This is a genomic window from Marinovum sp. J2-8 (genome assembly GCF_055808435.1).
In genome coordinates this window covers 114692-573521 of sequence record NZ_JBVVRZ010000001.1, presented here as the reverse complement: position 1 = coordinate 573521, position 458830 = coordinate 114692, and the positions used below count along the sequence as shown (strand labels likewise).

422 protein-coding genes, 9 tRNA genes, 6 rRNA genes, 32 pseudogenes and 1 riboswitch (2 of these 470 cut by a window edge) are annotated in these 458830 nt (G+C 59.2%); of the genes and pseudogenes, 204 read left to right on the top strand and 265 right to left on the bottom strand.

The genetic code is table 11. The features are described from left to right. Nucleotides 1–410 carry the end of a D-erythronate dehydrogenase gene (denD, locus tag AC0L4F_RS02920; RefSeq protein ID WP_244685117.1) on the top strand. 556 nt of this gene lie to the left of the window's left edge, so the window shows 410 of its 966 coding nt (coding positions 557–966); its start codon lies beyond the left edge, outside the window; its stop codon occupies nt 408–410. Nucleotides 411–472: 62 nt separating this feature from the next. Here the strand turns inward: denD and AC0L4F_RS02915 are convergent, their stop codons facing one another. From AC0L4F_RS02915 to AC0L4F_RS02895, 5 genes are all read right to left on the bottom strand, one after another. After that, nucleotides 473–1411 (bottom strand): 2-hydroxyacid dehydrogenase, encoded by a 939-nt coding sequence (locus AC0L4F_RS02915; RefSeq protein WP_244685114.1) that lies wholly within the window; start codon nt 1409–1411, stop codon nt 473–475. Between the two features lie 117 nt (nt 1412–1528). Next, complete coding sequence (locus AC0L4F_RS02910) at nt 1529–2635, bottom strand: THUMP domain-containing class I SAM-dependent RNA methyltransferase (protein WP_244685112.1); 1107 nt, start codon at nt 2633–2635, stop codon at nt 1529–1531. Between the two features lie 71 nt (nt 2636–2706). Then, the gene (locus AC0L4F_RS02905; protein ID WP_244685109.1) at nt 2707–3192 is read right to left on the bottom strand and encodes a DUF2948 family protein; all 486 of its coding nucleotides are present in this window, start codon (nt 3190–3192) and stop codon (nt 2707–2709) included. Beyond that, on the bottom strand, nt 3189–4457 hold the full coding sequence (gene murA / locus AC0L4F_RS02900) for a UDP-N-acetylglucosamine 1-carboxyvinyltransferase (RefSeq protein WP_244685107.1): 1269 nt from the start codon (nt 4455–4457) through the stop codon (nt 3189–3191). Before murA ends, AC0L4F_RS02905 begins: the two co-directional genes overlap by 4 nt. A gap of 6 nt (nt 4458–4463) precedes the next feature. Next, a complete protein-coding gene (locus AC0L4F_RS02895; RefSeq protein WP_244685105.1) occupies nt 4464–4643 on the bottom strand; it encodes a hypothetical protein in 180 nt (59 codons plus the stop codon). Nucleotides 4644–4750: 107 nt separating this feature from the next. Here AC0L4F_RS02895 and AC0L4F_RS02890 point away from each other — a divergent pair. Then, nucleotides 4751–4825 (top strand) — tRNA-Thr (locus tag AC0L4F_RS02890). A gap of 194 nt (nt 4826–5019) precedes the next feature. Here AC0L4F_RS02890 and AC0L4F_RS02885 read toward each other — a convergent pair. From AC0L4F_RS02885 to AC0L4F_RS02835, 11 genes and pseudogenes are all read right to left on the bottom strand, one after another. Then, complete coding sequence (locus AC0L4F_RS02885; protein WP_244685103.1) at nt 5020–5550, bottom strand: LysR substrate-binding domain-containing protein; 531 nt, start codon at nt 5548–5550, stop codon at nt 5020–5022. Then, nucleotides 5550–5981, bottom strand: a complete 432-nt coding sequence (locus AC0L4F_RS02880; protein WP_244685101.1) for a LysR family transcriptional regulator — start codon at nt 5979–5981, stop codon at nt 5550–5552. Before AC0L4F_RS02880 ends, AC0L4F_RS02885 begins: the two co-directional genes overlap by 1 nt. 1 nt (nt 5982) lies before the next feature. Further along, nucleotides 5983–7038 carry an ABC transporter ATP-binding protein gene (locus AC0L4F_RS02875; protein WP_244685092.1) on the bottom strand — a complete coding sequence of 352 codons (1056 nt, stop codon included), beginning with the start codon at nt 7036–7038 and terminating at the stop codon, nt 5983–5985. Next, complete coding sequence (locus AC0L4F_RS02870) at nt 7035–8030, bottom strand: ABC transporter ATP-binding protein (RefSeq protein WP_244685090.1); 996 nt, start codon at nt 8028–8030, stop codon at nt 7035–7037. The genes AC0L4F_RS02875 and AC0L4F_RS02870 overlap by 4 nt, the downstream gene beginning before the upstream one ends. 3 nt (nt 8031–8033) lie before the next feature. Beyond that, nucleotides 8034–8996, bottom strand: a complete 963-nt coding sequence (locus AC0L4F_RS02865; RefSeq protein WP_244685088.1) for an ABC transporter permease — start codon at nt 8994–8996, stop codon at nt 8034–8036. Continuing rightward, nucleotides 8993–9973, bottom strand: coding sequence for an ABC transporter permease (locus tag AC0L4F_RS02860; protein WP_244685086.1), 981 nt, complete (start codon nt 9971–9973; stop codon nt 8993–8995). The genes AC0L4F_RS02865 and AC0L4F_RS02860 overlap by 4 nt, the downstream gene beginning before the upstream one ends. A gap of 98 nt (nt 9974–10071) precedes the next feature. Continuing rightward, a pseudogene (locus AC0L4F_RS02855) lies at nt 10072–11632 on the bottom strand (ABC transporter substrate-binding protein). A gap of 188 nt (nt 11633–11820) precedes the next feature. Beyond that, nucleotides 11821–12447 (bottom strand): class I SAM-dependent methyltransferase, encoded by a 627-nt coding sequence (locus AC0L4F_RS02850; protein WP_244685084.1) that lies wholly within the window; start codon nt 12445–12447, stop codon nt 11821–11823. A 12-nt stretch (nt 12448–12459) separates the two neighbouring features. Continuing rightward, a complete protein-coding gene (gene pssA / locus AC0L4F_RS02845) occupies nt 12460–13215 on the bottom strand; it encodes a CDP-diacylglycerol--serine O-phosphatidyltransferase (protein ID WP_244686321.1) in 756 nt (251 codons plus the stop codon). Between the two features lie 12 nt (nt 13216–13227). Beyond that, entirely contained in the window at nt 13228–13941 is a 714-nt protein-coding gene (locus AC0L4F_RS02840) for a phosphatidylserine decarboxylase (RefSeq protein ID WP_303470808.1), read from the bottom strand. Between the two features lie 91 nt (nt 13942–14032). Continuing rightward, nucleotides 14033–14443, bottom strand: coding sequence for an NUDIX hydrolase (locus AC0L4F_RS02835; protein WP_244685079.1), 411 nt, complete (start codon nt 14441–14443; stop codon nt 14033–14035). Between the two features lie 64 nt (nt 14444–14507). On the opposite strand from AC0L4F_RS02835, the gene AC0L4F_RS02830 reads away from it, so the two are divergent. Further along, complete coding sequence (locus AC0L4F_RS02830; RefSeq protein ID WP_244685077.1) at nt 14508–15785, top strand: DNA polymerase IV; 1278 nt, start codon at nt 14508–14510, stop codon at nt 15783–15785. 76 nt (nt 15786–15861) lie between these two features. On the opposite strand, the pseudogene AC0L4F_RS02825 reads toward AC0L4F_RS02830, so the two are convergent. Further along, a pseudogene (locus AC0L4F_RS02825) lies at nt 15862–16721 on the bottom strand (N-formylglutamate amidohydrolase). Nucleotides 16722–16878: 157 nt separating this feature from the next. Here AC0L4F_RS02825 and AC0L4F_RS02820 point away from each other — a divergent pair. The 4 genes from AC0L4F_RS02820 to AC0L4F_RS02805 all read left to right on the top strand — a co-directional run bounded on the left by AC0L4F_RS02820 (nt 16879) and on the right by AC0L4F_RS02805 (nt 19278). Beyond that, a tRNA-Val gene (locus AC0L4F_RS02820) sits at nt 16879–16953 on the top strand. An 80-nt stretch (nt 16954–17033) separates the two neighbouring features. Then, nucleotides 17034–17159, top strand: a complete 126-nt coding sequence (ykgO, locus tag AC0L4F_RS02815; protein WP_244685075.1) for a type B 50S ribosomal protein L36 — start codon at nt 17034–17036, stop codon at nt 17157–17159. A 174-nt stretch (nt 17160–17333) separates the two neighbouring features. Then, entirely contained in the window at nt 17334–17867 is a 534-nt protein-coding gene (locus tag AC0L4F_RS02810; protein ID WP_244685072.1) for a hypothetical protein, read from the top strand. A 163-nt stretch (nt 17868–18030) separates the two neighbouring features. Further along, entirely contained in the window at nt 18031–19278 is a 1248-nt protein-coding gene (locus AC0L4F_RS02805) for a glycosyltransferase family 4 protein (RefSeq protein WP_244685070.1), read from the top strand. Between the two features lie 241 nt (nt 19279–19519). Here the strand turns inward: AC0L4F_RS02805 and AC0L4F_RS02800 are convergent, their stop codons facing one another. From AC0L4F_RS02800 to AC0L4F_RS02790, 3 genes are all read right to left on the bottom strand, one after another. Continuing rightward, nucleotides 19520–19762, bottom strand: a complete 243-nt coding sequence (locus AC0L4F_RS02800; protein WP_244686319.1) for a DUF2794 domain-containing protein — start codon at nt 19760–19762, stop codon at nt 19520–19522. 306 nt (nt 19763–20068) lie between these two features. Continuing rightward, on the bottom strand, nt 20069–20860 hold the full coding sequence (locus AC0L4F_RS02795) for a DinB/UmuC family translesion DNA polymerase (protein WP_348524057.1): 792 nt from the start codon (nt 20858–20860) through the stop codon (nt 20069–20071). Next, on the bottom strand, nt 20857–21675 hold the full coding sequence (locus tag AC0L4F_RS02790; RefSeq protein ID WP_348524064.1) for a Y-family DNA polymerase: 819 nt from the start codon (nt 21673–21675) through the stop codon (nt 20857–20859). The genes AC0L4F_RS02795 and AC0L4F_RS02790 overlap by 4 nt, the downstream gene beginning before the upstream one ends. Before the next feature lie 358 nt (nt 21676–22033). Here AC0L4F_RS02790 and AC0L4F_RS02785 point away from each other — a divergent pair, with 358 nt between their 5' ends. The 4 genes from AC0L4F_RS02785 (at nt 22034) to AC0L4F_RS02770 (ending at nt 25053) form a co-directional block, all read left to right on the top strand. Beyond that, on the top strand, nt 22034–22483 hold the full coding sequence (locus AC0L4F_RS02785; RefSeq protein WP_244685061.1) for a c-type cytochrome: 450 nt from the start codon (nt 22034–22036) through the stop codon (nt 22481–22483). Nucleotides 22484–22584: 101 nt separating this feature from the next. Continuing rightward, nucleotides 22585–23697 (top strand): S-(hydroxymethyl)glutathione dehydrogenase/class III alcohol dehydrogenase, encoded by a 1113-nt coding sequence (locus AC0L4F_RS02780; protein WP_244685058.1) that lies wholly within the window; start codon nt 22585–22587, stop codon nt 23695–23697. Nucleotides 23698–23831: 134 nt separating this feature from the next. Continuing rightward, nucleotides 23832–24326 carry a GNAT family N-acetyltransferase gene (locus AC0L4F_RS02775; protein WP_244685056.1) on the top strand — a complete coding sequence of 165 codons (495 nt, stop codon included), beginning with the start codon at nt 23832–23834 and terminating at the stop codon, nt 24324–24326. A gap of 31 nt (nt 24327–24357) precedes the next feature. Next, nucleotides 24358–25053 carry an NYN domain-containing protein gene (locus tag AC0L4F_RS02770; protein WP_244685054.1) on the top strand — a complete coding sequence of 232 codons (696 nt, stop codon included), beginning with the start codon at nt 24358–24360 and terminating at the stop codon, nt 25051–25053. A 17-nt stretch (nt 25054–25070) separates the two neighbouring features. Here AC0L4F_RS02770 and AC0L4F_RS02765 read toward each other — a convergent pair whose 3' ends face one another. After that, nucleotides 25071–25712 (bottom strand): TetR/AcrR family transcriptional regulator, encoded by a 642-nt coding sequence (locus tag AC0L4F_RS02765; protein ID WP_244685052.1) that lies wholly within the window; start codon nt 25710–25712, stop codon nt 25071–25073. 124 nt (nt 25713–25836) lie between these two features. Between AC0L4F_RS02765 and AC0L4F_RS02760 the strand changes: the two genes are divergently transcribed. The 6 genes from AC0L4F_RS02760 (at nt 25837) to AC0L4F_RS02735 (ending at nt 31335) form a co-directional block, all read left to right on the top strand. Further along, the gene (locus tag AC0L4F_RS02760) at nt 25837–26727 is read left to right on the top strand and encodes an isocitrate lyase/PEP mutase family protein (RefSeq protein ID WP_244685050.1); all 891 of its coding nucleotides are present in this window, start codon (nt 25837–25839) and stop codon (nt 26725–26727) included. A 163-nt stretch (nt 26728–26890) separates the two neighbouring features. Then, nucleotides 26891–27865 carry an iron exporter MbfA gene (gene mbfA / locus AC0L4F_RS02755; protein WP_244685048.1) on the top strand — a complete coding sequence of 325 codons (975 nt, stop codon included), beginning with the start codon at nt 26891–26893 and terminating at the stop codon, nt 27863–27865. Between the two features lie 144 nt (nt 27866–28009). Next, complete coding sequence (locus AC0L4F_RS02750; protein ID WP_244685045.1) at nt 28010–28927, top strand: DMT family transporter; 918 nt, start codon at nt 28010–28012, stop codon at nt 28925–28927. 88 nt (nt 28928–29015) lie between these two features. Next, nucleotides 29016–29945 carry an AEC family transporter gene (locus AC0L4F_RS02745; RefSeq protein ID WP_244685043.1) on the top strand — a complete coding sequence of 310 codons (930 nt, stop codon included), beginning with the start codon at nt 29016–29018 and terminating at the stop codon, nt 29943–29945. Between the two features lie 99 nt (nt 29946–30044). Beyond that, a complete protein-coding gene (gene fghA / locus AC0L4F_RS02740; protein WP_244685040.1) occupies nt 30045–30872 on the top strand; it encodes an S-formylglutathione hydrolase in 828 nt (275 codons plus the stop codon). 4 nt (nt 30873–30876) lie between these two features. Then, nucleotides 30877–31335 carry a YaiI/YqxD family protein gene (locus AC0L4F_RS02735; protein WP_244686317.1) on the top strand — a complete coding sequence of 153 codons (459 nt, stop codon included), beginning with the start codon at nt 30877–30879 and terminating at the stop codon, nt 31333–31335. A gap of 157 nt (nt 31336–31492) precedes the next feature. Here AC0L4F_RS02735 and pheS read toward each other — a convergent pair whose 3' ends face one another. From pheS to pyk, 5 genes are all read right to left on the bottom strand, one after another. Further along, nucleotides 31493–32566 (bottom strand): phenylalanine--tRNA ligase subunit alpha, encoded by a 1074-nt coding sequence (gene pheS, locus AC0L4F_RS02730; protein ID WP_244685038.1) that lies wholly within the window; start codon nt 32564–32566, stop codon nt 31493–31495. Between the two features lie 170 nt (nt 32567–32736). Further along, nucleotides 32737–33102, bottom strand: a complete 366-nt coding sequence (rplT, locus tag AC0L4F_RS02725; RefSeq protein WP_244685036.1) for a 50S ribosomal protein L20 — start codon at nt 33100–33102, stop codon at nt 32737–32739. Between the two features lie 13 nt (nt 33103–33115). Next, nucleotides 33116–33316 (bottom strand): 50S ribosomal protein L35, encoded by a 201-nt coding sequence (rpmI, locus tag AC0L4F_RS02720; protein ID WP_244685027.1) that lies wholly within the window; start codon nt 33314–33316, stop codon nt 33116–33118. A 246-nt stretch (nt 33317–33562) separates the two neighbouring features. Next, nucleotides 33563–33784: a hypothetical protein gene (locus AC0L4F_RS02715; protein ID WP_244685025.1), complete on the bottom strand. Its 222-nt coding sequence runs from the start codon at nt 33782–33784 to the stop codon at nt 33563–33565. 28 nt (nt 33785–33812) lie between these two features. Beyond that, on the bottom strand, nt 33813–35258 hold the full coding sequence (gene pyk / locus AC0L4F_RS02710; protein WP_244685022.1) for a pyruvate kinase: 1446 nt from the start codon (nt 35256–35258) through the stop codon (nt 33813–33815). A 153-nt stretch (nt 35259–35411) separates the two neighbouring features. Here pyk and AC0L4F_RS02705 point away from each other — a divergent pair, with 153 nt between their 5' ends. Beyond that, on the top strand, nt 35412–36152 hold the full coding sequence (locus AC0L4F_RS02705) for an N-formylglutamate amidohydrolase (protein WP_244685020.1): 741 nt from the start codon (nt 35412–35414) through the stop codon (nt 36150–36152). On the opposite strand, the gene AC0L4F_RS02700 is transcribed toward AC0L4F_RS02705, so the two are convergent. Next, nucleotides 36149–36751 (bottom strand): LolA family protein, encoded by a 603-nt coding sequence (locus AC0L4F_RS02700; protein WP_244685018.1) that lies wholly within the window; start codon nt 36749–36751, stop codon nt 36149–36151. The two genes, AC0L4F_RS02705 and AC0L4F_RS02700, sit on opposite strands and share 4 nt — an antisense overlap. A 214-nt stretch (nt 36752–36965) precedes the next feature. Between AC0L4F_RS02700 and AC0L4F_RS02695 the strand changes: the two genes are divergently transcribed. Beyond that, nucleotides 36966–38018: a PDDEXK-like family protein gene (locus tag AC0L4F_RS02695; protein WP_244685016.1), complete on the top strand. Its 1053-nt coding sequence runs from the start codon at nt 36966–36968 to the stop codon at nt 38016–38018. Continuing rightward, nucleotides 38015–38260 (top strand): hypothetical protein, encoded by a 246-nt coding sequence (locus tag AC0L4F_RS02690; RefSeq protein ID WP_244685014.1) that lies wholly within the window; start codon nt 38015–38017, stop codon nt 38258–38260. The genes AC0L4F_RS02695 and AC0L4F_RS02690 overlap by 4 nt, the downstream gene beginning before the upstream one ends. Nucleotides 38261–38322: 62 nt before the next feature. Here the strand turns inward: AC0L4F_RS02690 and AC0L4F_RS02685 are convergent, their stop codons facing one another. The 3 genes from AC0L4F_RS02685 to AC0L4F_RS02675 form a co-directional block, all read right to left on the bottom strand. Further along, nucleotides 38323–41568 carry a DNA translocase FtsK gene (locus AC0L4F_RS02685; protein WP_244685012.1) on the bottom strand — a complete coding sequence of 1082 codons (3246 nt, stop codon included), beginning with the start codon at nt 41566–41568 and terminating at the stop codon, nt 38323–38325. Between the two features lie 2 nt (nt 41569–41570). Continuing rightward, complete coding sequence (locus AC0L4F_RS02680; RefSeq protein WP_244685009.1) at nt 41571–42767, bottom strand: aminotransferase class I/II-fold pyridoxal phosphate-dependent enzyme; 1197 nt, start codon at nt 42765–42767, stop codon at nt 41571–41573. Nucleotides 42768–42939: 172 nt separating this feature from the next. Beyond that, nucleotides 42940–44268 (bottom strand): amidase, encoded by a 1329-nt coding sequence (locus AC0L4F_RS02675; RefSeq protein WP_244684992.1) that lies wholly within the window; start codon nt 44266–44268, stop codon nt 42940–42942. 107 nt (nt 44269–44375) lie between these two features. Here AC0L4F_RS02675 and AC0L4F_RS02670 point away from each other — a divergent pair, with 107 nt between their 5' ends. Beyond that, complete coding sequence (locus AC0L4F_RS02670) at nt 44376–45602, top strand: FAD-dependent monooxygenase (RefSeq protein WP_244684989.1); 1227 nt, start codon at nt 44376–44378, stop codon at nt 45600–45602. A 182-nt stretch (nt 45603–45784) separates the two neighbouring features. Here the strand turns inward: AC0L4F_RS02670 and zapE are convergent, their stop codons facing one another. Further along, nucleotides 45785–46855, bottom strand: coding sequence for a cell division protein ZapE (zapE, locus tag AC0L4F_RS02665; RefSeq protein WP_244684987.1), 1071 nt, complete (start codon nt 46853–46855; stop codon nt 45785–45787). A gap of 192 nt (nt 46856–47047) precedes the next feature. Between zapE and AC0L4F_RS02660 the strand changes: the two genes are divergently transcribed. Continuing rightward, nucleotides 47048–48286, top strand: a complete 1239-nt coding sequence (locus tag AC0L4F_RS02660) for an MFS transporter (RefSeq protein WP_244684985.1) — start codon at nt 47048–47050, stop codon at nt 48284–48286. On the opposite strand, the gene AC0L4F_RS02655 is transcribed toward AC0L4F_RS02660, so the two are convergent. Beyond that, on the bottom strand, nt 48283–48903 hold the full coding sequence (locus AC0L4F_RS02655) for an HAD family hydrolase (RefSeq protein WP_244684982.1): 621 nt from the start codon (nt 48901–48903) through the stop codon (nt 48283–48285). The two genes, AC0L4F_RS02660 and AC0L4F_RS02655, sit on opposite strands and share 4 nt — an antisense overlap. Beyond that, nucleotides 48903–49901, bottom strand: coding sequence for an asparaginase (locus AC0L4F_RS02650; protein ID WP_244684980.1), 999 nt, complete (start codon nt 49899–49901; stop codon nt 48903–48905). Before AC0L4F_RS02650 ends, AC0L4F_RS02655 begins: the two co-directional genes overlap by 1 nt. Before the next feature lie 174 nt (nt 49902–50075). Between AC0L4F_RS02650 and AC0L4F_RS02645 the strand changes: the two genes are divergently transcribed. The 3 genes from AC0L4F_RS02645 to AC0L4F_RS02635 all read left to right on the top strand — a co-directional run bounded on the left by AC0L4F_RS02645 (nt 50076) and on the right by AC0L4F_RS02635 (nt 52672). Then, nucleotides 50076–50609, top strand: coding sequence for an invasion associated locus B family protein (locus tag AC0L4F_RS02645; protein ID WP_244684977.1), 534 nt, complete (start codon nt 50076–50078; stop codon nt 50607–50609). Between the two features lie 141 nt (nt 50610–50750). Continuing rightward, nucleotides 50751–51926, top strand: a complete 1176-nt coding sequence (gene rlmN / locus AC0L4F_RS02640; protein WP_244684974.1) for a dual-specificity RNA methyltransferase RlmN — start codon at nt 50751–50753, stop codon at nt 51924–51926. A 215-nt stretch (nt 51927–52141) separates the two neighbouring features. Next, nucleotides 52142–52672: a ricin-type beta-trefoil lectin domain protein gene (locus AC0L4F_RS02635; RefSeq protein ID WP_244684972.1), complete on the top strand. Its 531-nt coding sequence runs from the start codon at nt 52142–52144 to the stop codon at nt 52670–52672. Nucleotides 52673–52758: 86 nt separating this feature from the next. On the opposite strand, the gene AC0L4F_RS02630 is transcribed toward AC0L4F_RS02635, so the two are convergent. Continuing rightward, the gene (locus tag AC0L4F_RS02630) at nt 52759–55677 is read right to left on the bottom strand and encodes a valine--tRNA ligase (RefSeq protein ID WP_244684970.1); all 2919 of its coding nucleotides are present in this window, start codon (nt 55675–55677) and stop codon (nt 52759–52761) included. Nucleotides 55678–55873: 196 nt separating this feature from the next. On the opposite strand from AC0L4F_RS02630, the gene AC0L4F_RS02625 reads away from it, so the two are divergent. Next, nucleotides 55874–56539: a DUF3592 domain-containing protein gene (locus AC0L4F_RS02625; RefSeq protein WP_244684960.1), complete on the top strand. Its 666-nt coding sequence runs from the start codon at nt 55874–55876 to the stop codon at nt 56537–56539. A 50-nt stretch (nt 56540–56589) separates the two neighbouring features. Here the strand turns inward: AC0L4F_RS02625 and AC0L4F_RS02620 are convergent, their stop codons facing one another. From AC0L4F_RS02620 to AC0L4F_RS02590, 7 genes are all read right to left on the bottom strand, one after another. Beyond that, entirely contained in the window at nt 56590–58134 is a 1545-nt protein-coding gene (locus AC0L4F_RS02620) for a Ppx/GppA family phosphatase (RefSeq protein WP_244684958.1), read from the bottom strand. A gap of 76 nt (nt 58135–58210) precedes the next feature. Then, on the bottom strand, nt 58211–58675 hold the full coding sequence (locus AC0L4F_RS02615; protein ID WP_244684956.1) for a phage holin family protein: 465 nt from the start codon (nt 58673–58675) through the stop codon (nt 58211–58213). After that, a complete protein-coding gene (locus tag AC0L4F_RS02610; protein WP_244684954.1) occupies nt 58672–58968 on the bottom strand; it encodes an ElaB/YgaM/YqjD family protein in 297 nt (98 codons plus the stop codon). Before AC0L4F_RS02610 ends, AC0L4F_RS02615 begins: the two co-directional genes overlap by 4 nt. A gap of 141 nt (nt 58969–59109) precedes the next feature. Further along, nucleotides 59110–59283, bottom strand: a complete 174-nt coding sequence (locus AC0L4F_RS02605; protein WP_244684952.1) for a DUF1328 domain-containing protein — start codon at nt 59281–59283, stop codon at nt 59110–59112. Between the two features lie 261 nt (nt 59284–59544). Next, on the bottom strand, nt 59545–60228 hold the full coding sequence (locus AC0L4F_RS02600) for a P-loop NTPase family protein (protein ID WP_244684950.1): 684 nt from the start codon (nt 60226–60228) through the stop codon (nt 59545–59547). Between the two features lie 30 nt (nt 60229–60258). Next, on the bottom strand, nt 60259–61314 hold the full coding sequence (locus AC0L4F_RS02595) for an AI-2E family transporter (protein WP_244684948.1): 1056 nt from the start codon (nt 61312–61314) through the stop codon (nt 60259–60261). Between the two features lie 183 nt (nt 61315–61497). Then, nucleotides 61498–62334 (bottom strand): LysR family transcriptional regulator, encoded by an 837-nt coding sequence (locus tag AC0L4F_RS02590; protein ID WP_244684946.1) that lies wholly within the window; start codon nt 62332–62334, stop codon nt 61498–61500. A 63-nt stretch (nt 62335–62397) separates the two neighbouring features. Here AC0L4F_RS02590 and AC0L4F_RS02585 point away from each other — a divergent pair, with 63 nt between their 5' ends. The 4 genes and pseudogenes from AC0L4F_RS02585 to AC0L4F_RS02570 all read left to right on the top strand — a co-directional run bounded on the left by AC0L4F_RS02585 (nt 62398) and on the right by AC0L4F_RS02570 (nt 65634). Continuing rightward, nucleotides 62398–62625, top strand: a complete 228-nt coding sequence (locus tag AC0L4F_RS02585) for a hypothetical protein (protein ID WP_244684943.1) — start codon at nt 62398–62400, stop codon at nt 62623–62625. Nucleotides 62626–62660: 35 nt separating this feature from the next. Then, nucleotides 62661–64002: pseudogene (gene proS, locus AC0L4F_RS02580) on the top strand (proline--tRNA ligase). A 224-nt stretch (nt 64003–64226) separates the two neighbouring features. Then, a complete protein-coding gene (locus tag AC0L4F_RS02575) occupies nt 64227–64727 on the top strand; it encodes a DUF2937 family protein (protein WP_244684941.1) in 501 nt (166 codons plus the stop codon). Between the two features lie 286 nt (nt 64728–65013). Next, on the top strand, nt 65014–65634 hold the full coding sequence (locus AC0L4F_RS02570; RefSeq protein WP_244684939.1) for a cation efflux transmembrane domain-containing protein: 621 nt from the start codon (nt 65014–65016) through the stop codon (nt 65632–65634). Nucleotides 65635–65639: 5 nt separating this feature from the next. Here the strand turns inward: AC0L4F_RS02570 and AC0L4F_RS02565 are convergent, their stop codons facing one another. The 6 genes and pseudogenes from AC0L4F_RS02565 to AC0L4F_RS02540 all read right to left on the bottom strand — a co-directional run bounded on the left by AC0L4F_RS02565 (nt 65640) and on the right by AC0L4F_RS02540 (nt 69000). Continuing rightward, nucleotides 65640–66014 carry a hypothetical protein gene (locus AC0L4F_RS02565; protein WP_244684931.1) on the bottom strand — a complete coding sequence of 125 codons (375 nt, stop codon included), beginning with the start codon at nt 66012–66014 and terminating at the stop codon, nt 65640–65642. A gap of 31 nt (nt 66015–66045) precedes the next feature. Next, nucleotides 66046–66507: an arsenate-mycothiol transferase ArsC gene (locus AC0L4F_RS02560; RefSeq protein ID WP_303470711.1), complete on the bottom strand. Its 462-nt coding sequence runs from the start codon at nt 66505–66507 to the stop codon at nt 66046–66048. 4 nt (nt 66508–66511) lie between these two features. Beyond that, nucleotides 66512–66991 (bottom strand): UPF0262 family protein, encoded by a 480-nt coding sequence (locus AC0L4F_RS02555; protein WP_244684928.1) that lies wholly within the window; start codon nt 66989–66991, stop codon nt 66512–66514. An 85-nt stretch (nt 66992–67076) separates the two neighbouring features. Next, nucleotides 67077–68378 (bottom strand): annotated as a pseudogene (gene hisD, locus AC0L4F_RS02550) (histidinol dehydrogenase). Nucleotides 68379–68472: 94 nt separating this feature from the next. Beyond that, nucleotides 68473–68772, bottom strand: a complete 300-nt coding sequence (locus AC0L4F_RS02545) for a DUF2218 domain-containing protein (protein WP_244684926.1) — start codon at nt 68770–68772, stop codon at nt 68473–68475. 54 nt (nt 68773–68826) lie between these two features. Continuing rightward, entirely contained in the window at nt 68827–69000 is a 174-nt protein-coding gene (locus tag AC0L4F_RS02540; RefSeq protein WP_244684924.1) for a hypothetical protein, read from the bottom strand. 137 nt (nt 69001–69137) lie between these two features. Between AC0L4F_RS02540 and AC0L4F_RS02535 the strand changes: the two genes are divergently transcribed. From AC0L4F_RS02535 to AC0L4F_RS02525, 3 genes are all read left to right on the top strand, one after another. After that, entirely contained in the window at nt 69138–70049 is a 912-nt protein-coding gene (locus AC0L4F_RS02535) for a sugar ABC transporter substrate-binding protein (protein ID WP_244684922.1), read from the top strand. Between the two features lie 87 nt (nt 70050–70136). Beyond that, nucleotides 70137–71249 (top strand): ABC transporter permease, encoded by a 1113-nt coding sequence (locus tag AC0L4F_RS02530; protein WP_244684920.1) that lies wholly within the window; start codon nt 70137–70139, stop codon nt 71247–71249. Nucleotides 71250–71252: 3 nt separating this feature from the next. Beyond that, entirely contained in the window at nt 71253–72032 is a 780-nt protein-coding gene (locus AC0L4F_RS02525; protein ID WP_244684911.1) for an ATP-binding cassette domain-containing protein, read from the top strand. Between the two features lie 179 nt (nt 72033–72211). Here the strand turns inward: AC0L4F_RS02525 and AC0L4F_RS02520 are convergent, their stop codons facing one another. Further along, nucleotides 72212–72916: a hypothetical protein gene (locus AC0L4F_RS02520; RefSeq protein ID WP_244684908.1), complete on the bottom strand. Its 705-nt coding sequence runs from the start codon at nt 72914–72916 to the stop codon at nt 72212–72214. A 67-nt stretch (nt 72917–72983) separates the two neighbouring features. Then, complete coding sequence (locus tag AC0L4F_RS02515; RefSeq protein WP_244684906.1) at nt 72984–73223, bottom strand: hypothetical protein; 240 nt, start codon at nt 73221–73223, stop codon at nt 72984–72986. 187 nt (nt 73224–73410) lie between these two features. On the opposite strand from AC0L4F_RS02515, the gene AC0L4F_RS02510 reads away from it, so the two are divergent. From AC0L4F_RS02510 to AC0L4F_RS02485, 6 genes are all read left to right on the top strand, one after another. Beyond that, nucleotides 73411–73866 carry a hypothetical protein gene (locus AC0L4F_RS02510; RefSeq protein WP_244684904.1) on the top strand — a complete coding sequence of 152 codons (456 nt, stop codon included), beginning with the start codon at nt 73411–73413 and terminating at the stop codon, nt 73864–73866. Between the two features lie 135 nt (nt 73867–74001). Then, on the top strand, nt 74002–74634 hold the full coding sequence (locus tag AC0L4F_RS02505; RefSeq protein WP_244684902.1) for a ribonuclease HII: 633 nt from the start codon (nt 74002–74004) through the stop codon (nt 74632–74634). A gap of 89 nt (nt 74635–74723) precedes the next feature. Continuing rightward, a complete protein-coding gene (locus AC0L4F_RS02500; protein ID WP_244684900.1) occupies nt 74724–75839 on the top strand; it encodes a site-specific DNA-methyltransferase in 1116 nt (371 codons plus the stop codon). A 246-nt stretch (nt 75840–76085) separates the two neighbouring features. Next, nucleotides 76086–76406 carry a DMT family transporter gene (locus tag AC0L4F_RS02495; RefSeq protein WP_244684898.1) on the top strand — a complete coding sequence of 107 codons (321 nt, stop codon included), beginning with the start codon at nt 76086–76088 and terminating at the stop codon, nt 76404–76406. Nucleotides 76407–76510: 104 nt separating this feature from the next. Then, nucleotides 76511–78058, top strand: a complete 1548-nt coding sequence (gene murJ / locus AC0L4F_RS02490) for a murein biosynthesis integral membrane protein MurJ (protein WP_244684896.1) — start codon at nt 76511–76513, stop codon at nt 78056–78058. Between the two features lie 364 nt (nt 78059–78422). Next, the gene (locus AC0L4F_RS02485; protein ID WP_244684894.1) at nt 78423–79538 is read left to right on the top strand and encodes a phospholipase D-like domain-containing protein; all 1116 of its coding nucleotides are present in this window, start codon (nt 78423–78425) and stop codon (nt 79536–79538) included. 112 nt (nt 79539–79650) lie between these two features. Here the strand turns inward: AC0L4F_RS02485 and AC0L4F_RS02480 are convergent, their stop codons facing one another. The 3 genes from AC0L4F_RS02480 to AC0L4F_RS02470 all read right to left on the bottom strand — a co-directional run bounded on the left by AC0L4F_RS02480 (nt 79651) and on the right by AC0L4F_RS02470 (nt 81788). Then, entirely contained in the window at nt 79651–80676 is a 1026-nt protein-coding gene (locus tag AC0L4F_RS02480; protein WP_244684892.1) for a permease, read from the bottom strand. Continuing rightward, the gene (locus AC0L4F_RS02475) at nt 80669–80980 is read right to left on the bottom strand and encodes an ArsR/SmtB family transcription factor (RefSeq protein ID WP_244684883.1); all 312 of its coding nucleotides are present in this window, start codon (nt 80978–80980) and stop codon (nt 80669–80671) included. Before AC0L4F_RS02475 ends, AC0L4F_RS02480 begins: the two co-directional genes overlap by 8 nt. Before the next feature lie 124 nt (nt 80981–81104). Further along, complete coding sequence (locus AC0L4F_RS02470; RefSeq protein WP_244684881.1) at nt 81105–81788, bottom strand: rhomboid family intramembrane serine protease; 684 nt, start codon at nt 81786–81788, stop codon at nt 81105–81107. Between the two features lie 166 nt (nt 81789–81954). Between AC0L4F_RS02470 and trpS the strand changes: the two genes are divergently transcribed. Beyond that, nucleotides 81955–82917 (top strand): tryptophan--tRNA ligase, encoded by a 963-nt coding sequence (trpS, locus tag AC0L4F_RS02465; protein ID WP_244686313.1) that lies wholly within the window; start codon nt 81955–81957, stop codon nt 82915–82917. A 71-nt stretch (nt 82918–82988) separates the two neighbouring features. Here the strand turns inward: trpS and AC0L4F_RS02460 are convergent, their stop codons facing one another. Then, nucleotides 82989–83741 (bottom strand): SDR family NAD(P)-dependent oxidoreductase, encoded by a 753-nt coding sequence (locus AC0L4F_RS02460; RefSeq protein ID WP_244684879.1) that lies wholly within the window; start codon nt 83739–83741, stop codon nt 82989–82991. Nucleotides 83742–83903: 162 nt separating this feature from the next. Beyond that, nucleotides 83904–84010, top strand: a riboswitch (TPP riboswitch). Between the two features lie 9 nt (nt 84011–84019). Here AC0L4F_RS02460 and AC0L4F_RS02455 point away from each other — a divergent pair. The 4 genes from AC0L4F_RS02455 to AC0L4F_RS02440 all read left to right on the top strand — a co-directional run bounded on the left by AC0L4F_RS02455 (nt 84020) and on the right by AC0L4F_RS02440 (nt 87143). Further along, nucleotides 84020–84613: a Ykof family thiamine-binding protein gene (locus AC0L4F_RS02455; protein ID WP_244684877.1), complete on the top strand. Its 594-nt coding sequence runs from the start codon at nt 84020–84022 to the stop codon at nt 84611–84613. A 61-nt stretch (nt 84614–84674) separates the two neighbouring features. Continuing rightward, a complete protein-coding gene (locus AC0L4F_RS02450; protein ID WP_244684875.1) occupies nt 84675–85442 on the top strand; it encodes an ABC transporter permease in 768 nt (255 codons plus the stop codon). Then, nucleotides 85429–86169, top strand: coding sequence for an ABC transporter ATP-binding protein (locus AC0L4F_RS02445; RefSeq protein ID WP_244684873.1), 741 nt, complete (start codon nt 85429–85431; stop codon nt 86167–86169). The genes AC0L4F_RS02450 and AC0L4F_RS02445 overlap by 14 nt, the downstream gene beginning before the upstream one ends. Beyond that, the gene (locus AC0L4F_RS02440; RefSeq protein WP_244684871.1) at nt 86166–87143 is read left to right on the top strand and encodes an ABC transporter substrate-binding protein; all 978 of its coding nucleotides are present in this window, start codon (nt 86166–86168) and stop codon (nt 87141–87143) included. Before AC0L4F_RS02445 ends, AC0L4F_RS02440 begins: the two co-directional genes overlap by 4 nt. Before the next feature lie 214 nt (nt 87144–87357). On the opposite strand, the gene AC0L4F_RS02435 is transcribed toward AC0L4F_RS02440, so the two are convergent. After that, the gene (locus AC0L4F_RS02435) at nt 87358–88257 is read right to left on the bottom strand and encodes an AraC family transcriptional regulator (RefSeq protein WP_244684869.1); all 900 of its coding nucleotides are present in this window, start codon (nt 88255–88257) and stop codon (nt 87358–87360) included. A 157-nt stretch (nt 88258–88414) separates the two neighbouring features. Between AC0L4F_RS02435 and AC0L4F_RS02430 the strand changes: the two genes are divergently transcribed. Further along, nucleotides 88415–89362 (top strand): SDR family oxidoreductase, encoded by a 948-nt coding sequence (locus tag AC0L4F_RS02430; protein ID WP_244684867.1) that lies wholly within the window; start codon nt 88415–88417, stop codon nt 89360–89362. 75 nt (nt 89363–89437) lie between these two features. On the opposite strand, the gene AC0L4F_RS02425 is transcribed toward AC0L4F_RS02430, so the two are convergent. Both AC0L4F_RS02425 and AC0L4F_RS02420 read right to left on the bottom strand, forming a co-directional pair. Further along, nucleotides 89438–90112: a flavin reductase family protein gene (locus AC0L4F_RS02425; protein WP_244684865.1), complete on the bottom strand. Its 675-nt coding sequence runs from the start codon at nt 90110–90112 to the stop codon at nt 89438–89440. Next, entirely contained in the window at nt 90109–90798 is a 690-nt protein-coding gene (locus AC0L4F_RS02420) for a GntR family transcriptional regulator (protein ID WP_244684863.1), read from the bottom strand. Before AC0L4F_RS02420 ends, AC0L4F_RS02425 begins: the two co-directional genes overlap by 4 nt. Before the next feature lie 164 nt (nt 90799–90962). Between AC0L4F_RS02420 and AC0L4F_RS02415 the strand changes: the two genes are divergently transcribed. The 10 genes and pseudogenes from AC0L4F_RS02415 (at nt 90963) to AC0L4F_RS02370 (ending at nt 100312) form a co-directional block, all read left to right on the top strand. After that, on the top strand, nt 90963–92540 hold the full coding sequence (locus AC0L4F_RS02415) for an ABC transporter substrate-binding protein (RefSeq protein WP_244684861.1): 1578 nt from the start codon (nt 90963–90965) through the stop codon (nt 92538–92540). A gap of 129 nt (nt 92541–92669) precedes the next feature. Continuing rightward, nucleotides 92670–93653, top strand: a complete 984-nt coding sequence (locus AC0L4F_RS02410) for an ABC transporter permease (RefSeq protein WP_244684858.1) — start codon at nt 92670–92672, stop codon at nt 93651–93653. Between the two features lie 13 nt (nt 93654–93666). After that, nucleotides 93667–94617: an ABC transporter permease gene (locus tag AC0L4F_RS02405; protein WP_244684856.1), complete on the top strand. Its 951-nt coding sequence runs from the start codon at nt 93667–93669 to the stop codon at nt 94615–94617. 5 nt (nt 94618–94622) lie between these two features. Next, nucleotides 94623–95804, top strand: coding sequence for an amidohydrolase family protein (locus AC0L4F_RS02400; protein WP_244684840.1), 1182 nt, complete (start codon nt 94623–94625; stop codon nt 95802–95804). Next, a complete protein-coding gene (locus AC0L4F_RS02395) occupies nt 95801–97240 on the top strand; it encodes a chlorohydrolase family protein (protein ID WP_244684838.1) in 1440 nt (479 codons plus the stop codon). Before AC0L4F_RS02400 ends, AC0L4F_RS02395 begins: the two co-directional genes overlap by 4 nt. Then, nucleotides 97237–98211, top strand: coding sequence for an ABC transporter ATP-binding protein (locus AC0L4F_RS02390; protein ID WP_244684836.1), 975 nt, complete (start codon nt 97237–97239; stop codon nt 98209–98211). Before AC0L4F_RS02395 ends, AC0L4F_RS02390 begins: the two co-directional genes overlap by 4 nt. Next, on the top strand, nt 98208–99182 hold the full coding sequence (locus AC0L4F_RS02385; RefSeq protein WP_244684834.1) for an ABC transporter ATP-binding protein: 975 nt from the start codon (nt 98208–98210) through the stop codon (nt 99180–99182). The genes AC0L4F_RS02390 and AC0L4F_RS02385 overlap by 4 nt, the downstream gene beginning before the upstream one ends. Further along, the gene (locus AC0L4F_RS02380; protein WP_244684832.1) at nt 99172–99669 is read left to right on the top strand and encodes a nucleoside deaminase; all 498 of its coding nucleotides are present in this window, start codon (nt 99172–99174) and stop codon (nt 99667–99669) included. Before AC0L4F_RS02385 ends, AC0L4F_RS02380 begins: the two co-directional genes overlap by 11 nt. Then, a pseudogene (locus tag AC0L4F_RS02375) lies at nt 99561–100109 on the top strand (aspartate/glutamate racemase family protein); the annotation flags it as partial. The gene AC0L4F_RS02380 and the pseudogene AC0L4F_RS02375, both read left to right, overlap by 109 nt. Nucleotides 100110–100213: 104 nt before the next feature. After that, complete coding sequence (locus tag AC0L4F_RS02370) at nt 100214–100312, top strand: hypothetical protein (protein ID WP_348524063.1); 99 nt, start codon at nt 100214–100216, stop codon at nt 100310–100312. A 25-nt stretch (nt 100313–100337) separates the two neighbouring features. Here the strand turns inward: AC0L4F_RS02370 and AC0L4F_RS02365 are convergent, their stop codons facing one another. After that, nucleotides 100338–101246, bottom strand: a complete 909-nt coding sequence (locus AC0L4F_RS02365) for a LysR family transcriptional regulator (protein WP_244684830.1) — start codon at nt 101244–101246, stop codon at nt 100338–100340. Between the two features lie 276 nt (nt 101247–101522). Between AC0L4F_RS02365 and AC0L4F_RS02360 the strand changes: the two genes are divergently transcribed. The 6 genes from AC0L4F_RS02360 (at nt 101523) to AC0L4F_RS02335 (ending at nt 106042) form a co-directional block, all read left to right on the top strand. After that, complete coding sequence (locus AC0L4F_RS02360; protein ID WP_244684828.1) at nt 101523–102320, top strand: CmcJ/NvfI family oxidoreductase; 798 nt, start codon at nt 101523–101525, stop codon at nt 102318–102320. Beyond that, nucleotides 102313–103287, top strand: coding sequence for an LLM class oxidoreductase (locus AC0L4F_RS02355; protein ID WP_244684826.1), 975 nt, complete (start codon nt 102313–102315; stop codon nt 103285–103287). Before AC0L4F_RS02360 ends, AC0L4F_RS02355 begins: the two co-directional genes overlap by 8 nt. Nucleotides 103288–103296: 9 nt before the next feature. Further along, entirely contained in the window at nt 103297–103713 is a 417-nt protein-coding gene (locus AC0L4F_RS02350) for an SDR family NAD(P)-dependent oxidoreductase (RefSeq protein WP_348524056.1), read from the top strand. A 5-nt stretch (nt 103714–103718) separates the two neighbouring features. After that, complete coding sequence (locus tag AC0L4F_RS02345) at nt 103719–104093, top strand: Rossmann-fold NAD(P)-binding domain-containing protein (RefSeq protein ID WP_348524055.1); 375 nt, start codon at nt 103719–103721, stop codon at nt 104091–104093. Between the two features lie 102 nt (nt 104094–104195). Further along, nucleotides 104196–105563, top strand: a complete 1368-nt coding sequence (locus tag AC0L4F_RS02340) for a sigma 54-interacting transcriptional regulator (protein WP_244684823.1) — start codon at nt 104196–104198, stop codon at nt 105561–105563. Then, on the top strand, nt 105527–106042 hold the full coding sequence (locus tag AC0L4F_RS02335; RefSeq protein WP_244684821.1) for an AAA-type ATPase lid domain-containing protein: 516 nt from the start codon (nt 105527–105529) through the stop codon (nt 106040–106042). The genes AC0L4F_RS02340 and AC0L4F_RS02335 overlap by 37 nt, the downstream gene beginning before the upstream one ends. A 127-nt stretch (nt 106043–106169) precedes the next feature. Here the strand turns inward: AC0L4F_RS02335 and AC0L4F_RS02330 are convergent, their stop codons facing one another. From AC0L4F_RS02330 to AC0L4F_RS02295, 8 genes are all read right to left on the bottom strand, one after another. Beyond that, nucleotides 106170–107738 carry a GMC family oxidoreductase gene (locus AC0L4F_RS02330; protein WP_244684819.1) on the bottom strand — a complete coding sequence of 523 codons (1569 nt, stop codon included), beginning with the start codon at nt 107736–107738 and terminating at the stop codon, nt 106170–106172. A 22-nt stretch (nt 107739–107760) separates the two neighbouring features. Then, the gene (locus tag AC0L4F_RS02325; protein WP_244684817.1) at nt 107761–108354 is read right to left on the bottom strand and encodes a hypothetical protein; all 594 of its coding nucleotides are present in this window, start codon (nt 108352–108354) and stop codon (nt 107761–107763) included. Between the two features lie 28 nt (nt 108355–108382). After that, nucleotides 108383–109090 (bottom strand): lipoate--protein ligase family protein, encoded by a 708-nt coding sequence (locus tag AC0L4F_RS02320; protein ID WP_244684815.1) that lies wholly within the window; start codon nt 109088–109090, stop codon nt 108383–108385. Next, nucleotides 109087–109809: a 2-oxo acid dehydrogenase subunit E2 gene (locus AC0L4F_RS02315; RefSeq protein ID WP_244684813.1), complete on the bottom strand. Its 723-nt coding sequence runs from the start codon at nt 109807–109809 to the stop codon at nt 109087–109089. The genes AC0L4F_RS02320 and AC0L4F_RS02315 overlap by 4 nt, the downstream gene beginning before the upstream one ends. Beyond that, on the bottom strand, nt 109806–110039 hold the full coding sequence (locus AC0L4F_RS02310; protein ID WP_244684811.1) for a lipoyl domain-containing protein: 234 nt from the start codon (nt 110037–110039) through the stop codon (nt 109806–109808). The genes AC0L4F_RS02315 and AC0L4F_RS02310 overlap by 4 nt, the downstream gene beginning before the upstream one ends. 74 nt (nt 110040–110113) lie before the next feature. Beyond that, the gene (locus AC0L4F_RS02305) at nt 110114–111133 is read right to left on the bottom strand and encodes an alpha-ketoacid dehydrogenase subunit beta (protein WP_244684809.1); all 1020 of its coding nucleotides are present in this window, start codon (nt 111131–111133) and stop codon (nt 110114–110116) included. A gap of 21 nt (nt 111134–111154) precedes the next feature. Beyond that, on the bottom strand, nt 111155–111817 hold the full coding sequence (locus AC0L4F_RS02300; RefSeq protein ID WP_280520437.1) for a thiamine pyrophosphate-dependent dehydrogenase E1 component subunit alpha: 663 nt from the start codon (nt 111815–111817) through the stop codon (nt 111155–111157). Further along, nucleotides 111793–112143, bottom strand: a complete 351-nt coding sequence (locus AC0L4F_RS02295; RefSeq protein WP_280520436.1) for a thiamine pyrophosphate-dependent enzyme — start codon at nt 112141–112143, stop codon at nt 111793–111795. Before AC0L4F_RS02295 ends, AC0L4F_RS02300 begins: the two co-directional genes overlap by 25 nt. 327 nt (nt 112144–112470) lie before the next feature. Between AC0L4F_RS02295 and AC0L4F_RS02290 the strand changes: the two genes are divergently transcribed. Beyond that, the gene (locus AC0L4F_RS02290) at nt 112471–113457 is read left to right on the top strand and encodes a zinc-dependent alcohol dehydrogenase family protein (protein ID WP_244684807.1); all 987 of its coding nucleotides are present in this window, start codon (nt 112471–112473) and stop codon (nt 113455–113457) included. Nucleotides 113458–113550: 93 nt separating this feature from the next. On the opposite strand, the gene AC0L4F_RS02285 is transcribed toward AC0L4F_RS02290, so the two are convergent. Genes AC0L4F_RS02285 through AC0L4F_RS02240 form a run of 10 tightly spaced genes read right to left on the bottom strand, consistent with a single transcriptional unit; the run spans nt 113551 to nt 122016 of the window. Next, nucleotides 113551–114225 carry a ThuA domain-containing protein gene (locus AC0L4F_RS02285; RefSeq protein ID WP_244684805.1) on the bottom strand — a complete coding sequence of 225 codons (675 nt, stop codon included), beginning with the start codon at nt 114223–114225 and terminating at the stop codon, nt 113551–113553. A 16-nt stretch (nt 114226–114241) separates the two neighbouring features. After that, complete coding sequence (locus AC0L4F_RS02280; protein ID WP_244684803.1) at nt 114242–115246, bottom strand: hydroxyacid dehydrogenase; 1005 nt, start codon at nt 115244–115246, stop codon at nt 114242–114244. A 9-nt stretch (nt 115247–115255) separates the two neighbouring features. Further along, nucleotides 115256–116311: an ABC transporter ATP-binding protein gene (locus tag AC0L4F_RS02275; RefSeq protein ID WP_244684800.1), complete on the bottom strand. Its 1056-nt coding sequence runs from the start codon at nt 116309–116311 to the stop codon at nt 115256–115258. 2 nt (nt 116312–116313) lie between these two features. Then, nucleotides 116314–117156, bottom strand: coding sequence for a carbohydrate ABC transporter permease (locus tag AC0L4F_RS02270; protein ID WP_244684798.1), 843 nt, complete (start codon nt 117154–117156; stop codon nt 116314–116316). Next, nucleotides 117146–118075, bottom strand: coding sequence for a carbohydrate ABC transporter permease (locus tag AC0L4F_RS02265; RefSeq protein WP_244684796.1), 930 nt, complete (start codon nt 118073–118075; stop codon nt 117146–117148). Before AC0L4F_RS02265 ends, AC0L4F_RS02270 begins: the two co-directional genes overlap by 11 nt. An 18-nt stretch (nt 118076–118093) precedes the next feature. Beyond that, nucleotides 118094–119335, bottom strand: a complete 1242-nt coding sequence (locus tag AC0L4F_RS02260; RefSeq protein WP_244684793.1) for an ABC transporter substrate-binding protein — start codon at nt 119333–119335, stop codon at nt 118094–118096. Nucleotides 119336–119368: 33 nt separating this feature from the next. After that, nucleotides 119369–120211 carry an FAD-dependent oxidoreductase gene (locus tag AC0L4F_RS02255; protein ID WP_280520485.1) on the bottom strand — a complete coding sequence of 281 codons (843 nt, stop codon included), beginning with the start codon at nt 120209–120211 and terminating at the stop codon, nt 119369–119371. 29 nt (nt 120212–120240) lie between these two features. Further along, the gene (locus AC0L4F_RS02250) at nt 120241–120591 is read right to left on the bottom strand and encodes an FAD-dependent oxidoreductase (RefSeq protein ID WP_280520435.1); all 351 of its coding nucleotides are present in this window, start codon (nt 120589–120591) and stop codon (nt 120241–120243) included. Further along, entirely contained in the window at nt 120578–120979 is a 402-nt protein-coding gene (locus AC0L4F_RS02245; protein WP_348524054.1) for an FAD-dependent oxidoreductase, read from the bottom strand. Before AC0L4F_RS02245 ends, AC0L4F_RS02250 begins: the two co-directional genes overlap by 14 nt. Further along, a complete protein-coding gene (locus tag AC0L4F_RS02240; protein WP_244684791.1) occupies nt 120976–122016 on the bottom strand; it encodes a LacI family DNA-binding transcriptional regulator in 1041 nt (346 codons plus the stop codon). The genes AC0L4F_RS02245 and AC0L4F_RS02240 overlap by 4 nt, the downstream gene beginning before the upstream one ends. Nucleotides 122017–122456: 440 nt before the next feature. Here AC0L4F_RS02240 and AC0L4F_RS02235 point away from each other — a divergent pair, with 440 nt between their 5' ends. Beyond that, the gene (locus tag AC0L4F_RS02235) at nt 122457–122819 is read left to right on the top strand and encodes a hypothetical protein (protein WP_244684789.1); all 363 of its coding nucleotides are present in this window, start codon (nt 122457–122459) and stop codon (nt 122817–122819) included. Nucleotides 122820–123020: 201 nt separating this feature from the next. On the opposite strand, the gene AC0L4F_RS02230 is transcribed toward AC0L4F_RS02235, so the two are convergent. The 8 genes from AC0L4F_RS02230 to AC0L4F_RS02195 all read right to left on the bottom strand — a co-directional run bounded on the left by AC0L4F_RS02230 (nt 123021) and on the right by AC0L4F_RS02195 (nt 134335). Further along, nucleotides 123021–125486, bottom strand: a complete 2466-nt coding sequence (locus AC0L4F_RS02230) for an arsenate reductase (azurin) large subunit (RefSeq protein WP_244684786.1) — start codon at nt 125484–125486, stop codon at nt 123021–123023. Nucleotides 125487–125499: 13 nt separating this feature from the next. Next, nucleotides 125500–125964 (bottom strand): arsenate reductase (azurin) small subunit, encoded by a 465-nt coding sequence (locus tag AC0L4F_RS02225; RefSeq protein WP_244684784.1) that lies wholly within the window; start codon nt 125962–125964, stop codon nt 125500–125502. A 220-nt stretch (nt 125965–126184) separates the two neighbouring features. Beyond that, nucleotides 126185–127432 carry a sigma-54-dependent transcriptional regulator gene (locus AC0L4F_RS02220; protein ID WP_244684782.1) on the bottom strand — a complete coding sequence of 416 codons (1248 nt, stop codon included), beginning with the start codon at nt 127430–127432 and terminating at the stop codon, nt 126185–126187. Continuing rightward, the gene (locus tag AC0L4F_RS02215; protein ID WP_244684780.1) at nt 127419–128849 is read right to left on the bottom strand and encodes a sensor histidine kinase; all 1431 of its coding nucleotides are present in this window, start codon (nt 128847–128849) and stop codon (nt 127419–127421) included. The genes AC0L4F_RS02220 and AC0L4F_RS02215 overlap by 14 nt, the downstream gene beginning before the upstream one ends. Nucleotides 128850–128852: 3 nt before the next feature. After that, nucleotides 128853–129701: a substrate-binding domain-containing protein gene (locus tag AC0L4F_RS02210; RefSeq protein ID WP_244684778.1), complete on the bottom strand. Its 849-nt coding sequence runs from the start codon at nt 129699–129701 to the stop codon at nt 128853–128855. A 514-nt stretch (nt 129702–130215) separates the two neighbouring features. Next, nucleotides 130216–130968, bottom strand: a complete 753-nt coding sequence (locus AC0L4F_RS02205) for a hypothetical protein (RefSeq protein WP_244684776.1) — start codon at nt 130966–130968, stop codon at nt 130216–130218. Nucleotides 130969–131615: 647 nt separating this feature from the next. Beyond that, a complete protein-coding gene (locus AC0L4F_RS02200) occupies nt 131616–133001 on the bottom strand; it encodes an aminotransferase family protein (protein ID WP_244684774.1) in 1386 nt (461 codons plus the stop codon). Nucleotides 133002–133006: 5 nt separating this feature from the next. After that, on the bottom strand, nt 133007–134335 hold the full coding sequence (locus AC0L4F_RS02195) for an aspartate aminotransferase family protein (RefSeq protein WP_244684772.1): 1329 nt from the start codon (nt 134333–134335) through the stop codon (nt 133007–133009). A 129-nt stretch (nt 134336–134464) separates the two neighbouring features. Between AC0L4F_RS02195 and AC0L4F_RS02190 the strand changes: the two genes are divergently transcribed. After that, entirely contained in the window at nt 134465–136273 is a 1809-nt protein-coding gene (locus AC0L4F_RS02190; RefSeq protein WP_244684770.1) for a feruloyl-CoA synthase, read from the top strand. Nucleotides 136274–136282: 9 nt separating this feature from the next. After that, complete coding sequence (locus tag AC0L4F_RS02185; RefSeq protein ID WP_244684768.1) at nt 136283–137152, top strand: amidohydrolase family protein; 870 nt, start codon at nt 136283–136285, stop codon at nt 137150–137152. Nucleotides 137153–137211: 59 nt separating this feature from the next. Here the strand turns inward: AC0L4F_RS02185 and AC0L4F_RS02180 are convergent, their stop codons facing one another. The 7 genes from AC0L4F_RS02180 to AC0L4F_RS02150 form a co-directional block, all read right to left on the bottom strand. Beyond that, nucleotides 137212–137400, bottom strand: a complete 189-nt coding sequence (locus AC0L4F_RS02180) for a hypothetical protein (RefSeq protein ID WP_473445881.1) — start codon at nt 137398–137400, stop codon at nt 137212–137214. 25 nt (nt 137401–137425) lie between these two features. Continuing rightward, nucleotides 137426–137809: a TetR/AcrR family transcriptional regulator gene (locus AC0L4F_RS02175; RefSeq protein WP_473446062.1), complete on the bottom strand. Its 384-nt coding sequence runs from the start codon at nt 137807–137809 to the stop codon at nt 137426–137428. 654 nt (nt 137810–138463) lie between these two features. Then, nucleotides 138464–139993, bottom strand: a complete 1530-nt coding sequence (locus AC0L4F_RS02170) for a tripartite tricarboxylate transporter permease (protein ID WP_244684762.1) — start codon at nt 139991–139993, stop codon at nt 138464–138466. 10 nt (nt 139994–140003) lie between these two features. Continuing rightward, nucleotides 140004–140429 (bottom strand): tripartite tricarboxylate transporter TctB family protein, encoded by a 426-nt coding sequence (locus tag AC0L4F_RS02165; RefSeq protein WP_244684760.1) that lies wholly within the window; start codon nt 140427–140429, stop codon nt 140004–140006. A gap of 71 nt (nt 140430–140500) precedes the next feature. After that, nucleotides 140501–141445, bottom strand: coding sequence for a tripartite tricarboxylate transporter substrate binding protein (locus tag AC0L4F_RS02160; protein ID WP_244684758.1), 945 nt, complete (start codon nt 141443–141445; stop codon nt 140501–140503). Between the two features lie 211 nt (nt 141446–141656). Beyond that, nucleotides 141657–142556 carry a LysR family transcriptional regulator gene (locus tag AC0L4F_RS02155; protein WP_244684756.1) on the bottom strand — a complete coding sequence of 300 codons (900 nt, stop codon included), beginning with the start codon at nt 142554–142556 and terminating at the stop codon, nt 141657–141659. Between the two features lie 187 nt (nt 142557–142743). Further along, a complete protein-coding gene (locus AC0L4F_RS02150) occupies nt 142744–143769 on the bottom strand; it encodes a phosphotriesterase family protein (RefSeq protein WP_244684754.1) in 1026 nt (341 codons plus the stop codon). Between the two features lie 495 nt (nt 143770–144264). Here AC0L4F_RS02150 and AC0L4F_RS02145 point away from each other — a divergent pair, with 495 nt between their 5' ends. Next, nucleotides 144265–145161: a hypothetical protein gene (locus tag AC0L4F_RS02145; RefSeq protein WP_244684752.1), complete on the top strand. Its 897-nt coding sequence runs from the start codon at nt 144265–144267 to the stop codon at nt 145159–145161. A 248-nt stretch (nt 145162–145409) separates the two neighbouring features. After that, nucleotides 145410–146042, top strand: coding sequence for a tyrosine-type recombinase/integrase (locus AC0L4F_RS02140; protein WP_244684750.1), 633 nt, complete (start codon nt 145410–145412; stop codon nt 146040–146042). 147 nt (nt 146043–146189) lie between these two features. Here the strand turns inward: AC0L4F_RS02140 and AC0L4F_RS02135 are convergent, their stop codons facing one another. From AC0L4F_RS02135 to AC0L4F_RS02120, 4 genes are all read right to left on the bottom strand, one after another. After that, the gene (locus AC0L4F_RS02135; RefSeq protein WP_244684748.1) at nt 146190–146822 is read right to left on the bottom strand and encodes a LysE family translocator; all 633 of its coding nucleotides are present in this window, start codon (nt 146820–146822) and stop codon (nt 146190–146192) included. A gap of 507 nt (nt 146823–147329) precedes the next feature. Continuing rightward, entirely contained in the window at nt 147330–148394 is a 1065-nt protein-coding gene (locus AC0L4F_RS02130) for a hypothetical protein (protein ID WP_244684746.1), read from the bottom strand. 3 nt (nt 148395–148397) lie between these two features. Beyond that, nucleotides 148398–150002: an AAA family ATPase gene (locus tag AC0L4F_RS02125; protein ID WP_244684744.1), complete on the bottom strand. Its 1605-nt coding sequence runs from the start codon at nt 150000–150002 to the stop codon at nt 148398–148400. Between the two features lie 608 nt (nt 150003–150610). Further along, complete coding sequence (locus AC0L4F_RS02120) at nt 150611–151615, bottom strand: AraC family transcriptional regulator (RefSeq protein WP_244684742.1); 1005 nt, start codon at nt 151613–151615, stop codon at nt 150611–150613. An 82-nt stretch (nt 151616–151697) separates the two neighbouring features. Between AC0L4F_RS02120 and AC0L4F_RS02115 the strand changes: the two genes are divergently transcribed. The 3 genes and pseudogenes from AC0L4F_RS02115 (at nt 151698) to mmsB (ending at nt 154759) form a co-directional block, all read left to right on the top strand. Beyond that, nucleotides 151698–152843, top strand: a complete 1146-nt coding sequence (locus tag AC0L4F_RS02115) for an acyl-CoA dehydrogenase family protein (protein WP_244684740.1) — start codon at nt 151698–151700, stop codon at nt 152841–152843. A 4-nt stretch (nt 152844–152847) separates the two neighbouring features. Then, nucleotides 152848–153890, top strand: a pseudogene (locus AC0L4F_RS02110) (enoyl-CoA hydratase/isomerase family protein). Further along, nucleotides 153887–154759, top strand: coding sequence for a 3-hydroxyisobutyrate dehydrogenase (gene mmsB / locus AC0L4F_RS02105; RefSeq protein WP_244684738.1), 873 nt, complete (start codon nt 153887–153889; stop codon nt 154757–154759). Before AC0L4F_RS02110 ends, mmsB begins: the two are co-directional and overlap by 4 nt. A gap of 264 nt (nt 154760–155023) precedes the next feature. Here mmsB and AC0L4F_RS02100 read toward each other — a convergent pair. The 10 genes from AC0L4F_RS02100 to AC0L4F_RS02055 all read right to left on the bottom strand — a co-directional run bounded on the left by AC0L4F_RS02100 (nt 155024) and on the right by AC0L4F_RS02055 (nt 165859). After that, nucleotides 155024–155100: transfer RNA gene (locus AC0L4F_RS02100), tRNA-Met, on the bottom strand. 110 nt (nt 155101–155210) lie between these two features. Then, a 5S ribosomal RNA gene (gene rrf, locus AC0L4F_RS02095) occupies nt 155211–155325 on the bottom strand. A 143-nt stretch (nt 155326–155468) separates the two neighbouring features. Further along, a 23S ribosomal RNA gene (locus tag AC0L4F_RS02090) occupies nt 155469–158970 on the bottom strand. Between the two features lie 474 nt (nt 158971–159444). Beyond that, nucleotides 159445–159520 (bottom strand) — tRNA-Ala (locus AC0L4F_RS02085). Between the two features lie 168 nt (nt 159521–159688). Next, nucleotides 159689–159765 (bottom strand) — tRNA-Ile (locus tag AC0L4F_RS02080). Between the two features lie 270 nt (nt 159766–160035). Then, nucleotides 160036–161495: ribosomal RNA gene (locus AC0L4F_RS02075) — 16S ribosomal RNA — on the bottom strand. Together the 16S, 23S and 5S rRNA genes with 3 tRNA genes alongside form the textbook arrangement of a ribosomal RNA operon. 752 nt (nt 161496–162247) lie before the next feature. After that, nucleotides 162248–162694, bottom strand: a complete 447-nt coding sequence (locus AC0L4F_RS02070) for a DUF302 domain-containing protein (RefSeq protein ID WP_244684736.1) — start codon at nt 162692–162694, stop codon at nt 162248–162250. A 22-nt stretch (nt 162695–162716) separates the two neighbouring features. Further along, entirely contained in the window at nt 162717–163334 is a 618-nt protein-coding gene (msrQ, locus tag AC0L4F_RS02065) for a protein-methionine-sulfoxide reductase heme-binding subunit MsrQ (RefSeq protein ID WP_244684734.1), read from the bottom strand. Continuing rightward, nucleotides 163334–164239: a protein-methionine-sulfoxide reductase catalytic subunit MsrP gene (gene msrP, locus AC0L4F_RS02060; RefSeq protein WP_244684732.1), complete on the bottom strand. Its 906-nt coding sequence runs from the start codon at nt 164237–164239 to the stop codon at nt 163334–163336. Before msrP ends, msrQ begins: the two co-directional genes overlap by 1 nt. Before the next feature lie 141 nt (nt 164240–164380). After that, entirely contained in the window at nt 164381–165859 is a 1479-nt protein-coding gene (locus tag AC0L4F_RS02055) for an FMN-binding glutamate synthase family protein (protein WP_244684730.1), read from the bottom strand. 248 nt (nt 165860–166107) lie between these two features. Here AC0L4F_RS02055 and AC0L4F_RS02050 point away from each other — a divergent pair, with 248 nt between their 5' ends. Then, nucleotides 166108–167349 (top strand): calcium-binding protein, encoded by a 1242-nt coding sequence (locus AC0L4F_RS02050; RefSeq protein ID WP_244684728.1) that lies wholly within the window; start codon nt 166108–166110, stop codon nt 167347–167349. Nucleotides 167350–167435: 86 nt separating this feature from the next. Here the strand turns inward: AC0L4F_RS02050 and clpB are convergent, their stop codons facing one another. After that, nucleotides 167436–170054 carry an ATP-dependent chaperone ClpB gene (gene clpB, locus AC0L4F_RS02045; protein ID WP_244684726.1) on the bottom strand — a complete coding sequence of 873 codons (2619 nt, stop codon included), beginning with the start codon at nt 170052–170054 and terminating at the stop codon, nt 167436–167438. A gap of 232 nt (nt 170055–170286) precedes the next feature. On the opposite strand from clpB, the gene AC0L4F_RS02040 reads away from it, so the two are divergent. From AC0L4F_RS02040 to AC0L4F_RS01970, 15 genes and pseudogenes are all read left to right on the top strand, one after another. Beyond that, nucleotides 170287–170595: a hypothetical protein gene (locus AC0L4F_RS02040; RefSeq protein WP_244684717.1), complete on the top strand. Its 309-nt coding sequence runs from the start codon at nt 170287–170289 to the stop codon at nt 170593–170595. Between the two features lie 212 nt (nt 170596–170807). Then, on the top strand, nt 170808–171509 hold the full coding sequence (gene pyrF, locus AC0L4F_RS02035) for an orotidine-5'-phosphate decarboxylase (protein WP_244684716.1): 702 nt from the start codon (nt 170808–170810) through the stop codon (nt 171507–171509). A gap of 159 nt (nt 171510–171668) precedes the next feature. Beyond that, a complete protein-coding gene (locus AC0L4F_RS02030) occupies nt 171669–172532 on the top strand; it encodes a branched-chain amino acid aminotransferase (RefSeq protein ID WP_244684714.1) in 864 nt (287 codons plus the stop codon). Nucleotides 172533–172614: 82 nt separating this feature from the next. Then, a complete protein-coding gene (locus AC0L4F_RS02025; RefSeq protein ID WP_244684712.1) occupies nt 172615–173070 on the top strand; it encodes a universal stress protein in 456 nt (151 codons plus the stop codon). 92 nt (nt 173071–173162) lie between these two features. Beyond that, nucleotides 173163–173726 (top strand): NifU family protein, encoded by a 564-nt coding sequence (locus AC0L4F_RS02020; RefSeq protein WP_244684710.1) that lies wholly within the window; start codon nt 173163–173165, stop codon nt 173724–173726. Beyond that, nucleotides 173716–174345 (top strand): tRNA (adenosine(37)-N6)-threonylcarbamoyltransferase complex dimerization subunit type 1 TsaB, encoded by a 630-nt coding sequence (tsaB, locus tag AC0L4F_RS02015; RefSeq protein WP_244684708.1) that lies wholly within the window; start codon nt 173716–173718, stop codon nt 174343–174345. The genes AC0L4F_RS02020 and tsaB overlap by 11 nt, the downstream gene beginning before the upstream one ends. Continuing rightward, nucleotides 174335–174751, top strand: a complete 417-nt coding sequence (locus AC0L4F_RS02010; protein ID WP_244684706.1) for a GNAT family N-acetyltransferase — start codon at nt 174335–174337, stop codon at nt 174749–174751. Before tsaB ends, AC0L4F_RS02010 begins: the two co-directional genes overlap by 11 nt. Before the next feature lie 142 nt (nt 174752–174893). Next, nucleotides 174894–175898: a BMP family lipoprotein gene (locus tag AC0L4F_RS02005; protein WP_244684704.1), complete on the top strand. Its 1005-nt coding sequence runs from the start codon at nt 174894–174896 to the stop codon at nt 175896–175898. Nucleotides 175899–175967: 69 nt separating this feature from the next. Further along, nucleotides 175968–176252 carry a hypothetical protein gene (locus tag AC0L4F_RS02000; protein ID WP_244684702.1) on the top strand — a complete coding sequence of 95 codons (285 nt, stop codon included), beginning with the start codon at nt 175968–175970 and terminating at the stop codon, nt 176250–176252. A gap of 9 nt (nt 176253–176261) precedes the next feature. Further along, the gene (locus tag AC0L4F_RS01995) at nt 176262–177863 is read left to right on the top strand and encodes an ABC transporter ATP-binding protein (RefSeq protein ID WP_244684700.1); all 1602 of its coding nucleotides are present in this window, start codon (nt 176262–176264) and stop codon (nt 177861–177863) included. Beyond that, a complete protein-coding gene (locus tag AC0L4F_RS01990; protein WP_244684698.1) occupies nt 177856–178950 on the top strand; it encodes an ABC transporter permease in 1095 nt (364 codons plus the stop codon). The genes AC0L4F_RS01995 and AC0L4F_RS01990 overlap by 8 nt, the downstream gene beginning before the upstream one ends. A 3-nt stretch (nt 178951–178953) precedes the next feature. Further along, nucleotides 178954–179589 carry a LysE family translocator gene (locus AC0L4F_RS01985; protein ID WP_244684695.1) on the top strand — a complete coding sequence of 212 codons (636 nt, stop codon included), beginning with the start codon at nt 178954–178956 and terminating at the stop codon, nt 179587–179589. A 3-nt stretch (nt 179590–179592) separates the two neighbouring features. Next, nucleotides 179593–180600, top strand: coding sequence for an ABC transporter permease (locus AC0L4F_RS01980; RefSeq protein ID WP_244684693.1), 1008 nt, complete (start codon nt 179593–179595; stop codon nt 180598–180600). 316 nt (nt 180601–180916) lie between these two features. Further along, complete coding sequence (locus AC0L4F_RS01975; protein WP_244684690.1) at nt 180917–181840, top strand: sulfite exporter TauE/SafE family protein; 924 nt, start codon at nt 180917–180919, stop codon at nt 181838–181840. Then, nucleotides 181840–182630: pseudogene (locus AC0L4F_RS01970) on the top strand (TIGR02186 family protein). The gene AC0L4F_RS01975 and the pseudogene AC0L4F_RS01970 overlap by 1 nt, the downstream one beginning before the upstream one ends. Here the strand turns inward: AC0L4F_RS01970 and AC0L4F_RS01965 are convergent. From AC0L4F_RS01965 to AC0L4F_RS01950, 4 genes are all read right to left on the bottom strand, one after another. Next, the gene (locus AC0L4F_RS01965; protein ID WP_244684688.1) at nt 182627–183031 is read right to left on the bottom strand and encodes a PaaI family thioesterase; all 405 of its coding nucleotides are present in this window, start codon (nt 183029–183031) and stop codon (nt 182627–182629) included. The pseudogene AC0L4F_RS01970 and the gene AC0L4F_RS01965 overlap by 4 nt on opposite strands. A 10-nt stretch (nt 183032–183041) precedes the next feature. Further along, nucleotides 183042–185663 carry a peptidoglycan -binding protein gene (locus tag AC0L4F_RS01960; protein ID WP_244684686.1) on the bottom strand — a complete coding sequence of 874 codons (2622 nt, stop codon included), beginning with the start codon at nt 185661–185663 and terminating at the stop codon, nt 183042–183044. A gap of 3 nt (nt 185664–185666) precedes the next feature. After that, complete coding sequence (locus AC0L4F_RS01955) at nt 185667–186911, bottom strand: biopolymer transporter ExbB (protein ID WP_244686311.1); 1245 nt, start codon at nt 186909–186911, stop codon at nt 185667–185669. A gap of 71 nt (nt 186912–186982) precedes the next feature. Then, entirely contained in the window at nt 186983–187513 is a 531-nt protein-coding gene (locus AC0L4F_RS01950; protein ID WP_244684684.1) for a gamma-glutamylcyclotransferase, read from the bottom strand. An 82-nt stretch (nt 187514–187595) separates the two neighbouring features. Between AC0L4F_RS01950 and AC0L4F_RS01945 the strand changes: the two genes are divergently transcribed. Continuing rightward, a complete protein-coding gene (locus AC0L4F_RS01945; RefSeq protein WP_244684682.1) occupies nt 187596–188582 on the top strand; it encodes a DUF2125 domain-containing protein in 987 nt (328 codons plus the stop codon). Nucleotides 188583–188643: 61 nt separating this feature from the next. On the opposite strand, the gene AC0L4F_RS01940 is transcribed toward AC0L4F_RS01945, so the two are convergent. Both AC0L4F_RS01940 and AC0L4F_RS01935 read right to left on the bottom strand, forming a co-directional pair. After that, on the bottom strand, nt 188644–189180 hold the full coding sequence (locus AC0L4F_RS01940; RefSeq protein WP_244684679.1) for a glutathione S-transferase family protein: 537 nt from the start codon (nt 189178–189180) through the stop codon (nt 188644–188646). After that, nucleotides 189123–189365, bottom strand: a complete 243-nt coding sequence (locus tag AC0L4F_RS01935; RefSeq protein WP_244684677.1) for a thioredoxin domain-containing protein — start codon at nt 189363–189365, stop codon at nt 189123–189125. Before AC0L4F_RS01935 ends, AC0L4F_RS01940 begins: the two co-directional genes overlap by 58 nt. A 222-nt stretch (nt 189366–189587) precedes the next feature. Here AC0L4F_RS01935 and AC0L4F_RS01930 point away from each other — a divergent pair, with 222 nt between their 5' ends. After that, nucleotides 189588–190214, top strand: coding sequence for a helix-turn-helix transcriptional regulator (locus tag AC0L4F_RS01930; RefSeq protein ID WP_348524049.1), 627 nt, complete (start codon nt 189588–189590; stop codon nt 190212–190214). Nucleotides 190215–190342: 128 nt separating this feature from the next. Here AC0L4F_RS01930 and AC0L4F_RS01925 read toward each other — a convergent pair whose 3' ends face one another. Further along, complete coding sequence (locus AC0L4F_RS01925; protein ID WP_244684675.1) at nt 190343–190945, bottom strand: alpha-ketoglutarate-dependent dioxygenase AlkB family protein; 603 nt, start codon at nt 190943–190945, stop codon at nt 190343–190345. A gap of 207 nt (nt 190946–191152) precedes the next feature. Between AC0L4F_RS01925 and dnaK the strand changes: the two genes are divergently transcribed. From dnaK to radC, 3 genes are all read left to right on the top strand, one after another. Then, a complete protein-coding gene (gene dnaK / locus AC0L4F_RS01920) occupies nt 191153–193063 on the top strand; it encodes a molecular chaperone DnaK (RefSeq protein ID WP_244684673.1) in 1911 nt (636 codons plus the stop codon). Nucleotides 193064–193153: 90 nt separating this feature from the next. Next, a complete protein-coding gene (gene dnaJ, locus AC0L4F_RS01915; protein WP_244684671.1) occupies nt 193154–194296 on the top strand; it encodes a molecular chaperone DnaJ in 1143 nt (380 codons plus the stop codon). Nucleotides 194297–194391: 95 nt separating this feature from the next. Continuing rightward, nucleotides 194392–195162 carry a RadC family protein gene (radC, locus tag AC0L4F_RS01910; RefSeq protein WP_244686309.1) on the top strand — a complete coding sequence of 257 codons (771 nt, stop codon included), beginning with the start codon at nt 194392–194394 and terminating at the stop codon, nt 195160–195162. Between the two features lie 10 nt (nt 195163–195172). On the opposite strand, the gene AC0L4F_RS01905 is transcribed toward radC, so the two are convergent. Together AC0L4F_RS01905 and AC0L4F_RS01900 are read right to left on the bottom strand one after the other, a co-directional pair. Beyond that, nucleotides 195173–196510 (bottom strand): lytic murein transglycosylase, encoded by a 1338-nt coding sequence (locus AC0L4F_RS01905; RefSeq protein ID WP_244684669.1) that lies wholly within the window; start codon nt 196508–196510, stop codon nt 195173–195175. Between the two features lie 125 nt (nt 196511–196635). After that, nucleotides 196636–197457, bottom strand: coding sequence for an ABC transporter permease (locus AC0L4F_RS01900; protein ID WP_244684667.1), 822 nt, complete (start codon nt 197455–197457; stop codon nt 196636–196638). A 126-nt stretch (nt 197458–197583) separates the two neighbouring features. Between AC0L4F_RS01900 and cysQ the strand changes: the two genes are divergently transcribed. The 8 genes from cysQ (at nt 197584) to AC0L4F_RS01860 (ending at nt 207009) form a co-directional block, all read left to right on the top strand. Next, on the top strand, nt 197584–198381 hold the full coding sequence (gene cysQ, locus AC0L4F_RS01895; RefSeq protein WP_244684665.1) for a 3'(2'),5'-bisphosphate nucleotidase CysQ: 798 nt from the start codon (nt 197584–197586) through the stop codon (nt 198379–198381). 5 nt (nt 198382–198386) lie between these two features. Continuing rightward, complete coding sequence (locus AC0L4F_RS01890) at nt 198387–199619, top strand: glycosyltransferase family 2 protein (RefSeq protein ID WP_244684662.1); 1233 nt, start codon at nt 198387–198389, stop codon at nt 199617–199619. A gap of 97 nt (nt 199620–199716) precedes the next feature. Then, nucleotides 199717–200610, top strand: coding sequence for a UTP--glucose-1-phosphate uridylyltransferase GalU (gene galU, locus AC0L4F_RS01885; protein WP_244684660.1), 894 nt, complete (start codon nt 199717–199719; stop codon nt 200608–200610). Nucleotides 200611–200626: 16 nt separating this feature from the next. Further along, complete coding sequence (galE, locus tag AC0L4F_RS01880) at nt 200627–201616, top strand: UDP-glucose 4-epimerase GalE (RefSeq protein WP_244684658.1); 990 nt, start codon at nt 200627–200629, stop codon at nt 201614–201616. After that, on the top strand, nt 201576–202817 hold the full coding sequence (locus AC0L4F_RS01875; RefSeq protein WP_244686307.1) for a glycosyltransferase family 4 protein: 1242 nt from the start codon (nt 201576–201578) through the stop codon (nt 202815–202817). The genes galE and AC0L4F_RS01875 overlap by 41 nt, the downstream gene beginning before the upstream one ends. A gap of 66 nt (nt 202818–202883) precedes the next feature. After that, a complete protein-coding gene (locus AC0L4F_RS01870) occupies nt 202884–203870 on the top strand; it encodes a glycosyltransferase family 2 protein (RefSeq protein WP_244686305.1) in 987 nt (328 codons plus the stop codon). Beyond that, nucleotides 203867–205567, top strand: coding sequence for a beta-1,6-N-acetylglucosaminyltransferase (locus AC0L4F_RS01865; RefSeq protein WP_244684656.1), 1701 nt, complete (start codon nt 203867–203869; stop codon nt 205565–205567). The genes AC0L4F_RS01870 and AC0L4F_RS01865 overlap by 4 nt, the downstream gene beginning before the upstream one ends. A gap of 5 nt (nt 205568–205572) precedes the next feature. After that, on the top strand, nt 205573–207009 hold the full coding sequence (locus tag AC0L4F_RS01860; RefSeq protein ID WP_244684654.1) for a sulfotransferase domain-containing protein: 1437 nt from the start codon (nt 205573–205575) through the stop codon (nt 207007–207009). A 93-nt stretch (nt 207010–207102) separates the two neighbouring features. On the opposite strand, the gene AC0L4F_RS01855 is transcribed toward AC0L4F_RS01860, so the two are convergent. The 6 genes from AC0L4F_RS01855 to AC0L4F_RS01830 all read right to left on the bottom strand — a co-directional run bounded on the left by AC0L4F_RS01855 (nt 207103) and on the right by AC0L4F_RS01830 (nt 211086). After that, a complete protein-coding gene (locus AC0L4F_RS01855; protein ID WP_244684651.1) occupies nt 207103–207567 on the bottom strand; it encodes a PTS sugar transporter subunit IIA in 465 nt (154 codons plus the stop codon). A gap of 38 nt (nt 207568–207605) precedes the next feature. Further along, entirely contained in the window at nt 207606–208184 is a 579-nt protein-coding gene (gene hpf, locus AC0L4F_RS01850; RefSeq protein WP_244684648.1) for a ribosome hibernation-promoting factor, HPF/YfiA family, read from the bottom strand. 301 nt (nt 208185–208485) lie between these two features. After that, complete coding sequence (gene lptB, locus AC0L4F_RS01845) at nt 208486–209244, bottom strand: LPS export ABC transporter ATP-binding protein (protein WP_244684635.1); 759 nt, start codon at nt 209242–209244, stop codon at nt 208486–208488. Further along, nucleotides 209244–209735 (bottom strand): LptA/OstA family protein, encoded by a 492-nt coding sequence (locus AC0L4F_RS01840; protein WP_244684625.1) that lies wholly within the window; start codon nt 209733–209735, stop codon nt 209244–209246. Before AC0L4F_RS01840 ends, lptB begins: the two co-directional genes overlap by 1 nt. Next, a complete protein-coding gene (locus tag AC0L4F_RS01835; RefSeq protein WP_244684623.1) occupies nt 209641–210363 on the bottom strand; it encodes a hypothetical protein in 723 nt (240 codons plus the stop codon). Before AC0L4F_RS01835 ends, AC0L4F_RS01840 begins: the two co-directional genes overlap by 95 nt. Before the next feature lie 111 nt (nt 210364–210474). Continuing rightward, nucleotides 210475–211086 carry a ribonuclease D gene (locus tag AC0L4F_RS01830; RefSeq protein WP_244684620.1) on the bottom strand — a complete coding sequence of 204 codons (612 nt, stop codon included), beginning with the start codon at nt 211084–211086 and terminating at the stop codon, nt 210475–210477. Nucleotides 211087–211995: 909 nt separating this feature from the next. On the opposite strand from AC0L4F_RS01830, the gene AC0L4F_RS01825 reads away from it, so the two are divergent. The 4 genes from AC0L4F_RS01825 to AC0L4F_RS01810 all read left to right on the top strand — a co-directional run bounded on the left by AC0L4F_RS01825 (nt 211996) and on the right by AC0L4F_RS01810 (nt 214572). Beyond that, nucleotides 211996–212685: a sugar transferase gene (locus AC0L4F_RS01825; protein ID WP_473446059.1), complete on the top strand. Its 690-nt coding sequence runs from the start codon at nt 211996–211998 to the stop codon at nt 212683–212685. A 150-nt stretch (nt 212686–212835) separates the two neighbouring features. Continuing rightward, the gene (locus AC0L4F_RS01820) at nt 212836–213285 is read left to right on the top strand and encodes a YtoQ family protein (RefSeq protein ID WP_244684615.1); all 450 of its coding nucleotides are present in this window, start codon (nt 212836–212838) and stop codon (nt 213283–213285) included. Nucleotides 213286–213435: 150 nt separating this feature from the next. Beyond that, complete coding sequence (mscL, locus tag AC0L4F_RS01815; protein ID WP_244684613.1) at nt 213436–213873, top strand: large conductance mechanosensitive channel protein MscL; 438 nt, start codon at nt 213436–213438, stop codon at nt 213871–213873. Between the two features lie 111 nt (nt 213874–213984). Continuing rightward, complete coding sequence (locus AC0L4F_RS01810) at nt 213985–214572, top strand: YdeI/OmpD-associated family protein (protein ID WP_244684610.1); 588 nt, start codon at nt 213985–213987, stop codon at nt 214570–214572. A 174-nt stretch (nt 214573–214746) separates the two neighbouring features. Here AC0L4F_RS01810 and AC0L4F_RS01805 read toward each other — a convergent pair whose 3' ends face one another. Genes AC0L4F_RS01805 through pgsA form a run of 3 tightly spaced genes read right to left on the bottom strand, consistent with a single transcriptional unit; the run spans nt 214747 to nt 216121 of the window. Then, the gene (locus AC0L4F_RS01805) at nt 214747–215205 is read right to left on the bottom strand and encodes a molybdenum cofactor biosynthesis protein MoaE (protein WP_244684608.1); all 459 of its coding nucleotides are present in this window, start codon (nt 215203–215205) and stop codon (nt 214747–214749) included. Between the two features lie 5 nt (nt 215206–215210). Further along, a complete protein-coding gene (gene moaD, locus AC0L4F_RS01800; protein ID WP_244684605.1) occupies nt 215211–215456 on the bottom strand; it encodes a molybdopterin converting factor subunit 1 in 246 nt (81 codons plus the stop codon). After that, the gene (gene pgsA, locus AC0L4F_RS01795) at nt 215456–216121 is read right to left on the bottom strand and encodes a CDP-diacylglycerol--glycerol-3-phosphate 3-phosphatidyltransferase (RefSeq protein ID WP_244686303.1); all 666 of its coding nucleotides are present in this window, start codon (nt 216119–216121) and stop codon (nt 215456–215458) included. Before pgsA ends, moaD begins: the two co-directional genes overlap by 1 nt. A gap of 84 nt (nt 216122–216205) precedes the next feature. Here pgsA and AC0L4F_RS01790 point away from each other — a divergent pair, with 84 nt between their 5' ends. Further along, the gene (locus AC0L4F_RS01790) at nt 216206–216616 is read left to right on the top strand and encodes an META domain-containing protein (RefSeq protein WP_244684600.1); all 411 of its coding nucleotides are present in this window, start codon (nt 216206–216208) and stop codon (nt 216614–216616) included. A gap of 51 nt (nt 216617–216667) precedes the next feature. After that, entirely contained in the window at nt 216668–217066 is a 399-nt protein-coding gene (locus tag AC0L4F_RS01785) for an META domain-containing protein (RefSeq protein ID WP_244684591.1), read from the top strand. Between the two features lie 21 nt (nt 217067–217087). Here the strand turns inward: AC0L4F_RS01785 and recO are convergent, their stop codons facing one another. The 12 genes from recO to folK form a co-directional block, all read right to left on the bottom strand. Next, nucleotides 217088–217810, bottom strand: a complete 723-nt coding sequence (gene recO / locus AC0L4F_RS01780) for a DNA repair protein RecO (RefSeq protein WP_244684589.1) — start codon at nt 217808–217810, stop codon at nt 217088–217090. Between the two features lie 15 nt (nt 217811–217825). Continuing rightward, nucleotides 217826–218149, bottom strand: a complete 324-nt coding sequence (locus AC0L4F_RS01775; protein WP_244684587.1) for a DUF1491 family protein — start codon at nt 218147–218149, stop codon at nt 217826–217828. A gap of 286 nt (nt 218150–218435) precedes the next feature. Beyond that, on the bottom strand, nt 218436–219344 hold the full coding sequence (gene era, locus AC0L4F_RS01770; protein ID WP_244684578.1) for a GTPase Era: 909 nt from the start codon (nt 219342–219344) through the stop codon (nt 218436–218438). Between the two features lie 120 nt (nt 219345–219464). Next, nucleotides 219465–220148, bottom strand: a complete 684-nt coding sequence (rnc, locus tag AC0L4F_RS01765) for a ribonuclease III (protein WP_244684569.1) — start codon at nt 220146–220148, stop codon at nt 219465–219467. After that, a complete protein-coding gene (lepB, locus tag AC0L4F_RS01760; protein ID WP_244684567.1) occupies nt 220145–220978 on the bottom strand; it encodes a signal peptidase I in 834 nt (277 codons plus the stop codon). Before lepB ends, rnc begins: the two co-directional genes overlap by 4 nt. A gap of 124 nt (nt 220979–221102) precedes the next feature. Continuing rightward, a complete protein-coding gene (gene acpS, locus AC0L4F_RS01755; protein ID WP_244684565.1) occupies nt 221103–221516 on the bottom strand; it encodes a holo-ACP synthase in 414 nt (137 codons plus the stop codon). Next, on the bottom strand, nt 221513–221977 hold the full coding sequence (locus tag AC0L4F_RS01750) for a hypothetical protein (protein WP_244684563.1): 465 nt from the start codon (nt 221975–221977) through the stop codon (nt 221513–221515). The genes acpS and AC0L4F_RS01750 overlap by 4 nt, the downstream gene beginning before the upstream one ends. After that, nucleotides 221974–222714, bottom strand: a complete 741-nt coding sequence (locus tag AC0L4F_RS01745) for a pyridoxine 5'-phosphate synthase (RefSeq protein ID WP_244684561.1) — start codon at nt 222712–222714, stop codon at nt 221974–221976. Before AC0L4F_RS01745 ends, AC0L4F_RS01750 begins: the two co-directional genes overlap by 4 nt. A gap of 75 nt (nt 222715–222789) precedes the next feature. Continuing rightward, nucleotides 222790–223461 (bottom strand): DUF2062 domain-containing protein, encoded by a 672-nt coding sequence (locus tag AC0L4F_RS01740; RefSeq protein ID WP_244684559.1) that lies wholly within the window; start codon nt 223459–223461, stop codon nt 222790–222792. Nucleotides 223462–223475: 14 nt separating this feature from the next. Next, on the bottom strand, nt 223476–225614 hold the full coding sequence (locus AC0L4F_RS01735) for a RelA/SpoT family protein (RefSeq protein WP_244684557.1): 2139 nt from the start codon (nt 225612–225614) through the stop codon (nt 223476–223478). Between the two features lie 25 nt (nt 225615–225639). After that, nucleotides 225640–225993 (bottom strand): DNA-directed RNA polymerase subunit omega, encoded by a 354-nt coding sequence (gene rpoZ, locus AC0L4F_RS01730; protein ID WP_244684555.1) that lies wholly within the window; start codon nt 225991–225993, stop codon nt 225640–225642. Nucleotides 225994–226099: 106 nt separating this feature from the next. Continuing rightward, nucleotides 226100–226651: a 2-amino-4-hydroxy-6-hydroxymethyldihydropteridine diphosphokinase gene (folK, locus tag AC0L4F_RS01725; protein ID WP_244686301.1), complete on the bottom strand. Its 552-nt coding sequence runs from the start codon at nt 226649–226651 to the stop codon at nt 226100–226102. Nucleotides 226652–226796: 145 nt separating this feature from the next. Between folK and AC0L4F_RS01720 the strand changes: the two genes are divergently transcribed. Next, nucleotides 226797–227369: a LabA-like NYN domain-containing protein gene (locus AC0L4F_RS01720; protein ID WP_244684544.1), complete on the top strand. Its 573-nt coding sequence runs from the start codon at nt 226797–226799 to the stop codon at nt 227367–227369. 263 nt (nt 227370–227632) lie between these two features. Here the strand turns inward: AC0L4F_RS01720 and AC0L4F_RS01715 are convergent, their stop codons facing one another. Beyond that, the gene (locus AC0L4F_RS01715; RefSeq protein ID WP_244684542.1) at nt 227633–228091 is read right to left on the bottom strand and encodes a c-type cytochrome; all 459 of its coding nucleotides are present in this window, start codon (nt 228089–228091) and stop codon (nt 227633–227635) included. A 162-nt stretch (nt 228092–228253) separates the two neighbouring features. On the opposite strand from AC0L4F_RS01715, the gene ispH reads away from it, so the two are divergent. The 5 genes from ispH (at nt 228254) to AC0L4F_RS01690 (ending at nt 231896) form a co-directional block, all read left to right on the top strand. Continuing rightward, nucleotides 228254–229207, top strand: a complete 954-nt coding sequence (gene ispH / locus AC0L4F_RS01710) for a 4-hydroxy-3-methylbut-2-enyl diphosphate reductase (protein WP_244684525.1) — start codon at nt 228254–228256, stop codon at nt 229205–229207. Between the two features lie 32 nt (nt 229208–229239). Beyond that, nucleotides 229240–229941, top strand: coding sequence for a MarC family protein (locus tag AC0L4F_RS01705; RefSeq protein WP_244684523.1), 702 nt, complete (start codon nt 229240–229242; stop codon nt 229939–229941). A 36-nt stretch (nt 229942–229977) separates the two neighbouring features. After that, on the top strand, nt 229978–230592 hold the full coding sequence (locus AC0L4F_RS01700) for a LysE family translocator (protein WP_244684521.1): 615 nt from the start codon (nt 229978–229980) through the stop codon (nt 230590–230592). A 196-nt stretch (nt 230593–230788) separates the two neighbouring features. Further along, complete coding sequence (gene rnhA / locus AC0L4F_RS01695) at nt 230789–231247, top strand: ribonuclease HI (RefSeq protein ID WP_244684519.1); 459 nt, start codon at nt 230789–230791, stop codon at nt 231245–231247. A 25-nt stretch (nt 231248–231272) separates the two neighbouring features. Next, on the top strand, nt 231273–231896 hold the full coding sequence (locus AC0L4F_RS01690) for a trimeric intracellular cation channel family protein (protein WP_244684516.1): 624 nt from the start codon (nt 231273–231275) through the stop codon (nt 231894–231896). Nucleotides 231897–231901: 5 nt separating this feature from the next. On the opposite strand, the gene AC0L4F_RS01685 is transcribed toward AC0L4F_RS01690, so the two are convergent. The 4 genes from AC0L4F_RS01685 to AC0L4F_RS01670 form a co-directional block, all read right to left on the bottom strand. Then, nucleotides 231902–233068, bottom strand: coding sequence for a DNA recombination protein RmuC (locus tag AC0L4F_RS01685; RefSeq protein WP_244684514.1), 1167 nt, complete (start codon nt 233066–233068; stop codon nt 231902–231904). Further along, entirely contained in the window at nt 233065–234990 is a 1926-nt protein-coding gene (gene mutL / locus AC0L4F_RS01680) for a DNA mismatch repair endonuclease MutL (RefSeq protein ID WP_244684512.1), read from the bottom strand. Before mutL ends, AC0L4F_RS01685 begins: the two co-directional genes overlap by 4 nt. A gap of 113 nt (nt 234991–235103) precedes the next feature. Then, a complete protein-coding gene (locus AC0L4F_RS01675; protein ID WP_244684510.1) occupies nt 235104–236444 on the bottom strand; it encodes an ammonium transporter in 1341 nt (446 codons plus the stop codon). A 35-nt stretch (nt 236445–236479) separates the two neighbouring features. Beyond that, nucleotides 236480–236818 (bottom strand): P-II family nitrogen regulator, encoded by a 339-nt coding sequence (locus tag AC0L4F_RS01670; RefSeq protein ID WP_244684508.1) that lies wholly within the window; start codon nt 236816–236818, stop codon nt 236480–236482. Between the two features lie 328 nt (nt 236819–237146). On the opposite strand from AC0L4F_RS01670, the pseudogene AC0L4F_RS01665 reads away from it, so the two are divergent. Beyond that, nucleotides 237147–239289, top strand: a pseudogene (locus AC0L4F_RS01665) (transglycosylase domain-containing protein). Nucleotides 239290–239301: 12 nt separating this feature from the next. Here AC0L4F_RS01665 and AC0L4F_RS01660 read toward each other — a convergent pair. From AC0L4F_RS01660 to AC0L4F_RS01610, 11 genes and pseudogenes are all read right to left on the bottom strand, one after another. Next, nucleotides 239302–240479 (bottom strand): annotated as a pseudogene (locus AC0L4F_RS01660) (SulP family inorganic anion transporter). A gap of 290 nt (nt 240480–240769) precedes the next feature. Next, nucleotides 240770–241954, bottom strand: coding sequence for an amino acid aminotransferase (locus tag AC0L4F_RS01655; RefSeq protein ID WP_244684506.1), 1185 nt, complete (start codon nt 241952–241954; stop codon nt 240770–240772). 4 nt (nt 241955–241958) lie between these two features. Then, nucleotides 241959–242815, bottom strand: a pseudogene (gene sseA, locus AC0L4F_RS01650) (3-mercaptopyruvate sulfurtransferase). A 119-nt stretch (nt 242816–242934) separates the two neighbouring features. Next, nucleotides 242935–243225, bottom strand: a complete 291-nt coding sequence (locus AC0L4F_RS01645) for a hypothetical protein (protein WP_244684504.1) — start codon at nt 243223–243225, stop codon at nt 242935–242937. Between the two features lie 363 nt (nt 243226–243588). Next, nucleotides 243589–244065, bottom strand: a complete 477-nt coding sequence (gene smpB / locus AC0L4F_RS01640) for an SsrA-binding protein SmpB (RefSeq protein ID WP_244684502.1) — start codon at nt 244063–244065, stop codon at nt 243589–243591. 194 nt (nt 244066–244259) lie between these two features. Beyond that, nucleotides 244260–244336, bottom strand: a tRNA-Met gene (locus AC0L4F_RS01635). A 110-nt stretch (nt 244337–244446) separates the two neighbouring features. Then, nucleotides 244447–244561, bottom strand: a 5S ribosomal RNA gene (rrf, locus tag AC0L4F_RS01630). Between the two features lie 143 nt (nt 244562–244704). Continuing rightward, nucleotides 244705–248206, bottom strand: a 23S ribosomal RNA gene (locus AC0L4F_RS01625). Between the two features lie 474 nt (nt 248207–248680). After that, nucleotides 248681–248756 (bottom strand) — tRNA-Ala (locus tag AC0L4F_RS01620). A 168-nt stretch (nt 248757–248924) separates the two neighbouring features. Next, nucleotides 248925–249001: transfer RNA gene (locus AC0L4F_RS01615), tRNA-Ile, on the bottom strand. A 270-nt stretch (nt 249002–249271) separates the two neighbouring features. Then, a 16S ribosomal RNA gene (locus AC0L4F_RS01610) occupies nt 249272–250731 on the bottom strand. Between the two features lie 1212 nt (nt 250732–251943). On the opposite strand from AC0L4F_RS01610, the gene AC0L4F_RS01605 reads away from it, so the two are divergent. Together AC0L4F_RS01605 and AC0L4F_RS01600 are read left to right on the top strand one after the other, a co-directional pair. Next, the gene (locus tag AC0L4F_RS01605) at nt 251944–252501 is read left to right on the top strand and encodes a LysR family transcriptional regulator (RefSeq protein ID WP_280520429.1); all 558 of its coding nucleotides are present in this window, start codon (nt 251944–251946) and stop codon (nt 252499–252501) included. Then, nucleotides 252498–252833, top strand: coding sequence for a LysR substrate-binding domain-containing protein (locus AC0L4F_RS01600; protein WP_280520428.1), 336 nt, complete (start codon nt 252498–252500; stop codon nt 252831–252833). Before AC0L4F_RS01605 ends, AC0L4F_RS01600 begins: the two co-directional genes overlap by 4 nt. On the opposite strand, the gene AC0L4F_RS01595 is transcribed toward AC0L4F_RS01600, so the two are convergent. The 10 genes and pseudogenes from AC0L4F_RS01595 to AC0L4F_RS01550 form a co-directional block, all read right to left on the bottom strand. Continuing rightward, entirely contained in the window at nt 252834–253289 is a 456-nt protein-coding gene (locus AC0L4F_RS01595) for an oligopeptide/dipeptide ABC transporter ATP-binding protein (RefSeq protein ID WP_244686298.1), read from the bottom strand. 21 nt (nt 253290–253310) lie between these two features. Beyond that, nucleotides 253311–253388 (bottom strand): annotated as a pseudogene (locus AC0L4F_RS01590) (hypothetical protein); the annotation flags it as partial. Between the two features lie 97 nt (nt 253389–253485). Further along, nucleotides 253486–253686 (bottom strand): annotated as a pseudogene (locus AC0L4F_RS01585) (ATP-binding cassette domain-containing protein); the annotation flags it as partial. 107 nt (nt 253687–253793) lie between these two features. Beyond that, entirely contained in the window at nt 253794–253982 is a 189-nt protein-coding gene (locus AC0L4F_RS01580; protein ID WP_473445863.1) for an oligopeptide/dipeptide ABC transporter ATP-binding protein, read from the bottom strand. A 284-nt stretch (nt 253983–254266) separates the two neighbouring features. Continuing rightward, a pseudogene (locus AC0L4F_RS01575) lies at nt 254267–254674 on the bottom strand (ATP-binding cassette domain-containing protein); the annotation flags it as partial. 76 nt (nt 254675–254750) lie between these two features. Beyond that, the gene (locus AC0L4F_RS01570; protein ID WP_244684498.1) at nt 254751–255254 is read right to left on the bottom strand and encodes an ABC transporter permease; all 504 of its coding nucleotides are present in this window, start codon (nt 255252–255254) and stop codon (nt 254751–254753) included. A 10-nt stretch (nt 255255–255264) separates the two neighbouring features. After that, nucleotides 255265–255519, bottom strand: coding sequence for a hypothetical protein (locus tag AC0L4F_RS01565; RefSeq protein WP_244684496.1), 255 nt, complete (start codon nt 255517–255519; stop codon nt 255265–255267). Nucleotides 255520–255575: 56 nt separating this feature from the next. After that, nucleotides 255576–256274: an ABC transporter permease gene (locus AC0L4F_RS01560; protein WP_244684494.1), complete on the bottom strand. Its 699-nt coding sequence runs from the start codon at nt 256272–256274 to the stop codon at nt 255576–255578. 48 nt (nt 256275–256322) lie between these two features. After that, complete coding sequence (locus AC0L4F_RS01555; RefSeq protein WP_244684492.1) at nt 256323–256514, bottom strand: hypothetical protein; 192 nt, start codon at nt 256512–256514, stop codon at nt 256323–256325. Between the two features lie 68 nt (nt 256515–256582). Beyond that, a complete protein-coding gene (locus tag AC0L4F_RS01550) occupies nt 256583–258124 on the bottom strand; it encodes an ABC transporter substrate-binding protein (RefSeq protein ID WP_244684490.1) in 1542 nt (513 codons plus the stop codon). A gap of 201 nt (nt 258125–258325) precedes the next feature. On the opposite strand from AC0L4F_RS01550, the gene AC0L4F_RS01545 reads away from it, so the two are divergent. The 7 genes from AC0L4F_RS01545 to AC0L4F_RS01515 all read left to right on the top strand — a co-directional run bounded on the left by AC0L4F_RS01545 (nt 258326) and on the right by AC0L4F_RS01515 (nt 264160). Beyond that, on the top strand, nt 258326–258583 hold the full coding sequence (locus AC0L4F_RS01545; protein WP_244684481.1) for a (2Fe-2S)-binding protein: 258 nt from the start codon (nt 258326–258328) through the stop codon (nt 258581–258583). Further along, complete coding sequence (locus AC0L4F_RS01540) at nt 258576–259898, top strand: NAD(P)/FAD-dependent oxidoreductase (RefSeq protein ID WP_280520427.1); 1323 nt, start codon at nt 258576–258578, stop codon at nt 259896–259898. The genes AC0L4F_RS01545 and AC0L4F_RS01540 overlap by 8 nt, the downstream gene beginning before the upstream one ends. After that, complete coding sequence (locus AC0L4F_RS01535; RefSeq protein ID WP_244684476.1) at nt 259895–261004, top strand: NAD(P)/FAD-dependent oxidoreductase; 1110 nt, start codon at nt 259895–259897, stop codon at nt 261002–261004. The genes AC0L4F_RS01540 and AC0L4F_RS01535 overlap by 4 nt, the downstream gene beginning before the upstream one ends. Nucleotides 261005–261535: 531 nt before the next feature. Further along, the gene (locus AC0L4F_RS01530; protein WP_244684473.1) at nt 261536–261853 is read left to right on the top strand and encodes a hypothetical protein; all 318 of its coding nucleotides are present in this window, start codon (nt 261536–261538) and stop codon (nt 261851–261853) included. An 87-nt stretch (nt 261854–261940) separates the two neighbouring features. Beyond that, a complete protein-coding gene (locus tag AC0L4F_RS01525; protein WP_280520426.1) occupies nt 261941–262381 on the top strand; it encodes a c-type cytochrome in 441 nt (146 codons plus the stop codon). Nucleotide 262382: 1 nt separating this feature from the next. Continuing rightward, entirely contained in the window at nt 262383–263762 is a 1380-nt protein-coding gene (locus AC0L4F_RS01520) for a multicopper oxidase family protein (RefSeq protein WP_244684471.1), read from the top strand. 20 nt (nt 263763–263782) lie between these two features. Beyond that, on the top strand, nt 263783–264160 hold the full coding sequence (locus AC0L4F_RS01515) for a c-type cytochrome (RefSeq protein ID WP_244686293.1): 378 nt from the start codon (nt 263783–263785) through the stop codon (nt 264158–264160). A gap of 157 nt (nt 264161–264317) precedes the next feature. Here the strand turns inward: AC0L4F_RS01515 and AC0L4F_RS01510 are convergent, their stop codons facing one another. The 5 genes from AC0L4F_RS01510 to AC0L4F_RS01490 form a co-directional block, all read right to left on the bottom strand. Beyond that, nucleotides 264318–264497, bottom strand: coding sequence for a hypothetical protein (locus AC0L4F_RS01510; protein WP_244684469.1), 180 nt, complete (start codon nt 264495–264497; stop codon nt 264318–264320). Nucleotides 264498–264538: 41 nt separating this feature from the next. Continuing rightward, a complete protein-coding gene (locus AC0L4F_RS01505) occupies nt 264539–265195 on the bottom strand; it encodes a hypothetical protein (RefSeq protein ID WP_244684467.1) in 657 nt (218 codons plus the stop codon). A gap of 2 nt (nt 265196–265197) precedes the next feature. After that, nucleotides 265198–265560: a copper resistance CopC family protein gene (locus AC0L4F_RS01500; RefSeq protein WP_244684465.1), complete on the bottom strand. Its 363-nt coding sequence runs from the start codon at nt 265558–265560 to the stop codon at nt 265198–265200. Between the two features lie 95 nt (nt 265561–265655). Next, entirely contained in the window at nt 265656–266372 is a 717-nt protein-coding gene (locus tag AC0L4F_RS01495; RefSeq protein ID WP_244684463.1) for a copper resistance protein B, read from the bottom strand. 29 nt (nt 266373–266401) lie between these two features. Continuing rightward, complete coding sequence (locus tag AC0L4F_RS01490; RefSeq protein WP_244684461.1) at nt 266402–268126, bottom strand: copper resistance system multicopper oxidase; 1725 nt, start codon at nt 268124–268126, stop codon at nt 266402–266404. A gap of 86 nt (nt 268127–268212) precedes the next feature. On the opposite strand from AC0L4F_RS01490, the gene AC0L4F_RS01485 reads away from it, so the two are divergent. Further along, on the top strand, nt 268213–268764 hold the full coding sequence (locus AC0L4F_RS01485) for a hypothetical protein (protein ID WP_244684459.1): 552 nt from the start codon (nt 268213–268215) through the stop codon (nt 268762–268764). A 193-nt stretch (nt 268765–268957) separates the two neighbouring features. Here the strand turns inward: AC0L4F_RS01485 and AC0L4F_RS01480 are convergent. Continuing rightward, a pseudogene (locus tag AC0L4F_RS01480) lies at nt 268958–269163 on the bottom strand (transposase); the annotation flags it as partial. A 133-nt stretch (nt 269164–269296) separates the two neighbouring features. Continuing rightward, nucleotides 269297–269932: a TetR/AcrR family transcriptional regulator gene (locus AC0L4F_RS01475; protein ID WP_244684457.1), complete on the bottom strand. Its 636-nt coding sequence runs from the start codon at nt 269930–269932 to the stop codon at nt 269297–269299. A 36-nt stretch (nt 269933–269968) separates the two neighbouring features. Between AC0L4F_RS01475 and AC0L4F_RS01470 the strand changes: the two genes are divergently transcribed. From AC0L4F_RS01470 to AC0L4F_RS01445, 6 genes are all read left to right on the top strand, one after another. Continuing rightward, nucleotides 269969–270649, top strand: coding sequence for a cupin domain-containing protein (locus tag AC0L4F_RS01470; protein ID WP_244684448.1), 681 nt, complete (start codon nt 269969–269971; stop codon nt 270647–270649). Nucleotide 270650: 1 nt separating this feature from the next. After that, a complete protein-coding gene (locus AC0L4F_RS01465; RefSeq protein ID WP_244684446.1) occupies nt 270651–271328 on the top strand; it encodes an SDR family NAD(P)-dependent oxidoreductase in 678 nt (225 codons plus the stop codon). Then, complete coding sequence (locus tag AC0L4F_RS01460; protein WP_244684444.1) at nt 271328–272413, top strand: flavin monoamine oxidase family protein; 1086 nt, start codon at nt 271328–271330, stop codon at nt 272411–272413. The genes AC0L4F_RS01465 and AC0L4F_RS01460 overlap by 1 nt, the downstream gene beginning before the upstream one ends. 219 nt (nt 272414–272632) lie before the next feature. Further along, nucleotides 272633–273307, top strand: a complete 675-nt coding sequence (locus AC0L4F_RS01455; RefSeq protein WP_348524048.1) for an MFS transporter — start codon at nt 272633–272635, stop codon at nt 273305–273307. Nucleotides 273308–273510: 203 nt separating this feature from the next. After that, entirely contained in the window at nt 273511–273717 is a 207-nt protein-coding gene (locus AC0L4F_RS01450) for a hypothetical protein (RefSeq protein WP_348524047.1), read from the top strand. A 154-nt stretch (nt 273718–273871) separates the two neighbouring features. Then, nucleotides 273872–274201 carry a hypothetical protein gene (locus AC0L4F_RS01445; RefSeq protein WP_244684427.1) on the top strand — a complete coding sequence of 110 codons (330 nt, stop codon included), beginning with the start codon at nt 273872–273874 and terminating at the stop codon, nt 274199–274201. Between the two features lie 151 nt (nt 274202–274352). Here the strand turns inward: AC0L4F_RS01445 and AC0L4F_RS01440 are convergent, their stop codons facing one another. Both AC0L4F_RS01440 and AC0L4F_RS01435 read right to left on the bottom strand, forming a co-directional pair. After that, nucleotides 274353–276500 (bottom strand): xanthine dehydrogenase family protein molybdopterin-binding subunit, encoded by a 2148-nt coding sequence (locus tag AC0L4F_RS01440; protein ID WP_348524046.1) that lies wholly within the window; start codon nt 276498–276500, stop codon nt 274353–274355. 3 nt (nt 276501–276503) lie between these two features. Then, nucleotides 276504–276968: a (2Fe-2S)-binding protein gene (locus AC0L4F_RS01435; protein ID WP_244684425.1), complete on the bottom strand. Its 465-nt coding sequence runs from the start codon at nt 276966–276968 to the stop codon at nt 276504–276506. A 143-nt stretch (nt 276969–277111) separates the two neighbouring features. Here AC0L4F_RS01435 and AC0L4F_RS01430 point away from each other — a divergent pair, with 143 nt between their 5' ends. The 4 genes from AC0L4F_RS01430 to AC0L4F_RS01415 all read left to right on the top strand — a co-directional run bounded on the left by AC0L4F_RS01430 (nt 277112) and on the right by AC0L4F_RS01415 (nt 280754). After that, complete coding sequence (locus AC0L4F_RS01430) at nt 277112–277714, top strand: TetR/AcrR family transcriptional regulator (RefSeq protein WP_244684423.1); 603 nt, start codon at nt 277112–277114, stop codon at nt 277712–277714. 503 nt (nt 277715–278217) lie between these two features. Further along, entirely contained in the window at nt 278218–278826 is a 609-nt protein-coding gene (locus AC0L4F_RS01425) for a TetR/AcrR family transcriptional regulator (protein ID WP_244684421.1), read from the top strand. Beyond that, complete coding sequence (locus tag AC0L4F_RS01420) at nt 278826–279392, top strand: 3'-5' exonuclease (RefSeq protein ID WP_244684419.1); 567 nt, start codon at nt 278826–278828, stop codon at nt 279390–279392. Before AC0L4F_RS01425 ends, AC0L4F_RS01420 begins: the two co-directional genes overlap by 1 nt. 336 nt (nt 279393–279728) lie before the next feature. Then, nucleotides 279729–280754, top strand: coding sequence for a quinone oxidoreductase family protein (locus AC0L4F_RS01415; RefSeq protein WP_244684417.1), 1026 nt, complete (start codon nt 279729–279731; stop codon nt 280752–280754). A 49-nt stretch (nt 280755–280803) separates the two neighbouring features. On the opposite strand, the gene AC0L4F_RS01410 is transcribed toward AC0L4F_RS01415, so the two are convergent. Beyond that, nucleotides 280804–281079 carry a transposase gene (locus AC0L4F_RS01410; RefSeq protein ID WP_473445855.1) on the bottom strand — a complete coding sequence of 92 codons (276 nt, stop codon included), beginning with the start codon at nt 281077–281079 and terminating at the stop codon, nt 280804–280806. Between the two features lie 673 nt (nt 281080–281752). Beyond that, nucleotides 281753–282745 carry an NAD-dependent epimerase/dehydratase family protein gene (locus AC0L4F_RS01405; RefSeq protein WP_244684415.1) on the bottom strand — a complete coding sequence of 331 codons (993 nt, stop codon included), beginning with the start codon at nt 282743–282745 and terminating at the stop codon, nt 281753–281755. A 131-nt stretch (nt 282746–282876) separates the two neighbouring features. On the opposite strand from AC0L4F_RS01405, the gene AC0L4F_RS01400 reads away from it, so the two are divergent. Beyond that, nucleotides 282877–283488, top strand: a complete 612-nt coding sequence (locus tag AC0L4F_RS01400) for a TetR/AcrR family transcriptional regulator (RefSeq protein WP_244684406.1) — start codon at nt 282877–282879, stop codon at nt 283486–283488. 505 nt (nt 283489–283993) lie between these two features. On the opposite strand, the gene AC0L4F_RS01395 is transcribed toward AC0L4F_RS01400, so the two are convergent. From AC0L4F_RS01395 to AC0L4F_RS01345, 11 genes are all read right to left on the bottom strand, one after another. Further along, nucleotides 283994–284875 carry a VOC family protein gene (locus tag AC0L4F_RS01395; RefSeq protein WP_244684404.1) on the bottom strand — a complete coding sequence of 294 codons (882 nt, stop codon included), beginning with the start codon at nt 284873–284875 and terminating at the stop codon, nt 283994–283996. A 4-nt stretch (nt 284876–284879) separates the two neighbouring features. Then, complete coding sequence (locus AC0L4F_RS01390) at nt 284880–285602, bottom strand: serine O-acetyltransferase (protein ID WP_244684402.1); 723 nt, start codon at nt 285600–285602, stop codon at nt 284880–284882. A gap of 22 nt (nt 285603–285624) precedes the next feature. Further along, entirely contained in the window at nt 285625–286785 is a 1161-nt protein-coding gene (locus AC0L4F_RS01385; RefSeq protein WP_244684400.1) for a M20 aminoacylase family protein, read from the bottom strand. A 58-nt stretch (nt 286786–286843) separates the two neighbouring features. Then, nucleotides 286844–288352 (bottom strand): aldehyde dehydrogenase family protein, encoded by a 1509-nt coding sequence (locus AC0L4F_RS01380; protein ID WP_244684397.1) that lies wholly within the window; start codon nt 288350–288352, stop codon nt 286844–286846. Then, nucleotides 288345–289199, bottom strand: coding sequence for an NAD(P)-dependent oxidoreductase (locus AC0L4F_RS01375; RefSeq protein WP_244684395.1), 855 nt, complete (start codon nt 289197–289199; stop codon nt 288345–288347). The genes AC0L4F_RS01380 and AC0L4F_RS01375 overlap by 8 nt, the downstream gene beginning before the upstream one ends. Beyond that, nucleotides 289196–290899 carry a dipeptide ABC transporter ATP-binding protein gene (locus tag AC0L4F_RS01370; protein ID WP_244684393.1) on the bottom strand — a complete coding sequence of 568 codons (1704 nt, stop codon included), beginning with the start codon at nt 290897–290899 and terminating at the stop codon, nt 289196–289198. Before AC0L4F_RS01370 ends, AC0L4F_RS01375 begins: the two co-directional genes overlap by 4 nt. Continuing rightward, on the bottom strand, nt 290896–291798 hold the full coding sequence (locus AC0L4F_RS01365) for an ABC transporter permease (protein WP_244684392.1): 903 nt from the start codon (nt 291796–291798) through the stop codon (nt 290896–290898). Before AC0L4F_RS01365 ends, AC0L4F_RS01370 begins: the two co-directional genes overlap by 4 nt. A 1-nt stretch (nt 291799) precedes the next feature. Beyond that, nucleotides 291800–292768 (bottom strand): ABC transporter permease, encoded by a 969-nt coding sequence (locus AC0L4F_RS01360; protein WP_244684391.1) that lies wholly within the window; start codon nt 292766–292768, stop codon nt 291800–291802. Nucleotides 292769–292831: 63 nt separating this feature from the next. Beyond that, a complete protein-coding gene (locus AC0L4F_RS01355; RefSeq protein ID WP_244684390.1) occupies nt 292832–294412 on the bottom strand; it encodes an ABC transporter substrate-binding protein in 1581 nt (526 codons plus the stop codon). A gap of 102 nt (nt 294413–294514) precedes the next feature. Continuing rightward, nucleotides 294515–295432 carry a LysR family transcriptional regulator gene (locus AC0L4F_RS01350; protein WP_244684389.1) on the bottom strand — a complete coding sequence of 306 codons (918 nt, stop codon included), beginning with the start codon at nt 295430–295432 and terminating at the stop codon, nt 294515–294517. A gap of 1083 nt (nt 295433–296515) precedes the next feature. Beyond that, nucleotides 296516–297382 (bottom strand): hypothetical protein, encoded by an 867-nt coding sequence (locus tag AC0L4F_RS01345; protein ID WP_244684388.1) that lies wholly within the window; start codon nt 297380–297382, stop codon nt 296516–296518. Between the two features lie 225 nt (nt 297383–297607). Here AC0L4F_RS01345 and AC0L4F_RS01340 point away from each other — a divergent pair. The 3 genes and pseudogenes from AC0L4F_RS01340 (at nt 297608) to AC0L4F_RS01330 (ending at nt 300670) form a co-directional block, all read left to right on the top strand. Further along, nucleotides 297608–298768: pseudogene (locus tag AC0L4F_RS01340) on the top strand (IS3 family transposase). Nucleotides 298769–298802: 34 nt separating this feature from the next. After that, nucleotides 298803–299690, top strand: a complete 888-nt coding sequence (locus AC0L4F_RS01335; RefSeq protein ID WP_244684387.1) for an AIPR family protein — start codon at nt 298803–298805, stop codon at nt 299688–299690. Nucleotides 299691–299938: 248 nt separating this feature from the next. Next, entirely contained in the window at nt 299939–300670 is a 732-nt protein-coding gene (locus AC0L4F_RS01330) for a hypothetical protein (RefSeq protein WP_244684386.1), read from the top strand. A gap of 256 nt (nt 300671–300926) precedes the next feature. On the opposite strand, the gene AC0L4F_RS01325 is transcribed toward AC0L4F_RS01330, so the two are convergent. From AC0L4F_RS01325 to AC0L4F_RS01315, 3 genes are all read right to left on the bottom strand, one after another. Further along, on the bottom strand, nt 300927–301367 hold the full coding sequence (locus tag AC0L4F_RS01325) for a hypothetical protein (protein ID WP_244684385.1): 441 nt from the start codon (nt 301365–301367) through the stop codon (nt 300927–300929). Nucleotides 301368–301464: 97 nt separating this feature from the next. Beyond that, nucleotides 301465–301980, bottom strand: a complete 516-nt coding sequence (locus AC0L4F_RS01320) for a hypothetical protein (RefSeq protein WP_244684384.1) — start codon at nt 301978–301980, stop codon at nt 301465–301467. Nucleotides 301981–302377: 397 nt separating this feature from the next. Beyond that, complete coding sequence (locus tag AC0L4F_RS01315) at nt 302378–304891, bottom strand: adenosylcobalamin-dependent ribonucleoside-diphosphate reductase (RefSeq protein WP_244684376.1); 2514 nt, start codon at nt 304889–304891, stop codon at nt 302378–302380. A gap of 118 nt (nt 304892–305009) precedes the next feature. Between AC0L4F_RS01315 and AC0L4F_RS01310 the strand changes: the two genes are divergently transcribed. Beyond that, nucleotides 305010–305441 (top strand): DUF1489 family protein, encoded by a 432-nt coding sequence (locus AC0L4F_RS01310; protein ID WP_244684374.1) that lies wholly within the window; start codon nt 305010–305012, stop codon nt 305439–305441. 149 nt (nt 305442–305590) lie between these two features. On the opposite strand, the gene hisG is transcribed toward AC0L4F_RS01310, so the two are convergent. From hisG to hisS, 3 genes are read right to left on the bottom strand one after another with little or no spacing between them, the layout of a single operon-like run. Next, nucleotides 305591–306289 (bottom strand): ATP phosphoribosyltransferase, encoded by a 699-nt coding sequence (gene hisG, locus AC0L4F_RS01305; RefSeq protein ID WP_244684372.1) that lies wholly within the window; start codon nt 306287–306289, stop codon nt 305591–305593. Continuing rightward, nucleotides 306286–307374: an ATP phosphoribosyltransferase regulatory subunit gene (locus tag AC0L4F_RS01300; protein ID WP_244686291.1), complete on the bottom strand. Its 1089-nt coding sequence runs from the start codon at nt 307372–307374 to the stop codon at nt 306286–306288. Before AC0L4F_RS01300 ends, hisG begins: the two co-directional genes overlap by 4 nt. A gap of 11 nt (nt 307375–307385) precedes the next feature. After that, on the bottom strand, nt 307386–308858 hold the full coding sequence (hisS, locus tag AC0L4F_RS01295) for a histidine--tRNA ligase (protein WP_244684370.1): 1473 nt from the start codon (nt 308856–308858) through the stop codon (nt 307386–307388). Between the two features lie 119 nt (nt 308859–308977). Between hisS and AC0L4F_RS01290 the strand changes: the two genes are divergently transcribed. Further along, the gene (locus tag AC0L4F_RS01290; RefSeq protein ID WP_244684368.1) at nt 308978–309184 is read left to right on the top strand and encodes a SlyX family protein; all 207 of its coding nucleotides are present in this window, start codon (nt 308978–308980) and stop codon (nt 309182–309184) included. Between the two features lie 87 nt (nt 309185–309271). On the opposite strand, the gene AC0L4F_RS01285 is transcribed toward AC0L4F_RS01290, so the two are convergent. Next, the gene (locus AC0L4F_RS01285; protein ID WP_244684366.1) at nt 309272–310120 is read right to left on the bottom strand and encodes a hypothetical protein; all 849 of its coding nucleotides are present in this window, start codon (nt 310118–310120) and stop codon (nt 309272–309274) included. Between the two features lie 147 nt (nt 310121–310267). Between AC0L4F_RS01285 and AC0L4F_RS01280 the strand changes: the two genes are divergently transcribed. Together AC0L4F_RS01280 and AC0L4F_RS01275 are read left to right on the top strand one after the other, a co-directional pair. Then, a complete protein-coding gene (locus tag AC0L4F_RS01280) occupies nt 310268–311308 on the top strand; it encodes a Hint domain-containing protein (RefSeq protein WP_244684364.1) in 1041 nt (346 codons plus the stop codon). 118 nt (nt 311309–311426) lie between these two features. Further along, nucleotides 311427–311750, top strand: coding sequence for a DUF6525 family protein (locus AC0L4F_RS01275; RefSeq protein ID WP_244684355.1), 324 nt, complete (start codon nt 311427–311429; stop codon nt 311748–311750). Nucleotides 311751–311860: 110 nt separating this feature from the next. Here the strand turns inward: AC0L4F_RS01275 and AC0L4F_RS01270 are convergent, their stop codons facing one another. Beyond that, nucleotides 311861–313558 carry an acyl-CoA dehydrogenase family protein gene (locus tag AC0L4F_RS01270; protein WP_244684343.1) on the bottom strand — a complete coding sequence of 566 codons (1698 nt, stop codon included), beginning with the start codon at nt 313556–313558 and terminating at the stop codon, nt 311861–311863. 146 nt (nt 313559–313704) lie between these two features. Here AC0L4F_RS01270 and AC0L4F_RS01265 point away from each other — a divergent pair, with 146 nt between their 5' ends. Then, on the top strand, nt 313705–314472 hold the full coding sequence (locus AC0L4F_RS01265; protein WP_244684341.1) for a sulfite exporter TauE/SafE family protein: 768 nt from the start codon (nt 313705–313707) through the stop codon (nt 314470–314472). 37 nt (nt 314473–314509) lie between these two features. On the opposite strand, the gene dnaE is transcribed toward AC0L4F_RS01265, so the two are convergent. Next, nucleotides 314510–318037 (bottom strand): DNA polymerase III subunit alpha, encoded by a 3528-nt coding sequence (dnaE, locus tag AC0L4F_RS01260; protein WP_244684339.1) that lies wholly within the window; start codon nt 318035–318037, stop codon nt 314510–314512. 134 nt (nt 318038–318171) lie between these two features. Between dnaE and AC0L4F_RS01255 the strand changes: the two genes are divergently transcribed. The 9 genes and pseudogenes from AC0L4F_RS01255 to AC0L4F_RS01215 all read left to right on the top strand — a co-directional run bounded on the left by AC0L4F_RS01255 (nt 318172) and on the right by AC0L4F_RS01215 (nt 329777). Continuing rightward, the gene (locus AC0L4F_RS01255; RefSeq protein ID WP_244684337.1) at nt 318172–319092 is read left to right on the top strand and encodes an alpha/beta fold hydrolase; all 921 of its coding nucleotides are present in this window, start codon (nt 318172–318174) and stop codon (nt 319090–319092) included. A gap of 38 nt (nt 319093–319130) precedes the next feature. Beyond that, a pseudogene (locus AC0L4F_RS01250) lies at nt 319131–320052 on the top strand (glutaminase). 252 nt (nt 320053–320304) lie between these two features. Then, a pseudogene (gene xdhA / locus AC0L4F_RS01245) lies at nt 320305–321703 on the top strand (xanthine dehydrogenase small subunit). Then, entirely contained in the window at nt 321700–324126 is a 2427-nt protein-coding gene (gene xdhB / locus AC0L4F_RS01240; RefSeq protein WP_244684335.1) for a xanthine dehydrogenase molybdopterin binding subunit, read from the top strand. Before xdhA ends, xdhB begins: the two are co-directional and overlap by 4 nt. Then, nucleotides 324119–325057, top strand: a complete 939-nt coding sequence (gene xdhC, locus AC0L4F_RS01235; protein WP_244684333.1) for a xanthine dehydrogenase accessory protein XdhC — start codon at nt 324119–324121, stop codon at nt 325055–325057. Before xdhB ends, xdhC begins: the two co-directional genes overlap by 8 nt. Beyond that, complete coding sequence (locus AC0L4F_RS01230) at nt 325054–326577, top strand: ABC transporter ATP-binding protein (protein ID WP_244684331.1); 1524 nt, start codon at nt 325054–325056, stop codon at nt 326575–326577. Before xdhC ends, AC0L4F_RS01230 begins: the two co-directional genes overlap by 4 nt. 69 nt (nt 326578–326646) lie before the next feature. After that, a pseudogene (locus AC0L4F_RS01225) lies at nt 326647–327728 on the top strand (ABC transporter permease). Beyond that, nucleotides 327728–328651 carry an ABC transporter permease gene (locus AC0L4F_RS01220; protein WP_244684329.1) on the top strand — a complete coding sequence of 308 codons (924 nt, stop codon included), beginning with the start codon at nt 327728–327730 and terminating at the stop codon, nt 328649–328651. Before AC0L4F_RS01225 ends, AC0L4F_RS01220 begins: the two are co-directional and overlap by 1 nt. A gap of 52 nt (nt 328652–328703) precedes the next feature. Then, nucleotides 328704–329777 (top strand): BMP family ABC transporter substrate-binding protein, encoded by a 1074-nt coding sequence (locus AC0L4F_RS01215; protein WP_244684327.1) that lies wholly within the window; start codon nt 328704–328706, stop codon nt 329775–329777. A gap of 342 nt (nt 329778–330119) precedes the next feature. On the opposite strand, the gene AC0L4F_RS01210 is transcribed toward AC0L4F_RS01215, so the two are convergent. Beyond that, nucleotides 330120–330431: an H-NS histone family protein gene (locus tag AC0L4F_RS01210; protein ID WP_244684325.1), complete on the bottom strand. Its 312-nt coding sequence runs from the start codon at nt 330429–330431 to the stop codon at nt 330120–330122. Between the two features lie 844 nt (nt 330432–331275). Between AC0L4F_RS01210 and AC0L4F_RS01205 the strand changes: the two genes are divergently transcribed. Continuing rightward, on the top strand, nt 331276–332211 hold the full coding sequence (locus AC0L4F_RS01205) for a MurR/RpiR family transcriptional regulator (protein ID WP_244684323.1): 936 nt from the start codon (nt 331276–331278) through the stop codon (nt 332209–332211). A 20-nt stretch (nt 332212–332231) separates the two neighbouring features. Here AC0L4F_RS01205 and AC0L4F_RS01200 read toward each other — a convergent pair whose 3' ends face one another. The 10 genes and pseudogenes from AC0L4F_RS01200 to AC0L4F_RS01155 all read right to left on the bottom strand — a co-directional run bounded on the left by AC0L4F_RS01200 (nt 332232) and on the right by AC0L4F_RS01155 (nt 339948). After that, nucleotides 332232–333428 carry a TonB family protein gene (locus AC0L4F_RS01200; RefSeq protein WP_244684321.1) on the bottom strand — a complete coding sequence of 399 codons (1197 nt, stop codon included), beginning with the start codon at nt 333426–333428 and terminating at the stop codon, nt 332232–332234. Next, a complete protein-coding gene (locus AC0L4F_RS01195; RefSeq protein WP_244684318.1) occupies nt 333425–333811 on the bottom strand; it encodes an ExbD/TolR family protein in 387 nt (128 codons plus the stop codon). The genes AC0L4F_RS01200 and AC0L4F_RS01195 overlap by 4 nt, the downstream gene beginning before the upstream one ends. Beyond that, nucleotides 333808–334197: a biopolymer transporter ExbD gene (locus tag AC0L4F_RS01190; protein ID WP_244684316.1), complete on the bottom strand. Its 390-nt coding sequence runs from the start codon at nt 334195–334197 to the stop codon at nt 333808–333810. Before AC0L4F_RS01190 ends, AC0L4F_RS01195 begins: the two co-directional genes overlap by 4 nt. Next, nucleotides 334190–334867, bottom strand: coding sequence for a MotA/TolQ/ExbB proton channel family protein (locus tag AC0L4F_RS01185; protein WP_244684314.1), 678 nt, complete (start codon nt 334865–334867; stop codon nt 334190–334192). The genes AC0L4F_RS01190 and AC0L4F_RS01185 overlap by 8 nt, the downstream gene beginning before the upstream one ends. Then, a complete protein-coding gene (locus AC0L4F_RS01180) occupies nt 334864–335370 on the bottom strand; it encodes a hypothetical protein (protein ID WP_244684312.1) in 507 nt (168 codons plus the stop codon). The genes AC0L4F_RS01185 and AC0L4F_RS01180 overlap by 4 nt, the downstream gene beginning before the upstream one ends. Before the next feature lie 3 nt (nt 335371–335373). Then, nucleotides 335374–336150 carry a ChaN family lipoprotein gene (locus tag AC0L4F_RS01175; protein ID WP_244684310.1) on the bottom strand — a complete coding sequence of 259 codons (777 nt, stop codon included), beginning with the start codon at nt 336148–336150 and terminating at the stop codon, nt 335374–335376. 13 nt (nt 336151–336163) lie between these two features. Next, nucleotides 336164–336948: pseudogene (locus tag AC0L4F_RS01170) on the bottom strand (heme ABC transporter ATP-binding protein). Next, entirely contained in the window at nt 336945–338015 is a 1071-nt protein-coding gene (locus AC0L4F_RS01165) for a FecCD family ABC transporter permease (protein WP_244684308.1), read from the bottom strand. Before AC0L4F_RS01165 ends, AC0L4F_RS01170 begins: the two are co-directional and overlap by 4 nt. A gap of 3 nt (nt 338016–338018) precedes the next feature. After that, nucleotides 338019–338885: a heme/hemin ABC transporter substrate-binding protein gene (locus AC0L4F_RS01160; protein WP_244684306.1), complete on the bottom strand. Its 867-nt coding sequence runs from the start codon at nt 338883–338885 to the stop codon at nt 338019–338021. An 11-nt stretch (nt 338886–338896) separates the two neighbouring features. After that, a pseudogene (locus AC0L4F_RS01155) lies at nt 338897–339948 on the bottom strand (hemin-degrading factor). 211 nt (nt 339949–340159) lie between these two features. On the opposite strand from AC0L4F_RS01155, the gene AC0L4F_RS01150 reads away from it, so the two are divergent. Both AC0L4F_RS01150 and AC0L4F_RS01145 read left to right on the top strand, forming a co-directional pair. Then, entirely contained in the window at nt 340160–341497 is a 1338-nt protein-coding gene (locus tag AC0L4F_RS01150; protein ID WP_244684304.1) for a TonB-dependent receptor plug domain-containing protein, read from the top strand. Further along, entirely contained in the window at nt 341497–342219 is a 723-nt protein-coding gene (locus tag AC0L4F_RS01145; protein ID WP_244684302.1) for a TonB-dependent receptor domain-containing protein, read from the top strand. The genes AC0L4F_RS01150 and AC0L4F_RS01145 overlap by 1 nt, the downstream gene beginning before the upstream one ends. Nucleotides 342220–342300: 81 nt before the next feature. On the opposite strand, the gene AC0L4F_RS01140 is transcribed toward AC0L4F_RS01145, so the two are convergent. The 5 genes from AC0L4F_RS01140 to AC0L4F_RS01120 form a co-directional block, all read right to left on the bottom strand. Beyond that, a tRNA-Pro gene (locus tag AC0L4F_RS01140) sits at nt 342301–342377 on the bottom strand. Between the two features lie 48 nt (nt 342378–342425). Further along, entirely contained in the window at nt 342426–343370 is a 945-nt protein-coding gene (locus tag AC0L4F_RS01135; protein WP_244684299.1) for a DMT family transporter, read from the bottom strand. A gap of 112 nt (nt 343371–343482) precedes the next feature. Then, complete coding sequence (locus tag AC0L4F_RS01130) at nt 343483–343845, bottom strand: hypothetical protein (protein WP_244684297.1); 363 nt, start codon at nt 343843–343845, stop codon at nt 343483–343485. 67 nt (nt 343846–343912) lie between these two features. Then, entirely contained in the window at nt 343913–345019 is a 1107-nt protein-coding gene (gene leuB / locus AC0L4F_RS01125; protein WP_244684294.1) for a 3-isopropylmalate dehydrogenase, read from the bottom strand. 70 nt (nt 345020–345089) lie between these two features. Beyond that, nucleotides 345090–345986 (bottom strand): LysR family transcriptional regulator, encoded by an 897-nt coding sequence (locus tag AC0L4F_RS01120; RefSeq protein ID WP_244684292.1) that lies wholly within the window; start codon nt 345984–345986, stop codon nt 345090–345092. Between the two features lie 102 nt (nt 345987–346088). On the opposite strand from AC0L4F_RS01120, the gene AC0L4F_RS01115 reads away from it, so the two are divergent. Then, entirely contained in the window at nt 346089–347039 is a 951-nt protein-coding gene (locus AC0L4F_RS01115; protein ID WP_244684290.1) for an NAD-dependent epimerase/dehydratase family protein, read from the top strand. On the opposite strand, the gene AC0L4F_RS01110 is transcribed toward AC0L4F_RS01115, so the two are convergent. The 4 genes from AC0L4F_RS01110 to leuC all read right to left on the bottom strand — a co-directional run bounded on the left by AC0L4F_RS01110 (nt 346951) and on the right by leuC (nt 351329). Then, entirely contained in the window at nt 346951–347955 is a 1005-nt protein-coding gene (locus tag AC0L4F_RS01110; protein ID WP_244684288.1) for an endonuclease/exonuclease/phosphatase family protein, read from the bottom strand. The two genes, AC0L4F_RS01115 and AC0L4F_RS01110, sit on opposite strands and share 89 nt — an antisense overlap. 44 nt (nt 347956–347999) lie before the next feature. Further along, a complete protein-coding gene (locus AC0L4F_RS01105) occupies nt 348000–348827 on the bottom strand; it encodes a hypothetical protein (protein ID WP_244684286.1) in 828 nt (275 codons plus the stop codon). A 407-nt stretch (nt 348828–349234) separates the two neighbouring features. Next, a complete protein-coding gene (leuD, locus tag AC0L4F_RS01100) occupies nt 349235–349840 on the bottom strand; it encodes a 3-isopropylmalate dehydratase small subunit (protein WP_244684284.1) in 606 nt (201 codons plus the stop codon). Between the two features lie 85 nt (nt 349841–349925). Further along, nucleotides 349926–351329: a 3-isopropylmalate dehydratase large subunit gene (gene leuC / locus AC0L4F_RS01095; RefSeq protein ID WP_244684282.1), complete on the bottom strand. Its 1404-nt coding sequence runs from the start codon at nt 351327–351329 to the stop codon at nt 349926–349928. Between the two features lie 259 nt (nt 351330–351588). Between leuC and AC0L4F_RS01090 the strand changes: the two genes are divergently transcribed. After that, nucleotides 351589–351750, top strand: coding sequence for a hypothetical protein (locus AC0L4F_RS01090; RefSeq protein ID WP_244684280.1), 162 nt, complete (start codon nt 351589–351591; stop codon nt 351748–351750). 12 nt (nt 351751–351762) lie between these two features. Here AC0L4F_RS01090 and AC0L4F_RS01085 read toward each other — a convergent pair whose 3' ends face one another. Next, on the bottom strand, nt 351763–351999 hold the full coding sequence (locus tag AC0L4F_RS01085; RefSeq protein ID WP_244684278.1) for a helix-turn-helix domain-containing protein: 237 nt from the start codon (nt 351997–351999) through the stop codon (nt 351763–351765). Then, a complete protein-coding gene (locus AC0L4F_RS01080) occupies nt 351999–352526 on the bottom strand; it encodes a DUF2975 domain-containing protein (protein ID WP_244684276.1) in 528 nt (175 codons plus the stop codon). The genes AC0L4F_RS01085 and AC0L4F_RS01080 overlap by 1 nt, the downstream gene beginning before the upstream one ends. A gap of 72 nt (nt 352527–352598) precedes the next feature. Between AC0L4F_RS01080 and AC0L4F_RS01075 the strand changes: the two genes are divergently transcribed. From AC0L4F_RS01075 to rlmH, 4 genes and pseudogenes are all read left to right on the top strand, one after another. Then, a complete protein-coding gene (locus AC0L4F_RS01075) occupies nt 352599–353177 on the top strand; it encodes a hypothetical protein (RefSeq protein WP_244684273.1) in 579 nt (192 codons plus the stop codon). 65 nt (nt 353178–353242) lie between these two features. Next, the gene (locus AC0L4F_RS01070; protein WP_244684270.1) at nt 353243–354598 is read left to right on the top strand and encodes a mechanosensitive ion channel family protein; all 1356 of its coding nucleotides are present in this window, start codon (nt 353243–353245) and stop codon (nt 354596–354598) included. A 63-nt stretch (nt 354599–354661) separates the two neighbouring features. Then, nucleotides 354662–355129, top strand: a complete 468-nt coding sequence (gene rsfS, locus AC0L4F_RS01065) for a ribosome silencing factor (protein ID WP_280520425.1) — start codon at nt 354662–354664, stop codon at nt 355127–355129. Nucleotides 355130–355154: 25 nt separating this feature from the next. Beyond that, nucleotides 355155–355624, top strand: a pseudogene (gene rlmH / locus AC0L4F_RS01060) (23S rRNA (pseudouridine(1915)-N(3))-methyltransferase RlmH). A 288-nt stretch (nt 355625–355912) separates the two neighbouring features. Here rlmH and rsmD read toward each other — a convergent pair. Both rsmD and AC0L4F_RS01050 read right to left on the bottom strand, forming a co-directional pair. Continuing rightward, a complete protein-coding gene (gene rsmD / locus AC0L4F_RS01055; RefSeq protein ID WP_244684268.1) occupies nt 355913–356476 on the bottom strand; it encodes a 16S rRNA (guanine(966)-N(2))-methyltransferase RsmD in 564 nt (187 codons plus the stop codon). Beyond that, nucleotides 356476–357684, bottom strand: a complete 1209-nt coding sequence (locus tag AC0L4F_RS01050; RefSeq protein ID WP_244684266.1) for an NAD(P)/FAD-dependent oxidoreductase — start codon at nt 357682–357684, stop codon at nt 356476–356478. Before AC0L4F_RS01050 ends, rsmD begins: the two co-directional genes overlap by 1 nt. Before the next feature lie 105 nt (nt 357685–357789). Here AC0L4F_RS01050 and AC0L4F_RS01045 point away from each other — a divergent pair, with 105 nt between their 5' ends. Then, nucleotides 357790–358278: a peroxiredoxin gene (locus AC0L4F_RS01045; protein ID WP_244684264.1), complete on the top strand. Its 489-nt coding sequence runs from the start codon at nt 357790–357792 to the stop codon at nt 358276–358278. A gap of 44 nt (nt 358279–358322) precedes the next feature. Here the strand turns inward: AC0L4F_RS01045 and AC0L4F_RS01040 are convergent, their stop codons facing one another. The 6 genes from AC0L4F_RS01040 to AC0L4F_RS01015 all read right to left on the bottom strand — a co-directional run bounded on the left by AC0L4F_RS01040 (nt 358323) and on the right by AC0L4F_RS01015 (nt 364240). Further along, a complete protein-coding gene (locus tag AC0L4F_RS01040; RefSeq protein ID WP_244684262.1) occupies nt 358323–358637 on the bottom strand; it encodes a 4a-hydroxytetrahydrobiopterin dehydratase in 315 nt (104 codons plus the stop codon). Continuing rightward, nucleotides 358634–359821, bottom strand: coding sequence for a GNAT family N-acetyltransferase (locus AC0L4F_RS01035; protein WP_244684259.1), 1188 nt, complete (start codon nt 359819–359821; stop codon nt 358634–358636). Before AC0L4F_RS01035 ends, AC0L4F_RS01040 begins: the two co-directional genes overlap by 4 nt. 45 nt (nt 359822–359866) lie before the next feature. Next, a complete protein-coding gene (locus tag AC0L4F_RS01030) occupies nt 359867–360619 on the bottom strand; it encodes a glycerophosphodiester phosphodiesterase family protein (RefSeq protein ID WP_244684257.1) in 753 nt (250 codons plus the stop codon). Beyond that, nucleotides 360616–361080, bottom strand: coding sequence for a RidA family protein (locus tag AC0L4F_RS01025; protein ID WP_244684255.1), 465 nt, complete (start codon nt 361078–361080; stop codon nt 360616–360618). Before AC0L4F_RS01025 ends, AC0L4F_RS01030 begins: the two co-directional genes overlap by 4 nt. Nucleotides 361081–361217: 137 nt before the next feature. Continuing rightward, nucleotides 361218–362519, bottom strand: a complete 1302-nt coding sequence (locus tag AC0L4F_RS01020; protein ID WP_244684253.1) for an HlyD family type I secretion periplasmic adaptor subunit — start codon at nt 362517–362519, stop codon at nt 361218–361220. After that, nucleotides 362516–364240, bottom strand: a complete 1725-nt coding sequence (locus tag AC0L4F_RS01015; protein WP_244684251.1) for a type I secretion system permease/ATPase — start codon at nt 364238–364240, stop codon at nt 362516–362518. Before AC0L4F_RS01015 ends, AC0L4F_RS01020 begins: the two co-directional genes overlap by 4 nt. A gap of 209 nt (nt 364241–364449) precedes the next feature. Here AC0L4F_RS01015 and AC0L4F_RS01010 point away from each other — a divergent pair, with 209 nt between their 5' ends. Beyond that, a complete protein-coding gene (locus AC0L4F_RS01010) occupies nt 364450–365262 on the top strand; it encodes an MlaA family lipoprotein (protein ID WP_244684249.1) in 813 nt (270 codons plus the stop codon). A 5-nt stretch (nt 365263–365267) separates the two neighbouring features. Further along, nucleotides 365268–365864: an MlaC/ttg2D family ABC transporter substrate-binding protein gene (locus AC0L4F_RS01005; protein ID WP_244684247.1), complete on the top strand. Its 597-nt coding sequence runs from the start codon at nt 365268–365270 to the stop codon at nt 365862–365864. Nucleotides 365865–365900: 36 nt separating this feature from the next. Here AC0L4F_RS01005 and map read toward each other — a convergent pair whose 3' ends face one another. Further along, complete coding sequence (gene map, locus AC0L4F_RS01000) at nt 365901–366647, bottom strand: type I methionyl aminopeptidase (RefSeq protein WP_244684244.1); 747 nt, start codon at nt 366645–366647, stop codon at nt 365901–365903. 73 nt (nt 366648–366720) lie between these two features. After that, a pseudogene (locus AC0L4F_RS00995) lies at nt 366721–367751 on the bottom strand (NAD(P)/FAD-dependent oxidoreductase). Nucleotides 367752–367808: 57 nt separating this feature from the next. On the opposite strand from AC0L4F_RS00995, the gene mnmC2 reads away from it, so the two are divergent. Continuing rightward, the gene (gene mnmC2, locus AC0L4F_RS00990; RefSeq protein WP_244684242.1) at nt 367809–368477 is read left to right on the top strand and encodes a tRNA (5-methylaminomethyl-2-thiouridine)(34)-methyltransferase MnmC2; all 669 of its coding nucleotides are present in this window, start codon (nt 367809–367811) and stop codon (nt 368475–368477) included. Beyond that, nucleotides 368474–369349, top strand: a pseudogene (locus tag AC0L4F_RS00985) (DMT family transporter). The gene mnmC2 and the pseudogene AC0L4F_RS00985 overlap by 4 nt, the downstream one beginning before the upstream one ends. Here the strand turns inward: AC0L4F_RS00985 and AC0L4F_RS00980 are convergent. Beyond that, nucleotides 369314–371554: a lytic transglycosylase domain-containing protein gene (locus AC0L4F_RS00980; RefSeq protein ID WP_244684240.1), complete on the bottom strand. Its 2241-nt coding sequence runs from the start codon at nt 371552–371554 to the stop codon at nt 369314–369316. The pseudogene AC0L4F_RS00985 and the gene AC0L4F_RS00980 overlap by 36 nt on opposite strands. A gap of 77 nt (nt 371555–371631) precedes the next feature. Here AC0L4F_RS00980 and dapA point away from each other — a divergent pair, with 77 nt between their 5' ends. Next, nucleotides 371632–372507 (top strand): 4-hydroxy-tetrahydrodipicolinate synthase, encoded by an 876-nt coding sequence (gene dapA / locus AC0L4F_RS00975; RefSeq protein WP_244684238.1) that lies wholly within the window; start codon nt 371632–371634, stop codon nt 372505–372507. Between the two features lie 135 nt (nt 372508–372642). On the opposite strand, the gene AC0L4F_RS00970 is transcribed toward dapA, so the two are convergent. The 3 genes from AC0L4F_RS00970 to AC0L4F_RS00960 form a co-directional block, all read right to left on the bottom strand. After that, complete coding sequence (locus AC0L4F_RS00970) at nt 372643–374001, bottom strand: M16 family metallopeptidase (protein ID WP_244684236.1); 1359 nt, start codon at nt 373999–374001, stop codon at nt 372643–372645. Then, nucleotides 373998–375275 (bottom strand): M16 family metallopeptidase, encoded by a 1278-nt coding sequence (locus AC0L4F_RS00965; protein ID WP_244684234.1) that lies wholly within the window; start codon nt 375273–375275, stop codon nt 373998–374000. Before AC0L4F_RS00965 ends, AC0L4F_RS00970 begins: the two co-directional genes overlap by 4 nt. A gap of 213 nt (nt 375276–375488) precedes the next feature. Beyond that, nucleotides 375489–376604, bottom strand: a complete 1116-nt coding sequence (locus tag AC0L4F_RS00960) for a citrate synthase family protein (RefSeq protein WP_244684232.1) — start codon at nt 376602–376604, stop codon at nt 375489–375491. Between the two features lie 78 nt (nt 376605–376682). On the opposite strand from AC0L4F_RS00960, the gene AC0L4F_RS00955 reads away from it, so the two are divergent. Beyond that, nucleotides 376683–378023, top strand: coding sequence for a CoA transferase (locus AC0L4F_RS00955; protein ID WP_244684229.1), 1341 nt, complete (start codon nt 376683–376685; stop codon nt 378021–378023). 9 nt (nt 378024–378032) lie between these two features. Here the strand turns inward: AC0L4F_RS00955 and AC0L4F_RS00950 are convergent, their stop codons facing one another. The 4 genes and pseudogenes from AC0L4F_RS00950 to AC0L4F_RS00935 all read right to left on the bottom strand — a co-directional run bounded on the left by AC0L4F_RS00950 (nt 378033) and on the right by AC0L4F_RS00935 (nt 381506). Continuing rightward, a complete protein-coding gene (locus tag AC0L4F_RS00950; protein WP_244684227.1) occupies nt 378033–378863 on the bottom strand; it encodes a metal ABC transporter permease in 831 nt (276 codons plus the stop codon). Beyond that, the gene (locus AC0L4F_RS00945; protein WP_244684217.1) at nt 378863–379720 is read right to left on the bottom strand and encodes a metal ABC transporter permease; all 858 of its coding nucleotides are present in this window, start codon (nt 379718–379720) and stop codon (nt 378863–378865) included. Before AC0L4F_RS00945 ends, AC0L4F_RS00950 begins: the two co-directional genes overlap by 1 nt. After that, a pseudogene (locus AC0L4F_RS00940) lies at nt 379717–380605 on the bottom strand (manganese/iron ABC transporter ATP-binding protein). The gene AC0L4F_RS00945 and the pseudogene AC0L4F_RS00940 overlap by 4 nt, the downstream one beginning before the upstream one ends. A gap of 13 nt (nt 380606–380618) precedes the next feature. Then, nucleotides 380619–381506 (bottom strand): metal ABC transporter substrate-binding protein, encoded by an 888-nt coding sequence (locus AC0L4F_RS00935; RefSeq protein ID WP_473445838.1) that lies wholly within the window; start codon nt 381504–381506, stop codon nt 380619–380621. A 176-nt stretch (nt 381507–381682) separates the two neighbouring features. Here AC0L4F_RS00935 and AC0L4F_RS00930 point away from each other — a divergent pair, with 176 nt between their 5' ends. The 6 genes and pseudogenes from AC0L4F_RS00930 (at nt 381683) to AC0L4F_RS00905 (ending at nt 389907) form a co-directional block, all read left to right on the top strand. Continuing rightward, the gene (locus AC0L4F_RS00930) at nt 381683–382831 is read left to right on the top strand and encodes a pyridoxal phosphate-dependent decarboxylase family protein (protein WP_244684215.1); all 1149 of its coding nucleotides are present in this window, start codon (nt 381683–381685) and stop codon (nt 382829–382831) included. Beyond that, nucleotides 382828–383109: a hypothetical protein gene (locus AC0L4F_RS00925; protein WP_244684212.1), complete on the top strand. Its 282-nt coding sequence runs from the start codon at nt 382828–382830 to the stop codon at nt 383107–383109. The genes AC0L4F_RS00930 and AC0L4F_RS00925 overlap by 4 nt, the downstream gene beginning before the upstream one ends. Then, entirely contained in the window at nt 383106–383867 is a 762-nt protein-coding gene (locus AC0L4F_RS00920) for a LamB/YcsF family protein (RefSeq protein WP_244684210.1), read from the top strand. The genes AC0L4F_RS00925 and AC0L4F_RS00920 overlap by 4 nt, the downstream gene beginning before the upstream one ends. 21 nt (nt 383868–383888) lie before the next feature. Next, a complete protein-coding gene (locus tag AC0L4F_RS00915; protein ID WP_244684208.1) occupies nt 383889–385130 on the top strand; it encodes an aminotransferase class V-fold PLP-dependent enzyme in 1242 nt (413 codons plus the stop codon). 17 nt (nt 385131–385147) lie between these two features. Continuing rightward, nucleotides 385148–386781, top strand: a pseudogene (locus AC0L4F_RS00910) (thiamine pyrophosphate-binding protein). A 219-nt stretch (nt 386782–387000) separates the two neighbouring features. After that, the gene (locus tag AC0L4F_RS00905) at nt 387001–389907 is read left to right on the top strand and encodes an error-prone DNA polymerase (protein ID WP_244684205.1); all 2907 of its coding nucleotides are present in this window, start codon (nt 387001–387003) and stop codon (nt 389905–389907) included. Nucleotides 389908–389910: 3 nt separating this feature from the next. Here the strand turns inward: AC0L4F_RS00905 and AC0L4F_RS00900 are convergent. The 3 genes and pseudogenes from AC0L4F_RS00900 to AC0L4F_RS00890 form a co-directional block, all read right to left on the bottom strand. Continuing rightward, nucleotides 389911–391018: pseudogene (locus AC0L4F_RS00900) on the bottom strand (CaiB/BaiF CoA transferase family protein). Further along, nucleotides 391015–391689, bottom strand: coding sequence for a DsbA family protein (locus AC0L4F_RS00895; protein WP_244684203.1), 675 nt, complete (start codon nt 391687–391689; stop codon nt 391015–391017). Before AC0L4F_RS00895 ends, AC0L4F_RS00900 begins: the two are co-directional and overlap by 4 nt. Before the next feature lie 23 nt (nt 391690–391712). Beyond that, a pseudogene (locus tag AC0L4F_RS00890) lies at nt 391713–392221 on the bottom strand (DUF721 domain-containing protein). Between the two features lie 64 nt (nt 392222–392285). Between AC0L4F_RS00890 and AC0L4F_RS00885 the strand changes: the two are divergent. Next, on the top strand, nt 392286–393401 hold the full coding sequence (locus AC0L4F_RS00885) for an A/G-specific adenine glycosylase (RefSeq protein WP_244684200.1): 1116 nt from the start codon (nt 392286–392288) through the stop codon (nt 393399–393401). A gap of 30 nt (nt 393402–393431) precedes the next feature. Next, nucleotides 393432–394562 carry an alkane 1-monooxygenase gene (locus AC0L4F_RS00880; protein ID WP_244684198.1) on the top strand — a complete coding sequence of 377 codons (1131 nt, stop codon included), beginning with the start codon at nt 393432–393434 and terminating at the stop codon, nt 394560–394562. On the opposite strand, the gene queG is transcribed toward AC0L4F_RS00880, so the two are convergent. Continuing rightward, nucleotides 394559–395590: a tRNA epoxyqueuosine(34) reductase QueG gene (queG, locus tag AC0L4F_RS00875; protein WP_244684196.1), complete on the bottom strand. Its 1032-nt coding sequence runs from the start codon at nt 395588–395590 to the stop codon at nt 394559–394561. The genes AC0L4F_RS00880 and queG overlap by 4 nt on opposite strands. A 78-nt stretch (nt 395591–395668) precedes the next feature. Further along, a complete protein-coding gene (fzlA, locus tag AC0L4F_RS00870; RefSeq protein WP_244684194.1) occupies nt 395669–396334 on the bottom strand; it encodes an FtsZ-binding protein FzlA in 666 nt (221 codons plus the stop codon). 156 nt (nt 396335–396490) lie between these two features. On the opposite strand from fzlA, the gene AC0L4F_RS00865 reads away from it, so the two are divergent. Then, nucleotides 396491–397450: a LysR substrate-binding domain-containing protein gene (locus AC0L4F_RS00865; RefSeq protein ID WP_244684192.1), complete on the top strand. Its 960-nt coding sequence runs from the start codon at nt 396491–396493 to the stop codon at nt 397448–397450. A gap of 20 nt (nt 397451–397470) precedes the next feature. Here the strand turns inward: AC0L4F_RS00865 and AC0L4F_RS00860 are convergent, their stop codons facing one another. Beyond that, nucleotides 397471–399588 (bottom strand): peroxidase family protein, encoded by a 2118-nt coding sequence (locus AC0L4F_RS00860; RefSeq protein WP_244684190.1) that lies wholly within the window; start codon nt 399586–399588, stop codon nt 397471–397473. Nucleotides 399589–399684: 96 nt separating this feature from the next. Between AC0L4F_RS00860 and AC0L4F_RS00855 the strand changes: the two genes are divergently transcribed. Both AC0L4F_RS00855 and AC0L4F_RS00850 read left to right on the top strand, forming a co-directional pair. After that, the gene (locus tag AC0L4F_RS00855; RefSeq protein ID WP_244684188.1) at nt 399685–401070 is read left to right on the top strand and encodes a c-type cytochrome; all 1386 of its coding nucleotides are present in this window, start codon (nt 399685–399687) and stop codon (nt 401068–401070) included. An 8-nt stretch (nt 401071–401078) separates the two neighbouring features. Continuing rightward, the gene (locus AC0L4F_RS00850) at nt 401079–402080 is read left to right on the top strand and encodes a catalase family protein (protein WP_244684179.1); all 1002 of its coding nucleotides are present in this window, start codon (nt 401079–401081) and stop codon (nt 402078–402080) included. Between the two features lie 27 nt (nt 402081–402107). Here AC0L4F_RS00850 and mtgA read toward each other — a convergent pair whose 3' ends face one another. The 3 genes from mtgA to AC0L4F_RS00835 all read right to left on the bottom strand — a co-directional run bounded on the left by mtgA (nt 402108) and on the right by AC0L4F_RS00835 (nt 409101). Continuing rightward, nucleotides 402108–402830, bottom strand: coding sequence for a monofunctional biosynthetic peptidoglycan transglycosylase (mtgA, locus tag AC0L4F_RS00845; protein WP_244684177.1), 723 nt, complete (start codon nt 402828–402830; stop codon nt 402108–402110). A 196-nt stretch (nt 402831–403026) separates the two neighbouring features. Continuing rightward, nucleotides 403027–407565, bottom strand: coding sequence for a glutamate synthase large subunit (gene gltB, locus AC0L4F_RS00840; protein WP_244684175.1), 4539 nt, complete (start codon nt 407563–407565; stop codon nt 403027–403029). Between the two features lie 93 nt (nt 407566–407658). Further along, the gene (locus AC0L4F_RS00835; RefSeq protein WP_244684173.1) at nt 407659–409101 is read right to left on the bottom strand and encodes an NAD(P)-dependent oxidoreductase; all 1443 of its coding nucleotides are present in this window, start codon (nt 409099–409101) and stop codon (nt 407659–407661) included. 223 nt (nt 409102–409324) lie between these two features. Here AC0L4F_RS00835 and AC0L4F_RS00830 point away from each other — a divergent pair, with 223 nt between their 5' ends. Both AC0L4F_RS00830 and AC0L4F_RS00825 read left to right on the top strand, forming a co-directional pair. Beyond that, nucleotides 409325–410131: an undecaprenyl-diphosphate phosphatase gene (locus tag AC0L4F_RS00830; RefSeq protein ID WP_244684171.1), complete on the top strand. Its 807-nt coding sequence runs from the start codon at nt 409325–409327 to the stop codon at nt 410129–410131. A 210-nt stretch (nt 410132–410341) separates the two neighbouring features. Continuing rightward, nucleotides 410342–411055, top strand: coding sequence for a MipA/OmpV family protein (locus AC0L4F_RS00825; RefSeq protein ID WP_244684169.1), 714 nt, complete (start codon nt 410342–410344; stop codon nt 411053–411055). A 78-nt stretch (nt 411056–411133) separates the two neighbouring features. Here AC0L4F_RS00825 and carB read toward each other — a convergent pair whose 3' ends face one another. Then, nucleotides 411134–414466 (bottom strand): carbamoyl-phosphate synthase large subunit, encoded by a 3333-nt coding sequence (carB, locus tag AC0L4F_RS00820; RefSeq protein WP_244684166.1) that lies wholly within the window; start codon nt 414464–414466, stop codon nt 411134–411136. A gap of 196 nt (nt 414467–414662) precedes the next feature. On the opposite strand from carB, the gene AC0L4F_RS00815 reads away from it, so the two are divergent. The 5 genes from AC0L4F_RS00815 to AC0L4F_RS00795 all read left to right on the top strand — a co-directional run bounded on the left by AC0L4F_RS00815 (nt 414663) and on the right by AC0L4F_RS00795 (nt 418564). Further along, on the top strand, nt 414663–414989 hold the full coding sequence (locus AC0L4F_RS00815) for an ArsR/SmtB family transcription factor (protein WP_244684147.1): 327 nt from the start codon (nt 414663–414665) through the stop codon (nt 414987–414989). Continuing rightward, nucleotides 414986–415438, top strand: coding sequence for an SRPBCC family protein (locus AC0L4F_RS00810; RefSeq protein ID WP_244684145.1), 453 nt, complete (start codon nt 414986–414988; stop codon nt 415436–415438). Before AC0L4F_RS00815 ends, AC0L4F_RS00810 begins: the two co-directional genes overlap by 4 nt. 13 nt (nt 415439–415451) lie before the next feature. Continuing rightward, nucleotides 415452–415766, top strand: a complete 315-nt coding sequence (locus tag AC0L4F_RS00805) for a YciI family protein (RefSeq protein ID WP_244684143.1) — start codon at nt 415452–415454, stop codon at nt 415764–415766. A gap of 139 nt (nt 415767–415905) precedes the next feature. After that, the gene (gene aspS / locus AC0L4F_RS00800; RefSeq protein ID WP_244684141.1) at nt 415906–417759 is read left to right on the top strand and encodes an aspartate--tRNA ligase; all 1854 of its coding nucleotides are present in this window, start codon (nt 415906–415908) and stop codon (nt 417757–417759) included. A 100-nt stretch (nt 417760–417859) separates the two neighbouring features. After that, nucleotides 417860–418564 (top strand): GNAT family N-acetyltransferase, encoded by a 705-nt coding sequence (locus AC0L4F_RS00795; protein WP_244684139.1) that lies wholly within the window; start codon nt 417860–417862, stop codon nt 418562–418564. A gap of 76 nt (nt 418565–418640) precedes the next feature. Here AC0L4F_RS00795 and AC0L4F_RS00790 read toward each other — a convergent pair whose 3' ends face one another. The 3 genes from AC0L4F_RS00790 to AC0L4F_RS00780 all read right to left on the bottom strand — a co-directional run bounded on the left by AC0L4F_RS00790 (nt 418641) and on the right by AC0L4F_RS00780 (nt 421456). Continuing rightward, nucleotides 418641–420263: an FAD-binding oxidoreductase gene (locus AC0L4F_RS00790; protein WP_244684136.1), complete on the bottom strand. Its 1623-nt coding sequence runs from the start codon at nt 420261–420263 to the stop codon at nt 418641–418643. A 29-nt stretch (nt 420264–420292) separates the two neighbouring features. Beyond that, nucleotides 420293–420769, bottom strand: a complete 477-nt coding sequence (locus AC0L4F_RS00785) for a nuclear transport factor 2 family protein (RefSeq protein WP_244684134.1) — start codon at nt 420767–420769, stop codon at nt 420293–420295. Between the two features lie 66 nt (nt 420770–420835). Further along, the gene (locus tag AC0L4F_RS00780; RefSeq protein ID WP_244684131.1) at nt 420836–421456 is read right to left on the bottom strand and encodes a glutathione S-transferase family protein; all 621 of its coding nucleotides are present in this window, start codon (nt 421454–421456) and stop codon (nt 420836–420838) included. A gap of 115 nt (nt 421457–421571) precedes the next feature. Here AC0L4F_RS00780 and AC0L4F_RS00775 point away from each other — a divergent pair, with 115 nt between their 5' ends. Beyond that, complete coding sequence (locus AC0L4F_RS00775; RefSeq protein ID WP_244684129.1) at nt 421572–422471, top strand: LysR family transcriptional regulator; 900 nt, start codon at nt 421572–421574, stop codon at nt 422469–422471. A 178-nt stretch (nt 422472–422649) separates the two neighbouring features. Here the strand turns inward: AC0L4F_RS00775 and gyrB are convergent, their stop codons facing one another. The 7 genes and pseudogenes from gyrB to mutM form a co-directional block, all read right to left on the bottom strand. Then, nucleotides 422650–425067: a DNA topoisomerase (ATP-hydrolyzing) subunit B gene (gyrB, locus tag AC0L4F_RS00770; protein ID WP_244684127.1), complete on the bottom strand. Its 2418-nt coding sequence runs from the start codon at nt 425065–425067 to the stop codon at nt 422650–422652. A gap of 95 nt (nt 425068–425162) precedes the next feature. After that, entirely contained in the window at nt 425163–426275 is a 1113-nt protein-coding gene (gene recF / locus AC0L4F_RS00765; RefSeq protein WP_473445831.1) for a DNA replication/repair protein RecF, read from the bottom strand. Between the two features lie 16 nt (nt 426276–426291). Continuing rightward, nucleotides 426292–427410: a DNA polymerase III subunit beta gene (gene dnaN / locus AC0L4F_RS00760; RefSeq protein ID WP_244684125.1), complete on the bottom strand. Its 1119-nt coding sequence runs from the start codon at nt 427408–427410 to the stop codon at nt 426292–426294. Nucleotides 427411–427573: 163 nt separating this feature from the next. Further along, entirely contained in the window at nt 427574–428989 is a 1416-nt protein-coding gene (gene dnaA, locus AC0L4F_RS00755; RefSeq protein ID WP_244684122.1) for a chromosomal replication initiator protein DnaA, read from the bottom strand. 507 nt (nt 428990–429496) lie between these two features. After that, a complete protein-coding gene (rpsT, locus tag AC0L4F_RS00750) occupies nt 429497–429760 on the bottom strand; it encodes a 30S ribosomal protein S20 (RefSeq protein ID WP_244684120.1) in 264 nt (87 codons plus the stop codon). Between the two features lie 196 nt (nt 429761–429956). Continuing rightward, a pseudogene (locus AC0L4F_RS00745) lies at nt 429957–430732 on the bottom strand (enoyl-CoA hydratase). A gap of 64 nt (nt 430733–430796) precedes the next feature. Further along, nucleotides 430797–431648: a bifunctional DNA-formamidopyrimidine glycosylase/DNA-(apurinic or apyrimidinic site) lyase gene (gene mutM, locus AC0L4F_RS00740; protein ID WP_244684118.1), complete on the bottom strand. Its 852-nt coding sequence runs from the start codon at nt 431646–431648 to the stop codon at nt 430797–430799. Between the two features lie 86 nt (nt 431649–431734). On the opposite strand from mutM, the pseudogene ubiE reads away from it, so the two are divergent. Continuing rightward, a pseudogene (gene ubiE, locus AC0L4F_RS00735) lies at nt 431735–432501 on the top strand (bifunctional demethylmenaquinone methyltransferase/2-methoxy-6-polyprenyl-1,4-benzoquinol methylase UbiE). Nucleotide 432502: 1 nt separating this feature from the next. Beyond that, a complete protein-coding gene (ubiB, locus tag AC0L4F_RS00730) occupies nt 432503–434038 on the top strand; it encodes a 2-polyprenylphenol 6-hydroxylase (protein WP_244684115.1) in 1536 nt (511 codons plus the stop codon). Between the two features lie 100 nt (nt 434039–434138). On the opposite strand, the gene AC0L4F_RS00725 is transcribed toward ubiB, so the two are convergent. The 3 genes from AC0L4F_RS00725 to AC0L4F_RS00715 form a co-directional block, all read right to left on the bottom strand. After that, nucleotides 434139–434360, bottom strand: coding sequence for a hypothetical protein (locus AC0L4F_RS00725; RefSeq protein ID WP_244684113.1), 222 nt, complete (start codon nt 434358–434360; stop codon nt 434139–434141). 195 nt (nt 434361–434555) lie between these two features. Next, nucleotides 434556–435251: a flagellar hook capping FlgD N-terminal domain-containing protein gene (locus AC0L4F_RS00720; RefSeq protein ID WP_244684110.1), complete on the bottom strand. Its 696-nt coding sequence runs from the start codon at nt 435249–435251 to the stop codon at nt 434556–434558. 10 nt (nt 435252–435261) lie between these two features. Next, nucleotides 435262–437925: a flagellar hook-length control protein FliK gene (locus AC0L4F_RS00715; protein ID WP_244684108.1), complete on the bottom strand. Its 2664-nt coding sequence runs from the start codon at nt 437923–437925 to the stop codon at nt 435262–435264. Between the two features lie 42 nt (nt 437926–437967). Between AC0L4F_RS00715 and AC0L4F_RS00710 the strand changes: the two genes are divergently transcribed. From AC0L4F_RS00710 to AC0L4F_RS00685, 6 genes and pseudogenes are all read left to right on the top strand, one after another. After that, nucleotides 437968–438348: a rod-binding protein gene (locus AC0L4F_RS00710; protein ID WP_473445828.1), complete on the top strand. Its 381-nt coding sequence runs from the start codon at nt 437968–437970 to the stop codon at nt 438346–438348. Then, nucleotides 438345–438701, top strand: a complete 357-nt coding sequence (locus AC0L4F_RS00705; RefSeq protein WP_244684106.1) for a flagellar biosynthesis protein FlgN — start codon at nt 438345–438347, stop codon at nt 438699–438701. Before AC0L4F_RS00710 ends, AC0L4F_RS00705 begins: the two co-directional genes overlap by 4 nt. Nucleotides 438702–438945: 244 nt before the next feature. Then, on the top strand, nt 438946–440160 hold the full coding sequence (locus AC0L4F_RS00700) for a flagellin (protein WP_244684104.1): 1215 nt from the start codon (nt 438946–438948) through the stop codon (nt 440158–440160). Between the two features lie 83 nt (nt 440161–440243). Beyond that, on the top strand, nt 440244–440621 hold the full coding sequence (gene flaF / locus AC0L4F_RS00695) for a flagellar biosynthesis regulator FlaF (RefSeq protein ID WP_244684102.1): 378 nt from the start codon (nt 440244–440246) through the stop codon (nt 440619–440621). Beyond that, nucleotides 440618–441021: pseudogene (gene flbT / locus AC0L4F_RS00690) on the top strand (flagellar biosynthesis repressor FlbT). Before flaF ends, flbT begins: the two are co-directional and overlap by 4 nt. Nucleotides 441022–441122: 101 nt before the next feature. Further along, nucleotides 441123–441812: a DUF1217 domain-containing protein gene (locus AC0L4F_RS00685; RefSeq protein ID WP_244684100.1), complete on the top strand. Its 690-nt coding sequence runs from the start codon at nt 441123–441125 to the stop codon at nt 441810–441812. Nucleotides 441813–441857: 45 nt separating this feature from the next. Here the strand turns inward: AC0L4F_RS00685 and AC0L4F_RS00680 are convergent, their stop codons facing one another. Then, nucleotides 441858–443201 carry a FliI/YscN family ATPase gene (locus AC0L4F_RS00680; RefSeq protein ID WP_473445826.1) on the bottom strand — a complete coding sequence of 448 codons (1344 nt, stop codon included), beginning with the start codon at nt 443199–443201 and terminating at the stop codon, nt 441858–441860. A gap of 130 nt (nt 443202–443331) precedes the next feature. Here AC0L4F_RS00680 and AC0L4F_RS00675 point away from each other — a divergent pair, with 130 nt between their 5' ends. The 9 genes and pseudogenes from AC0L4F_RS00675 to AC0L4F_RS00635 all read left to right on the top strand — a co-directional run bounded on the left by AC0L4F_RS00675 (nt 443332) and on the right by AC0L4F_RS00635 (nt 447896). Next, nucleotides 443332–443721: a FlgB family protein gene (locus AC0L4F_RS00675; RefSeq protein ID WP_244684096.1), complete on the top strand. Its 390-nt coding sequence runs from the start codon at nt 443332–443334 to the stop codon at nt 443719–443721. A gap of 14 nt (nt 443722–443735) precedes the next feature. Next, nucleotides 443736–444128, top strand: a complete 393-nt coding sequence (gene flgC, locus AC0L4F_RS00670; protein ID WP_244684094.1) for a flagellar basal body rod protein FlgC — start codon at nt 443736–443738, stop codon at nt 444126–444128. Nucleotides 444129–444160: 32 nt separating this feature from the next. Further along, entirely contained in the window at nt 444161–444451 is a 291-nt protein-coding gene (fliE, locus tag AC0L4F_RS00665; protein WP_244684092.1) for a flagellar hook-basal body complex protein FliE, read from the top strand. Nucleotides 444452–444455: 4 nt separating this feature from the next. Beyond that, complete coding sequence (locus AC0L4F_RS00660) at nt 444456–444722, top strand: flagellar biosynthetic protein FliQ (protein ID WP_244684089.1); 267 nt, start codon at nt 444456–444458, stop codon at nt 444720–444722. 1 nt (nt 444723) lies between these two features. Beyond that, nucleotides 444724–445437, top strand: coding sequence for a flagellar hook-basal body complex protein (locus AC0L4F_RS00655; protein WP_244684087.1), 714 nt, complete (start codon nt 444724–444726; stop codon nt 445435–445437). A gap of 12 nt (nt 445438–445449) precedes the next feature. Beyond that, nucleotides 445450–446235, top strand: a complete 786-nt coding sequence (flgG, locus tag AC0L4F_RS00650; protein WP_244684085.1) for a flagellar basal-body rod protein FlgG — start codon at nt 445450–445452, stop codon at nt 446233–446235. Beyond that, nucleotides 446235–446658, top strand: a pseudogene (gene flgA / locus AC0L4F_RS00645) (flagellar basal body P-ring formation chaperone FlgA). Before flgG ends, flgA begins: the two are co-directional and overlap by 1 nt. A gap of 32 nt (nt 446659–446690) precedes the next feature. Next, on the top strand, nt 446691–447398 hold the full coding sequence (gene flgH, locus AC0L4F_RS00640) for a flagellar basal body L-ring protein FlgH (RefSeq protein WP_473445823.1): 708 nt from the start codon (nt 446691–446693) through the stop codon (nt 447396–447398). Between the two features lie 9 nt (nt 447399–447407). Further along, the gene (locus AC0L4F_RS00635) at nt 447408–447896 is read left to right on the top strand and encodes a flagellar basal body-associated FliL family protein (protein WP_244684083.1); all 489 of its coding nucleotides are present in this window, start codon (nt 447408–447410) and stop codon (nt 447894–447896) included. A gap of 12 nt (nt 447897–447908) precedes the next feature. Here the strand turns inward: AC0L4F_RS00635 and AC0L4F_RS00630 are convergent, their stop codons facing one another. The 9 genes and pseudogenes from AC0L4F_RS00630 to AC0L4F_RS00590 all read right to left on the bottom strand — a co-directional run bounded on the left by AC0L4F_RS00630 (nt 447909) and on the right by AC0L4F_RS00590 (nt 456904). After that, entirely contained in the window at nt 447909–448355 is a 447-nt protein-coding gene (locus AC0L4F_RS00630; RefSeq protein WP_244684081.1) for a hypothetical protein, read from the bottom strand. Continuing rightward, on the bottom strand, nt 448346–449431 hold the full coding sequence (locus tag AC0L4F_RS00625) for an EscU/YscU/HrcU family type III secretion system export apparatus switch protein (RefSeq protein ID WP_244684079.1): 1086 nt from the start codon (nt 449429–449431) through the stop codon (nt 448346–448348). The genes AC0L4F_RS00630 and AC0L4F_RS00625 overlap by 10 nt, the downstream gene beginning before the upstream one ends. Beyond that, entirely contained in the window at nt 449431–450192 is a 762-nt protein-coding gene (locus tag AC0L4F_RS00620) for a flagellar biosynthetic protein FliR (protein ID WP_244684077.1), read from the bottom strand. Before AC0L4F_RS00620 ends, AC0L4F_RS00625 begins: the two co-directional genes overlap by 1 nt. Then, complete coding sequence (locus AC0L4F_RS00615) at nt 450189–452279, bottom strand: flagellar biosynthesis protein FlhA (RefSeq protein WP_244686279.1); 2091 nt, start codon at nt 452277–452279, stop codon at nt 450189–450191. Before AC0L4F_RS00615 ends, AC0L4F_RS00620 begins: the two co-directional genes overlap by 4 nt. Before the next feature lie 63 nt (nt 452280–452342). Then, on the bottom strand, nt 452343–454421 hold the full coding sequence (locus AC0L4F_RS00610) for a hypothetical protein (RefSeq protein ID WP_244684074.1): 2079 nt from the start codon (nt 454419–454421) through the stop codon (nt 452343–452345). Next, nucleotides 454418–455287: a flagellar motor stator protein MotA gene (gene motA / locus AC0L4F_RS00605; protein ID WP_244684072.1), complete on the bottom strand. Its 870-nt coding sequence runs from the start codon at nt 455285–455287 to the stop codon at nt 454418–454420. Before motA ends, AC0L4F_RS00610 begins: the two co-directional genes overlap by 4 nt. Nucleotides 455288–455347: 60 nt before the next feature. After that, on the bottom strand, nt 455348–455896 hold the full coding sequence (locus AC0L4F_RS00600; RefSeq protein WP_244684070.1) for a MotE family protein: 549 nt from the start codon (nt 455894–455896) through the stop codon (nt 455348–455350). 102 nt (nt 455897–455998) lie between these two features. Continuing rightward, entirely contained in the window at nt 455999–456379 is a 381-nt protein-coding gene (locus tag AC0L4F_RS00595) for a hypothetical protein (protein WP_244686277.1), read from the bottom strand. 12 nt (nt 456380–456391) lie between these two features. Beyond that, nucleotides 456392–456904, bottom strand: a pseudogene (locus tag AC0L4F_RS00590) (flagellar basal body-associated FliL family protein). 119 nt (nt 456905–457023) lie between these two features. Here AC0L4F_RS00590 and fliF point away from each other — a divergent pair. Beyond that, complete coding sequence (fliF, locus tag AC0L4F_RS00585) at nt 457024–458661, top strand: flagellar basal-body MS-ring/collar protein FliF (RefSeq protein ID WP_348524043.1); 1638 nt, start codon at nt 457024–457026, stop codon at nt 458659–458661. Next, on the top strand, nt 458658–458830 hold the 5' portion of the coding sequence (locus AC0L4F_RS00580) for a FliH/SctL family protein (protein ID WP_244684065.1). Its footprint extends 442 nt past the window's final position; the window shows 173 of its 615 coding nt (coding positions 1–173); the start codon lies at nt 458658–458660; its stop codon lies off the right edge, out of view. Before fliF ends, AC0L4F_RS00580 begins: the two co-directional genes overlap by 4 nt.

Below are 458830 nucleotides of genomic sequence, written 5' to 3'. Positions count from 1 at the left end.
CGGCGTCCTCCTTCATGTCGTCCATTTTGCGCGAACCGCTGAACGGACAAGAGGCGATCTGCCCGGTGGATGCCGATTTCCCGCATTACTATCTCAGCCTGCGCAAATGCGTGGAAAACCTGATCAAGGGCGCAGAGCTGCAAGCCGAAGATCTGGGCCAGAACCGTTGCATGATGATGCCGGGGCGGATGTGGACCATTGGCCAGTTGATCGAAGCGATGACCGCCGTGGCAGGCCCGGAACCGGCCAAGCTGATCCGCTGGGAGGCACAGCCCGACATTCAGGCCATCGTCAAAGGCTGGCGGTTTGATCTGCGCCCGGAAAAATCGCTGAAACTTGGCCTTAGCGCCGATGAAAGCTTTCAGGACAATATCCGCTACTATCTGGAAGACGACAAACCCGCCGCCTGATACGGCGCGGCCCCGGCCAATGTGCCGGGGCCTCACCTTAATTTCGAAAAACGCCTTCGCGCTTAGTTCACCGGCGTTTTCAACGCCTCACCGGCCAGAAACGCCGACACGTTGTCGCGCTGCAATTGGGCCATCGCCGCGCGGGTTTCATGTGTGCCAGAGCCCTGATGCGGCTGGATCACCACATTGGGCAGATCGTAAAACCGCTTGTCGATATCCGGCTCGTTCAGGAACACATCCAATCCCGCCCCGGCCAATTCACCGGCCTCCAGCGCATCCAGCATCGCGCCTTCGTCCACGGTCGAACCGCGCGAAATATTGACGATCACACCGCGCGGGCCCAATGCCGCGATCGCCTCTTTCGAGACATAGTTTTCGGTTTCCGGCCCGCCAACCAAGGCGATGAACAGAAAGTCGACCGCTCCCGCCAGGGACACGACATCCGCGTGATAGGTCCAGCCCGGGGTCTCTTTTTCCGACCGCGCGTGATAGTGGATTTCGGTCTTGAACGCCGCCAGACGATCGGCGATTTCGCGACCAATCCGGCCCAGACCGACAACGCCGACCTTTGCGCCGCTGACCTTGCGGTTCAAACGATAGGGGCTTTCCCCCGCCCATTTCCCGTCCCGCGCCCAGGCCGAGGCCTGCTCCATCTCGCGGCCCTGCATCAGCCACATGGCCACGGCAAGATCCGCCACATCATCGTTCAGAACGCCGGGTGTATTTGTCACCTTGATGTCGCGCGCGTCCGCGGCAACCACGTCGATGGCATCATATCCGACGCCATAATTCGCCACGACGCCCAGGTTCGGCAACAGGTCCATTTCGGCGGCGCCAAAGGGGTGATGGCCTTTGTATGCGACCGCGACAACGCCATCGCGTGTCGCCTGATCCAGGCCCGACACCGCGTCGGGACCATCCAGGAATACACACTCCAGCGCAGCACCATGTGCTTCAGCTTCGCTGGCGCTATACGGCCCGATGGCCAATACCTTGCTCATAAAACTCTCCCATTTTCGATGACGTGGACAGGGGCGCACGCGCCCGGCTTGTCCTGACATGCCACATCAGCCCGGAAAATGGTATACCAAAAATTTCCGCGCTGGGTCCAACGCCGCTCAGCCCGAGACACGCCCATGATACAGCCGCACCCGGATGCCGCCGTGATCCACCACCGGCCCCGCCGCAAGCCCCAGCCCCGTGGCCCGCGCCAGGCCCGCCTCACTGGTGACAATCCCGACGCGCCAACCCCGAAAGCGCTCTTTCAGAACCTTGCCAAAAGAACCGTAGAGCGCATATAGCAGCTTCTTGTTGCCAATACGCCCACCATAGGGCGGGTTGACCATGACCAACCCCTTTGGCCCCTCAGGCGGCGCCATGTCGCTGACGGCGTGATGGGCAAAGCTGCAACTTTCGGCGACGCCCGCTTGTTCGGCATTCTGCCGCGCCATTGCCACCGCCCCTTCGTTGCGGTCAGAGCCCTGAAATACGGGCATCGGCACGCGGCCCTTTGGGGCTTCGGCGCGCATCGCATCCCAGGCCGGACGGTCAAAGGTCGCCAGATTTTCAAAACCAAAGGCACGTGCACGCCCGGGGAAAAGCCCGGCGGCCATTTCCGCCGCTTCTATCACAAAGGTGCCGGACCCACACATCGGGTCCACCACAGGCATTGCACCGTCAAACCCGGCCGCCCGCAAAAACAGCGCCGCCAGATTTTCCCGCATCGGGGCCTTGCCCATCCCGGATTTCAAACCGCGCTTATGCAGCAACTCGCCCGAGGTATCGACGCTGAAAGTGCACAGATCATCCTCGATCCGCGCCCGCAGCACCATCTGCGCCTGGGGGCTGACCGTCAGCCCCGCCGCCGTCAGCGCGCCTTCGATCCGCTCTGCCGCCGCCTTGGCATGATAAATCCGCGATTTGCGACAGGTGACATCCACCTTGATCGGAATATCGGCCCGCAGCACCGCGCCCCATTCCATCTTGCGCGCCCGTTTGTCGAGCTGCGCCAGATGCATCACCCGAATTTCGCCAATCCGCGCCAACACGCGCGACGCGCCGCGGATCACCAGATTGGCGCGCCAGACATCGGGCCAGCCCCCCCGCAGCGTCGCGCCACCGGCCACACACAGCGGATTGGCAAAGCCGGCATCGCGCAGCTCGTCCCGCAGCAAGGGTTCCAACCCCGGCGCGCAGGCCAGAAAAATCTCGAATTCGGTGTCCATATCGGTGTCCCGGCCAATGAGTGACGCGATCACCCCGCCCATTGCGGAGTGTTCGCCTTATGCGCGCGCGCCTATTCCGGGTGTGTCGGGGCCTTTTTCGACGGGGCAAGATAGGGTCGGGTGACATCTTTCAACGTGACATCCAACGCCTCGACCGAGAGCCGGATCGCCCCGTCCCCCGCCAGGGTCAACACCAACACGCCGGTGCCGTCTTCGCCCGGTTCAAAGGTGACCGCAAGCAGCGACAGGACCGTGTCGGTCTCGGACCGGTCAATGCCTTGGCTCGCGACCTGCATCACGTCCTGCACCACCAGCAGCGATTGCACCCGCTCTGGCGTGCGCTTGCGTCTTTCGGCGGCGGGCAGATCCTCCCAGCGAAAGCGGTTGATCAGCAGCGCAAAGCGGCGTGCACGCGCCTGCCAGCGCATTTCGGTGATCGGAAACACCGCATCCTGCGCCAGCGCCGACAGAACCGTCAGATCCTCGGCATCCAGCGCCGCCAGATTAAGCGGCACCTCGCGGCCATCTTCGAATGTCGCGTCCTGTGACTTGGTCATTCGTCGGCCACCCGTTCGATATGGGCCCCCACCCCGCGCAGCTTGCGCACAAGGTTTTCATAGCCACGGTCCAGGTGATAGACCCGCGCGACCTTGGTTTCACCCTCAGCCGCCAGACCGGCCAGAATCAGGGACACGCTGGCGCGCAGATCGGTGGCCATCACCGGCGCACCCTTAAGCCGCGCGACCCCGCGCACCCGTGCCTGTCCGCCGTGCACCTCGATATCGGCACCCATGCGGATCAGTTCCGGGGCGTGCATGAACCGATTTTCAAAAATCGTCTCGTCCAGCACCGACTCGCCTTCGGCGGTACACATCAACGCCATCATTTGGGCCTGAAGGTCGGTCGGGAACCCGGGGAAGACCTCGGTCTTGACGTTCACCGCCCGCACCCGATCATTGCGCCGCGCAACCTTGAGCCCCTTTTCGGTTTCCTCAACCGAAATCCCGGCTTCGTCCAGCTTTTCGGCAAAAGCCGTCACCAGCTCCATGCGACCGCCCAGGCACTCGACCTCGCCGCCGGCAATGGCCGGTGCAATCATATAGGTGCCCAATTCGATCCGGTCGGTCACCACCGGATGGGTCGCCCCATGCAGCCGGTCCACCCCTTGGATCACGATCTCGGACGTGCCCTCGCCTTCGATCTGGGCGCCCATCTTGCGCAGGCACCGCACCAGATCAACGATCTCGGGTTCACGCGCGGCATTGCGCAGCACGGTTGTGCCCTTTGCCAGCGTCGCGGCCATCACGGTGTTTTCCGTGGCGCCCACACTGGCAAACCGCAGCTCATGCACCGCACCCTTCAACCCGCCGGGGGCCTTGGCGTGCAGATAGCCGTCTTTCAACTCGATTTCCGCGCCCATCGCCTCAAGCGCGGCAACATGCAGATCCATTGGCCGCGCGCCAATGGCGCAACCACCCGGCAGCGACACAATCGCCCGCCCCAGCCGCGCCAACATCGGCCCCAGCACCAGATTCGAGGCCCGCATCTTGCGCACGATGTCGTAATGCGCGGTGTCATTGTCGATATTATGGCTCGACATGGCGATCACCTGACCGTCCTGCAGGCTGGTGACCTCTGCACCCAGCGACTGCAACAGGCTGGTCATGGTCTTGATGTCCGACAACCGCGGCGCATTGGTCAGCGTCAGCGGTTCTTCGCTCAGCAAGGTGGCCGGCATCAACGTGAGACAGGCGTTTTTCGCCCCGGCAATCGGGATCTGCCCGCTCAGCGGGCCATTGCCCGTCACGATAATCGAATCCATGCCTGGTTATTCCTTCTGTTCGCTCTGGTCGGTCTGCTCATTGGACGCGGCTTTTGGCCCCGACCGGGCCCGGCTTTGCGCCTTGCGCCGTGCAAGATTGGCCTTCAATGCCGCTTTCAGCCGCGTTTCGCGGGCTTCATTGCGGGACTTTGGGCGATTTGCCTGGGTGTTGGTATCACGGGTCATGGCCCACTGGTAACCCAAGCGCGAAAAAGGGTCCAGATTGCGCTTGCACTAGCGCGCGATTGCGTCTAATCACCCGCCACGCTGCGGGGCATACTGCAGCATCCGGCGCTGCTGTAGCTCAGAGGTAGAGCACTCCCTTGGTAAGGGAGAGGTCGAGAGTTCGATTCTCTCCAGCAGCACCATCTTCCGACCCTGTCTGGCCCTTGATCCTGACCCACGCCAACCGCTGGTGGTGGCGCACAGGGCTGATCCACGCATCCCGATCCGGCTAATGATTTGCGAATGATCATGTCCTGACCGGCAAAATCATTCTGTCGGCCACAATGCTTGCCAACAGGGCGCTTTTGCCCTGCGTCCAAACATGCTGGATCATCTGTTAGTGGCGGGCTGTATTGGTGTTTGCGGCGCTGTCGGTTTGGCGATTCACATCCGCACCGTCGCCCAGCCGATCCCAAAACGGTTGCAGCATCGGCTTGTCATTGTCGCGCCGCCGGTACAGGCGAATTTCAATGTCGGTGGCATACCGCCCGTCCCCCGCAGGCACCAGCGTCCCGCTTTCCAATTCAGCGATACAGAAACGCGCAGGCAACCAGCCAAGACCGAATCCCTCAAGAATCAGCGCCTTGACCGAACTGGACAGCGCATTCTGGCTGACCAAAAGCGTCTTGGCCGCCCCGGCGTGGGTCGACAAAAGATCATCCACCATCGGCCGCAACACCGATGCCGACCCATAGGAAATCAGCGGCACGCGGGATTTTTCCGTATTGGGAAGACGAAAAACCGGCGCGCCATTTGCATCCGGTTTGGACAGGGGCACAAATTCATCCCGCGCCAGGGTGATGTAGTCAAACGTCTTTTGCGCCAGTGGCGCCAGAAAGCTCAGCGCCGGATGCCAATAACACAGCATCAGATCACAGCTGCCCTGCTGCAAGGCCGCAACGAATTTTTCGGCAGCCAGGCAACCGAGGCCAGTTCAACCTTCAACATGCCCTCATCGGCATGGGATTGAATATGACTGCCGTGATAGGTGGTATAAAGCGACTGACTGGCCGCGAGGCGCAGCACATTGGTGTCCTCCACCTCTGCCGCCTGACAGCGTTCGATGGTTTCTTCCAGAGTGCGCAACATCACCTGCGCCTGCCCCAGAAAAACCTCGCCCGCCGGGGTCAGGCTCAGCGGCAGGGTTTCGCGGTTGATCAGCTGCGCGCCAATCGCGGCCTCCAATGCGCGGATGCGACGGGAAAAGGCCGGCTGGCTGACATGGCGTTCCTCTGCCGCGCGCGAAAAGCTTTGCGATGCGGCCAGGCACAGGAAATCCCGAAGCCAGTTGAATTCCACGTCAGACGGCCTCTTGCAGCGTCACACCGGGCTCTGATCGCCCTTCTTCAACCGCGTGGCAAGCCACAATCGCCCCGTCCGGCTGTTGGAACGCTGCGGGTTTTTCCGCGCGACACCGGGCATTTGCCATCGGACAACGGGTCTGGAACGGACAGCCATCCGGCAGGTCGATCGGCGTCGGAATTTCGCCTTTCAGCCGGATATGGTTCGGGCTGTCGTCCTTCAATTGCGGCACCGCGGACAACAACGCCTTGGTATAGGGGTGTTTTGGCGCGGCAAACAGCGTGCGGGTATCGGCCACCTCACAGATCGAACCAAGGTAAAGCACCGCAACCTTGGTGCCGAAATGTTCCACCACGCTCAGATCATGGGTGATGAACAGATAGGTGATCCCGTGGTCTTCCTGCATTTGCAGCATCAGGTTCAGCACCTGCGCCTGGATCGACACATCCAGCGCCGAAATCGGCTCGTCTGCGACAATGAATTCCGGGTCAACCGTCAGCGCGCGCGCAATGGCAATCCGCTGGCGTTGTCCGCCCGACAATTCATGCGGATAGCGCGCGGTCCAGGCCGGATCAATGCCCACCGATTTCATCACACCGGTGATCTTGTCCCGAATATCGCCATTCGACAGTGTCGGATTGTGAAACTTTGTCGGTTCCTCCAGCGACTGACCAATGGTCATGCGCGGGTTGAGGCTGGCATAGGGGTTTTGAAACACCATCTGGATCTTCGATCGGATCGGCATCAGCGCCTTGCCGTGCAGCGTGTCGATCCGTTGGCCATCATAGTGTATTTCGCCGCCCGAAGGCGTCAGAAGATTGGCCACCATCCGCGCGACGGTGGATTTCCCACAGCCGGATTCGCCGACGACACAGACCGCCTCGCCGCGATTGACATCAAACGAGATGTTGTTGACCGCATGCACCGCACGGGTTTCGCGTCGAATGCGCCCGCCACGGAATCGCAGGCTTTCCAGAAAGCCGCTATCGACATCAAACCGCTTTTCCAGGTTTTCGATCCGCAAAAGCGGGCTGTCGGATTGTGTCTCGCTCATTGTGCGGCCTCCGCAGTGTTCAGATCGGCTTGCAGGCGCTGCACCTCGTGACAGGCGACCTGCACCTCGCCGAACTGGGTGATGTCAGGCATATTGGCACGACAAAGATCGGTGGCCAATTCACAGCGCGGATTGAACGGACATCCCGACGGCATCATCGACAGCGTCGGCATGGAACCGGGGATCTGGCGCAGGCGCGTGCCCGGTGGTGTCTGCTGTGGCAGCGCGTTGATCAGCCCTTGGGTATAGGGATGCTGGGGGTCGTTGATGATCGCACGGGTCTTGCCGGATTCGATGATCCGCCCGGCATACATCACCAACGTGCGCTCGGTGACCTGACTGACCACACCCAAATCATGGGTGATCAGCATCAGCCCCACCATGTTCGACCGGCAAAGTTCCAGCAGCAATTCCATGATGTCGGCCTGAATGGTCACATCCAGCGCGGTTGTCGGCTCATCCGCGATAATCAGCTGCGGATCCAGCAACAGCGCAATGGCAATCACGATCCGCTGGCGCATCCCGCCAGACAGTTCATGCGGATATTGATCCAGCCGCTCCTCGGGCGAAGGGATGTAGACGCCTTTGAGTTTGACCAGCGCAATCTGGCGCGCCTCGTCATAAGACAGGCGGCGATGGGCGCGCAGGGTTTCAATCATCTGCTGGCCAATGGTCAGCACCGGGTTCAACGTAACCATCGGATCCTGAAAGATCATCGCCATGCGATTGCCACGCAGCTTGCGCACCGCACGATCCGACATTTGCGTCACGTCCTGACCTTCAAACAGGATCTGGCCGCTGTCGATAAAACCCGGTTTCGACAACAGGTTCATCAGGGCAAAGCCGGTGATCGACTTGCCCGCACCGGATTCGCCCACCACACCAACGCGTTCGCCCTGGGCAATATCAAAGGAAATCCCGTGCAACGCGGTCACAGGTTCGTTGCGGGTGGCGAATTTGACGGTCAAATCCCGAACAGAGAGCAATGTCATGGGTCAGCCCCTATAGAGTTTCGGGTTAAGCACATCACGGATCCAATCGCCCAGAAGATTGATGACCAGCACCAACACCACCAGCACGACACCGGGGATCACGGTGATCCACCAAGAGCCCGACAGAATGTAATCGAATCCAGAGGAAATAAGCGAGCCCAGCGAAGGCTGACTTGGCGGCATACCAAGCCCCAGAAAGCTGAGCGAGGCTTCGGAAATGATCGCATTTGCCACCTGTACGGTGGAAATCACGAAAATCGGCGACATCGAATTGGGCAGGATATGGCGCAGCATGATCCGACCGGGACCAAAGCCCAGCACCCGGGCGCTGTCGACATATTCCTTCTTCTTCTCGGCCAGAACGGTGGCGCGCACGGTACGGGCATATTGCGGCCATTCCGCCACGCCGATGACAGCGATCAGAAAGACAACCGCATAGCGGCCAAACACCTCGGACCCGAACAGCGCCTGCGTCAGTGCCAGAAAGATGATGGCGACCATCAGCGTCGAAAACGAAAGCTGAATATCGGCCAGCCGCATCAGGATACTGTCGGTGCGCCCCCCGACATAGCCGGAAATCAACCCGATCGAAATGCCCAGCACCGCCTGCACCAGCACGGCACAGACGCCGATAATGATCGACAGCCGCGTGCCATAAAGGATCGTTGACCACAAATCGCGGCCCTGATCATCGGTGCCCAGCCAGAACTCAGGCAGCGACCCCGCCACCCAGCTGGGGGGATATTCGCTGTTCATGATGTCGATCTGCGCCGGATCATAGGGATTATAGGGCGCGATCAGCGGCGCGAAAAACGCCAACCCGGTGATGATCAGGAATATCGCCATCGACGCGATCGCCACCGGATTGCGGCGAAAGTTATAGCCGATCTTGCTGTCCCACACCGCCCGAAAACGCGATGGGCGTGGCGCGGCAATGACAGCGGGTTCTGCGGTTTGACCACTCATGCGCCCATCCTCGACAGTTTGACGGTGGGATTGACCAGACCATAGATCAGATCAACGATGGTATTGGTGATGACAAAGATAAACCCGACCACAATCAGATAGGCCACGATCAGGGGCGTATCGACCCGGTTCACCGCCTCCAGGAACATCGACCCCATGCCGGGCCAGCTGAACACGGTTTCGGTCAGAATGGTATAGGCCACCATGGTGCCGATCTGGACACCGCCGACGGTGATCACCGGCAGCATGGTGTTTTTCAACGCGTGGATGAAATAGATCCGCCAGGGCGCAATGCCCTTGGCACGGGCGAAACGCACATATTCGCTTTGCAGCACATCCATCATTTCGGCCCGGATCAGCCGCACAAACAGCGGCAACATGATCGACGACAGCGCGACAGAGGGCATGATGATATGCGCCCAGCCATCGGCAGACAGGAAATTGGTGTCCCAATAGCCAAACACATGCACCGTTTCGCCCCGGCCGAAGGATGGCATCCAGCCAAGCTCGACCGCAAAGAGATAGATCATCAGAATGGCGGTCAGAAAGACCGGAATGGAAATGCCGACAATCGACAGCGCCATGATCACCTTGCTGGCAATCGAATTGGGCCGGATCGCGGTATAAACCCCCAGCGGCACAGACAGGCCAACAATGATCAGCGTCGCGCCGAACACCAGCTCCATCGTGGCGGGAAACTTCTTCAGGATGACCTCAAGCGCGGGTTCCTTGAAGAAATACGACGTGCCAAGATCGCCCTGCAACGCATTGCCCAGGAATCGCATGTATTGCACCAAAAAGGGGTCGTTCAGCCCAAGGTCTTCGCGCAATTGCTGGCGCACTTCTTCGGACACCGATTGGCCCAGAAGCTCGCGCAGTGGATCGCCCAGATTGCCCTGAATGGCAAATCCGATCATGGAAATTGCCAGCATCACCGCAATGGCCTGCAAGATCCGTTTGACGAGATAAGCAAACATACCGCGTCGTCCCCCCTAGTGAATGCCTGTTTTCCGCCCGGTTCCGTTCCGGCAGAAAGAATGGGGGCGCGAATCCGCGCCCCCGGAGGTTTCCGAACTTACTCAGAGATCTTCAGATCGCCAAAGTAGGGAAAGTTCAACGCGTTGACGATGTCGCCCGCATTCATGCCGTCCTTGGCACCCCATGCGAGGTTCTGCCAATGCAGCGGGATGAACGCCGCGTCGTCATAGAGCATCTGCTCCAGCTCTTGCAGCATTTCGCCACGCTTGGCCTGATCGGTTTCGCCATTGGCCGCATCCATCAGCGCATCCGCCTCGGGGTTGCAATAATTGCCCGAGTTGTACTGACCATTGCCGGAATCTGCATCCGGGCACGCGGTCAGGAACTGGTGGAAGTTGGCCGAATTCTTCGGTGTCTGCGTGCCAGCCAATCATCATCATGTCAGCCGCGCGTTCGTCGAACTTGGGCCAGTATTGGGCTTTCGGCAGGGTTTGCAGATCCACCTTGATCCCGATTTGCGACAACATCGAGGCCACGGCCTGGGCGATCTTGTCATCGTTTACATAGCGGTTGTTCGGCGCCATCATGGTGATGGAAAACCCGTCAGCATAACCCGCTTCGGCCATCAGCGCCTTGGCTTTTTCGACGTCAAACCGGGGTTCCATGCCTTCGACGTGGCCCAGATACCCGGCTGGCGACGCCTGTGCGCCCACGGTGCCGAAGCCGCGCATGATGCGATCCACGATACCGGCGTTGTTCACGGCGTAATCAATCGCCTGACGCACTTTGGGGTCTTTGAACGCCTCAACCCGTTCCTGGTTCATTTGGAACGTGATGATCCGTGTGCCCGCCATGGTGATCAGGTTGACGCCATCGGCATCTTCCAGACGTTTCAGATCGGTCGGCGGCACCGGCGCGATGAAATCCACATCACCGGACAGAAGTGCGGCAACCCGTGTCGGATCTTCCTTGATCGGGGTCAGGATGATTTCATCCACATTGCCCTCGGATGCGGTGTCCCAATAGCCGTCAAAACGTTCGAACATGACTTTGACGCCTTGCTCACGCTCGGTCACGATGAACGGACCGGTGCCCGACAGATTGCGCGAGGCAAAGCTGTCGCCGTGCTTGACGATTTCGGCCTTGTCTTTGCCGTCGTCGGTCATGCCGGAATAAAACGCGCTGTCCATCGGGAAGATGTAGGTCGCGGTGTGCAGCACCAGCGGGAAGGGCTTGGCCGTTTTCAGGTCGATGGTGTAATCATCGACCACTTCCAGATCGGTGAAAGGCGCGAAGATACCTTTGAAATCCGGGCTTTCCTTGACGCGGTCAAAGGTCCAGTCGAAATCCTTGGCCGTCATTTCGTTGCCGGAGTGGAATTTCACCCCTTCGCGCAGCTTGAAGCGCATGGTGGTTTCGTCGATCTGTTCCCAGCTTTCGGCCAGACGGGCCTCGAACTGAAGATCCTGGGTCCAGCGCACCAGCGGGTCAAACGCCATATGGTTCAGCTGAAGCGTGCCACCCGAAAGCTGTTCATACGGGTCAAGCGAGACCGGATCGGCGTCATAGGCCACCCGAAGGCTGTTTTCGGCCATGGCACCACCGGCAAGCGCGATGGTCAGCGCCGCACCAGCCACACAGTTTTTCAAGAAATTCATTATCATTGCTCCCTGTCTTGGATGTGCGCAGCCTATGTAGGGCGGTCCCGGAACTGCAAATGCCGGTTTTGCATATCCCTATGCGCCAACCACATGAAACCCGAAACCGGGTGGTGCGCATGGCATCGACCGGACCGCGACAGAGAGGTCAGCGGCCGGTCGGAAATCTATAAATTACCGTTTGAAAATCAGCAGTTAGCGGCTTTTTGCAAGACAAGAAACGTCATCATCCGCAGCGGTGGAAATTTCTGTTGCTCGACAATTTGCAGGCTGGGTTCGCCAAGCACAGTGTCGATGCTGAAATCGGAATGCCAGCCCAGGACGTCGTAAAACCGGGCGGAAATTCGTTCCGCCACAGCAAGAATGCCAAATTCGTGGGCGAAATGATTGGTGATGATCACCTTGCCCCCCGGTTTGCAGACCCGCGCCATTTCCGCGATCACCCGCTCCGGCTCTGGCACCACCGAAACCAGATGCATGCCAACCACGGCATCAAAGGAATTGTCGGGAAATTCGATCTCGCGCGCGTCCATCTGTTTCAGCGTGACCACCTGTTTCAGGCCCAGTTCCTGCACCTTGGCGCGGGCCTTGCCCAGCATGTCATGGCTGAAATCAATGCCGGTCACTTCGATGTCGGGGCGGTAATGGCGCAGGGCCATGCCCGTGCCGACGCCAACCTCCAACACCCGATCCCCCGGCAGGTTGTTGATATATTCAACCGACCTGCGGCGTCCGATCCGCGTGACCGCTCCAAAGGTATGATCGTAAATAGGTGCCCACCGGGCATAAGAAACTTTGACTTGGTTAGGATCCAAAGGAGCATCCCCTTATTTGGTAGTTTTCCGCATCGACCAAAAAGCCCATATCAGCCCGCCGACATAAACAATGGTGGCCACAAGCAGCGTAGCCCAAAGGTATGTGAACAATGCGACAACAGTCATGATCGCACCCAGAACCCAAAATTTTGCATTCTCGCGATAAATCGAAAGGTTCTTGAAGGAATAGGTCGGGATCTGGCTGATCATCAGCAACCCGATCAAAAGAATATAGCCCGCGACAACCGCCGGCGGCACCAGCGTCGCATCCCCGAAAAGAAACGCGACATACATCGGCACCATGGCCAGGATCGCCCCCGCCGGCGACGGCACCCCGACAAAGAAATCACTGCCGGTGTCAGCGGCGGCGCGGTTGTTGACGTTGAACCGGGCCAGACGCAGCACGCAGCAGATCGAATAACACAACACCGCAATCCACCCGGCGCGGCTGAAATCCTGAAGCGCCCATGCGTGGATGATCAGCCCCGGCGCCACGCCGAAATTGACAAAATCCGCCAGCGAATCCAGCTCCGCCCCCACCTGGCTCTGGCAGCGCAACAAACGCGCCAACCGGCCATCGACCCCGTCCAGAATACAGGCCAACAGGATCAACCGCACCGCCTGTTCGAAATCGCCCTGATAGCCAAATCGGATTGCCGTCAGCCCGGCACAGATCGCCGCAAGCGTCAGAAGATTCGGCAACAGATGCACGATCGGCACGAATTTCTTCTTGTCACGCCCCGTTTTGGACAGGTCTTCGGGTGGCATGTCCTGCATCACCTAGTCCGTCCGCGCCACACGGTCGGAATCATTGGCCGTCAGATCGGCCAGAACCGTTTCACCGGCGATCATCGTCTGGCCAAGATGCACCTGTGGCAAAACCCCGTCCGGCAGATAGACATCCAACCGCGATCCAAACCGGATCAGGCCAAACCGCGCGCCCGCGTCAATCGTGTCGCCTTCTGAAACGAAACACACAATCCGACGGGCAACCAGACCGGCAATCTGCACCACCGCGATCTGGCGACCATCCGCCATTTCGATGCACAGCGAATTGCGCTCGTTGTCAGAACTTGCCTTGTCCAGCGAGGCATTAAAGAACTTGCCCGCACGATAGGCGATGGCCGTGATCCGACCGGGCACCGGCGCACGGTTCACGTGGCAGTTGAACACGCTCATGAACACGCTGACCCGCAAAAGCGGCGCATCCGACATGCCCAGTTCCGGCGGCGGCACCGCATGTTCGATCAACGACACAATCCCATCCGCCGGGCTGACAACCAGCCCCTCGCGCACCGGGACCACCCGCTTGGGGTCACGAAAGAAGTAATAACACCAGACCGTTAACCCGACGCCGATCCAGCCCAGAATCTGGGACACAAGAAACAGCAGAACCGTGATTGCTGCAAAAATCGCCACAAACCGACGCCCTTCCGGGTGCATGGGTTTGATAAAAGTGTCTCTCATTCGCATTTTATGTCGCTTTCGGGTCAAAAACAGTCGCGTCCTACCCCTGCGTCAGGCGGACTTCAACGGGTCATAGTCGCAGCCGGGACAACTTGCACGACAATTGCGCACGCCGCAGCTATCGCTGGTCAAGATAGGCCCGCATTTGGTCGCGAAAATGTGGCACAGCTTCGGGATGGTCGGCAAAGGTTTCCGGCGGCATCAACATCCAACCCTGGCCCTCGTTGCCAAAAACCACGTCTTTTTCGGCCTCTGCGGGCAAATGCGCCACAAAAAACACCACCCGCCCATGCGGGCGCATATAAGTCCGGCAATAGCTTAGCGCCTCTGGCGCAACCACCAATCCCACCTCTTCGCGGGTTTCGCGCAATGCACAGGATTTGGCGCTTTCGCCGCCTTCGCGCCCGCCCCCCGGCAGGTCAAGCGCATCTGGCCAGGGAATATCCGGGCGGTCATCGCGCCGGATCACCAACAGGCTGTCCCCCAGAAACAAGGCCAGCTTTGCACCAGAGAATTCAGTTTCGCCCATCTGCCCCCTCGCCCTGTGGCTGCATACCGGATATATATGGGGTGTCTGCCCCAAGAGCACCACCATGCCCGCCCTCTGCCGTGATTGTTTGCATGAATTCGCCGTCGATCCCACCTGGGGGTCGGCCAATGCCCCGCCCTGCCCGGCCTGTCGGTCGCGCCGGGTTGTGGCGCATGACGAATTGAACGATCTGACCATCGCCCATATGGATTGCGATGCGTTTTATGCCAGCGTGGAAAAACGCGATGACCCCAGCCTGGCCCATAAACCGGTGATCATCGGCGGCGGCAAACGCGGTGTGGTCTCGACCGCCTGTTATGTTGCGCGCATTCGCGGCGTGCGCTCGGCGATGCCGATGTTTCAGGCGCTGAAACTCTGCCCCGATGCGGTGGTGATCAAACCGCGCATGTCCGCCTATGTCGACGTATCCCGCGCCATCCGCGCCATGATGGATGAATTGACCCCGGTGGTGGAACCGCTCTCGCTGGACGAGGCATTTCTCGATCTGACCGGCACCCAGCGGTTGCACGGCGCGCCCCCGGCGCTGATGCTGGCGCGTATGGTGCGGCGCATGCGCACCGAATTGGGCATCACCGGATCGGTGGGACTGGCGCATAACAAATTCCTCGCCAAGACCGCCAGCGATCTGGACAAACCGCATGGGTTTTCCGTGATCGGCCAGGCCGAGACCGAGGATTTTCTGCGCGACAAACCCGTGCGCATGATCTGGGGCGTGGGTCAGGCCGCACAGGCGGCGCTGGAAAAGGCGGGCATTCGCACCTTCAACGATCTGCGCCGCTGGGATGAACGCGACCTGACGGCCCGGTTCGGCTCGATGGGCACCCGCCTGTGGCATCTGGCGCGCGGCCAGGATCGGCGCCGGATCTCTGCCAACGCCCCGATCAAATCCATCAGCAATGAAACCACCTTTTTTGAGGACACCTCGGACCCGGATCTGCTCGACGGGCATCTTTGGCGCATGGCAGAGAAAGTCGCAGATCGCGCCAAGGCCAAGGACAAGGCCGGATTGGTGGTGACCTTGAAGCTGAAGACCGCCAAATTCCAAACCCTGACCCGGCGGCAATCCCTGCGCGATGCGACCCAGATGGCCGACACCATCTATCGCACCGCACGGGCGCTGTTCGATGGCGTGGCCGATCAGGGGGCTTATCGCCTGTTGGGCTGCGGGATTTCCCATCTGGTGTCTGCGGATGACGCCGACCGCGCCCCGGACCTTCTGGACCCCGATGCCAGCCGCCGCGCCGGGGCCGAACGCGCCACAGATGCGATTCGCGCCCGCTTTGGGCCGGATGCAATTCTCAAGGGCCGCGCTCTGCGCTAGGGCCAGAAACCCCACACGCACCAGTCCCGGACGTGAAATCCGCGATGCTTGCGGCAACGCGTCGACAGCGGGCGGGCTATTCCGCCGCCAACGGCAATTCCTGCGCGCCGATAGAGGCGATTTCGGCCACCACCCCACGCAACAATTTGCGAAAGGCCTGAAAATTCGCATTTGGGCGAATCGCCTGCTCATTCATGTAGAGAGAGCGATCAATCTCGATCTGAATCGCGTGCTGCTGCCGCGAAGGCCGCCATAATGCTGGGTGATATATGCCCCGGCAAAAGGTGCATTGCGCACCACCACCAGCCCCGCCGCAACAAAGGCCATCTCGATCCGCTCAACAATCTCTTCGCTGGCCGATGCGCCAAAGCGATCGCCGATCACCACTTCGGGTCTGCGGGCCCCGGAACGGGCAATCGGTTCCAGCGCCTCATGCGGCATCGAATGGCAATCCACCAGGACCGCTTCGCCAAATCGCTCATGCGCTTCGGTCAAAAGCGTCTGCACCTGCTGATGATAGGGCCGCCAATAGCGGTCAATCCGGCCCTCGGCCTCGGCCATGGTCAATTTGCCACGGTAAATATTGCGCCCCCCGGCCACCACACGCGGGATCACCCCCAGCCCGGACATCACCCGTGGATTATGCCCCGGCTTGCGCGCCCCTTCGATCAACGCCGGGTCCAGCTCCTCTGCCGCCCGATTGAGATCGACAAAGGCCCGCGGCGCCCCCGCACATAGAAAAGGCGCACCAAATTGCGGCCCACATTCAAAAAGCCGGTCCACATAGGCGTCTTCCGACGTGCGAATCACATGTTCGTCCAATACGGTCCGCCGCAGGAAGGACCATGGATAATCCCGCCCCGAATGTGGCGAGGCAAACACCACAGGCGTCAAAACACGCTCTGGGCGGAACAGGGTAAAGGCGGTCTTGGGCAAAAGCGTCTCCCGCAAGTCATGCCACGATACTAGTCCTTTTTCTTTCCTTATCAAAAGCCCTTGATCGCCCCCGCAAACCTATTTATAGAGCCGTCTACTGGCGCGGGGTTCCGCGCCCCATTCTTTTATGGGGCTCTCCGTCAGTGCGAGGTTTCTCGGGTGATTAGCTCAGCGGTAGAGCACTTCGTTGACATCGAAGGGGTCACTGGTTCGATCCCAGTATCGCCCACCATTTCACCGCTCTGGCCATGTTGGCCAGAGCAAAACAACAACCCAGGCGCGCCCACGCGCCGCGTAGAAGGAGAGACTGACATGAAGGTCAAGAACTCGCTCCGCTCGCTCAAGAATTGGCACCGCGATTGCCGCATTGTGCGCCGCAAGGGCCGTGTCTATGTGATCAACAAGACACAACGGCGGTTCAAAGCCCGCCAGGGCTGAACGCTGACAGCGACTTGAATTCGAAAGGGCCGTGCATTTTTGCGCGGCCTTTTCTTTTGGGGAACATCCTGCCCCCCAATCCGGCCCTGATCCGCCCCCAACCGCGCCCCAAGGCTGACGCCGAATGCCGTTTGTGATATGATGGCAACATTGGATCACGCCGGGGGGACGTCGATGTTTGATATAGAAGAATTCGTTTCCGACTGCTGCGACGCCGTTGAAAATGACCCAACCCACACCTCCGCCGCCGAAGTGATGCGGCGTGCCATGGCCGATCCTGCCGCCGTGATGGCCGCCCTGGGCGAGCCGACAGAACCGGGAATCACCGCGCTTTATCAGTCCGACAATCTGACCATCGTGAACCTCGCGTGGAAGCCTACGGTGATGATTCCGCCCCACAACCACGAAATGTGGGCCGTGATCGGCATTTATGGCGGACGAGAGGACAATATCTTCTGGCGGCGAATCAAGGATCATCCCCAGGGATTGATCGAAGCGGCGGGGGCCCGGTCGCTGACCACCGGCGATGTCTGCCCTATGGGGCCGGACATCATCCATTCCGTCAGCAACCCGATTCCACGGCTCACCGCCGCGCTGCATATCTATGGCGGTGATTTCTTTGAGGCCGAAAGAAGCGAGTGGGAACCAGAGGGCCTGACCGAACAGCAACTCGACATGGCCGCCGTTCGGGCACGATTCTCGAAATAGGGCGCGCACTGGCCGCGCCACGATCGGCGCCACCGAACCGGTCAACGGCCGTTCTGCGCGCCATCCTGACCAGACATGCACTGCCAATGCTTGGCCGACCCGCAATGTCGCCCTATACTCACGGCAAAACAAACGGGCAGTGACAGGCGTGACGAAGTACCTTTTGATTCATCAGAATTTTCCCGGCCAATACAAACACCTCGCCCCGGCTCTGGCCGCGCGCGGCGATCAGGTTGTCGCCCTGACCCCAAAGGTCGACAAACCGACCCAGTGGAACGGCATCACCATCGTCCCCTACAAGATCAACGGAAAACCGGCCAAGGGCCAACATCCCTGGTTGCTGGATTTTGAATCCAAGGTGATTCGCGGCCAAAGCTGTTACACCGCCGCCCTTGCCCTGAAAGCACGCGGCTTTTCACCCGATGTCATCCTGGCGCATCACGGCTGGGGCGAAAGCCTGTTTCTCAAAGACGTCTGGCCAGAGGCCCGCCTGGGGCTCTACTGCGAATTATACCACACCGCCGAATATCCCTTTGTCGGGTTCGACCCGGAATTCACCGGCACCTCGCCGGCCACCGATGCCCTGCGCTTGCGGTTCAAGAACCTCAACAACCGGTTGCATTTCGAGGTCGGCGATGCCGGCATCAGTCCCACGGCATTTCAGGCCAACACCTTCCCGCCCGACATGCGCGCCCGCATTTCCGTGATCCACGATGGGATCGACACCGATTACGTCACCGCTGATAGCAATGCACGGCTGGACGTTGGCAATGGCCAGACCCTGACCCGCGACGACGAGGTGATTACCTTCATCAACCGCAACCTCGAACCCTATCGCGGCTATCACATTTTCATGCGTGCCCTGCCCGACCTGCTGCGGCGGCGACCCAAGGCCCAGATCGTGCTGATCGGCGGCGACCAGGTCAGCTACGGGGCCAAGGCCCCGGATGGCAAAAGCTGGAAACAGGTCTTCATCGACGAGGTCCGCGATCAAATCCCCGATGCCGATTGGGCGCGGGTGCATTTCCTCGGCCGGGTGCCCTATGGTGTCTTTCTCTCCTTCATGCGGGTCAGCCGGGCACATGTCTATCTGACCTATCCCTTTGTGCTCAGCTGGTCGCTGCTCGAAGCGATGAGCGCAGGCGCACCAATTGTCGCCAGCGACACCGCCCCGGTGCGCGAGGTTCTGACTGATGGCGACACCGGCCTGTTGGTGGATTTCTTCGACCGCACAGCCATTGTCGACAAGGTCTGCACCCTGCTGGATGACGCCGATCTGCGCGATCACCTGCGCCGCAATGCCCGTGCCCATGTGGTGGCGCATTATGATTTGAAACGGATTAGCCTGCCAAAACAACTGGCCTGGGTAGACAGCCTGATGCAGCTGAAGCCGCGCGCACCGCAGGTGTAAATCCCGCCAATGCTCCCCACTGATGCTCCCCGCCGTTGCCTCACCCGTGCCTCGCCAACCTGCAGGCGTTCCTCCGGCCTTCATCTGACCAAAAATATCCCGGGGGTGAGGCCAAAGGCCGAGGGGGCCGACCCCCTCCCTGCATACCCCCTACGGCATATGCTGAGGCCGTATTGTTCGGGCCGTTTTGTTCAGGCGGATCTCCCAGGCCATATTCTCAGACCACAGGCCCAGGTCGGCCCTATTCAACCACACGGATCAATTTCCGCTCCAACACCCGCAACACCGATTTCAGATCATGACCGCGCTTCAACACCTGACCGTCGATGCCAATCACCGCATACATGCCCTGACGGTTCCGCAGCTTGGGGCGTTTCTCGATCCGGTACAGCGGATTTTCCGCAGTGCGCTTGAACACGGAAAACACCGCCACATCGCGCAGCATGGAAATCCCGTAGTCTCGCCATTCACCCGCCGCCACCATGCGACCATACAGCGACAGGATGACCGACAGCTCGGGGCGTTGAAACGCCACCACATCCGACCCGGACGCGGGAAAGGGGAAAAACTATTCATAGGGTAAAGATTTGCGCGGTTTCTCCGGCAAATCAACCAGCAAATCAAACGGTCCGGCACAACGCCTCTGCCCCCTGCGGTCCAAGGGCGCATCACCGTCGCGGGCAGCGCGCGGCGAAGTCACGCGAAATAAATGTTTATTAACAGATATTTACGCCTTACCCATGGATAAGATCCGCGCCACCTCGCGGCCGATCCGCGCCTTCCTGCGACGTCATGCGAAACTGCCCTGACAGAACCATCCCGCCGACATCGCCCCGCCATGGGCAAAAAATAACCAAAGCTGATCCCCCTCGCCACAGGTCACACGCCAGTAATCACGCTGGCCCGACCGCCAAGCCGGGTCATCCAGCCACCATTCCGGGGAAATACGCTCCGGTCCCGCCGCCGCCACAAGGGTCAACGCCCGCCCCCGCCAACGGAACCGCGCCGACAGGCGTGGCACCACCGGCGCCTGCACCGGTTCAGGTTGCCACAACAGCAACGGCCGGGGCCGCGCCGGGGCGGGCCAATCTGCGGCAGGCTCGGACCAGGCGGCCGCCAGCACCAGTTCGGTCTTTTCCGGGATATGGCTGTCGCCGGGGTGGCGACGGGTGATCGCCTCCATTCCGACCCGCGCGCCCAGCCGCCCGATCAGATCATCCAGACTGGTATTCGCCGCCAGCCGCGCATTCACCGCCGCCCCCGCCGCCAGATGCCCCACCGGCGTGCGCATCGCCAGCGGCTCGACCTGCACCGCCTCCAGCCGCAGCATGTCGATGCCAAAACCGGCGTCAATCTCATGCACTTTCATCGCCAGCAGCGGGCGCAGCCGTTCGGGATCATATGAGGCACGCGCCAGCCGCACCTCAAGCGTCTGCATGGTGTGATCACTGCGAAAGGCCTGCAACCGAAGGGTGCGCGCGCCCATGCCCTTGTCCTGCAAAAGCACCGACAGACGTGGCAACAGCCGGTCCAGCCCGGCCAGCACGTCCTCTTCCAGCCCGATCGGATCCGGCAGGGTCATCCGCACCGCAAACCGGGGCGGCGGGGCGGCGGGGAAATCGGCTCTGGCACCGCGCCAAAGGCCTGATCCAGCCGCAGCACCAGCCCCTTGCCGAACCGCCGCGCCAGCGCCGCCCGCGGCTGTCCCGCCAGATCGCCGATATTGCGCAGGCCCAGCCGCGCCAGTTGGGCCGCCGTGTCCCCATCCAGCCGCAGCGCCGCCACCGGCAGGGCGGCCAGTGTACTGCGGTTCTGGCCGGGGGGGGCGATCGTTCCGGCGGGGATTTCCGCACCCCGTCCTGTCCCCCGCCCCATCCACTGTCCTGTCGGGGCCGCCCCGCCGCGTTCCCAATGCCGCCGCTTGGCCGCGCGCGACCGGGTGGCGCGGGCCTCCTGGTCGATGTCATCGCCGGACCGTGTATGCAGCCCGCCCTGCCCCGCCCCCCGCCCGGCGTATCGCGCCAGCGCCCAGGCCCCGCCGCGACTGTCGGCAAGGCCGTGCCGCACGCTGATCCCCATATCGTGACAGTCCTGCGCAACCTGACGACAAAGCCCCACCTCGCCGCCAAACAGATGGCTGCAACCGGTCACATCCAACATCAGCCCCTCGTCCCCATCCAGCGCGACCCAGGGGCTGAACTTGCCCGCCCAACGCATCAAGGCCGCCAGGAACGCCGCCTCGGCCTGCGGATTACGCCGTAATGTGCGCAGGTTGGCGCTGACCGCATGGGCATCGCGCAGCGGCTGGCCGCGATAAAGCCCGACCGCCGAGCCCGCATCCGACACGGAGGACAGGATCTGGGCATTGCCCACATCCTCGACCACGGCAAAGGGCATCTCTTGCAAGGCAGCATCCCCGCGCGCCTGTCGCAACAGGCGTTCGGCCCCAAGCCGGGGAAACCAGAGAGAGAGAGGCGACGGTGCGGCATGGCGGTGACAGATTTGTTCACTTTATGTTCTTGTCAATATCAGGGGCAGATTGGAGAGTCGAGTTCCCAGCCCGGGCGGCATGCGATTTTGGTTTGTGATGTCGCCGCGCCTGCGCGCGCCGACAGGCCGGGGGGCCAGCCCCCCAGACCCCCCGGGATATTTTTGAACAGAAGAAGGGCAACGGTATCTTTTCCGTGCCGCAGGTTGCGGAGCCGCTGGCAATTTGCGAGTCTTGCGCAGACAGAAACATCTGGAGCCTTTGCACATGCGCCGCCAAATTCCCTGCCTGATTTTATGCGCGCTTGTCGGCGGAACACTTGCCGGCATGGCGCTGGCCCATAGCGGGGTCAAGGATCGCCACGTCAAGGCGCGGATGCATGGCATGTCGGAAATGGCGCGCAGTGTTGGCACGTTGGCAGATATGGCGCGTGGCAAAACCGAATTTGAGGCCGACAAGGCGAAAACCGCCCGCGCCGCGCTTTTGCAACATGCCGCCGAGATCCCGGAGGTTTTTGAAACCAAGGCCAGTGATCCCAAATCCGAAGCCCGGCCCAAAATCTGGCGGGACTGGAACGATTTCGCCGCCCAGGCCATGGCCCTGGAAACCGCGATCACCGCCCTGGATGTGACCAATGTCGACATGCTGCGCGCCGGGATCGGACCAATCGGGCGGGCCTGTGGTGCCTGTCATATGAACTTTCGTCTGGAAAAATAGCCGCGTAAACATCTGACGCCGAACTGTGACTTGCAGCCGGATCGGGTTTCCCGCAGGTTCGCAGCGACATTTTGACGAGACAGCCCTGGAAAGGAAAACACATGCGCACACGAGCTGCGGTTGCTTTGGAAGCGGGCAAACCCCTGGAAGTGATGGAAGTGAACCTCGAAGGGCCGAAGGCGGGTGAGGTTCTGGTCGAGATCAAAGCCACCGGTCTTTGCCACACCGATGAATTCACCCGGTCCGGGGCCGACCCCGAAGGCGCCTTTCCGGCGATTTTGGGCCACGAGGGGGCCGGTGTTGTGCTTGAGGTTGGGGCCGGTGTCACCAGTCTGAAACCGGGCGATCATGTCATTCCGCTTTACACGCCGGAATGCCGCGAATGCGAATATTGTCTGAACCCGAAGACCAACCTGTGTCAGGCGATCCGCACGACACAAGGCGCGGGCGTGATGCCCGATGGCACCTCGCGGTTTTCCATGCTCGATGGCACGCCGATCCTGCATTACATGGGCTGTTCGACATTTGCCAATCACACGGTTTTGCCGGAAATCGCATTGGCCAAGATCCGCAAGGATGCACCGTTTGACAAGGTTTGTTACATCGGTTGTGGCGTGACCACCGGCATTGGTGCGGTGATCAACACCGCAAAGGTGGAAATCGGCTCCCGCGCCATTGTCTTTGGTCTGGGCGGGATTGGTCTGAACGTGCTTCAGGGGTTGCGACTGGCTGGCGCCGACCAGATTGTCGGGGTCGATCTGAACGACGACAAGGTCGACATGGCCACCCGTTTCGGCATGACCGATTTCGTCAACCCGTCCAAGGTCGAGGGCGATCTGGTGGCGCATCTGGTCGAATTGACCAAAGGCGGCGCGGATTACACATTTGATGCCACCGGCAATGTCGGCGTGATGCGCACGGCGCTGGAAGCCGCGCACAAGGGGTGGGGTAAATCGATCATCATCGGCGTGGCCCCGGCCAGCGCCGAGATTTCGACCCGTCCTTTCCAGCTTGTGACAGGCCGGGTCTGGCGTGGCACGGCATTTGGCGGCGCACGCGGGCGCACCGATGTGCCGAAAATTGTCGATTGGTACATGGATGGCAAGATCGAGATTGATCCGATGATCACCCATAAACTGTCGCTGGATGACATCAACGAAGGTTTTGAGTTGATGCATGCGGGCAAATCCATCCGTGCGGTTGTGGAATTCTAAGGCACCTGAACGGGCCCTCCTTTGCGGCGGACTGATCCGGCCCGGTGGCAGCATGGCAATGCTGTTCACCGGGCCGGACGCGTAGAGGGTGCGGAAAGATGCGTATTTGGAAAGAAGAGAAGCAAGGACCGAGTATGGGGCTGAGTTTTCGAGAAGCGCGCCGCGGTGCGGATGATGCCACGGTCTGGGCCATTATTCGGCCTGCGGTGGAAAGCGGCGAGACCTTTTGTGCCGATCCGCAGGGCGGCATGGCCGGGGGGCTGGCCTATTTCTGGCCAGAGACCGCGCGGGTCTGGATTGCCGAGGAAGATGGCAGCGCATTGGGCTGTTTTTATGTGCGGGCGAACCAGACCGGCGGCGGGCAACATGTCTGTAATGCCGGTTATTGCACCAGCCCCGCCGCCGCAGGCAAGGGCGTGGCGCGGGCCATGCTGGCGGCATCGCTGGACGAGGCCCGCCAACAGGGATTTCGCGCCATGCAATACAATTTTGTCGTGGCGACCAATTCCCGCGCCATTGCCACATGGGAGCGGGCCGGATTTGACGTTGTGGGCCGCTTGCCCGGGGCTTTTTGCCATCCGACCGAAGGGTATGTTGATGCTTTGGTGATGTACCGGTCTTTGGTTTGACCTCTGGTGCGGTTGCCGCCATGGTGCCCGCATGAGAGAACAAACAAACCTGCTGGCTGTCCTGATCGACGCCGATAACACATCCCCGAAATATACCAAGGCGATCTTTGACGAGATCGCCACATTGGGCGAAGCCAGTGTGCGGCGCTGCTATGGTGATTTTTCATCACAACAGATGGCGGGGTGGAGCCGGGTGCAGGCCGAATTCGGGCTGGTGCCGCACCACCAACCCGCCAATACCGTCGGCAAGAACGCCAGTGACATCGCGCTGGTGATTGATGCGATGGATCTGTTGCATTCCGGGCGGTTTGACGGATTTGTTCTGGTGTCATCGGACAGCGATTTCACCCGATTGGCCAGCCGCGTGCGCGAACAGGGGCTGGATGTATACGGCATGGGTCAGCGCAAGACGCCGGATGCGTTTCGCAAGGCCTGCAAGCGGTTCATTTTTCTGGAAAACATCGGCGAAGATGAGGTGCGCGAAGCGCCCAGCACCCGATCGCTGGAAGAGGCCCGCAATCTGATCTTCAAGGCGATGGAGGGGATCGAACAGGGCGACGAATGGTACACCCTTGGCCAGATCGGCCAATTCATCATCGCCGCCAACCCGGATTTCGACACCCGCAGCTATGGCCAGCGCAAGCTGAGTGATCTGGTGGCGAAATTGAAGGTGTTTGAAACCCGCAAGGGGGCGGGCAATCAGCTTTTGGTGCGGCGGGTTGATTGATCCGGGCGGCGGCGTCGTCAGACGCCGTAACGGGCCATGAAGATGTCCAGCGCGCCGATGATCACGCGGTCGATCTCTTCCGGCGTGATCCGGTCAGACACATTGAAAATCATGCGCGGCCACAGATCGGCCTTGCACAATTCGCTGAACTGATCGGCCGCCAGATCGAGATCCGTGATGTCGAGTTCGCCCCGCTCGACCGCTCCGCGCATGTAATCCACCAGCGCCACCCGCATCACGGCCGGACCAGAATTATAGAACTGGCGGCCGAGGTCGGGAAAGCGATCCGCCTCTGCCACGCAGATGCGAAAAATCGACATGCCGAAATCCGACAGGATGAACCCAAGGAAATGCCGGGCGACCTGATCCAGCACTTTGCGCGGCGGGCCATTTGCGTCGATCACCGCCATGGCGGTGTCGGACTGGCGGCAACATTCGCAGGAGGCCACCTCGGTAAACAGCAGCCTTTTGTCGGGGAAATAGCTGTAGAGCGTGGCCTTGGACACCCCGGCGGCGCGGGCGATGTCATCAACAGAGGCCCCTTCGAAGCCCTGCGCCAGAAACACCTCGCGCGCGCCCGCCAGAACCTGGTCAAACTTGCGCCCTCGGCGGATTTGCGATGGATTGGTGGTTTTGGCCAATTCGGCGGTCGGGCTCATTCTTGCGGCTCCTTGTGTGATTAACTTATAGACTGTTCGGTTTAGTTTCAACAGCCGCGCGTTCACCTTTGTCGCCCGATGCCCCGCTTTTGTGGTAGGGTGAAATCCAGCAAAGGAGTGTCCTATGGCGGACCAATATTCGGGGCGACACATGGGCCAGCCCCCCAGCCCAGTGTCAGAGCAATATCGCAAATACGAGGTCTTCAAGGCGCTGCATGCTGCCAAAGGTGCCTTTGTCATCCCCAACCCCTGGGATGCCGGCACCGCCCGCATCCTGACCGCCATGGGGTTTTCGGCCCTGGCCACCACCAGCGCGGGCTATGCCTTTTCCGCCGGCAAACGCGACAGTTTCGCCAGCCTGTCCCGGACCGAGCTTCTGACCAATGCCGCCGCCATTGTCGAGGCGACCGACCTGCCGGTCACGGCGGATCTGGAGGATGGGTTTGGCATTTCCCCCGGTGATTGCGCCCGCACCATTGCCGAGGCGATCAAGATCGGGCTTGTTGGCGGCTCGATCGAGGATGCAACCGGCTATCCGAATACGCCGATCCATGATCTTGTCCTGGCCACGGAACGGATTGCCGCCGCCGCCGAGGCCTGTCGTGGCCAGCCCTTTCTTCTCACTGCGCGGGCAGAGAATTTTCTGTGGCAACGCCCGGATCTGGACGATACGATCCTGCGGCTTCAGGCGTTTTCCAAGGCGGGGGCGGATGTGCTTTATGCCCCCGGTCTGCGCGACATCGCGGCAATCCGCACGCTTTGCGATGCGGTCGACAAACCGGTGAATGTGCTCATGGGGATTTCGGGGCCGAATTGTTCCGTCAGCGAATTGGCCGCGGCCAGCGTCAGCCGGATCAGCGTTGGCGGGTCCTTTGCCCGTGCTGCGCTTGGCGGATTTTATCGGGCGGCCTCTGAGGTGCTGGACCAGGGCACATTCACCTATTCCGAACAGGCCACAGAGGACGGATCAGTGGCGGCGATGATGGCACAGGGCCGGTTGGACAGGCATGGTTAAGAACTGGCATAGTTAAAAACTGGCAAAATTAAGGATCGGCAAAATTAGGACAGGCATAATTAGGATCTGGCAAAATCAGGATCTGGCGAAAATTCCCCAACCAGATCTTGCCATGCCCGGGCGCATCGCTATGTTTAAAATCATTCTAATCTAGAGACACCCCATGCGATTCCTGACCCAGCGCCGCCATTTCTCTGATCTGTCCGAACAAGAGGTGCTGGCGCTTGCCATCTCGTCAGAAGAGGACGACGCGCGCATCTATCGGATGTACGCCGAACGTCTGCGCGCCGATTTTGCCGACAGCGCGGCGGTGTTTGACGGCATGGCCCAGGAAGAAGACAGCCACCGCCAACAGCTGATTGCATTGCACCGTGCCCGGTTCGGCGAGGTCATTCCGCTGATCCGTCGGGAACATGTGGCGGGATATTACGCCCGCCGCCCGGTATGGCTGATCGAGAATCTCGGGCTTGACCGAATGCGGGACGAAGCCGCCGCCATGGAACGGGATGCAGAGCGGTTCTATCTGGCGGCCGCCAAACGCACCACCGACGCCGACACCCGCAAATTGCTGGGTGATCTGGCGGCAGCAGAAGCAAACCATCAGGACAGCGCAACCCGGCTGGAAGACACCCACCTGGACCCAGAGGCGCGCGAAACCGAAGACAACAGCGCCAAACGCCAATTCCTTTTGACATGGGTACAGCCCGGCCTTGCGGGGCTGATGGATGGCTCTGTCTCGACCCTCGCGCCGATTTTTGCGGTCGCTTTTGCCACCCAGAACACCTGGACCACGTTTCTGGTTGGCTTGGCGGCCTCGGTCGGAGCCGGAATTTCCATGGGCTTTACCGAGGCCGCATCCGACGACGGCCAATTGTCCGGGCGCGGCTCCCCCGTCAAACGCGGCATCGCGTCGGGGGTGATGACCACCCTGGGCGGGTTGGGGCATGCCCTGCCCTATCTGATCCCGGATTTCTGGACCGCAACCAGCATTGCGGTGCTGGTGGTCTTTGTCGAACTTTGGGCAATCGCCTGGATTCAAAACCGATACATGGACACCCCAATGCTGCGCGCGGCGTTTCAGGTCGTGCTGGGCGGGGCGCTGGTTTTCGCCGCGGGTGTGTTGATCGGATCGGGCTAGGCGCAGGCCCGGATCTGGTCTTATCCGCAAGAAACGGATCGCGCCAAAACCATCTGCAAGTTAGCTTTGTCCGGCAACAGTTCGCCCGGAAAGGCAGAAGATGAACAGACCACCCCGCCTACGATGGATCTCAAGGCCAGCATGATGTTATTGCTGCTGGCTGCCGTTTGGGGAGGCTCGTTCTTCTTTGCCGAAGTGGCCCTGACGGAACTGCCGCCGATGACGATCACGTTGCACCGCGTATTCTGGGCAATGACCGCCCTGGCCTGTGCCCTATGGGCCCGGGGCGCCCGTCTGCCCCGCCCCGGGCGGATTTGGGGGGCGTACCTCGTCATGGGGGCGTTAAACAACGCGATTCCATTTTCCCTGATTTTCTGGGGGCAAACACAAATTGACAGCGGCCTTGCCTCTATACTGAATGCGACCACTGCCATGTTCGCCGCCCTGATGGCTGGCTTGCTTTTGAAGGATGAACCTCTGACATTCAAACGCATCGCGGGGGCAACACTCGGGGTTGTGGGCGTGGCGCTGATCATGGGGCCGTCCGCAGTGACCGCATTCAGCCTGCACAATTTGGCGCAACTCGCTGTGCTGGGCGCAACCATGTCTTATGCGCTTGCCGGGGTATGGGGGCGCAGCATGCTTTCGGATCAACCGCCGCTGGTCAATGCATTCGGTATGTTACTTGGCAGTACCGTGCTGATGATCCCGGCCGTTCTTGTGCTGGATGGCCCGCCGAACCTTTCACTGTCTATGGGGGTTTGGGCGGCACTTCTTGGGCTCTCTACGCTTTCGACGGCGCTGGCCTATGGGCTGTATTTCGCAATTCTGGCGCGGGCCGGGGCGGCCAATTTGCTTTTGGTGACATTGTTGATCCCGCCCTTTGCAATTGCCTTGGGGGTTGTTTTCCTGGGCGAAACCATGGCGCCGATAGCCTGGTTTGGATTTGCCGTCATTGGCATCGGCTTTGCCGTAACCGACGGCCGCTTGTTTGCGCGCTTTGCCCGCTCGGGACGACGTGGGAACAAGAAGGACCTGCGAAAAGCACCGGGAAACCCATAACCACGGCGCCCCCAGACACCAGATCAGGTTTCAGGACCAAAGCGCCCTTTCAAATTGACCCCGCCCCCCAAGATGCTATCGGTGGGTCATGCTGGCGATCTTTCTTAAAACACTGCCGTTCTTTGCCATCATCGCCCTTGGCTATGGGGCGGCGCGCGCACGGTTTTTTTCGGCCGAGGCCACCGCCTATCTCACCAAATTTGTCTTCTACTTCGCCTTGTCGGCGATGTTGTTCCGGTTTTCCGCCAACCTGTCACTGGCAGAGGTCTGGGACAGCCAATTGGTGCTGGCCTATCTGACCGGCACGGCGGCGATCTATGTGGTGGCGACCGTCATCGGCCTGGTCCGCCGGATCGGCATCGAACAAACCGCAGTCGAGGCGCAATGCGCCGTGATCGGCAACACCGGCTTCCTTGGTGTGCCGATGTTTGTCTTACTGTTCGGCGAAGACGCAATCGGCCCGGTGATGCTGGTGCTTTCGGTCGACCTGATTGTGTTTTCCTCGCTGATCGTGATCCTGATCACCGGCGCACGCGATGGCCGCATGTCTCTGGGTGTGTTGCGCACCGTGGGTCTGGGGCTGGTGAAAAACCCGATGATCGTGTCGATGGTGCTCGGCCTGTCCTGGGCCTCTACCGGGATGCCGTTGCCAGAGCCCGCAAATGAATTCGTGGTCATACTTGGCGGGGCCTCCACCCCCGGCGCGCTGTTTGCGATCGGCGCCTCGCTGGCGTCGAAATCGGCGGAACGGGTCACCATTGCGGGCTATCTCAGCTTCTGCAAACTGGTGTTGCACCCCGCCGCCGTGGCGCTGGCCGCACTGGTGCTCTTTCCGGTGGATGCCTTCACCGCCACGATCATCGTCTCTGCCGCGGCGCTGCCGGTGGCGGGCAATGTTTATATCCTGGCGCAACATTACGGCGTCGCCCCGCAACGTGTCTCTGCGGCCATCCTGTTTTCAACCGCCGCTTCGATCCTCACCCTGCCCTATATCATCGCCTGGATCACCGGCGCCTGAGATCCAAGGCTTGACTTGCCCAGAGCCTGGGTCTTCTTCTGTTCTTAAATATCCCCGCCGGAGGCTCCCGGCGCGGCAACGAAAAAGAGGCTTGTCATCATGGAAATCACATCCGAAAACCGCGCCTTTGGCGGCCGCCAGATTGTCGCCAGCCATCTGTCAGAGGTCTGTAATTGCGACATGACCTTTGCCCTTTTCCTGCCGCCCCAGGCCGCAGACGGCCCTGTGCCCCTGATCTGGTTCTTGTCCGGGCTGACCTGCACCCATGAAAACGCCATGACCAAGGCCGGTGCCCAGGCCTGGTGCGCAGAACAGGGCGTCGCCATGGTGTTTCCCGATACTTCGCCACGGGGCGCGGATGTCGCCAATGACGCGGCCTATGATCTTGGTCAGGGCGCGGGGTTTTATGTCGATGCCACCGAAGCGCCCTGGGTCGATCACTTTCAAATGGAAAGCTATGTCATGGACGAACTGCCCCGTGTGTTGTTCGCCAATTTCCCGCTGGACGAATACCGGCAATCCATCACCGGCCATTCCATGGGCGGGCATGGCGCGCTGACGCTGGCGATGAAATACCCTGGCCGCTTCTCCAGCGTGTCGGCCTTCTCGCCGATCTGCAACCCCTCTGACAGCGATTGGGGCTGCAAACAATTCACCGCCTATCTCGGCGAACATGCCGATTGGGAGGCACATGATGCCAGCCGCCTGATGCGCGAAGACGGCATTGACGTGCCGGTGCTGATCGACACCGGCACCGAGGATCAATTCGGCGACCTGCTGAAAACCGAAGCCCTGGCCAAAGCCATGGTGGATCAACGGGTCGAACATGTGCTGCGACTGCAAAAGCACTACGATCACAGCTACTTCTTCGTGGCCTCTTTCATGAAAGACCATGTCGCCTTTCATTCTGATGCCTTGCGGCGCTGATCACATGGCGCTGTACATCGACGCCGACGCCTGCCCGGTCAAGGACGAAGCGGAAAAGGTCGCAACCCGCCACAAATTGCAGATGTATCTGGTGGCCAATGGCGGGCTGCGGCCCTCGCGCAATCCCTTTGTCGAGCTGGTGATTGTCGCGGATGGCCCGGATGTTGCGGATATGTGGATCGCCGACCGTGCCGGACCGGGCGACGTGGTGGTGACCGGCGACATCCCTTTGGCCGCCAAATGCGTCGCCAGCGGCGCGCAGGTGCTGCGCCATTCGGGGGAGGCCTTCACCGAAGCCAACATCGGCCAGCAACTGGCAATGCGCGACCTGATGTCCGATCTGCGGGCCGCAGATCCATTTCGTCAGGGCGGCGGCAAACCGTTCTCCAAATCAGACCGATCCCGGTTCCTGGATGCACTGGAACGCGCTGTGCGCACCGCCAAAGCGCAAGCTCCCAATTAGATCGAAAGCCGCCTCCGCAGGATCTTCATCTGACCAGAAATATCCCGGGGGTTTGGGGGCTGGCCCCCAACCTGTCGGCCCGCGCAGGCGGGACGAAACCCATCTGCGCCCGATCACCTCGCCCCCGATCGCGACACCATAGCCTGGCCGGGCTGGCTTAGCGGCTCAAGCCACCATGCAGGTTCGGCTGTTCCAATGCGGCAAAACCATAGTGACGCAGCCACCGCAGATCGCTGTCGAAAAACGCCCGCAAATCGGGGATGCCGTATTTCAGCATCGCAATCCGGTCGATGCCAATGCCAAAGGCAAACCCCTGCCAGACATTGGGATCAGTCCCGCCGGCCTTCAGCACATTGGGGTGCACCATGCCAGAGCCGAGGATTTCCAACCAATCGTCACCTTCGCCGACCTTCAACTGACCGCCCTCCCAGGAGCAGCGGATGTCGACCTCTGCCGAGGGTTCGGTGAAGGGAAAATGCGACGCCCGGAACCGCAGCTCCACGGCTTCGACCTCAAAAAACGACCGCAGGAATTCTTCCAACGTCCATTTCAGCTGCGCCATGGAAATATCGCGGTCAATCGCCAGCCCCTCGACCTGATGGAACATCGGAGTATGGGTCTGGTCGTAATCGGCGCGATAGACGCGGCCCGGCGCGATGATGCGGATCGGCGCGCCTTCTTTTTCCATGGTGCGAATCTGCACCGGCGAGGTGTGGGTGCGCAGCACATGCGGCGGGCGATTGTCGCCGGCTGCACGGTGCATATAGAATGTATCCATCTCGGCCCGCGCCGGGTGGTGACCGGGAATGTTCAGAGCGTCGAAGTTATACCAATCGCTGTCAATCTGCGGCCCTTCGGCCACCGAAAAGCCCAGCTCGGCAAAAATCGCGGTGACCTCTTCGCGGGTCTGGCTGATCGGGTGGATGGTCCCCTGACGCCGATCGCGTGCGGGCAATGTCACGTCCAGCCATTCGCCGCGCAGCCGCTCTTCCAAAGCGGCATCCCCCAGCGCCGCCTTGCGGGCGGCAAGGGCGGAATTGATTTCGTCCTTCAGCGCATTCAGCTTCGGGCCCATCACCTGGCGCTCTTCCGGGGTCATTTTGCCCAAGCCGCGCATTTGCAGGCTGATTTCGCCTTTTTTGCCCACGGCCTGAACCCGCAGCCCTTCCAGGGCGGCCTCGTCACCGGCATCGGCAATCAGCTGAATATACTTGTCGCGCAGATCGTCCATTTCTGACCCCCAGAGGTGATTTCGGCATTCCGCCCCAAGTAAACCCATGGCTTTGGCTGTGCAAGACCAGCAATGGCCGTGACTGGCCGCAATCCGGAATGTTCGCCCCGAAACGCAAAAGGCCGCCCCGAAACGGGACGGCCTTGCAAACTTTTATGGTGCTCTCAGCCTCAGGCTGGAAGCGCGCCTTTTGCCTGGGCGGCAATGGCGTTGAACGCTTCGGGTTCATGCACGGCCAGATCGGCCAGAACCTTGCGGTCCACTTCAATCCCGGCCAGTGCCAGACCATTGATGAAGCGCGAATATGTCAGCGTCTCATCATAGGCGCGCACGGCGGCGTTGATCCGTTGGATCCACAGCGCGCGGAACGAACGCTTGCGTGCCTTGCGGTCACGTGTGGCGTATTGGTTGGCCTTGTCGACGGCCTGGCGTGCAACCTTGAAGGTATTCTTACGGCGACCGTAATAACCTTTCGCGGCTTTGGTGACTTTCTTGTGACGGGCGTGGGTAACTGTCCCACCTTTTACGCGTGCCATATGTCAGGTCTCCTCAGCGCGAATAGGGCATCATCGGGCGAATGATCTTGGCATCCGCCTCGCAGAGGACGGTGGTGCCGCGTGCATCGCGGATGAATTTGGTGGAACGCTTGATCATGCCGTGGCGTTTGCCCGCCTGGCCAGCCTTGATCTTGCCCTTGGCTGTCACTTTGAACCGCTTTTTGCAGCTCGACTTTGTCTTCATCTTGGGCATTTCGGTCTCCTTTGGTTCGGAAATTTTGCGCACGACTCGGCATGCCACTTCGGCCTGCCGCGCGATGGAAAGCGCCGTATAGTTCGGCTTGGCACGATTGCCAAGCGCAAATGCGGCTGTTTCGGAAATTGACCGCCCCCGGCGGGGCGAGCGGGTAGAAAAGGCAACGGCGCCGACCGACAGGCCAGCGCCGCTTTGATCATGCCACATTAAACATGCTGTTCAATGCGCCCGGAGTGTTGCCGATCAGATGAACCGACCGACCACCCGGTAAAACACCTCTGGCAATTGATCCACGGTATAACCGCCGGGATTGCTGGTGATCGCAAAAACGATCAGCCCGCCGCCGACCAGCACCGCAATGGCGGCCGCGCGCGGGGCGCGGCCGTCGCTGAGGGCCGAGATGATCGATGGCACGGCCAAAATCGCAATGAAGCTGCCAATGACCAACGCCAGATCTGTATCCATGGAACGTTCCCTTCGAATTGCGGGAAAGTTACTCTGGATCGGTGTTGAAAATCAAACGTTCATCACAGGGGGCAACGCGCAAGATATTGGTTGTACCCGAAACATTGAACGGCACACCCGCAGTGACCACAATTTGATCTGTTTCCGAAGCAAGCCCGCTGGCACGTGCTGCACGGGCGGCATTGACCACCGCCTGTTTGAACCGCTCCATATCGCCGGTCTTGACGCAGAGACATCCCCAGGTCAGCGTCATGCGACGCGCTGTGCCCAACCGGTTGGTCATGGCGATGATCGGCACACGGGGCCGTTCCCGCGCCACCAGCGCCGCGGTGGTGCCGGAGGAGGTGAAGCAGCAGATCGCCTTGACGTTGGTGGTTTCGGCGATTTCGCGCGCGGCGGCCACGATCCCGTCAGCGACGGAGTGGCGTTCGGCCTTGCGGCTGGCTTCGATCACATCGGTATAGGTCGGATCGCTTTCGACCTCGATCGCGACATTGTCCATGGTTGTCACGGCTTCGATCGGATAATCACCGGCGGCCGATTCCGCGCTCAGCATGATGGCATCGGCGCCTTCATAGATGGCGTTGGACACATCCGACACTTCGGCGCGGGTGGGCATCGGGCTTTCGATCATGCTTTCCAGCATCTGCGTGGCCACGATCACCGGCTTGGCGGCTGCGCGGCATTTGCGCACCAGACGTTTCTGGATCGGCGGCACGTTCTGCACCGGCAGTTCCACGCCCAGATCACCGCGCGCCACCATGATTCCGTCCGAGGCATCAAGGATTTCGTCGAAATCCGCCACAGCGGTCGGTTTTTCGATCTTGGAAATCAGAGCGGCGCGGCCATTGGCCAGATCCCGTGCTTCCCAAACGTCGCGCGCGCGCTGGACAAAGGACAGCGCGAGCCAGTCCACACCCAATTCACACACAAATTCCAGATCCTTGCGGTCCTTTTCCGACAGAGCCGCCAGCGGCAACACCACGTCCGGCACGTTCACGCCTTTGCGGTCGGAAATCATCCCGCCGGTCACCACGGTGCAATCGGCAAAATCCTTGCCGCATTTGCTGACTTTCAGGCGGATCTTGCCATCATTGACCAGCAGGTGCGATCCCACTTCCAGCGCGGCAAAAATTTCGACATGCGGCAGGCAAACCCGGTTGACGTCGCCCGGCGTCGGATCAAGATCAAGCCGGAATGCCGCGCCCTGAACCAGGTCCTGCGGGCCATCGGCAAAGGTGCCAACGCGCAATTTCGGGCCCTGAAGGTCGGCCAGAATGGCAATCGGGCTGTCCAGATCTTTTTCGATCTGACGAATGATCTTGTGGCGTTCGGCGATCTCTTCATGGCTGCCGTGGCTCATATTCAGCCGGAAAACATCGGCTCCGGCCTCGTGCAGCTTGCGGATCATGTCATATGTATTGGACGCAGGTCCAAGGGTGGCTACGATTTTAACTTTACGGTCACGTTTCATGGCGCATCGGCCCTTTCGTAGTTGGCTGATACATCGTGCAGGCAGCAGCGATGTTATCGCTAACGAATTACACCCGCTCTATGCACCACTTCGGCCTCGCAGACAAGCGCGAGGCACGCTACATATCGCTGTATCACATTACGAAGAGATGACATGAGCTTCCACCCTTATTGGATCGACGGCCCGGAAAGACCCGGTCGCTGGCTGGTAACCTGCGATCACGCGACAAATGTAGTCCCCCCTGCGGTAAATGGGGGCGATCTGGGAATGGACCCGGCGGATATGCGGCGCCACATCGCATTTGATCCCGGCGCGATGGGGGTCAGCCGCCATTTGGCAGAGCTTTTGAACGGTCCGGCGCTGTTTGCCAATTTTTCCCGGCTGGTGATCGACCCGAACCGGGGCGAAGACGACCCGACCCTGTTGATGAAGCTTTATGACGGCACCATCATCCCCGCCAATCGCCATGCCGATGCGGCCGAGGTCGAGCGCCGGTTGATCGCATATCATCGGCCCTATCATGCGGCATATGACGATCTGGTGGCGCAAAGACCGGACCGGGTGATCTGTGCGGTGCATTCCTTTACGCCGCAGCTTCAGGCACGCCCGCCCCGCCCCTGGCATATCGGCATTCTATACGCCCATGACGACAGGTTGGCCTTGCCGCTGATCGAGCGCCTGCACCAAGAGCCCGATCTTTGCGTTGATGGCAATGTGCCCTATTCCGGCCATCTGCCCGGCGACAGCATTGAACGTCATGCGCTGGCGACGGGGTTGCCGAATATCCTGATCGAGCTGCGCAACGATCTGATTGCAGAAGAGGCCACGCAACGCGCCTGGGCGGAACGGCTGGCGCCGATCCTGGCCGAGGTTCTGGATCAAACCGGGCTTTAACGGCGCAGTTTTTCGATCTCGGCAATGATCGAAAAGATCGTATGCGGCACGCTGGCGGATTCATCGAGATCGCCGAGAATCACGGTCGTGCGCCCGCCGCCATCATCCTGAATCACCCATTGGCGCAGCTCTATTGGATCGGCGGTGAACACCAGATCAATCGTGCCGATTTCCGGGCGTTTGGGATCATGGGCGCGCACGGTGGTCGCGGTGCCATCATAGGTATGCCCCGTCACCATGTTGGCCTGTGTCAGATCCACGGTTTTGGCCAGAATGACGTTCAACGGCGTGTTGGTGACCGGGTAACGATCCGGCGGGCGTTTGGTCTTGCGATCAAAAATCGCCACTTCACCGCCAGAGGCCAGTACCAGCGCCTGGGCCTGCGGATTGTAGTCAAACCGCATCATGCCGGGGCGGCGGATCGAAATCGTGCCGGTCGAGATAGAGCCATCATCGTTGATCTGGGTGAAATCACCTTTTGCGCGTTGCAAGGTGTTCAGATAGGTCGAAACCTCTGCCAGGGACAATTTGTCGGCGCTTGCGGGCAAGGCCAGCATGCCGGTGACAAGAGCGGCGGCCAGAATTCGGATCATCGTCATATGTCTGCTCATGTGTCCGTTGTTGTGGCTGGGGGCAGTGCCACCCCCGGGAGACATAATATCGGCGTGACATGCCGAACCGGCAAGCCCCATCAGCAATTCTCCGCGAAACGTGACATTGCAGGAGCGCAAAGTGCCTGCCTGATCGATGCCTTGACCGCCTTCCGCATTTATTATTGAGTGCCGGGGAATTTTAGAACGAAAGATTTCCCGAATGAATGAGCGCCACGGCGATCTGCATCAGAAGATTTCGGATCTATTCGAAGGCCCCGGCGCATCGCAGCTGGATCTGGTTGCAAGACATGTCAGACATTTTTGCCCGTTTGAGGCAATTGGCATGGCACGGCAAGAGATCAGGCATTCAAATTTCCTGTCCTATATCATGGACCCTGGACGCCCGCATGAGATGGGTGATCTTATCCTTCGGACGTTTTTCCAATTGCTGTGCGACAAATCCGGGGACAAAGGCGCGCAGTTGAAACTGGCGCAGAATGGAACATCGCTGGCGCCGGCGCGTGTCTATCGAGAGCGCGACCATATTGACCTGCTCATCGAAATTCCACGCAGCGGCACAAAGGGCATTGTGATTGCGGTCGAATTGAAGGTCGATGCCGTGGAACGCGACGATCAATTGGTCGATTACGAAGAAAAGGTCGCCCTGCGATATCCGACGACAGATTGGGAGCGGCTGTTTTGCTTTCTCACCCCGGATGGTCGGGCCGCCACGACAGACGGAGAAACCAAATGGGCCGCCCTGTCCTTTACAAGCTTTTTCGCCAGCATTGACAAGGCTTTGGCCGAAAACACCATTGCGGGCAAAAGTCTTGAATTGTTACGCGACTATCAATCCATGATGCGGAGGCACGGCATGGCCGACGGACCGATCGACAAGACGCTGAAAGCGGCAATTAAATCAATCTGGGCGGAGCATCGCGAAGTCCTGGAATACCTGATCGCGCATGAACCTGACCCATTGAACGATTTGATGCATGACTTTGCAAATGCGCAACCGCAGATTGCCCATGACATGAGCGCGGCACTTGGTCTGTCGATTGTTGCCGATTTATCCTGGGGCGCGCGTTGGTATCGCTTCACATTCCCGGAATTTGGCAAAACATACCCGGCGCTTTCGGATGGGGACCGTGGCTGGATAATTCCGGTAACCAAATGGCCGTGGAATTATGTGCGGATACACAAGAGGATGCCATTACTGTCTGCTTCTGTATTGGGCCGGGTCATGGCGAACAGATATTCAGACCCAAATTGATCGAGGCATTTAACGAGATTGGCCGGTATCGCCACAAACCTTTTACCAAAAGCGTGAAACATTATTGGCGTCAGAATTTGTTGACAACAGACAGTCTGAGCGATGCAGAAAACGGATTGGAAAAGCTTCAATCCGAGCTTGTGCAATATGTGGAACGGCATCTGCCAAAAGTAAAAGCCGCGTTGATCCGGGCGCAGGACGCCCATGGCAAAGCCGACGATCCCGCGGGCCAGCCGATCTGAGACAGGCGTAGCTGATCAGCTGAAAACGCCGCTCTGCACGGATATGCAGAGCGGCGGTTGGTTTATTGTTCCGGCACCAGAATTTCACGTTTGCCGACATGGTTGGCCGAGGAGACGACGTTTTCGTCTTCCATCTGTTCGACCAATCGCGCGGCTTTGTTATAGCCGATGGCCAGTTTGCGCTGGATATAAGACGTGGAACATTTGCGGTCTTTGATGACAATCGCCACCGCCTGATCATAGAGCGCATCTTCGCCGCCGGTGTTGCCGCCGGTGTTCAGGCCCAGCACCGCGTCGATGTTTTCGGCCTTATCATCATCCGGTCCCGACACCACGCCACCGACATAGGCGGGCGGGCCAAAGGCCTTGAGGTGATTGACGATTTCCTCGACTTCTTCATCCGAACAGAACGGGCCGTGGCAACGCACGATCTTCGATCCGCCGGCCATATAAAGCATGTCGCCCATGCCCAGAAGCTGCTCTGCGCCCTGTTCCCCAAGGATGGTGCGGCTGTCGATTTTCGAGGTGACCTGAAACGAGATCCGGGTCGGGAAGTTCGCCTTGATCGTGCCGGTGATGACATCGACCGAAGGCCGCTGTGTCGCCATGATCAGGTGAATGCCGCTCGCCCGCGCCATTTGCGCAAGGCGTTGGATGCAGGCCTCGATTTCCTTGCCCGCGACCATCATCAGATCGGCCATTTCGTCGACGATCACGACGATAAAGGGCATTTTCTCGGGTTGGGTTTCCTCGGTCTCGAACACCGGTTCGCCGGTGTCATCGTCAAACCCGGTCTGCACCGTGCGGCTGAACATTTCGCCCTTGGCCAGTGCATCGTTCACGCGGGAATTATAGCCGTCGATGTTGCGGACGCCCATTTTCGACATCTTGCGATAGCGTTCTTCCATCTCGCCGACGACCCATTTCAGCGCGACAACCGCCTTTTTCGGGTCGGTCACAACCGGCGACAGAAGATGCGGAATGCCGTCATAGACCGACAGTTCCAGCATTTTTGGGTCGATCATCACAAGGCGCAGATCATCAGGCGACAATTTGTAGAGCAGCGACAGGATCATGGTGTTGATCGCCACCGATTTACCCGACCCGGTGGTCCCGGCGATCAGAAGGTGGGGCATCTTGGCCAGATTGGCCACCACCGGCTCGCCGCCGATATTCTTGCCCAGCGCCAAGGGCAGCGCGCGGTTGCCATCGCCATAGTCGCGGCCAGACAGGATTTCACGGAAAGACACCATTTCGCGTTTTTCGTTCGGCAGCTCGATACCGATCACGCTGCGGCCCGGCACGGTCGAAACCCGCGCAGACAGCGCCGACATCGAGCGCGCGATATCATCGGCCAGACCGATCACACGCGACGCTTTCAAACCCGGCGCGGGCTCCAGCTCGTACATGGTGACGACGGGACCGGGGCGGACCGAGACGATCTCGCCTTTGACGCCATAGTCATCCAGCACGGATTCCAGCATCCGGGCGTTTTCTTCCAAGGCTTCATCGGACAGCACATGGCGTTCGATCTGCGAAGGATCGCCCAGAAGCGCCAGCGGCGGCAGTTCGTATTCGACCTGGGATTGCTCCACAAAACCCAATTCCGGCTGCGCTTCGGCCTTGGCCCGGCGTGACATCGGGGTGGGTTTGCGGATCGGTTGCTGTACCACTTTTTTGACTTGTGCCGGTGCGGCGCGCAACGGCGGCTGGGCAGCGGGGGCATGTGGCGTGGCCGGTTCGGTCACCGCCCATTCATCGTCTTCCGGCGCAACAAATCCCGATGCATCATCATCGTAATCCGGGTCGATCTGCCAGGGATCGGTTTCCGATTGGGCGGGCTGTTGCGGGGCCGGTTGCGGTGCGGCCGGTGCTGCGGGAACGGCCATGCGGGCCGAGTGCGCGGCGGCCTCCTGGCCGGTGGCGGCGGCAGCGGCAGGGGCGGCAACAGCAGGGGCAGCAACGGGGGCCGCCATCGGAGCGGACGCCGGACGGGTCACCCGGGGGGCAGATGGTGCCTGTGTCTGTGCCGGGGACTGGGCCTGTACCGGTTGGTGATGGTGATCTGGCTGCGCGGTTTGGGCGGTCTGGGCGGGCATGGCCGCCTGTGCCGGGGGATGCGCGGGGGCATGGGCCGCGGTCAACGGTGGTTCCGATTTGAACGGCTCTCCCGGTGCCACCCGCGGTTCATTGCGGAAAATCAACGGATCGGGGCCACGACCGCGACCTTTGGTCAGGGGGGCGACAGATTCGATCTGCACCTCTGGATGGCGGCGCACCCGATCCTTGATCACCGAAGTGATCTTGGCCTTGATCCGATCATCGCCCGGCATTTCAACGTCGACACCGGGGCCATAGCTTTCGATCAGCTCGGGCGACGGCATTTCTTCGGGCACCGGTTCAGCCCGCCGGATAAGCGAGGGCATCCGCGCCAAGAGACCGGGCTTTTCCGGTTGGCTGTGCGGGGGCACCTCTTCCGGGACGGGCGGCACATAGGTTTGCGCGGCAATGGGGGCGGCCTGCGGGATCTGGGCTGCGGTATCGGTTTCGATCACCTGCTGTGCGGCCCATTCCTCGGCCTGGCGGCGATCTTCTTCGCGGCGGGCACGGCGTTCGGCCTGTTGCGTCTGGACACCTTTTGCGGCCCAAACCGCCCCGGCGGCCCCACGCCCCAAAAGGTTCAGGATCATCGCATAGGCCATGATCATACCCACCAACAGGAAACGCCCGATCCGGCGCACCTCTGGCAGGGTGAAGCCAAGCACAAAGGCCCCGACCGCAAGAATGGCCAGGCCCATGATCAACGACGCCAATTTGACCACAAGGGACGAGCCGACCGGCATTGCGGTCAGAACCGAGCCCAAAACAGTGTCACCAAACAACCCGCCCAGACCAAAGGCATGCGACCACCCCGGCCCCGGCACCAGCGTCGCCGCATAAACCGCCGCCAGCGCAATGGCGATTGGCGCGAAAACCGCGCGGCTCATCGCCCGCTCTGAGCCGATATGCAGGGCAAAACGGAACCCCCAGGCCAAAAGCGATACCGCGACGCCCCAAGCGCCCCAGCCCACAATCATGAACAATGGTGCGGCAATCGACGCCCCGGCGCGCCCCATCCAATTCTGGACCGGCGCATCGGTGGCGGACATCCAGCTGGGATCATCCGGGGTATACGACGCAATCATCGCCGCCGCCGCCAGCCCCAAGAGGATAAGCACAATGCCAATAAGCTCCTTGCCGCGTTTTTCCACCGCTGCCTGGGTATTGCTATCGAGTAGCGGATCACGTCCGCGAGCTTGAAACGCCATTGTCACCTCACCTCGTACAGACAGTCGCGCAGGCGGATCAACCCGCGTCGCATGTCATTTATTGGGGCCACCATTGCGACCCGGATGTATTCTTTGCCAGGGTTGGCCCCGGCCACGTCACGCGACAGATAGGCACCGGGCAACACCCGAACGCCCGTGTCCTGCCAGGCCTTCAGGGCCGCCGCTTCGCCGTCTGCCACCGGCAGCCAAAGGAAGAACCCGGCCTCTGGCCCGGCATATCCGGGCACATCGGAAAAAATTTCGTCCGCGACATCATATTTTGCCTGATACAACGCGCGGTTTGCCACCACATGCGCCTCATCCGCCCAGACCTGTTCGCTGACCTGCTGAATCGGCAGCGGCAGCGGCGCACCGGCATATGCGCGCAATTGCTTGACCCGCGCGATGCTTTTGGGGCCACCGGCGATAAAACCGGACCGCAACCCCGGCAGGTTCGACCGTTTCGACAGCGAATTGACCAGCACCACCCGTTCCGGGTCTGTGCCCAACTCTGCTGCGACCTCCAGCACCCCGGTTGGGGCGGTGTCGCGGTAAATTTCGGAATAACATTCATCCGCGACAATGCGGAAATCGTAACGCTCGCTCAGCGCAATCAAGTCCCGCCAATAGTCACGCGACGCAATTGCGCCCTGGGGATTGGCCGGCGAACAGATATAGACCATCGCCACACGGTTCAGCACATCCGCCGGCAGCCCGGCATAATCCGGAAGATGCCCGGTTTCCGCCGTGGCCGGCACAAAGACCGGCTGCGCCCCGACGGACAAGGCCCCGATCATGTAGACCTGATAAAACGGGTTCGGGGTCAGAATGATTGGCTGTTGACCGTTTTTGGTTTCCGGGCACAGCGCCATGGCCAGATTATACAGCGCCTCGCGCGTGCCATTGGCCGCCATCACCTGGGTTTCGGGATCAAGCGTCACACCATAGCGCCGTTTGGCCCAATCGGCGATTGCGCCTCTCAGCTCTGGGGTGCCGTCGTTTGGCGGATATTTTCCGAAACCTGCGATGTTCCGGGCCAGAATGTCGCCGACAAAGTCCGGAAAGGCATGTTTCGGCTCGCCGATGGTCATATGCAACACATCCTCCGCAAACGCCGGTGCGGGCGGATGCGGGTCCAACAGCGCGCGAAGGCGCGGGAATGCATAGGCCGGTAGGTTCGAAAACCGCTCGGGGAACATGGGGTTACTGCTTTTTACTGCCTCGGATACGGGGTCGTTTTCGCCCCGATTACCCCTCAGGGTAGTTCACAGCCCCGCCGCCGTCCAGCAAAACGCGCGCAGGGAAAAGGGTTTGTGGCATTTGGGCACATATTGACCGCAAAACGCGGCTTTCCCTTGCGTCATTTTGACCTCAGGCCAGCGCTGATTCGGCCGCCACCCCAAGACGCAGCAGACGGGCCTCGTTCATCGGGGGCGCAAGCATCTGAAGGCCACAGGACGGCACCCCGGTGGGCAGGGTCAGCCCGCAGCCCCCCATCAAGTTGCCAATCCGAGTGTTGCGCAGCGTCAACAGGTTTTCGGTCACGTAATAGGCGTCATCCGTCAGCAAACGTTCCATATCCGGTGGCAGATTTGCCGCCGTCGGCGTCAGCACGGCATCATACCCGGCCACGGCCCTGTTCCAGGCCGCGCGGCACCGGTGCAGCTTTTGCCAGGCCGCCATGACATCCGGCGCATCAAAGCTCGCGCCGCTGCGAAACCGTTCGAGAATGCGGGGGAACATCTTGTCCGGGGCGGCTTCGATCACGTCTTTCCAGGTGGCATAGGCCTCTGGCGAGAACAGGACTGCGGACAGGTCCATCGCCTCGGCCAGTTCGGGGATTTCGATTGTCTCTACCAGGGCGCCCGCGTTGCGCAGCCGGTCAAGCGCGCTTTGAAAGGCCGCGCCGGGCGCATCGCGCAGGTCGTCCATGGCCACGGTTTTCAGGACCGCAAACCGCCGCCCTTGCAACGTCGCACCGCGTAAGTCGGCGGGTTTCCGGCCCTCAAGCGCGGCCAGCAGCAACCCGGCATCTTCAACCGTGCGGGTCAGCGGGCCAACCGTGTCAAAAGAGGCCACCAAGGGCACCACGCCTCGCGTTGAAACCCGGCCATGGGTGGTTTTGAGGCCAACCAGATCGTTCCAGGCCGCCGGGATACGCACCGATCCGCCAGTGTCCGATCCAATCGCCGCTGCCGCCAACCCATAAGCCACCGATGTCGCCGCCCCCGACGATGATCCGCCCGGCACCGCGCCGTCGCCATTGACACAGGGCGGGGTTGCGGTGATCGGGTTCAGCCCCAGGCCGCTGAAGGCCAGCTCGCTCATGTGGGTTTTCCCCAAACAGACCAGACCCGCGGCGCGGGCATTGCGCAGCACCTCGGCATCATGGTCCGGCACCCGGCCGGCCAGCAACGCCGATCCGGATTCCGTGGCGGTGCCGGCGCTGTCAAACAGGTCTTTCCAGCTGATCGGCACCCCGTCCAGCAGCGACAGACGCTGACCGACCTTTGCGCGGGCGGCGGCGGCGGCGGCCTCGGATCGGGCGCGGTCCGTCGTCACCCGGGCATAGGTCGTAGGGCCATGCTCATGCTGCGCGATCGCCTCGAGGTGGGCTTCGGTCAGCGCCACCGGGTCAATTGCACCGGCGCCGATCCCCTGGCCCAGTTCCGCCGCCGTCATCCACAGCCAATCTTGCATCCTGACACTCCCCATTGGGCCTCAGCCGGGCCAAAATTCTGTCGCGGGCCACGGTAGCGGCAAGCCGTCATATGGACAATCCCGCCAACAGGGTCATATTCGCCGCCATGACATATGACAGCGATCTTCTGATTATTGGCGGCGGGTTGAACGGCCCCCTGCTGGCATTGGCGGCGGCGCAGGCCGGGTTCACCGCCACGGTGATTGATGCCGCCGACAGCGCGACCCAGCGGTCCGACAATTTTGATGGCCGCTCTTATGCGCTGGCGCTGGCGTCACAGCAGATGCTGACGGCGCTGGGGCTTTGGGACGCGTTGGCGGCAAATGCTCAGCCGATGCTGGACATCAAGGTGTCGGACGGGCGGGCCGGTGAAGGGCCGTCGCCGTTTTTCCTGCACTTCGATCACCACGAGATCGAAGAAGGCCCGATGGGGTTCATGGTCGAAGACCGCTATCTGCGCCGCACCCTGCTTGACGCGGTGACGGCAAACCCGCTGATCCGCCATATGACCGGCGCAAGGGTGGTGGCCCAATCCTGTGACATGCTGCGGGCCGAGGTGACGCTGGCCAGTGGACAGACGGTGACGGGTCGTTTGATTATCGGCTGTGATGGGCGCACATCGGGCACCGCCAGCCGCGCCGGCATCACACGGACCGGGTGGGATTATGGTCAAACCGCGCTTGTCTGTGCCATTGCCCATGAAAAGCCGCATCACGGCTGCGCCCATCAGTTTTTCATGCCACCCGGGCCGCTGGCGATCCTGCCGCTGACCGGCAACCGCAGTTCAATTGTCTGGAGCGAAAGCCACGATCAGGCGGCCGCGATCAATGCCTTGTCCGACGCCGACTATCTTTCGGTTTTGCGCCCACGGTTCGGCGATTTCCTTGGGGAGATATCCCTTGCCGGGGCCCGGTTCACCTATCCCTTGTCGTTGTCACTGGCCAGTGGGTTGACTGCGGATCGGCTGGCGCTGGTCGGTGATGCCGCGCATGGCATCCACCCCATTGCCGGTCAGGGGTTGAACGCCGGTTTCCGCGATATCGCGGCGCTTGCCGAGGTGATGACCGATGCCGCCCGCCGGGGCGAAGACATTGCCAGCCCGATGGTCCTGTCGCGTTATGCGGAATGGCGGCGGTTTGACATCGCCAGTCTGGCAGGGGCGACCGATACATTCAACCGGCTGTTTTCCAACGACAATGCCCTGCTGCGTGGTCTGCGTGATCTTGGTATGGGGCTGGTCAACGCCGCCCCGACGCTGCGCCGGACCTTTATCCGCGAGGCTGCGGGACTGACCGGGGATTTGCCGCGGCTGTTGACGGGCAAACCGCTGTGAGCGGTGTCGGGATTGTGGGCCAATTGGGGGGCAGCTGCCGAAAGGCAGGGTAAACTGTAGGCCAGCCCCCAAACTCAGGATAAATTGGGGGCCAGCCCCCAAACACAGGATAAATTGGGGGCCAGCCCCCAAACCCCCGGGATATTTCTGGTCAGATGAAAGCCGATCTCAAGCGCAAAACCTTAGCTATCGCGGCCCCAGTTGGCATCCTGCATCTCGCGCAGGCGCGAGGCGGTGCGTTCGAACTCAAAGGCACCTGAGCCTTCGATATAAAGCATTTCCGGTTCTGCCGCCGCTGAAGCGATCAATTTGACCTTGGCCTCGTAGAGGGCATCAATCAGGGTGACAAACCGTTTGGCTTCGTTGAAATTATTGCGGCTGAGCCGGGGGATGTCTTCGAGCAGGAGCACCCGCGCCGCATCGGCCAGTGCCAGATAATCGGCAGGCCCCAAGGCGCGCCCGCAGAGATCATAGAATTTCGCCCGCGCCACGCCATTGTGAAAGGCGGGGATCGCGACCTCGCGTTTGTTGACAATCAGGGTCAGCGGGGCGCCCTGCCCGTCGGTCAATTGCTGCCAGACCTGATCAATCTGATCGCGGGCGCGATCATCGGCGGGGGTGAAAAATACCTGTACACCGGACAGCCGGTCCTGGCGGTAATCGCGTGGCGAGGCCAGCTCCCGCACCTCCAGGTGATCCTTGATCTGATCAATGAACGGCAGGAACAATTGCCGGTTCAAGCCGTCCTTGTAGAGGTCATCCGGCACCCGGTTCGAAGTGGTGACCACCACCACACCCGCGGCAAACAGAAATTCAAACAGCCGCCCCACGACCATCGCATCGGTAATGTCGGTGATTTGCATTTCGTCAAACGCCAGACATTGCAACCCTTTGGCCACATCACGCGCCACCGGTTCCAGCGTATCCCTGGCCCCGTCCTGGCGGGCCTTGTGCATGGCGCGGTGGATGTCCTGCATGAAGGCATGGAAATGCACCCGGCGCACCGCAATGTCCTGATCCTGAAGCACATCGACAAACAGATCCATCAACATGGATTTGCCCCGTCCGACACCGCCCCACAGATAGAGCCCCTTGGGTGGTTTCGGGGCCTTGCGGAACAATCCGCGTTTCACAGGCTGTGCCAGCGCGGCGCGAATACGCTCGAACTCTGGCAGGACGGCCTGTTGGGCCGCGTCGGGATGCAGGTCACCGGCGGCGATGCGGGCGGCATATATGTCGGACAAGCTGGTCATGCCCCGACATAGCCCGGCCAATTTGAAATGTGTAGCCCACGGCAAATTTGAACTGTCTGCCCGGCCATCTACATCGCCATCGGGAATTGTACCCATCACAATTGCTGAATTGACCGCACGTTCAGATCAATTATTTACGCTTATGTGGCCGCGGTATTGTGCCATTTGCCACCCCGAATGAAAGAGATCCCGATGCAGGAAAAGACCCCGCTTTTCACGCCCGTTCTGATTGTTGGCTGTTTCATCATGTTGTTGAGTTTCGCGGTTCGGGCCAGTTTCGGTGTGTTTCAGATCCCGATTGCCGAGGAATTCGGCTGGCTGCGGGCGGAATTCAGCCTTGCCATCGCCATTCAGAACCTGGCCTGGGGCATTGGCCAGCCGTTGTTCGGCATGGTGGGCGAGCGACTTGGCGACAGGGTGGCGATCGTTTTGGGCGGGGTGATCTATGCCGCCGGTTTGGTTTTGTCGTCGATGGCCACAACGCCGGAATCGCACCAGATGCTGGAAGTTCTGGTCGGGTTTGGCATTGCCGGTACCGGGTTTGGGGTGATCCTGGCAGTGGTGGGCCGCGCCAGTTCGGATGAGAACCGCTCGATGAGTCTGGCGATTGCCACGGCGGCTGGCAGCGCCGGACAGGTGTTTGGCGCACCGATGGCGGAATATCTTTTGGGGCTGATGTCCTGGCAGAATGTGTTTTTGGTGTTTGCCGCTGTCATTCTGGCATCGTTGCTGACGTTGCCAATGATGCGGGCACCCCAGGCGGCCAGCAAGGCCGAGCTGGAAGAAAGCATGGGTGTGATCCTGAAACGTGCTTTCCGAGACCCGTCATATACGCTGATTTTTCTGGGCTTCTTCTCTTGCGGGTATCAACTGGCCTTCATCACCGCGCATTTCCCGGCGCTGGTGACCGAAATGTGCGGGCCGATTTTGGCCGGCAGCCTGTTGCATTCCATCGGCATCACCAGCACATCGTCGCTGGGGGCCTGGGCGATTTCGCTGATTGGATTGGCCAATATTGTCGGCACTTTGACGGCCGGATGGCTGGGCAAACGCTATTCCAAGAAATACCTGCTGGCCGGGATCTATACCGCGCGCACCATTGTTGCGGGGGCCTTTATCCTGTTCCCGATCACCCCGATGACGGTTTTGGTGTTCTCGGTTGCGATGGGGTCGCTGTGGCTGGCCACGGTGCCGTTGACCTCTGGTCTGGTCGCGCATCTTTATGGGCTGCGCTACATGGGCACGCTTTACGGCATCGTGTTCTTCAGCCACCAGCTGGGCAGTTTCCTTGGGGTTTGGCTGGGCGGGCGCATGTACGATCTTTATGGCGATTACACCATGGTCTGGTGGATCGGGGTCGGGGTCGGCGCGTTTTCCGCCATCGTGCATTTGCCGATCAAGGAAACCCGCAGCGCAGCGGTCGCGGCCTAGGCCGCTTCTTCTGCGCTGAGCAGCCCCTCTGACACCAACCGTGCGGCCCAGCCTTCGGCACCCTCAAACAAATGCACCTGCCAGCCGCGCGCCTGTGCGGCTGCGATATTGTCGGCCCGGTCATCGGTGAACAACAAGGCCTTTGGCGCCACGCCGCAGGTTGTCTCCAGCATTTCAAAGATCAGCGGCTCGGGTTTGATCGTGCCCATGTGGCCGGAAATGTAGCGGGTATCGAATTCCGACAGGAACGGATAATGCTGGCAGGCGATCTCAAAGGTTTGCCGCCCGAAATTCGACAAGGCGAACACCGGCACGCCGCGGGAACGCAGACTGCGCAGACTGCGCACGGACCGGTCGATGGCAGGGCTGGCCATGTCGATCCAATCATCATGCCACAGGGTGATTTCAGCGGCCCACGCGGGATGCAATTTTGCCAAATCCGCGACGGCCTGGGCGAAATCATCGCCGCGATCCACGCCAAGGTTCATCGCCTCCAGCGGCACCTCGGCAAACAATTGTTCGCGGCGCGCCCGACCGATGCGGGCATCATAATACCGCTCCGGGTGCCATTCGATCAGCACATTGCCGATGTCAAAAACCACAGCCTCGATTGTCATCAGATCCCCTCCACACAGCGGATCAGGCCCGCATCAATCCCTCGGCGACTTTTGATCACATGGTTCACCCGGCGCAAGGCGGCGGGATGGCCCGCATCCAGAACGCCCAACCGGATCAACACCTGTGCGATGACCGCCTCGCTTGCGCGGGTGGCACCGTCCGCGATCTTGAGCGCGACGCCCAGACCCTGTTGCGGCAAAATCGCGGTGAACACACCATCTGCGCCGGTTTTGACCACCGCCTGTGGGGCGGCCTGCATCAGTTCGGTGCAGGCGCGCCGGTCGCCGGCCACCAAATCGGGGTGGCTGCGCATGGCCTGTACCAGGCGTGTTGCCGCCTGCCCCATGGTGTCACTGCGCGATGCCGCCCCGGCGAACCAGGCCATGGCCCGTGCCAAACCATGCAGGCTGGAGGCGAAATTCGGCGCAGAACAGCCATCAACGCCAAAACCGGCACTGGTTTCCCCGGTCACGGCTTCAAATGCCTCCAGCACCGCGCGTTGCACCGGGTGATCGGCCTCGGTGTATTCAGCCCCGGCATCCAGATGTCGGCCCAGCATCAGAAAACCACAATGTTTGCCGGAACAATTGTTGTGGATTTGACAAGGGGCCGTGTCTGATTTGATCAGCGCCTCACGCGCGGCGCGATCATCCGGCATTTGCACGCCGCAGCGCAGATCCGTCTCGTCCATATCCATATCAGCCAGCCAACTGCGCGCCAGATCGGTATGGATCGCCGCGCCCTGATGGCTGGCGCAGGCCAGGGCCAGATACCGCGGGGTCAGATCCCGCCCCGCGCCGCTGGTCAGCAAGGGCAGTGCCTGAATCATCTTGATCGCGGACCGCCCCAGCACCGTGACATTGGGATCGCCCCAGGACGAAACGATGTCACCGCCCGGCCCGCAAATCACCAAATGCCCGCAATGCAGGCTTTCCAGAAATGGCCCACGGCGGATTTCCACCAGCGGCACCGCGCTTTCCAAAGGTTCAGAATTCATCAGACACCGTTCAACTATTGGCGATTTTCTGCCAACAGGCCTTTCGCCCGTCGCACCTTTGACGCTATTATGCTTTTGTCGAGAAGGAAATGCCGCGTCGAACCCCCGATCAAAAACAGGGGGCAACGCGGAAGGTATGACATTGAGGCTCAGGACAGCTTGGAGGCTGTACACATGAAAATTCGTTTGGCGCGCACAATCGCTGCTGTATTTGCATTGGCAATTGCATCCGATGTCGCAGCACAGCAAGAAAGCACCAACCGGGTGGCCGCCCAGACCGATTGGAGCGTTTTCACAGAAAGCGATCCAAAGGAATGCTGGGCCGTGACCCGCCCCAAGGAAACCGTCAACACCCGTGATGGCCGTGTCGTGGCGGTACGCCGGGGTGACATTCTGTTGTTTGCATTCTTCCGCCCCGAGGCGGGTGTGAACGCACCGCAGATCACATTTACCGGCGGCTATCCCTTTGCCAGCGGGTCCACCGTCAATCTGGACATTGGCGGCACCCAGTTCGATCTGTTTGCCGATGGTGAATGGGCCTGGGCGGCATCGCCGTCGGATGATTCCAAAATCGTCACGGCGATGAAACGGGGATCAAGCGCGGTTTTGACCGCACGTTCGTCGCGCGGCACCCAGACCAAGGACACGTTTTCCCTGCTTGGCTTCACCGCGATGATCGAAGACGCCGAAAAGCGCTGCGCCGGGTAAACGCACCCCTTGTGAAACGCGGCCCTACACGGCCCGATCGGCAAAGGCGCACCGACAGAAGACATCGACCGCCGGAATCCTTTTGATTCCGCGGCCGAATGCTATATGTGGGGCACTTCGTCAAAAACCAAAAGGCCGGACATGAGTGCGCCCATTACCCAGGATGTCCTGACCATCCCCCGAAAAATGCCCGAAACCGGCAAGATCAATCTTGTCGGCCTGACCCGCGACGCCATGCGTGACGCGCTGATTGCCATCGGCACGCCGGAAAAGCAGGCCAAGATGCGGGTCGGTCAGATCTGGCAGTGGATCTATCAATGGGGCGTGCGTGATTTCACGCTGATGACCAACCTGGCCAAGGGTTACCGGGCCGAGCTGGAAGAACATTTCACCATCGACATCCCCGAAGTGGTGTCGAAACACGTCAGCAGCGATGGCACCCGCAAATACCTGGTCCGCATTGCCGGCGGGCATGAGGTCGAGGTGGTCTATATCCCCGAAACCGATCGCGGCACGCTGTGCATTTCGTCTCAGGTCGGCTGTACCCTGACCTGTTCCTTCTGCCACACCGGCACCCAGAAACTGGTGCGCAACCTGACCGCTGGCGAAATCATCGGCCAGGTGATGCTGGCGCGGGACGATCTGGGCGAATGGCCGGAAAAGGGCGCGCCCAAGAACGAGGCCCGCCTGCTGAGCAACATCGTGCTGATGGGCATGGGCGAGCCGCTTTATAATTTCGACAATGTCCGCGACGCGATGAAAATCGCCATGGACCCCGAAGGTATCCAGCTGTCGCGCCGCCGCATTACGCTGTCGACCTCTGGCGTTGTGCCGGAAATTGCCCGCACGGCCGAGGAAATTGGTTGTCTGCTGGCGATCAGCTTTCATGCCACCACCGATGAGGTCCGCAACAAGCTGGTGCCGATCAACAAACGCTGGAACCTGGAAACCCTGTTGGAAACGCTGCGGGAATATCCCCGGATTTCCAATTCCGAGCGCATCACATTCGAATATGTCATGCTGAAGGATGTGAACGACACCGATGAAGACGCGCGCCGTCTGGTGTCGTTGATCAAGGGCATCCCGGCCAAGATCAACCTGATCCCGTTCAACGAATGGCCCGGCTCGCCTTATGAACGTTCGACCAACAACCGGATTCGGCGGTTTGCCGATATCGTGCACAATGCCGGCGATGCCTCGCCCATTCGGACGCCCCGGGGCGAGGATATCATGGCCGCCTGTGGCCAGTTGAAATCCGCCACCGAACGCGCCCGCAAATCGCGCAAGGAAATTGCCGCGGAAACCGGGTTGGGCTGAGCCCGGGTACGGCGCATGCTTGAAACGAAAAGGTCCGGGTTTGCCCGGACTTTTTTTATGTTTTGGTGCGGTTCGGACGTTCTGCGGTACGCACATATAACGCGCCCCACGAACTCTTGCCGTTGCGAACGGCATTTTGCGCGACGGATTTTTACCGGCCTCCCGTATCAAAGCCATGCTGTATAAATCAGCGAGACTCTTGAAGGGAATATAGTATGACTCCAATGATCGCCCCGCTCCTTATTGGCGCGTTACTGGCCGGAGGCGCGGCACAGGCCGAAAAGGTCGAGATCTATCTGCTGGATAAATTGGACAACACCCAAAATGGATATTGTCTGGATATTGCAGGTGGCCGCGAGGCAGACGCCGACCCCGCCGACGGTCTGCAAGGGCATACCTGCTACAGCCCCGGCGGCGCGCTTGGTGTCGACCAGACATGGGACACGGCACAATTTCCTGACAACGTTTTGTATATGACCGAATTCGATGTCTGTGCCGAAGTACCGTCGGCGACAGCCGGCAGCGCGCTGATACTTGCGGCATGCGACGGGACAGCAGCACAGAGCTTTGTCTTCGCGGGCGAAGGCAATATCACCCCCGTCTCTGCGCCCGACATGTGTTTCACGCTTGGGACAGACACACGGTCGGGCCGCAGTGACGCCAATCAGATCAAGGCGCTTTCACTTGAGCCCTGTGATGACAGCAGATCAGCCTATCAGTCCTGGGGCATTCGCACCGCAGAGTGAACGAGCGCGATTGAAAACCTTCCAAGGCCAGATGGCCGCACACCCGTGGCAGCCATCTGTTCCAGTTCCCCAGCCTAGGATCAGGCCTAGATCTCGCTCAGCCGTTTCAACGCGTCTTTCAGCTTGGCCTCTTCCTCTTCGCGCGCGGCGAGGTTGGCGCGGGTTTCCTCGACCACCTCTTCCGGCGCGCTTTGGGCGAATTTCGGGTTCTTCAACCGCCCGCGCAGCCCACCCAATTCCTTGGCCAGCTTGCCCAGTGTTTTTTCCAGCCGCGCTTTTTCGGCGTCCACGTCGATGATATCGGCCAGCGGCAGACCAAAGGTCGCCCCCGTCACCGGCAGCGTGGCGCACCCCTTGGGGAAGGCATCGACCTCGGTCAGGCTGTCGATCCGCGCCAGACGTTTGATCAGCGTTTCATTGCGCGCCCAGGCGGCTTTGCCCGCCTTATCCATCTGGGTCACCAGCACCGGCACATGCAGACCGGCAGGCACATGCATTTGCGCCCGCACCGACCGGCTGGTTTCGATCACTTCGATCACCCAGTTCATTTCGCGGTCGGCGTCAGCATCCACGAGGTCCGTGCCATAGGTCGGCCAATCGGTGTGCACCAGCATGGTCTGACGGTCGGCCAAGGTGCCCCAAAGCTCCTCGGTGATGAAGGGCATGATCGGGTGCAGCAGGATCAGACATTGGTCAATGACCCAGCCCATGACCTTTTGCGTCTCAAGCTTGGTGGCGTCATCGCCGTCCAGCAGCAGCGGCTTGGAGAACTCGACATACCAGTCACAGACCTTGCCCCAGACAAAGGCATACAGCGCCTGCGCGGCGTCGTTGAAACGGAATTCTTCCAACGCCTTGTCGACCACGCCGCGCACCTGCGCGGTTTCGCCGATGATCCATTTGTTGACCGCAAAAGTCGCGTCCGGGATGGTGCCATCGCTGCCGACCGCGCCGTTCATTTCGGCAAAACGCGCGGCATTCCACAGCTTGGTGCCGAAATTGCGATACCCGGCGATCCGCTGCATATCGAGTTTCAGAACACCGCCAAGGCTGGCCATGGCCGCATTGGTGAAGCGCAGCGCATCAGCGCCGTATTCGTCAATGATTTCCAACGGGTCGATGACATTGCCGGTGGATTTCGACATCTTCTTGCCCTTGGCGTCGCGCACAAGGCCATGCAGATAGACGGTATCGAAGGGGATCTGATCGACGACGGCGAGCTGCATCATCATCATCCGGGCGACCCAGAAGAAAATGATGTCCTGCCCGGTGATCAAGGTAGAGGTCGGGAAGTATTTCTTTAGCGCCTCGGTGTCTTCGGGCCAGCCCAGCGTGCCAATGGGCCAAAGCCCGGAGGAGAACCAAGTGTCGAGCACGTCAGGGTCGCGTGTGAGCGCCACATCAGCGCCCGCCTTGGCCTGGGCCTCTGCTTCCGTCGCGGCGCAATATTGGTTGCCATCGGCGTCGAACCAAACCGGAATCTGATGACCCCACCACAGCTGGCGCGAGATACACCAAGGCTCGATATTCTCCAGCCAGTTGTAATAGACCTTTTCGCCGCTTTCCGGCAGGATCTTCACCTCGCCCTCGCGCACCGCGTCCAGTGCCGGGCCAACGATCTTGTCGGTATCGACAAACCATTGGTCGGTCAGCATTGGCTCGATCACCACTTTGGAGCGGTCACCAAAGGGCTGCATGATCGGCTTGTTTTCAACGTAGGGGATGAACTGAGGCCCCGGATCGGTGTCCGGGGCTGTGCCATCGCCCTCGGCCTCGTCCCGGACTTGTTCCGGGACCTCCACCATCACCGCCAGACCTTCTTCGGTGATCTGCCGCACGACAAGATCGCGCGCCTCGAACCGGTCCAACCCGCGCAGGTCGTCAGGCACAAGGTTGATTGCGTCCGCCTCGGCTTCGGTCAGCGTGCGTTCGCCCTTGGCCACGGCCATGGCGATTGTCGCGGCCTCGGCATATGTCGCGCCATCGGCCCGCATTGCCCCGCGGGTGTCCATCAGACGGTACATCGGGATGCCGCCGCGTTTGGCGACCTGATAGTCATTGAAATCATGCGCGCCGGTGATTTTCACCGCGCCAGAGCCGAAATCCTTGTCCGGGTATTCGTCGGTGATGATCGGAATCAGGCGGCGGTGTTCCTTTGGCCCGACCGGAATTTCACACAGCTTGCCGACAATCGGCGCATAACGTTCGTCGCTGGGGTGCACCGCAACCGCGCCGTCGCCCAGCATGGTTTCCGGCCGTGTGGTGGCGATCGAGATGTAATCGCGGGTTTCGCGCAGGGTGACGTTGCCGTCTTCGTCTTTCTCGACATATTCATAGGTCGCCCCACCGGCCAGTGGGTATTTGAAATGCCACATATGGCCCGGCGTTTCGACATTCTCGACCTCAAGATCGGAAATCGCGGTTTCGAAATGCGGGTCCCAGTTGACCAGCCGCTTGCCGCGATAGATCAGCCCCTTGTTGTACATTTCGACAAAGACCCGGATCACCGCGTCATGGAAATTGCCCTCTTCGCCCGCAGGCGCGTTTGGCGCACCGGACATGGTAAAGGCCGTGCGATCCCAATCACAGGAAGCGCCAAGGCGCTTCAACTGGTTCACGATCGTGTCGCCCGACGATTGCTTCCACTTCCAGATTTCGGCGGTGAAATCATCGCGCGCCCAATCACGGCGTGGCGGTTTGCCTTCGGCGGCCAGCTTGCGCTCTACCACCATTTGCGTGGCGATGCCGGCGTGGTCGGTGCCCGCCTGCCACAGCGTGTCGAACCCCTGCATCCGTTTCCAGCGGATCAGGATATCCTGCAACGTGTTGTTGAAGGCATGCCCGATGTGCAGAACGCCGGTCACATTCGGCGGCGGGATCATGATGCAATAGGTCGACGCGCCATCCCGCGCATTGGCCCCGGCGCGAAACGCCCCGACCTGCTCCCATGCTGTGTAAATCCGTTGTTCCGATGCCGTTGCGTCGAATGTTTTTTCCAGTGCCATGGGGTCTTTCCGCTGTGGTCGTGGGTTTGGTTTGGTCTAGCGAATGTATGGCCCAAGGGAAAGCCGGTATGCAGCTTTAGCCACGACAGGGTTGATTGGCGGATGCAGGCACGGCAATGTCGGCGCCATGGCAGATTTGGCAAAAGACCCAGTTTCAGTGTGGCGGCTGTTCCTTCGGATGGGGGGATGGTTTGCCGTGGCTTTCGCCGTGCCCCTGATCATTCTGACGCTGATCAGCTCCTGGCAATTGGGTGTCGCGGAACGGTTCGAACTGGAAGGCCGGGAAACCTTGGCCACGGTGTCCGACAAATATTTCACCGAAAGCACCGACAGCGACGGGGACCGCAGTGTCGATTACTACCTTGTGTTGGATTTTGTCACCGACCGCGGCGAAGAGATCCAGATCAACCGTTCGGTGAGCAGCGGCCAATATAACCGGGGTCAAATCGGCAGCACGCTGCCAATCTGGTATCTGGAAACCGAACCGCACAGGACCGAATTGCGCAAGGGCGAGCATAAATCAGGCTCGCGCATCGCCCAGGTGATCGGTTTGATCTTTGGCGCGCTGACGCTGGGATTTGGCTGGTATGCCGGGCGCTGGTCGGTGGCGGCGGTGCGTGCGCGCCGCTATGGCGCCCGCGAAATGGCCACGGTGACCGGGCTGAAACGCACCAACGTCCGGGTGAACAAGAAGTCGCGCTATCGCCTGACCTGGCGCGAAAGCAGCGGGCGTGAAGGCGAAAGCATGATGCACAAACGCGCGGATGTGGCCCAATTTCCCATTGGATCAGAGGTGTTGATCTATCAGGGGATCAAACGCGCCTGGTGGGTTGGCGATGTCGGCGAACGACCCGGCGACTAAGGCCCCGCCGCGCCGGTGCAGTTGCCCGGGTTACCCGAAGTGCCAATCGCCTAGAGCGCCAATTTCACATCCACAGTTGCCCCCAGCGACGCCGCCAGCGACATGAACCGGGCCTCGGCGACCTCGCCATAAAGCGGCCATGCGCCTTCGCTCAACCGCAGGCTCAGTATCTTTTTCTTGGGCCGCCAGTCCAATTCGCCGATATGCCCGCCCTCTGACATCCAGAGCATCGCGCCAAATCGCATCGCTTTGCCCAGAACCTCGGCCTCTTGCAGGGATTTTTCGTCCAGCAGGTCAAAAAGTTCCTCGAACCGGGTGCCGGTGCGCTTGTTCTTGTAGCGGTGCAGCAAGGCCAACCCCAGGAACACGCGTTCCGAGTGTTTCAGTCCGCCCAGATTGGCGCGTGTGGCATTGTCGAAACAGGTTTCGGCGCGGTAATCCGGGTGCGCCCGCCAGCTGACATCGTGCAAAAGGCAGGCGGCCTTTACCAGGCGCAGTTTTGGCGCCGACGCATTGGCAAACAACGGCAGAATGAAATCATAAAGATCGCGGCCAAACCCCGGAAGCCGGGCATCCTTGGCCTCGGCAAACAGGCAGGCCTCGATCAGCGGGTCACGGTCACGCAGGCGCTGGGGCATCTGTTCATACAGCAGGCCCTCGCGGATGCCATAGCTGGACACGGCAATGTCCTTTGGGCGGAAGGTCTGGACCAGACGGCTCAGCACTTCGGCCGCAAAAGGCACCAGCGCCATACGCGACGACGACAGGCTGCAATTCTGGCGCAGCTCTTCAAGATCCTCACCGGCAATGAATTTTGCCGTCTCGCGCACCGATGCTGTGGTCATACGATATTCATGTTGCACATGAAGGGGATAGCCGCGCCGTTCCATATCAATCCGGGCAATCGCCCGCCAGGAGCCCCCAACCAGGAACAGCCGGTTCGCCTGTGGTCCCATCTTGTCAAACAGCGCATCCACCACCAGTTTGATATGGGCTTTGCGGCCCTTGGATCCGCCGGGAATATCGCGCAATTTCAAGGGCCCCAGGGGTGAGGTCACGCGCCGACCGACATTGCCGTCGTTGATCTCGGCCAGCTCCATCGACGAGCCGCCAATGTCACAGACCAGACCATAGGCCCCGGGCCAGCCCAGAAGCACACCCTGGGCGGACAGACGGGCCTCTTCCTCGCCATCAATGACGTGGATTTTCAGACCGCATTCCCGCAGCACCTGATCACAGAATTCCGGCCCATCCGACGCATCGCGCACCGCCGCCGTCGCCACCGCCGTCAGCGGCGGCAAATCCATGCCACGCGCCAGATATTGGAACCGGCGCAGCGCCGACAGCGCACGTTTGCGCCCCTCGGGGTTCAGAAGCCCGGTTTCGGACATGTCCGCGCCAAGGCCGCACATGATTTTTTCATTGTAAAAATAAGCAGGAGAGCGCGCCGCGCCATCAAACACCACCAGCCGGACAGAGTTGGACCCAATGTCCACCACACCGACACGGGCAAGCTTGCGCGCGCTAGGATCATCGAACAGGGCCCGGCCAAAGGGGCCAAAATCCTGCGCCGCAGTTTCGCTCGTAACTTCCATGCGCTTCCCCGGTGGTATTTTAGACCATATGGCCCAGACTGCCACCAGGGGTCAACATTCAGACAAAAGAGTTTGTTTATCCGCGCCCGGTGAGCAACCCGGTCAGAAACCCGGCAGCGGCGACACCGGCCTGGGCCTGTGGTGAATTCGCGCCACTATTGTCCCCGCTGTGGTCCCCAGCTTTGCCCCCCGCCCCGGCGGAATGCAACCCCGGCGGGCCGTGACGGCCAGATCCGTGAGAGGACGAGGTCGTCAACGACCGCAAACGCACAGCCAGAAGCAGGACCAGAGCCAGCACAAACGCCACCCCCGCCACGGCAAACGCCGCGCCCACAAGGCCAAACACCGGATTCAGCGCAAAGAACAGACCAAACGCAGCGCAGACCAATGACAGGCAGACCAGGAAAATGGCCACCGCCCAGACCGCCGCCAGGGCACCGGCTTTGGCGGCGGTCTTTTTCGCTTCTTGCCGGGCAACAGCGGCCCCGTCATGGATCATCCCACGGGTCAGGTCCTGCACGATGCCCTCAAGCCCGGTCATTTGCGCCCCAAAAGCCCGGCCAGAACAAAACCGGCGGCAAAGGACATACCAACGGTCGCCAACGGATTGGCGCGGATGTGATCCTCGGTTGCGCTGCGCAATTGCGCCCCCTGGCTGCGGGCATTGTCATAAAGCGCGCGGGTTTCATCGGACAGATGTTCCAATTGCGCCTTGGCCAGATCAGCGCCGTTGGCCACCTGATCACGCGCGGTGTCACTGGCCATTCCGGCCAATGCCTCGATGTCCTTGCGGGCAATTCGCAACTGTTCTTCCAATTCTTCCTTGGTCGCCATCTGTGTTTCTCCTGTCTCTCTCATTTTGGGTTCAGTGGTCACAGCCATGGGCCCGGCAGATCCTGCCGGTATCGGCCCTATGGCCAGTTCAGCGGCCTTGCGGCCATCATGTCGGGATATCTTGTTGCGGCGCTCTGGCGCTTAGACCGGCGGGCGGCCCCGCAAGGCACGCATCACCATCGCGATGACAAACAGCACCAGGAAGATGAAGAAAATGATCTTGGCAATCTCTGCCGAAGCGACAGCAATCCCACCAAAGCCGAGCACGCCGGCAATCAGTGCAACAACAAGGAATGTAACAGCCCATCCAAGCATGGTTCTACTCCTTCAAAACAACGTCAGCGCCACAGGATTGCGACGCTTTCGATGTGAAAAGAGCTAGGCCCAGCTCGCGTATCGTCAAGAAATTGGCCAAAATTCCCTTATTTTTGCGGATTTCAGCAAAAGACCGCGCAATTCGCGCCAATCTGGCGGCGGGGAATGGCCGGAACATCGCGATAGATCAAAAGCGGTTGTGAATTCCGGCCCGCCCCTTCCCGAAACGGCGGCGACAGGGCCGGGGAAAGAGCCGGGATCTCAGTCCTCGATCTCGGGAATTTCGCGCAGCACCCGGCGCGCCATATCGCGGCTTATTGGTTTGCCGCTGGCCATCGCCAGATCATCCAGCCGCGCGACAATCGCCTGCGCCGCAACAAAGGAGCGGGGCGCATGGCGCACCAGATACGGCACAACGTCGGGATTGGGGCCCAGTTGGCGATCCGCAAACAATTTGCCCAGCACCGCCCCAAGCAAGGCATCATCCGGCGGGTTCAACGCCACCACCTGTGTCCCCTGGGCGCGGCTTTGCAGATCCGGCAATGTCAGGTTCCAGCGCACCGGATCCTCGACCGCCGTCATCAACAGCGCATGGCCCTCGGCCAGCACCAGATTATGCAGGTGAAACATATGGGCCTCAGCATCGCCGTTGCCGGCTGCGCGCTGCACGTTTTCGATACAGAGCGGCGCCTGCGCCAATTCCGCGACGCTGGCATCCGGCAGATCTTCTGCGGAAACAATGCGCGCCCCGGCATCTTCGGCCCAGACATGCGCCAGATGGGTCTTGCCGCTGCCCGGCGGTCCGGTCAGCACCAATTTGCGGTTCGGCCAGTCGCGCCAACCGTCAATCAGGCTTAGCGCCAGCGCATTGGACGGCGAGACATAAAAATCCTCGCGCCCCAGTGCCGGGCGAGTCACCAAATCGAATTTCAATTGTGTCGTCATGTTCAAGTGCCCCGGCCTTCCACACGACCATCATTCAGATTGCCCGCGATACAGCCGACTGTCGAGGTATTTCCGTGTGGCAAATCGTGCCACCACCCCCAACGCCGCCGCAACCGGCACAGCAACCAACATCCCGACAAAACCGAAAAGCGAGCCAAAGACGCTCAACGCCAGCAACAGCCAAACCGGATGCAACCCGACGGACGATCCCACCAGCTTGGGTGTCAGGAAGTTGCCTTCGATGATCTGTCCGACAACAAAGATTAGCCCGACAATCGCAATCGACAACCAATCGCCCCAAAATTGGAACAGTGCCAGACCCACCGCCAAGGCCCCGCCAACCAGCGCCCCCACATAGGGAATAAAGGTGATCAACCCGGCGATAAAGCCGACAACCAGCCCGAATTGCAGCCCGGCAAGCATCAGTGCCACCGCATAATAGGTGCCCAGAATCAGACAAACGGTCCCCATGCCGCGAATGAAGCTGGCCAGCGTCTTGTCGATGTCCGCGGCAAGGCGACGAATGACCGGCGCATGATCGCGCGGCAACAAATCATCAACCCGCGCCACCATATTGTCCCAATCCACCAACAGATAGACCGCCACAACCGGCACGATCACAAACAACAGGACGATGTTGATTATCGACGCCGCAGAGGTCAGCAGGGTTTCCAGCAGCTTGCCGCCATAAGACTGGATCTTTTCGCCGACCGCGATCAGCGACTGGCGCAGGGTACTTTCGGAATCCACCAGATCCGGGAATTGCGCCACCAGAAAATCGCGCAGATTGCTGAACAGGGTTGGCGCGATGTCGATCAGGTCAATCGCCTGGGCCACAAGCGTCGGCACAACCAGCAAGGCCATGACGATGAACAGAACCAGCGCCAGCACGGTGATCACCGCAACCGATGCGGGCCGCGTCAAACCCATCTTTTCCAATCGGTCCGCCACCGGGTCGAGGAAATAGGCAATCGCCCCCCCCAGAACAAACGGCAAGAGCACGTCGCCCAGAAACCAAAGCACGACGGCAAACACCACAGCGGTGACGCCCCAATATTTGAACTGATCCTGTACGGGCAAGGCCATCGGGTCACCTTCTGTTTGCGCGGTTTGCGGTTCCTGTCCTTCGCTACATCGCGCGTTGCGCATTGGGTTTCAAGAGTGGCGGTTTCAAGAGCGGGGATTGGCCGACTTTGTTGCGGATTTGGGTGTGGCTTTGGGTGTTGTGGGCCGCCGCCTGGCCCGCAGATGGCACCCCGCAGGCGCGGATCATCCCCCCAGCAATTCGGCCAGCGCATCCAGCGCCGCGCGTACCGGCGGGTCATTGCGGGTGTCCTGATGGCTGACCAGCCATTCGCGGTGCGCCAACACGTCGATATCATCCGAAACCCGCAACAACCCCGGCACCAGATCTGCGGCAAAGACCGGCAAGACAATGCGCCCCAGACCCTGTTGCGCCAATTGCGCCGCCAGCCGTGGATCATTTGCCTCGGCGGTGATGTCATTGCCATGATGCGACCGGGTCCAGCGGGCCGATGGGGTCGGACGTGCGGGATGCCCCGACACCACCCAACCGCGCACATCGCCGTCCCGCGCAAAAGCGGCATAGGTGATCTGGCGCAAAGGGCGCGCCGCCAGCCATGGCTGATCCGGTTGCAGATTGCGCAGGCCGACATCGACCTCGCGTCTTGCAATGTCCATCTTGGCATCCGCGCTGAGGAACACAGGCCGCCAGCTGGCACCGACATCCCAGACCCGGCCGATCCGTCCGGCGATCCAAAGCGACGACCAGGTGCCGGCGGAAAACCGCACCGGACGCGCGGCGGCACGCTCCTGCGCCCAGACCTCGATCCCTTCGGCCCCGCGTTTCAACGCCCGCACCTGTGGCACCAACGCCCGCCCCTCGGCGGTCAACGCATAGCCCCGGGCACCACGATGAAACAGCCGCTTGGCCAATCCGGCCTCCAACCGCGCCATGTGACGCGACAGGGTCGGCTGGCTGACCCCGGTCAGACGCGCCGCACCGCCCAATCCGCCGGCATCGGCAATCGCCAGAAACAGCGCCAGATCGTCCCACGACATTTTCATTTTTGAAACGTCAGTCACGAAAACACCCGCTTTTGTGGCCCGCGATTCCGGCGCATTTCCAGAAACAGGAGGTCCGCAGCCATGATAATCCTGACCACACATACACTCTGCACCCGCCAACCAGAAACCGAATACCGCCGCGAACAGGCGATATTTGCGGAAATGAAACACAGGTTGCACAAGGAACACGCCGAGAACCGGAAAAAGATGCGGCGCGCCAAACGCCGGGCAACCCGGGCGCTCTGGCTGAATCGCCTGCGTCGCTTGCCAAAACTGGCGACATGGATCAAAACGTTCGGGAAAGCCTGAATGGCCCCCTGTTTTGACCCAAAGGACGACCCCGCATGCGCCTGTCCCGCTATTTTCTGCCGGTTCTCAAGGAAAACCCCGCCGAGGCGCAAATTGTCAGCCACCGGCTGATGCTGCGGGCGGGGATGATCAAACAATCCAGCGCCGGGATCTATTCCTGGCTGCCGCTGGGCTACAAGGTGCTGCGCCGGATCGAACAGATCGTGCACGAGGAACAGCAACGTGTTGGCCATATCCCCCTGCTCATGCCGACCCTGCAATCCGCCGATCTCTGGCGGGAAAGCGGGCGGTATGATGATTATGGCGAAGAGATGCTGCGCATCACCGACCGGCACAAGCGCGACATGCTTTATGGTCCCACCAACGAAGAGCTGATCACCGACATCTTCCGCAGCCATGTCGGCAGCTACAAGGATCTGCCGCTGACGCTCTATCATATTCAGTGGAAATTCCGCGACGAGATCCGCCCGCGGTTTGGCGTGATGCGCGGGCGCGAATTCCTGATGAAGGACGGCTATAACTTCGATCTGACGAAGGAAGACGCGCTGCACGCCTATAACCGCCACCTCGTCAGCTATCTGCGCACCTATGAACGCATGGGCCTGCAGGCGATCCCGATGCGCGCCGACAGCGGCCCGATCGGTGGCGACGACACCCATGAATTCCTGGTGCTGGCGGACACAGGCGAATCCGAGGTGTTCTATGACAGCGAGATCACCGATCTGAAATTCGGCAACCGCGAGATCGACCACGACAGCCACGAGGCCTGCCGCGCGGTGCTGGACGAATTCACCTCGCGCTATGCCCGCACCGACGAAACCCACGACGAAGCGCTGTTCAATCAGGTGCCCGAGGAACGTCGCCGCACCGCGCGCGGCATCGAGGTTGGCCAGATCTTCTATTTCGGCACCAAATATTCCGAACCCATGGGCGCGACCGTCACCGATGGCGAAGGCAACAAGGTGCCGGTGCATATGGGATCGCACGGCATCGGCGTGTCCCGCCTTCTGGGGGCGATCATCGAAGCCAGCCATGACGACAACGGCATCATCTGGCCCGAAGGTGTGACACCGTTCCATTGCGGTATCGTCAACCTGAAACAGGGCGACGCCGAGGCCGATGGCGCCTGCGACGCGCTTTATGCATCGCTGAAAGCACTGGGTCTTGATCCGCTTTATGACGACCGCAAGGAACGCGCCTGGCGGCAAATTCGCCACCATGGACCTGATCGGCCTGCCCTGGCGCATCACCGTCGGCCCGCGCGGATTGAAAAACGGCGTGGTCGAGCTGACATCGCGGCGCACTGGCGAAAGCGAAGAGCTGCCACCGGAAGAGGCCGTCAAACGTATCGCCGCAATCTATGCCGGTCTGCTCTAAGTCAGGCGGAGACAAGACAATCAGCATTCAAGGTCCGGGGACATGCCAATGCCCCGGACCTTTTGCTTTGTGCATGTGGGTCCGGGCGGCAATCGCGGCAGCTTCAAAGGCCACTGCGGCACGGATTTCGGCCTGCCCGCCAGTCATGATAACTGATGGCCGGCCTTGATCGTGTGATGGTCCGGGCTTTACTGTCAGAAGTCTCGGAACAGGCAGGGCAGAAAATGATCGTAAGAGCACTGACATTGGCGGGCGGTCTGACCGGCGCGGCCGGCTTGTCGCAATTTCCCGAGTTCTCCCAACAATACACCCAACGGCTTGGCGGCGCGGTGGATGAACTGTCCCGCGTGGTCGCCGATTTCGACGCCGACGCAGCCAAGGTCGGACTGAGCCGCGATGCCGCGTTGCAGGAATTGGCCCAAGGCAGCGCAATGGCCCGCGAACGCGCAACGACGATGGCGCGAACCTTTGATCGTCACGCGCGCCTTTCGGCAGATCTCACTGCTTTGCAAGGCGCGGGACCGTTCACACGGGCCTATCTGGCCACACGGATGACCGACAGTGATGTCACGAAACGCGCCTGGTCGGCTTATAGGCCTGCGGTGCCTGCCACATTCGAAGGCGTGGTTTTTGCCGGCACCGGATTTGTGACCGGGATCTTGGCTCTGGGCTTCATCTTCTCTGCCCTGCGGATGGTATTCAGACGCCGCCGCGCCCCCGCCTGACCCAAAAACGACGCCACGCAGTCAAAAGGGGGCCAGCCCCCTCGGCCTTCGGCCTCACCCCCGGGATATTTCTGGTCAGATGAAACGGATAAGCGGACCTTGGCCTTCTTCTGTTCAAAAATATCCCGGGGGTCTGGGGGCTGGCCCCCAGCCTGTCGGCGCGTGTCAGCGCGACGAAACCGAGTGAATATCTTTTTGATCGAAAATAACGGGTCTGAAGCCTCTTGAACCTACAGCCCCTAGAGGGATTAGATTGCCTGTCGAGAGTAGATTCGAAGGAAAGACCATGGCAGGCTGTTGCGGGCACGATGCGAAATTCGATGGGGTATCGACGGATTACAAACGTCGGCTTTGGCTGGTGATTGCGATCAATGCAGCCATGTTTGTGGTCGAAATGACGGCGGGCCATTTTTCCGGGTCACAGGCGCTTCAGGCTGATGCGCTGGATTTTGCCGGGGATGCCTTGACCTATGGCATTTCGCTGGCGGTGATTGGCGCTTCTTTACAGACCCGCAGTCTTGCGGCTTTGGGCAAGGGGATCAGCCTGTTGCTCATGGGGGTTTGGGTCATGGGGTCGACCCTGTATCAGGTCTTTGGCCCCGAGGTGCCGGATGCGCCGGTGATGGGGGTGGTCGGGGCAATGGCGCTGGCCGCCAATCTGATTTCGGTCATGATCCTGGTGAAATACAAGGACGGCGATGCCAATGTGCGCTCGGTCTGGCTCTGCTCGCGCAATGATGCCATCGGCAATGTCGCGGTTTTGTTCGCCGCGCTTGGGGTCTGGGGCACCTCCACCGGCTGGCCGGATTTGATCGTGGCCGGCATCATGGCGGCGCTTTTCCTCAGTTCGGCCTGGCAGATCCTGCATCAGGCCATGGCCGAACGGCGGCAGCACAGCCATGCGTGATCAGGCTAGAGGTCGATCTCTTCCGGGGGATCTTTTCGATCTTGCGGAAGGTCCTCTTGCGGGGTCTTGCGCCGGATGATGATGTCACCGTTCGGCAGGACCTCGGGCGAGTGATAGGCGCTCCAATCCTCGACCTCGGTCAATAGATCCCGCAGCGCAGGCCCCATATTCTCGGCAAAGCTGCGCAGTCCCGGCTCGACCTGATCGGCCATGCCTTCCAACTCTTTCAGCGCAGGTTCCATTTCTTCCATCAGCCCCTGAAAGAACAACCTGGCCCCTTGTTCCATCAGGCTTTCGCCCTTGTCTGTCTCTTCCTGGGCAGAAAGGGACAGGGGCAACAGCGTCACGACGAATGCGGTAGCAAAAGCAATGTGTTTCATGCGTTCAATATAGGCGCAGTGCACAACAGTTTTAAGATCTGGCGCGATCCGCCCCCCAGGTGGCCTTGAGCCGGTCGACAATCTCGTCCCTTGTCTTGCGATAGGCCGCAAGCTTGTCCGTGCGGTTTGTGCCGTGATCGGTGGGTTCGAAAACCGGCCAATAGTCGACTTTCAGGTGAAAACACCGCGTCAGCTCTTCCGCTTTGGCGCGGCTGAGCGGCGACAGGGCGACCACCAGATCGAAAGAGGACAGCGCCTCGCCCAGGTGTTCCATCTCGTCGAAGCTGCGGGATCGGTGGCGATCAAGCTGCACACCGATTTCATTGCAGACACAGATGGCATAGCCGTCCACTTCGAGATCATTGCGCACGCCGACAGATTGCACATAGGTGCTCTGACCATAGAGCTTTTTCATGATCGCCTCGGCCATGGGCGAACGGACAGCATTGTGGTCACAGCAAAACAGAATGGATTGCGGCAGCGGCAGGGTCACGGGGTCAGCCTCCGAACTGTAGCACGCAGATCAGCGTGAACAGGCGCCGCGCGGTATCGGTGTCAACAATTGCCTTGCCTTCCAAACGCTCCTGCAAAATGCGTGCGCCTTCGTTGTGTATGCCGCGCCGCGCCATGTCGATTGTTTCGATCTGGCTGGCGGGCAGGGATTTGACCGCATCAAAATAGCTTTTGCAGATCTGGAAATAATCTTTGACCACTTGCCGGAACGGGCTGAGGGACAGGTGAAATTCCGCCACATCGCTGCGCTCTTCGGTGGTGACCGTAAACACCAGCCGCTTTTCCCGGATCGACAGATCGAGCCGATACGGACCCGGCGGCACCGCCCGGTCATCACGCAGGGGCAGGGAAAAAGAATTTTGCTCCATCAGGTCGAACATCGCGACCTTACGTTCCTGATCCACTTCTGGCGTCGGCGGTGGCAGGTTGGCATCGTCCAGATTGATCTCGATGATACAGCTCATCTTGCGGGCCTCGCTTGGCTGATGATTGACCTTGGGTAGCGGATTGATCCGCCTTGGGCAATCCATCCGCGCCTGTGATCCGCTCTTAGCCGTTCAGTTTGCGCAAACGGGCCGTGACCGACAGCCCATGTGCCTCCAGGCTTTCGGAATGTGCCAGAACCTCGGCCGATGGGCCGCAGGCGCGCAAAGCGTCCGGCGTAAACTGGGAAATGGTGGTGCGTTTCATGAAGTCGAGCACCGAAAGCCCGGATAGAACCGCGCCGAACGCGCCGTGGGCAGAACATGATTTGGCCCGCCGACATAGTCGCCGATCGCCTCGGGCGTCCATTGGCCAAGGAAAATCGCCCCCGCGTGGGTGACTTTCTGGCTGAGCGACACCGGGTCCGCGACACAAAGTTCAAGATGTTCGGGCGCGATCCGATCCGACAGGCGCGCGGCTTCGTCCAGGGTATCCACGGTGATCACCGCGCCAAAATCCCGCCAGCTGGCCCCCGCAATGGCGCGCCGGTCCAGCGTTTCCAGACGTTTTTCGACCGCTGCCGCCACCGCGCGGCCAAAATCGGCATCATCAGTGATCAAAAGCGATTGCGCGCTTTCGTCATGTTCGGCCTGGCTCATCAGATCCAGCGCGATCCAGTCGGGATCGTTATCCCGGTCGGCGATCACCAGAATTTCCGACGGCCCGGCAATCATGTCGATGCCAACCTTGCCAAACACCCGGCGCTTTGCCGCCGCGACAAAGGCATTGCCGGGGCCGGTAATCTTGTCCACCGGGGCGATGGTTTCGGTGCCATAGGCCAGGGCGGCAATCGCCTGGGCGCCGCCGATCCGATAGATCTTCATCCACCCCGGCAATTTTTGCCGCCAGCAACACCAATGGGTTCACCGCCCCATCCGGGGTTGGCACCGTGATCGCCAATCGGCCCACGCCCGCGACCTTGGCCGGGATGGCGTTCATCAACACCGACGACGGATAAGACGCGAGACCACCGGGCACATAAAGCCCGGCAGCAGAGACCGGCGACCAGCGCCAGCCAAGTGTCGCGCCCGCGGCATCGGTCCATTGTTGATCTTCGGGCAATTGGCGGCTGTGATAGGCGCGGATACGGTCCGCCGCGAGTTGCAGTGCTGCACGCTCGGCGTCGCCGACACGGGCGCAATGCTCTTCGATTTCATCGGGGGTGAAGGCCAGCTGATCCGCCCGGATCGCCATGCGATCAAACTTTTCCGTCAGTGCCAGCACCGCCGCATCGCCGCGCGCGCGCACATCGGCAATGATACCCGCAACCACGTCATCGACATCGGGGCTGTCTTCGCGTTTGGCCGCGAGCAAGGTGGCAAACTGCGTCTCGAAATCGGCATCGCGGGTGGACAAAAAGACGGGCATGGCGGGCTCCTGCAACAATGGCAGAGACATAGACCGCCGCGCCCGCAGGCTCAAGCCATGCGAAGGGCCACCGGCACCGCAAGGACGCCCGTCATCAAGCCTGTGACCACGTCATGTTCTGAAAATCCTCGCGGAAGGCGAAGCGCACAAGATGTTTGTCGATCACCTCTGGCGCGCGGTCCAGACCCTCGGTGTCGCCGCCCGGAATCTGAACGACAAGGCGGCTGTCATCCGCGGCAAGGGTCACGCGGCCAAATCCAAAATCCAATGTGCCGCTGGTGTCGTCAAAGCTGGTCGGGATCTTGTGGCCGAAATGTTTGCACAATTGTTGCAGGTACTTGCTGGCATTTGGGGTTTCATAAACCCCGGTCTGCGCTGGGAGTGTCTGGGTCATATCCTATTTCCTACTATTTTTATCGACTATATCTATCCCCCGGGCCCAAAAAAATCAATGCCCCTGCTGGAAAGAGGTTCGCGCCACCGGGATTGGCCCCCGCCGGATGAACGCCACCGCGAGAAAATATTTTTCAACTTGATTGAAATATTGAACTGCTGCAACAATTCGGAACGCCGGGATTCTTTTGATCACGGCCACAAAGAAGGAGTTCTCAACCTGGGGCATCGCCCCGTTCGAAGAGGGACGCAAAACGGCCCACACTTCATCCAGCTGCGCGGGGAGGAACGCGCAATTGGCAAAATGGACGGATCGAAAACGACCCGCAGGTCAGAGAAACCTAAAATTTCCAGGGAGGAAAACACATGAAAAAGACAGTGATCGCCGCATTGGCGGCGTCGATGGTAGCGCTACCCGTTGTGGCGGAACGCTATGTCGTCATCACCCACACCCAAGGCACAGACCCGTTCTGGCCCGTAGTGGAAAAAGGCGCGCGTGACGCCGGCGCGGCAATCGGGGCCGACATCGAATATAACTATGACCCCTCGGGTGACATGTCTGGCATGGCCAAGCTGATCGAGGCCGCCTCGGCCACGCAGCCCGACGGCATCATCACATCGCTGCCGGACGCCGACGCCCTGGGCGGCGCAATCAAGGAGGCCGTCGATTCGGGTGTACCGGTCATCACGATGAATTCCGGTCTGGAATCTTCCAAAGCCGTGGGCGCGTTGATGCATGTCGGCCAGCCGGAGCGCGATGCGGGCCTTGCGGCCGGTGAACGCGCCAAGGCCGAAGGCGTGACCAAGGGTCTTTGCCTGAACCAAGAAGCCTATAACACCGCGTTGGTCGACCGCTGCACCGGGTATTTTGATGCCATGGGGGCCGATCTGAACCAGATTGACGTGTCCAATGACCCGGCCCAGATCAAGACCCGCACCGCCGCCGCGCTGCAGGCAGACCCGGACATCGACGGTCTTCTGGCGGTTGGCCCGCATGTCTGTGAAGCGGCCTATGCCGCCGTCGAAGAAGTGGGCGCCGACATTCACCTGGCGTGTTTTGACATGTCGCCCGGCGTGATCAACCTGATCAAAGACGGCAAGGTGTCCTACACCATCGACCAGCAACAATATCTGCAAGGCTTCATGCCGGTCATGGTTCTGCATCTTTACAACAACTACGCCGGTATGCTGCCGGGTGCCAATATTCCCTCCGGCCCCGGGTTCGTCGATGCGTCCAACGCCGCAAACGTCGAGGCCGAAGCAGGTATCAATCGCTGATCCCATGCGTGGCATGTGAATAAATCGCAGCCGGGGCTTTGGTCCCGGCTGTGCTATTTTTGGGCATATCTTGGGAGGGATACATTCATGTCCGACAGAAGCGAAGCGGACCGACGACAACAGGAATCAAGGGTGCAACGGCTGATCCGCCGCCCCGAAGCCGGGGCCATGGTGGTGATGATCGTGGCCATCGTTTCGATCACCATCGCCTCAAACGGCAATGCGTTGAACGCGCTGGGGATCAAGAACAACCTGGCCATCATTGCGCAATTCGGCATCATTGCCACCGGCGCGGCGATGTTGATGATTGCCGGCGAATTTGACCTGTCCATCGGATCAATGATCGGATTTTCCGGCATGTCGATTGCGATGATGCTGAAATGGGGCCTGCCCTTTGGTCTGGGCGCGGCCACACCGTTCAGCGCGTTTTTCATCACGCTTGCCATGACATTGGCGCTGGGGTGGCTGATCGGCACGATTGTGGTGCGATCCGGCTTGTCGAGTTTCATCGTGTCACTGGCGTTCCTGTTCTTCTTGCGCGGCACAACAGAGGTCTGTTTCCGCCTGATCAACCAATCGACCCAGATTTCCGGGCTGGAGGATTTCAAGGAAACCAGCTGGTTCGCCGATATCTTTGGCGGCGAGGCATTTGGGTTTCTCTATGACATCGCGTTTCAGCTGGGGTTCAACCTCAACCGGCGGGGCGAACAATGGGTCACCGGTGTCGATGCCCGTGTCGTGTGGTGGATCGTGATTGCCGGGGCGGCCTATATCATCCTGTCGCGCACGCAGCTGGGCAACTGGATCTTTGCCACCGGCGATAACAAGGACGCCGCCCGCGCCAATGGCGTGCCGGTGAACCGGGTCAAGGTTGGTCTGTTCATGTTCACCGCCTTTTGCGCCACCATTTTTGCGGCCTGTCAGGTGTTTGACACCAACACCGCTGACGCCGCCAAGGGCAATCTGATGGAGCTGAACGCCATCGCCATCGCGGTTGTGGGCGGCACGTTGATGACCGGCGGCTTTGGTTCGGTGATCGGGGTTGTGTTCGGGGCGGTCACATTTGGCCTTGTGGCCAATGCGGTGTTCTACATCCCGTGGCTGGATGGATCCTGGTATCGTGTTTTTGTCGGCGTGGTGCTTTTGGCCGCCGTGTTCGCCAACGAACGCATCCGCAAACGTATCACCGGGGGGATTTGACCCATGGCTGAACCATATCTCAAGGTCGAAGGCATCGTAAAGAAATTCGGCCCCTTCACGGCGCTGAACGGTGTGAGCCTGGATGTCTATCCCGGAGAGGTGCATGCGCTTCTGGGCGACAACGGTGCGGGGAAATCGACGCTGATCAAGACATTGGCCGGGGTGCATGAACCCACCGCGGGCCAGATCTATGTCGAGGGCAAACCGGTCAAGTTCCGCAGCCCCCGCGACGCCAGCAGTGCCGGGATTGGCACGGTGTATCAGGATCTGGCGGTGAACCCGTTGATCAGTGTCACCCGAAACTTCTTTATGGGGCGCGAATTGTTGCGCGGCCCCAAAGGGATCGGGCTTCTGCGCATGGACGAGATGGACAAGATCGCCCATGACGAGATGCTGAAAATCGGCATCGACATCTCTGATCCGCAACAGGCGGTCGGCACCATGTCCGGCGGCCAGCGCCAGACGCTGGCGATTGCGCGGGCGATCTATTTCGGGGCCAAGGTGCTGATCCTGGACGAGCCGACATCGGCGCTCGGCCAGAAACAGCAGATGGAAGTGCTGAAAACCATGATGCGGGTGCGCAAACGTGGGGACATCGCCATCATCTTTATCACCCACAACGAAATCCATTCCCAGCTGGTGGCGGACCGCTACACGTTTCTTGCACTGGGTCAGGTGATCGGCGCGGGCAAGGCCGGCGAATTGGAGCATGACGAGATCCGCCGCCTGATGGCCGGTGGCGCGGAAATGGCCGATCTGGAGCAGGAGCTTTCGGGCATCTGAACCGGCTCATTTGAACCGGCTCATTTTGAAATATCACCCGGCTGGCACATTGCTGGCCGGGTTTTTCATTGGTCGCCGTGGAATGGCGGCACGGTCCCGGACATGATCCGGGGCCTCCTTAAAATCTGGCTGACAGCCCGGGCTGAGGTCCCGGAACATGTCCGGGACTGCGCTCTGCGCTACAAAACCCGTATGACATCCTTGCCCACCGACAGCATATATCCGCGCCGGGCGATGTTTTTGACCAACAGCTCGCTCACCAATTGGTTGCCCAACCCATCGCGCAGCCGTTTGATTCGCGTCGCCCCCGAAGCTTCTTCGCAATCGGATTCCGATTTGCCGGAAATCATCGCCTCGATCTGAACCCCGGTCAGCACATCGTCATCCATCCGCGCCTCTGCCAGCACACAGAGCGTTTCCATCGCCGCATCGGTCAGTTTGAACCCCATGTTGTTGAGGTAAACCGCGCGTTCTTCGCGGCTGATCATCAAGGAGGACACCTGAATCCCGGACTTTTCGATCTGTGCCATCCGGCGGTTCATGGCGATCAGCATCACCAGAAACACAAGGGCCGCAATCAAAAGCGCGGTGGCGAACACCAGCAATACGAAAATCACCATGCGATAAGATGTCAGCGTTTCGGAAAACGCCGTGCCAGAGAGCGCAAGGATTTCGAGAAGTTTGATTTCCGCATCGCTGTTCAACGCGTCGTTTTCGACGAAAATCCGTTCAACCCGCGCATTGAACGCATTGGCGTCCGGCAGGTTCAGAAACAAGAAAACCGCCGCCAGCAACAGGATCACCACAATGGCGGCCACGCCGATTTGCACCACCCGGTTGCCCGAGCGACGCACATCGGCGGCGAATTCTTCGATGTCGTTCATGGGGTCCCCCGCGATCACGGCTCTTGGTTGGCATGACGCACCATGTCGGGCGCAAGGTCAACAGAGCCTAGCCCTGACCGACCGAAACCACCTTGAGCAGTGTCAGTCCGCGTTGGGCCAACATGGCCCGCAGCTGCGTTTGCGCATTGGCCTTGGTGCAGGGGCCGTTGATCTGGGCGGTGTCGAAAAACAGCGCCAGCGGGTTGTCCCGCTTGGCCTTGTATTCCGCAACACAGGCCGCATCGGCCAGGGCCGGTGTCAGGCCAATCGCCACCGTCAGCGTGAGATATGTGAGCATTTTCATCATGGCTTCACCCTGCCCGCATTGCCGATGTTTTTCAATAACAACAGGGGGTTTACAGGCGTGTTATCCAATAACAGCGCCCTGTTATTGCCTGTCTGGCGGCGCCGGGGCCAGGGTTGGTGCATCGCTGGTCCGGCACAGTACCGGGTCATTCATAAAATCCAGGAGTTCACGCAGAAAGGACTTTCCAATGTCGCGTAAATTCATTTCCACCATCATGGCCGCCGCCGTTGCCCTCACCTCTTTTTCGGCTGTGCCCGCCGCTGCCGAAAATCGGAATTTTGAGAAATTCGTCATCGGCGCAGGCACCTTGTTGCTGTTGCACGAACTGGCGAACCACAAGATGCAGAAACAGCACAATACGCACAGCCAAGACTACAAGAAGCACCACGACAAGAAATATGGGAAGAAATACGGCAAAAAACGTCTGGCGCCGGTGCCCGGATATTGTCTGACCCGGGTCCAGACCCGCCATGGATCCGAGCGTATTCTTTCGTCACGCTGTTTGAACCGCAACTATCGCCACGCCGAATATCTGCCGCGGTCCTGCAAAGTGTCGATCAAGACCTGGAAGCATGGCCACAAAGTGACACGCAACGGCTACAAGCCCCGCTGCCTGCGGTCCAAAGGTTTCCGCATCACCTGACGCCCAGCGCGCAGCATTCAGTCGAGCAGAGGTGCGGGCAGTACGCCCCTGATGTCCGCACCACGCCCGAGCGCCCCGGTCCGGGCGCTCGGGTTTTTGCTTGCCAGAGACGGTCAACCGCGCCACTTCAAGCGGATGACATATCCAGATTACAGCTTCGAAGACATGGCCCACACCGAAGGGTTTGCCCGTATCGCCGGCGTTGACGAGGTCGGCCGCGGCCCATTGGCGGGGCCCGTTGTCGCCGCCGCTGTGGTGCTTGACCCCGGAAACATTCCAAAAGGATTGAATGATTCCAAAAAGTTAAGCGAAAAGCGGCGCGATGCGATATTGGCCGAAATCGAAGCCAGCGCAGAGATTGGCATCGGCGAGGCCACGGTCGAAGAGATTGATACCCACAATATCCTGCGCGCCAGTCACATTGCCATGTGCCGTGCGATTGCCGCCCTGCCCCATGCGCCGGACTATGTGTTGATTGATGGCAATATGGTGCCCCGCGACCTTAGCTTGCCTGCACGCACCATTGTCAAAGGCGACAGCCGATCAGTGTCGATCGCGGCGGCCTCAATTGTGGCGAAAATCAGGCGAGATTGTGTCATGCGGGATTTAGCGCAACACTTTCCCGGATATGGCTGGGAACGAAACGCAGGTTACCCGACGAAAAGCCATAAAGAGGCGCTGATACATTTGGGGGTGACCCCACACCATAGACGTTCGTTCAAACCTGTACACAACATCTTGTATCAAGACAAAAACTTAACCCCTTGATTCAAAAAAGAAATTGACCGCGAATCAGCTTTGACTCATCCTGTCAGCAACCAATGAGTGCGATAACGCGCCGGGGACAGAGGCAGAAAATGAAGACAATGACCAAAGCAAAGAGCGCTCAGGCGCTCCCTCTTAATACGATTCTATCTGGTGACTGCATCGATGTGATGAACAGTTTGCCGGCGGCGTCGGTCGATCTGATTTTCGCCGACCCGCCCTATAATCTTCAGCTGAAGGGCGACCTGCACCGCCCTGACAATTCCCGCGTTGACGCCGTCGACGACCATTGGGATCAATTTTCCTCTTTTGCCGCCTATGACAGGTTTACCCAAGACTGGCTCAAAGCGGCGCGCCGATTGCTCAAACCCAATGGGGCGATCTGGGTAATCGGCTCTTATCACAACATCTTTCGGGTTGGGGCCGCGTTGCAAAACGAAGGCTACTGGATTCTGAATGATGTGATCTGGCGCAAGGCCAACCCAATGCCGAATTTCCGCGGCAAGCGGTTCACCAATGCGCATGAAACCATGATCTGGGCCTCCAAGGAAGAAGGCGCAAAATACACCTTCAACTATGAGGCGCTGAAATCGCTGAACGAAGGCATCCAGATGCGCAGCGACTGGGTTCTGCCGATCTGCAACGGCGGTGAGCGGCTAAAGGACGAGGCCGGCGAAAAGGCGCATCCAACGCAAAAACCGCAATCCCTGTTGCACCGCGTGCTGGTCGGGTCGACCAACCCGGGCGATGTTGTGCTTGATCCGTTCTTTGGCACCGGCACCACCGGCGCAGTTGCCAAAATGCTGGGCCGTGATTTCATCGGCATCGAACGTGAAGCCGCTTATCGCAAGGTTGCTGAAAAGCGGCTGAGCAAGATCCGCAAATTTGACCGCGAGGTGTTGGAAGTATCCACATCGAAACGCGCGGCCCCACGGGTGCCCTTTGGCCAATTGGTCGAACGCGGCATGTTGCGCCCGGGCGAAGAGCTGTATTCGATCAACAAACGCCACAAGGCCAAGGTGCGCGCTGACGGCACGTTGATCGGTGGCGATGTGCGCGGCTCGATCCATCAGGTCGGCGCCGCATTGGAAGGCGCGCCATCCTGCAATGGCTGGACCTATTGGCATATCAAACGCGAAGGCAAAACCGTGCCGATCGACGTGTTCCGCCAACAGATCCGGGCCGAAATGGGTCATCGTCCGAACTGACGCGCCCACACCACCACGACAAAAGATCCCTTAAAAACAAACGGCACACCGCCGGTGCCGCGCGCTATGCGCTGGCACCAACTTGCCCCGCCTTGCCTGGCGGGGCTTTTTTGCGTTTGCGGTTGGCAACACACCCAAAAATCCCTAATTAAGGGGCCAGAGGCCACGTCCTCGCCCCGGATCATGATCGTGATCCTGAGGAGACATGTCCGGGACGGCCCGGCGGTTGAACCAAAGGGGGCTTAGATGGCCTGGATTTATCTTTTCATTGCTGGCTTGCTTGAAATCGGCTGGGTTTATTCGATGAAGCTGTCGTTTGGCTTCACCCGCCTCTGGCCAAGTCTGGCCACGGTCGGCTTCATGATCGGCAGTTTCGGCTTGCTGGCGCTGGCCATTCGCGTTTTGCCGATGGGCACTGCCTATATGATCTGGACCGGAATTGGCGCTTTGGGGGCCTTTATCCTTGGGATTGCGTTGCTTGGCGAACCGGTGACCGGCCTGCGGGTGGCGGCGGCGGCGCTGATCTTTGCCGGTTTGATCCTGATGAAACTGTCGTCAAGCGCCTAGCCCCTGTGCGCGCAGCTGTATTTGTCGGGTCGGGGCCGCCGCCCCTTCCGCCGCAACAGCCAATAGGCTAAGCCGGTCCCATGCGCGCAAGGACCGGCTGACACATGAAACCCATCCGCTTGATTTCCGGCATCTTTACCGTCGGCCTCTGGACCTTGATGAGCCGGGTTCTGGGCGTCGCGCGCGAGGTGATGATCCTCGGGCTGGTTGGCCCCGGTCCGGTGATGGATGCCTTTGTTGCGGCCTTTCGCCTGCCCAATATGTTTCGCCGGTTCTTTGCCGAAGGCGCGTTCAATGCCGCCTTTGTGCCGATGTTTTCCAAACGGCTGGAGGCCGGTGAAAACCCGGATGGCTTTGCCTCGGAAGCGATGTCGGGGCTGGCCTTTGTCCTTTTGTGTTTGACGGGTCTGGCGCTGGTCTTCATGCCGGTGCTGGTCTGGGCCACGGCGGGGGGATTTTCCGGCAATGAACGCTTTGATCTGACGGTGGATTTCGGCCGGATCGTATTTCCCTATATCCTGTTCATTTCCTTGGCGGCGCTTTGCTCTGGCATGCTGAATGCCGCAGGCCATTTTGCCGCCGCCGCTGCCGCGCCGGTGCTGTTGAACGTCTTTGTGCTGGTCACGATGGGCATTGCTGCGCTGGTAGACGGGCCAATTGCCCAGGTGCTGATCTGGACCGTGCCATTTTCCGGGATCGCCCAGCTGGCGCTGGTCTGGGTGGCGGTGCGCCGTGCCGGGTTCCGGCTGCAATGGCAACGCCCGCGCCTGACACCCGACATGAAACGTCTGGCCATCGTTGCCCTGCCCGCAGCGCTGGCCGGCGGCGTGATGCAGATCAACCTGCTGGTCGGCCAGCAGGTGGCCTCGCATTTTGCCAATGCAGTTGGCTGGCTCTATGCGGCGGACCGGCTCTATCAATTGCCGCTGGGCGTGGTGGGGATTGCGGTCGGGATTGTCCTTTTGCCGGATCTGTCCCGCCGCCTGAAGGCCGCAGACGACACAGGCGCACGCGAGGCCCTGTCGCGCGCTGGTGAAATATCTCTGGCCCTGACCCTGCCCTGTGCGGTGGCCCTGGTGGTGATCCCGCTGCCGTTGGTATCGGTCCTGTTCGAACGCGGCGCCACAGGCCCCGACGACAGCGCCGCCATCGCCGTCGCAGTGGCGATCTATGGCCTCGGCCTGCCCGCCTTTGTGTTGCAAAAACTGCTGCAACCGCTGTTTTTCGCCCGCGAAGACACCCGCAGCCCGTTCCGCTATGCGCTGTGGGCGATGGCGATCAATGCGGTGATTGCGATTGGCCTGTCTTATGCTCTGGGCTGGATCGCCCCGGCGATTGCCACGTCGCTGGCGGGATGGGCGATGGTGGTCCTTCTGGCGGTCGGCGCACGCCGGTTTGGCGACACCGCCCGGTTCGATACCCGGTTCCGCCGCCGCATCTGGCGGATCATCGCCGCATCTCTGGCCATGGGGCTGGTGCTCTGGGGGCTGAACGCGGCACTTGGGCGCTATCTGGTGATGGACTACATCCGCTATCCGGCACTGGCCGCGCTGATCCTGCTCGGCTCGCTGGCCTATTTCATCTTTGGCCAGGTGTTTGGCGCCTTCAGCTTGCACGAACTGAAGAGCACACTACGTCGGCGCAGATCATGACAGACACCCCGCCCATCACCCCATTGATCACCGCCGCCCAGGCCTTTCCCGCGCTGGAACGGCTGGTGGATGAGGCCGAACACAAGGTCTGGATGTCCTTCCGCATCTTTGATCCGCGCACCCGACTGCGCGATCCGGGGCTGCGCGACCGCGGGCTCGACACCTGGGCCGATCTGCTGGCCGATGTCACCGCACGGGGCGTTGCCCTTCGGGTCTTGCTGGCCGATTTCGACCCGATCTTTGCCCCGGATCTGCATCAAAACTCCTGGCGGGCCGTGCGCCATTTGCAACGCTGCGTATCAGGCGACGCCCAGATCCTCTGCGCCCCGCATGGCCAAAGCGCCGGCTGTTCTGGCGGCTGGCGATGCGCGACCGGCTGCAAAAACGTCTGGCGGAAATGCGCACCCAAGACCCCGATGATCTCACACCGGTGGAACGGGCCGCCCTGCGCGGGACCAATCACCTGCGCCCGGTCACCATTCACCAGAAATTCGCCGTGGTCGATGACCAGTCCTGCATCATTGGCGGATTGGATATCAATGAACGCCGCTTTGACACCCCCGACCATGACCGCAATCCCGAAGACACCTGGCACGACGTATCGGTCCGCGCCGATGGCGCATTTTGCCGTGATCTCGCCGCGCATTTCGCCGACAGTTGGAACGCCGCGCGCAACTGCACGCCCCCGGTGAACGACGACGCAACACCACTACAGCCACCCCAAACCCAGCCGCATTCCGGCCCGCGTCTGCTGCGGACATTGTCAATTGCCTGCCCGGGGCTGACCCGATTGGGCCCCCGCCCGAAAATCCGCGAAAACGAAACCGCCGTGATTGAGGCAATCCAAAGCGCCCACGCCAGCCTCTATATTGAAACGCAGTTCCTCCGCCACCGCCCGGTGATCGACGCGTTGGTCCGGGCAGCGGACCACCGCGACCTGAACCTGATCCTGATCTTGCCCCCCTTCGCCGAGCGCGTGTTGTTTGGCGGCGACGACGGCTGGGATGCCCGCCACGCCCATGCCCTGCAAATGCGCGGATTGATCCGGCTGGAACGCGCCTATGGTGCACGCGCGGCCATCATCGCCCCGGCGCAACCCTATCCCGCAGACCCCGACAGCCCGCAAATCCACGGCGCCGGGCCGGTCTATGTCCATTCCAAGGTTACATTGGTCGACGACCGGATCGGCATTGTCGGCTCTGCCAATCTGAACGGCCGCTCGCTGCGCTGGGATACCGAAGCCTCCATCGCCTTTGACGGCAAGGCAGAAATCAGCGCCCTGCGGCAACAACTGGCGCAAAAATGGTTGGGCAAGAACCAGACCGGCGACCCGTCAAAGGCCGCCACATGGACCGCCCTAGCCACAAGAAATGCGGCCCTGCCCGCAAGAGAACGCAGAGGCTTTGTCCTGCCGTACCCACTGGAAAAACTGCGCCGTTTCTCCCGCCTGCTGCCGATCCTGCCAAACGACATGTTCTAATCACCGCCGGGCTTCTTCTCTTTTGAAATACGCCGGGGTTTTGAGGGGCTGGCCCCCTCAAGGCCTGCGTGGCCTGAACGCAAATCCAACCTGTGCGCCCCCGGCGCGCCGCTTAATAAAGCGTGCCAAAGACCAAGCCTGCAAAAATCGCACCGCTGACCCCCAGTCCGAGATAGGTGAAAAACACCCGTGGCTTCACCAGCGACCAGACCGCCGCCATGGCCGGCACCGAACTGACCGCGCCGGCAATCATGAACGCCATCGCTGCGCCGGATGTCATGCCTTGCTCCACCAGCCCCGCCAAAAGCGGCGGCGCAACATAAGAGTTGAGATAGGCCGGCATCCCCACAAAGGCCGCGATCACCACCGGAACAACACCATCGCCGCCGACCAATCGCACAATCACATCAGCGGGCACATAGGTGACCAAAAGCGCCTCAAGCACATAGGCCAGCGCCAACCATTTCGCCAGGAACACCATGTTCTCGATCATCTGTGCCCGGAATTCGCCGCGCCGTTTCTCTTCAGTCCAGAACTTCCATACCGGGCGTCCCTCCAACGGATTTGGCCCACAACCACAGCCCGCAGATTTGCGGGGCCGCAACATATCGCCAAATGCGCCGGCCCCGACCATTGCCCGGACGGCAAAGCCACCAAACAGACCCAGGCCCACCGCGACAATCGCCTTGCCCACCGCAAACGGCCATCCAAGGGCAGCAGCGGTGATCAGCAATGTGGGCGGATCAATCAGCGGCGAGGACAGCCAGAACGCCATGACCGCAGACAGCGGCGCGCCCAGCGCCAAAAGCCCGGCGATAAAGGGAATGACCTCACAGGAACAAAACGGGGCAAGCCCGCCAAACAGCGCCGCCATGAAGATCGCCTGGGTCTCGCGGCCATCAAACGCACGGGCGATCATCGCTTCGGCCCCGGCGGCCTTGAGATAGGCAATCAACAGCACAGCAAAGAGGATAAAGGGCAAGGTGCCAAGAAACGCCCGCAGCGCGAATTCCACAACCGGAACGAACTGCCCCGGATCCAGCAGCGCCACACACAACGGAACGATCACCACAACCGTCCACGGGGTTTTCAACCCGTTCACCAGATCGCGTTTCGGCGATTGCGTCAGATCAGCCATTGTTCGCCGCCTTTCTGGTTTCATCCGCACAGCATTCACACAGAATAAATTGTGCAAGCTGTTCCAATTGCGCGTAATCGGCGCGGTTTATCACCATGCGGCCATCGCGTTGTTGATCAATAAGCGCCGCACCCGCCAGAAATTTCAGGTGATGCGCCAGCGTGGATGGCGCGATCCCGGTCCGGTCCTGAAGGTCCGATACCGTCAGGCCGCTTTCGCCCGCACGGATCAAGATGCGCAGCACTTGCAGTCTGGCTTCAGATCCCATCGCGGCAAATCCTGCCGCCGCTTGTTCCCAGTTCATCCAAAATCTCCATTGATTCGATAAAACTAGTTTTATGGTTTTGATTGACGACGGTCAAGCCACCGCCCGAACCGGCAGTCCAACAGATCTGAAAAGCTGCTCAGTGCTGTCTAGGATCCAGACCCTAGCGCCGGATACGCGCCAGAAACGCCGTCCAGCCCCCGGGCGCCAGCAATATCGACATGGCAAATCCGCCCACAAACCCGGCAAAATCAGCGGCCCATGTGCTGTCAGCGCCATAAAGCAGGCTGAACACCAGCCGGATCGCCAGCAACATGCCGATCAAGGAAAACGCGCGCATCTGCTGCCCGCCTTCGGCGCCCAATTGCCGCCAAAGCAGAAGGGTAAAGCCGCCGATTATGCCATAGACCCCCGGAAAGCCGCCGATCAGCGGCACGGGATCATTCAAAACCGCGCCATAAAACACCGCGCCGATGATGGATGACCCAAGAAACAGCACCAGCACCCGAACGCCGCCCATGACCTCGCCCACCCATTTGCCCAGCGCCAGCAACATGACACTGACAAACAGCGCATGACTGAAATTGGCCTGAAGGAACGGATAGCTGACAAAACGGATCATATGTTCCAACGGGAACACCCCGTTGGCCAGCATCCAGTCGAATATGTCGCCGGAGAAGGCATATGTGCGCACCGCATCCAGCCGCCAGCCGACCGCAGTCGGCCCACCGACAAAGCCCTGCGCGCCCGCCTGAAACGTCAATTCAATCCCGGCAATCACCAGAAACAGTGCCACAATGACCGGCGGCAAGGGGTTGATCGGCGGCTGGTTCATCGGATCGTGCATGGGCATCCCTGCGGTCTGGCTGGGCCTTCACCTTGACGACCCTCTGGTGCATGGGTAAGCGCAGAACAATCGGAAATCCAGACGGAGAAACCCCATGACAGAGGGCGTCCAAACCCCATCTGCCTTTACCCCCCGCGTCTTTTCGGGGATTTAGCCTTCGGGCAACCTGCATCTTGGCAATTATCTTGGCGCGCTGAAGCGCTTTGCCGACAGTCAGGACGATGGCGTGCAATCAATTTTCTGCATGGTCGACATGCATGCGATCACCGTCTGGCAAGACCCCAATGATCTGCGCCATGCCACCCGCGAACTGGCCGCCGGGTTCATTGCGTCGGGTATCGACCCGGAAAAATCCATCCTGTTCAACCAGTCGCAAGTGTCTGCACATGCCCAATTGGCGTGGGCTTTCAACTGTGTGGCGCGCATGGGCTGGATGAAGCGCATGACCCAGTGGAAGGACAAGGCCGGCAAGAATCAGGAAAACGCATCGCTGGGGCTTTTGGCCTATCCTGCGCTGATGGCCGCCGACATTCTTGTTTACCACGCGACGCATGTGCCGGTGGGCGAGGACCAGAAACAGCATCTGGAACTGACGCGTGATATTGCGATCAAGTTCAACAATGATTTTGGCGTCGATTTCTTTCCGATCCCGGAACCGGTGATCGAAGGTGCCGCAACCCGGGTGATGAGCCTGCGGGACGGCACAAAAAAGATGTCGAAATCCGATCCTTCGGACGCCAGCCGGATCAATCTGACCGATGATGCCGACACGATTGCGAAAAAGATCCGCAAGGCCAAGACCGACCCCGAGGCGCTGCCAAGCGAGGCCAAAGGTCTGGAAGACCGGGCCGAGGCGCGCAATCTGGTCAACATCTATGCGGCGCTGAACGACCAAAGCGTCGATCAGGTGCTGGGTGATGTCGGCGGCAAGCAGTTTTCGGAATTCAAACCGATGCTGGCCGATTTGGCGGTGGCGAAACTGGCGCCGATTTCGACCGAGATGTCGCGGCTTATGGATGACCTGCCGGAAATCGACCGCATCCTTGGTCATGGTGCCGCTCGCGCGCGCGACATTGCGTCGCCGATCCTGGACAAGACCTATGACATCCTCGGCATGGTGCGCAGCTAGGCCGGAACCGAACAAAGGCCGCGGGGCACATCCACGCCCCGCGGCCAATGCAATCTGACTCTCACGCCCCGCTATTTCGCCGTCATGCGCAGCGCGCCATCCAGGCGGATCACCTCGCCGTTCAGCATGGGGTTTGCGAAAATTGCCGCCACCAGCTCGGCGAATTCCGACGCCTTCCCAAGCCGCGCCGGAAACGGCACCTTGGCCCCCAAGGAATCCTGCACCTCTTGTGGTAGACCGGCCATCATCGGCGTTTCAAAGATACCCGGCGCAATTGCCATCACCCGAATGCCCGAGCGCGCCAATTCACGTGCGGCCTGCAAGGTGAGGCTGACAACACCCCCCTTGGAGGCCGCATAAGCCGCCTGTCCGATCTGGCCGTCAAAGGCCGCAATCGAGGCGGTATTGATGATCACACCGCGTTCGCCTTCGGGGCCGGCATCGCCGCCCGCCATTGCTTCGGCGGCCAGCCGCATGGTGTTGAACGTGCCAATCAGATTGATCGAAACCGCCTTGGAAAACAGCGCCAGATCATGCGGGCCGTCGCGGCCGACGATCTTCTGTCCCGGCGCGATCCCGGCGCAATTGACCAGACCATGCAGCGCGCCAAAGCGGCTTTTGGCGGTCTCGATCGCCGCAGCCACCTGATCGGGCGCGGTCACATCGGCCTTGACCAGCGCAAATCTGTCGTGCTGCGACGCGCCGTCAGTGGCAATGTCGATGCCCACCACATTGGCCCCATCGGCCAACAGGCGCGCGGCCACACCCGCGCCCAGCCCGGAATTGGCCCCGGTGACCAAGATTGTCTTACCTTCGATGTCCATAACATCCTCCCACGTCTTTCCCCTTGATCGGTAGGGCCGCAGGGCATGGCAGACAATGATATTTGAGGTCCAAAATCTGATCTCAAATGCCATATCCGGCCCAAGGCTGCCCCTCGGGCAAACAGCGCTTGACATGGCCGGCGATGCAATGAATGTTGCACGCGAAATAGCCAGGGGTGTCCCGAACGGGGCTGAGATGCGCAACGATGCGTGAACCCTCCACAGCTGATCTGGATCATACCAGCGGAGCGAGGTCACATATGTTTATAGGCGCGCAAGTGTCACTCTACCCGATGACATCCGATTTTGTCGATGTCATCCTGTCCGGGCTCAAGGCCTTTACCCCATATCAACAGGATCTTCGGATCGAGACCGACGATATGTCGACGCTTATGGTCGGCGCGCCGGGGCCATTGTTCGACGCGATCCGCGATCTGTTTGCGACGGTTGCTGCCCAGCCGGATCATGTCGCGATGCATGTCACCCTGTCGCGCGGCTGTCCCGGGGAACCGGATGACCCCTCTTGTCATTGCGAGACGCTGACCAAGGCACAATCGCTGTCATTGGCAGAGCGCCAGACATTGGCCCATCAGGCCGTCACCGATGCCCCGGTCACCGGGGTCGAGATTGATGTGCAGTTCTCGCTCTATGTCTTGGGCCAGGATGGCCATATGGACGAGATTTATGGCTGCATCGACTTTCTGAAAGGTTCTGGCACCTTTTTGAAATCCAAGAACTTCTGCACCCGTCTGCGCGGTGACGCCGGCGCCGTGTTCGAGGTTCTGCGGCAGGCTTTCCTGCGGTTTGGCCCAGCCGAGGGCCATGTCACCATTGACATGACCGCCTCTGCCAACTCCCCCAGCCTGCGCTGAACGCACCGACCCGCCGCCCTGCACAGGATGCAGGGGCGCGGTCCTGCGATCGGAGACACCAATGTCGTTTCTGAAACGGAGCTTTCCGACCGTTCTTATTGCGCTGGCGTTGCTGTCAGCCTGGGAGGTCTATTGCGCCCGCGCGGCGGTGTCGCCGCTGGTGTTGCCGGCGCCGCATGATGTGCTGCGCGGCCTGTGGTTGAACCGGGCCGACATCGGCAGCCATGCACTGGCCACCCTGACGGTGACCGCAACCGGGTTCAGCCTGTCGGTGCTGGTGGCATTTGCCACTTCGGTCGCCCTGTATTTCCTGCCCTGGCTGCGCCGTGGGGCGATGCCGTTGCTGGTGGCCAGCCAAACGGTGCCGATCGTGGCGCTGGCGCCGCTTATGGTGTTGTGGTTCGGCTTCGGGCTGTTGCCAAAGGTATTGCTGGTCATCCTCGTGACGTTTTTCCCGATGCTGGTCAGCCTGCTGTCGGGATATGCCCGGCTGCCGCTGGCCTATCGGGATCAATTGGTGTCCATGGGCGCAGGACAATGGAGCGTGTTTCGCCGCGCGACCCTGCCCGTGGCGCGGTCGGCCTTCTTTGCCGGGCTGCGCATTTCGGCGACCTATGCGGTGGTGGCCGCCATCTTTGCAGAATATTCAGGCGCGCGGCGCGGTCTTGGGATTTATATCCTGTCGGCAAAGAACAACTTTCGCGCCGACCTGGTGCTGGCCGCCGTTGTCGTCTCTGCCTGTCTGACCTTGTTGTTGCTTGCGCTCTTGCACGGGGTCGACCGGGCCACCGGGCGCCGGTTCCGGAGGGACAACGATGCTACAGGTTGAAGGGCTGACCATCGCCGCAGCGGACACCCAATTGGTGCAGAATCTGTCACTGGAATTGGCGGAGGGCCAAATCACCTGCCTGATCGGCCCTTCTGGCTGTGGCAAATCATCGGTGGTGAAATGGCTGGCCGGGGTCCTGCCACCGACGCTGACCGCACAGGGTCGCGCCCGGCTGGATGGCAGCGCCGTGACCCCGCCGCATCCAAGCATTGCCTATCAGCCGCAGCAGGACACGCTGTTTCCCTGGCTGACCATCGCCGAAAACGCGGCCCTGGGGCTGGAAATCGCCGGGGTTCATCGCCGCGACGCACAGGCGCGCATCGCACCGCTGTTGCCCGCATTCGGGCTGGACGGCACGGCGCAGCTGTTTCCCGATCAACTGTCCGGCGGCATGCGACAGCGCGCGGCGTTTTTGCGAACGATTGTACAGGACAGCCGATTTGTGCTGTTGGACGAACCTTTTTCCGCGCTTGACGCTGTGACCCGCCTGAAAATGCAGGACTGGCTCTGCCAACAACTCGCGCGGACCCCGCGCGGCGTGTTGATGGTGACCCACGACCTCTATGAGGCGACGCAATTGGCGGATCGCGTCCTTGTCATGGGGGGTAATCCTGGCCGGATTTTGGCCGACCTGCCCATTCCCTCGCCCCGCGACACCCGAACCGAGGCCAGCCTGGCCCCGATGCGGGTCTCGCTCAGATCCCTTTTGTTGGAGAAGACACCATGAAACCTATTCTGCTTGCTGCCTGCCTTGCGCTGCCCGCCGTGGCCCATGCCGAAGACAAGGTGAGCATTGCGCTCGACTGGACCTTGAACACCAACCACATCGGGCTGATCGTGGCCCGCGATCAGGGTCTTTACAAAGATGCTGGGCTGGAGGTGGATATCCTGCCGTATACCGACAGCACCTCTACCGCGTTGCTGGCCGCGAAGGTCACGGAATTCGCTTACATGACCTCGCTTGGGTTTCTGAGCGCGCGGGCGGCAGAGGCCGACATCACCGCGCTCTGGGCGACGATGCAGCACGAAACCGGGCGGCTGGTCTATAACAGCGCCAACACCGCCATCACCCGCCCTGCGGATCTGACGGGCAAGATCTATGCCGGGTTTGGCAGCGCATGGGAAGACGCGCTGATTTCCACCATGATCGAAACCGATGGCGGCGAGCCGACATATGACACGGTGACATTGGGCACCGGCGCCTATGAGGCGCTGGCCAACGGCGCGGTTGATTTCACGCTGGAGGTTTCGACCTGGGAAGGGGTGAACAGCGTCTTGCTCGGGCGGGAACAGAGCAGTTTCGCCTATACCGACTACGGCGTGCCGGATCAGCAAAACGGCTATATCGGCACCACAACCGAGATTCTGGCCGACCGCCCCGACATGGTTGCGCGTTTCATGAAGGCCACTCAGGCGGGATATGCCTGGGCGGCAGACAACCCGGCAGCGGCCGCCGACATGTTGATCGCGGCTGGCGATTTTCCGAACGGCGAGCTGGTGCAAGGCTCGATGCAGGCGATTGCCGATGGCGGTTTCCTGCGCGACGGGGACACGCCGGTCGGCACAATCAATATGACAACCTTTGGCACCATGGCGAAATTCCTCTTTGACAGTGGTGTGTTGAAGGGGCCGGGCGGCACGGCGCTGGAATGGACCGGCGATATTGAAAGCTGGGTCGATCAATCCTGGATGGCGCACTAAGCTTTCAGGCTTTGCCGCGCATCACCGCTGGGTCGCATGGACCTGCGCGGCGCGGGTCACAGGCGACACAATGACTGGCACCCCAAAGCTTTGATGCCGGAACCTGTGGCCTAACCCCACGGCACGCCAAGACAATTTGGCGTGCCGTTTGCTTTACCGGGGCAATACAACGGTCAAACCGCCCCCCCGGCACCACAAAGAGGCTGGCCGCGCCTTACGCCAATCCCACCGCATGATGCTGCGCATCGCTCCACTGCCGTGGCGATTGCCCATACATACGCTTGAACTCTCGGCTGAACTGCGACGGGCTGACGTAGCCGACATTCAGCGCCGCTTCGGTCACCGTCACGCCACCGGCAATTTTCATGGCAGCATTGTTCAGTCGCATGGATTTCACGAACTGGATCGGCGACATCGTTGTCGCCTGTTTGAATTTGCGGTGAAACACTGCGCGGCTCATGCCGGCACGGGCGGCCATATCCTCGATCGAGATTGGCGTATCCAGATTAGACGACAAATGCGCAATGGACCGGGCAATGGCATTTCCGGGGCCAAAGGCCTGACGCGCAAGGGGACCGGCCTCGCCTTTGAGGATGGCATAATAAACTTCGCGCAGCCGCGCCGCACCAAGCACCGCCGTATCTGTCTGGCTTTCCCCCAGCTGCAAAAGCCGCAGCAGCGCATCACAAAATGTCTCGTCCCAGCGGGCAAGCCAAACCCCCTGTTTTCCCGGCGCGCCCCGGCCAGATGGCAGCCCCCCGGCGCTGTCCATTTCCAGAATCAATTCGGTCATGATCCGTTGATCAAGCGACAGATACACACCGTAAAGCGGCCTGTCCGGCGCGGCATCCGGCGTGCCCGCCGTCACCGGCATCGACATCGGGCAGCACATGTATCGGCTGTCATCATACACATAGCGCTCGCCATCCAGAACCGCCTCCTTGGTTCCGCTCACAATGGCAATGACACTGGGCTCGTACACCGCAGGGGCACAGGGAATGGCAGCGGTGGCGCGAAACAGCCTGACCCCGCTGATGCCGGTTTCCATCAGGCCATCCGCATGGATGCGGTTTTCGATCAGCTGTTTTATCTGCGGTTTTGTCATGAGGGTCATTTAGGGCCATGCATTTGGACAAAACAACCCGGTTGATACAATCGGGCAAGTATTCGCGATGATCCTGGCTATTTTCCATCCATCGCGACATTTAGATCCCTGATCAGAACAGCAACCATTTGCGCGGCCGCTGGCCGTCGCTGGAAGGATCAAGATCATGACAGACACCCAATTTGGCCCCAAAGGCTGGACGCCAGACCGCCTCGGCTCGCTTGCGGGCAAAACCTATTTGATCACCGGTGCCAATGCCGGTGCAGGATTTCAGGCCGCCCGCATTCTGCTGGCCAAAGGTGCGCAGGTGGTGATGCTGAACCGCAGCGCCGAAAAATCTTCCGCCGCCGTCGACGATCTGAAACAGGAATTCGGCGCAAAGGCCGATGTGCGTTTCATTCGCATGGATCTGGCTGAATTGGCCAGCGTGCGCGCCGCCGCGGCAGAGGTGCTGGCGACCGTGCCGCGCATTGACGCCCTGATCTGTAACGCCGCCATCGCGCAGGTGCCGACACAGAAATTCACCAAAGATGGTTTCGAAAGCCAGCTGGGCACCAACCATTATGGTCATTTTGTCCTCTGCGGCATGCTTTTTGATCGCATCGACGAAAGTGCAGGCCGCATCGTGGTTGTTGCCAGCCTTGGCTACAAGATGGGGCTGCGGACCATTCAGTTCGACGATATGAACTGGGACAAGGCCTATCGCGCCAATCCCGCCTATAGCCAAAGCAAGCTGGCGCAGATGATGTTCGCCTATGAGCTGCAAGACCGGATCGCAGCGGCGGGAAAACGCGTGCGCGTCTTTGTCTGTCACCCCGGATCTTCCGCGACCTCGTTGATCCGCACAAGCGGCAGCCTGACCTCGCGCCTCGTATTCGGGCTTATGTCGCTGTCACCAATGGTGCAATCCGCCGAAAAGGGCGCCTATCCAGAAGTCATGTGCGCCACCGAAGACGGGCTGAAGCCCAAGGCATTATATGGCCCCACAGGACGCATGGAATGGGTCGGCCCGGTGGGCCAAGGCACGTTGGAATCCTTTGCGCATGACAAGGCCGTGACGGTAAAGCTTTGGGATCGTTCGGAAAAAGAAACCGGCTTTACCTGGCAGATTTGACCGGAACGCGCGGGCGGCAGCGGCGGTGAAAGATTGGACAAACCCCGGTCTTTCCTGCCATCCGCCGCCCCAGCGTCATGCGCCGCCAGAGGCGGTGCGGACCGCAAGGTTTTTCAGAATATCCTCGGCGGATGGCGTCGGCAGATCAAAATAATCCATTGTCCCGGCATAGCCATTGCCGCCCATCCGGCCAAGCGCATCAAGCTTTTCGTGGTCGGAATAATAGGATTCGGGATCAATCACATCCTCGCGGATATGTGCCCGCACGATCCGGCCAAGAATGATCTCGCGCGCGGAACTGACCGAGATTCCAAGATACCGTTCGCATTCAAAGGCCACCGGCGCCTCGGCGATGCGCGGGCATTTGACGTGATCCCCCGGCACAGCCGTCAACCCGGCCATGGCAAGCTCATCGACCTCGGGCTCAAACCCGGCGGCGGTGACGGCCATGGCCTCGACGTTTACCCGATCCACAATGTTGACGGTAAAGCATTCCGTCATGCGGATGTTATAGGCCGTGTCCTTGAAGCCACGGTCCGGTTTGTTTTCGACGCCCAGCGCCAAAATCGGCGGATCGGCGGACAGACAGTTGAAAAACGAATAGGGTGCCGCATTCACCACGCCATCGGGCGAAATCGTCGTGACCCAGGCAATGGGGCGCGGCACGATGGTTCCGATCATGACCTTATAGGCCTCTCGCGGGGACAGATCCGCAAAGTCAAAGGCATGATAGCCGTCTTTCAAGGTCATTGGACAAGTTCCTTGCCGTAGTGTGAGAGGATGGATTGGATACTATCTGCCTGGGGTGCAAGGTCCGCACGGTCGACGACAGCGCCCAGATGATGTTCCATGATGTCGATGGCGCGATCGGGGTCGCCGACGCGGATCGCATTGATGATCTGTGAATGTTCATCCACGGCGCAATCGGACGAATGGCTGCGGGCATATAGCGACATGATCAGGGAACAGCGCAGCACCACCTCAGAGATATAGCGCGTCAGCACCGGGTTTCCGGTCAATTCGGCCAGCAAGACGTGAAATTCACCGGCCAGACGAATCGAGACCGGGCCGTCCTTGCCCCTGACGGTTTGCTCCTGTCGCACGTGCGCTTCGAGCCGATCATAGCCGCTTTTCGGCATCCGCGCACAAAGCAGGCGAATAACATCGTTTTCCAGGCATCTGCGCACCTCGAACACATGCTGCGCCTCTTCTTTTGACGGCTCGGCGACAAAAGCCCCGCGATTGCGCCGGGTCACAACCAGCCCTTCGTGTTCCAGCCGGACAAGCGCATGACGCACGATCGTGCGCGAAACACCGAACTGTTCGCCGACGGTATCCTCCGGCAGCCGCATCCCCGGCTTCAAGGCTTGTTCGATGATTGCCTTGCGAAGCAGGTCATGAACCGCGTCGGTCAGGGTGGTCTTGGTGTCACTCATAATCTGTTCTGCCCATCAAATTCGCACAATGCATATCGCATACAATTAAATTCGTCAATTGGATACAATTTACTTGTCACATCGCATTCACTGTGCCACCCAAAATACATCGTATCCAATTTCGCCGAATCCGAAATACAATCTTCCATGACGGGGACCAGAATATGAAACTACGACATCTCTTGCTCGCAACAGCAGCAGTTGCTGCATTTACAGGCACAGCACAGGCCGAGAATGTGCTGAAATGGGGCGCCAACCGCGATATCGGCTCGCTTGACCCATATTCCTTTGGCGACAGTTTCACGATCAACGTGCTGAACCACGTCTACGAAGGTCTGGTGCGCTATAACAAAGACCTCAAGATCGAACCCGCACTGGCGGAAAGCTGGGAAATTCTGGAAGATCAGATCACCTGGCGCTTCAAGCTGCGTGAGGGCGTGACCTTTCACAATGGCAACCCTTTCACCGCCGAAGATGTCGTTGCATCGCTGACGCGGGTCAGCCACGAAACCTCGCCGCTCAAAGGCAACCTGCCGGCCTATGTCAGCTCCAAGGTGGTCGACGAGCTGACCGTCGATATCACCCTGAACGGCACCTATCCGCTGTTGCTGAACGATCTGACCAACATTCATATCTTTGACAATGAATGGATGACCGAAAACGATGCGCTGATGCCAACCGATGTCGGCGCAGGCACCGAAGGCTATGCCACTTATAACGCCAACGGCACTGGCCCCTTCATCGTCGAAAGTCGCCAGCCCGACGCCAAGACGGTCTTTGTTGTCAATCCCGACTGGTGGGACGAGCCGCAGCATAACCTCGACAAGATCGAGCTGACGCCGGTGAACTCTGCCGCGACGCGGGTTGCTGCGCTGTTGTCGGGAGAGATCAGCTTTACCAATGACGCGCCGGTGCAGGATTTGCCGCGCCTTGTGGCCGCGCCGAATGTCGAAGTTCTGGAAGGCGTCGACCTGCGCACCGTGATGATTGGCTTCCCCTTCCGCGACACGCTGACCACCGGAGAGGCGAACCCGTTTGTGGAAAAATCAGTGCGCGAGGCGCTTTACAAGGCGATTGACCTCGACCTGATCCATCAAAAGGTCATGCGCGGCAAGTCCCGCAATGCCGGGGCCACCATCGCCCCGCCGATCCCCGGCTATACCGAGGCATTGGATACCCTGCCGGAATTCGACCCAGAAGCCTCCAAGGCGCTGCTGGCCGAGGCCGGTGTTGCCGAAGGGTTGGAATTTGAATTCAACTGCCTGAGCGACGGTTTGGTGAACGAAGAACAATTCTGCCAGGCGATTGCGTCGATGTGGAGCCGGATCGGATTGTCGCCCAAGCTGGACGTGGCGCCGCGCGCGGTGCAATCGCCCAAACGGACCAACGGCAAGACCGATGTCTACACGCTTGGCTGGGCCACTTTGCCATTGCTCGACAGCTATTCACCATTGTTGCAGATCTTTCACTCGAAAGACGGCAATGCGGGTGTCTTCAACTGGGGCGGCTGGTCCTATCCAGAGCTGGACGCATTGATTGATGCCGCCGGGAGCGAGCTTGATCTTGAAGCGCGTCTTGCCCTGCAAACCGAAGCGCTGGGAATCGTCAAGGACGAGATGATCATGATCCCGCTGCACCAACAACCGATGGCCTGGGCCGTGACCGAGGACGTGGCAGACATGCCATTGTTCCCCGATGCCAAGCCGCGCCTTTGGTTTGCGCAGATGGGTTCGGATTCCTGATCAAAGTGTTGGATCGCCTTTGGCGGTCCAACTGTCCGGGGGGGACCATCCCCCGGACCACTTAAACGTTTGTTTGGCAAGATCGGGGCCGCGCATGCCCCTTGATCGGCCCTGGCACTGGAGACCGGAATGATTGCCTTTCTTCTTAAACGCACCGCCAATGCGGCTTTTGTCATGCTGGCAGTGGCGCTGTTGGCCTTTGTGATCTTCCGGTTTTTCGGCGACCCGGTCGAAATGATGGTGAATGAGCAGGCAACCCTGCAGGACCGCGTGGAATTGCGCGAACGGCTGGGGCTGAATGACAGTTTTGTTGTCCAATACACCCGGTTCGTCACCAATGCGGTGCAGGGGGATTTCGGAATTTCCTATCGCAACCAACAGGATGTGATGGTGCTGATCAAGGATCGGTTCCCTGCGACGTTCGAATTGGTGCTGGTGGCAACGGTGATTTCACTGGTGGTGGGTATCCCGGCGGGGGTGATCACCGCCGTTTATCGCGACAGTCGATTGGCCAATATATTGCAGTTGAGCTCCATTGTCGGGGTGTCATTGCCCAGTTTCGTGGTGGGTATTCTGCTGATCCTTGCCTTTTCGGTCTCGCTGGGGTGGTTGCCCGCCTTTGGGCGCGGCGAAACGGTGGATATCGGCTGGTGGTCGAGCGGGTTGCTCACACCCTCGGGGCGGGCGGCGTTGATATTGCCGGCAATCTCGCTTTCGACGTTTCAGGTCACCCTGGTGATGCGGTTGGTGCGCGCCGAGATGCTGGAAACCCTGCGCGCCGATTACATCAAATTCGCCCGCGCCCGCGGCGTGCCCACCGCCCGCGTGCAATGGCGCCATGCGCTGCGCAATTGTTTGATGCCGGTGATCACCCTGACGGGCATGCAGATCGGCAATCTGATCGCCTTTGCGCTGGTCACCGAGACGGTATTTCAATGGCCCGGCATGGGGATGCTGTTCATTCAGGCGGTGACCTTCGTCGATATCCCGGTGATGGCGGCCTATCTGATGATCGTTTCCTTTATCTTTGTCGTGCTGAACACGCTTGTCGACATCACCTATGCCTGGGTTGATCCGCGCCTGCGCGATGACACCGCCCGTGCCAATGGTTGAGCAGGAGACCCCCATGGAAAAGACCCTTCCCGTGCCCGCACGCACCACGTTGCGCAACCGGCTGGACAAGCTGCGCGAGAGCGACGTTTGGTATTCCTTCCGCTCGCATCCTTCGGCGATTTTTGCCGCTGGGTTGCTGATCCTGGTTGCGCTTACGGCGTTTCTTGCGCCGTGGATCACACCACAGAACCCCTATGATCTGGCCGCGCTGGAGCTTTGGAATTCGGAAATTCCGCCGATCTGGAATGAGGCCCGCCAATGGCCCTATATCCTTGGCACCGACACCCAGGGGCGCGATATCCTTTCGGCGGTGCTTTATGGTTCGCGCATTTCGCTGATCATTGGCTTTGCTTCGGTTTTGCTGGCGCTTTGCGTTGGTCTCGCGCTGGGGTTGATGGCGGGATATTTCGGCGGCTGGATCGACAATGTGATCATGCGGGTCGGCGATGTGTTGTTGTCGATGCCGTTTATCCTGATCGCCATTCTGATCACCGCAATTGCCAGCGCATCCCTGCCCACCGGGCTGAAGGATATCTTGGCTGCGCCGATCCTGATCTTTGCCATCGCGGTGCCGTCCTGGGTGCAATATGCGCGCACGGTACGGGCCTCGGCGATGGTCGAGGCAAAAAAGGAATATGTGCAGGCGGCCAAGCTGATCCGGGTGAAATCCTGGCGCATCATGTTGCAACACATCCTGCCCAATTGCATGACGCCGATCATGGTGGCGGCCACGCTGAACTTTGGTCTGGCGATCCTGTCAGAAGCAACATTGTCGTTCCTCGGTGTCGGCATGCCACCCGATCAGCCGTCGCTTGGCACGCTGATCCGCATCGGCAATCAATATCTGTTTTCCGGCCTGTGGTGGATCGTGGTGTTTCCGTCGATCCAGCTCTGTCTGATCGTGCTGTCGGTCAACATGATCGGCGACTGGCTGCGCGATGCGCTCAACCCCAAACTGCGGTGATTAACGTGACTTCCAAGACCCTTCAAAACGTGCGCCCGATGGGCGGCCCTGTAACCGACCTGCATATCGTTGACGGTGTGTTCGCCGCCGAAGCCGCGCCAAACGCCGAGGTGATTGATTGTGGCGGGCGCATCGTGATCCCCGGGCTGGTCGAGGCGCATACCCATCTGGATAAATCGCTGCTCGGCCTGCCCTGGTATCGCAATGAGGTCGGCCCGCGCCTGATCGACAAGATCAACAATGAGCGCGAGGTCAAAGTCTCGCTCGGCCTTGATCCGCAGGTGCAAAGCGAGCGCCACGCCATCCTCGCCATGTCGCACGGGTGCACCCATATCCGCAGCCATGTGGATGTGGACACCCATCACGGTCTGGCCGGGATCGAGGGCGTGATGGCCACCCGCGAAAAGCTGGCGGGCATGGTGGATATTCAGATCGTCGCCTTTCCACAATCGGGCATGATGACCCGCCCCGGCACCGCCGAGTTGATGGACGCGGCGCTGGCGCTTGGCGCGGATCTGGTGGGGGGAATTGACCCCTGCGGCATGGAACATGACCCCAAGGGGCATCTGGACACGGTGTTTGCGCTGGCGGAAAAACACGGCAAGCCGGTGGACATTCACCTGCACGAACGCGACGCGCTTGGCTGGTTCTCGATGGAGGAAATCATTGATCGCACCGTCGCGCTGGGGATGCAGGGGCAGGTGTCGATTTCACATGCCTTTTGTCTGGGCGCGGTGGATCGCGGCTATGTCACCGGGTTGCAGGAAAAGCTGGCGGAGAACCGCATTCACATCCTCACGACGGCCCCGGCCTCGGCCCCTGTTCCGGCGGTCAAGGAGCTGAAGGCGCACGGCATTCTGACCGGGGCGGGCTGTGACGGCATTCGCGACACCTGGGGGCCGTATGGCAATTCCGACATGCTGGAAAAGGCGATGCAGATCGGCATGCGCAACAATCTGCGCCGGGATGATGAGGTCGAATTGGCGCTGGATATCTGCACCTTTGGCGGCGCGGCGATCATGGGGGTGGCGGGCTATGGCCTGGGCCTTGGCTGTACCGCCGATTGCCTGCTGGTCGAGGGCGCGACGCTGGCCGAAGCGGTTGTCACCCATGCGCCGCGCAAATTGGTGCTGAAGGCGGGCGAGGTTGTCGCGCGCGATGGCACCTGCGTGATCGAGGCCCCATGATGGGCGCGCGAACTCTCCTCTCGGCCCGATGGGTCATCGGCCACCGCGATGGCCGCCATGTGGTGTTTGAAAACGGCGTTGTGGTGATCGACGGGACCGAAGTGGTCTTCGTCGGCACGGGCTTTGACGGCGAAGTCGCGCGGCGGATCGACTATGGCGCGGCGGTGATTTGCCCCGGGTTCATCGACCTTGATGCGCTGTCGGACCTCGACACCACGATCCTGGGCTACGACAACGGCCCGGCGTGGCAAAAGGGCCGGGTTTGGCCCGAAACCTATGTCGCACGCGGCCCGTATGAGATGTATTCGCCGGAGGAGCTGGCGTTTCAGAAGCGCCATGCCTTTGCCCAGCTGATCCGCAACGGCATTACCACGGCACTGCCCATCGCCTCGCTGTTTTACCGCGCATGGGGCGAAACGGTCGCAGAATTCGATGCCGCGGCGGCCGCCGCCGAGGACCTTGGCCTGCGGGTGTATCTTGGCCCCGCCTATCGCACCGGTGGTCAGGTGACGGACAATGCGGGCAACATTCGCGCCACATTTGATGAGGCACGCGGATTGCAAGGCCTGGCCGATGCGGCGGATTTTGCCGCGCGGATTGATGGGGTGGCCTGCGGGCGCATTCGCGCGATGTTTGCGCCCGACCGGATTGAAACCTGCACCGAAACGCTGTTGCAGCGCACGGCGGATATCGCCGCCGACATGGGCGCGCCGGTGCGCCAGCATTGCAGCCAATCGCCCGTGGAATTGCGTCTGGTGCGCGAACAACACGGCTGCGCGCCGATTGAATGGCTGCACCGCATTGGTGCGCTTCGGGACAATTGGCTGTTGCCGCATGGCACCCAGGCGACCGAAGCGGAATTTGACCTGATTGCCGGGGCAGAGGCCACTTTGGTGCATTGTCCGCTGGTGTCGGCGCGCCATGGCGGGATGCTCAAGAGCTTTCCGAAATGCCGTGGCAAAGGCATCAACATTGGCCTTGGCACCGACACACATCCCGCCGACATGATCCTGAACATGCAGATCGGCATGATGACCGCGCGGCTGGCCGATGGGATGGAGGCGATCCGATCAGAAGATATGTTTGACGCCGCCACACTGGGCGGCGCGCGGGCGCTGAACCGGCCAGATCTGGGCCGTCTGGCCCCGGGGGCCAAGGCCGATATTGCGGTGATCGACCTGCGCAACACCCTGCAAACACCCGATCCGGTGCAAACCCTGATGACATCGACCTCGGGCCGGGATGTGCGCGATGTCTGGATCGACGGGCGGCATGTGATGGCCGATGGCGTCATCCCCGGCATTAACGAAACCAAAGACGCCGCCCGCGCGCAGGCGCAATTTGACGGATTGATCGCCAAATACCCCGACCGCACCACCGGCCATCCGCCGGTGTCCGCGATTTTCACCCCCAGCTACGAAAGGGCCACGCCATGAGTGATGTCGTTCTTGACGTGCAAAACCTGCGCGTCGAATTTCCCACCCGCAAGGGCATTCTGACCGCTGTTGACGATATCTCTTTGCAAATCCGGCAGGGGGAAATCCTTGGGATGGTGGGGGAATCCGGCGCGGGCAAGTCGATGACCGGCATGTCGATCCTTGGGCTGTTGGAGCCCCCGGGGCGGATTGCCGCCGGAACCATCCATCTGTCAGGGGATCGGATTGATGATCTGGACGACACCGCAATGCAGAGCATCCGGGGGCGGCGCATTGGTGCGATCTTTCAGGATCCGCTGACCTCACTCAATCCGTTGTTTCGGGTCGGGGATCAGTTGGTTGAAACGATCCGTCTGCACACCGATCTTGATAAATCCGCCGCCCGCGAACGTGCCAAGGATCTGATGCGCGAGGTCGGCATCCCGGCGGTCGAAGAGCGGATCGACAATTACCCGCACCAGTTTTCCGGCGGTATGCGGCAGCGGATTGTCATTGCGCTGGCGCTTTGTGCCGAGCCGGAATTGATTGTCGCGGACGAACCGACAACCGCGCTGGATGTCTCGATTCAGGCCCAGATCACCGCGCTGTTGAAACGCCTGTGCCGCGAACGGGGCACGGCGGTGATGTTGGTCACGCATGACATGGGGGTCATCGCGGAAACAGCCGACCGGGTGGCGGTGATGTATGCCGGGCGCTTGGCCGAGGTCGGCACGGTCGACGATGTCGTGCGCCGCCCCAAACACCCCTACACAAGCGGATTGATGGGGTCGATCCCGTCGCTGCGCAAAGACGTGGCAGAATTGCAGATGATCCCCGGCTCGATGCCCCGGTTGAATGCCATCCCGCCGGGCTGTGCGTTCAATCCGCGCTGTGGCCATGCCGGGCCACGGTGCCACCGCGACATCCCCCGGATCGACAGCACACACACCGGCGCGGCCTGTTGGCTGGGCACGAAAGGAGAGGTCGCATGAACATTCGCCCCAATGCCATTCTTGAGGTTGATGCGCTGGAACGGCGTTTCGATGTGTCCGCGCCCTGGCTCAACCGGTTGATCGAGCGTAAACCCCGCCGCACGTTGCGCGCGGTGGATGGCGTCGATTTCGCCATTCAGCGGGGACAAACACTGGCGCTGGTCGGGGAAAGCGGCTGTGGCAAAAGCACCATTGCCAAGCTGGTGACCGGGCTGCATCCGCCCTCGGGTGGGAATATCCGGTTTCATGGCGACCGGGACCGGCTTCAGATGATCTTTCAAGACCCGTTTGCCAGCCTCAATCCGCGCTGGCGCGTGGGCCGGATCATTGCCGAACCGCTGCGCACCCTGCGCCCCGACACGCCAACCGAGCAGGTTTCGGCGCGGGTGGATGAGCTGTTGCGCACGGTCGGGCTGGCCCCGGCGGATGGGCTTAAATTTCCGCATGAGTTTTCCGGCGGGCAACGCCAGCGGATTTCCATCGCCCGCGCGCTGGCGGGGGAACCTGAATTCCTGGTCTGCGATGAACCCACCTCTGCCTTGGATGTTTCGGTGCAGGCGCAGGTTCTTAACCTGATGAAAAAGCTGCAAAAAGACATGGGGCTGACCTATCTTTTCATCAGCCATGACCTCAGCGTGGTACGCCACATGGCGGATGTGATTGCGGTGATGTATCTGGGCCGGATCGTAGAAATTCAGCCCACCGCCGATCTTTTCGCCAATCCGCTGCATCCCTACACCCAGCTTTTGCTGGAAACGATCCCCGATCTTGAGGCGCCAAAGCGCGACAGAAGCCCGATGGGCGGCGAGGTGCCTTCGCCGGTATCGCCGCCTTCGGGGTGCAGCTTTCATCCGCGCTGCCCGCTGGCCTTTGATCGGTGCAAGGTCGAACGCCCGCAACGCCGCCCCGAGGTACATGATCGCCGGGTCGCCTGTTTTGCCGCTGAACAAGGAAAAACCGATGTACAATGAAACCTTCATGCGCCGCGCGATAGAGATTTCGGCAGAGGCGCTGAACACCCCCGGCACCGAACCCTTTGGCGCGGTCATCGTCAAGGACGGCAAGATCGTCGGCGAAGGCATCAACCAGTCGCTGATCAACCACGATCCCACCTCGCACGGGGAAACCGAGGCGATCCGCGATGCCTGTCGCAATCTTGAAACCGTCGATCTGCGCGGCTGTGAACTGTATTCAAGCTGTGAGCCCTGTGCGCTTTGCGTGGCGGCGATGAACATCGCGGGGATTGCGGCGCTGTATTATGCCGCCGATATGGATCAGGCCGGTGCCGCCATCGGCGATCTGCCCGAGGCCGCGCGCTTTCCGGTGGATGTCGATCGGCTCATCCATGAATGCGGCCATGGGGTACATGCCCGCAAGATGCCCGCCGAACAGCACATGGCGTCCGAGGCGACCACGATCCTGACGGATTGGGCCACCTTGGCCAAATCCCGCGTCTGACCATGCGCCTGCTGTACATCAACCCGAATGCGACCGTGGCAATGACCGACAGCATTGTGGCCACCGCCCGCGCCGCCGCACCAGAGACCGAGATTTTGGGCTGGACCAATCACGACGGTCCGCCCGCAATTCAGGGCGCGGCGGATGGCGAAGCGGCGGTTGTCGGTCTGTTGGGGGTGTTGCCCCGTGCAAAGGCGGAACAGGTGGATGCCATTGTCATCGCCTGTTTCGACGACACCGGGCTGGACCGGGTGCGCCACGCGGCGCATTGCCCGGTGATTGGCATCGGTCAGGCCGCCATGTCGGTCGCGGCGCTGCATGGTGGTGCCTTCGGGATTGTCACCACGCTGGATGTGTCGGTGCCGGTGATCGCCGCCAATGTCGATGCCTATGGCCACAATGCGGCCTGCGCCGGGGTGTTTGCCTCCGGCCTGCCGGTTCTGGCGGTCGAGGCCGGTGGCACGGCGGTCGAAGATCAGCTTGTCACCACAATCGCAACGGCCCAGAGCGCCGCGCCAAGGCCGTTGTGCTGGGCTGCGCGGGCATGTCGGGCCTCAAGACCGCGCTTGAAACGCGCACGGGCCTGCCCTGCATTGATGGGGTTGCAACCTCTGCCGTGGTCGCACGCGCCATGCTTTTGTAAGGGTTTCCCCAGCCAATTCAGAACACTAGCCCCCCGCCCAGGGTCGGTTTCTGACGATTTTCTCGACCAGAAAATCCATGAACACACGCACCTTTGGCGACAAAACGTTGGAATTCGGGTAAACCAGCCAAAGCACGGATTTATCGGCAACGGCATAATCGGGCAGAACCTGCACCAATTGCCCGGAGGCAAGTTCCTTGTCGACGCTCCACCGCGAGTTGATTGAAATGCCTGCACCGGCAATGGTTGCCAATTTCTGGGTCAGGCCATCATCCAGTATCAGGCGATTTTTGGCGGCGGCCGGGGCAAATACCTCGCGCTCTCCGCCCGGCCCGATCAGCGGTCGTGCCGATTGGTTTTTGAATGCAATCAACTGATGCTTCGCAAGATCACTTGGATGGGCCGGCACGCCATTGTCGCGCAGATAGCCCGGTGACGCGCATAACATGCGCACATCATCCGCCAGCTTGCGACCCTTCAGGCTGGAATCCTCCAGCGCCGAATTGCGGATCGCCAGATCAAAGCTGCCTTCGATCAGGTCAAACACGCTGTCGGACAGGCGCAAATCCAGCGTCAAATCGGGATAACGGCGCAGAAACTCCGGCAAGATCGGGGCGATGTAAAGCTGGGCGAATGTGCTGGGGGCGGTGAAGCGCAAAGTCCCGCGTGGCGTGGCATGACCTTTGCCCAAAGCGGCGCGTGCGGCATCTTCCTGGGCCAGTATTTCGCGCGCGAATGGCAGGAATTCGGCCCCTTCCAACGACAATGACACTTTGCGGGTCGTCCGATGCAAAAGATCCGCACCCACCGCATTTTCCAGCTTCGCCAGATGCGCCCCGGCCACAGCAGGCGCAAGCCCAAGCTCGCGCCCTGCGGCGCTGATGTTCAGTTTTTCCGCAGCAAGGACGAACAGGCGCAGGCTGGCAGTGTCCATGATTTATATCCAAAACCTAAATTATGAATACGATTTTGACCAATTTACGCGGCATCATCAATAGATAAATATCCCAGCAAGACAGAGGTGATTTTCCAGCAAAGAAAGATCAAGCCATGACAGCCTATTCCCTACGTGCCGTGACCTCGACCACCGAAGATTGGATTCCGGTTTGTCTGCCTGTTGTGAATGATCTGGCCTGATCCACAGGCCCTCACCATTTCCCTGCCCCACATGTTCAGGGCCACTTGCCACCTTCAAACACAGGAGCGCCCGATGGCACGCACGGGTCACGTCAATTACCACGTTCACACCCCAGGTCGCCAAGCGTTTGAAATTGACGCGGGCGGTATTGCCGGCAATCTGGTAGCCCCGGAACTGGTGGAAACCGAAATCGCCCTGCATGATGTGCGCCAAGGCAGGACAACCCGCTTTGCAACCGATGGGGTCAGCTTTGAACGCAGCCCCACAGAGGTGACATCCTTTGACAACGACACCGCGTGGCAGCCCGTCTATGACGCCGAATTGACCGCGTTGTTGACCCAAAGGATTGCCGCGCAAGAGGTGATTGTCTTTGATCACACCCTGCGGACCGACGACCCCAACGCCAGCCGCAGACCCGCGCGCAATGTGCACAGCGACTATAGCGTTGATGGCGCCCGAAAGCGGCTTGTCGATCTGCTGGGCGCGGACAAGGCCGCGCAATGGGCGCAGGGGCATTACGCCTTTGTCAATGTCTGGCGTCCGGTTGGCAATCCGATCAACAGCGCGCCTTTAGGGTTTGTGCGGCCCGCGACCGTTGCGGATCAGGATTGGATCACATTGGATCTGATCTACCCGGATCGGCGCGGCTCAATCATGGGACTGGCGGCAAATGCGCACCACGAATGGATCTATCAATCCCGGATGACACCGGACGAGGTCGTCTTTTTCAACATTTACGACAATACGGGACGTCCTTCGGTTGCGCATAGCGCCGTCGATCTGGTCGAAGACCCGGACCTGTCCGTGATCCGCCAAAGCATCGAAAGCCGAACCTTGGTGCGATTTAAGCCGGAGCATCCCCATGCCTGACACTGCCACCACCCCCGCAAACACCTTTGCCTCCATCAACCGCGCCTATGACACCACGTTCCGGCCCGCGCGTCTGACGCTTGGGCTGGTGGCCCCAATCGAGGCCAACGGCAACAATCCCGTGCCGACCTTGCACCGCCATATCGCGCGGGTGCAACTGGCAGAGACGCTTGGCTTTGCCGCTGTCTGGTTGCGTGATGTGCCGTTCAACGTGCCAAGCTTTGGCGACGCCGGGCAGATCCATGACCCCTTTGTCTATCTCGGCGCTTTGGCCACGGCGACACAGCACATTGCCCTTGGCGTCGCCAGTATCGTGCTGCCCCTGCGCCATCCCGCCCATGTGGCCAAGGCCGCAGCATCGGTGGATGTGCTTTCCGGTGGCAGGTTGCTGTTGGGAGTGGCCTCGGGGGATCGACCAGAGGAATACCCGGCCCTCGGCATGGGCTTTGCCGATCGCGGTGCGCGGTTCCGCGACAGCGTTGCCTATATCCGGAGCCTTGCGGCCCCCTACCCCAGCCTGCAAAATAGCCACGGCACCCTGTCCGGCGGCATGGATATGTTGCCCAAACCATCGGGCCCGCGCCTGCCGCTGCTGATTACCGGTGGCAGCCAGCAAACCCCGGATTGGACCGCACAGAATGGCGACGGCTGGATGACCTATCCCCGTGATGCCACAGCCCAGGGTCGCGTCGTGGCCGATTATCGCCAGCGGGTTGCGGACACCGGCGAATTGGACAAACCCGTGATGCAATCGCTTTATATTGATGTGCTGCCCGATCCCGATGCCGGGCCGCGCCCCATCCATCTGGGGTTTCAATCCGGCACCACCTTCCTGCGCCGCTATTTGCACGAGATCGAGGCACTGGGCATCAATCACGTCGCCCTGAACCTGCGGTTCAACGAAGCAGAGATCGAGACCACATTGAAACGTTTGGCAGATGATGTGCTGCCTGACTTTGCCACATAGGAACACAGTATGCCCAAGACCATTCTTATCACCGGATCAACAGACGGCATTGGTTTGCGCACGGCCAAAACATTGGCGATGCAAGGCCATACAATCCTGCTGCACGGTCGCAGCCCGTCGAAACTTGCCGCCGCGGCGGCGGAACTGGGCGGCGGGGTCAAAACCTATGCCGCCGATCTGTCCAATATGGCCGAGGTCGAAAAGCTCGCGGCGGAAGTGACCACAAGCAATGATCCGCTGGACGTGCTGATCAACAATGCGGGCGTCTACAAGGTGGCGAACCCCACGACGCCCGATGGTTTTGATGTGCGGTTCATGGTCAATACCTTTGCGCCCTATGTGTTGACCAATGCCCTTTTGCCGATCATCCCCCGGGATGGGCGGATCGTGAATCTGTCTTCGCAGCCCAGGCCGCGATCAACCTGAAGGCCATGGCCGGTCAGGCAAAGCTGGATGATTTCGGCGCATATGCCCAAAGCAAGCTGGCATTGACCATCTGGACCCAGCATTTCGCCCAGACCTATCCCAATGGTCCCGTGGCGATTGCCGTGAACCCCGGATCGCTTTTGGCATCGAAAATGGTCAAAGAGGGGTTTGGCGTGGCTGGCAATGACATTCAGATTGGCGCAGACATCCTGACGGCGGCGGCGACCGGCGCGGATTTTGCAACGGCCTCGGGCAAGTATTTTGACAATGACAGCGGTGGGTTCGCCCAGCCGCATCAAGCCGCGCTTGATAAAAATCACGCCGCTGACGTGATGCAGGTCCTTCAGGACATCACCGAGGGTCTCCGCCGGAATACCTAGGGCCAGGACCCGGGCAACTGTATTTCTCAGGCGGCTGGCGTGGGACAAACAAAACATTCCCACGCAGACCCTTCTTGGATAAGATCGCCAGAGGGAGGACTTATGAACGGGATTTCGGCACGAACGAAACCCGAGGCGGCCGTTGGTGCCTCTTGGGAGCGATGCGAGCGGACCTACAAGCTGGTGCGCGATGCCGCGCGCCCCATTCTGCGGATGCAAAGCGCCGAGGTTGCCCCACGGCTGGAAGAAATGGTCGAACGGACCGGCGGGCGCAACGGGATCTTTCGCCAATTGGCGGGCATCGCAGCAGAGACCGGCGCTTGCATGGTGCTGACGGACACCAATGGTGTTCTGCTCCGGCTGGAGGGGCCGGATAACGGCCGCGCGGTGTTTGAAAAGAACGGCATTGCCTATGGCTCTTGCTGGGACGAACGGATCGCGGGGACCAATGGCATCAGCATGGCCCTGTCCGAGGGCAAGGCCTTTACCGTGCGGGGGAAAGACCATTATTTCTCTTTGCTTCATCCGTTTTCCTGCACCGCTGTTCCGCTTTTTGACGCCGAAAACCAGCTGATCGGGGCCGTCAACTTCTCTATGCTCGACCGGGGAAACACCGCAGATTATCTATTCGCCCGCCAATTGCTGGGCACCGCTGCCGGCCGCATTCAACACCTGCTGTTCGAGCGGAAATTCAAAGACTCGCTGATCCTTTCCGTATCGCCGCGCGCGGAACGCGATCTTTTGCAAAGTACGGAATTGGTTGCGGTCAATGACGACGGGATCATTCTGGGCGCGACGGCGCATGCGCATGTGATTGCCGGCGCAGAAACCGCCAACCGGCTTCGCGGCAAGACCTTTGAGGCGATGTTTGGCGCCGATGCCGCGGCATTGGACCGGGTGCCGGAACGGGTGATGAGCGTGCGGATGGATCACGGATCAACCGTGGACATCGCAGCACGCAAAAGCCACACAAGCCGAAAACCACAACGCGCCCGGCCCCCAGTTCAGCAAACAGAGGCCCCGCGCCCACAGCGCCGCCGCCTGTCCCCGTCGCTGAAACAGCTGTCTTTGGGCAGCGATGTGATGGCGACAATGGCCGCACGGGCACAAGCCTGCTTTCGCCGGTCGCTGCCCTTTCTGATCGAAGGGCCATCCGGCACCGGCAAATCCAGCCTGATCGCAGCATTGTTTCAGGACGAAGACCTGGCCGCATCGAATATCATGACCGTCGATTGCGCATCGCTTGATGATACGCCGGATGATCGGGTTTATTTCCAGACATTGGTCGATCAGGCCCGCGTTGCCGGCGCCTTTGCCTGCGACATGCTGGGCCCGGTCTCCATCGTTCTTGAGAATATCGACGAGATGCCCGGCTTTGCGCAGGCCTTCGATCCGTTCTGGATGAATTTGATCCGGCCCCGACAAGCGGCGACATGCCACGCATCATTGCGACTAGCCGGAAATCCTTGATTGATGCCGTGGAACAGGGGCGTTTCCGCGATGACCTTTATTATCTGCTTGCCCGCACCGTGATCGCATTGCCGCCGCTCAAGGCCCGCGAACAGATTGCGCACCTTGCGCAGGCGCTGGCCACATCCCTGTCGGGCAAGGATGTCGTCATCACCCCGGAGGCCGCCGAAACATTGCGCATGCACCATTGGCCGGGAAATGTGCGCGAGTTGCGCAATGTGCTCCAGCAAGCCCTGATCGAAGGCGACGGCCGCCGGATCTCTCGGACCGATTTGCAGGCGATTGCCCAGAATGTGCCGATACAGGCCGACACGCGCACGGACCTCCTGCCCAATGCACGTTATGACGAACGCACCATGATCGCGGATGCGCTTTCCGGGGCGCGGTGGAACGTCACCCAAGCCGCGCGAAACCTGGGCATCGGGCGCGCAACGATCCACCGAAAGATGAAACAATACGGCATCATGCGCCCCGAATAGTAGCCGCAGACGCGAATTTGCGCAAATCAGGATTTCACGTCAAAACGCCCCAATGCAGCCGGGTCCGAAGACCCGACCACACCGGGGAGGACCGGGGCGTTTTTGATGTTCAGATCAGATATTCAGATCAGATGTTTTGGGCGTTCATTTCCCCGGCAATATATTCGGCCTGACGGATGGCCAGGGCGACGATGGTCAGCGTCGGATTGCACGCCCCGGACGAGGTGAACTGACTGCCATCCGAGACAAACAGATTGTCGATATCGTGGCTTTGGCCATAGGCATTGACCACGCCCTTGTCGGCATCCGCATGCATCCGGTTGGTGCCCATATTGTGGCTGGCCGGATAGGGTGGCAGTTCGTAAATATCTGTCGCACCTACAAATTCATAAATCTGCGAAGTCGATTCAACCATATGCGCCGTCATCGCATGATCGTTGTTATGCGGCGTCTTGGCGACGATGGGCACCGGCAGACCGTGCTGGTCCAATTCGCTGCCGTGCAGGGTGACGCCGTTTTGTTCCTGCGCCAGATCCTCGCCCAGCGCCCAGACGCCGGACATGTGATCATATTGCTCCATCGCGCGCGAAAAGCTGCGGCCCCAACCGGTATTGCCGGGTTCCAGGAACGCGCCCATGAACGGCAGGCCCAGCGACAGGAATTCAAGGTAATACCCGCCATTGAAGCCGCGTTCCGGCATGTGTTTGACATCATCGCCAACAATCCCGGCCACCGATGTGCCGCGGAACATATGCACCTTTTCCGGCATCACCGCATAAATCCCGGTCGAGGTGTGGCACATATAGTTCTTGCCCACCTGACCCGAGGAATTGGCCAGGCCATCCGGGTACATCTCGGACGCGGAATTGAGCAACAACCGGGGGCTTTCGATGGAATTGCCCGCGACACAGACGATCCGCGCCTTTTGCAGATGGTGATTGCCGTCGCTGTCAGCATACAGCACGCCGGTGACCTTGCCGGTGTCGTCATGTTCGATTTTCAGCGCCATGGCATCGGTGCGGATTTCACAGAATCCGCTGTCCTCGGCGCGGGGCAGTTCGGTCACCATCGTCGACCATTTCGCGCCAATCGCACAGCCCTGCATACAGAACCCGATCTGTTGGCACGCCGGGCGATCATCGTTTTCGACCGAGTTGATTGCCATCGGACCCGAATTGTAATCGGTGCGCCCGGTCCTGCGGCACCCTTCGGCCAGCACGCGGAACCCGTTGTTCCACGGCAGATGCGGCATGCCGGTGGTTTTGCCGGTGACACCCATCTTCAGCTCGGCCTTTTCGTACCATGGCGTCATTTCCGCCAGGCTGACGGGCCAATCCTCGACATTAGCCCCCTCAACCGCGCCATAGGTGGATTTGGTTTTGAATTCAAATTCCTTGAACCGAAGCGCAACCCCGGCCCAATGCACGGTGGACCCGCCATAGCCTTTGACGATCCAGGCAGGCAGGGTCGGGTGATTGACCGCGCCGTGCCAGCCGCCCGCCGAATAACGTTTGTCGAGCCAGGAGATCTTCTGAAACATGGTCCATTCGTCGTTTTCCATGTCCGAGGTATCAAGCCGTTTGCCCGCCTCCAGCACCACCGATTTGATGCCCTTTTGCGCCAGTTCATTGGCAAGCGTGCCGCCGCCCGCGCCAGAGCCGATGATGACGACCACAGAATTCGTCGGTTTTGTCAAAAGTTGTCATTGTTGCGCTCCCTCACCCCTGAACTTCGGCCATACGTTCCGCAAGGCTGGGGCCATCGGGAACAAAGGTGATGTCGGAAAAGCCGCGGTCGATATAGCCGCCGTATTCGACCGAATTGCCCTGATAGCCAAACAGCGGCCAGACATCGACGTTGTTGTAGATGGCGAAATAGGCGGTCCAGCGGACGCCCTGGAAAAACCCGTCATGCTGGAATTTGCGCAGCACGCCCTCGCGGGCATCCGGGTCTGGGATGGCGATGTAGTCGCTGCCAAACAGGTGTTGGGATTGCGCGTCAATGCGGGCCAGCCCCTCGCGCAGGTCTTTGGCGGCGGCGGCATCATTTTCGGCATTGGCAATCACCGCATCGGCGATGGATTGGTAATGGCTGACCGCCAACAGATCGGGGTGCGGATAGATATCCTGGACCATGCGCAGCAATGTGGCGCTTTCGCCCTGGTCCAGCGTGGCGGCAAAGGCGCGCCCGGTGCTGGCGATCATGGCGCTGGTTGTCACGCCGGCCATGGCGGTAGTCATCAGGAACATGCGGCGGCTGATGCCTGCGTGGTCCGGGCCTGAAGGTTTCAGGCGGTGAAATCGAATGGTCATCTTGTCCTCCCTTTGGGTGTTCTTGTCGTCAGGCGGCTGCGGCCTCCTCAAACCGCAGGTCGCCGATGGTGTGCAGGCGGTCCTCAGCCGCGCGGATCAATGCGCCATGCACCGACGTGGGGCGCATGGTGTTGGGCAAAAGGTCACGCAATGCGACATGCACATCGCGCCGGGGGGCGATGATGCCGCCGGCGTGGCGTTCGACATCGCCCAATACCGGCCAGACGGTTTCGGGCGGGTCATCCACCACGATCGCCGCATGAATAAGCGCGATGGACCCTGCGGCACCGTTGGGCCGCCAGCGTTGGGCGGTGCCGGCCAGTTTCCGGCCATCCGCCGTCACGTTCCAATCGCCGTCACAGAACGCGGCGTTCACGGCACCGGTCTGGGTTCGGATTTCGAACCGGCTCAGGGCCTCGGCAATGGTGCCGCAGATCATGTCAAAACCTGCGTGGATCTGGGCCCCACGCGGCATTGGCGTGATCATCGCGATATTCAACGTGCCGGGCCCCTGGGGCACCGCGCCGCCACCGCTGGTGCGCAGTTGGATCGGCCAACCGGCCGCAGCGGCGCGGGCGCACAGAGCGTCAAACCCGACACGGCGCGCGCGGGATCGGGGCACCACGATGGAATGCGCCGCTGCCTGCCACAGCAAAACAGCCGGGGCACCGGCGGCGAACAATGCCTCTTCGCGCGCATTGCCGTCATCCGCCGTGTCAAAACTGGCGCAGATCATGGCCCGAGGTTCTCGATCTCGGCACAGATGGTGGTGAGCAGATCGCCCGCCGGCGCGCCATCCAATGCACGGTGATCAAAGGTCAGCGACAGCCCCACATGCGGGCGCAATTCGATCCCGCCATCGGCGCCCCGCACCGCGCGATCGGTCATCCGACCAATGCCAAGGATACAGATTTGCGGCGCGTTGATGATCGGGGTGAAATGTTCCACCCGCGTCAGACCAAGGTTGGACACGGTGAAGGTGCCGCCGGTCATTTCCGTTACGCTCAGCTTGTTGACCTTGGCCCGCGCCGCCAGATCCTGCCGGGCTGCGCGCAATTCCGACACCGACAGCTCGCTCGCGCCAAAGATCGCGGGCGCGACCAACAGGTTGCCGGGCAGCGCGATGGCAACCGACAGATCGACCTTGTCCGTCGTTTTGACGTCGCGCCCTTCGACCCGGCCATTGGCATCGGGGTGCGCCTTCAGCGCCCGCACCACCGCCAGCATCAACAGATCCTCGACCGAGGCTTTGGTGCCCGCCGCTGCCAACCGCGCCTTTTCCGCCATCAGCGCCGAGGCATCGGCGCTGGCGTGGTGGGTCAGCTGCGCGGCGGTGGCCAGGCTTTTGACCATCGCATCGGCGATCATGCCGCGCATCCCCTTGAGCGGGACGACCTTTGCCGGATCGGCCCCTACCGTGTTGGCCCCCACCGTATTACCCTCTGGCGTGCTCATGCGATTGATCCGATCACCGCGCCCTTGGCGACAACGGCATCGGCCTCTTCCTTGATGGACACGGTGCCGGTTGCCGGAGCGGTAATTTCATATTGCACCTTGGCGGTCATGATTTCGGCAATCAGCGCGCCCTGTTCGACGCTGCCGCCGTCATCCACCAACCAAGAGGTGATGACGCATTCTTCGTCTTCGTCCCAAAGATCCGACGGGATCACGATATCTGTGGCCATTTTGGCAATCCTTCTCTGATCGGGGACGCCGGCGGCGACCCCGTTAAGTGACATCTGCGGTGTGAGTGGTGGTGTCAGGCGGCTTTCATATCGTCCCAGGCGGCGACGATTTTATCCGGGTTGGGCAGGCAATATTGCTCCATCACCCGGGCGAAGGGGATCGGCACATCCGGGAAGGCCACCCGTTTCGGCGCGGCTTTCAGCACCGAAATGTTATGTTCGGTGACGGATGCAATGATCTCGCCCGAGACGCCGTAGCTCATGTAATCTTCGTCGACGACGATCAGCCGCCCGGTTTTGGCGACGCTGGCGCGGATGGTATCACGATCCAGCGGCACAAGGCTGACAAGATCCACGACCTCGGCGCTGACGCCTTGGGATTCCAGGGTTTTTGCCGCCTTGAGCGCATTGTGCACCCCCATGCCAAGGCTGACGATGGTCACGTCGCGGCCTTCGCGCACGATCTTGGCCTTGCCGATTTCAACGGTATAGCTTTCCTCCGGCACATGCACCGTGGCCCCGGCCTCGGTCCCCAGCCAGCCCATGCCCTGCAACCCCTTGTGGTACATATAGACCACCGGGCTGTCATCGCGCATCGCGGCGGTCATCAACCCCTTGGCGTCATAGGCATTGGACGGCGCGACGACCTTCATTCCCGGCAGGTGGGCAAAGGTGCCATAGACACATTGCGAATGCTGGCCCGCGTCGGAATAGCCGCCGCCGGTGGATGTCATCAGCACCATCGGCACCTTGAAATTGCCGCCCGAGAAATAGGTGTTTTTCGCCATCAGGTTGTAGATCGCGTCGAAACAGACGCCAAAGAAATCAACGAACATCAGCTCGACCACCGGGCGCATGCCATCCTGTGCCGCGCCCACGGCAGCACCGATAAAGGCGGTTTCGGAAATCGGCGTATCGCGGATGCGCTCAGCGCCGAATTCTTCGATCAAACCGCGCGTGTTGCCATAGACACCGCCCAAGGGGCCGATGTCTTCGCCCATGACAAAGACGTTTTGATCAATCCGCATTTCCTGCGCGACGGCCTCGGCCATTGAGCGGGCGATTGTCAGTTTTCTTTCATTCGATTTGGTCATCTTACTCTCCTCCCTGGGGGCTCAGGCTGCGAAAATGCGGGTCAGCGCATCTTCGGGGGCCGGGTCCGCGCTTTCGCGGGCAAATGTGATTGCTGCGTCGACGCGCGCGGCGCTTTCGCCCTCAATCGCGGTCAGCTCATCCTCGGATGCAACACCATCGGCCAGCAACCGGGCGCGCATCTTGGGGATCGGATCCTTTTCAAACAGCGCATCTTTTTCGCCTTTTGGGCGATAACCTTCGGCGTCCCCCATGAAGTGGCCCGCCAAACGATAGGTTTCGAATTCCAACAGCGATGGCCCCTCACCGGCCCGCGCCCGTGCGATGGCCTCGCCTGCGGCCTCATAGATGGCGTAGGGATCGTTGCCCTCTACCCGTTTGCCCGGAATGCCATAGGCCGCTGCGCGGTCGGCATTGTTGGTCACAGCGCTGGAGGTTTCCTTGGCCACCGAAATGCCCCATGCGTTGTCTTCGATCACGCAGATGAAGGGCAGGTTCCACACCGCCGCAAGGTTCATGGCCTCGTGCCAGCCGCCCTGATTGACCGCGCCTTCGCCGACAAAGGCCACCGCCACACCGGGCAGACCGCGCATTTTGCGCGACAGCGCCGCACCAACCGCCGGGCCCATGCCCTGGGCGATGATGCCCGAACAGGCAAAGTTCACATCCGGGTCAAAGATATGCATGTGCCCGCCGCGCCCCCCGACAGGCCGGTGGTCTTGCCGAAGATCTCGGCTGCCATCTTGTCCAGGTCGACGCCTTTGGCAATCGCCTGATGGTGCGGGCGGTGGGTGGCCGTGACCACATCCTCGGGCGTCAGATGCGCACAGACCCCCACCGCCACAGGCTCTTGCCCGTCGGACAAATGCATTTCGCCCGGGATCGGCCCGTTGGCCATGTTGAACACCGGGGTTTTGCCTTCGAAATAGATCTTGGCAATGGCCTCTTCGAACCTGCGGCTCGTGACCATATTGCGATACATCCAATGCTGTTCGTCGCGTGTAGGTGACATGAACTCCTCCTCCCGTAGTCAGTGGCGGCGTGCCACATAAGTTCATGGAGAAACCTGCGAGACCGGCTGCCCTTCAACAATCAGAACATTTGCGGGCTGGGGCGCAGGCGGCTTAACTGTCTCAGGCTGAGACAGTTTGAGACAGATCAAGACATCCGCCCCTTCCGGGAGACGCAATTGCACCAATCCCCGGAATCGCCCAATGAGGGGCGGAATCCCACAATTTATATGCAAAACCTAAAAACTGATGATTTGCATTGCTCAATTAAACATATTTTCGCGTTCAGTTAGACAGCAGGGAGCAAATTCATCAACTGGAGCACCCCGATGAAAACCATGACACTCACCTCCTACGGTCCCGATGCAGCCTTTGAACTGGCCGAGCTGGATCGCCCTGCGGTCACCGCCGGCCACGTTGTCCTGCGTGTGCATGCCACCAGCATCAACACGGTTGATACAATGATCAAGAACATGGGCAGCGACCTGCCTTTGTCGCCGGCCCTGCCCGCCGTGTTGGGTATGGATTTCGCCGGGGTCATCGAAGAGGTCGGCGAAGGCGTCACAGGTTTTGCCGTCGGCGATGAGATCTATGGCTGCGCGGGTGGTCTGGCCGATCTGCAAGGCGCGTTGGCCGAATACATGGTCGCTGACGCCCAGCTGATCGCCCATAAACCCAAATCCCTGTCCATGCGCGAAGCCGCCGCCATGCCGTTGGTCGGCATCACGGCCTATGAGGGCCTGCACCGTGCGGGCGTCACAGCGGGGCAAAAGGTTCTGGTGCAGGGCGGCGCTGGCGGCGTCGGGCATCTTGCCATTCAGATCGCCAAGCACCTGGGGGCCGAAGTCTCGGCAACGGGCACCGGCGATGCGCAAATGGATGTCATCAAGGGATACGGCGCAACGCCGATTGATTTCATGAAGGAAAAGATCGCCGATTATGTCGCGGCCCAGACCGGTGGCGCAGGCTTTGACATGATCTTTGACGCGGTCGGCGGCCCCAATATGACCAATTCCTTCGAAGCGGCGGCGCTGAATGCCCAGGTGGTGACCACCGTGGCCTTGTTGGAAATCGACCTGTCCCCCGCACATTTCAAAGGTCTGTCACTGCATATCGTATTCATGCTGCTGCCGATGCTGGCCAACGTGAACCGTCAGGTGCACGGCGATATTCTGGCCAAACTGGCCGAACTGGTGGACGCAGGCGCGGTCAAACCGTTGCTGGACGAAGAACGTTTTGGGTTCGAACAGGTTGGCGCGGCCTATGCCCGCCTTGGCAGCGGCAAAGCGATTGGGAAGGTCGTCGTAGACGTCTGATAGCAAGCCTTTTGGCGACACAACACAAGGAGCGGCGTCAGGAAAATGTATCTTCCTGGCGCCGCCCGCATAGGCGGCGAAATGACCCGGTGCCTAGGCAAAGCCCGATTTTTCAACGGACATACCGGCCGACCAGAGCAGCCCGCGATGCAACATCTGGCGCACATTGGCGAGGTCAAGCTCGTCCGCCGTGTGGCCCAGCGCGGTAAAGAAGATGCGCCCAGCGCCATAATGCGTTTTGAAGGTCACCGGCATCACCACGTTGGTGCGCCAGGGATGATGCGCCCCGGAAAAGGTCGTCTCGGCCAGCACCTCCACCGCCGGATCGTAATGCATATAATATTGCTCTGACATGTGGTCGAAATCCGCAATTCCGGCCATGATCGGATCATCGGGGCGGGTGACGCGCACGCGGTAGCGCATGATGTTGCCGGGATGGGCGACCCAGGTACATCCGGCGGCATAGCGAAACTGCGGCACGTCGCGGAATGTCGTCGACATGCAGTGGTGATAGCCCGCCATGCCGGTGCCATTGCGCAGGGCATCCAGCAACGGGGTGATTTTTTCGCGCGGCATGGTGCCACCGGTGATCACCGGCACCACCAGCGCCATCTGCGCGACGTCCCGAGTAACAAGGGCATTGGCGTCGTCACTCACCGTCACATCCATGCCGCTCATGCTCAGCATGTCGGCGACCTTCTCGGCGCCTTGTCGCGGCTGGTGCAGTTCCAGACCACCATGAACGATCAGCGCGCGGGGTTTGGGCATCACAGGCTCCTCTGAATCAGGCGGTGCGGGCGTAGGTTTCGGCGGTCAGCGCATGGCGCAGCGGTTGACCGGCGCAGAAGCGGGCCACCTCCGCCGCCACCAGATCCCCAAGCCGCGCCTGTTCGGTCCCCAACGCGCCCGCCGCATGCGGGGTGAGAAAGACGTTCGGCAGGTCATAAAGTGGCGAGACGGGTTCCGGCACCTCGGGAAAGGTCACGTCCAGCACGGCGTTCAACCGGCCAGAGGTCAGCTCGGCGATCAGCGCCGCTTGGTCAACGATGGCACCGCGCGCGGTATTGATCAGTGTGGCACCATCGCACATCAGTGCCAGTTCCCGTGCGCCGATCATGCCGCGGGTGGCGGGCAGCAACGGCGCATGCAGCGACACCACGTCGGCGGTCATCACCTCGGCCAGATCAACCTGCCGGGCGGTGGCGCGGATCGGATCGTCGGCGGGCAGAAAAGGATCGTGGATCAGCACGTCGAGGTCAAAACCCCGGAGCCTGTCGACGACCAGCCGCCCGATCCGCGAGGCGCCAACAATACCAACCCGTTTGCCAAGATTGCCGATCGCCCCGGCGGCAAGCGGATCGGTCAACTCGCGCGACCGCCCCTGCCGATAAAGCTCGCGCAGGCGAAACACTTGTTTGTTGGCCATAAGGATCGCGGCAAGGGTGTATTCCGCCACCGGCACCGCATTGGCATCGGCGGCGGTGGTCACGGCAATGCCACGCTCAAAGACCCCGGAATCCACAAGCAACCGTTTGACCGACCCGGCGGTATGCGCGATCAGGCGCAGGTTTGGCGCGCGGTCCAGCACGCAGGCGTCAAGCGGCGCACAGCCCCAGCCGGTCACCAGCACCTCAACCCGTGGCAGCAACGCGGCGGCGCTGTCCCAGCCGGTATGGCGGGTGGTATCCAGAACCTCACAAGCCGCGCCCAACCGGGCCAGCGCATCGGTGCGCAACACCCGTTCGGTCAGGCCCGGATCCATCGCGAAAAGCAGCGGCGGTTTGCGCATGACGCGAGCTCAGGCCGCCGACAGCCGCAGGCCGGAACCCGCATCGAAGAGATGGGTATGGGCCTGATCCACGCCAAGGGTCAGCACCTCGCCCGGTCGGGCCGAGACCCGTTCGCGAAAGATGCCAAAGACGTTCTGACCGGCGATCTGCATCGTCACCTGGGTTTCAGAGCCCATCGGCTCTACCACCACAACCTCGGCTTTGATGCCACCCGCGGGGTCCAGCCGGAAATGTTCGGGCCGCACGCCGTAGACCACCGGTTTGCCATTGGGCAGCGCCGTGGGTGCGGGCAACTGGGCATCACCGGTCACGAAATTCGCGCCCTCTACGTGACCTTCGATGAAATTCATCGAGGGCGAGCCGATGAAGGCGGCGACGAATTGGTTGACCGGATTGTCGTAAAGATCAAGCGGGCTGCCGATCTGTTCGATCCGGCCACCGTTCAGCACCACGATCTTGTCGGCCATGGTCATCGCCTCGACCTGGTCATGGGTGACATAGATCGTCGTGGTTTTCAGCTTCTGATGCAGGGCCTTGATCTCTCCGCGCATGACAACGCGCAGCTTGGCATCAAGGTTCGACAGCGGTTCGTCAAACAGGAACACCTTGGGGTCGCGCACGATGGCCCGGCCCATCGCCACCCGCTGACGCTGCCCGCCAGAGAGCTGGCCGGGGCGACGTTCGAGATAGGTATCAAGCCCAAGAATACCGGCGGCCCAATCGACCCGCTCCTTGATCTCGGTCTTGGATGCCCCGCGATGATGCAGCGAAAAGCCCATGTTGTCCGCGACCGTCATATGTGGATAAAGCGCGTAATTCTGGAACACCATCGCGATATCGCGTTGCTTTGGCTCCAGGTCGTTGACCACGGTGTCGTCGATGACGATGTCGCCATCGCTGATCGTCTCAAGCCCCGCCAGCATCCGCAGGAGCGTGGATTTACCACAGCCCGAAGGGCCTACCAGCACAACGAATTCACCATCGGCAATGTCGATGTCGACACCGTGGATCACGGGATGAACACCATAGGATTTCTGCACATTGGAAAAGGTCACGGGGGCCATGATCAGCCTTTCAATCCGGTATGGGCCAGCCCTTCGACGAACTGGCGCTGGGCTATGACAAAAACGATGAGCACAGGGATCGCGGTCATCGTCGCGGCGGCAAGCTGGATGTTCCACATCGCGCCACCATAGGCGTCGGTGAACTGGGTCAGTGCCTGCGGCAGGGTGAATTTCTCGGGGGAAGAGAGGAACACAATGGGTTCGAGATAAAGGTTCCAGGAATGCAGGAAGGTAAAGATCGCCACCGCACCAAGGGCGGGTTTCGCCAGCGGCAGGGCGATGGTCCAGAAGATCTTGAACCGTCCCAGCCCGTCAACGCGCGCCGCTTCTTCCAGCTCTTTCGGCAGGGCGATAAAGAATTGCCGCATCACGAAGGTGGCAAAAACCGACGGCGCGCCAAAGACCGGCACAAGGATCAGCGGCCAATGGGTGTTGATCATGTCCCAGCCAAGGAAGATCTGGAACAGCGGCACGATGGTCACCTCGGACGGGATCAAAAGCCCCACCAGCAGCACCATGAAAAGCGCATTGGCAAAGGGGAAATCAATCCGGGCAAAGGCATAGCCCGCCATCGCCGAAAACAGCAGCGTGCCGCAGGTGACGATGGCCGCGATATAGGCCGAGTTCCAGTATTGCTGGGCAAAGGGCTGCAACTCGAATGCCTGACGATAGGTCGAGAAATCAAAGCGGCTGGGAATGATTTCAGGCGGGAAGGCAAAGATGTCCGAAATCGGCTTGACCGAAGAGGTCACCATCCACCAGGTCGGAAAGACAAAGGGGATCAGCAGCACCAGCATCAGCCCGTAAACCGCCACCTTCATCCGGGGCGAGAGATCACTTTTCATAGAAGACAATCCTCTTGCGCATTTGCCATTGCACGAAGGTCAGCACCGCGACGATCAGGAACAGCAGGATCGACAGGGTCGCGCCATAGCCGAATTTGTGGAATTCGAAGGCCTGTTGATAGAGATAGTAGACCAGCACCGTGGTCGACATGCCGGGCCCGCCCTTGGTCAGCACGGCGATCTGGGCAAAGACCTGAAGCGAGCCAACGATGGTGATGATCGAGGTCAGAAGCACCGTCGGGCTGATCATCGGCAGGGTGATGCGGCGGAACTGGGCAACGGCGGGGATACCGTCAACGCGGGCGGCCTCGTAAAGCTCTTTTGGCACACCCTGAAGGGCGGCAAGAAACAGGATCATGTTCAGCCCGACGTTTTTGAATACCTGCACCACCACGACCGAGATCATTGCCGTGGTCGGATTGCGCAGCCAGTTCGGCCCTTCGATCCCCACGACCTGAAGGATGCCGTTCAGCCCACCGTTGTTTTGCAACAGAAAGCTCCAGACGATGGTCCAGGCGACCAGCGACACCACGACGGGTGAAAAGAACAACGTGCGGAAGATGGTGATGCCGCGCAGTTTCTGGTTCAGCAGCACCGCCAGCAGAAGCGCCAGCGACATGTTGAACACGACGAGGAAGACCGAGAAGATGCCCGTCGCCCCCAGCACCTTGAGCAGGCCGGGATCAGAGAGCAGACGCTGGTAATTCTCGGTGCCGGTAAAGCGGAAGGTGCGCGCCAGCACGTTCCATTCATGCAACGAATACCAGAACACCAGCGCCAGCGGCAGGAGCACGAAGATACAGATGCCCAGCACCTGCGGCGCGATGAAAAGATAACCGACAAGACTGTCGCGGCGGTCCATCGTCCAGAAGACGCGCTTGCGACGGGGTGGATCGGAATGGGTGGCCACGACAGTCATCAGCTTGCCTTTGCTCCCTTACAGCAGCGGCTGGATAGAGCGGCAAACCGCCCCCAGCACCGCTTCGACATCTGCATCCGGCTGCCAGAGCGCATCAAGCTCGGCGCGCACCAATTGCTGGATTTCCGAATAACCTTCATGCACCGGCAGCACGCCGCCACGGGCGATACCCTGGACCACGACGTTTTCGATCATCGCGGGCGTCAGCAGCGGGTTTGTGGCCCCCAGCGTGTCAGCATTGAGCAGGCTCTGGCGGATCGGCGGAAAGAATTGTGCCAGTTTGGCCGAGTTTTCCGGGTTGGTCATATGCGCAAGAAAGTCGACCGCAAGATCGGAGTTCTCGCTGTCCTCAAACACGCCAATGGCGGCCTGACCGATCACCGAATATTCACCGGCGGGGCCAGCGGGCAGCGGCACCAGATCCCAGGCGAAAGCATCGTCGCCCTTGGGCAAGAGCGAGGCGCGCGAGATCTGGGTGATGCTCATGGCGGCGTCACCGGCAAAGAAATCAACGCTTTCGCCCGGACCGGGAATGGCACCGTCTTCGAAAATGGCCCCGTGGATAAAGGTCATGGCCGCAACCATTTCCGGGTCGGCAAAGCCGCAGGTATCGCCATCGGCGCTCCAGGGCGAAGCATCCCAACCGCGCCAGATCGCGGCAAGGTTCTGCCAGGTCTGGTAGTTGAAGTCGCGAACGATGATGCCGTCCTTGTCGCCCTCGGCCACCTTGGCCGCCGTGGCCATGGCGTTGTCCCAGGTCCATTCACCGGCCGCGATCAGGTCCGCCGGGGTGCGGGCGCCGGCGGCTTCGATCAGATCGGTATTGGCAAAGATCGCCAGCGGCGAGGTCGAGAACGGCACCGCATAAAGCTCTCCATCGCGCCGCCAAAGCTCTGTCGGCTTTTCGATCATGTCGCCATAGTCGAAACCTTCGGTATTGCTGAAAGTTTCGTTCAACGGCGCAAGGATGCCGGAGTTAACGAAATCCGCCGCCGTGCGTTCGAGAATCCAGGCCAGATCGGGCGGGTTGCCGCCAGCGATCTGGGTGGTGAGCGTGGTGGTGTAGCTGGCAAAGGGCAGCGACTCGAAGGTCACGCTCACGTCGGGGCGATCGGCGGTAAAACTGTCGGCGATCTCGTTGAAAACCGCGAGATGCGCCTCGTTCGCGCTCCAGATTGTCATGCGCAGGTCCTGCGCGCTGGCCGCGCCCGCCAGCGCGGTGGTCATTGCCAGAACGGCAAGGGGTGTCAGTCGGTTCATGTGGTTTCCTCCCTGGAATGTTTGTCTTTTTGTTTAATAGCCGCGCACATCGGGCCAGCGGGTTTCGACGCCTTGCTGGCGCAGAAGCTCCTGGAAAGCCGCCAGTTTCGGGTCGTCACCCTGTACGGCATGCGGGTCGGTGCCTTCGTTGAGGCAATGCGCCGCCAAAAGGCCCGCAACCTCGCCGATGTTCCATTCCACCGGATGCAGGCGATAGCAGCCGTTGGTGATATGGGTGGTGCCGATGTTCTTGCCCGCGGGCAGCAGGTTCGAACGTTCCTTCGGCAGCATCGCGCCCAGCGGAATTTCAAACGGACAGGACGGCACGTCGACGTAATTGTCGCCCCCGGTCGAAGGGTGCAGGTCGATCCGGTACATGCCGGTGCCAACGCTGTCGCGATAGTTCACGGCACCCGCCTCGCCGCGCACCTCGTAAGACAGATCCTGTTCCACAATGGTGGTGACCGCCCGGATGCGCCGCGCCTCGCGGATATAGGGGGCCATGGCCAGCCCGTGATCGGTGCCAGTGACGTCGCCGCGCAGACGCAGGCCGGGGAAACCCTGACCGCCATCTTCGCGCGGTGCCTCGGTCTGGAGCCAGTAGAAGACGGAATAAGACAGCTCTGCCGCGCGGGCGATGCGGGTGTCGAATTCTGCTTTGGTGCAATCAATGATCGGCTCCTCGAAATAGTCGATCATCGGCCAGTTCACGAGGCAGACGTCCGAGGCATAGGCACCCTTGACGAAGTTTTCGCGCGCGGCGATGCGCCGGAAGGTCCAGAGGTTGCCGTCGCCGGGATTGCGGCGCTGATCGGCATCAACCAACAGCGGGTTGTCGCCGGGGTTGGGTGTGAAGCTTCGGGTCGCAGTTTCCAGCGTGCGGGGATTGGGCGATTTGAAACCAATCAGCGGCCCGCCCCAGAAGTCCGGCTGTACCTTGCGCCAGTAATCATATTCGCCGGCTTGTCGATCACGTGGTTGCCGTCGACATGATCGACCGCGAAACAGATCGACACCGCCTGCTGGTTGTCGGGCTGCGCCTCGGATGGTGCGCTTGGCTCGCCGGTCTCGGCCTGGCTTTCGAAGCCGGTGACATAATCGGTGCCGGTCAACGGCAACAGATCGCCCAGCTCGGTGGCGTCGATCACATAAGCTGCTTCAATCTGGACCTGATCGCCAGAGTGCACATGTTGCACGGTCACGGCGCGCACCCGGTCGCCCTCCATCTCGGCGGCGACGGGTTCATAGGGTTTCAACAACGTCAGCCAGGCCGGAGCCGATATAGGGCATCAACCAGGCTTCCATGATCGCGACGGGCACGCGCGGTTCGACACACATCCGGCTGACCCAGCCGGCGCCGGGGTTCAGATCACCCCAATTGCGGGCACCTTCGGTCAAGGGATAATAATCGCGATAGAACTGCCGGATCGCGGTGCGCAGCTCGCGGTAGGTCCGGGACCCGCCAAACTGCTCGATCCAGGAATGCTCGTCAGAGGGCACGGCCTGGCTGGTCAGCTGGCCACCAATCCATTCGTAGGGTTCGGTCATCACAACGCTGCGGCCAGATCTCAGGGCGCCCAGCGCGGCGGCAACACCACCGACGCCAGCGCCGATGATCGCGATATCGGTCTTCAATTCTTTCACGTCACACTCTTTTCTTTGATGGGTCCGAGGGTCTCACCCTCAATCAGGTCGCAGCGCAAAAGCGACTGCCTGTCGTAATCGCGCCCTTCGAGCCGGGCGATCAGCGCCGTCGCGGCGCGCTGCGCCATTTCCTCGCGCGGGATGGCATAGGTGGCAAAGCGGGTGCCGGTGTCGTCGGGTCGCACGTGGCTGCCCAGAACAACGATTGAGAGGTCGCCGGGCACGCTCAGCCCGGCTGCGGTCGCGGCGCGTTTGAATGGAATGGCGTCGGCCAATTCGATGAAAAAGACGACGCTGGCCCCCGAGGCCCGCACCTCTGCAAGAAGCTGCTCTGCCGGCAGGCCGACCTCTGAGATATGCAGGTTCAACGCGCCGCCCTCTGCCAGACCGGCATTGAACCCGGCCCAACGGTCGGCGATGGATTCCGCGCCGCCGTCCTGGCCGACATAGGCAAAATGCGTATGGCCCAGCCCGCGCGCACGCTCTGTCAGCGCACGGGTCGCATCGGCGTAATCGGCACCGACATAATCGACCGGACCGCCGGCATCATCGCGGCGACCGATAGCCATATAGTCAAAATCGCCCTTCACCAATTGTTCGAGATCGCGGTTGTCGAATTTGCGACCCAGCAGAAGGCAGCCATCGGCAATCCGCATCCGGTTCGGTTCACCAAAAATCCGCTTTGCGCCGCTCGCGTCACGTTCCGCCGAGGTCATCAACAACAGGTCGTAGCCCTGTTCCTGCGCCGCCGCCTCGATCCCGAAAAGAAACGGCGCAAAGAAGTCTGCCTGCGCCCGGGGAAAGGCCGGCTCATAGGTGAAGACGCCGAGGATGTTGTTGCGCCCCTTTGCCATGCGGCGGGCGATCGGGTCGGCCACATATCCGGTCTCGTCAATGACCTTCTGGATACGTTTGCGGGTCTCGTCCGGAATGCGTTTCCTGTCCCGCTCCGCCCCGTTCAGCACGATCGAAACCGAGGCCTGGCTGACGCAGGCGCGCTTGGCGATTTCCTTCTGTGTGAGGCGTCGTCCCGACATTCAATAGCTCCGGTTATGCGTATAACTGCTAATACGTATAACCTCGCGATTACCGCCAGTCAACCGGTTCTGATCTGTCGGCCCGTGCAGCGGTCTGCGCCCGCTTGATGCAACAGCACTGGACGGCCAATATCACCGCCCCTAACCACAGGTAATTTAATGACAAAACAGCTATCCCCCCCTTGCCCGAAACAACAGCCATGGGTTGGAGGGCAGGCCGTTCATCCCGTTCGCCCTCGCCAAAAGTGGCCCTCGTGATCTGTGCCAGAGGTCTTGGTCTTGATCGGGATCAGCCAATCAATGATTCGACCTGAAACCCATGACGAAGCCCCTGCCCCGGGGCGACATGAACGCGCAGCGCACGCATTGCGAAAGCTTGCTAAACGTCTCTCAGGTCCATATTGCGATGCGTAGAATTGCACGAATTGCAGGAGCGCCACATGAGCTTGTCATTTGCATATTGCGCGATGATCCTGGGGGTGATTTGTTTTCAGATCGCTTTGATCTTCGGTGCTCCGTGGGGCAGGATCACACAGGGCGGCCAAAACGATGGGCCCCTGCCAATATCCGGGCGGTTGGTGGCGGCAGCGTCCATTTTCATCCTGCTTGGCATGGCGCTCTCCGTGCTGTCTGCGGACGGTCATTGGCCGGGCTGGCCGTCCTGGACACTTTGGATTGCTCTGGCCGTGAACGCGTTGAGTATGGTGTTGAATTGGATCACACCCTCGAAACAAGAACGTAGGCTTTGGGCCCCGATCATGACGGTCATGTTCCTTTTGGCGGTTGCCGTTTTCTGGTTTTGATTGCCAGCAGAACGCGCCGCCCTGGCGGGAACCGGGGTGTTCGGAAATCACAGCACGACATAGGTTTGCAACATTGGTGCGCACTGCAGCAACCGGCACTTTGGGTCGCCCGTTTTGATCGCCGCACCGGGCCGGGGTTTTCAGCCAAATAGAAAACCCGCCCCCGGCAAAACGCGGGGGCGGGTCATCATTACATATGCCCTACAGCATGACTTCCTTCGACTTGAAGGTGATGCCGGCGGTTTCCCGTGTGGCGTTTGACACCTTGCGGATATCACCCCAGCAATGTTTGTAATCCGGCAGGACCAGTTCGTTCACCCCCGGATTGACCACATTGCCCTGGCTGCCCGCAGGTGAGCCAAAGACCATGGCAACCTGGTCGCGCTTGGACGACGGTGTTGGATAGGCCATGCCCTGGGTCACGCCGTTGTCGTTGATGATCTCGATCAGATCGCCCGGCTTCAGATCCATATCCACCATGTCATCCGGGTTCATTTCGACAAATGGATAGGGGAAACGATCCTGCACGAACTCGTTCTTCTGATCGAGAAACTGGTTCTGCCAGAAGATATTGGCCCGGACGTTGTTGATCCAGAACCTGTGGGTGGCTTGTTCACGGGCCTTGCCCGCAGCCTGCCAGCCGCGCCACCCCGCCGCACAGAACAACGCCTTTTTGTCGTCGCGGCCATGCCGGTCGAACGTGCCATCGGCATAGAGCCGCTTGGTGCCGACCAGCACACCATTTTCGTAACCGACAACCGGCTCTTGCACCCCGTCGTTGCCCATGGCCCGCAGGCGGTCATAGGTCACCTCTGGATTGCCGACGTTAAAACCATCCATGAAAGCGTCTTCTTCGGTCTGCCAGTCATAGCCTTTGAACTGATCGGCATAGGCATCGTGGCCCATCTCGCGCAGCACATGTTCCATGCTCCGAGCCATTTCCGCCGCAATCAGACAGTCGGGCTTTGAATTCCCATAGGGGTCCATGTATTTTTCAGACAGACGCAAGCGCCGCTCGCCGTTCATCGAGGTGAGGTTCATCTCGTTCAATTCACAGGCAGGCAAGATCACATGCGCGTTCTGGCCGATCTGGCTGTGGATGATATCCACGTCCACCACGAACAGGCCACCGGCATTGATCGCGGCCACGATTGCGTCGATCAACTGGTCGCGAGTGCCCCCGGCGGCTGCGTCGATCGCATCCTTGACCATGTCTGCCCGGCGTTTGTGAACGCGCTTGAATTCCGCAGCATTCAGGGTGGTCTTGTAATGGTCGCAGGCCCAGATGTGATGCACACCGCCCAGACCCCGGATCAGGAACTGATCAATATATTCAGCCGGACGACCGACATGCGCATCAGACGGACGGTAATACCCCTCCTGGTGGCCACCCAGACGGCACACACCGCCACCTTCGCGGCCAACATTGCCTGTTGCCATGGCGATGTTCACCAGCGCGCCAATGGTGCGGTAATTGTCATTGCCCCAGATGATGCCCTTTTCATAACAGGTCACGCATTTGCGGCGGCTGCCATCGTCATGCGGCATCGCAATCCATTCGGCGGCCTTCTGGATATCGGCCGCTGGCACGCCACAGATCTCTGCCGCCTCTTCAAGGGAGGTTCGACAGGTTTGCATGGCATAATCGAGGCTACCAAGACCCGCAGGATGCGCGCTATCCTCGGCCACGGCTTCGCCGCCCTGAAAGGTCGAGTTCCCGATAAAGTCGGAATCCATCCAGCCCTGATCGACGATCTGCGTCAGAATGGCGTTGAACAACGCCATATCCGTGCCTTCCTTGATCGCCAGATGCAGGATGTTATCTGGCCCGGCATATTGTTCAGAGGAATGCACCGTCAGCGTGCGCCGCGGATCGACCACGACCATCCGGGCCCCGTTTTGCAGACCCGGCACCATGTGGTTCAGATAGAGGTTGGTCTGGGTCTCCATCGAGTTTGCGCCAACCATGAAGATCGTGTCTGTCAGTGTGTAATCTTCGTAGGCATAGTTCAGCTCGCCAATGCCCATGTCGCGTGTCGAATGAACCTCGGAATTATAGGCCGGGCGGTTGTGGATACGGCAATTCTTGATCTTCATGCTTTCGAAGTAGAGCTTGCCGGTGCCCCATGTGTTTTCATACCCGCCAGCGGACCCACCATGGTCGAACATCGAAACCACAAGATCGTCCTCGGACCCTTCGGTCACCACGCGCGCCGTCACCCGGGTGACGAGGTCCATTGCATCCTCCCACGAGGTAGGCTGCCAGACGCCGTTTCGCCACACCAGCGGATCGGACAGGCGTTGTTGTTGTGTCCCGGTCACCTTTGAGGGGCGGTTTTCGGCCATGCGCGCGCCACGGATCGAGCCGAGGCCAGAGTTCACGACGCAATCCACATCCGGTTTGACCACCAGATGCACGTCTTTGCCGTCCTGCCTGACGACATTGTACATCGACGGCGCATACCAGGCCTCGGTGTCCTGATATTGCTGTTCGCTCAGGTCGACGCCAAACTTGTTCTCGTCCGGGTTGGTGCCGCCCTGCTTGTGCAGCGGCCAGGTGTAGGCCTTGTAGCCACAACCGACGATGCAGTAATGGCAGGTCACATTGTGTTCCTTGGCGTCTGCGGGAATGATCGGCAGACGGTCGATCTGTCTTTTGTAAGCCATGTGTCCCTCTCCCTTACAGCACGTTCGACAAACGGCCATAGATCAGCTCGTCCACCCCGTTTGCGTAAATGTCACCTTTGTCATCCACGCTCAGCAGGAACTGCGGCAGGTTGTTGGTGGCATGGCCCCAGATCTGCTGGCCGCCGTTTTCACAGTCAAAGCGGGAATGGTGGCCGGGGCAGTTGAGGCTCTTGTCCTCGGGCGAATAGGTCATCATCCAGCCCTTGTGCGGACACAGCACCGAAAAGGCCACGATATCGCCATCCGGGCCAACGCCGCCTTCGACCGCTTCGCCCAATTTGAGCAGCACGCCCAGGCTTTCCTCGTCGGGATAGGTGATGTCCAAAGGTTCGTTCACCACCAGATCCGCGATATTGGCAAGACGGTTGGTTGGCATTTCAACACGCGCCAGCGCCCGCGCCTTGGCCTGTTCCGGCGTCATGACCGTTGTCGCAACAGCGCCCGCCGTCGCCATCATGCCGCCCCTCAGAAACTGTCGACGTCCTGCGTCGACCAATCGGTTACACTTCATTGGCTGGTGCCCTCCCTGGCTCATCAAGTGATGGATGATTGCCACCAGCCTACCCCCGCCCCCGGACCGCGCGACGCCACAAGAGCACATGCTGCAACGCAGCTAGAGATTGATTTTCATAGAGAAAACTTCATGTTCGGAAATCCGAACACGGCCAATGCCGCAATCAGGAACCGGACAGGCCGAGTTTCTGCATCTTTTCCCAAAGCGTGGTGCGGGCAATGCGCAACAGTTTGGCCGCCGCGCCAATCTGGCCGTCGGTCCGATCGAGGGCAGCAATGATCTGTGCCTTTTCGGCGGCATCCCGGGCCTCGGCGAGGGACATCATCTTATCCGGTTGGGCCAACCGTTCGGGGAACAGATCCGTGGGTTGCAGCAAAGGTCCGTTCGCCATGGCCAGCCCGCGCAGCAATCTTGCCCGCAGGTCACGGCCACCGCCGGGCCAGTCGTGGCTGCGCACAGCCTCTTCACACAGCGCGCTGATCCCGGTCAGGCCCGGGGCGTGGCGCGGTGCCAGTTTGCCGAACAATTGCTGCAACAGCCAGACCGCATCCTCGGGCCGGCTGTGCAGCGGGGCAACCGGAATCTCGGTTCGTGCCAGCCTGTAAAACAATTCCGAGCTGAAGGCGCCCTGCGCGATCATGGCCGCAGTTTCATCGCCACATGCCGCCACAAGCCGCCCGTCAAAACCCGCATCAATCCGGTCGAGCAGCTGCGCCTGGCCCCTTGCGCTCATCTTGCTGACCGCGCTGATGAACAGGGTTCCCTCCCCCAAGACATCAAACCCACCACCGGGGCGGAACAAGGCCGCCTCGGCCTCGGCATCACGCGCCAGATTGATCATGATGAAAGGCGCGGCAGAACGGTCCGACAGATCGTGGATGCGCCGCGCCACAAGATCCTTGCCGGTGCCCGGTCCACCAAGGATCAGCACGGGATGACTTGACGTTGCAGCATTGCCGATCAGCCCCTCAATTCGGCGCGCGGCGGCCGAAACGCCCATCAAGGGCGGAAAGTCATTGTCTTGAACCGACTTCTTCTGTTGTCCGACAAGCAGGCTGAGACGTTCAAGGAAGACAGGCATTTCAAAAGGCTTGGTCACATAATCCGCAGCGCCCGATTTGATCAGCCGCACGGCCTGGCCGATGCCGCCCTGACCGGTGATGAACAGAAATGGCGGCGGTGTCCCGGTGCGCAGAAGCGTCGAAAACAACTCTTCCCCGGACCCGTCCGGCAGGCCGACATCACAGATCACCGCGTCGATTGGTTTCTTGGGGGTCCGGATCGCCCCAAGCGCACGCGCCATTTGTTTGAGCCAGTGAACCTCTGCACCCTCCAGTTCCAGCCGCTGCAACAATGATGCGCCCATGATCGGGTCATCCTCGACCAGAACGATGTATCTATTCCTGAGCATCGCGGGCCTCCCCGGGCGTTGGCACAGTGACCGTGATGCGCGTCACATCGTTTTCGCGCGCATGTGCGACGGTGCCAACCATCTTCCTTGCAAGGTCGCGGACCAATCGCAACCCAACACCGCCACCGGGCGACAGCGGGCCGTCGCCGAGCAATCGGTCCAATGCGGCCCTCGGCATGGCCGCGCCGGTGTTGGCGATCTGAAGCGTAAGACCGCCCGCGCCTGATCGGACGATCAGACCGACCCGCCCCTCTTTGCCCGCCGCGGCACAGGCGTTCAGCAACAGGTTAAGCACGATCTGCCGCACCGGTCCGGCGGGACCGCCGCTTGCGCTGACCGCGGCGGGATCGACCGACCACGCCAGATCCTGCGCGAGCCGCGACACTTCGGGTTGGATCAGAAGCTTGATGTCCTCGAAATCATCGGGGCCCAGCACGCGGGTCTCTGGATCGACGCGGTTCTGGTCCAGCGTTGCGCGTGTCACGTCACGCAGATGGCGCAATCCCCGGTCAAGCAGATCGGCGGATTGGCGCACGACCTCTGGGCGGTCGGGATAGCTGCGGATCGTGTCCGTCGCATTCAACAGCCCGCCCAGCGGATTGTTGATCTCATGCGCCAGCGACGAAGACAGCCGCCCAAGCGCCACGAACCGTTCCCGTTCCGCCAGCCGCCGCTCGGCTTCGGCCTTGGCAGCCACGGCGTCGACCATCGCGTTATAGGTGCGCGCCAGTTGGGCCAATTCACCATCGCCGCGCGGGATATCAGAGTCCGGGATCGACCGCGGCTTGCCTTGTGTTTCGGTCATCTGGCGGGCCAGCGAGGTGACAGGGTGCAGCATCTTGCGCATCGCCAAAAAGCCGACCACCGCCAGAAGACCAATGGCCATGGCATTGCCCATGATCAGATACAACAGCGCCTGCCTGCGCTCGATCAAGAGGTCGGACACGTCAAACTCGGTCGCGATCTGCCCGACGGCACGACCCTGATAGCTGAGCGGCGCAAGCAGGCTGAGCACAGGTGCGGCCCCATCCACCGTCAGATCATCCAGCGACACCGCATCCCCGGCGAGCGCTGCGATATCGCTGTCGATCGGGACACGCCGGGGATCGGTTGCGGCCAGCACCCTACCACGCACGTCCGCCACGGCGGTCAGAACCATCCGGCGCCCCTCACCGCCCTGGGCCGCCCGGTCAAGCGTGTCATATACCTCCCAGTTGTCATGCCGCAGCACAAGCGGCCCCAATGCCACCGACAAACCCTCCACATGCATCCGGGCCAGTTCCTGAATGCGGGCGTCCTGCACCTGTGCCAGCGACCGCAGAACCTGCTGCGAGGCCACCGTGCCAACAAGCACCATCATCGCCGCCGCAAGAAGGGGCAGCTTGATCGACAGAGGAATGGGGGCAAACCAAGTCATGCCTCAGGGGTCCAGATCACGCATGCGATCGGCAATCCCATCAAACAGGGCCGGGGTCGCCCGCTGGAACCCGTCAAGTTGCAGCGACATCAGCGCCTGTCGGCCCTCCGCCGTTTCGGCAAGGCTCAACAACGCGGTTTGCAAGGCGCGCACCGGTTCTGACGCCAGGCTGTCACGCCGCGCGCAAACCGGGGGAAAGCCCAGCCATTCCGACCGGGCAATCACGCGTGTGCGCGCGGTGAGGTCCGGCTCGATCACGGCGAGGGCCTCCCAGACATAGCCATCGACGCTGCCCGAGCGCACCAACCCATCCGCCACCGCGCGCACCACATTGCGATGGCCATAGGTAAAGATCGCACGGCTGAAAAAGCTCTCGACCTGCGCGCCCATGCGCCGCAAATTGGTTGCGGTGACAAGATAGCCGGAATTCGAATCCGGGTCGGAAAAGGCATGTATGGCGCCGCGCAGGTCCGCAAGATCACCGGCAGGGTCATCCGCCCCGACAATCAGATAGGACTGATAGCGAGGGCCGCCGCGCCAGACCGGGACAGCCACAAGATCCAGCAAATCAGCGTGTTGTAGATAGGGATACCCGCACAACCAGGCCGCATCGAGGCTGCGCTCCAGCAAGAGACCGGTGACTTCCTGATAGGTGCGCCGCTGCACAAGTTCGATGTCCCGCCCCATTCCGCGTGACAGGGCATGGCGCAGACCGTCGATGACACCCGCATCATTGTCGAGGAAAACCGGCGTCAGCCCAAGACGAAAGACCGGCTGCGCCCCCGCCCGATCCGCCACCATAGCCGCAAGCGCCGTGCCAACAAACATGCGCCGGCTGAGTGTTTGCGCCATGATTTCCGCCCTCCCTTGCCCGGAACCCCGACCTTTGCCACCCCCTCCGCAGCGTCCGGTCGCACGCACGCCCACATGACGGCAAGAGCGATCACCAATCGGAAACTGCGACCTTCGTCCGCACTGCCATAACATCGAATATATTTTCACAACAGCCTACCGGACGCGCCCCACCCCGGAAACATGGGTGTACCATGCATCATGATCAGCAACGCGCAGATAGCGGGCTTTGCAAACAGACGCGGCGAGGGTGCCCTCAAGGGCAAATTCGGCCCTAAGCCGACCTTGGCCGCATCGCCAAGCGCTGCAACGCGGCGTCACCAAAGCGGCCATTGGTTCATATTGTAGCATTTTCGGTGGGTGAAGGACGGCACAGCGGGACCTTCCAGACCTTCGCCGCTGGTACCCCGATGGCCGCTTTGGTGACCCCTTCCCAAAACGGTCGTTTTAGGGAAGCTGTGAGTAGGGAGTTGGGGATAGTTCAGGTTTCGTAAAATACGCCTGTCAACTTGCTCTAAAGACGTCCCCCGATCCAATTGGTAAACCTTTGCCACATACCGCCAAACTCAGGCGTCTCTTTTGTTTTTACACTATCAGTTACGCTCTCAAGCGTTGCTATACTCATGTTCCAAGCAGTTTGAGGAGACTGTTTTATACCGTTCCATACTTCTTGGCTTGTCGGAATTTGTAAGGCGCAAACCGCTCTTCTGTCATCCAAGCGAGCGGTTTCAGGATCAAGAGCGACTTGAAGATCGTAAAGGTCAATCATGTTATCACAAGCTGTCTTGAGCTCGTATGCTGTTGCTGCAAGGACAATCGCAATCCCGTAGAATGGAACACTTTCACCCGGGATACTGGACACGTTTGCGAGGGTTGATCGCGTTGTCCGGGTCATTGTGCGATCAAGAACTTCTTGTGTGGCCTCCCTAACCGTTGTCGACCGCCCTCTAAATGTAACAGCATCAACTTTTCGGATGCGCGCATTCTCTGCAACAAGGCTGGAGGCATGGCGTTTCTCAATATCGAGATCCGCCCTTAGCCGCGTGTTTTGTGTTGTCAGGTCAAGAGTTTTTGTTTTTGATCGCCCCATAACGGTAGACGTTGACCCAGCAACCGCTGATATTGCAGTGCTTGTGATGGTAGCCAGCGCTGTCATTGTATGGCTGGCGACGAAGAAGCCAAGAAAAAGAAAAAAGGTCAATATGCGGGCGGTTGTGAAGATAATTCGGATCGACCCGATTATCGGCACTAGAGTTTTCTTAAACATTTTTGCCAACCAGATCCTATATGTCTTAATTCTTAAATTGAAGCCAGTGTGCAGAATAGAGAAGACATATCAATGGGCGAAAAACGGAAGGCAGGTTTATGATGATCCGTTACGTCAAATAGTGCAGTTCGGGATCGACTGGTTTCTTGTTGGAAAAGCCAGCACTATCGCCATGCAGGAGCGCTCCAAAGGCGCTCCTGCATGGCACAGGGCCAAAACACCTCGATTGACACTGCCAAAACCCTGTTCAAAACCTAAGTGGTTGTTGAAGGTTTTTGGTCGCTCTCATGATAGCAGACGTTCGTTTGAGAGAGTTCTCGGGCGCGGCTCTGTATCACCGCAAAGCCTCTGCGAGGTCAAACGACACCTGGGTCCAAGCAATTCCGACGGGGGTCTTGGTGCCCCGAGCGAAATCACTTTGGTAGATTGAAGGAAATTGACACTTTGCTGCCCGATCGGCTGGCGAAGTCACCCGGTTTCTTGTGCGGGCTCCTTGGCTTTCACGGCCATGTCGGTGCAGAGAGCAAGTTGTTTTGCCAGTTTGACGGCCTGGCGCGGAGGATGAAGTCATAGCGCATCTTTTGTTCTCCAGTTTGTTGTGCACGCGCCAACAGGCTGCGGCAAAACTGGCGCTTTGGCAGAGTGGATCATGTGGTCGCCAGCACACCGCTTTTGCGCAGTTCGTTTTCCATGACTTGAATGGTCTTTTCGAACAGGGCCAACAGTTCGTCGGCCTCCTCCTGCGTCATGGTGAGCGGAGGCGTCACCATAACCCATTCACCAAATTCGCCGCCAGAGGTCTTGCGGGTGTAGAGCAGCAGCCCATTGTCGATGCCGATTTCGAGCATGCGATAGACTGCGCGATGTTCGTCGGGGATCATGGCTCTGGTCGCCTTGTTGGCCACCAATTCCACTGCCATGAGCATTCCTTTGCCGCGAATGTCTCCGATGATTTCAGATGTCTCGGCGATCTGTTGTAGCCCGGTCATGATATAGGCGCCAACTTTGGTGGCATTGGTCATCAAATCCAGACGCAACAATTCATCCACCACGGCGATGCCAACCGCACAGGACAGCGGATTGGCCGAATAGGTGTGCCCGTGCAGGAATCCGCCCGAATTCAGGATCGTTTCAACCAGATGATTTGGTGTCAGAACGGCAGCCAGCGGCGTATACCCCGCTGCAACACCTTTCGCCAACGTCACCATGTCCGGGCGTGCATCGGGCCAGTGGTCGGCGGACAGAAAAGTCCCTGTGCGGCCTGCGCCGCTCATCACCTCGTCAAAGATGAGTAGAACACCATGTTTGGTGCAAATGTCGCGCACGGCCTTGTAATAGCTGTCAGGCGCCACCAGACCGCCGGTCGCCAATCCACCCACAGGTTCCATAATAAAGGCGAGCACATTTTCCGGGCCGGTTTCGACGATAATTTCATCAAGCCGCCGGGCGCAATTCATTGCGTGGTCTTCTATACTCATCCCTTCGGGGCGGCGGTAGGAAAACGGTGCCGGCACTTTGGGCATGATGCGCATCACTGGCGCGAAGACCTCATCTGATTGCGGGTCTCCGGTGACGGCAGCCGCGCCTAATGTCGCCCCATGATAGCTGGGATAGCGGGCGAGAACCACGGTGCGACTGGCTTCGCCTTTGATGACAGCCGCCTGACGCGCCAGCTTGATTGCCGCTTCCGTGGCCTCCGAACCGCTGCCCACGAAGAAAGCCTGATCAAAACCGGGCCCCGCCAGATCGACCAGCTTGCGCGCCAGATCTCGGTTGGAGGCGTTTTCGAACACCGCCCGGCTGGCGTAGCAAACCTTCTTCGCCTGCTCGAACATTGCGTTTAAAACCGCTTCGTTCCCGTGCCCGAGATTGGTGATTACGGGACCAGACGACGCATCAAGGTATTTCTTGCCGTCGGTGTCCCAAAGGTAGACACCTTTGGCATGGTCAATGGTCGGCATTTTGCCTGCACCACCGTAAAAGACTTGGATTGCCGCGCCGTGTTCCAGGGCCGCCGTGCGAGTGTCGGACATATTGTCTAGCCTTCTGTATTCCGCCACAGAGATTGGTGTTTCATAAGGATTTCGCGAAGACCTTCTTCGAAACGGTCCAGATCGGACTGGGTGTGGCACAGGTTCAACGCCACCAAGCCGCGTTTCGCGAAATAGATGTTTCGGGTCAGGAGTTCGAAGAACAGCAAATCTTTGAGCGCGCTGCACTCGTTTTGAACTTGGTCGGCGCGCGTGATCGGCCCGCTCTGGCCATGGATGTTCATGATGCTGCCGATGCCTGTTACATGAAACGGCGCGTCAAATTCAGCAATGATGGCGTTGAGCCGATCCCGGAAAGCATCGCCCATCTGCGTCAGGCGTTCGGCTTCGTCCCGCGTATAGACCTCTGTCAGTCCCACCAGACCGGCGCGCATTGTCATTACGTTGTTATTGAACGTGCCGGAATGTGAAACAGATCCGGGTTTGCTTGGATCAAACATGTCCATGATGTCGTCGCGGCCGCCAAAGACACCAATGGGCATGCAACCGCCAATGAACTTGCCCATGGTGGTCAGATCGGCCTTGAGGCCCAGGTTTTCTTGCAAGCCGCAAGCATGATGGCGCGACGTCTGGACCTCATCCAGAATGAACAGCGCACCATTCTTTTGGCACCATTCCTGCAACCCATGCAGGAAATCCCGGTCGCCGGGAATGCAGCCGCCTGCACCCAGCACGGCCTCGACCAGAATGCAGGCGACTTCATCGGCGTGGGGGGTGATTTCGGCCAGTGTCGCGTTCAGATCGTTGTATTGGCCATACAAGAAGTCAAACGGGACATTGGCGCGGCTGGCCCCTCCTACAAAAGTCAGCGGGCCACCGTGGTAGCCGCCTTTGAACACCACAACTTTGTCGCGCCCGGTGAACATCCGCGCGGCCACCAACGCCATTGTGTTGGCCTCTGTGCCGGAATTGGTCAGACGTACCTTGTCGAAACAGGGAAAGCGTTCGCAGATCGCGGCAGCAAGATTGGCCTCGCCCTCCGTATGCGAAGACAAATTCAACCCGGCCGAAAGTGCGGATTTCAACTCAGCAATAATTCGGGGGTGGGAATGGCCATAGATGCCCGACGTAAATTCGCTCAGGAAATTTGTGTATTCATGCCCGTCGAGATCCCAAAGGCGGGTATCTTCGCCGCGCGCCATGGTCAAAGGGAACGGTCCGTAAAACAGGCTGGTCCGGGTGTTTCCGGCGGGTAGGGCCAGTCCTGCTTTTTCGTATTGTTCGGCGCTTTTGGGATTGGCCGCACGATAGGTTTCTTCGGCTACAGCAGCGGCTGCTCTCAGGGGCTCTGACGCGGGCAGGTTATCCAACGACATATCATCTCCGGTTTGAAATTGATCCTGAACGGGATCTGGACAGAATTTATTGTACAGTGTACATGAAGGGTGAAGATTGTCCAGCCACTTGACGTGTTGACCGCCAAACGTTGACAGTAAGGATCTGATATGAAAGATATTTTTCTGCCGCAAAGAACTATCTTAGAGAAACGATCTGACGGAAGTCTTGAGCTTTCATCGCCCTACTCCTTGCGGCCCAGCGTCGCCCGAACCGGCGATTGGCTGGATCATTGGGGTGCCGAAACCCCGGATGTGATCTTTCTGGCAGAGCGTGTAGGTGCGGGCTGGGCGACGCTGTCCTATGGCGATGCGCGCGCTCAGGTCCGCGCGATTGCGTCAGCGTTGCTGGAGCTTGGGCTGAATGCGAACAAACCGTTCATGCTGTTGTCCGGCAAAAGCATTGACCACGCGCTGCTGGCCCTTGCCGCGCAATATATCGGCGTGCCTTCGGTGGCATTGGCTGAACAATATTCGCTGATTTCGGCCGCCAACGACAAGCTGCGCCACGCTGTTGATCTGATCGGCCCGGGCGCTGTCTTTGTTGATGACAGCACCAAATTCCAAGGCGCGCTAAGCTCAGGCATTCTTGATGGGATCACGGTGATTTCCGGCGATGGCGGCACTCCGATCTCAATGGATAAGCTGCGCAAGGGGGGGCAGGCGGATGTGGATGCATCCAAACGTCTGGTGAATGCGGATACGGTGGCGAAGTACATGTTCACCTCGGGTTCAACTTCAATGCCCAAGGCCGTCATCACCACGCACGGGATGTTGACGGCAAACCAAATGCAGAAAAGCCAGATCTGGCCGTTCGTCACCCATTCTCCACAGCGGATTGTTGACTGGCTTCCGTGGAACCACACATTTGGCGGCAGCCACAATTTCAACCTGATGTTGTCCAATGGCGGGTCGCTCTATCTGGATGACGGCAGCCCGACCGAAAAAGGTATTGAGCGTTCGATTGAAAACATCCGCATGGTTGGGCAGACGATCTGCTTTAACGTGCCAATCGGGTTTTCGATGATGGCCCAGGCGATGCGGACGGATCATGCGTTTCGCAAGGCGTTCTTTAACGATTTGGATCTGGTGTTCTATGCGGCCGCTTCCATGCCTCAAGCGATCTGGGACGAGTTGAAAGAGCACGCCCTTGCGGAAACCAGTGAAGTGCCGGAAATGTCAGCAAGCTGGGGCATGACGGAAACCGCGCCCGCCGCATTGATGATGCACAAGCACATGGAGCGGGCGGGAATGATCGGCGTGCCGCTGCCAGGAATGACCGCTAAACTGATCCCGGCAATCGAAGGGGCATATGAGCTTCGCGTCAAAGGCCCGAATGTCACAAAGGGATATCTGAATTCACCTGAAAAGACCGCCGAAGCCTTTGACGAAGAAGGCTATCTCGTCACGGGCGACGCGGTGCGCTTTGTCGACAGCGACAACCCAGATGAAGGGCTGTTCTTTGACGGACGCATGTCTGAGGACTTCAAGATGTCGACCGGCACCTTCGTTCAGACCACGAAGGTCCGCACTCTGGCAGTCAGCGCCATGGGAAGTATTGTGGCCGATTTGGTCATATGTGGACATGGTCAGGACGAGCTGGGCGCGCTCGCTTTTGTCAAGCCATCGTTCCTGGCCACACTGGAAAATGGCGATCAAACCGACGGGGACGGTGCGTTGAACCATCCCGCGCTGCTGAAGGCGATGTCGGAAGCGATGACGGCATATGCGGCTGGCGGGGCCGGGTCGTCCATGCGCATCGCCCGCATGCTTGCGCTTGAGGAACCTGCTTCTCTGGCCGGGGGCGAGATAACACACAAGGGTAACTTGAACCAAAAACTGCTGCTTAAGACCCGCGCAAAATGGGTTGATCGGCTCTTTGCAGAAACCGATGCGGCGGTTGCCCGCCTGAAGGAATGAGGAACCGCAATGATTGATCTTAACAAAATTCGTGCGATCGACATTCACACCCATGCCGAGGAACCCTGTGGTTGTCATTCCGATGATGGTTATGATGATCTACAGGCGGCGATGGCGACATATTTCAACGCCAAGATCGTGCAGCCGACAATCGACGAAACCGCCGCCCATTTCCGCGCCCAGAACGTTGCAGCAGTGATTTTTCCGGTCGATGCAGAACGCGAAACCGGTTATCGGCGCTTCTCTAATGACGAGGTGATGGAGCAGGTCGCGCGAAACAGCGATATTCTGATTCCGTTTGCCTCAATCGATCCGTGGAAGGGCAAGATGGCGGTGCGCGAAGCGCGGCGCCTGATCGAAGAACATGGCGTCAAGGGTTTCAAATTCCATCCGACCATGCAGGGGTTCTATCCGAATGATCGGATGGCGTATGAATTCTATGAGGTTCTGGCGGAACACGGTGCTATCGGCCTCTTCCACACCGGCCAGACCGGAGTGGGCTCTGGCATGCCCGGCGGCAACGGCATGCGGCTGAAATTCTCACATCCGATGTATCTTGATGACGTTGCGGTCGACTTCCCTGATATGAACATTATCATGGCGCATCCCAGCTTCCCCTGGCAGGAAGAGGCGCTGGCCGTCGCCCAGCACAAGCCAAATGTCTATATCGACCTCTCCGGCTGGTCGCCGAAATACTTCCCCGAGATCCTGGTGCGTTACTGCAATTCGATCCTGAAAAAGAAGGTGCTGTTCGGCTCTGACTGGCCAATGATTACGCCGGAACGCTGGCTTTCCGATTTTGAGCAGATTGCGATCAAGGATCATTTGCGCGAGGACATCATCAAGAACAACGCGGCCCGGCTCTTGGGGCTGTTGTAGTCGTGGGCGGAGACCAAAGTGTTCGACCTCTCGCCCAAGAAAGGCAAGGAGGTGAACGCCTATTGGCTCCGCAACGACGCCTCCAAGCCTGCTACTATTGAATGGACGTAATGTTCAAAGCCGTCATCCAGCGGCGACGTGGACCCGTTTTCCCATCGCATGATGAAGGATCTGTTTTCCAGTTCCGGCAAATTACGCGCGATGGTTGGAAAACGTTGCGGGTCCACACCACGGATTTCGTCCTTCATGTCCTGGACCCAGCTATCCGTTGCATCAGCGGGCAGGCGGGCGAATTCCTGTGTCGTGAAGCTTACCATGGCGGCCAGCACCGTGTTGTAGGCGGCCCGAAGCGATGCGCCTTTGAAACCGGCACCTTCGAGTGCGGCAAGGATTTCTTTCAATCATCGGGAAATCCAGACTTGTGTTTGACACGAGCTGCGACCCGACAACCGGCGCCATACTGGGATGCGCCTTGATCCGTTCCCGGTAATTGCGGCACAGGTTGACGATACCCCGCCGCCAGTCATCCTCAAAATCTTCTGGAAGCAGATCGGCAAGGACCATCGAAACCACGTCACCCAACAGTGCGTTCCGGTTTTTGATATGCCAGTAGAGCGCGGTTGGATAGACGCCAAGTTCCGCCGCGAGATGGCGCATCGAAAACGCCTCGATACCGTCGCGATCAATGAGCTTCAGGGTGGCTTCGACAATCTCGGATTTGCTCAGCTGCTTCTCGCCCTTGCGGCGCCTGCCTGGCTTTCGTTTTTCACTCTGCGACAAACTTTTTCCAATTTCTGGTTGGTTCAGAAAACCTTGCCACGGTCAGTGTCAGCCGTGAAGCAAATTTCGATGCGCATGGTGACCAGAATTTGTTTCCAACCGCCGATTTTATTGTACAGCGTCGGTATGTTAATACAAGTCGCCCTCCTTGACGGGGCTCTTGCAAATCTGCGAACGGCGAGCAGTTGCGGACCAGGGCAGTGGTCACAGGATCCGTTGGGATGTGTGAGAACCATCTGACATTGGAATATGGCGGTGAGATCGCGACAATCGGTCTGAACTGACCGAAAAAGCGCAATGCCATGACCAACGATCTGCTTGCGCAGATTTGGGCCGGCCCATCACCGGGTTGATGATGCAGGCAGAGGGCCGCATCGGAGGTACGTCGCGGGCGGATGGCCTATTTCCCGAAAGCCTTTGCGCGGCGTTAATCCGGGCCAATTTGGCAGCTCAGGACGGTTCAGCGGCTATTTCGTTATTTGTCATGGTCTACTGCTTACAGACAGGGCCAAGCACTTCGAAACTCCGGGATCAATCTTCAATGCTCGTGTATCCTGTTTCTTCGCCGCCCCTTTTGGTTTTGGTCGCGAAAAACCACACCAGGAAGACAACAGCCCCCGCAAGCAGCGTGACGGCGATCGGATAGCGATAGATCTGCGTTAAGTCGCCACTCATCAGCGATAGCGATTGCGACAAAGAAATCTCAAAGCGCGGACCAAGGAAGAAGGCTATGATGAAGATCACGATCGAATAACCAAACGAGGTCATCAGATAACCGATCAGCGCAAAGACCAGCATCACGCCGACACCAAACAGACCGCTGGTCGACAGAGCAACCCCGACGATACTCAACAGGATGGCCGACGCAAAGATGATGGATTCCGGCGCCGAAATCACCTTCACCCACAAACGAAGACCCAGCTGTCCCAGCCAGAGATTGGTAAAGTTTGCCATGAGCATCGCGCCAAACAATCCGTAGATGAGCTGACCCTGATCCTGGAACAGCAGCGGGCCGGGCTGAATGCCGTGAATCATGAATGCGCTAATAATCAAAGAGGCGGCAACACTTCCCGGAATGCCAAGCGTCAGCAGCGGAATAAGGTTTGCGCCTGCCACTGCCGAGTTCGCAGATTCCGCGGCTGCGATCCCGTGGATGTTCCCTTTGCCAAAACTGTCAGGATCCTGCGACGTGCTCTTGGTGGCAGCATAGGACATAAAGGCCGCCGCGGTCGATCCGATTCCGGGCAGTGCACCAAGAATGGTGCCTATCACCGCGCCACGCAGGATGACGAAACGGCTGCTCCAATATTCCACCCAGGTGACCCGCGTGTCGTCCGGGTTGCCGGTGTCTTGTATCTCGACAGCTGGACGCATTTCGCCACGAATCTCCGACAGGCGGCGCATGATTTCGGAAATCGCCAGAGCGCCGATGGCCACCGAGACCAGGGGAAGCCCATCATAGATATCGAACATGCCAAAAATCATTCGCGGCGTGAAATGTTCCGGGTCGCTGCCAATGGTGGCGCAAAAAAATCCAAAACCTGCGGCAATCAGGCCTTTGGCAACCGAGTCTCCCATGAGCGCAGACAGCACCGCGAAAGTCATGATCATCAGGGCGAGCACTTCTACCGGGCCCATCCTAAGCGCCAGAACAGCAAGGGGCGCCGAAACGGTGATAAGGACAATATCGCTGAAGGTATCCCCGGTAACGGAGGAAAACAGCGCCATTTTGGTGGCCTTCAACGGTTTTCCCTGTTTGGCCAGCGGATGGCCATCCAGAGCCGTGGCAGCCGCGTCCGGTGTGCCCGGGGTGTTGATCAGGATCGCCGGCAAGGCACCGCCAACAAGCCCGCCTTTGCTGACACCAACCAAAAAGGCGATCCCGGCCAGCGGGGTCAAGCTGAACGTGAAAGGGATTGCAATCGCCATGGCCATGACGGGGCCAATGCCCGGAACCGCGCCGACAAATTGCCCAAGCGCCACGCCACATATCACAAAGAAAATATTGGTCAGTGTGAAGGCATCCGCGAAGCCTGCAAGAATAGTTGCTAAATCTACCATGGCTTTTCTCCTAAGGCAGTCCGCGTTCCAACACGATTTCCACAAGAAACCAGATCAGTGCTGGCATGATGACGGCCCCTGAAAAAAGCCAGCCAGGCCAGCGCTCGCCAATCAGCAACATCAGGATCAGCGCCAAGACCGGCGACACGACGGCATACCCGAAGAAGGTCATTGCAAATAGGCTGATCCAGACCAGCACGAAGTAAACCGCAGCCATGAATAGTTCCCGTGCCCCGTGCAATTCGTGCTTTGTGGGCTTGGCCGCGACGACCAAGCCACAAGTCGCGATCAGAAGGCTGAGCGCATTGGGGAGCGTGTCTGGATGAAGTGAGCCGGAGCTCACTTCCTCGACAAACGTCGGGATCACATACAGGTAGAAGATGAGGCCCGCGAAAAAGAAAAACAGGCCCGATATCCGATCCGCTGACAGAGGCATGACGTTCATCCTGATTGTGCGAAAGGAAGGGTGGCCCGCATCTGAAAAATAGAGCGGGCCACCATGAGGAGTTATTTGCCAGCCAGCTTCTCGGCAACGGCCATGCCGCCGACCATCATTTCCCTGGTCCCTTCGGCGCCCAGGTTAATGGGGTCAGCTTTTGTCATGTTCTGAACGATTTCCACGACGCGCGGGTCTTTGATCGCGGCGTCCACAGCCGCGCGCAGGGCATCCAGGGCTGCGGGATCCGTGCCCGCTGTCGTCGCGATGTACCAGACAGGATCAATGAACACGTCATATCCGGATTCGATAAAGGTCAATGCGTCCGGTGTATGGGACAGGCGCTCGGGACCGACGCTTGCGAGCACCTTCATGTCACCGGATTCCAGGTAACGCAGTTCTTCACCACTCCCAAAGGCCGCCTGCACCTGACCGCCAAGCAGCAGTTTCAGCAACTCGGCCCCACCTTTGCTTGTGACAAATTTGAAGTCGATACCTTCTGCCTTGGCAACCACCTCAAACAATGCGCGCTGTCCTGCGGCACTATAGGGAATGGCGATCGGACCATTGTCTTTTACGTGTTGTACGACGCCCGCGAGATCGGAAAAAGGCGCATCCGCAGATGCCACGATCGACAACTGACCGCGCGCCACGGTGCCGACATAGTCAAAACTGTCGAGATCGAAAGCCAACTCATCGCCACGCTGTGCCAAGTTGACCAGGATCGGTTCGTTCACACCAATTCCCATGACAAGGCCCCTGGCCGGCATGTTCGCAATGCCTGTCATCATGGCCACACCGCCACCGCCGGTTTTGTTCTCGGCGATAATGCTCCAGCCTGTCTGCTCTTTGATGACCTGGGCCAGAACGCGCCCCATTGTGTCGGTGCTGCCGCCAGCGCCAAAAGCGATCTGAAGCTTCAGCGTCCCATTCGGCGACCAGTCGTCAGCGAATGCCGTACCCATAGAAAGGACTGTCGCTGCGACAAAGCCCGCTAAGTTTCTCATCAATCCCATTTCACTCTCCGAGGTTTGTCGAGTTTCGTGCCCGTATCAGGCGCAAACTGTACACCGTACAATAACAGGCGAAATAAGTTCGGCAAATTGAAAAACCTGATAGGCATAAGATTTGCCTATGCCTGGTCGACGTCTGTGCCTGATACCCAGGCGAACCCGGGTTAGAGAGTGAGCAGGTCAGCTCCAGATGCCCGCCAAAAATCTAGACTCTTCAAATACTTAGCTTGGCCGCTTCTTTCACGATTGCGTCTTTCAGGGCCAATGCAGCAACGGTAAGTGGCCGTATGCTTGATGAAATTACGGAGACTTCCAAGGGCCCAAAATCGACATGCACGGGGATTTGCACAATGTTCCAGCGCCCCGAAAGATCCTCGAAAAGACTGAGCGGGCAGGTGCAAACACAGTCCGAATTTTCCAACATATTCATCACACTCAACACTGAGTCCGAACAGGTAATCGGCGTGTTGGGTTTGAACCCCAGAGAAGACAAATATTCCTGTATGATATATTCGCGTTCTTTTGGGCCAAACATCAGCCAGTGCGCATCGGCCAGATCGAGGATATTCGATGTCGTTGAAAATCTGGTTCCGGCCCCGGCAACGAAGCACAAAGGGACCGAAAACAGAGCTTCATATGCCAGGTTGACAGCTTCGCTGGCGCGAACAGGTGAGGGCGCTACGACAAGGTCGACCTCACCTTGACGCAGCGGGGTAAAGGCCGATGGGGAATGTCCGCTTTCAATCTGAATCTTTACGGTCGGGTACTTTTTCTTGAAGGATGAAATGGCCAACGGCACGATCTTGGCCGCTGCAATGGGCGACACCATGATTTTGACCGACCCAATCATTTCACCCTGGATTTGTTGCACTTGTTCGTGCAACCGTTTGTATTCGTTGGATATGACACGGGCCCGCGCGATGATTTCCAGCCCCACGGGGGTCGGGGTCATTCCACTTGGCTCACGCACGAATATGTGGGCCCCCAAAAGCTGCTCTGCACCTTTCAACAGGCTTGAAACCGCAGGCTGCGATTTGTTCAGAATTGCGGCGGCACCGCTAATGCTACCGGCATTCGCGATCGCAACAAGCGCTTCTATTTGGTTTGACTTCATAGGGCCACCTGAAGTTTCGACCTCTCAAAAACTGCGGGGCGTGACAAAAGAGTGGTAGTGCAAAGCGTCGCGGGGACGTCCACGACACCCCTGAATATCGCTCAGCTCCCGGTGGGCCGATAGGGCTGTCGAGTGGTCCGCCCACGCGCTTTCCGGGAGTGTGAGGATTGTTCCAGGGGGCTCATTGTCAATCAAGCGCCAGAAGCCGTTTCGGGTTGTCGACCATGATCGCTTCGATGGCGGGGTCCGGGAACCCCCTGCGCTTCATCAACGGAATGACATTTGCGAAAATATGCTGATACCCGTGTCCACCATATGCTTCCCACCGCACCCGTGTGCAAATGTCGTGGCTGATGACAACCTGTTCAGAATAGCCACGATCAACCAATGCCTTGATCAGTCGCAGGCGTTGGCCGTCATTCGGCATTTCGATTTCGGCCATCGGATAGGCCGTCTGCTCCCAGCCAAAGAGATCAAATTCTAGTATGCAACCCGTGTCGGCCAGTTCGACGACCCCATCCTCGTCAAATATTGTGCGGTCGATATGACTCATGATCAGTCGATCAACGTCGTACCCAAGCGACTTGGCGAAATGCACGACTTCGAATGGTTGCTCACGTATCCGGCCTGGGTGCACGTTCAACGCGGTTCCGGTTTCTCTTTGCGCGATCAGCGCACCGTGCATCACCCTCTTCTCTTGTGCGGTCCAGTCGTTTGAGCATCCGATCTCGCCAATCAAACCGGCTTTTACATCTGTGCCCCAAGCGCCAACTGTCACGTCACTGATCATTTCTTCGGCAAAACTCTCAACCGTCCGAGGGCCAATCGTTTCATCATGGTAGGCCTCTACGTAGTGGCCACATCCCATGATGATTTGCGCGCCCGTAGCGTTCGAGATCTCGACCAAGCCCAGAGGATCCGGACACAGGCCGCCTATCGTCAATTCCACAATCGACTTCCCGCCTGCCTCCATCATTCTTTTGACTTCGTCGATTACCACATTTGGCTGATTGAGCCGGCCGTTCTGTTTCCATGGCGTCTGACCCTGACGAATCCTGAACGAATTTTCCAAAGTGATTTCCTGTTCAGGGTCGGAATAATCCCTGTCCTTGGGCAGGTTCAGGTCCATTATCAGATGCTCATGCATCAATGTTGGCCCCAATTCATCGGTCTCAATCAATCCCGTAACCGTTTGAATTTTGCCTTTAGACATAGAAATGCACCTCTTGGTTTCGCGCTTTGATGTACGCTGTACAATAAAATTCCTGGGAAGTCATTACCTCATCAAAAAAGATAGGATCAACCAGGTGCGTCGAAATTTTCTTTGCCTTGATCTAATGATGGGCGGAAGCACGGGTGCCGCGCCCCGGGGGCAGTCCCCCAAGGCACAGTTGCGTGCGCGGGTCGATGACAGCAATGCGCCGTTCACACCCATGCATGCGAAGCGCCGCTTTCGGTCGGTTGGTCTGAAACCGGACATGCGGCAGTGCCGCGAGTAAAATCCATTATTTTCGCCACCCCGGATGTTGGCTGTGTGGAGCAAAGCGGGCTTTCTCTGCAGTTGTGCCAACGTCCGCTTGCCCTTGCTACGGGGGCAATTTCTTGCTGGGCCAAAGGAGGAAAATACGCAGATTTGGTTGGAAATGGGTCACAATGCCGACAACTTTCAGCGCCAAATTTTGCAGTCACAGGCATCAGGGAACGGCTTATGTCCAGATTAACATTGACGGCAAAATATCTCGGAGGCTTGATCCTGGCCCTCGGCTTGGTTGGTGTTGGCTTGTCAATGCCCAAACCCGGCTGGCAAGCGCTGAACGAGCGGCTTCCAGATTGGTTGGCCAGCTTTGAGAACAGTGGTTTAGTCGCTGTCCTCGGCCTGGCCATGATCGCCATGGGAAAGGCCGCTGATCGGGGGCCGAGAACAAAAAAGACCGATCTGTTGCGCGCGCGCGTCGCATCTTCAGTCCCAAGACCCAAAGTATGGGTTATGGAATTTCCTGGTACTCTGGAGGTATTTGCGGCCTATTGCGGCGCCGACGGTGGGCCCGAGGCGCGCAATAAGCGAATGCAGACTTCGGGAAAAAACGGGTCTGGGCGGCAGCTTGCAGCGAGTGATTTCCCGCTCGTACTGCAAGCGATGGATGATCCTCCCGACCGCTTGCTGGATTACTGTTTCATAAGTGGGCGGTTTCCCATGGTTTCTCCTCGCCTCGCGGAAATGCTGATGACGCTGGACCTTGGGAATGGTTCTTTCTTCAAGGCGCAATTTTATGCCGAGGACGGGATCGAAGAGCTTCCTTGGTCCCATGCCTTTTGGAATATTGGCAACAGGAAGGAGAGCTTCCTTCCGGAGCAAAGTAACGTCAAGCGCGTTACGAGTGGTCGCACCAACACCCCGGCATTCGAATTGTACGCGACGCACGGAAGCATGCAGGAGGAAGACATTGCTGTCAGGCCAGAGGCTCTGTTCGGGCCTGACGTCTGGATCGAGCCGAATCTCTCGGACTGCATCTTTTTCTCCGACCGCTTCGCACAGCTCTTGCAAGAGCACCACTTGCTGCACCTGTTTGAGTTTAAAGCGGTCCGCGTGATCGTGCCTGATTAACGACTGAGGGCAACGGGTGCCAAGTTGTAGTGGCGGATAAAAGTTGGGAGCTTGTCGCGGAGCTTTGCCTCGCCGCGCGAACACTGACGCATCGCTCAATCCCGATAGCGGCCATTGGCGCGATCCGCAGCATCAGTCAGTCTGGGCTCCAAACAGACCTCAGATGCGGCGCGGCATTCTGTGGAATATTGCCTTGGTCAACGGCGGGTTGTCGTTGTGGGCGGGCGTGGCGGACCGGAGGATCCATTATGCAAACACCAAACTTACCTGCCATCCGCGCGCTTCGTCCCGCTTGGAACAAGGGCCGGATCGTTGGTCAGAAGCGCCCGCTCAAGCCCAAGCACGTCTGGGCCATCCGGGTTCGTCTCGAACTCGCCGAGAATCACCGGGATCTGGCGCTCTTCAACCTTGCAATCGACAGCAAGCTGCGCGGCTGCGATCTGGTCAGGATGAAAGTGATTGACGTCATGGCGTCTGGTCAGATCAAGGAACGTGCGTCCGTTCTGCAAAGCAAGACGCAGCAGCCTGTCAGATTCGAAATTTCGGAAGGCACGCGGGCTTCGTTGGCGCGGTGGATGAAGGAACCCCTGATGATCGGATCGGAGTACCTTTGGCCCGGACGGTTCCATGAACGGCTGCACATATCCACCCGACAGTACGCACGAATTGTCCGTGAATGGGTGACATCCATTGGCTTGGAGGCCAGCGCTTACGGCACCCACTCGATGCGGCGCACGAAGGTGACGCAGATCTACAAGAAGACGGGCAACCTGCGCGCGGTTCAGCTTCTGTTGGGTCACACGAAGATGGATAGCACCGTCAGATACCTGGGCGTCGAGTTGGAAGATGCGCTTGCGATTGCAGAGGCCATCGAAATCTGAAGACTTGGGCCGCCTTCACGGACGGCCCTGAGCCGACATTCAGTCATGTATCAGAATGCTGCAGTGCAGTCCGTCAAAGCTGCCGTTCGCCGCGCTGAATGTCAGGTCCTGGGAGACACCCCGTACTGGCAAACTTTTTGCAAGCTTTTAAGCAGCAGGTCGCTTGAGAAACAATCCCGCCACTCCAGAAGCGATCAAAAAACTACCACCAATCCGGTTCATCCACCGCAGAACTGATAGTCGCTGGACAAAGCGGCGTAAGAAGTCTGTCCCAAATGCAAAGGCCAGCCCATTCAACGTTGCCATCACTGAAAAGGTGACCACCAAGAACGCGGCCTGCCATAAATAGCTACTTTCTGACCCTATGAACTGCGGGATGAAAGCAGCGGAGAAAGCGATGCTCTTGGGGTTTAGTAATGTGACGAAGAAACCATCACGGAGGCCGTGCAAAGTTGAGCTATGGTTCCTTGAAACAGCAACATCTGGTGGTGTCGGTTCAGCAATGAAGAGCTTGATCCCCAGATAAATGAGATATGCCGCACCGATCAGTTTTACTGCAGTAAACGCCAAAGCAGATGCAAGAAGGATCGCACCGGCCCCGGCAACCGCGGCAGTTGATCCAACGAGTGTGCCCAGTCCGATACCTATAGCCAGTGGTACCGAGACGTGCCGACCGTCAGATAGGGATCGGGTGATCACTAGCGCGATTGTCGGGCCAGGAATTGCGAGAGCGATGGCACTAGTGCCCGCGAAAATCAAAAATGAAAACGGATCAATCATTTTTCGATCGTAGAGATCGAACCGTACAGCATCAACACGAATTAGCCGAAGTTCGTCCACATTGCAGCATCGGTGACTTTGGGTTCAAGCCGGACATGCGGCAATGCAGCGCGTGGAGTTTGCGCAAAATGTCCCGCCACCGGCCTGAGCGATCTCACCGGATGGCTGCTGTCAGCCCGGAGCGAACCTGATTGGGCGCATTCTTCGCTGGCGCAGCATCTGTTAGGCGGGCGGATAGTGTGAGTTCGCCACATTAGCGATCCGTGCGGGTCAGTTTGCATAGAGCAGACGTCAGGCCACACTATCGCAGCGAAGCAGGGATCGCCAAGACTGCGCTAGTATTGAACGGGTTGTCGGAGGGTCGCAAAGCAATTCCCCATCCCGCAACGCCTCAGGACACGGTGACCTCGGGATTGGTCTGATCGTCTGTGGGTTCGGTTCGCAATACCTTGCTCCGAAAGAAATACAGATTTGTAGGTTTTCGAACTTCTTTGGGCAGACGCTGCGTCAAACACCCCGGACCTTTCTCTCCGAAGCAAAGTACCAGTAAATTAGATCAAAAAAATTTGCAAAGTGTGTTTTCCAATATGGCGTATTCATGAAGGATACAAAATCCTTGACGGCCTCTCCGCAGTTTAAAAACTGGCGCAAGATTGCGTCTCCAAAACCTCCAATCTCAATGTCGGAAAATTGGCTGTCACTCAACTGATATCTTTCGCGCAACCAGTCGACTACGGAAGGATCAGATATCGCGTCCAACTTCTCGCTCTCAATCCCCTTCTTCAAATCAAAATATAGCCAAACACAATCCGACTCGCCTGTTACATTCTGATCGGTTATCAGGCTTTCCAAAGTCTCAAAGGATATGAATTCAGGACAAATTTTTTGTCTATGAGCTCGCAAAGTAGCAATGGGAATGTAGTTCTCGGCCTCTTTGCAAGGGGTCTCGCAAACCATACCAACGAACGTCTGATTGTTGGCTTCCCGGTCCAGTTTTCGCTTTGTCGCTGACGGAGTGTCGTTGGGCGCGACTTTGTCACTATCAACTACGCTGACGACTATATGCCTGTTAGGGATTTCTACTCTCAGGCAGGCAGCAATATCCGCTCCGCCCCCGTGAAGTAATGAAAATCTAAAGGCTCGAATAGGATGTTTGCGCCGCGTTTCGTTCAAAATTATCCTCAGAATGTCTCCATCGTTTTCAATATGCTCAACTAATAGCCGAGCATCTTCCAAATAGCTTCCATTCAACAACGGTTTATGCCCGATACGGTATTTGTGAGGCGTGACCTCTGTCAGTTGTAGTTGTCCAACCTCGACTTCCAGAATGCTGCGCGCGATTGAAGGCAGCGAACCCCTTTGAGTGTACAGTTCCTTCAGTCGGTCGAGTTGCGCTCGTTCTCTGTTGTTGCAACTCAAGTTCTCCTTCGCCCAGTCACACACCCTTCGGTCAATGATAACGAAATGAGTACCGTTCAAGCTGGCGAGCAAAAGGTCTGAGAAAAGGTCTTCGATCTCGGCAGGGTTTTCGGCGGTTAATTGATCCACCGTAGCATTTAAATATATCAACATGATTCAACCAAAATTAAAAAAGCCAAAAGGCCAATTTTGCAGCACTCCAGTCTCGTCGAATTCGGCAATGGTGACATCGCTTTTTTCAAGGTCATCCGATAGGTCGCCGAAAATCACAACTTGAACATCCTTTGCATCTATTTCGCCCTCTTCGATCAATTCCCCGAGTTTGTTGACCAAGGCTTCACTGTGGGTTTCAACGATATAATATTGAGATGGTCCACGCTTGGACCTCGCCGTGCTTTGCGCTTCAACAAAAACATCTGCCAGAAGAGCCTGATGAGCGGGGTGCAAATGCAATTCCGGTTGTTCGATTGTAAGTGTCTTTATGTTGAGGTCACTTCTAATTCGACTGAAACGACGATTTCTCTCTGAAAACTGCATCCACCATATTTGCGCTAAAACAGGAAGAACCTGTGAAACACCATAGCCGGTGTCTACGACATTTACGGATTGGCCACGGTGTTCTAGATTTATGCTTATATGACCCTCAGTTTTATGAACACTAACGCCATATCCAAATGCTCGCTGCACCCAATCAGAAAAATTTTTCAATTGGTCAATGTCAAGAGAGGCCAGGAACATTGGGAGGTTTTTTCCATCCGGAGATATATCGGACACCTCCAACTCTTGCTGTCGATAAAAACGCTCACTTCTTGCACGGGCCGGACCAATGTATTCAACCGACCCAAAAAACTCTTTTAGGTTTTCGCCCACTACATCCAATAGATCGAACAGATACTTAGCTTTACACAACGAATTTAAATACTGGTGAAGTTCTCCTCGGCGCCCTTCTTTCATATCCTCGTAAATTCGCCGAATGGTCAGGGTATCAGTTCTGGACAGTTGCGTGAGAGCGTCTGCATCCAAAGAGCTGTGCCTTAGTATCTTACGCGTTTCGTACGAGATTGTGTTAACGCTAAACCGTGCATCAAGAAGTTTGGATATCCGTTTTTCGACCAAATCACTAAAAGCTGCTGGCCGCGATGTGCCTACCAACCTTGTTGAGCTCTTGTCTTTTACCTTCGAAAGGAAATAGGGGTCACTGAAAAGACTATCAGGTTCAAGGTAGATTTCATGCGCTATGGTCAGATCGTCTAAAGCCAAACCGTTTATTTTTGCAGAAGTTGCGAGTGGCCCCATACGATCAAATTCAAGCTCCAAAATGTCACTAGTTTGAGGCAGCTCAATTCTTATCTTGTCTCTTTCGGTTCTATCGTTTCGTGACCCTACCCAGTAGGATACACGTAGGTGGTCAACTTCGAATGTGTTGTCACGACCTCGAATCGGATCGTAGCGAGCCGCTAATGCGTTCGTTCTTTTGAAACGCCCAGAATAGTTCCGCAGCTCGAAAGAAAACCGAATACTTTTGTCTACATCTTTGTCGGTGACTGCACTTTTAAAATTTCCAAAATCAACATAGTCGCCATACCAAAGAACTGGAGCACTAGAGTTGGTTTCAATTGACTGCCTGAGTAGCGGCAATGAACGAAGAAAAGTGCTTTTGCCCACGCTATTTCTACCAAGTAAAATGGTTATAGGGCGGATTTCGACGCTTGGTGTAGACGTCAATCGTCGGAGGTTTTCAATCGAGTATGAAAATCGCATGCTAAGCCCGTGATGTTGAGCGAAATATATCGAACATTGACACGAAACTTGAGCGACTTCTAGTTGAGTTTGCGCTTATTTGTGCGACCTTTCTTAAGATAGCCGGATCTCATCCTCGGGCTTCATCGCAGAAGCAACCGCTCTTGCTGCGAGAAGAGCAGGTATGTCTTACGCTCTTCGCCTTCGCTGGAGTCTCGGAATTGCACCTGCGGCGAATGGCAGGTTCGACGAGCCGCATCGTCGCATTGCGGAAATGGTTGAATGACCGAAAATGGCCGTCCGTTTCGATGGCCAACTCCCGGCCCTCGACTTTGCGAAGGTCACATTCCTGCGCATTGCTGACCTTGATGGCTGGCGCAGCATGGTTGGTTAGGCTTTCGGGGTCTCGAATGACCGCTTTCACCGATCTGCAGTAAGATGTGTTCAGGTGTAGCTAAGGTCCGGTTTCCGCCCCGACCTGCATGAGCAAATTTTACGCCGGGTAGGCCGACGGCGGGTCTGCTTCGGGCTGGCAGTCGTCGTTAGATGCATTTCGCACAAAGGCGCGCATAGGCCCGCGGTGACAGCCCCAACTGGCAAAGCCGCGCTGAATGACTTTACCGCACGCTCTAGGCGATATCCCGCATACGATTGGGGGTTGTTCCATACCAGCGGTGGAAGGCGCGGTAGAATGCGGCTTCTTCGGCGTATCCCACGGCCTCGGATATCTGCGAAATTGATTTGTCGGTGCGTGACAACAATGCCGTCGCCCGGTTGCGGCGCTGTTCGTCCTTCAATTGGGACAACGAATGCCCTGCCGCTTTCAACATGCGGTGCAAAGAGGATCGCGACATCCCCAGCATGGCTGCCACCTCATCTGCGCCCGGCCAATCCTGGGCGGGGCCGCTCAGGCATTTCTGGATGATCTCGTGTTTCAGGCCATCGGTCTCTCTGTACCCGCGCAGGAAGGCTTCGGGCAGATTTCGCAGAAACGCCTTGAGGTCTTTTTCCGCGCGGTCGGTTTTGCGCGACAAATATTTCTTGTCGAACATCAGCCGCGCGACGGGGGCATTGAAGCTGACCGGCACGCCGAAAAAATCGCCATAGTCATTCTGCGCCAGCGGTTCATTACAGGGAAATTCAACCGCCTTGATCGGAATGCGTTCCCGCGCGGCCCAACAGTTAAAGCCATGCAGGATAAGGAAAAAGGCGCGATATTTGAAGGCATTCGAAGACGGCACATCCTCATGCAAGGTAACGATGCAATGGCGGCCTTCGATTGTGACGGTGCCATATGGATCGTCCAGCACGACTCGCAGGAACCGCAAACTCCGCTTCATGGCAACATCAAGCGTCGCCGCCCCCCGGATCGCATGCCCCAGCAACGACGTACTGCCCGGGCGCATCGGCCGCGCGCCAAGCCCAAAGAATTCATCCTGCATCGCATAGGACATCTGCAACCAGACACGGCCAAATTCCTGGGTGTCCAGATGATCCAATTGATCTGGCGACACCTCTGCCGCCTGTAAAATGCGTTTGGAATCCACCCCGCCCGCCGTGGCACATTCAAGCGCCTCCTTGACGAAGGTCGGGGCGACGGGGCGTCGTCGCAGGGGACTGTCTTTTGGTGTCATATTTTGCGCACCTTGCGGCAATGCTGGGGCGATATACAAGTGATACCTAGGGCAAGCGGCCCCATTTTGCAAAGGACCAGACATGATTTTGGACGAAACCCAAACCGCAATTCGCGACATGGCACGCCAGTTTGCCAAGGCTGAACTTTGGCCCGGCGCAGAAGAACGTGACCGCGAGGCCCGTTTTCCCAAAGCAGAGCTGGCCGCGATGGGCGAGCTGGGCTTTTTGAGCATGCAGGTCCCCGAAGAATACGGCGGCTTTGGTGCGGATTTCGTCAGCTATGCCGCCGTGATCGAAGAAATCGCAGCGGGAGACGGCGCCTGTTCAACAATCATGTCGGTGCACAGTTCGGTCGGCTGCGGCCCGATCCGCGATTACGGGACCGAGGCACAGAAACAGAAATACCTGCCGAAACTGGCATCGGGTGAATGGATCGGCGGCTTTGCCCTGACCGAACCGCAGGCCGGATCGGACGCGTCCAACCTGCGGACCACGGCGGTGCGTGACGGCGACCACTATGTGATCAATGGCGCGAAACAATTCATCACCTCTGGCAAGAACGGCCAGATGTTGATCGTCTTTGCGATTACCGACAAATCCGCCGGAAAACGCGGGATCAGCGCCTTTATCGTCGAAACCGACACCCCCGGGTATGAGGTTGTGCGCGTCGAGAAAAAGCTGGGCATCCATTCCTCTGACACCTGCCAGATCGCGTTCGAAAACATGCGCATCCCGGCGGAAAATCTGTTGGGCGAAGAGGGTCAGGGATACAAGATCGCCCTCGCCAATCTGGAAAGCGGCCGCATCGGCATTGCCGCACAGGCCGTTGGCATGGCCCGCAGCGCCTTTGAATATGCCCGTGACTACGCGGTGGATCGACAGGCATTCGGCAAGCCGATTTTCGACCAACAGGGCATTTCGTTTCAACTGGCCGACATGGACACCCGGATCGAGGTCGGCCGCCAGATGGTTTTGCACGCCGCGGCGCTCAAGGACGCGGGCGCACCATGTTTGCGCGAAGCCTCGATGGCGAAATTGTTCACATCAGAGATGGCTGAAAAAGTCTGTTCTCAAGCGATCCAGATCCTGGGTGGCTATGGTTTCCTGACCGACCATCCCGTGGAACGCATCTACCGCGACGCGCGTATTTGCCAGATTTACGAAGGCACCAGCGAAATCCAGCGCCTTGTGATTGCACGCAACATCAGATCCGAGGCCACGGGATAAACCAATGTCGGAAGATGTCGTTATCCGAAAATTCGGCCGTGCCGGTCACATTACCCTGGACCGTCCCGATGCGTTGAACGCATTGACCGCCGCCATGTCGATCGCAATCGAAAACGCCTTGGAGGCCTGGCGTGACGATGACGCCGTCGATCTGGTGATCCTGGACGCCAAAGGCACCAAAGCCTTCTGCGCCGGGGGCGACATTGCGAAGCTTTACGCAGACGGGCGCGCCGGAAATTTTGACCTTAGCCGCGCGTTCTGGCGCCAGGAATACCGGCTGAACCTCAAGATCGCGCGTTATGCGAAACCTGTGGTCGCCTTCATGCAGGGGTTCACCATGGGCGGCGGCGTTGGGCTTGGGGGGCATGCATCGCACCGGATCGTCGGCGATAGCAGCAATATCGCGATGCCTGAATGCGGCATTGGTCTGATCCCCGATGTGGGGGGAGTTATCTGCTTGGGCGTGCGCCCGGTGAAACCGGTGCTTATCTTGGCCTGACCGGCGCACGGATGGGGGCCGCGGATGCAATCTATGCCGGGTTCGCCGACCATTATGTGCCCGAAGACACCTGGGACAACGTGAAATCAACGCTTCTGCAAAACGGCGATGTTGCGGCGATTGCGACCGCTTCACAACCGCCCACCGGCGGCACATTGGCCGTGCGACAATCCGATATTGACCGGCTGTTTTCCGCAGAAACTCTGCCCGCTATCGACCAGGCTCTGGCGGCAGAGGATGCGGAATTTGCCCAAGCCGCCAGAAAGAAATTCACCAAAGGCGCGCCGCTGGCCCTGGCCTGTGCGTTGCGGGCCATTCGTGCCGCGCGCGGCGGAACCCTGTCTGAGGCACTGGCGCGCGAGTTTCGATTTGCCTATCGTTCGCAAGAACAAGGCGACTTGATCGAAGGCATTCGCGCCCAAATCATCGACCGGGATTTCACCCCGAAATGGCGGCATGAGAACCTCGATGTTGCTGAGCATGAAATTGCGGAAATGCTCGCCGATCTCGGCCCCTGCGACTGGACCCCAACAGGAGACACCCCATGAAAATCGCATTTATCGGACTAGGAAATATGGGCGGCCCGATGGCCACAAACCTGGTTGCAGGGGGCCATGAGGTTGTCGGCGTCGACCCTGTCGCCACCCCGGATGGCCTGACGATGGCGGCCAGCGCGGCAGAGGCCTGCGCCGGGGCCGATGTTGCCATCACCATGTTGCCCAATGGCGCGATCCTGCGGGCGGTCGCCGCAGAAGTGATCCCCGCCCTGCCCAAAGGCGCCGTGTTTATTGATTGTTCGACCGTGGATGTCGACAGCGCGCGGGCGGTGGCAGAACAGGCCAATGCGGCCGGTCTTGGCATGTTGGACGCCCCGGTGTCCGGCGGCATCAAAGGCGCGGCCGAGGGCACATTGACCTTCATGATTGGCGGCGATGCAGAAGCATTAGAAAAGACCAAGGGGCTTTTCGACATCATGGGACAAAAGGCCGTGCATTGCGGGTCCGCCGGTGCGGGACAGGCCGCCAAGATTTGCAACAACATGATCCTTGGCGTCACCATGTTGGGCACCTGCGAAGCCTTCGCAATGGCCGACAAGCTGGGCCTGGATCGCCAAGCCATGTTTGATGTGGTCTCCACCTCGTCCGGCTACAGCTGGACGATGAACGCCTATTGCCCCGCCCCAGGCGTTGGCCCCGTCAGCCCGGCCGACAACGATTACAAACCGGGGTTTGCAGCCGAACTCATGCTCAAGGATCTGGGATTGTCCCAAGACGCCGCAGGTGCCTGTGATGCAGATACCCCGATGGGGCGACTGGCACATGAGTTGTATACCAAGTTCATTGCCGAAGGGGGCCAAGGCGTCGATTTTTCCGGCGTCCTACCCTGGCTGTCGGCACGCGGAAACAACAACCCATAAAACGGGTTATGAGAGGCGCTATCGGTAAAAATCCCTCGTTTCGTCACTTTGGGCACAACGGCAACGGCTACCGAGAACAATCTTTGTAGCCGTTTGATTTTGGGTGCATTTCTTTCGGGGGGCTTGTTTTGCAGGGGGCTTACGGAACCTCGACGCGGACCTTGGGAACTCAGCGTTGCGAGTTTTTGTCGCGGTTTTCTGTGCTGAACATAAGAAAGCCCGCCTTTTGGGCGGGCTTGTGAGTTTGCGAGAATTCTTGGTGTTTGGTTGCGGGAGTAGGATTTGAACCTACGACCTTCAGGTTATGAGCCTGACGAGCTACCGGGCTGCTCCATCCCGCGCCATTTTTTGGCCTATTGCCTTGAGGCTGGTGTGGCCTTTTGCATATCGGCTGGTATTGGCCTTTGTCGGTGATATCGTTTGAGAGATACATTTTATCGGGGCTTATCAGGTCTGGCGATGACCTACTCTCCCACGTCTTGAGACGCAGTACCATTGGCGCGACGGCACTTAACGGCCGGGTTCGGGATGGGACCGGGTGTTTTGCTCGTGCTATGATCACCAGACCGGGAAAGCCCCGGTAAGTTTGCGCGGCTGAAGCGCAATTGTGTTTCACTCTCTGTCGAGAGTGTCCAAGTCAGGTACATTTATCGTGTTTTATGTGATGTTTGCTTTGATCATGTTCCGAGTAATCTATCTATTACTGGATCAAATCAAGCCTATCGGACCATTAGTACCAGTCAACTGAACGCGTTACCGCGCTTACATCTCTGGCCTATCGACGTGGTGGTCTACCACGGTCCTCAGGGATACCTTGTTTTGAGGGGGGCTTCCCGCTTAGATGCCTTCAGCGGTTATCCTGTCCGATCATAGCTACCCAGCACTGCTCCTGGCGGAACAACTGGTACACCAGTGGATCGTTCACCCCGGTCCTCTCGTACTAGGGGCAACTCCTCTCAAGTATCCTACACCCACGGCAGATAGGGACCGAACTGTCTCACGACGTTCTAAACCCAGCTCACGTACCTCTTTAAACGGCGAACAGCCGTACCCTTGGGACCTGCTCCAGCCCCAGGATGAGATGAGCCGACATCGAGGTGCCAAACACTGCCGTCGATATGGACTCTTGGGCAGTATCAGCCTGTTATCCCCGGCGTACCTTTTATCCGTTGAGCGATGGCCCTTCCACTCGGGACCACCGGATCACTATGACCGACTTTCGTCTCTGCTCGTCTTGTCAGACTTGCAGTCAGGCTGGCTTCTGCCATTGCACTCAACGACCGATTTCCGACCGGTCTGAGCCAACCATCGCGCGCCTCCGTTACTCTTTAGGAGGCGACCGCCCCAGTCAAACTACCCGCCACGCAGGGTCCCGGATCCAGATAATGGACCGCGGTTAGACATCAAGAATGCAAAGGGTGGTATCTCAAGGGAGGCTCCACAGAAACTGGCGTTCCTGCTTCAAAGCCCACCACCTATCCTGCACATTGCAGTCCTGATGCCAGTGCGAAGCTGTAGTAAAGGTGCACGGGGTCTTTCCGTCTAACCGCGGGAAGCCTGCATCTTGACAGGCAATTCAATTTCGCTGAGTCGATGTTGGAGACAGCGGGGAAGTCGTTACGCCATTCGTGCAGGTCGGAACTTACCCGACAAGGAATTTCGCTACCTTAGGACCGTTATAGTTACGGCCGCCGTTTACCTGGGCTTCAATTCAAGGCTCTCACCTCTCCTTTTAACCTTCAGGCACCGGGCAGGCGTCAGACCCTATACGTCGTCTTGCGACTTCGCAGAGCCCTGTGTTTTTAGTAAACAGTCGCCACCCCCTGGTTTGTGCCCCCAGCCCCTAGTTGCCTAGGAACCGGGCCTCCTTCTCGCGAACTTACGGAGGTATTTTGCCGAGTTCCTTCAACATCGTTCTCTCAAGCGCCTTGGTATTCTCTACCAGTCCACCTGTGTCGGTTTAGGGTACGGTCTGATGGAGGGCTATTTCCAGGGACCTCTCAGCAGCCCATTCAATCCAATAAGGATGAACTACCTCTGAGATCCGTCACATCCTCCTGGCCCACGAATATTAACGTGGTTCCCATCGGCTACGCATTTCTGCCTCGCCTTAGGGGCCGGCTTACCCTGCTCAGATTAGCTTTAAGCAGGAACCCTTGGACTTTCGGCGAGAGTGTCTCTCACACTCTTTGTCGCTACTCATGTCATCATTCTCGCTAGTGATCTCTCCACCGGATCGCTCACGCGCCGGCTTCACAGAAAGCTCCCTGCGTCCAATATCCCCAAAGGGATTAAGGACGCGTGGAACTATGTCACACTACGCTCTGCTACCATGCCTTACGGCATCCTAAGCTTCGGCTCATGGCTTGAGCCCCGTTACATCTTCGCCGCAGGACAACTTATTTAGACCAGTGAGCTGTTACGCTATCTTTAAAGGATGGCTGCTTCTAAGCCAACCTCCTGGTTGTTTTGGTCGTCCCACCTGCTTTCCCACTTAGCCATGAATTAGGGGCCTTAGCTGTAGGTCAGGGTTGTTTCCCTCTCCACTACGGACGTTAGCATCCGCAGTGTGTCTGCCATCTAGTACTCCCGGGTATTCGGAGTTTGGTTAGGATCAGTAAGCCTGTGGGGCCCCATTACCCATCCAGTGCTCTACCCCCCGGGGTATTCGGATGACGCTCTACCTAAATAGATTTCGCAGAGAACCAGCTATCTCCGAGTTTGATTGGCCTTTCACCCCTAGGCACAACTCATCCCGACCTTTTTCAACAGGTGTGGGTTCGGACCTCCAGTAAGTGTTACCTTACCTTCATCCTGGTCATGCCTAGATCACTCGGTTTCGGGTCTGATCCATCTAACTCATGCGCCCTATTAAGACTCGCTTTCGCTGCGCCTACACCTAACGGCTTAAGCTTGCTAGATAGACCAAGTCGATGACCCATTATACAAAAGGTACGCCGTCACAAGACTGGACACTAATGATAATTTGCACTCCGTGCCTGCTCAATGCAGGTACACCGATCCTTCGGATCGCCACTGGGCTGATCCGGAAAGGTTGGTATCTGGAATGCTATCTGGTTGGTACCGACACGCGCAGCTGCACGGTCTCAACACCCGGATTGTGGTCATAAATCCCCGCATTCGATCGATGATCGAAGCTGAGACCAAACCGCCAACCGCGTTTGTTTTCCCAACCGACCTCGGCACCCGAACGGAACGCAATAGCGCCGCCCAGATCAAGGCCGTCACCGGCGTCATACACACCGGTCATCGCATGCAATTCCGCAAAAAACGGGCTGGAACCAAAGTCCATCGTGTAGGTCTGACCAATGCCGACCCAGGTTTCACCCCGAGACCCGACACTCAGCCCCACCGCATGACCAAAGGGGCCGGTACGGCGCCCAAGATCATAGCGAAGATAGACTTCACTTCCCGTTTCTGCGCGGCGTTCAAGAACCTGACCGCCCGAGAAGGCGATCCTTGGTGTCACGTCGCTTCGGCCAAGACAGCCCTGCGATGTGCCACAATGATTTATTCCCATATCCGTCAGTCCTGCGACCAACATGAGAATGGCAAAAGTTCCGTCTGCCATATCCAACTCCCTGTTTCCAGGAAGCGGCATGCATCAGATTATCATTAGAGTCCAGTCAAGCTCCGACTGATTGTAGGCGTTCGGTTTCAGGTACTGTTTCACTCCCCTCGTCGGGGTGCTTTTCACCTTTCCCTCACGGTACTGGTTCACTATCGGTCAGTAAGGAGTACTTAGCCTTCGAAGGTGGTCCTCCGATCTTCAGACAGAATTTCACGTGTTCCGCCCTACTTAATACATCCCATCGAGCTTCAAATACGGGGCTGTCACCCACTATGGCCGACCTTTCCAGGTCGTTCTTTTCACTCTCAAGGCTTGGCTGATCCGCGTTCGCTCGCCACTACTAGCGGAGTATCAATTGATTTCCTTTCCTCCGGGTACTTAGATGTTTCAGTTCCCCGGGTTTGCTCTTAAAAACCTATGTATTCAGTCTTTAAGTACCTGGTTATGAACATTATAAACAACCGAAGTTATTATAATGAACATTCAGGTGGGTTCCCCCATTCAGAAATCCATGGATCAAAGCATATTCTCGGCTCCCCATGGCTTATCGCAGAGTATCACGTCTTTCATCGCCTCTTACTGCCAAGGCATCCACCAAACGCCCTTCTCGCGCTTGATTTGATCCAGAAAGAGACAGATTGCTCATTTCACAGCCTTCGCGACTACATGATTGCGGTTAAACACCAGGCAGCCAGCCGTAAAACAATATACAAACGTTCTTTCCGATCAAAAGCAAACTATCCCATGCTGATCAGAAGATCAGCATCAGTTAGTGTACTTGACTTGGACAACTCTGTTCGTTTCAGCAAGGCAGACAGGGGTTCGGTCGAGGAAACAACCTAAAGTCCTGCTCGCATCTCCCACAAGGGGATCAGCACCCCACTGAGATCAATCCCATACTCGGGCGATCAAACAGTGTTGATATTTTGTATCTCTCTAAACGATGTCAAAGCCTCCGAAGAAGCTCACGTCCGATTGGACGGGTAAACATTCGCAAATGCTTACCGATCAAATCGATGTAAGTAAGGTCTCGCACGTGCTTGGCTGCGCCAACCACTTCCGCTCGTTCCGCTCTTTGCTGCGCAAAGAGCTATGGTGGAGCCTAGGAGGATCGAACTCCTGACCTCCTGAATGCAAATCAGGCGCTCTCCCAGCTGAGCTAAGGCCCCGTATTTTGCTCCGCAAAATGCGGGACCGTACTCTGGCAGACTTTCGGGCTATGCCGAAAGTCGAGAAGAGAAAGGCCATCGTATTTTGCTAACGCACGTTGTCACATGTGTCTGGCTTGCGCCAACCACTTCCGTGACCACCTCGCTTGCCTACGGCAAATGAGGCGTTGGTGGGTCGAGGAGGACTTGAACCTCCGACCTCACGCTTATCAGGCGTGCGCTCTAACCACCTGAGCTACCGACCCAAGGTGTTTTTGCCAAAGGCAAAAACGACATTGCCCGGCAGGCGGTTTGCAAAGCAAAACGCTGAGAGGGCGAACCCAACCCAGGCAACTCACGAGCCGGAAGCCCGCGTGTTTCTATTTTCTGAAGAGATATGAGGACGGCTCGGTTCAAGCTCTTGAGGAGCTGATATATGTCTCTTTTAATGTCCCGTCGCCCTTCGGCTAACAGAACAGAGACTGCTAAGTGATCTACGAGTGAGAACAAGTTCTCGCTGCTAAGATCATCCTTAGAAAGGAGGTGATCCAGCCGCAGGTTCCCCTACGGCTACCTTGTTACGACTTCACCCCAGTCGCTGAGCTCACCGTGGTCCGCTGCCTCCTCGAAAGGTTGGCGCACGGCCTTCGGGTAAACCCAACTCCCATGGTGTGACGGGCGGTGTGTACAAGGCCCGGGAACGTATTCACCGCGTCATGCTGTTACGCGATTACTAGCGATTCCGACTTCATGGGGTCGAGTTGCAGACCCCAATCCGAACTGAGACAGTTTTTTGGGATTAACCCATTGTCACTGCCATTGTAGCACGTGTGTAGCCCAACCCGTAAGGGCCATGAGGACTTGACGTCATCCACACCTTCCTCCCGCTTATCACGGGCAGTTTCTCTAGAGTGCCCAGCCGAACTGCTGGCAACTAAAGATGTGGGTTGCGCTCGTTGCCGGACTTAACCGAACATCTCACGACACGAGCTGACGACAGCCATGCAGCACCTGTCACTAGGTCCCGAAGGAAGGCCTGATCTCTCAGGTTGTCCTAGGATGTCAAGGGTTGGTAAGGTTCTGCGCGTTGCTTCGAATTAAACCACATGCTCCACCGCTTGTGCGGGCCCCCGTCAATTCCTTTGAGTTTTAATCTTGCGACCGTACTCCCCAGGCGGAATGCTTAATCCGTTAGGTGTGTCACCGAATAGCATGCTACCCGACGACTGGCATTCATCGTTTACGGTGTGGACTACCAGGGTATCTAATCCTGTTTGCTCCCCACACTTTCGCACCTCAGCGTCAGTATCGAGCCAGTGAGCCGCCTTCGCCACTGGTGTTCCTCCGAATATCTACGAATTTCACCTCTACACTCGGAATTCCACTCACCTCTCTCGAACTCAAGACCAGGAGTTTATGAGGCAGTTCCGGGGTTGAGCCCCGGGATTTCACCCCATACTTTCTGATCCGCCTACGTGCGCTTTACGCCCAGTAATTCCGAACAACGCTAACCCCCTCCGTATTACCGCGGCTGCTGGCACGGAGTTAGCCGGGGTTTCTTTACCAGATACTGTCATTATCATCTCTGGCGAAAGAGCTTTACGACCCTAAGGCCTTCATCACTCACGCGGCATGGCTGGATCAGGCTTGCGCCCATTGTCCAAGATTCCCCACTGCTGCCTCCCGTAGGAGTCTGGGCCGTGTCTCAGTCCCAGTGTTGCTGATCATCCTCTAAAACCAGCTATAGATCGTAGACTTGGTAGGCCATTACCCCACCAACTATCTAATCTAACGCGGGCCGATCCAAATCCGATAAATCTTTCCCCCGAAGGGCGTATAAGGTATTACTCTCAGTTTCCCGAGGCTATCCCTTAGATCTGGGTACGTTCCCACGCGTTACTAACCCGTCCGCCGCTCACCCGAAGGTGCGCTCGACTTGCATGTGTTAGGCCTGCCGCCAGCGTTCGTTCTGAGCCAGGATCAAACTCTCAAGTTGAAACGCATTACTGCGTATCCTTGACGTTCGAACCTCTGCACATCTCCGATACTCGTAACTGCTTTGGGGGCGAGCTACTTTGTCCACCCGGCTAAGGATTGGACACGCATCGGAAGTCATCTGTTTGATTGTGCTTCAGCTTACCAAAGTAAACAAAAGCCGCTCAAACAGTGAAGCTGTCACCGGTCATCGGACAAAATACACAAGTGCATCAAACCCTACCGGCGCGATATGCAAACATCCGTTCGTCGAAACGAACCAAACCGCCCACATATCTCTTCAGATATCAATCATTTCAAACAGCGTAGAGACAAAAACCAACCGGATGCGCCCTAACTTATTGGCGCGCCCGCCCGTCAATACCTCAAAAATTTCTCCGTCTCGTCTGCGTCAGCGCCTCGTTTCCTCGTCGCCGCCGCCCCGTCTGGCGTCCCGTTGTGCGCCTCAGCGCCGCCGGTGAAGGGGGTTCTAGTGTTACCCAGCAAAACCCGCAAGCACAAAATCACAAAATTCCAAAGTTTTGCAAAGTTTCTGCGAAAAATAAACAAATTCAACAGGTTACCGTGAATAGTTTTTGAGCAAACGGACATCCACCCTCATCCAGAACAACAACCCAGTATATACATCACACCCCAAAAACCCCACATCTAAGTCGCCCACAGACTTACCCACAAGAACAACCCCACAAACCCAACTCAAAGCAAAATCCAGCAAACAAAAAATACGCCAGAAAAACGAGTCGGATGCGTAAATCAGTCCGACTGAGCCGCTTTGGCCGTCAAATTATCCAAAGCTCCGGCCATGGGCGCGGTGACCTCTGGTGGAAGTGCGCCATCCGCCAGATCGGCCAGCCGCTCTGCCGGGTCTTCATAGGCAAACCAGACGCCACCCTGTGTGTCTTCATAAACCAGAACCTTGAGCGGCAAAGCCAACCCTGCTTCGCGCAACTCGATCATTGCCGGGGTGCCGACCTTAGGGTTGCCAAAGATCACAAGCTGGGAGGCGCCAATATCCTCGCCCACACTCTTGGCCCCGGCCCCATGATCGACCCGCGCAAACACAGTGGCACCCGCACTTTCGATCGCAGCCACCAAAGCGTCGGCGGCTTCGACGACGGCTTTATCGGTCGCCACTTTTACGGTCTCCGCAGCAACGCCGGTCGCCAGCAAGAACGGAAGAGCAAATATCAAGGTACGCATCGTTGTCTTTCCCTGTGTTGATTCAAGTCGCGCTTTGGGGTGTGAACCGGCGGCGCAGTTTCTTGATGTCGGTTCTGAGAACAAGCAGCCCAAGTATGACCGCCATGTAGAGCAGCGGCTCCAACTGAAACCCCTTGACCAGCATCACATAGTGCAGCCCCCCCAACAGCACGGCGAGATATGTCAGCTTATGCAGCTTGCGCCATCGCGGCCCCAATTTGCGGACCGAATAATTGTTGGACGAGAGTGCCAGCGGCAAGAGCACAACAAAGGCGGCCATCCCCACGGTGATATAGGGGCGTTTCACGATGTCAGCCCAGATCTGGGACAGGATCTGCACATCCAGCACCAACCAGGTCAGCAAATGCAGGAAGACATAAAAGAACGCCATAATCCCGATCGCCCGACGGAATTTGATCAGGTTCACCCCGACGAACCGCCGCAACGGCGTCACCGCCAAACCGACAATCAGCAATTGCAGGGCAAATTCGCCCAACTCATGCTCCAGGGCCTTGATCGGTTCTGCGCCCAGCCCCCCGGTTGCCCCAAGATACAGGAACCAGAGCGCCGGAAGCGGCAACACAATATAGAGCAGCCACGCCGGAACCCGGCGCAGACCAGCATTCAATTGATCGATCATCAGAACAGTTTCCGCAGATCCATACCATCATAGAGGCTCGCCACTTCTTCCTGATAGCCATTGAACATCGGCGTCGGTTCACGCTTGGCAAACAGACCGCCACCAATACGCCGCTCACTGGCCTGCGACCAACGGGGGTGATCGACCTCTGGGTTCACATTGGAATAAAATCCGTATTCACGCGCATTGGCCTTGTTCCAGCTGGTGGGCGGCTCTTCGTCGGTCAGTGTGATGCGCACCACGGATTTGATGGATTTGAAGCCGTATTTCCACGGCACCACCAAACGCAGCGGCGCGCCGTTCTGGTTTGGAATGTCCTTGCCATAAATTCCGGTCGCCATGATCGTCAGCGGGTGCATGGCCTCGTCCAGGCGCAGACCCTCGACATAGGGCCATTCAAGCACGCGGGAACTCTGACCGAACATCTCGTCCGGGCGAAACAGGGTTTCAAAGGCGACATATTTCGCGCTCGATTGCACACCGGCCATATTCAGCAGGTCGGCAAGCTCAAATCCGTTCCACGGCACGACCATCGACCAGGCCTCGACACAGCGGAACCGATACAGGCGCTCTTCGACGGTCATCGCCTTCATGATGTCCTCAAAGGCATAGTCGCCCGGCTTGTCGACCATACCGTCGATCTTGACCGTCCAGGGCGTGGTGGTCAGCGCATGGGCATTGCGCGCCGGATCATCCTTGCCGGTGCCGAATTCATAGAAATTGTTATAGCTGGTAATGTCTTCATAGCTGTTGGGTTCAAGCTCTTCCCCCATTGCCAGCGCCGGACCCGCAATCGACGCCAGCCCAAGCCCGGCTGCGCCGCCCATAAGCTGACGGCGGTTCAGATAGACGGATTCCGGTGTGACGTCATTGTCGGTTAAAGTATTCTTCCAGCGAAAGGCCATATGTAATCCCCTTGGTCCTTGAACAGTGACGGGATGCAGTCGCAGGCATCCCGGTTGCAGGGGAATGTAGACACTTGGCCGGGATCAACAAAACAAAGTCTTCTCAAATTCCCGTGGTATGACTGTAACGTTTCGCGGTGCTTACTTACTGGGCCCGACCACATCACGCATGGATACCGATCGGCCATTGTCCTGCATCATCCGCACATGCAGACGCCGGATCAGCCGCGGTTCGGCCACGCCGACGGAATGGGCAATGATTTCGACCTCTTTGATGATCTGGCTGGCATAGCGCGCCACGCGCACCTCTTTGTCTTCGACCACCAACCCCTTTTGAAACCGCGGATCATGGGTGGTGATGCCGGTGGGGCAGGTGTTCTTGTTACACTTCAGCGCCTGAATACAGCCAAGCGCAAACATGAAGCCGCGCGCCGATACCACAAAATCGGCCCCCGCCGCAAGCGCCCAGGCCACATCGCCGGGATTGACCATCTTGGCCCCGGCAATCAGGCGGATGCGATCCTTCAGCCCCGCCGCATTGCGCATATCGGCCACCAGCGGCAGGCTTTCGCGCACCGACATCCCCACCAGATCCATCAGCGGCATCGGCGCGGCGCCGGTGCCGCCCTCGCCGCCATCAATGGTCAGAAAGTCCGGCGCGCTGTCCGACCCGCGCCGCCCGATTTCCTCAAACAGGCCGGCAATCCCTTCTTCCGAGCCGACCACCATCTTCAAGCCAACAGGTTTGCCCGTCACCCGGCGCACCCGGTCGATCAGGTTCAACATGTCACCCCAATCATCAACCCCGGTGTGGCGGTTTGGCGAAATCCCGTCCTGCCCGACCTCCAGCCCGCGAATGGCGGCAATCTCGGGCGTGACCTTGGCCCCCGGCAGGATACCACCTTTGCCGGGTTTGGCGCCTTGGCTCATCTTGATCTCGAACATGCGCACGGTTTCATGTGCCGCCATTTCGCGCAGCTTGTCGTCGCTCAACCGCCCATCGGGGCCGCGCACGCCGAAATTCGCCGTGCCGATCTGAAACACCACATCACAGCCCCCTTCCAGGTGGAACGGGCTGAGCCCGCCCTCGCCGGTGTTCAGCCAGATGCCGGCGGCCTTTGCCCCGCGGCTGAGCGCACGCACCGCCGGTTTGGAAATCGCACCATAAGACATGCCGGAAATATTGAAGATCGACGGCGCGGTAAACGGGCGCGGCACGCCTTCGCCGATGACCATCGGCGCGGTCTTGGCAAATTGGTCATCCAGCGGCGGAAAGGCCGAGTTCACGAAAATCGGCGTTCCCGGCACATCTGTGTTCCGGGTCGAGCCGAACGCCACCATATTGTCCACGCCCTTGGCCGCGTGATCCACCCAATCGCGCTGCGCACGGTTGAACGGCAGTTCCTCGCGGTCCATGGCAAAGAAGTATTGGCGAAAGAATTCCCCCAGCCCGGAAAACAGATACCGAAACCGCCCAATCACCGGATAATTGCGCCGGATCGCATCGGCGCGCTGGGTCCGGTCAATAAAGAACATGACCACCGCTGTCAGAAGCAACAGACCGAACAGCCCGGCAAACAACACCGCCACGAAATTTACGATTTGGAATGCGAGGCCCATCAACGACTCCTTTGTGCGGCGCTTTTGTCCGTGCGAACCATCGCGCGTTCGCCCCGTCGCGGCAACGGACAATTGCACCTTTCGGGGCGGCAAATACCCCACTTATGTGTCGGTTTGCGCGCAGCTTGGCGAAAATCGTATTCCCACACCGCGACCGCCCGGGGTCGGTCATAATCTGACCACAATCCACGCCAAGAACCATGATTGTTTCGTCATCCAATGCAGCGACAGGAGATAGAGCGTTGCCCGTGAATTCAAAAATTACCCAAGGCACAACCCTTTACGTCAATCCCATCGCCCCGATTTTCGCGGGCCCGCTTTCCGATTTGGTCAACGGCACATCGTTTGACGATATCATGTATGGACAGGCCGGCGACGACACGATGGGCGGCAGCAGTGGCGACGACCTGATGTTTGGGAATCAAGGCAATGATTACCTGCGCGGCAATTGGGGCCTGGACACCCTTTGGGGCGGCGACGGCGATGACCGGCTCGAAGCGGGTGGCAAGGATGATGTCCTGCATGGCGGGACAGGCAACGACACATTGCGCGGCGGCACCGGTGACGACCTGATGAACGGCGGCACCGGCGATGACTCGCTCAATGGCGGCGATGGCAAGGATACGCTGAACGGCAACAGCGGCATCGACAAATTGGTGGGCGCCAATGGCAATGACGTGATGGACGGCGGCGACGGTGACGACACGCTCTTTGGCGGCAATGGCAATGATACCATGCTGGGCGGAAACGGTCAGGACAGTATCTATGGCAGCAGCGGCAATGACGTCGCCGCGGGTGGTATCGGCGACGATACCCTGCGCGGCGGCAACGGCAACGACAGACTGTCGGGTGACGCGGGCCGGGATGACCTGCGCGGTGGCAACGGCAATGACCTGCTGGATGGCGGCCAGGGCGATGACAATGTGATTGCCGGGGACGGCACCGACACATTGTTCGGGGGCGAGGGCAATGATCGGCTGGTGGGCGGAAATCACAACGACCTGATCCATGGCGGCGATGACCAGGACACGCTTTTCGGCGGTGAAGGCAATGACACCCTGAACGGCGATGCAGGTATGGACATCCTTTATGGCGGCAATGGCCGGGACATCCTGAACGGCGGCGCAGGCGAAGACCGGCTCTGGGGCGGCGGTGGTCGCGACGCCCTGACGGGTGGCGACGGCAACGACACGCTTAGCGGTGGCGCTGACAATGACACGCTGAACGGTGGGGCCGGCGATGACTACCTGCAGGGCGGATATGGCAACGATCTTTTTGTATTTGATACAATGTCCGGCAATGACACCATTCAGGGCTTTGGCACGGGCGCAGATAGGCTGGATTTGACCGCACTTGGCTTGAACGACACCAGCGATCTGCTGTTCGCCGACACCGACACCGGTTTGAAAATCGAAACACCGGACGGCAGCAGCATCTTGCTGCTTGGCACGTCGATGTCGAATTTCGACACCGAAGCCATCCTGATTTAGGCTAACACGGCCATAAAAAACGCGCCGGAGCGATCCGGCGCGTTTCTATATGGCTCAGCACATGGGCAGTCTTTCACCCGCGCCGGTCAATGAACGACCGCATCATCCGGTCTGGGCCGATTGGTCGCCGCCACGCGGTCGCCGATGATCAACCCCTCTGCCCCGGCACTGACCGGCAACAGATCCCCATCGGCCACATCCCCAGCCAGCAGCATTTCCGCCAGCGGATCCTGCAAGGCGCGCTGGATCACCCGTTTCAACGGACGTGCGCCAAACACCGGATCATACCCTTCATCAGCCAGCCATTTGGTCGCCGCCTCGTCCAGATCCAGCTCGATCTTGCGGGCCGCCAGACGTTTGACCAGCCGGGCAAGCTGAATATCGACGATCCCCGCCATATCCTCGCGCTTGAGCCGGTCAAAAATGATGGTTTCATCCAACCGGTTGAGGAATTCTGGCCGGAAATGCACCCGCACCGCATCCATCACATCGCGCCGCGCCTGGGCACTGTCGGCACCTTCGGGCAGTTGTGACAACGCCTGCGACCCAAGGTTCGAGGTCAACACAATCAAGGTCTGCTTGAAATCCACGGTCCGGCCCTGACCATCGGTCAGCACACCATCATCGAGCACCTGCAACAGCACATTGAACACGTCCGGATGCGCCTTTTCGACCTCGTCGAACAAGACAACCTGATAAGGTCGCCGCCGCACCGCTTCGGTCAACACCCCACCTTCGTCATAGCCGACATAGCCCGGAGGCGCACCGATCAGACGGGATACTGCGTGTTTTTCCATGAACTCAGACATGTCGATGCGCACCATCGCGTTGTCATCGTCAAACAGGAAATTCGCCACCGCCTTGGTCAGCTCGGTTTTCCCCACGCCTGTTGGCCCAAGGAACAGGAACGATCCCAGCGGCCGCCCTTCGTCGTTCAGGCCCGCACGCGCCCGGCGCACGGCATTCGACACGGCCTTGACCGCCTGATCCTGACCGATCACCCGGCGATGCAGCTCCTGTTCCATCCGCAGCAGCTTTTCGCGTTCCCCTTCCAGCATCCGCGAGGTCGGGATGCCGGTCCAGCGTTCGACAACCTGCGCAATCTGTTCAGGACGCACAGCCTCTTCGACCATGACGCCGTCCTGCTCTTGCTCCTCGGCCTGCAACAGCTGCTTTTCCAACTGCGGGATCACGCCATACGACAGCTCACCCGCCTTGGCCAAATCACCGTTGCGTTTCGCAATGTCCAATTCGGCCCGCGCCCGGTCCAGCTTCTCCTTGATATCACGTGCCGCGCTCAGCTTGTCGCGCTCGGCCTGCCATTTCGCGGTCAGCTGCGCCGATTGATCCTGCAGATCCCCCAATTCACGCTCCAGCTTGTCCAGCCGGTCCTTGGACGCCTGATCATCTTCCTTGCGCAGCGCCTCGGCCTCGATCTGCTTTTGCAGAATATCGCGGTCCAAAGCGTCCAGCTCTTCCGGTTTGGAATCCACCGCCATCCGCAAACGCGACGCGGCTTCGTCCATCAGGTCGATGGCCTTGTCCGGCAAAAACCGGTCAGTGATATACCGGTGCGACAGCTGCGCCGCCGCCACAAGGGCACTGTCGGAAATCCGCACCCCATGGTGCAACTCATACTTCTCCTTGATGCCGCGCAGGATGGAAATCGTGTCTTCCTCTGTGGGCTCTGCCACCATCAACGGCTGGAACCGCCGCGCCAGCGCAGCATCCTTTTCCACATGCTTGCGATATTCATCCAGCGTGGTCGCCCCGACACAATGCAACTCACCCCGCGCCAGCGCCGGTTTCAAGAGGTTCGAGGCATCCATCGCCCCATCCGCCTTGCCCGCACCGACCAGTGTGTGCATCTCGTCGATGAACAACACGATCTCGCCCGCTGCGGCCGTAACTTCCGACAGCACCGCTTTCAGACGTTCTTCAAATTCACCACGGTACTTTGCCCCGGCAATCAGCGCGCCCATGTCCAATGACAACAGCTTCTTGTTGCGCAGGCTTTCCGGCACATCGCCATTGACGATCCGCAGCGCCAGCCCCTCGGCAATTGCCGTCTTACCCACGCCCGGTTCACCGATCAGCACCGGGTTGTTCTTGGTCCGGCGGCTCAGCACCTGCATCGCACGGCGAATTTCCTCGTCGCGACCAATGATCGGGTCAATCCGGCCTTCGCGGGCACGTTCTGTCAGATCAAGACTGTATTTCTTCAACGCCTCATAGCCATCCTCGGCGCTGGCGGTATCGGCCGTGCGCCCCTTGCGGATGTCATTGATCGCCTCGTTCAGGCTCTGCGCGCTCACCGCACCAGCCTCCAGCGCCTTTTTGGCTTCGGATTTGACCAGGGCCAGCGCCATCAGAATCCGCTCGACCGGGACAAATGAATCCCCCGCCTTCTTGGCGACCTTCTCGGCCTCGTCCAGCACCTTGGCCGTCAGATTGTCCATATAGATCTGTCCGGCATCCCCCGACACCTTGGGAATTTTCCCCAACGCCAGATCATTGGCCTGCACCACACGCTCCGGTGCGCCACCCGACCGTTTGATCAGATTGGCGGACAGACCTTCTTCGTCATCCAGCAAAGCGCGCAAGATATGTTCCGGGGCCAACCGTTGGTGGTTTTCCCGCATGGCAATGGTCTGCGCCGCCTGAATAAACCCGCGCGACCGCTCCGTGAACTTCGCTAAGTCCATGGCTCTCTCCTTCATGTTAAGCGCCCGATTTCGACGATGCCCGACTGTGCGGCACACCCCCCTTTTGGGCCTCTGAACCATAGGTGGGCAAGCCCGATCAGGATTTCAAGGTAACGGCGGTATGACTGAAACGTGACGCCGCAAAATCGAACATCCCCTTCCTCTGCCGAATTATGGCCCCATCTTATCCACAAGGGCCGTGCACCTTAATGCTCTAGGAACGGAGACAGACATGCAGCTGAAAACCCGCATCACCGATGTCCGCCACAACGCGGAAACCGGTTCTTTCGAAGCCCAGGTAACCCTGATGGACGCCACCAACAGCTTCACCTACAGCATCGACTACCCGGCACCAATCGACACCGACCCCGATGTGATCAAATCCGCGCTCTCGGCGCGCGCCCGGGCGCAACACGCCCCGGACACCTGCACTCTGACCTGCAGCCGCACAACCCGATCTGCACCTGAACAAAACCTCGACATCGCAACCCATATCCTGAACGCGCGGCCGAACTATTTGGCACAAATCCTGCACCGCTAACCACACTGCGCAGATGCTGCTGCGGGCGCAATTCGGTCTTTCTCCTGGCCAAATATCCCGGGGGTCTGGGGGCTGGCCCCCAGCCTGTCGGCACGCCCCGGCGTGACGACACAAACATCGACGCACTGGCTTTTCCGGCCCGAAACCCCTTGCCTTACCGACACCAGCGCGCAAAACACGGGCGGATCGAACCCAGCCAAGGAACCGCGCCCATGCCCCCTCTGTCCGATGACCGCCTGATTGTTGCCCTCGATGTCCCCAATGCCGTGGCGGGTCTGGCCCTGACCGAACAGCTGGGCGATGCCGTCAGCTTCTATAAAATCGGCCTTGGCATGTTGACGGGCGGCGGGCTTGCGCTGGCCAACGAGTTGAAGTCAGAACAGGGCAAACGCATCTTTCTGGACATGAAATTGTTCGATATCGGCGCCACGGTCGAAGCGGCAGTGCGCGGGTTGGCGCAATTCGACCTCGATTTCCTCACCGTTCATGGCGACCCCCAGGTCGTACGCGCCGCCAAGGAAGGCGCCGCCGGCAAGGACATGAAAATCCTGGCGGTAACCGTGCTGACATCGCTGGATCGTGCGGACCTCGATGCGGCCCTGATCGCGCCGGGCGACATTGCCGAGATTGTCACCACCCGCGCCGCCCGCGCGTTTGAGGCCGGGGCCGACGGTGTGATCGCTTCTGCCCGCGAGGCCGCGATGATCCGCGCCCTGCCCGAGGCCGCAGGCCGCCTGATCGTGACCCCCGGCATTCGTCCGACCGGCGCGGCAGACGACGACCAGAAACGCATCGTGACCCCAAGGAATGCCATCACCAATGGCGCAGACCACATCGTGGTCGGTCGCCCGGTCTGGCAAGCCTCCGCCCCGCGTGAGGCCGCGCAGGCAATCGTCTCGGAATTGAACCGCTAATCTTTGGTTCTGGGTCTCTGTTACCGGGTCACTGTGTTACAGGGTTGCTGAACAGGGTCACGGCGGGTCGTTTCCGCGGCCACCGCGCTGACCACCTGGCCCCCAAACCTTTACCCTCAATCTTTCGCCCCCAATCGTTTGAATGCAGGAGGATCATCCATGGCAACCGGCACCGATATTCGCACCTATTTTCAGGGCCAATGGCACGATGGCGATCTCGCCGTGATGAAAGCGGCGGATCACGGCTCCTGGCTGGGCACCACGGTGTTTGATGGCGCGCGGATGGTCAACGGTTTGACGCCGGACCTCGATCGCCATTGCGCCCGCGTCAACCGCTCGGCCGAGGCCCTGATGATCACCCCCACGGTCAGCCCCGACGATATGGTGGCGATCATCCGCGAGGGTCTGGCCAGCTATGCGCCGGGCACCGCTGTCTATATCCGCCCCATGTACTGGGCGCTCGAGGGCGACTTTCTCGGCATTGTGCCCAAGGCCGGCGTCACCGGATTTGCCATTTCGCTGGAGGCGATTCCAATGGCGCCGGACACCGCCGCCACCACATTGACCACCACCTCCTTTCACCGTCCGGTGCTTGCCACTGCGGTGGTCAACGCCAAGGCCGGCTGCCTTTATCCCAACAATGCCCGCATGCTGGCCGAAGCCCGCCACAAGGGATTTGGCAATGCGCTGGTGGCGGACGCATTGGGCAATGTCGCGGAAACCGCCAGCGCCAATGTCTTTATGGTGCGTGACAATGTGGTCCTGACCCCGATCGCCAATGGCACGTTTCTGGCCGGGATCACCCGCGCCCGCCATATCGAAAACCTGCGCGCCGATGGGGTCGAGGTGGTTGAAACCGTACTCAGCTTTGCCGATTTCCATACCGCGGACGAGGTATTCCTGTCCGGCAACATGATGAAGGTCACGCCAGTCACCGCCTTTGATGACACACAATATCAAATTGGTCCGCTGACCCAACGGGTGCGGTCGCTCTATTGGGACTGGGCCGCAAGCCAGCGATAATCAACCTCGGGGCTTTTGCCACATAATTCAATTGTCCGCCTGCCGGAATAGAGGCATGATCCGCCCGCGAAGGAGTATCACAATGCGCAAGTTTCTAGTCGTACTTGACGACAGCCGCGAATGCCTTAACGCCATGCGCTTTGCAGCAATGCGGGCCAGCCACACCGGCGGTGGCGTGGAAATCCTTTCGGTGATTCCACCGGACGAGTTCAACCATTGGATCGGGGTCGGTGACATCATGCGCGAAGAGGCGCGGGAACGGATTCACGCCCATTTCGAGGTTTTTGCCAAATGGATGCGGGACCGTCAGAATGTCGACCCGGAGCTGGTCATCCGCGAGGGTGAGCCCGTGACCGAAATCATCGCCCAGGTTCAGGATGATTCCGAAATCGGTGTTCTGGTTCTTGGGGCTGGCACCGACAAAAAGGGCCCCGGCCCGCTGGTGACCCAATTGACCCGCAATGCCGGCTCTTTGCCGGTGCCGATTACCATTGTGCCCGGTGATCTGTCCAAGGACCGGCTGGAGGCTATCACCTGACCGGCGACCCCAGCTGTTTTAGAATCATTCCAAACATTGACATCGCGGGCCCGGATCGACATATCTGAGGTCAGCGATAAGGAATATGTCCCATGTTCATCCAGACCGAATCCACCCCCAATCCCGCGACCCTGAAATTCCTGCCGGGTCAAACCGTGCTGGAAATGGGCACCGCAGATTTCCCCAGCGCCGACGGCGCGGCGGCCTCGCCGCTGGCGGAACGGCTGTTTGCCGTGCCGGGGGTCGAAGGTGTGTTTTTCGGCCATGACTTTGTGACCGTGACCAAAGCCGACACCATGGAATGGGACCACCTGAAACCCGCCATTCTGGGCGCAATCATGGAGCATTTCCAATCCGGCGCACCGGTGATGGCGGGGGATGTCGGCGGGTCTTCGGGCCATGCGGAACATTCTGGTGAAGATGGTGAAATCGTCAACCAGATCAAAGAGTTGCTCGACAGCCGCGTGCGCCCTGCCGTGGCCCAGGATGGGGGCGACATCACGTTCCACGGATTTGAACGCGGCGTTGTTTACCTGCATATGCAAGGGGCCTGTGCCGGGTGCCCGTCTTCGACGCTCACATTGAAAATGGGCATCGAAAACCTGTTGCGCCACTACATCCCCGAGGTGACAGAGGTGCGGCCCGTTGCCGTCTGATGACCTCGTTCTGGGATTTGATACATCGGCCGCGCATTGCGCGGCCGCTTTGCTGTCTGGTGATCGGCTGATCGCTCACCGCACGGACATGATGGCACGCGGTCAGGCCGAACGATTGTTCCCATTGCTGGAGGAGGTGCTCGCCGAAGGCGGCGCAGGCTGGCAGGATCTTTCTGCGCTTGGGGTCGGCATCGGTCCCGGCAATTTCACCGGCATCCGCATTTCCGTCTCGGCGGCGCGCGGGCTGGCATTGTCGCTGAACATTCCCGCTGTTGGCGTCAGCGCGCTGGCGGCCGCGGCCTATGGCCATGACAAGCCGGTGACCGCAATGATCGACGCCCGCCGCGACCGGGTCTATGTCCAGGAATTTCCATCCGGCGCGCCCCGTCTGATCGAGATCGCGGATTTCGTGCCGACATCGCCGATCACCGGCCCCGGCGCGGATCTCTTGGCAGGCGGCGATATTCGCCCGCAAATCTGTGATATTGCCGAGGCCACCGCCCGCATCGCCGCAGTGCGTTGCAACGGCGACGTAACCGCCCCGGCCCCGCTTTATATCCGTGCCGCCGATGCCGCGCCATCGCGTGACAGGCCCCCGGTGATGCTTGATGACACCTGAGGCCATGGCCGCGCTGCATGCAGCCTGTTTTCCAAACCGTCCGTGGAGCGCGGCAGAATTTGCCCAGCTGACCGAAGCGCGCGGCATGATCTGGCTGACCAGCCCGGACAATGACGGTCTGATGTTTGTGCAATCCATCCCGCCAGAGGCCGAAATCCTGACCATCGCCGTCGCCCCGCACGCCCAGCGAAAAGGCGTGGCGCGCAGTCTGATCGCCGATATGTGTGACAGGCTGCTTTCGGCTGGGGTCACCACCCTGTTTCTCGAAGTTGCCGAAGACAATACCGCCGCACGCGGGCTTTATGCCAATGCCGGTTTTGCCGAGTCCGGCCGCCGCAAGGCCTATTACCCGCGTGCCGAACAGCCTGCCGCAGATGCAGTCATCTTGCGCAAAAGTCTGGCCTAACCTCCCGTTTCCGCCACGGAAATACACAAGAATCGGTTGACCGTCCGCCTGCAACCCGGCCTTAATCGGCAATGATCCGGGTCGACCCGGACCAAGACCCACGTGCGGGGGCCACCCCGCCGTATTCCAACGGGAGCAACTTATGACTTTTCTGAACAAAATCCTTGCCACGACCGCAGCCACCGCGCTGATGGCTGGGGCGGCACTGGCGGATCCCGCGCTGATCTATGATCTTGGCGGCAAGTACGACAAAAGCTTTAACGAAGCCGCATTTAACGGTGCTGAACGTTGGGCCCAGGAAACCGGCGGCAAGTATCTGGAAATCGAATTGCAGTCCGAAGCGCAACGTGAACAGGCGCTGCGCCGCTTTGCCGAAGCGGGTGCAAACCCGGTTGTGACCACAGGCTTTGCCATTGCATCGGCCATCGAAGAGGTCGCCGGCGACTATCCCGACACCAAATTCGTCAACATTGACGGCTTCCTGCCGGATGTGCCCGACAATGTGCAGATGATCGCGTTTCAAGAGCACCAGGGCTCCTACCTTGTTGGGATGCTGGCGGCGATGGCGTCTGAATCCGGCACCGTCGGCTTTATCGGGGGCATGGATGTGCCGTTGATCCGTCACTTTGGCTGTGGCTATGCCCAGGGCGCCAAGGCCGCAAACCCGGACATCAACATTGTGGCCAACATGACCGGCACCACGCCGACCGCATGGAATGACCCGGTCAAAGGCTCTGAGCTGGCAAAAGCCCAGATTTCGCAAGGCGCGGATGTGATTTACGCGGCTGCCGGCGGCACCGGTGTTGGCGTTCTGCAAACCGCCGCAGACGAGGGCATCCTGTCGATCGGCGTCGACAGCAACCAGAACCACCTGCACCCCGGCAAGGTTCTGACCTCGATGCTGAAACGGGTCGATGTCGCGGTCTATAACGCGATGATGGAAGGCGAAATGCTGGAAACCGGCGGCACCATGGTGTTGGGACTTGAAGAAAACGGCGTCGGCTATGCCGTGGACGAGTTCAACGAAGCGCTGCTGTCCGACGAGATGAAGGCCGCCGCCGACGAGGCGCGCCAAAAGATCATCGACGGCGAAATTGATGTTGTAAGCTACTATGCAAACGACAGCTGCCCGGTTCTGAACTTCTAAACCTGCGCAAAGTCGCGACACGGGCCGCGCCGGGAAATCGGCGCGGCCCTTCCAAATTGCCGAGGGCCCATGTTTCGCAAAACCGCCTTTGTACCTTGCTGTCTGCCCGATGCAGCAGCATCCGAAACCATCACGTTCGACATTGCAGAAGACGTCATGATCCACCGCGATGGGGCGGGCGATGCACGGTTTGAATTTCTGGCCGACGGGGACAGCCACTTGCAATGCGTGGCGCTTGATTCCAGGAATGCGCCGATCGCAGTGGAAAACACCTTTGCAAACACGGGTTTTATCCGGTTTCATGACATAGAAGTCGCACAGATCGCTCGCGCGGTCTGTCGCCGCCGGAATTAGGGGACGCAAATGACATCGGCACCGGCCATTGAACTCAAAGGCATATCCAAGGCGTTTGGCCCCGTTCAGGCCAACAAGGATATTTCGATCCGGGTCATGCCTGGCACGATCCACGGCATCATCGGCGAAAACGGCGCCGGGAAATCGACGCTAATGTCGATCCTGTATGGCTTCTACAAGGCTGACGCGGGCGAAATCTTTATTCAGGGCAACAAAACCACGATCACCGACAGCCAGACCGCGATTGCCGCGGGCATCGGCATGGTGTTTCAGCATTTCAAACTGGTGCCCAATTTCACCGTGCTGGAAAACGTCATCCTTGGCGCCGAAGACGGTGAATTGCTGCGCCCCTCACTGGCCAAAGCGCGCAAGGCCCTGACCGATCTGGCCGAAGAATATGAGTTGAAAATCGACCCCGACGCCGTGGTGGAAACGCTTTCGGTGGGTCACCAACAGCGGGTCGAGATCCTCAAAGCACTGTATCGTCAGGCCGATATCCTGATTCTGGACGAGCCGACCGGCGTGCTGACGCCCGCCGAAGCCGATCAATTGTTCCGCATTCTCAATCGCTTGCGCGAAGAGGGCAAAACGATCATCCTGATCACCCACAAGCTGCGGGAAATCATGGACATCACCAACACCGTCAGCGTCATGCGCCGGGGTGAGATGACCGCAACCGTCCAAACCACCGAAACCAACCCGGAGCACCTTGCAGAGCTGATGGTTGGTCGCAAGGTTCTGTTGCAGGTGGACAAGGACCCCGCAACGCCCGGCGCGCCGATCCTGGAAGTACGCAATCTGCGCGTGGTCGACAGCGCCGGTGTTGAACGGGTCAAAGGCATTGATCTGACGGTACACGCCGGCGAAATCCTTGGAATTGCGGGGGTGGCGGGCAACGGCCAGTCTGAATTGCTTGAGGTTCTGGGCGGCTATCGCACCGCGACCGGCGAAATCAGGATGAATGGCACCCCAATTGATCTGACCGGCAGCAAATCGGACGGCCAATCGCGCCGGGCGCGCGGCATTGCCCATGTGCCCGAAGATCGCCAGCGCGAGGGGCTGATCATGGATTATCAAGCCTGGGAAAACGCCGCCTTTGGCTATCATCATGACCCGGCCTTCCAATCCGGCATTCTGATGAACAACGCCGCGATCAAGGCCGACACGTTGCGCAAGATCGAAAAATTCGACGTGCGACCGCCCAACCCGATGCTTGCTGCGAAAAACTTCTCTGGTGGCAATCAACAGAAAATCGTTGTCGCCCGCGAGGTCGAGCGCAATCCCGATCTGTTGCTGGTGGGCCAGCCGACCCGCGGCGTCGACATCGGCGCCATTGAATTCATCCACCAACAGATTGTCGCCCTGCGTGATCAGGGCAAGGCGGTCTTGCTTGTCTCGGTCGAATTGGACGAAATTCTGTCCCTGTCGGACCGGGTGGCCGTGATGTTCGATGGCAAGGTGATGGGCGAACGGCTTGCCTCCGAGACGGATGAAAAAGAACTGGGGCTGATGATGGCCGGGATTACAGAGATGCCCGACAAACCAATCATCGAAGCGGTCGAAGAACAAATGGCAGCAAAAGAAGCGCGAGAGGCAAAGCACCATGGATAGAATGCCAGCATGGGCCGATGCGGTTCTGGTGCCGCTGATTTCGCTGATCCTTGCCGCGATCCTGTCGGCGCTGGTCATCATTGGCATCGGCGAAGATCCGGTTGCGGCCTTCAAACTGATGGTTGAGGGCGCGCTCATGCGCTCGTCTGGTTGGGGTTACACGCTCTATTACGCGACAAACTTCATCTTTACCGGCCTTGCGGTCGCCGTCGCCTTTCACGCCCGCCTGTTCAATATCGGCGGCGAGGGTCAGGCGATGCTGGGCGGGCTTGGGGTGGCGCTGATCTGTCTCTATATTCCTTGGCCGCATTGGACCTTAGCGGTTCTTGGGTCTGCTGTGGGCGCGGCGGCGTTCGGCGCGCTTTGGGCGTTGATCCCCGCCTATCTTCAGGCGAAGCGCGGCAGCCATATCGTGATCACCACGATCATGTTCAACTTTATCGCTGCTGCTTTCCTCAACTACGTATTGGTCAATCTGCTTCGTCCGCCACGCGCAATGGACCCGGCCACCGCCAAATTCCCCGACGCCACCCATTTGCCGACCTTTCGGGACATGTTTTCCACCGCAGACAACATCCTGTTTCGCGGCGCCCCGGCGAATGTGACGTTCTTTCTGGCGTTGATCGCCTGTGTCGTGGTCTGGCTGCTGTTGTGGCGCACCCGGCTGGGCTATGAAATTCGCGCCTTTGGCCATTCCGAAAGCGCGGCGAAATATGCCGGCATCTCGCCGGTGCGGATCACCGTGGTGACCATGCTGATTTCCGGCGCTCTGGCCGGGTTGATGGCCCTGAACACCACCCAGGGCGAGGCCGAGCGCCTGGTGATGAATGCCACCGAGGGCGCCGGGTTCATCGGCATTGCGGTGGCACTTATGGGGCGGTCACATCCGTTGGGCGTCTTGCTGGCGGCGATCCTGTTCGGGTTTCTCTATCAGGGTGGGGCCGAATTGGCGCTCTGGACCAATATTCCACGCGAATTGATCGTGGTGATTCAGGCACTGGTGATCCTGTTCACCGGGGCGCTCGACAATATGGTGCGGATGCCGCTGGAACGTCTGTTCCTGGCGCTGCGCCGGAAAGAGAGCTGAGCGATGCAGGATATTATCGCCCATCTCCCCGCCTTCTTTGCGGCGTTTTCGATCCTTGTGGTCGCCGCATCCTCGCCCGGTCCGGCTGTGGCGCTGCTGCTTGGCATTGCCACCAGCCAAGGCCGCGGTCCGGCGTTGATCGCCACCACGGGAATCGCTGTCGGATCTCTCTGTCTGAACATCGCGACGCTGTTGGGTGTGGGGCTGTTGATCGCCGATGCCGCCTGGGCCATGCAGATTTTGCGCCTGATCGGGGCGGCCTATCTGTTGTGGTTGGCCTGGGGCGCATTTCGCAAGGCGATAGACCCGCCTGTGCTGAAGCCTGCGGCGGTGAAACCGCGTTCTGCGGTTCAACACTTTGCCACCGGCTATCTGTTGCAGGTCACCAACCCCAAGGCGATTGTGTTCTGGCTGGCCATCGCAGCCATCGGCGCGACCGAGGGCGGCAATGCGATGGTCATCGCGGCCTTCCTGGTTGCGGCCTTTGCCATTTCCTTTGGCTGTCACGCGGCCTGGGCGCTGCTGCTGTCATCACCGCCTGTGCGCAGTGCCTATGCGCGCGCACGGCGCTGGATCGAGGTCGCGCTTGGCGGCTTTTTCACCTTTGCCGCCTGGCGGCTGGCCACATCGGAGGCTTGAGCCATGGACCTTTTGACCCTTCTTCAGGTGCTTGATTCGACACTTCGACTGGCGACGCCGCTGCTGTTGGCCTGTCTTGCCGGTTTGTTTTCCGAACGCGCCGGTGTTTTTGACATCGGACTGGAGGGCAAGATGCTGGCAGCGGCCTTTTTCGCCGCCGCCCTGGCCTCTATCACCGGGTCGGTCTGGTTGGGCCTGATGGCCGGAATTGCAGCATCGCTGATTTTGTCGCTGATCCATGGCCTTGCCTCGATCACCTTTCGCGGGAATCAGTTGATCTCTGGCGTGGCAATCAACTTTCTGGCGTCCGGTTTGACGGTTCTTATCGCGCAGGATTTGTTCAGCCAGGGCGGGCGCACGCCGTCGCTTGTCGGCGGGGCACGTTTCGAAGGCATTGACCTTCCTTTTGCCATCGGTCCCCAAGATGCCGAGGCGGCGGGCGTTCCCCTGTCACAACTGGTGGCGGAGGCCGGGCCGCTCCAACAGATCTATTCCGAATTGATCTCTGGCCATTCGATCCTAGTCTATATCGCCCTGTTGTTCGTGCCGCTGTCGTGGTGGGTGCTGTTTCGCACCCGCTTTGGCCTGCGGTTGCGGGCGGTCGGCGAAAATCCGGCGGCAGTGGACACGGCCGGGGTGTCGGTTGTCGCCCTGCGTTTTGCGGCGGTCATGATCTGTGGCGTTCTATGCGGCATTGCCGGGGCTTACCTTGCCACCGCGCTTCAGGCTGGATTTGTACGGGAAATGACCGCCGGGCGGGGCTTTATCGCTTTGGCGGCGCTGATTTTTGCCAAGTGGCGGCCATGGTATGCGCTTTATGCCTGCCTTCTGTTTGGTCTCTTGCAGGCGGTGGCGCTGCGCTATCAGAACATTGACCTCGGGATCTTCGTTGTCCCGGTTCAGGTGATGGACGCCCTGCCCTATATCCTGACGGTGGTGATCCTGGCCGGCTTTGTCGGCAAAGCGATTCCCCCGCGGGCCGGCGGCGAACCCTATGCCAAGGAGCGGTGACCGCCAACACCGGTTGGTCGCCCCCATGCGGGGCGATCACATAACATTGCAAATCTGGAACATTGCGCGTGCAGAAACACGGCATGCCGGTACTCTCGACGCCGCTTTCACGCGTCTGCACCCAATACCGACCTGACACCGAAACCACGTAAGCAATTGAAGTAGCAACCTAAACCCAAACTCATCACAGCGTTGGCCCACAAGAATTTGCGGGCCGCGCCATAATTTTTCCGCGTCGAAAAATAATCCACGATTTTTGCCACTTCGTGACTTTGCTGCACTTGCAAATCGCTGCGAGATGCGGCTAGAGACAGCCATGCAAATATACCTGCCAATAGCCGAAGTTTCGGTAAATGCTTTCCTGCTCCTTGGGCTGGGGGGTATGGTTGGGATCCTGTCAGGCATGTTCGGTGTCGGTGGCGGGTTTCTCATGACGCCACTGTTGTTCTTCATCGGCATTCCCCCCGCCGTTGCCGTAGCAACCGAAGCCAATCAGATTGTCGCCTCGTCGTTTTCCGGCCTGCTGGCGCATCTGAAACGCAAAACCGTTGATTTAAAAATGGGCGGGGTGCTGCTTGTCGGCGGTTTGGTCGGCGCGGCGCTTGGGGTGTTGGTTTTCAACTACTTGCGCTCGCTGGGTCAGGTCGATCTGCTGGTCAAACTCTGTTACGTTGTTTTCCTTGGCATTATCGGCGCGCTGATGTTTGTCGAAAGCCTGCGCGCCATTCGTCGGTCGCGTGCGGCGGGCGGCGTCACCCCGACAAAACGCAAACACCGTGGCTGGATTTCGGCCATGCCGTTCAAGATGCGGTTCCGCACCTCCGGTCTCTATATCTCTGTCATTCCGCCCCTGATTGTCGGCGTTTTGGTGGGTATTCTGGCGGCCATCATGGGGGTCGGCGGCGGCTTTATCATGGTGCCTGCGATGATCTACATCCTGCACATGCCGACCAAGGTTGTGGTCGGAACCTCGTTGTTCCAGATCATTTTTGTCACCGCGTTTACCACCCTGCTGCACGCCACAACCAACTACACCGTGGATATGGCGCTGGCGGTGCTTCTGCTGGTGGGGGGTGTGATCGGGGCGCAAATCGGCACCCGGATCGGCGTCAAGCTCAAGGCGGAACAATTGCGTATCCTATTGGCAATGCTGGTAATTTTGGTCTGCGGCAAGCTTGCCTTTGACCTGCTGGTGCAACCATCCGAACTCTATTCGATTGGCACCGGAGGGGGGCATTGATGCGTGGCTTTCTAGCACTGTTGGCGCTGATGCTTTTGCCGGTTACGGCACAAGCTCAGGACCTGGCACAGGATGAACCCGCTGTTGCGGCAAATGACCTGCAAGAGGCCGTTGTCCTTGGCCTGTCCCAGAACCGCGTGCGGATCACCGCCAATTTCGACGGATCGGAAATCCTGATCTTTGGCGCGGTCAAACGCGATGGCGCGGTGCCCGACAGCGAGCTGGATGTGATTATCGCCGTGGCTGGCCATCGGCCCCATTGGTGGTGCGCAAAAAAGAGCGCCGTTATGGCATCTGGATCAACACCGAATCCGCCGATCTGCATTCTGCACCCAGCTTCTATTCCGTCTCTTCTTCGCGCCCTTTGAAGGATATCCTGCCCGAAGCCGTCGACGAAGAGTTCCAGATCACCGCGCCGCAAATGGTGCAGGGGCTGGGGTCGGAACAGAATTTCGTCGATGCCACGATCCGCATTCGCGAAAATGCCGGGCTGTATCAGGTCAACGAAGGCAGCATCGAGGTTTCGGAACAGACCTTGTTCCGCACATCGGTCGACATGCCGGCCAACCTGACCGAAGGCGACTATCGCACGCGGGTGTTCTTGCTGCGCGACCAAACAATCATCTCTGATTTTGAAACGATCATTGATGTGCGCAAGGTCGGCCTGGAGCGGTTCCTGTTCAACCTCTCCCGCGAAAGACCGTTGATTTACGGGCTTTTGTCGCTGGCCATTGCCATTGCCGCAGGCTGGGGTGCATCCGCCGCCTTCCGCGTGTTCAAAGCCGGTTAACCCCGGTAACGAAACACGCCGGTGGCGGTTGCGATCAACAGGCCGGTGTCATCTTCGACCCGGCCCTCGGCAAAAAAGGTGCGTTTCCCGCCGCCGGTTTTGCGCCCTTCACCGATCAGGACCCCGCCCAGAGGCCGGGACAGATAATTGACCGACAGGTTGAGCGTAAGGCACATCTGTCGGTCATCCCGCACCCCGGTGAAGCACCCCGAATACCCCATACATGTGTCCAACAGCGCGGCGTGAATGCCGCCATGCGGCGCGCCATGGCGGTTCTGGGTAAACTCGGCTAGGGGCACTTCGATGCGGGCGAATTCCGGCCCCCACTCTACCAGTTTCATGCCGATATGGGTGGCAAAGAGAGAGGGTGCCTCCCAGTTTGCCGGGGTGTCGTCGGTCATGTCGGCCTGCCTATTTCTCGGTCAATTTCAATTCGATACGACGGTTGCGCGCACGGGCCTCGGCGGTGTTGGCAGGATCGACAGGCGTGTATTGCCCAAATCCGTTTGCCGCCAGCCGCTCTGGTTCCAGCCCCAGGAAATTGATCATATACCGCACAACCGACAGCGCCCGCGCCTGGGACAATTCCCAATTGTCGGCAAATTGTTCAGAGCCGACGATTGGCACATTGTCGGTATGGCCATCGACGCGAATGACCCAGTCAATTTCGCTCGGAATATCATCCGACACCGATTTCAGGATGCGGGCGACCTTGGCAATCTCGCGCTGGCCATCCGCCGACAACGTGGCATCACCCGACCCGAACAACACGGAAGAGGCAAAGACAAAGCGGTCCCCTTCGATGCGCACGCCGTCCTGATTGCCCAACAGATCCCGCAAACGGCCAAAGAATTCCGACCGGTATTTCTCAAGGTTCCTGTTTTCTTCTTCCAGCAGCGCGGCATTGCGTGCCTCGGCCTCGGCGCGGCGTTTTTCTTCCAGCGCCTTTTGCGCCAGCGCCGCATTCAAATCAGACCCAAGGCTTTCGATTTGAATGTTCTGCGCCACATCGCGGGCTTTGTAGTCGTCCAAGAGCGCCTGCAATTCGCCCAATTGCGCCCGCAACGCGCCAACCTGTTGGTTGAGCACCTCGGCCCGACGCTGTGCGGCGGTCGACACCTGGGTCTGTTCGGCCAATTCGCTGCGCGCAGCCGCCAAAAGCGCCGCGCGATTTTCCGCTTCGGATCGGCTTTGGCTCGCGGCGGTTTCAGCGGCCTTTGCCGCCTGCTCGGCCGCCAGTTTCAGCGCCAGCGCCTCGGCCAATTGGGCGCGCACATCCGTGGCCTCCAGCTCTGCCTTGACGGTGGCGGCCAGAGCAGCAGACAATTGATCCCGCAGGCTGATTTCGCCGGTCTGGGTTTCGTCCAATGTGGCCCGCAGATTGGCCAGCTGCTGTTCAAGGGATACGCTACGCGTCTCTGCCTGTTCCAATGCGCCGCCCAGCGCCTTGGCGTTTTCTTCGGCGGCCAATTGGGCGGCCAGCGCCTCGGCCAGCTTGTCTTCCAGCGTGCGCGTTTCGGCGCGTGCGGCGTTCAGGTCGGCCTGCGAGGTTTCCAAGGCATTCGCGGTTTGATCGCGGGCCTGTTCTGCCGCTACCCGCGCCGCAAGCGCCGCCGCCAGATCTTCTTCTATCCCCGCCATATCGGATTGCGCAGACAGGGCGCGAGCCAGTTCATCTTCCAGAGTTGACTGTCGATCCAGCGCCGCCGTGGCGGTTTGTTCCGCTTCCCGCGCACTGCGTTCGGCGGTCAATTTCGCGGCCAGCGCCTGGGCCAATTGTTCCTCCAGCGCCCCGCGTTCCACATCGAAATTTTCGCGCAGGCTGGTCAGGGCGAGTTCCAGTTCACCGATCCGGGCGGTCTGGGACTGGCTGTCCAACAGGGCGGCGGCCAATTGCGCCTCCAATCCCGAAAGCCGTGACCCGGTTTCGCGGTCGTTGGAAAGCGCATTTTGCAAATCTTCGGTCAGCGCGACATTGCGTGCCTCGGCCTGTTGCCGGGCCAGAAGGGCCGCCGCAAGCTGCGCTTTCAGGGTCGTGGATTCCTCAGACGTTTCGGCCAGCCGGGCATCCATCTCGACCAATTGCGCTTCGGCGGCGGTCTGCGCGATCAACGCATTGGCCAGCCGCGCATCCAGATCTTCTTCGACCGATTTTGCCGCCGCCAACAGCGACAGGGTTTCCTCGGCCTCGCGGCGGCGCTCTTCCAAAGCGAGGGTCATTGCGGTCAATTCAGCATCTGCGGTTTTCAACCGCTCGCGCAGCGCCTCGGCGGCGGCGATTTCGGCCAGCCGTTTCGCCTCTTCCTCGCTCAGGCGATTTTCCAACTCCTGGATCTGTGCACCAAGCACCGCAGTCGTGTCTGCCTGATCGCTTTGCATCTGGGCAATCATGGCTTCCAAGGCTTCGGCCTGGGCGGCGGCAAGACGCGCGGCCTCGGCCTCGGCATCAATCTCGTCGCGTGCCTGTGCCAAGGCCAGTTGCATGGCCTCTTGTTCGCTCAACAGGATCTGTTCACGATCCTGCAATTCACCAATACGGTCGGCGGCGGCGGCCTGATCGGCCAAAAGACCGGCGATCTGGGCCTCGAACCCGGTGATCTGTTCCTCGGCCGCGCCCAGCGCCGCGTCCCGTGCGGCCACATCCTGTTGCAAGGCCGCAATCTGAATGCCAGCGGCGGACAATGCCGCTTCGCGCGTTTCAACATCGCGTTGCAAGGTGGCAATGATCGACGCCTGTTCCGCCGCACGGGTTTCGGCATCCCCCAGCGTGGCGGTCAGACTGCCAACCTCATCTTGCAGGGCGGCGGTCTTGTCGCGTTCCAGCCCCAGCGCCTCGGCCAGGGCGGCGATTTCACCGGACAATTCATCCAGCTGGCTTTCCTGACCGGTGATGGTTTCCCGCAGCGAAAATTGCACCACCATGAAAATGGTCAATACAAACATCAATACCAAGAGCAGACCGGTCATCGCATCGACAAAACCGGGCCAGATCGAGCTTTGCAATCTTTGCCCTGTGCGACGTGACAATGCCATCGTTTAACCCTCCTGTTCAGGGGATTCCAATTTCGGCCGTCTGATGTTTCGATTGGGCCGATTTGCGGCGTTTGTATTGGCGCTGACCTGGCGCACGGCGGTGTTCAACGCACGGGTCAGAGCCGACAGATCGGTACGCAGTTCCGCCATGCTTTCCTGACGGCCGGCAGACATCTCTTCGAGGATACGCAGCATCTGGACATCAATCGACCGCAGGCGCATCCGGCTTTCGGCATCAATCCCGCCTTCGGGGTTCACCGTGCGACTTTCCAGCGCTTCAATCAACCGTTCCTGTCCTTCGGCCAGACGGGTCAGCGCCGTGGTCGGGGCGGATTGTGCCTCCAACCGTTCGGTCATCCGTTCCAGACTGTCCGCCAGGATCGACAGTTTGTCATCCACCACCGCGCGGCTTTCGTCGGACTGGGCGAACATCTGTTGCAGCGATTCCATCTGCTCGGACATGTGATCGACCACCGCGACCAGCAGCTGTTGATCGCTGCCGCCCTCGCCCTCACCCGAACCGGCATAGCCCAGCCGGGTGATCGAGGACATCCATTCCTCAAGCTCGCGGTAAAACCGGTTCTGGCCATGACCGGCAAAAAGTTCCAGCAACCCGACCACAAGCGAACCGGCAAGCCCCAGCAAGGACGAGGCAAAGGCCGTGCCCATTCCGCCCAGCTGGCTTTGCAGACCTTGTTGCAGGCGTTCAAAGATCTGCCCACCGGTTTCGCCCGGTGCCGGTGTCAGCGACCGGATGGTATCGACCAATGCCGGGATCGTGGTGGCAAGGCCATAAAACGTACCCAACAGCCCAAGGAAAATCAGCAGCGACACGATATAGCGGGTGATTTCGCGCGCTTCGTCAATCCGTTGCCCAACCGAGTCGAGGATCGACCGCGACGAGGTGGCCGAAATCTGCATCCGCTTGCCCCGCGTCCGCATCAAGGTCGCCAAAGGCGCCAGAATGCGCGGCGCGACGTGGCCGGCATCGCGTTCGGCTGCGAAACTTTCGATCCAGCGCACCGATCCGATCAACGTCACCACCTGCCAGAAGGTGGCAAAGACCCCGATCACAAACACCAGAACGATGAACCCGTTCAGATAGGGATTAGAGAGGAAGACCGGCAAAACCCTGGGCAGCGCCAGAAACAATCCGGCCCCGACAAGCCCCAGCACCGTGACCATAAAGATCACCTGGCGCACAGGTTGAGAAAATTTCGGCTCGGCCTCGCGGTCCGGCTTGTCCACCATGAGGGACGGTTCCTGACACTGTTAGTTGCGCCAAGAGTCTAGGCAGGTTTCCCTAGCAAGCCAAGGTGTTATCGGCAAATGTCATGGACCCGGGCCGCCAACCATTGCAAATCTGCATCCTCAATGCCCAATTCGACCAAATGTGCGGCGGTATTCCACAGATATTCGGTGTTCGGACCACGCCCGCCAACGGCATGGGCGATGATCTGGGCCTGCTGTTCCAACGGCATATCCCGGCAATATTGCCAATGATCCGTGTTGATCACATAGGCCAGCGCCTCGACCCGGCGGCCATCATCCATACCCAGCATCACATGCCGCTCGACATAGGCCGACGACACCAGCTCGCGGTCGCGCAGATAGGCCAGCGTCGCATCCTCTGTCCCCGGCTCGGCCCGCAGCGCCACCCCGTCACAGACCGCATCTGTCGCCTCGTCCAGCGCCAGAACAAGCCCCGGATCTTCTTCGGTGCCACGATGGTGGATTGAATGCATGCAGAAACTGCGGCGATACCCCTCAAGCGAGGCCAGCCGGGTTTCCGCGACCGGAAAGCCGGGGTTCCACAAAAGAGAGCCATAGCCAAAGACCCAAAGTGCCATGATGCTTTTCCTTTCGACTGTCGGGATGTAATGCATCACGGCAAGAGGCAAAAGCCCAGCCCCGCCGCGACGGAGACCGCCCATGATGAAACGACTTGCCATTTTGATCATCCTGGCCGCTGTCGGGTGGGCCGGTCATTGGCTTTGGGGAAAACAAACCCTGATGACCACCTATCAGTCCTGGTTCGCCGAGCGCCGCGCCGAGGGGTGGCAGGCCGAATACACCGATATGGCCATCCGTGGCTTTCCCAACCGGCACGACACCACATGGGAGGGGCTGTCGATCACCGACCCTGACAGTGGTCTGGGGTGGCGCGCGCCGTTCTTTCAACTCTTCCTGCTCAGCTACAACCGGCATCATGCCATCGCGATATGGCCTAATCGCCAGGTGATTCTGACGTCAGAAGGCGAATTCGATGTCACCAGCGAAAGCCTGCGCGCCAGCCTGGTGACCGAAGAAGATGCCCATTTCCTGCAACGGGCAAACCTTGTGGCGGATGTGCTGAATATCACCGATCCCGACGGTGCCACCACCGCCCTGGCGCAATTGCGCATGGCGGCAAACCGGACCGACAATGCAACCTATGATCTGGCGATCACAGCAGAGGGTCTGGCCCTGCCCGCCGGTCTCTTGCGCGCCACCGGCGGGACGTTGCCGGATACATTCTCGGCCGCACAGATGCAGGCGACGGTTGGTTTTGACGCGCCTTGGGCGTTAAACGCGCCGCACATCCGACCACAGCCGGTGCTGATTGACCTTGAAAATGCGGCGCTGGAATGGGGGCCGATGGCGCTTCGGATGACGGGCAGGATTGACATTGATGACGCGGGTCGCGGCAATGGCGAGATCAACCTCCAGGCCCGCAACTGGCGCGATATGCTGGCGATTGCCCGTGCCTCGGATCAGGTGCCCGCAGTGTTGCTGGACGGGATCGAGACAACATTGACACTGATGTCGTCTCTTTCCGGCAGCAGCGCGACACTGGATGCCACGCTGCGCCTGAAAGAGGGTCAGATCTGGTTGGGTTTGGTGCCCCTGGGCAAAGCGCCAAGATTTGTGCTTCGCTGATCGCCGCAATACCCAATCGACCTGCAAGCGCGGCTCATGAGGCCGCTGACGGATCTGGCCGTTAACCGGCGGCCTGAAGCGCCTGCATTTCGGGATACATCGCGGCACGCCCCGCCGCGACATAGGCCATCAACCGCGCATTGCCCTTGACGAGGTCCGCCAGCGGCGATGCCCCCGGAAGGGTCGACAACATGTCAAGAAACGGCACCACCGACGCATCTGCGGCCGTGGGCCGGTCCCCGAACAAAAACGGACCGTCCCACAGCAGCGCCTCAATCGCGGCAAGATCTTCCTGCATCAGCGCCAACCGATCGGCGTCGTTCATTCGGGAAAACCCATGTGCAAGCATGCCCGTGCGCACCTGCTTCCGAATGTCATCGGTCACGGGCACCCGCTGCACCTCCGGGATCGAGGCAAAGAAAATGTCGCGCACCCGGACCCAGCAATCGTCATTCATCCAGCGTTCGTGCACCAATCCCAATGACAGGTTTTCCTCGGCCAATCGCTGAAACGCTCGCGCCGTGGCTTTCTGCAACGCGGTCAAACCGGGGTGGAAATCGGCGCCGCGCGTTTCGAGAAAGGCCTGAATACGCCCCAATCCGGCAGCAACGCGCCATCGACCCGGATCACCGGCAGTTTTCCGTATGGCATTTCGGCGGGCCGTTCAAAGTATTCCGGCGTCCATACCTCGCCCGCCATGGTCAAAAGGCTCATCGCTTTGACACAATAGGGGCTATGTGACGGGCAACCGAAGCTGGGCGGAAAAGTCAGAAGAGTGATCATTGGTAAATTCCTGTGTTGTGGTGCCCCCTGACTACCAACCCCTCTTGTCAGTTTTTGTCAGCACATGCCGTTGTCAGCCCCCTATCCTTGCCAGTACCCTGCCCCAAGACGCCCCTAGGAAACCCAATGCCAAGATGACCCGCACCCAACGCCTCTTTCAATTGATGCAGGCCCTGCGCAGCCTGCCAGGCCCCGGTCACCGCGGCGGCGCTGGCCGACGAAATGTCGGTCGACCCGCGCACAATATACCGCGACATCAATACTTTGCGTGAAATGGGGGCGGTGATCGACGGCGCGGCGGGCTATGGCTATACCATGATCGAAGATCACGCGCTGCCGCCCATGGGGTTCGAAAATGACGAGCTGGAGGCGCTGGTCCTGGGCCTGCGCGAAGTTCAGGAAATCGGCGATCCCACTCTGGCGAAAGCGGCGGGTCAGGCCCTGACCAAGCTGCGCGCCCGCCTGCCCGACAAACAGGCGCATCGCCTGCGCCATGCGGTCCTGCATGTGCATCATTTCCACGAAATTCCCAAACCTGGTGTCGATGCGGCCGTGCTGCGCCGCGCGACTTGGGACGAAATGCGCATTCGGTTTGCCTATCGTGACAAAGACGGCAACGCCACAACGCGCGAGGCCGATCCGCTGACCATTTCCTATTTTCAGATGAGCCATTGCTTGCTGGCCTTTTGCCAGTTGCGACAGGATTTTCGCGCGTTCCGACTGGACCGCATGACCGATCTCGAAGTGCTGGACATCAGCTTTCGCCCGCGCCGCGTGCCCATGCTACGCGACTACATGGCATTGCTGAAAGCCGGAACAGAACGGTACAAAGGCGGCGAACGCCAATAAGACCCCGGGGCTTCTTCTGTTCTCAAATATCCCGGGGGTGAGGCGGAACGCCGAGGGGGCTGGCCCCCTCTAAACCCCTCTGGCCTCCTCTGCCGCGCCTGATACAAAGCCACCCGATCACAGGGCACTCAGGTCACCACCCGCAAGGTCAGGTTGATCCGCCCGCCCTCTTTCATCAATCGGGATAAGCCGAATTTTATCCGATCCACCCCATGATGCACCAACCGCGCCTTGCCGCGCATCACAACCACATCACCGGACTCAAGCCAGATTGATTCGGTCTTGCCACCCTTTTCGACATTGCCAATGCGAAACAACCCGGCGTCCCCCAGCGACAGCGACACCACCGGCTGGTCGAAATCCGCCTCGTCGCGGTCCTGATGCAGCCCCATGCGGGCGCCTTCGCCGTAGAAATTGATCAAACAGCACTCCGGCATCCGCGCCTCGGGCGCAACCTCTCGCCAAATGGCCAAAATCGCTTCGGGGATCACAGGCCAGGGCAGGCCATTCGGGTGAAATGGCTGATAGCGATACCCCGACCGGTCCGTCACCCAGCCAAAATCCCCGGCGGCGGTCATCCGCACCGACATCCGCCGCCCACCGGGCGTTTCGGGATGAAAAAACGGGGCCTCACGCGCCACATCGCGCAGCAATTCCAGCATTTCAACCTGTTGGCCCGGTGTCACATGCCCCTTCCAAAGCTCGACTCCGCGCAAATTCAGGACCGTCATGCGCTTTCCCTTCACATTTCCTCAACAAAACCGACCGCATTTGCACAATAGCGTCGCCCAGAGCGCTTGCAGCACCCAAAACCGGTCCTTATATACACGCCGAAGCGCGGAACGGGCCGCAGGGCTCTCCGCCAAATCATTCGGGACGGGATGCTGTAATGGGTCCTGCCTCGTGTCATCGCCTTGAAGAATAAAAGGGATCGCAAAATGGCCAAAGTAATTGGTATTGACCTCGGAACCACCAACAGCTGCGTCGCCATCATGGACGGCAGCCAGCCACGTGTTATCGAAAACGCCGAAGGCGCACGGACGACCCCGTCGATCGTCGCTTTCACCGACAACGAACGTCTTGTCGGTCAGCCTGCAAAGCGTCAGGCCGTCACCAACCCGGAAAACACCGTTTTCGGGGTAAAGCGTCTGATCGGTCGCCGGAATGACGACGCGGATCTGGCAAAAGACAAAAAGAACATGCCATTCAACGTCATCGACGGCGGCAATGGCGATGCTTGGGTTGAAGCGAAAAGCGAAAAATACAGCCCCAGCCAAATCTCTGCCTTTATCCTGGGCAAGATGAAAGAAACCGCCGAGAGCTATCTTGGCGAGGACGTGACCCAGGCGGTCATCACCGTTCCGGCCTATTTCAACGACGCCCAGCGTCAGGCCACCAAAGACGCCGGCAAGATCGCCGGTCTCGAAGTGCTGCGGATCATCAACGAACCGACAGCGGCGGCCCTAGCCTATGGTCTCGACAAAGAAGACACCCACACCATCGCGGTCTATGACCTTGGCGGCGGTACCTTCGACGTGACCATCCTTGAAATCGACGACGGGTTGTTCGAAGTCAAATCCACCAACGGCGACACCTTCCTCGGTGGTGAAGATTTCGACATGCGGATCGTGAACTACCTCGCGGATCAGTTCAAGAAAGAGCACGGCGTTGACCTGACCAAGGACAAGATGGCGCTGCAACGGCTGAAAGAAGCCGCCGAGAAAGCCAAGATCGAACTGTCCTCGTCCAGCCAGACCGAAATCAACCAACCGTTCATCTCGATGGACCCGAACGGTGGCCAGCCGCTGCACATGGTGATGAAACTCACCCGTGCCAAGCTGGAATCGCTGGTCAGCGACCTGATCAAAGCCTCGATCAAACCCTGCCAGGCCGCGTTGAAAGACGCCGGTTTGACCACGTCCGACATCGACGAGGTTGTTCTGGTGGGTGGTATGACCCGCATGCCGCGCGTGATCGAAGAAGTGACCAAGTTCTTTGGCAAAGAGCCGCACAAAGGTGTGAACCCCGACGAAGTGGTTGCCATGGGCGCCGCGATCCAGGCCGGTGTTCTGCAGGGTGACGTCAAAGACGTTGTTCTGCTTGACGTGACGCCGCTGTCGCTGGGGATCGAAACCCTCGGCGGTGTCTTCACCCGCCTGATCGACCGCAACACCACGATCCCGACCAAGAAATCGCAAATCTTCTCGACCGCCGAGGACAACCAGAACGCCGTGACGATCCGGGTGTTCCAGGGTGAACGCGAAATGGCCGCCGACAACAAGATGTTGGGCCAGTTCAACCTTGAAAACATCCCGCCCTCGCCGCGTGGCATGCCCCAGATCGAAGTGACCTTTGACATCGACGCCAACGGCATCGTGTCGGTTCAGGCCAAGGACAAGGGCACCGGCAAGGAACAGAAGATCACGATCCAGGCCTCGGGTGGTCTTTCGGACGAAGACATCGAAAAGATGGTGCACGAAGCCGAAGAGAACGCCGAATCGGACAAGGCGCGCAAGGAATTGGTGGAAGCCAAGAACCAAGCCGAAAGCCTTGTGCATTCGACAGAAAAATCGCTGGAAGAGCACAGCGACAAAGTCGATCCGACCACGGTCGAAGCCATCGAACTGGCGCTGGCGGCCCTGCGCGACGAAATGGAAACCGACAATGCCGACAAGATCAAATCCGGCATTCAGAACGTGATGGAGGCGTCCATGAAACTGGGCGAAGCCATTTACAAGAACAGCCAGGAAGAGGCCGGTGAAGAGCCGACCGCCGCCGATGACGGCCCCGATGATGACAGCATCGTCGATGCCGATTTCGAGGATCTTGATGGCGACAAACGCGCCTGATCATCCGTGATGACAGCGCGACGGAACCACTGCGGGGGCCGGTCCGGATGCCGGGCCGCCCCCACATGTTCCTGAAAGGAGGACAGAGGCATGTCCAAACGTGATTATTACGAGGTTCTGGGCGTCGCCCGGACCGCCTCCGCTGACGAGTTGAAGAAGGCCTATCGCAAAAAAGCGATGGAACTGCACCCCGACCGCAACGCCGACAACCCCGAAGCCGAAGGCAAGTTCAAAGAAGCAAACGAAGCCTACGAAGTGTTGAAAGACGCCGACAAAAAGGCGGCTTATGATCGCTACGGCCACGCCGCATTTGAGGGCGGAATGGGGGGCGGACGCCCCGGCGGACATCCAGGCCAGCAGGGCGATTTCGCCAGCGCCTTCTCGGATGTGTTCGACGATCTGTTCGGCGATTTCATGGGCGGGCGCCAGGGCGGTGGCCAGCGTGCGGCACGCGGGGCCGATCTACGCTATAACCTGCGGGTAACGCTGGAAGAAACCTATTCCGGTCTGCAAAAAACCATCAACGTACCGACATCGGTGCAATGTGGATCCTGTAATGGGTCCGGCGCCGAAGGGGGCGCGGAACCGGCAACCTGTCCGACGTGTTCCGGCATGGGCAAGGTCCGCGCGCAGCAGGGCTTCTTTACCGTTGAACGCACCTGCCCGACCTGCTCCGGTCTTGGCCAGATCATCAAGAACCCCTGCCAAAGCTGCCACGGCGCGGGTCGCGTCGAAAAGGAACGTGCGCTCAGCGTCAACATTCCCAAAGGCGTCGAAACCGGCACCCGCATTCGTCTTGCAGGTGAGGGCGAGGCCGGGATGCGCGGTGGACCTCCGGGCGATCTCTATATCTTTATCGAGGTCAGCGCCCACAAGATCTTTGAACGCGACGGCGCGGATCTGCATTGCCGGGTGCCGGTGTCAATGTCGGCTGCCGCGCTTGGTGGCGACATCGAAGTGCCAACCATTGATGGCGGACGCAGTCGGGTGAAAATTCCGGCGGGGTCGCAATCGGGACGGCAAATGCGCCTTCGGTCCAAGGGGATGCCGCCGCTGCGGGGTCCCGGGATGGGCGACATGTTCATCGAACTTGCGGTTGAAACCCCGGTCAATCTGACCTCTCGCCAAAAGGAGCTCCTGCGTGAGTTCGAGGCTCTGAGCGAGGATAACAACCCGGAAAGCAAAAGCTTTTTCTCATCCGTCAAAGGATTTTGGGATAGCATGAAGGGTTAATCTCTTGCCGCAAAGGCGCCTGCAAGGGCGGATGCGCGGGGCTTCGGCCTGTGGAAATTAACCAATGCTTTACCAAGCTGGGCCATGCTGATGGCATGGCCCGGACAACCGCCTTTTCAGAATCACCCTTACCGCTGTTTGACAGCGACGAAGCCACCGCCGTTCCGGCGTCGGCCAACGGCGGCACGCGGCTGCCGTCGTATATCCGCGACCATCGCAAACGGCTGCGTGACCGGTTTCTGGCGGGCGGGGCGGATGCGCTGCCGGATTACGAAATGCTGGAACTTGTCCTGTTCCGCGCCATTCCCCGTCAGGATGTCAAACCGCTGGCCCGGATGCTGCTGGAACGGTTCGGCGATTTCAATCGGGTGATCTCTGCCCCGATCCCCCGGCTGTCCCAGGTCAAGGGCGTCGGAAATGCCGTGATCTGTGAATTGAAACTGGTTGAGGCCGCCGCCCAACGTCTGGCGCAATCCCGCGTGCTGGAACGCCATATCGTGTCCAGCTGGGACCAATTGATTGCCTATTGCCATACCGCCATGGCCCACCGCGAAACCGAACAGTTTCGCGTGCTGTTCCTGGACCGCAAGAACATCCTGATCGCGGATGAAGCCCAGGGCCGGGGCACCGTCGATCATGTCCCCGTCTACCCGCGTGAGGTGGTGAAACGCGCGCTCGAGATCAATGCATCGGCCTTGATCCTGGTGCACAATCACCCCTCAGGCGATCCAACCCCCAGCCAGGAAGACATCGACATGACAGCCCAGATCGAAGTTGCTGCCGGTGCGCTCGGCCTCACGTTGCACGACCATATCATCATCGGCAAAAGTCGTGAGCTCAGCTTTCGGGCCGAGGGCCTGTTATAGCAAGCGGACCCTACCGCAGCTTTTTGAGGATGTAGAAGGACGCATTGCCGTCTGGCACCTCGCCGATGCTGTTCTGATAGGCCCGCAGCGCCGCAATTGTGGCCGGGCCAACCTGGCCATCCACACCTTTGGTATCAAACCCCTTTTGGGTCAGACGGCGTTGCAATTCCATCCGTTCGGCCCGGTTCAGCGCCCGATCGCCAATCGGCCAACCGCCCTGAATGGCCGGTCCGCCGGTGATGCGATCCGACAAATGCCCCACCCCCATCGCGTAAAGATCAGAGTTGTTGTACCGCTTGATCACGTCAAAATTCTTGAAAATCAAAAACGCCGCACCGCGCGATCCGGCCTGCAACATCAGATAGGCCGAGCCATAGTCCCGCACCGGACGACCGTCCATGCCCACCACGCCGGCGCGCGCCCAATCGCTGGGCATGCGGCGGGTTTTCGATTTCACCTGACCGTAATCGAACCCGCGCGGCAGCTTCACCTCGACACCCCAGGGCATCCCGCGAACCCAGCCAAATCGCGCAAGATAGGCCGCCGTCGATGCCAGCGCATCGGTCGGATCATTTGACCAGATGTCACGTTTGCCATCGCCGGTGAAATCCACCGCATATGCTGCAAAAGAGGTCGGGATGAACTGGGTGTGGCCCATCGCACCGGCCCAGCTGCCGGTCATATTGGCGGGCGTGGTGTCACCGCGCTGTAGGATTCGCAGCGCTTCGATCAATTGTTTCTCGAAAAACCGACCGCGTCGGCCATCATATGCCAGTGTCGCCAAAGCCTCGATCACCGGGATGTCGCCACGGGTTGCCCCATAGGCACTTTCCAGCCCCCAAATTGCCGCGACCACATGCTTGTCGACACCATAATGGGCCTCGATCCGGTCCAGCGTGCGGGAATTTCGGCGATACGCCCGTTTGCCATCGCGAATGCGTTTGTCGGACGCGGCAATATCAAGGTATTCCCAAACCGTCTTGGTGAATTCCGTCTGCCGCCGATCGCGTTCGATCACATGGCTGTTGTAGGTCACGCCGCGAAACGCCCGGTCATAGGTCGCCCCCGACACCCCCGCCGCCAAGGCACGCGGACGAAATGACTTTACCCAGGACTGGAAACCGGGATTGTTGACCTTGACCACGGGATCAGCGGCGCGGGCCGCCCCGGCCAGATCTGACGGGCGCAATTGCGGCCGCAGGCTGGGGCCGGTCAACATGGCGATTTGCACGGCGGTATCCACCGCTTGGCCCGGGCGCATCCCGGGCCGGGGCGAGCTTTCCAGCGCAAAAACCGGCAGGGCAACCGCCGCTGTAATTCCGAGAGATACAAGTAATTTCAACAACATAAACCTAACTCTCTGATTTCAGATTTCACATCATCATAGCAGATTGCGCAATTGCGGAAACTGATGGTTTCGTGATTGGCGACAATCCTCCGGCGCCAAGGGCAGCCGGACCAGGATCAGCAGGCTCAGCTTCGGGCCGACCAGGACGCCGACACATGCCGCCGGGTATAGAATTCGCCCATCAGACCAAGCGTGATCAACGCGATCCCCAACCAAAGGGGGTAATCGGTGTTCGAATTGCGCGGGAAATAATTCACAAAGGCAAATCCGCGCGCCTGATCAATCGTGTGGAACAATGGGTTCCAGTCAAACATCACCAACAGGTAGCTGGGCAGGGTATTGGCCACAAACATCTTGCCCGAGGCAATCATGTTGGCCCGCTGATAGATGGTCGATGCAATGCTGATCGCGGTCGGGAACCAGGGTTTCAGGGCCAAAAACACCATGCCAACCGCCGCCCCGGTGAACCACGACAGAAGCAGCATGGCCATACAGCCGACAGGATCGTGAATCTCCACATCCTTGAAGCCGACATCATAGACAAACAACACGATCAGCACCGACAGGATCTGAATATAAAGCGCGGACAACATTCCCGACAGGATAGAGATTATCGTGTTCATCGGCGCGTGCTGCATCATCGGCGATGCTGGCCCTTCGGCCCCGACAACCGCGCTCATGGTTTTGATGTGGGTCATGTACAGGAAAATGCCGGACATGATGTAAATCATGAAATCGCCGCGCAATTTCAGACCACGCAGCCCCAGAACCGTGAACATCACGTAAAACACCACAACCATGATGATCGTTTGCAGCACATTCATGAAAATCGACATCAATGCGTTGCCGTGCGTTTTGCGCACATTTCGCACCGCGCCGTGATAGACCAGCTCAATCGTCGCCAAGAGCGATTGAAACGCGGTTTTTGGACTTCGTTGAACGAACATGGGCCTGCTCCGCCTGATGTATTCTTATGACACGGAATTCTTGCTGTTCCGTTGCTATGCAAGCATAACGTTATACAAACGTTCTGACAACAAATCCCGACGGCATTTTACCAAAGGAGTAGAGCTGTGAATTATGATGAGCTGACCCGCGTGATCCGAAAACTCGCGTTGGAGGCCGGGGATGTGATCATGGAGATCTACAATTCAGACGATTTCGAAGTAAAATCGAAATCCGACGACAGCCCGGTCACTGCCGCTGATGAGGCCGCTGATGCGCTGATTTCCGCTGGATTGCGCGCCGCATTTCCCGATGTGACTTTGGTCACAGAGGAGCAATCCGACAGCCACGAGGCCCGCGCCGAGACATTCCTGATTGTCGACCCGCTGGATGGCACCAAGGAATTCATCAATCGCCGTGGCGATTTCACCGTCAATATCGCCTATGTCGAAAGCGGCGTTCCGACGCGCGGCGTGGTTTATGCGCCGGCCAAAAACCGGTTGTTTTACACCAATGGCATGGGCAATTCGGTCGAGGAAACCGGCCCCTTTGACAAGGACACCCCCGGCGCCCTAACCCCGATCAAGGTGCGCCAGCCCGACAATCAGGCACTTTTGGTGGTGGCATCAAAATCGCACCGCGATCAGGCCACCGACGATTACATTGGCAAATACAATGTCGAAGACATGAAAAGCGCCGGATCGTCGCTGAAATTCTGTCTGGTTGCGACGGGCGAGGCGGACATTTACCCGCGTGTCGGGCGCACGATGGAATGGGATACCGCTGCGGGTCATGCGGTGCTGAACGGGGCCGGTGGCCATGTTGTACGCTTTGATGACCACACCCCATTGGCCTATGGCAAAGAAGGTTTCGCCAACCCGTTCTTTATCGCCTACGCACCGGGCGTGGACCTGAAGGACGCCTGACAACCTTGGCCACGGTCAGCGTCATCATCGTATCACACGGACGCCCGCGGGCGTTGAAACGATGTTTGCTGGCCGTGCGCCAACTCCTTTATCCTGAATTCGAAATTGTGGTGGTTGCCGATGGCGGCGGTCTGCGGGCCATCCATGGCACGCCGCAAAGTTCCGCGATCAAATCAGTACAATTTGACGAAGAAAACATCTCGGCGGCGCGCAATATCGGCATCGGATTGGCCGCGGGCGAGGTTGTTGCCTTTATTGATGATGATGCGGTGCCGGAACCGACCTGGCTCACCCATCTTGTGTCCGCATTTGATGATACAGAAGTGGCGGCCGCAGGCGGCTATGTACGTGGGCGCAATGGTGTGTCCTGGCAATGGCGGGCTGCCTGGGTCGATGCGGCGGGCGCGCGCCACCCGCTGACGCTGCCCGATGATCGACCGGTGGTCCTGCACCCCAAACCCGGTCGCGCCATCAAGACCGAGGGCACCAACATGGCGTTTCGCCGCGAGGTGATTGCCGGCATTGGCGGCTTTGACCCTGCGTTCCGGTTTTTCCTTGATGAAACAGATGTGAACCTGCGGCTGGCGCGTGGTGGCCATGCCGCAGCGATTGTCCCCCTGGCCGAGGTGCACCACGGATTTGCCGCAAGTGCCCGGCGGCGCGATGACCGGGTGCCACGGGATCTGTTTGAAATCGGGGCTAGCCACGCGGCCTTTTTGCTTCGTCACTGCCCCGTCAATGAGCGTCCGGCACAGGCGGCGGCATTCACCGATGAGCAACGTCGCCGATTGCTGCGCCACTTGGTGGCGGGTCGGCTGGAGCCGCGCGATGTCCGCCACCTTTTGCAGCGATTGGCACAAGGCATGGCAGAGGGACGCACCCGCGCGCCCAGCGCCCTGCCGGCCCTGCCCCGATCCAGCGCCGCGTTTTTACCGATAAAACGCAGTGCCGTACCACAATCGCGGATTCACTATGGACGCTGGCGCATTCGCACAAAAATTAGGCAGAAGGCCGCGCATGATGTCGCGGCTGGCCATATTGCAACGGTTATGATCTTTTCTTTTAGCGCCTTGTTTGGTCGCGTGCTTTTTACTGAAAGTGGGTTCTGGGAGCACAGCGGCGGTCAGTTTGGCCAGATGAAACGTCAGGGGAAACTGTTTCAAATCCGTCGCTTTGCGGGAAAGTGCCAAAACGAGACAAATCGCGTGCGCGCGGTCAGAGGATTAAGTAGACCATAGTCGGATCATCGCCCAACAAGTTGGTCTTGGCCAGTTTGATAATTGATCGGTTTGATGTAATACGCCCGTCATAGGGCATTGGAAAACGAGGGTATTTATGCGTAACAAGGTTACGAAAGCAATTTTTCCGGTCGCAGGTCTGGGCACGCGGTTTCTTCCGGCGACGAAATCAGTCCCAAAAGAAATCATGACGCTGGTCGACCGCCCGTTGATTCAATACGCCATCGACGAAGCCCGCGAAGCCGGGATCAAGGAATTCATCTTTGTAACCTCGCGCGGCAAAGGCGCATTGGAAGATTATTTCGACCATGCACCGCAGTTGGAAAACGAACTGCGCAAGAAGGGCAAAGATGACCTGCTTGAGACCCTCAAAAGCACCAATATGGAAAGTGGCGCCATTGCCTATATCCGCCAGCACAAGGCCTTGGGATTGGGGCACGCGGTATGGTGTGCGCGGCGTTTGATTGGCAACGAACCCTTTGCGGTCATGTTGCCGGACGACGTGATTGCCTCAGAAAAATCCTGTCTGCACCAGATGGTCGAAGCCTATGAGGAAACCGGCGGCTGCATGGTGGCGGCGATGGAAGTTGCCCCTGAAAAAACGTCCTCTTATGGCGTGCTCGATGTGTCCGAGGATCACGGCAAATTGGTCTCGGTCAAGGGCATGGTCGAAAAGCCCAAAGTCGAAGATGCACCCTCCAACCTCGCGGTCATCGGGCGCTATATCATCACCCCGGATGTGCTGCGCAATCTGAACAAGATGAAGCAGGGCGCAGGCGGCGAAATCCAATTGACCGACGCCATTGCCCAGGAAATCACCGAAGGCCGCAAGGTATCCGGTCTGCGGTTCCGCGGCCAACGGTTCGATTGCGGCTCCAAGGCGGGGTTCCTGCAAGCGACCGTGGCCTTTGGGCTGGCGCGCGAAGAATTGCATGACGATCTGCATGGCTTCCTGCAAGAGCTGATGGCTGTGGACAAAGCGGCCCAATAAACATGCGGGCGGCACGATGACACGTGGCAATATCCTCGTCACCGGCGGGGCCGGTTACATCGGCTCTCATGCCTGCAAGGCGTTAAAGGCGGCGGGGTATACCCCTGTCACCTTTGACAATATTTCGACCGGCTGGGAACAGGCGGTCAAATTCGGCCCCCTGGCACAGGGCGATTTGCTGGACCGCGCCCGATTGGATGCGGTCTTTGCGCAATATCAGCCCATCGCCGTCATGCATTTTGCCGCGCTCAGCCTGGTTGGTGAGGCGATGAGCAATCCCGGTCTCTATTGGCGCAACAATGTCGGCGGCTCGCTGAACCTGATCGAAGCAGCCGTGGATGCCGGTTGTCTGGATTTCGTGTTTTCGTCGACCTGCGCCACCTATGGCGATCAGGACAACGTGGTGCTGGACGAAAATTCCGCGCAACACCCGCTGAATTCCTATGGCAAGTCCAAACGCGCGATCGAAGACATGTTGGCTGACTTCGGTGCATCGCACGGGCTGCGCAGCGTGATTTTCCGCTATTTCAACGTCGCGGGTGCCGATCCCGAGGGCGAGGTCGGCGAATTCCATCAACCGGAAACCCATCTGATCCCGCTGATGCTGGACGCGGTAGATGGCAAACGTGCGGCACTAACAGTGTTTGGCACCGATTACGACACAGCGGATGGCACGTGCATTCGCGACTATGTGCATGTCTGCGATCTGGTCGATGCGCATGTTCTGGGCCTGAAATGGCTGAAGGATGGGCGCGGCAGCCGGGTCTTCAACCTTGGCACCGGATCAGGATTTTCCGTATTCGAGGTGATTTCCCATTCCGCTGCGGTCACCAACCGCGAAGTGCCTTATGAAATTGGTGGCCGCCGGGCGGGAGATGCCACAAAACTGGTTTCCGGATCGACCCGCGCTGTGCAAGACTTGGGTTGGACACCCACAAGATCCAACCTGGAGGCGATGATCCGTGATGCCTGGCGATGGCACCAAAGCGGCCATTACGACCGATAACGCCGCCGCACCACCGGCCCGATGCATTGACATCACGCGGCTGATCCGGCGTGCCGGACGGCCCATGACCGGCGTCGACCGGGTGGAATTTGCTTATCTGCGCGCCCTGGTGGCGGATGCGGTGCCGGTTTTTGCCTTGGCACGCACCCGCCAAGGATATGTTCTGCTTGCCCCCGAAGGGGCGGCGGAAATCCTGCGTCGCGCCGAGGCGGATGAATGGGGGCCGCTGGATGCGCTCGGCCGTTTTCTGGGTCGTGTGTCCGGTGGCTCTGAAATCCGGCGAAGGGCCGAAGCGGATCTGCGCCGGAATGCGCGCGCGCGGACGTTGCCACACCGTCTTGGCGCGATGCTGCAACAGCATTTGCCTGCCGGTATCAGTTACCTCAACACCGGGCATTCCAACCTGACGGACCGCGTTATTTCTGCGCTGCGATGTGTGCGGGACGCCCGGATTTCGGTGCTGATGCATGACACCATTCCGCTTGATTTCCCGCAATATCAACGGCCTGAAACCCAGGTGAAGTTCAAGGCCTTCCTGGGGCGGGTCGCAAGGCACGCGGATCTTGTCATTGCCAATTCCGCTGTGACCCGTGCCGATTTCCTGCGCCATTGCGAGGCCTTTGGCCGCTTGCCAGAGTGTATTGTGGCGCCGCTTGGGATCGAACTGGCACAGCCTGCGGACCTGCCGAACAGCGCCTTTCCCGATGCCCCTTACTTTGTCTGTGTCAGCACAATCGAGCCGCGCAAAAATCACGCATTGCTCTTGGACATCTGGGACAGTTTCGCAGAAGAGGGCCGCAAGGCCCCGTATCTGGTGATCTGTGGCGGCCGTGGCTGGAACAATGACGCAGTTTTTGCCCGGCTCGACCAGGGCAATCCATTGGTTCAGGAGCGTCCCGGCCTGTCGGATGGCGAAATTTCCGCGCTTCTGGCACGCTCCTGCGGATTGGTTTTCCCCAGCCTTGCCGAAGGTTACGGCCTGCCCCCGATCGAGGCCGCGGCACTCGGCGTTCCGGTAATTTGCAGCGATCTGGAGATATTCCGGGAAACGCTCGCAGACATTCCCATTTACCCGGCACAGCCTGACGTCTATTCTTGGCGCAAGGTACTGGAGCAGGTACAAAAGCAAAAACAACCACGGGCGTTATTTCATCCGCCGAATTGGGACAGTCATTTCAATATTGTCTTAAGCTCGGTCTGATAGCGACACCGGGAATTTAGTATTGAGGGAAGTGGAGCGGTTTTGGGGGCTTGGCAATCATACCGGCTGAGATTGCAACGCAAGCGGTGGCGCCTGCGTGCACTGCGCAAGTCTCGTGAATTGCGTGTTGTTGCGGATCGCACCCGCCAGATCAAACCAAGCGATCTTCTGGTGTTTTCAACCCTGCGCAATGAACATGTGCGCCTGCCCTATTTTCTGGAATATTACCGCAATCAGGGCATCAACCACTTTTTGATTGTCGACAACGGCAGCGACGATGGTTCGCGCGAATACCTTGCCGAACAGCCCGATGTGTCGCTTTGGCACACAAAGGCCAGCTACAAACGATCGCGTTTTGGCGTTGATTGGCTGAACTGGCTGGCGCGCAAACATGGGCATGGCCATTGGGCATTGACCGTGGACCCGGATGAATTCTTTTTGTTTCCGTTTTGCGACACCCGGCCGTTGCGCGCATTGACCGATTGGTTGGATGCCTCTTCGATCCGGTCGTTTTCGGCGATGCTGCTGGACATGTATCCCAAGGGCCCGGTCAACCGGCATCCCTATCTGCCCGGCAGCAATCCAATGGATATCGCCTGTTGGTTTGACAGCGGAAATTATTCGATTTCCCGCAATCATCTGTTTGGCAACCTGTGGATTCAGGGCGGGCCGCGGCGGCGGGTGTTTTTCCCGGATTTCCCGGAAAAAGCGCCGGCATTGAACAAGATTCCATTGGTGAAATGGGATCGCAAATATGCCTATGTCAGCTCGACCCATATGCTTTTGCCGCGCGGGCTTAACCTTGTTTACGATGAATGGGGCGGGGAAAAAGCCAGCGGTATTTTGCTGCACACCAAATTTCTCGACACCTTTACCGCCAAAGCCGCAGAAGAGCTGACGCGCGGCCAGCATTATTCTGGCTCCGTGGAATACAAGGCCTATGCCGCCACATTGCAGGACGACCCGGATCTGTGGTGCAAATGGTCGGAACGCTACATCAACTGGCGTCAGCTGGAAATTCTCGGCCTGATGTCCAAGGGGAACTGGGCGTGAGCGTCGGGGTTGTCATGCTGGTACATACTGCGTTTGACCGCGCTGAACAGGTTGCCCGCCATTGGGCCAATGCCGGCTGTCCGGTGGTGATCCACGTCGACCGCAATGTGACGCAAAACACGTTTCAAACCTTTGCCACGGCGATGGCCGATGTCCCCCATATCCGGTTTTGCAAACGATACCGGTGCGAATGGGGCAGCTGGGGCATTGTCGCCGCCAGCCAGGCCGCCAGCGAATTGATGTTGCACGAATTTCCCGATGTGCGGCATGTCTACCTGGCCTCCGGATCTTGCCTGCCTTTGCGCCCGGTCGAGGAATTGGTCGACTATCTGGCCGCCCGGCCGCGCACCGATTTCATCGAAAGCGCCACCACCGTTGATGTCCCCTGGACCGTCGGTGGCCTGTCGGAAGAGCGTTTCACCCTGCAATTTCCATTTTCCTGGCGCAAGAACCGGTTCTTGTTCGACAGATTTGTCGAAATTCAGCGCCGTTTGCGGGTCAAACGCGTCATGCCCGGCGGATTGAAACCCCATATGGGCAGCCAGTGGTGGTGCCTGACACGGCAAACCCTGTCGGCGGTATTGCAGGACCCGGAACGCAAGACATATGACGGTTTCTTTCGCCGGGTCTGGATTCCGGATGAAAGCTATTACCAGACATTGACCCGGCTTTATTCCCGCGACATGGAAAGCCGGTCCCTGACCCTGTCGAAGTTCGATTTTCAGGGCAAGCCGCATATTTTCTATGACGACCACCTGCAATTGCTGCGCCGGTCCGATTGCTTTGTGGCGCGCAAGATCTGGCCGCAGGCCGATCTTTTGTATCGGGCGTTCCTGACCGACCGCGACGGCGCGATGAGCCGCACAGAACCCAACCCCGGCAAGATCGACCGGGTTTTTGCCAAGGCCGTTGATCGCCGGACACGCGGCCGCACCGGGCTCTATATGCATTCGCGGTTTCCCAACGAAAGCTGGGAAAACGGTGTGACCGCCGGACCCTATTCGGTGTTTCAGGGCTTTGCCGAATTGTTCGAGGATTTCGAAACCTGGCTGGCGCGCATGACCGGCGCACGCGTGCATGGCCATCTGTTCGGCCCCGAGCGCGCGGAATTTTCCGAAGGCGAAGACGTGATTCAAGGGGGGCTGTCCGCCAATGCCGCGGTGCGGGATGTGGATCCGCGCGGGTTCTTGACCAGCCTTTTGTGGAACACCCGCGGCGAACGGCAATGTTTTCAATACGGCCCACGGGACACCCAGGACGATGTGGTCTGGAATATCGCCAAAGATCCCAATGCCCAAATTTCCGTGGTCTCCGGGGCCTGGGCCGTGCCCTTGTTCAAGTCCAACCTCGATTTTGCCGCCATCCGCCGCGAAGCTGCCAGATTACAAAAAATCGAGGCCGAGGCGCTGAATGCCTATCGGTCCTCTTATGCCAAGGCGCGCATACACATCTGGACCATGGCCGAATTCATCGAGGCGCCGATGGAGCCACTGCAAAGCATTATCGACGACATTTCCCTGCGCGGCGGCCCGCGTCTGGCCGAAGTGCCGAAAATGGCGGATCTGACCGGCTTTGGCCAATTCCTGCAAAACCTCAAGAATCAGGGGATGCACCCCTATCTCATGGGGGATTTCCCGGTTGAGGGTCGCGCAACCGGGAAACGCGATGAAACCCGCAAACCCTATTTGGTGAGATAACCGCCATGGCCAACCGCTTTGACAGTTTTGTGGTGTTTGCTGAAATGCGCACCGGCTCCAACCTGCTTGAGGCCAATCTGAACCTCTATGATGGCATCATCTGCCACGGCGAGGCGTTTAACCCGCATTTCATCGGCTACCCCAACAAGACAGAGATTCTGGGGCTGGATATGGCCCGGCGTGACCGCGATCCAGCCGCGCTTTTGGCCGCGATCCGTGACGGCAGCGCGGGGCTGGGCGGCTTTCGCTATTTCCACGACCACGATCCCCGCGTGTTGGAGCCGCTGCTTGATGACCCGAAGTGCGCCAAGATCATCCTGACCCGCAATCCGGTCGAAAGCTACGTCAGTTGGAAAATCGCCCAGGCCACCGATCAGTGGAAACTGACCAATGTGGCGAAACGCAAGGATGCTCAGGCGCGGTTTGATCGTGCAGAGTTTGAAGCCCATTTGGAATCCCTGCAAAATTTCCAGATCTCATTATTAAACGGATTGCAGAAGCGGGGCCAAACGGCGTTTTACGTGTCATATGAAGACGTGCAAGACCTTGCGGTGATGAACGGTCTGGCCCGCTGGCTGGGCTGCGACGCGCAACTGGAAAGCTTCGATCACAATCTGAAGCGCCAGAACCCCAGCCCGATTTCCGACAAGGTCGAAAATTTTGAAGAGATGGACCACGCATTGGCACGGTTGGACCGGTTCGATCTGACGCGCACGCCGAATTTCGAACCGCGACGCGGGGCGGCGGTGCCCGGATATGTCGCCGCTGGCGCGGCACCGCTGCTCTATATGCCGATAAAAGGTGGCCCGGAGGAGGTCGTGACGGACTGGATGGCCGGTCTGGGCGGTGAACTTGGCCGCGATTTCAACCAGAAATCCCTGCGCCAATGGCTGCGCGCTCATGCGGGGCACCGCCGGTTTACCGTGCTGCGTCATCCGCTCGCTCGGGCGCACCATGTGTTTTGCAGCCGTATTTTGGCCAAAGGCCCCAATACCTTTGGCCGGGTGCGGCGGGTGTTGATCAATCGCCACGACCTGCCGTTGCCGGAACATTGGCCCGACGCCGGATATGATCGTGACCAGCATCGCACCGCCTTTGGCGGATTTCTGGAATTCATCCGGGCGAATTTGAACGGCCAGACCAACCTGCGAATTGACCCCCATTGGGCCAGCCAAAGCGGGATTCTCCAGGGCATGGGGGATCTGTGCCTGCCCGATCTGGTGCTGCGCGAAGAGGAAATGGCCGCCTACCTTCCTGCGATGGCACAGCAAATGGGATTGAACGCAGCGCCAGACCCACGCGAGGCGGCGCCAGACACGCCCTTTTCCCTGGCAGAGATCCATGATCCGGCCTTGGATACACTGGCGCGGGCGGCCTATCCACGGGATTATGTGATGCTGGGATTTGCCGATTGGCAACCGCCAGACCACCGGCCCGCCTGACGCCCAACCACAGGCCCCAGCCATGAAAAAGGCCGACCCAAACGGGCAGGCCAATCTTTTGCACAAGCAATTCCCGAAACGGGGCGACCCGGATCAGGCAGCTTTCATTGCCTCATCTTCGGTCAGGATGGTGAACAGCGTCCCTGCGTCGTGATTGGCCCGCAGCTTGGTACAGACCGCAGGATCGCGCAGCAAACGCGACACGCGCGCCAAAGCCTTGAGATGTTCAACGCCGGCATCTTCCGGCGCGAACAGGCCAAACACGATATCCACGGGCTGGCGGTCCACGGAATCAAAATCGATGGGCTTGTCCATCAACATGAATACACCGCAACAACCTTCGATCCCGGAAATCCGCGCATGTGGCAGGGCCACACCGTGGCCCACACCAGTGGGGCCCAGACTTTCGCGTTCAAGAAGCGCCTCAACGGCCGTTCCGGCATCAATGCCATATGCTGCCTGGGCCAGTTCGGCCACATCATGCATCAATCGCTTCTTGCTGGACGACGTCGTGCTCGCCCGGATCGCTTCGGGTTTCAGCAATTCAGATAGTTCCATGCGTGCCTGTTTCCTCATATCCTGACCGGACCGCTGGCTTATGCCTGTTCTTGCGGTTCAATCCAGCCGATATTTCCATCATCGCGCCGATAGACGACATTCAGACCTTTTTTCTCGCTGCGGAACACCAGAACCGGCGCGCCCGCAATCTCCATCTGCATCACCGCCTCACCCACGGTCAGGGCGGGAATGTCGGTCTTCATTTCGGCGACAATCATGGGCTGGAGGCTTTCCGGCTCCGAATCCGTCTCTGCGCCCTGCCCGTCGCTGGCGAGGATATACGACGACGCCCCATAAGTTTCAACTGGCTCGGTCCGGTCCTTGTGATGGTCTTTCAGACGCCGCTTGTAACGGCGGAGCTGTTTTTCCATCTTGTCACAGCAGCTTTCAAAAGCGGCATAGATTTCATTGGCATGGGCCTTGGCCTGGGCGGTCAGGCCGGTGGACAGATGCACAGTGGCCTCACATATGTATTCATGTGCAGCCTTGGAAAAGACGACGTTCGCGTCCGTCGGTCGTTCGGCGTATTTCTGCACGACGCTGCCCAGCCCATCCTGTACATGGGTTTGCAATGCCGCGCCGATGTCGATTTGTTTGCCGGTGATTTGGTAGCGCATCTGTGGTCCTTCTTATTGTTCCGGTGGCCATTAGGGCGCAACACCGCCAGGGCGGTCTTGGCCGGGCGGGTCACCTTCTTGGGAAACTGACGTGGTGGTCTGCCTTTTGTCGATGTGCCTGTACGTGGTCACCCGTCCTGGAACCGGGTCCGCGACTTTTTTCAAGGGCAAGCCACACATGCGTCATACCCCATTTGAGGACAGAGCAGGGGCGTCTGTCAATGATTTGTAACAGGAAGATCGCCGTATTTGATGGACATTCGGTAAACTTGGGCAAACCAGGGGCGCGCGCCGACACCTGTTAAGAAATTCGAAACTGATCGCCCAGGTAAACGCGACGCACATTTTCGTTTTGCACCACCTCGTCCGGGGTGCCGGACATAAGCACCTGGCCATCATGCAGGATATAGGCGCGATCAACGATTTCCAGCGTTTCCCGCACGTTGTGATCGGTGATCAGTACGCCGATTCCACGGGTTTTCAAATCCGACACCAGCGCGCGAATATCGCCAACGGAAATCGGATCTACCCCGGCAAATGGTTCGTCCAGCAAAAGATATTTCGGCTCTGCCGCCAGACAGCGGGCAATTTCCACTCGGCGGCGCTCACCACCCGATAGCGCCAGCGCAGGCGCGCGGCGCAGATGTTCGATGTGAAATTCGCTCAGCAATTCCTCAAGCCGCGCACGGCGGCGTTTGCCGGATTTCACGGCAATGTCCAGGATGGCGCGAATGTTGTCTTCGACGCTCATGCCGCGAAAGATCGACATTTCCTGTGGCAGATAGCCAATCCCCAGCTTGGCCCGGCGATACATCGGCATATTGGTGACATCACGGCCGTCAATTGTGACCTTGCCGCCCTCTGGAAACACCAAGCCCGCGACGGAATAAAACGTCGTTGTCTTGCCAGAGCCGTTCGGCCCAAGCAGGGCCACAACCTCGCCGCGGTGCAAGGACATGCTGACATCGCGGATCACCACCTTCTTGCGATAGCTTTTGCGCAGATGGTCGATACGCAATCCGGCAGACCCATCCGCCACAGTCAGCACAGGCTTGGTCATTATTCGCTGTCGCCTTGCTGAATCACGGTTTTGACCCGGCCGGTCATCCGTGCGGTGCCCTTGTTCAGGTCTGCCACCATCCGATCGGCCGTCAGCGCATTGGCGCCCTGGGTCAAAAGCACATTGCCCGTCATCACCACGGTGCCTGCCTCGACATCATAATCGGCATTGTCACCTTCGGCGGCCTCCTTGCCCGATACCAATGTCACGCCGCCGCGCGCCTCTAGCCGGGAAATCCCTGTGCGGTTCTGGGTATACACCACCAGCACCCGTGGCGCCGACATCCGCATTTCACCCTGGCCGACCACCACATTGCCGGTAAAAAGCGCGGTGCCGTCGTCCTGGTTGATCGAAAGATCATCGGATGTGACTTCGACCGGGGCATCGGTATCGGCGTCAATCGCGCCAAATCCAACCTCGGCCCCTTGGGCCAGACCCGCCACCGGCAGGAGTGCGATCAAAAGAACCGCCAGAATTCGAACAGATGTCATGGACGTTCACTTTCTTCCTCGGGGGGGTGTTTCGCGGGTTGATATAGCAGCTTGACGCCATTTGTGAAAACCAATTGCAGGTTATCTTCGGTGCCGGTTTCACGAATATGGAAAGCGCCGCCTGAAGATCGCCAATCGGGCCGTCCGCTTTTACACCATTTGGCGCCTCGCCGCGAATTGTACGCAGTGCGGAGGTCAGCATTTGGGTATGCACCACATATCCGGCGGAGCTTTTGATCACCACATCCCCGGCCAATTCCAACACATCCGCCGGTTCATTTACCGCCGCTGTATTGGCGACAATATCAATTTGCGATCCATCGGTCAGCCGGAACGCCGCTGTCAGCTGGCTGGCCAGAACCCCCGCAGGGTCATTCGGATCGGCCCGGGCGGATTTGGCGGTAATTGCCACCGCATGCCCCTCTGGTGTGCTGCCGGTGTAATACGGTGCGGTCAAGCTGTCGCGCGCAGGGATCTCTGCCTCATCATCAAAGAATGTCAGGGCCGGATCATCGGCCACGGAGCGCGACAAAAGAAAGACCGTGGAAAGCAGCCCCAAGGCAGTCAGCGGCAGAAGCACCTTCAGCCACGCCACGACACTGGAATGAAACGACTCTTGCACGGCCATTGGATTGGGCCCCAAATTCAACATCTGGGTTCTATCTAGGCACGCAAGACCAGAAGTGCAAAGCCACAGGCACCAGTACGCGGCAAACCGCGACCGAACCACCACATAAGATTAATGGGCAAAGATGTCCTGATCCGGCCATCCCGCCAGATCCAGTCGCGCCCGGGTTGGCAAAAAGTCGAAACATTTTTGCGCGATCTCGTCCCGCCCTTCGCGTTGCAACCGCCGGTCCAGCTCCTTGCGCAGCCGATGCAGGTAAAGCACGTCTGACGCCGCATAGTCGATTTGCGCCTTGGTCAGCTCTGCCGCGCCCCAATCGCTGGATTGCTGTTGCTTGGAAATGTCCGTGCCCAGCAATTCCTGCACCAGATGTTTCAACCCATGACGGTCCGAATAGGTGCGCACCAGTTTGCTGGCAATCTTGGTGCAATAGACCGGTGCGGTTTCCACCCCAAAGGCGTTCATCAGCGCAGCAATATCAAACCGGCCATAGTGGAACAGTTTCAACACAGCGGGATCGGCCAGCATCGCGCACAGGTTTGGCGCCGCATCCTGGCCGCGCGCGATCTGGACCAGATGCGCATGACCGTCGCCTGTGGACATCTGAACAAGACACAGGCGATCGCGGTGCGGATGCAGACCCATGGTTTCGCAATCAACCGCCACCACCGGACCAAGCCGCAGCCCATCCGGCAAGTCACCCTGGTAAAGATGATTGGACATTATCCCAGCTCCATCTGCGCCTTTTGACCCGGCCATAGTGGTTTGCCCGGACTGATGCAACGTTGGGCCATCCCGCGACCGGTTTCGAGGCCGAATCGGTTTTCTGAAAATTCCGGTAAAAACTACGGTAATTTTGATCAATCCCCAAAAATCCGAAGGATTGAACACATCCTGAGCGCGAGTGACGTGACGTCCCAAGAAAAAACTTATACGAAAATTTGCAGCATTATGATGCAACTCAGCGTCGAAATTTGTGACAACTCGCACAACCGAAGGGCACGAAAAGGCCGCCAGAGACACCCAATTAACCATCGAAAAGGGGGAAAATTCGCTGAATGTTTTCGCTTGTTCCGGAAACGCACAAGGATTTCAGAGGCTTTATTGTCGCGGCCAACGCATCCATCGGAAATATGGCCCGCCATTGTTTCACTCAGAATTACAATTCTACCCCAAATGCAAGCTTAACGTGCATTTCCCGTGATTTGTTTCCCCAAATGGGATCTCAAAAAAAGCGCCCGAAGTTCGGATTTCACCCGCCTGGTTAACGTTAATTTAAGATGGTTAAGATTCCCGCCACGACACTCTCCCATGAAGGGAGTGGTTGTTTGCGCAACTTGACGACCAGCCCCCGAACGTCCAAATTCAACGAAGTCGAGCAAAATTAGTCACAAATTTAGTGGCAATTTTTGCAAACGGCACTTGGGGGTTAGTGCTTTCACTTAGGAGTGAAGTGTAGGGTAAAACGGTCTGTTCTCGGTTGATGGTATGCCTTGGCATCCAGCCACCATATTTTTGTATTTTGGCTTCACAGGCGCATCCGCATTGCGGGCTGCGGTTGGATGCTTGCCGACTATGGACTGAATAATCACGCACCAAGCTTCGTCGCTAACGCCTTTGGAGGGCATGACGTTGACAATGCATTTACGTTCGGCTGGATCTGCTCAAGGATCGCCCGAAACACTGCTTGCCGGCCAGTTGCCGGTGCTTGCAGGGGGTATTTACCGCCAATTTGCCAAGCGTTTTCTGGACGTGGGGATCGTGTTGCTGGCCCTGATCCCGCTCCTGATCATTCTTTTTCCTATGAGTCTTTTGATTGCTCTTGATGGCCATTCGCCATTTTACCGTCAGGCCCGTATTGGCCGTAACGGTCGCATTTTCCAGATGTGGAAACTGCGGTCCATGGTGCACAATGCCGATGCCCAGTTGGCAGCGCACCTTGCGGCCGATCCCAAGGCCCGCGCCGAATGGGACCGGACGCAGAAACTGCGTAAGGATCCGCGTATCACCAAGGTCGGCGCATTGATCCGCAAATCATCGCTGGACGAGCTGCCGCAGCTGTTCAATGTCCTAATTGGCGACATGTCTCTGGTGGGACCGCGTCCGATGATGGTCGATCAACGCGGGATGTACCCCGGCACCGCATATTATGCGATGCGCCCCGGGATTACCGGCATCTGGCAGACCTCGGCCCGCAACGACAGCAGCTTTTCCGATCGCGCCATTTTCGATGCGCGCTATTTCCGGGAGCTGTCGTTCCTGACGGATCTGCGGCTGATCGGGCGGACCTTTCAGGTGGTCTTGAAGGGCACCGGATACTGACACCCGACATCTGACGGGCAAATGCGACCACGGAGGGCAACCACCGTGGTCGTTTTGTTTTGCCTGCCCGGGTCGACCGGTCGCCAGCGGGCTGTTAGGTCAGGATCGCGCGCGAACGCGCAGCCCGACCAGAAACAAGAGGAACCCACCATGAGCCTGACTGTCTATCTAAGCGGTGAAATTCACACGGACTGGCGCGATCAAATCATTGCCGGGGCCAAAGAGCTGGACATCACGTTTTCCGCCCCCGTCACCGATCACGCCGCCAGCGACGATTGCGGCGTTGCGATCCTTGGCTCTGAGGACAACAAATACTGGCACGACCACAAGGGCGCGATGGTCAACGCCATCCGCACCCGCAAGGGCATCGCCGATGCCGATGTGGTGGTGGTGCGCTTTGGCGAGAAATACCGCCAGTGGAATGCTGCCTTTGACGCCGGATATGCCGCCGCGCTTGGCAAATCGCTGATTGTGCTGCAACAGCCCGATCACGATCACGCCCTGAAAGAGGTGGATGCCGCCGCATTGGCCGTCGCGCGCGAGCCTGCCCAGGTCGTCGACATCCTGCGTTATGTTCTGACTGGCAAACTGTCGACCTGACCCTCTGGATGACGTGGGGTCGTTCGGGGAATTGAACATCGCCATTCCCATGGAAAGACTTGTTTCGTCCCCCTAATGACGCATTGTGGGGGCGCGCAGCAGCAGAAAATCAGGCATGCGTGGCCAAAGTGAGCGAAGGGAGCCGCAACAATGATTCAAGAATTCAAGGACTTCATCGCCAAGGGCAATGTCATGGACATGGCCGTTGGTATCATCATCGGCGCGGCATTCACCGCAATTGTGACGTCGCTGGTGGGGGATCTGATCAATCCCATCATCGGCCTGTTTTCCGGTGGCATTGATTTCACCAACAACTACGTCGTGCTGGCCGGTGACGTCCCCGCCTGCGCCAGCCTTGAGGCTGCGCGCGAAACCGGCGCATCCATCTTTGCCTATGGCGCCTTCATCATGGCGGTCATCAACTTCCTGATCATCGCCTTTGTGGTGTTCATGCTGGTCAAAATGGTCAATCGGGTCAAGGAAACCGCCGCCCGCGCCGAAGACGAAGCGCCCGCCGAAGAGGCCCCCGCAGGGCCCAGCGAAATCGACGTTCTGCTGGAAATCCGCAACTCGCTCAAGGCACGCTAAACGCGCGTCTCGACAGACAGTGAACCGCGTGCACATTGTTGCGCGCGGTTTTTTGGTGTCAAATGGCCCTGTTGGTGTCGCATTTCGACCGCGTGCAAAGGAGCCTGGGCGATGGGCAATATGGACCGCCGATGCGGGATCTGGTTCGACAAGGCCACGGTGTGGCGCGCCGAACTTCTGGCGCTGCGCGAGATCCTGTTGCACTGCCCGGTGGCCGAAGCGTTCAAATGGCGCGGTCCGGTCTATACCGCCCATGGTGGCAATATTGCCGTGCTTTGGGCGATGAAACATCAATGCGGATTGGGGTTCTTCAAAGGGGTCTTGCTGGACGATCCCGCGCAAATCCTGGTCGCGCCCGGCCCGAATTCCCGTGCGACACGCATGATCGCCTTTACCGACGTTGCAACAATCCGGGCACAGGCAGACGTCATCACCAAATACCTCCTGAAAGCGATCGAAAACGAAGCTACGGGTTTGCGCGTCACCTTTGCGAAGGATGATCTGGAGCTGCCAGAAGAATTGAATGCGGCGCTTGCGGCCGACCCTGCGCTCAACGACGCCTTCATGGCGCTGACGCCGGGACGGCGGCGGGGCTACATCCTGCATTTCGCCGGGGCAAAACAGGCCAAGACCCGCGCCGCGCGGATCGAAAAATGGACGCCGCTGATATTGCAGGGCAAGGGAATGCATGATCGTTGAAATGTTTGGCCCAGAACGGTAGCGGAATCGCAAACCGAGACGCAGCATGGGGGGCCAGCCCCCCAACCCCCGGGATATTTCAGGTCAGATGAAAGTTCAGGGCAGATAAAAGGCAGGTCAGATAAAAGGCTGGGGCCTGAGACAATCTTTGACGAATCAGCGGTGTAAAGGCCGCTACCAGCGCTTCAACGCCTCTTCATCGACGTCTTTGGCGGCAACCCATTCCGCGCCATCCGCTGCAATTTCTTTTTTCCAGAACGGCGCGCGGCTTTTCAGATAGTCCATCAGGAATTCCGCCGCTTCAAACGCGGCTTTGCGATGGCGGGCCGCAGTGGCCACCATCATGATCATCTCGTCCCGGTGCAACCGGCCATGACGATGGATCACCAAAGCATCGCCCAGCGCCCAGCGTTCCATGGCATCGGCGACAATCGCCTCCAGCGCCTTGGCCGTCATGCCGGGGTAATGTTCGATTTCCATTGCGATCATGCCGCCATCTGCGGAATCCCGAACGACGCCGGTAAAGGTCACAATGGCGCCCATATCGGATTGAGCGCGGGCAAAAGCGTCGGCCTCTGCCGCGAAATCAAATGGGGCTTGTTGAACCCGAACCAGTGGCGTGACGCGCGACACCGGTCTCAGCCCCCGGTCATCGGTGGGAAAAACGCCACTTCGCGCACCCCGGCCAGAGGCGCGTCAAAATCCGTCAATTCCTGATCGACGGCCACCCGCAGCGCCGACAGATCCGCAAAGGCCAGCGCATACCGCTCTTCGCGGGTCTTCAATTCTTCGACCAGCTCGGCCACGGTGGCGGCCCCGGTTTCAACCCGCTCTTTTGGCAGGCCAATACGTTCGCGCACCCAGGCAAAATACAAGACATCCATCAGCTGTCTTCCTTCAAATACGGCAGCGCCTTGCGCAGGTAGTCAAAGCCGGTCACCAGCGTCAGCGCCGCCGCAACCCAAAGCAAGATCAATCCGATGTAGCCAGACCAGAACATGCCGTCGTACATGTATCTGAGGCCAAGTTCATCGACCGTGCGACCTTCCAGAATGTCGGTGACAATCTGTTGATCCATCCCCCAGGACCACATGCCGAAGTAATGTTCAAACACGCCCTGCGAGAACAGAACCGCAATCGCCACCATCTGAAATGTCGTTTTCCATTTGGCCAGCTTGGTCACCTTCAGCGTGCCCGACACATCCCCCAGATATTCACGCAGACCGCTGACAAACACCTCGCGAAACAGGATCACGGTTGCGGGCAGGATCAACCAGGGCGAATACGACGAATAGGCGGCAATCACCATCAACGCGATCACCACCATGGCCTTGTCCGCAATCGGGTCGAGCATGGTGCCGATTTTGGTTTCCTGTTTCCAGGCACGCGCCAGATAGCCATCAAACCAATCGGTTATTGCCGCTGTCAGAAACAGCACCAGGGCGAAAATATCGGCGTAGGGGCGCGCCCAATAGAGGAACATCACCGGAACGGCAGGAGCCGCCAGCAGGCGCATTACGGTCAGGATATTGGGCAAATTCCAGCGCATGCACTGGTCATATCCCGCCAACCCGACACAGGGAAGAGCCATTGACGATATTTCAATTCCAAAGCACGGCACTATGGTGTCGGTATGAAACTCTTGATCCCCCTGATTTTGGCCCCGCTTCTGGCCGCGACCTGTGACCACGCGTTTCCGGGCGACGAGACATTGGCGGCCTATGGCGCGGCGGATCGGACCTGGGTGCTGGACACCATCGACGATGAATCCTTTACTGCGCGTGCGACATTGACCTTTCCCGAAGCCGGTCGTGTGGCGGGTCGGGCGCCCTGCAATGGGTTTTCCGGGCCACAAACCGCCCCCTACCCCTGGTTCGACGTCGGCCCATTGGTCACCACACGACGGGCCTGTCCCGACCTTGCCAGTGAGACAGCCTTTCTCGCCGCGCTGGCAGAGATGACATTGGCCGAAGTTCAGGGGGCGGTGTTGATCCTGTCCAATGACGCGGGCCGCGAAATGGTATTTTCGGCCGCGTCGGAATGACAAAGATCGTTACCACCTTTTCACGGCGGCAGCTTTGCCTACCTTGGCGGTATGACACATACATTCCTCTCCGCGGCCACGTCCGCCTTTGCTAGCCTCTCAGCCACGCTGGGCGGTGCGCAAGATGCCGAAGACACCATCTGGAAGCTTCAGACGATTGATGGCGCCGCCTATGAGGCGCGGGCCACAATCACCTTTCCCTCGATGGCGCAGATCACCGGCACGACACCCTGCAATTCCTTCTTTGGGGTACAGACCCGCCCGATGCCCGGGTTCAGCGCCGAGCGGCTGGGCCTTACCCAGCGGCTGTGCATGGATTTTCAGAAAGAGGCCGAGTTCATCACGGCGCTGCGCGATATGACGATTTCGGATTTCGACGGCAACCGTCTGATCCTGCGCAACGAAGATGGCCGCGAGATGGTGTTCATCGGCGTACCAAGGGCAAACTGACCGCAACAACCGCCGCTGTCGTCAACCCGCCAGCAACCGATCAATGAAGCGCGCCCGCGCGCTGGGTGGCGGCCTGTGCCCCAATGCGGGCGCAAGCCGCTCGCGCAGGAAAAAGCCGGTGACCGACAGCGCCTGTGCAATGTCGGTGTTTTCGGCGTCACCCTGGCCCAACAGCACCGGCGGCAGCGGCAACAAACGGTCCGCCCAATCCCCCGCCCCGTTCTGCGACACCGCGCGCCCGGATTTGGGCGAGACATAGATCAAACCGTCGGTTTTCCCGGTCACCGCGCAACTGCCAAGATCAAGACCGTAGCCCAGCGCCGAGAGCAATGACACCTCCCATCGCAGATAGGCCAGCGGCCAAAGCGCGTCCTGGCCCAACAGATCCAGCAATTGTTCGGTCTGAAGATAAAGCGCGGTCTGTGCCTCGCGTTCTGGCAGCGCAAACGACAGCAGCGCACAAACCGCGTTCAATCCCGCCAGTGCCAACCGGCTGGACATCGCCTGGGCGGCACGGGACCGCTGCGGCTCGACTGTGAAGGCGCCCAAATGCTCTTCGAGCCGGGCGCGCCAATGCAGGTCGAGCTGCGCACCGGGTTGCAGCACAGGGGCCAGCCTGCGGCCTGTGGCGCCACGAACGACACCGGCGTGACGGCCACGGTCGGGGGTGAAAACCTCGATTATGGCGGAATGTTCGCCATGGTGCCGAAGGCTCAGCAATATGCCGGTGTCACGCCAGTCCATTTGCCCAAGCTGGGCTCAAAGCCCGCCACTGTCCAGCAAATGCCGCCCATGGCGGTCCTCGACCTCGATCACCCAGAGATCACGGTCCATGGCGCGTTGTTTGGCCAAAGCCGCATCAATGTCGCCTTCGGACCCAGAGAGCATTTCCTGCCAGCGGGTTTCATCCGTCATCAGATCATGCATTCGGTGAAACAGACGGGCCTGACCGTCCAATGTGTTCAGCTTGACCATCACCATACCCGAAGTGTCGTCGCCATGGGCCACGACAAAGGCCGGGATGTCGGCCTGGGCAAGCCGTGCAATATAGGCCGCAACCCAGAAATCCGCTGTCAGCCGCATGGCTTTCCTTTCCTAACACCCCTTGTCATTTGAATACTTTCGCAGCGCCCTTATGTTGATAGCACAGTCAAGTTTCCCTCTGTCACGGGGGACTGAACTGCACTGCTGTCGATGGTCGCACGTTTACCGGCAGTGTATTGGGGCGCGGATCTGTGTGATCTCCTGCGCGGTTTTCGCCCCATATCCCGTGACCTCTGGCGGGCTGTCTCTCTCCCCGAGACCCGCTGGCACTGGTCGGGGCTCCCTTTGTTCCGTGGAGCCCCGGCAACTTTTGCTTAGCGATGCCTCAGGTATTGCCATCGCGAAAGTTCAGGCCCATTTCGGAATAGCGCGCGGCCTCTTCCAGCCATTTTTCCCGGACCTTGACCTGAAGGAACAAATGCACCCGGCGGCCAAGGAATTCTTCCAGCTCTTCACGCGCCGCTTTGGAGATTGCCTTGATCGATTCGCCTTTGTGGCCCAGCACAATGCCCTTGTGGCCATCACGGGCCACATAGATCACCTGATCAATCCGCGCGGTGCCGTCCTTGCGCTCGTCCCAGTTTTCGGTTTCGACCGTCAATTGATAGGGCAGTTCCTGATGCAGGCGCAGGGTCAGCTTTTCGCGGGTCATCTCGGCGGCGATCATCCGCATCGGCAGATCGGCGATCTGATCTTCGGGATAAAGCCAGGGACCGTCCGGCAATTCCGCCGCCAGCCATTTTTTCAGATCATCGCAGCCAAAGCCCTTTTCGGCCGAGATCATGAAGGTTTCCTCAAATGCGAAACGCGCATTCAATTCCTGCGACAGACCCAGCAAAACATCGGATTTCACCCGGTCGATCTTGTTGATTGCCAGGGCCACGCGGCGGCCTTTGCCAATGTCCTGCAACCGCTCAAGGATGCTTTCCACACCATCCGACACGCCGCGATGCGCTTCGACCAGCAGCACAACGATGTCGGCATCTGCCGCCCCGCTCCAGGCGGCGGCGACCATCGCGCGGTCCAATCGGCGGCGCGGGCTGAACAATCCGGGCGTATCGACAAATACGATCTGCGCCTCGCCCTCGATTGCCACGCCACGGATACGGGCGCGCGTGGTCTGGACCTTGTGCGTCACGATCGACACTTTCGCGCCCACCATGCGATTGGTCAGGGTGGATTTGCCCGCATTGGGCTCTCCGATCAGGGCGACGAATCCGGCGCGTGTGGTCATTTTTATCTGGTTCCCATGAATGATCCGCCGCGCTTACCGCAGTTTGACGCTCAAAACCAGTTATTATGGCCTCACAATGGGGCGCGGACAAATTCCTTGCAGGGAATTTGCGGGCCAACATCAACTTTGAAGCAGTTTTGCCAGCAATGATTTCGCCGCCGCATGTTCCGCCAGACGTTTTGATCCGGCTTCGGCCCGGTCGCTTTCACCGCTGTCGAGCCGCACTTCGATCACAAAGACCGGGGCGTGGTCCGGGCCTTTGCGGCTGATCTGTTGATAGACCGGCGGCGTTTGACCACGGGCCTGCGCCCATTCCTGCAGGCTGGTCTTGGCGTCGCGTGCATCCTCTTCGACCTGCGAGATACGCTTGCCCCAGAGCCGCAGCACCAGCGCCTGTGCGGCCGCAAACCCGCCATCCATATAGACCGCAGCGATCACCGCCTCCATGCCATCGCCCAGCAGCGCCATTTTGCGCCGCCCCCCCGAGAGCATTTCAGACCGGCCCAGTTTCAGCGCCGCCCCAAGGTCGATCTGGCGGGCCACATCGGCGCAGGTCTCTTTGCGCACCAGCGCATTGAACCGTGGCGCAAGCTGACCTTCGCTTGCGCCCCCATCCGCCGCCAAGAGCGCCTCGGCCATCACCAGGCCAAGCACCCGGTCGCCCAGGAATTCCAAACGCTGGTTGTCGCCCCGCGTGGCGGTCGACATCGACGAATGCGTGACCGCGCGCACCAATTGGCCGGGGTCTGAAAATTCATACCCCAGCCGTTTTTGTAGAGCCTTCAATTCTGCCGAAATTTTCACTCGATCCCCTTGAAGAACCGATCCCCGCGCCAGGTCCAGAAGGCCAGCATCGACCGTCCGGCAGACGAGAACATCACCCGATCCGCGCGCCCGACAAAGTTTTCAAACGGCACGAAGCCCACACCGCCAATTTGCTGCGGAAAGCGCGAATCGGTGGAATTGTCGCGGTTGTCACCCATCATGAAATAATGGCCTTCGGGCACGGTAAAGACCGGCGTGTTGTCCGACGATTGCGGCCCGATGTTCAGGGTCGAGTGGCTGACGCCATTGGGCAGCGTTTCGATGAATTTCTCTTTTTCACAGGTCGCGCCATTGCCCACCGGCGCATTGGCACAGCGCGGGCTGAGCCCCTGCGGACCCTGTGGGCAGGCAAGCTCGGCAAAGATGCCGTCAGCCTCGACTTTGACCGGGGTGTCGTTGATATGCAGAACGCTGTCCTTGATCTGGATTTTCTCACCCGGCAGGCCGACCACCCGTTTGATGAAATCCCGTCCGGTCACCGGATGCCGGAACACCGCGACATCGCCGCGCTCGGGTTCGCCGCCAAACAGGCGGGTGTTGTCGCCATCGGCCCAGCCACAGAAATCCTTGGCATCCACATCAATGCCAAAGCGCGGCACAATCACCGACGGACAAGAGGCATAGGAATAGCCATAGGCCATTTTGTTCACAAACAGGAAATCACCGATCAGCAGCGTGTCCTTCATCGACCCCGAGGGGATCCAGAACGGTTGAAAGAACACGGTGCGGAACACACCCGCGATCAGCAATGCGTAGACAATGGTCTTGACCGTTTCCACGATCGCATTGCCCTTCTTTTCTTCGGCCATGGACATGAGGCTCCTCGCGCTGTGGCGTCTTGGGCTACGTTGTTGGCTACATGGGCCGGAGCGCGAAAGGTGTCAAGCAATCGAGCGCCGCAGTTGCATTGCAGTCAGCTGTGTTCAGGCATGTTCAGGGCTTTGGATCGACCATTGGCCGCGCCTCGATCAGCACCATGGCCTGGGCCCAGGGAAAATCATCGGTCAGGGTGACATGCAAAATCGCCTCGTGTCCCGGTGGGGTCATCGCATCCAGCCGCCGTTTGGCCCAGCCTGTGACATGCATCACCGGCTGGCCGGTCGCCAGATTGGTCACCGACATGTCCCGCCATGCGATCCCCATGCGCAGCCCCGTGCCAAGCGCCTTGGAACAGGCTTCTTTCGCGGCCCAGCGTTTGGCATAGGTCGCGGCCTCATGTGGGCGGCGGGCAGCGCGGCGCTGTTCGCGGTCGGTATACACCCGATTGCGGAACCGGTCGCCGAAGCGGTTCAAAATGCCCTCGATCCGTTCGATATTGCACAGATCCGTGCCAATCCCCAGGATCACTCGGCCGGTCCGATATAGGCGGAAATTGCACCGCTGGCCTGATTCAGCTCAAAGCTCAGCCAACCGCCGGTGGTGTCGCCCAGCGCCGCGTCGTAATATTGGACCGGCACATCAAACAGAAGCCCGCGCGCAGGATCGTAATCGGCGCTCAATTCCTGAAAGGCGACGCCGGCAAAACCGATGCTGCCATCATAGGACAGCACCCTGCATTGCCGGTCGCCAAGCTCGCTATAGGGCGGCGACAGGATCACCAGATGAAAGGCCCCCGCGCCCGGTTCGATGGTATCGGTCAGGGTCAGGCGGGTCTTGCCATTGGAAAAGGTGCGGGTGTTATCCTGCCAAGGTTCGGCAATCGCCTGGGCCGATGCCCGCCAGTCACAATCGCCAACCGTCTGCGCCGACGCGCCGCTGGCCAAAAGCGCCAGGGACACCACAGCCGCAGTGGTCAAAGTTCCATTCATTTTCTCGCCTCCACCATCAACCGCCGCATTTCGCCGATCGCCTCACCCAGGCCGAGGAAAATCGCCTCGCCGATCAGGAAATGCCCGATGTTAAGCTCGACAACCTGCGGAAAGGCGGCCACCGGCATCACGGTATCATAAGATAGCCCATGCCCGGCATGCACCTCCAGCCCCAGATCGGCGGCAAAGGCCGCCATCTCGCGCAATGCGGCCAATTCGCGGTCGGCGTCTTCCATCCGGCCCTCGTGATAGGCATCACAATAAGCGCCGGTATGCAGCTCGATGACCTGCGCCCCGATCCGGTTTGCCGCTTCGATCTGGCGGCGGTCGGCGGCGATGAAAATCGACACCCGACAGCCCGCGTCCCGCAGCGGCGCGATGAAATGCGCCAGTTTGTTTTCCTCGCGCGCAACCTCAAGCCCGCCTTCGGTGGTGCGTTCTTCGCGCTTTTCCGGCACGATACAAACCGCATGCGGCTTGTGACGCAGGGCAATGGTCTGCATTTCCGCCGTCGCCGCCATTTCAAAGTTCAGCGGCACCCGCAGGACATCCATCAAGGCATCAATGTCGGCATCGGAGATATGGCGGCGATCTTCGCGCAGGTGGGCGGTGATGCCATCGGCCCCCGCCTCCTGTGCCAGGATCGCGGCACGTGATGGGTCGGGGAAAGCGCCGCCGCGGGCATTTCGCACTGTGGCCACATGGTCGATATTCACGCCAAGCCGGAGATTTTGCATTGTATCACCTTGGAGGTTCATTTGCCGCCAAGCTAGCGGCGCAATGCCGGTGTGAAAACCCCGTTTTCGTCCGGCTTATTCCGGCTTGTCCGCCCCGGTTTTGGCCAGCGCCGCTTTCTTGGCGGCGGCCTTGGCGCGGATCGCCTCGATCCGTTTCTTCATCACGCCCTTGCGCCGCGTCTGATAGGCACGGATCAGCGGTTCCGCGACCAGATAGGCAATGGTGGCGGCAACGATCCCCGGAATGATTCCGCCAATCAGATAGGGATAGAACACGTCATGCCAGAACACTTCGAGCCCATGCCAATCCTGTGGGTTGCCTTTGACCCAGGCCCAGAAATTAATGGTCAGATCTTCGCCGGCATCCACGAATTTGCCCATCAGGGTGCGTTCGACATGTGGCGACAGCTCTGTCCCCAACAGGAAATAGCCGGTGTTGAGCGATATGATGCCAATCGGCAAATAGGTCAGCGGATTGCCAAAAAAAGTGCCCAGAAGCGCCGCCAGGACATTGCCCCGCATGATCATCGCCAGCATCGCCGCCACCAGGAAATGCATGGTGTAAAACGGCGTGAAGGTGGTAAATACCCCGGCCCAAATGCCGCGGGCGATCTTTTCCGGCGGGTCGGGCAATCGCCGCAAGCGATGCTTGATATAGCGTGCGGCACGCCCCCATCCCCCCCGTGGCCAGAAGAATTCCAACACAGCGCGCCAGGTCGGTTTTCTGTCGCGGCGCTTGAAAACCACGGAAGGTGTTCCTTTCAGCTTGCTTCGGCTCGGGAGGCGATCGGAGTGACTTCTCGCACGCGAGCGACCTGGGCAACATCACTTTCCGCTTCCAGCGCGGTGATCAGAGAATGCAGATGTTCGGCGTCGCGCAGTTCGGTGTTGATATGCAGGCGATAATAATCCGGTTTCCGGTCCATAAACTCAAGATCCGAGATATTCGCCTTGTGCCCACCGATCAATGTGCAAATTCGTCCCAGCACGCCGGCATCATTGCTCATCGTGATGTCCAGTGTCACCGCATAGGCCGCCGGGTGTTTGCCTTCCTGCCAATGCAGGTCCAGCCAACGCTCTGGCTGTTCTTCGTATTCGGCCAGTTTTTCGCAATCAATCGCATGCACAACCACGCCCTGACCCCGATATGTGATGCCAACTATCCGCTCCCCCGGCAGCGGCTGGCAACAGGGTGCGCGCCGAAAGCTCTGGCCGTTTTCAAGGCCGATCACCGCGCGCTTGCGGTCAATTTCGTCCCCGTCTTCGGTCACCAGATCGGGATAGACGGCCTCGACCACCGCGCGCGACGTCAGCTCGGCTGAACCCAGCCGCGCCAGAAGCGTTTCCGCATCGTCCAACCGCAGGTTGCGGGCGGCGGTTTCCAGCACCTTGTCCTTGGCCTTGCGGCCCACATGTTCAAACGCGGCGCGCGCCAGTTCCCGGCCCAAACGCACAAACCGTTCCCGGTCCTGTTCGCGCAGGGCACGGCGGATCGCGCTTTTGGCTTTGCCGGTGATGGCAATATCCAGCCAGGTTGCCTGCGGGGCTTGCCCATCGGCGGTGATGATCTCGACCGACTGGCCGTTCTTCAGCCGGGTCCAGAGCGGCACGCGCAGCCCGTCAACCTTGGCCCCGACACAGGCATGACCGATCCGGGTGTGGATCGCATAGGCAAAATCCAGCGGTGTGCCACCGCGCGGCAGCTTGATCACGTCGCCCTTGGGCGAAAAGACAAACACCTGATCCGAATACATCTCAAGCTTGACCGCTTCGAGAAAATCCTCGTGATCCTCGTCATCCTGAAATTGTTCGGTCAGCGAGGAAATCCATTTCGCCGGATCGACGGCAAAGGGGTTTTCACTGCGCACACCATCGCGATAGGACCAATGCGCGGCAACGCCGGTTTCGGCCACATCGTGCATCTGGCGGGTGCGGATCTGAACCTCGACCCGTTTGCCATCGCGTCCCGACACCGTGGTGTGGATCGAGCGATAGCCGTTGGATTTCGGCTGGCTGATATAATCCTTGAACCGGCCCGGCACAGCGCGCCAGCGTTGATGGATCGCGCCCAGCGCGGCATAACAATCGGCCTCGGTATCGGTGATGATACGAAAGCCATAGATGTCGGACAGACGGGAAAAACCCATCTCTTTTTCCTGCATCTTACGCCAGATCGAATAGGGTTTCTTGGCGCGGCCAAACACCTGGGCCTCGATCTCGGCCTTGTCAAACTCGGCGCGCATGTCGCTGGTGATCCGATGGATCACATCGCCGGTTTCCTTTTGCAGGGTGATGAAACGGCGGATGATGCTGGCGCGGCCCTTGGGGTTCAGCACAGAGAACGCCAGATCCTCCAGCTCGTCCCGCATCCATTGCATCCCCATGCGCCCGGCCAGCGGTGCATAGATATCCATGGTTTCGCGGGCCTTCTGCACCTGCTTTTCCGGGCGCATCGCCTTGATCGTGCGCATGTTGTGCAGCCGGTCGGCCAGTTTGACCAGAATGACCCGCAAATCGCGGGACATCGCCATGAACAGCTTGCGGAAGTTTTCCGCCTGCTTGGTCTGGGTCGACGACAGTTGCAGGTTGGTCAGCTTGGTCACACCATCGACCAGCACAGCGATCTCTTCGCCGAATTTGCCGCTGATCTGGTTGAATGTGCCTTTGGTGTCTTCGATCGTGTCGTGCAAAAGCGCGGTCACGATGGTCGCATCATCCAGTCGCTGCTCGGTCAAAAGCGCGGCAACCGCAACCGGATGGCTGAAATAAGGTTCGCCAGAGTGGCGGAACTGGCCCTCATGCATCTCGCGGCCATAATCATAGGCCGCGCGGATCAGGGATTTATTGGTCTTCGGATTGTAATTGTGGACAAGCGCGACCAGATCGTCAGCTGAAATCATCGCCTGCCCCAAACGCTGGCCGGGGTTACCCCTGGCCTTGCGCTTCCATCAACGCCCGCAACAATTTTTCCTCGGACATATCGTCGTCCTGCGGCTTGTCGGGTTCTGCCCCCATAAGCAACGCCATGGCGTCCTCTTCGGGTTCGTCCACCTCGATCTGGGTCTGGTTGCTTTCGATCATCCGTTCCCGCAGCTCGTCGGCGCTTTGGGTTTCTTCAGCGATCTCGCGCAGCGAGACAACGGGGTTCTTGTCGTTGTCGCGATCCACGGTAATGGCAGCACCGGCCGACACCTCGCGCGCCCGATGGGCGGCAAGCATCACCAGTTCAAACCGGTTGGGAACCTTATCAACGCAATCTTCGACCGTCACGCGGGCCATTGGGAATCTCCGTCTGCCGAGTTCTGTCAGAAGGTGTAGGTCTTAAAGCGGATCAAAAGGCTTGACAAGCAGGTTTTCCAACAGGCGGCTCGCAATTTGTCGCGGCTCACAGAGGTTTGACATCTGCCACCTCGGCGACGGGCAAATCCGCAGTCATTTCCGCAACACTGCGGCCCAGAACCGGATGCACCCAATCCGGCGCAATATCCATCAATGGCACCAAGACAAAGGCCCGGTCCTGAATGCGGGGATGGGGCAGGATCAACTGGTCCGGGGCCAATTGCATCTGCTCTTGCAGGGTCAGATCACGCCATCGCCCCCAGGTTGTATCGTCGGGTGCGACCTGCGCACCCAGCGCGATAAGGTCAAGATCAAGGGTTCGCATCCCCCATCGCTGGTCCCGCTCGCGGCCAAATTCCGCTTCGACCTCATGCAAAAGCTGCAACAAAGCCTCTGGTGCGCCCAACCAGTCAACGGCAATCGCCGCGTTGACATAGTCGGGCCCGGCACCGGGCGGAAAGCAGGGTGTTGCGAAAAATCGGCTTTGCGCGCGAATCACCAAATCGCGCGCCTGTAAACGGGAAATGGCAGTTTCGATACTCTTTTGTGGCGAATCCTTCCCTAAAGGCAAGTTCGCACCAAGCGAAATAAAGCCCAACTTCCCGTGATAGTTGCGCTGAAAAGCGCCATTTTTATCATCGCTCTCTTGCAGCACGGCGGTTTTCCACTACCCTTATAGATGGCTCTCCCGCAAAATTTCACTCACACCGCGGGCCAGAGCCTAATTATTGGAAGGGCATTTTATGTTTTACAAGGACGAACGGCTCGCGCTGTTCATTGACGGATCCAATCTTTATGCAGCCGCCAAGGCACTTGGGTTCGACATCGACTACAAACTTCTTCGGCAGGAATTCGTCAGACGGGGCAAGTTATTGCGCGCGTTTTACTACACTGCATTGCTGGAAAACGAAGAATATTCACCCATCCGGCCCTTGGTCGACTGGCTGCACTATAACGGGTTCACCATGGTCACCAAACCGGCCAAGGAATACACCGACAGCCAGGGCCGCCGGAAAGTCAAAGGCAATATGGACATCGAACTTGCGGTTGATGCCATGGAGCTTGCTTCGCGGGTTGATCATATCGTGTTGTTTTCTGGTGACGGTGATTTCCGGCCTTTGGTCGAAAGCCTGCAACGCCAGGGCGTTCGGGTTTCGGTGGTCTCCACCATTCGCAGCCAACCCCCGATGATTGCCGATGAATTGCGCCGCCAGGCGGATAATTTCATCGAGCTCGACGGGTTGCGCGACGTGATTGGCCGCCCACCGCGTGAACCGATGGAAGAACACGCTGAACACGCCGCCGCTGCGGTCTGAACCAGCGCCGTAGGCGGAAACCGATCGCGTTTTGTTGCGATGCGGTGACGGCTTTATGCGGCACAAAGTTTTGGACGCGACGTTTCGACAGGATGCTTTGACAGTGTGTTTTTTACACCGGACCTGCAAAACGCTGCCGACCACCACGACCACCCACTCCTCTGGTCCTCACGATGGCCCTACGGGCCACCGCTCTCTGCCCCCCACGACAGCCCGGCAAACGGGCCTGCGGTTTTTTGGGCCTTCGGTTTTTGGGCCTGCGGTTATTGTGCCGCCTCGAGCCGCCGGTTCATTGCATTGTGACGCGCAATGATCTTTTGCGGCCATCGGGATTTGATAAAGGCCAAAACGGCCAGGATATCATCATCGCTCAGGACATCCTGAAACCCGACCATGTCGGTGGCCATGGCCCCGCCGGTCACCACCTCGGTTCCGAATTTGGTGATTGCAAACAGCTGTTCATCGGCATGATGCCAGGTATGCCCCGTGGCATCATGCGGCGGCGCACGAAACGACCCGTCCTTGTTGCGTGACCGCCAGTCGGCCTCGCCCTGCAAATTGGCCCCATGACAGGCAGAGCAGTTTTCGTCATAAAGCAAAGCACCACGGGATACCGCCATCGCGTCCCAATAGGGGAAAAGACCGGCTGCATCTTCTGGACGTGTCTCTGCCCCTGCGATACCCGCCACACAGACCATCACCGTTGCCATTTTGATTTTCATTTTGCACCTCTTTTGACCACACTGGCCTACATTCCCCCTCGGTCAGACCTTCCAACAGGGGAAGGTCAAATCACCGCAGCGTGATCCCGCCACCGAATGGCCCCGATCACTGGACGCAAGCCGCACAAAGCAGTACCCCGACCCTGCACACCGGAGACCGCCATGACCCATACATCGCCCCTGACCCTGTATCTTGCCGCGCCGCGCGGTTTTTGCGCCGGTGTCGACCGGGCCATCAAGATCGTCGAAATGGCGCTGACCAAATGGGGCGCGCCGGTCTATGTCCGCCACGAGATCGTGCACAACAAATACGTCGTTGATGACCTGCGCGACAAGGGCGCAGTGTTTGTCGAAGATCTGGCAGAATGCCCGGATGACCGCCCAGTGATCTTTTCCGCCCATGGTGTGGCGAAATCGGTTCCGGCCGCGGCCGAGGCGCGCGAGATGATCTATGTCGATGCCACCTGCCCCCTGGTCAGCAAAGTCCACATCGAGGCACAGCGCCACGCCGAAAACGGCCTGCAAATGATCATGATCGGCCATGCCGGCCACCCCGAAACCATCGGCACCATGGGACAATTGCCCGAGGGTGAGGTTCTTTTGGTGGAAACCGTGGCGGATGTGGCCACCGTCGAGGTGCGCGATCCCGCCAAATTGGCCTTTGTCACCCAGACCACCCTGTCGGTTGATGACACCGCCGATATCGTTGCCGCGCTCAACACCCGGTTCCCGGCCATCGTCGGACCGCACAAGGAAGACATCTGTTACGCCACCACCAACCGCCAGGAGGCGGTCAAGGCCATGGCGGCAAAATGCGACGCCATGCTGGTGGTCGGCGCGCCGAATTCATCGAATTCCCGCCGTCTGGTCGAGGTCGGCTCTCGCGCGGGCTGTGCCTATTCGCAACTGGTGCAACGCGCCAGCGACATCGACTGGCGGGCGCTGGACGGGATTTCCAGCATTGGCATCACCGCCGGGGCCTCTGCCCCCGAGGTTTTGGTGAACGAGGTGATTGACGCCTTTCGCGCACGTTATGATGTCACGGTGGAACAGGTTGAAACCGCGCAGGAAAATGTCGAATTCAAAGTCCCGCGTGTCTTGCGCCAACCGGCCTGACGTCACGCCACCCCCCAATCAGAAAGAGAGTAATGAACTGGAATGACCTGATCCGCGAATTGGTAACCTTGGTTGTGGTGATCGACCCTGTCGGCACAATCCCGGTCTATCTGTTTGCCGTACAATCCGTGCCCCGTGCGCTGCACCGCAGCTTTGCCATACGCGCCATCGTGATCGCCACGCTGGTGCTGTTGGTGTTTCTGGCGGCCGGTCAGGTCATTCTGGAAACCCTTGGCCTGCGGCTTGGTTCGTTCCAGATTGCCGGCGGCATCATTTTGTTCCTGTTTGCCATGACGATGATATTCGGCGATTCCAAACCGAACCGCGAAATCGAAGAGGCCTGCCGCGACCATCTTGCGTCGGCGGTCTTTCCATTGGCCATGCCGTCCATCGCCTCGCCGGGGGCGATGCTGGCGATTGTGGTCCTGACCGACAATCACACCGAACCGCTGACCGACCAGATCATCACCGCCGGCCTGCTGATCCTTGTGCTGGCCTTCACGCTGGTCCTGCTTCTGGCGGCAAGCGCCATCCACCGCCTGATCGGCAACACCGGCGCCAGTGTCATAAGCCGGGTGATGGGCATCATTCTGGCCACCATAGCGGTGGATTCCGTGCTGGGCGGGCTGGATGCCATGGGGGTGCTGACGGTCGATGCCACCGCAGAGGCGCCCGTGTTCTGGATGTCCCCCGAACAGCCCGTCACATGGGTTGACACAGCTGCCCTCGCCTGACCTGATCTGCGCCGGAACGATCGGGGATAGATCAAGATGCTCAGCCTTCAGTTTTTGCTCACCGCGCTTGTTGTCGTACTCGCCCCCGGCACCGGTGTGATCTACACGATTGCCATCGGCCTGGGTCAGGGGCGGCGGTCCGCGCTCTGGGCGGCACTTGGCTGTACGCTGGGGATCTTGCCTGCCCTTTTGGCGGCGGCGGCGGGGCTTGCGGCGGTGCTGCATTCTTCGGCCTTGCTGTTCAATCTAGTGAAATATGCCGGGGTGGCCTATCTCTTGTGGCTGGCCTGGCAATCCTTACGTTCAGGCGGCGCACTACAGATCCGCGCCCGCGAAAGGACCGAGTCCGGCCCTCACATCGCCTGGCGGGGTATTCTCATCAACGCGCTGAACCCGAAACTGTCGATTTTCTTTCTGGCACTGCTGCCGCCGTTCCTCTCTGGCACACCCGGCACAGCAACCCTGGAAATCGCCATCCTGGGCGGGGTGTTCATGGCGCTGACCCTCGCGGTCTTTGCGCTTTACGGCAGTTTCGCCGCCGCCGCACGTCAGGCGATCCTCGGATCTGACCGGGTGATGACCTGGCTCAACCGGTCCTTTGCGGCGGTCTTTGCCCTGCTGGCCGGGCGTTTGGCGCTGGATCGCGCCTGATTGTTCCATGGCCGGCTCCGGCAAGGCCCGAACTCCCACACCATGGACCCAGCTGACCGCTCACCCAATCCGCCAATTCATCTGACCAAAAATATCCCGGGGGTGAGGCCAAAGGCCGAGGGGGCCGGCCCCTCTCCCCTTGCAACCATGCGCAGGCTTTGCGATGTGGCACCAACGCAATCCAAGGATGCCCATCATGCCCGATCTTTTTGCCTATACCGACGGTGCCTGTTCCGGCAATCCCGGCCCTGGCGGCTGGGGTGCGCTGATGTTGGCCCGGGACGGCGACAAAGTGGTCAAGGAACGCACGCTGAAAGGCGGCGAAGCCATGACCACCAACAACCGGATGGAACTGCTGGCCGCGATCCACGCTCTGGAGGCGCTGGAACGGGCGTCAACAATAACCGTGGTGACCGACAGCGCATATGTCAAAAACGGCGTGACCTCCTGGATCTTTGGCTGGAAGAAAAACGGCTGGAAAACCGCGGCCAAGAAACCGGTCAAGAATGTCGAACTGTGGCAACGACTGGATACGGCACAGGCGCGCCATGATGTGACATGGCAATGGGTCAAGGGCCATGCGGGCCATCCCGAAAACGAACGCGCGGACGAATTGGCGCGCGAAGGAATGGCACCGTTCAAGGAAAAATCGTGAACCGCGCACAGCAATGGGGCCAACCATGATCCTGACACTTCTGGATTACGCATCGGTGTTTGTCTTTGCCCTGACCGGCGCGCTGGCTGCGTCACGCGCTCAGTTGGACATCATCGGCTTTGCCTTTCTCGCCTGTTTGACGGCCGTGGGCGGCGGAACGGTGCGCGACCTGTTGCTGGATCGCAATCCGGTTTTCTGGATGGCGGATCCCGGTGTGATCCTGATCGCCGTTGCCGCCGCCATCACGGTCTATTTTTCGGCCCATCTGGTCGAAAGCCGCCTGCGGCTGCTGATCTGGCTCGACAGTTTTGCCCTGGCGGTCGCCGTTGCGGCGGGCACGGGCGTGGCCATCGCGCTGGACCAGCCGACCACAATTGTGGTGATCATGGGGGTCACGACGGGATGTTTCGGCGGTTTGATGCGCGATGTGGTCGCCAATGAGGTGCCGGTGATCCTGCGCCAGGGCGAATTATACGCCACCGCAGCGCTGGCCGGATCGTCGACGGCGTTGATTTTGCTGGAACTCGGATTTCCATCGGAAATCCGCTTGTTGGGCTGCGCGATCATAACCTGGATCTTGCGCGCTGGCAGCCTGCGGTTTGGCTGGCAGCTGCCGCTCTATAAATCCACCCCGCCGCGCGAAAAATAGCGCGCTCAGGTCTTGGCCAGCGGCACCACGTTTGCCTCAGCCTCTGGTGCCAGTTCTTCGAAATCGAAATTGTCCAGCCGCCGGGCACGACGCCCGGCCTTGTCGGAACTGATCTTGATTTCGGCGATATCCTTGGCCGCCTGACCAAAATGCCGGTCGAGGTTTTCAACCCGCGTGCCCAGCCGTTCGACATCACCAAACAACAGGCTCAATTCCTTGCGGATCGCCCCGGCCTGTTCCCGCATCCGGGCGTCTTTCAGGATCGCGCGCATGGTGTTCAACGTCGCCATGCAGGTGGTCGGCGACACGATCCAGACCCGCGCGGCAAAACCGTCGCGCACCACTTCGGGGAAATTTGCGTGCAGCTCGGCGTAAACCGCCTCGGACGGCAGGAACATCAACGCGCCATCGGCGGTTTCACCGTCGAGGATATAACGCTCGGAAATATCCTTGATATGTTTGCGCAGGCTTTGGCGCAGCTGGGTTGCCGCGCGCTGTAACCGTTCCGGGCTGTCGGCGTTGCGCAGGGCCTCATAGGCCTCCAGCGGAAATTTGCTGTCGATGGCAATCGGCCCCGGCGGGTTGGGCAGATGGATAAGACAATCGACCCGCTTGCCGTTCGACAGCGTCGCTTGCAGGGTATAGCTGTCCGACGGCAGCGCCTTGGACACGATGTCGTTCAACTGGATCTCGCCAAAGGCCCCGCGCGTCTGTTTGTTCGACAGGATGTCCTGCAAGGACAGCACATCGCCGGACAATTTGGTGATATTGTCCTGTGCCTTGTCGATGGCGGTCAGCCGTTCCTGCAATTCACCAAGACTGTGGGCGGTGCGGCGGGCAGAGCCGTGCAGGTTCTCGCTCATCTGCTGTTGAACCTGCGCCAGCCGCTGCTCCATCATCTGCAACATCTTGATCTGGCTCTGGGCCTGCGCCTCGCTGACGTGATGCAACCCGCCAGAGAGCCGCTCTTGCCCATCGCCCAGCGCCTGCACCCGCTGGCCCAGCGTTCCCATTTGATGCGCCAGCGGCTCGGTCATGCGGGCGGTGCGACCGGCGGCCCGGACCGCCACGATCAACAACCAAAAGACAGCAATGATCAGCAACAGCCCGGCCAAAGCGGCCAGCGCCAATGGGTCACTGAGGGTAAATGCGGCGTCGCCAATCTGGATCATGTGCGGCCAAACAATCTTTCAATATCGCTGAGTTTCAATTCCACATAGGTGGGCCGGCCATGGTTGCATTGCCCGGAATGCGGCGTCGCCTCCATGTCGCGCAACAGCGCGTTCATTTCATCCGCCTGCATCCGCCGTCCCGACCGGATCGAACCGTGACAGGCGACACGGCTCAGGATGGCATCGATCCGATCCTTGAGCTGTGCCGATTGGCCAAGGTCGTGCAGTTCATCCAGGATGTCACGCAACAGCGCTTCGCCGTTGACCTCGCCCAGAATGGCCGGGGTTTCGCGAATGGCCACTGCGCCACCGCCAAAAGGTTCGACCGAAAGGCCAAGCTCGCGCAGCGCATCCACATGTTCCAAAAGCAGGGCGCAATCGGTGTCAGAAAGGTCGACCACCTCGGGGATCAAAAGCGCCTGCGCCGCAATGCCATTTTCCGCCGCCTGCCGCTTTAGCCGTTCATAGACCAGACGTTCATGCGCGGCATGTTGATCGACAATGACGATGCCGGCTTCGGTTTGCGCGATGATGTAGTTTTCATGCACCTGCGCCCGCGCTGCGCCCAGTGGTAGGGACTGTGGCAGGGGAGACTGCGACAAGGACTGCGGCGCCTGCTGTGACCGCGCGTCGGGCCCATGTGGACCTGCATCGCTGTGGGCAGCGTTATGATCGGGGCTGAGGTCGGGACCGTAAAAGGGTTCGACCCGCGCGCTATAGCTGGTGGCCAAATCGGCAAATCCCGGCGATTGCGCCTGATAGGATGCATTGCGCGCACCCGCGCTGGGCCGATCCATTTGATAGACACGCGGTTCGACCACTTCGGGGCGCATCGCCCCAAGCGTGGCCCCGGCCACAGTGGTCGAGGCACGATGCCCGGCATCGGCCAGCGCATGGCGCAAGCCCGACACAATCAACCCGCGTGCCAGACCGGGATCGCGAAAGCGGACCTCGCTCTTGGCCGGATGCACGTTCACATCCACCAGATGTGGATCACAATCGAGGAACAGCGCCACCGCCGGATGCCGGTCACGCGACAGGAAATCGGCATAGGCCCCACGCAGCGCGCCATAGAACAGCTTGTCCCGCACCGGGCGGCCATTGACGAACATGTATTGCGCCACCGCCGAGCCGCGCGAATAGGTCGGCAGAGCGGCAAAACCGGTCAGGTGCAACCCCTCGCGCTCCGCATCCAGCGGCACGGCGTTTTCGCTGAACTCTCGTCCCAGGATCTGGGTCAGACGGCCGTTCAGCGCGTCGAACAAGTCGCCGGATTGCGGATCCGCGCGAAAGCTGACGCGCTCTTTGTCGCCGGTCACGTCGCGCAGGGTGAAACCGACAAAGGGTTCCGCCATGGCAAGCCGCTTGACGACGTCGGAAATCGCCTGTGTTTCGGCCCGGTCACTGCGCAGAAATTTCAGCCGCGCCGGCGTGGCAAAAAACAGATCGCGCAGCTCGACCGTGGTGCCGCGATTACAGGCGGCGGGTTTGACCGGTGCGGGATTGCCGCCCTCGACATGGATCACCGCCGCATCCGCCCCCGCCGCACGCGAAGTGATGGTCAAACGACCGACCGCACCAAGCGACGGCAGCGCCTCGCCCCGGAATCCAAAGGAGTGAATGTTGAGCAGATCACTGCCGTCGATCTTGGACGTGGCATGACGTGACAAGGCCAGCGGCAATTGTTCGGCGGTCATGCCACAGCCATTGTCGCGCACCCGGATCAGCGATTTACCGCCGCCGGCAATGTCGATCTCTATCCGTGTGGCCCCGGCATCCAGTGCGTTTTCCACCAGCTCCTTGACCGCCGACGCGGGGCGTTCGACCACCTCGCCTGCGGCAATTCGATTGACTGCGGCCTCATCCAGCTGGCGGATGATTGGGGCCTCACGGTCGCGGATATTGGGGGTCTGGTCCTTCATGCCGCAAAACCTAGCATATCCGCATTTGATTCTGCGAGAGACAAAGAAAAGGCCCGGACGTTTCCATCCGGGCCTTCGCAAACTGTATTTCTCAGACCATTGGTCGGCTGAGATCAGCCCTTGGAGAACTCTGGGTATGCTTCCATGCCCAGCTCAGCCATGTCGAGACCGGTGATCTCTTCTTCCTCGCCGACGCGGATGCCCACGGTGGCCTTGAGGATGAACCAGACGACGCCCGATACAACGAAGGTAAAGATACCAACAACCAGGATCGAATAGAGCTGTGTGCCGATGGATGCGTCACCGTTGGTCAGAACAACCGCGAGTGTGCCCCAGATACCAGCGAACAGGTGAACCGGGATCGCGCCAACAACATCGTCAATCTTCAGCTTGTCGAGGAACGGAACCGCGAAGACCACGATCACACCACCGACAGCACCGATCAGAGTTGCGGAACCCAGGGTCGGGGTCAGCGGCTCTGCTGTGATCGACACCAGGCCAGCCAGCGCGCCGTTCAGCACCATGGTCAGGTCCGGTTTCTTGTACAGCAACTGGGTCAGGATCAGAGCGGCAATCGCGCCACCCGCAGCAGCGGTGTTGGTGTTGGCAAAGATGCGGCTTACGTCTGCAACGTCACCGACTGTGCCCATGGCCAGCTGCGAGCCACCATTGAAACCAAACCAACCGAGCCAAAGGATAAACGTACCCAGAGTGGCAAGCGACAGGTTCGAGCCCGGGATCGGGATAGTCCGGCCTTCTTTGGAATATTTGCCGATACGCGGCCCAAGGATCAGCGCGCCAGCCAGAGCGGCCCAGCCACCAACCGAGTGCACAACTGTGGAACCGGCGAAATCAAGGAAACCCATCGCATCAAGGAAGCCACCGCCCCATTTCCACGACGCCTGCAGCGGATAGATAATCGCGGTCAGGATGATCACGAAGAAAAGGAACGGCCAAAGCTTGATACGTTCGGCCAATGTGCCCGACACGATCGACGCAGTGGTCGCACAGAACATCAGCTGGAAGAAGAAGTCAGACCCGGTCGACGCATAGCCGTAATCATCGGCATCTGCCGCGCTGACGCCCACTGCCTCAAGAACACCGGGGCCCCAGACGCCGGACAGGATGCCATCAATCGACCATGTGCCCAAGGGATACATCAAGTTGTAGCCAATCAGGTAATAGGCAATCGCGGCCAACGAAAACAGCGCAATGTTCTTGGTCAGCTGCATCGTAACGTTTTTGGAACGCACAAGGCCCGCTTCGAGCATGGCAAAGCCCGCGGCCATCCAGAACACAAGGAAGCCGCCGATGAGGAACAGCAACGAGTTGAAGATGAAGACGCTGTCGGTTGAGGCGTTCACACCTGCCACCGGACCCTCGTCCTGAGCGAGCCCAAGGCTGGGCAGCACAACAAGTGCGGCCACCGGGGCTAGTGTCTTGAGAAGTTTCATATTTCCGTTTCCCTTGTTTGTCCGGGGACGCCCGCTTACAGCGCGTCTTCGTTGGTTTCACCGGTGCGCACGCGCACGGCCTGTGCCACATCGAGCACGAAAATCTTGCCGTCACCGATTTTTCCGGTTTGGGCGGTTTTGGTGATGGTTTCGACAACCTGGTCGGTCATGGCGGCCGACACGACGATTTCGAGTTTGATCTTTGGAACGAAGTTCACCGCGTATTCCGCGCCGCGGTAAATCTCGGTGTGCCCGGACTGGGAGCCGAAGCCCTTGATCTCGGTCACCATCATGCCGCGTACACCGATGCCAGTCAGCGCCTCGCGAACCTCTTCAAGCTTGAACGGCTTGATTGTTGCAATGATGAGTTTCACGTTCTTCCCTTTCGGTATGCAGGCCGGGCCTGTCAGTTAGCAGGTCGGGCCTGCGGATTTCGCAACCGCAGAAAAGCGGCGGAACACCCCAAACGGGAAGGTTTTGACGCCAAAATAGGCGGCGATTTCCGCGCCATTTGCACAATTTTTGCACAAATGCAGGTCTTCGCACAAAAATTAGACGATAAATAAATTACAACTGTGCGGCACCGCCCTCTACAACAAGGCCAGAAAGGGCTATTTTACGGAAAAAGCCAAAAACCCGAGCAGGTCAGTGAGATGAGTGATTCCAGCGGTCGTAAGCCGCGATTGAGAGCGGACAAACGCTATCCCTCCAAGGGGCCGAGCACCGCACGCAAGAAAACCACCGCGCCCAAGAAGCCTGGCCCCGAAAAAGAAACGTCCCGCCGCGCGCCGTAAACCGGTGCGGCGTGGTCCGATCGGGTATCTGGCGATGTTCCTGCGTTGGATTGTGCGGTTGGTGGTGCGCATTGGCGTGACCGTGACAGCGGTGATTGCGCTTCTGGTGGGCATCGGGGTCTATTACTACAACGCGACCCTGCCGCCGGTGCAGGAGCTTCTCGACGGGCGCGCACGCGGCTCGGTCACCATGCTGGATAACAGTGGCGCGGTGTTTGCATGGCGCGGCCAGCAATTCGGCGGCGCGATTGATGCCAAAACGGTATCGCCGCATCTGCGCAATGCCGTGGTCGCGACCGAAGACAAACGGTTTTACCGCCATTTCGGCGTCAGCCCCCGTGGCATTGCCAGCGCGGTGCGCATCAACCTGAGCGAGGGGCGCGGCCCGTTGTCCGGCCATGGCGGGTCGACCATCACCCAGCAGACCGCAAAACTGCTCTGCCTTGGCACGCCCTATAACGAACAGGATTGGAAGAGCGAACGCGCCTATGAAGCGGAATGCCGCGAAGGTTCGCTCTGGCGCAAGATCAAAGAGGCGACTTATGCCATTGCGATGGAGGTCAAATACTCCAAGGACGAGATCCTGACCATCTATCTCAACCGGGCCTTTCTGGGCGAAGGATCGCGCGGGTTCGAAGCCGCAAGCCAACGCTATTTCGGCAAATCCGCGAATGAGGTCGCACCGGCAGAGGCCGCGATGTTGGCCGGCCTGTTGGTGGCCCCCTCGCGCTATGCCCCGACCAACAATCTGGAACGCTCGCAGCGGCGGGCCGCTACGGTCATTCGTCTGATGGAGGAACAGGATTACCTGACCGCCGCACAGGCCCAGGATGCACAGGCAAACCCCGCCGTCCTGTCAGATGCCGCCGAGGCCGAGGCCGGCGGATATTTCGCCGATTGGGTCATGTCGTCAGGGCCGGAATTCTTTACCCGCAACACCACCGAAGACGTCATTATCCGCACGACGATGGATCAACGCATCCAGAAGGCGGCCGAAGATGCGATGACCTTTATTTTTGAAAACAAGGTGCGCGAAGGATCAAAGGCGCAGGCGGCCATTGTGGTGATGTCTGCCGATGGCGCCGTGCGCGCCATGGTGGGCGGGCGCCGGACCAAGGTTTCTGGCGTGTTCAACCGCGCGTCCCAGGCCAAGCGCCAGACCGGGTCGTCCTTCAAACCCTTTGTCTATGCCACCGCAATGGAAATGGGCTATTCGCCGCTGGACACGATCCGCGACGAACCGTTCTGCATGAACATCCCCGGTTCCGGCGAATGGTGCCCAAAGAATTACACCAAGGATTACAAAGGTCAGGTGACGCTTACCGAGGCGCTCAAAAGGTCCTTGAACATTCCGGCGGTGAAAATATCAGAAGTCACTGGGCCGGGATCTGGTGCAGAAAGTGGCGCGGGACTTTGGCATCGAAAGCGCATTGGCCGACAGCCCGGCGATGGCGCTTGGCGCATCGGAGGCCACTTTGATCGAAATGGTCGGGGCCTATGCCGGCATCCTCAACGGCGGGTCTTCGGTCACGCCTTATGGATTGGTCGAGCTGAAGCTGCTGGGCGACGATACGCCCTTGATGGACACCACCGGCGGCATCGGCGAACGGGTGATCCAGAAAGAGGCGGCAGAATCGCTGATCTATATGATGGAAAAAGTGGTGTCCGAAGGATCGGGACGCCGTGCCGCCCTGCCCGATCGCCCCGCTGCGGGCAAGACCGGCACAACCCAAGCCGCGCGTGACGCGTGGTTCATCGGCTTCACTGCGGATTACGTCGCCGGGGTCTGGATGGGCTATGACGACAACACCCCGCTGACCGGGGTGACAGGCAGCGGTCTTCCGGCCGAAATCTGGCACGAAACCATGGTGCGCGTGCACAAGGGACTGCCGGTGCGGGAATTGCCGATGAAGATACCGGCGCGCCCCGCCCCGGCCCCAGAGCCGCAAAACCCGCAACAAACGCAGCGCCGCCCCTCGGCGGGCAATGGCCCCGATACTGTGCTGGAACAGGTTCTGCGCGATCTGTTTGGCGGTGGGCGGTCGAACTGACGTCTGCGAATATCAACGCTCTCGGGGTGTCCAATCCGATGGCGGCACCTTGCGCCGTCTGAGGCGCAGGGCAAGCCCGAGAGCGACCCCAACGCCAATCGCAATGGTGAGGTCCGCAAACACGGTCAGCACCATGGTCAGAAGCAACAAGAACTGATCTGATCGCCGTTCCTGTAGATAGCCCCGCCATTTATGCGGCTCGCTCATGTTCCAGGCGGTCAGGATCAGCAACCCGGCCAGCGCTGGCATCGCCAGATAACCGGCCAATGGTGCGGCCAGCAGCATGACCAGCAAGATGGTCACCGCATGCACGATCCCCGCCACGGGCGTCCGCCCCCCGGCGCGAATATTGGTTGCGGTGCGCGCAATGGCCCCGGTCGCGGGCAGGCCACCAAACAGCGCGGAGCCAATATTGGCATAGCCCTGCGCCAGCACCTCGGCATTGGGTCGGTGGTGCCCGTCGATCATCTTGTCCGCCACCATTGCCGACAACAGCGATTCAATTCCGGCCAAAAAGGCGATGACACAGGCCGACGGCAACAGCTCTACCACCCGTTCCAGCGTGATGGCCGGAATGGCCGGCAGAGGCAGGGTATTTGGCAAGGCCCCAAAGCGGGAATACAAACTATCCACCGGCAGCTGGGCCAGCGCCACAATCGCCGATGTCGCCCCGACGGCCAGAATCAATCCGGGAAATTTCGGCGCGAGCCGCGCAGCACCACGATCAGAACCATCGTGACAAGCCCGATGAGAAAGGCGGCGAAATTTGCGCTGTCACGGGCGGCCCACAAGGCCTCGATCTTGGCCAGAAATTCCGCCGGGTCTTCTGCGATGGACACGCCAAACAGATCCTTGATCTGGCTGGCCGCAATGATCACCGCAATGCCAAGCGTGAACCCGTTGACCACCGGTTCGGGAACATAGGCCACCAGATTGCCAGCCCGCAAATAGCCCGCGACCAACATGATGATCCCCGCCATGAACGTCGCAAGCACAAGCCCGTCATACCCGTGTTCGGCAATCACCCCGAACACCACAACGATAAATGCGCCAGTGGGGCCGCCGATCTGAACCCGGCTGCCGCCCAGCATGGAAATCAAAAGCCCGCCGACAATCGCGGTGATAAGACCCTTTTCCGGCCCGGCACCGGAGGCGATGGCAATCGCAATACTCAGCGGCAGGGCCACCATGGCCACCGTAATGCCGGCGGCAACGTCACTGCCAAATTGCGGGCGATCATAGCTCCGCAGAGTTGTGAAAATCTTGGGCTTCATCGGACAAGCCAGTCATGCAAATTTCATTGGGGTCTGTCCCGGATGCTGTGCAAGGCGGGGCGAGACAGCTCAACGGTAGCGCCGCCACCCTGCATCCGCAACGCACAGATTGCCGCATCATGGCGCACGGGGCGCGCGCCATGGGGGCCGCAACGAAAAAGGCCGCCCTTCTCAGAGCGGCCTGTCATATCATTTGTGAACCGTGTTCAGATGCCAGTATCGACAATCGCCTTGGCCAGCACCGGCACCGTCTGGGCGTTCAACCCGGCAATATTCATCCGGCTGTCCCCGACCATATAGATTGCGTGATCTTCGCGCAGTTTCTGCACCATGTCGGGCGATGTCCCCAAGCGCGAGAACATGCCGCGATGCTCCGCCAGGAACCCGAAGCGGTCAGAGCCAGAGGCCTCTTGCAGGGCCCGGGCAAGGCTTTCGCGCAGCGTCAGCATGCCCAAACGAATGTCTTCCAGTTCCGCCATCCAGTCGGCGCGCAGTTTTTCATCCGTAAGCACCATGGTCACCAACCGGGTGCCGTGGTCCGGCGGGAAGGAATAGTTCTGCCGGTTGAGATGCGCCAACGCACCTTGGTGAATGTCGCGCCGCGCCGGATCATTGCTGATCGCCATCGCCAGCCCGGCCCGTTCCCGATAGATGCCGAAATTCTTGGAACAGGACGCCGCGATCAGCAGCTCCGGCACCGATTTTGCCACCAGCCGCACGCCAGCGGCATCCTCTTGCAGCCCATCGCCAAAGCCCTGATAGGCGATGTCGATCATCGGGGTCGCGCCGGTTTTCAGCAGCAGGTCAATCACCGCCTGCCATTGGGTCAGGTTCAGGTTGGCCCCGGTCGGGTTGTGACAGCAGCCATGCAACAGCACCAGATCGCCCGGGCTGGCCTGCGCCAGATCTTCGAGCATGCCGTCAAAATCAACGCCGCCGGTTTCGCTGTCGAAATAGCGGTATTCGACATTGGGCAACCCCATGAATTTCAGGATCGACAAATGGTTCGGCCAGGTCGGATCCGAGGTAAAGACACGCACATCCGGGTTGGCCATACGCGCCAGTTCGAAACAATTGCGCACCGCGCCAGTGCCGCCGGGCGTTGCCGCCCCGGCAATATGCGCCGCAGGCACCGCATCCCCCAGGATCAGATCCGCCATCGCATCCTTGTAAGCCGGATCACCGATCAGCCCGACATAGGATTTGGTGTCTTCCCGTTCCCAAAGCAGCTTTTCCGCCGCCTTGATCGCGCCAAAGATCGGGGTTTTGCCAGAAGCGTCCTTGTAAACGCCGACACCCAGATCGACCTTGTGCGGGCGCGGGTCGTCCTTGTACATCTTCATCAGCGCCAGAATTTTGTCGGCGGGCATTTCTTGAAGGTTGGTCAGCATGGTCTCAGGCCTCTCCGGTGGCTACGGGCACTGTGGGAAATTGGCCCCATTCCGCCCATGACCCGTCATAAAGCGAATGGTCGGTCTTGCCCATGCGTTCCAGCGCCAGCGACAGGATCGCCGCCGTCACGCCAGAGCCACAGGTGGTGATGACCGGTTTGTCCAGATCGACACCCGCCGCTTCGAACAATGCGCGGGTCTCTTGCGGGGATTTCATCGTGCCGTCCGCGTTCAGCAGGCTGGCATAGGGCACATTGCGCGCGCCGGGAATATGCCCGGCCCGCAGGCCCTCGCGGGGTTCGGGGCTGTCGCCACGGAACCGCGCCGCACCGCGGGCATCAACAATCGCATGACTTTGCAATTTCGCGGCGGCGGACACCTGGGTCACGTCGCGCAGCAGGGCGTTTTGCACCCGCACCGTCATGTGCCGGTCGCGGATCACCGGCGGCATATCTTCGGTCGCACGGCCCTCGGCGGTCCATTTCGCCAGACCACCATCCAGCACCGCGATATTGTCCTGTCCCATCAACCGGAACAGCCACCACACACGGGCGGCCGAGAACAAACCGACGCTGTCATAGACCACAACCTGATGGCCGTCGCCGACGCCAAGCGCGCGCATCCGCGACATGAATTTTTCGACCGGCGGCACCATATGCGGCAAATCGGACCGAGCATCAGAGATTTCCTCGATGTCAAAGATCGCGCGCCGGGAATATGGCTCGCGTCATATTCGGCACGTGCATCGCGCCCGGCGTCGGGCAAATGCCACGACGCATCCAGAATACGAAGATCCGGGTCCTTCAGATGCTGTGCCAGCCAATCGGTCGAGACCAGTGTTTTGGGATCGTCTTGTGCCATATATCCCCCATTGCGCCTTTGCTTCTTCCTACTGAAGCCGACAGAGGGACACAAGTGGCGGCTGCCCTGGGGGAGGGCACCCGCCGCCTGTGATGGGGTTTGAACGCCCCGGACGCTGGTTATTTCGCCATCATGTTCTTGACCGCGCCGACAATGGCCAGCACCACGCCACCACCGACACCGCCGCCGGCCACTTGGCCCAGAAGCGCACCAATGTCCAAACCGGCCATTTCGCCCGCTGCACCAGCGGCATCCGGCGCGCCAATCATCGACAAAAGCGTCCCGCCAAGACCGCCACCGACAATGCCGGAAATCGAGTTGATGAGCATACCCTGATCAAGTTTGCCGAGAAGCTTGCCCGCGACGTTGCCGCCAACCGCGCCGGACAAAAGGCTGATAATGAGTTCCACGTGACTGTCTCCTGAATGGGATCTACCCGTTGTCCCGGCCATGCAGCAGGGTCGGTCAATCAATACCGATCAAACAGAACGGTGGTGACGGGAATGTGTCAGCGGTATTCCCCGCTCTGCCACTGGGGCGTGGCAGGATATGGATTTGCCTTGTAGATCCTGACATCGGGCGACCGGGGTCTTCAGGCGGCAAAAACTACTTGTTTGTTTGGCGGCGCGGCACAATCTCGGGGCCGGCAACACTGGCGCGCAATCTGAGCTTGATACGGGAGGCCCGACTGTAGGTCTGGGATACACGGGGTACTCTCGCCGTTACAGCGCGCGCATTATCGCGCTGTCAGATCGCAATCAAGCATAGGTAAATCACGCGTCGTGGCGCAACAGCCGCTGTTTCTGGCGGTTCCAGTCACGCTGCGCATCCGTCGCGCGTTTGTCGTGGTTCTTCTTACCCTTGGCGATGCCGATTTTCATCTTCGCCAGACCCTTGTGATTGAAATACAGCACAAGCGGCACCAGGGTCATCCCCTTGCGCTGAGTCTCGGACCAAAGCCGCGACAATTCCTTGCGGGACACCAAAAGCTTACGCCGGCGACGCTCTTCATGTGGGAACATGGCGCGGTTGTACGGCGCGATATAAGAATTGACCAACCACAATTCACCCTCTTCCACCGCCGCATAGCTTTCGGCGATATTCGAAGAAGTCTCGCGCAGCGATTTCACCTCTGACCCGGTCAGGATGATCCCACATTCGATGTCATCATCGATCGCATAATCATACCGCGCCCGCCGGTTTTCGGCGAGGACCTTGTAATTGGGATCTGTGTCTTTTTTCTTGGCCATTGGACTTCACTATATCGGGTTGCTTGCCCTGTCCATCAAGAGGCAGCCGATCATCGCGAAAATGTTCACGCAACAAACCGATAGTTGCAGCGCAGGACAAACATTAGCGGAACTATAGGAGGACCGCCTAGTGCGCGGCACCTTCATTGGAAGCACAAAAAGGCCGCGTGTCTTTCGACTGCGGCTTATTTTTTTGGTTGCGGGAGTAGGATTTGAACCTACGACCTTCAGGTTATGAGCCTGACGAGCTACCGGGCTGCTCCATCCCGCGCCATTTTTTGGCCTATTGCCTTGAGGCTGGTGTGGCCTTTTGCATATCGGCTGGTATTGGCCTTTGTCGGTGATATCGTTTGAGAGATACATTTTATCGGGGCTTATCAGGTCTGGCGATGACCTACTCTCCCACGTCTTGAGACGCAGTACCATTGGCGCGACGGCACTTAACGGCCGGGTTCGGGATGGGACCGGGTGTTTTGCTCGTGCTATGATCACCAGACCGGGAAAGCCCCGGTAAGTTTGCGCGGCTGAAGCGCAATTGTGTTTCACTCTCTGTCGAGAGTGTCCAAGTCAGGTACATTTATCGTGTTTTATGTGATGTTTGCTTTGATCATGTTCCGAGTAATCTATCTATTACTGGATCAAATCAAGCCTATCGGACCATTAGTACCAGTCAACTGAACGCGTTACCGCGCTTACATCTCTGGCCTATCGACGTGGTGGTCTACCACGGTCCTCAGGGATACCTTGTTTTGAGGGGGGCTTCCCGCTTAGATGCCTTCAGCGGTTATCCTGTCCGATCATAGCTACCCAGCACTGCTCCTGGCGGAACAACTGGTACACCAGTGGATCGTTCACCCCGGTCCTCTCGTACTAGGGGCAACTCCTCTCAAGTATCCTACACCCACGGCAGATAGGGACCGAACTGTCTCACGACGTTCTAAACCCAGCTCACGTACCTCTTTAAACGGCGAACAGCCGTACCCTTGGGACCTGCTCCAGCCCCAGGATGAGATGAGCCGACATCGAGGTGCCAAACACTGCCGTCGATATGGACTCTTGGGCAGTATCAGCCTGTTATCCCCGGCGTACCTTTTATCCGTTGAGCGATGGCCCTTCCACTCGGGACCACCGGATCACTATGACCGACTTTCGTCTCTGCTCGTCTTGTCAGACTTGCAGTCAGGCTGGCTTCTGCCATTGCACTCAACGACCGATTTCCGACCGGTCTGAGCCAACCATCGCGCGCCTCCGTTACTCTTTAGGAGGCGACCGCCCCAGTCAAACTACCCGCCACGCAGGGTCCCGGATCCAGATAATGGACCGCGGTTAGACATCAAGAATGCAAAGGGTGGTATCTCAAGGGAGGCTCCACAGAAACTGGCGTTCCTGCTTCAAAGCCCACCACCTATCCTGCACATTGCAGTCCTGATGCCAGTGCGAAGCTGTAGTAAAGGTGCACGGGGTCTTTCCGTCTAACCGCGGGAAGCCTGCATCTTGACAGGCAATTCAATTTCGCTAAGTCGATGTTGGAGACAGCGGGGAAGTCGTTACGCCATTCGTGCAGGTCGGAACTTACCCGACAAGGAATTTCGCTACCTTAGGACCGTTATAGTTACGGCCGCCGTTTACCTGGGCTTCAATTCAAGGCTCTCACCTCTCCTTTTAACCTTCAGGCACCGGGCAGGCGTCAGACCCTATACGTCGTCTTGCGACTTCGCAGAGCCCTGTGTTTTTAGTAAACAGTCGCCACCCCCTGGTTTGTGCCCCCAGCCCCTAGTTGCCTAGGAACCGGGCCTCCTTCTCGCGAACTTACGGAGGTATTTTGCCGAGTTCCTTCAACATCGTTCTCTCAAGCGCCTTGGTATTCTCTACCAGTCCACCTGTGTCGGTTTAGGGTACGGTCTGATGGAGGGCTATTTCCAGGGACCTCTCAGCAGCCCATTCAATCCAATAAGGATGAACTACCTCTGAGATCCGTCACATCCTCCTGGCCCACGAATATTAACGTGGTTCCCATCGGCTACGCATTTCTGCCTCGCCTTAGGGGCCGGCTTACCCTGCTCAGATTAGCTTTAAGCAGGAACCCTTGGACTTTCGGCGAGAGTGTCTCTCACACTCTTTGTCGCTACTCATGTCATCATTCTCGCTAGTGATCTCTCCACCGGATCGCTCACGCGCCGGCTTCACAGAAAGCTCCCTGCGTCCAATATCCCCAAAGGGATCAAGGACGCGTGGAACTATGTCACACTACGCTCTGCTACCATGCCTTACGGCATCCTAAGCTTCGGCTCATGGCTTGAGCCCCGTTACATCTTCGCCGCAGGACAACTTATTTAGACCAGTGAGCTGTTACGCTATCTTTAAAGGATGGCTGCTTCTAAGCCAACCTCCTGGTTGTTTTGGTCGTCCCACCTGCTTTCCCACTTAGCCATGAATTAGGGGCCTTAGCTGTAGGTCAGGGTTGTTTCCCTCTCCACTACGGACGTTAGCATCCGCAGTGTGTCTGCCATCTAGTACTCCCGGGTATTCGGAGTTTGGTTAGGATCAGTAAGCCTGTGGGGCCCCATTACCCATCCAGTGCTCTACCCCCCGGGGTATTCGGATGACGCTCTACCTAAATAGATTTCGCAGAGAACCAGCTATCTCCGAGTTTGATTGGCCTTTCACCCCTAGGCACAACTCATCCCGACCTTTTTCAACAGGTGTGGGTTCGGACCTCCAGTAAGTGTTACCTTACCTTCATCCTGGTCATGCCTAGATCACTCGGTTTCGGGTCTGATCCATCTAACTCATGCGCCCTATTAAGACTCGCTTTCGCTGCGCCTACACCTAACGGCTTAAGCTTGCTAGATAGACCAAGTCGATGACCCATTATACAAAAGGTACGCCGTCACAAGACTGGACACTAATGATAATTTGCACTCCGTGCCTGCTCAATGCAGGTACACCGATCCTTCGGATCGCCACTGGGCTGATCCGGAAAGGTTGGTATCTGGAATGCTATCTGGTTGGTACCGACACGCGCAGCTGCACGGTCTCAACACCCGGATTGTGGTCATAAATCCCCGCATTCGATCGATGATCGAAGCTGAGACCAAACCGCCAACCGCGTTTGTTTTCCCAACCGACCTCGGCACCCGAACGGAACGCAATAGCGCCGCCCAGATCAAGGCCGTCACCGGCGTCATACACACCGGTCATCGCATGCAATTCCGCAAAAAACGGGCTGGAACCAAAGTCCATCGTGTAGGTCTGACCAATGCCGACCCAGGTTTCACCCCGAGACCCGACACTCAGCCCCACCGCATGACCAAAGGGGCCGGTACGGCGCCCAAGATCATAGCGAAGATAGACTTCACTTCCCGTTTCTGCGCGGCGTTCAAGAACCTGACCGCCCGAGAAGGCGATCCTTGGTGTCACGTCGCTTCGGCCAAGACAGCCCTGCGATGTGCCACAATGATTCATTCCCATATCCGTCAGTCCTGCGACCAACATGAGAATGGCAAAAGTTCCGTCTGCCATATCCAACTCCCTGTTTCCAGGAAGCGGCATGCATCAGATTATCATTAGAGTCCAGTCAAGCTCCGACTGATTGTAGGCGTTCGGTTTCAGGTACTGTTTCACTCCCCTCGTCGGGGTGCTTTTCACCTTTCCCTCACGGTACTGGTTCACTATCGGTCAGTAAGGAGTACTTAGCCTTCGAAGGTGGTCCTCCGATCTTCAGACAGAATTTCACGTGTTCCGCCCTACTTAATACATCCCATCGAGCTTCAAATACGGGGCTGTCACCCACTATGGCCGACCTTTCCAGGTCGTTCTTTTCACTCTCAAGGCTTGGCTGATCCGCGTTCGCTCGCCACTACTAGCGGAGTATCAATTGATTTCCTTTCCTCCGGGTACTTAGATGTTTCAGTTCCCCGGGTTTGCTCTTAAAAACCTATGTATTCAGTCTTTAAGTACCTGGTTATGAACATTATAAACAACCGAAGTTATTATAATGAACATTCAGGTGGGTTCCCCCATTCAGAAATCCATGGATCAAAGCATATTCTCGGCTCCCCATGGCTTATCGCAGAGTATCACGTCTTTCATCGCCTCTTACTGCCAAGGCATCCACCAAACGCCCTTCTCGCGCTTGATTTGATCCAGAAAGAGACAGATTGCTCATTTCACAGCCTTCGCGACTACATGATTGCGGTTAAACACCAGGCAGCCAGCCGTAAAACAATATACAAACGTTCTTTCCGATCAAAAGCAAACTATCCCATGCTGATCAGAAGATCAGCATCAGTTAGTGTACTTGACTTGGACAACTCTGTTCGTTTCAGCAAGGCAGACAGGGGTTCGGTCGAGGAAACAACCTAAAGTCCTGCTCGCATCTCCCACAAGGGGATCAGCACCCCACTGAGATCAATCCCATACTCGGGCGATCAAACAGTGTTGATATTTTGTATCTCTCTAAACGATGTCAAAGCCTCCGAAGAAGCTCACGTCCGATTGGACGGGTAAACATTCGCAAATGCTTACCGATCAAATCGATGTAAGTAAGGTCTCGCACGTGCTTGGCTGCGCCAACCACTTCCGCTCGTTCCGCTCTTTGCTGCGCAAAGAGCTATGGTGGAGCCTAGGAGGATCGAACTCCTGACCTCCTGAATGCAAATCAGGCGCTCTCCCAGCTGAGCTAAGGCCCCGTATTTTGCTCCGCAAAATGCGGGACCGTACTCTGGCAGACTTTCGGGCTATGCCGAAAGTCGAGAAGAGAAAGGCCATCGTATTTTGCTAACGCACGTTGTCACATGTGTCTGGCTTGCGCCAACCACTTCCGTGACCACCTCGCTTGCCTACGGCAAATGAGGCGTTGGTGGGTCGAGGAGGACTTGAACCTCCGACCTCACGCTTATCAGGCGTGCGCTCTAACCACCTGAGCTACCGACCCAAGGTGTTTTTGCCAAAGGCAAAAACGACATTGCCCGGCAGGCGGTTTGCAAAGCAAAACGCTGAGAGGGCGAACCCAACCCAGGCAACTCACGAGCCGGAAGCCCGCGTGTTTCTATTTTCTGAAGAGATATGAGGACGGCTCGGTTCAAGCTCTTGAGGAGCTGATATATGTCTCTTTTAATGTCCCGTCGCCCTTCGGCTAACAGAACAGAGACTGCTAAGTGATCTACGAGTGAGAACAAGTTCTCGCTGCTAAGATCATCCTTAGAAAGGAGGTGATCCAGCCGCAGGTTCCCCTACGGCTACCTTGTTACGACTTCACCCCAGTCGCTGAGCTCACCGTGGTCCGCTGCCTCCTCGAAAGGTTGGCGCACGGCCTTCGGGTAAACCCAACTCCCATGGTGTGACGGGCGGTGTGTACAAGGCCCGGGAACGTATTCACCGCGTCATGCTGTTACGCGATTACTAGCGATTCCGACTTCATGGGGTCGAGTTGCAGACCCCAATCCGAACTGAGACAGTTTTTTGGGATTAACCCATTGTCACTGCCATTGTAGCACGTGTGTAGCCCAACCCGTAAGGGCCATGAGGACTTGACGTCATCCACACCTTCCTCCCGCTTATCACGGGCAGTTTCTCTAGAGTGCCCAGCCGAACTGCTGGCAACTAAAGATGTGGGTTGCGCTCGTTGCCGGACTTAACCGAACATCTCACGACACGAGCTGACGACAGCCATGCAGCACCTGTCACTAGGTCCCGAAGGAAGGCCTGATCTCTCAGGTTGTCCTAGGATGTCAAGGGTTGGTAAGGTTCTGCGCGTTGCTTCGAATTAAACCACATGCTCCACCGCTTGTGCGGGCCCCCGTCAATTCCTTTGAGTTTTAATCTTGCGACCGTACTCCCCAGGCGGAATGCTTAATCCGTTAGGTGTGTCACCGAATAGCATGCTACCCGACGACTGGCATTCATCGTTTACGGTGTGGACTACCAGGGTATCTAATCCTGTTTGCTCCCCACACTTTCGCACCTCAGCGTCAGTATCGAGCCAGTGAGCCGCCTTCGCCACTGGTGTTCCTCCGAATATCTACGAATTTCACCTCTACACTCGGAATTCCACTCACCTCTCTCGAACTCAAGACCAGGAGTTTATGAGGCAGTTCCGGGGTTGAGCCCCGGGATTTCACCCCATACTTTCTGATCCGCCTACGTGCGCTTTACGCCCAGTAATTCCGAACAACGCTAACCCCCTCCGTATTACCGCGGCTGCTGGCACGGAGTTAGCCGGGGTTTCTTTACCAGATACTGTCATTATCATCTCTGGCGAAAGAGCTTTACGACCCTAAGGCCTTCATCACTCACGCGGCATGGCTGGATCAGGCTTGCGCCCATTGTCCAAGATTCCCCACTGCTGCCTCCCGTAGGAGTTTGGGCCGTGTCTCAGTCCCAGTGTTGCTGATCATCCTCTAAAACCAGCTATAGATCGTAGACTTGGTAGGCCATTACCCCACCAACTATCTAATCTAACGCGGGCCGATCCAAATCCGATAAATCTTTCCCCCGAAGGGCGTATAAGGTATTACTCTCAGTTTCCCGAGGCTATCCCTTAGATCTGGGTACGTTCCCACGCGTTACTAACCCGTCCGCCGCTCACCCGAAGGTGCGCTCGACTTGCATGTGTTAGGCCTGCCGCCAGCGTTCGTTCTGAGCCAGGATCAAACTCTCAAGTTGAAACGCATTACTGCGTATCCTTGACGTTCGAACCTCTGCACATCTCCGATACTCGTAACTGCTTTGGGGGCGAGCTACTTTGTCCACCCGGCTAAGGATTGGACACGCATCGGAAGTCATCTGTTTGATTGTGCTTCAGCTTACCAAAGTAAACAAAAGCCGCTCAAACAGTGAAGCTGTCACCGGTCATCGGACAAAATACACAAGTGCATCAAACCCTACCGGCGCGATATGCAAACATCCGTTCGTCGAAACGAACCAAACCGCCCACATATCTCTTCAGATATCAATCATTTCAAACAGCGTAGAGACAAAAACCAACCGGATGCGCCCTAACTTATTGGCGCGCCCGCCCGTCAATACCTCAAAAATTTCTCCGTCTCGTCTGCGTCAGCGTCTCGTTTCCTCGTCGCCGCCGCCCCGTCTGGCGTCCCGTTGTGCGCCTCAGCGCCGCCGGTGAAGGGGGTTCTAGTGTTACCCAGCAAAACCCGCAAGCACAAAATCACAAAATTCCAAAGTTTTGCAAAGTTTTTGCGAAAAATAAACAAAGTCAACGGGTTACCGTGAATAGTTTTTGAGCAAACGGACATCCGCCCTCATCCAGCACAACAACCCAGTATATACATCACACCCCAAAAACCCCACATCTAGAGTCGCCCACAGACTTACCCACAAGAACAACCTCACAAACCCGACTCAAACCAAAATCCAACAACAAAAAAACACCAAAAAAACGAGTCAGATGCGTAAATCAGTCTCGCTGCTCAAAAACGCAGACCCAAAGTCAGCGCTGTCTTCAGTAAGCGTTTCACCCCTTACTGGACCTGTCACAGCTTGGTGCCACGCCAAGTGCTCCTTTACGAAGGGTGCCATTTCCGCAGCTCTGCGCTCTGTCTATGACCTGCGTCAGATCGGCCCTGCCCTTACCGTCTTAAGAAATGCCTCACATATAGATGGCGCCACTTACGCATATGTCGTGATCGCGGGCTTCATCGACGGAACGCGCTTAAGGCTCTCCGGGCTTGCTAAATCCTCGGCTTTGCCATTTTGCCTTACGCGCTTATCGTACATGCGCCATCTCGCTGTGTCCGAATGAAGGTGTCGGGGGAACAGCTTTATGTTCGGACGGATGATCTGGCCCCTTTCCTCAAGTCGCGCGAAGCATTACCCTTGCGCAATGCATGAAAGAACGCATTCATTTCAGGTTATACCATGAGGCAGCCGACACTAAGACAAATCGAGGCTTTCAAGGCGCTGTTTGAATGCGGAACGGTCAGCAAGGCCGCAAAGTCGCTCAATGTAAGTCAACCAGCTGTCAGCAAGTTGTTGATGCACCTTGAGGAAGATGTCGGGTTTTCATTGTTCGAGCGTGGGCGTGGACGGATCCGCGTGACGGATCGTGGAGCGCGGCTTTATGACGAAATAGATCGCGTTTTTTCTGGGGTTAACCAGATCGCGCAGGCGGTCGAGGAAATCCGCAACGAGGCCGGCGGGCGGTTGCGGATTGGTGTGATGCCGGGCATCTCGCCCAGGTATCTTTCCGCCGCCGCCAACCGGATCCGTGAAGAGGCGCCTGATCTGCAGATCAATTTCCTCTTCCAAAGTTCCGAATTTGTCTCCGATGCTTTATTGGCGCGGCGCTTTGATCTGGGCATCGTGACCCAGGGTGTTGATCACCCGAATTTCGATACACACGTGATTGATGACCGCCCACTGGTTGCCGTTCTGCCCAAAGGGCATCGCCTTGAAGCGCTTGATAGATTTCGTTGAAAGATTTCCGGGGAGAGGACTTCGTCGCTTTCACACAGCAAAGCCAGACGGGCCAATTCATTATTCAAGGCATGGCAGAGCAAGGTATCGCCCCAAAGGTCGTCGTGGAAGCCGCAACAGCGCAGACCGTTTCGGAATGCGTCGCTGCTGGTATGGGCGCGGCTGTCATGTCACCGATATTCGTCCCGGATTTTTTACCAGACCTACAGGTCCGCCCGCTGAAACAAAAAATGGTCGTTCCAATCCTTGCGACCCGTTTGAGCCTGGGCCGGATGTCAGATTATGTGGACCGGTATATCGACCTGTTCCGCACCATCAGCGTTTCCGACTGATCATAACGGATGGTGGCAGGCGACTCCTCTGTCGGTCGAAATTTGCCGGCGCGGCATTTCACGTTTGCAAATATTGTCCGCACGATCACACCTTGGATGAAACGGACAGCCGCTTGGCGGGTTTGATGGTGACGGGATCTCACCTTCCAGCATCGCGATTACAGTTTTTTTGGCAGGATCGGGCAACGGCACCGATGCAATCAGACTTTTGGTATAGGGATGCCGAGGATTGTCCATGATTTTCCCGACAGGACCCTCTTCGACGACATGACCCAGATACATCACCAGCACACGGTCGCAGAAATTCCGCACCACGCCCAGATCGTGGGTAATGAACAGGAAGCCGAGGTCATAAGTGCCCTGCAACTTGCGAAGCAGGGCGAGGATCTGCGCCTGTACAGAAACGTCAAGTGCCGACACCGCTTCGTCTGCGATGATCAGTTCGGGTTCCAGCACCAGCGCACGCGCAATAGAGATCCGCTGGCGCTGGCCGCCGGAAAAGGCATGCGGGTATTTTGACGTGGCATCGGCAGGCAGGCCAACTTCCAACAACATCTTCTCGACCACGGATTTTGCTTCTGTTTTGCTTCATCCCCTTGTGAACCCGCAGCGGTTCAGCCAGCGTCTGAAGAATTGTGCGTCGGGGGTTCAGCGATGAAAACGGATCCTGAAAAATCATCTGCATCTTGGGCCTGAGCGCACGCAATTTGGAGGCCGACAGCTCCGCTACTGCGTGGCCATTGAACGTGACCTTGCCGGACGTCGGCTCGATCAGCCGCAGAATGCATCTTGCAAGTGTGGATTTGCCGCAACCGGATTCTCCGACGACGCCAACCGTCTCTCCTTTTTGCATGGAAAACGAAACATTCTTGACAGCTTTGACCTCATAGACTTTGCCAAGCAGTTTCGATCGCGCACCTGAAAACGTCTTTGACAACCCGTCAATCTGCAAAAGCCCGCTCATGTTCGTGTCTCCCGATGCCGGCATCTGACCTGATGTGACCCTCCAATCAAGTCGGGTGAAGTCCCGCATTCAAAGGTCGCCTCGGCGCATCGTGGCGCAAAACGGCATCCCTCTGGCATTTGATTGATTGGCGGCACATGCCCGGAAATGGCCGTGACCTCGTTCTTTTGATCCGCGCGTGGCACGCAAGCCAAAAAAGCGCCTGAGTGTAGGGGTGCCGGGGGGCCGCGAACAATTCATCCGTCGGCGCGGTTTCAACGACTTCGCCTGCGTACATCACAGCGACCCGGTCTGCGATATTGGCCACCACGCCAAGATCATGTGTGATCAGAACAAGCGAAAACTGCTGTTCCTTGCGGATGCTGATCAAGAGGTTCAACACCTGCGCCTGAATGGTCACATCAAGCGCAGTCGTCGGTTCGTCAGCAATGAGAACCCTTGGCTTGCAGGCCAAGCCCATGGCGATCATCACCCGTTGGCGCATGCCCCCGGACAATTGATGGGGGAATTGCTTGAGCCGTGCTGCTGCATCGGGAATGCGAACAAGGTCAAGCAGGGTCTTTGCTTCGCGCAGTGCCTCCGCCTCGCTCTTGCCCTTGTGATACATCAAAGGCTCTGCCAGTTGCCGTCCGATTGTGTAGACCGGATTCAGCGATGTCATCGGCTCCTGAAAGATCATGCTGATCTGGTCGCCGCGCAGCTTTTCCATTTCATTATCTTGCAATTCAAGGAGGTTGCGCCCGCCGAAATTGATCTTGCCAGTGACCTTGGCCACCTCTGCTTGCAAACCAAGAACGCTCAATGCCGTAATGCTCTTGCCACAGCCGCTTTCGCCGACGATACACAACGTTTCATTCTCGTTCACGTCAAGCGTCATGTTTTTGACGGCCTTGTAGCTTTGCCCGCCAATGGGAAAGGCAATTGACAGGTTTTCGATGCTTAGAACGCTCATTTCACCCGCCTCTCAGTCTGGGGTCGATCCGATCACGCAACCCGTCGCCGATCAAGTTCAGCGAAAACACGATGACCAAGACAACAAGGCTGGGATAGATAGTGACCCAGGGCGCATCAAGAATGCTGTCAAAACCTTGCCGGATCATGCCGCCCAATGTCGGCGTTGGCGGCGCAATGCCAAGACCGATAAAGCTCAGATAGGCCTCAACACGAATAGCGTAGGCCGCCCAGAGGGACGCCAGCACCAAAACATCCCCCAGCACATTCGGAAAGATGTGGATCACCATAATGCGGATATCTGAATACCCGAGGGCGCGTCCCGCTTCGATAAATTCGCGTTCTTTTAACGCGATGGTGGGCGCACGCGCGACACGGGCGAAATTCGGCACGATGGTTGTCACGATGGCAATGATGATGTTTGTCACGCTCGCGCCCAGCACCGCCACGATAAGCAAGCCGGTGATCAGCGTCGGGAACGCCAACAGGACATCCATCAATCGCATGACAATCGCATCAACCCAGCGCCGTACCGATAAGAAACGCAATCGCCGTTGCAGTCAGTGCAATGACAATCGAAAGCCGGGCACCATACATCACCCGCGTCAAGGTATCGCGCCCGAATATGTCCGTTCCCATCCAATGGGCACCGGACGCGTTTTCAAGGCGACTGAGAATGCTTTGCTCATACGGATCATAGGGTGCGATCAGCGGGGCCAGAAGCGACACAACCAGAACAACCCCAAACAGGAAGACCCCTATGGACGTCATGCGATTTGATTTCACAAATGCCCAGATAGCAGAGGACTTGTATAGGGATCGAGATGTCATGCGAAATTCACCCTTGGATCAAAGAGCCCATATTTAATGTCTGTCAAAACGTTGATCGTAACGACCAAGAAGGCGTAGACGACCATCAAGCCTTGAAGCATCGCATAGTCGCGCTGCTCCAGTGAAAGAACGATCAGCTTGCCCAAACCGGGCCGATTGAAGACGATTTCGATCAGAACAGAGTTTCCCATCAGACTGCCCAGTTGCAGGCCAACGATGGTGATAATCGGGATCATCGCATTCTTCATTGCGTGGCCATAGATCACCTTGCGTTTCGGCACGCCCTTGGCGCGGGCTGTGCGCACATAGTCGTTGCTCAGCACCTCCAGCATCGACGCGCGCGTGGTACGCATGACATAGGCCACCATGATCAGACCCAAGCTGAAGGCAGGCAATACAAGGTTGTGCAATCGGTCCAACACGCCACCCTGCGGGTTCGAGATCACCGGAAACAACCTGATCTCAATGGCCAGCCAGAGGATCAGGAGGATCGCCATGATGAAAGAAGGAAAGCTTAGCCCGATCAGCGAAATGATACGCAACAGGTTGTCGATCCAGGTATTGCGATTCAAAGCAGCCAAGACCCCAAGCGGAATACCGATCGCTGCACCGATCAGAATACCGAAAAAGGCAAGTTCCAGCGTGAACGGAAGTACCGGGAATACTGAATCCAGAACCGACTCGCCTGTGATCATGGAAACGCCCAGGCTACCGCTGGCCAGTTCGCGCAGAAAATCAATGTATTACGCCAAGAGCGGCTCGTTCAATCCCATACGTTCGCGGAATGCCTGCAATGCCTGTTCAGATGCATTGTCGCCCAGAACAGCGATGGCCGGGTCACCCGGAACGATACGAACAAGTATGAAAACAAGCGTCACAACGCCGAACAGGGTCGGTACGGCGGACAGAAGTTGACGCAAAGTGTACGCAATCATGGGGTGTCATTCTCTACAATGGTCCCGCCATCTGCAAAGCGGGCGGGACCGTTTCAGGGAGGCGCAGCTCAATCGCTCAGCATTGTTGTTTCGTCGATGAGCGGCCCCGTTGAAATAACGCCATTCAGCTCATAACCATAGTCCAGCTTTGGAGACTTTCCCCAGACTTGAAGCAATTCGAACAGCGGCACCGAGCACACCTCTGACACGATCTTTTCCTGTGCCGCCTGCCAAAGCTCAATCTGCTTGGCCGCATCCGTTTCCGAGCGCGCCGCCTCGATCTCTGCATCCGCAACCGCACAGTGGGAGAAGTTGGTGACGGCCGTGGGTGTCTTGACGGTTGAGGCCGAGTGATAGAACTGCGTCAGATACGAATCCGCAATCGGGAAGCGCGCCGCCCCGTAAAGCACCATAGGGCTTACATCATCGCGGATCGCGCCATGCCAGGAACGGTGTTCCATCACGTCCAGTTCGACATTGATACCCGCCTTGGCCAACTGGGCCTGAATGACCTGCATGGCCGTGTTCAATGCTGTCGCTTGTGTAATGGCCACCTTGAACGAAACCCCATCGGGATATCCCGCCTCAGCCAGCAGCGCCTTGGCGCGATCAATATCATGGGGCAACCCTTCGATCTTCTCGGCATGTCCCAAATAGCCCTGAGGCACCGGCGCCGTTGTTGCCCGCGCAACCGACGCCCCAGTGAAAGCGACCAGTTCTTCGCGGTTGATCGCATGGGCGACGGCCTGACGGACACGAATATCATCAAGCGGCGGCATGGCGGTGTTCAGATGCAGCGTTCTCAGCTCACCCGGCTCAAACACATCAATCACATTGCCATCGTCGCGCATTCTTTCCACCCAGCGTTCCTCGCGAGTGCCATAAAAGAGATCAAGCTCCCCGTTCGCGAAGGCCAAGTCACGTGCGCTGCCCGAGGTGATGTAGCGATACATGATTGTGTCGATCTGTGGCGCGCCACGGAAATAATCCGTATGTGACACAAGCCGCAAGAATTCCCCATCCGCCAGTTCAGCAAAAGCAAAGGGGCCAGTGCCTATTGGGCGTGTCTTGAAATTCTCGCCCAATTCCGCCACCGCTTTGGCCGACACGATATTGCCGCCGTGATAGTTCGCAAGAACGCCAAGCATAGAGGGAATTGCCTTCGAGAGTTTGATTTCAACGGTCAAATCATCGACGGCCGTTATGGTTTCAAAAGCGGTGTAATCGGATGAGACAGACGATAGGTCGGGATTTGCGGCCCGCTTCAGTGAATACACCACGTCCTTGGCGGTAAGCGTGCCATAATCTCCATGAAACTGCACGCCGTCGCGCAACTTGAATGTCCAAGTCAACCCGTCGTCAGACACATTCCAGCTCTCGGCGAGATCAGGTTCAATGTCAGCTGGGTTCATTGAACCTGGCTTGAACCGGACCAGGCCGTTGAACATCATTGCAAAGGCAACCTTGTCCCCGGTGGCCGTCGATATATGAGGATCCAGCGGTCCCGCGCTCGCGACCCGCATACCGATGTTGAGCTCTTGCGCATGCGCTGCCATTGCCATGCCAATGGACAGAGCGACGACGGATACCGACTTGACCAAGCTGTTCATAACTTTCTCCCAATGTATCTCGGGCAATCAAACAAGCTTGCAATTATAACGTCAAATAGCAATTTTTTCACACTCCATTCCATAAAGTTATAACCTTCAGGTGCGCGAAAGGTATAACCTGATGGAACAATAGAACCAACCAAGGGAATTTGAAGTTAACTCCATTTTTCCCTAACTGTTTTCCCAGCAAAGGAGACACGTATGGCCGAAGGCATCCAATTTGACGTTGATGGAAATGCGTTTTTAGCCCAGCCTGGCGAAACCGTTGCATCCGCAATGCTGCGTCTACAACTGGTTCCATTTCGCTTTCACCCTGTCGATACCAGCCCACGGGGCCCGTTTTGCATGATGGGCGTGTGCCATGAGTGTCTGATCGAGGTGGATGGAAAACCCGGACAGCAGGCGTGTCTGTTGCCTGTGGTACCGGGGATGAGCGTCAGGCGCCCTCTCAATGGCTAAGCTTGTTATCATCGGCGCTGGACCCGCTGGCATGTCGGCCGCGATCGAAGCACGCCGTCATGGCGCAGAGGTACAGGTCTATGACAACCGCCCCGAGCCGGGCGGAAATATCTATGCGGCACTGGGCTCTTGTCGCGCACATCGGCAAGACGTCTGGTCAGCACTCGGATCCAGCTATGAAGATGGCGGCCCTCTGCTCGATGCCTTCCTTTCCTGCGGAGCCGTATTTAGACCTCGAACAAGCCTTTGGCATCTTGATAATGATGGTATTCTGGCGCTCAAAGGCCCCGAAGGCACCAGGACCGATACAGCAGACGCAATCATCCTCGCCACCGGGGCCCAGGAACGCCCTATGCCGGTCCCCGGCTGTACATTGCCCCGGGTGATGGGGGTTGGTGCCGCTCAAATTCTGCTCAAGACCTCAGGCGTTGTTCCGAATGGCCCCATATTCATTGTGGGCTCCGGCCCGTTACCGCTGCTCTATGCATGGCAGGTTGCGCGAATGGGGGGGCGCATTGCAGGTTTCGTAGTACCGAATGGGGCCAATCTCCGACTGTCGGCATTTGTGGATATTCAAGGCATTTTGGCGGGATGGGGCTACCTGACCAAAGGGCTGGCCTATCAGGTTGATCTATTGCGCCGCCGCTCTCTGATTTACCGCAACGCACGCGACATCGAGATTATTGGGGAAATCCACGCAGAATACCTGCGTTTCACGACCGGGAAACAGCATAAGATCAAGGTCGGCACCGTTCTCTTGCATGATGGGGTCATCCCGTCGATCCACCCGGCGGCAGCTGCGGGCTTGCCCATACCCTATACGCCTGCCCAGGACGCATGGCGTGCCGAGTCCGCAGGCAATATCCACGTCGCCGGAGATCTGGCGGGCATCATAGGCGCCAAAGGGGCCGCGTTATCAGGGCAGATCGCCGCCCAAACTGCATTGGGGCAGACGAACTCCAACGCCTCAGCCAAACTGAACAAAGAACGCGCGTTTCGCCGGTTGATGGATGCGGCCTATCCGCCCGCCCAACTTGCCGCAATTGCACCGAACACCACAGAGATCTGCCGCTGTGAAATGGTCAACGCGGGCGCAATCCGTCAAGCCGCAACGGAACTCGGGCCTGACCCCAATCGGATCAAATCCACCCTGAGGATCGGCATGGGGCCATGTCAGGGCCGCATGTGCGCAAAAAGCTTGCAATCCATTGTCGCGCGAGAAACGGGAACATCACCGGATGATATCGGCCTCCATCGTCTGCGGTCCCCGATCACAACAATCACACTTGGTGAGTTGGCGGGGTTGAAGGAATGAACACAGAGCGGGCGGAAATTTGTATTATAGGCGGCGGCATACAAGGCTGTGCGGCGGCCCTGGAACTTGCGCGCCGCGGGCATGATGTCATCGTCATCGAAAAGGATTATCCCGGCAGGCAATCTTCTGGTGTCAATGCCGGGGGTGTGCGGCGGCTTAACCGCGCATTGCCAGAAATACCGTTGTCGGTTGCGTCCCATAAAATCTGGGAACGGATCGCGGATCATGTCGGAGACGATTGTGGCTTCACCAAATCTGCCACGATCATGGTGTGCGAAACCACTGAAGAACTGGAAAACGCCAAGGCCCGTGCCGCTGAAACCCGTGCCTTGGGCTATACCCACGAACAGATTATCTCTGACTCGGAGGTACACAAACACCTACCCAAATTGGACGGTCAGGTCACCGGCGCATTGCAGGGAATTGGCGACGGGTTTGCCAGCCCCTTTCGTACGACGCAGGCATTTTTCCGCACCGCCCTCCAAGACGGTGCCCGGTTCTTTCTGGGGCATAGGGTCGAACAGATCAGTCGATCAGGCCATTGGATTGTCGAAACTCGGGACTCCCGCTTTGAAGCAGAGATATTAATCAACTGTGCCGGGGCTTGGGGAAATCAGGTTGCCGGGTCCGTCGGTGACCCGACACCGGTGCATGCGGAAGCACCGATGATGACCATTACCGCTCCCGTGCCTCACGTGACCGACGCGGTTGTCGCCTTTACGGGGCGGCGACTATCTTTCAAACAACGACACAACGGCACCCTTCTGATCGGCGGCGGATACCGTGGGCATGTCAATCCGGACGGGTATTCGTCCCGTCTAGCGCTCGACAAACTGGCCATGAACGCGCGCGCGGTGCTTGATCTTTTCTCGCACCTCAAAGACGTGCCAGTCGTCCGATCTTGGGCCGGGGTCGAAGGCATGACACCGGATCACATGCCGATCATCGGCCCAAGCCTCAATGAAGACGGCCTATTCCACGCGTTCGGGTTCTTATCCCACGGCTTTCAGCTTGGTCCGATTGTCGGTCAGATCCTTGCCGAGTTGGTAGAAACAGGCACAACGGATCTGCCAATCGAGCCATTGTCGATCAGACGGTTCAGATAACCTAATCGGAACCCGAGACGCAGACCGACAAAAGCCATCCACACGCGATGATCCATTGTCTAGCCCTGTGTGATCGGTTCGTGGCATTCGATGCGCCTTAGGGCTTTGATGCGCTTTGCGATCTGCATGGCATCTTCGGTGTCTTACGTCATCTCAGGGCATGGTGATGTACTGAGTTACCCTAGAATACTCGACATTCCTTTCACCAAGCACACCCCAGAGCTTGATCCACCTGGCATTGCGGCTGCACATTCGGATGACTGTGGTGGACGAAAAAACAAAAATTCGTTTTTGGTCGCAAGAAACCCACCCCATATCCTCCCTGACGGTCTTGCCCCCAATTTAGCCCACTAGGGGTCTTGAAACGCGAAAACCAGACGTTTCCACGCGATAGGCTTCTTATGCTGGCAAAAGGTGTTCAGCCCTGTCATGTGGCACGAGTGGGGACATGTTGCGCGTGGGCACTTCGGGTCAGGATTGACCCCTGCCCCGTGGCGTCTCATACTGATTATGACACGTAAGAAAGCCCGCATGCGCCTGATCGCCATCATCCTTCTGTCCAACTTTTTGGTGTTGGTCTCATCGCTGCATTTTGATGCGGCCGGGATGACGACGCATGAATGTCCATCCTGTCCAGAAGAGATGGTCGAAATGGAGGGCGCCGAGGGGGATAAGACGCATAAGGGAACACCTTGCGCGGATATGTCCCTTTGTGCCCCAATGGCTCTCATCGCTGATGCACTGTCACAACGGGACCAAGAGACCCTCGGCCATCGTCAAGCATGGCCCGATGCCTACAGGGGGGCATCCGTTCACTTGGCATTGAATCTGCCGCCCCCTCGGACCTGATCCTTCTCTACTGCCGCCTGGGCTGACAATCGTCCGGCCAATTTGAGAATGCGCACGACCAAGGCTGCGCAAGGACAGGAAAATATCATGAAAATCACGTTCATTGCCGGGGCTGCGGTCATCGCCGCAGCACTTGGCACATATGCCTTCACCCGCTTCCCTGATCAGGATCCACAGATTCAGCAAGCATCGAGCCCCACAGAAGGCGCGGCCATGGTCGCCGTCACCCTGCCGGAAAGTCTTTCGCCCGAGGCCTCTATGGGCAAGCGGGCATTCGATGCGGTCTGTGCTGATTGTCACGGCACAGATGCCGCTGGGAAGATGGGGTTTGGCCCGCCCCTGATCCACAAGATCTATGAGCCGTCACACCATGGGGACATGGCCTTTCTATTGGCTGCACAAAATGGCGTGCGTGCGCACCACTGGAAATTCGGCGACATGCCGCCCCAGCCACGGGTCACACCTGCAGAAGTTCGCACCATCATTGCCTACGTCCGCGAAGTGCAACGCACAAATGGGATCAACTGATATGAATTTGACGCGCCGCCACTTCTGCGCGGGTCTTGCCGCGACCGCGCTGGCCCGCCCGGCCTTCGCCCAGGACGTCCCGCTCTTGACGGCCAAGGAGGCCATGATCCAGCTTGCCCCGGACAGGTATCCGGCCACGCCGGTCTGGAGTTACGACGGCAGTATCCCCGGCCCCGTGATCCGCGCGGCCCAAGGCAGCCGGTTTGAACGGCGACTGGTCAACGCCCTGAATGTGCCGACCTCGATCCACTGGCACGGCATTCGAATAGACAATGCAATGGACGGCGTTGCGGGGCTGACCCAGGATGCGGTGCCGCCCGGAGAAGGCTTCGATTATGCCTTCGACCTGCCGGACGCTGGCACCTATTGGTATCACGCGCACACCAATTCCATGGAGCAGGTTGCACGGGGCCTTGCCGGTGCGCTGATCGTTGAAGAGCCCACACAGCCGGACATTGACCGCGATAAGGTTCTGATGATCGACGACTGGTTGCTTGACCCGGACACCGGGCAGTTCGTCGATAATTTTGCCGCTCCTATGGCGCAGAGCCATGGCGGCCGCATCGGCAATCTGGTGGGGGTGAACGGGCGCTTCAATTACAACCTCGCGGCGCGGCAGAATGAACGGCTGCGCTTGCGGCTGATCAACGCCGCAAATGCCCAGATCTTTGCGCTTAGACTTGAGGGGCTGAAAGGATGGACAATCGCGCTCGACGGGATGCCCCTTGCAACACCCGAGCCGGTGACAACCACGATTGTCCTTGCCCCGGCGCAGCGCATGGACCTGATCGTGGATGTCACCGCTGATGAAGGTGCACCCGCCGGGCTTCTGTTTGCTGCCTCCGACGACAGTTGGCAGGTGCTGGCCGAATTCACAGTCACCGGACGCGCGGCCACGGTTCAGCGTGACATGCCTGCGCCCTTGCCGCCCAACCCAGGCATGGACATCGCCGGGATCGACGCGGCCCGTACATTTGACATGCCCCTGCAAGGTGGCGCCATGCGCGGGCTGGAAACTGCACGGTTCAACGGTCAGACGATGGGCTGGCAAGACCTGGTCCAGAACGGCCAATTCTGGGCACTGGCCGGACAGGCCGGTCTGGGAGAGACGCCCTTTACCGCCCTGTCACGCGGGGAAACGGCCCGCATCCGCATGACGAACACCACGATCTTTCCTCATGCGATGCACCTGCACGGGATGCACTTCCGGGTGCGCGACGCAAACGGAACCCTCGGCCCGCTTCGCGACACGGTACTGGTGATGCCAGACCAGACGACCGAGATCGCCTTTGTCGCGGATAATCCCGGCAAATGGCTGCTGCATTGTCACATGTTGGGGCACGCCGCCTCTGGCATGAACAATTGGATTACCGTCTCATGAGCCGGTTTCTTTTGCTTGCAATGGCACTTACCGGCGCGGCCAACTCCGCCAAGGCAGAAGGCATAGATGGCGCAGCGCTCTACCAAGAGAACTGCGCCTCTTGTCACGGGGCCAAGCTTGAAGGTCAGCCGGACTGGCGCAGCCGCGACGCTGATGGACGACTTCCTGCACCGCCCCATGATGCCACGGGTCACACGTGGCATCACAGCGACGACATCCTGTTTCAAATAACACGGGAGGGGACGGCCGCAGTTGTCGGCGATGGTTATGAAAGCAACATGCCGGGCTTTGGCGATACTCTGGAGGACGCGCAAATCCACGCCATACTCGAATACATCAAATCCACATGGCCGGACCGCGAACGCGCCTATCAGGAGGAGATCAGCGGAAGGAAATAATCGGCACCTACCGAAATGTGCCGCTTGGCTTCATTTCCCTGACCGGGAACCTGATGATGATCGTGATGGGCCTTCGCGCGTCGGCGTTTGAGATGAGATATAGGGGCGTCTTCTTGACGCCCCCTTATTCGGCTGAACGACCTACCGTTTCGCAGGCTCAGCCGATGTGCTCTGGCGCAACGGTGGACGTGAAGGTCGCAGTGACAAGCAGGATCACAAGAAAGGCCGCGACCTCCCAACGGATCGACATTCGCAGCGGAGCGGCGTTCCCGTTTTCTGCCAGAGCCGGTGTCAGCCGAAGCTTGTTCAGCCCTGCAAGCCCAAGAAGCAGCGCCACCACCGCCAGCTTCAGCGTCAGAAACTGGCCCCAGGGCTGGGTCAGGACCGCGATCGGATCGCCGCCAGGATCACCAGGATCACCACCCCCGCAACAACAAGCAGCCCGACCATGACCAGCGCCGCCTGCCCGAACCGTTCGACGGTGCGCACAGCGGCCGCGTTGCCGCGCCCGGCCATGTCGTAAAGAGGATAAAAGCCTCCGATCCAGAAACTGGCCGCAAGGATGTGAAAGACAAACAGGGTCGAGAGCGCCAGCCTCGGGTCGCCGGTCGCATGACCGCGCAGCGCAAAACTGATCGCCACGCAGACCACACCGACGCTGGCCACGGACCGCGTCCAATCACGGTCAAGCATGATGGGAAGAATGGCGAGAAGGCCGACAATCGCGGTCCCCACGGACAGCCCAAGCGGACCGAAGAAGGCAATCTGAAGCATCATCGGATCAAGCGCGCCGCCGATCCCGCCATAGAAGAACGCCGCGCGTAGCGGGATGTTCAGCGCGCTGAAAACGATCCCGCCCACGGCTGACCATGCTGCAAGCCGCCTGAGACGACGGCTTGCAGCGGCATCCAGCTCGGTCAGGAGCCAGAGATTTATGACGGAGCCCGCCGCAAGCAGGACAGTGACATACATCCCCGCCTTGACGAGGATCGAGGCGATCTGCACCGGTTCCAGTGCGGTAAGAACCCCGCCCATGATCAGTTCGCGACCTTGAACGCGAAGCTGCCATTCATCGGGTGGCCATCGGGCGACATGCCGCGCCAGTCGACCTTGTAGTTGCCCGGCGCGAGTTTCGGCAGCTTGCCTTCCCAAGTCTTCACGGCCTTGTTCGCAGCCGGACCATTGATTTTATAGGTCTTTCCATCAGGCACCTTCATCGTGACGGTGGTGATCTGCATCGGATCGGTGAACATCAAGTGCATGACCTTGGTGTCCGCCCCGACAGTTTGACCATTGCTCGGCATGGTCATCATGCCCTTGCCGTGTGCGAGTGCCGCGCCTGCACTAAGCGCGAGGCCGACGGAAAGTGCAGCAGAGGTAAGGATTGTACGAAATTTCATTGGGATGCTCCCTTGGTTGGTTTCGGTTGAAAAGCTGCGCCCCTGCGGCTCTCTCTTGTTTTGCAAAAGCAGATACCGAGAGGGGCGCAGAAAGATCAGAACATGAAATTGACGCCGACCACGCTGGTCAGCTCGTCCACATCGTGGCCATGGTCGCGCAGAATGTCCGCCGTCCCGCCAAAGGCGCGTTCATAGTTCACGCCAATATAGGGGGACAGATTGCGCCCGATCAGGTCATAGCTCAGCCGCAGCCCCAGCTCGGTCGTGGCACCACCCGCCGCGATTTCCCGATCCGGGTCATCCGCCAATGGCAGGCTGACTTCGATCGAGGGTGTCAGGATCAGCCGGTTGGTCAGCAGCCCCTCATATTCCACCTCTGCCCCGATGTAGGGATATTCCGACAGGTAAAGTGCCGCCTCGACCTCAAACCACTGCGACGCAAGGCCGGTCACGCCAAAAGCGCCGTAATAGCGTTCGGGCGCGCCCTCCGGCGTCGACGCTGCGACCCCGATGAAACCATCGAAGAATTCGGTGATCGGCTTTTGAAGACGGATCTGGTTGCTCATCTCCTCGACGTCGCCGCCCTCGATCTTCGCACCTTCGCTTTGCCAGACAACACGCAGATCGTCATTGCCAACCCAGGCCGCGAATTCCCAGGCAAAGGCGTTTTCTTCTTCGCCCATCCGGTATTCGAGCTTGTCGGTCCGCACCCCCCAGACCGTCGGGGAAACGCCCAATTCCGCCAAAGCATCAGACGCAAAGGACAGCGCAAGAAACGGCCCGACTGCCGCGCCAAGAAGCAGGTTTTTCATGTGATTGTTTTCCTTGGAATACGCGCCCATCAGGATGGCCCGCCTTCGACGATGACCTTGCGGAACATGCCGCCGGCCATGTGATAAGAGAGGTGACAGTGAAAGGCCCATTGGCCCGGCGCATCAACTTCGGTTTCGGTGTAAAGTGTCGTGCCCGGCGCCACGCTGACCGTGTGTTTCACGGGGTCATAGGCCCCTTTGCCGGTGTCGATGATCGTCCACATGCCATGCAGATGCATCGGGTGCGCCATCATGGTTTCGTTGACGAATTTGAACCGGACACGTTCGCCATAGGTCAGACGGATCGGGTCGGCGTCTTCGTATTTGACGCCGTCGATGGACCAGATATAGCGCTCCATGTTGCCGGTCAGGCGGATCTCGATTTCGCGCGTGGCGGCGCGGTCACGATAGAGCGGCTTGCGGGCGCGTAGATCTTCGTAGCCCAGAAACTTGCCACCATTTGCCGCCGACGGGATCAATCCGCTGCCCGGCGCATAGAAGGCGGCACCGGATGCCCCTTCGGCAGGAACAACAGGTATGCCAGCGGCCATGTCCATGCCGCCCATATCCATCCCGGAATGATCCATGCCCGACATGTCCATACCGCTCATGTCATGACCAGAGTGATCCATGCCGGACATATCAAAGCCGCTCATGTCCATCCCATCCATATCCATGCCGGAATGGTCCATGCCGCCCATCATGCCCCCCATATCGGCCATGGTCAGAAGCGGCCGGGACCGCATCTTGTAATAGGGACCAACCAAGCCTTCGGACGGGGCCAGCGTGGCGCGCACCATCGCGGTGCGACCTGCGCTCTCGCCGATGATCGAGTAAGCCTTGGCCTCGCGCGGCTGGACGATCACATCATAGGTCTCAGCAACGGCAATGCGCAGCTCATCCACCGTTACCGGCTTCACGTCATTGCCATCGGCCTGCACCACGGTCATTTTCAGACCGGGCAAGCGTACATCGAAATAGGTCGTCGCCGACGAATTGATCAGCCGCAGGCGCACCTTCTCACCGGGTTTGAAGATGCCGGTCCAGTTCTGCAGCGTGCTGGCCCCGTTGATCAGCGGCGTAAAGCCCTGCACATCCTCGATATCTGTGGGCATCATGCGCATCGCGCCCCACATTTTCCGATCCTGAAGCGCGGCTTTCAATCCGCTGGCACCGGCATCTTCAATAAGATCCTGCGCGGTGCGTTGGGCGCGGTTGTAATAGTCCGCCGAGGCCTTCAGGTTGCGGAAAATCCGCGATCCGCTGTGCGGATGTTTGTCGGTCAGTTGCACCACGTAATCGCGGTCCGTCGGCACGGCTTCGCCGCCCTTGGGGGAAATCACGATGGCGCCATAGGCGCCGTCCGGCTCCTGAAAACCCGAGTGGCTGTGAAACCAGTAGGTGCCTGCCTGTTCGATCGGAAAGCGATAGGTGAAGGTCTCGCCCGGTTTGATACCGTTGAAGCTGATGCCCGGCACGCCGTCCTGCTGGAACGGCAGGATCAGACCATGCCAATGGATGGACGTGCTTTCGCGCAAATTGTTCTTTACGCGGATGACGACGTCTTCGCCTTCCTGGAAATTCAGGATGGTCGGGGTCTGGCTTCCGTTATAGCCAATCCCGTTTTTCTTGAAAGTGCCGGTGTCGATCCGGACCTTGTCGACACTGATGTCATAGGTGCCAGCCTGTGCCGACACGCCGAGGGCAAGCCCCAGCACCACGGCGAGGGGCCGCAGAAAATTCGTGTGTTTCATGTATTTTCCATGGGCGTGGACCAGCGATTGGCCACGCAGAGAGAAGGTCACTGCAAAAACAGTGAAAGCAGGGAGAAGAGGATCAGATGCGCCGCGGGCTTGGCCCCGGATTGGCGGCATGTGATCGGATTGCCGAGCGCGCCTGTTCAGACGACACCGCAATCAACGCCGGACAGGCGATGTCAGGCCGAAGGCGGCCGCAGTTGGGAAAGATACACGGATTGCAGAGCCATCCTTGGCTCTTCGGGTGTCAGCTTGGCGCTCAGCGGCGCCCGGATCAGGGCAGGCACAGGGCTGCCCGCGAACTGGTCCGTGCAGGCAACGCTGGCACAATGCAAAAGCCCCAAGGGCTCGCTTTGCTGCTCGGTTTCGAAAGCAACCTCAACGTCCTGATCCTGGGAAAAGGACGTTTCTTCACAATGCATGTGCTGGGCCATCGGCTGCGCACATTGCTCGGGCATCGACATCACATGCGCAAAGGCACTCGTCACAACGAGCTGCAGCGCAACAATTATGATGATGAGACGACCGATCAAAACGCTTTCCTTTTTCCTCCCCCCTTAGACACAGCTGGTCGACATTCCGTCAACAACGAAAGTGGCTTCCAGCAGGTGGAAACTCACGCGAATGTGACTTAGCGGCGAAGGGCAGCAATCGTTCTGAATGTGGCGAATACGTACTTATTTAGTTCTCTCAATGTCATGGACCACTTACCTTGTTTCAGGTCAGTTGATGCCGCTAATTTTGGTTAGCTCTGTTCAGGTTTTGGTCCTTTATTGACCGATCAGCATATTTGACGGGTGTCAGGCCATCCATCATCTGTTACACCGGGAGTTTCTTCAGTTTGGCATTCTCAGCTTCCAGCGCCTTCAACTTCTGCGCGCCGGACACCTCCATACCGCCAGACTTGGATCGCCATTTATAAAATCCCGCATCGCTGACGCCATGCTGCGGCAAAGCTCCTTTGCGCCAAGCCGAACCTGATGCTCTTTCGATATCCCGACGATCTGCTCTTTGCTGAAGCGGCTTCTCTTCATCGGCTGCCTCCTTAGCTGACAAACCGGCCAACTCAAAATACCGGACTTTTCAGGGGAGCAGGTCAAGCGCAGAGATCCCGTTTGTCGATGCGCAAACGCAGCTAACGGCAGTCGAGAGCGCGCTTTATGGACGTCAGATCGTGACGATACTTCGGATCGCGGCCTTGGCGATCTGGTCGAACATCGCACGATCGTCGGAGGATGAAGCAACGATCATGCCGCCTTCCAGCGCCGCGACGATCAGGCAGGATGTGTCTTCCGGGTTTTGGACGCCATTGCGTTGGAACAGATCAAGCAACCACATCCTGTTCATTTTGAAGAATGCCTTTGTTTTCTGGTTTACATTCTTGGGCAGCCCGATCGCTTCTGCTCCCATGATTGCGCAAAGACAGATGGTTTCGTCCAGGACAAGCGCTTGAGAGTAGAGCGCAACATAGCTGTCCAACGCCGTTTTCAAGCTGGCGGTGTCGATCTGTTCAAGGTGCTCTTTGAACTGGCTGGTGTAGCGATCAACCAAAGCTTCGCCCAGATCGGGTTTGGTCGGAAAGTGATAGTGAACGCTTGCGCTTTTGATGCCGACATCGCTTGCCAGATCGCGAAAGCTCATCGCTGAGAAACCCGCACCGCGGACACGCTTTTCAGCGGCGTCGAGGATTTTGTCTTTCATTGTCGGTGGCATGCGGGGCTCCTGTCTATCATGTGGTAGATAGGTGTTGACAGTAGGGAGGGCAATATCTAATTGAAAGCCTATCAACTGGTAGATAGCCATGCGGCGCCCCTTGGCGTTGAACCGGAAGGATGTACCATGGACCTAAACGCAAATTTTGATGAACGTGCTGCTGTGCATTCGGACAGGGAACCGTGGGTGGCATCCCCGATGAAGGGCGTGGACCGGCGGATGCTGGACCGGATCGGGGATAAGGTCGCGCGGGCGACGACCATTGTCCGCTATGCGCCGGGCAGCGCGTTTTCGGCGCATACCCATACGGGCGGCGAAGAGTTTCTGGTGCTTGAGGGCGTTTTTCAGGACGAGCACGGTGACTTTCCGGTTGGCACCTATGTGCGCAACCCGCCGACCTCTGCGCATACGCCAAGCTCTGCATCGGGGGCGGTGATTTTCGTCAAACTGTGGCAGTTTGACATGGAAGACCGTCAGCAGATCACCATAGACACCACCACCCAGCCCCCGCAGCCGGTGCAGGAAGGTGTTTCAGAAATCCCGCTGTTCGAGGATGCGCGGGAACGGGTGCGGATCGAGCTTTGGGAGGCCAATGTGGCTGTGGCTCAGGCCGGCCACAACGGGTTCGAAGCCCTTGTGATCGAAGGCCGCTTTCGCGAAGGCGATGAGGATTTCGGGGTCAATTCTTGGCTGCGTCTGCCGCCCCACACGCCGCTGAACGCTGTTTCCGGGCCTGATGGGGCGCGGCTTTGGGTCAAATCCGGCCATCTTGCAGTCACGCCAACAGCCCCCAATGCCGGAGGCTGAGATGTCAGATCCACTTGCGATCATTGGCGGGGCGGGGGCCGGTCTTGGGCAGAGTTTGGTGCGCACCTTTGCTCAGAACGGCTATACTTCCATCGGCCTCAACCGCTCGGTTCCCGATGGGGCGGCGGGCACGACACATGCCGTCGACCTGTCCGACCCTGATCCAACAGCCCAAACCGTGTCGGATCTGATACAAACCCATGGGGCACCAAAACTGGTGGTTCACAACGCGGCGAAGCTGGTGATCGCGGGGTTTGAGGAGACCTCGACGGCAGATTTTGAGGCGACATGGCGTGCGATGGTGCTTTCAGCGGTTCATCTGGCGCGAAGCGTTTTGCCTGCGATGGTGGAAGGGGGCGGCGGCACCTTCATCGTTTCTGGCGCGACAGCGAGCCTGCGCGGTGGCAAGAATTTTGCGGCCTTTGCCTCGGCCAAGGCAGGGTTGCGGGCGCTGACCCAATCGCTGGCGCGTGAGTATGGGCCGCAGGGTATCCACGTTGTGCATGTGGTTCTTGACGGGATTGTCGACACGGATGCCAGCCGCGCCCTGCACAGTATGGACCCTGCACGGATGATGAAACCGGAGGATATTGCCCGCACCTATCTGGCGCTGGCGGATCAACCACGGTCCACCTGGACGCATGAGCTGGACCTCAGGCCGATGGGAGAGGCGTTCTGATGCAGACCGATATTCTGATTGTCGGCGGTGGTTTGTCGGGTCTTGCGCTTGCTGACCAACTGGCCCGCCAAGGCCGCGATTTCTTGCTGGTTGAAGCGCAGGACCGCCTTGGCGGGCGTATCCTGACCAAAGAGCTTTCGGGCGGCGCGTTCGACCTTGGGCCAGCGTGGTTCTGGCCGGGCCAGCCGCGCATGGCGGCCCTTGCCGAACGCTTTCAGATCCCTGTGTTTGAGCAGTTTTCAACAGGTGACTTGGTCTATCAAAAGCAAAACGGCGCCGTACAGCGCGGGCGCGGCTATGCCTCTATGGCGGGGTCGTACCGTTTGGCAGGTGGGATCGGCAGTGTGGTGCATGCCTTGGCCAAAGGGTTGGATCCGGCGATGATCATGACCAGCACGCGGCTGACGTCGATCGACCATTCGGCGGGCGAGATCACGGCGCAGGTTGATCAAGACGGCAGCGCACAGATCATCACGGCCAACAGGATTGTGATGGCCGTGCCGCCCCGGGTCATCGCCGATACCGTTTCCTTTGACCCCGCCCTGGATGCGGCCCAAACGCAGGCTTTGCAAAACGTGCCGACCTGGATGGCCGGTCAGGCCAAGATCATCGCGGTTTACGACCAGCCTCATTGGCGAAATGCCGGGCTGTCCGGCGACGCCATGAGCCAGCAAGGGCCAATGGTCGAAATCCATGATGCTTCGCCAATGCAGGGCGGTCCCTATGCGCTCTTCGGTTTTGTCGGGGTCCCTGCGGATGCGCGTGCCCAGCACAAAGATAAGATGATGCGCCTTGCGGCGGCCCAGCTGACGGCGATGTTCGGTCCGGAAATGGCCGACCCGATGCACCTTGTTTTGCAAGACTGGGCAACCATACCAGACATCGCGCGCCCACGGGACCGACAACCGGTCCGAAGCCACCCCCGCTATGGTTTGCCGACCAACCTGCGTGCCCTTTCAGCAGGCGGGATGATATTTGCGTCGACCGAAACCGCCCCGGACTTCGGTGGCTTTCTTGAGGGCGCATTAGAGGCGGCAGAACATGCGGCCAACACGCTGGCGCTGCACGAACCCATGCAGACCTGATCACCGACCGCCCGCATGGTCTTGGGCATCCATTAGATAAATGAAAGCACGCTGCGCCAAGCCAATCCAACGGGCATGGTGGCCATACGGGTGAAATATGATGACACAGACGATAGACGCGACTGAAACCGCCGGGTTTCGGCGCAACCTTACGGTTCTGATCCTTGCCCAATCTTTTGGGGGGCTGCCAGTGGACCGATTGTAATCTCGCTGGGGGGATTGGTTGGCCAGGACCTTGCGACTGACCCTGCTTTGGCGACGCTGCCGGTCAGCATTTACAATCTTGGGCTTGCCCTTGGAACGGTGCCTGCCGCTTGGATCATGCGACACTATGGGCGGCGCAGTGGTTATCTTCTGGGGGCGATGATCGGCGTGTTGTCCGGATTGATCGCCGCTGGCGCGATATCATCTGGGGCGTTCATATTCTTCTGTTTGGGAACGTTTCTGGCGAGGCTCTATGCGTCTTATGTCCAGTCATACCGTTTCGCAGCTGCCGACGGGCGCGAAGGGGCAGACAGGGGACGGGCCATTTCATGGGTCATGGTCGGCGGCCTGGTCGCTGCTGTTATCGGCCCGCAACTGGTCATTGCCACGCGCGACGCTGTGCCGGGGGTGCCCTTTGCGGGTAGTTTCCTGAGCCAAGCGGCGCTGGCGCTCATCGCATTTTTTATTCTGACCCGGTTAAGGGGACGTCAACCCGCAGCCACAGCCGAAACGCCGTCCGAAGACGGGGGCCGCACCGTGCTCCAACTTCTGGCGTCGCCTAAAAACATGCTTGGGGTAGCTGCTGGCGTGGTGTCTTACGGGCTCATGTCATTTGTCATGACGGCCGCACCGCTGGCGATGGTCGGATGCGGGCATTCGATTGACCACGCTGCCTGGGGTATTCAGTGACATGTGCTGGCGATGTTCGCGCCCAGCCTTGTGACGGGCAAGCTGATCGCCCGGTTCGGCAAGGAAAAGGTCACTGCCGCTGGCCTGATCATCATCGGCATTTCCGGTGCTGTTGCGCTGACCGGTTTGGATCTGAGGCATTTCTTCATCTCTCTATCCTTCTTGGGATCGGATGGAACTTTGGCTTCATCGGGGCCACTGCGATGGTGGCCGCCGCGCATATAGAGGCCGAGCGCGGACGTGCCCAAGGGCTTAATGATTTCGCCGTTTTCGGCACAGTCGCAGCGCTTTCGTTCTTTTCCGGCGCGTTGATGCAGGCATCGGGATGGCATCTTATCAATCTCATGATGTTCCCCTTCATCGCCATCGTGCTTGCGCCATTGGTCTGGCAAGCGGCGCGGCGGGCGTAAGGCGGTTTTGAAAATGTCTCAAAAATTGGCAACCGAACTCAAACCGGAAGGAAGAACTTAACATGAGTTAATTGTCGTTCATTGGAGCGCCCAGAATGGCCGCCCCTTCAAGACAGCCGAACCCGCATGGGTCGGCTCTGGGGGTTCACGCGACTTGCGGCAATTCCTGCACGGCGTGGCAACGAACGTCACTTGTAGGTTCATCCTCAGCGATCTGCCGCAGCAACGATCCGAGCTTTTCGGAAAACTCACAGCAATAACCGACGAATTCAGAAGCAGGATTAATCTGGGCAAAGAGGCCGCATTCGATACGGTCCGGATCACTGACGTGCTCCAGCGTCTGGCGCCTTGTATGGCGTACAGCTTCACACAGCAGGAAAACGCGACACTGGCCGCTGGGCCACCAAGCCTGCCAAAGCGGTCCCATGCCGCCATTGAAATGAAACCAGCAGCAAGCACTCAGTGGCAGAGCATTTATGGTTAATGCTAGAGGAAGAGTTCTAAACCGCACAGGACGCAGTGTCGCGCGCACGACTGTGGCGCGGTATTAAAAAGACCGCCGCACCCATTTGGCCGCGGCGGTCAATAGGTTCGTCAGGCGAAATCTACACCGTTTTCGATCATCGGCAGATGTGTCACCAGATCACGCCCGGAGGCTGCGATTGCGTTCGCGAGTGCTGGGCCCGCCGCGGTGTGCCCGGTTCGCCAATGCCTGAGGGCGCTTCGTTTGTCTTGACGATATGCACCTCGATGGCCTTGATGTCGCGCATCCGCAGCGGTTCATAGTCGGGGAAGTTTTGCTGTTCCACGACGCCGCCATCCAGCGTGATTTGAGCGCGCATGATATGCCCGACGCCAAAGCCGATCGCCCCTTCGACCTGGGCTTTGACGACGTCGGGGTTCACGGCCACGCCACAGTCGACGGCGGCGGTGTATTTCGCGATCTGAACATAGTCATCTTCGTCGATCGAGATTTCGCAGATCTGCGCGCAGTAGGTGCCAAAGGATTTGTGCACAGCCACACCGTGGAAATGCCCATCGGGCAACGGCTTGCCAAAACCGGCCTTCTCGGCGGCCAGTTTCAGCACACCAGCTTTGCGTTTTTGATCGGCTGTGTCGCCGGGCAAATGCGCAAGACGGAAGCTGACGGGATCCTGACCCGCTGCTGCTGCGGCCACATCCATCATGGTTTCCATGACATAGGCGTTATGGCTATGACCGACGGAACGCCAATAGTTGACGGTGGTTGCCGGGGCCGCGTCCGTCAAGCCGATGTGCATTCCGGGGATCGCATAGGGATTTTCTGCCGTCCCTTCCACCGAAGAAATGTCCACACCGTCTTTGACATAGAAAGCCTCAAACGGCCCATCTTTTGCAATGGATTGACCCGCCACGCGGTGATCCCAGCCGACAATCTTGCCCGCATCGTCCAGACCCATACGCACCTTGTGCGCATAGGCCGGACGATACCAGCCGCCAGACAGGTCATCTTCGCGGGACCAGACCAGCTTTACCGGGCGGGTCTGATCGGTCATCGAAAAGGCCAGTGTCGTTTCGACGATATAATCCGCGCCCGCGTTGAAGCGACGGCCAAAGAACCCGCCTGCATAAAGGGTTTTGACCTCAATCTTGTCCATCGGGATGCCAAGGATCTGGTGCATCGTGGCGTGGTTGATGGTTGGACCCTGCGCGCCGTCATACATGATCACGCCGCCGTCTTCGGTGGCCGCGATTGTGGCCGACAGGGGCTCCATCGTTGCGTGGGCCAGCATCGGCAAGAAGAATTCGCGCTCTACGACTTGGGCGGCCCCCTCCAGCGCGGCTGTCGTTGCATCCAATGTTGTTTCGGATGCCTGCCACTGTGGATCAGTGTTTACAGCCGCCAGCAGCTGTTGCTTGATCTCGTCACTGCTGCGGGTTTCGGCCTTGCTCAGATCCCACTCAACCTCGATCGCGTCACGCGCTTGAAACGCGGCCCAGGTGTTTTCGGCATAGGCCACCACACCCGCGCCGTTGGGCAGGGCCTTGGCCATGATGAATCCCGTGACGTCCTTGGCGGCGCTATCGTCGAACGAGGCGACAGTTGCGCCGTATTGCGGGATGCGTTTGATTGCGACAACCATCTGGCCATCCAGTTGGATATCCATGCCATAGATGCCTTCGCCGTTGATCTTGTCATGGCTGTCGCGGCGCGCTTTTTGGGTGTTGCCGATCTGGGTCCAGTCTTCGGGGGCCTTCAGGACAGGTTCGGCTGGCACCTCGATCTGTGCAGCGGTGGCGATGAATTCACCAATGTGGCCCTCTTGGCCCGCGCCGGAAATGACACCATTGGAGAGTGTCAGCTCAGAGGGGCCCACGCCCCAATCCTTGGCTGCGGCCTGCAACAGCACGTCACGCGCGGCGGCACCCGCGGTGCGGTATTGCATGAACGAATTGGCCATCGCGGTCGATCCGCCCGTGCCCTGCAGCGCTCCAAAGAACAGGTTGTTGTACACAGCGGCATCCGCAGGGGCCATTTCGAAGGTGATATCGCCAAGCTCCATGTTCAGTTCTTCAGCGATCAGCGTGGACAGGCCCGTAGAGGTGCCTTGCCCGCCTTCAAAGTGCTTGATGACGGCTGCAACCGTACCATCGGCATAGATTTTCACGAAGGGCGTGATCGCTGTGCCGGCCTCCGACGTCGAAGCGGCCAGCGCGCCTTTGGGGTCAATGCCAACGGCCAGAACGGCAACGGCTGCACCTGCACCTTTGAGGAAACTGCGGCGGGATGTGTTGATGGTCATGGCTTAACCCTCCACGATTTCTGCGGCGCGCTGGATACCGGCGCGGATACGTTGATAGGTGGCACAGCGACAGGCGTTGCCATCCATGTAGTCGTCAATCTCTTCCAGCGTTGGCTTTGGCGTTTCTTTCAGCAAACCCACCGCAGACATGATCTGACCGGACTGGCAGTACCCGCATTGCACCACGTCGAGTTCTTTCCAGGCTTGCTGTACGGCAGCGCCGATCTTGTCGTCGCCAATCGCTTCGATGGTGGAAACCTCGGCGCCCTCGACGTCTTCGATATAGGTCTGGCAGGACCGTGTCGGTTCGCCGTCGACATGCACGGTGCAAGCACCACAAGACGCGACGCCGCAGCCGAATTTGGTGCCGGTCAGTTTTAATTCATCCCGGATCACCCAGAGCAATGGCGTGCCGGGTTCTGCTTCGACAGAGCGTTCGGCCCCGTTGATCTTTAGCTTGATAGTCATGGTCGATCTCCATCTGGCAATGTGATGCGAATGCAGGTAAACTGTTGGGTGTACCTATACGGCGCAAAAAACGACAGGTAAACCCGCAAGTTTACCTGGCCGAAAAATTGGCAATTCCTGGACGTGATGTGTAGACCGGCAGTATGAATGAAGTCGTTGAAAATTCAGTCGATAAACGTGAGGCAATCCTGCAGGGCGCGTTTGATGAATTCTGCGAGAATGGGTTCCTTGCCGCCAGCATGGACCGAATTCTCCAAACGGCTGGCGCGTCGAAACGCACCGTGTATCGGTATTTTGAAAGCAAGGAAGTGCTCTTTCAAACCCTGATGCTGCGCCAATGGAGGGTCATCGCGGACAACCTGAAGGTCAGCTACCGGCCCGGCGTGGATGTCCGGGAGCAACTGGTGGAGATGGGCCGTGCGCAGGCGCGGCTCTACACCTCGCCCGAAATCATGACCGCCAACAAGATGCTGATGAGTGAGATCCTGCGCGATCCGGAACTTGTCAGAGAAATCCAGAACCAAGTCGACTATACAGCGTCCTTTGAACAATTGCTGAAAGAGGCCGCCGCCGACGGGGCGCTTACCATCGCAAATCCCCGACAAGCGGCAGAAGAGTTCATATCGTTGTTGAAGGGAAAGGCGTTTTGGCCGTTCATGTTGGGGGCACCCTTGGTCAGTTCAGAAGAAATGGACGCCATGATCGACCAATCGGTTGATATGATGATGAACCAATATGGCGCCTGAGAAATCAGTTCCCATGCGATCCGCCACAGCAGGGAATCGAGCATCGAACAACCTGTGACGCGAAAAGAAAAATCAGCAACGCAGTGCCGATCATAATTTCTTTGAACATGCCACTGGCCCGTTGTGTCGTTCAGATTTTTCAGACGAACCGCCGATGATTTTGGTAAATCAGCCGCGAGACTTGCAGCGGCAAGCTCGGCCGCCGCTGCTGGCGCATCCGAGCCATTGTTTTGAAAGCTGACTGTGGCGGAGGTCGATTGCGATCCACGCACGGCGCATCTGGTGGGGGTTACAGGTTGGGCTGCACCGATCTCGTCCGGGGCGTCTTCCTGAATGAAGTGCAAGCCGGGCGCCGTCACTTTGGTGATATTGGGCCATCTGCTTGCCATGCACGGCGGCAAATTTCTTATAGTCGCGGCAAGACGTAGTCATGTGCGCACCTCGGGCTTGTGGATGAGTCGGGGTAGATGTAGGAGAACGATCATTCTAAAGCAGGGTGGAAAATGCCAAGAGCGAAATCCAAATCCCGCGAAAACCTGTTGGACAATGCGCTCAATACGTTCTGGAAGACCGGTTTCCACGTTGTTTCCATGGGCGATCTGGTGCGCGAAACCGGCGTGAGCCGGGCCGGAATTTACAGCGATTTTGGCGGCAAGGAGGATCTGTTCCATGCCTGTCTCGACAGATACCAAGACACCGTCGTCACCCCCGCCTTTGCCCCGGTCGAGGCCGAAGGGGCGGGGATCGAGGGCATCAAAGCGTATTTCGATAACCTGCTGGCGCGGTTCGAAGACACGGGCGGCTTTGGTATGGGATGCCTCGTGGGCAACACTCTGTCCCAGATCCCCGAAGATGCGCAGGAAACCCGCCAAAGGCTGCGCGCGCATTGCGATCGCCTGACGGCAGGCTTTCACAAGGTGCTGACCTATGAGAATGGCGATGATGGTCCATTGAGCGTGTCCGAAATCGCGGCGCTTGCGCGCTATACCATGCTCTCGGTCCAGGGCATTTGGTCTTACTCCCGTCTGACAGGGGATGTCGCGGAATTGCGCGCGGCGTCTGACATGCTCATCGCTGTTTTGAAAGCCCGGCTTCGGGGAGCGCCGGATTGATGCTGCCTCTGCCAGTGGGTGATTTCCAGTTCATTGCACTGGATGTCGAAACCGCCTGTGGTGACAGCGCCAGTATTTGCCAGATCGGGATCGCCTGTGTTGGCTTTGATGACAGCATTCTCACATGGTCCACCTATGTTGACCCGCTTACGCCGTTCGCGCCCTTCAATGTTGACCTGCACGGGATCGGGCCGGAAACTGTGCGCGGCGCCGGAAGCTTTGCGCAGATCTGGCCCCAAATGTGGCCGTTGCTGTCACGCCACCCGATGGTGCAGCACAGCAGGTTCGATGAACATGCGATCAACGCCGCCTGCAAAGCCCAGGGCCTTCCGCGGCCACACCTGACATGGCACGACAGCGTGACGATCGCGCGCCGGGCCTGGCCCGAATTGAAGGGCAACGGCGGCCACGGTCTGGCCAATCTGAAACAGGTGCTGAACCTTGACTTTCACCACCATGACGCAGGCGAAGACGCCCGCGCCGCTGCGATGGTTGTGCTGCGGGCGCAGGCAACGACCAAAGACTACCGGCTGTTCAAACCCGTGCAACTGTCGCTCCCTTTGTAAGGGGGGCTCACCCGCCGTTTGTCTCAGCCCCAGCCAAAGATTCCGATCATTTCGGGTCCGCCAAGGCGACGCTCAGCGAAACCGAAACCATTCCAACGATCATACATGGCCACGTTCATCACGAGCAACCGGGCGTGAACGGGGGAGGTCCAGTCTGCCGGCCAACTGTTCGAAGCCCTATGTCCAAGTCAAGGATCCAAGCAAAAGCACGACCTTAGCCAGATACCGCGATAACCCCTGTCAATTGATGCTGGGTTTGCGAACCGGTGTATCGCGCCTTGACGAATTAATTTAATACCGATAGGTACGAAAATAAGATTCGTCTCCATTCGAAGAGTGGGGAAATGTCACCCTAATCAGAAAGAAAACAGAACGATGCAAACATGGAAAGCTGAAGCCTTCGGACCAGTCGAGCAAGTCCTTGAACGCGTTGATGCGCCCGATTTGGCGCCCCCACCCGCCGACTGTGTGACAGTAAAGGTATTGGCCGCCGCGGTGGGGATGCCGGATGTCTTGATGACCAAAGGTGAATATCCCTTTGTTCAAACCCCGCCTGTCAGCGCAGGATCGGAAGTTGTCGGTATCGTCACAGAGGTTGCCGAAGGTGTGGAATTTGCCGTTGGTGACAAGGTCATGGGGCTTACCTTGTTTATGGGCGGCTCTGGTGGGTTTTCCGAATATTGCTACATGTCGACGAAGATGCTGATGACCAAAGTTCCGACAGGTATGCCTGACGAGCAAGCCGCCGGATTTGTCGTGGCCTATCTAACTGCCCATACTGGATTGGTGCAGCGGACCAAGCTTCTGGCCGGGGAAACTCTGTTGGTACTGGGTGCCTCCGGGGGCACCGGGTCTACTGCCGTTCAGCTTGGCAAAGCGCTTGGCGCGACTGTCGTGGCTGTTGCAGGCGGGCCGGAAAAGGTTGCCTTCTGCAAGTCGCTGGGGGCGGATCATGTGGTGGATTACCGCGCAGGATCCATTTCAGAGCAAGTGACAGACCTGGTTGGAACTGTGGATGTCATCTATGATCCGGTAGGTGGCGCTGCCGGTGAAGATGCTCTCAAATCGATTGGCCTCGGTGGCCGCTTGGCGTTGATTGGCTATGGCAGCGGCGCGTGGACGAAGCTGGATGCCGGTGATATGACAGCCCGCGGGTACAGTGCCATGGGTGTCCTGCCGTTGCACAGCACGGCGGAAGAACTCGACGTTGCCTACAGACAGCTTTCGGACCTGTATCAGAAAGGCAAAATATCGGTGCCTGTTGACAAGATTTACGAGTTTGACGCCGTTCGGGAAGCGATGATCGCCGTGTCGAAATCGCAAATGCTGGGCAAACATATCGTGCGGGTAAGCGAAGCCTAATCTATCGATATCGATCGACGGTCCTAAAGTGTCCGACTTGTAACCTGAACTATATCCGGCAGCGTTGAAGTAATTTCAGCCGCCTTCTGGTGTTGAGAGTTCGCAGATTTCTGTGAGTGCTTGGAGCAAGCCGGTTATATGTCCGCGCGCCGATCCTGCCCAGGTGTGCATTGAACTTCGAGAATGCCATCTCAATCGGGTTAACGTCGGGGCTGCAGGGCGGCAAGAACAAGAACCAGCATCCGGCGTCGCACATGGCTGCGATGCCGGCATTCTTGTGAGTGGCGATCCTCACTCGAATCCAGAAACGGGCGACGATGTTCATTTATTTGTTCTTCGCTTAGGTCGCGTGCGACTGCTTGGGGAGTGAACCTTTCGACAACGATAATGCTATCCAGAACAATTTGCTCGCATGTTGGGGGCCAAAAGCCCTCAAACAGCGCGCGCCCTTCATTGGTAGATGAATCCCCGTTTTGCAGTGCCTGTACAGCCGCTACCGTTATGCCGCTGCCATTCACAACGTTTTTGATTCTGCTGGCCCATTCGAACCCTAACGAAGACCCCCAGTTATCAAATGCCAGTGTAGCGTCTTCCGTTGCACCCAGCTGTCTAAGCAATGCAAAAGGGTATTTGCTCTGTTCTGCATAGATATACCGGTCCGCGCCACCCTTTTGGGCTTGTCGCTATCGCCCACCCTTATCAAGTCGGGTGCAATCAGATACCCTTTGCCCGCAAGATATGGCATGGTGTTTCGCCAAAAGATAAGACGACGTCGGATTGCCGTGCAGGAAGACAACTGGGGCCAAACGTTCTCTTCGATATAGGCCATCTGGTTGCCAAAACAGTTGCGAACTTCTTTCTGTCCCGGAAGCTGGAAATGGTTGTTCCTTGTGTAACGGGAATAGAGAGGCGTTCACGCAGGCAGCCTGTTTTACCGAGGCGCGCAACGATGTCGGCGCGCCCCGCATTTCTTTTTGATCAGGTTCAGATTGACCGGCTTAGGATTGCAACGCTGAAATCGACGCGGCCGTTTCGGACAGGGTTTTTCTGAATGGCATCGGCGTCCAGCCAAATGTTCTGCGCGTCGCAGAAATGTCTCCGCTCAGATTTAGACCAAGCCAACCGACCATACCACGGACATCTCTGTCGAAGATCGACATGATGCGCATAAGAAAGTTGGGAGCAAGACGGGTGCTGGGGCCAGTATGCCCTTCGTCTTGCAACATCTGTGCAACATTTTGGAAGCTTCTGGCCGGCGTGTCGGCGACAAGGAACCTTTGGCCTGCCGCTTCGGGTGTTTCCAGCGCTTTGACATGCAGGGCCGCTACATCGCGTACATCGCCCATGGGCATGGCAACTTTCGGAACCATTGGCATTTTCCCGCGAAGCATGCGGGCAATTGTGGACAAGGCCTCGCCAGAAATATCGTCACCCACAGGCGGCCCGAAGGTCGCACCCGGCGCAATGACGGTGAGTTCGAGATCTGTCCCGGCGGCTTCGTTCTTGATGAAATCCCAAGCGGCGCGCTCGGCAAGTGTCTTGCTCTTGAGATAGGCGCTCATTTTAGGCGCGTTGGTATCGGTCCAGTCCTTCGGACCAATTTCGCCAGTCAGCTTGCTGAACATGGCGCCTGCGGAACTGGTCAGAACGACCCGCTTAACACCGGCATTTTTTGCGGCGCGCATGGCGCGCAATGTACCCTGAACCGCCGGGACAATGATTTCGTTCTCGTGTTTGGGGGCAGCAGAGATAAAGGGCGAGGCAACGTGCATGATATGGTCCGCGCCCGCCGCGGCCTCGTCCCAGCCTTTGTCAGATGCCAGATCAAGCTCGACAATCGTCAGATTTGAGACATCAACGTTGGCAGCAGTCAGCGTATCGCGGACCTGCTGCTCTTTGCGTTTGCTGCGAACCGAACCGCGAACAATGTATCCTTGGTTCAGCAATTCTTTGGCGGCGTGCAATCCGATAAAGCCGGAAATGCCGGTCAAAAGCACAGTTTTCGTCATGACCTTCTCCTTCTAAAACCTGCCAATCTGGCATTTAATCCTGTGTTGATTCATTTTGTACTGCATGGTACGAAAATGGAAGGCAAGGTATAAATGCTGAACGGTACTATAATATGGACACACAGAAAAACCCCACAACCAGGGGCCGCCCCAAGACGCTTGATCGCGATCATATCATTGAAATCGCAAAAGAAAGCTTTATGTCCGAGGGGCCGACGCATGTCTCGATCAACGAGATTTGCAAACGCTCCGGGGTGTCGAAACCTGGCTTGTATCGTGAGTTTGGCAACGAAGATGGTCTAAGGCGCACTGTGTTAAGAAGTTACCGCGATGAGAACTTGGAACCGCTTTACGCAATTTTTCAGTCTGGTGGTCAGTTCTCAGAAATCGTGGAAGCCTTGATTGACCTTTTTCGATCAAGCCAACTGAATTCACCCACTCCAAAAGGATGTCTGCTGCAAGATATGTCCGCGTCGCGGGGGCAAATGGGGGAATTGACCGCAGATACCATCGATATGCTCAGGGCAGAGACTATAGACATATACGAAGACTGGATCGCACGCGCCAAAGAGAAAGGTGAGATATCGACCGATTTGTCTAACCCCGTTGCAGCGATCTATGTCGATTTGCAACTGGCCAGCGCGATGGTTTTGATGAAACGCCAAGCGTCGCCAGAGACCGTGGGTAAATTTCTGAGAACTGCGTTTTCGGTTTTCTCAAATTGACCGAGTAGGGATCGCTGGCCTCTATTTCTTGCCACAATGGCGACTGTCCGGGCGGAGCGGACATTACTGTCTTGTTCAAGATGTTATCTCCTTCGACCTTGGCAAGGCTGGGGGCGCGCACGTGAGGCTCTTGTGTCTGCTCGATATGGCACTTTCCTCACGAATGCTGGCGGATCGTCATGAAGTGCGCCTCACTGACCTCGTTGTGCGACGCATCATGCGGGTCTTGGTTTGTGAAGATTTGAAGACTGCTTCTCCTTGACTTTCGGGTAACCGGCGTAGAGGGCGGTCGCGCCGGTCAAAACAAAGGGCGGAAACCGGTCGTCCGCTGCTGGCAGCCCAGACGGCTGCTCTGCGCATAAGTCACCTTTGTATTTCATGACCATTTCTGACGAATATTGGGCGCGAAATAACCTATCATTTTGGCCAAGCACGGAGCGATCTCGTGTAGAAGGCGAAGCGCCTTACTCCGAAAAGCCTGCTGTGCGACCGCCGTTCAAAAACGTCAACATGGCACGAAGTTGAGAAACGTATTTCCGAATAACTGCGGATCGGATAGGCGAAACTCGCTTTCGTGCCTGCTGTATTTCACACCAGAGTTTCGCAAACAGGCCTCCAGCTTTTTGCCATCTGAATAGGCAAGGTCCAGGGCCACAATTCCCGGCGCGTCTTCGGTCAGGACATCAGTCGGCAGGGGGCCATTGCGGGCCTCTATTGCCGCGCGGGTCAACAATCGCATTTTCCCATTCGCGGTATCGAAGACGACGCCACCGTCGCACGGACGTGGTGCGCCATAAAGGCCCGCGAATTTGGTTTCCAACGCGCTCATATCCGCATCACGTGCCAGCACCGAGGCACCTGCATAGCCACAAACCGAATTCGGATGAACCAACCATGCGGGCACATAGATGAATTCGGGGCGGTGTTGCTGGCACAGGAAAAAGGAAAGGCGCGGGCGCGCTGTGTCTGGCAACAGGGCGAGCGTTGTCTTGGTACGCCCCATGCGGCCGTTCGGCAGTGTCACATCACGGCCGAATTCCAGGTGGCCACTGATCCTAAATCCGGCCTGTTCCGCAAAAGCAGCGTCTGCGACAGCATTGGTACTGTGCAACGCTGTAAGCGCAACGCCTTCGCGTTTTTGAAGGTGTTCATAGACATGGCGCCCGAAGTGGAAATCCCCGGCGAGCACCTCGTCAATCAGGGTCTGATCATAGATGCCCATGATTTCCAGCAAACAGCCCTGGAACATCGCCAGGCTGGTGCTGGTCCCCCAAGGGTGTTTGCCGATGGATGTCATGTTGAACCCGATGTCGATCAGCCGTTCACGCAAGGCATTGATGTCGTGTACCGCGATCAATGGATGGTCGATTCCGAATGCATCGTTCATCGCGTTACTCCCTGGGCTTTGCAAAGGACACTTTTGCGGGACCAACCTGTCTGGAATTGGCTCCGACAACGACCGTCGCGGGCGCAACATCGGTGATCACGATCGCACCCGCCGCGACATTGGCCCCGGCACCGACGGTGACATTGCCAAGGATGATCGCGCCAGCACCGATGACCGCGCCGTCCCGGAGTGTTGGATGGCGCTGCGCACCGCTGTCCGACAGCGTGCTTCCCAGGGTCACGTTATGCCAGATCGATACATCCTCTCCGATCACACAGGTTTCGCCAGCAACAAAACCCAAACCGTGATCCAGCCAGAAGCCCGGCCCAATCCGCGCGCCGGGATGGATATCGGTGGAAAAGGCCCGCCCAAAGGCCGATTTGACCGCCAAAGCAAGCGTGTAGTCGCCTTCTTGCCACAGTTGATGCGCCACACGGTGGGCCATGACGGCATGCACCCCGCGTGCAAACAATAGCGAGGCCACCGCGCCGCCCGGCTCAAAATTACGCCGCGCAGTTTCCGCAATGTCGTGGCTGCTGAGATCGACCAGACCGGGGTTGGCGGCATAGACCCGTCGGACCACATCCCCCGGCACCCCAGCGAAGGAGGCCAGAAGCGTGCCGGCAAGGTCAGCGAACCCCGCAAACCGTCGCGGCTGGATGCCAAGCAGCGCGGCAGTGTCGGGGTGGTCGTTCAGCAGCGCTTCGGTGTCGGCGACCAAAGTCATCGTGCAACATCCTGTCCTGCCTTCATTGCCCTGCCCCCTCAACCAGCGTTGAGAAAAACCGCGCACCGATGGGCAGGATCGCGTCGTTGAAATCATAACGGGGCGAATGCAAAGCGCCAAACTCTGACACGGGGCCATTCCCCAACCAGACATAGGCTCCGGGCACCTGTTCAAGCATGAAGGCAAAATCCTCGGATGCCATGGAGGGGTTCTGATCGCTATGGACAGCATCCCGACTCGCAACCGTCGATGCCGCCGCCTGTGCCTTTTGCTGACTGGCGACATCGTTGATCGTCGGCGGATAGACCGCTTTGTAATCAAGGTTAATTTCAACGGCATTTTGCGCCGCAACGCCGGCACAAATCTCGGCCATCCGGGTCTCTACCTGCTGTTTCACGGCCTTGTCGAAATAACGGGTGCAGCCCGCCAGCCGCACAGCTTCGGGAAGGACGTTATAGGCGTCACCCGCGTGGATCTGTGTGACGCTCAGCACCGCAGGCGATTGCGGGTCAAGGCTGCGCGATACAACGGATTGAAACGCGCCGATCAACTGTCCGGCGGCCACGATACTGTCGTTGCAATCATGCGGCATGGCCGCATGGCCCCCGCGCCCGGTCACGGTAATATCAAAGGTATCAAACCCTGCCATCTGCGCGCCCGGCCGCACGGAAAACGAGCCCGGCGTCAGGCCCGGCCAATTGTGCAGGGCGTAAACCTTATCCACCTGATGATCGTTGAACAGCCCGTCTTCAATCATGTGGCGCGCACCGGCTTCGCATTCCTCGGCGGGTTGGAAAATGAATGTGACGGTGCCGGAAAAGCGCTTTGTCTTCGCCAGATACTCTGCCGCGGCAAGCAGCATGGTTGTATGGCCGTCATGGCCACAGGCGTGCATGATGCCCGCGTGGACGGACCTGTAGGGCTGTTGGCTTTCTTCGGAAATCGGCAACGCATCCATGTCTGCGCGCAGCCCGATATTGGGGCCATCTCCGTTCCTGAGCACGCCGACAACGCCGGTGCCACCATACCCGCGATGCACCGTTATCCCCATCTGCGTCAGCCGTTCGGCGACGAATTCGGATGTCCTGTGCTCTTGATAGGCCAGTTCCGGGTGCTTGTGCAGATCGCGACGCCAGTCTGTCCAGGTCGGGTGCTGCGCTGTGAAAAAGTCAGGGGGCGACATCTTGTTGCTTTCCTTCAAAGGGGGAGAGGGCACAGCGGCCCCCACCCCGATCCATCCATCAGGACACATATCCAAACGCGATTTTGGGCGTTTTACCACTGTCGAGCCAGACCGATTTCGGACTTGTATACTCCATCAACGCATCGCTACCACTGGATCGGCCAAAGCCGGAGTTAAGCGACCCTCCAAAGGGCGACGACACATGGATCGCCTTGTAGCTGTTGATCCAGAATGTCCCGGCGCGCACGGCCGATGACACCCGATGTGCACAGCCAACATCCGAGGTCCAAACCGCGCCAGCCAGCCCGAACATCGTGTCATTGGCGATGGCGATGGCCTCTTCCTCATCCGCAAAGGCGATTGCGGTGGCGACGGGGCCAAAAATCTCGGTCTGGGCGGCGGCGGCGTGATTACCCAGCCCGGACAGCAGGGTTGGCGGCACGAAATATCCGGTGTCTGGTGTTGTGTCGCGGGTGCGCACAATGCCCCCCTCGTCGCGCGCGCCCCGGATCATGCCCGTGACATGGGCAAACTGGCGGCCATTGCTGATTGGGCCAACCTCGGTGGCCTCATCCAGCGGATCCCCCAAGCGGATACCGTCCATGCCCGCAGCGATCATATCGGTCAGCTCGGCATGAACCGATTGATGCACCAACAGCCGCGATCCCGCGACACAGCTTTGCCCCGCGCCGGAAAAAATCGCCGCCTGCGCGCCAAGGGCGGCATGTTTCAGATTGGCATCGCCAAAGACGATATTGGCTGATTTGCCGCCCAGCTCCAGCACCGCAGGTTTCAGCGATTGCGCCGCCGCGACCGCAACGCGACGCCCGGTTTCGGGCGAGCCGACAAAGATCACCTTGCGTACCGCGTCATGTTCAATCGCGGCTTGCCCAGTTGTTGGCCCCAGCCCGCAGAGCACGTTGACCAACCCTTTGGGCAGGCCCGCGTCTTCGGCGATCTTCACCAGTGCGACGGTTGTCAGCGGGGTCAATTCGCTGGGCTTGATCACAACGCCATTGCCGGTGGCGATGGCCGGCGCGATTTGCCAGCCTGCGGTAAAGATCGGCGCGTTCCACGGCGTGATTTGGAAGACCACGCCCAGGGGTTCGCGCAGCGTATAATTCAGGTGCCCGCTTGGCACCGGGATCACTTCACCATGCAGTTTGTCTGCCCAACCGGCGTAATAGCGGAACATCTCGGCGACCTTGGCCACCTCCACCCGGCAATCGCGGACGGGCTTGCCCGCGACCAGTGCTTCGAGCCGCGCCAGCGTCTCATGGTGGTCCTGAACCGCCCGCGCGATGTCCTGCATGACATCGCCCCGGGCGGCGGCGGAATAGCCACCGGCCCAGGCCTTTTGCGCCTCCGCCGCAGCATCGCAAGCCGCCGCCGCAAGCGCCGCGCCGCAATCAGCATAGCGGGCCAGTTCGATCTGCGCATAGGGATCTTCCAGCACCACGGCATCACCTGCGCCGTCGCGCAACTGGCCACCAACCAGGCTTTGCACCTCTGTGCCAAGGCCCAGGTCACGCATCAGCGAAAGCAAAAGGTCTTTGCGGTCAGACATTGTCGGTGGCTCCATATTTGAAAATCTCGTTGAAATCGGCGCTGTCGGCCAATGTATCGCGGCTGTTTTCCCAGATCGCGGCAATCGCAGCAGTGGCAGGAAGGTCAAGCCCGCCCTGCCCCGCCAATTTGGTGGCAAGCCCAACATCCTTGCGCATCAGCCCCATGGTAAAGCCGGAATCATAGGCACCATTCAAAATCCATTTCGGGAAGTTCACTTCGCTGACCCCGCTGCGCCCCGATCCGGCGTTGACCCCTTGCAACAGGCTGTCAAGCGGGATGTCACAGCTTTGCGCCAGACGGGCCATTTCACTGACCAACACCAAATTCGCAGCACAGAGCAGATTGTTGGCAATTTTCGCCGCATGGCCCGATCCGGCGGGGCCGACATGCACGGTCTTGGCCGTCAGATCATCCAGAACCGGGCGCAGCGCGTCGATGGCCGCAGCCGGGCCGCCCAGAACCATGGTCATCGTGCCCGCGCGTGCGCCGCCCGGCCCGCCGCTGACCGGACCATCAAGAAAGATGTAGCCGTCTGCCGCGGCGGCCAGCATTTTGGTTGTGTCCGGCTCTGATGTCGACGTGTCCAGAATGATGGTTCCCGCCTGCACATGCGGCACGAGATCGGCCATGACGCTGGTCACAACCTCGGCTTTGGGCAGCGACAGGATGATCTGATCGCAGCTTTGCGCCAAGGTGGCCAAACTCTCGCATGCAGTGGCGCCATTCGCCACGGCGCGCGCACGCGCCTCTGGCATCGCGTCATAGCAGAGCACCTGATGGCCCTTTTCAACAAGCCGCGCAATCATCGCGCCGCCCATCGCGCCGCATCCCACTATGCCTATCATGTTGCTCTCCTCATATTTTGTGTATTCTCATGTCCCGTGGCGCGCGGTGCCGTTTCCAGCAGCATTCGGGTGTATTCATTCTCTGGTGCATCATACAAAGCCTCTGCCGCACGGCATTCGACGATCTGGCCCTGCTTCATCACTGCCACCCTGTCTGAAACCTGCCGCACCACCGCCAGATCATGGCTGACAAACAGCATGGTCAGCCCGAGCGAGCGGCGCAGCTCCATCAACAGCGCCAACATGTCGGCCTGGATCGACACATCCAACGCCGAGGTCGGCTCGTCACAAAGCAAAAACCGGGGCCGGACCGAAAGCGCGCGCGCGATGCAGATACGCTGGCGTTGACCACCCGAAAATTGATGCGGAAATTTGCGCCCGGAATCCGCAGGCAGGCCGACGCGTTCCAGCAAAGCCCCAACCAGACGCGGGGTTTCCTCGCGTTCGGCCAGACCGTGAAACCGGATTGGTTCGGCCAGAATGTGATCAACGCGCATCCGGCTGTTGAGCGACGAATAGGGATCCTGAAAGACCACCTGCACATCACGGCGCAGCGCCTTGCGGGCGGCCCGCGTGCGTACATCGGTCATAAGCCCATGATCACCATACCGCACACTGCCGGAACTGGGCGGGATCAGGCCCGTCATCATCCGGCCAAGGGTCGATTTGCCGGACCCGCTTTCCCCGACAAGCCCCAGAACCTCGCCACGTTTGATGCTGAGGCCGGGAATATCCACAGCGCGGAAGCTGCCCGCCTTTCCCCAGAAAGACTTCTTTTTGGTGGCAAAATCCTTGGTCAGCGCGCTTGCGGTGACATAATCGCCAGATCCTTCGCCCTTGTGCCCCTGCAACAGCCATTGATCAATCTCGCCGGTCTTTTTCGCGGGATTGCGGAACCTGTCTTCGCGGTGGTCGATGCTGGGGATCGCGGCAATCAAATCTTGGGTATATTGCTGGGTGGGCTGGTGGATCACCTGTGCCGTTGGGCCGGTTTCCACCAGTTTGCCGTAGCGCATCACATAGACCCTGTCGGCGGTTTCGGCGATCACCCCCATGTCATGAGTGACCAAAATCACCCCAAGAGAGCGTTCAACACAAATGCTGCGGATCAGATCAAGCACCTGTTTTTGCACAGATACATCCAGCGCCGTGGTCGGTTCATCCGCAATCAGAAGGTCGGGATCACCGGCCATGGCAAGGGCGATGACCACACGCTGCCGCATCCCGCCAGAGAATTCGTGCGGATATTGCCCCATGCGGCTGGCCGCGTCGGGAATGCCGACACCGTCCAGCCGATCCGCCGCCATCTGACGCGCCTGCGCCAGTGGCAAATCCTGCAATATTGCAATGGATTCGCTCAACTGATCGCCGACCGTCATCAACGGGTTCAGCGAAGTCATCGGATCCTGAAAGATCATCCCGATCCGCCCGCCGCGCAGCCGCGCCATCGCCGTATCGGATAAATCGACCAGGTTTTCACCCTCAAGCTCGATCCGCCCGCCCGACACCACGCCAGGATGCGACAGCAGCCCCATGATGGCGTTGCCAATGGTCGACTTGCCCGCACCACTTTCGCCGATCAGCCCGACAATCTCGCCGCGCCGGACCTCCATATCAAAGCCATGGACGGCGGTGAAATCACCCAGCCGGTGTGGGAACGTGATTTTCAGGTCTTGGGTTTTGCAAAGAATATCGGTCATCTCAACCTCGGATTCAGATAGTCGCGGACCCAGTCGGCCACGAGATTGAAGGCAACCACCATCACCAAGAGCATGATGCCGGGAAAGATCACGACCCACCAAATGCCGGAAAACAGGTATTGGCTGCCGATCTGGATCAAGGCGCCAAGCGACGGTTCAGTCAAAGGCGTGCCCAGCCCAAGGAAGGACAGCGTTGCCTCGGTCACGATGGCCACGGCGATTTGCAACATGGCAAGCACAAGCACCGGCCCAAGGATGTTCGGCGTGATGTGGCGCAGGATGATCGTGACCGTCGGCAAGCCGATCGCGTGGCAAGCGGTGACGTAATCCTGACCACGCTGCACCATCGCAGAGGCACGCACGATGCGGGCAAACTGGACCCATCCGGCCAAACCGATGGCAAGGATCATGATTGGCACAGCCGCCTGAGCAAAGACATCCGCAGGCAAGGACGCCTTGAGAATGCCATTGAACAACAGCGCAATCAGGATCGGCGGAAAGGCGAACTGGATTTCTGCAACCCGCATCAGCACCGCATCGGTCATCCCGCCGAAGTATCCGGCAACCAGACCGACGATCATACCGATCACCACAGACAGCGCCACCGCACCAATGCCAACCTGCAGCGAAATCCGCCCACCATAGAGCATCGCCGACAGGACATCGCGCCCTTGCAGGTCCGTCCCCAGAAGGAACCGGGGATCGGCCCCATCCGCCCAGGCAGGGGGCATATTGTTGTCCATGATCGAAATCGTCGCCGGATCAAACGGCGTATGCGGCGCAAAGACCGGGGCAAAGGTGCAGCCGATGATCATCAAAGCAATGATGACGGCCGAAACGACCGTGACCGGCGAATTAAGCAGTTCGTACCAGAAATCAGAGCGAATTCGTTCCAACATATCAAAGCGCTCCGTGGCGAATGCGGGGGTCGATCAGCACATAGATCGCATCCACCACAAGGTTGGAGATCGTGAACACCAGCCCGACAAAGATCAGATAGGCGGCCAGCAGCGGGATGTCGCTTTGGCCAATGGCATGCAGCAACAACGACCCCATGCCCGGCCATTGGAACACCCGTTCGGTGATGATCGAAAAGGCAAACAAAGAGCTGAGTTGCAGGCCAATCGCCGTGACCACCGGCACCAGCGTATTTTTCAGAGCATGGCGGAAATAGACCCGCCCGCCCGGCAATCCACGCGCCCAGGCAAAGCGGATGTAGTCGGTGCGCAGCACCTCCAGCATCTCGGCCCGGATCAGGCGCAGGATGACACCAAGTTGAAACAGACAGAGTACGGCGGCGGGCATCAAGGCATGGCTAAGCCCGTCCCAGGTGAACAGGCTGGAGCGGAACCCAAGCACCACCGCCACGTCGCCGCGCCCGAATGAAGGCAACCAGTTCAGCCAGACCGAGAACACCAAAATCAACAAGATACCCAACAGGAAGGATGGGATAGAGACCCCGATGACCGAAAGCGCCATGATCGTCTGGGCAATGCCGCCCTTGCGCCGGATGCCGGTGTAAATGCCTGCCGGAATGGCCAGCAACAGCGACAGCACACCGGACAGCATCACCAGCTCTATCGTCGCCGGAAGCCGGTCTGCGATCATCTCGCTGACATCACGGTTAAAGCTGTAGGAGATGCCAAAATCGCCCTGCACGGCGTTCACAACATAGCGGGCATATTGCACGAGGATCGGATCGTTCAGGCCAAGGCTCTCGCGGAGCGCTTCGCGGTCTTCGACGGATGTTTCCTGTCCGACAAGGGACAGAACCGGGTCGCCTACAAATTGAAATACCAGGAAGCCGACAAGGGCAACGCACAGCATCACAATCGTGGCCTGAAGCAATCGGGCCAGCAAAAAATACATATCAGGTTTCCATGTAGGGGGCGATGGGGTGCGGCCCAACAAAGGCGGGCCGCACAGGCGCGATCAGTTGACGTTGAAATATTCCAGCGGGAATTCAAACGTCGGGTGCTGCACCACATCGATGTTTTCCGCCGCGCCCCAGACCAACTGCTGCACGTGCAGCGGCACGAGGCAGACATCTTCGACCATGAGGGCCATCGCGTCTTGCAGCATCTTTTCGCGCGCGGTTGCGTCCATCGTCACAGCCGCCTCTGCCGCCAGCGCATCGGCTTCTGGAACCGAGCAGCCAGAGATGTTCCACGCCCCTTTGCCGTTTTCCAGATCGCGGGTTCCCAGCACATTCTGGAACACGTTCAACGCATCCATGGTCGAGGGCGTCCAGCTAAGCAAAAAGAACGAGGTGCCGAAATCAGGCGCGACAACCTTGGGGAAAAACTGTGCCTTGGGCTGGGCGATCAGGTTCACCTTGATCCCGACACGGGCCAGCAGGCTGACGGTTGCCTGACAGATCTGACCGTCATTGACGTAACGGTCGGTCGAGCAATCCATCGTGACCTCGAACCCATCGGGATAGCCTGCTTCGGCCAAGAGCGATTTGGCGGTATCAACGCTGTATTCCAGCCGTGTCAGATCGGGGTTATAGCCGTTCACCTTGTCCATCAAATATTGCGTGGCCAGCGTCGCCTGCCCCTGCATCACCCGGTCGATGATCGCCTGTGCGTCCACCGCATGGGCAATCGCCTGACGCACCCGCAGATCAAGGAACGGATTGCCCTCGACCGGGCTTTCGATGATCTGATCGCGCCATTGGTCCATGCCGATATACATGGTGCGCGCCTCGGCGCTGGAGACCACCTTGACCCCTGCGCCGTTTTCTACGCGCGGAATGTCCTGCAACGGCAGTGGCATCACCAGATCAACCTCACCCGACAAAAGCGCCGACACCAGCGTCGCGGCATTGTTGATCGGGGTAAAGACAACTTCGGTTACATTGCCCGCATCGCCCCAATAGCCATCAAATGCGGCAAGCGTGGTCTTTTCACCCTGCGCGCGCGATACAACCTGAAAGGGGCCCGTGCCGTTGGCGTTGGTGGCGCTATAGGCTTTTTCCTCAGCCTGAAGGTTGATTGGCATCGCTGCGCCGTTGGCTTCGGACCATTGTTTATCAAGGATCATCAGGTCCAAGAGATCATTCAACAGGATCGGATTTGGCGCTTTGGTCACGACTTCGACGGTCATGTCATCAATGGCGCTATAGCTTTCGACCGAAGCCAGCACATGTTTGAAATTCGAGGTTTCCGAAAGCGCACGGTCCATACTGAAGATGACGTCATCGGCGGCGAAAACCGACCCATCATGGAACGACACCCCATCGCGCAGTGTGAAGCGCCACGTCTTGGCATCCACCTGCTCCCAGCTTTGTGCCAACTGACCTGCGATCTCGAAATCCTTGTCGCGCGCGACAAGCCCCTCATAAACATTGGCGAGAAAATAGTTGGTAAAGCTCTCATTGTGGCTATGGGGGTCAAGGCTGGTGGCATCGCCCTGCGAGGCAATGCGCAGCGTTTCCGCCTGCGCCGGGGCGACTAACGCGGTCGAAACGGCCAAGGCGGCGACAAGAGGAGCGATATAGTTTTTTGACATTTTTTTACCCTGTTGAGATCCATCGATTCTCTACAGACTATGGCCAGAACAAGGCTGCGGGAATTGCAGCAAATGTGACTTATCGTTGCGCCGCACGCAACGCTAGGCGCTGTGCCGAAAGGCGACCATTGATCGGCTGATGTGGTTGACCAGTCGCGTCGCTCCTTCGGGCAAACGACGTCCCTGCCGGGTAAAAACCGACGCCTCGCCCTTGCTGAATTCAGGAATATCCAAAGGCTTGGTTATGATGGTCCCATCCGCAATTTCGCGGGTGACCACAAAGGCGGGCAGCACCGTGACACCCAACCCCTCACGCACGAAGTTGCGCAGCACAGCCAGAGAGTTCGATCGCACAAGCGCCTGAAGCCTGACCCCATGTGCGCCCTCGGCCACCGCAATCATATCCCCGACGCCAAAGCCGGATTTCAGCAATGCCGACGGCAAGGTTTCGAGCTGCGCCATCGTGACGGGCTCTGGCAGATCCGCCCATTCCGACGTGGGGCTGACCAGCAGATCCAGCGGTTGCTTGACCTGCGCAACACTGCGGATCGCCCGTTCGGTACGCGCATTATACGCCAGTCCAAGATGCGCGCGGTCCGTTCTGACCGCGTGAAGAACCTGTTCGGTCGAACCGCTCAACAAATCATAAGTAAACCCCGGGAACGCCGCCTTGTAAGACTTCACCGCATTGCCGACAAAATCGCTGATAAAGCCATCTCCGACCGCAATCACCAATTCCCCGCGCCGCATCCCCTTGAGCGCGTCAAAGTCCGACAACAGCGCCTCTTGCTCGCTTTGTTGGTGTTTCAGATAGGTCCGCAGAAGTATTCCCGCCTCGGTCGCGCGGACGCCTCTGCGTCCCCGCTCAATCAGCGCGGTTCCCAGCGAATCTTCCAAAGCCTTGATTTGCCGACTGATCGTCGAAGGTTCGACACCCAATCGCTCTGATGCAGATCTGATCGAACCCTCTTCGCAGGCAACCAGAAACGAAGCAGACTGGACAGCGTCTATCTTGAACAAATAGGTCTCCTTGTCACCGCCAAGCGGGCCGACGCGACAACCGATCTTGGGTTGTTACCTTCTACAAGTCGAAACTGTCTTTGGCGAGGATGTGCACAAGGCATGCCGACGCGGGGCACCGGTGCAGGACATATCGCCAGTAACTTCAAACTTTATATCATAAAAGACTGCTTTCGCCCTGCCGATACATAGCACAAACACTTTATCTGGATTCATGCAGTCCTCTAAAACTATCGAAAACACTGGTCGGCATAACTGTGACGCTGCGGACACTGATTGCAAAGACCGGAACGAAACCGTGGCAAGACCAGTCATGCGGTTTGACTTCCGGTAGTTACTCGTTCTCACGAACTTGGGGCCGCGTGCACCCAGGCGGCGGAGCTTGCTAAGACTTGCCAACTATATAGCCTGATAGAGCAAGCGCACAATCGCATTAGGCGTCACGTTGGTGAGCTAACTGAGCTGATCTTGTTCAAATTGCTACACCGCCATGGCCTCGAATTTCGACGGAACGCGACGTTTGGGGAACTGCATGTTTTCGTGCATTCGGGCTGTGATCGGCCATCTACCGCACTTGGTACCAAAGTCGGCAGTGGTCGACAGCTCCTGGCAAACTATGATCTGATATACGCCCGCATCCACTCATTGCACGTGCCTTCGCTCATACGATCACAGCACGCGCAGTGAAGATCGGCTGCCCTTCTTAGCGTGCTGCCTGGCAAAAACACCACCAGGCGGCGCCACAGCCAGACATGCAAACGGCCTCGGGTACTCCCCGAAGCCGTTTCCTTATCTTCTCAGCCAAAATGACCTTGTGAGACGGTTAGGTCATGTCGCGTGATGCGCCACAACACACCCTGTCGATGCTGGCAAAGTTATGCCACGCCAGTTCCGGCCACCCCAATAAAATTTTATTATTCAATAACTTAACTCACATCCAAAACTGCGCGTCTAAAAACAGCGGCTGCCATTGCCAAGTAGTCGGGGTAAGTTTTGCCATTATTCTCAGGGGATCTCGGTCAATTATGCATAAAAAAAAGCCGCCCCGAAGGGCGGCCTGTAAGTCATCTTTAGAAATGGTGATTATAGATCTGCGCGGCGGAAAACCTTCGCTCTCAAAATATACCGATCCATAATCGGCTCCAAACCCAGCTTACTCAGTTTGACAGAAACCGATTTCGTACTGGTACCTGCGTTATCGGCAAGCTCTTGAAGAGTGACATACTTCGAACAAAACTTGTCCACGTCCTCCTTTGCGTAACAATACCGGATCGTACCCCGGGCGTTGGCAACTTTTACCCCCTTAAGAAACTGTTGCCCGTCCAGATCAGTTTTCGTTCGAAGATGTTCAATTGCCATCACCTTGAGTCCCAATTGCGTTGCGACTTCTTTGGCAGACATGCCCTGCTCGGAAATCACCTCTTGCGCAGCAGGCCGGATTTCCTCCGGGCGGACGAAAACCGAGCGGAACCGCAATTCTTCACAGCCGGTTTCGACGGTGGCGAGCCGTCCGTCCAAAACAAGCCGAACGATGTCTGCAACGGGCACCCGAGCAATTTCCGAAGCCTCGATGGTATTTACCATGCCTGCGCTCGGCTCCTGCACAGGCTTGCCGGCAGCACGAAAGCGAACCAGAAAATCATCAAGGTCATCGTTCGCGACATTCGTCATCACTCCAGACTTGATGGACGGATCGTTCGACAGCTTCTTCAGGATCCCAGTTCTGACCATCATTTGCGCCTGTGTACGGTTGCAGTTCAGGTAATCTGGAATTGATTTCGTCGGCGTGGAGTTATTGATCCTGTGGGCAAGCGCTTCACCTTCAACCGCATCAAAGGTCCGTCTGGTTTCGATCTGCTCGGGATCTCCCTCCGCGATCAATCCTGTTTGGATCAAAGCCCTGTTTAGCGTCATTTGGTGGATACCGCTAACTTTGGACAGGCTCGCCACGGTATGGCGCTTCCGATGTGCTACCTTCCCATCCAACAATTCCGAGCCTGGCTGAACAGGCAAGTGCTCGATGATAAAGTCCCGAACAACATCTTTGAGGGGGCCTGCATCCCGATTTGAAATGTTAGACCGCAACGAAATATAGATTTCACCCAGAGTGACCTGCCCCCCGCGAAATCCCTCACCGTAATGTAGAGTTTGCGCCAACTCTGAAGGAGCAGACAGATGCGAAAGAGTTGTTTCACCGAGGCGCAGATCATCGGTATGATCAAAGAACAGGAAGCAGGGATGCCGACAGCGGAGGTGTGTCGCAGGCACGGGCTGAGCACGGCGACTTTCTACAAGTTGAAGGCCAAGTATGGCGGGATGGAAGTTTCTGAGGCCGCCAGGCTGAAGGCGCTCGAAGACGAGAACGCCAAGCTCAAGCGCCTGCTGGCCGATACCATGCTCGACAACGTCGTGCTGAAAGACTTGCTGGGAAAGAATTGACGACATTGACCAAGCGGCGAGACGCGGCGCTTCGGGCGATGCGGGATCATGACATCTCGCAGCGCCGGGCCTGCAGGCTTGTCGGTGTCGATCCCAAAACAGTCCGGCGAGAACGCCCACCGGACTGTACCGAGATCCGCAAGGAGATGCAGGACATCGCTGCCAAGCGGCGCAGGTTCGGTTACCGCCGGATCGGCGTGCTGCTGGAGCGCAAGGGCATGACCATGAACCACAAGAAGCTCTACAGGGTCTATCGCGAAGAAGGGCTGTCCGTGAAGCGGCGGCGCGGCCGGAAACGGGCGCGTGGCACCAGGGTGCCGATGCCAGTTGCGGCGTATCCCAATGCTCGTTGGTCGTTGGACTTCGTATCCGACAGCTTCGGCGCCTCGCGGAAGTTCCGGATGCTGGCAGTGATCGATGACTGCACTCGGGAATGCCTGTGCCTTATCGCGGACACCAGCCTCTCCGGCGCAAGGGTCGCCCGGGAGCTCAGCGCTCTGATCCGGCTTTACGGAAAGCCCGGCTGCATTGTCAGCGATAATGGAACTGAGTTCACCAGTCGGGCCATCCTGAAATGGGCCGACGAGAACGAGGTGCCGTGGCACTACATCGATCCGGGCAAGCCGCAGCAGAACGCGTTCATCGAGAGCTTCAACGGCAGTCTCAGGGATGAGCTACTGAACGAGGAGATCTTCGACAGCCTGGATGATGCGCGGCGCAAGCTGGCCCTATGGCGTTACGACTATAACACGGTCAGGCCACACTCGTCCTTGGGCAACCAAACGCCGCTGCAAGCGCGCCGTGCGCTTGAGCAATTTGAAGAACTCCGCGCCCGGCGCGCTTGCGTCAGACGCGGAAGCCGAATACCCAGATTTAACCTGCAGACTCTCATTATGAATGAGGGACCAGCAGGGGGCAGGTCAGCATAACCGTGCTATGTAGCGCCATAGATGAAACCAATACAGAGCGTCTCGGCATCCATGACTATGTCGTGGTAAATGGCGCTCAGAGCCTCACTTCACTGCTTAGTTCAAAGGCAAGCATTACGGCTGATTTAAGGGTACTGGTGAAAGTTGTCGCTTTGGGTGACGATGCACAGTTGTCTGAAAAAATCACCCACAACAGCAACAACCAAAACGCGATCAAGGCTCGCGACCAAAAATCCAACAATCCGATACAGCAGCGGCTAAAAAAGGAAGTGGCGGCACTCAAATATTCCGACTTTGTGCTTGAGGTGAAGCAGGGTGAATTGAACCCGAAGAAGGAGGTGCTTCGGAACGAAGATTCAGGGTTGGCATTGCTGGCGGTAGAACTTGGCGAGCCGTGGACGTGTCACCAAAAGTACAAGGTCATGGACGAGTCACATGCGAAAATTTTCGGAAGGTCAGATGTTACTGGCGCGAAACTCGTCTTTTGCCATCTGCTGGTGGAATCGATGCTCGGGGTATTGGATGGCTTCGATGATCCTGTATTCGGCCACTACAACCTGACAAAGTATTTTCTGGCGCATGCTGTAAGCCAAATTGTAAGGGGCGAGGAAGCGGTAAAAGCTGTTCTAACTGACCCAAGAAAACTGTTTGCCGAGGGTAAGGTTGATGACTTTGTAAAGGTCTTCGCGGGGATTGCGTCCACAACCGTTGACGATCTCAACGCAGAAATTGGAGAGTTGATCGAAGAGGATAAATTTGATCACAAACGCGATCTCAAGAGCCCGATATGGTGTAAGACGATGACCGGAAAATTGGTTTCCGCGTACAAGAAGGACGTAAAAAGGAAACGAGTAGATCCGATCGATGACCTATTCTCCGAGTACATCTAGATTTAACTGTTACAAACCGCCTCAGACTGTCAGAGGGGTGGCACTTCGTCGGCACCCTAGAACGTCCGTTTTGGGAAAGCCGCATTGAAGCAACCCCAAACGTTCAAACGTCGGCTCTGGGCCGTTATGCTCATTCCACATGGTACCGCAAAGGACCAAAACCTGTTTAAGCTTGGACACCAAGGTTGCGAACAAGACCTTGTTCTACATAACTGCATCAAACGGTGAGCCGCACAGGAATCTGTTATATGAAGTACCCGCCATTCGTGGATTTTCTGGCGCTTTCCAAAAGCCTAAATCGAACTAGTGAACAAAAAAAGTTAAAGGGGCTTCTCCTCCAAGTATGGCGTGCAGAAGCATGTTTGGGTGACCTGCTGCAAGCAAGTGACTGTTGCAAAATCCTTAGGGCCAAGGTGGATGAGAAGGGCGAAACGTTTGGGCCTGAGGAGCAAACAACTGTCAAAGCTCTCCAAACGACCGCCGTCAACTTGTATGTTCGTGCCACATCAACTAGCGGGAAGCTTGGTGAGCGAGGTTCAATTCAGTTGAATAACAGTGAATTAACGAAAGGCCAAAAAGAAGATCATCGCGATCTTATCAATCTTCGAAACAATGCCCTGGCTCACGTGAACCCCGAACACAAAATGAGGGACCGAGTCTGGCACAAAGTAATTCTTTTTGCTGTACCCAATCGAATTGGGCAATTGACGCCAGCAGCAGCAACAAATGAAACGACTTGGAATCGTGCAACGCTAGAATGCCTAGAACGCATGCTCCCACTAGCCATAACATTCATGGAGGCGAACTTCGTTGCAAAATTGAAAGCCGCCCAAGAAGCGCTCGGTGATGCAGAGCTTAGCGAGAAGACCTTTCAAAAATTTCTCTTCGATCCGGTTGATGTGTTCGGGAGCGACGCAATCGTGCAGCGCATCTTAGAATCCCGTGGCAAGGCAAGTGATCGATTTTGGGTGGAGGAATAGGAGCCGCGCCGCTTGTTTGAAGGCATTTGTTCCAGACTAGAGAATGCCCACTGCGGGCTCGCATTGAGTGGGTTCGAACCAGTACATTATTTTGCTCGCGACGAATGTCCGTAATGGCGTGCTGCATTGCGGAATGGAAAGTGGCCTCTCAAAGTCCGCTTTGGGCCGAAATCGTCTACTGAGATGGAAATCTTCTGTCTCTATAGAACGACAAACACCCCGAGCAGCTTGGCTGCTCGGGGTGTTCTTCTTTCATTTAGCTGCCCATGATATCAAGCAAACAGCGGTGTGCGGCGACATGGTCGAGTACACCGTCGCGGCAGTTGAGAAAATCCTGGAACAGGTATTGCAGCTCGATGAGTTCATTACCGCGGTCGGAATAGACTGGTGTATCACGGGTTTCGCCGCGAGGGCCAAAGTCATCGTAGCCGGTTTCCTCGTAGCGCTCTTCACTGCCGAGAAATTCCGAAGCAATACTGCGCTCCAAAATATCCATGACGGCGTCGAAACCACCTTCATCAGCTTCATCGAAGGGTTGGCGATCCTTCAGGCGCGCAAAGCAGCGCGACACGAAAGCAACATCCTTTGCGGTGTCGCCAAGGTGAAGCGCCTTGGCCCGCTCGGCGACCTGCCTGCCCAAGCCTACGGCCTCGGCTGCCAGATCATCCATGTTCTGTTTGTTGTAAAGCACGTGCATCGTCGTGATACCCCTTGAGTTAATTGTCGTACATTGGGGCGCCCGGGATGGCCGCCCCTTCAAGACAGCCGACCCTGCATGGGCCGGCCCTGGAGGATCACGCAGCTTGCGAGATTTTCTGGAAGGCTGAGGTAATGCCGTCCCCCGCCGGATCGGTTTCAGCGATTTTCCGAAGCAACGAGTTCAATTTCTCGGACAGCAAGCAGCACTCATCAACAAAACTGGAGGCGGGATTTATCTGAGCAAAGAGGCCGTACTCAATACGATCCGGATCGCTGACGTGCTCCAGCGTCAGCAACTTGTGAAAGTCCACAAGTTGGCTGCTTTGAGCCCGTGTTAACCGCCGCGTGTGCCGTACAGCTTCACAGAGCAGGAACACGCGGGCACTGGCCGCCGGGCCACCAAGCCTGTGCGCAGCCAGAGCCAAAGCGGTCCCATGGTTCCGGAGAAATCGGCAGACGTGCACCAGTTTACGACAAGGTTGTTTGGAATAGAAAGCTCTATAGACAGTCATCGGTGTCATCCCGAAAAGTGCTGCGCCAGTCGGCAGCTCAAGAAGCCCATTCCCTCCTTTCAAAAGGCAATCTTGCCAGACACGCTGTAGCAGCAGCATTGTCTATCGGCCTGGCATTTGTTGATGTTTGGTCTGGCCTCACCAGAGTTTCCGGATCTTCGCGGCCTCAAAAGAAGGCCCGCGCAAGATCTGGAAATCAGGTGGGAAGGCTGCGGATGGGGTTATATAGTCTATCGACGCCACCAAATTTGCAGCTCTTTACCCCAGTCGCCTCGGTGTGCAATGCAATGACACGGCAATCTTCATGATGCCTTATGTCTTTTGCGCCGCCAGTTCACGCTTTTGGGTCTGTTTTAGCCAAAATTTCACATTCGTCCAAAACCATTATAATTCAGCATGTTAAGCGCCTATGGCAAAACTATTCCCAATTCGTGGCAAACAAAACTGGGGGTTTTGGCATAACTATGCCCGCAAAGACACACACGCATAGACAGCTTCACCCAGAACACTTGCTATGCCCACAGGCCCCGCAAGTCATGCACCCTTCGACCATGCGCAATTCGTATTGCCCGCAAGAGGGACAGGCCTTGCCGCGTTTTCCGGGCTCCGCTTCTGCGACCTGCGCCTTGGGATCGGACTTCAACCCCATGCCTTCGCCTGCCAGAAACCCGGTGGCGACCATGTGGCGTTCGATCACGCCGCCAATCGCCGCCAGGATCGAGGGGATATATTTGCCCTGCACCCAGGCACCGCCGCGCGGATCGAAGACGGCTTTCAGCTCTTCCACCACAAAGGATACATCGCCCCCGCGCCGGAATACCGCAGAGATCATCCGCGTCAACGCGACGGTCCAGGCGAAATGCTCCATATTCTTGGAATTGATGAACACCTCGAACGGGCGGCGGCGACCGCCCACGATAATATCGTTGATCGTCAGATAGATGGCATGTTCGCTGTCGGGCCATTTCAGCTTGTAGGTATTGCCCTCCAGCGTCTGCGGCCGGTCCAGCGGTTCGGACATGTAGACCACATCGCCATGCGGTTGAAGCGGTTCAGCATCAGCTCGAGTGACCAGTTCGGGAGACTGCCCCCCCCCTGTGCCCAGAATTTCTGACACTTCCGCGTTCAGGACCGACGCAATCTTCTCGATCCGATCTAGCGTAGGTTCCTTTCCGTCTTTTATAATCCCATGAAGGTAGCCGTGGCTCAGCCCTGCATCTAACGATGCTTGACGCATGGTAGTTCCGCGCAATTCGATCAGGTTGGCGAGATTTTTGCGATAGTCGCTGCTTTGATTAAAGAGTTTCGGCTTCTCCTCCGAAACCGTCAAAACCGACCCCGTCACATCATTCGGCCGATAGGTCGTGCAGCCTTTGCAGCCCGTCTCATAGGCCTGCATGTAGACATCCTTGAACGACTCGAAATCAATATCCTCGGGACAGTTGATCGTCTTGGAAATCGACGAATCCACCCATTTCTGCGCCGCCGCCTGCATCTTCACATGCTCGGCCGGGTCCAGCGTCTGGGCATTGACGAAATACTCCGGCAGCGCGGCATCGCCAAACTTGTCCTGCCACATCTGCACCGCGTAATCGACAACCTCTTCCTCGGTCCGCGACCCATCCTTTTGCAACACCTTACGGGTATAACGATAGGCAAAAACCGGCTCGATCCCGGAACTGACATTGCCAGCATATAGCGAAATTGTCCCTGTGGGCGCGATCGAGGTCAAAAGCGCGTTGCGAATGCCGTGCTCTGCCACGGCATCTCTCACGTCCTGATCCATCGCCTGCATATTGCCACTGGCCAAATAACCCTCGGCGTCAAACAGCGGAAAAGCCCCCTTTTCCTGCGCCAGATCGACCGACGCCAAATAGGCCGCCCGGGCAATCCGTTTCAACCAACGCTCGGTCTGCGCCGCTGCCTCATCCGAGCCATAGCGCAACCCCTTCATCAACAGCGCATCGGCCAAACCGGTCACACCCAAACCGATCCGCCGCTTGGCTTCGGCTTCGCGCGCCTGCGCCTCCAGCGGGAATTTCGACGCATCGACCACGTTGTCCATCATCCGCACGGCGGTGGCGACCAGACCATCAAGCGCCTCTTCGTCAATGCCGGCCGCATCGGAAAACGGATCGCTGACCAACCGCGCCAGATTGATCGACCCCAGCAAACAAGCGCCATAAGGCGGCAAAGGCTGCTCACCACAGGGGTTGGTGGCGGCAATCTGCTCAACATAGTTCAGGTTGTTGGCGGCATTGATCCGGTCAATGAAAATCACCCCCGGCTCGGCATAATCATAGGTCGCCTGCATGATCCGGTTCCACAAGTCCCGTGCCGACAGGGTGCGATAGACCTTGCCGTCAAATTGCAGATCCCAAGATCCGTCGGCTTTGACCGCAGCCATGAAATCATCGCTGATCAGCACCGACATGTTGAACATGCGCAGACGCGCGCTGTCGGATTTGGCGGCGATGAAATCCTCGACATCGGGGTGGTCGACCCGCATGGTCGCCATCATCGCGCCGCGCCGCGACCCGGCAGACATGATGGTGCGGCACATCGCGTCCCACACATCCATGAATGACAACGGACCGCTGGCATCCGCCGCAACCCCCGAAACCGCTGCGCCCTTGGGCCGGATGGTGGAAAAATCATACCCGATGCCGCCACCCTGCTGCATGGTCAGCGCCGCTTCGCGCAGCATATCAAAAATGCCACCCATGCTGTCGGGCACGGTGCCCATGACAAAACAGTTGAACAACGTCACCGAACGGGCTGTGCCCGCCCCGGCCGTGATCCGCCCAGCCGGCAGAAATTTGAAATCCTCCAACGCCTCGTAAAACCGCGCCTCCCAGACATCCGGCTGCGCCTCTACCCGCGCCATGTCGCGGGCAATCCGTCGCCAACTGTCCTCGACCGTTTTATCAATCGGCGTGCCGTCTGCCTGCTTGAAACGGTATTTCATATCCCAGATCTGTTCGGCGATCGGGGCGGCGAAACGGGTCATGGCGCGATTCCCTCTTTTTTTGAAGACGCTCAAGATACGCCTAACTAGGGAATTGCACAACAACTTGAAGCCCGCCACATGAAGACTACAATAGATGGGCCGCTGGGGGGCGGATTTCATGACTGACTCGATCAATCTGATAAAATTATGCGTCGGCACCGAAACGCCGGACGACCTCGCCTTGTGGCAAGCCTCTCACAGGGCCAGCCTGCCTGACACCCTGCCGCGCCATGTCACCCGGATGTGGCCCAAACGGGCCGCTGAATTGTTGAATGGCGGCTCGCTCTATTGGGTGTTCAAGGGCGTGGTCCTGGCCCGCCAAAAGGTGCTCCGCCTGGACGAGGTGACCGGCCCCGATGGAATCGCGCGCTGCGGTATCGTGCTGGACCCCGACATCATTCGGACTGCACCAGCGCCCCGGCGGCCGTTCCAGGGCTGGCGCTACCTCAAACCCGAAGATGCCCCACCAGACATCTCAGACCGCGCACGGCGCGAAGACCCGCTGCCCGCCGCCCTCAATGCGGCTCTGGCCGAAATCGGCGTGTTGTAACGCACGCCCCGCTTCTTCTGTTCAAAAATATCCCGGGGGAGTCCCAGAGGGACGGGGGCAGCGCCCCCAAGGCCTGCGTGGCCTGAACGCAAGTCAACCTGCGCGCCGCAGCGCACATTTTGAACAGACCACGGCTTTGGCGGCAAACCTTACCCCAGAAGTTCCAGTTTTGACCGCAACGCCGACAAAGCAGCGCGGTCATCGGGGTCCAGCTTGACGCCACGAGCCCGAAACAGGGTCGCTTGTGACTTCAGGACCAGACCATCTGAAAGAATTTTCAGGTGGTTGGCGCGCAGCGTCTCGCCGGTTGACGTGATATCGGCGATCATCTCCGCCGTCAGGTTCTTGACCGTGCCTTCGGTCGCCCCCTGGCTGTCGACCAGTTGATAATCCGCCACACCGCAATCACGCAGGAATTCGCGGATCAGCCGGTGATACTTCGTCGCAATCCGCAACCGGAATCCATGGCGCGCCCGAAAGGCTGCCGCCGCCGCGTCCAGATCGTCAAGCGTGTCCACATCCACCCAGCAGCTCGGCACCGCCAGGATCAGGTCGGCATGTCCAAAGCCCAGTTCGACCAGCGGCTCGACCACCTGTTCCCATTGCGGCAGTTTTTCATGCACCAGATCGGTTCCGGTCACGCCCAAATGAATGCGCCCAGCGGCCAGTTCGCGGGGAATTTCCCCGGCGGACAACAGCACCAACTCGATACCATCGACCCCCGACACCGCGCCGGCATATTCGCGTTCGGACCCGGTGCGCGCCAGCGTCACGCCACGTGCGCCAAACCAGTCAAAGGTCTTTTCCATCAGCCGCCCTTTGGACGGCACGCCCAGCTTGATGGTCATTGGCCACCCTCCCGCAGCAAAAGCGCAAGACCGGGGCGGATCACGCCCCCGACCGCCGGCATACCCCGCCCGCCGCCAAGTGCGGCGCAGAGCGCATCATAACGCCCGCCCGTCGCCACCGGCGGCAAATCGGGGCGGCGTTCCGCATAAAGCCCAAACACAAACCCGTCGTAATATTCCATCGACGTGCGCCCATAGCTGCCTTCGAATTCCAATGCATCCACATCAACCCCTTCGGCCCGCAGGGCATCCGCCCGGGCCACCAGGCGGTTCACCGCGCCCTGGATCGAGGGCAAGTCCACCGCGATATCGCGCAGATGCTCCAGCGCGAATGGCAGGGTTTCCCGCACCGCCAGAAGATCTTCGATAAGATCGACTTGCCGCGCGGAAATCGGCGGCGTCGCGGCGTCTTCGCGCAGGGTTTCAATCCGCGCGGCAACCTCTGCGGGGCTGCGCAAACCGATCTGCGGCACATTCTCTGCCATCGGATCGGCCGCCGCCAAAAGCGCACTGCGGCTGGACGGCACCGGGGTGCGGCCGGCAAACCGGTCAAGCAAGGCGCGGAACCGCCGGGGCCGCCAGATGTGACGGCGCAGCGCCACCTTGCGTTTCTCGGTGGTGTCCAACCCATCAACCGCCGCCTTAAGCAGACCAATATCACCGGTGGCCGCCCGCAGGTTGAGATCAGACAGGGCCGACGAAATCCGGGCAAAAACCTCGGCTTCGCGCGCGGCCTGCGTGTCGCGATCAAAAACTTCATAGCCGACCTGCAGATATTCGCTGTCGCGCTCCGGGTCGTCTTCCTGTTTGCGAAACACCTCTCCGGCATAGGTATAGCGCGCCGGTTCTGCACCATGCGCCATATGCATCTGCACCACCGGCACCGTGAAATCAGGCCGCAACATCTGTTCGCCGCGCTGCGGATCCTGGGTCACATAGGCCCGGCCCCGGATATCCTCGCCATAGAGATCCAGCAGGGTTTCCGCCGGTTGCAGCACCGGGGTTTCCACCACTTGGGCCCCAGCGGTTTCAAAACCTTGGCGCAAGCGCATCGCTTCGGCAATGATCCGGGCGCGTCCCGGCATTTGCCCCGGCATCAGGCCTGCCCCTCAAGGATCTCTTGCACCTTTGCCACCAGTTCGCCGCGCGGGACTTCGAACTGCGAGGGGCGCTCTTTCCATTCTTCCAGGGTGGCGTTTTCGGCGATCTGCGCCCCAAGGATCAAATCCTTGATCTGAACAACGCCGCGATCGGCCTCGTCACTGCCCTGAATCACCGCAATCGGGGATTGGCGTTTGTCGGCGTATTTGAGCTGATTGCCGAAGTTCTTGGGATTGCCCAGATAGACCTCGGCGCGAATGCCCGCGTTGCGCAATTCAGCAACCATGGTCTGATAGGTCGCCATCTGATCGCGATCCATGACCGTCACCACCACGGGCCCGCGCTCGGCAGAGCGTATCCGCCCTTTCTCGCGCAATGCGGCCAAGAGCCGGTCAACACCGATGGACACACCCGTCGCCGGGACCGCCTGACCGGTGAACCGCTTGACCAGATCGTCATAACGCCCGCCACCGGCAACCGAACCGAATTGCCGCTTGCGGCCTTTTTCGTCGAGGATCTCAAAGGTCAGCTCAGCCTCGAACACCGGCCCGGTGTAATAGCCAAGGCCGCGCACGACCGATGGGTCAATCTCGATCCGATCCGGGCCATAGCCCTGTGCCGCCAGCAAATTGGCAATCTGTTCAAGCTCTGCAACACCTTCGCCACCAATTGCGCTGTCGCCAATGGCGGCGCGCAGGTTGGTCAGCGTGTCGGCGGCATTTGCGCCTTTTGAGGTCAGAAAGGCGATAACCGGCTCGGCCTGGGCATCCGCCAGACCAACCCCGTCGATATAAGCGCCCGAGGCATCAAGCCGCCCCTTGCCCAGCAATTCACGCACACCGGATTCGCCGACCTTGTCGAATTTGTCGATGGTGCGCAGCACGGCGGCCTGTTGGCCTTCTTCCGTCACGCCCATCGCCTCTAGCACACCATTCAGAACCTTGCGGTTGTTGACCCGCACAACGTAATCGCCACGCGCAATGCCCACGGCCTCAAGCGTGTCGGACAGCATGGCGCAGATTTCGGAATCCGCCGCCACCGAAGGTGCGCCAACAGTATCGGCATCACATTGATAGAACTGGCGGAACCGGCCCGGCCCTGGCTTTTCGTTGCGCCACACCGGCCCCATCGCATAGCGGCGATAGGGTGTCGGCAGATCGTTGCGATATTGTGCATAGACCCGCGCCAAAGGTGCCGTCAGATCATAGCGCAACGCCAGCCAATCGGCGTCGTCCTCTTGCCAGGCGAACACACCTTCGTTCGGGCGGTCGACATCTGGCAGAAACTTGCCCAGCGCCTCGACCGTTTCCACCGCACTGCTTTCCAGCGCGTCAAACCCATAGCGATGATAGACCCCGGCGATGGTCGCCAACATTTCGGCCCGTTCGGTCACTTCATGACCGAAATAGTCACGAAATCCCTTGGGGGTGATCGCCTTGGGGCGGGGCTGTTTCTTCTGCTTGGCCATGGTCGGCTCCGGCTGTGCTATGTTTGCGCGCGGTGTAGCCGGAAGCATCCCTAGGGGCAAGGAGGGGCAACCGAAGTGGCCCTAGGCAATGCCGCCCGTTCGGTCTATAGCCCAACCTCATGAGCACCCAGATTGACGCCCTCGAAGAACGCATTGCCCATCTGATCCGCATGGTCGATGACATGTCTGACGTGATTGCCCGCCAGGACACCGACATAACGCGCCTGCAATCCCAGGTGACGCGGCTGATCCTGCGCGAAGCAGAACGCCAAAACGAACAACCCGGCGGTGTTGTCCTTGGCGACGAGCGCCCGCCGCATTACTAAACCGCATCATTAGCTGGTGAATTTAGCGATCACGACAGCGACACCCCAGCGACACGACGGCGGGGTTTGACCTGCGCGCCGGCGATGTCAGCCGCCGCTTTTCAGATCGGTTTCCGCAACCTCGCCATCATGCAGCAGCATGTTGAACCAGCGCGCATTGTCACCGTATTTTTCATAGGCGCTGACAAACACGGTATTCTTTTCGATGCGGGACACCTTGCTGCCGCAGGGTTTGCCACGGCCAACCCGGCAAATGCGTGACTTGATCTTTTCATAGGCGCTGTCGGTCGCAGAATAGGGCTGTATATCCGCAGGCAGGCCATAGCGCAGCAATTCATGCATTTCTGGCGCGCCAAACACCGCCAAAGCGGCGGTAAAGGTCCGCGCACAACCGTCGTCGAACCCGGTCACATAAAACGGATGCGCGGTGGTGCGGCCGGGCTCACTATCATAGAGGCGATAGGCCTTGGAGCGGGCGGGAAAGGCCTCGATCTCTTTGCCACGCTTGGATTTTGGCAGGTCGCACACCGGTTTGACCAATCCAAAAGACAGGATCGTGCCCGGCGGAACCGAGGGTGGTTTGGCCTTGGCCGAAGGGCGCGACGTACCGCCGCCGAACAGGCCACGCCGCGGCGCCGCTGTGTTGGCCGCCACGGCCTCCACCGCATCTGGCTCTGCCGCATCTGGGGATGTCTCGGCATCGGCGGGATCTGCACCGCCGCCGATCATGCGCCCCAACAGGCCCGGTTCGGCCACCGGTGTCTCTTCCGACTGGCCCTCGGGCGCAATCGCGGCCACCGGCGGCGTCTCTGCCAATTCCACGTCAGAGAGCTTTGCAACCCCGTCCAACGGATCCCCACAGCCCAAGAGCCATGTCATTGCCACCAAACCGGTGGCCATACGCACCGAAAACACCATGTTCACGCTCCCGACCAATGCCCCCTCCTACCCCAACCCTGCCGGACAGGTCCAGTCTTGCCAGAGGATCGCGCAAAGCGCCGCCGACGCGCATAATCGATTCCCATCAGGCCGCGGATCTGTTAATCTCTTGGGAATAAAAAGAGTAACGAGGCAGTTCCAGGTATGAAAACGGGCTATCGTGGCACGTTTGTCATCGCTTGGTCGCACACATGTATTGATGGCTTTCCGGCCGCATCGCTTTCTGAATTGAAGGTTGGCGCGCTCTGGAGTTGGACAGGCAAGGCGCTTTGCGTCGATGGTCCGCAGTCTGTGTTGCGGCTGGATATGGCAGACGGCGAAGACGACAGACGCAGGCGCGCCGCAAAAGCCGTCACCAAATTGGTTGGCACGGCACGGGCCGTGCGACATCCGAATTACGACGCAGATATCGCCAATGCACCGGACAACAACAGCTTTGTCGTCACGGATGGCGCAAAAAGCTATAGCGTCACCCTGATCCCGTCCGGGACCGACACCCGCCCCTTGCTGATGTTCATGGGGGAAATGCCGCCGCGCGACAGGGAGCTCTGGGTTGTCAGCGTCACGCTGAAACCCCGGTTGAACTCCGAAAACCGCGACGGCGGGGTGATCTGTTTCACCCCCGGCACAGCGATTCAGACGCCGACAGGCCCCCGCCCGGTCGAACACCTGCGCGAGGGGGATCATGTCCTGACCCGCGACAATGGCCCGCAAGAGGTGCTGTGGACCGGCGCGCGCCGGATCAGCGGCGCGCGTCTGTATGTCATGCCGCATTTGCGCCCGGTGCGCATTTTCTCTGGTGCTTTTGGTGCCGGTCGCCCCGACAAAACACTGCTGGTCTCCCCCCAACACCGGCTTTTGGTGCGCGGGGCGGAAGTTCAGGATCTGTTCAACACGCCCGAAGCTCTGGTTGCGGCCAGTGATCTGGATGGCACCAAATTTGCGGAAACGGATTTCACCGTGCGCGCTGTGACCTACGTGCATCTGTTGTTGCCACGGCATGAAATCCTTTGGGCCAATGGGCTGGAAACCGAGAGCTTCCATCCCGCCAGCGCCCAGCTGTCAACGCTAAGCCACGAGGATCGCGCACGTCTTGTGGCCGGGTTGCCGGACATCGAACATGACCCACACAGCTACGGCGTCTATGCCCGCCGCAATCTGACCACCGGTGAATTGCTCTTTTGAACTACAAAGCCGCCTAAAATGCCCCTTGTTGGCATTTCCGCGCCTTCGTGGCCTTGTGCTCCGCAATGTAATGTTATTACATATTGGCGGCAAATCGATTCCAATGGCGTACCGACAGATGAACCACACCATGTCCGGCAATCGCGGCTCTACGTCGCTGAGATGCAAACCAAGCCACAAAGATCCGATGCGGGCCTATGACAACTTGCCCAAAGATCTGCGCACATGGGTGTCCTCTGCCATCCTGCCCTGGGGCGCACAGTCGGTTCGACGCGCCTTTGATCGGGAAATCGCCCGCACCGGCGATGCGAAACTTGCCCTGCGGGAATTGGATGCGCTTCAGAATCGTTTGGTGGCCAAAGATGCCCAGCGGATATGGGGCCAGCACCACCCCGGGTGCTGCCCGCCGGGATCAGGGCACACCCAGTCCCCAAGACCGTGACGCAAAAATCCCGCGCAGCGAACTGCACGGGATGATCAAACCGAAGATCACGGTCCGGGACTGCGGCCCCGGATCACCACCCCGGATCACCACCCGGGATCACCGCCTGATTATTTGCGCGGATCAAGCAGGCGGCGGGCGATCACCTGTGCCTGAATTTCTGCGGCACCCTCAAAGATATTGAGAATCCGCGCGTCGCACAAAATCCGGCTGATCGTGTATTCCAAGGCAAATCCGTTGCCGCCGTGGATCTGCAACCCGTTGTCCGCCGCTGCCCAGGCAACACGCGCGCCCAGAAGCTTGGCCATACCAGCCTCAAGATCACAGCGCCGCCCCTCGTCCTTTTCCCGGGCCGAGAAATAGGTCAGCTGCCGCGCCACCATGATCTCGACCGCCATCATCGCCAGCTTGCCGGCCACACGCGGGAACGCGATGATCGACTTGCCGAATTGTTTGCGATCCAGCGCATATTGCAACGACACATCCAGCGCCGATTGCGCCACGCCAATGGCGCGTGCGGCGGTTTGAATGCGGGCGGATTCAAAGGTTTCCATCAGCTGTTTGAAGCCTTTGCCCTCTTCCCCGCCCAGCAGATTGTCGCCTTTGACCTTGAAACCATCGAACCCCAGTTCGAATTCCTTCATCCCGCGATAGCCCAGAACCTCGATCTCGCCGCCAGTCATGCCCTCGGTCGGGAATGGGTTGGCATCGTCGCCGGGTTCCTTTTCCGCCAGGAACATCGACAACCCGCGGTAATCGCTGGTGTCGGGGTCGGTGCGCGCCAACAGCGTCATGACATGGGTCCGCGCAGCATGGGTGATCCATGTCTTATTGCCGGTCACGGTGTAATTGCCGTCCTCGCCCTTGACCGCGCGGGTGCGCAAGGAACCGAGGTCAGAGCCGGTATTGGGTTCGGTGAACACCGCAGTGGGCAGCTTTTCACCCGAGGCCAGCAGCGGCAACCAATGTTCCTTTTGTGCCTGCGTGCCACCGGCGATGATCAGTTCGGCTGCAATCTCTGACCTTGTGCCAAGCGAGCCAACGCCAATATAGCCGCGCGACAGTTCCTCTGACACCACGCACATAGATGCCTTGGACAGGCCGAAACCGCCGAATTCTTCGGGAATGGTCAGGCCAAAGACCCCCATTTCGGCCAGTTCCTCGATCACCTGCATCGGGATGTAGTCGTCTTTCAGATGCCATTCATGGGCGTGCGGGATGACATTATCGACGGCATAGCGGCGAAATTGCTCGCGGATCATCTCAAGCTCGTCATCAAGGCCGGACGCGCCGAACATCGTCGCACCATGCTGCGCCTGCATCAGTTCCACCAACCGCATCCGGGCCGCCGTGGTATTGCCCTGCGTCAACAGGGTTTCAATCTCTGGCGTGTTCAGAACGCCCAGCTCCTCCGGGCCAACCCCGAAATCGCGCGGGCGCACGATCTCGCCCTGGTTCATGGGAATGCCACCCCGGATCTGGGCCAGATATTCGCCAAAGGCGATCTGATGCATCAGGGCATTCAGCTCTGAAAACTGGCCCTCTGCGGTCATCCGCACTGCCCAACCTTGCATTTGTCTGAGCGATTCCAGATAGGTAGCCAACCAAGCCAGCCCATGCGCCGCATCCTGATGCACCTCGACCAACATTGCCGACACCCGGCCATCCTGGACCACCAGATCGCGCAGATGCGCGCGGGCGCAATCGAAAATCCGTTCGACCGGGGCAATTGCCGCGCCGGTCAATGTCAACAGATCGTCAAGCAGCACCTGTGCCTGCGTCGTCAGGTCTTGTCCATCATGAGCCATGGTCGCACTCCTTTGTCTCTCTTGCCGCTGCATAAAGCCTTCGCAGGTGCAGCGCAACAAAAATTCGTTTCAAGGTCAATCACATTCCAAATATTGCGCAAAAGATTTAAAATGCGGCGACCATCAGGCTGTGCTAGGCGACAGAAATGGATTTTGCTGCATTTGATCTTTCGTTTTCTCTGTTGATGGCCAGCGGTGCCGTCGCGCTTTTGGCTGGCGTGATCAAGGGCATGGTCGGATTCGCCATGCCAATGATCATGATTTCGTTGCTGGGCATGTTTCTACCCCCAGATGTGGCGTTGGCCGGGCTGATTCTGCCAACCTTGCTGACCAATGGGGCCCAGGCATTGCGCCAGGGTCTGGGGGCGGCATGGCGTTCGGCCTATCAGTTTCGCATCTACTTGCTCACAGCCGGGGTCGTGCTGGTGCTGTCGGCACAGCTTTATGTGTTCTTGCCGGTTTGGGTGTTGTTCCTGTCGATCGGTCTGCCCATCACCCTGTTCTGCCTGATGCAGCTTGTCGGGATGAAATTCCACCTGCCGCAGCAAATTGCCTGGGTCGAGGTCACACTGGGCACGTTTTCCGGTTTTATCGGTGGATTGTCCGGCGTTTGGGGCCCGCCGATGGTGGCCTATCTGACCGCATTGCAGACCGAAAAACGCATGCAGATGCGCACCCAGGGCGTCGCGTTTGGGTTTGGGTCGCTGTTATTGCTGCTCGCGCATTGGAATTCCGGCGTGGTGCGCAGCGAAACCTTTGTGTTTTCGATCTGGCTGTGTCTGCCGGCGATGATTGGTGTCTGGTTGGGCGGCATGGTTCAGGACAGGATCGACCAAGAAACCTTTCGCCGCGCGACCTTGGCGGTGTTGCTTCTGGCGGGTTTGAATTTGCTGCGCCGGGCCTATTTCGCCTGACTGGTACTTCTGTCCCGCGATCCTGCCCCCAAAACCCCTAGACCTCTTCCACGGCCATCACCCCCGGCAGGGATTTCAACGCGCCTTTGATCTCTGGCGTCACCGGGAATTCGGCGCCGGTGTCGATCTCGACCTCGCCGGGCAAGGCAGGGTCCATCAGGCAAAGATAGATCGGGCCGCGCCCGGCCTTTTTCACCCGCTCGGCCGCATCCGACAACATCTGGGAAATCGACGCAATCGCGCCCGGTTCTTCGACAAACACCTTTAACCCCGACGCCCCGGCGTCCGCCACCGCATCGTCAATCGGCGCAACAGAGCGGGCCAGCAATTTCAACTGATCGCTTTCCATTGTCGCCTCGACCGTGACCACAACCTTGGCCCCGGTTTCCAGGAAATCGCGGCTTTTCTCCAATGTTTCGGAAAACAGCGTGACCTCATAGGCGCCGGTGGTGTCGGACAATTGGCAGAAGGCAAACCGATTGCCGCGTGCGGATTTACGTTCCTGACGTCCCGCAACCACCCCGGCCAGCTTGGCCAGACAGGGCGTGCTCTCGGCCTTGGCCGTGACCTCGTCAAGTGTCATCACGTCCTTGCGCCGGAGCGCCGCCATGTAATCATCCAGCGGGTGACCAGAGAGATAGAAGCCAACCGCCTTGAATTCCTCGGCCAGCCTTTCGGCGGGCAACCAATCATTCACCGGCGCAAGACGCGGTTCCGGAAGGTCATCCCCCGCCTCGCCAAACAGGCTGACTTGATTAGAGTTTTTCTGATCATGCACCGCAGCTGAATAGCTCACCAGCGCATCAAGACTTTCGAACACCCGCCGCCGATTGGGATCAAGCTGATCGAACGCCCCGGCGCGGGCCAGCATTTCCATCGGGCGTTTGCCCACCCGTTTCAGATCAACCCGCCGGGCCAGATCATAAATCGTGGCAAAGGGTTTGTCGGGGCTGCCCGGCTGGGTTGGGTCGGCGCGCCGCCCCTCTACCACCAGTTTCATCGCCTCGACCCCGACGTTTTTCAACGCGCCCAGCGCATAGACCAATGCGCCGTCCACCACATCAAACGTCGCCAGCGACCGGTTTACGCAGGGCGGCACCCAAGGCAGCCCCAGCCCCTTGCGGACCTCTTCGAAATAGGTCGCAAGCTTGTCGGTCAGGTGGATATCGCAGTTCATCACCCCGGCCATGAATTCGACCGGGTGGTTGGCCTTCAGCCAGGCGGTTTGGTAGCTGACGACGGCATAGGCAGCGGCGTGGGATTTGTTGAAACCGTAGTTGGCGAATTTTTCCAGAAGGTCGAAAACCTCGGTCGCCTTTTTCTTGTCGACCCCGTTTTCCGCCGCGCCCTTTTCGAATTTCGGACGTTCGGCGTCCATCGCCTCTTTGATCTTTTTACCCATCGCCCGACGCAACAAGTCAGCACCGCCAAGCGAATAGCCCGCCATGACCTGCGCGATCTGCATCACCTGTTCCTGATAGACGATAATGCCCTGGGTTTCCGACAGGATGTGGTCGATCGACGGATGGACCGAGGTGATCTTTTTCTGCCCGTTCTTGACCTCGCAATAGGTTGGGATGTTTTCCATCGGGCCGGGACGGTACAGCGCCACAAGGGCAACGATGTCCTCGATACAGGTCGGCTTCATACGTTTCAGGGCATCCATCATGCCCGAGCTTTCCACCTGAAACACCGCCACGGTCTTGGCCGCCGCATAAAGCTTGTAAGACGCCTCATCATCCAGCGGGATGGCGTTGATCTGGTTTTCGGCCCCTTCCGCCGGTTCATAGAGCTGCCTGCCGTCCGCCGAGACATGCAGCGGCCGACCGGATTTGAAGATCAGATCCATCGCATTCTGGATCACGGTCAGGGTTTTCAGACCGAGAAAGTCGAATTTCACCAGCCCGGCCTGTTCGACCCATTTCATGTTGAATTGCGTGGCCGGCATGTCGGATCGCGGATCCTGGTAAAGCGGCACAAGCGCATCCAATGGCCGGTCGCCAATCACCACCCCGGCGGCGTGGGTCGATGCATTGCGCAACAGCCCCTCGACCTGCTGACCATAGGTCAGAAGCCGGTCAACCACCTCTTCGTTCCTGGCCTCTTCTTTCAGGCGCGGCTCGTCCTGCAACGCCTTTTCGATGCTGACGGGTTTCACCCCTTCGACCGGGATCATTTTCGACAGCCGATCGACCTGACCATAGGGCATCTGCAACACGCGCCCGATGTCACGCACCGCCGCCTTGGACAAGAGCGCACCAAAGGTGATGATCTGGCCCACTTTGTCGCGGCCATATTTCTGCTGCACATAGCGGATCACCTCTTCGCGGCGATCCATGCAAAAGTCGATGTCAAAGTCAGGCATGCTGACCCGTTCCGGGTTCAGGAACCGTTCGAACAGCAGCGAATAGCGCAGCGGGTCAAGGTCGGTGATGGTCAACGCATAGGCCACAAGCGACCCGGCACCAGACCCCCGCCCCGGCCCCACCGGAATATCATTGTCCTTGGCCCATTGGATGAAATCGGCAACGATCAGAAAGTAGCCGGGAAATCCCATGCCCTCGATAATGCCAAGCTCGAATTCCAACCGTTCCTGATATTCCTCGACCGACACCGCATGCGGGATCACCGCCAGCCGCTGTTGCAGGCCTTCGTTGGCGATGCGGCGCAGTTCGGCCACCTCGTCATCGGCGAATTTCGGCAGGATCGGATCGCGGCGATAACAGCCAAAGGCACAGCGCTTGGCGATCTCGACCGTGTTTTCCAGCGCCTCTGGCAAATCGGCAAACAGCGTCGCCATTTCCTGCGGGCTTTTGAAATAATGTTCGCGCGTCAGACGGCGGCGCCCGTCCTGTTGATCGACATAGGCACCTTCGGCGATACAGATCAGCGCATCATGCGCCTCGTACATCTCTGGTTTCGGGAAATAAACGTCATTCGTCGCCACCAGCGGCAGATCCATGGCATAGGCCATTTCGACAAAGCCACGTTCCGATTTCGCTTCGGCCTCGGGCAATCCGCCTTCGCCGGGGTGGCGCTGCAACTCGACATACAGCCGATCCCCGAATATGGATTTGAGCCGCTCCATCAGCGCCTCTGCCGCCGGGCGTTGCCCGCGCTGCAACAATCTGCCCACCGGACCATCCGGCCCGCCAGACAGGCAAATCAACCCATCTGAATTGCTCTGCAATTCATCCAGCGTCACCTGCGGCTGCTGCCCGCCCTTGTCCACATAAAGACAGGTGTTGAGCCGCATCAGATGCTCATATCCGCGTTCATTCTGCGCCAGAAGGACAATCGCCGCAGGCAATGCCGGGCGATCCCCCGGTTTGACGGCCTGATACGCCAGATCGACCTGACAGCCCATGATCGGCTGTATGCCAGCCCCCTGTGCACCAACCGAAAACTCCAGCCCGCAAAACAGATTGTTGCTATCGGTCACCGCCACCGCAGGCATGCCCATGTCGGCACAGAGACCCGGCAGCTTTTTAAGCCGCATAGCCCCTTCCAACAAAGAGTATTCGGTATGGGTGCGCAGGTGAATAAATCGGGGTGCTTGGCTCATAGGCGCCAAACTATGCCCGCCAGCGCGGCGATGGAAGCCATGCCGCCGCGACCTTGTCCCGCCCCGGCCCAAATTCTGCCAACTTTAAAGTGGAGCGTCGCAATATAACTCCCCTTTAAGTAATTTTGTGAAAAATGCCAAACGATACAGTTAATAGCCCCTATACGCTCCCCGTCGAAGTGCAACTCCCGCAATACGGCATCAAAACCCGTCTGCGACGACATGCTCTGGATGTGATGACCAAACTGTCACCGCGCGGAACGGCCCGCATGCTGGCGCGACGGCATCTTACGCCCTCGGCCTGTTTCCTGGCGGATCTGGACCGTTATTCACCAGAGGACATCACGCAAATCACCGTGGACGGGGTGACCCGGCTGAATTTCCCGGCCCTGGCCAAGGACAACAGCCCCTCTGGCAAACGCATCTTGATCGTGCCGGGGCTGGATGGACATTTCCGTCAGTTCCTGCGGCTTATTCGGCGGCTGCAAACCGCGGGCGTCACGGTTGATCTGCTGGTCCTGCCGGGGCATCTCGGCCCGCAGCGCGATATGTGCAGCATGCGTGACATCGCCGAAAGCATTCATTCCGTCACCAGAAGCCACGGCCCCTATGATGGTGTGATCGCCCATTGCGTTGGCTGCAACGGCACGCTTTTCGCCCTCAAACACTGTGACCTCAGCCCGAAACTGGCGTTTGTGTCCACGCCGGTGAACCTCGCCAACCTTGTCCGGCAGGGTGGCAGGCAATACGGGCTGGATGGCCGATGTCTTGATACCTTTGTGGCCGAGGTCAGCCGCCTTGGCGCGCCTTATGCGATCGAAACCCCTTGGGACCATATGACCGCAAACCGGTCCGAAGATCTTCTGGTCGTTCATGCCCGCCAGGATTGGGCCGTTCCGTTTGATGATGTGACAGATATCGGCGACACTTGGCCCGGCGCCAAGGTGCAGATCTATGAACACGGCGAGCATAATTCGATCCTCAATGTGCGCTCTGCCATCACAGAAATTACCAGCTTCATGACATCGGACATACCAACCGCCGCCAACACGTGACATCTGGACAAGCGCGCCGGGCGCTGTAGCTTCGCGCCATGACGGACCCGGACCAATTGCAAACCTTTCTCGAAACCCTCAATTCCGAGTTCCGCACAAGCGCGGATTGGGGCGAGGTGGCGACCTATATCCCGGAACTGGCCCGTATCGACCCGGCGCAATTTGCCATTTCGGTGGCGCTGGCCGACGGTCGCCTGCTCAGCGCCGGCCAATCAGACACCCGATTTTCGATCCAATCGGTGTCCAAGGTGTTTGCCCTCGCCTGCGTCTTGTCCCGCATCGGCGAAAGCCTCTGGTCGCGGGTGGGTCGCGAACCCTCGGGCGACCGTTTCAACTCGATCCTCTTGCTGGAACAGGAACAGGGCCGCCCGCGCAATCCCTTTATCAACGCCGGGGCGCTGGTCACCACCGATGAACTCCTGGCCGCCGCGCCCAAAAGAGGCCCTGACCGAAATCCTCGGCTTTATTCGCGCCAGCAGCGGCGAAGACGATATTCATATCGACGCCGCTGTCGCCGCATCGGAAAAATCCACCGGTCACCGAAACTTTGCCCTGGCGCATTATCTGAAAAGCTTCGGCAACCTGAAAAACCCGGCAGAGATGACGCTGGGCACCTATTTCCACCAATGCGCCATCGAAATGACCACCCGGCAACTGGCCCTGGCTGGTCGCGGCATCGCCGGGCTGAAGGGCGCACCAATGCTGCTGCCCCAGGTAAAACGCCGCCGCATTGCTGCGCTGATGATGACCTGCGGCCATTATGACGGCTCCGGCGACTTTGCCTTCCGCACCGGCCTCCCCGGCAAAAGCGGCGTTGGCGGCGGTATCCTGCTCGCGGTGCCGGGGCGGGCCTCTGTCGCAATCTGGTCGCCAGGCCTGAACGCCTGGGGAAATTCAAAGGTCGGCACAGAGGCGGCGGAACGGCTGGCACGGTTCACCAATTGGTCGGTATTTGGCTGATCCGCCAAAAAGTCTTTCAAATGAACCTGATGAATAAGCCCCTACTAAACCGTTGAAACCCCACGCAGGGCCGCCAAAAACCAACGCACAAGATTTATGCAATGGCAAAAACTTTCTGCACCGCAGCCAAGGATTCGCTTGCCAGTCGCGAACCAGCCTCCCTATCCTGCTTAACGGACCGGCACGCAAACCTTCTACGCCGCATCGAGGGTTTGCAAAATTGTGCGCAAGGTAGAGCGGCAGGACCCAGATATGGACATTGGCTTTCTTCTGAACGGAGAACATGTCCGGCTTCGCCCTGACAATCCAACGCAAACTCTGCTGGACTGGCTGCGCGAAGACCGCGGATTGACCGGAACCAAAGAGGGCTGCAACGAAGGCGACTGCGGGGCCTGCACGGTGATGGTGCAGGATGAAAACGGTATCCGCGCGCTGAATGCCTGCATCCTCTTTTTACCGCAGCTGGAAGGCAAATCTGTCCGCACGGTCGAGGGCATTCGCGACGACAGCGGCGATCTGCACCCGGTTCAATCCGCCATGGTCGCGCATCACGGCTCGCAATGCGGGTTTTGCACGCCGGGCTTCATCGCCTCGATGGCCGTGGCCCATGCCAATGGCCAAACCGATCACAACGACCGGCTGGCCGGCAATCTCTGCCGCTGCACCGGCTACGCCCCGATCCTCCGCGCAGCCAAATCCGCCGAAACCGCACCGGTGCCACACTGGGTCGCGGCGGATGCCGCCCTTGTGGCTTCTTCTGTTCAAAAATATCCCGGGGGGGCGCAGCGGGGGGCAGGCCCCCCTTCCTGCCCCGATCCTCGGACGAACTGGCGCAAATCTACAGCCAACACCCCGACGCAACCCTGATCGCCGGGGCCACCGATGTGGGGCTCTGGGTCACCAAACAATTGCGCGACCTCGATCCGGTCATCTTCCTCAATCAGTGCCAGGATCTGCAACAGATCGAACACCGGGGCGACACATTGAAAATCGGCGCCGGTGTCACCATCGCACAGCTCTGGCCGGTGATGACGGAGCTTTATCCCAGTTTCGGCGAACTCCTGCGCCGCTATGGCAGCGTTCAGGTGCGCGAGGCCGCGACCATCGGCGGCAATATCGCCAACGGCTCTCCCATCGGGACAGCCCGCCGGTGCTGATCACCCTCGGCGCGACATTGCATCTGCGCCAAGGTGACAGGCGGCGCGACATCGCACTGGAAGATTTCTTCATCGACTACGGCAAACAGGATCGTGCCCCGGGCGAATTTGTCGAGGCCGTGACCATCCCCAAAACCCGCGCCAATCTGCGCAGCTACAAACTCTCGAAACGCTTTGATCAGGATATTTCCGCCGTCTGCGGTGCCTTTGATCTGACCATCACGGATGGCAAGATCTCCGCCGCCCGCATCGCATTTGGCGGCATGGCCGGTACGCCAAAGCGCGCGATCACATTGGAAACCGCCCTCATCGGTCGGCCCTGGTCCGAAGACAGCGTGGCGGCGGCCGCCGCTGCGCTGGATGAGGACTTCACCCCGATGTCCGACATGCGCGCCAGTGCCGAGTATCGCAAGACCAGCGCCAAAAACATGCTTCTGCGTTACTTCCACGACCTGAACGGCACAGCCACCTCGGTGCTGGAGGTCACACCATGAGCGTCTCCAAACCCCTGCCCCATGATGCCGGCGCGCTGCATGTCACCGGCGCGGCGCGCTATATCGACGACATTCCGACCCCGCGCGGCACCCTGCATATCGCTTTTGGCACCAGTGAAATTGCCCGCGGCACAATCACCGCTCTGGACCTCACCGCCGTGCGCGCCGCGCCCGGTGTCGCTGCGGTGCTGACGGCGGATGATCTGCCGTTTGCCAATGATGTGTCACCGTCAATCCATGACGAACCCCTGCTCAGCACCGGCGCGCTGCATTATATCGGCCAACCGATCTTTGCGGTGGTCGCCGATACCCATCTGAACGCCCGCAAGGCTGCACGTCTGGCCAAGGTCGAAACCACCGCCGAAACCCCGATCCTGACCATTGACGCCGCCCTCGCCGCCAACAGCCGGTTCGAAGACGGCCCGCGCATCTATCAAAAGGGCGACGCCGCCAGCGCCATCGCGGGCGCGCCACACCAGCTGACCGGCAGTCTGGAAATGGGCGGCCAGGAACATTTCTATCTGGAAGGTCAGGCCGCCCTCGCCCTGCCACAGGACAACGGCGACATGGTGGTGCATTCCTCGACCCAGCACCCGACCGAGATCCAGCACAAGGTGGCCGAGGCCATCGGCACCCCGATGCATGCGGTCCGGGTGGAAACCCGGCGCATGGGCGGCGGTTTTGGAGGCAAGGAAAGCCAGGGCAATGCATTGGCCTGTATCTGCGCCATCGCGGCGCAGATCACCGGAAAACCCTGCAAGATGCGTTATGACCGCGATGATGACATGACCATCACCGGCAAACGTCACGATTTCCGCATCGATTATTCCGTCGGCTTTGACGATCAGGGCAAAATCACTGGCGTTGACTTCATGCAATATGCCCGCTGTGGCTGGGCACAGGATCTGTCGCTGCCGGTGGCGGACCGCGCCATGCTGCACGCCGACAATGCCTATCATCTGGAACACGCCCGGATCGAAAGCCACCGGTTGAAAACCAATACCCAAAGCGCCACCGCCTATCGCGGTTTTGGCGGCCCGCAGGGGATGTTGGGCATCGAACGGGTGGTTGATCACATCGCGCATCATCTGGGGCTTGATCCGCTGACGGTGCGGCGCGCCAATTATTATGAGGCCCCGGCAAAAACCGGGGCGGGCACAGCGCATCGCTACACCGGTCCGCATTCCGCCGCCAAATCCCGGCCCTTCACCGCCCCGGGTGCCGATCTGACCTCGCGCGGGACGGCGCAAAACGTGACCCCGCCAGCGGTGCCCACGCCACAGCCCGGTGTGCAAACCACGCCCTATGGCATGGGCGTCACGGACTTCATTCTGAACGAGATGACCGACGCCTTGGCGACCCGCGCCGATTATGCCACCCGGCGCGCGGATATCTCTGCCTGGAATGCCTCCAATCCGATCCTGAAACGCGGTCTTGCCCTGACGCCGGTGAAATTCGGCATTTCCTTTACGCTGACCCACCTCAATCAGGCCGGCGCGCTGGTGCATGTCTATCAGGATGGCTCGATCCACCTGAACCACGGCGGCACCGAAATGGGTCAGGGGCTGTTTCAAAAGGTGGCGCAGGTCGCGGCATCGCGCTTTGGCGTGCCGATCGACATGATCCGCATCACCGCGACCGACACCGCCAAGGTGCCCAACACTTCGGCGACTGCCGCCTCCTCCGGGTCTGATCTGAACGGTATGGCGGTCAAGAACGCCTGTGACAAGATCACCGCAAGGATGGCCGAACATCTGGCGGGATTGCACCAGCAGCCGGTCGAAAACGTCCGGTTCGAGGATGGCAATGTCATCGTCGGCGGCGAGACCCTGACCTTTGCCGAAGCGGCGAAATCCGCCTATGAGGCGCGGATCAGCCTGTCCGCCACCGGATTTTACAAGACGCCCGATGTCGCCTGGGACCGGATCAAGGGCCAGGGGCGGCCATTTTTCTATTTCGCCTATGGTGCGGCACTGACCGAATGCGTGATCGACACGCTGACCGGCGAAAACCGTATCTTGCGCACCGATATTCTGCATGATGCCGGCGCCTCGCTGAACCCGGCGCTGGACATCGGACAGGTCGAAGGCGGCTTTGTTCAAGGCGCCGGCTGGCTCACGATGGAGGAGCTGGTCTGGGACGATACGGGCCGCTTGCGCACCCATGCGCCGTCGACCTATAAAATCCCGGCCTGTTCCGACACGCCGGATGTGTTCAACGTCGACCTGTGGGATGGCGAAAACCAAAGCGACACGATCTATCGTTCCAAGGCGGTGGGCGAACCGCCCTTCATGCTGGGCATGTCGGCCTTCTTTGCGCTGTCGGATGCAATTGCCGCCTGTGGCAAGGGCTATCCCGATTTGGACGCCCCGGCGACGCCGGAACGCATTCTTGCCGCGATCAAGGCGCTGGACGATGTTTGACCGCACAGGCCTGTGTGATGTGGTTGCCGACAAGGGCCGGGTCGCCCGCGTGGTGATTGCCGCGATTGCCGGGTCATCCCCGCGCGAAGTGGGGGCCGCGATGCTGGTCTGGGCAGATGGGCAAAGCGGCACCATTGGCGGCGGCGCTTTGGAATATGCCGCGACACTTGCGGCGCGCGACGCCCTGACCGGGCAAGCGCCGGATCAGTTGACCCGCCACCCCCTGGGGCCGGAACTGGGGCAATGCTGCGGTGGCGCGTTGACCCTCCTGACCGAGGTTTATGACGCCCCGCGCCTGGACGATGTGCCGGAAACTGGGGTCTTTGCACGTGGCAAAGGTGCGAAACCGCTGGCGATTTTCCGAGCCGAAACCGACCTGCGCAACGCGGGCGCGCCGGTGACGGCGGGACTTCATGGTTCATGGTTTATCGAGCCAATTTTGACCCCGGATTTCCAAATCTGGATCTGGGGCGCGGGCCATGTGGGCCGTGCCCTGGTCGACGTTCTGGCCCCGCTGCCGGGCATGGCGATCACCTGGGTCGACACCGCCGCAGCGCGCTTTCCCGACGCCCACCCCACGTCGGTCACTGTGGTCCCTGTCGCTGACCCGGCCGCTTTGATGCCCCATGCCCCGAAAACCGCGCATCACCTGATCCTGACATATTCGCACGCGCTGGATCTGGCGCTGTGCCACGCCGCATTGACCCATGGCTTTGCCAGCGCCGGATTGATCGGATCTGTCACCAAATGGGCGCGCTTCCGGTCGCGGCTTGCCGCCTTGGGACATAGTGATGCCCAAATAGCGCGCATCACCTGTCCGATTGGCGACCCCGGATTGGGCAAACATCCGCATGCCATTGCTGTGGGGGTGGCGGCCCGTTACCTGAACCGAACAGAGCCCCAGACCGCCGCAAGGGAGAACCGCGCATGAGAGAGACCCTGTTGGATATCAAAGGGCTGACCAAGGCCTATCCCGGTGTGATCGCCAATTCCGATGTGTCCTTTTCGGTGGGCAAGGGCGAGGTGCATGCGCTTTTGGGTGAAAACGGCGCGGGCAAATCCACGCTGGTCAAAATGATCTATGGTCTGGTGAAACCGGACAGCGGCAGCATGATGCTGAACGGCGCGGCCTTTGCCCCGCCAAACCCACATGCGGCCCGTGGCTCTGGTGTGGCGATGGTGTTTCAGCATTTTTCCCTGTTCGAGGCGCTGACCGTTGCTGAAAACGTCGCGCTTGGCATGGAAAATCCGCCCAAGCCCCGCGATCTGGCCCAGCAGATCCGCGACGTGTCGGAAACCTATGGTCTGCCGCTTGATCCCGACCGCACGGTTGGCGGGTTGTCGGCCGGTGAACGCCAGCGGGTCGAAATCATCCGCTGTCTTCTGCAAGATCCGCGCCTGTTGATCATGGATGAGCCGACCTCGGTTCTGACGCCGCAAGAGGTCGAAATCCTGTTTCAGACGCTGCGCAAACTGTCGGACGAAGGCACGGCAATCCTGTATATTTCTCACAAGCTGGAAGAAATCCGCACAATCTGCGAAAGCGCGACAATCCTGCGCCGTGGGCAGGTCGTCGCGACCTGTACCCCACGCGACACCACCGCGCGGGCGCTGGCGGAAATGATGGTCGGGGCGTCGTTTGATGCGGTGCAACGCGCCACCAAGGAGTTTGGCGAGGTGCGGTTGAAAGTGGACGGTCTGTCGGCCAAATCCCCCGGCGAATTCGGCACATCGCTCAAAGATATCTCATTCGAGGTGCGCGCAGGCGAGGTTCTGGGCATTGGCGGCGTGGCGGGCAACGGACAGGATGAATTCCTGGCCGCGATTTCCGGTGAAATCCTGACCGAGGCGCAAATGGTGTCCTTTGATGGCGCGCCGGTCGGCACCCAAGGCCCCGAAGCACGGCGCAAAGCCGGATTATTGTCCGCGCCAGAGGAACGATTGGGCCATGCGGCGGCCCCGGACATGAGCCTGACGGAAAACGCCATGCTGACGGCGGCAGCGCGTCAAGGGTTGATGAAGAAAGGATTTCTGAACTGGCCCAAGGCCACCGGATTTGCCGAACAGGTGATCGAGGCCTTTGATGTGCGCACGCCCGGTGCGGGCACCGCGGCGCGGGCGTTGTCGGGCGGCAATCTTCAGAAATTTGTCATTGGCCGCGAGGTGCTGCAACGACCGCAGGTTCTGGTGGTGAACCAGCCGACCTGGGGCGTGGATGCGGCGGCGGCGGCGGCAATCCGACAGGCGCTTCTGGACCTTGCGGCCCAGGGCGCAGCCGTGGTGGTGATCAGTCAGGATCTGGATGAATTGATGGAAGTGGCCGACCGGTTTGGCGCGTTGAACGAAGGCCGATTGTCGGACATTCGCCCGGTACAGGGTCTGACGGTGGATGAAATCGGCCTGATGATGGGTGGCGCACATGATATGGAGATGGCCCATGCAACGGCTTGATCGACGCACAACGCCAGCATTGGCAGACCCGATTTCGGTAAAGAAATTTGCAAATTCGGAGGGCCGGACATGATCCACCTCGTCAAACGGCCCCAGCCTTCGCGGTTTTGGACCGCTGTCACCCCGTTGCTGGCGGTGTTGCTGACCATGATTGTCGGCGGCATCATGTTTGCCGCCCTGGGCAAACCGCCGCTAGAGGCGATCCGCACGATTTTCTGGGATCCGATCTTTGGCGAATTTGCGTTTTATTATCGTGGGCAATTGCTGATCAAGGCCGGGCCGCTGATCCTGATTGCGATCGGTCTGTCCATCGGCTTTCGCGCGGGGATCTGGAATATCGGCGCCGAAGGCCAGTATATCATGGGGGCGATTGCCGGTGCTGGTGTCGGGTTGGCCTTTTACCCGCTCGACAGTTTCATCATTTTTCCGCTGATGATCCTTGCCGGGGCGCTTGGCGGTTGGGCCTGGGGCATGATCCCGGCCATCCTGAAGACCAAATTCGGCACCAATGAAATTCTGGTCTCGCTGATGCTGGTCTATGTGGCCGAAGCCTGGCTTGCCTCTGTGGCCTCTGGGCTGTTGAAAAACCCCGAAGGGCGCGGGTTTCCCGGTTCGCGCAATCTTCAGCAATATGAAAGCGCCGCCAATACCGAAATCATTGCCGGGACCGGCATGCATTGGGGTGTGATCGCCGCCTTTATTGCGGTGATTTTCGCCTATGTCCTGCTGACCCGCCACATACGTGGCTTTCACATCCGCCTGACCGGCGAAGCGCCACGCGCCGCAAGGTTCGCCGGGGTGAAACCCGCACGGGTGATCCTGTTCTGTCTTGGTCTGTCGGGCGCATTGGCTGGTATGGCCGGATTGTTTGAGGTCGCAGGCCCGGCGGGGCAGATCACCATCGACTTCAACTCCGGCTACGGCTTTACCGCGATTATCGTGGCCTTTCTGGCAGGCTGCATCCGGTGGGCATCCTGTTGGCCGGGTTGTTGATGGCGCTGACCTATATCGGTGGCGAAGCGGCGCAGAGCAATTTGGGCCTGCCCGGCGCGGCGATCCAATTGTTTCAGGGCATGTTGCTGTTCTTCTTGCTGGCGACGGATGTATTCACCAATTACCGCGTCCAATTCGGACAGGGGGAGGCCGCATAATGGACTTTGGCACAATCAATCCGATCCTTCTGGTTGCCTCGCTCATGGTGTCGGCCACGCCGATCCTTTTGGCCGCAATTGGCGAACTGGTGACGGAAAAATCAGGCGTGCTGAACCTGGGCGTCGAGGGCATGATGATCACTGGCGCGGTGGTCGGTTTTGCCGTCGCGGTCAACACAGGCTCGCCCTTGCTGGGTTTTGCGGCGGCGGCCCTGGCCTCGGCGCTTTTGTCGCTGAGCTTTGGGTTCCTGACGCAATATCTCTTGTCCAATCAGGTGGCGACCGGGCTGGGCCTGACATTGGTCGGGCTGGGGCTGTCATCGCTGATCGGCAAACCCTATGAGGGGATGAAGGCCCCCAGCCTGGCGGATCTGCATATCCCGGTGCTGGGCGACATTCCGGTCATCGGGCCGATGTTGTTCCAGCATGACATCATGGTTTACGTCTCGATTGCCATGATCGCCGCCGTCTGGGCGGTGCTGAAATTCACCCGTGCCGGATTGATCCTGCGCGCCGTCGGCGAAAGCCATGATGCCGCGCATGCGCTGGGCTACAAGGTGGTGCATATCCGCATGATGGCAATTGCCTTTGGCGGGGCCTGTTCCGGGCTTGGCGGGGCCTATCTTTCGCTGGTGCGGGTGCCGCAATGGACCGAAGGCATGACCGCCGGGGCCGGTTGGATCGCGCTGGCGATTGTGGTTTTTGCCAGCTGGAAACCCTGGCGCGTGCTGATCGGTGCGTATCTTTTTGGCGGCGTCACCGTCTTGCAGTTGAACCTGCAAGCGGCGGGCACAAGCCTCCCGGTCGAGTACTTGTCGATGTCACCGTATCTGATAACAATCCTGGTGCTGGTCGTTATTTCAGCGCGGGGATACCACGGCGCACCGGCCTCACTCGGCCGCGCATTCCATGCCTCGCACTGAGGCCAAACCAAACAAAAGACCATATTGAACAACCACATTGGGGAGTATCCAAATGAACCGCAGAACCCTTCTTGCCAGCGCAGCTCTGGCACTGGGCTTGGCCGGCACGGCCATCGCTCAGGACAAAACCAAGGTTGGCTTTATCTTTGTCGGACCCGTAGGCGATGGTGGCTGGACCTACGAACACAACCAAGGCCGTCTGGCGGTTGAAGAACACTTTGGTGATGCCGTCGAAACCGTGTTTCAGGAAAGCGTGCCCGAAGGTGCCGACAGTGAACGCGCGATGACGCAAATGGCGCTGGGTGGCGCCGACATCATCTTTACCACTTCGTTCGGGTATATGGATCCGACAATCAATGTGGCTTCGAAATTCCCGAATGTGAAATTCGAACATGCGACGGGGTACAAACGCGCCGATAACGTCAGCACCTATTCAGCCCGTTTCTATGAAGGCCGTGCCATTCAGGGCCATATCGCGGGCAAGATGACCAAGACCAACAAGATCGGTTATATTGCGTCCTTCCCGATCCCAGAGGTTATTCGCGGCATCAACTCGGCCTATCTTCACGCCAAGAAGGTAAACCCGGACGTCGAATTTTCGGTCGTTTGGGCCTACACTTGGTTTGATCCCGCAAAAGAGGCCGATGCCGCCAACGCATTGATCGAACAGGGTGCGGATGTGATCCTGCAACACACCGATTCCACCGCGCCACAGGCCGCAGCGGAAAAGGCCGGCAATGTCATCACCTTTGGGCAGGCGTCGGACATGGGTGAATATGCACCGCTGCCGCGCGTGTCGTCGATCATCGACGATTGGGCCCCGTATTACATCGCCCGCGTTCAGGCGGTGAAGGATGGCACATGGGAAAGCACCGACACCTGGGACGGCATTGGGCCGGGCATGGTGGGCATTGGCGAGATTTCCGATGCGGTCCCAGCCGAGGTCAAGGCCGAGGCGTTGGCAATGAAAGACGCGATTGCGTCGGGCGAATATCATCCCTTTACCGGGCCGATCAAAAAGCAGGACGGCTCTGACTGGCTGGCCGAGGGCGAAACCGCTGACGACGGCACGCTGGCGGGCATGGATTTCTATGTCGAAGGTCTGACCGGCGACATCCCGAACTGATTTTGCCCCGATCCGCCGGACCATCCGGGCGGGTGAGGTTATAAAAGAACGCGAGCGGCGATATTTTCGCCGCTCGTGGCCGTTAAAGGGGTCATCTCTCAAATGGCGCCTGACAGCCTGAAGGCCCGTTTCTCGCTGCGCTGCGCGGCCTGTCCTGCGTGACGCGCCCCTCTTGGCCACGTCATGGGGCAAGCACAGCTTTCCAGCGTCCAAAATATCAAAAGCCCCCAATGCCTGGCATCAGGGGCTCGTTAATTCACGTTACGAATGTCGCCAACGAAAGCCTTCCCAGGTCTCACTCCAGGGTAGCAATGCGGATGGCACATCCGCCACAAATACCCGTCAGGAAATCAACATGGTCTCGGGCGAAACGCCCTCTTCCAATGCAGCCACAAACCAGCCCGGTTTACGGCCACGGCCGGTCCACGTCTGATCAATGTTTTCGGGATTGCGATATTTCGGAGTGGAAATCTTTCCACCTTTGCCACTTGTCAGATCAGATAGAGAGAACCCCATCTCCGCGGCTTTTGCTTCCAGCGCTGCGAGCGCTTCTTTTTTCTTTCTGTCTTCAAAAGTGCTGATTGCTTTTGCTACGTTCTTTTGCAGCTGCTTCAGTTCTTTCAGAGACATTCCGTCAAGGTTTATTTCCGACATGTCATCTCCGATACCTTGTCAATGTAACATTGATGATCGTTATTTGATCGTGAATTTCCAGTCAATTCATTAATTTGTGTCCAGCGCAATCGTCGGCGGAATTCACAACCTATTACCCTGACGTGCAATTTTATTTTCTCGCTTTAGCTGCATTTCCCAAAAAACTGACGCTTACCAGTATCAAGTTGCCACAAGCTTCATGCAACCTGTTCGAACATCCTTTTCCAACACGACCCACTGACGTTTGTCGCGCATTCCTTTTTCTTCGCAAAAGGATACCTAAAATCACGTATAATTTCCAGCATCCATCGCTTCAATTCGCTGGATTGACCTCCCCAAATTTGGCGGTCCAAATACGGGGGCTTCAATTTTAGATCCCGATTTTGAAACCGGAAATCGCGGCTGATTTGAGGGTGAAATTGGTTTCGAAATTCGCGGAAATGCGGCAGATGAATGCACATCGTCCAGAGTAAAAACCGCACCCCGGGGGATGCGTTTTTTTGGTCGGACGGGGATGCGCCGCCCGATAATTTATGCCGAAAACGGTTTGTAAACCACGGCGTAAAATTCGACTTTGCCGTCCACCATGATTTGCGGCCGCACGGCAAATCGCGGCGTCTTCGATTGCACAATTTTCCTTCATCGCCCCCGCCGCATACAGGATCTCTGCCGCGACCGGTGCCAAGGCACCATGAAAATGCCCGCCAACTCCGCCACATCAAGCAAACTCCGTTACAGAATTACCCCCCCATTCCAGATCCAGCTTTTCACCTCGGGCATCTGGGCAAGCCCAGCCTGATATCTTACCTAAGGTACACGCCCGTCGGCGTTACACTGGGATTCCATGGCAGAAAAACAGAACGAACCAAGCGCAGACACCCTATCGCCGAAAAAGGGAACATCTGGCTTTACCGATGTCATTTCGGCTCTGCATCGCCATGACGGCAAAATGGCGACGCAGGAACAGAAGGTCGCTGATTACGTCAAGGCCCACCTTCAGGACATCAGCGCCATGACCATTGCCGAGCTTGCCGGCCATTGCGGTGTCAGCACGCCGACGGTCATTCGGTTCTGCCGCACCCTGGGCTGTGACGGCTTTCGCGAATTCAAGCTGCGGCTGGCGCAGAATCTGGCTGTCAGCCAGCAATATCTTTCGGCCGCCCCCGGTCTTTCCGCGCCGACCGGCAATGGCGCGATTGATCAGATCCTGTGCACGATCTTTGCCAAGGCCATAGAAATGCGCGATCAGGTGGACACCGATGCGCTGGATCTGGCGAAACAGGCCCTGCTGGACAGCCGCCATCTGTTGTGCGCCGGGATCAGCGGCGGGTCATCGGTGATTGCCCAAGAAGCGGCAAACCGGTTTTTCCGTCTTGGCGTGCCCTCTTTTGCGGTGAACGACAGCTGTATCCTGCAAATGCGGGCCGCGACTCTGACCGGCGGTGATGTGCTGTTGCTGATTTCCGCCAGCGGCGAGGCCGACGCCATCGTCAGCGCGGCGGAAATCGCCGACGGCTATGGGGCAACCACGATCTGCATCACCAAGCCGGACACGCGCCTGGCCAAGGCCTGTACCATCCCGATCCTGGTGGATGTGCATGAGGATATCGACATCCACAAACCCACAGCGTCACGCTACATTCACCTTATCCTGGTGGATGCGCTGGCCATGTCGGTGGCCCAGGCACTGCCCCACAAGGCCACCGAAAACCTGCGCCGCATTCAGACGTCCCTGACCGCCTATCACGGACGGACAGGGCCACAGCCACTTGGTGATTGACTGGGCGATTAACCGGGCGACTAACGACCCTTGATCTGGATCGAAAACCCGCGCCTTGCGCCGCTGGGTGGCTTCGGAAAGGGTGCCGCGCGGCGGACCAATTGCATGGCAGCGGAATCCAGCGCCGAAGACCCCGAACTGCGCGCGACAGAGACCGAGGCCAATCCGCCGCTGCCGCTGATGGTAAAGGCCACCACCGTTGCCCCGCGCGCGTTCACACGTGGTTTGCCGACCCGCGACAGTTTGCGCATGACCAGCCCCGGATAGTTGCTGACCGCGGCGTTGCCCGCGGATTTTTTGCGCCCGCCGCTGCCGCTTTGCTGTGCCTTGGCCGTGGCGGTGCCATTGGCCACGCCTGCGCGGGCGTTCTGGGCCGCATTGCCCTTGGGGGTCTTGGGTTTCGCCGCGGTTTTTGTCGGCTGCTTCTTGGGGGACGTGCGGGCGACGGGTGCCGGGGGTGTGGCGGGTTTATGGGCTTCGGCAAATTCCGCACTGCGCATTTTCGGACGCTTGGACCGGGTCACCGTGGCAACCTCTGGATCTGTCCCGGTCAGGGGCACGGCCCGGGGTTCGATCAGGGGGTCGGTTGGGGGTTCTGTCGGGGGCGCGACCTCTGACACCGGCGTGTCCGGGATCAACGGCGGCGCAGGGCGGGCCAAGGCCGCGGGGGCGGCGGCGGTTGCGGTCGTGGCAACCGTTTTCGCAGGCTTGGCCGACTTGACCGGTTGCAAAGCCGCGACCGCGCGCCCCGGCGCAATTCTCACATCCTCTGGAACCTCGGTGGCGGTCGGCGCTGGTGCGTTTTGCGCCTGTGCGGGCTGTTCGACCTCTGTGGCTTGCGCCGCCTTTGCCTTTTGCGCGGCCTCAACCGCTTGTGCCCGTTCGGCGGGCTGGCGGGCCTCGGCATCTGGTGTGGGTTGCACCGGTTCGGCGGCCTCGGCATATGTCTCTGGTTCCGCCGGTTGCGCCGCCTCTGGGGGCTGTTGCGCTTTGGCGGTGTCCACCTCAGGGCGCGGTGTTTCAACCTCGGCCGGTTCAGGCGTGGCAACCCCCGCCACCATATCGGCAAACGCATTGCCAAGCCGCACCTCTGCCGCGCCATTGGCCCCTTCCATCAGGGCCTTCTCTGGTGTCACCAGCGACAATGCCAATGCCCCATGCGCCACCAAAGCCGTGGCAAGTGCCGCCAATTTCGCCGCGCGCGATGTCATCTTCATTGCAGCGCCCTTTCCGTAACAATCACAACGCTTTCCGCGCCAGCGGCCCGCAAATCCCGCCCAATGCGCACCAACGCACTGGCCGCCAGATCCCGATCGGGCACAATGCGCACCCGGTTCCGGGCCTCTTCGGGAACAGCGGCCAGAAATTCTGTCGCCGATGCGACCGCCCGGCCCTGATGGGTCATGCGGCCATCGGCATGGACCACCAATGCATCGGCGGGCGCAGTGCCTTCGATCTCGGCCACCCGCACCAGCTTCAGATCCTTATCCAACGGCGCGGCCAAAGTGCCGGCCACCAAAAAGAAGATCAGCATCAAGAACACAATGTTGATCAGCGCCGTTGTCGGCTCTCGGTCTTTGCGGCGGGCTCTGATGGTCATGTGGTTTCCAATACGGTGACCCGCACCCCCGCAACCGGACGCAATGCCGCCAACAGATCAGTCAGCCGTTGAGCCGTCACCGGACCACGCATCGCGACCAGCACGCTAAGCGGCGCAACATCATCGGTTTTGAAGGCCGCGACGGCCTCTGCCAGTGCCGCAAGATCATGATCGGTGCCATTCACCCGCAAACTGTCCGGTCCCAGCGACAGAAAAACCGGCTTTGCACCGTTTTCCGCCACTCCGCCACCCGCCCCGCCGGCGGCCAGTTCAACCTCGGCAAAACGGGTAAAGGTCGAGGACAACATGAAAAACAACAGCAGCAAGAAGATGACATCAATCAACGAGGTCATCGACAACTTGCGCCGTCGCGCGCGTCTACGCATGGTCAGGCTCCGGCAATGGCACCGAAGAGGACGCGGGCTCTGTCTGTTCGGCTACGCTACGGCCCTGATCCGGTGCCAGAATTGTACGCAACGCGGTTTGGGCCAGGACGCGATCGCCATCCATCCGCGATTCCAGCCAGGCCAGGACCAGCGCGGTTGGCATCGCCACCGCCAACCCCACCGCCGTGGTCAACAACGCCACCCAAATACCGCCCGCCAGAATAGAGGGATCGACCTGCGCGCCAGCGGCCTGCAGGGCCTGAAACGCCGAAATCATCCCCAGAACCGTGCCAAACAACCCAAGCAGCGGGGCAAGCTGGGCCACCGAATCCAAAAGCCGGAAACCGCGTTCCAATCTGGCAAAGCGGGATTCGGCCTCGGCCTCAAGCCGCGCGCCGTCGGTTTGGCCGTTCAGCGCCATGGCCAGAACCGGACGCAGATAGCTGCGCGATTGATCCAGATACAGCCGCGCGCCGCTCTGATCGCCCCGGTCCCAGGCCGCCACCGCCTGTTGCAAGGCCTTGTGTCGCCCGACGCCCGCCGCCGTGAATTGCCACAGCTTGTAGATCACAACGGTCGAGACAATGATCGACAGCAGACACAGCAGCAACACGACAGGCCCGCCAAGGTCCAGAATGTGCAAAATGGTTTCACGAACGGCGGCAATCATCCCAGAATCTCCACATCAATACGGCTGCGCAATTCCAGATCGCGGCCACAGGCATCCGGGGCCAGCCCGTCGCTGGTGCATGTTTCGGCCCCGTTGATCAGCAACCGGCCCAGCGCGCTGCAATCAAGGCCCGGCAAGACAAACTGACGCACACGCGGGCGCGCGGCGGGCAAGGCCCCGAAATCAAACAGGGTCAGACGGTCAACCCCGCCCGAGGTGTCAAACAACACCGCCTCATAGATGGCCGACGTGATATCGGCGGCATGGCCGTTCTGGATCAGAAAACTGACCTGACAGGCGCCGTCGACCTGGGCCACGGAATTCAGCTCCAGCGTGACATGGCTGCCCTGATCGGTTTCCGCCGGGCTTTGCGCCGGGGTGATTTGGGCCGGGGTGGATTCGGCCGGGGTGGATTCGGCGGGGGCGATTTCCGGCAGGGCCATCGCGGCAGCCGACACAACAATCGCCAGAGCGGCCAAGGCGCGGTTTCGATAATAGAACATCTTTTACTCTCCATCTTTGCCGCGCAGCGCGGCACAGGGGTCATCCCGATCAACCGGCGGCACGACATGGCTTTCGTCAAATGGCACGTCGGTTGCGTCTTCGACAAAGCCGACAGCCCAGGTCTGGGTCTGGGGCGCCGCAAGGGCGATCAACGCCGGCACCCCCCAATCGGTGCGCACATGACCGTTGCCCGCAATCACCGCGACGGGCGGACCATAGGTGTCCAACGCCATCAGGGCCGCGCGGGCAAACACCGCGTCGCGGTAACGTTGCACCGCCACCATGCCGCCCATCATCGCGCGCGGCATGGCCTGGCAATGGGCATCAAACTGCATCTCTTCGCGCGCGGATTGCTGCGCCTTTGGCAGGGCGCGATCCAATCCAAATCGTCCGGCATCCGCGCCGAACAGGGCCGCGGCCCCGTCGCCATAGACGGCGCGAATGTCCGCGCGCGGGGCGGCTGCCCCGACAATCTGTGCATCACCCAAGGCCTCAAAGATCGGCGCATAAAGCGCATAATCCGGCCAGTCGCCCTCGGCCCAGATGTCCGGGATGCGCGCCGGGTCTTCGGCGGCCTGCTGGGCCTGTGCCTGCGTCAGCATTTCAAACACCACCGCCGTGGGTTTCAGATCGGCCAAACGCGCGGCCTGAGCCAAATGAGCATCGGGATTGTCATGCACCTCGCCCAACAGCACAATATCGGCTGGTGGAATGGCGGTGGGCTGGGCCTGGACCGCCGTCGAAAGCGCAAAAATCGCACAAAGAGCACCGCGAAACATATTCAGATCTTTCCTAGGCAGACGCCGCATGCGGCAGGATATAGGGCACATCAACCGGCGGCGGGGCAGACACCCGCAACGCACAGCCATAGGCATCAGACAGGACGCCATCGGTCAACACATCGCGTGGTGCGCCGGTGGCCAGACATTGCCCCCCGGCCAGAACCGCCACCCGGTCGGCAAACAGCGCCGTCAGGTTCAAATCATGCATCACCGCAATCACACCGCCACCAGCATGCGCGAAATCGCGCGCCAGCTCCATCACCTGAAGCTGATGGGCAATATCCAGGCTCGACACCGGTTCATCCAGCAACAGCCAACGCGGCTGTCCGTTTTCAACCGGCACCCAAACCTGGGCCAGAACACGCGCCAGCATGACGCGCTGCGCCTCGCCGCCGGACAATTCGTGGAAACTGCGGTTCGCATAATGCGCCAGCCCCACACGGTCCAACGCCTGCATCGGCACCTCAGCACAATTTCCGGCGGTGCCCAGCCTGAAGCCCGATGCGCACGACCTCGATCACGGAGAAGGGAAAGGCCAGCCGCAACTCCTGGGGGAGGACGGCACGTTGCGCGGCCAATTCCCATGGCTTCTGGTCGATCACCGGCCAGGCCGTTCAACCGCACCGACCCCTCATAAGGCACCGAGGCCGTCATCGCCGCCAACAGGGTCGATTTTCCCGATCCGTTGGGGCCGACAATCGCGGTCACCTCTCCTGCCTTGGCCACAAGGCTGACGCCGCGCAACGCGCTGCGGCGGCCATAGCGCACGAAAATATCATGGGCCTCGAAACTCATAGGTCGACCATCCCCCGCCGCCGCAACAGAATCCACAAAAAGATCGGCGCACCCAAAACGGCGGTCACAATGCCAATCGGCAATTCCGCCGGTGCGATGACACTTCGGGCGATGACATCCGCCAGGATCAAAAGCGTCGCGCCCAGCAAGGCTGAATTGACCAGCAGGGTACGGTGATCCGGGCCAGAGATCAGCCGCAGCAGATGTGGCACCACAATGCCAACAAAGCCGATGCCCCCCGAGACCGCCACGGCTGCGCCGGTGGCGCCAGCCACAGCCAGAATTGCGATGTTCTTCATTTTCTGCACATCAATGCCGATATGCGCCGCCGTCGCCTCGCCCAGCGCAAGGCCGTTCAACCCGCGCCCCAATGTGACCGCGACGCCGATCGCCAACAGGATCAGCGGCCCCGCAGCAAACACCTTGGCCCAGCTGGCCCCCGCCAAAGAGCCAAGCCCCCAGAACGTCAGATCGCGCAATTGCTGGTCATCCGCCACATAGACAAGCACACCGGACAAGGCCCCCGCCAAAGCGCCCAGCGCAATCCCCGCCAAAAGCATGGTCGCGACCGAGGTGCGGCCATGGCGAGTCGACACGCGATACAGCAGGATCGTCGACCCCCACCCGCCAAGAAAGGCGGCAAACGGGATCAACTGATTGCCGGTCCACGCCCGAAGCCATTCCGGCAACATCGCCCCAAGCACAATCGCCAAAATCGCCCCCAGACCGGCCCCCGCCCCGACACCGACAATGCCGGGATCGGCCAGCGGGTTGCGAAACAGCCCCTGCATCGCAGCGCCAGACACCGCCAGCGCCGCGCCGATCAGCACGCCCATCGCCAACCGGGGCAGGCGAATATCCCAGAGGACCACGCGCTCAATCTGGCTCAGCGCCTCGCCCTGGATCAGTTTGAACAACAGTGCCGTCAGCCGGACATCGGTTGCGCCGACCTCCAGACTGGCGAAACATGCCAGCACCAAAGCCCCGGCCAACAGCCAATGCAAATCGCGCGCACGCGACAGCCGGTCCCGCTGTGGGGGGGCGGCAATTTCGGACAGGGCAACCATGGGTCAGGCTCCGTTTCCGTATAGCGCATCATTAAGGGCGCGCACCGCTTCTGGCGTGCGGGGGCCAAACCCCAGCATCATCAAACCGTCCAGCCGCACCACCGACCGGCTAAGCGCCGCCGGAGTAAGCTGAATGGCGGGCATGGCAAACAGATCGTCGTCGGATTTACCATGATCGCCGCCGCGATCCATCATCAGGATCACATCCGGCGCGGCCATGCCGACGGCCTCGTCCGTAATCAGCTTGTAGCCATGATATTGCGTCACCGCGTTGATGCCACCGGCCATGCGAATGATCGCATCCGCCCCGGTGCCGGTGCCGGCGGCATTGATCCGCCCGCCCTGGGTCGAGATCACGAACATCACCCGTTTCTTGTCCTGCTCGGGGCGGTCGGCATCCGCCATGGCGTCGGTCATCGCCTGACGCACCTCTGCGGCCAGGGCCCCGGCGCGATCCGGGACGTCCAGCGCGGCACCAATGGTCGTGATCTTGTTCACGATACCGTCAACCGTTGTGCCGCCCGGTACCTCGACAAAATTCACGTCTGCCGCACGGATCACATCCAGCGCCTCGGGCGGGCCTGCGCCCTCTTCCGACAGGATCAAACCGGGGGCGACGGACAGCACGCCCTCGGGCGACAGCGCACGCATATAGCCGACATCCGGCAGGTCGGTGACCGAGGACGGATAGGTCGATGTGGTGTCGCGGGCGCGCAGCCGATGCTGCTGGCCCAGGGCGACAACGATTTCGGTCACCGCACCGCCAATCGACAGCACATCCGGCTCTGTTGTCGTTTCGGCACTGGCCCCGCTGCTGAGAAGCGCTGCCAATCCCAGCGCGCCCATCAACCGCACTGACGCGGACCGCATTTGCCGCCCGATCATGCTGGCACCGCTTCAAGCGAGGGCAGCGCCGCCACAACCCGTTTCCAGTCTGGCCGTAAATCCCGGCCCTCTTTGCCGACGCCAAACACCTGAAAGATCAATCCGCCCTCGGCATCGAAGGCTTCGACCGACACAGCCGGGCCGCGGCTGGTGGGTTTCTCGACCGCCCAGACCTCTGCCACGCGGTCCAGTCGCAGATGCAGGTTGAATCGCGGGTCCATCACGTTCTGCCACGGGCCCATGGCGCGCAGATTGACGATTGGGCCGGTATGGATCTGAATGCAGCCGCGATTGCCGACAAACAGCATGATTTCAAAGCCCCCGGCCTGCACCGCCGTCAACATGTCATTGGCGGCACTTGGCGCAAGTTGACGCACAAACGGCGCGCCCGCGATGCGATAGGCGCCAAGCCGGTTCATTTTCAACTTGGAACACAGGCGCAGGAATTGGTGGGTATCGGTCAGCTTGGCCCATTCCGCGCGCAGCACATCGGCCTTTTCGGCCGCGACTTTGCCGCTTCGGTGGGTTTGCGCGGCTCCACCGCCTGCTCCAGCCCCTGATCCCCCAGCGCCAGATCCGACACCAGTGACGACCATTCATCATGGTCCGAGCTGTCGCGCAGGTGGATCTTGTGCACCGCATCACCCGCCGCATCAAACACCTGTACCGACCGGCGCACACCCGAACTGGTCGGGGTTTCAACCGCAAAGGCCGTGACCCAATGCGATGGGAAGATCCGCAGGTCGATATCCTCGGTCAGGGTCATCGACGCATGTGGCCCGGAATGGTAATTGCCGTAGGCCCCAACCTTTTCATGCACACAATCGCCCACCCGCGTCAGCGCCATCACCTCGCCCAGCGTTTCGACCGCGGGGATAAGCTGATCGGGGTGGGCCGTGATGCGCGTCGCGCCATAGCCGACAGTGGCCGCCACCAATTGGCACTCGGCAATGCCCAGCTTCTGGGCGGCGTCGCGGGCGCGTGTCTTGGGGTTGTCAGCCAAAAACGTGCGAATGGCTTCGGGGGTCGGGATGATCTGTTCTTGCATGGGCGTCCTCGGATCGGGGTCTGTTGTCCGATTGCTGCGCCCAAAGCAAAACGATTCAGATTGGTGCGTGGCTCTCTCAAAATACTTGACTGTTTTAGTATGATTGGATTAACGCTGCAACCCGTCACGATCACAATCGTTCACACACATAACAATTCGCCGCGCCAGCCTGTGCAAGCTACGGCCCAACCCCCCTCTAAGGATGGCGCATATGCTTACCCCCCTCTTGCGCGGCTCGACCGCGCTTGTCTGTATTTCCTTGGCTCTCCCCGCAGTTGCCCAGGACAACACCCCCGGCTTTCTTGGCACTCTTGTTCTGACTGGCGGCAAACGCGATCTGAGCTTTGGCACCGCCCTGGCCCGAACCGTTGTCGGCGAAGAGGAAATTCAGGACCGACAGGCCAGCACCGTCGCACAGCTGATTGATTCCGTCCCCGGCGTGACGCTGGTGAATGGCACCACGCCCCAGGGGTCCGGCATCAACATTCGCGGCTTTGGCGCGAACACCACCTATGGCACGGACCAGAAAATCGCGGTCCAGGTCGATGGCGCATCTGTCGGTTCAGAAGAACTGTATCGGATCGGCACACAGCTGTTCACCGACCCCATGCTCTATCGCGAGGTCGAGGTGCTGCGCGGCACCATCGGCAGTTTTGCCTATGGATCGGGCATTGTTGGCGGCGTGGTGAAGCTGGAAACCAAGGACGCATCGGATTTCACCGGTGGTGAATTGGGCTTTGGCGGCTCGCAAACGCTGGAGTTTTCGTCGAATGGCGAGGGGCTGACCAGCTCGACCTACCTGGCGTGGATGCCAAGCGAAGGCGCTGAATTCCTATTGAACTATACATATCGCAATCAGGGCGATCTGACCGACGGCAATGGTGACACCATCGGCAACAGCGCCTTTGCTACGCCGTCTTACCTTGCCAAGGGGCGTTTCACCTTTGGCCAGGACGACGACCACTCGCTCATGTTCAGCCATTCACGCACCGTCGCCGACGACAAGGATGTGCCCTACGATCAATTTGCCACCGATGGCGGCATGTTCGGCAATGTTGACCGGGTGACCGACACCGCACAGACCGTGCTGGAATACCGCTATAACCCCGGCAATGACCTGATCGACCTGCGGGCGAACCTGTCTTACGCCGATCAGAAGATCGAATATGAATATGTGCCCGGCTCGTCGCCGTTGGAAGGCACGCCGACCTTTCCGTTCCTTGTAAGCACGGTCAACGCCGATCAACGGTATGAAACAACCAAGCTGACGCTGTCCAACCGCGCGCTGTTTGACACCGGCGTTGTTGCCCATGACATGCTGGCCGGGATCGAGGTCCAGCACCGCGAACGCGCCGACAACAGCGCCGCCGGCGTGCCGGGCGGCAGCGACAAACGGTTTGCCATGTTCATGGTGGATGAAATGACCGTCGGACAGTTCACCATCACCCCGGCCCTGCGGTTTGAAAAGTCGCGATCGAAAGCGCCAACAGTCTGGTCGACGCCAGCACCGGCACGACCTACCCCAGTGATTATGAAACCGACGCGCTGATGGGCGGTCTGGCACTGGCCTATGATTTCGGCAATGGATTGTCGGTGTTCGGCAGCGCGGCCTATACCGAAGGTCTGCCGATCATCGACGATCTGGGTGCCAGCGCCACAGCGCAGGACCGGATGACCATGTCGGAAAAATCCCAGACCTTCGAACTTGGGGCGGAATATACCGGCACCGATGTGTTTGCGGGCGGCGACTATCTGACCCTGCGCGGCACGGCGTATCAAACCACGCTTTGGGACATCACCAGCTACACCTTATCGGGGTCGACCTCGTCTTCGCTGGAAAGCGTCGAAACCCAGGGTTTCGAGATTGAGGCCTCTTACGGGTTGTCCAGTGGAGTGTATTTCGATCTTGCCGGTCACATGGGCGATGGCACGGAATTCAATCCCGATGGCACGGACACCACATGGCGCAACAGCCCGGCGGACCGGGTGCAACTGACGGTGGGGCGCAAATGGGATGACATGCTGGATGTCAGCTGGGAAATTGTCCACGCCGCCGACCGGCGCGATTTAGCGGGCGACGATCTGGCCAATGCCACCGTGCATAACCTGCGCACCACATGGCGCCCGGACAACGGCGGTTGGCTTGACGGCACAGAGGTGCGTGTTGGTCTCGAAAATGCGCTGGACCTCGACTATGTCGGCCATCTTTCGTCATCGACGCGCAAGGCACCGGGACGAACGTTCAAGATTTCCCTCTCGAAAACGTTCTGACCCTGCTGGCCGGGGCGTCATGCCCCGGTCATCACACAGCGGCCATCACACACCGCATATACTGATCAAAGGACGGGAAATTGGTCGGAGTGAGAGGATTCGAACCTCCGGCCCCTGCCTCCCGAAGACAGTGCTCTACCAAGCTGAGCTACACTCCGAACCGTGACGGGCGAATTACATCGGTGCTTTGCATATTGCAAGCAGATTCAATTGTCTTTCCACCGCCGCAACAGCGGTGAAATCCGCAGGCTGCTGGGGCTGAAACCACGGGTCCGGTTGCGCAACACCGGCGTATTGGTCGATGTACCGCCTCTGCTTTCACGATACACGATGTACAGACCGGACAGAATGATCAACCCGGCGCCGATCATTGTCGGTTGGTCAAGGCTTTCGCCGAACAGCAGAAACCCGAAAAACGTCGCCCAGAGGATTTGCGAATATTGCATCGGGGCGACAATCGCGGCCTCGCCGAACCGATACGCGCCGATAATGCACATGCTGGCAAAGAAGCCCAACACCGCCATCACGCCCAGCGCGCCGAAATCAACGATCGGCATCGGCACATAGACAAAGGGCAACGCCGATCCCATCAGGATGAAATTCCCCGCCAGCGGGTACAGCAGCAGCACAACCGCGCGCTCGTCCTTGCCGACCTTGCGCACCGCAATCGACGCCATCGCATTACAGGCCGCCGAACCGACCGCCGCCAAATGCCCAAGGTTCAATTCCTGCCCACCGGGACGCAACACCACAATGACCCCCACCAGACCAACAGAAACCGCCGCCCAACGATGCGGGCCGACGGATTCGCCCAATACGGGAATGGCCAAAACGGTGATCAGCATCGGTGCCGCAAACAACAGGGTATAGGTCTGGGCCAAGGGCAGCACCGAAAATGCATAAAATGCCAGCAACCCGGCACCAAGCGATGCGAGAACCCGCACCAAGACCCACCAGGGATGAACCGGGCGCAGGTTTTCCCGCGTCGGGTCGCTTATCAACAGAAAGGTCACCAGCGGGAAACTGAACATGCCCGCGAAGAACAAGATCTGGATCGGCGAATATTGCGCCCCAAGGTATTTCACCACCACGTCGTGGACGGAAAACATCGCAAAGCCCAGCAGGGCGAACAGAATGCCTTTGATATTCATGGGAACTCGCCAAGTGGGCCGCCAATGGCGGGCAGTTGTAAGGGGTTAAGTCCCTGTTACTGCGATTTTCCCGCCGGGATCAAGTCAGCTACGCCACATCACCCGCATCCGGTCACGGACAGAGCCCGGTTTGCCATTTCTTCGGGGTTTCACCACGATAGCAGCGGTATTCGACAATGCTGTCCAGAAGCTTGACCCGGCCATCCGCTTGCGGTTCCAGGGTATAGGTATGGCGCATGCCTTCCACGGAATCGTCGGCAAAGCCGGTTTCGGCGAATTGCGCGATCATATTGCCGCTGTTGTCGCGACGCAGAACCACAGAGGTCTGCGGTCGGCCTTCTTCCTGATTCAGCGGAAAGCCAGCGATGCTTTTCTGGATATTCTCCAGCGGCCAATCAACAACCTGGCCGATTTCATACCCATTGGCCAATACCGGAGAGGCCAACAGAGACGCGAAGACAAAATAACGAAACATGACGCACCTTTGTGGTTGGGACAGGATCAACCTATCCCAACCGGCAATTCAGCGTCGAGCGTTCAGATCACAGCGACGCGTCAAGAGCGGCAAGAACCGCATCACCCGCTTCAACGGTTGAGGCAGGTTCCACACCCTCGGCCTGCAGCAGGTCCGCGGTGCGAATGCCATTGGCCAGCACAGTTTCAATCGCCGCTTCAAGACGGTCAGCCTCGGCCCCTTGGTCAAAGCTGTAGCGCAGTGCCATCGCAAAGCTGAGGATACAGGCGATCGGGTTTGCCTTGCCTGTGCCGGCGATGTCCGGGGCGGACCCATGGACCGGTTCATACAGGGCCTTGGGCCGGCCATTGGCCATTGGCGCACCAAGCGAGGCCGAGGGCAGCATGCCCAACGACCCGGTCAGCATGGCCGCCAGATCGGACAGCAGATCGCCAAACAGGTTGTCGGTCACGATGACGTCAAATTGCTTGGGCCAGCGGGTCAGCTGCATTGCACCGGCGTCGGCGTACATATGTGACAGCTCGACATCGGCATATTCCGCCTGATGCACCTCGGTCACGACATCGCGCCAGAGGATACCGCTCTCCATCACATTGGCCTTCTCCATCGAGCAGACCTTGTTGTTGCGCTTGCGGGCCAATTCGAACGCAGACCGCGCCACACGGGCAATCTCGGATTCGGTGTAACGCTGGGTGTTGATGCCCACACGTTCGTTGCCTTCGTTGAAAATGCCGCGCGGCTCACCGAAATACACGCCAGATGTCAGTTCGCGGATGATCATGATGTCGAGACCCGCCACAACATCCTTCTTCAACGAAGAGAAATCCGCGAGCGCATCAAAACACTGGGCCGGGCGCAGGTTGGAGAACAGGTCCATTTCCTTGCGCAGACGCAGCAGGCCACGTTCGGGTTTGACGCTGAAATCAAGGTTGTCGTATTTCGGGCCGCCCACGGCGCCCAACAGGACGGCATCGACCTCCTGCGCTTTGGCCATTGTGTCGTCATGCAGCGGCGTGCCGTGCTTGTCATAGGCGCAGCCGCCGACCAGATCCTCGCTGACGTCGAATTTCAGCCCGCGCTTGTCGCCGTACCAGTCGATAATGCGCCGCACCTGCGCCATGACCTCGGGGCCGATTCCGTCACCGGGCAGGATAAGAAGCGAAGGCGTGGTCATGAGCGTATTCCTTTGTCAGATCTGGTTCCGATATGCGTTCCGCATCGCCTAGCCAATACCGGCAGGAGGGTCAAGAAACGAAGGGCATCAACCCGGTTTCCAGACGGTCCCAGATCAGCGAAACACGCGGCGAACGGCGCAACGATTGATGCGCCGCCAGCCAGATCGGCAACCCCGGCAGCGGAAAATCCGGCACCAGCTGTTCCAGCGTCGGATCGGCATCAGCCACATGGCATTGCGCGAACCCGACGCCACATCCCGCCCGCACCAATTCGTAATAAACCGCATGATGATCACAGCGGGTGGCGAACCAGTCTCGCGTCACTTCCCACCCGACGCTGCGCATGCCGCGCAGGATCAGCTCGCTGCGGTCATACCCGACAAAATCAAGCTGGCGCAGCGCCTCGGCATCCTGCGGGCGCCCCACCCGATCAAGGTAGGCGCGCGCGGCATAGACCCCCAGTTTGATATCCCCCAGATGGCGGGTCACGATGTCCAGTTGCTCTGACCGGTGCATCCGCACCGCGATATCGGCCTCGCGGAACAACAGGTTTTCACTGACATCCGTCGGCATCAGATCAATCTGGATTTCGGGATAATCCCGGCGCACCCCGGCAATGATCGGCGGCAAAAGATGATGGGCGGTGAACACGCTGGCGGTAATCCGCACCGTACCACTCAGATCGCTGGCCTGCCCCGCCGCCGCCAGTTCGATCCGCCGCGCCGCATCGCGCATGCTGCGCGCCGGTTCCAGCAACCCAAGCCCGCTTTCCGACAGTTTGAGCCCGCGCGGCTGGCGATCAAACAGCACCAGCCCTAGTTGATCTTCGATCTGGCGCACCTGCCGCCCCAGCGTCGGCTGGCTGCTGCCCAGATGTCTGGCAGCCGCAGAAAGAGACCCGGTTTCGGCCACCGCAAGGAAAGCCTCGATCAGGGACCAGTCGAGTCGGGTGAGTGCATTATCCATTCATTTACGCATATCACACCGTCGAATTTAGGCAATTCGCATGCATCCACCTTTGCGTCAGATTGCGCTTACCCACAGATGACCCCCCACAGGAGACAGCAGATGACACGAACGGCCCTCATTCTTGGTGCGACCGGCGGATTTGGCGGCGCAATGGCCGAGGCCCTTTGGAATGCCGGCTGGCGTGTGCGCCAGTTTGACCGCAAGACCGATGATCTGGCCACCGCCGCACAGGGCGTGGACATCATCGTCAATGGCTGGAACCCATCCTATGAACATCAAGCGGCGCAGGTTCCGATCCTGACCCAAAAGGTGATCACCGCCGCCAAGGCAAACGGCGCACGCATCGTGATTGCCGGCAGCATCTATGGATACGGCGCGGGCAGCGCCCCTGCCCTGACCGAATCCACGCCAATGCGCGCCACCAACACGCTGGGCCGGTCCCGCATTGAAATGGAAGAGGCCTATCGCACCTCCGGCGTGTCGTTTCTGATTTTGCGTGCCGGGGATTTTCTCGGCACAAGTTCCGGCAACCGTTGGTTTGACACATTGATTGCCGGCAAGCTGGCCAAGGGCCGCATCGCATACCCCGGCGATCTGGACGCGCCACATGCCTGGGCCTTCCTGCCGGATGTGGCGCGGGCCGGGGTGCAATTGCTGGACCGGACCGACCTTCCAAAGCAAATCGCCCTGCCCGTCGCGGGAATGACCCTGACCGGACGCCAATTGGCCACCGCGTTAAGCGATGTCACAGGACGGAAGATCAAGGCACGGCGCATGGCCTGGTGGCCGTTCCGATTGGCATCATTGGTCTGGCCTTTGGGGCGGCATCTGGTGGAAATGCGGTATCTTTGGAGCATGCCGCACTGGCTGGACCCCAGCCCGCTGGAGACATGGTTGCCGAATTTCACCCCAACCCCCCTGCACGAGGCTCTTGCGGCCAGCCATCCGGTCAACACCCTGATCACGGACCCGGCGGCCAATCAAGATCAACCCAGACAAGCGCATGGCGGCTTGCCTCTGCCGCAAGCGAGCCCGGCGCTGGCCAAATAGTGCCGCTGTCCAGCACCGCAAGCCCGGCAGCAGGCAAGACATAATCCACCCGCAGGTTCCCCGGCGTCGGATCCCCCCAATTGGCGGTGTCCAGCGCCGGATTTCCGCGTTGTTCCGGGTTGGCCTCTGCCGTGGCGGCGGCATCCATCGGCAAAGTATCCTGAAGCCGGGGATCATCCAGAAGACGGCGGATCGCCTCGTGGCGGCCCTCGCCATCTGCCGGGTCCAGATTGGCGTTGCCCATCAACACAAAAGCCCCACCCGGCGGCGGCCCAAATGCCCCGTCCAGATAATGCCGCCAGAACATCACCTCGTCATGGTTGCGGCGGCCATTTCGATCCTCGGGGCCATCGAACACCGGCGGCGTGGCGGAAAACGCCATGACATGCAGCCGCGCCTGTGGCGTATCCACCGGCACCACCCAATGTGCGGTGCTCGACAAGGGCAAAACCGCCTGCGCATCCTTGGGCACCTCAGCCCCCGCAATCAGATTGCCGGGCAGATCACGCCACAGGAGCTTTGAAAAATCCTGCGCCCCCGCCACATCAATCGGATAGCGCGACAGCAGGGCAATCCCGCCAAACCCGGTGAAAAACCCGAACCCCAAGGCATCCTCTGCCGTGCCCAACCGGCCATCGCCATCCAGATCCACCCCGGATGCGCGGCCTGAATTTTGCACCGGCGCATAGAGATACGGATACAGCAGGCCAGCGTCGCTGACTCGGTCCCGCAATGCGGTCAACGCCGCGAGGGTCACGTCATGGTCTATGTCGCTTAGAAACAGGATATCCGGCTGCATGTCCGCCAAAATCGCCACGACGGCGGCAATCTGCGGATCCTGACCTTTCAGAATGTCACGATAGAGCAGACCGGGGCCATCGCGGCTCAGCTCGACATGCCAGGTTGCAATGCGCAAAGGATCGGCCTGCGCCGCCCCGACCCAAACAAGTAACAGAAAGATCAGCCAGCGTGCTGGGCGCGGGCATAAGCGCGACGACGCTTTTCCTCGATCAGATCGGCAACGCGGCTCATCGCGATGCCGCGCATGATCATGCTGGCGGGAATAAAGGCCCATGCCACCATCGTCCATACAAAGGCCTGGGTGTCAAACAGAGTAAAGGCATCAAACACCCCGGCAGCCACCCGGATAAAGGCCGGGATCAAAAAGGGCAGAACAACCCCGGCCGCGATATTCAGGTATCCATCACGTCGCAGTCGCGGCAGGACATCGCCACCGGTGGTCGGATCAAACAGCGGCAGGTTGACCCAAACATTGAAGGCCCCATTGCGCGACGGCCAATCATAGCCATGCACCAAAAGCACAAATGTGCCCAAGGCCGTCAGCGACAGCGCATAAACCAGCGCCGCGCCATCACGGGCGCGCTGCAACAAATCGAGACTGGCATCCGCCGGCAATCCAAGGACAAAAATTCGCACCGGTGAATAGGGCAGATCCAGCAGCCGCCCCATGGCCGAAGCCCCGCGCAGCACGACCCCGTCCAAAACCCCGGAGGTTTCGTTGGACTGGCTGATGACCGTCATGCAGATCACCATCAGAAACAGCATGACAAACCGCATCCGATTGAACGGCGGGGCGTGGCGAAATTCGACAACGCTGGGATAAGACGACGCATATTCCGCAAAGACAAAAATCGCAGCCAGAAGCGCGACCAGAACCGAGATCTGCGCGCCGTCCGCTCCGTTTGGTCCTAGCATCAGCGCAGGCAAAACCACCATGCTGAACACCAGCATAGCACGAAAAGCCGCACCGAAAATGCGAGAAATCACTGCCCGTTCCCCTCAACTCGGCCGAGCGCGGTACAATGCCGTGCCCTTGTGCCTATTAGATGCCGCTTGGGATTTGCGGCCTGCCTTATTCTTGCCCAATTGTTGCCCCTTTTTGGCCAGCAGCTCAACCGCCTCTTAACGTTAACGAAACCATTTGGGCCATTTCATGGGGGTGGTGGTGCCGGAATGCATCATTCAGGTGTCTAAAAAATGTCAATGAAAACAGCGCACACCAGATATGGGGGCTGGGGTTGTGGCAATCACTATTGGGCGGGAAATCCGGCCAAATGGCGTTAACCATGATCGGGACGTGAAAAACGGCGCGAAGAAGCTTCGCGCCGTTTTCATTGTCTAATGTCGCTCGGGGTCAAACCCCAATCACATGTCCCGGGGGAATGCCCCCAGTATCAGACCCAGGGCCGCGCCTGTGCCGCTTCGGCCTCGAACGTATCAATCGACGCCTTTTTGGCCAGCGTCAGGTCGATATCGTCCAGACCTTCGATCAGGCAGTGCTTTTTAAAGGCATCAACCTCAAACGCGATCGAGCCGCCATCCGGGCCTTGGATGGTCTGGTTTTCCAGATCCACGGTCAGGGTGGCATTGGCGCCGCGGTTGGCGTCATCCATCAGCTTGTCGACATCTTCCTGCGGCAGAACGATGGGCAGAATGCCGTTCTTGAAGCAGTTGTTATAGAAGATGTCGGCAAAAGAGGTGGAGATCACGCATTTGATGCCGAAATCCTTAAGCGCCCAAGGCGCGTGTTCGCGCGACGATCCACAGCCAAAGTTATCGCCTGCCACAATGATCTCGGCGTTGCGATACTGTGGTTTGTTCAGCACGAAATCCGGGATTTCGCTGCCGTCGCGGTTATAGCGCATTTCGTCGAACAGGTTCTTGCCGAACCCGGTGCGCTGAATGGATTTCAGAAACACCTTGGGGATGATCATATCGGTGTCGATATTGACCAGCGGCATCGGCGCTGCGGTGCCAGTGAGTTTTTGGAATTTTTCCATCGGTTTTGTCCTTTTGGCCGAAGGCTCTTCCGCCCTTGCGGGCCGTCTTCGCGAAGACGCCTGCAAAGGCGGAGGAGCGGTTCGGTTACATCATCTCGCGCACGTCAGTCAGGTGGCCGGTCACAGCCGCGGCCGCCGCCATCGCCGGCGACACCAGATGGGTGCGGCCCTTGAAGCCCTGACGCCCCTCGAAGTTGCGGTTCGAGGTCGAGGCACAGCGCTCGCCCTCGGACAGCTGATCGGGGTTCATTGCCAGACACATGGAACATCCGGCCATGCGCCATTCAAAACCGGCCTCTTTGAAGATGTCCGCCAGACCTTCTTCTTCGGCCTGCGCCCGCACCAGACCAGAGCCGGGCACAACCATCGCCCGCATCCCGTCCTTGATCTTCTTGCCTTTCAGGATCGCGGCAGCTGCGCGCAGATCCTCGATCCGGCCATTGGTGCACGACCCGATGAACACGGTGTCGATTTCGATCTCGCTCAGCGCCTGACCCGGTGTCAGGCCCATGTAATCCAGCGCCCGCTTGGCCGCATCGACCTTGCCGCCTTTGAAATCTTCGGGCGCGGGCACCGATGCCGTGATCGGCAGAACATCCTCTGGCGAGGTGCCCCAGGTCACGACGGGTGCGATGTCTTCGCCTTTGATGGTGATCACCTTGTCCCAATGCGCGTCGTCATCGGAATAAAGCGTTTTCCACCAGGTCAGCGCCGCTTCCCATTGCGCGCCTTTCGGGGCATGGGGCCGTCCTTTGACATAGTCATAGGTCACATCGTCCGGCGCAATAAGGCCCGCGCGCGCGCCGCCCTCGATCGCCATGTTACAGACGGTCATCCGACCTTCCATCGACAGATCGCGGATCGCTTCGCCGCAATATTCGATGACATAGCCCGTGCCGCCCGCAGTGCCGGTTTCCCCGATCACCGAAAGCGTGATGTCCTTGGCCGTGACACCAGGGCGCAATTTGCCGGTGATTTCGACCTTCATGTTCTTGGACTTCTTCTGGATCAGCGTTTGCGTCGCCAGAACATGCTCCACCTCGGAGGTGCCGATGCCATGCGCCAGCGCACCAAATGCACCATGGGTCGCGGTGTGGCTGTCGCCACAGACCACGGTCATGCCGGGCAGCGTCCAGCCCTGTTCCGGGCCAACGATATGCACGATGCCCTGACGGACGTCGCTGACGGGGTAATAGTGAATGCCGAAATCCTTGGCATTCTTGTCCAGCGCATCAACCTGGATGCGGCTTTCTTCGTTGTCGATGCCGTTCACCCGATCTTCGGTTGTCGGCACGTTGTGGTCCGGCACGGCAATTGTCTTGTCCGGCGCATGCACCGGGCGGTTCGCCATCCGCAAACCTTCAAAGGCCTGCGGGCTGGTCACTTCGTGTACCAGATGGCGGTCGATATAGAGCAGGGCTGTGCCGTCTTCGGCTTCATGCGCAAGATGCGCATCCCAGATCTTGTCATAGAGCGTTTTGGGGGACATGGCTGGTCCTTTCCCGTTCAATTGTTCATCATTTAAAGGGGCGGATTGGCAAAAGTTCGCTCAAGCCCGGGCGAGCACCGTAAGTGTCGCACCAAAGAACCGCTCGCGAAGGCGGGCACGGTCTTGAATATCTGTCAGCATTTGCATAGCTCGCGATTTACAGGCTGGTAGAGATTCCTGCAAGCCTTGGTGATGATTTCCGGAAAATCGTGATGCAGTCGCTCTTGCGGCCCGCGCGCCTTGGACCAGATTGTTGGGTATGAGTAAGCTGAGTTTGATTTATGTCGGGCTGTGTGCGGCGGTTTTGACCGCCGCCTTTACCGTGCAATCCGTACAGGGTGGCATGACGCCATCCCGGACCGGGTTTTCCGACGACGGCCTGTGGCGGCTGATCGAATCCTCCAAGCCCGGCATACGGTAAAACCGCTTTTGATCAGCGGGCCGAGCCGGCGCTTTGATCGCCCGCGTCTTCGACCGCTTCGAACAGATCGCCGGGCTGACAATCCAGCGCTTCGCAAATCCGGGCCAGGGTTTCAAATCTGATCCCCTTGACCTTGCCGGATTTCAAAAGCGAAATGTTCTGCTCTGTGATCCCGACATGTTCGGCCAATTCGCGCGACCGCATTTTGCGCAACGCCAGCATGACATCCAGACGCACCACGATCTGCATCAGACAAATCCCCGGTTTTCTTCGGCGGCGCGGGCCGCATCATGCATTGTCCAGCCAATCACGATCATCAGACCACCGGCCAGCACCTGCCCAAGATCCGCCCCCTCAAGCGACAGCGCCAGAACCCGCTGTCCGGGCGGATTGGCCAGACTGGCCAACAGGATCTGAAGCGGACGACAGAGCATGTCGAGGACCACCGCCACCAAAAGCCCCACGCCAATCCGCAAGATATGGTCTGCGCAGCGATCGGTCAGAAACTCGCCCGCGGCGTAACGCCGGAACAATGCCGCCATCTGGAACAACACGTAAAACAGCGCCGCCAGCGGGATTATCCCGGCCAGCCGCACCCAAAACCCACGGGATCCGTCCAGCACCAACGCCGGATCAAGTCCCGCCGCCAACCGAAGCTCGTCGGACAGCTCGACCAGAAACAGCCCGAGGGCCACCACGACGGCCAACAGCACCATCGCCAGAATGGCCAGCACATGCAGGCCGCCTGGCCCAGCGACGCAGTCTATTGTGATCACGCATTTAATTCTCCTTTCCGAATCATTTTTTATTGTTATACGATAAATTATGCTCGATAAAAAGGATATTCCATGCCCCTACCCCTACGCCCTTTCTGGCCACGCGCTCTGGCCTTGCGTCCCGTTGTAATGCTTTGCGCCGCTCTGACATGTGTCGGATGCAGCTCGGTCAATCCTGTTGCCATGGCACGATTGGCCCAGCTGAACCCGATGACGACCGATCCAGCAGATTTTGCCGCGCGACTGCACCTGCCCGACGGGCTACAAATCCCGCCAGATGGCGCGACACTTGTGGTGCGGGCCGAACGCGCCGACATCGGCGCGCAGCGTGAGGCGCGTTATGCCTTTGTCTCCGATGGTGAGATCTGGACATTGTCAGACCAGGACGCCGCAGATTTGCGCACGGTTCAGACGATGGTCCAAGCCTGGAAAGCCGAAGCGCCCGATGCCACCACTGGCAGTATCACCCTGCAATTGACCGGATGTGCCGTCGGCGCAGGTCCAGCGCCAAATGCCCCGGTGTCTGCGGATCTCAGCCTGGATGGCGGCCGCAGCTTTGTGCCATTGATCAAGGGGCTGACAGCCGCCGACGTGACACGGGCCCACCGCACCACGGACGCATTGGCGCAAGCCCCCTGCCCCACGGGATGATCCAACCGCTTGTCGAAACAACAAGAACAGGGCAAGGTTGACCCCACAACCACGCAGGACGCCGCATGAACCCCGACACTCCCGCCGCAACACCGTTGGAATTGATTCAGACCTTCCTGACCAATGCGGTGGCCTGGGGAGAGTTCTATCTCAACATGCTGATGCGGCCCTGGAACCTCTATCAGATTGGCATTGCGCTGGGTCTTTTTGGCCTGGCCTGGGCCATGGGCCATGTGGCCCGCCCGCGATTGCATGACTGGATGCGCGCACGCGAAGGCTGGCCACGGTGGCGTATGCGGTTTCTGGTGATGGTGCACCGCCGATTGCGCATGATCATCTATGTCATCATCATGTGGATCGCCGTATTGATCATGCGCGAGCTGACCTGGCCGTCGCGTTCCTATCTGCTTGGAATACTTGCCAATCTGGCGACAGCCTGGCTGTTTGTGGTCTTTGCCACCCGGCTGATCGACAATCCGTTGGTGCGCAGCACGGTGCGTTATGGCGCCTGGATCTGGGTGACGCTGTCGATCCTCGGGTTGACCGAAACCTCGCAGACGCTGTTGGAAAGCATCGCGGTGTCGATGGGGGACACCCGGCTTTCTGCCTGGTTGGTGGTTCAGGCGCTGGTCATGTTGGCGGTGCTGATCGCCGCCGCCCGGTTTGTCGCCACTATCAGCTCTGCCCGCATTCGCCGCAACGAGGACATCTCGCCCTCGATGCAGGTGCTGGCGGTGAAATTCCTGCAGGTTCTGCTCTATGGCGCGGCGTTTTTCCTGGGCTTGAACCTAGTCGGCGTCGATCTCACCGGGTTGGCGGTGTTGTCGGGCGCGATTGGTGTCGGGCTGGGCTTTGGTCTGCAAAAGGTGGTGTCGAATCTGGTGTCCGGCATCATCATCCTGCTCGACAAGTCGATCAAGCCTGGCGACGTCATCAGCCTGGGCGAAACATTCGGCTGGATCAACAGCCTTGGCGCGCGCTACGTCAGCGTCGTCACCCGCGATGGCCGCGAATATCTGATCCCGAATGAAGATCTGATCACTGGTCAGGTGGTGAATTGGTCGCATTCATCGGATTTTGTCCGGCTCGACATCTTTTTCGGCACGGCATACGGCGACGACCCGCATCTGGTGCGCAAATTGGCGATTGCTGCGGCGGCGGGGGTCGAACGGGTGCTGGAACATCCCAAGACACCGGTCTGCCACATCGTCGGCTTTGGCGACAGTTCGGTGGATTACATCCTGCGCTTCTGGATCAGCGATCCCACCGGCGGGCTGACCAATATCCGGGGCAATGTTTACCTGGCACTATGGGATACATTCAAGGAACACGATATTTCGATTCCCTTCCCCCAGCGCGAGGTCCGCATGCTGAAAGATGGGGCGCATCCGGCAACAGACAGCGACATATCGCACTCCTGAACAGGGCTTCATTGAAATGTGACACTTGGCTTGCTATCTTGAGGTACGCCCTGCGCCCGGGCATTGCGGCGCGACAGCAAGGAGGACATTGTCCTGACTCCCACCATTGAAGCGGCACGCCCTGCCGTTCAAGGCGCCCCTCAGACGGGTCAGCAGACGGGCCAACACGCGGAAGTTTCCAGCGAAGAGCTGCTTGCGCATATCCTTTCTTCTCTTTCTGACGGCAAGGCCGAGGAAATCGTGCAGATTGATCTGCGCGGCAAAACCGCCATGGGTGACTACATGGTGATCTGTTCCGGTCGGTCATCGCGCCAGGTTGCGGCGATGTCGGAAAAGCTGGTTGATACGCTGAAATCCGATTTCGGTCGGCTGGCCAAAACCGAAGGCAAGGATACCGGCGATTGGGTCCTGATCGACACCGGCGATGTGATTGTTCACATCTTCCGTCCCGAGGTGCGCGAATTCTATCAGCTGGAAAAGATGTGGTTGCCCACGGATAAGGCCGCCAAACGGACCCCGGTTCAGAACTGAACCGCCCCGTGACTGATCCAGTTTGATGCGCGTTCATGTTTGCGCTGTTGGCCGTCTTCGGACGGGCCCGGAAAAGACGCTGATCGACGACTATACCACCCGCTTCGATAGAACGGGCCGGGCCCTTGGGCTTGGCCCTTTGTCGTTGCACGAGGTCGAAGATCGCAAAGGCGGCGGCATGACAGCCGAGGCTGGTTTGCTGCGGCGTGCCCTACCGCAGGGGGCGGTGCGCATCGCGCTGGACGAGCGGGGCAAGCTGATGTCTTCCCGGATTTTGCCAACACCCTGGCGCGGTTTCGCGACGATGGGCGGGGCGATCTGGCGTTGATCATTGGCGGGGCGGATGGCATCGCCCCGGATCTGCGCCGCGAATGTGATCTGGCCCTGTCATTTGGCAAAATGGTCTGGCCGCATATGCTCGTCCGGGTGATGTTGACAGAACAGCTTTACCGTGCGGCGTCGATCCTTGCCGGTGCGCCCTATCACCGGACATAGCCGCCGCATCCAGCGTCAAGCCGGGGCAAACCGGGTCGGGCCCACCATAGCGAAGTTTGCGACCGGCACATGTACCGGGGCCAGATACGATATGGTCTTTCCAAGGGGGCACCAGCGGCAAAGCCCACGGCACCTGAATCGCGAAAACCGCAGGGAATGCGGCCCGTGCTTTGCGATCCGATGCCGTGGCATACTGTGCCTGGGACGTTGCCGTCGTTGGAATGGCCGCATGTATGGATCACGCATAGCACATTATTTGCGACCTGTCACCGCAATGCCACAACGGTTTTAGCCTAAAGGCTCCAAAAGGTTGACATGGGTGTCGCCATAACGCCGCGTCTCCAGCAGGGTGAACCCCTCGGGCGCGTGTTGGCTTGCGTTTTCTTCCCAAACGATCAGTGCATCCTCGGCAATCCAGCCGCCGGTGCGCGCCGCCAGAAGCGCCCGCTCGCCCATCCCCTTGCCATAAGGCGGGTCAAGAAACACCAGGTCAAACGCCGCGCCCTCATTGGGCGGCAGACGGGTGGCATCACGACTGATCAGCGTTGTCTGCGCCTCTTCCCGCAACAGGGCGATATTGCTGCGGATCAGCTTCTGGGCCTTGCGGCCATCATCCACAAAGGTGACATGCGCCGCGCCGCGCGACAGCGCCTCCAGCCCCAGCGCGCCAGTGCCCGCAAAAAGATCCAGCACACGGGTGTCGTCAAACGGCGCGCCAAACCGCCCGCCGCCCAGCATCGAAAACAGGCTTTCGCGCACCCGGTCCGTGGTCGGGCGCAAATGTGCGCCGGCATCGCCCTTGCCCACCGGTGTCAACGCCCGGCCCCGATGTGTCCCTGCAATGATCCGCATCAGCCGCGCAGCAGCTTTTTCATATCGGCGTCAGGTGTATGCACCTGTGCACGGGTGACGGTTTTGCCCGCCTCAATCAACCGCTTGGCCACCATATAGCCGCGCGCGTCGTTCAGGGCATCCACCGCAACCAATTCATCACCATGGAAGTACCAGAACGACAGGCGCCCGTCCTCGCCATGGCGGGTTTCCACATGATCATAACCCCGGTTCAGCCCGGCGATTTGCAGTTTGCACTCATATTGATCGGACCAGAACCACGGCTTGGCGACATATTCGACCGCCCCGCCCATCATGTTTTGCGCCACAACCTCGGCCTGATCAATCGCGTTTGGCACGCTTTCCAGCCGGATACGGCCGCCGCGATAGGGGAAAGATGTGCAATCACCCGCCGCCCAGATATGCGGATCGCTGGTTTGGCCATATGCATCGGTATGAATACCGTTGTCGATCACCAGCCCCGCCGCCTCGGCCAGTTCGGTGGCGGGCACGATGCCGACACCCGCCACGACCATATCGACGTCAATTTCACTGCCATCGCTCAGCCGCGCGCCGCTGACCTTGCCCGTCCCCAACAGCCGGTCCAGGCCGACACCTTCGCGAATGTCGACGCCATGATCGCTGTGCAGTTTGCGGAAAAAATCCGATGTCTCCGGTGCCGCAACCCGTTGCAGGATCCGGTCGCCCATTTCCACCAGCGTGACCTGCATCCCTTTCTTGGCCGCGACCGCCGCCGCCTCGAGCCCGATATAGCCGCCGCCGACGATCAAGGCCCGCGCGCCGTCGCGCACACATGGTTCCATCGCGTCGACATCGGCCAGGGTGCGCACCACAAAGACGTTTTCCAGATCACCGCCAATGGCCGCCGGCAAGCGCCGCGGATGTGACCCGGTGCACAGCGCCAGCGCGTCATAGGGCAACACCTCGTCCCCCAGAGACACAGTCTGTGCCGCGCGATCGATCCCGGTCACCGTCGCGCCCAGCCGCAATGTGATATCCTGATCGCCATAAAAATGTTCCGGCCGCAGATAGAGCCGCTCTTGCGCCATTTCACCCAGCAAATACGCCTTGGACAATGGTGGCCGCTCATAAGGTGGCACAGCTTCGGCACCGATCAGCGTGATCGCGCCGTCAAATCCATCCTTGCGCAGCTTGGCCACCAGTGACGCCCCGGCCTGTCCGCCGCCAATGATGATGAAATGTTTCAAATTCTATCCTCCCGGTCATGCGGATCGAAATTCCCGCTGGCCTCTGCATGGCCAGACCCTATATCGCTGGTTCAAGGAAACGCAAATCCAATAGGAAGTTTTGACATGACGATTTCAGTTGGCGACACCCTGCCCCAGGCAACTTTGCTGCAAATGGGCGGCGAAGGCCCCGAAGCGGTGGACCTGGGCCCGAAACTGGCGGGCCGCAAGGTTGTGCTGTTTGGTCTGCCCGGCGCCTATACCGGCACCTGCAGCACCGCGCATGTGCCCAGCTTCATCCGCAACAAGGCCGCGTTTGACGGCAAAGGCGTGGATGAAATCATCTGCGTGTCGGTCAATGACCCCTTCGTGATGCAGGCCTGGGGCGAAGCCACCGGCGCAACCGAGGCCGGCCTTACATTCCTTGGCGATGCCGATGGCAGCTTTACCAAGGCGATCGGCATGGATTTCGATGCCCCGCCCGCCGGGCTGCATGGCCGCTCCAAGCGCTATGCGCTGTTGGTCGAAGATGGTGTTGTGAAGGTTCTGAACGAAGAAGCCTCGCCTGGCACCTGCGAAATCAGCTCTGGTGAGGCGCTGCTCGCCGAGGTCTGAGACCTTTTAGACATGGGGCGCGCGCAGCACCATCGGCGCGCGCCCTATTCCGGTTTTGGCAGCGGCTCTGCCAATTGTTCCATTTTGCGGGCCAATTTCACATCCGCCGTGCTCAACCCGCCCAAATCATGGGTGGTCAATGTGACATTGACGGTTTTGTAGACATTGCGCCATTCCGGGTGATGGTTCCACTTTTCAGCATAGATCGCCACCTGCGTCATCCAGCCAAAAGCCGTGATGAAGTCTTTGAAATCATAGCGTTTGCTGATCGCATCGCGTTCCGCGTCCAGCGCCCAGCCGACAGCGATCAATGGGTCGAGCATGGTCTTTCGCCCGGTGTCGGAAAGTTTCTCGCTCATTGCTGTTCCTCCTGGTTGTCACGCCGGAACGGACCATAGCTGGTCAGGATCTCGATGTCTTCGTCAATTGCCGCGCGCTCGGCGATAAGATATTTCGAAATTGCGTCAGAAAAACCCTTGTCCGCCACCCAATGCAGTGAATGACAGGGCACCGGCAGATATCCGCGCGCCAGCTTATGTTCCCCCTGCGCCCCTGCCTCGACCCGGCTTAGACGGTGTTTTATCGCAAATTCAATTGCTTGGTAATAACAGGCCTCGAAGTGCAAACAGGGGTGATCTTCGACGCAGCCCCAATAGCGGCCAAACAACACGTCCCGTCCGATAAAATTCAGCGCGCCCGCCACCGGCGCCCCGTCGCGTTCGGCCAGAACCAGCGCGATGTCGTCGCGCAGCACCTCATGCGCGATATCAAAAAATGCGCGCGTCAGATAGGGCGTGCCCCATTTGCGCGACCCGGTATCCTGATAAAACACCCAGAAGGCATCCCAATGCTCTGGCGCAATCTGATCGCCGGTCAGGGTGCGAATGCTGCCGCCAAAGCCCTGTGCGCGCTGGCGTTCCTTGCGGATATTCTTGCGCTTGCGCGACGACAACGCCGCAAGAAAGGCATCGAAATCGCCATAGCCGTCGTTCAACCAGTGAAATTGCTGGCTTTGCCGGGTTAACAGGCCGATTTCCTGCCCGGCCTTGGCCTCTTCTTCGGTGCAAAAGGTGATGTGCAGCGAAGACAGATGATTGTTCGACGCAAGACGAATGGCCCCTTGGATCAAGGCGGATATACCGATCTCTTCAAACCCCGGACGCGCCAGAAACCGCCGCCCGGTCGCAGGGGTAAAGGGCACGGCAATCTGGAGTTTCGGATAATAGTCGCCGCCGGCATTTTCATAGGCATGCGCCCAATTGTGGTCGAAAATATATTCGCCCTGGCTGTGGCTCTTGGCATAGAGCGGCGTACAGGCCACCACCTGATCCCCCAGCCGCGCGGTCAGATAGGTCGGCTGCCAGCCGGTGCCGCGCCCAACCGATCCGCTTTCCTCCAACGCATGCAGAAACCGATAGGTGGTAAAGGGGTCAATGGGCCGCCCGCCATCCGCAGTTTCCGGACAAGCACAGGCATCCCAAAGCGCCTCGCCAATATCGACAATCGTGTCGTGGGTTTGAATTTCGATCTGAGTTTCGCGCATATCACCTGTCCCGCCCTGCCAAATTTGGCGCGAGCGCGGCCAGCTTCAAGGTAAATATCCCTCAAACGTCACATTGTCGGCGACTTCACGTGCGGCTGCCTCCTCGGCGGGCGTGCGGATGGTCCAGCAAAGCACCGGCGCACCGGCCTCTTTCAGCGCCAAGACCCGCGCCGCATTAAGGTCGCGGAAATCGTGACTGATAAAAGAGGCGCCCACGCGATCAAAATCCGGGATGGGCCGCAGAAGATCACAGATGCTTTCGCCCAGTTTTGGCCAATCTTGCGGATCAAATCCGCCAGTGGTCAAACCGCGGGCGATCTGCGGCGCCAGAACCGCGAATTCAGCGACGGAATGCGGATTAAACGACATGACCGCAACCGGCCCTTCGTAATCCGCCAGCGCACGCGCCGTGGCGCTTTCCAATGCGCCAACACCCGGCCCCATCTGGCCATCCTGATCCTTGAGCTCGATCAACAGCGGCACCTGCCCCGCGACCAGTTCAAGCACCTCTTCCAGGGTTGGAATGCATTCGTCACCGCCCGTGAGCGAAATTCTCTGCAAATCTGCGGCGGGCAATTCGTTGACCGGGCCAGAGGCATCGGTCAAACGATCCAGGGTGTAATCGTGAAACACCATCGCCTGATTGTCAGCCGAACGCTGCAGGTCAATTTCGATCCCGACCCCGGCGGCGATGGCGGCGCGGATCGCAGCGCGCGAATTTTCGGGACGGCCATCGCGAATGTCGTGCAGCGCACGATGGGCCAGCGGGCGGGTCAGAAATGCGTCAGGAAGGCTCATGAGATTTCAAATATCCCCTCGATTTCAACGGCCACCCCCAAGGGCAAGGACGACGCAGACACCGCAGACCGCGCATGCCGCCCGGCATCGCCCAGGATCTCGACCAGGACATCAGATGCCCCGTTGATCACTTTGGGCTGATCGGTGAAGTCCTGCGTGGAATTGACAAATCCGGTCAACTTGACCACCCGCTTCAACCGCATCAAATCGCCATCACAGGCCGATCGGACCTGCGCCAACAGGCTAAGAGCACAGGATTTGGCAGCAGCGGCCCCGGCAGCGACATCCAGATCCGATCCCAATTTGCCTTGGATCAACCCCTCTGGCCCCATCGAGATCTGGCCGGAAACGTAAACCGTGTTGCCCGTGATCACCCAAGGCACATAATTTGCCGCCGGTGCCGGGGCCTCTGGCAGGGTAAGGCCAAGCGCGGCAAGACGGGTTTCAATCTGATTGGGCATTTCGGGCCTCCGGCATCATGTGCACATTTTTTGGTTTTCGGGCAGGCTAGAGACTTGCCCGACGTCCGACAAGCCATTGTCGCCCCGCATTTTGGGCCGCCGACATAGGGTCCACGCGCCAGGCGTGCAAATAAGGCTCAGCTTTCGCGAAACGCGCGGGCAAAATAATCTGTCAGTGGCTTCAGGAAATAGGCCAAAGGCGTGCGATCATCGGTGTGAATAAAGGCCTCGATCGGCATTCCCGGAATCAATTCCACGCCTTCAGGCAGCTTCAGCACTTCTCCCGGAAGCAGGGCAATTTCGGCGCGATAATAGGGCTGGCGGCTCACCTCATCGACAAAGGCATCCGCCGACAGCTGTGACACCTCGCCATAGATTTCCGGCGATTCATTTTGGCTCAGCGATGTCAGGCGCAACAGAACTTCCTGCCCGATGTACAATTCGTCGATATTGATCGGCGCAATGCGGGCGGTGATGATCGCCGGACGATCGCGCGGAACCAGGTACATCAGGGGATCCGCCGGACGCGCAACCGAGGACGGGCCAAACACCGCAAGCCCATAGACCACCCCCGCCACCGGCGCACGCACGTCCATGCGGCCAAGCTGGTCTTCGTAGGAATTGACCTGTTCCAGCAACTCGCGCTCGCGCAGTTGCAGATCGCGCAATTCGGATATGGCCTGTTCACGCAGTCGGGCGCCAACCGACAGGATCGAGATTTCGATTTCCGAGATCCGCGCCAGCGCACGGGCCTTTTGCGCTGTCAGCTCTCCGGCTTGTCCGGACAATTGCGCCTGCTGGCGTTGCAAGGCCAAGACACGCGACGCCTGGGCAAGCCCCTTGTCCAGAAGCTGTTGTTGATCCGCCAGTTCGCGGCCAATCAGTTCCAATTGCTGGCTGAGGGCCTGTTGCTGGGCTTCGATCCCCTCGATCTGCACCCGCATCTGTTCGGTTTGATTGCGCAATTGATCGGTTTCACGCGTCAAGGATTCCGCACGCGCATGAAACAGCCGCGTCTGCCCCGCAATCAATTCCGCAACCGCAGGTTCATCCCGGGCCACGGCCAGCAACAAGTCAGAGAAGACCGGCTCTTCGGCACCATCGCGTTCGGCCGCAAGCCGGGCGTGACGGGCCATGATTTCATGCAATTGGTCGCGGGTCACGGTGAACTTGGATCGCAACAGATCCGGGTCGAGCCGGATCAGGACATCGCCATCCTCAACCATATCGCCCTCTCGCACCAGCAATTCGGCGACCACACCACCGTCGGGGTGCTGAATGGCCTGTCGGTTTTGATCAACCTCGACCTGCCCCGACGCGATGACAGCCCCGGAAATCTGGCTGACCGCGGCCCAGGCGACAAATCCGCCCAACAGGACCACCAGGAAAAACACCCCAAGAAACATTGGCACACGAACTGGGAAGGTGGGCGGATTCATTGGACCCCTCCTGTGCCGGGGCGACGCAGCTGTGCGGCGTTCTGCACCGTCTTTTTCAGCACCTCATCACGCGGACCAAAGGCAACCCGCGTGCCCTTATCCAAGACCAGAAGTGTATCACATTCCTGAATGGCCGCCGGACGGTGCGCCATGATCAACACCGCGCCGCCGCGATCCTTGACCGCGCGAATGGCGGAATTCACCGCTGCGCTGCCTTCGTTGTCGAGATTGGAATTCGGTTCGTCCAGGACGACAAACACCGGATTGCCATACAAGGCCCGCGCCAGTCCGATACGCTGCATCTGGCCACCAGAAAGCTTGGCGCTATGGGCCTCGATCCTTGTGTCATATCCTTCGGGAAATTTCAGGATCATCTCATGCGCATTGGCCATCTTGGCCGCGACAACCACCATTTCGGCATCAGGTTCCGGCGCCAGACGCGCGATGTTTTCTGCAATTGTCCCGTCAAACAACTCTACTTTTTGCGGCAAATATCCGATGTATTGCCCCAGCTTTTCCGGATCGTATTGATCAAGCGTCGCACCGTCCAATCGGATACGCCCCGATGCCGGCGGCCAAAGCCCGGTAATGGCGCTGGCCAGCGATGATTTCCCCGCCCCCGAAGGCCCGATGACGCCGACCGCCTGACCTGGATTGACGTCAAAGGATATCATGCGCAGCGCCGCCTGACGCTCCTGCGGTGGAATGATGGTCAATTGCTGCACCTCAAGCTTGGCGCGGGGGACTGGCAAATCCATTTTCGGCGCCTGCTCGGGCACGCTTCCCAACAACCGGGCCAACGAACGCCAGCCCTGGCGTGCGCGCTGTGCCACGGTCCATTGGCCAATGATCACCTCGATCGGAGCCAAAGCCCGCCCCAGAAGGATCGAACCGGCAATCATCGCACCGGGGGACATTTCCCCCCGCAACACCAGAAGTGCACCCATGCCCAACATCGCCGATTGCAGCAAGAGCCGCAGCGCACGGGTCAGCGCCGTGAACCCGCCGCTGACATCCGAACTGCGCAATTGGCCGCCCAGTGTTGCCAGACGCGCGCCCTTCCACCGATGCAGGGCCGCCTTGCGCATGCCCATGGCCTGAACCATTTCGGCCTCGGACCGCAGGCGCGCCGCGATGCTTTCGGATTTATGGGATGCAACGCCATGTTCAAAAACCGGGCGTTTCTGCATCTGCTGCGAGGTGATGGCAATCGCAACCAACAGCGCGCCACCCGACACGGCCAGAATACCCAGCCAGGGGTGGAAAATCGCAATCCCAAACAGAAACAATGGCGTCCAGGGCAGGTCGTACAGCGACAAAAGCACCGGCGAGGTCAGGAACCGCTGAACAGACTCCAGATCGCGCAACCCGGTCGCAGCGGCATCGTCAGGCCGCAGGGCCGACGCCCGCAGGCTTGCGTCGAACACCCGGTCATCCAGTCGCGATTGAAACCGCGCGCCGACGCGCGCCATGATCCGCCCGCGCACGTAATCCAACACGCCCATGACCGTATAGAGAAAGATCACCAATACCGTCAGCGCCAGCAAGGTCGCCTCGGACCGGCTGGACAACACCCGATCATAGACCTGAAGCATGTAAAGCGGGCCGGTCAGCATCAGGATATTCGCAAAGAAGCTGAATACGCCGACACACCAATACAACCCGCGGCTTTCGCGTCGCACGGCACGCAGTTCACTTTGACCAGCCAGGATGGGATCCATACGCGGGAACTTGCTCCTTTTTCGGTGCTCACCGGGAAATTCCAGCGAACCGATTGCCGATCCGCGATGGATCAGCAAGATTGCCAATGCTGCACCACTGTCTCCAATGGGTCACATCGTTGTGCGATTCCCTAGAAAACCGTGGGCTTCGCCAGTTAAATGACTACATAGCGTTTATTGCAAAAAGATTGAGATTGCCAGAGTTGCGAATGACCCTTTTATCCCCCCCACGGACGATTGCCATTGCGGCTTTGGTGATGACATTGATTGCCGGGTGCACCCCACATGACCCCACCAAGGTCAGTCGGGATGGCATTTTCGATCCCTACGAGGCGCGCAACCGCCAAGTTCATGAAAAGAGCAAGAATTTCGACAAGAGCATCGTGCGCTCTGTTGCGGTGGGCTATGCCGAAACCGTGCCCGAACCCGCACAGGAAATGGTCGAGAATTTTGCTGACAACCTCTCGGTGCCCAGTGCCGTGGTCAATCAGGTTCTCCAGGCCGATCTGGGCGGCGCATTCAAGAACACCGTGCGTTTCGGGTTGAATTCCACCCTCGGATTTGCCGGCATTTTCGATGTCGCGGGTGAATTTGGCCTTCACGAAGACGATGCCGATTTCGGCCAGACCCTGGCGGTTTGGGGTGTGCGCGAAGGTGCCTATCTTGAAATGCCGATCATCGGCCCGACCACAGAACGCGATTTGTTTGGCCAGGTGGTCGATTTGGTGATTGATCCGATGAACGCGGTGCCGCGCCCCGAGGCCTATTATCTGAAAGCTGCGCGGATAACCGCCAAAGTGGGCAAGCGCGGCCGCTATGCTTCTTCTGTTGATTCCGTTCTGTATGATAGCGCCGACAGCTATGCTCAGACGCGACTGCTTTATCTGCAAAACCGCCGGTACGAGATCGGTCAAACCGACGTGGCCGGGGCCGGGGGGGGTGCAGGGGGCGAAGAAATTGATCCCTATGCGGAATTGTATGGCGGCGAAATCGACCCATATGAAGATCTTTACGGAGAGTAAGTGACATGCAGCGCAGACATTTCCTCGGCACGGTTGCGGCGGCTGTAACGGCCACCGCATTTTCCGCCCTGCCGGCATTTGCCCTGACCACCGACCGGGCCCGCAATCTGGTGGACAAACTGGTGGGTGCGATCAATTCGGTGATCGCCTCGGGCAAGTCGCAATCGGCCATGAACAGCGAATTTGAAAGCATTTTCAAACGCTACGGCGATGTGCCGACCATTGCGGCCTATGCTTTGGGTGTGGATGGGCGGCGTGCCTCTTCCAGCCAGAAACGCGCGTTTCAGACCGCATTTTCCGGCTATATCGCCCGCAAATACGGCGCGCGGTTCCGGGAATTCATCGGCGGCCGGATCGAAGTGAACGGCGTGCGTCAGGTCAAAAGCTATTACGAGGTCAACTGCACCGCGCATCTGCGGGGCGAACGTCCCTTTGCGTTGGATTTCATGGTGTCGGACAGATCGGGCAAGGATCTGTTTTTCAACATGAAAATCGAAGGTGTGAACCTCTTGCTGACCGAGCGCACCGAAATCGGGTCGATGATTGACCGGCGCAAGGGTGATCTGGACGCGATGATCCAGGATCTGAAAAAGGCCGGATAAATCACCGGTCAGTCGACCAAACTGGCCGACCGCTGATCAATTCGGCAGCGTGACAACAATCGCCCCGCGATCGGTTGCGACGATGGTATGTTCATATTGCACCGCAGGCGCTTGCGGTTCGCTGTAAAGCGTCCAGCCATCATCGCCTTCGGTCGCCCAAAGCCCCCCGGTCGACAGGAACGGCTCTACCGTCATCACCAACCCTTTGGTGATGCGGCGCTTGTCGCGGCTGGGCCATGTGGCGATTTCTTCGGGGTATTCATGCAGCGACCGGCCCACGCCATGGCTGGCCAGATTGCGGATCAGGGTATAGCCGCGTTTGTCCGCGAAACGCCCGATGGCATTGCCAATTCCGGCCAGCGGCCGGTTGCTCGCCACGGCGTCAATCCCGATCTGCATCGCGCGCTTGCCATCACGACACAGCTGGGCCTGCACAGGGGTCACCGCCCCCATGCGAAATGTCGCGCCGGTGTCGGCGAAAAATCCGTTTTTCGACGCCGACACGTCAATATTCACCAGATCCCCGGCGGCAAGAATGCGATCGCCGGGAATACCATGGGCGATTTCCTCGTTCACGCTGATACAGGTCGCGCCGGGAAAGTCGTAACTGGATTGCGGGGCAGAGACCGCGCCGTCCCGCGCCAGCAGATCCGCACCAATATCGTCCAGCTCGCGCGTGGTCATGCCCGGCTCCATGGCCTTGGCCATGGCGTGCATGGTGTTGGCCACGATCCGGCCGATATGTTTCAGCCCGTCCAGCTCGTCCAGTTTGGTGATTGTCATGTCCCGGCCTTTGTCGATGGGTCCTGCGCTTTGCGCTAATCCTGACCGAAGTCTGGCAGGATTGCACGCCGTATCACAATTGTTCCGGGCGAAAACCCGCCGGGATCGCATCACGGCCTTCCAGCACCAGATCGGCCATGACCGCCCCGACCTTTGGCGCGATGCCAAAGCCGATTTTGAAGCCGCCATTGGCGATGAATGCGCTGGCGTGCATCGGATAGGGCCCAACAGGGGCGCGCGGCTTCGCGCCCGTGGCCGCACCCCGGCCCAACGTTCGACCACCTCGGCCCCTTGCAACACCGGAAAGGCCGCGCGCGCGCGTTCGATCACATCGTCCAACTGGTCATCGGTGCTGGTGGCATTGGTGAAGTCCCGTTCCGAGGTTGATCCAATGGCCACCGTCCCGTCACCATGCGGCACGATATGCAATGCATCGGCGAACAATTGCGGGCTGTCCGCGGCGGCAAACCGCAACAGCGCCGCCTGACCCTTGACGCCATTGCCAAGCGTGCGCCCGGCCGCCGCGCTGATCGCGTCCAGATCCTGTACACCACTGGCCCAGACCACCGCCCCGGCGTCGTCAGCCACATCGGTGATCTCGACCCCCATGGCCAAACAGGCTGCGACCAGTGCCGCACAGGCCCGGCGCGGATGTATGCGCGCGCTTAACGTGTCATGAATCAAAAACCCGGTTGCCGATTGCGGCGCCCAATCGCCATGTTCCGCCGCCGGGACCACCCGCCAGTCTGCCCGCCCCTGCCACAGGTCCTGCGCCGTCTTTGCCCGTTGATGGGCCAGCTCCACCGCGCGTGCGTCTGCCAGCGGCTGCAATCGCCCAGAGCGCAGATAACCCGGATCGCGCCCGCCGACCGCCTGTACCTCGGCCCAGAAATCCGCAGCCATGATCAGGCTGTCAAATTGAAATGCCTTTTTGTCATTCCAGTTTTCCGGCACATGCGGCGCCAATGCCCCGACAATCCCCCCCGAGGCCCCCGCGCCGGGGCCAAAGGGATCAATCACGCGCACCCGCGCGCCGCGCCGCGCACAAGCCCAAGCGACAGAGAGACCAAAAATCCCCGCGCCGCGCACCGTCACGTCGACCATTGCATTGCCCCTGTTTCCAGATTACCCAATCCGTGCAACCCCATAAGGCAGCAAACTATGACAGACCAGAGCGCAGAGCTGGAATGGCGTGACGGGCGCGTGCCTGTGTCGACCCGGTTTGATGATCCATATTACTCGCTCGACAACGGGCTGGACGAAACACGGCATGTGTTTCTGGGCGGCAATGACCTTCCTGCCCGGTTTTGCGACGGGTTTCATATTGCTGAACTGGGGTTTGGCACCGGGTTGAACCTGCTTTGCGCCCTAGAGGCGTTTCGCGGCGCAAATTGCCCGGGCAAGCTGCGGTTCACCACCTTCGAAGCGTTCCCGATGGCCGCCGATGACATGATCGCCGCCCAGGCGACATTTCCCGACATCGCGGAACTCGCTGCCGAATTACAGCCGTTTTGGCGCTCGGGGGAAACCGCTTTTGAAACCGACGATCTGCGGTTCACGCTGATCCCCGGCGATGCGCGCGCCACCCTTCCGGCGTGGACAGGGGCGGCGAATGCCTGGTTTCTGGATGGATTTTCCCCGGCCAAGAACCCCGAACTGTGGGGACCAGAGATCCTGGCCGAGGTTGCCCGCCATACCGCCGAGAACGGCAGCGCCGCCACCTATACCGCCGCCGGCCATGTGCGCCGCGCGCTAGAGGCGGGTGGATTTACCGTGACACGCGTGCCCGGTTTTGGCCGCAAGCGCCATATGACAAGGGCCGTCAAATGACCCAGAATGATACGATCCGCGGCATCTGGTTCATGGTCGCCACCACATTCATCTTTGCGGTGCAGGACGGGCTGAGCCAGCATCTGGCCTCGAATTACAATGTGCTGATGGTGGTCATGATCCGCTATTGGTTCTTTGCTGCTTTTGTTGTCGCGCTGTCGATGCGCCGGTCCGGCGGGTTGCGGGCCGTTGTTCGCACCGAACAGCCCTGGATTTAGGCGTTTCGCGCCATGCTTCTGGTGGCAGAGGTCTGTCTGATGGTTGTGGCCTTCACCTATCTGGGGCTGGTGGAAACCCATGCGGTGTTTGTCTGTTATCCGCTGCTGGTGGCCGCCCTGTCGGGGCCGGTGCTGGGGGAAAAGGTCGGCTGGCGGCGCTGGCTGGCGATTGGTGTCGGCTTCGTTGGGGTGTTGATCATCATCAACCCCGGTGCCGGGGTGTTTTCGATCTATGCGCTGATCCCGCTGGGCACCGCGAGCATGTTTGCGCTCTACGCCCTGTTGAACCGCTATGTCGCCCGGCGTGACAGCGCCGCGACCTCGTTTTTCTGGACCGGCACGGTGGGGGCGGTGGCGATTACCGCCGTCGGCATCTGGTCCTGGGAACCGATGGCCGCCGCCGATTGGATTTGGATGGCCGGGCTCTGTGTGGCGGCGGTGATGGGCCATTGGTGCATGATCAAATGTTTTGAGGCGGCAGAGGCCAGCGCGGTGCAGCCCTTTGCCTATCTGCAATTGCCCTTTGCCAGCGCCATTGGTCTGGTGATCTTTGACGAAAGCCTGCGCACATCGGTGATTTTCGGCGCCGGGCTGATCATTGCCGCCGGGCTTTTCACCCTATGGCGAGAGCGGCAGCAACGTCGATCCCACTAGCTCCTTTGAAAACGGCACCGGATGCGGGGCCTTGCCCAGCCGGGCGCGATAGACCGGCAGGCTCTCGGCCACCCGCATGACATAGTTTCGGGTCTCGTTGAACGGGATCATCTCGATCCAGTCGACCACATCAATGCTGCCGCGACGCGGGTCGCCATTGCGCTGCATCCAGCTGCGCGGGCGCCCCGGACCGGCGTTATAACCGGCTGACATCATCACCACATTGCCGTCGAAATCCTCGGCCAATCCGCGCAGATAATCCGCCCCCAATTGCGCGTTATAGCCCCAGTCGCTGGTTAGCCGGTTGCGCGAATAGCCCAGCCCGACGCGCCGGGCGACCAATTGTGCCGTGGCCGGCATCACCTGCATCAGGCCGCGTGCACCGGCGTGGCTGATCACTGTGTGATCAAATTCGCTTTCGCGGCGGGCAATGGCCAGGATCATTTCCTTGGGAATTGGCTGGTTGCGCGCGGCCACGGGATGGATCGCGTAATAGGGCGCAGCAATCTCCAACCCGGCCTGTGCCGCCCGTTTGCCCAGCATGACGCCAAAATGTGGCTGGCCCAGTTCCTCCAGCATCTTGCCCATCATGTGCAGGCTGGCCTCGTCCTGGGTTTCGGCCAGATGGGTCCAGAAACGTTCCGCCAACCACTCCTCGCCAACGCCAAGGAACAACATTGCGGCCTCATGCACCCGTGATTTTGTAAAGTCCGCCTGCCGCCAATCCCCCGCCGGGGTATACCCGGCCAGGGCCGCGTTGAAGGGCAGCCCGCCGCGTTCGGCGGCCAGCAGACCGTAAAAACTGGTTTGATACTTCGCCCCAAGCGCATAGCCCGCTTGGGCCTCTGCCCGGTTTCCGGCCTGCTCATGCGCGCGACCCAGCCAATACCCGGCACGCCCCAGCGAAATCGGCGTGAACACCGCGCCACGGAATCGGTTGAAATGCTGGGCGGCGCGGGGGCCATCCTTCTGAAACCGCAGCGCAAGATAGCCAGACAGCCACTCCAAATCGGCAAAATCATTGCCCTCGGTGGTGAAATGCGTCGCGGCAACGCGGTAGGCTTCGGTTGTCTTGCCGTCGCGCATGGCACGGCGCGCCATGTCCCGGCGACGCGACGCCCAGTATTCCGGTTCCCCCAGCGATTTGGCACTGGTCGACCGTTCCAGCAACAGCGCCGTGGCACTGTCGGTCAGCCCCTTTTGCATCCGCCATTCAAACCGCTCATAGGCCAATCCGGGATCATCGCTCAGCGCAGGGGGCACCGCCGCAATCAGCGGATCTGGATTGCCCTCGCGGGCGCGCAGCGCCATGCGGGCCTTGGCCAATGCGGTCCAATCCGCCCCGACCAGTGGCAACATGCGGGTGGCGTTGACCTTCCAGCCCTTCCACAGCATCTGATCCAACCGCGCCGTATGGTGGGGGGCAAGTACCGCGCCATAACGGCTGAGGAATGTCTCTTGTTCGCGCTCTGACAAGGCCAATGTGCGCCAGGCCATGATGATCCCGGCCTCAGCCGCGTCGCCATGCCCCATGGTGGCCAAAGCCTTGGCACGGGTCAAAGCCCCGATGCCGGTCTGCGGCTCATGCCCGGTATAGAACATCAGGACGTCGCCGATTGGCGCATCCTCCATCGTGCTTTCGCTCTTTTCGCGCAGATAGGCCAACCCCGGCCAATCACCGCTGCGCGCCAGAAAGGCCGTCACGTCGCTGGACCGCCCCAAACCATTGCGCAATTGATGCCAGCGAATGACGTCGCGGGCCACGCCGCCCTCTGGCCCGGCCAGTCGCAGCGCATTGTCCCAACGTCCGGCCCGCATTTCCGACAGAGCGGCGCGAAAATCGGCATCCCCGCTGGGCAGATCAGCAAGGCTGACGACCTGTGTCACCAGATCGCCGGGACGTCCCCTTGGGCGCAATCGCGACAGGGGCACATCGCCGTCAGCAAACCCCGCGACAGAGGTCTGAGAGGACACTTCGGGCACCTCTTGTCCGGTGTTTTGTCCGGTGCTGACCACCGTGCTGGACCGCGCGCGCGGTCGCAAACTGGTCGTCAGGTCAGCGGAAATACCGTCACCGCCGCCCTGTTGGGACGACACAGGCGCCGCGAAAACCATCAAGAGGCACAAAAGGCTACGCTTCATCACTTGCAATTTCTGATCTGAAAAGGAATAGACACTGGCCAAAGGATAACCCGTCTGACGCATCACGCAACTCACGATGCCGACAGAGGCGGATCACCGCGGCCCAGTGTGGGACCGCAACCACGAAGAGGAGCGTTACCATGTTCAAAGGGTCCATGCCTGCCCTGGTTACGCCGTTCAAGGACGGCGCGGTTGATTGGGACGCGCTGCGAAAACTCGTGGATTGGCACATCACGCAGGGCAGCAGCGCATTGGTGCCGGTCGGCACCACCGGGGAAAGCCCCACCCTGACCCACGGCGAACACGAACAGGTCGTGACCGAGGTCGTCAAAGCCGCCGCAGGCCGTGTTCCGGTGATCGCCGGGGCCGGGTCGAACAACACGGTTGAATCGATTCGTCTGGCAGCGCATGCCAAATCGGTTGGGGCCGATGCCGTGCTGGTGGTGACGCCATATTACAACAAACCGACCCAGGCCGGGCTGATTGCCCATTTCACCGCGATCCATGACGCGGTGGATCTGCCGATCATCATCTACAATATCCCGCCACGGTCGGTGATCGACATGTCGCCCGCCACGATGGGTGAATTGGCGAAACTGAAAAATATCATCGGGGTCAAGGATGCCACCGGCGATCTGGCGCGTGTCTGCGCCCAGCGCATCACCTGCGGCACCGATTTCATCCAGCTTTCGGGCGAAGACCCCACCGCACATGGCTTTAACGCCCAGGGCGGGGTTGGCTGTATCTCGGTCACGGCCAATGTGGCACCGGCGCTCAGCAGCAAGCTGCAAGCGGCCTGTCTGGCCGGGGATTACGCCGCCGCTTTAGCAATTCAGGATCAATTGATGCCTCTGCATCAGGCGATCTTTGCCGAACCGGGGCTCTGTGGCGTGAAATACGCAATGTCGCGTCTGGGTCTGTGCGAGAACGAGGTGCGCCTGCCGCTTCTGCCGGTCAGCGAACCGGTGCAGGCCCGGATCGACGCCGGTCTGCGCCACGCCGGACTTCTCGACTAGGCATTTCGCGACACAGCTTGGGCGCAATCAAAGCCCTCAGAAACGATCCTTGCGGATAAAACCGGCCCGGCGTTGTCAATCACGCCGGGCCTTTTTCGTTTTGTTCAGGGTCAGCAGGCCCCATTGATCCCGCGCCTAATGCGCGGCGTCGGCCTTGGGGTCGGTTGTCAGGGCTGTTTCCAACCCCTCGGGCTGGCCCACGACCACGAAATGCAGGGCATCGGGCTGCAACAGCTTGCGCGCGACGCGGTTGACCTCTTCCAGGGTCAGCGCCTCGATCTCTTCATTGCGGGTCACGATATAATCGGTGCCCAGATCATCCAGCTGCATCCCGACAAGGATATTGGCAATTGGTCCATTGCCATCGAACCGCAATGGATAGGCCCCGGTCAAATAGGTCTTGGCCGCCTCAAGCTCTTCTGCGGTCACGCCTTCTGCTGCCATTTTCGCCCATTCGGCGCGCACCACCTCTATGGTATCCGCGACGCGATTGTTGGCCGAAGCCACCTGCCCCAGCATCATTGCGGCATTATCCTTGGGCACAAGATAGCTATAGACCCCATAGGCCAGCCCACGCTTTTCGCGCACCTCGTCCATCAAGCGACTGGTCAAACCAGAGCCGCCAAAAATCTCGTTCAGGACATAGGCCGCAAGGAAATCATCGTCATGCCGGTCCAATCCCGCATGGCCAAACAGAACCACAGATTGCGGCGTGTCAAACGGCACCACCGTCAGACCACCCTGCATCAGGAATTCCGCCTTGCCGACCAGCGGCGCGCCCGTGGCGGGCAGATCGCCCAAAAGGGTGTCAAGCAATGTCGCCAGCTCCTCGGCCGAGATGTCGCCGACCGCGCTGACATAGACCCGGTCGCGGGCAAATGCCGCTTTATGCGCCGCGACGATATCCGCGCGAGTCAGGGCCGCCACGCTTTCCCGTGTGCCATCAATCGAGGTCGCATAGGGATGATCGCCAAAGGCCATGCCGTCAAAGGTGCGCCCGGCAATCTTGTTCGGGTCGGTTTCATCCGACGCCAGCCCCGACATCACCTGCGCCCGCACCCGGTCCAAGGCGACCTGGGTAAAGGCCGGCTCGATGATCGAGCTGCGAAAAAGCGCCATCGCCTCTTGCTGGGTATCGGTCAGGAATTTGGCCGACACAGCAATGGTGTCATCATAGGTGTCATAATCAAACGAGGCCGCCAGCGTTTCGGTCGCACGGGCAAAGGCACGGGCATCCATGTCGCCGGTGCCTTCCTCAAGCAGGCCGGTCATCAGGTTGGTGGCCCCGCGTTTGCCTGGCGCATCCAGCGATCCACCGCCCTTGAACCGCAATTCCAGCGCCACAATCGGGATCGAGGGTTCCTCGACCAGCCAGGCGCTGATCCCGCCCGGCGTGGTGATTTCCTGAATGTTGATTTCGGCCCGCAGTGGCGCACCGCCCCAAACCAGTACGATAAACGCGCATACAAACGTCTTCAATGCGAACGTCTTCATTGGGTCACCTCCTTGGGACGGGTCAGCCAGCTGGTCACGCTGGTCTTGTCATCAAACACCTCGCGCGCGGCGGCCAGAATATCCTCTTCGGTCACCGCCTCGACAACGTCAGGCCAGGCAAAAATGTCTTCGATCGTCAATCCGGACGTCAGCGCCCGGCCATAGCTGTTTGCCAGACGCTCTACATTGTCGCGGGCATAGATCCGGCTGGCTTTGATCTGGCGTTTGATCCGGATCAGCTGTTCCGGGTCAACACCGTCCTGCATGAAACGCGCCACGGCGGCATCCATCGCATCCTCGGCCTCTTGCAGGCTCACCCCCTCGGCCGGGACAACAACCAGCGAAAACGTGGTGTCATCCAGCGAAACACCCCCATAAGACGCGCCGGCGTAGACCACTTTCTTCTGCTCGAACTGCAATATTTCATTCAGAACAGAGGTTTGCCCACCACCCAGAACATCCGACAACAACATCAAGGCCGCAGCTTTTTCCTGGGCGCCGGGATCGCGTTCCGGGGCCAGATAAGAGCGGACAACATAGGGTTGCGACACCCGTGGATCTTCGAACACCATGCGGCGCGGCGCCGTTTGCGGTGGCTCTTGCGGGCGGGCGCGGGGTTCAAGATCCGGGTTCGGTGGCAAAGCCCCGTAATGTTCACGTGCCAGTTCCATCACGCCCTCGGGCGTCACATCGCCAGCCACAATCAGCACTGCGTTGTTGGGCGCATAATAGGTCTGATAGAAATCCAGTGCGGCCTCCAGATCAAGGCCCACCATCTCGTGCCGCCAACCGATGATTGGCACGCCGTAACGGTGGTTGAGGTATTGTGCCGCCCGCGCCTGTTCCCGCATCAACGCACCGGGGTCGTTTTCCGTGCGCATGTTGCGTTCTTCGATGATCACCTCGCGCTCGGTGCGAATTTCCTCGTCACCCAATTGCAGGTTGACCATGCGGTCGGCCTCCATCTGCATCATCAGCCCCAGACGATCCGCCGCCACCCGTTGAAAATAGGCGGTCTGGTCATAGCTGGTAAAGGCGTTGTCGGTGCCGCCGTTTTCGGCCACCACACGCGACAATTCGCCGGGCGCCATGTTCTTGGTGCCCTGAAACAGCAAATGTTCCAGGAAATGCGCCACGCCGGAAACACCCGGTTTTTCATCGGCGCTGCCAGCGCGATACCACACCATGTGAACGACAACCGGCGCGCGGTGGTCTTCGATCACCACCACCTCCATGCCGTTGTCCAGCTTGTCGATTGTGACCTGGTCTTCCATGCCGCTTTGGGCAGGGGCGGCAGCGGCCCAGATCAGCGCCAGGCCGCGATCATCGGGCCAATGGTGGATTTCACACGGGATGGAAAAAATCCGGGCATCAAACTCTCCTGCAAATACTAGGCGCTACAATGCCGCCAAAGCAGGTGAGTTCAAGCGAAACCACGTGACACCTGCGTGAGCGGCGCGTGTTCGACCGCCCCCCTATCGGCCCCCTCAGGTGGTTTTCTGGCCTTTTGCGCGTGTTTGGCCTGTCGCACGCGGGCGAATAAGCTGTTTGCTGGCCGCCTGTTCACGGGCATGCGCCATCCAGCCGGCGCTGCGGCCAATGGCGAACAGGGTCAGACCGGCATCGCGCGGCAGATCCAGGGCCCGCACCACATGCCCCAAGGCGAAATCAAGGCCGGGATAAATGCGCCGTGCGCCCAGCACCTGGACCACTTCGGCCCAGTCCCGCCCCAGTGGCAGCACCCGCAGGATCTCTGTCGCGCGGGGGTCGCCCGCCGGATACAACGGATGGCCAAAGCCCGGTGGTGCCTTGCTGCCCGCGTCAGGCAGCGCGCCGCCATTGACCGCCGCAGCCATGAAATCCAGCGCACGGACCACCATTCCGCCATGGCGCGGGCCGGTCAGGGTCGACAGCCCGGTCAGCAAACAGGCGGGCAAACCCGCCCCGGTCGAGGCCGTGACCCGACAGGCAAAGGCCGACGCGTTCAATTCATGATCGCCGCACAGCACCAGCACCCGGCGGATCACATCCGCCTCCGGCGGCGACAGCCCCCAGGCCGCAGCCAACTGGTCATGCACCGCCGCCGTGCTGCGCCTGCGGGTGATCGCGTGAACCATCGCTTGAATCAAATCCAGCGGCGCAACATCACGCTCCGCCACCCGACGGGTCAACGCCATCAACATGCGTTGCACCGGGTCCGGCGCGGCCAACATCGGCAGCCTGTCGGGGTGCGGTGCCGCCAGATCGCAATCCAGCAACAGCGCTGCGGTTTCCTCCAGCGTCGCGGTGCGCGAAAGCAGCACGCCGTCCTGACCGCGATAGAAGAATCGGCCATCGCGAATCTCGGTGATTGCCGAAATCAGCGAAGGTTCCCCCCAGCTCAGCGCCGAGGCCGCCACCGAACGGCGCGATCGTCCCCGCGCCTTGCGCGCCGCCCAATTTTCCACATCTTCCCGAAAGTACAACGACTTGCGCGCATCTCTCGGGCTTTGGAACGCGCGGATATGGCCACGGCTGACATAGGCATACAGCGTCTGGGCGCTGACCCCCAGCCGCTGGCGAACCTCTGCGCCGTCCATCAAATCGGTGTCGGGAATTTTCATGTTGATTATCTTGATCAAGATTGCCGAATAGTCAAACCGCCGCCTAACTGTGCTGCACAGCATGATCGGAGCAGCCGCATGAACAATCCCTATTGGCCCGAAATCACCGAGGCCCTGCAAATGACAGACGCAAATTTCCATGAAACCGGCGGCGGCGATTTGCCGTCGGTCTATGCGGTCAGCGACTTTGCCAGCGCCACAATCGGCGCGGCGGGTGCGGCATTGGCCGCGATCCATGGCGGTGGCGCGGTGCATGTCGACCGTCGGCGCGCGTCGCTTTGGTTTGACATGACGCTGTCGCCGGTGGGGTGGGACTTGCCTTCGGTCTGGGATGCAATTGCCGGGATCTATGCCACCGCAGACAGTTTCATCCGCCTGCACACCAATGCGCCGCATCATCGTGCCGCTGCCCTTTCGGTCCTTGGCTGCCCGCCAGATCGCGAGGCCGTGGCCAAGGTGGTGGCGACCTGGCAGGCAGAGGCGTTGGAAACCGCCATTGTCGCCGCCAAGGGCTGTGCCGCGATGCTGCACAGCGCAGACGCGTGGCAGGCCCACCCCCAGGGCGCGGCGGTAAAGGCCGAGCCGCTGATCCGCTGGCAGGACGCCGTGGATGTGCCCCCGCAGGGGCCATCAGGCCCCCCAGACGCACCGCTTGCCGGTCTGCGTGTGCTCGATCTGACGCGAGTTCTGGCCGGTCCGGTTGCCACGCGGTTTCTGGCCGGGTTTGGCGCGGATGTCCTGCGCATCGACCCGCCGCATTGGAACGAACCGGCGGCGGAGCTGGAGGTCAATCTTGGCAAACATTGCGCCGGGCTGGATCTGCATGACGCCACCGACCGCGCGATCTTTGCCAACCTGCTCAAATCCGCCGACGTGTTGCTGCACGGCTATCGGCCCGGCGCGCTCGACCGGTTGGGATTTGGCGCAGAGGCCCGCAGCGCGCTGAACCCCGGCCTGATTGACGTCAGCCTGTCGGCCTATGGCCGCACTGGCCCTTGGCGCGCGCGGCGCGGCTTTGATTCCCTGGTCCAGATGTCCTGTGGCATTGCGGCCCAGGGCATGGCGGTCACAGGGCGGGACGCCCCCCTACCGCTTCCGGTGCAAGCGCTGGATCATGGCACGGGGTATCTTTTGGCGGCGACCGTCCTGCGCGGTCTGGGCCGCCGCGCCAAAGGGGTCGGCACCCGCGCGGAACTTTCGCTTGCGCGCACGGCGGAATGTCTGAAATCCGCCCCCGGCACGCTCTCGCCCCCGGCGGCGATCGCTGTTGGACCTGATGACTATGCCATGGCTGTCGAGGACACCGGTTGGGGCCCGGCCCATCGGATCACACCGCCACTGACGGTCAATGGGCATGGCCCGAGATGGCAGATCCCCTCTGGCCCGGTGCGCCGACATCCCGCGCACTGGGCAACCTAGAACCACAGGTCAGGTGACAGCCTCGCGGCGGCGGTTTTGCCATTGCCGCCAGACAAACGCACCCACAAAGGCGATGGTCAGCATCAGGATGATGGTCGGCGCAGGGGCGCTGTCGAGCCAGAAGCTCGCGTAGACCCCGCCAAGCATCGCCACCAGATTGACCACCACCGCCACGATCATCATGTGGCGGAATTCCCGTGTCAGCAGGAACGCAATCGCCCCCGGCGAAATCAGCAGCCCAATTGCCAGGATCAGCCCCACCGCGCTCAGCACCGCGACGATGGTCAGCGACAGGATCGACAACATGCCATAATGCAGCCAGTTCACCCGCAAACCGATTGCCTGGGCCTGCGCCGGATCAAAGGCATGCAGCAAGAGGTCTTTCCATTTCAGCACCAGCACCACAGTCACCAGCGCACCAACAATTCCGGCGGTCCAGAGATCTGCAGGGCCAACACCCAGCATATTGCCGAACAGGATATGATCGAGATGCACATTGGTCTGCACCTTGACGTAAAGCACCATCCCCAACCCGAACATGCCGGAAAACACCACGCCCATCACCGTGTCCTGTTTGATCCGGCTGTTGGCGTTCAGATAGCCGGTCGCCAGCGCACAGGTCATGCCCGCCGCAAAGGCCCCGATGATCAGCGGTATCCCCAGCATATAGGCCAGCACCACCCCCGGCAGCACCGCATGGCTGACCGCATCACCCATCAGCGACCAACCCTTGAGCACCAGAAAACAGCTGAGGATCGCGGTGGGCGCGGCCAACAACAGCACCACCCAGAACGCATTCTGCATGAAGGGAAACAGAAACGGCAGAAGCAGTTGATCCATCAGCTGTCCCCAACCAATGCCGCCGCCGCACGTCTGCGCGCCGCAAAAAGCCCATGTTTCGGGGCAAAGAAGAAGGCCACAAGGAACACCGTGGTTTGCAGGGTGATGATGACCCCGCCCGTCGCCCCATCAAGGAAATAGGAGATATAGGCACCAAGGAAAGAGGTCAGCGCGCCAATCGCGACACTGATCATCAGCAAGACCGGAAACCGGTCCGCCAGCAGATAGGCCGTCGCCCCCGGCGTCACCACCATGGCGATGACAAGAAAGGCGCCCACCGTCTGCAATGCCGCCACACAGGACGCGCTGAGCAGCACGAAAAAGATGAACCGCAGCCGCTCGGGGCGCAGACCAATGCTGCGGGCGTGGGTTTCGTCAAAGAAAGCGACCATCAGATCCTTCCATTTCCACAGCAGCACCGCCAGCGAGACAAAGCCGATCACCGCCAATTGCAGCGTATCTTCCGGGGTGATGGCCAGCACATTGCCCATGATGATCGTCTGCACATCCACCGACACCGGCGAAACCGACACCATGAACAGACCCAGACCAAAGAAGCTGGTGAAAATGATGCCGATGATGGCGTCTTCCTTCAGCCCGCTGCGTTGATTGAGAAACAGCATCGCCCCCGCGGCCAGCCCGCCCGACAAAAACGCGCCCAGCGCAAAGGGCAGCCCCAGCATATAGGCCCCCGCCACCCCCGGCACGATAGAGTGCGACAGCGCATCGCCAATCAGCGACCAGCCTTTCAGCATCAGATAGGCCGACAGGAAGGCACAGACCGCCCCGACCAGCGCGCTGACCCACATGGCATTGGTCATATAGCCATAAGAGAAGGGTTCGAGCAGCATGCTCATTCTTCTTCCTCGATCCGTGGGCCTTGGGTGCGGGTCTGGTCGTCGTACATCACAAACGGCCGCTCATCATCCGACAGGATCGTGACCGCCCGGGTGTCTTCGTCATCATGCAGATCCGCGCCGCCAAGCACGAAATGCCGCAGCACCCCGCCAAAGGCCGCTTCGAGGTTTTCGCGGGTGAACACCTCTTCCGTCGGGCCATAGTTCAGCACCGTGCCCTTGACCAGGACCACCTGATCACAGAATTCAGGAACAGAGCCAAGGTTGTGGGTCGAGACCAGCATCACCTTGCCCTCGGCACGCAGCTCACCCAACAGGGTGATGATCGCCTCTTCGGTTTGGACATCAACGCCGGTGAATGGCTCGTCCAGCAGGATCACCTGGCCCTCTTGTGCCAATGCGCGGGCCAGAAACACCCGTTTGCGTTGCCCGCCCGACAATTCGCCGATCTGACGCTTGCGATAGGATGACATGCCGACCCGGTCCAGCGCCGCCGCCACCGCGGCCTTGTCCGCCGCCGAAGGGATGCGCAACAGACCCATGCGGCCATAGCGCCCCATCATCACCACGTCCTCGACCAGCACCGGAAAGGTCCAATCGACCTCCTCTGCCTGGGACATAGGCGACCAACCCCTGCTTGAGCGAGGCCGCGACCCCCTGGCCCAAAATGCCGATTTCGCCGCGCGCGGCCGGAAGAAACCCCATGATCGCCTTGAACAAGGTCGATTTGCCGGCGCCGTTCACGCCGACCAGCGCCGCAATTGACCCTCTTGGGACGGCAAAAGAGGCAGATTTCAACGCCGTGACCCCATTGCGATAGGTCACCGTCAAATCACGGACCCAAAGCCCCGCGTTGTCGAATTCTGCCTTTTCGATCCGGGCCATGCCCTTCCTTTCGTCAGTCTTGCGCCGCACCGGTCAGGCCGGTCACAACCGTTTGGGTCGTGACACGCAGCAAATCGAGGTAGGTCGGCACCGGGCCGTCCGCCTCTGACAGGCTGTCGACATATAATTCACCGCCATAAAGCGCCCCGGTTTCGCGGGCGACCTGTTTGGCGGGGTCAGTGTTGACTGTGCTTTCGCAGAATACCACCGGAATTTCGCGGTCGCGGATGGTATCAATCATCCGGCGCACCTGTTGCGGCGTGCCGGTCTGATCGGCGTTCATCGGCCAGAGGTAAACTTCGCTCAATCCGAAATCCCGCGCCAGATAGCTGAACGCCCCTTCGCAGGTCGCCAACCAACGCTGATCTTGCGGCACCGTGGCAATCAGATCGCGCAGCGGCGCAATTTCGGCAAGGATTTCAGATTTGTAGGTTTCGGCATTGGCATCGTAGATCGCCGCATTGTCCGGGTCATGTTCGGACAGGGCATCGCGAATGTTGTCGACATAGATCAACGCATTGTCCAGGGACATCCAGGCGTGCGGATTGGGCCGGCCTTCATAGGCGCCCTCGGAAATCGGGATCTCGGCCACGCCATCGCTGACCACGGCGGCGGGTTTATCCCCCAGATTGCGCAGGAATTGCTCGAACCAGAGTTCCAGGTTCATGCCGTTCCACAACACCAGATCCGCATCAATCGCCCCGACCAGATCGCGCGGCGTCGGCTCATATCCGTGGATTTCCGCGCCCGGCTTGGTGACCGACACGACCTCGGCCGCGTCCCCGGCCACATTGCGGGCCATATCGGCAATCACGGTGAAGGTGGTGACCACCTTAAAATCGTCGGCCTGAACCGGGGCGGCCAACATCAGGCCCGCCGCTGCAATCGCAGATTTCAACATCTCTACCTTCCCGCTCGCTGGTATTACCGCTCAATATGCGAATGAGTTCAGAAAGTCAATGCAAATGAGAACCATTCTCAAAAACTTTCGACGAAGACGTCCGCAAGGACGGATGAGTTCGCGGCTTGCACGTTGCGCCCGCGCGCTTATGCTCACGCCAAAATCGGGATTTTGCGATGAACACCACGCTCGACCCAAAAGACTGGGATGCCTTCCGCGCCACCGCGCATGATCTGCTGGACGCCTGTATCGACCAAATGGCCGATGCCCGCGCCCACCCATGGCAACCAGTGCCCGCGGCGCAACGTGCGGCCTATCACCTGAGCGGCGACGCCAAGGGAGAGGCCGCCACCGCCGCGCGGCTGATTTCCGAAATGCTGCCCTATGGCACCGGCAACACCCATCCACGGTTCTGGGGCTGGGTGCATGGCACCGGGCTGGCCAGCGGCCTGATGTCGGAAATGGTGGCCGCAACCGTGAACGCCAATTGCGGCGGGCGCGATCACGGGATGATTGATGTCGAACGCGCGGTCGTCGACTGGACCCGGCGCATCATGGGTTTCCCCGACAGCGCCAGCGGCATTCTGGTGACGGGCACATCACAGGCCACGGTCATCGCCCTTGCCACCGCGCGCCAACGCGCATTGGGCCCCGACGTGCGCAGCGCCGGGCTGCACGCCCGGTTGACCGCCTATGCCGGGGATGGCGTGCACAATGCCACCCGCAAAGCGATCGAGCTTCTGGGCATCGGATCTGACAACCTGCGCCGCATCCCGGAGGGCGACACCGGCATCGACCCCGACGCGCTGCGCGCCGCAATTGCCCGGGACCGGGCCGAGGGTGCCCTGCCTTTTGCCGTTGTCGGCACCGCCGGATCTGTGGATTTCGGGCGGTTCGACGATCTTCATGCCCTTGCCGACATCGCGCGCGACGAAAACCTCTGGCTGCATGTTGACGGGGCCTTCGGGGCCTGGACCCGGCTGGCCGAAGAGCCTTGGCGCGCCCTGTCCGATGGGATCGAAAGGGCCGACAGCCTCGCCTGTGATTTCCACAAATGGATGTATGTGCCTTATGATTGCGGTCTCTGCCTGATCCGCGATCAGGGCGAACATTACGCCGCCTTTGCCGCGCGGCCCGCCTATCTGGCCAGCCATGGCGCGGGTTTGGCCGCGGCGACCCGTGGTTCTGTGATTTCGGCACCGACCTGTCCCGTGGCGCACGCGCGCTCAAGGTCTGGACCGCGGTCGAGACCTATGGCGCATCCGGCCTTGGCGGCGCGATCACCGCCAATTGCCGCTCTGCCGCCCGGATGGGGGCCGCCGTGACCGCACAGCCCGACATGGCACTGGTGGCGCCGGTGATCTCCAATCTCTGTGTGTTCACCGCCGACGCGAGCCTTGCGCCCGCTGCGCAGTCCGCCCTCAACATCGCAATTTCCAAGGCATTGCAACTGGATGGCACGGCGGTGTTTTCCACCACCATCGTCGGCGGCATCACCTGCCTGCGCGCCGCAATCGTCAACCACCGCACCACAGCCGATGATATTGACGACGCCATTGCCGCCGTGGCGACACGGGCCAAGGCGCTGGCGGCCTCGGCATGAGCTTACGTGTCGATCTGAACGCCGATATGGGCGAAGGTTTTGGCCCCTGGGCCATGGGCGACGACACCGCCCTGCTGGAAACCGTCACCAGCGCCAATATCGCCTGTGGCTTTCATGCCGGCGACCCGGATGTCATGGCGCACACCATGGCACAGGCGGTGAAACATGGCGTTGGCATCGGCGCGCACCCCGGCTTTGACGATCTGCGCGGCTTTGGCCGCCGCCGGTTCACGCTGGGCAGTGCCGAATTGCGCAATCTGATCACCTATCAACTGGGGGCAGCCATGGCGATGGCCCGTGCCGCCGGGACCGAGGTGCGGCACTTCAAACTGCATGGTGCCCTGTCAAATATGTGTTCCGAAGACCGCGACATGGCGTTGACCTGTTTCCGCGCGGTGTCCGCCATCGCCCCCGACATCCGCCTGATGGTGCTGGCCGAAACCGCGCAACAGGCCGCAGCCGAGGAGCTGAACGCGCCCTGGATCGGCGAGATTTTTGCCGACCGCGCCTATAACGACGACGCCACGTTGGTGGATCGTTCCCTGCCCGGGGCGATGATCCACGATCCGGCCCGGGTCGGCCCCCGCATCGCCGAAATGCTTCGCGCCGGGGCGATCATCACCGCGCAAGGCAAACATATCCCCGCCCGCATCGACACGGTCTGCCTGCACGGCGATACCGCAGAGGCGGTTCATTTGGCCAAATCTCTGCGCCAATTCATGGAATCCGACAACATCCGTGTAACGAAATTCAACTGACCTGTAACTTGCCGAGGCCCCATGTTCCCCGATCCCCTTCTGTCCGAAATCCGTGCCCGTTTCGCCCATGTCGACAGCTGCCCGTTTCAGGGCCCGCGCATCTTTTTTGAAAATGCGGGCGGTGCGCTGACGCTGAATTCCGTGGTCGACACCTCGACCCGGTTCGCCGCCATCCCCGACAATCAGGGCCGCGACAACCCGGCTGCCCATGCGCTGGGCGACATCATCGCCAAGGCGAAATCTGACATGGCGGTGTTCTTTGGGGCCTCCTCGGGCCAGTTCTTTGTCGGCGAAAGCGGCACGGAACTGACGTTCCGCTTGCTGCGCGCAATGATCCTTGGCGCCCGCCCCGGTGCGGTGATCGGCTCGACCGTGGAACACCCGGCCTCGCGCTCCGCCGCGCGCAAATGGGCGCATGTTTCGGGGCGCGACTATATTTCGGTGCCCCATGACGATGCCACCGGATTGGTCACCGCCGACGCCTATGCCGCGCATGTCACACCCGACACCGCCGTCGCAACAATTCTGCACACTTCCCCCGTCACCGGCATGGCGATGGACCTGGCGGCAATTGTCACAGCGATCCGCGCCAAGGCCCCGGAATGCCTGATCTTTGTCGACGGCATCCAGCACGCCAGCCACGGGCTGATCGACATCGACAGCTATGACATCGACGGCTATGTCATCTCGCCTTACAAGGTATTTTCGCGCCATGGCTATGGCATTGCCTGGGTCTCTGACCGGCTGTCGAAACTGCGGTTCGAGGGGCTGATCGGCGGGCCAGAGGAGAACTGGGAATTCGGCACCCGCGACACCGGATCTTATGCGACCTTCTCAGACGTCGTAAGCTATTTTGACTGGCTGGGGGGCGAGGTGTCAGATGAAACCGACCGCCGGGCACGCATCCTCGCCGCTGGGGCTGCGATCCACGCGCATGAAAAATCACTGACCGACGCCATGTTGCATGGCACGGGGAACCTGTCCGGTCTGGCCGAATTGCCCGGCGTGCATATTGTGGGCGGCACCGACAATCCCGCACGCGAAGGGCTTGTCAGTTTCTGGGTTGATGGCATCGCCTCACCCGATGTGGTCACACAGCTGAACGCCCAGGGCATTCGCACCCACACCCGCAAGGCGGACCATTATTCCGGCAATATCCTCGACCCGCTGGGGCAGGAGTCCTGCATTCGCGTTTCGATGTGCCATTACAATTCCCCGGCCGAAATCGCGACCTTCCTCGCCGCGATGAAAGACATCACCTAGAGCCGAAAGGAACGCCCATGCCGCATGGTGGCCAAATCCTCGTCGATGCTTTGAAAGCGCAGGGCATAAAACGCGTGTTCTGTGTGCCCGGCGAAAGCTATCTCGCGGCGCTGGATGGGCTGTACGAATCGGGATCGACACGATTGTCGCGCGCCAAGAGGGCGGCGCCGCCATGATGGCCGAGGCCCATGGCAAACTGACCGGCACCCCCGGCATCTGTTTCGTGACCCGGGGGCCGGGCGCGACAAATGCCAGCGCCGGCGTGCATGTGGCGTTTCAGGATTCAACGCCGATGATCCTGTTTGTCGGCCAGGTCGCCAGCGATCAACGCGACCGCGAAGCCTTTCAGGAGGTGGATTATCGCGCCATGTTTGGCCCGCTGGCCAAATGGGTGGCTGAAATTGATCGCACCGACCGGATCCCGGAATACATCAGCCGCGCCTTCCATGTCGCCCAATCCGGCAGACCGGGGCCGGTGGTTTTGGCGCTGCCCGAAGATGTGCTGTCGGCAAAATGCGAGGCAACGGTGCTGCCGGCCGCTTGCCTGCCATCCGGTCGCGTGGCGCAGAGTGACATCGCCGCGATACTGGATTTGCTGTCTGGGGCAGAACGCCCCCTTGTCCTGGCCGGTGGGCCGCTCTGGTCCGAAGAGGCGCGGCAGGCGCTGGAACGCTTTGCCGAGGTTGCCCAACTGCCGGTCGTCACGTCGTTGCGCTGTCAGGATTACATGGACAATCACCACCGCAACTATGTCGGCGACATGGGTATTGGCCCCAATCCCGACCTGGCGGAACGTTTGCGCGCGGCAGATGTCCTGCTCTGCCTTGGTGCACGGCTGGGAGAGATGACCACCGGCGGCTATACCCTGCTGACCCCACCCAACCCGCAACAAAAACTGATCCACGTGCACCCGGATCCAAGCGAGCCGGGGCACGTCTTTTACCCAACACTCTCTGTCACGGGCCAGGCCGGTCAGGTCGTGCAGCAATTGGCCGACACCTGTGAGGCCCCGGCACAGGGCCGGGGCGCGGACATCGCTGTGGCGCGCGCGTCATACGATACCTGGCAGGAACCGCAGGACACCCCCGGCACGGTAAAGATGGAGCGCGCCATGACCGAACTGCGCGACATGCTGCCGGACACGGCGATCCTGACCAATGGGGCCGGCAATTACTGTGGCTGGCTGCACCGTTACTACCGATGGCGGACATATCGCACCCAGCTCGCCCCGACGTCCGGGTCTATGGGCTATGGACTGCCCGCCGCTGTCGCCGCCGCACTGGAACATCCTGACCGGCCCGTGATCTGCTTCGCCGGTGATGGCTGTTTCCAGATGACATCTCAGGAATTCGGCACCGCCTGTGAATATGGCGCCAAGGTCATTGTCCTGGTGGTCAACAACGGCATGTATGGCACCATCCGGATGCACCAACAGGGCAAATACCCCGGGCGTGTGTCAGGCACCCGGCTGAAGAACCCCGATTTCGCCGCGCTCGCCCGCAGCTATGGCGCGCTTGGTCTGACTGTGACCGATAATGCGCATTTTCGCGGCGCGATGGATCAGGCACTGGCCGCCGACACCCCGGCGCTGATCGAGCTGCAGGTTGATCCCAGGGCCCTGTCCACCCGCGCCATTTTACGTGACCTCTGAGTTTGGAACAGGGGGCCAGCCCCCTCGGCCTTTGGCCTCACCCCCGGGATATTTGGACAAGAAGAAAGATCAAGGACTCCTGGTCCTTCTTCTGTTTGAAAATATCCTGGGGGTCCGGGGGCAAAGCCCCCGAAAAAGCAATTGGCTTGCGGTATCTCATTCCCGACTCCAATTTGGAACAAAACGTGAATATACTGGTCATTCCCAGAGAATCGCCCAATGTTCACCGAGTTATCGACCACATCCAATTTCACGTTTCTGACCGGTGCCTCTCACCCAGAGGATTACATGCATCGGGCAGCGCAATTGGACATGCCGGCCATTGCCATCGCTGATGAGAATTCGGTAGCCGGGATTGTTCGCGCCCATACAGCCGGACGCGAGATCGCCCGACAAATCAGGGAACGTCAGGAGTTTGATGCGAAATATGGGTTGATTGGCCCACCGGCCCCTTTTCCGACGGCGCTTGATCCTTTGCGCACTGCCATCCCACGGCTGATCGCCGCCGCGAAGCTGGTTTTTGTCGATGCCCCGGCGATCACCGCATTGGTCCAGACGCGGCAGGGCTGGGCGACGCTTTGTCGGCTGCTCTCGCGCGGGCGGCTTCGGGCAGGGAAGGGCAGCTGCATTGTGCGTCTTGCGGATTTGATGGAAATGGGCGCTGACGGGCTTCACCTTGCGCTACATGGCCCGCCACAGGCACAGCCCCCTCAGCCCGGCGCGGGCGAATGGTTGCAAGGGGCGCAGGCGTTGACGCGCCGCTTTGGCACACAAATGTCGCTGTTGATGGCCCCGGTTTATGACGGCAATGATTCCGCACATTTTGCCCGGCTTAGCCATTTGGCCGACCGGCTGGGCATCCCGACATTGGCCTCTGCCGCACCGATCATGCATGCCGGGCCGCGCCGTCGTCTGGCGGATGTGCTGGCCGCCATTCGCCATGGCACCACCGTTGAAAACCTTGGCGCGTTGGCCCAGCCGAATGGCGAGCGTCGCATGCGATCAGAAGCCGAGATGCGACAGCTGTTCCGCGGATTCGAACAGGCCATCACCCGCGCAAATAACATTGCTGCCACCTGCACCTTTTCGCTCGACAGCTTGCGGTATGAATACCCCTCCGAGGTTGCCCAGGGCGAAACCCCTGATCAGCGCCTGTCGCGTCTGGCGCATGAGGGGTTGAAGTGGCGGTATCCCGGCGGCGCCTCTGACAAGGTACGCGCCATGTTGCAACATGAGCTGCAATTGATCTCCAAGCTGAGCTACGCGCCCTATTTCCTGACTGTGCGGGACATCGTGCATTTCGCCCGGTCGCGCGACATCCTCTGCCAGGGGCGTGGCAGTGCGGCCAATTCGGTGGTCTGTTTCTGTCTTGGCGTCACCTCTGTCAGCCCTGAAATCGGCACCATGGTGTTTGAACGTTTCGTCAGCGAGGCGCGGAACGAGCCGCCCGATATCGACGTTGATTTCGAACATGAACGCCGTGAGGAGGTGATCCAGCATATCTATGAGCGGTATGGCCGCCATCGCGCCGGTCTTTGTGCCACGGTTGTGCATTATCGCGGCAAGCGCGCAATACGCGAGGTCGGGGCGGCCATGGGTCTGTCGCAGGACACCATTGGCGCGATGGCCTCGCAGCTTTGGGGGTTCTGGGGCGCCGATGGGCTGGCCGATCAGCGGCTACGCGAAATCGGGCTCGACCCGAACGACCATCAGATCCGCCTGACGCTATCGCTCGTGAAGGAAATCATCGGCTTTCCCCGGCACCTCAGCCAGCACGTCGGCGGGTTCATCATCACCGAGGGGCGGTTGGACGAATTGGTGCCAATTGAAAACGCCACGATGGAGGATCGCACCGTCATCTGCTGGGACAAGGACGATATCGACAGTCTCGGCATTCTCAAGGTCGATGTGCTTAGCCTTGGGATGTTGACCTGTATCCGCAAGGCTTTTGACCTTTTGAAAACCCATCACGGTCAGGATTGGCGGCTGGCCACCCTGCCGCCCGAAGACCCCAAGGTTTATGACATGCTGTGCCGCGCCGACAGTATCGGGGTGTTTCAGGTGGAATCCCGCGCGCAGATGAATTTCCTGCCACGGATGAAGCCGCGCAATTTCTATGATCTGGTGATCGAGGTGGCGATCATCCGCCCCGGGCCCATTCAGGGCGATATGGTGCATCCCTACATCCGCCGCCGCAATGGCGAGGAAGAGGTGAATTTTCCCTCGGACGCGCTGGGCGCGGTGCTGGCGAAAACCCTGGGGGTGCCGCTGTTTCAGGAACAGGCGATGCAGATCGCCATTGTCGGCGCGGGGTTTTCGCCGGAAGAGGCTGACCGATTGCGCCGGTCCCTCGCCACGTTCAAGAAACACGGCAATGTCAGCGATTTCCGCAGCCGCTTCATGCGCGGCATGGCCCGAAACGGCTATGACGAGGAATTCTCATCCCGCTGTTTTTCCCAGATCGAGGGTTTTGGCTCTTACGGGTTTCCCGAAAGCCATGCCGCCAGCTTTGCCCTGCTGGTCTATGCCTCGGCCTGGATCAAATGCCACCATCCCGGCATCTTTGCCTGTGCGCTGCTGAATTCCCAGCCGATGGGGTTTTATGCGCCGTCGCAGATCGTGCGTGACGCGCGCGAACACGGGGTCACGGTGCGCCCGGTCTGTGTTCAGAACAGCTATTGGGACAATGTGATGGAACCCGACGGGCGCGGCGGATTGGCCCTGCGTCTTGGGTTTCGCCAGATCAAGGGGCTGCGGGAAGAGGACGCCAACTGGATCACCGCTGCGCGCGGCAATGGCTATCAATCGGTGCGCGATATCTGGCGGCGGGCGGGTCTGGCGGCGCCGGTGCTGGCGCGATTGGCCGAGGCCGATGGATTTGCCGCGCTGATGACCCGGCGCGAAGCCCTGTGGGAGGCCAAGGCGCTGACCACACCCAAGACCCTGCCATTGTTCGAAGGCGATCTGGACGGCGAGGCAATTGATGAACCCACCGCCAATCTGCCCACCATGACGCTGGGCGAGGAGGTGGTCGAAGATTACGTTGCCCTGCGCCTGACGCTGCGCGCCCATCCGCTGGCGCTGTTGCGCGACCGGTTGACGCCGCCGCCATCCAACACCGGATGAGGCTCAGCCGCGCGGCAGTTTTGGCGCGCCCTTGTCCAGGGACAATTCAGCATCGGAAAACCGAAAGGGCGAGCGCACGCCGGGCACACCGTCGGCGCTGATTTGCATGCCCCGCGCCACCACTTGCGGATCGGCCATCACCTCGGCCATGTCATTGATCGGCCCGGCGGGCACGCCGGCCGCCTCGCAGGCGGCCAGAAGATCGGATTTTGCCCAGCCCCGCGTGGCCTTGGTCAGACATTCTGTCAGGCTCTCGCGGTGCGCCAGCCGGTCGGCATTGCTGGTATATCGGGCATCGGTGCCGGTGTCGGCCAGGTCCAGCAGATCACAAAGCCGCCGGAACTGGCCGTCATTGCCGGTCGCAATGATGATAAAGCCATCCGCACACTCAAACACCTGATAGGGTGCAAGGTTCGGGTGGGCATTGCCCATCATGGTCGGCGCGGTGCCGGTGGTCAGGTAATTCATCGCCTGATTGGCGGTGACCGACACGGCGGTGTCCAGCAGGCTCATGTCGATCCACTGACCGCGGCCGGTTGTGGCGCGCTGGTGGACCGCCGCCAGAATCGCCGTGGCCGCATAGACGCCGGTGAAAATATCGGTGATCGCCACGCCGGTTTTCTGTGGCTGACCGCCGACCTCGCCGGTGACGGACATCAGGCCCGACATGCCCTGAATGATGAAATCATATCCCGCGCGATGGGCATACGGCCCGTCCTGGCCAAACCCGGTGATCGAGCAATAGATCAGCGCCGGATTGACCTTGGCCAGACTGGCGTAATCCAGACCGTATTTCGCCAGCCCCCCAACCTTGAAATTCTCGATCAGGATGTCCGCATCGGCGATCAGATCGCGTACCTGCGCCTGGCCGGCCTCGGTGCGGAAATCGACCGAAATGCTGGTTTTGCCACGGTTGCAGGAATGGAAATAAGCCGCAGACCGGTCGCCTTCGCGGTCGACAAACGGCGGGCCCCAGCGGCGGGTGTCGTCGCCATCGGGGCTTTCGACCTTGATCACCTCGGCCCCAAGATCGGCAAGGGTCTGACCGGCCCAGGGGCCAGGCCAGAATACGTGCCAGTTCGACGACTTTAAGTCCCCGAAGTGGGCTCATGCGTCGCCCAGTTTTTCGTCCAGAACGGATTTGAACTCATTCCACGGCATGTTGGAATATTTTTCGCCATCAATGATGAACGACGGGGTGCCGGTGATTTCATCCGCTTCGCCGTTTTTCTGATACCAGGCCACCAGTGTCTGGGCCTGATCGGCATCCTGAAGACAGCTTTCCAACTGGTCGTTGTTCAACCCGGCCAGACGCCCGATCTTGCGCAGTTCTTCGACAATCGCCGCCGGCTCGCCCGCGCTGACCCAGGATTGCTGGCCTTTGAAAATCAGATCGGTGATGCCAAAAAACCGTTCGGTGCCACCACAGCGTGCCACCATCGACGCCCACAGACCGTAACGGTCAAAGTAAACTTCGCGGAAGATGAATTTCACCTTGCCGGTATCAATATAATCGGACTTCAGATCCTTGTATTGATTGGCATGGAAATTGGCGCAATGCGGGCAGGTATAGCTGGCATATTCGATCACGGTCACCGGGGCGTCCGCAGCGCCCTGCACCATTTCGATGATGCTGGATGTATCCACATCCTCGGCGCTTTCCTGTGCGTCCAGCGCCCCGGCCGGAACGGCGGATTGGCCCGCCCCTTGGTTCATCAGCCACCAGCCGCCACCGGCCACCAGTACAATCGCCAGCAAGGCGGCAGGGATCAAACGCTTCATATCTTTGTTCCTTTTGGGATCGGTCATGTCTTGGCCTTGGATAGAACGTTCCGCGCCAAAGCTTCAAGCGCCCCCTTGAGGTCCGCATCCATCACTTCTTCGGCATAATGGCGTGCGGCGGCGGTCACCTTGGGGTCGGGCTGCGGATCTTTTTTGGGGGCAGTGCCATAGGTGAACTGGGCCTGACCTTCGGCAAAACCGGTGGGGGCGGTCTGGGTGATGCGGATGCGGGAAATGGCATTGTAGCCATAGACCGCATTCACCTTCTGACGCAGCTGTTCCTTCTGCATCTCCAGCAATGGGGCGTTGGCCCCGGTGGTCAGAACGGTCAGCGTCGCGCCAAGCCCACCCCGCCCAAAGGACACATTGACCGGACGGGCGATGGCGGCAATATCTTCGCCTGCCACCTCGGGCCAATGGGTCAACAGGCGGGTCTGGGCGAATCCCCTGCTTTCGCTGGCCCGCTAATCCGCTGGTTCAACAGACTGGAGGTACGGGCAAATCCGTAAGTTGACGTTCTTCGTGGCGGCACGATTGACACTCCTTCGCTCACGCTATTCTAGTGTCCCCTGCGCCCGGTGCCAGCAAAACCCGACATGAACGGACCTACACTCTTGCGTGAGCCTTCCATCCTGACCGCCGAACTTCTGATTTGGTATGACCGTCATGCCCGAATCATGCCTTGGCGGGTTGGCCCGCATGAACGCGCACAGGGCATTCTGCCGGATCCCTATCGCATTTGGCTGTCCGAGGTAATGTTGCAGCAAACCACCGTCGCGGCGGTGCGCGACTACTTCCTGCGCTTCACCACCCGGTGGCCCACGGTAAGCGATCTGGCCGCCGCCGAAGACGGCGATGTCATGGCGGAATGGGCCGGGCTGGGGTATTATGCCCGCGCCCGCAATCTTTTGAAATGTGCGCGGGCCGTGGTGGCCGATCATGGCGGGATCTTTCCCGCCGATCATGATCAATTGCTGGCACTGCCGGGCATTGGCCCCTACACCGCCGCCGCCCTGTCCGCGATTGCCTTTGACCTGCCGGAAACCGTGGTCGACGGCAATGTCGAACGGGTGATCGCCCGGCTGCATGACGTGCACACCCCTCTGCCCGCCGCCAAAACGGAATTGACCGACCTCGCCCGCAGATTGACCCCCGCGATACGCCCCGGCGACTATGCCCAGGCGATCATGGATCTTGGCGCAACGCTGTGCACCCCCCGCAATCCGGCCTGCGGCATCTGCCCCTGGCGACCCGATTGCGCCGCACGTCTGGCCGGCACCGCCACGGATCTGCCAAAGAAGACCCCGCGCAAACCGAAGCCCATTCGCCAGGGCATTGCCTATATCGCCCGCCGTGTTGATGGCGCGATCCTGCTGGAGCGGCGCCCCGACAAGGGGCTTTTGGGTGGCATGCTGGGCTGGCCCGGGTCGGATTGGATCGACAGTAGCGAAGCCACCCCGGACCCAAATCCGCCAATCCGCGCCGAATGGAAAACCTGTGACGGCGAAGCCCGCCATACCTTTACCCATTTTCACCTGCGCCTGACGGTCAAAACCGCGCTTGTGCCGATGGAACGCCACCCCACGCGCGGCACGTTCCTGACGGACGCGGAATTTGACCTCTCGGATCTGCCCACCGTCATGCGCAAGGCGTTTGATCTGACGCAAGGACCGAAGGCCAAAAAACGCTCTAAACCTGCCGCGAAACCCTGATAAGCTGCCGCAAACAGGCCGGATCAAAGCATGTCAAACCAAGACTTCAGCCAATTGCAAAGCGCCCTGCCATTCTGGGTGTCGTTTCTGTTGTTCCCGCTGGCCTGGATTGGCGCGATTTTCGGCGGCTGGACTGTGGTGCTCTTGCCGCTGTGCGCCTGGTATCTCTTTATGGCACTGGACGCCCTGACCGGCCTGAACCTCGACAATCCCGATCCCAACACCCCTGAAGCCACACTGACATGGTACAAACGCCTGACATCGCTTTGGGTGCCGGTGCAGGTGGTAACCCTGTTTGCCCTGGTCTGGTACGTGCCGCGCGCTGATCATCTGGGGACTTTGGAAAGCGTCGTGTTGTTCTTTGGCGTGGGCGTGCTGACCGGCACCATCGGCATCAACTATGCGCATGAATTGATGCACCAACGCAATCGGCTGGAACGTTGGCTGGGCGACATCCTGCTGTCGATGGTGCTTTATTCGCATTTCCGCTCAGAGCATCTGTTGGTGCATCACACCTATGTCGGCACGCCGCGCGACCCGGTGACGGCCCGCTATAACGAGAATTTTCACCGCTTCTTTCCCCGGGTGCTACAGCAATCCCTGCGCTCGGCCTTTGCTGCCGAAGCCGCGTTGCAAACCCGCAGAAACCGCCCCTGGCATCACAGATCCAACCCGTTCTGGCGGTACTGGGCCTTGCAGGCGGCGATGCTGGTCCTTGCCACCCTTCTGGGCGGCTGGGTCGGGCTTGGCCTGTTCCTGATCCAGGCGTTTACGGCCGTCTGGCAGCTGGAGCTGGTCAATTATGTCGAACATTACGGCCTGACCCGCAAACACCTGGGCGATGGCAAATACGAACACGTCAAACCCCGCCACAGCTGGAACGCCGCCCACAAGGCCTCGAACTGGCTGCTCATCAACCTGCAACGCCATTCCGACCACCATTACAAACCGGACCGGCGCTTTCCCCTGTTGCAAACCTATGGCCCGGACGAGGCCCCGCAACTGCCCTATGGCTATTCCGTGATGACCATCGCGGCCCTGATCCCGCCGGTCTGGCGCCGTGTGATGAACCCGCGCGTGCGGGCATGGCGACGGACGTTTTATCCCGAAATCACGGATTGGACGGCCTATAACCGCGCCGAAAACCCGATGCCGCGCTAATCCGGCAGCTGCCCGACCGCCCAGCGCGCCGCATCGGCCACTGTGGCATCCTCGTCTTCGCACAGCGCCTGCACCACGGGGCGCAACCGCGCCTGACCGGAATTGCCAATCGCATAGGCCACATTGCGCACAAATCGCCCACGTCCGATGCGTTTGACCGGCGAACCGGAAAAGAACGCCCGGAACTCAGGATCGTTCAAACCGGCCAGCTCCGCCAGTTCCGGCGCCAGCAATTCCGCCCGGGCGTGATACTTCACCTCTGCCGAGCGCGCCGCAAATTTGTTCCACGGACAGACCGCAAGACAATCATCACAGCCGTAAATCCGATTGCCCAACTTCGGGCGCAGATCAAGATCCACCGGCCCTTTGTGTTCAATCGTCAAATAGGAAATGCAGCGCCGGGCATCCAGTTGATACGGCGCCGGAAAGGCCTCTGTGGGGCAGATATCCAGACATTTCCGGCATGACCCACAGTGATCGACCTCTGCCGTATCCACCGGCAAGTCCAACGTGGTAAACACCGCTCCCAAAAAGAACCACGATCCCATCTCGCGACTGACCAGATTGGTGTGCTTGCCCTGCCAACCCAATCCCGCCGCCTGCCCCAGAGGTTTCTCCGGCACAGGCGCGGTATCCACAAACACCTTCAATTCACAGCCGGTCTCGGCCACCATCCAACGCGCCAATCGCTTCAGACGTTTCTTCAATACGTCATGATAATCCCGGTTCTGGGCATACACCGAAATCGCCGCGCGCTCTTGTTGTGCCAATATCGCCAGCGGATCATGATCAGGGCCGTAATTCTCGGCCAGCATGATCACCGAACGGGCCTCTGGCCACAATGCGCTTGGATCCCCCCGCCAATGGGTCCGCTCCGCCAGCCAGCCCATTTGCCCGTGATAGCCTGCATCCAGAAACCCCGCCAACCGCTCCGCCACCTGCGGCACCGCTTCGGGGCGACAAATGCGCGCCGCGGAAAACCCGATTTCCCGCGCCTCACGCATCAGTTCCTGTTTCAGCGCATCCATAGCTTCTTCTGTTCAAAAATATCCCGGGGGAGTCGCCAGCGGCGACGGGGGCAGCGCCCCCTGTTCCTCACCTGAGGATCAGAAATCCAGATCATTGTAATGGCGCGGCGGCGGGAAACCCGGCACCTGATCCGCCAGAATGCGGCGGAACGCCGGGCGCGATTTGATCTTGGCGTACCAATCCTTGACCACCGCGCTGCGGTTCCAATCAACATCCGAAATATAGTCCAGCGACGACAAATGCGCCGCCGCCGCGAAATCGGCCAGCGTCATCACATCCCCCGCCAACCAACGGCGGTGATCCAGCAACCAGGCCATGTAATCCAGATGGTATTTGATCGCCTTGGACCCGGCTTTGACATTCTTGCTGTCGGGAAACCCCGCGCCCATGATCTTCTTGTTCACCCGCTCATAGAGCAGCTTGGCCGTGACCTCGTTGTGGAACTTGTCGTCAAACCAACTGACGATGCGGCGCACTTCATAGCGCGCATCGGTCGATTTCGGCATCAGCGACGGCTCGGGGTATTTCTCTTCCAGCCATTCACAGATCGCGGCGCTTTCCGCCATGGTCTTGCCTTCGATCTTCAGCACCGGCACCTTCGCCGCCGGATTGCGGCGCAGAAAATCGGGATCCTGTTCCCAATAACGCTCTTCGACCAATTCGCATTCGATCTTTTTCTCTGCCAGGCTCAGGCGGACCTTGCGACAAAAGGGCGAAAGAGGAACATGATACAGTTTGGCCATTGCGGGAGGCGTCCAGAAAAAGGTGATTGCCCGTCTGTTTGCCTGCAAACCGGGGCCAGTTCAACAGCAGACAGATACACAATACGCGGCGAGCCGCCGAAATCACGGTGAACGCGAACCGTTCCATCCCCGCCGCCGCCGCGCTAATGTCGCGCAATGCGTGATATCAATCTCAAGGCCACAGAATATTTCGAAGCGGTGGCGCGTCTGGGCACGGTGACCCGTGCGGCGGCGGAACTGGGGGTGTCCCCCTCTGCCGTGTCGCAACAGATTCGCACCCTGGAGGGGCAATTCGGCGTCAAATTGTTCCGCCGGGAAAAGCGGCGGCTGGTGCTGACGCTGGATGGCGACCGGCTGTTTCAGACCACCACCCAGGCCTTTGGCGCATTGCGCAATGCCACCGCCGCCATTGGCCGCCAACGCCATCTGCGCAGTCTGACCCTGCGGGTCAGCCCGTCGTTTGGCGTGCGGTTTCTTGGCCCGCGCATTGCCACCTTTGCCGCCGACAATCCCGATTGGAACATTCGCATCGACGCCACGCCGGAAATCTCGGCGTTTGAGGCCGAGCCGTTTGATTTCGACCTGCGTTATGGCCATGGCGATTGGCCCGGCCTGTCGGTGGAACCGATCATGAATGATCTGGTGATGCCGGTTTGCAGCCCGGAATATCTGGCGCATCTGCAATCCCTTGCCGACACCCCGGCCGAGCAGCTGGCCCAGGCGCGGTTGATTGACAGTGTGAAATCGCAATGCCGCTGGGATGTCTGGTTGGCGGCAACCCGGATAGAGCTGTCGGACCTCACCTATCCTTTCCGGTTTGACCGGTCGTCGATGGTGATCGAGATGGCCAAGCGCGGCGGCGGCGTCGCGCTGGACAATGCCGCACTTTATGTCGACGATCTGAAACGTGGTGATCTTGTGCCGCTGTCCGTGGACTTTCCCGCGCTGGAAACACCAACCTATTGGCTGGTCTGTCCGCCGCGCCACCTTAGCCGCCGGATCGTCAAGCGGTTTGCGGAATGGCTGGGCCACGAGGCCGCAACCCATGACAGCGAGGTGCGCGCGGTGCTGGCCACGCTCGGCTGTACCATCCGACCGGCGACGCGGGCCGAATAGATACCGGATAGATACTGGCCTTATTCCACCTGCCAGCCCGGTTGGGTCATCGCAACAAAACCCAGCGTTTCCGGCTCCGCCACATTGCGCGCCACCACATCGCGCAGGCTGGTGCAGCTGACAATCTGTTGCCAGCCATAGCGGGTGAAGCTTGGATGCTCCATGTCTTCGTCCTGATCAAACCCGGCGGGCGGTTTGAACACATGTTCTGACAACAACGGGTTAGGCAGCGCCTGGGAAAACGCATCCAGCGCGACAAAGGACAGGATGGTGCGGGGCAAAGGCGAATTTGCCACCCGGTCTTCGCAGAAGATACCAACAAAGAAATCCACGTTGCCGACCTCGCCGTAAAGATCCGCCAACATGCGCGCCACCTCTGGATCGGAACTGATTTCGTCGAAGCCCGCCACGCGGTCCCGTCCCATATAGACGCGATAGTCGTTATAGGAGGCCAATTTACAAATCCGCCCCTGCCGGATCAACTCCTTTTCCACATCCAACAGGTGATCTGTGGTGTTGCGCGGCCCCAGTTCCGCCGCGGTCTGGGCGCTTATGTCCTCAAACCCGCGTTTCAACCCGACCGCCAACAGCGGCAGATTGTTCATGAAATACCCCGGCCCCACCTCAAGCGTGCTTTCGCCCCAGGTGATGCGATCAGGGATCAGCGCGTGCCAGCGATAGAGCAGGCTGAATTCCGTGGTGATCCAGTTCGGTTTGTTCCACGGCGCATTCCACGCCACCGCCGGATCGGCCTTCAGCGACACAGCAAAGGGCGCGATGTGGTTGATATAATCTTCGACCACGATTTTGATGAATTGCACCACAATGATATTGCGCGCGGTTTCAAACACCTGGCTGTCATCCCACGCGGGGTAGCGGCGGCCCAATTCCCGCGCCAGCCGGTTGTGTTCGCGCAGCCAAAGCGTGTTCATCATCGACACCTGAGGCACGGAATTGACCCGGTCGCCCCCCACCGCAAACAGGGCATCGCGCACCATCACCGCGCGGCCCGCGATTTGCGGGTCCGGGTTGGCACAGGCCTTTACAATCCGGTCCAGCCCCAGCGGCGGGTCCAGCACGGCGAAATCCGCATCCAATGCGCCATCACGAAACAGAAACGGCGGATATTCCTCGCCGTTGATCAGTTGCGACCGCAACATGCCACGCGTCTCCGGCCCCGGATCGGGCACACGCAGGGCACGGGTCTGGGCGGATGTGCGGCCATAAAGCGGGCACATGTCGATTTCGTGGTTCGATGTATTCTTCTTGCGCCGCTCCGGGTCCAAATCACCCGTCACCGGGTCTTTTTCCGGCATGGTACGCAGGAAACCATCGGTCAGATATTGCGCAAATGTGGGGAACAGACAGGTGGATTTCGGGCACATCCGCTGGGTTCCATCCGGTCTGCGAAACAGCTCCTTTACCCCTTCGGGGTCCGGCAGGGTGGTTTGATCTATTTCTGACACCCCCAGATGCCGTCCCGCCCAAACCCGATCCGTCAAACTGCTCCAGGAGGTATAGGGCGCCATCGTCGAAAACGGATGGGGACGGCTGCGCGCCTGGGTGACAATGCGATTGATCAGCAGCTTGTTGACCCAGGAATGCAGCGGCGGCACCCCCTCGATCAACCGGCCAATGACCGGTTTCTGCAACAGCCCCAACAGCCATGCACCCAACCGCCCGACAATCTGGCGTTTCAACCAATGCGACGTGGTCATGCCGGGATAAAACGGCAGGAACACCGCCGAAAACACGATATGCGGCAGGACGTGATGCTGCCAGATATCCTCCAGCACAAAGATGAACCAATAGCCGACAAAGAAGTTCAGCGCGGTGAACACCCACCAGCCGATCTTTAACTCGCGCCACATCAACACAATGCCGAACACCCCGCCCATGAACACCGGGCCTAGCACCCAGCGTTCCCAATAGGCCGGCACCCGGCAAATATCGCCCAGCAATGGCACGCCGGGAAACAACGAAATCCATTCACTGGGATAACCAAACAGGTTCAAAAGCCCGCGATAAAACATCATCGCGCCCACCAGAATGCAGGTCAGTTGCAAAAGAGGGCGGCGCCATCTGGCCCAGTTCCAGCCGGAAAACGGCCCCTTCATCGCGTCATCGACAATGGTCATCGCTCTGTCCAAGGTCTGAAATTTCTCGATTTATGGGGGGCAGTGTGTCACACTCATGCGTGTTATGTCCAACAATATTCCCGATAGAGTTGTAGCATGAAGAAACTGATATTTCTGGCCTTCTTCGCCCTGCTCGCGGCCGCGCTGTTCCTTGAGTTCAAGAGGCTGACGGTGAAACCCTGGCCTGCACCCTATTTCGCGGACGAGGCCGAGCATTTCAAATATGGCTCTGTCGGGGCCGAAGTTGACGGGTTTCCCTATGCCATCTGGCGTGAATTGCCGACGATATTCGCCGATGATCTGCCAAATGGATTTGCCGAATTCGGGTTTCTCACCGAACCCGGGCATGAGCTGCCGATTGGCGTGTCTGTGCGCCGGATCGGGGTGCCACGGGTCGGGTTCAATTGCGGCACCTGCCATGTCTCGACCTATCAGTTGAATGGCGCGGCTCATTTGGTGTTGGGCGCGCCTGCCAATGCGCTGAATCTTCAGGCTTATATCGAATTCCTGACCACGGCCGCCAGCGATGCCCGATTGACCGCTGATGCGGTGATCGCTGCGGCCGAGGCCAACGGCCGCCCCCCCAGCTTTCTCGACAAGATCGTTTTGCGGTTTGTGGTGTTCCCGCGATTGGAGGATCAGATCACCAGCCTGAAAGATGGTCTTGCCTGGCTTGCCACCCGCCCCGAACATGGGCCCGGGCGCACCGATGCCGGCAATTTCTGGCGTCAACGCTGGGGGTTGGAGCCCGCCGACGATACCCGTGTCGGCACGGTGGATTTCCCGTCTGTCTGGAACCAGCGTATTCGGCTGGACGGTTGGTTTCACTGGGACGGCAACAATGCCTCGCTCGACGAACGCAATATTTCCGCCGCGATGGCCGGTGGTGCTTCGGATTGGCTGTTGGAAAAACATGCGATTGAGCGGGTGTCCAATTGGCTGATGGATTTCCCGCCGCCGCCGTTTCCGGTGGCCTTTAACCCGGAGCTGGCCGACAAAGGGCGCGAAATTTACCAGCGCGCGGCCTGTGATACCTGTCACGATCCCGGCGCGGCCCGCATGGGCCAGGTCACATCCTCAGAGGTGCTGGGCACCGACCGCCAGCGCACCGATCTGTTTGACGCCACGATGGTGCGCTACTTTGGCACTGTCGGCGACAAATATTCCTGGAAATTCAACAATTACCGCGTGACGGACGGTTATGCCAACATGCCGTTGGATGGCATCTGGATGCGCGCGCCCTATTTGCACAACGGATCGGTGCCGACATTGGCCGATCTTCTGTCGCCCCCCGCGGATCGCCCGGCGGAATTCTTTCGCGGCTGTACCCATTTCGATCCCGAGCGTGTCGGGTTTGCCTGTTCTGATGGTTTTGCGTTTGACACCACCCTGATTGGCAATGGCAACGGCGGGCATCTTTATGGCACCAATCTGGACGCGGATGAGAAATCTGCGCTTCTGGAGTATCTCAAATCGCTCTGAGGCGCGGCATGCTGGCACAAGAGGTCATTCCCAAGAGGGAACCGCAGGTCATTGCGGGGCTGATCCGCGACAATCTGAAAACCGTTTGGCTGGAGGGCAAGACCGCCAAGCGCGGCCAGCATGGCAAACATCATGGATTGGTCGAGGGGCGCTTGCGGGTGCGGGGTGACCTGCCGGATGGTTTTGCGGTTGGGGTGTTTCAACCGGGGCAAACCTATCGCTGTCTGGTGCGGTTTTCCAACGGCGGACAGACAGACGATCGCCGCCGCGACGTGCGCGGCATGGCGATCAAACTGCTGGATGTGCCGGGACAGAAGCTGTTGCCGGGGAGCGGCCCGGTGACGGAACAGGATTTCATCCTTGTTGATCACCCCACCTATTTCACCGCCACAATGGCGGAATATGCCGCGTTCAACCGCTATTTCACGCCTATGCAGGACCTGCGCGGCAATGGGATCACTACGGGCCGCATCCTGGCCGCGGCATGGGGGCTGGCGATGCTCTGGCTGTTTCATCGTAAAACCCTGCGCGCCGCGCGTGAATTTGCCGGTCGTCAGGTCGGCGCGCTGGTGTCACTGACCTATCACAGCACCACGGCCTATCTCTGTGGGGACGGTCGCGCCGTGAAATACAAGGCCATCGGCCACAGCCCGCCAACCGCCGCCGTGGACAGTAAAGATGGTTTGCGCCAAGATCTCTGGCGGGTTTTGGCAGAGGGTCCGGCGCAATTCGATTTCGGGGTCGTGGTGCAGGCGGACGCGGAGGCACATCCAATCGAAGACCCAACCGTCGACTGGGGCGCCAATGGTGCGGATTTCATCAAACTGGCGGACTTGACCCTTTTCCGGCAAAGCAACGCACCGGATCGGGACAAAAGCGCCGAAACCATGCGTTTCAATCCCTGGATGTCCCTGCCTACGCATCGCCCGTTGGGGTTCATCAACCGCGCCCGGCGGGAGATCTATCGCGCCATGTCCGATCTCAGACGGCACAAATCCGGGCGGCCCTGATCCCTTGGGCCGGGGCAGAGCGCAGGATTACTGAAAACAATCGGCCCGGCCGTCCCGGTCGATTGTTGCCGCTCCGTCGCGGATGGATGCCGACCTGCGCCGCACCGCCCCCGATGGATTGCTGGCCGAACGCCCCTTGGGGTTGGGCAGAATCGCCGCCAGCCGCGCCGCCTGAACCGCGCTGAGATTGCCGGGTGAGACGCCGAAATAATGCCGCGCGGCGGCCTCGACCCCAAACACGCCTTCATCAAATTCCGCGACGTTCAAATAGACTTCCAAAATGCGCCGTTTGGACCAAACCGTCTCGACCATTGGCGTGATCAGAGCCTCAAGCGCCTTGCGGGTCCAATTGCGGCCATGCCAGAGATAGACGTTTTTCACCACCTGCTGGCTGATCGTCGAAGCGCCACGGCTGCCCCCGGCATTCAGCGCCGCGCGGATCGCCACCATATCAAAACCCCAGTGATTGCAGAAATTGGCGTCTTCCGCCGCCACCGCCGACCGGCCCATGACCGGTGCGATATTGTCCATCCGCACCCAGACATGATCAATCTGGCCCAATCGCGCCTGTTCCTGGCGCATGTACATCGTGGCGGGCGGGTTAAAGATCGAAAACACCACAATCAGAAAGGCAACGATCAGAAACGCAAGACTGACAAGCCGCAACACCCAGCGCCGGATGAAACGTCCGGGCCGAAATGCGATGCGGGGTTTGGGTGCGGGTTTCCGCGATTTTGCCTTGCGTGCCATGGCCGCACACTAGCTGCTGTCGTGGGCCAAGGAAATCGCCTCGGACCCGCAAAATCACCGCTTCGTGACCTTTGCGCATCGTGTTTGGCAAATGTCATGCCACCACGCGCGCGCCCGAAAAAGCGCCGCAATCGCGGGGCAAGATCCGGCCACGGCGCGTTTTAGCGCCGCGGCCCGTTTTTCAGTGGTCTTCCGCTTATTCCGCCGGCACCGCTGTCGCTTCCTTGGTCAGCGGATGCGCCAGGTTGTTGACCATTTCGATCGGACAGATCTGGCGGAAGTTCGCTTTCTCGCTCTCCCAATGCTGAAGAATGTCCGCCGCAGCGCGGCTTCCGGTCTCTTCGCAGTGGCGTTCGATCAGACCGCGCAGCTCGGCCTCCCAGTGGTCGACCTCTACCGCGCCAATGATCAGCGTTTCAGGGTTGATCAGCTTTTCCGCCACACCATCGGGATCATACAGATAGGCCATGCCACCGGTCATCCCGGCACCAAAGTTTGCCCCGATCGAGCCAAGGATCACCGCAACCCCGCCGGTCATATATTCACAACCGTTCGAGCCACAGCCCTCGATCACGACCTTGGCGCCAGAGTTGCGCACCGCAAACCGTTCGCCGGCACGTCCCGCCGCGAACAGATAGCCATCGGTCGCCCCGTAAAGCACGGTATTGCCGATGATGGTGTTTTCCCGCGCCTTCAGCGGCGACACCATCGGCGGACGCACCACAATTGTGCCCCCCGACAGGCCCTTGCCAACATAGTCGTTGGCATCGCCCGACACTTCCAGCTTCAGCCCAGGGGCCGCAAAGGCACCCAGAGATTGCCCGGCAGAGCCTTGCAATTTGACCGTCAGGTGATCGGCTTGCAGGGTGTTGCGCATGCCGAAATTCTTGACAATATGGCTGGATGTGCGCGTGCCAACGGTACGGTGGGTGTTTTGCACCGAATATTGCAACTGCATCTTTTCGCCGTCTTCCAGGAACCGTTGCGCATCCCGCACGATTTCCGCATCCAGCGTATCCGGCACCGCATTGCGCGGCTTGTTGCGGTCATAAACGATGTCCTGTGCGCCATCGACGGTGATCAACAGCGGGTTCAGGTCAAGATCGTCAAGGTGATCCGCGCCACGCGACACCTGGGTCAACAGATCGGCACGCCCGATCACATCATCCAGCGATCTCGCACCGATGCTGGCCAGCACTTCGCGCACTTCCTGGGCGTAGAAGGTGATCAGGTTGACCACCTTGTCGGCATTGCCGGTGAATTTGTCCCGCAGGCTTTCGTCCTGGGTACAAACGCCCACCGGGCAGGTATTCGACTGGCACTGACGCACCATGATACAGCCCATCGCGATCAATGCAGCGGTGCCGATACCGTATTCTTCGGCCCCCATCATCGCCGCCATGACAATGTCACGTCCGGTGCGCAAACCACCGTCGGTCCGCAGGGTGATGCGCGACCGCAGGTTGTTCATTGCCAGAACCTGATGCGCCTCTGTCAGACCCATTTCCCACGGCAAACCCGCATATTTGATGCTGGTTGCCGGGCTGGCCCCGGTGCCGCCATTGTGGCCCGAAATCAGGATCACGTCCGCCTTGGCCTTGGCCACACCGGCCGCAATCGTGCCAACGCCGGACGACGCCACCAGTTTCACCGTCACCTTGCAGCGCGGATTGATCTGTTTCAGGTCATAGATCAGCTGCGCCAGATCCTCGATCGAATAGATGTCGTGGTGCGGCGGGGGCGAAATCAGCGTCACGCCCTTGGTCGAATGGCGCAGGCGCGCGATCAGGTCGGTGACCTTCATGCCGGGCAACTGGCCACCTTCGCCGGGCTTGGCGCCCTGGGCGACCTTGATCTCCAGCTCTTCACACTGGTTCAGGTATTCCGCCGTGACGCCGAAACGCCCCGAAGCCACCTGTTTGATCTTGGCGCTGGGGTTGTCGCCATTGGGTTCGGGCACGAAATGCGCCGGATCTTCGCCGCCTTCACCCGAATCCGACCGTGCGCCAATCCGGTTCATCGCGACGTTCAATGTCTTGTGCGCCTCAGGGCTGAGCGCGCCCAGCGACATGCCCGGCGTGACAAACCGTTTGCGGATCGCGGTCACGCTTTCCACCTGTTCAATCGGCACCACAGCGCCAAGCGGCTTGATCGCCAGCAGGTCGCGCAAATGGATCGGCGGGTTAGCCTGCATCGCCTGGGAATACTTTTTCCAAAGCGAGAAAGACGCCGTGTTACAGGCCATTTGCATCATATGCATGGTCTGTGCGCCCCAGGCGTGGGTCTCGCCCGATTTCCGGCTCTTGTAGAAGCCACCAATCGGCAAAACATCACGGCCCTGCGAATAGGCCAGCGCATGCACGTCTTCCAGTTTCTTCTGGATGCCGCTGACCCCGATGCCGCTGATCCGGCTCAGCATGCCGGGGAAATAGGCCGCACACATCGCGCGGCTGAGGCCCACGGCCTCAAAGTTCAACCCGCCGCGATAAGATGACAGAACCGAAATCCCCATTTTGGACATGATCTTCAACAGACCCTGATCCACCGCATTGCGATAGCGCGCCACATTTTCGGTCAGCGTGCCATCCAGCAGGCCGCGATTGATCCGGTCGGCCAGGCTGTCTTCGGCCAGATAGGCGTTGACCACAGTCGCGCCCGCGCCAATCAGCACGGCAAAATAATGTGGGTCGATACATTCCGCCGACCGCACGTTCAGCGAACAGAAGGTCCGCAGCCCCTTGCGCGTCAGGTGCGAATGCACCGCGCTGGTGGCCAGGATCATCGGCATGCCGATCTTGTCCGCACCCAGCGCCTGATCCGTCAGAACCAGATGCCCGGCCCCCGAACGCACTGCGTCCTCGGCCTCGGCCCGGATGCGGGCCAGACCATCGCGCAATGCGCCATCGCCGCCGCCCACCGCAAAGGTACAGTCGATTGTCACCATGTCCGCATTGAACTGCTTGGTCAGGACATCGAACTGGGCACTGCCGACAAAGGGGCTGTCCAGCACCAGAATTTCGGTCTGGGCGCTGCTTTCATCCAACACGTTCTTGAGGTTGCCGAACCGTGTTTTCAGGCTCATCACCCGATATTCCCGCAGGCTGTCGATCGGCGGGTTGGTCACCTGGCTGAAGTTCTGGCGGAAATAATGGCTGAGCGGGCGATATTTGGCCGACAAAACCGCCGACGGGGTGTCATCCCCCATCGAGGCGATCATCTCTTTGCCATCTTCGGCCATGGGCGCCAGAACCTGTTCCAGCTCTTCAATGCTGTAACCGGCGGCGATCTGACGCTTGCGCAGATCTTCGCCGCTGTGCAGCGCGGTCTCTGTCACGCCGGCCAGCTGGTCGTCCAGATCATTGATCTTGCCAACCCATTCCCCAAAGGGACGGGCATTGGCCAGTTTATCCTTGATCTCGGTATCGTGGAACAGCTTGCCCTCTTTCATGTCGACGGCCAGCAATTGACCGGGGCCAAGCGCGCCTTTTTCGACAACCGTGGCCTGATCGACCGGCACCATACCCGCCTCAGAGCCCGCGATGACCAGACCATCACCGGTCACCACATAGCGCATCGGGCGCAGACCGTTCCGGTCCAGACCGGCACAGACCCAGCGACCATCGGTCATCGCCAGGGCGGCCGGGCCATCCCAGGGTTCCATCACCGAGTTGCAATAGGAATACATGTCGCGCCAGGCATCCGGCAGATCAACCGCCTGTTTGCTCCAGCTTTCGGGCACCAGCATGGTTTTCGCCATCGGGGCGCTGCGCCCGGCACGGACCAGAACCTCGAACACCGAATCCAGCGCGGCGGAATCCGATGACCCCTGGGGCACAATCGGTTTGATGTCGTCGGCAAGATCGCCAAATGTAGACGAGGCCATGCGGATTTCATGGCTTTTCATCCAGTTGAGGTTGCCCTTCAACGTGTTGATTTCGCCGTTATGAGCCAACATGCGGAACGGTTGCGCCAGCCACCACTGCGGGAAGGTGTTGGTCGAATACCGCTGGTGATAGATCGCAAAGGCGCTTTCGAAACGGTCGTCTTTCAGGTCGGGATAGAATTCCGCAACCTGTTCGGCCAGCATCATGCCCTTGTAGATGATCGACCGGCAGGACAGCGACGCGAGGTACAGCTCTTTGACCCCTGCGGCGATTGCGGCTTTTTCGATCCGGCGGCGGATGACATAAAGCTCACGCTCAAACGTGTCTTCATCAACGCCTTTGGAGTTCGAAATCAGGATCTGCTCGATCTCGGGCCGTGTGGCATTGGCCTTTTCGCCCAGCACGCTGATGTCGACCGGCACGTGGCGCCAGCCATAGATGTAATAGCCCATCCGCAGAACTTCGGTTTCCACGATGGTCCGGCAGGTTTCCTGGCCGCCAAAATCGGTGCGCGGCAGGAACACCTGGCCCACGGCCAGCAATTGATCCGGATGCGGTTCATGGCCGGTGCGGCGCACCTGATCATAAAAGAACGGCACAGGAATCTGGACGTGAATACCCGCGCCATCGCCGGTTTTGCCATCCGCATCCACCGCCCCACGGTGCCAGATCGCCTTGAGCGCGTTGATCCCGGCTTCGACCACTTTGCGGGTCGCCTTGCCGTCCAGCGCGACCACAAGGCCAACACCACAGGAGGAATGTTCATGCTCTTCGCGGAACATACCGTTTTCGTTCATCCATTCGCGCTTGGCTTCTTCGGCGCGCACCCAATCGGCATCATATTTGGTCATCAGGGGTCTCCCACTGTGCGGGCGGTCGGCGCGTTATGCGCCCCGGCCCGAATTGATATCTCTTGCATTGCCCCCTTCAGGGGAACGTCAAAATCATTCCGCTGCGATTTGTGCCGCGGCCTTGGCATCCAACCGTTTGAGGATTGCATCCGCACAATCACGCCCGTCACGGATCGCCCAAACCACAAGCGACGCACCGCGCACGATGTCGCCCACGGCATAGACGCCTTCCATATCGGTCGCGCCGGTTTCAAACTCGGCTTTGACGGTGCCCCAGCGGGTCACAGACAATTCCGGGCAATCCCAGAGCGTTGGCAGATCCTCTGGCTCGAAGCCCAGCGCCTTGATCACCAGATCGGCGGGTTCGACATAATCGCTGCCTTCGATCACTTCGGGCGCTTGGCGGCCGCTGGCATCGGGATGCCCCAGACGCATGCGTTGCACCATCACACCCTCAACCGTGTCGCCGGTATAGCCCTGCGGCGCGGTCAGCCATTCAAACTGCACGCCTTCTTCTTCGGCGTTCGCCACTTCGCGCTGCGAACCGGGCATGTTGGCGCGGTCGCGACGATAGAGACATTTGACGCTTTCCGCGCCCTGCCGGATGGCGGTCCGCACACAATCCATCGCGGTGTCACCGCCGCCGATCACGACAACCTTTTTGCCCTTGGCATTCAGCTCGCCGCTTTCGAATTCCGGCACTTTGTCGCCAAAGTTGGCGGCGCGGTTCGACGCGGTCAGATAGTCGATCGCCTTAACGATACCGTCGGCGCCGCTGCCCGGACCCTTCAGATCACGCGATTTGTACACGCCGGTGGCGATGATCACCGCATCATGCGCGGCGCGGATCTCTTCGAACGAGATGTCTTCGCCCACGGTACAGTTCAGCTTGAAGGTCACGCCGCCCTTTTCAAGCTGCTCGTTGCGGCGCATGACAATCGGCTTTTCCAGTTTGAAACCGGGGATACCATAGGTCAGCAGGCCGCCAGCGCGGTCATACCGGTCATAGACCGTGACCTGTACACCTGCACGGCGCAGCACATCCGCCGCCGCCAGACCGCCGGGGCCCGCGCCGATGATGCCCACGCTTTCAACGCGTTCCTGCGCCGGGTTGGCGGGCAGTACCCAGCCGTTTTCCCAGGCGGTATCGGTGATGTATTTTTCGACCGAGCCGATGGTCACAGTGCCATGGCCAGATTGTTCGATCACGCAATTGCCTTCGCACAGGCGGTCCTGCGGACAGATGCGACCGCAAATCTCGGGGAAGGTATTGGTGGCCTGGCTGACCTCATAGGCCTCTTTCAGGCGGCCGGTGGCGGTCAGATTCAGCCAATCGGGGATATTGTTGTGCAGCGGGCAATGGCTCTGGCAATAGGGCACGCCACATTGGCTGCACCGGCTGGCTTGCTCTTCGGCTTTGGCCTTGGCAAACTCTGCATAGATCTCGTCAAAATCGCTGTTACGCACCTCTGCGTCCCGCTTTTGCGGCATGTCGCGTTCGATCTGGACGAATTTCAACATCGGCTGCTTGGCCATTTTGCTGGGCTCCGGTTCTTGAATGGGTTGGATGCGTTTTAGCGCAGGTCGCGACGCATGAAAAGTCAGTTATGCTGACCTATTATCATGTTATTTTAACAAGCCGCACCCCAAGGCAGGGGTAAATGTCACAAAATAGATCCGATACGGACCCATATTCCCGTTTCCGTTTGATTTCCCTTGAGTTTATAAAGCGGCATCCGCATCGCGAAGGTTCAGCCCCATGACGCTATTTCATCTTCTGATTGTTGCCGTGATCCAGGGCATTACCGAATTTCTGCCGGTGTCCAGCTCCGGTCATCTGATTCTTCTGCCGAATCTGACCGGCATGGCGGATCAGGGACAGGCTATTGATGTCGCCGTTCATGTCGGCACGTTGGGGGCGGTGATCCTTTATTTCTGGTCCGATGTGCGCATGGCGCTTGCTGGTCTGCCCCGGGTGCTGCGCGGGCACATCGACACGCCGGGCGCGCGGCTGGCATTCCTGTTGCTGATTGCAACGGTGCCGGTGGTGCTGGCCGGATTGCTGCTCAAGCTGACCGGGCTGGACGATGCATTGCGGTCGATCACGGTGATTGGATGGTCCATGTTGCTGTTTGGTCTTGTCCTGTGGTGGGCCGATCAAAAAGGCAAATCCAATCGCACCACAGCCGACTGGTCACCGCATCACGCCTGGATTCTGGGCATATGGCAGGCCGTTGCCCTGATTCCCGGCACGTCCCGGTCCGGTATCGTCATCACCGGCGCGCGGTTTCTGGGCTATGAGCGCAGCGATGCGGCGCGGCTGTCGATGCTGATGTCGATCCCGACCATTATCGCCTCTGGCCTGCTTCTGGGCGCCGAGGTTGTCGGCAGCGCGGATTGGGCCATGCTTCGGCTGGCTGGCATTGGCGCGGTGTTTGCCTTCTTTTCGGCATTGCTGGCGCTGGCACTGATGATGCGGCTGCTGAAATCAATCAGCTTTACGCCCTATGTGGTCTATCGGGTAATACTGGGCCTCGGCCTTATTTTCTGGGGCCAAGTCGTCTGAACCACCGCCAATGGCGATGCAAGAGTGACACATTTTCCCGGCAACACCGGGATTTTTCTGGCACGGGCCGCAGATTGCAAAATTCTGCTTTCAAAAACTTTTCGCAGGACTATATGGCGGATTGTCCCAGAGACTATGTTACTGGCTCTATAAGACCCCGCGCTGCTGCGGGACATCACCCTGACCGATTTTCCTTGAAAGGACGTTGCCGTGAAAAACCGTCTTCGCCGCCCCGTTGCATCGCTTGTCGCCGCTTTGATCGCCCTCAGCCCCGCGCTGGGATCTGCCGAAGGCAATCATATTGCCTTTGAATTGGGGATCGGCACCAAATATTCGCCCGATTACGAGGGCGCAGATACCTATAAGGCTGGCCCCACAATCCAGGGCGGTCTGCACAGCCTGTCTTTTGGCGGTGTTTCCGCAGGTGGTGGCGAGACCACGGGTTTCCGCATCAGCCCGTCTTTTGGCTTTGTCTCGGCGCGGGATGCGTCGGAACATGACGACCTCAAAGGCATGGATGACGTCGATTGGGCGCTCGAGCTGGGGATTCAGGCAGGCTATACTTGGGAAAATGCCGAAGTGTCCGCCGCGATCCGCAAGGGCATCAATGGCCATGACGGCATTGTCGGCGACCTGAAGGCCAACGCCATCCTGCGCCCGGACGCATTGACCACCCTGCGGTTCGGCCCGCGCGTGACATTTGGCGATGACAATTACGCCGATACCTATTTCTCGGTCCCGGCGTCCGCGTCCAACCTCAGCCCCTATTCCGCGGATGGCGGGGTGAAATCCTATGGGCTTGAGCTGATCGCGCGCCGCGAATTGACCGACACCTGGGCGATCGAAGGCAAATTGGGCTGGCACCGTCTGACCAATGATTTCGCGGATTCGCCGGTCACCGGGCTGGCAGCGAAGATCAGATAAGCTTTGGGGTCACTTTGATCCGGCAGTTCAACTGGCAGTTCTAAGCAAAGGGTGCGCCTTTTGGGGCGCACCCCGCCTTTAGCCTTGTAGCGGCTTTACCACCAATTCACCCTCACGCCGGGCCTGCATGGCCAGCGCCGCAGCATGTGCGGCAGCGGCGGTCGTGAAATACGGGATCTTGTCATAAAGCGCGACTGAACGGATCTCGCGGCTGTCTGCAACGGCCGCCGCGCCCTCGGTTGTGTTCATCACCAGGGTGATCTCGTCGTTTTTCAACATATCCACCACGTTCGGCCGGCCTTCGTAGACCTTTTTGACCACTTCCGCCGTCAACCCATGTTCGCGCAGGAACGCCGCCGTGCCAGAGGTGGCAACCATGGCAAAGCCAAGCCCGGCCAGGATCTGTGCCGTTTCCACCAGTTCCGGTGTCTTGTCGGAATCCTTGATCGACAGGAACACCTTGCCGCCTTCGGGCAGGATCATTCCGGCGCCCATCTGCGCCTTCAGGAACGCGCGGGCAAAGCTGCGGTCCCAGCCCATGACCTCGCCTGTTGAACGCATTTCCGGTCCCAGGATCGTGTCAACACCGGGGAACCGGGCAAAGGGCAGCACCGCTTCCTTCACGCTGAACCACGGCATGTTGGGATCGGCCAATGTCATCGGATCGGCCAGCGGCAGCACCGTGTCATAATCGGCATTTTCCGGGTACGCAGGGCGCAGCGGGAAGTTCGAAAGCTTCTCACCCGCCATCACCCGCGCCGCGATAGAGGCAATTGCGCTGTCGGTCGCCTTGGCGACAAAGGGCACGGTGCGCGACGCACGCGGGTTGACCTCGATCAGATAGATCTCGCCATCCTTGATCGCGAACTGGATGTTCATCAGACCAACAACGTTCAGCGCGCGGGCCAAAGCCTCGGTCTGGGTCTTGATCTCGGCCAGAATGTCCTGCGACAGCGAATAGGGCGGCAGCGAACAGGCCGAGTCGCCAGAGTGCACGCCGGCCTCTTCGATGTGCTGCATGATGCCCGCGACGTGCACGGCCTCGCCATCACAAAGCGCGTCAACGTCCAGTTCGACCGCGCCAGACAGATAGCTGTCCAGCAAAACCGGGCTGTCGCCGGACACCACCACCGCTTCGTTGATATAACGCTCCAGATGCGCCATATCGCGCACGATTTCCATCGCGCGGCCACCCAGCACATAGGAGGGGCGGATCACCAGCGGGAATCCGATGTCTTCGGCAATTGCCAGCGCCTGGGCATCGGTCGAAGCAATGCCGTTTTTCGGCTGCTTCAGACCAAGCTGATTGACCAGCGCCTGGAACCGCTCGCGGTCTTCGGCAAGGTCGATGGCGTCGGGCGTGGTGCCGAGGATCGGAATACCCTCGGATTCCAGCGCATTGGCCAGTTTCAGCGGCGTCTGACCGCCGAACTGCACGATCACGCCGTGCAATGTGCCGTTGTCCTGCTCGACCCGCAGGATTTCCATCACATGTTCGAAGGTCACCGGTTCGAAATACAGCCGGTCAGAGGTGTCATAGTCGGTTGAAACCGTTTCGGGGTTACAATTGACCATGATGGTCTCGTATCCCGCTTCGGTCAGCGCGAAACAGGCGTGACAGCAGCAGTAATCAAATTCGATCCCCTGCCCGATCCGGTTGGGACCGCCGCCAAGGATCACGACCTTTTTCTTGTCGCTGGGCCGCGCTTCGCATTCCACGTCGCCCATCATCGGCGCTTCATAGGTGGAATACATATAAGGCGTCTGCGCCTCGAACTCGGCGGCACAGGTGTCGATGCGTTTGAACGACGCGACCACACCCTTGGAAATCCGCCGGTTGCGCACGTCTTTTTCAGAGAACCCGGTCAGTTTCGACAGGCGCGCATCGGTAAAGCCCATCATTTTCAGATGGCGCAGGCCCGCCGCATTGTCAGGCAGGCCATTTTCGCGCACCTCGGCCTCGGTTTCCACAATCTCGCGGATGCGGGCCAGGAACCAAGGGTCAAACATGGTGACGCCGTGGATTTCATCGTCGCTCAGCCCCTCGCGCATTGCCTGGGCAATGGTGCGCATCCGGTCGGGGGTTTGCTGGCTGATCGCCTTGATCACGGCGGATTTTTCCGGTGCACCGGGGATGGCGACCTCGTCAAATCCGGTCAACCCGCTTTCCATCGAGGCCAGCGCCTTTTGCAGGCTTTCGTGGATGGTGCGGCCAATCGCCATGGTTTCGCCGACCGACTTCATCGCGGTGGTCAGGAATGGCTCGGAGCCGGGGAATTTCTCGAACGCGAATTTCGGGATCTTGGTGACGACATAATCGATGGTCGGCTCGAAAGAGGCCGGTGTGACCTTGGTGATGTCGTTGTCCAGCTCGTCCAGCGTATAGCCGACAGCCAGTTTCGCCGCGATCTTGGCAATCGGGAAACCCGTGGCCTTGGACGCCAGGGCCGACGACCGCGACACCCGCGGGTTCATCTCGATCACAACCATGCGGCCATCTTCGGGGTTCACCGCCCATTGGACGTTCGATCCGCCGGTTTCGACACCGATTTCGCGCAGCACGGCGATCGAACCGTTGCGCATGATCTGATATTCCTTGTCGGTCAGGGTCAGCGCCGGGGCCACAGTGATCGAATCGCCGGTATGCACGCCCATCGGGTCGATGTTTTCGATGGCACAGACGATGATGGCGTTGTCCGCCTTGTCGCGCACCACCTCCATCTCGAATTCTTTCCAGCCCAGCAGCGACTTATCCACAAGGATCTGATTGACCGGCGAGGCATCCATGCCAGTGCGGCAGAAATGAATGTAATCTTCGCGGTTATACGCAACGCCGCCGCCAGTCCCACCAAGGGTAAAGGCCGGGCGAATGATCGCCGGAAGACCGATTTCTTCCAGCTCGGCCAGCGCCATCTGCACGCCGGCATCCAGATCGGTGCTGCCGTTGTCGCGTTTTGGCGCGGTGATGATCGTCGCCTTGGGGTTTTCCAACCCGATGCGGTCCATCGCCTCGCGGAACAATTTGCGGTCTTCAGCCATTTCAATGGCCTCGCGCTTGGCGCCAATCATCTCGACGCCGAATTTTTCGAGCACGCCCATTTCTTCCAGCGCAAGCGAGGTGTTCAACCCCGTCTGCCCGCCCATCGTCGGCAACAATGCGTCGGGGCGTTCTTTTTCGATGATCTTGGCGACAACTTCGGGTGTGATCGGCTCGATATAGGTGGCATCGGCCAGACCGGGGTCGGTCATGATCGTCGCCGGGTTCGAGTTGACCAAAACCACGCGATAACCCTCTTCGCGCAGCGCCTTGCAGGCTTGTGCACCAGAGTAATCAAATTCGCACGCCTGACCGATCACAATCGGTCCCGCTCCAATGATCATGATCGACTGAATATCGGTTCTTTTTGGCATAACGGACCTCGGGGTTCAGCGCGGGGGGTGAGGGCATCGCGCAAATCTTGGTGGGTTATAGACGTCGAACGCCGGGGTTCAAGGGCATAAGGCGCATTGTCGCGCTTCATCTGCTGTTGCCGTAATTTAGACTTTACTTAATTAAGTGGATGGACAACAAATGATCTGACAGAATCCCAAGCCAAAGGGCCACACCATGACGCCACTGCCCCAGACCTTTGCCGCCCTTGCCGATCCTGTCCGCTTTGCCATCGTGGAGCGGCTGTTGAACGAAGGTGAATTGGCGGCGGGCGATCTGGGTGCAGGGTTCGGCATTTCCAGCCCGGCGGTGTCGCAGCATCTTGGGGTGCTGCGGGCGGCGGGGCTGGTCAACCGTCGGGCCATGGCGCAGCGCCGGATGTATTCCATCCGGCCCGAGGGGCTTCTTGCGGTTGCGGATTGGGCCGCCGAGGCGCGGCGTTTTTGGGAAAGCAGCTTTGACCGATTGGACCGCGCGCTGGCCAAGGAGATAGGCAAGCCATGACCGACCTGACGATTGAACGCCACTTCAACGCCCCACAGGCATTGGTCTTTGCCTTTTTGACCGAGGCCGAAAACCTGTTGCAATGGTGGGGTCACGAGGGCTGGACCCTTCAGGAATATCAACTCGACCTGACCCAACCCGGCCAATGGTTTTCGCGTTTCGCCGGGGCCGAAAGCGGGATCTATCACATGAGCGGCCGGGTGCTGACGGTCACGCCACCGAAACAAGTTCATATTACATGGGCCTGGCACGATGATCAGGGCAGGCGCGGTGCGGAAAGCGAGGTCATTTTCAATGTGGAACCCGATGGCCCCGACAAAAGCCGCCTGATCCTGCACCACAATGGCCTGCCCGGCGATGATATCGCCAAGGGTCATGAGGCCGGATGGGCCGCGACGCTCCGCAGGCTGGAGACTTTGTTTGACCACCCCGAATTACCCAAAACTTAACAGGAGACGAAAAATGGCCAAATTCATGTTTGCATATCACGGCGGCGGCATGCCGGAGACCGAAGAAGAAGGAAAGCGGATGATGGCCGCCTGGATGGCCTGGATGGGCGAATGTGGTGCGGCGATGGTGGACGGCGGCAATCCCGTCGGCATGTCATCGACCCTCAGCGCCGATGGCTTTGCCGACGGCGGCGGCGCCAACCCATTGTCCGGCTACAGCATCATCGAGGCCGAAAGCATCGAAGCTGCGGCCGAACTGGGCAAGGGATGTCCGATCCTGGAAGGTGGCAAAGGCACGATCGAAATCGCGCCAATCATCGAAATGTAACAGATCGGCGCTCCTCCGACCTTGTGGTCGTCGTCGCGAAGACGGCCCGCAAAGGGCGGAAGAGCGCCCTCTCTGCTTGACTTTCTGGCCCGGGCGCGGTGTATCGGCGCGAACCGCAAAGACCCACCGGAGCCCGCAAATGCACGCCTATCGCAGCCAAACCTGCGCCGACCTGAACAAATCCAACGTCGGTCAAACCGTCCGCCTCTCTGGCTGGGTGCATCGCGTCCGGGATCATGGTGGCGTCTTGTTCATCGACCTGCGCGACACATATGGCATCACCCAGGTGCTGTGCGATTCCGACAGCCCGGCTTTTGCCGCCTTGGAAAAGGTCCGCTCGGAATGGTGCATTCGCATTGATGGCGAGGTCAAGGCGCGCGACGAGAGCCTGATCAACCCCAAGCTGCCCACCGGTGAAATCGAGGTCTATGTCCGCGACATGGAAGTGCTGGGCGCATCAGAGGAATTGCCGCTGATCGTGTTCGGCGATCAGGAATACCCCGAGGAAACCCGCCTGCGCTATCGCTATCTCGACCTGCGCCGCGAGGTGATGCAGAACAACATGAAACTGCGCTCCGACGTTGTGGCCTCGATGCGCCGCCGGATGTGGGACAGCAATTTCCGCGAATTCCAGACCCCGATCATCACCGCATCCAGCCCCGAAGGCGCGCGTGACTTCCTTGTGCCGTCCCGTCTGCACCCCGGCAAATTCTATGCCCTGCCGCAGGCGCCACAGCAGTTCAAACAGCTGATCATGGTGTCCGGCTATGACAAATATTTCCAGATCGCGCCCTGTTTCCGCGACGAAGACCCGCGCGCGGATCGCAGCCCGACCGATTTCTACCAACTCGACCTCGAAATGTCATTTGTTGAGCAGCAGGATGTGTTCGACACGATCCAGCCCGTTCTGACCGGCATTTTCGAAGAATTCGGTGGTGGCCGGAAGGTTGACCAGGAGTGGCCGCAGATTTCCTATCGCGATGCTGCGCTGTGGTATGGCAGCGACAAACCCGACCTGCGCAACCCGATCAAGATGCAGGTCGTGTCCGAACATTTCGCAGGCTCTGGTTTTGCGATCTTTGCCAAGCTGCTGGAACAGGACGGCACCGAAATCCGCGCCATTCCCGCACCCAAGGGCGGCAGCCGCAAATTCTGTGACCGGATGAACAAATTCGCCCAGGAACAGGGCCTGCCGGGCATGGGCTATATCTTCTGGCGGGAAAAAACCGCAGATGCCGTGGCGCAAGAGCTGGGCATCAAGGTAAAAGAAGCCCAGGCCAAGCTGAAATCGGGCGAGATCGAGGGCGGCATGGAAGCCGCCGGTCCGCTGGCCAAGAACATCGGCCCCGAGCGCACCGAAGCCATCCGCCAGCAATTGGGTCTGGATGTCGGCGATGCGGCGTTTTTCCTTGGTGGCAAACCCAAGGCATTTGAAACCGTCGCCGGCAAAGCGCGCAATGTCATCGGCGAAGAGCTGGGCCTGACCGACAAGGACCGTTTCGCCTTTGCCTGGATCGTCGATTTCCCGATCTATGAGAAAGACGAAGAAAGCGGCAAGATCGATTTCGAACACAACCCGTTCTCGATGCCGCAGGGCGGGATGGATGCGCTGAATGGCGATCCGCTGGATGTGCTGGGCTATCAATATGACCTGGCCTGTAACGGCTATGAACTGGTCTCTGGCGCGATCCGGAACCACAAGCCGGAAATCATGTTCAAAGCGTTTGAAATCGCCGGTTATGGTGCCGACGAGGTCAAGAAACGCTTTGGTGGCATGGTCAACGCCTTTCAATATGGCGCGCCGCCGCACGGGGGCTGTGCCGCCGGTATCGACCGGATTGTCATGCTGTTGGCCGATCAGGACAACATCCGCGAGGTCATCATGTTCCCGATGAACCAACGCGCCGAGGACCTGATGATGTCCGCCCCATCCGAACCGATGTCGGATCAGTTGATGGAATTGGGACTGCGGGTGATCCCGCAGGACAGCTAGGTCTGGCGGCATTGGCGCATGGCGGAAAGACACCGGTTTTTCCCCATTGCGCCAATTTGCCAACCCCCTATCCTGCCCTGAACTGACGAAAGCCGATGCGATGAACGTTCTGGGTGAAAAAGTCGAAGACTGGGCCCCGCCGCCGACCCCGAAAGGTGCGGTGATGCAAGGCCAATATGCCCGGCTGGAGCCGCTGGATGCAGAACAGCACGCCGCTTTGCTGTTTCGCGCTTTTGAAGGCCATGACGCGCGCTGGGACTACATGTCCTACGGCCCGTTCCATTCCGCCGCGCAATATCATCGTTGGGTGCGGGAAACCGTTGTGGCACCGGGTCAGGTTTTCTATGCGATCAAGGATCTGGACAGCGGCAAATTCGGCGGAGTCGCGAGCTATCTGCGGATCAACCCGGCGGAAGGCTCGATTGAAGTCGGCAACATCCAACTTTCGCCCGATCTTGCGGGCAGTCGCGCCGCGACTGAGGCGATGTATCTGATGATGCAATGGGCGTTTCAGGCCGGGTATCGGCGCTATGAATGGAAATGCAATGCGTTGAACCTGCCGTCGCGCCGCGCCGCGCAACGGCTGGGTTTCAGCTATGAAGGCGTCTTTCGTCAGGCGATGGTGGTCAAGGGCCGCAACCGCGACACCGCCTGGTTTGCCGCAATCGACCGTGAATGGCCCGCCTTGCAAGAGGCGTTTTCCGCTTGGTTGGCGCCGTCAAATTTCGACGCGGATGGCCGCCAGAAAGAGCGGCTGAGCGATCTGACCCGGCTGGTGCGTGCCGCCAACGACCCCACGCTTTAGAGGTTTGAGGACATCGCCGCCGGGCAGCGGATGGCGTGCGCCCCCACTGTGACAGGCAGGCGCGCAGTCACCCGGGTTACCCAAAGGTTTCGAACTTGATCTGATTGCTCCCGATCCCGGCCTGTTCAAGGCCCGATTTAATGCCCATCATGAACCCCAGCGGACCGCAGAGCAGGAATTGCGCGTCAGGGCTTATGTCCTCGGGCAGCAGGCTTTCTGTTTTGATCCGGCCCTGGACGTCATGGTGCAGACCGATTTTGTCCTCTGGGTTGGGCGCGCTGAAAAAGATGTGTTTCTCGATGTTTGCACGGGCCGCGACAAGCGCGTCGACTTCATCGCGCAGGGCGTATTGGCGTCCATTCCGTGTGCCGTGGACAAACCGGATTTCGCGGTCACTGCCCTGGGCCACAAGCTGGCGGAGCATGGCAAGCATGGGTGTTATCCCGACGCCGGCGCTGACCAATATGATCGGTCCATCCCCTTTTGGAACCACAAAATCACCGGCGGGCGGCTTGGCCACGATCACATCACCGATCTGCACGTGGTCGTGCAGAAATTGCGAGGCAAGGCCAGCCGGCTCACGTTTGACCGTGATCCGGTAATGCCCTTCACCTGATGTGTTCGACAGGGAATAGGTGCGGCGCAGCGTGCTGGCCTGCCCGGGAATGGTCAGCACAATGGGCAAATGTTGACCGCCAAGAAACGGCGCGGGCGCGGTGCCGTTCGCGGGCCTCAGGTGAAAGGACGTGATGCCCTCGGCCTCTACCACTTTATCGCTGACAATCAGGTTGCTGGCGGGGGTGGGTTTGGCCGACCACCGCAATGACAAGGCGGCGGGGCGGTCGATCACGGCGTCGATTTCAACCTCGATCACGCGCAGGATGCTGGGGTCGCGGGCTTCGGCTGGGGTCCAGTCAATGCTGGCCCGTCCGGTCACATGCAGCAAGCCGCCACTGGCGAAATCGACAAACAGCAGACCGATACGCGGGTCTTCCAACAGATTGCCGATGGTGTTGAAGAAATTGTTGCCGGTGTAATCGGGAATACGCAGGCGATTGGGGCCGACCACCCGGACAAACCCCGCCTCGCCCCCCCGGTGAGAGGCGTCAAAGCCGTTAGAAACAGCGCCCTGCGGACCTTGGCGCCCTGACCCGATGAACAGCGTATCGGCGGCGGCGATCCGGGTAATCTGATCCTGGGTCAGCTGGTCGGTTGCCACCGCCTCAACCGGTGCGATCAGGGGTTCACGCCACCATTCCCGTTCATTGATGTATTTCGGGCAATTTCCAAACGACTGGCGCACATCAATGGCAAATCCGCCCGGCGTGGGGCGCATTTGGCCGGTCATCCGGTTGCGGCGACGGGTGGCAAGCTCGATCCCGACAACGCCAATATCCACCTGCGCCCCAAGGCCCGCCGCCAATGGATCACTTGGATCAACCTGCGTGGACAGGGTGAGCGTCCGGGGATCTGGCGACTGGATAAACCCGTCTTCCCCCTCAACAATTGTGGCCCAAACCCGGCCCTTTGCATCGCTGGAGGCGACGACAAGAAAGGGCTGCGCCTGAAAAAACGCGCGGTGTTGCGCGGGCATGAAATCGCGGATGAACGGGCAGGCGCGTTCTGCAATGTCGCTGGCGCCAGCGCGTTTTTGTGCAGCCAATTCGCCGCTGTGAAAAGGGGCGTTCCGATCCGGCATTGTCCTGATCCTTTTGCAGTTTTTCGGGGTCAGAGGTCCAGATCGCTTAGTCCCGGATGACCGTCCGGTCGCCGCCCAAGGGGCCAGTGGAACTTGCGCTCTTTTTCCGTGATCGGGTGTTCGTTGATGCTGGCAAACCGATTGGCCATATAGCCGTTTTTGTCGAATTCCCAATTCTCGTTCCCGTAGGCACGGAACCAGTTGCCGCTGTCGTCGTGGTATTCATAGGCGTAGCGCACCGCGATGCGGTTGCCCGCATAGGCCCACAACTCCTTGATCAAACGATAGTCGAGTTCCTTGGCCCATTTGCGGGTCAGGAACGCCTCGATCTCGGCATGGCCTTGTGGAAATTCGGCCCGATTGCGCCACTTGCTGTCGGGGGTATAGGCGCGCGTGACTTTGGCCGGGTCGCGCCCGTTCCAACCATCTTCGGCAAGACGGACCTTCTCAATCGCGGTGTCGCGGGTGAACGGGGGCAGAGGATGGCGGGGGGCGATATCGGTCATCGAAAAATCCTTGGCTGGCAGGGGATCGGGTGAAGGTGCAGAAAGCGGCCTCCACCCAACACAGGATCAGGCAACAAGGCCCGCTGCGGTGGCGGGCATCGCTTCAAAGCCATCAAGCGCCTCGAAACGGGTGAGCCAGGCGCGCACATTGGGATAGGGGTCAAGCGAGATATTCCCTTCGGGCGCATGTGCCGTATAGGAATAGGCGGCAACGTCGGCGATGGTTGGGCGATCCCCGACCAGCCAATCGCGCCCCGCCAAACCCGCTTCGAGCTTTTGCATCGCCTTGGCGGCGGTTGCGGCGGCAAAATCGGCATTCAGCGGCGCGCCAAACACGGTAATCAGACGGGCGGCACAAGAGCCAAAGGCGATTTCACCCGCCGCCAGCGTCAACCAGCGCTGCACGTTGGCCTCACCCACCGCATCACTTGGCATCCAATCGGGCGCATATTGGCGCGCAAGATAGACAAGGATGGCATTGGAATCCGACACGATCACATCGCCGTCTTCCAGAACGGGCACCTGACCGTTCGGGTTCATCGCCAGAAATTCCGGCGTCTTGTGGGCGCCCGCCGCCAGATCGACATGAACCGCGTCATGGGCAATCCCCGCAAGCTTGGCAAAGACCAAGGCACGGTGGGCATGGCCAGATTTCGGAAAGTGGTGAATGCGAACGGCGTTGGACATCTTTCAGCTCCTGCTTTGTGTTTGGCGTGTCTGCCCCATCAGATGCCACTTGCGCATCTGGATGATAATTGCCACTTTCAGAGGATGTTTAAGCCCCCACAGGGCGCAATGCGCCATGGATAAGATCGACCGAATGCGCGCCTTTGCATTGGTTGCAAAACACGCGTCCTTTACCACGGCGGCCAAACGCCTGGGGAAATCCGCGCGATTGGTCAGCAAATATGTTGCCGATCTGGAAGATGCGTTGGGGGTTCAACTGCTCAACCGGACAACACGCAGTGTTTCGCTGACCGATGCGGGCGCGACGTATCTGGCCATGTGCGAACCGCTACTGGAGGGTTTTGACGAGCTTGAAGAAACGGTTCGAAATGAACAAAGGTCATTGCGCGGGGTGATACGCATTTCCGCCCCGACCGGATTTGGCTCTGTCCGGCTTGCACCCTCGCTTGCGGCCTTTGCGGCGCAACATCCCGAGGTCGACATTGACCTTCGGCTTTCAGATCAAAGGGTTTCGATCATCGAAGAGGGGCTGGACCTTGCTGTGCGGATCGGCCCCATGCGCGACAGCTCGCTCAAGGTGCGGCAACTGGGGCCGATGCCCCTGATCGTGAGCGCGGCGCCCGCCTATCTGGAGCGTGCGGGAACACCGGCGCATCCAAACGCGCTGCCCACGCATGATTGCATTCTGGATGGCAACATGACGGACCCGACAATCTGGAGGTTCAATGTAGACGGAGCGCCGGTGGCGATTCATCTCACCGGTCGGCTCCGCGCGAATGCGCCCGCAGCGACGGCGCGCCTTGCCATAGCGGGGGCCGGCATCGCGCGTTGCCCGGCCTATTCTGTCGCCGAGGCTTTGCAGTCCGGTGCCCTGATCGAGCTTTTCCCGGAATATCGCGTCGCGCCCTACACCGTGGCCGCATTGTTCCCACAAAACCGCCGCCTGACCCGCCGCGTGCGCGCCCTGATCCACCATCTTGCGAATGATGAGGATATATCGACCGCAGGCTCCTGATGGATGGGCCGCTTTTCGAAGCCAGCCGAGGGTTGGCCCAATGCCCTTGTGTCCGATCAACCGGTTTGGGCAACAAGGCCCAAGCCATTGAATAGAAGCGGTTACATATATTCATACGCCATCCGTGACGCGCAAAATCATGCGCGCCACGCAGGTTTATCCGCTTGGCCGAAAGACCTCAGAAATCGAGGTTTTCCACACTCAGCGCATTCTTCTGGATGAACTCGCGGCGTGGTTCGACCACGTCGCCCATCAGCTTGGTAAAGATGTCATCAGCCTCGGCCAGATCGTCGATCTTGACCTGCAGGAATGTGCGCGCGTCGGGGTCGAGCGTGGTTTCCCAAAGCTGATCCGGGTTCATTTCGCCCAGACCTTTGTAGCGTTGCAGGGTGTTGCCCTTTTCGCCCTCTTCCAGAATGGCCGCCAACAGATCAAGCGGGCCCTGGATGATTTGCGAACGTTCCTTGCGGTGCAACGATGCGGCAGAGCCGTAAACTTCTTGCAGGTTCTGGGTGAAGGTTCCCGTGCGCCGGGCCTCGCCCGAGCGCAGCATCGGGCCGTCCAATGTCCGCACCTCTTCGACACCTCGCAGAATGCGGGCCAAACGGATACCGTGATCCTGGGTGATGCGACCGCGCCAACCCTTTTCGTATTCCAGCGCAATCAGGTCCAGCCGCCGCGCCACCTTGTCTGCGACGCCCTGAAGATCGGCATCGACAGCACCCGGCACAAAAGCCCCGGCAATGGCGGCCTGTTCAAGGATATGGCGCGGGTAATGCGTTGGAAAGGCGTCCAAAACCCGTTTGAGCTGCCGCGCCTCTTCCACCACGCGGAACAGATCCTGACCGGCCATTTCCGCGCCATCCGCCAGTTTCAGCGTCGCGCCGTCAACACCCTGATTCATCAGGTAGTCATCCATCGCGGCCTGATCTTTCAGATAGACCTCGGACTTGCCGCGCGACACCTTATAGAGCGGCGGTTGCGCGATATAGAGATAGCCACCTTCGATCAATTCCGGCATTTGGCGGAAGAAGAACGTCAGCAAAAGCGTGCGGATATGCGCGCCGTCGACGTCGGCGTCAGTCATGATGACAATCTTGTGGTAGCGCAGTTTTTCGATGTTGAATTCGTCGCGCCCGATGCCGGTGCCCAGCGCCATCACCAGATTGCCGATCTCCTGGCTACCCAGCATCCGGTCAAACCGTGCGCGTTCAACGTTCAGGATCTTACCCTTCAACGGCAGGATCGCCTGGGTGCCCCGGTCGCGACCGGTCTGGGCCGATCCGCCGGCGCTGTCACCCTCGACGAGGAACAATTCGGTCTTGGACGGATCTTTTTCCGAACAATCCTTTAGCTTGCCCGCAAGGAAGTTCACATCCATCGCCGATTTGCGGCGGGTCAATTCACGGGCCTTGCGGGCGGCTTCGCGGGCCATGGCGGCCTCGACGATCTTGCCGACAATCATCTTGGCCTGCGCCGGGTTTTCCTCGAACCATTCAGACAGCTTTTCGCCAACCAGATTCTCGACCGCTGGGCGCACTTCGGAGCTGACCAGTTTGTCCTTGGTCTGCGAGCTGAATTTTGGATCGGGCACTTTGACCGACAACACACATGTCAGGCCCTCGCGCGCGTCATCGCCGGTAAAGCTGATCTTTTCGCGTTTTGCGATTCCGCTTTCCTGTGCATAGCGCGTCAGGGTGCGGGTCAGCGCCCCACGGAACCCGGCAAGGTGCGCGCCACCGTCGCGCTGCGGGATGTTGTTGGTAAAGGGCAGCACCGTTTCATGATAGCTGTCGTTCCACCACATCGCCACTTCGACACCGATGTCGTCGCGGTCACCCGCCACATAAATCGGCTCTTCCATCATCGGGCTTTTGTGGCGATCCACGTATTTGACGAATTCCTTAACGCCGCCTTCGTAAATCAGTTCCACATGCAGCGGCTCTGCCGGGCGATCATCCTCAAGAATGATTTTCACACCGGAGTTGAGGAAGGCAAGCTCACGCAACCGCTTTTCCAAGGTGTCAAAAACATAGTCGAGGTTGGAAAACGTGTCGGTTGAAGCCAGGAACCGTACCTCGGTGCCAGATTCACCCACCGCATCGCGCACCACGCGCAGATGTTCGGTGGTCTCGCCATGTTCGAACTTGGCGTAGTGTTCCTTGCCATTGCGCCAGACGCGCAATTCCAACCAAACAGAAAGCGCGTTCACCACCGACACGCCCACGCCGTGCAAACCACCCGACACCTTATAGGAATTGCTGTCGAATTTACCGCCGGCGTGCAGCTGGGTCATGATGACCTCGGCGGCGGAAACGCCCTCTTCCTCGTGGATGTCCACGGGAATACCCCGGCCATTGTCACGCACGGAAACCGAGTTGTCGGCGTGAATTTTCACGTGGACATAGTCGGCATGACCGGCCAGCGCCTCGTCAATGCCGTTGTCCACGACCTCATACACCATATGGTGCAGACCCGAACCATCGTCCGTATCGCCGATATACATACCGGGACGTTTGCGGACAGCTTCTAAGCCTTTGAGAACCTTAATCGAATCCGCGCCATATTCGGGTGCGGGATTTGCTTGCTCGGACATGCGTTGCCTTCTTTTTCTCTCGCCCGAAATATAAGGTGTTTTTGGGGGCATGTCACGCAGATGCCACAATATTTTGTGTCACCTCTGCGTGGCCCCTAGGCGGGCGCCACCCGGGATTCGCCCACGGTTTCCGACACTTCGAACCGTTGCGCGCGATCCCCAAGGTCGGTGAACAATTCCGCGCCGGTGCCGGTCATCCAGGCCTGCGCGCCCAGCGCCCAGATTTCATCATAAAGCGCGGCGCGGCGGGCCGCGTCCAGATGTGCCGCGACCTCGTCCAGCAACAGGATCGGCGGGCTGCCGATGTCATTGGCCAGCGCGCGGGCATTGGCCAGTATCAGCGAAATCAAAAGCGCCTTCTGCTCGCCGGTGGAACAATCACGGGCCAGCGTACCCTTGGCGGTGTAAACCGCATGAAGATCGGTGCGGTGCGGTCCAATCATCGCCCGACCGACGATCATGTCGCGGGATCGGCTGTTGGCAAGGGCGGTGCGCAGCGCCTCTTCCCCGTCCGGCATGTCATCATCTGGTGCCGTCAGTTCCAGGGTACTGACCGGAAACGCGGTCTCGGCCTCTGCCTGGGCCGCAGCGATCCGCGTCAGGGTGGCCTGGCGATTGCCATGGATCACCGCGCCGGCACGGGCCATCTGCACCTCTAACGCGGCATACCAATGACCGTCGCGCGCCTGATCCTTGAGCAGACGATTGCGTTCCCGCATTGCCTTTTCGTAATCGAGCACCGCTTGGGCATGATCGGGGAAAAAGCTGAGCGTCATCCGGTCCAGAAACCGCCGCCGCCCATCTGCGCCTTCTATCCATAACCGATCCATTGCGGGGATTAACCACAGCACGCGGGCCAATTTGGCCAAAGCCACCTGTGCGGCGGGTTTGCCGTCCACCTTCACCTGCCGCGATGCGCCGTTTTCCGATTGGCTCTCAATTTCGCGCGGGCGGCCTTCGACATGCAACTCGCCAGAGATCTTCCAGCCCAATGCCTCGGGGCGGCGGGTCATATCCTCGGCGCTGGCACGGCGCAGCCCGCGACCGGGGGAAAACAGCGACACTGCCTCCAGGATATTGGTCTTGCCCGCGCCATTGTCACCAAACAGGGCCACTGGACGCGCATCACAGGTCATCGCCACATGTTTATGCGAGCGAAAATGCGACAGTTTCAGACGGGTCAGATGGCTGGGCAGCGCAGAGGGCAATCTGTGCCCTGCCCCGTTATACCCGCATCGGCATGACGACATAGACCGCGCTGGTGTCGTTGCCTTCGCGCATCAGGGTCGGATCACCGGAGGAATTGAACATGAACACCGCGTTTTCACGATCCACCTGGCTGGCGATTTCCAGCAGGTATTTCGCGTTGAACCCGATTTCCAGCCGCTCGTCGGCATAGGCCACGGCCAGCTCTTCTTCGGCTGCACCGCTGTCGGGCGCATTGACCGACAGTACCAGCCGATCTTCGTCAAGCGACAATTTCACCGCCCGCGAACGTTCCGAACTGACGGTCGCAACCCGGTCCACCGCGCGGGCGAAATCGGATGCATCCACTTCCAGCTTGCGGGTGTTGCCCTGGGGAATGACGCGGGTGTAGTCGGGGAATGTGCCGTCAATGACCTTGGACGTCAGGGTGATTTCGGGGGTGGCAAAGCGCACTTTGGTTTCCGACACAGAAACCGCGATTTCCATATCGTCATCATCCAGAAGCTTGCGCATTTCGCCCACGGTCTTGCGCGGGACAATCACGCCGGGCATTTCCGCCGCACCATCAGGCAGATCAGCGTCAATCCGCGCCAGCCGGTGACCATCGGTCGCCACACAGCGCAGAACCTTGCCGCCTTCGGCATCCGAGACATGCATATACACGCCGTTCAGGTAATACCGGGTTTCTTCCGTCGAAATCGCGAATTTCGATTTGTCGAACAACCGGCGCAGCACCGGGGCCGGGGCGGAAAAGTTCGACGAATATTCCGAGGTCGCCATAACCGGGAAATCTTCTTTTGGCAGGGTCGCCAAAGAGAAGTTGGACCGCCCGGCTTCGACCGTTAGACGACCATTTGTTGGCTCTTCGGTCAGCGTGACCAAGGCGCCGTCCGGCAATTTGCGGACAATTTCGTGCAATGTGACGGCAGAGACCGTCGTTGCACCGGCGCGCTCGACCTGGGCCGGGGCCTTGTCCACCACTTCGATGTCGAGATCGGTCGCCCGAAAGGACACGGTGTCCCCCTCCGCCTCGATCAGCACATTTGCCAGGATCGGGATGGTGTTGCGCCGTTCGACAACCGATTGCGCCTGCGCCACTGCCTTGAGCAATGTGCCGCGTTCGATACTGATCTTCATATCCCTGTCCCTCCGAAAGCCCGGAACCGGCACGTTAGCCGCATCCCCCATGTGCTCCAAGCCCTTTTCGGGCGTTCCTGTGAGGTTTCCAATGGTTTGAGGGGGGCGTCAAGGGTGCCGCAGGCAAGGAAAGTCTCTTGCCTGCTCTTTTGGCAACTATGGCCTAGGCTTCCAGCGTCCGGCGCAGCATTTCCAGATCTTCGGCAATCTGGCCATCCTGGATCTTCAACTCTTCAATCCGACGCACGCCATGCATGACCGTGGTATGATCGCGCCCGCCAAACCGACGGCCAATTTCCGGCAAGGACCGGCTGGTCAATTGTTTGCAGAGATACATTGCCACCTGACGCGGACGGGCAAAGACCCGCAGCCGCTTCGGCCCGACCAGTTCAGACAGGCGAATATTGTAATGCTCGGCCACCTGACGCTGGATTTCCTCGATGGTGATCTTGCGTTCCGATGCCCGCAGCACGTCTGCAAGACAATCTTGCGTCAGCTCCATGGTGATCGGCCGACCAACAAGCGACGCAAAGGCGAACAGCCGGGTCAGCGCCCCTTCCAGCACGCGCACGTTGGTGGAAATACGATGCGCCAGGAATTCCAGAACCTTTTCGTCCAACTCCAGCTCGGGATATTGCAGACGATGCGTGGCCAGTTTGGAATGCAGAATACCCAGACGCAGTTCATAATCGGTGGGGTGCAGATCCACCACCAGGCCCGATTGCAGACGCGACTGAATCCGGTTTTCCAGATCCTTGATTTCGCCCGGCGCACGGTCCGCGGAAATGATGATCTGTTTGTTCTGATCGACCAGCGCGTTGAAAGTGTGAAAGAATTCCTCTTGGGTGGAATCCTTGCCGGCGATGAATTGCACGTCATCGACCATCAGCACATCAACCGAACGGAAGATCTGTTTGAAATCCATCATCTTGCGGTCGCGCAGCGCCTGAACAAAGCGATACATGAATTGTTCGGCCGACAGATACAGCACATTCAAATGCGGCGAACGCGACTTCAGCTCCCATGCGATGGCATGCATCAGGTGGGTTTTGCCCAATCCGACGCCACCATAGAGAAACAGCGGGTTAAAGGTGACTTCACCGCCCTCGCCCACCCGGCGCGCGGCAGCATGCGCCAATTCGTTCGGTTTACCGACGACAAACGTGTCAAAGGTGAATCGTTTGTCCAAAGGTGCGCTTGGCAACAGATCAGCCATATCGGACCTCGGCATTGACTTGGGCTGCGACGACTTCGACGGGGCGGGTTTTGCCGGGCCGCGCGGCACCGGAGACATTTTGGCACTCTGCCCGGCCTGCGCCATTGGGCTGGTTGCCTTGTTCGCCGGCACGTCGAATTGAAGACGGCGCACTTCGGCGCCTGCCGTGCTCATCGTGTATTGCAGCAGCTCGCCATAATTCCGGTGCACATAGTTGCCCAGAAAACTGGTTGGCACAGCAAAGCGGGCGATCCCGTCTGTCACACCTTCGAATTCGAGCGGCTCAATCCAGTTGGCATAATTGTTTGCCCCCACGGTTTCCCGCAACTGCCCTTGTAGTGCTCCCCATTGGTCTTCTGTCATTTGTCCCTGCATCTGTTCCCGATTTTCCGGATGTCCCTCAACATCCGGTCCCTACTAATAGAACGCGCCGCACGGTCCCCTGCCGGATACCCAACAGCGTGCGCCTACCTGTACAGACACCTTTCCCGACCAGGGGTGAGTGCCCCTGGGAATCGGTATCTGGCCGAACCTAACTTGTTGGACATGGCTGTGAGCAAATGCTCTAACTCGTTCAAATTCCACCGCTTTCCGGTGGTTCTTTGACCAAGCCAGTCGTGGCAAATCGACTGTTTCCGCCTGTCCCCCCAACTTCACGACATGAATCGCAAGATGAACTTAGCAAGTCGCGCCGCGGAGCGGCAACCCAAACTAAATGTTGACTCAGGGAATGGCGAAAAAAATCTATCGGGCTGTGCAGACAGGACACAAACCCGCCAATGAAAGGCCTTTGAAACAAAAAAAGACACCCGAAGATCCGGGTGCCCTTGCGTTTTGTATAGCGACGTGGAAACGCGATTTCAGCGCGACTCAGCCGATGGCTTTGACCCGTGCGGCCAGGCGCGACATCTTCCGCGCGGCGGTGTTTTTGTGCAGGATACCTTTAGTAACGCCACGCATCAGCTCGGGCTGAGCGGCGCGAAGTGCGGCAACCGCAACCTCTTTGTCACCAGCTTCGATCGCTTCTTCTACTTTGCGCAGATAGGTGCGCATGCGCGAACGACGGGCTTTGTTGACGGCAAAACGTTTCTCGTTCTGGCGGGCGCGTTTTTTGGACTGGGGCGTATTTGCCATGCTGATCTTCCCTTTCGAGGGTCTGGTATTTTCAATAGCGCAATGCCGGACCGCCCGGACCCCGGCCAAAACTGGCACCGGTCTGAGATGATTTTAGCCTAAGCGGGCTGCACGCGCATGTATGGCGGCGGGATATACGCAACTTCGCCGCGTTTGCAAAGGCCAAATTTGGACAATCCGGCCTTTGCCTGTGTGATTACTTGTCGCGGAACTGCGGCTGACGCTTTTCCTGGAACGCTGCCATGCCTTCGGTCTGTCTTCGCTGGCAAACAGCGAATGGAACAGCCGCTTTTCAAACAACAGCCCCTCGGCCAGCGACACTTCTTCGGCCCGGTTCACGGCTTCCTTGGCGGCGCTTGCGGCCAGCATGGATTTTTCGGCTATTTTCTGGGCTGCGCCCTGGGCTTCTTCCATCAGCTTCTTGGCGGGCACCACGCGGCTGACAAGACCGGCGCGCTCGGCCTCTTCTGCATCCATGAAACGCCCGGTCAGGTGCATGTCCATGGATTTCGATTTGCCCACCAGCCGTGTCAAACGCTGGGTGCCGCCGAGCCCGGCAATCACGCCAAGGTTGATCTCTGGCTGGCCAAATTTTGCAGTGTCCGCCGCAATGATGAAGTCACACATCATTGCAAGCTCGCAACCGCCGCCCAGCGCATACCCCGCCACAGCGGCGATGATCGGCTTGCGCACACCCATGATCTGGGCATGTTCAGGACCAAAGAAATCCTGGGTGAAGACATCGACAAAGGACTTTTCGGACATTTCCTTGATGTCCGCCCCGGCGGCAAAGGCCTTGGCCGAGCCGGTCAGCACAATGCAGCGCACCTTGTCGTTTTTCGTCGCCTCGCCCAGCGCCTGACACAGCTCGCCCAACAATTGCGAGTTCAGCGCATTCAGCGCGTCGGGACGGTTCAGGGTGATGGTGGCAACGTGGTCTTCTACTTCGACGATGATCGTCTCATAGGCCATGTAAAAAGCTTTCCGTTGTTTCGGTCAGTTTCCCGTGCTTATCAGCTTGATTGCGCGGTTCAAGCTATCTTTGACAGTTGGCACAATAGAAGCTTGATCGCCCAGATTGCACGATACGGGCAATTGTATCGTCACAATCCGGGGTGCGACAGGGGTCGCCCTCGCGGCCATAAACATCAAAGCTGTGCTGAAAATATCCAAGTTCTCCATCGGCTTGGCGAAAATCCTTGAGCGATGATCCCCCCGCTTCAATCGCCGCCATCAACACGTCGCGAATGACCGGCACCAACGCGTGCATCTGTGTTTCAGAAAGATCACGCGCTTTGCGAATTGGGGATATTCCGCAACGAAATAATGCCTCGCACACATAGATATTACCCAATCCTGCGACGATTTTCTGATCCAGAAGCGCGGATTTGATCGGCGTGTTACGACGGGCCAACGCCGTGGCCAGGTAGGTTTCGCTGAAATCATTGCCCAAAGGTTCCGGCCCCAGCTTGGCCAGAAGCGGGTGATCTTCTGCGCCTACGGTCGGCAAAAGATCCATCGCGCCGAACCGACGCGGGTCGTTGAATGTGATGCGCGCCCCGCCCGCCATGTCGAAGACCACATGATCATGTTTTTCCGCCGACGGGTGATCACGCACAAACCGCCCCTGCGGATCGCCGGAAATCAGGATGCGGCCCGACATACCGAGATGGATCAACAGGGTTTCCCCGGAATCGAGGTCGGCCAGGATGTATTTCGACCGGCGCCGCAGGGCCAGAACCCGCCGCCCAGTCAGCCGCGCCGCCATATTCTCCGGAAATGGCCAGCGCAGATCAGGCCGATTTACCGCCGCGGCTGCGATCACGTCGCCCTCCATTGCCGGGGCCATGCCGCGGCGCACGGTTTCAACTTCGGGTAATTCGGGCAAGTCGGTGCTCCCATACAAAGGGCCGCATTGTGTCGGCCTGTCAGCGCACTATAACAACACGCAACTGGAACCAAACGGCAAGCCCCATGACGCAGGACAATCCCAAGACCACGCATTTCGGCTACCAAACGGTGCCCGAAGAAGAAAAAGCCGCCGCGTGCAGGGCGTTTTCGGCTCTGTTGCGTCCCGCTATGACGTGATGAACGACGCGATGTCGATGGGCATTCACCGGATCTGGAAAGATGCGATGATGGATTGGCTGGCGCCGCGCGCCGGGCAAAAGCTGCTGGATGTGGCGGGCGGCACCGGCGATATTTCGTTCCGTTTCCTGAAACGGGCGGGCGCAGGCGGGGCCGAAACGACCCATGCCACCGTATTGGATCTGACCGAGCCGATGCTGGTCGAAGGCCGCAAACGCGCCGAGGCCGAAAGCATGGCTGACAGCCTCGATTGGGTGGTCGGGGACGCGATGGCCCTGCCCTTTGCCGACAACAGCTTTGATGTTTACACCATCAGTTTCGGCATTCGCAACGTCACCCGGCCTGCCGACGCCCTGGCCGAAGCCTATCGCGTGTTGCGCCCCGGCGGGAGGTTGATGGTGCTGGAATTCAGCCAGATCCCCAATCCCGGCCTGCAATGGGCCTATGACCGCTATTCATTTAATGTCATTCCCGAAATGGGCCGGTTGATCGCCAATGACCGCGACAGCTATCAATATCTGGTGGAATCCATCCGGCAATTCCCCGACCAGGAAACATTCTTGCAAATGGTGCGCGACGCAGGGTTCGAACAGGCGAAATACCGCAATTTGACGATGGGCGTGGCCTGTCTTCATTCCGGTTGGAAGATCTAGAATGCGTGGACCGCACAATATTTTCCGTCTGATCCGCACTGGCGCAACGCTGGAACGTACCGGCGCCATGAATGACGTATTGGACGCGTTTGACGCGCCAACGCCGCTGCGCATTGCCGCCAAGACGTTGGGTTGGCCGTTCAAATGGCTGGGCTATCGTGGCGATCCGGCCCTGCCGCCGGTCAGCCGCGCGCTGACGGCGATGGGACCGGCCTATATCAAGTTCGGTCAAATCCTGTCGACCCGCCCCGATGTGGTGGGGGACGACCTGGCGCTGCAATTGCGCGTCCTGCAGGACAAATTGCCACCCTTTACCGTTGCAGAGGCCCGCGCCACAATTTCCGCCGCATTGGGCCAGCCTTCCGAGGCAATCTTTTCCGAAATCAGCGAACCTGTCGCGGCGGCCTCGATTGCGCAGGTGCACAAGGCCGTTGTCGCCGAAACCGGCGAAACCGTGGCGATCAAGGTGCTGCGCCCCGGCATCGAACGCGCCTTTCACCGCGACATCGACGCGTTTTACTTTGCGGCCAAAACCGTGGAATTGCTGTCACCGTCTTCGCGCCGGTTGCACCCGATGGAGGTGATCCGCCATTTCGAAGGCGTGGTGACAGGCGAATTGGACCTGCGCCTGGAAAGCGCCGCCGCATCGGAATTCGCCGCCAACACCAAGGAAGACGCCGGGTTTCAACTACCTGAAATCAAATGGCATTTGTCGGATCGCCGGGTGATGACCATGGGCTGGGCCGAGGGTGCGGCGCTGGGGGATAATGCCGCGCTGGACGCCGCCGGGCATGACCGGGTGGAACTGGCCGAACGCGTGCTGCAATTGTTCCTGAACCATGCGCTGCGCGACGGGTTCTTTCACGCTGACATGCATCAGGGCAACCTGAAGGTGGCGGCCAACGGCGATATCATCGCGTTTGATTTCGGCATCATGGGCCATATCGACGAATACACCCGCCGGGTTTACGCCGAAATTCTGTTTGGCTTTATCCGCCGCGATTACAAACGTGTCGCCGAGGTGCATTTCGAGGCCGGTTATGTGCCCGCCGACCGCGATGTCGATGAATTCGCCCGCGCCCTGCGCGCGGTGGGCGAACCGATTTTCGGCATGGATGCGACGCGCATTTCCATGGCCAAATTGCTGGCCTATCTGTTTGAAGTGACTGAACGTTTCGGCATGGAAACCCGGACCGAGCTGATCCTGTTGCAGCGCACGATGGTGGTGGTCGAAGGGGTGGCGCGCTCGCTGAACCCGCACACCAATATATGGGAGGTCGCCCATCCCATTGTCGAAAGCTATATTCGCAACAGCATCGGCCCGCGCGCTTTTCTGGAAGATCTGGCCAACACGGTAAAGGTTCTGGCGCGTTTCGGGCCCCGGTTGCCAGAGCTGGCAGAGGCCGCCCTGATTCAGCAGGTCGACAAAGCGGAACACAGAGACACGTCCCGCATTCTGCGCAGCCGGTGGCTGTTCCTGGCATGTGGGCTTGTGATGGGGGCGGGTCTGGCGGCGGTCTTCATTCCGCTTACCTGACCGTGGCCTTACGCCATCTTGGCGGCGCTGCCACCTTCGGGTGGCCAAACGCAAAACGGCGACCCAAGGGCCGCCGTTTCGTTTTTTGGGTCATTCAAACTCAGGGAGTTCCGGTCGAGCTGGACGTGCTCGAGGACCCACCATTGCCGCCACCGGCCGCAATCAAAACCAGAACGGTAACACCGCCAAGAATGGCGAGTGCAGTTGTATCGCCTTGAGTGGCGATAAATGGATCGGCCGCGACGTCAGCCGGTTCGGCCACTGCCGGAGCAGCAGACGCCAGCGTAACCGCTGCGGCCGCCGCCAATGCAAATTTCTTCATCATGTTCTCCAGACACTATTGGGTGAACACACACCCCACGCAGTTCCAGAGTACATTGAAATAGCTCAGGCTTCAAACCCGTTTGATCATGTTTTTGGCTCCGTTTTCGGCGCAAGCACCTGAGCGTCATTTCCGCAACAGTGGCGTTCATTTACTGCGGAAAACTGCCCCGAAACCCGATATTCTGCTGGTTTTTCATCCAAAAAATATACCGACACACGCTTTGGTTGAGTTACTCTCTGATACCGGTAACAAATCTGTCGCCAAAACATGCCCCCCCTTCAAAACGAGATAGGTTTGACCGTTGTCCACCCGTGCCTCTTGCACCCTGTTGTAGGTGGCCACCGACGTCACGCCAACAGACTCGCCATTGGAAAAATTTTCGACCGAAAAACTGTATTCCCCCATTGGCAAGGGTGCGCCGAACTCATCCACGCCAGCCCATTCAAATCGGGCCTGGCCAGAGGTCAGAGGATGCGACTGCTTCAGGTTTCCGGCCGCATCCCGCACCTCAAGCTGCGAAGTGTCCGCGCCGGTGACCGTGGTGACCGCAAGGGACAGAGGCGCGCCATCGAAATACCCCGGTGCATCGCTGCGTACCTCGCGCCCCACCCAAGAGGCCAAATCCCCCAACCCGCCGACGCTGAGGAGCGACATCATGTTTTGCAAAAGATCATTGGTCACGACCTGTTGCTCCACCGACGAAAACGTCGCCAATTGCGCGGCATAATCCGATAAATCGATCGGGTTCAATGGATCCTGATTTTGCGCCTGGGTGGTCAACATTTTCAGAAAGGTTTCGTAATCCGAACTCAGGATTGCCTCGCTGCTGGCGGGTGTGGGGGTATTTGTGGCGGCGGTTGTCACCGATGTCGTGCTTGATGAAATCATTTGGGGCCTCCTATAGCCGAATATCCAATCGCGTGGCGCCAAGAGCCAAGCGTTCAGCCTGGGGGGCTGTGGCGGGGGTGTCCGCGCCTTCGGTTGCATTGGATTGCGGCTCCTCCGCAACCTGACCGATGCCATCGCCGCCCGCGGCATTGCGATCGCGGCGGCCATTGAACGAGAATTCGAATGCGATGTCGTTGTAGCCAAGTTCGCGGAACGCCCGTTCAACGATGTCGATGTGACGCCGCATGAGATCATGGGTTTCCGGGCGTTCGCTAAGAATTTGCAACACAATCTGCCCGTCGCCCCCGGTCATCCGCATCCGCACATGGCCAAGCTCGTCTGGCCGCAGCGACAATTCGGTCACCTCGCCGGCGGCGCTTCGGGTAACAAGCGACAGTTGCTGCGCCACATCGCGGGCGACCATGGCATTTTGCATCTGTGCGGCGGGCTGCGGCGCAGTCACGCTCTGATGTGGAACGTCCCGCGTGGGCAGCGCGGCCAATTCGGACCGCAGCTGCACCTGTTGCGTTTCGACGCCCGGTTGGAGGGCATTGGGTTTGGCGGGATCGCCGCCTGATGCGTTGTCCGGTGGCGCGGCGATGCCCCGCGATGAAGGCTCCGCTTGTGATCCCGGCGTACTGTGATCTGTCGGCAAAGCTGCCTTGGTTTGGGGTTCTTGCGCACGGCCCAAATCGGATGCGGCCATGGTTGTCGGCACGTCCGGTTTTTCGCGACCTTGCCCCTGATCTTGCGCGGGCATCCCGTTCGCGGTTGAAATTGCCTCGGTTGGTCTGGCGGCGGGCACAATCCGGTCTGACCCTGTCAAAGCCCCCATTGGCGTCTCCGCTGCCCCTTCTCCCGCTGGCAAAGGTTGTGGCAATGCAACTCCCCCGGTGGCGTCCAGGGCCGCTCTGTGGGCTTGCGGCGTTGGCGGTGCCTCTGCTTGCGGTGATCTGACGGACGCAACAACGTCGGCCACCCCTCCGCCCGCCATTCCCGATGATTGCCCCAGATCCGTTGCGATTGGCGCATTAACCGCAGGCACAAGCGTTGTGGGGGGCGTTTGCGTGCTTTGAGATTGATCGGCGGCGACCGGTTTGGCACCCGCCTCATTGCCCATGATGTGCAAGACCTTCTGCGACCAGGCCAGTTCCGCCAAATTGCCCGGTTGTGACCCCTTGAACGGCGTCGGCAATGCCGTTCCGCGACGTGTCGGAGCCATATCAGAAGGCAAAGCATCTTCGGTGGCGGCAAACCTTTGCGGTTCGTTTGACGTGACCAACCTAACCTCTTGGTCAGATTGCAAGGTAGTCGCAGTCAACTGCGTTGCCGCTTCAGGTGCCGGACCCCTGTGACCGTTTGTTTCGGTCGGCGGATGCATCCGATCCCCTGAACCCGAAGCGATTTCCGGCGCTGCGGAGAGTTCAATTTTGGCCCCACCCGGGTTCAATTCAATTTCCTGAGGGGCGGCTGTGTTAAATCGGCCGGTCCCTGCCGGGGTTCTGTCTGTCTTTGTCAGCCCGCTGGCGTCGGTGTTTTCAGGATCGCGGGAATGTGACGGTCCTTGGCCCGCACCCTGCGGATCGACGGGCAGTTGACCATCAACCGGCAATGCATGTTGCTGATCTTTCGAGGCTACCTGCCCAAAACGCACCGAAATATCTGTCGTTTGAGGGGGAATGTCGGATCGCAGCCCATCTTCCGCCCGTGTAGAGCGCCGGATTTCGCTGTCGCCGGAAAGATCGGATGTCGGTCCAGACGACGGGATATGATGCGCGACGTTGGCCATCTGGACGGACGCCACCCCAGTGAATTCCGGGTCAATGGCCGGAGGTTGTAGCCGGGAAACGGCCGTCGGACGGCTTGGGTCACGGGCGTGATCCGGCTCGTCATCCACCGATGCGACCAGACTGGGCACTGCATCCATATGATGAACGGTTTCCACCGGATTTGGCTGGCTGGCACCCGCAAGACGCATGACATTTTTGATGATGCCAACGTTTGGATCATTCTCCGCCCGGCCCGTCGGCGACACAAACCCGGCTTCGACCGAAGCCTCCTCCGCAACCATGCCGAACGAAACCGGATCTTGTGCAAGGCGCAATTTTGGAATGATGTCACCGGGCTGGTGGCCATCAATGCGCGCCTGCGGCTCCCCTCGACGATCCAAATCACCGCTGCTCTCACGAACTGGCGCAAACACATTGGTATTGTGCAAGAAATGCGACCCTGAAACGCTCAGGCCCGGTTCCCGAGAGTTCTTTGGGACGACGCCGGACTCAGATGCGCCGCGATCGGCTTCGGCCATTTGGTCTTGGCTCATCGCGGTTGCAACATCCGCTTGCCGCAGCGTTCCGGTTCCCGGCTCTTCGGGTTCAGGCAGAATACCCTCTTCGTCCCAAGCGGCTTCGCACTCTGCCACCGCAGTGGAGCCAACCTCGACGGCTTTCGACGTTTGCTCTGCATGCACCGCCAACATGGGGTCACTTCTAACCCCATTCAGCTTGATGGCCCCATCCGCGAAGACCTTGGCAAAATCAATTGCCGCACCACCGCTGCCGGTCTTCGGATCCGCCGGGATCAAACCGTTCAACATCACGCGTGAATGCGATTTGCGCGCATCCGGCCCGGTGCGCGCCGTCAAAGATAAGGTCGTAGAAACGTCCGACTGCATGTGTTCTCCAGGAATTCTTCCCAATTCCGGTGAATATCCACCATGTCGGTTACCGATTCTTTACCGATACTCCGGCAAATTGAGAAAAACCCGTTCAATTTTGAGGATTTTCCGATGCCAGATATGGTGCATTCAATTGCAATCGCGACAGGCCCTTCAGGGCAAACGAGCCGTGGGTTTGATCAAACTGAACATAAGGCGCGCAATATTCATCACGCCGCCCAAAAGCTCGAGGCGACTTTTCTTGCTGAAATGCTGAAATCCGCAGGTTTCGGCAAGCAGCGCGATTCTTTTGGCGGCGGTGCCGGCGAGGAACAATTTTCCTCTTTTCTTGTCCAGGCACAATCCGAAGCGATGGTGCGCGCCGGTGGTGTGGGTCTGACCGAAACCTTTGTCAAAGCTCTTATGGAGGCTGAAAAATGACCGAACGGGCAAGCGAAATTCTGGACGAACTTAATGATTTGCTCGATTCCGAGCGCAAGGCGCTTTTGCACGGCGATATTGATGAGGTTGGCCGCGTGCTGGACACCAAGGAACGGCTGCTGCGCGAATTGACGGAAAGCGCCGATGTGGAAACCGCAGGCCTGGGTGAGCTGAAGGACAAGCTGTCGCGCAATCAGGAATTGATTGAAAGCGCGATGAAGGGAATTCAGGCGGTAGCGCAACGGTTTTCCACCATCCGCCGTGTCCGCAAGTCGCTGGAAACCTATGATCGCAGCGGCCAGAAACAAATGATCGAAGTATCAAAGAGCGGTCGATTGGAAAAACGGGCATGAAATCAATTTAGGAAAAATACCTGAATTGGTTGTTTCAAATGCTACGGACCGAGGAAATGTGAATTAGGAAAGCGTTAGGACAAAACATTCAAATTGGCAGCGCACCATATCGGTGGCGCAGCCTTCGCCGAACATACGCGGGCCGCACTTGTCAGAATGACATCGCAACCGGGGGACCGGTGGCCGGAAAACCCGACACGAACCCAATCCGACGCAAAAGCGTCTGGCGTATGAAGGAAAATCTATGTCTAGCATCCTGACGAACAATGGCGCGATGGTCGCGCTGCAAACACTCAAATCCATCAACAAAGGCATGTCCGAGGTTCAATCGCAAATCTCGACCGGCAAATCCGTTGCGACCGCCAAAGATAACTCCGCCGTCTGGGCCATTTCCAAGGTCATGGAATCAGATGTAAAAGGCTTCAAAGCCATCGGCGACAGCCTTTCGTTGGGCGTTTCAACCGTGGCCGTGGCGCGGAACGCATCGGAAACCATCACCAATCTGCTGACCGAAATGAAGGGCAAGATTGTCGCCGCGCAAGAAGACAATGTTGACCGTTCGAAAATCAACGATGATGTCACCGCTCTGAAAGACCAGATCAACGCCGTTGTATCTGCCGCGCAGTTCAATGGTCTGAACCTGGTCGATGGCTCCGCTGCCAGCGCCTCAATCCTTGCATCTCTGGACCGCGATTCTTCCGGCAATGTGACAGCATCGTCGATCACGGTCACAGGCCAGGATCTGTCGACCGGCAACTATGTTGCGAATGACGTCTTTGGTTCGTCCGGCGGCACGCCGTCAACCAATGGTGACACGGTCGCGCTCTCTCTCGATAACGGCGGCGGCAATGACCAGATCACCATCGACGATTCTGCTGGCGCGGCCTTTGCTGCGGGAGATCGGGTGTCTTTGAATGTTGGTGGCCAGGAAGTGTCCTATACCGTGACCGCGGATGACGCGGCGGCGACCACCACGTCGGATATTGTCGCTGTTGGCTTGAAAAACGCCATCGACAACCTCGGCATCGCTGGTTTGACCGTTGATTATGACAGCGGCAGCCCGGGTGAATTGGCCTTTACCAATGCCGGCACCGTCGACCTGGCAGTGACTGGCCAGTTCACCAACGCAGGATCTGGTGGCTTGGGTGCCATGACCGGCATCAACGTCAGCACTGGGGTCGGCGCAACAGCGGCCTTGGCAACAGTGGAAACCCTGATCAATACCGCGATCAGCGCCTCCTCTGCCTTTGGTTCGGTGGAAGGCCGCATTGAAATTCAGGCGTCGTTCATTTCCAGCCTGACAAATTCGATGCAATCGGGCATCGGTGCCATGGTCGATGCTGACATGGAAGAAGCGTCGGCCCGTCTCCAAGCGCTTCAGGTGCAACAACAATTGGGTGTTCAATCGCTGTCGATTGCCAACCAGGCGCCGCAAACCCTGTTGTCGCTTTTCCGGTAAATGGATCGTTCAAAGGCGGGGATTTTCCCCGCCTTTGAACCCTCGGTAAACAACTCGTCGAACTCCAGAAGGAAGGATGCGTCGTGAACGTTCAGTCCATGGCCCAACGCGCCTATTCGCAATCCGCCGCGCCAACAAAAACTCATCGCCGGGCGGAATACGAAACTATTGCCCGTGCCACACACGAGTTAAAGGCCGCCGCCGAAAATTCCCGCGCCGATTTTCCGCGCTTGGCAGACGCCCTGCATCGCAACAATCGGCTTTGGACCATCCTGGCAACAGATGTTGCGGATCAGGCCAATCAATTACCCAAAGATCTGAAGGCGCGGATTTTCTTTCTGTCCGAGTTTTCGAAACGCCACTCAGCCCAGGTCCTGGCGGGCAAGGCCAATGTCGCGCCACTGCTGGAAATCAACACCGCAATCCTTCGAGGTTTGCGCAATGGGAGTTCACAGTCATGAGCGGGCTTGTCCTCAAACTGGGACCCAAGGAAAGGGTCCTGGTAAACGGCGCGGTGATCGAAAACGGGGACCGCCGGAGCAGGCTGAACATTTTGACGCCAAATGCGCATATCCTGCGGTTGCGGGACGCAATTCACCCGGAAGAGGCAAATACCCCGGTCCGCCGGGTCTGTTTTGCCGCGCAACTTGTGCTGACGGGTGACGCGGAACCCGAAGAATCGCGACATCAACTTTTGCGACGCATAGAAGAGTTGAGTCAGGTTCTGACAGACACGGACAGCCGCCGCTTTTGGCCAATGCAACCGAGGCCCTGTTGGGCGATCAATTCTACCAATGCCTGAAATCCTTGCGCGCACTTATTCCGCGCGAGGATAGGTTGATGGCGGCCACACAGAAATGAGTTTTCAGCCGATCCTCCCTGCCTCTGGCCTGGTCGGTTGGAAGTTGCTGACACGAACGCTGGAAACCCAGCAGCGGGCCTTTGATCAATCGCCGGAAAATTTGCGCGATGCCGACTACTACAAGGCGAATATCGCCAAAATAGAAACCGCGGAACAGCTCGTCGATGATCGCCGACTGTTACGCGTGGCGTTGGGCGCCTTTGGTCTGGAAGACGATATCGACAATCGATACTTCGTTCAAAAAATCCTGGAGGAAGGCACCCGCTCAGAAGACGCGCTGGCAAACAAGCTGACCGACAAGAGATACGCGAAATTCTCTGCCGCCTTTGGGTTCGACCAATTTACTGGCTCCAATACCTATTCACCGGCTTTCGCCCAACAGGTCGTCGACCGTTACAATCGAAATGCTTTTGAGATTGCGCTGGGCGATCAGGACGAAAGCATGCGCCTGGCGTTGAATGCCGCCCAGGATCTTCCGGAATTGGCTGCTGAGGACGGCACCGATGATGGCCGCTGGTATCTGGTCATGGGCACGCCATACCTGCGAGAGGTTTTTGATACCGCAATGAACATGCCTAGCGGTTTCAGCCAGCTTGATCTTGAACAACAGCTACAGATCTATCGCGACCGGTCCGAACAGCGTTTTGGCGTCTCCGAAGTCGCCGATTTTGCGGACCCCGAATTGCAGGAAAAGTTGATCGAGCAGTATTTGCTGCAAAGTCAGCTGGCCGAAAGCACCAGCTATTCCAGCATGTCCGTCGCGCTTACCTTGCTGCAATCGGCTGGCTGACGCCGCGGTCCTGGACCGGTTAATTCATCCCATTTTGGATAGGTCCTAGCCTGGACGTTGCGCCAGCCGGGTCGTTGGCATTCGTCCAAGTTGTTTTTGATTGGGGCGATAGGATTCTGCTTCTCTCAGGGTCAGTTCCAGCCGCTCGAAACTTTGTTCGATTGTTCCCGGTTCCTTCTGGGCGACAAGACCATCCAGTTTTTCAAACACATGTACGGCCTGATCAAGCGCAAGATCGCTGCCAGGGGCATATAGCCCGGCTTTGATCATGGTTTCAGACCCACTGTAGGCGCTGAGCAATTTGCGGGCGAAAGCAATCCGGCCATTCTGATGGTCCGTCGCACAGGCAGGCAGGCTGCGGGACACAGAGCGCAACACATTTACTGCAGGATAGCGGCCGCGTTCGGCAATTGCCCGTTCAAGTACCACATGACCGTCCAGCACCCCGCGAAGAACGTCGGCCACAGGTTCATTCATATCTGATCCGGCCACAAGCACGGTGAAAATCGCGGTAATGTCGCCGCTGCCCTCTTTGCCGGGACCGGCGCGTTCACACAGCGACATAATCATATGCGACATCGACGGCGGATATCCACGCAAGGCCGGCACCTCGCCACCGGCAACGGCGACCTCGCGATGCGCCTCGGCCAGACGGGTAATCGAATCCGCAAGGTACAGAACCTGAAGCCCTTGATCGCGGAAATATTCTGCGATCGCCATGGCCGCAGCCGGGCACCGACGACGCACCAGCGGCGAGCGATCCGAGGTTGCGGCGACAACCACACTGCGGGCCATACCTTCGGGGCCCATGACATCATCAATAAACTCGCGCAGTTCACGGCCACGTTCACCCACCAGTGACACCACCACAACATCTGCCTCAACCTTGCGGGCGAAATGGCCCAGAAGGCTGGTCTTGCCGACACCAGATCCGGCAAACAACCCGATCCTTTGCCCCCGCACCAAGGGCAGGAGCGTGTTGAACAACACCATTCCGGTATTGAGCCGACCGCCCATCCGCCCGCGCACCGCCGGTTCCGGCGGACGGGCATGGATCGGTCGCAATTCCGTACCACCCTGCAAGGGGCGGCCATCCAACGGCACACCATAGGGGTCGACAACACGGCCAACCCATCCAGCATGCGGCGAAATCTGTGCTTCCGGCATCAAGAACACACGATCGCCCAGCGCCACACCTTCCAATGCGTCATCGGGCAGCATCATCACCCCGTCCGGCGTGATTTTCAAAACCTCGCCGCGCAACGGTTCCCCGCGCGACCGCACCAGCCGAAGCTGATCGCCCATGCGCACCCGCTTTCCCAGACCGGCCACCATAAGATAGGTCCCATCCACACTGACGACCCGGCCAAACGGCCGAATGGGCGTCACTCTGGCGATCCTTTTTGTCAAACCTTCCAGCCGGGGCTGTTGCATCGGGCGCTTCCTTTATCTGCTGACAACAATTTCTAAAGGAATCAGGGTTAAGCCTTGGTTGAAGCCAATCGAGGGAGAAGCCCCGATGTACGATAATCTGAAAGTCCTGCAATTGTCGCAGGCGATGGCACGCCATGCCACGGCGCGTCAGGCCGTGGCCGCCGAGAATATGGCCCACACCGATACGCCGGGCTACAAGTCCCGCGACCTTATGAAATTCCCGGAAATGATCCGCCAGAATTCGGCACAATTCGGATTGCGCGCCTCTCGGTCGGACCATCTGCATGGCACCATGGATGGGGCAATGCCCGAGGCCATTCCAGACGAAGGTGCGGTTGGTGACCCCAATGGCAATACCGTGTCGCTGGAAACCGAAATGATGCGTGGCGTCGATATTCGCCGTCAACATGACCGTGCGCTGGCGATCTACCGCTCCTCACTCAATATTTTGCGCGGCAGCCTTGGCCGCAAATAATCAGGAGTTATTTCATGAGTGACCTTTCAAACTCTTTATCCGTGTCCGCCAGTGGCCTGAAGGCCCAGGCAACGCGACTGCGGCATTTGTCGGAAAATATCGCCAATGCCGATACGCCGGGATACCGGCGTAAAACCGTCCCATTCCAAGTGGATCGCCAGAACGGCGATGCCAAGGGGCAGGTGACCACAGGTCGCGTCAGGTTGGATCAGAATGATCTGGCCCAAATTTACGATCCTTCACATCCTTTGGCCGGTGAAACCGGCCATTATGAAGGATCGAATGTAAATCTGGTGATCGAAATCGCCGATGCACGCGAAGCCCAGCGCAGTTACGAGGCGAACCTCAAAATGTTTGATCAGGCGCGGCAAATGTCCACCAGCCTGCTTGATCTCCTGCGGAGATAAACTTTCTCAAAACCCCTTGAAGGAGACCCAGAATGGATGTCCGTTCAATTTTTGCCGCACAGAAATATGCGGCCTCTCGTCCCGTCACAACACCGGATAAGTCCAAGCAATCCATGGGCGCCGCGATGCTTGATCAGGCCCGGGACTTTGCAGAAACTCTGCAAGTGGCTGAAGACACAGCAAAATCGGCAATGGTTGGCGATGCCGATCCCCATGCATTGGTTCAGGCGCTGGCCCAGTCAGAATTGGCCGTGGAAACCGTGGTGACCGTGCGCGACAAGGTCGTCGAAGCCTATCAGGAAATTCTTCGGATGCCGGTCTAACCGCATGGACGAGGCCCTGTTTTTCGACACATTGCGCCATGGGCTTTGGGTTTCGGTGATCATGTCAACGCCGATCCTGCTTGCCGCGCTTCTGGCCGGGGTCACGATCGGGCTGTTTCAGGCCCTGACCTCTATCCAGGAAATGACGCTGACCTTCGTGCCAAAACTGGGCGCTATCATCGTCGTCTTCTGGGCGTCGATGAGCTTCATGACCGAACGGCTTGTCGCCTTTTTTCACAATTGGATCATTCCCTTGATTGCCGGAGCCTGAAATGGAAAATGCGTCTTATACCACATTGACCCGCCAAAGCGGATTGATGCGGGAAATGCAAATTGTGGCGAATAACATCGCCAATTCTGCCACCACCGGATTTCGCAGCGAAGATATTGTGTTTTCGGAACATGTGGCGCGGGTCGACAATGGCCCGTCGATTTCAATGGCCACGGCCAATATCAGCCATTCGTCGGAAATTCAGGGAACACTGACATCCACCGGCGGGCCATTTGACTTCGCCATCGAAGGCGAGGGGTATTTTCTGGTTCAGGCTCCTGCCGGTGAACGTTTGACCAGAGCGGGCAATTTTTCGGTCAACGGCCAGGGCGATCTGGTCAATTTTGATGGGTATCCCGTTCTGGATGCCGGGGGTGCCGCCATTTTCATCCCGCCCAATTCCACCGAGATCGGCGTAGCGGTTGACGGGACTTTGTCCTCCAACGGTGTGCCATTGGCGCAGCTTGGCATTGTTATCCCGGTCGACAGCCAGAATTTGGTGCGTGAAGACGGCGTGCTGTTCCGTGCTGACAGCGGATTTGACCCGGCCGAAAATCCCAAGGTGCTGCAAGGGACGTTGGAAAATTCCAATGTCGATCCCATCCGCCAGGTCGCCCGCATGATCGAGGTTCAGCGGGCCTATGAAATGGGCGCCAGCTTTCTCGATGCCGAAAACGAACGTGTTCGCACCGCGGTGCAAACCCTGCTGAAATAAAGGAACCACATTATGCGCGCCCTGAAAATTGCCGCGACTGGCATGACCGCACAGCAGATGCGGGTCGAAACGATCTCCAACAATTTGGCGAATATGTCGACAACCGGGTACAACGCCCGTCGCGCCGAATTTGCCGACCTGCATTACCAGCAATATGCCCGGGCCGGCACGGTCAGCGCCGCAGACGGCACAGTTTTGCCCACCGGTATTCAGCTTGGTCTTGGCGTGCGCCCCGCCGCGGTTTCAATGCATCTCCAACAGGGGGCGCTGTCCGCGACATCCAGTGATCTTGATGTGGCCATCGACGGCAAAGGTTATCTGGAAATCACGCTCCCCTCCGGTCAGGCGGCCTATACCCGCGATGGCGGCCTCAAACGCAATGCAGAAGGATTGATCGTAACCTCAGACGGTTTTCCGGTTGCGCCGGAAATTGTCATCCCGGCGGACGCCCGCAGCCTGTCGATCAATGCCGACGGCGACGTCTATGCCTATTTCAACGACACAACCGAAGCCCAGCTTCTGGGTCAATTCACCCTTGCCGGATTCACCAACGCCAAGGGATTGGAGGCGATGGGATCGAACATGTTTCTCGAAACCGAGGCATCCGGCCCCGCCATTGTGTCCGCCCCGGGCCAAGACGGATTGGGCATTCTGCGCCAAGGCTATCTGGAAGACAGTTCGGTCGATGCCGTGCGCGAAATCACCGAATTGATCGAGGCGCAGCGGGGCTATGAACTCAACGCCAAAGTCATTTCTGCCGCTGATCAAATGCTCGGCGCAACAACCCAGTTACGCTGATGAGAGGGGAATTTGCCGCCGTCATGCTCGTATTATTGACCAGCCAGGCTGCGGGCGACACGCTTGTCCCGTCACAAACGCTGCGCGCCAATACCATTGTGACCGGTGCCGATCTCGTGCTTCGCCCCGTCGACACGCCCGGGGCACTGTCCGATCCCGACCAGGTGATTGGTCAGGAAACCCGGGTGACGCTATATGCCAGGCCGACCGATCCGCCCCAGCGACATCGGCCCGCCAGCATTGGTCGAACGCAATCAGATTGTCGTCTTGCAATATATCGCCAACGGCCTGTCCATCAATGTGGATGGCCGCTCGCTTGGGCGCGGCGGCGTGGGTGACCGTGTCCGGGTCATGAACCTCGCGTCACGCACCACCCTGTTTGGAAATGTCCAACTGGACGGAACGATAAAGGTCAGCCAGTGAAATCCCCTATCAAATCCCTACCCGTCTCCCTCGTGGCACTGCTGCTCACAACTGCGGGCTGTGCCCGGCTCGATCATGTGGGTCGCGCGCCGACGTTCAGTGAAACGAACGACACCGCAGAGCATTTTGCGATGCTCAGCCCCGGCCTACCGGTGGAAAGCGAACATGGCGTGCGTCGCCCGGAATCCTCCCTCTGGGAGGGCGGTCAGGAATCGCTGTTTGGTGACCGGCGTGCGGCCAAACGGGGCGATATCCTGACGGTTGTCATCGAAATAGACGAAAGCGCAGAAATTTCCAATTCCACCGCGCGATCACGCTCTGGCGCTGAAACCATGGCGGTGCCGCAACTCTTTGGCCTGCCACAACGGATCGACCCGGACCTGCCAGAGGGGGCTTCGCTTTCTAATGCCGTGAACCTGAATTCTTCGTCGAACTCCGGTGGCGATGGGTCGGTCCGGCGGAACGAAAAGCTCGAGCTGCGTGTGGCTGCGACCGTCGTTGACGTCTTGCCCAACAGCACCCTGTCCATTCAGGGGCTACAGGAGGTGCGGGTCAATTTCGAGCTGCGTGAATTGATTGTGACCGGATATGTGCGGCCCGAAGATATCTCTCGCCAAAATGAAATCACTTACGACAAAATCGCATCTGCCCGAATTTCCTATGGTGGGCGCGGCCAAATTACCGATGTGCAGCAACCACGGATCGGGCAGCAAGTGCTTGATGTCGTTCTGCCATTCTAGGGGGCCAAAATGGGGAAAATTCTTCCAATCCTGCTTGCGCTTCTTGGCATTGGTGCCGGTGTTGGCGCCGGCATCCTGCTTAAACCAACGGCCGAGGCTGTGGTCCTGGACAATCCATGTGGCGAGATGCCGACTAAAATGGCAAGTGACCACACCACCGAAACCGCCCCGACCGACGTCGAATACATCAAATTAAACAACCAATTCGTCGTCCCAGTGGTCACAGAGGCGCGCGTGGCTTCGATGATGGTCATTGCCCTCAGCGTTGAAATACCAACCGGACGCTCGGATAAGGTCTACCTGCGCGAACCAAAGCTCCGCGACGCATTCCTTCAGGTGTTTTTTGATCACGCCAACCTGGGTGGATTTACCGGCACTTTTACCAGCTCCAGAAACCTTGATGTCTTGCGACGTGCGCTGCGCGAAACCGCGCAAAGCCATTTCGGCGATCTGGTCCAAGACGTCTTGATAACCGACATCGCACGCCAGGATACCTAGGGTCGGGCCCCATTACCGTTTCGGGGCCATTGACCCGGTTCCCCATTCCCGGCAAATCTCCAGATCGAGAAGATCCTGCAAGTCACGTTTTCCGGCCTGATCCAGACGTTCCGCGCGGGACTCATTTTCCAGCGATGTCAGTGCCGTATGGCGCCCGAATGACCGTCGCGCACGCGCCCTCAGAACATCCTTTTCCGCGAGTTGATGCGCCAGTCTGGCCAGCAACTCGCGGCGACGCATGTCCGCCCAATGTTGCCACAGCGCCTCGCCGGTTTGGGCAAAAGCAACCTCCAGCCCCCCCTGCTGAGCCACAACCCGCTTGTCTTCTGACGATACAAGCGCCTCTAACTCGGCGCGAAGCGCGGCCTCCTTGGCCATTGCCTCGCGCAAATTCAATGCATCCCGATCAAATTGGGCGCGGGCGACCTGGTTCAATTCCGACAGTTGATTTATGTCCATGCGCGGCTCTTTCGGCGTAGTGCTTCGGCGTAGCGAATGGCAACGGCGACGGCCTCGAAATGTTGCGACCAAATCTGCTGATCCAGTTTCACATCGGCATAGAGCGCACGCGCGGTAGGCGGGTCACTATATATCGCCACACCCTCTTCCCGCGCTATCTCCTTGATCTTCAACGCAATCTCATCGACGCCCTTGGCGATGCAAACCGGGGCCTCCCCCGCCGCGCGGCTCCATTTCAGCGCCACAGCAAAATGGCTTGGGTTGACGATCACCACATCCGCCTCCGGAACCTGTTTCAACATCTGGTTAAACGCAATTTCCTGCGCCTTATTTCGGCGGGATGCTTTAAGATGCGGATCGCCCTCAGCCTCTTTGACTTCGTCCCTGATCTCCTTGTCAGACATGCGGTTTTTGGCCACATGCGTTCGAAATTGCCAAAGATAGTCAATAACACCAATCGAGGTTGCAATACCCAGAACAATTGCCAACAAAGAAATAGACAGGTTCAGCCAAATCAATATGGCTTCAGAGGCCTCCAGCTGCATCGCGCCAAGAATGACTTCTTGTTTTCCATTGAGGAACATCGCCAAGATCACGGCATAGATCACCAGTTTCACAGCACTCTTGAAAAACTCAAACAGCCCATTCCAACCAAATTTGTTTTTGAAATTGGCAACTGGCGAAATTCGTGAAGTTTTAAATTTCAGCTTATCTGGTGCAAAAACCATACTGCGCTGACCAAGCACCGATGTCAGTACCGTCAAGAAGGGCAAAAGAACCCAGGGCGCCACCGCCATCGCAACGGCGCCAATTAAATATCCGCCAAACTCGCGTCCATCCCCACGGAATATCCCATTTGCAAGATCTTCAGAATGTGACAGCAGCGGTGTCATAGTCGTTCCAAGACCATTGAGCATCGAACCGCCGAATATTGTAGCCGCAATAAGAAACCCGAAATACATCGCAGCGGTGTTGACCTCGGCAGATTTAACCAACTCACCCTTTTTTCGAGCATCCTCTAGTTTTTTGGGCGTAGGTTCATGAGGTTTGTCACCACTTTCCGTTTCTGAGGCCATCACACGCCTCCTATTGGGTTGGCAACAAAGCTTTCAACCGCGGTTTTCCACAAACTCAGCATATAAGGCGCACTAAGAGCCAGAAAAATCATCCCACCCAAGGTGATAATTGGGGCACCCACAAATGATACCATTAACTGCGGCATCGCCTTGTTTATAACTCCAAGTGTCACATTATAAAGCATGGACAGGATCACGAAGGGCACAGCCATCCGAAATGACAATACAAAAACATCGCTCGCCTGTTGGGTCATCCACATCGCAAATTCGCCCGGTTCGGGCTTTGCACCAATAGGCCAGATTTCATACAATCGAACTATTGTAGACAGAAATTCTAAATGAAACCCGGACAAGAACAACAGAGCAAGACCACCAACCACCAAAATGTGACCCATGGCCGGCATCGGCTCGACTCCCGAATTTCCCAAAATCTGACTAAGGGATGTCGATTGCGCCGCAATTGTTCCGGCTATCTGTAATGCAAAGACCATAAATCTAAAAGCCAGACCAACCGCCAACCCAATAACAGACTCACTCACCAGAACCACGACGGTCAAGGATGGCACCAAATGCGCAGAGTCAAGAAACAGCGATGAAATAAACAGACTGATCGAAATTGAAAGCGACAGTTTAATTCTTGCTGGAACGCTTTGCGTCCCTATTCCTGGCATTACGGACATGGCAGCACCGATACGAAAAAAAATGAGCGTCGCAAGAGCACTCGAACCGCTCAACTCGCTGTAAATATCAGCAAGTGTCATGCAGCCACGGTTCCAACCAACATCGGACGAGCTTCCAATCCCAACTCTTCAAACGACAGGATTGGTGTTTGAAATCCCTTGGCTCGAGTAATTCGTCGCAGAAATCGGCGGCGACGCGATGACGTGACGATAGAGGCGGAAAATCCATTTTCACTGCTTTGCTCGATCTGATCTGCCATAGATCCAGCCAACCTGGCAAAAACTTCGGGTGGTAACGCCACATCAACAGCGTTTTGATCCGTATCAACCTGATATGTTGCAAATATCTCTTCCCATTCCGGAGCGAGCTGAATTAACGGAATAGTTCCATCAGGTCGCTTCAATCCGGAAACTATCTGAAATCCAAGCCGCTGCCGAACATGTTCACAGATGCCTTCGGGTTGATTCGTGAACTTGCGCGCTTCACCGATCGCCTCCAAAATGACCGGAAGGTTACGTATTGAAACCTGTTCGTCCAACAAATGTTTCAAGACTTGGTGCAACAAATCCATTGGGACTTGGTCCGGAATCATCTCGTTCAACAATTTCCGGTTCGCTTCTGCTCGTTCAGGCTCTGTCAAATTCACCATTTCGTCCAGGAGTCGAGTAAGCGCCTTATACGTAAACAACCGACTGAAATTTGCTTTGATTACCTCCAATAGATGCGTCGCCAGAACCTCGTTAGGCGTGACAATGGTCAAACCTTGTAGTGCCAAATCCTCCTGCTGATCCGCTTTTATCCATCTTGCCGGAGCCCCATAAACTGGTTCATCTACATCCTTACCTTCCGGCAGATTCTCTGACCCTTGGGGGATGAGAGCCAAAACCAAATCAGGATGCACTTGCGCGTGCGCCTGTTCGACGCCTTGTATATGAATGATGTAAGTGCCGGGATCGACAGATACATTGTCCGTCAGACGAATCTCAGGCAATATCAAACCAAATGACGTCGCAATATGGGTTCGCATATTGGATATCCGTGCATCTAGTCCCGATGCGGGATCTAAAACCATATCAACCAAATCGCTTGCAAACTCCAAATGGATGTCGTCTAGCGAAAGGAGGTCACCAATAGGTTTTACTCGCGGCTCTAGCGGCATATCTGAGTCAATTGGTTCTTGAGCTAGCCGAGATGATTTCTTGTATTGATGAACACCCATCCCCGCAAAAACGATCGCACCCAAGGCGAAAGGGGCAAACGGCAAGCCCGGTAGAATTGCAAAAGAGAATTGCAATGCAGCAACCGCCATGAGCGCTGACGGATGGTTACCCAATTGTCTGATTAGCGCAACATCCGCGGTTCCAGAGTTGCCGCCTTTGGCCAGTAATAACGCGGAAGCTATTGAAACAATGACCGCCGGAATTTGCGTGACCAGACCATCCCCAACGGTCAGAATGGCATAGGTTTCGAGAGCGACACCAAACTCCATTCCATGTGCTATGACGCCATTTGATGTCCCAACCACCAAATTCAGAATGGTAATTAGGAGGCCTGCAATGGCGTCGCCCTTTACAAACTTGGAAACGCCATCTAGGGAGCCAAGAAACGTTGTTTCACTTTGGTCGTGCTCACGGCGTTTTTTGGCGGTTTCATGATCTATCGCACCGGCCGATACGTCGCTATCAATGGCCAATTGCTTCCCGGGCATTCCGTCGAGCGCAAATCGCGCTCCAACCTCTGCCATTCTGGCAGCACCCTTTGTAATTACCATAAAATTGACAATAAGGATGACACAAAATGTAACTAACCCAATTACAAAATTACCGCCCATTATGAAACCAGCGAACCCATCAATGACATTTCCCGCAGCCTGCGTGCCAGTGTGCCCTTGGCCAATTATTAGTTTTGTGGAGGATACGTTCAAAGCAAGACGCAGCATTAACCCCGCCAGGAGAATGGTTGGAAACGAAGAAAATTCCAGCGGCTCCTCAATAAAAAGCACAATGACAAATACCAGAATTGCGAGCGCAAAGGATAGCGATAAACCAAGATCCAATATGACCGCCGGCACGGGAAAAATCATCATCGCAATGATTCCCAGCAGCCCCAAAGCAAGCAGAACCGTGTGATTGAGGACCATTGTCGAAATTAGATTGACTTTTTTCATCATGATTTCTTCCGCCAAACTTTGATCTAATTACCCCAAAAACTCCGACCCAACTGGACGAAATTACGGCAACACCCCCAAGCCCGGGTCGTTTAAAACTGATGTCACGGAATCGGCTAACGACGCAGTTGCATCGGCCAGTTCATTGGCATCTTTCAATGTGATAAGACCTGATGTGGCGGGATTAAAAGCATCTGGGGCAAGCAACGGGTCGATTGCGGCTATCATGGTGTCCACTGGGTCCATGCGACCCAACGTGGACGCCGTTTTCTTGGCTTCTACTAGCTCGCCAGCAGCGAGCAACGCATGATAACGAGCCTCATCTATACCTCTTTGATCGGATGACTCAGCGTCAAAAAGCCGATCATCCGAAATACCAATCTCACCTGATGTGCGTGCAGACAGTGCTTGGGCCAATAGCTCGCCGCTCAAAGGTTCGGCAGTCTCGATGAGCCGCGCGGCGGTTTGGGGAAATTGATTTTGATATAGCCGCGCCGCGACCGCGCGACGGACCTCTGGTGCGACGTCCAAAATCAAGGGGAGCTCGGAATGTACAATGCGTAAAAACGTAACCGTGTCATCCGATGCGGTTAAAGATTTAAAGAACTTCGACCTTACGTCAAATGTATCTTCTGGCGCGAAGGTTTCGGTTTTGATCTTGTCGAGAGCCAAATCAAAGTCGCCGCGTGAGATCAAAGAGTATGCTTCAGCCTTGCGCAACATGCCGGAATTCTCCCTGTGGCGATTTTCCACCGCGTGACTGGCCACCAAATCGGCAAGAGGGGCGGGGACGACTTCACCGGACTCGACGTGTCGGGCGACGAGCAAGGCAGCTGCCTCAGCGGCTTCTTCCCCATTGGATTGCGATATGGATTCCAATAACTTGTCTTGCTCAGTCTCGGTTTCCGAGAGCAGGACCTCTGCCATTGATGCGGGGCTGGACATCCCGGAACGATCAACAATTTTGGAAATTAGATTGGCAGCTTCCGGTTGGCCCGCCGAAAACAGATTTGTTATCAACCTCGGCGAAATGGTACGAAGGAGCGGGCGTGGCATGCCCTCTGCAATTCGCACAACGGCGAGCCCTTCTTCGTCGGTCATCGGTTTTTTGGCGGCCGCCAGGTTTGACCAAAGTACGTTGTCCGAGCTACAATGTTCAAATTTCTCGAACTCAATGCGCGGAATCTCGTCAGATACTTCAATCACCTCAGCCAAATTTCGTAAAAATTCGTGCCCTTCACCATTGAAACCAGCCAGGTCAAGAAGTTGTGCCGCCTCGGCACCAAGTCCCTGTGAAAGGTACAATTGCGCCAGCTTCGTTGCTACCTTGCGGTCCAATTGCAGCCCGTCCGTGTAGAGCGCTGCGAGAAATTGATTTTTGAGTTTATAGAAATCATCGACTTCCAGGAACTCATCAATCGGTGCACGGCTTAACGCTGTGCAATTTGCTTTGGTCAGGTCCCTCAGCCCACTGGCAGCTCGGGAACCGGGGGCTTCCGGCAGGGCAATATTTGGTACGGCGATATTGCGAAACTCGGTGCCAACAACAACGTTTTCCGTCGGCACGGTTGAATTTGGAGCGCCAATTTCAAGAACTTGCCTGGTGGTGCGGTTCGCTAGGGCCTGCGCGAATTGCGACACGCTGGAGGTGGAATAAACCTGTCGTTCTTGTGTAGGGAGCTTTAAAGCATCGCGTAGGTCGATCGGCGCGCCCTCTTGATTTATCATATCGGTCTGTCTTGAATCCGGAGAAGATGCACTCTCCTCCCGAGAGGGCAATGCTTGATCAGTCTCCGACACATCAAAGACCAGCATATTGGGTGCTTGAAAAAACGATTTAGCCCGACAATGGCAAGCCAATTCAATAGTAAGCTGATTGTCCTCGACTGTCTTCACATCCGAGATACGGGTACGCGGAATGCGGTCGAAAACGGTCCCACTGTCGAATTTATGATCTGTTTTACCAGTAATAATAACCTCAACCTGTCGGTCATTTTGCACCACTTGCCAATCGGTCTCATCAGGTAGAAAGGCGACAATGCGCGTGAAATTATCGTGTTCTCCTGATCGCAATACCACGGTATCGGCACTCGCTGGGAAAGATGAAACGAGAAATGAAAGTATGGCGATTAGGCGTTTCATGCGGCATCCTGTTTCAGGGATTTGAGTGCCTCTTCCAAATCATTAAAATCTGGCCGGAAATGCGAGGGTGTATTCTGGCGCCCCACTTCGATGCAAATATTGGTTGGATGGGAATGTAGATTCGCCACCAATACTTCACGTATTAGTTGGTGAAAGTGAGAGTCATCTTCGACAACGGATTTGACCCGCGCAGCAAAGGGGCCAACCAACCCATAGGCCAGGAACACACCGAGGAACGTCCCGACAAGAGCACCACCAATCATTTTCCCCAATACTTCGGGAGGTTGGTCAATCGATCCCATCGTTTTGATAACACCCAAAACCGCTGCAACAATACCCAAGGCAGGAAGGCCATCGGCCACAGTTTGCAGCGCATGGCTGGAATGCATTTTATGGTGCAGGGCCGCCTCCATGCGTTTTTCCAGCACTTCTTCAACCTGATGTGGGTCATCGTAATTCATGGTCGCGGCGCGCAAGGTATCACAAATCAGTTCAACAGATTCTTTGTCGCCTTGTATTTTGGGATATCGTGCAAATATGGAACTCTCTTGGGGCGTTTCAATATGCTCTTCCAACTGCACCGGATTTTGTTTCGCAATCCGTATCAGTTCAAAAAGCAAACACAGAAGGTCCCGGTAATCCTCTTGTTTCCACTTCGGGCCTTTAAACACTTTTCCAATATCTTTTATTGTGTGTTTCGCGCCCCCGGCATCGTTACTGATAAGGAAGGCCCCCAATGCGGCGCCCCCGATCATTATCATTTCGAACGGCAGGGACTTCATAATTATTGCCAGTTTCCCCCCGGCGAGAAGATAGCCACCGAAGACCATGACAAAGACAATAGAAATTCCGACAAAGCCAATCATCTTGATACCTTTTGCAAACCTTGCATCGAAGTCGCATAAATTTCTGAAGATTTCGTTCGATTATTGCTTTGGAACTTCGGCATTGCGTCCTGCAAGAACCACACTAATCGTGTAAGCGGTTTCCGGTGTCAGACCGGTCATGATGCCAGCCGCCGATTCCGACCGCATACGGCCAAGAAACCCGGCCGCAAACTCGGGCGCCATGGTTTCAAACAGGGCCGCCGCATCCTTGGGTTTCATGTTTTCATAGACCGCGGTCAGCCGCGCCAGGTCAGATTCGGCAGCCTCGTCCGCCAGAGAAATAGTGGCCCGCAGGGCGGTTTCTGCCGCCTTCAGTTCTTTCAATTTGGCACTAATTTGATCGTCTGCGACCCTAAGCGCCCGCATCCGCATGATGATCCGTTCCTCACGTTCCAGAATACGTGATTCCCGGTCTTCCATCGCGTTGAGCAGTGGCAGCAGATCAGGGTCTGTCTCGCATTGCAGGGGTTCGGGCAGGTTGTCTGTAACCTCAGCGACCATTTCTTCCGGGCTTGCCTCGCGCGCGATCGCCTCTGTTGCTTGCAGACCGATGCGCAGAAATCGCAGAGCCCAACAATAAAGCGGCAATCACGGTTAACGTTCCCCGCCCCGGTCGGCGCGGCCGTGTGGTCTTGGTCGCGGATCCGTCCTTGGTCTTTGGTTTTGCGCCGGGTTTCAGATTTCTGTTCATCACCCTGCCCTTCCGGGTTCCCGAGAATGCCGGGCAAATACCGGGGCGGCCTCAACCGACGGTTCCTTTTCGTTCAGGGGGGCATTTTCTTCCTGATCTGGAATGTCGTGCATTGAGGCAACCAATAGTTCCAGCTTTCGGGACACAGATTCAGCTCTGCCTGTCAGATCCTCCAGCGACTTACTTGACCCATTTGCCGCCGCTTGCGCGGACTGCAGTGTTTTGGTCAGGTCATCCACCTGAGCGGACAGAACGGCCACGGCCCCACCAACACCGTTTTCAAGATCGTTGAACCGGCTCAATCGCCGCGCAAGAACATAACAATACATGCCCGCCCCAAGCGCCCCGGCGACAAGCAGCACATCCGCAATCATTTCCATCATGTTGCCCCGTCAATTCACCACAAATTCCATGACAAGCAGGTTGTTCACCCGCTTCATCCCCCAGCACCAACTGGGCCCGGCGCAACAGATGTGACCGGTATTTCAAAAGCGCCGTTGGCTCTTCCAGATCAGCGACCTCCACAGCGCGAAGATAGCTGTTGAATACATCCACGACCCTCGGGCGCAGCGTTTCCACGTCTGCCTTCACGCTCGAAGGGACCTCCAGCTGCGCAGTAAACCGCAAGTGGCGTGCCCCGCCGGACGTCGGCAAAGAAATAACCATCGGATCCAATGGAACAAACGCCACATCCGGCATCGCCATATGTGTGCCGGAAGCGCCTTCGTCTTTGTTATTTTGGCCCGCGTCACTGGCGTGGCTTTCGCCAGAACCCAGGATCAATCCGGAATACACCGCATAAAAACCGCCACCCCGCCGGCAATTGCCAGGACAAGGCCGATGATCAGGGGCAGTTTCGACTTCTTCTTAGCCGGTTTTTCCTCAACTTCGTCGGATAGTGCCATGCGCCACCTATTTACTCGCTGACCAATCTATAACCGCAGAGGAACTAACCGATTGTTAAGGCTGATCGGCGAAACCGTTAGGACAAGTCGCGCAGAACGCCGACCCGACGGAGGACACCGTGGATCAAATTGCCAAAACATGGGCAGCCTTGAGTTTGCAGAAAAAAATCGGTGCGGTTGCCGCCGGTCTCGGCATGTTTATCGCCGTCTTCTTCATGAGCCGCATGGCCGCAACCCCAAGTATGGCGTTGTTATATGCCGGTCTTGAAAACGGTGCCGCGGGCGAGGTTGTGCGCGCCCTGGAACAGCGCGGAATGGAGTATGATATTCGCGGCGGATCGATTTTCGTCGCGTCGAACAAACGGGATGAATTGCGCCTTACCCTGGCCAGCGAGGGCCTGCCGGCGAACAATACCAAGGGCTATGAACTGCTCAATTCGCTGACCGGATTTGGCACGACCTCACAGATGTTCGATGCTGCTTACTGGCGCGCGAAAGAGGGCGAATTGGCCAGAACTATCCTAGCCAGCCCCGCGATTGCCGCGGCGCGCGTGCATATTGCAAACGCGTCGTCCAATCCGTTTCGCCGGGATTCAGATGGCTCTGCGTCGGTCTTTGTGACCGCGTCCGGGTCTGGCATGTCGCCACAACAGGCCAAGGCATTGAAATATCTAGTATCTTCTGCCGTGCCCGGTTTGTCGCCGGAAAATGTGGCCGTGATTGACAGTGCCGCTGGCTTGATCGCCGCAAGCGAGGAAGACGCGCCTGCAACTGTCGGCGATGAACGTTCTGCCACATTGCGCGAGGCCGTCATGCGACTAGTCGAGGCTCGGGTCGGATTTGGCAATGCCGTTGTCGAGGTCAGCGTTGATACAGTCACCGAAAGCGAATTGATCCGGGAGCGCCGCATTGACCCCGAAAGCCGGGTCGCCATCAGCACCGATACAGAAGAACGGTCGAACAATTCCCAAGAGGCTGGCAGCGGCGGCGGCGATGTCACCGTGGCGTCGAATCTGCCTGACGGGGATGGCACGGGGGGCGAATCGAACTCTCAGGGCAATGAAACCCGCGAACGTATTAACTATGAAATTTCCGAAACCGAACGGGAATTGGTGCGTGGTCCGGGGGCCATTCGCCGCCTGACCGTTGCGGTTTTGGTTAATGGCACAACAGCCCTTGATGCCAATGGCGCAGAGGTGTTCACCGCGCTGCCCGAAGAAGAGATCGAGGGGCTGCGGGACCTGGTGTCATCGGCCGTCGGATTCGATGCCGCCCGTGGCGATGTCATCACCATCCGATCCATGGCCTTTGAACCAATTTCCGAGGCCGGGACCGAAGCGGTGCCGGGGCTGTTGGCGCAATTGCCACTTGATCTGGGCACTTTGATTCAAATGGCGGTTTTGGGTCTGGTGGCCTTGATCCTGGGGCTGTTTGTCGTTCGTCCGATCTTTAACAACCCACCCGCGCCGGACGTTCTCGCGCTGCCGCCCCGCGCGAATGACCCCGAATCCAGCCCCGCGGAATTGAGCTTTGACGACACCGCCGCGGAATTTGAACCGCTGGATGGCGAAATCGACGATGGCCGGGGCGGCTTCATGCCACTTGCACCAACCGGGATGGCGAACACGGATGCCTTTCCACTGGATACCCCAACTGACCCGGTGGAACGGCTGCGCAATCTGATCGGCGAACGACAGGAAGAAACGGTCGAAATTCTGCGCGGATGGCTGGATGACACCGAGGAGAAGGCCCAATGACAATCGGTCATTTGTTAGAGGATTTTGGCGGCACCCGCGCCGCCGCGACAACGCCCGTACTGCAAGATGATGAAGAGATAGAAACGCGTCGCCTTGCTGCGTTTGAAGAGGGGTATCAAGCGGGTTGGGATGACGCGGTTCAGGCCCACGCAAAGGACAAGATCAGATT

Bases quoted from the DNA above. Each gene is read 5' to 3' on its own strand.
- AC0L4F_RS02915 (WP_244685114.1), bottom strand. From the start codon at position 1,411: ATGAGCAAGGTATTGGCCATCGGGCCGTATAGCGCCAGCGAAGCTGAA.
- AC0L4F_RS02910 (WP_244685112.1), bottom strand. From the start codon at position 2,635: ATGGACACCGAATTCGAGATTTTTCTGGCCTGCGCGCCGGGGTTGGAA.
- AC0L4F_RS02905 (WP_244685109.1), bottom strand. From the start codon at position 3,192: ATGACCAAGTCACAGGACGCGACATTCGAAGATGGCCGCGAGGTGCCG.
- murA (WP_244685107.1), bottom strand. From the start codon at position 4,457: ATGGATTCGATTATCGTGACGGGCAATGGCCCGCTGAGCGGGCAGATC.
- AC0L4F_RS02895 (WP_244685105.1), bottom strand. From the start codon at position 4,643: ATGACCCGTGATACCAACACCCAGGCAAATCGCCCAAAGTCCCGCAAT.
- AC0L4F_RS02885 (WP_244685103.1), bottom strand. From the start codon at position 5,550: ATGCTGTGTTATTGGCATCCGGCGCTGAGCTTTCTGGCGCCACTGGCG.
- AC0L4F_RS02875 (WP_244685092.1), bottom strand. From the start codon at position 7,038: ATGAGCGAGACACAATCCGACAGCCCGCTTTTGCGGATCGAAAACCTG.
- AC0L4F_RS02870 (WP_244685090.1), bottom strand. From the start codon at position 8,030: ATGACATTGCTCTCTGTTCGGGATTTGACCGTCAAATTCGCCACCCGC.
- AC0L4F_RS02865 (WP_244685088.1), bottom strand. From the start codon at position 8,996: ATGAGTGGTCAAACCGCAGAACCCGCTGTCATTGCCGCGCCACGCCCA.
- AC0L4F_RS02860 (WP_244685086.1), bottom strand. From the start codon at position 9,973: ATGTTTGCTTATCTCGTCAAACGGATCTTGCAGGCCATTGCGGTGATG.
- pssA (WP_244686321.1), bottom strand. From the start codon at position 13,215: ATGCCACCCGAAGACCTGTCCAAAACGGGGCGTGACAAGAAGAAATTC.
- AC0L4F_RS02835 (WP_244685079.1), bottom strand. From the start codon at position 14,443: ATGGGCGAAACTGAATTCTCTGGTGCAAAGCTGGCCTTGTTTCTGGGG.
- AC0L4F_RS02830 (WP_244685077.1), top strand. From the start codon at position 14,508: ATGCCCGCCCTCTGCCGTGATTGTTTGCATGAATTCGCCGTCGATCCC.
- ykgO (WP_244685075.1), top strand. From the start codon at position 17,034: ATGAAGGTCAAGAACTCGCTCCGCTCGCTCAAGAATTGGCACCGCGAT.
- AC0L4F_RS02810 (WP_244685072.1), top strand. From the start codon at position 17,334: ATGTTTGATATAGAAGAATTCGTTTCCGACTGCTGCGACGCCGTTGAA.
- AC0L4F_RS02800 (WP_244686319.1), bottom strand. From the start codon at position 19,762: ATGGTGGCGGCGGGTGAATGGCGAGACTACGGGATTTCCATGCTGCGC.
- AC0L4F_RS02795 (WP_348524057.1), bottom strand. From the start codon at position 20,860: ATGACCCTGCCGGATCCGATCGGGCTGGAAGAGGACGTGCTGGCCGGG.
- AC0L4F_RS02790 (WP_348524064.1), bottom strand. From the start codon at position 21,675: ATGCCCTTTGCCGTGGTCGAGGATGTGGGCAATGCCCAGATCCTGTCC.
- AC0L4F_RS02785 (WP_244685061.1), top strand. From the start codon at position 22,034: ATGCGCCGCCAAATTCCCTGCCTGATTTTATGCGCGCTTGTCGGCGGA.
- AC0L4F_RS02780 (WP_244685058.1), top strand. From the start codon at position 22,585: ATGCGCACACGAGCTGCGGTTGCTTTGGAAGCGGGCAAACCCCTGGAA.
- AC0L4F_RS02775 (WP_244685056.1), top strand. From the start codon at position 23,832: ATGGGGCTGAGTTTTCGAGAAGCGCGCCGCGGTGCGGATGATGCCACG.
- AC0L4F_RS02770 (WP_244685054.1), top strand. From the start codon at position 24,358: ATGAGAGAACAAACAAACCTGCTGGCTGTCCTGATCGACGCCGATAAC.
- AC0L4F_RS02765 (WP_244685052.1), bottom strand. From the start codon at position 25,712: ATGAGCCCGACCGCCGAATTGGCCAAAACCACCAATCCATCGCAAATC.
- AC0L4F_RS02760 (WP_244685050.1), top strand. From the start codon at position 25,837: ATGGCGGACCAATATTCGGGGCGACACATGGGCCAGCCCCCCAGCCCA.
- mbfA (WP_244685048.1), top strand. From the start codon at position 26,891: ATGCGATTCCTGACCCAGCGCCGCCATTTCTCTGATCTGTCCGAACAA.
- AC0L4F_RS02750 (WP_244685045.1), top strand. From the start codon at position 28,010: ATGTTATTGCTGCTGGCTGCCGTTTGGGGAGGCTCGTTCTTCTTTGCC.
- AC0L4F_RS02745 (WP_244685043.1), top strand. From the start codon at position 29,016: ATGCTGGCGATCTTTCTTAAAACACTGCCGTTCTTTGCCATCATCGCC.
- fghA (WP_244685040.1), top strand. From the start codon at position 30,045: ATGGAAATCACATCCGAAAACCGCGCCTTTGGCGGCCGCCAGATTGTC.
- AC0L4F_RS02735 (WP_244686317.1), top strand. From the start codon at position 30,877: ATGGCGCTGTACATCGACGCCGACGCCTGCCCGGTCAAGGACGAAGCG.
- pheS (WP_244685038.1), bottom strand. From the start codon at position 32,566: ATGGACGATCTGCGCGACAAGTATATTCAGCTGATTGCCGATGCCGGT.
- rplT (WP_244685036.1), bottom strand. From the start codon at position 33,102: ATGGCACGCGTAAAAGGTGGGACAGTTACCCACGCCCGTCACAAGAAA.
- rpmI (WP_244685027.1), bottom strand. From the start codon at position 33,316: ATGCCCAAGATGAAGACAAAGTCGAGCTGCAAAAAGCGGTTCAAAGTG.
- AC0L4F_RS02715 (WP_244685025.1), bottom strand. From the start codon at position 33,784: ATGGATACAGATCTGGCGTTGGTCATTGGCAGCTTCATTGCGATTTTG.
- pyk (WP_244685022.1), bottom strand. From the start codon at position 35,258: ATGAAACGTGACCGTAAAGTTAAAATCGTAGCCACCCTTGGACCTGCG.
- AC0L4F_RS02705 (WP_244685020.1), top strand. From the start codon at position 35,412: ATGAGCTTCCACCCTTATTGGATCGACGGCCCGGAAAGACCCGGTCGC.
- AC0L4F_RS02700 (WP_244685018.1), bottom strand. From the start codon at position 36,751: ATGACGATGATCCGAATTCTGGCCGCCGCTCTTGTCACCGGCATGCTG.
- AC0L4F_RS02695 (WP_244685016.1), top strand. From the start codon at position 36,966: ATGAATGAGCGCCACGGCGATCTGCATCAGAAGATTTCGGATCTATTC.
- AC0L4F_RS02685 (WP_244685012.1), bottom strand. From the start codon at position 41,568: ATGGCGTTTCAAGCTCGCGGACGTGATCCGCTACTCGATAGCAATACC.
- AC0L4F_RS02680 (WP_244685009.1), bottom strand. From the start codon at position 42,767: ATGTTCCCCGAGCGGTTTTCGAACCTACCGGCCTATGCATTCCCGCGC.
- AC0L4F_RS02675 (WP_244684992.1), bottom strand. From the start codon at position 44,268: ATGCAAGATTGGCTGTGGATGACGGCGGCGGAACTGGGCCAGGGGATC.
- AC0L4F_RS02670 (WP_244684989.1), top strand. From the start codon at position 44,376: ATGACATATGACAGCGATCTTCTGATTATTGGCGGCGGGTTGAACGGC.
- zapE (WP_244684987.1), bottom strand. From the start codon at position 46,855: ATGACCAGCTTGTCCGACATATATGCCGCCCGCATCGCCGCCGGTGAC.
- AC0L4F_RS02660 (WP_244684985.1), top strand. From the start codon at position 47,048: ATGCAGGAAAAGACCCCGCTTTTCACGCCCGTTCTGATTGTTGGCTGT.
- AC0L4F_RS02655 (WP_244684982.1), bottom strand. From the start codon at position 48,903: ATGACAATCGAGGCTGTGGTTTTTGACATCGGCAATGTGCTGATCGAA.
- AC0L4F_RS02650 (WP_244684980.1), bottom strand. From the start codon at position 49,901: ATGAATTCTGAACCTTTGGAAAGCGCGGTGCCGCTGGTGGAAATCCGC.
- AC0L4F_RS02645 (WP_244684977.1), top strand. From the start codon at position 50,076: ATGAAAATTCGTTTGGCGCGCACAATCGCTGCTGTATTTGCATTGGCA.
- rlmN (WP_244684974.1), top strand. From the start codon at position 50,751: ATGAGTGCGCCCATTACCCAGGATGTCCTGACCATCCCCCGAAAAATG.
- AC0L4F_RS02635 (WP_244684972.1), top strand. From the start codon at position 52,142: ATGACTCCAATGATCGCCCCGCTCCTTATTGGCGCGTTACTGGCCGGA.
- AC0L4F_RS02630 (WP_244684970.1), bottom strand. From the start codon at position 55,677: ATGGCACTGGAAAAAACATTCGACGCAACGGCATCGGAACAACGGATT.
- AC0L4F_RS02620 (WP_244684958.1), bottom strand. From the start codon at position 58,134: ATGGAAGTTACGAGCGAAACTGCGGCGCAGGATTTTGGCCCCTTTGGC.
- AC0L4F_RS02615 (WP_244684956.1), bottom strand. From the start codon at position 58,675: ATGACCGGGCTTGAGGGCATCGTGCAGGACCTGACCCGTGGGATGATC.
- AC0L4F_RS02610 (WP_244684954.1), bottom strand. From the start codon at position 58,968: ATGGCGACCAAGGAAGAATTGGAAGAACAGTTGCGAATTGCCCGCAAG.
- AC0L4F_RS02605 (WP_244684952.1), bottom strand. From the start codon at position 59,283: ATGCTTGGATGGGCTGTTACATTCCTTGTTGTTGCACTGATTGCCGGC.
- AC0L4F_RS02600 (WP_244684950.1), bottom strand. From the start codon at position 60,228: ATGACGACACAATTGAAATTCGATTTGGTGACTCGCCCGGCACTGGGG.
- AC0L4F_RS02595 (WP_244684948.1), bottom strand. From the start codon at position 61,314: ATGGCCTTGCCCGTACAGGATCAGTTCAAATATTGGGGCGTCACCGCT.
- AC0L4F_RS02585 (WP_244684943.1), top strand. From the start codon at position 62,398: ATGATAATCCTGACCACACATACACTCTGCACCCGCCAACCAGAAACC.
- AC0L4F_RS02575 (WP_244684941.1), top strand. From the start codon at position 64,227: ATGATCGTAAGAGCACTGACATTGGCGGGCGGTCTGACCGGCGCGGCC.
- AC0L4F_RS02570 (WP_244684939.1), top strand. From the start codon at position 65,014: ATGGCAGGCTGTTGCGGGCACGATGCGAAATTCGATGGGGTATCGACG.
- AC0L4F_RS02565 (WP_244684931.1), bottom strand. From the start codon at position 66,014: ATGAAACACATTGCTTTTGCTACCGCATTCGTCGTGACGCTGTTGCCC.
- AC0L4F_RS02555 (WP_244684928.1), bottom strand. From the start codon at position 66,991: ATGAGCTGTATCATCGAGATCAATCTGGACGATGCCAACCTGCCACCG.
- AC0L4F_RS02545 (WP_244684926.1), bottom strand. From the start codon at position 68,772: ATGACCCAGACACTCCCAGCGCAGACCGGGGTTTATGAAACCCCAAAT.
- AC0L4F_RS02540 (WP_244684924.1), bottom strand. From the start codon at position 69,000: ATGCCCCAGGTTGAGAACTCCTTCTTTGTGGCCGTGATCAAAAGAATC.
- AC0L4F_RS02535 (WP_244684922.1), top strand. From the start codon at position 69,138: ATGAAAAAGACAGTGATCGCCGCATTGGCGGCGTCGATGGTAGCGCTA.
- AC0L4F_RS02530 (WP_244684920.1), top strand. From the start codon at position 70,137: ATGTCCGACAGAAGCGAAGCGGACCGACGACAACAGGAATCAAGGGTG.
- AC0L4F_RS02525 (WP_244684911.1), top strand. From the start codon at position 71,253: ATGGCTGAACCATATCTCAAGGTCGAAGGCATCGTAAAGAAATTCGGC.
- AC0L4F_RS02520 (WP_244684908.1), bottom strand. From the start codon at position 72,916: ATGAACGACATCGAAGAATTCGCCGCCGATGTGCGTCGCTCGGGCAAC.
- AC0L4F_RS02515 (WP_244684906.1), bottom strand. From the start codon at position 73,223: ATGATGAAAATGCTCACATATCTCACGCTGACGGTGGCGATTGGCCTG.
- AC0L4F_RS02510 (WP_244684904.1), top strand. From the start codon at position 73,411: ATGTCGCGTAAATTCATTTCCACCATCATGGCCGCCGCCGTTGCCCTC.
- AC0L4F_RS02505 (WP_244684902.1), top strand. From the start codon at position 74,002: ATGACATATCCAGATTACAGCTTCGAAGACATGGCCCACACCGAAGGG.
- AC0L4F_RS02500 (WP_244684900.1), top strand. From the start codon at position 74,724: ATGAAGACAATGACCAAAGCAAAGAGCGCTCAGGCGCTCCCTCTTAAT.
- AC0L4F_RS02495 (WP_244684898.1), top strand. From the start codon at position 76,086: ATGGCCTGGATTTATCTTTTCATTGCTGGCTTGCTTGAAATCGGCTGG.
- murJ (WP_244684896.1), top strand. From the start codon at position 76,511: ATGAAACCCATCCGCTTGATTTCCGGCATCTTTACCGTCGGCCTCTGG.
- AC0L4F_RS02485 (WP_244684894.1), top strand. From the start codon at position 78,423: ATGCGCGACCGGCTGCAAAAACGTCTGGCGGAAATGCGCACCCAAGAC.
- AC0L4F_RS02480 (WP_244684892.1), bottom strand. From the start codon at position 80,676: ATGGCTGATCTGACGCAATCGCCGAAACGCGATCTGGTGAACGGGTTG.
- AC0L4F_RS02475 (WP_244684883.1), bottom strand. From the start codon at position 80,980: ATGAACTGGGAACAAGCGGCGGCAGGATTTGCCGCGATGGGATCTGAA.
- AC0L4F_RS02470 (WP_244684881.1), bottom strand. From the start codon at position 81,788: ATGCACGATCCGATGAACCAGCCGCCGATCAACCCCTTGCCGCCGGTC.
- AC0L4F_RS02460 (WP_244684879.1), bottom strand. From the start codon at position 83,741: ATGGACATCGAAGGTAAGACAATCTTGGTCACCGGGGCCAATTCCGGG.
- AC0L4F_RS02450 (WP_244684875.1), top strand. From the start codon at position 84,675: ATGTCGTTTCTGAAACGGAGCTTTCCGACCGTTCTTATTGCGCTGGCG.
- AC0L4F_RS02445 (WP_244684873.1), top strand. From the start codon at position 85,429: ATGCTACAGGTTGAAGGGCTGACCATCGCCGCAGCGGACACCCAATTG.
- AC0L4F_RS02440 (WP_244684871.1), top strand. From the start codon at position 86,166: ATGAAACCTATTCTGCTTGCTGCCTGCCTTGCGCTGCCCGCCGTGGCC.
- AC0L4F_RS02435 (WP_244684869.1), bottom strand. From the start codon at position 88,257: ATGACCCTCATGACAAAACCGCAGATAAAACAGCTGATCGAAAACCGC.
- AC0L4F_RS02430 (WP_244684867.1), top strand. From the start codon at position 88,415: ATGACAGACACCCAATTTGGCCCCAAAGGCTGGACGCCAGACCGCCTC.
- AC0L4F_RS02425 (WP_244684865.1), bottom strand. From the start codon at position 90,112: ATGACCTTGAAAGACGGCTATCATGCCTTTGACTTTGCGGATCTGTCC.
- AC0L4F_RS02420 (WP_244684863.1), bottom strand. From the start codon at position 90,798: ATGAGTGACACCAAGACCACCCTGACCGACGCGGTTCATGACCTGCTT.
- AC0L4F_RS02415 (WP_244684861.1), top strand. From the start codon at position 90,963: ATGAAACTACGACATCTCTTGCTCGCAACAGCAGCAGTTGCTGCATTT.
- AC0L4F_RS02410 (WP_244684858.1), top strand. From the start codon at position 92,670: ATGATTGCCTTTCTTCTTAAACGCACCGCCAATGCGGCTTTTGTCATG.
- AC0L4F_RS02405 (WP_244684856.1), top strand. From the start codon at position 93,667: ATGGAAAAGACCCTTCCCGTGCCCGCACGCACCACGTTGCGCAACCGG.
- AC0L4F_RS02395 (WP_244684838.1), top strand. From the start codon at position 95,801: ATGATGGGCGCGCGAACTCTCCTCTCGGCCCGATGGGTCATCGGCCAC.
- AC0L4F_RS02390 (WP_244684836.1), top strand. From the start codon at position 97,237: ATGAGTGATGTCGTTCTTGACGTGCAAAACCTGCGCGTCGAATTTCCC.
- AC0L4F_RS02385 (WP_244684834.1), top strand. From the start codon at position 98,208: ATGAACATTCGCCCCAATGCCATTCTTGAGGTTGATGCGCTGGAACGG.
- AC0L4F_RS02380 (WP_244684832.1), top strand. From the start codon at position 99,172: ATGTACAATGAAACCTTCATGCGCCGCGCGATAGAGATTTCGGCAGAG.
- AC0L4F_RS02370 (WP_348524063.1), top strand. From the start codon at position 100,214: ATGTCGGGCCTCAAGACCGCGCTTGAAACGCGCACGGGCCTGCCCTGC.
- AC0L4F_RS02365 (WP_244684830.1), bottom strand. From the start codon at position 101,246: ATGGACACTGCCAGCCTGCGCCTGTTCGTCCTTGCTGCGGAAAAACTG.
- AC0L4F_RS02360 (WP_244684828.1), top strand. From the start codon at position 101,523: ATGGCACGCACGGGTCACGTCAATTACCACGTTCACACCCCAGGTCGC.
- AC0L4F_RS02355 (WP_244684826.1), top strand. From the start codon at position 102,313: ATGCCTGACACTGCCACCACCCCCGCAAACACCTTTGCCTCCATCAAC.
- AC0L4F_RS02350 (WP_348524056.1), top strand. From the start codon at position 103,297: ATGCCCAAGACCATTCTTATCACCGGATCAACAGACGGCATTGGTTTG.
- AC0L4F_RS02345 (WP_348524055.1), top strand. From the start codon at position 103,719: ATGGCCGGTCAGGCAAAGCTGGATGATTTCGGCGCATATGCCCAAAGC.
- AC0L4F_RS02340 (WP_244684823.1), top strand. From the start codon at position 104,196: ATGAACGGGATTTCGGCACGAACGAAACCCGAGGCGGCCGTTGGTGCC.
- AC0L4F_RS02335 (WP_244684821.1), top strand. From the start codon at position 105,527: ATGCCACGCATCATTGCGACTAGCCGGAAATCCTTGATTGATGCCGTG.
- AC0L4F_RS02325 (WP_244684817.1), bottom strand. From the start codon at position 108,354: ATGACCATTCGATTTCACCGCCTGAAACCTTCAGGCCCGGACCACGCA.
- AC0L4F_RS02320 (WP_244684815.1), bottom strand. From the start codon at position 109,090: ATGATCTGCGCCAGTTTTGACACGGCGGATGACGGCAATGCGCGCGAA.
- AC0L4F_RS02315 (WP_244684813.1), bottom strand. From the start codon at position 109,809: ATGAGCACGCCAGAGGGTAATACGGTGGGGGCCAACACGGTAGGGGCC.
- AC0L4F_RS02310 (WP_244684811.1), bottom strand. From the start codon at position 110,039: ATGGCCACAGATATCGTGATCCCGTCGGATCTTTGGGACGAAGACGAA.
- AC0L4F_RS02305 (WP_244684809.1), bottom strand. From the start codon at position 111,133: ATGACCAAATCGAATGAAAGAAAACTGACAATCGCCCGCTCAATGGCC.
- AC0L4F_RS02300 (WP_280520437.1), bottom strand. From the start codon at position 111,817: ATGCATATCTTTGACCCGGATGTGAACTTTGCCTGTTCGGGCATCATC.
- AC0L4F_RS02295 (WP_280520436.1), bottom strand. From the start codon at position 112,143: ATGTCACCTACACGCGACGAACAGCATTGGATGTATCGCAATATGGTC.
- AC0L4F_RS02290 (WP_244684807.1), top strand. From the start codon at position 112,471: ATGAAAACCATGACACTCACCTCCTACGGTCCCGATGCAGCCTTTGAA.
- AC0L4F_RS02285 (WP_244684805.1), bottom strand. From the start codon at position 114,225: ATGCCCAAACCCCGCGCGCTGATCGTTCATGGTGGTCTGGAACTGCAC.
- AC0L4F_RS02280 (WP_244684803.1), bottom strand. From the start codon at position 115,246: ATGCGCAAACCGCCGCTGCTTTTCGCGATGGATCCGGGCCTGACCGAA.
- AC0L4F_RS02275 (WP_244684800.1), bottom strand. From the start codon at position 116,311: ATGGCCCCCGTGACCTTTTCCAATGTGCAGAAATCCTATGGTGTTCAT.
- AC0L4F_RS02270 (WP_244684798.1), bottom strand. From the start codon at position 117,156: ATGAAAAGTGATCTCTCGCCCCGGATGAAGGTGGCGGTTTACGGGCTG.
- AC0L4F_RS02265 (WP_244684796.1), bottom strand. From the start codon at position 118,075: ATGACTGTCGTGGCCACCCATTCCGATCCACCCCGTCGCAAGCGCGTC.
- AC0L4F_RS02260 (WP_244684793.1), bottom strand. From the start codon at position 119,335: ATGAACCGACTGACACCCCTTGCCGTTCTGGCAATGACCACCGCGCTG.
- AC0L4F_RS02240 (WP_244684791.1), bottom strand. From the start codon at position 122,016: ATGTCGGGACGACGCCTCACACAGAAGGAAATCGCCAAGCGCGCCTGC.
- AC0L4F_RS02235 (WP_244684789.1), top strand. From the start codon at position 122,457: ATGAGCTTGTCATTTGCATATTGCGCGATGATCCTGGGGGTGATTTGT.
- AC0L4F_RS02230 (WP_244684786.1), bottom strand. From the start codon at position 125,486: ATGGCTTACAAAAGACAGATCGACCGTCTGCCGATCATTCCCGCAGAC.
- AC0L4F_RS02225 (WP_244684784.1), bottom strand. From the start codon at position 125,964: ATGATGGCGACGGCGGGCGCTGTTGCGACAACGGTCATGACGCCGGAA.
- AC0L4F_RS02220 (WP_244684782.1), bottom strand. From the start codon at position 127,432: ATGCTCAGGAATAGATACATCGTTCTGGTCGAGGATGACCCGATCATG.
- AC0L4F_RS02215 (WP_244684780.1), bottom strand. From the start codon at position 128,849: ATGACTTGGTTTGCCCCCATTCCTCTGTCGATCAAGCTGCCCCTTCTT.
- AC0L4F_RS02210 (WP_244684778.1), bottom strand. From the start codon at position 129,701: ATGGCGCAAACACTCAGCCGGCGCATGTTTGTTGGCACGGCGCTTGCG.
- AC0L4F_RS02205 (WP_244684776.1), bottom strand. From the start codon at position 130,968: ATGTTTAAGAAAACTCTAGTGCCGATAATCGGGTCGATCCGAATTATC.
- AC0L4F_RS02200 (WP_244684774.1), bottom strand. From the start codon at position 133,001: ATGTCCGACACTCGCACGGCGGCCCTGGAACACGGCGCGGCAATCCAA.
- AC0L4F_RS02195 (WP_244684772.1), bottom strand. From the start codon at position 134,335: ATGTCGTTGGATAACCTGCCCGCGTCAGAGCCCCTGAGAGCAGCCGCT.
- AC0L4F_RS02190 (WP_244684770.1), top strand. From the start codon at position 134,465: ATGAAAGATATTTTTCTGCCGCAAAGAACTATCTTAGAGAAACGATCT.
- AC0L4F_RS02185 (WP_244684768.1), top strand. From the start codon at position 136,283: ATGATTGATCTTAACAAAATTCGTGCGATCGACATTCACACCCATGCC.
- AC0L4F_RS02180 (WP_473445881.1), bottom strand. From the start codon at position 137,400: ATGAAGGACGAAATCCGTGGTGTGGACCCGCAACGTTTTCCAACCATC.
- AC0L4F_RS02175 (WP_473446062.1), bottom strand. From the start codon at position 137,809: ATGCGCCATCTCGCGGCGGAACTTGGCGTCTATCCAACCGCGCTCTAC.
- AC0L4F_RS02170 (WP_244684762.1), bottom strand. From the start codon at position 139,993: ATGGTAGATTTAGCAACTATTCTTGCAGGCTTCGCGGATGCCTTCACA.
- AC0L4F_RS02165 (WP_244684760.1), bottom strand. From the start codon at position 140,429: ATGCCTCTGTCAGCGGATCGGATATCGGGCCTGTTTTTCTTTTTCGCG.
- AC0L4F_RS02160 (WP_244684758.1), bottom strand. From the start codon at position 141,445: ATGGGATTGATGAGAAACTTAGCGGGCTTTGTCGCAGCGACAGTCCTT.
- AC0L4F_RS02155 (WP_244684756.1), bottom strand. From the start codon at position 142,556: ATGAAGTCAAACCAAATAGAAGCGCTTGTTGCGATCGCGAATGCCGGT.
- AC0L4F_RS02150 (WP_244684754.1), bottom strand. From the start codon at position 143,769: ATGTCTAAAGGCAAAATTCAAACGGTTACGGGATTGATTGAGACCGAT.
- AC0L4F_RS02145 (WP_244684752.1), top strand. From the start codon at position 144,265: ATGTCCAGATTAACATTGACGGCAAAATATCTCGGAGGCTTGATCCTG.
- AC0L4F_RS02140 (WP_244684750.1), top strand. From the start codon at position 145,410: ATGCAAACACCAAACTTACCTGCCATCCGCGCGCTTCGTCCCGCTTGG.
- AC0L4F_RS02135 (WP_244684748.1), bottom strand. From the start codon at position 146,822: ATGATTGATCCGTTTTCATTTTTGATTTTCGCGGGCACTAGTGCCATC.
- AC0L4F_RS02130 (WP_244684746.1), bottom strand. From the start codon at position 148,394: ATGTTGATATATTTAAATGCTACGGTGGATCAATTAACCGCCGAAAAC.
- AC0L4F_RS02125 (WP_244684744.1), bottom strand. From the start codon at position 150,002: ATGCGATTTTCATACTCGATTGAAAACCTCCGACGATTGACGTCTACA.
- AC0L4F_RS02120 (WP_244684742.1), bottom strand. From the start codon at position 151,615: ATGACACCAAAAGACAGTCCCCTGCGACGACGCCCCGTCGCCCCGACC.
- AC0L4F_RS02115 (WP_244684740.1), top strand. From the start codon at position 151,698: ATGATTTTGGACGAAACCCAAACCGCAATTCGCGACATGGCACGCCAG.
- mmsB (WP_244684738.1), top strand. From the start codon at position 153,887: ATGAAAATCGCATTTATCGGACTAGGAAATATGGGCGGCCCGATGGCC.
- AC0L4F_RS02070 (WP_244684736.1), bottom strand. From the start codon at position 162,694: ATGCGTACCTTGATATTTGCTCTTCCGTTCTTGCTGGCGACCGGCGTT.
- msrQ (WP_244684734.1), bottom strand. From the start codon at position 163,334: ATGATCGATCAATTGAATGCTGGTCTGCGCCGGGTTCCGGCGTGGCTG.
- msrP (WP_244684732.1), bottom strand. From the start codon at position 164,239: ATGGCCTTTCGCTGGAAGAATACTTTAACCGACAATGACGTCACACCG.
- AC0L4F_RS02055 (WP_244684730.1), bottom strand. From the start codon at position 165,859: ATGGGCCTCGCATTCCAAATCGTAAATTTCGTGGCGGTGTTGTTTGCC.
- clpB (WP_244684726.1), bottom strand. From the start codon at position 170,054: ATGGACTTAGCGAAGTTCACGGAGCGGTCGCGCGGGTTTATTCAGGCG.
- AC0L4F_RS02040 (WP_244684717.1), top strand. From the start codon at position 170,287: ATGCAGCTGAAAACCCGCATCACCGATGTCCGCCACAACGCGGAAACC.
- pyrF (WP_244684716.1), top strand. From the start codon at position 170,808: ATGCCCCCTCTGTCCGATGACCGCCTGATTGTTGCCCTCGATGTCCCC.
- AC0L4F_RS02030 (WP_244684714.1), top strand. From the start codon at position 171,669: ATGGCAACCGGCACCGATATTCGCACCTATTTTCAGGGCCAATGGCAC.
- AC0L4F_RS02025 (WP_244684712.1), top strand. From the start codon at position 172,615: ATGCGCAAGTTTCTAGTCGTACTTGACGACAGCCGCGAATGCCTTAAC.
- AC0L4F_RS02020 (WP_244684710.1), top strand. From the start codon at position 173,163: ATGTTCATCCAGACCGAATCCACCCCCAATCCCGCGACCCTGAAATTC.
- AC0L4F_RS02010 (WP_244684706.1), top strand. From the start codon at position 174,335: ATGACACCTGAGGCCATGGCCGCGCTGCATGCAGCCTGTTTTCCAAAC.
- AC0L4F_RS02005 (WP_244684704.1), top strand. From the start codon at position 174,894: ATGACTTTTCTGAACAAAATCCTTGCCACGACCGCAGCCACCGCGCTG.
- AC0L4F_RS02000 (WP_244684702.1), top strand. From the start codon at position 175,968: ATGTTTCGCAAAACCGCCTTTGTACCTTGCTGTCTGCCCGATGCAGCA.
- AC0L4F_RS01995 (WP_244684700.1), top strand. From the start codon at position 176,262: ATGACATCGGCACCGGCCATTGAACTCAAAGGCATATCCAAGGCGTTT.
- AC0L4F_RS01990 (WP_244684698.1), top strand. From the start codon at position 177,856: ATGGATAGAATGCCAGCATGGGCCGATGCGGTTCTGGTGCCGCTGATT.
- AC0L4F_RS01985 (WP_244684695.1), top strand. From the start codon at position 178,954: ATGCAGGATATTATCGCCCATCTCCCCGCCTTCTTTGCGGCGTTTTCG.
- AC0L4F_RS01980 (WP_244684693.1), top strand. From the start codon at position 179,593: ATGGACCTTTTGACCCTTCTTCAGGTGCTTGATTCGACACTTCGACTG.
- AC0L4F_RS01975 (WP_244684690.1), top strand. From the start codon at position 180,917: ATGCAAATATACCTGCCAATAGCCGAAGTTTCGGTAAATGCTTTCCTG.
- AC0L4F_RS01965 (WP_244684688.1), bottom strand. From the start codon at position 183,031: ATGACCGACGACACCCCGGCAAACTGGGAGGCACCCTCTCTCTTTGCC.
- AC0L4F_RS01960 (WP_244684686.1), bottom strand. From the start codon at position 185,663: ATGGCATTGTCACGTCGCACAGGGCAAAGATTGCAAAGCTCGATCTGG.
- AC0L4F_RS01950 (WP_244684684.1), bottom strand. From the start codon at position 187,513: ATGGCACTTTGGGTCTTTGGCTATGGCTCTCTTTTGTGGAACCCCGGC.
- AC0L4F_RS01945 (WP_244684682.1), top strand. From the start codon at position 187,596: ATGATGAAACGACTTGCCATTTTGATCATCCTGGCCGCTGTCGGGTGG.
- AC0L4F_RS01935 (WP_244684677.1), bottom strand. From the start codon at position 189,365: ATGATCACTCTTCTGACTTTTCCGCCCAGCTTCGGTTGCCCGTCACAT.
- AC0L4F_RS01930 (WP_348524049.1), top strand. From the start codon at position 189,588: ATGTCGGTCGACCCGCGCACAATATACCGCGACATCAATACTTTGCGT.
- AC0L4F_RS01925 (WP_244684675.1), bottom strand. From the start codon at position 190,945: ATGACGGTCCTGAATTTGCGCGGAGTCGAGCTTTGGAAGGGGCATGTG.
- dnaK (WP_244684673.1), top strand. From the start codon at position 191,153: ATGGCCAAAGTAATTGGTATTGACCTCGGAACCACCAACAGCTGCGTC.
- dnaJ (WP_244684671.1), top strand. From the start codon at position 193,154: ATGTCCAAACGTGATTATTACGAGGTTCTGGGCGTCGCCCGGACCGCC.
- radC (WP_244686309.1), top strand. From the start codon at position 194,392: ATGGCCCGGACAACCGCCTTTTCAGAATCACCCTTACCGCTGTTTGAC.
- AC0L4F_RS01905 (WP_244684669.1), bottom strand. From the start codon at position 196,510: ATGTTGTTGAAATTACTTGTATCTCTCGGAATTACAGCGGCGGTTGCC.
- AC0L4F_RS01900 (WP_244684667.1), bottom strand. From the start codon at position 197,457: ATGTTCGTTCAACGAAGTCCAAAAACCGCGTTTCAATCGCTCTTGGCG.
- galU (WP_244684660.1), top strand. From the start codon at position 199,717: ATGCGTAACAAGGTTACGAAAGCAATTTTTCCGGTCGCAGGTCTGGGC.
- galE (WP_244684658.1), top strand. From the start codon at position 200,627: ATGACACGTGGCAATATCCTCGTCACCGGCGGGGCCGGTTACATCGGC.
- AC0L4F_RS01875 (WP_244686307.1), top strand. From the start codon at position 201,576: ATGCCTGGCGATGGCACCAAAGCGGCCATTACGACCGATAACGCCGCC.
- AC0L4F_RS01860 (WP_244684654.1), top strand. From the start codon at position 205,573: ATGGCCAACCGCTTTGACAGTTTTGTGGTGTTTGCTGAAATGCGCACC.
- AC0L4F_RS01855 (WP_244684651.1), bottom strand. From the start codon at position 207,567: ATGGAACTATCTGAATTGCTGAAACCCGAAGCGATCCGGGCGAGCACG.
- hpf (WP_244684648.1), bottom strand. From the start codon at position 208,184: ATGCGCTACCAAATCACCGGCAAACAAATCGACATCGGCGCGGCATTG.
- lptB (WP_244684635.1), bottom strand. From the start codon at position 209,244: ATGACCAAGCCTGTGCTGACTGTGGCGGATGGGTCTGCCGGATTGCGT.
- AC0L4F_RS01840 (WP_244684625.1), bottom strand. From the start codon at position 209,735: ATGACATCTGTTCGAATTCTGGCGGTTCTTTTGATCGCACTCCTGCCG.
- AC0L4F_RS01835 (WP_244684623.1), bottom strand. From the start codon at position 210,363: ATGGCCGTGCAAGAGTCGTTTCATTCCAGTGTCGTGGCGTGGCTGAAG.
- AC0L4F_RS01830 (WP_244684620.1), bottom strand. From the start codon at position 211,086: ATGTCCAATCATCTTTACCAGGGTGACTTGCCGGATGGGCTGCGGCTT.
- AC0L4F_RS01820 (WP_244684615.1), top strand. From the start codon at position 212,836: ATGAGCCTGACTGTCTATCTAAGCGGTGAAATTCACACGGACTGGCGC.
- mscL (WP_244684613.1), top strand. From the start codon at position 213,436: ATGATTCAAGAATTCAAGGACTTCATCGCCAAGGGCAATGTCATGGAC.
- AC0L4F_RS01810 (WP_244684610.1), top strand. From the start codon at position 213,985: ATGGGCAATATGGACCGCCGATGCGGGATCTGGTTCGACAAGGCCACG.
- moaD (WP_244684605.1), bottom strand. From the start codon at position 215,456: ATGGATGTCTTGTATTTTGCCTGGGTGCGCGAACGTATTGGCCTGCCA.
- pgsA (WP_244686303.1), bottom strand. From the start codon at position 216,121: ATGCGCTGGAATTTGCCCAATATCCTGACCGTAATGCGCCTGCTGGCG.
- AC0L4F_RS01790 (WP_244684600.1), top strand. From the start codon at position 216,206: ATGAAACTCTTGATCCCCCTGATTTTGGCCCCGCTTCTGGCCGCGACC.
- AC0L4F_RS01785 (WP_244684591.1), top strand. From the start codon at position 216,668: ATGACACATACATTCCTCTCCGCGGCCACGTCCGCCTTTGCTAGCCTC.
- recO (WP_244684589.1), bottom strand. From the start codon at position 217,810: ATGGACTGGCGTGACACCGGCATATTGCTGAGCCTTCGGCACCATGGC.
- AC0L4F_RS01775 (WP_244684587.1), bottom strand. From the start codon at position 218,149: ATGCGGCTGACAGCGGATTTCTGGGTTGCGGCCTATATTGCACGGCTT.
- era (WP_244684578.1), bottom strand. From the start codon at position 219,344: ATGACCACACGCGCCGGATTCGTCGCCCTGATCGGAGAGCCCAATGCG.
- lepB (WP_244684567.1), bottom strand. From the start codon at position 220,978: ATGGCCGAAGAAAAGAAGGGCAATGCGATCGTGGAAACGGTCAAGACC.
- AC0L4F_RS01750 (WP_244684563.1), bottom strand. From the start codon at position 221,977: ATGAATGGAACTTTGACCACTGCGGCTGTGGTGTCCCTGGCGCTTTTG.
- AC0L4F_RS01745 (WP_244684561.1), bottom strand. From the start codon at position 222,714: ATGCAAAATCTCCGGCTTGGCGTGAATATCGACCATGTGGCCACAGTG.
- AC0L4F_RS01735 (WP_244684557.1), bottom strand. From the start codon at position 225,614: ATGATTTCAGCTGACGATCTGGTCGCGCTTGTCCACAATTACAATCCG.
- rpoZ (WP_244684555.1), bottom strand. From the start codon at position 225,993: ATGGCCCGCGTGACGGTCGAAGATTGCGTTGATAAGGTTCCCAACCGG.
- AC0L4F_RS01720 (WP_244684544.1), top strand. From the start codon at position 226,797: ATGTTTTACAAGGACGAACGGCTCGCGCTGTTCATTGACGGATCCAAT.
- AC0L4F_RS01715 (WP_244684542.1), bottom strand. From the start codon at position 228,091: ATGAAAATCAAAATGGCAACGGTGATGGTCTGTGTGGCGGGTATCGCA.
- ispH (WP_244684525.1), top strand. From the start codon at position 228,254: ATGACCCATACATCGCCCCTGACCCTGTATCTTGCCGCGCCGCGCGGT.
- AC0L4F_RS01705 (WP_244684523.1), top strand. From the start codon at position 229,240: ATGAACTGGAATGACCTGATCCGCGAATTGGTAACCTTGGTTGTGGTG.
- AC0L4F_RS01700 (WP_244684521.1), top strand. From the start codon at position 229,978: ATGCTCAGCCTTCAGTTTTTGCTCACCGCGCTTGTTGTCGTACTCGCC.
- rnhA (WP_244684519.1), top strand. From the start codon at position 230,789: ATGCCCGATCTTTTTGCCTATACCGACGGTGCCTGTTCCGGCAATCCC.
- AC0L4F_RS01690 (WP_244684516.1), top strand. From the start codon at position 231,273: ATGATCCTGACACTTCTGGATTACGCATCGGTGTTTGTCTTTGCCCTG.
- AC0L4F_RS01685 (WP_244684514.1), bottom strand. From the start codon at position 233,068: ATGATCCAGATTGGCGACGCCGCATTTACCCTCAGTGACCCATTGGCG.
- mutL (WP_244684512.1), bottom strand. From the start codon at position 234,990: ATGAAGGACCAGACCCCCAATATCCGCGACCGTGAGGCCCCAATCATC.
- AC0L4F_RS01675 (WP_244684510.1), bottom strand. From the start codon at position 236,444: ATGAAACTTCTCAAGACACTAGCCCCGGTGGCCGCACTTGTTGTGCTG.
- AC0L4F_RS01655 (WP_244684506.1), bottom strand. From the start codon at position 241,954: ATGCTGACCAACCTTCAAGAAATGCCCGCCGACAAAATTCTGGCGCTG.
- smpB (WP_244684502.1), bottom strand. From the start codon at position 244,065: ATGGCCAAGAAAAAAGACACAGATCCCAATTACAAGGTCCTCGCCGAA.
- AC0L4F_RS01605 (WP_280520429.1), top strand. From the start codon at position 251,944: ATGAGGCAGCCGACACTAAGACAAATCGAGGCTTTCAAGGCGCTGTTT.
- AC0L4F_RS01570 (WP_244684498.1), bottom strand. From the start codon at position 255,254: ATGCGATTGATGGATGTCCTGTTGGCGTTCCCGACGCTGATCACCGGC.
- AC0L4F_RS01565 (WP_244684496.1), bottom strand. From the start codon at position 255,519: ATGACGTCCATAGGGGTCTTCCTGTTTGGGGTTGTTCTGGTTGTGTCG.
- AC0L4F_RS01560 (WP_244684494.1), bottom strand. From the start codon at position 256,274: ATGATCACAGGCGAGTCGGTTCTGGATTCAGTATTCCCGGTACTTCCG.
- AC0L4F_RS01555 (WP_244684492.1), bottom strand. From the start codon at position 256,514: ATGATTGCGTACACTTTGCGTCAACTTCTGTCCGCCGTACCGACCCTG.
- AC0L4F_RS01550 (WP_244684490.1), bottom strand. From the start codon at position 258,124: ATGAACAGCTTGGTCAAGTCGGTATCCGTCGTCGCTCTGTCCATTGGC.
- AC0L4F_RS01545 (WP_244684481.1), top strand. From the start codon at position 258,326: ATGGCCGAAGGCATCCAATTTGACGTTGATGGAAATGCGTTTTTAGCC.
- AC0L4F_RS01540 (WP_280520427.1), top strand. From the start codon at position 258,576: ATGGCTAAGCTTGTTATCATCGGCGCTGGACCCGCTGGCATGTCGGCC.
- AC0L4F_RS01535 (WP_244684476.1), top strand. From the start codon at position 259,895: ATGAACACAGAGCGGGCGGAAATTTGTATTATAGGCGGCGGCATACAA.
- AC0L4F_RS01530 (WP_244684473.1), top strand. From the start codon at position 261,536: ATGCGCCTGATCGCCATCATCCTTCTGTCCAACTTTTTGGTGTTGGTC.
- AC0L4F_RS01525 (WP_280520426.1), top strand. From the start codon at position 261,941: ATGAAAATCACGTTCATTGCCGGGGCTGCGGTCATCGCCGCAGCACTT.
- AC0L4F_RS01520 (WP_244684471.1), top strand. From the start codon at position 262,383: ATGAATTTGACGCGCCGCCACTTCTGCGCGGGTCTTGCCGCGACCGCG.
- AC0L4F_RS01515 (WP_244686293.1), top strand. From the start codon at position 263,783: ATGGCACTTACCGGCGCGGCCAACTCCGCCAAGGCAGAAGGCATAGAT.
- AC0L4F_RS01505 (WP_244684467.1), bottom strand. From the start codon at position 265,195: ATGGGCGGGGTTCTTACCGCACTGGAACCGGTGCAGATCGCCTCGATC.
- AC0L4F_RS01500 (WP_244684465.1), bottom strand. From the start codon at position 265,560: ATGAAATTTCGTACAATCCTTACCTCTGCTGCACTTTCCGTCGGCCTC.
- AC0L4F_RS01495 (WP_244684463.1), bottom strand. From the start codon at position 266,372: ATGAAAAACCTGCTTCTTGGCGCGGCAGTCGGGCCGTTTCTTGCGCTG.
- AC0L4F_RS01490 (WP_244684461.1), bottom strand. From the start codon at position 268,126: ATGAAACACACGAATTTTCTGCGGCCCCTCGCCGTGGTGCTGGGGCTT.
- AC0L4F_RS01485 (WP_244684459.1), top strand. From the start codon at position 268,213: ATGCGCCGCGGGCTTGGCCCCGGATTGGCGGCATGTGATCGGATTGCC.
- AC0L4F_RS01475 (WP_244684457.1), bottom strand. From the start codon at position 269,932: ATGGCTATCTACCAGTTGATAGGCTTTCAATTAGATATTGCCCTCCCT.
- AC0L4F_RS01470 (WP_244684448.1), top strand. From the start codon at position 269,969: ATGGACCTAAACGCAAATTTTGATGAACGTGCTGCTGTGCATTCGGAC.
- AC0L4F_RS01465 (WP_244684446.1), top strand. From the start codon at position 270,651: ATGTCAGATCCACTTGCGATCATTGGCGGGGCGGGGGCCGGTCTTGGG.
- AC0L4F_RS01460 (WP_244684444.1), top strand. From the start codon at position 271,328: ATGCAGACCGATATTCTGATTGTCGGCGGTGGTTTGTCGGGTCTTGCG.
- AC0L4F_RS01450 (WP_348524047.1), top strand. From the start codon at position 273,511: ATGGTGGCCGCCGCGCATATAGAGGCCGAGCGCGGACGTGCCCAAGGG.
- AC0L4F_RS01440 (WP_348524046.1), bottom strand. From the start codon at position 276,500: ATGACCATCAACACATCCCGCCGCAGTTTCCTCAAAGGTGCAGGTGCA.
- AC0L4F_RS01435 (WP_244684425.1), bottom strand. From the start codon at position 276,968: ATGACTATCAAGCTAAAGATCAACGGGGCCGAACGCTCTGTCGAAGCA.
- AC0L4F_RS01430 (WP_244684423.1), top strand. From the start codon at position 277,112: ATGAATGAAGTCGTTGAAAATTCAGTCGATAAACGTGAGGCAATCCTG.
- AC0L4F_RS01425 (WP_244684421.1), top strand. From the start codon at position 278,218: ATGCCAAGAGCGAAATCCAAATCCCGCGAAAACCTGTTGGACAATGCG.
- AC0L4F_RS01420 (WP_244684419.1), top strand. From the start codon at position 278,826: ATGCTGCCTCTGCCAGTGGGTGATTTCCAGTTCATTGCACTGGATGTC.
- AC0L4F_RS01410 (WP_473445855.1), bottom strand. From the start codon at position 281,079: ATGAACATCGTCGCCCGTTTCTGGATTCGAGTGAGGATCGCCACTCAC.
- AC0L4F_RS01400 (WP_244684406.1), top strand. From the start codon at position 282,877: ATGGACACACAGAAAAACCCCACAACCAGGGGCCGCCCCAAGACGCTT.
- AC0L4F_RS01395 (WP_244684404.1), bottom strand. From the start codon at position 284,875: ATGAACGATGCATTCGGAATCGACCATCCATTGATCGCGGTACACGAC.
- AC0L4F_RS01390 (WP_244684402.1), bottom strand. From the start codon at position 285,602: ATGACTTTGGTCGCCGACACCGAAGCGCTGCTGAACGACCACCCCGAC.
- AC0L4F_RS01385 (WP_244684400.1), bottom strand. From the start codon at position 286,785: ATGTCGCCCCCTGACTTTTTCACAGCGCAGCACCCGACCTGGACAGAC.
- AC0L4F_RS01380 (WP_244684397.1), bottom strand. From the start codon at position 288,352: ATGTCTGACCGCAAAGACCTTTTGCTTTCGCTGATGCGTGACCTGGGC.
- AC0L4F_RS01375 (WP_244684395.1), bottom strand. From the start codon at position 289,199: ATGATAGGCATAGTGGGATGCGGCGCGATGGGCGGCGCGATGATTGCG.
- AC0L4F_RS01370 (WP_244684393.1), bottom strand. From the start codon at position 290,899: ATGACCGATATTCTTTGCAAAACCCAAGACCTGAAAATCACGTTCCCA.
- AC0L4F_RS01365 (WP_244684392.1), bottom strand. From the start codon at position 291,798: ATGTTGGAACGAATTCGCTCTGATTTCTGGTACGAACTGCTTAATTCG.
- AC0L4F_RS01360 (WP_244684391.1), bottom strand. From the start codon at position 292,768: ATGTATTTTTTGCTGGCCCGATTGCTTCAGGCCACGATTGTGATGCTG.
- AC0L4F_RS01355 (WP_244684390.1), bottom strand. From the start codon at position 294,412: ATGTCAAAAAACTATATCGCTCCTCTTGTCGCCGCCTTGGCCGTTTCG.
- AC0L4F_RS01330 (WP_244684386.1), top strand. From the start codon at position 299,939: ATGAAGTACCCGCCATTCGTGGATTTTCTGGCGCTTTCCAAAAGCCTA.
- AC0L4F_RS01325 (WP_244684385.1), bottom strand. From the start codon at position 301,367: ATGCACGTGCTTTACAACAAACAGAACATGGATGATCTGGCAGCCGAG.
- AC0L4F_RS01320 (WP_244684384.1), bottom strand. From the start codon at position 301,980: ATGCTGCTGCTACAGCGTGTCTGGCAAGATTGCCTTTTGAAAGGAGGG.
- AC0L4F_RS01315 (WP_244684376.1), bottom strand. From the start codon at position 304,891: ATGACCCGTTTCGCCGCCCCGATCGCCGAACAGATCTGGGATATGAAA.
- AC0L4F_RS01310 (WP_244684374.1), top strand. From the start codon at position 305,010: ATGACTGACTCGATCAATCTGATAAAATTATGCGTCGGCACCGAAACG.
- hisG (WP_244684372.1), bottom strand. From the start codon at position 306,289: ATGACCATCAAGCTGGGCGTGCCGTCCAAAGGGCGGCTGATGGAAAAG.
- AC0L4F_RS01300 (WP_244686291.1), bottom strand. From the start codon at position 307,374: ATGCCGGGACGCGCCCGGATCATTGCCGAAGCGATGCGCTTGCGCCAA.
- hisS (WP_244684370.1), bottom strand. From the start codon at position 308,858: ATGGCCAAGCAGAAGAAACAGCCCCGCCCCAAGGCGATCACCCCCAAG.
- AC0L4F_RS01290 (WP_244684368.1), top strand. From the start codon at position 308,978: ATGAGCACCCAGATTGACGCCCTCGAAGAACGCATTGCCCATCTGATC.
- AC0L4F_RS01280 (WP_244684364.1), top strand. From the start codon at position 310,268: ATGAAAACGGGCTATCGTGGCACGTTTGTCATCGCTTGGTCGCACACA.
- AC0L4F_RS01275 (WP_244684355.1), top strand. From the start codon at position 311,427: ATGAACCACACCATGTCCGGCAATCGCGGCTCTACGTCGCTGAGATGC.
- AC0L4F_RS01270 (WP_244684343.1), bottom strand. From the start codon at position 313,558: ATGGCTCATGATGGACAAGACCTGACGACGCAGGCACAGGTGCTGCTT.
- AC0L4F_RS01265 (WP_244684341.1), top strand. From the start codon at position 313,705: ATGGATTTTGCTGCATTTGATCTTTCGTTTTCTCTGTTGATGGCCAGC.
- dnaE (WP_244684339.1), bottom strand. From the start codon at position 318,037: ATGAGCCAAGCACCCCGATTTATTCACCTGCGCACCCATACCGAATAC.
- AC0L4F_RS01255 (WP_244684337.1), top strand. From the start codon at position 318,172: ATGCCAAACGATACAGTTAATAGCCCCTATACGCTCCCCGTCGAAGTG.
- xdhB (WP_244684335.1), top strand. From the start codon at position 321,700: ATGAGCGTCTCCAAACCCCTGCCCCATGATGCCGGCGCGCTGCATGTC.
- xdhC (WP_244684333.1), top strand. From the start codon at position 324,119: ATGTTTGACCGCACAGGCCTGTGTGATGTGGTTGCCGACAAGGGCCGG.
- AC0L4F_RS01230 (WP_244684331.1), top strand. From the start codon at position 325,054: ATGAGAGAGACCCTGTTGGATATCAAAGGGCTGACCAAGGCCTATCCC.
- AC0L4F_RS01220 (WP_244684329.1), top strand. From the start codon at position 327,728: ATGGACTTTGGCACAATCAATCCGATCCTTCTGGTTGCCTCGCTCATG.
- AC0L4F_RS01215 (WP_244684327.1), top strand. From the start codon at position 328,704: ATGAACCGCAGAACCCTTCTTGCCAGCGCAGCTCTGGCACTGGGCTTG.
- AC0L4F_RS01210 (WP_244684325.1), bottom strand. From the start codon at position 330,431: ATGTCGGAAATAAACCTTGACGGAATGTCTCTGAAAGAACTGAAGCAG.
- AC0L4F_RS01205 (WP_244684323.1), top strand. From the start codon at position 331,276: ATGGCAGAAAAACAGAACGAACCAAGCGCAGACACCCTATCGCCGAAA.
- AC0L4F_RS01200 (WP_244684321.1), bottom strand. From the start codon at position 333,428: ATGAAGATGACATCGCGCGCGGCGAAATTGGCGGCACTTGCCACGGCT.
- AC0L4F_RS01195 (WP_244684318.1), bottom strand. From the start codon at position 333,811: ATGACCATCAGAGCCCGCCGCAAAGACCGAGAGCCGACAACGGCGCTG.
- AC0L4F_RS01190 (WP_244684316.1), bottom strand. From the start codon at position 334,197: ATGCGTAGACGCGCGCGACGGCGCAAGTTGTCGATGACCTCGTTGATT.
- AC0L4F_RS01185 (WP_244684314.1), bottom strand. From the start codon at position 334,867: ATGATTGCCGCCGTTCGTGAAACCATTTTGCACATTCTGGACCTTGGC.
- AC0L4F_RS01180 (WP_244684312.1), bottom strand. From the start codon at position 335,370: ATGTTCTATTATCGAAACCGCGCCTTGGCCGCTCTGGCGATTGTTGTG.
- AC0L4F_RS01175 (WP_244684310.1), bottom strand. From the start codon at position 336,150: ATGTTTCGCGGTGCTCTTTGTGCGATTTTTGCGCTTTCGACGGCGGTC.
- AC0L4F_RS01165 (WP_244684308.1), bottom strand. From the start codon at position 338,015: ATGGTTGCCCTGTCCGAAATTGCCGCCCCCCCACAGCGGGACCGGCTG.
- AC0L4F_RS01160 (WP_244684306.1), bottom strand. From the start codon at position 338,885: ATGCGGTCCGCGTCAGTGCGGTTGATGGGCGCGCTGGGATTGGCAGCG.
- AC0L4F_RS01150 (WP_244684304.1), top strand. From the start codon at position 340,160: ATGCTTACCCCCCTCTTGCGCGGCTCGACCGCGCTTGTCTGTATTTCC.
- AC0L4F_RS01145 (WP_244684302.1), top strand. From the start codon at position 341,497: ATGGGCGGTCTGGCACTGGCCTATGATTTCGGCAATGGATTGTCGGTG.
- AC0L4F_RS01135 (WP_244684299.1), bottom strand. From the start codon at position 343,370: ATGAATATCAAAGGCATTCTGTTCGCCCTGCTGGGCTTTGCGATGTTT.
- AC0L4F_RS01130 (WP_244684297.1), bottom strand. From the start codon at position 343,845: ATGTTTCGTTATTTTGTCTTCGCGTCTCTGTTGGCCTCTCCGGTATTG.
- leuB (WP_244684294.1), bottom strand. From the start codon at position 345,019: ATGACCACGCCTTCGCTTCTTATCCTGCCCGGTGACGGAATCGGCCCC.
- AC0L4F_RS01120 (WP_244684292.1), bottom strand. From the start codon at position 345,986: ATGGATAATGCACTCACCCGACTCGACTGGTCCCTGATCGAGGCTTTC.
- AC0L4F_RS01115 (WP_244684290.1), top strand. From the start codon at position 346,089: ATGACACGAACGGCCCTCATTCTTGGTGCGACCGGCGGATTTGGCGGC.
- leuD (WP_244684284.1), bottom strand. From the start codon at position 349,840: ATGGAAAAATTCCAAAAACTCACTGGCACCGCAGCGCCGATGCCGCTG.
- leuC (WP_244684282.1), bottom strand. From the start codon at position 351,329: ATGTCCCCCAAAACGCTCTATGACAAGATCTGGGATGCGCATCTTGCG.
- AC0L4F_RS01090 (WP_244684280.1), top strand. From the start codon at position 351,589: ATGAGTAAGCTGAGTTTGATTTATGTCGGGCTGTGTGCGGCGGTTTTG.
- AC0L4F_RS01085 (WP_244684278.1), bottom strand. From the start codon at position 351,999: ATGCAGATCGTGGTGCGTCTGGATGTCATGCTGGCGTTGCGCAAAATG.
- AC0L4F_RS01075 (WP_244684273.1), top strand. From the start codon at position 352,599: ATGCCCCTACCCCTACGCCCTTTCTGGCCACGCGCTCTGGCCTTGCGT.
- AC0L4F_RS01070 (WP_244684270.1), top strand. From the start codon at position 353,243: ATGAACCCCGACACTCCCGCCGCAACACCGTTGGAATTGATTCAGACC.
- rsmD (WP_244684268.1), bottom strand. From the start codon at position 356,476: ATGCGGATCATTGCAGGGACACATCGGGGCCGGGCGTTGACACCGGTG.
- AC0L4F_RS01045 (WP_244684264.1), top strand. From the start codon at position 357,790: ATGACGATTTCAGTTGGCGACACCCTGCCCCAGGCAACTTTGCTGCAA.
- AC0L4F_RS01040 (WP_244684262.1), bottom strand. From the start codon at position 358,637: ATGAGCGAGAAACTTTCCGACACCGGGCGAAAGACCATGCTCGACCCA.
- AC0L4F_RS01035 (WP_244684259.1), bottom strand. From the start codon at position 359,821: ATGCGCGAAACTCAGATCGAAATTCAAACCCACGACACGATTGTCGAT.
- AC0L4F_RS01030 (WP_244684257.1), bottom strand. From the start codon at position 360,619: ATGAGCCTTCCTGACGCATTTCTGACCCGCCCGCTGGCCCATCGTGCG.
- AC0L4F_RS01025 (WP_244684255.1), bottom strand. From the start codon at position 361,080: ATGCCCAATCAGATTGAAACCCGTCTTGCCGCGCTTGGCCTTACCCTG.
- AC0L4F_RS01020 (WP_244684253.1), bottom strand. From the start codon at position 362,519: ATGAATCCGCCCACCTTCCCAGTTCGTGTGCCAATGTTTCTTGGGGTG.
- AC0L4F_RS01015 (WP_244684251.1), bottom strand. From the start codon at position 364,240: ATGGATCCCATCCTGGCTGGTCAAAGTGAACTGCGTGCCGTGCGACGC.
- AC0L4F_RS01010 (WP_244684249.1), top strand. From the start codon at position 364,450: ATGACCCTTTTATCCCCCCCACGGACGATTGCCATTGCGGCTTTGGTG.
- AC0L4F_RS01005 (WP_244684247.1), top strand. From the start codon at position 365,268: ATGCAGCGCAGACATTTCCTCGGCACGGTTGCGGCGGCTGTAACGGCC.
- map (WP_244684244.1), bottom strand. From the start codon at position 366,647: ATGACAATCACCAAACTGGACGAGCTGGACGGGCTGAAACATATCGGC.
- mnmC2 (WP_244684242.1), top strand. From the start codon at position 367,809: ATGACAGACCAGAGCGCAGAGCTGGAATGGCGTGACGGGCGCGTGCCT.
- AC0L4F_RS00980 (WP_244684240.1), bottom strand. From the start codon at position 371,554: ATGCGTCAGACGGGTTATCCTTTGGCCAGTGTCTATTCCTTTTCAGAT.
- dapA (WP_244684238.1), top strand. From the start codon at position 371,632: ATGTTCAAAGGGTCCATGCCTGCCCTGGTTACGCCGTTCAAGGACGGC.
- AC0L4F_RS00970 (WP_244684236.1), bottom strand. From the start codon at position 374,001: ATGAAGACGTTCGCATTGAAGACGTTTGTATGCGCGTTTATCGTACTG.
- AC0L4F_RS00965 (WP_244684234.1), bottom strand. From the start codon at position 375,275: ATGGAAGACCAGGTCACAATCGACAAGCTGGACAACGGCATGGAGGTG.
- AC0L4F_RS00960 (WP_244684232.1), bottom strand. From the start codon at position 376,604: ATGAAAATTCCCGACACCGATTTGATGGACGGCGCAGAGGTTCGCCAG.
- AC0L4F_RS00955 (WP_244684229.1), top strand. From the start codon at position 376,683: ATGAACAATCCCTATTGGCCCGAAATCACCGAGGCCCTGCAAATGACA.
- AC0L4F_RS00950 (WP_244684227.1), bottom strand. From the start codon at position 378,863: ATGGATCAACTGCTTCTGCCGTTTCTGTTTCCCTTCATGCAGAATGCG.
- AC0L4F_RS00945 (WP_244684217.1), bottom strand. From the start codon at position 379,720: ATGAGCATGCTGCTCGAACCCTTCTCTTATGGCTATATGACCAATGCC.
- AC0L4F_RS00935 (WP_473445838.1), bottom strand. From the start codon at position 381,506: ATGTTGAAATCTGCGATTGCAGCGGCGGGCCTGATGTTGGCCGCCCCG.
- AC0L4F_RS00930 (WP_244684215.1), top strand. From the start codon at position 381,683: ATGAACACCACGCTCGACCCAAAAGACTGGGATGCCTTCCGCGCCACC.
- AC0L4F_RS00920 (WP_244684210.1), top strand. From the start codon at position 383,106: ATGAGCTTACGTGTCGATCTGAACGCCGATATGGGCGAAGGTTTTGGC.
- AC0L4F_RS00915 (WP_244684208.1), top strand. From the start codon at position 383,889: ATGTTCCCCGATCCCCTTCTGTCCGAAATCCGTGCCCGTTTCGCCCAT.
- AC0L4F_RS00905 (WP_244684205.1), top strand. From the start codon at position 387,001: ATGTTCACCGAGTTATCGACCACATCCAATTTCACGTTTCTGACCGGT.
- AC0L4F_RS00895 (WP_244684203.1), bottom strand. From the start codon at position 391,689: ATGAAGCGTTTGATCCCTGCCGCCTTGCTGGCGATTGTACTGGTGGCC.
- AC0L4F_RS00885 (WP_244684200.1), top strand. From the start codon at position 392,286: ATGAACGGACCTACACTCTTGCGTGAGCCTTCCATCCTGACCGCCGAA.
- AC0L4F_RS00880 (WP_244684198.1), top strand. From the start codon at position 393,432: ATGTCAAACCAAGACTTCAGCCAATTGCAAAGCGCCCTGCCATTCTGG.
- queG (WP_244684196.1), bottom strand. From the start codon at position 395,590: ATGGATGCGCTGAAACAGGAACTGATGCGTGAGGCGCGGGAAATCGGG.
- fzlA (WP_244684194.1), bottom strand. From the start codon at position 396,334: ATGGCCAAACTGTATCATGTTCCTCTTTCGCCCTTTTGTCGCAAGGTC.
- AC0L4F_RS00865 (WP_244684192.1), top strand. From the start codon at position 396,491: ATGCGTGATATCAATCTCAAGGCCACAGAATATTTCGAAGCGGTGGCG.
- AC0L4F_RS00860 (WP_244684190.1), bottom strand. From the start codon at position 399,588: ATGACCATTGTCGATGACGCGATGAAGGGGCCGTTTTCCGGCTGGAAC.
- AC0L4F_RS00855 (WP_244684188.1), top strand. From the start codon at position 399,685: ATGAAGAAACTGATATTTCTGGCCTTCTTCGCCCTGCTCGCGGCCGCG.
- AC0L4F_RS00850 (WP_244684179.1), top strand. From the start codon at position 401,079: ATGCTGGCACAAGAGGTCATTCCCAAGAGGGAACCGCAGGTCATTGCG.
- mtgA (WP_244684177.1), bottom strand. From the start codon at position 402,830: ATGGCACGCAAGGCAAAATCGCGGAAACCCGCACCCAAACCCCGCATC.
- gltB (WP_244684175.1), bottom strand. From the start codon at position 407,565: ATGACCAAATATGATGCCGATTGGGTGCGCGCCGAAGAAGCCAAGCGC.
- AC0L4F_RS00835 (WP_244684173.1), bottom strand. From the start codon at position 409,101: ATGGCCAAGCAGCCGATGTTGAAATTCGTCCAGATCGAACGCGACATG.
- AC0L4F_RS00830 (WP_244684171.1), top strand. From the start codon at position 409,325: ATGACGCTATTTCATCTTCTGATTGTTGCCGTGATCCAGGGCATTACC.
- carB (WP_244684166.1), bottom strand. From the start codon at position 414,466: ATGCCAAAAAGAACCGATATTCAGTCGATCATGATCATTGGAGCGGGA.
- AC0L4F_RS00815 (WP_244684147.1), top strand. From the start codon at position 414,663: ATGACGCCACTGCCCCAGACCTTTGCCGCCCTTGCCGATCCTGTCCGC.
- AC0L4F_RS00810 (WP_244684145.1), top strand. From the start codon at position 414,986: ATGACCGACCTGACGATTGAACGCCACTTCAACGCCCCACAGGCATTG.
- AC0L4F_RS00805 (WP_244684143.1), top strand. From the start codon at position 415,452: ATGGCCAAATTCATGTTTGCATATCACGGCGGCGGCATGCCGGAGACC.
- aspS (WP_244684141.1), top strand. From the start codon at position 415,906: ATGCACGCCTATCGCAGCCAAACCTGCGCCGACCTGAACAAATCCAAC.
- AC0L4F_RS00795 (WP_244684139.1), top strand. From the start codon at position 417,860: ATGAACGTTCTGGGTGAAAAAGTCGAAGACTGGGCCCCGCCGCCGACC.
- AC0L4F_RS00790 (WP_244684136.1), bottom strand. From the start codon at position 420,263: ATGCCGGATCGGAACGCCCCTTTTCACAGCGGCGAATTGGCTGCACAA.
- AC0L4F_RS00785 (WP_244684134.1), bottom strand. From the start codon at position 420,769: ATGACCGATATCGCCCCCCGCCATCCTCTGCCCCCGTTCACCCGCGAC.
- AC0L4F_RS00780 (WP_244684131.1), bottom strand. From the start codon at position 421,456: ATGTCCAACGCCGTTCGCATTCACCACTTTCCGAAATCTGGCCATGCC.
- AC0L4F_RS00775 (WP_244684129.1), top strand. From the start codon at position 421,572: ATGGATAAGATCGACCGAATGCGCGCCTTTGCATTGGTTGCAAAACAC.
- gyrB (WP_244684127.1), bottom strand. From the start codon at position 425,067: ATGTCCGAGCAAGCAAATCCCGCACCCGAATATGGCGCGGATTCGATT.
- dnaN (WP_244684125.1), bottom strand. From the start codon at position 427,410: ATGAAGATCAGTATCGAACGCGGCACATTGCTCAAGGCAGTGGCGCAG.
- dnaA (WP_244684122.1), bottom strand. From the start codon at position 428,989: ATGACAGAAGACCAATGGGGAGCACTACAAGGGCAGTTGCGGGAAACC.
- rpsT (WP_244684120.1), bottom strand. From the start codon at position 429,760: ATGGCAAATACGCCCCAGTCCAAAAAACGCGCCCGCCAGAACGAGAAA.
- ubiB (WP_244684115.1), top strand. From the start codon at position 432,503: ATGCGTGGACCGCACAATATTTTCCGTCTGATCCGCACTGGCGCAACG.
- AC0L4F_RS00725 (WP_244684113.1), bottom strand. From the start codon at position 434,360: ATGAAGAAATTTGCATTGGCGGCGGCCGCAGCGGTTACGCTGGCGTCT.
- AC0L4F_RS00720 (WP_244684110.1), bottom strand. From the start codon at position 435,251: ATGATTTCATCAAGCACGACATCGGTGACAACCGCCGCCACAAATACC.
- AC0L4F_RS00715 (WP_244684108.1), bottom strand. From the start codon at position 437,925: ATGCAGTCGGACGTTTCTACGACCTTATCTTTGACGGCGCGCACCGGG.
- AC0L4F_RS00710 (WP_473445828.1), top strand. From the start codon at position 437,968: ATGTCGGTTACCGATTCTTTACCGATACTCCGGCAAATTGAGAAAAAC.
- AC0L4F_RS00705 (WP_244684106.1), top strand. From the start codon at position 438,345: ATGACCGAACGGGCAAGCGAAATTCTGGACGAACTTAATGATTTGCTC.
- AC0L4F_RS00700 (WP_244684104.1), top strand. From the start codon at position 438,946: ATGTCTAGCATCCTGACGAACAATGGCGCGATGGTCGCGCTGCAAACA.
- AC0L4F_RS00675 (WP_244684096.1), top strand. From the start codon at position 443,332: ATGTACGATAATCTGAAAGTCCTGCAATTGTCGCAGGCGATGGCACGC.
- flgC (WP_244684094.1), top strand. From the start codon at position 443,736: ATGAGTGACCTTTCAAACTCTTTATCCGTGTCCGCCAGTGGCCTGAAG.
- fliE (WP_244684092.1), top strand. From the start codon at position 444,161: ATGGATGTCCGTTCAATTTTTGCCGCACAGAAATATGCGGCCTCTCGT.
- AC0L4F_RS00660 (WP_244684089.1), top strand. From the start codon at position 444,456: ATGGACGAGGCCCTGTTTTTCGACACATTGCGCCATGGGCTTTGGGTT.
- AC0L4F_RS00655 (WP_244684087.1), top strand. From the start codon at position 444,724: ATGGAAAATGCGTCTTATACCACATTGACCCGCCAAAGCGGATTGATG.
- flgG (WP_244684085.1), top strand. From the start codon at position 445,450: ATGCGCGCCCTGAAAATTGCCGCGACTGGCATGACCGCACAGCAGATG.
- AC0L4F_RS00635 (WP_244684083.1), top strand. From the start codon at position 447,408: ATGGGGAAAATTCTTCCAATCCTGCTTGCGCTTCTTGGCATTGGTGCC.
- AC0L4F_RS00630 (WP_244684081.1), bottom strand. From the start codon at position 448,355: ATGGACATAAATCAACTGTCGGAATTGAACCAGGTCGCCCGCGCCCAA.
- AC0L4F_RS00625 (WP_244684079.1), bottom strand. From the start codon at position 449,431: ATGGCCTCAGAAACGGAAAGTGGTGACAAACCTCATGAACCTACGCCC.
- AC0L4F_RS00620 (WP_244684077.1), bottom strand. From the start codon at position 450,192: ATGACACTTGCTGATATTTACAGCGAGTTGAGCGGTTCGAGTGCTCTT.
- AC0L4F_RS00615 (WP_244686279.1), bottom strand. From the start codon at position 452,279: ATGAAAAAAGTCAATCTAATTTCGACAATGGTCCTCAATCACACGGTT.
- AC0L4F_RS00610 (WP_244684074.1), bottom strand. From the start codon at position 454,421: ATGAAACGCCTAATCGCCATACTTTCATTTCTCGTTTCATCTTTCCCA.
- motA (WP_244684072.1), bottom strand. From the start codon at position 455,287: ATGATTGGCTTTGTCGGAATTTCTATTGTCTTTGTCATGGTCTTCGGT.
- AC0L4F_RS00595 (WP_244686277.1), bottom strand. From the start codon at position 456,379: ATGGAAATGATTGCGGATGTGCTGCTTGTCGCCGGGGCGCTTGGGGCG.